This is a genomic window from Thermomonas brevis, from assembly GCF_014395425.1.
Lineage (GTDB): Bacteria > Pseudomonadota > Gammaproteobacteria > Xanthomonadales > Xanthomonadaceae > Thermomonas > Thermomonas brevis.
The window spans coordinates 2149875-2604444 of record NZ_CP060711.1 but is presented as its reverse complement, the minus strand read 5'-3'; the positions used below and the strand labels follow the sequence as shown (position 1 = coordinate 2604444).

Below are 454570 nucleotides of genomic sequence, written 5' to 3'. Positions count from 1 at the left end.
TCATCTTCTCGGCGTCTTCCTTCGACACGCCTTCCTTCACGGTGCCGCCGGCCTCGGTGAGGTCCTTGGCTTCCTTCAGGCCCAGGCCGGTGATCGCGCGGACGGCCTTGATCACTTCGACCTTCTTGTCGCCGGCGGTCTTCAGGATGACGTTGAACTCGGTCTGCTCTTCGACGGCGGCGGCCGGGCCGGCAGCGGCGACAGCCATCACCGGGGCGGCGGCGGAAACGCCGAACTTGTCTTCGATGGCCTTCACCAGCTCCATCACTTCCATCAGCGACTTGGCGGCGATGGCATCGACGATCTGCTCGTTGGTCAGGGACATTTCAATTACCTCTGGATATGTTTCGTTTGAATGGGAACGTTGTCGGGATCGGACGCGGATCAGGCCGGTTCGGCCTGCGCCTCGGCTTCCGCCGGGGCTTCGCCGCCGCCCTGCTTGTCGGCCACGGCCTTGACCGCACGGGCGAACATCGCCGCCGGTTCGGCCAGCACGCGAGCCAGCATGGCGAGCGCCTGATCGCGGGTCGGCAGCGAGGCCAACACTTCGACGTGGCTGGCCGGGTACTGCTGGCCACCGACGACGACGACCTTGGGCTGGAGCTTGTCGTTGCCCTTGGCGAATTCCTTGATCAGGCGACCGGCAGCGCCGGGTTCCTCGGTCGAGAACGCGTACAGCAGCGGACCCACGAGGGAATCCTTCGCCACTTCGTACTCGGTGCCGGTGACAGCGCGCGCGGCCAGCGTGTTCTTGACAACCTTCAGGAACACGCCCGTCTCGCGGGCCTTCTTGCGCATCGCGGTCATCTGCGAGACCGTGGTGCCGGCGTACTCGGCCGCGATCAGGGAGTGCGCCGAAGCAGCCACTTCGGCCACCTGTGCGACGACGTCCTGTTTCTGGGACAGATTGAGAGCCATAGTCACTCCTATGTTGAACGCCGTCCGCGGCTCCTGCCGCCGACGGTCCTGGGCAATGCCGGTCCGTGGCATCGGGGATGCGGGGCATCCCGGTGGTGGCCATCCAGAGCTGTCTTGCAACCAAAACATTCCAGAAGGGCGACCATCTACGCAGGCCAGCATCCCGAGCGGATGCGGATTAAGCGATCCCGCCTTCGGCAACGGCGATTCCCTGCCATGTGAGCATCCCTGCCCGTCGTTGCCTTGCGCGGACCGCACCTGCGGTCTTTGACGGCTTCCGTCGCGATGGATTGCGGCGGGGCCTTCAAAATTGCGAAGCACCGCGCCGCCGGAGCGACGCGACTTGAAGCGATTACTTCAGGGTCAGCGAGGACTGATCCACGGTCACGCCGGGGCCCATGGTCGAGCTGAGCGAGATCTTCTGCAGGTACTGACCCTTCGAGGTCGCCGGCTTGGCCTTGATCAGATCGAGCAGCAGCGCCTGCAGGTTGCCCTTCAGCGCGTCGTTCTCGAAGCTGGCCTTGCCGATGGTGCAGTGGATGATACCGGCCTTGTCGGTGCGGTAGCGCACCTGGCCCGCCTTGGCGTTCTTGACCGCCTCGGCCGGGTTCGGCGACACGGTGCCGACCTTCGGGTTCGGCATCAGGCCGCGCGGGCCCAGCACCTGACCGAGCTTGCCGACCACACGCATCGCGTCCGGGGTGGCGATCACGACGTCGTAGTTCAGGTCGCCGGCGATCATCTTCTCCGCCAGGTCGTCCATGCCCACCGCTTCCGCGCCCGCGGCCGCGGCTTCGTCGGCCTTGGCGCCGGCCGGGGCGAACACCGCCACGCGCACCGACTTGCCGGTACCGGCCGGCAGCACGGTGGAACCGCGCACCTGCTGGTCGGACTTCTTGGCATCGACGCCGAGGCGCACGGCCACGTCGATGGCCTCGACGAACTTGGCCTTGCTGTTGTCCTTGAGGATCTTCAGGGCCTCATCGATCGCGTAGGCCTTGCCCGGCACGGTCGCGGCGAGGATCGCCTTCTGTCGCTTATTCAGTGCCATTGTCTCAGCCCTCCACCGTCAGACCCATGGAACGGGCCGAGCCCGCAATCGTGCGCACCGCCGCGTCCAGATCGGCCGCGGTCAGATCGGGTTCCTTCGCCTTGGCGATGTCTTCCAGCTGCGCGCGCGTGACCTTGCCCACCTTCTCGGTGTTCGGACGCTTGGAGCCCGAGGTGATGCCCGCCGCCTTCTTCAGCAGCGTGGTCGCCGGGGTGCTCTTGGTGATGAAGGTGAACGTACGGTCCGAATAGGCCGTGATGATCACCGGCACCGGCAGGCCCGGCTCCAGCTTCTGCGTGGCGGCGTTGAACGCCTTGCAGAATTCCATGATGTTCAGGCCGCGCTGACCCAGCGCAGGACCAACCGGCGGCGAGGGGTTGGCCTGACCGGCCTTCACCTGCAGCTTGATGTAGCCGACTACTTTCTTTGCCATTGTCTTGTCTCCGGGTGCAAACGCCTGTTGCGCAGGCTCCCCATCGGACCGGGATCGTGTTCATCGCAGGCTGGGCGCGTCCCGGCGTCGCGCCCAGCGGAGTGTTCGTTCGCGCCGATGGCCGCACTGGGCGGCCAACAGGCTGCGGCTCCCGCGAGGGAGCCGGTAATGATAGCAGGTTTTTCCTGCCCGGGTTCCGGGCGGACGGACGGTCAGGCCTTTTCGACCTGCCCGAACTCCAGCTCCACCGGGGTGGAGCGGCCGAAGATCAGCACCGCCACGCGCAGGCGGCTCTTCTCGTAGTTGATTTCCTCGACCACGCCGTTGAAGTCGTTGAACGGGCCATCGATGACGCGGACCATCTGGCCCGGCTCGAACAGCACCTTCGGCTTCGGCTTCTCCACGCCGTCCTGCACGCGCTGCAGGATGGCGTCGGCCTCGTCGTCGCGGATCGGCAGCGGGCGGTCGGCGGTGCCACCGATGAAGCCCATCACCTTCGGGGTTTCCTTGACCAGGTGCCAGGACTCGCTGTCCATGCGCGGAATGCCGTCTTCCGAATGGGTGGCGATCTGCACCAGCACGTAGCCGGGGAAAAACTTGCGCTCGGAACGGCGCTTCTGACCGGAGCGCATCTCCACCACTTCCTCGGTCGGCACCAGCACGTCGCCGAAGCGTTCCTGCATGCCCGTGCGCACGATGCGGTCGCGCAGCGCCTGCGCCACCGACTTCTCGAAGCCGGAATAGGCGTGAACGACGTACCAGCGCTTGTGGACTTCGGAATTGCTCACTGGGGTCTCCATCACGAACCGAGCAGCGCCTTGACGGTCATCTGGATGATCCAGTCGAAGGCAGCGAGGATGAGGCTGATGATGATGACCGCGGCGATCACGACCCACATCGTCCGGGTGGCTTCCTGGCGGGTCGGCCAGACGACCTTGCGCAATTCGAAGCGCGACTCGGACAGGAAACCACGCGTCTGGGCGCCCTTGGCGGTGGTGAAGAACGCCAGGCCGCCGAGCACCAGCCCCGCCACAATCACCAGCACCCGCACGCCGGCCGGCCAGACGCCTTCGAACCAGTAGTAGGCGAAGATGCCCGCCGCCACCAGCAGCAGGGCGACGGCGTACTTGGCGATGTCCCCGGCGCCGGCGGACTGGGTGGGCAGCGTATTGCTGGTCAAGACGTCATCTCTCTACGGGGACCGCATCGGAATGCGATCCGCAAGTGGCACGCCAGGAGGGACTCGAACCCCCAACCTGCGGTTTTGGAGACCGCTGCTCTGCCAATTGAGCTACTGGCGTATCGAAAACCTTGTTGCTTCCGAAAAAGGCAACGGCGGCTTGCGCCGCCTGCCTCACCCCGGCCCGTTTCCGCGAGCGGAAACGGGGGAAACGCAGGGCTTACTTGATGATCTTGGCGACGACGCCGGCGCCGACGGTGCGGCCGCCTTCGCGGATCGCGAAGCGCAGGCCTTCGTCCATCGCCACCGGGTTGATCAGCGACACCACCATCTTGATGTTGTCGCCCGGCATCACCATCTCCACGCCTTCCGGCAGGGTCACGGCGCCCGTGATGTCCGTCGTGCGGAAGTAGAACTGCGGACGGTAGCCCTTGAAGAACGGCGTGTGACGGCCGCCTTCGTCCTTGGAGAGGACATAGACCTCGGCCTCGAACTCGGTGTGCGGGGTGATCGAACCCGGCTTGCACAGCACCTGGCCGCGCTCCACGTCGTCACGCTTGGTGCCGCGCAGCAGCAGGCCCGCGTTGTCGCCCGCCTGACCCTGATCCAGCAACTTGCGGAACATTTCCACGCCGGTCACGGTGGTCTTCTGGGTCGGACGGATGCCGACGATTTCGATTTCGTCGCCCACCTTGATGATGCCGCGCTCGATACGGCCGGTCACCACGGTGCCGCGGCCCGAGATCGAGAACACGTCTTCCACCGGCATCAGGAACGGCTTGTCGATGTCGCGTTCCGGGGTCGGGATCCAGCTGTCCAGCGCATCCACCAGCTTGATGATCGCCGGCACGCCGATTTCGCTCTGGTCGCCTTCCAGCGCCAGACGGGCCGAACCCGCGATGATCGGGGTGTCGTCGCCCGGGAAGTCGTACTTGGAGAGAAGCTCGCGCACTTCCATCTCCACCAGCTCCAGCAGCTCGGCGTCGTCCACCATGTCGGCCTTGTTCAGGAACACGACGATGTACGGCACGCCCACCTGGCGCGACAGCAGGATGTGTTCGCGGGTCTGCGGCATCGGGCCGTCGGCCGCCGAGCACACCAGGATCGCGCCGTCCATCTGCGCCGCACCCGTGATCATGTTCTTCACGTAGTCGGCGTGGCCCGGGCAATCCACGTGGGCATAGTGGCGGTTGGCCGACTCGTATTCCACGTGCGCCGTCGAGATCGTGATGCCGCGCGCCTTCTCTTCCGGCGCCGCGTCGATCGCGTCGTAGCCCTTGAACTCACCGCCGAAACGCTCCGCGCCCACCTTCGTCAGCGCCGCCGTCAGCGTCGTCTTCCCGTGGTCCACGTGACCGATCGTGCCCACGTTCACGTGGGGCTTGGTGCGCTCGAACTTACCCTTTGCCATGGCTGCGTCTCGTTGGATTTGCCTGCCGCGACAGGCGTGAAGTTGCGAATATGGTGCTCACGAATGGAATCGAACCATCGACCTCCTCCTTACCAAGGAGGTGCTCTACCGACTGAGCTACGTGAGCAGATTTTGCGACAGGACCGGCAATGCAATGGTGGAGCGGGAGACGGGAATCGAACCCGCGCTAGTAGCTTGGAAGGCTACAGTTCTACCATTGAACTACTCCCGCACCGGGAGGCCCTGCTTGTTGCGCCGGAAGCTGGTAAGGCCGCCGGTTGGAACTGGTGGAGGGAGGTGGATTCGAACCACCGAAGGCGTAAGCCAGCAGATTTACAGTCTGCCCCCGTTGGCCGCTTGGGTATCCCTCCGCGTTGTCCTCGATGGCGAGCGATCAAGCCCTCCAAAGAGCCCGTTATTCTGGCGGCGGCTTTCCGTCCTGTCAACGGTCGGATCGCGCTTTTTTCGCAGGAAAAACGGATCGGGCGCCGCCGGGGTCAGACGTTGATCACACGTTGAAGCGGAAGTGCAGGATGTCGCCTTCCTGCACGCGGTATTCCTTGCCTTCCAGCCGCAGGCGGCCGGCGTCGCGCGCGCCCGCCTCGCCCCGGTACTTGATGAAGTCGTCGTAGCCGATGGTCTCGGCGCGGATGAAGCCCTTCTCGAAGTCGGTGTGGATGACCGCAGCGGCCTGCGGCGCGGTGGCGCCGGCCTTGACCGTCCACGCGCGCACTTCCTTGACGCCGGCGGTGAAGTAGGTCTGCAGGCCCAGCAGCGCGTAGGCGGCGCGGATGACGCGGTTCAGGCCCGGCTCGTCCAGGCCCAGGTCCTTGAGGAAATCGTCGCGGTCGGCGTCGTCAAGCTGGCTCAGCTCCTCCTCGATGGCGGCGCACACCGGCACCACCTGCGCGCCTTCGGCCTGCGCGCGGGCGCGCACGGCGTCGAGGTGCGGATTGTCCGTGAAGCCGTCTTCCAGCACGTTGGCGACGTACATCACCGGCTTCAGGGTGAGCAGGAACAGGTCGCGGATGGCGGCCTTCTCGTCCTCGTCCAGCGCCACCGTGCGCGCGGCCTTGCCCTGGTCGAGCGCGGCACGCAGCTTGCCGAGCACCTCGATCTTCGCCTTGGCATCCTTGTCGCCGCCCTTGGCGACGCGCTCGTAGCGGGCGATGGCCTTGTCCACCGATTCGAGATCGGCCAGCGCCAGCTCGGTGTCGATGGTCTCGATGTCGGCGATCGGGTCGATGCGGTTGTTGACGTGGATGACGTCGTCGTTCTCGAAGCAGCGCACCACGTGGGTGATCGCGTCCACTTCGCGGATGTGGGCGAGGAACTTGTTGCCGAGCCCCTCGCCGCTGGCCGCGCCGGCGACCAGGCCGGCGATGTCCACGAACTCCACCGCGGTCGGCACGACCTTCTGCGGGTTGATGATCTCCGCCAGCGCGTTCAGGCGCGGGTCCGGCACCGGCACCACGCCCACGTTCGGCTCGATGGTGCAGAACGGGAAGTTGGCGGCGGCGATGCCGGCCTTGGTCAGCGCGTTGAACAGGGTGGACTTGCCGACGTTCGGCAGGCCGACGATGCCGCATTTGATGCCCATGTCGCGTCTTGCTCCGTTGCCGCGCGGCTCGCCGCCGCGCGAAAGAAATCTATTGCGGGCGCGGCGTGTGCAGCCGCGTCATCGCATCCATGAAATCGCCCCGCACCGCCAACGGCAGCACGTCCTGCGCGTCGTCGATGGCGCGCAGGATCATCGCCTCGTCGGCCGCGCCGGGCCTGCCCAGCACCCACGGCGTGACCCGATCCTTGTGCCCGGGATGGCCGATGCCGATCCGCAGGCGGTGGAACTTGCCGTGCCCGAGCAGGCGGACGGCGTCGCGCAGGCCGTTCTGGCCGCCGTGGCCGCCGTCGAACTTGAGCCGCGCCACGCCGGGCAGCAGGTCCAGTTCGTCGTGGACGACCAGCATTTCCTCCGGCTCGATCTTCCAGTAGCGCAGCGCCGCCGCGATCGACTTGCCGGACAGGTTCATGAAGGTGGCCGGCTTGAGCAGCCAGACGTTCCGGCCGGCGATGTCCACCTTCGCGGTTTCGCCGAACAGCTTGCTTTCCAGCCCGAAGCGGACGCGCTCGCGCTCCGCCAGGGCGTCAACAAACCAGAACCCGGCGTTGTGCCGGGTTCGGGCGTGTTCGGTACCGGGATTGCCCAGTCCGACGATGAGGCGAAGATCCGCCATCGGAAGCAGCCTGCCTGCGATTCCGGCCCGGCGCGAGGCAAACCCGCGCCGGCCCGGATCGAAGGATTACTTGTCGTCCTTCTTGGCGGCCTTGGTCGCCGGCACTTCGGCGGAGGCCGGCGCGTCGGTGGCTTCCGCCTCTTCCTTGCCGTGCTTGGCGACCACGACGGCCACGTCGTGTTCCTTGCCCAGCTTCAGCGCCGGGATTTCCACGCCGGCCGGCAGCTTCAGGTCGGACAGGTGGACCACCGCGCCGACGGCCAGGTCGGCCAGGTCGACTTCGATGGCTTCCGGCAGGTTCTTCGGCAGGCAGCTGATTTCCACTTCGGTCAGCTCGTGCATGATCACCACGCCGCCGGTCTTGCCGGCCGGGGACTTCTCCTGGTTCACGAAGTGCAGCTGCACCTTGGTGCGCAGCGCCTGGTTGGCGTCGACGCGCTGGAAGTCCAGGTGCATGATCAGCTGCTTGTACGGGTGGCGCTGCATGTCGCGCAGGAGGACCTGCTCGACCTTGCCGTCGACGTCCAGGTTCAGGATCGACGAATAGAACCACTCGTGGTGGCTGGCCAGCCAGATCTGCTCGTGCTCGATCTGGATGGACTGGGGCGCGGCGTTGCCGCCGTAGACGATGGCCGGCAGCTGGGCGGCATGACGCAGGCGGCGGCTCGCACCCTTCCCCTCGACATTGCGGCTGGTGGCCTTGATGGTGTGTTCGGACATTTCAGCGACTCACTTTTCGTTGCGATGAAACCGCCTCGCGGCGGTGGAAACACTCGATCCGCGACCAGATCGAGCGGGGTGCGCCGCCGGCGGACCGGCGGCGCGGATGGGTGCCGTCAATCGACGTACAGCGAGCTGACCGATTCGCCGAACGCCATCCGGCGGATGGTTTCGGCCAGCAGCTCGGCCACGCTGAGCTGGCGGATCTTGGCGCAGGCCCTGGCGGCCGGCGACAGCGCGATGGTGTCGGTGACCACCAGTTCGTCGAGCGAGGACTTGTTGAGGTTGTCCAGCGCCGCACCCGACAGCACCGGGTGCACGCAGTAGGCGACGACCTTGCGCGCACCGCGCTCCTTCAGCGCATTGGCGGCGGCGCACAGGGTGCCGGCGGTGTCGACGATGTCGTCCACCAGCACGCAGGTCTTGCCCTCGACGTCGCCGATGATGTTCATCACCGTGGCGACGTTGGCGCGCGGGCGGCGCTTGTCGATGATGGCGAGATCGGCGTCGTCCAGGCGCTTGGCGATGGCGCGCGCGCGCACCACGCCGCCGACGTCCGGCGAGACCACGATCAGGTTGTCGGTGCCGTGCGCGCGCCAGATGTCCGCCAGCAGCAGCGGCGAGGCGTAGACGTTGTCCACCGGGCAGTCGAAGAAGCCCTGGATCTGGTCGGCATGCAGGTCCACGGTCAGCACGCGGTCGGTGTCCACCGCGCCGAACATCTTGGCCGCCACCTTGGCGGTGATCGGCACGCGCGAGGAGCGCGGGCGGCGGTCCTGGCGGGCGTAGCCGAAGTACGGCACCACCGCGGTGACGCTGGCCGCCGAGGCGCGCTTGAGCGCGTCGATCAGCACCAGCAGCTCCATGAAGTTCTCGGCGGTCGGCGCGTTGGTCGGCTGGATGACGTAGACCTCCTGCCGGCGCACGCTCTCCTCGATCTCGACCTGCACTTCGCCGTCGGAGAAGCGGCTGACCAGCGCCTTGCCCTGGCGCACGCCGAGTTCGCGGCAGACGGCATCGGCCAGCGCCTTGTTGGCATTGCCCGAGAAGACCAGCAAGTTGGGGTTGTCTTGCATATCGACGGCCGCGGTTGAGTGGCGATGGACAGGGCGCGGATGCGCGGGTTGGCAGGGGCGGAAGGATTCGAACCTACGAATGCCGGGATCAAAACCCGGTGCCTTAACCACTTGGCGACGCCCCTAGTGATGCTTCTCCACCGCGTCCAGCAGCGGCGACCGTTCCGCGCCGCGCGCCAGCCAGGCAGGCGTGCCCGGCGGCAGCGCCGCCAGCGCGGCCTCGGCGGATTCGCGGGTGGCGAACTCGACGAAGCAGCCGCTGCCCGAACCCGTCAAGCGCGGCGTGCCGATGCGCGCAAGCAGCCGGAACATGGCCTCGACGGCCGGTTCGCGGCGGCGCAGCACCGGCTCGAACGCGTTGTCGAGCGCGGTTCCGGAAAGGAAGCCCGCTATTGTCACGGGTGGCGCATCGCGCGTCAAATCAGGAGATCGGAACAACGCGGCGGTGGAGGCGTGCACGCCGGGATCGGCCAGCACGTACCAGGCCGGAGGCAGTTTGACGGCGGCCAGCTCTTCGCCCACGCCCTCCGCCCAGGCGTTGCGGCCGCGCACGAACACCGGCACGTCCGCGCCCAGCGCCAGCCCGAGCGCGGCCAGCCGGTCCACGCCCAGCGCCAGCCCCCAGAGCCGGTCCAGCGCCACCAGCGCGGTGGCGGCGTTGGACGAACCGCCGCCGAACCCGCCGCCCACGGGAATGCGCTTTTCGATGCGGATATCCGCACCTTTGCCGCAGTTGGCTTCCGATTGCAGCAGTTTTGCCGCGCGCACCAGCAGGTCGTCGGCTTCGGCCACATCCGCCGCGCCCGCGCCGACGCGGGCGACGACGCCGTCGGCGCGCGGGCGCAGGAACACGGTGTCGCCCCAGTCCAGGATGCGGAACACGGTCTGCAGGGCGTGGTAGCCGTCGGGACGGCGGCCGGTGACGTGCAGGAACAGGTTCAGCTTGGCCGGGGCCGGCCAGGCGCTCCAGCCGTCCAGCGCCGGATCGCCCTGCCCCTGCGGCTCGCTCATTCCAGCCCCCAGCGGTCGATCACCAGCCGCACCCGGTTGCTGCCGCGGCGGGCCTCGATCCGCGCCGGCATCGGCAGGCGGCTGAAGGGGTCGGGCTGCCAGTCGGCGTAGTCGATGGTCCAGTCGCCCTGCTCGATCCGGCGCGGCAGCAGGTCCGCGGCGTAGTCGGTCTGCGCCGGCCCGAACCGGCCCGCGTCCGCCGCGACCGCGCGCAACCAGCAGCCCAGCGCGGACACCGGGATGTCCCAGCCGGTGGTTTCGCGCAGCAGGCGCGCGGCGTCGCCGTCGCGCAGCGGCGCGTCGGCCACGCCCTGCAGGGTGGCGGCGCCGTCCGCCGCCACGTCCAGCACCCAGCTCTGGCGGGTTACCGGCGCCGACAGCTGCAGATGCGTGCCGCCCGCGCCCTGGGCCCATTCGATCCGGCCGCTGCCGCCCTGCCTGCCGTTGGACAGCGCCACCCGGCCGGCCATCGCCCAGCCCGGCGCGGCGCAGTCGCCTTCGGCCAGGCCCAGCGCCTGCGCGCGCTCGCGCTGCGCGAAGTCGGCGGCGGCCTGGTCGACCGGCCGCAACAGCGGCGGCGCAAGGCTCGCGCAGCCGGACAGCAGCGTCGTGAGCGCGACGCCGGCCAGCGCCCTCATGCGCCCGTCTCCTGCATCGCGCGCTGCAGCGAACGGTTGTCCGGGTCCAGCTTGCGCGCGGCGTCGAAGTAATGCCGCGCCTCGTCCTTCTGGCCCAGCGCCCACAGCACCTGGCCGAGGTGGCTGGCGATGTCCGGGTCTTCCTGCAACGCGTAGGCGTGCCGCAGGTGATCCAGCGCGGCGCGCGCCTTGCCGAGCTTGAACAGCACCCAGCCGTAGCTGTCGATGATCGCGGCGTTGCCGGGCTCGGCCACGCGGGCGCGGTCGATCAGCTCCAGCGCCTCGCGGTAGCGGTCGGTGCGGTCGGCCAGGGTGTAGCCCAGCGCGTTGAGCGCGGCCACGTTGTCCGGCTCGATCACCAGCAGCCGGCGCAGGTCGGCCTCGGCCTTGCCGATGCGGTCCTGCCGCTCCCACATCAGCGCGCGGGCGTACAGCAGCTCCGGGTTGTCCGGCAGCGCCGCCAGGCCGCGCGCGTAGGCGTCCTGCTCGCCCGCGGCGTCCTTGTCCTTCTGCCGCAGCTCGGCTTCCAGCAGGTAACCGTCGCGATGGGCGTCGTCGTCCACCGCCGCGTCGGACTGGATGGCGTGCAGGTCTTCGTAGGCCTGCGCGGAGCGCCCCATCGCGTGCAGCACGTTGGCCGCGCGCAGCCGCGCCATGCCCTGCGCCTGCTGGCCGGGGACGTTGGCGTACCAACCCAGCGCCTCGTCGTAGCGCTGCAGCAGCTCGGCCAGCTGGCCCAGCAGCAGGCGGCGCATCGGATTGGGCGAAGTGGCGCCGCGCTTGAGTTCGTCGTACAGCGCCGCCAGCCCTGCCTTGTCGCCGGCCTTGTCCAGCAGCGCCGCGCGGCGTGCGTAGGCGGCATCGTCCTGGGCGCCGAAGGCCAGCACCTGCGCGGCCTTGCCGGCATCGCCCAGCGCTTCGTATTCGCCGGCCAGCGCCCAGCGCAGCGGCGGGGACAGCCGCGCCGGCTCCTCCAGCCCGGCCAGCGCGACGCGCGCCTCGGCCAGCTTGCCGCCCTCGCGCAGCAGTTGCGCGCGCAGCAGGGCGACGCGCGGCTCGCCGGGGAAGCGCGCCACCACCTGCTGGACGATGCGATCCACCAGCTTCGGCTGCTCCAGCCGCTGCGCCAGGCCGCCGAAGCCCAGCCAGGCCTGCAATTGATCAGGCAGCTCGCCGCGATCGACGATCTCGCCCAGCATCGCCACCACCAGCTTCGGCTGCTTGCCCACCGCGCCGGCCAGCGCGGCCAGCGCTTCCTGCCAGCCCTTGTCCGCGGTCAGCAGGGCGCGCAGTTCGCGCCGCGCCGCAGTCTTCTGACCGGCGCGCAGGGCCAGGCTGGCGGCGACCATCCGCGCGTCCGCGCTCGACTGCGGCGCCAGCGCCTGCCAGACGCCGAAGGCGTCGCGGGCCAACGCGTCCTGGTCGGCCAACAGGGCGATGCGGGTGGCGCGCTCGGCCAGCACCGGGTCCTGCGCGGCGCGCGCGGCGTCCAGATAGTGGCGGGCCGCTTCCGGCAGTTGCCCGCCCTGCAACGCGAATTCCCCGGCCATGCTGGCCTCCAGCGGATCGATCCGTACCGGCGCGTTGCCGGGCTTGCCGGCCATGGCGACGGGCGCGCAGGCCAGCAGCAAGGCCAACAGGAACGTGCGCGAACCGGAGCGTTGCGGGTTGGGCATGGATCGGGCCGGTACAATGTTCGATTGGGCCCGCAGCTTAGCGCAGGCGCCTGAACGAATCCGTCGCGCATCGCCAGCTTCCCGCCCGCTTTCCACCTGCCCGCCCCATGAGCCTGTACGTCCTCGGCATCAACCACCAGACCGCGCCGGTTGCCCTGCGCGAGAAGGTGGCGTTCGCCGCCGACGCGCTGCCGCCGGCGCTGGCCTCGCTGCGCGCGCTGCCCGAAGTGCACGAGGCGGTGCTGCTGTCCACCTGCAACCGCACCGAGCTGTACGCCCACGTCGAAGGCGACGAGCGCGCGCTGGCCGGCTGGCTGGCCGCGCACCCGGAGGCCGGCGGCGACCTGGACGCCTATCTGTACCGCCATCGCGACGCCGACGCCGTGCGCCACCTGTTCCGGGTCGCCAGCGGGCTGGACTCGCTGGTGCTGGGCGAGCCGCAGATCCTCGGCCAGGTGAAGCAGGCGTGGGCCGCCTCGCGCGAGGCCGGCACGCTGGGCGGGCAGCTTGACCGCCTGTTCCAGCAGGCCTTCGCCACCGCCAAGCGCACCCGCACCGACACCCGCATCGGCGCCAATCCCGTGTCCGTCGCCTCCACCGCGGTGCGGCTGGCGCAGGACAGCTTCGCGCGGCTGAGCGATTCGACCGTGCTGCTGATCGGCGCCGGCGAGACCATCGAGCTGGCCGCGCGCCATCTGGTCGAAGCCCGGGCGCAGCGACTGCTGGTCGCCAACCGCACCCTCGCCCACGCGCAGGAGCTGGCCAGCCGCCACGGCGGCATCGCGCTGCCGCTGGACGAACTGGACAAGCACCTGGCCGAAGCCGACATCGTGATTTCCGCCACCGCCAGCCGCACCCCGATCCTGCATCGCGCGCAGGTCGAGCATGCGCTGCGCGCGCGCAAGCACCGGCCGATGCTGCTGCTGGACCTGGCGGTGCCTCGCGACATCGACCACGACGTCTCCGGCCTGCGCGACGTGTTCCTCTACACCGTCGACGACCTGGAACGGGCCATCGAGGACAACCGCCGCAGCCGCCGCGAAGCCGCCGAGCAGGCCGAAGCGATCATCGAACTGCAGACCGCCCGCTTCGTCGAGCAATGGCAGGCCAGCGGACGTCAGCAGCCGCTGCTGCAACTGCGCGCACACGGCGAGGCGGCACGCACCGACGCCCTGGCGAAGGCGCGCGCGCAGCTGGCCGCCGGGATGGCGCCGGAGCAGGCGCTGGAGCTGCTGGCCCACACCCTGACCAACCGCCTGCTGCACGCGCCCACGGTGGCGCTGCGCGAGGCCGCGCGCAGCGGCGACGCCGAACTGGCGCGCGCGGCGGAGCGGATGTTCCCGGCCGCGCACGCGGACGACGCCAGCGCATGACCCCCGCCCTGCGCCGCAAACTCGAAGCGCTGCTGGAACGGCGCGAGGAAGTGGAGCGCCTGCTGGCCGACCCGGCGGTGGCGTCCGACCAGGCCCGCTTCCGCAGCCTTTCGCGCGAGTTCTCGAACCTGCAGCCGGTGGCCGACGCGCTGGCGGCGGAAGCGCGCGCCCGCGACGATCTCGCCGCCGCCGAAGCGATGCGCGCCGACCCCGAGCTGCGCGAACTGGCCGACGACGAGATCGAAGCCGCCACCGCCCGCCTGCAACAGCTGGAAGGCGAACTGCTGGCGCAACTGGTGCCGAAGGACGCCCGCGACGATGGCGGCCTGTACCTGGAAGTGCGCGCCGGCACCGGCGGCGACGAGGCGGCGATCTTCGCCGGCGACCTGTTCCGCATGTACGCGCGCTACGCCGAGCGCAACGGCTGGCGGGTCGAAGTGGAATCCGCCAATCCGGGCGAGCACGGCGGCTACAAGGAAATCGTCGCCCGCGTCGAGGGCGACGGCGCCTACGCGAAGCTGAAATACGAATCCGGCACCCACCGCGTGCAGCGCGTGCCGGCCACCGAATCGCAGGGCCGCATCCACACCTCGGCGGCGACGGTGGCGATCATCGCGCTGGAAGCCGGCGACTTCGACGTCACCATCAATCCCGCCGACCTGAAGGTGGACACCTTCCGCTCCTCCGGCGCGGGCGGCCAGCACGTCAACAAGACCGAATCGGCGATCCGCATCACCCACGTGCCGAGCGGCGTGGTGGTGGAGTCGCAGACCGAACGCAGCCAGCACGCCAACCGCGACAAGGCGATGAAGCGCCTGCAGGCGATGCTGGTGGAAGCCGAGCTGGAAAAGCGCGCTGCCGCCACCGCCGCCGACCGCAAGCTGCAGGTGGGCAGCGGCGACCGCAGCCAGCGCATCCGTACCTACAACTTCCCGCAGGGCCGGATCACCGACCACCGCGTGGAAGGGCTGACGCTGTACGACCTGCCGAACATCGTCGAGGGCGATCTCGACCCCTTAGTGCTGCGGCTGCAGCAGGAACGGCAGGCCGAAGAACTGGCGCAATTGGCGCGGGACGCGTGATGCGCGCCGTCACCGCGCGCATGCCAGCGTTTGCGCACATCGTTCAAGACACTGGCCGCCCGCCTTCATGGGCATGACGCACAAGGGACTTCCATGACGATTTCCATTTCCCGCGCCGGCCCGGCCGACCTCGACGCGCTGGCCGCGCTGTTCGACGCCTACCGCCAGTTCTACGGCCAGCCTTCCGACGTCGCCCGCGCGCGCCAGTGGCTGCGCGAACGCCTGCGCTTCGGCGAATCGACGGTGCTGGTGGCGAAGCGCGACGGCGCGGCCGTGGGCTTCGTCCAGCTGTATCCGATGTTCTCCTCGGTGCGCACCGCGAAGACGTGGATCCTCAACGACCTCTACGTCGATGCCGGCGCGCGCCGGCAGGGCGTGGCCCGCAGCCTGCTCGACGCCGCCGCGGCGTTCGCGCGCGAGGATGGCGCTGCCGGCATCTCGCTGGAAACCACCCAGGACAACGACGCGGCGCGCGCGCTGTACCGCGCCGCCGGTTGGCAGGAAGACGCGACGCAGTGGTATTCGCTGGGGTTCTGAAGCGGGCGACACGAAAAGAACCTTGGGACGCGGATCAGCGCGAATGAGCGCGGATCAATTCCTTGAATCAGATGTTCATCCGCGTTGATCCGCGTCCAAAAAACCGGCGCGGAAATCGGGATGTGCATCCCTCCCCGCAGCCGCTCTACACTCGACGGCATCGCCCAACCAAGGGAATGCCGATGTCCATCGACGCCACCCTGCGACTGCTCAGCAAGGCCAGCGGCCTGACCGTGGCCGACATCGCCACCGCCATCCCGCGCGCCGGCATCGGCACCGTCAACGCCTGGCTCAAGGGCGACAAGATTCCCGGCAAGGATCAGATCGACGCGCTGGCGCGCGCGTTCGGCGTGCCGGCCGGCGCGCTGCTGTCGGAACTCGCCAGCACGCTCGACCCGGCCCGCACCAAGGGCGAGCACGACCTGCTCGCCGCCTACCGCAGCCTCAACAGCCGCCAGCAGGGCGCGCTGCTGATCGTTGCGCTCAGCATGAAGCCGAAGGCGGCGCGCAAGTGAGCAAGCTCAAGCGCAAGGAGTACGAGGCGCTGCTGGAACCGATGCAGGTCGAGCTGGCGAACGCCGCGCGCTGGCTGCAGCACTCCGACCGGCGGCTGGTGGTGCTGGTCGAGGGCCGCGACACCGCCGGCAAGGGCGGCGCCATCGACGCGATCCGCGAGCACCTCAACCCGCGCCAATGCCGGGTCGTCGCGCTGCCCAAGCCGACCGAGCGCGAGGCCACGCAGTGGTATTTCCAGCGCTACGCGGCGCATCTGCCCGCCGCCGGCGAGATCGCGCTGTTCGACCGCAGCTGGTACAACCGCGCCGGCGTCGAGAAGGTGATGGGCTTCGCCAGCGACGCGCAGGTGGACGCGTTCCTGCGCGCCGCGCCGCAGTTCGAGCGGCAGTTGGTCGAGGACGGCATCCTGCTGTTCAAGTACTGGCTGTGCTGCGACCAGGACAAGCAGGAAAAGCGCTTCGCCGAGCGGCTGGCCGACCCCCTCAAGGGCTGGAAGCTCTCGCCCATCGACCTCGAAGCGCGCACGCGCTACCGCGCCTATACCGAGGCGCGCGAGGCGATGCTCAAGGCCACCCACACCGGCTTCGCGCCGTGGACGCTGGTGGATTTCAACGACCAGAAGCTGGGCCGGCTGACCCTGATCCGCGACCTGCTGGACCGGCTGCCGGACACCCGCATCGACGCGCCCGACATCGTCCTCCCGGCGCTGCCCGGCAAGCCGGCGAAGGAACGCTACGGCGCGCTCAAGCCGATCCCCGGCTTCAAGCCCTGACGCCGCTCAGCCGGTCACGAACCCGTCGACGGCGCCCGCCGCGTCCGCATCGGAACGCGCCACGCCCGCCACCCGCGCCAGCGGCGGGCCGCGATGCAGCCAGCGCTCCAGCGCCGCGATCGCCTCGCCATCGCCGACCGCCAGCACCTCGACGCTGCCGTCGGCGAGATTGCGCGCATACCCGGCCAGTCCCAGCCGCAGCGCCTCGTCGCGGGTGGAGGCGCGGAACCACACGCCCTGCACCTTGCCGGTGACGACGAAGCGCGCGGCGGCCATCAGCCGGCCTTGCCGGCGCCGTCCGCAGGCGCGTTCGCGCCCGCCTTGGGCCCGCCGAACGCGGCGATGTCGTCCTCCAGCATGCGCGCGGTCACCGGGCCGGTGTATTTGCGCACCAGCTTGCCGTCGGGCGCGATCAGCCAGGTGGTGGGAAGACCGCGCGGCGCGCCGAAGTCCTTCGGCGGGTCGTACACGTCGATGGGCGCGATCGGATACGCCACCGGCCGCTTCGCCAGGAACGCGCGCAGTTCCTCGGGCGTGGTTTCCTCGTAGGCCAGGCCGATCACCGCGATGTGCTGGCGCATCGCCGCCAGCGCCGACAGCTCCGGCATCTCCTGCAAGCACGGCCCGCACCAGGTCGCCCAGTAGTTGACGATCACCCACTTGCCGCGCTGCTGGGCGAGGTCGTAGGCCGCGCCGTCCAGGGTAGTCACCTTCAACGAGGGCCGTTCCACCTGCGCATCGGCGGCCGGCTTCGCCGGTGCGGATGCCGCCGGCGTGGCGGCCGGTTTGGCGGCGGCGCCCTTGCCGGCCTCCGGCGCGGGCCCGCAGGCCGCGAGCAGGGCCGGCAGCGCCAGCGCGATAAGACGGACACGCATGCGATTCATTCCTCCGAAAGTCCGGCATAGACGCTGGAAACGGGCTGCCGCAGCAAGTCGTGCAGCGGCCCGCGCAACTGCTCCATGGTGTGCCGCACCGCGCTGCCCAGCGCGTCGTCCGCCAGCGGCGGCAGCGCGCCGTCCACCGGCACGCGCAGCTGCGCCGCTTCGTACAGCTCGTCCAGGCGCACCTCGTCCAGATCGCGCGCCAGCAGCCAGTCGCCGCTCTCGGCGCACTGCACCACGTTGATTTCCGCCATCTTCGCCAACAGGTGCTGGACCATGCTGTCGGTCAGGCTGGGCTCCAGCTGCTGGATGCGCTCGCTGCTCAGGCCGTCGCCGCGCCGGCGCGCCTGCTGGAAGCGGCCGAGCATGCGCAGCAGCCCGTACAGCTCGTAGCCGTGCGGCAGACGCAGCGCCTTCGGCTGGTAGCGGAACGCCGACATCGACGAGGCGAGCGAGGCGCCGAACAGGATCGACACCCAGCTCAGGTAGATCCACAGCATCAGGATCGGCGCCAGCGCCACCGCGCCGTAGATCTTCTGGTAGGAATCGAAGCTCGCCAGGTACATGCCCAGCCCGGACTTCACGCCTTCGAACAGCAGCATCGACAGCAGCGCGCCGGCCAGCGCGTGCCGCCACGCGACGGTGCGGTGCGGCACCACCTTGAACACCGCGGCGAAGGCCAGCAGCTCGATCGCCATCGGCGCCAGCCGCAGCATCAGCGCCTCCAGCCAGCGCCCCGGCAACGTCTCGAACACCGACAGCGCGAAGAACCGCGTGGACAGCGCCAGGCTGGCCGCCGCCACCAGCGTGCCCAGGGTCAGCACCGTCCAGTAGACCAGGAAGCGGCCGAGCTTCGGCCGCGCGGTCGGCACCCGCCAGATCCGGTTGAAGATCGACTCGACGCTGCTCAGCGTCACCAGCAGCGAGACGATCAGCGCCAGCGCGCCGGCGGTGGTCAGCGACTTGGTGTTCGAGGAGAAGTCGGTGAGGTAACCGGACACCGCGCGCGCCGCGCTCGGCACGAAGTTGGAGAAGATGTAGCCGCTGAGGCGCTCGCTCCAGGCGTCGAACACCGGGAACGCCGACAGCACGCCGAACGCCACCATCGACAGCGGCACCAGCGCGAACGCGGAGGTGTAGGACAGCGCGCCGGCGGCCTCGAACAGGCGGTCGTCGAGGAAGCGCCGCAGCACGAAGCGGACGAAGCTGCCGGCGCGGGCCGGATCGCGCAGGCGCTCGCTCCAGCGGTAGAGGGAATCCAGCGGCTCCATGCGGCAAGCGTAACCGATGCCACGAACGCGCCGCTTGCACTATGCTGCCCCGCTCCGCACACGATGGGCGCGCATGGCCGAGATCCTTGTCCTGTATTACAGCCGCGGCGGCTCGGTGGCGCGGCTGGCGCGGCAGATCGCGCGCGGCGTCGGCGAAGTCGAGGGCATGCAGGCGCGACTGCGCACGCTGCCGCCGGTAGCGCCGGTGACCGAAATCGCCGCCCCGCCCGAACCCGAGGACGGCGCGCCCTACGTCGAAAAGCGCGACCTGGCCGAATGCGCCGGCCTGCTGCTCGGCAGCCCGACCCGCTTCGGCAACATGGCCGCGCCGGTGAAGCATTTCCTCGACACGCTCGGCGCGGAATGGGCCAGCGGCACGCTGGTCGGCAAGCCGGCGGCGGCGTTCACGTCCACCGCGACCATGCACGGCGGCCAAGAATCGACCCTGCTGACCATGCTGGTGCCGCTGCTGCACCACGGCTGCGTGATCGCCGGCATTCCGTTCACCGAATCCGCGCTCAACACCACCCGCAGCGGCGGCACGCCCTACGGCGCCAGCCACGTGGCCGGCGTGCGGGACGATCCGGAGCTGAGCGACGACGAGGCCGCGCTGGCGCGCGCGCTGGGACGGCGGGTGGCGCAGCTGGCGCGGAGGCTGGACGCATGACGCCGCGGCGCTATCTGGCTCTGTGCCTGTTCGCGCTGGCGGCGCTGTTCGTCGCCTGGTCGCTGCACAACAACCATCTTTGGGCGGGCCTGACGGTGTTCGCGCTGCCGCCCGTCCTACTCGGCCTCGCCGCCCTGCGCGGCTGGCATCGGGCCGGCTTCACCGCCGCGATGCTGGCCCTGCTCTGGTTCAGCCACGGCGTGATGATGCTGTGGTCCGAACCCGCGCTGCGCCTGTTCGCATTGGCCGAAACCGTGCTGGCGCTGCTCATCGTTCATGCCGCCTGCCTGCCCGGCATGCGCGCCCGCCGCGAGCAGCGCCGAACCCCGGAATGAACGGCGATCCGCGCATGGCCGGGCTCGCCCCGGAGCTCGCCGCGACGGTCCACGCCGGCGCGCGCGCGTTGCGCGACGGCGACCCGCGGCGCGCGGAAGCGCTGCTGCAACAGGCCTGCCGGCAGGCGCCGGAACATCCGGAACCGCTGCGCTACCTGGCGATCCTGCAGCTGCACACGCGCCGCGCGCCACAGGCGATCGACACGCTGCAGCGCGCGCTGCACATCACGCCGGACGACGCCCTGCTGCACGCCGACCTCGGTACCGCGCGCTCCGCCTGCGGCCAGTCCGATGCCGCGCTGGACAGCTGGCGGCGCGCCTGCGAACTCGATCCGCGGCAGCCGACGCCGTGGTTCAACCTCGGCCGCAACCTGCAGCAGCGCGGCGACACCGAGGCCGCCATCGAAGCGCTGGAACGCGCCTGCACGCTCGCGCCCGAACTGCTGCCGGCCACCGTCCTGCTGGGCGATGCGCTGGCGCACGCCGGCCGCTTCGACGAAGCCGCGGCGCGCTACCGCGCCGCGCTGCGCCTGCATCCGGCCTGCGGCGACGCCTGGCGCGGGCTGTCCAACATCAAGACGGTGGCGCTGGACGATGCCGACGCGGCCACGCTGCGCGCCCAGTTGCAGCGCCGCGACGTGGCCGACCCCGACCGGGTGGCGATGGGCCACGCGCTGGGCAAGCTGGAAGAGGATCGCGGCCGCCACGCCGAGGCGTTCGCCGCGTTCGCCGCCGCCAATGCGCTGCAGCAGCGGCTGACGCCGTGGAGCGCGCAGGCGTTCGAGCGCTTCGTCGAACAGGCGCTGGCCGCCAGCGAAACCCTGCCCGCGCCGCTCGATCCCGAGCTCGGGCGGGAGGTCGTGTTCATCGTCGGCCTGCCGCGCTCCGGCTCCACCCTGTTCGAGCAGATCCTGGCCGCGCATCCCGAAGTCGAAGGCGCCAGCGAACTGCCCGACCTCGGCATCGTCCTCCAGCAGGAATCGCAGCGGCACGGCGTGCCCTATCCGCAGTGGGTGCCGCAGGCCAGCGCGGAAGACTGGCATCGCCTCGGCCGCGACTACCTCGAGCGCACCGAGCGCTGGCGTACAACGCGTCCGCGCTTCACCGACAAGCAGCCGGACAACTGGAAGCACGCCGGCATCCTGCGCGCGATGCTGCCCGGCGCCACCGTGATCGAAACCCGCCGCGACCCGCTGGAAACCGCGTGGTCCTGCTTCAAGCAGCAGTTCTACAGCCAGCCGCATTTCGCCAACGATCCGGGCAACATCGCCGCGTACCTGCGCGGCTGCGAGCGAGCGATGGATCGCTGGCGCGCGCGCGATCCGGCGCGCATCCACCTGCACCGCTACGAGGACCTGCTGGCCGACCCGGAGCCGCGCATCCGCGCCCTGCTGGCCGACTGCGGGCTGGACTTCGACCCGATCTGCCTGCGCTTCCACGAGGCGCGGCGCAGCGTCCGCACCGCCAGCGCGGCGCAGGTGCGGCAGCCGCTGCGCGGCGACACCGCGCGGGCGCGGGCCTACGGCGCGGCGCTCGACCCGCTGCGCGCCGCGCTGAACCTGCCGCCCGGCTGACCCGTGTTGCCGCCGCGCGTTTTGGCGGACAATTGCCGGCATGGACAACCTGCTCATCGTCACCACCGGCGGCACCATCGACAAGATCTACTTCGACGACAAGTCGGACTACCAGATCGGCGATCCGCAGATCGGCATGATCCTGCGCGAGCTGGGCGTGAACTTCCGCTTCAGCGTGATCCCGATCCTGCGCAAGGATTCGCTGCACATCAGCGACGACGACCGCGAGCTGATCCGCGCCACCATCGCCGCCCAACCCACCCGCCACGTGCTGGTGACCCACGGCACCGACTCGATGGTCGCCACCGGCAAGGTGCTGCAGAGCATCCTCGGCAAGACCATCGTGATGACCGGCGCGCTCAGTCCGGCGCGCTTCCGCGGCTCGGATGCCGAGTTCAACATCGGCTGCGCGATCGGCGCGGTGCAGTCGCTGCCGGAAGGCGTGTACATCGCCATGAACGGCCGCATCTGGAGCCCGGACCACGTGCGCAAGAACGTCGAGGCCAATCGCTTCGAAGCGGCCGACTGACGCGGCGCCGGCTGCGCCGCGGCCTCGCGCGTCCCGCCGAATCCCGCGGGCATAAAAAAAGACCCCGGCCGAAGCCGGGGTCGAACACAAGCCGAATGGACTGCGGAACCGTCAGTTGGTGCCGGCGGTCAGGGTCACGCCCGAGAAGGTCGAGTAGGCGCGCACCTTGATGTAGTAGGTGGTGGCGCTGGTCGGGGTGAGCGTGCAGGTCTCGTTGTTGCCGGTCAGGTACGGACGGCAGGTGTAGCTGCTGGTGGTCGGCTCGGCGCCGGCGCGGACGTACAGGTCGCCATCGCCGGTACCGCCGGCGATCTTGATGGTCGCCGTCTTGCCGGCCGCCACCGCCAGCGTGTAGGTCGAGGACCAGTTGTTGGTCGAGACCGTGGGCAGGTTCACCGAGGAACTGTCGCCGCCACCGCCACCACCGCCAGCCGTGTAATCGCCCTTCAGGCTGACGCCGGAGAACGCCGAGTAGGCCTTCAGGCGCACGTAGTAGGTGCCCGCGGCGGGCGACGCGTACGTGCAGCTTTCGGCGTTGCCGGACTTGTACGGACGGCAGTCGTAGGAGCTGTCGGTGGGCTTGCTGCCGAACTTGACGTACATGTCGGCGTCGCCGCTGCCACCCGACGCGGTGAAGGTCAGGTTGGTCGAGCCCGCGGGAACCTGCAGGGTATAGACCACTTCGCCGCCGGTGCTGGCCGACAGGCCGGTGACCGTCACGCCCTTGGTCAGGGTGCCGCCGGTGCTGCCGCCATCACCACCACCACTGGTCGGGCAGGTCACGCCCACCACCGAGAACGCGGCGGTGACGTCGGCCTTGCTGTAGCCCAGATCCTGCGCCGCCGTTTCCACGCCGCAGGCGCCCTGGTTGAAGGTGCTGCTGGCGGTCCAGTAGTCGCGGTTGGCGCGCGCGAACGCCTGGAAGGCCTTCATCGTGTTCCAGCCGGACTTCTTGGCCAGGGTGCAGAACGCCTTGTTGTACACGCCCGAGGTGTAATGCACGTCCATGCTGCTGGTGTAGTTGGCGGCGTTGTCGATCGAACCACCGTCCTGGGTCGGGTTGCACATGTAGCGCAGCGCGCCGCTGCCCTTGAAGATCTCGGAGCCGACCAGCCAGTCGTTGTTGCCGTTGCGGTCGTAGTACTCGGCGGCTTCGCCGGCCATGTCGGAGAAGGCTTCGTTCATGCCACCCGACTGACCCGAGTAGGTCAGGTTGGAGTTCTGCTCGGTGAAGCCGTGCGAGACCTCGTGCGAGGCGACGTCGAGGCTGACCAGCGGGTAGAACGTGTTCTTGCCGTCGCCGAAGTACATCGCGGTGCCGTCCCAGAACGCGTTCTCGTAGCTGGTCTTGTAATGCACCTTCATCACCAACTGGATGGTCAGCGGGTTCTGGCCCAGGTAGGCGTTGTACATGTCGAAGATCACGCTGCCGAAGTGGTGCGCGTCGTTCAGCGGCGAGTAGGCGCCGTTGATCGACTTCACCGTGTTGCGCGGGCAGGTGTAGGAGAACGCGGTGCTGCCGGAGCTGCCGCCGTTGAGGTTGACGGTCTTGACGTGGCTGTTGTTCATCGTGCACGTCGAGCCGCTCTGGGTGACGTCCAGGTAGCCGTAGTTGGTGCCGTACTCGTACTGGCCGGTCTTGGCGTTGCCGCCGGGGCCGGTGCCGACCAGCGCGTGCTGCAGGTTCTCCCACTTCTTGATCACCTGGCCGCTGATGGCGTCGATGATCACCACCGGACGGGTCGGCTTGCCGCCGGCCACCGCGTCGGCGAAGAAGGTCACCGCATAGGCCAGGTGGCCGCGGCCGGCGTCGTCGATGAAGACCACCGTGTCGGTCTTCTCGTCGCGGGTCAGCATGCCGGCCAGGCCGTTGCCCAGCGCCACGCGCTTGGCGGCGACCAGCGCGGCGGCCTTGCCGAACTTCGGCGTGGTCGAGGGGATGTCGGCCTCGAGGCCGGACACCAGGTTGCCGAACATGCCGCGGACATTGCCGGCGCCGTCTTCGCTGACGGCGACGCCCTGGCCGTAGATCGGGATGCCGCGCCAGGCCTGGTCGTAGCGGTAGTTGCGGACGCCGCGATCCTGGCGGGTGCCGCGCATCAGGAAGGTGTCGTTGGCGCCGGCGTTCATGAACTGCGCATGGCGGCGGTTCGCCATGGTGGCGACGCCCTGCTTGGCGGTGACGGACTGGTACTGCTGGCGGAGCTGGTTGACGTTGCGCTGGTGCAGGTCGACCCGGTTGGCCGCTTCCGCGCCGGAGGCGGCGAGGGCGAACAGGATGGCGGTACCGAGCAGATTGGTCGTGCGGGAACGATTCACTGGCATTACCCCTGGGGTTGTTGGTTGATGCCGCGATGGCGGCTACGGACGAACAACGACACAGCCCGCCTGCATGCCTCCGGGGTGACCCACCGTGTAGTCGCGATGCAGGCGTCGCCCCGAAAACCTGAACGGCAGCCGAAGCGATGGGCGACGGTTGCCGCCAAGAAGCGGGCTCGCCAAGAACTTGAGGGAATGAACACATAACCATGCGTTATGTACGGGACGAAACCCAGCAAAACACAAGGTTTCAGGCGACACCATCGCCTTTTTGCGGTGCAGCAGACACGGCCGTCGACAGCCCTGAACGGGCGTTCGTTTCGCAATGCAACATGCGTTTGCGATGACTCGGCACGTCAAAATGTGACGCTAATTGACTGGGCCGATGGTCATGCCGCCAACGGACCGTTCAGCCAGGAAACGCGGTTTGCGCTCAGAACATCCCGGTTTCCAGCCTGGCCACGTCGGACATCATGGTCTGGTTCCACGGCGGGTCGAATACCAGCTCGATGTCGGTGTCGACCACGGTCGGGATCTGCTCCAGCTTGCTGCGCACGTCGTCGACCAGGATCTCGCCCATGCCGCAACCCGGCGCGGTCAGGGTCATCCGCACGCGGACGCCGCGCCCGCCCTGCTCGGTGCGGTACAGCTCGGCAACGTAAACCAGCCCCAGCTCCACGATGTTGACCGGGATCTCCGGGTCGAAGCAGGTGCGCAGTTGCTCCCAGACCACCCGCTCGACGTCCTCGTCGGTCGCCCCTTCCGGCAGCGCCAGCGGCTCGACCGGCGGCTTGCCGATGGCGTCGCCGTCCTTGCCGGCGATGCGCATCAGGTTGCCTTCGACGAACACCGTCCAGCTGCCGCCCAGCGCCTGGGTGATGTAGCCCACGGTGCCGACGGGCAGGGTGACTTCGTCGCCCTGGGGGACGAGGACGGCGGCGCAATCGCGCTCGAAACGGACGGGTTCGCTGCTGCGGGAGTACATGAATGGGCACGTGGGGATCGAATCCGTACCATTCTAGTCCCAATCCCATTGCCCGTCTCCGTCCGCGATGGGATCATCGCCGGCCTGCTGCCGCCTTCCCGCCGATGCCCTCACCTTCCGATTCGCCCCGCTGGTACGCCCTGCCCCTGCTGGCGCTGGGCGCCGCCGGCTTCGCCGCGTTCTGGATGCTGCTGGCGCTGGCGCTGAACCGGCAGTGCAGCTGGCTGGCCCCGCTGGCCGCGCTGGACATGGCGCTGCTGCTGCGGATGGCGAAATGGCCGGCCGGCGTTTCGCGGGCGGCCTGGGCGACGCTGGCGACCGTCTTCGTGATCGCCGCCGCCAACGTCCTCATCGCCGCCGGCCAGGTCGGCCAGAACTTCGGCCTGCGGCCGTGGGAATCGGCGCTGAAGATCGGGCCGTCCTACGCCTGGCTGCTGCTGACGCTGGCGCTGGATCGCATCGACCTCGTGCTGTGCGCCGCCGGCCTGCTGGTGGCGCTGTGGGCGGGGCTCAGTGGCCGCCGCCGTCCAGCGCCTTCAGCTCGCTGACCAGCGCGTTCGCCATTTCCGCGCCGTCGCCGTACAGCATGCGGGTGTTGTCGGCGTAGAACAGCGCGTTCTCGATGCCGGCGAAGCCCGTGCCCTTGCCGCGCTTGATGACGATGGTGTTCTTCGAGTCCACCACGTCGAGGATCGGCATGCCGTAGATCGGCGATGCCGGATCGGTCTTGGCGACCGGATTCACCACGTCGTTCGCGCCGATCACCAGCGAAACGTCGGTGTTGGCGAACTCCGGGTTGATGTCGTCCATGTCGGCGATCAGGTCGTAGGGAACGCCCGCTTCCGCGAGCAGCACGTTCATGTGGCCCGGCATGCGGCCCGCGACCGGGTGGATGGCGAACTTCACCTTCACCCCGCGATCCATCAGCCGCTGCGCCAGCTCCCAGATCTTGTGCTGCGCCTGCGCCACCGCCAGGCCGTAGCCGGGCACGATCACCACGCGCTCGGCGTAGGCCATCATCGCGGCCACGTCGGCCGCCTCGATCGGCTTCATCGAACCGCCGATCTCCTGCATCGCCGCGCCACCGCCGCCGAAGTTGGAGAACAGCACGTTGCTGATCTTGCGGTTCATCGCCTTCGCCATCAGCCGGGTCAGCAGCATGCCGGCCGCGCCGACCATGGTGCCGGCGATGATCAGCGCCTCGTTGCCCAGCACGTAGCCCTCGAACGCCACCGCCAGGCCGGTGAAGGCGTTGTACAGCGAGATGACCACGGGCATGTCGGCGCCGCCGATCGGCAGCGTCATCAGCTTGCCCAGCGCAAGCGCCAGCACGAAGAAAGCGACGATCCACGGCAGCGCCAGGGTCTGGATCGCCATGACGCCGCAGACCACCGCCGCGACCGCGACCAGCGCGTTGAACCACTGCTGGCCGGGAAAGGTGTAGCGCTTGTCCATGCGCCCGTCGAGCTTGGCCCAAGCGATCACCGAGCCGGTCAGCGAGACCGCGCCGATCAGCGCGCCGATCACCGCCAGCGACAGCGAAAGCCGCGAAGGCACGACCGCGCCGCCGGAGAACTTCACCAGCTCCACCGCGCCGATCGCCGCCGCGCTGCCGCCGCCCATGCCGTTGAACAGCGCCACCATCTGCGGCATGTCGGTGATCGCGACCTTCCTGCCCCAGGCCCAGTTCAGGCCGACACCAATGACGATGGCCGCGACCATCAGCCCGATGTTGTGCAGCCCCGGCAGGAAGAACGTGGCGACGGTGGCGATCAGCATGCCCGCGCCGGCCCACTGGATGCCGCTGCGCGCGGTCTTCGGCGTGCTCATCCGCTGCAGGCCGAGCAGGAACAGGGTGGCGGCGACGAAATAGCTCAGCTTGACCAAGGTGAGGACGCTCACTTCGCCTCTCCCTTCTTGCTGGACTTGAACATCTCCAGCATCCGCTCGGTGACCACGAAGCCGCCGGCCGCGTTGCCCGCACCCAGCAGCACCGCGACAAAGCCCAGCGCCTGCTCCAACGGCGTTTCCGCCTCGCCCAGCACCACCATCGCGCCGATCAGGACGATGCCGTGGATGAAGTTGGAGCCCGACATCAGCGGCGTGTGCAGGATCACCGGCACCCGCGAGATGATGACGTTGCCGGCGATCGCCGCCAGCATGAAGATGTACAGCGCCACGAACCCGTCGCCCACAGTGCCGCTCCCCGGTTGTCTGCCCGCATCATAAACACATGTCCCGCATCTGCGGCCGGGTTGCGGCGCGCCCTGTCAACCGCCGTCGGAGCCGCGCGTTTCCCTCGCATGGCCGCGCAATCCCGCCCGGCCCGGACGCACGGGACGCCCATGCTGCTGCTGACCCCCGCTAAGCTTGGGCCGGTGGAAACCGAAGCACCGACGCCATCGCCCGAGCCGGCCACGCTGGAGGCGTTCCTGCGCGGCATCGACGCGCGCGCCTTCCGCTTCGCCGAGCTGGGCCTGCGCCACCGCGAGGACGCGCTGGACGCGGTGCAGGACGCGATGCTGAAGATGCTGGCCTACCGCGACCGCCCGGCGGCGGAATGGAGCCCGCTGTTCTGGAGCATCCTGCGCAACCGCATGGTGGACATGCAGCGGCGCGGCCTGTTCCGCCTGCGCTGGCTGCTGCCGGGCAGCACCGACCGGGATGGCGAGCCGGTGGACTGGGCCGACGACGGCCCGGACCCGTCGCGCAGCCACGACAGCCGCGAGGCGTGGGAACGGATCAGCGCGGCCCTGCGCCACCTGCCGGCCCGCCAGCGCGAAGCCTTCACCCTGCGCGTGCTGGAGGAGCTGGACGTGGCCGACACCGCCCGCGTCATGGGATGCAGCGAGGGTTCGGTGAAGACGCACCTGTCGCGCGCCCGCGAGGCGCTGCAGAAACAACTGGAGGAATTCCGATGAACACCGGGCCGATGAACGCGAGCGGCAGCGACCGCTTCGACGCCGCCATCCGCGCGCACCACGCCGCCGCGCTGGGCAGCCTGTCGCCACGCGTGCAGGCGCAGCTGGCGCAGCGCCGCAATGCCGCCCTGCGCGGCCAGGCGCGCGCCGACGCCGCGCGCCCGCACCGCCTGCGCTACGCGGCGGCCGGTTTCGCCGCGCTGTGCGCGCTGGCGCTGGGCCTGCGCTTCCAGCCGTCGCCTTCGGAATCGGCGAACGCCGTTCCGTCGGCCATCGCGGCGACGGCCACCGCCCCCGCGGGCGCGGCCAACACCACCCTGCTGGACGAAGACCCCGAGTTCTACGCCTGGCTGGCCTCGGCCGACGCCCGCCTGGTCGCAATGGAGTAACCGATGAACCGCACGATCCGCCTGACCGTCTTCGCCCTGGCCCTGTGGCCCGCCCTCGCCTTCGCGCAGGCGCAGCCCGCCGGCGCGCCATATCCCGAGTGGGACAGGCTCACGCCCGCCCAGCGCGACGTCCTGATCGCGCCGCTGCGCGACCGCTGGAACAGCAACCCCGACGAACGCGCGCGCATGCTCGAACGCGCCCAGCGCTGGAAGGCGATGCCGCCCGGCCTGCGCGATCGCGCCCGCCACGGCGCGCAGCGCTGGGAAGACATGTCGCCGGCGCAGCGCGACCAGGCGCGCGCGCTGTTCCACGCCATGCGCGACCTGGACAAGGATGGCCGCGACGCGTTCCTGGCGAAATGGCGGCAGATGACGCCGCAGCAGCGCGCCGACTGGACGAAGGCGCATCCGGCGCCGGAGCACGATCATCCGCGCGATTGAACCGGTCAGCGATTCGCTTGGACATCACGACGAAGGAGTCCGCATGCGCCACACGATCGCAATCCTCGCCCTTGCCTTTGCGGGATCCGCATTCGCCCAGGACGACAGAACGCATCACCCGGCCCACGAGATCGTCTTCACGTCCGCGAGCCAGCTGCTGGCCTGGTGCGAAGAGGAAGCGCGCGCCCACTACGCCGGCAAGAGCGTCACCACCTACCAGTGGACCGGCCGCCATTTCGAGAGCGGCAATACCCTCCACGCGGAAGGCAAGCTCCGCGCGGACGGCAACGACGTTCCCGTGACCTGCCTGGCATCGAAAGGCGCACGGGAGCGCCACGCGATCATCAAGATCGGCTGAGGGCGCGAAGCCCTACGAAGGATTCACGCCCGCTCCGGCCACACCGTCTTCGCCAGCAGTTCGTCGTTCCAGTCGAACGCCAGCGCGCCTTCCTTCAGCAGCAGCGAGACGAAGTTGAACACGTTGCGCGCGTACATCTCGCTTGCGTGCTGCGCGCCCATCGAAGCGAGGTTGAGCGGGCCGGCGACGGCGACGCCTTCGACCTCGACGGTTTCGCCCGGCCGGGTCAGCTCGCAGTTGCCGCCGGTTTCGGCGGCCAGGTCGACGATCACGCTGCCCGGCTTCATCCCGGCCACCATCGCCGCGGAAACGATCTTCGGCGCGGGGCGGCCGGGCACTGCGGCGGTGCAGACGATCACGTCCACGTTTTTCAGGTGCTCGGCGAGGCGGCGCTGCTGTTCGGCGCGCTCCTCGTCGGTCAGCGCGCGCGCGTAGCCGCCCTCGCCCGCGGCGGACACGCCGAGGTCGAGGAACTTGCCGCCCAGCGATTCGATCTGCTCGCGCGTTTCCGGGCGCACGTCGAAGCCTTCGACCTGCGCGCCGAGACGCTTGGCCGTGGCGATGGCCTGCAAACCGGCCACGCCCGCGCCGACGATCAGCACCTTCGACGGCCGGATGGTGCCGGCGGCGGTGGTCAGCATCGGGAAGAAGCGCGGCGCCAGCTGCGCGGCGATCAGCACCGCCTTGTAGCCGGCCATGCCGGCCTGCGAGCTGAGCACGTCCATCGCCTGCGCGCGGGTGGTGCGCGGCAGCCGCTCCAGCGGGAAGGCGACGATGCCGCGCGCGTGGATCGCCTCGCCGCGCGCCGCGTCGGCCTGCGGATGCAGGCTGCCGACCAGCACCGCATCCTGCTTCAGCCCGGCGATGGCGGCGTTGTCCGGCGGCTGCACGCACAGCACCACGTCGGCCTCCGCGACCGCGTCTTCCGCGAGCTGCGCGCCGGCGGCGGCGTACGCCGCGTCGGAAAAGAACGCGCCCGCGCCGATGCCCGGCTGGATGCGCACGGTGGCGCCGGCCGCCACCAGCTTCTTGCAGGTTTCCGGACTGAGGGCCACCCGGCGCTCGCCCGCCGCCGTTTCGCGCGCCACGCCCACGATCACCGCCATCGCCCGCTCCGCGTCAGATTCGATACCGCATCCTACCGTTACCATGGCCCTTCCCCGCAAGCGCGACCGCCATGCTGACCCTGGACGACCTCGACCGCCGCCTTTCCACGCCGACCCGCCAGCTGGCGGCGCCCGGCCCCGACGAGGCGCAATTGCTGCGCATGCTGCGGACCGCCGCGCGCGTGCCCGACCACGGCAAGCGCGTGCCGTTCCGCTTCCTGCGCATCGCCGGCGCCGCCCGCACCGCCCTGGCCGATGCCGCCGAGGCGCGGCTGCTGGAGCGCGAACCGGCCTCCGGCGAGGGCGTGGTCGAGAAGCTGCGCACCCGCTTCACCGTGCCGCCGCTGACCGTCGCGGTGATCGCCCGCCTCGGCCCGGACGAGAAGATCCCGGAATCCGAGCGCTTCTCCACCGCCGCCTGCGTCTGCCTGCTGCTGTTGCAGGCCGCGCAGGCCGAAGGCTACGGCGCGCAGTGGCTGACCGGCTGGCCGGCCTACGACCGCGGCTTCCTCGAACGCACGCTGGGCCTGGCCGTCGACGAGCAGTTGGTCGGGACGATCGCCATCGGCACGCCGACCGTGGACGTCCCCGAGCGCGACCGTCCCGACCCGCGCGCCCTGCTCGCCGACTGGACGCCCGCGTGACGAACGCGCTGCCGACGCTGCACCTGGTCGACGCCTCGCTGTACGTGTTCCGCGCCTGGCATTCGATGCCGGACGAGTTCCACGACGCCGACGGCTGGCCGACCAACGCGGTGCACGGCTTCGCCCGCTTCCTGCTGGAGCTGCTGGAACGCGAGCGCCCGCAACACATCGCCGTCGCCTTCGACGAAGCCCTGGACTCCTGCTTCCGCAACGCGCTGTACCCGGCCTACAAGGCCAACCGCGAGCCCGCGCCGCCGGAGCTGCGCCGCCAGTTCGCCTGGTGCAAGGCGCTGTGCAACGCGCTGGGCCTGCGCACGCTGGCGCATACCGACTACGAGGCCGATGATTTGATCGGCAGTGCGGTGCATCGCGCGCGCGGAGACGGTTTCCGCAGCGTCATTGTTTCCGCCGACAAGGACCTGTCGCAGTTGCTGCACGCGCACGACGAACAGTACGACTTCGCCAAGGGCCAGCGCTGGGGCGCGGCCGGGGTGAAGGCGCGGCACGGCGTGCACGCGCACCAGATCGCCGACTACCTGGCGCTGACCGGCGACGCGGTGGACAACATCCCCGGCGTCACCGGCGTCGGCCCGAAGTCGGCGGCGGTGCTGCTGGCGCATTTCGAATCGCTGGACGCGCTGCTGGCGCGCATCGACGAGGTGCCGTTCCTGCGTCTGCGCGGCGCCGCGCAGCTGGCGGTGCGCCTGCGCGAGCAGCGCGAGCACGCGCTGCTGTGGCGGCAGCTGACCACGGTGGCGCTGGACGCGCCGCTGCCCGAAGGCGGCTTCGCGCGCGGCCGGGGCGACGACGCGGAACTGCAGGCGCTGGCGGACTGGGTGGGCTTCGGCCCGCTGACCCGCAAGCGGCTCGCGGACGCGGCGGGGCTGTCGAGCTGAGACTTGTCGCGCCCCTCGTCATTCCCGCGAAGGCGGGCTGCTTCTGACAGACGAATGTCTGTCGCATCCAGTGACTTTTATCCACGCCAAGCCGATCTTGCCGAAGCGTTCATAGACGCTGGATACGCAGACATCCGTTTGCGAAAAGATGTCCGCCCTCGCGGGAATGACGAGCGGAAAATCTTCCGCATGCGCGTGGGTTAGCATCGGCGCATGAGCAACCTCAAACAGACCCTGTACGAAGGCCAGTGGCTGCGGCTGGTGCGCATCGGCCACTGGGAATCCTGCGAACGCACGCACGCGCAGGGCATGGCGGTGATCGTGATCGCGGTGACGCCGGACGACGAGGTGCTGTTCGTCGAGCAGTACCGCATCCCGCTCGGCGCGCGCACCATCGAGATGCCGGCCGGGCTGGTGGGCGACGACCACGCCGAGGACACGCTGGTCGACGCCGCGCGGCGCGAGCTGATCGAGGAGACCGGCTGGTCGGCGGGCCGGGTGGACGTGCTGCTGACCGGCCCCACCAGCTCCGGCATGAGCAACGAGCGCATCGCCTTCGTGCGCGCCCGCGAGCTGGTGCGAGTGGGCGAAGGCGGCGGCGTGGACGACGAGAACATCATCGTCCACGCGGTGCCGCGCGCGCAGGCGCCGGCGTGGCTCATGCGCAAGCGCGCCGAAGGCTACGAGCTGGACCTCAAGCTGTGGGCCGGACTGTGGATGATCGACCACAACCCGGACGGCTCGCCGGCGGCGTGAACGGCCGGCTGCCCGGAGCGCGCGGCGACGGCGAGCTGGCCGCGTGGATCGCGGCCCTCGGCGGCGGCCTGCTGCTGTGGATCGCCGCCAGCCTGCTGGGCGACCGGAAGGAAGCCTGGGATTCGCCGCTCTACTGGCAACTGGCCTATCCCGCCGGCCTGCTGCTCTGCGGCTGGCTGGGCTGGCGCTTTCCGCGCCGCCCTTGGCGCTGGCCGGTGGCGGTGATGGCCAGCCAGGCCGTCGCCCTGTGCATGTCCGCCGCCAGCTTCGGCCTGCTGCCGCTCGGCCTCGTTGCGTTCCTGCTGCTGGCGCTGCCGGGCATCGGCATCGTCGTGTTGGTCGCGCGGTTTTCGCCCTATCGGCGCTGAAGCGCCCTCACCGCCGCCGGACGCGTATGCATCGGCACCGCGCCGGCAGCGAAGCCGCCCGGCGCGGAAGATCGGCGCGCGTCAGCCCGCGAAGCGATCCGTCGCCGCGACCAGCGCGCTGACGTTCTCCTCCTCGAAGGCGGAATGGCCGGCGGTGGCGGAAACCAGCAGCTCCGACTTCGGCCACACGCGATGCAGGTCGAACGCGTTCTGGATCGGGCACACCACGTCGTAGCGGCCGTGCACGATCACGCCGGGGATGTCGGCGATGCGATGCGCGTCGCGCAGCAGCTGGTCTTCGACCTCGAAGAAGCCGCCGTTGACGAAGTAGTGGTTCTCGATCCGCGCGAACGCCAGCGCGAATTCGGCGTCGCCGTGGGTGTCGACATAGTCGGAAGGAATCCGCAGGTAGCTGGTGGCGCCCTCCCAGATGCTCCAGGCGCGCGCCGCGGCCAGCCGCTCCTGCGCGTCGTCCGAGGTCAGGCGGCGGTGGAAGGCGGCGATGAGCTCGCCGCGCTCCGCCTCCGGAATCGCCGCGAGGTAGTGCTGCCACGCGTCCGGGAACAGCCGCGAGGCGCCTTCCTGGTAGAACCATTCCAGCTCCCAGCGGCGCAGCAGGAAGATGCCGCGCAGCACCAGCTCGGTCACTCGCTGCGGATGGGTTTCCGCATAGGCCAGCGCCAGCGTGGAGCCCCAGCTGCCGCCGAACACCTGCCAGCGCTCGATGCCGAGGTGCTCGCGCAACCGTTCGATGTCGGCGACCAGATCCCAGGTGGTGTTGCCGGCGAGGTCCGCGTGCGGCGTGCTGCGGCCGGCGCCGCGCTGGTCGAACAGGACGATGCGGTACTTGGCCGGGTCGTGGAAGCGCCGCATGTTGTCGCTGCAGCCCGCGCCCGGCCCGCCGTGCAGCAGCACCACGGGCTTGCCGTCGGGATTGCCGCACTGCTCCCAGTACAGGGTGTGGCGGCCGTCGACCTGCAGGGTGCCGGTCTGGTACGGGGCGATGTCGGGATACAGCGTGCGCATGGCGAACCTTTTGTTGCGTGATCGACGCGCATTGTAAGGTTTCGCGACATACGCCCCCGCATGCCGCCTATCTCACATGCGCCGCGCTGTCCTGTGGACGGCGTCGCGGTGCCGGGATCGCAACGAAGGCCGTTCGGCTGATCATTCCGGGTAGCGTCAAGCCCACCGCCCCAGCGTCACCCGGTCGCGGTCTTCGAGGTCGCGCTCGGTGGTCGCATCGGCGAAGCCGACTTCGCGCAGCAGCGCGCGCACCGCGTCGCCCTGGTCCCAGCCATGCTCCAGCAGCAGCCAGCCGCCGGGGCGCAGATGTGCCTGGGCTGCCGCCACGATGATACGGATGTCGTCCAGCCCGTCCACGCCGGACGCCAGCGCCATCGCCGGCTCGAAGCGCAGGTCGCCCTCCGCCAGATGCGAGTCGCCCTCGGCGATGTAGGGCGGGTTGCTGGCGATCAGGTCGAAGGTCTCGCCGGCCAGCGGCGCCAGCCAGCTGCCCGCGCGGAACGCCACGTTGCCGATGCCGTTGCGCCGCGCGTTGCCGCGCGCCACCTCCAGCGCATCGGGGCTGGCGTCGGTGGCGACCACCTGCGCGCGCGGGCGCTCCTTCGCGATGGACAGCGCGATCGCGCCGCTGCCGGTGCCGAGGTCGGCCACCCGTGCGTCGGCATCGGCGGGAAGCCGCGCCAGCGCCAGTTCCACCAGCAGCTCGGTGTCCGGGCGAGGCACCAGCGTGGCCGGCGTCACCGCCAGCTCCAGCGTCCAGAACCCGCGCGAGCCGGTCAGGTAGGCCACTGGCTCGCCCTGCGCGCGGCGCGCCACCAGCGCCTGGAAACGGGCGGCGCCCGCCGCCGATACCGGCTCGTCCGCATGCGCGAACAGCCAGCTGCGCGGGAGCGCCAGCACGTGCAGCAGCAGGAGTTCGGCATCGACGGGATCGATGGCGGCGCGGGCCTGGACCAGCAGGCGCGCAGCGGTGGGGGCATCCAAGGTCATCGCCGAATGGTAGTCAGCGCCAGCGGCCAGTGCGCGCCTTGACGCCGGGGAAAGGCCGGCCGGGGCAGCATGAATAGATCAATTCAATAGTCATTGACTATTGATTGAATGGCTATAATCAATTTCCATGATTGATCGTCGCCACCTATGCTGGCCCGGTTCCAGAACCATCCACCCCCAAACCACCCCGAGGAGCACCCATGTCCCTGATCAACACCAAGGTTCAGCCGTTCAAGGCCAACGCCTACAAGAACGGCCAGTTCATCGAAGTCACCGACAAGGACCTGCAGGGCAAGTGGTCCGTCCTGATCTTCATGCCGGCCGCCTTCACCTTCAACTGCCCGACCGAGATCGAAGACGCCGCCGAGCACTACGACGAGTTCCAGAAGGCCGGCGCCGAGGTCTACATCGTCACCACCGACACCCACTTCTCGCACAAGGTGTGGCACGAGACCTCGCCGGCCGTCGGCAAGGCCAAGTTCCCGCTGGTCGGCGACCCGACCCACCAGCTGACCAACGCCTTCGGCGTGCACATCCCGGAAGAAGGCCTGGCCCTGCGCGGCACCTTCATCATCGACCCCAGCGGCACCATCAAGACGCTGGAAATCCACGACAACGCCATCGCCCGCGATGTCAGCGAGACTGTGCGCAAGCTGAAGGCCGCGCAGTACGTGGCCTCGCACCCGAACGAAGTGTGCCCGGCCAAGTGGAAGGAAGGCGCCAAGACCATCGCGCCGTCGCTGGATCTGGTCGGCAAGATCTGATCAAAGCAACCGCACCCTCTTCCGCAAGGGAGAGGGTTGCGTGGAGCCGATGCCCGGCGTCGGCTGCACGCAACCCCCTCACCGCCCTGCCTGCGCGCCGTTGCGCGCGGCACGGCATCGTCTACCCGAAATTCCGAACGCATGCAGGAGACAGCCATGTTGGATGCCGCCCTCAAGACCCAGCTTTCCGCCTACCTGGAAAAGTTGCAGCAGCCGATCGAACTGGTCGCCTCGCTGGACGATTCCGACGCCGCGCGCGAGCTCGACGAACTGCTGGGCGAGATCGCCGCGCTGTCGCCGAAGATTTCCCGCGCCGCCGGCAACGATGCGCGCAAGCCCTCGTTCCTGATCCGCCGCGCCGGCAGCGACGTACAGGTCGGCTTCGCCGGCATCCCGCTGGGCCACGAGTTCACCTCGCTGGTGCTGGCGCTGCTGCAGGTCGGCGGCCATCCGGTGAAGATCGACGAGGCGCTGGCGCAGCAGGTGCGCAACCTGCCGGGCGACTACGTGTTCGAGACCTTCATGTCGCTGCACTGCCAGAGCTGCCCGGACACCGTGCAGGCGCTGAACGCGATGAGCGTGCTGAACCCGCGCATCAGGCACGTCGCCATCGACGGCGCGCTGTTCCAGGCCGAAGTCGAGGCCAAGCAGATCCTGTCGGTGCCCACTATCTACCTCAACGGCGAGGAGTTCGACGCCGGCCGCATGAGCATCGAACAGGTCGTCGCCAAGCTCGACACCGGCGCCGCCGCGCGCGCCGCCGAGGAACTGAAGCAGCGCGAACCCTACGACGTGCTGATCGTCGGCGCCGGCCCGGCCGGCGCGGCGGCGGCGATCTACGCCGCGCGCAAGGGCATCCGCACCGGTCTGGTGACTGAGCGCTTCGGCGGGCAGGTGCTGGACACGATGGCGATCGAGAACCTGCCGTCGGTGGAATACACCGAAGGCCCGAAGCTGGCCGCCTCGCTGGAAGCGCACGTGCGCAGCTACGGCGTGGACATCATCACCGCGCAGCGCGCCAAGACGCTGCATCCGGCCGCGCGCGCGGGCGAGCTGGTCGGCGTCGAACTCGAAAGCGGCGCGACGCTGCAATCGAAGACCGTGATTCTCAGCCCCGGCGCGCGCTGGCGGCAGACCGGCGTGCCCGGCGAGTCGGAGCACCGCAACAAGGGCGTCACCTACTGCCCGCACTGCGACGGCCCGCTGTTCAAGGGCAAGAAGGTGGCGGTGATCGGCGGCGGCAATTCCGGCGTGGAGGCGGCCATCGACCTGGCCGGCATCGTCGAACACGTCACCCTGCTGGAATTCGACGGCAAGCTGCGCGCCGACGAGGTGCTGCAGCGCAAGCTGCACAGCCTGCCCAACACCACCGTGCACGTGAACGCGCAGACCCACGAAATGGTGGGCGACGGCAGCAAGCTGACCGGCCTGCGCTTCACCGATCGCACCAACGGCGAAGTGAGCGACCTGGAGCTGGCCGGCGTGTTCGTGCAGATCGGCCTGCTGCCGAATACCGACTGGCTGAAGGGTGCGGTGGAGCTGTCTCCGCGCGGCGAGATCGTGGTCGATGATCGCGGCCATACCAACGTGCCGGGCGTGTTCGCCGCCGGCGACGCCACCACCGAGCCGTTCAAGCAGATCGTGGTCGCGATGGGCGCGGGCTCGACCGCGGCGCTGTCCGCGTTCGACTTCCTGATCCGTCATTCGGCCCCGGCGGCCGAGGCGCAGGCGGCCTGAACGATGGCGACGCGGCCGTTCGACGTGCGGCGCCTCGACCACGTGGTGCTGCGCGTGCGCGACCTCGACCGCAGCGAAGCGTTCTATCGCGACGTGCTGGGCTGTGCGGTCGCGCGCCGCCGCGACGACCTCGGCCTGCGCCACCTGCGCGCGGGCGCCTCGATGATCGACCTGGTCGCGGTGGACGGGACACTCGGCCAGCGCGGCGGTGCGGCGGCGGGCACGGAAGGCCGCAACCTCGACCACCTGTGCCTGCGCATCGAGCCGTTCGACGAGGCCGCCATCGTCGCCCACCTTGCGGCGCACGGACTTGCGCCGCTCGGCCCGGCGAGCTCCAACTTCGGCGCGGAGGGCGACGGCCCTTCGCTCTACTTCGACGATCCCGACGGCAACGCCGTCGAACTCAAGGGCCCCTCCGCGTGAACCTGCGCGATCTCAAATATCTCGTCGCACTGGCCGACCTGCGCCACTTCGGCAAGGCGGCGGAAGCCTGCTTCGTCAGCCAGCCCACGCTCTCCACGCAGATCCGCAAGCTGGAGGAGGAACTCGGCGTCACCCTGATCGAGCGCGCGCCGCGCAAAGTGATGCTGACTGCGGCCGGGCAGGACGTGGTGCAGCGCGCGCGCCGCATCGTGGCCGAGGTCGACGAGATGAAGGAAGCCGCGCGCCGCAGCCGCGACCCGGAATCCGGCACGCTGCGGCTGGGCGTGTTCCCCACCCTCGGGCCGTACCTGCTGCCACACGTGGTGCCGCAGCTGCGCGAGCGGTTCCCGCAGCTGGAACTGCGGCTGGTCGAGGAAAAGAGCGACGTGCTGCTGCAGCGACTGCGCGAAGGCAAGCTCGATGCCGCCCTGCTGGCGCTGCCGATCCACGACGACCAGCTGCACACCGAGTTCCTGTTCGAGGAACCGTTCCTGCTGGCGGTGCCGGAAACCCATCCGCTGGCGCGGCGCGACGCGCTGGCGCTGGCCGAGCTGTCGAACCAGCAGCTGCTGCTGCTCGAAGACGGCCACTGCCTGCGCGAACAGGCGCTGGACGTGTGCCGGCTGTCCGGCGCCGACGAGAAGCCGGAGTTCCGCGCCACCAGCCTGGAAACCCTGCGCCAGATGGTCGCGGCCGACGTCGGCATCACCCTGCTGCCGACGCTGGCGGTGAAGCCGCCGGTGGCGCGCTCCGACAACATCCACCTGCTCGGCTTCACCGACTCGCATCCGAGCCGCCGCATCGCCATGCTGTGGCGCAAGAGCTCGGCGATGCACGGGTTCCTGCTGTCGCTGGCCGAGGTGTTCAAGCAGCTGCCGCAGGACCTGTTCTCGCCGCTGCCGGATGCCGATACGCGCGGCAAGCGCAAACCACACACAACGGCCAACCCCGCCTGAGACGCGGCAGCGCAGGTCCTGGCGGTACCTGCATGCACGCCACGCGGGGCCGGCCAACGTGCGGAACGCCTGCATGGATGCCGCACAATCCGGTAATCCGAAGACGCGGAACCGTCGATGCCCAGCCTGCGCACCCTGTCGATCCTGCTGGTGGCGGTCCTGCTGCTGGGCTGGTGGCTGGCGCATCCATCGTCCACGCTGCCGCGTCCCGATCCGTCGGCGATCCCCGCCTGCCCGCTGCCGCCGCAGGTCGCCCACGGCGACGCGCCCTTGCAGACCGGCGTGCCGCACGGCCTGACCCTGCCCGGCATCGACGATGCCACGCTCACCCCGCTGGCCGGCTTCAGCGTGGACGCGCGCGTGCTCGGCCGCGAGGACTACCGCCTCGGCCGCGAAGCCGACTTCTCGCCGACCGACCTCGCGCTGGGCTGGGGCCGGATGACCGACGACGCGGTGCTGGCGCGGCTCTCGCTCAGCCAGGGCGGGCGCTGGTACCACTACCGCTGGCAGGGCGATCCGCCGATCCCCGTGGCCGAGATCGGGCGCAGCAGCGCCAACATGCACATGGTGCCGGCCGACGACCGCGTGGCCGCCGCGCTCGCCCGCATCGAGGCCGGCCAGCGCGTGCGCATCGACGGCTGGCTGATCCGGATCGACGGCGCGAACTGGCACTGGCGCAGTTCGCTGACCCGCGACGACAGCGGCGGCGGCGCCTGCGAACTGGTCTATGCCTGCGCGGTGACGCGGCTCTGAGGAGGCTCACGCCTCCTGCGCGGCCACCGCTTCCTTCGACTTCATCCCGGCCACGAAGATCCCCGCCAGGCTGACCGCCAGCCCCAGCCACTGGCGCGACGACACCGGCATGTCCAGCAGCACCACGTCCAGCAGATAGGCGACGATCGGCTGCGCGAGCAGCAGCAGGCCGGCCAGCGCCACCGGCAGCGAACCCATCGCCCGCGAGATCAGCACCCAGCTCAGGCAATGGCCGATCGCCGCCAGCGCCAGCAGCACGCCCCAGGCGTGCAGCGACGGCGGCCGGAACGCCTCGCCCTCGGCCCAGCCCGCCGCGCCCAGGCACAGCGCGCTGCCGAACGCGGCCAGGCACAGCACCTGCTCCACCGGCACCCGCGCGCGGCCGACGCCGGCCTCGGCCTGCGAACGCTTGATGCCGACGTTGTAGGCGGCATAGCCCACGCCCGCACCCAGCCCCATCCACACGCCCCAGCGGTACTGCGCGGGCAGCGTCGCCCAGTCCGCGCCCAGGATCAGCCACAGCCCGAAGAACGCCAGCAGCACGCCGGCGATGAAGCGCGGCCCCAGCCGCTCGCCGAACAGGAACATCCCGGCCAGCGCCATGAAGAACACCTGCGCATTCGCCAGCAGCGTGGACAGGCCCGGCCCGACCAGCAGGATGCTCTTGTGCCACAGCCACAGGTCGGCGGCGAAGGCCGGGATCGGCACCATCAGCCACAGCCACGCCTTGCGCGGCAGCCGCTGCCAGCCGTGGCGCGCGCTCACCAGCGCCGCCAGCAGAATGCCGGCCAGCAGCATCCGCCAGAACGCCACCGCGGTCGGCGGCATGCCCGCCATCCGCACCATGATGCCGTTGCTGCCGATGATCGCCGCGCCGGCCAGCAGTTCCAGGCTGGCGGCGCGCTGCGGATGAACGGCGCTCATGCGGGCTGCGCGCCCGGCAGGTCGTCGTCTTCCGCCAGCGGCTGCGTTTCGCCCAGGCGCAGCGCGATCACGATGTCGCGCGCCTGCGGCCAGGCGGCCTCGGGCACCATCACCCCGAGCAGCCCGAACACGCCCAGTTCGCCGATGCCGCCGGTCAGCGCCTCGCCGCGCACGAACGCGGGAATGCCCTCGGCTTCCAGCGCCTGCCGCACCAGGTGGGCGTCGATCAGATTGGCGGCCTCGTACACGCTGCGCATCGGCTCTCCTTTGCCGGCCAGCGTAAACCCCGCCGCGTCGGCGCGAAACCCTCGTCCGACGGGGCTCGGGTAAACTGGAACGCTATCCAGACAGCACCTGCATCGTGTCCTCGAACCCTGCCCCGACCGCCGCCGACGCCCCCGTCCGCACCGACTTCATCCGCCAGATCGTCCGCGACGACCTGGCCAGCGGCAAGCACGCCGCGATCAAGACCCGTTTCCCGCCGGAGCCGAACGGCTACCTGCACATCGGCCATGCCAAGGCGATCTGCCTGGACTTCGGCGTGGCGGCGGAGTTCGGCGGCGTCTGCAACCTGCGGCTGGACGACACCAATCCGGCCAAGGAAGACCCCGAGTACGTGCGCGCCATCCAAGATGACGTGCGCTGGCTGGGCTTCGACTGGAACAGCTTGCGCCACGCCTCCGACTACTTCGGCGTGCTGTATCTGGCCGCCGAGAAGCTGATCCGGCAGGGCGACGCCTTCGTCTGCGACCTGTCCGCCGACGAAGTGCGCGCCTATCGCGGCACGTTGACCGAACCGGGCCGCAATTCCCCCTACCGCGAGCGCAGCGCCGAGGAAAACCTCGACCTGTTCCGCCGCATGCGCGCGGGCGAGTTCGCCGACGGCGCGCGCACCCTGCGCGCCAAGATCGACATGGCCAGCGGCAACATCAACCTGCGCGACCCGGCGCTGTACCGGATCAAGCACGTCGAACACCAGAACACCGGCAACGACTGGCCGATCTACCCGATGTACGACTACGCGCATTCGCTCAGCGACGCCATCGAAGGCATCACCCATTCGCTGTGCACGCTGGAGTTCGAGGATCACCGCCCGCTGTACGACTGGTGCGTGGACAAGGTCGATCTGGCGCACAACCCCGACCTGCTGGAACCGCTGCTCGCGCACGGCCTGCCGAAGGAAGCCGGCAAGCCGCGCCAGATCGAGTTCTCGCGGCTGAACTTCAACTACCTCGTGATGAGCAAGCGCAAGCTGCTGGCGATGGTGGAAGACAAGCTGGTCGATGGCTGGGACGACCCGCGCATGCCGACCTTGCAGGGCATCCGCCGCCGCGGCTACACGCCGTCGGCGCTGAAGCTAATGGTGGAGCGCGTCGGCATCAGCAAGCAGAACTCGCTGCTCGATATTTCCATCCTCGAAGGCGCGCTGCGCGACGACCTCGACGCGCACGCGCCGCGCCGGATGGCGGTGATCGACCCGCTGAAAATCGTGCTGACCAATCTCGACGACGCGCACGAAGAGTCGCTCACGTTCTCGAATCATCCCAAGGACGCGGCGCAGGGCGAACGCGCGATCCCGTTCTCGCGCGAGCTGTGGATCGAGCGCGAGGACTTCGAGGAAATCCCGCCACCCGGCTTCAAGCGCCTGACCGTCGGCGGCGACGTGCGCCTGCGCGGCGCCGGCATCATCCGCTGCGACGAAGCGCTGAAGGACGCCGCCGGCAACATCGTCGAACTGCGCTGCACCCTCGATCCCGAATCGCGCCCCGGCATGGAGGGCGCGAACCGCAAGGTGAAGGGCACCATCCACTGGGTCAGCGCGAAGCACGCAGTGGCGGCGCAGGTTCGCCTGTACGACCGCCTGTTCACCGTGCCGAACCCGGATACCGACGAGGACGGCAAGACCTACCGCGACTACCTCAATCCGGACTCGCGCCGCGTCGTCACCGGCTACGTCGAACCGGCCGCCGCGCTGGCCACACCGGAGCAGGGCTTCCAGTTCGAGCGCCTCGGCTACTTCGTTGCCGACCGCTACGATCACAAGGCCGACGCGCCGGTGTTCAACCGCAGCGTGACCCTGCGCGACACCTGGACGCAGAAGGGCTGATGCCGATGTCGATGCCGCTTCCCGCGCAACTGCACATCACCCTGCCGGTCTGGGTGCTGGAACTGGACGTCGCCGGCCGCGACTTCGCAAGCGACGCCGCCAAGGTCGCGTTCGCCATCGAATTGTCGAAGCGCAACATCGAAGCGGGCAGCGGCGGCCCGTTCGGCGCGGCGGTGTTCAACCGGCACGACCTGCTGGTGGCCGTCGGCGTCAACCGCGTGGTGCGCCAGAGCTGCTCGCTGGCGCACGCCGAAACCATGGCCTACATGCTGGCGCAGCAGCGCCTGCAACGCTTCCGCCTCAACGAGGACGGCCCGATGACGCTGGCGACCTCGGCCCAGCCCTGCTGCCAGTGCTACGGCGCGACCATGTGGGCCGGCATCGACCGCCTGCTGATCGGCGCGCGCAGCGAGGACGTCGAAACGCTGACCGAATTCGACGAAGGTCCGCTGCCGGCGGACTGGATCGGCGAATTGCACAAGCGCGGGATCGAGGTCGTGCGCGACCTCGAACGCGAGGCCGCCCGCGCGGTGCTCAAGAGCTACGGCGAACTGGGCGGGCCGAATTATTGACGGCCTGCTCTGCTACTGCCGCCAGGGCTTCGAGCCGGAACTCGCGGCGGAACTGACCGACCGCGCCGCGCAGGCCGGCATCGCCGGCTGGGCGCGCACCGAGCGCGACAGCGGCTTCGTGGTGTTCGCCTGTGAGGACGCGGATGCGCTCAACCGTGCGCTGCCGTTCTCCACGCTGATCTTCGCGCGACAGAAGCTGCGATTGATCGCCGAGCTGCGCGGACTCGACCCGAAGGACCGCATCGCGCCGATGCTGGACGCATTGCCGCCTGCCCGCGGCGCGGGACAAGCGCCGCTCTACGGCGAACTGGTGATGGAGCATCCGGACAGCGACGCCGGCAAGCCGCTGGCGGGGCTGGCGCGCAGCCTCGGCAACGCGCTGCGCCCGGCGCTGCGCAAGGCCCATCTACTCAGTTCGCAGGACAGCAAGCGGCTGCCGCGCCTGCATGTCTGCTTCGTCGATGGCGACCACGCCTTCCTCGCCACCAGCGCACCCGCCGACAGCGCGCCGTGGCCGCTCGGCATTCCGCGCCTGCGCATGCACGCCGACGCGCCCTCGCGCTCCGCGCTGAAGCTCGAGGAAGCGCTGCTGGTGCTGCTGGACGAGGAGGAACGCGCGCGCCTGCTGAAGGAAGGCATGGTGGCCGCCGACCTCGGCGCCGCGCCCGGCGGCTGGACCTGGGTGCTGACCCGCAACCGGCTGCGCGTGACCTCGGTCGACAACGGCCCGCTGCGCCAGCACGTGCTGGACAGCGGCATGGTGCAGCACCTGCGTGCCGACGGATTCGGCTGGCAACCTCCGCACCCGCTGGACTGGATGGTCTGCGACATGGTCGAACAGCCGCGTCGCGTCGCCGAACGCATGGCGACCTGGCTGCGCGAAGGCTGGTGCCGGCAGACGATCTTCAACCTCAAGCTGCCGATGAAGAAGCGCTGGCAGGAGACGCAGCTGTGCCTCGATCTGTTCGCGCAGCAGGCGCAAAGGCCACTGACGATCCGCGCGAAGCAGCTCTATCACGACCGCGAGGAAATCACGGTGTTCGCCATGCCGGCGAAGCCCTGATTCCAGGCGCTCTTCGCACTGCCTTCGCGCCACGGTCACCGCGCTGAACGCGCCGCGAATCGCGAGGGCGGTTTCATCGCGAATTCACTCCGCCATCCGAACCACGGCGTAGGGTCTGGCCTCCCGTGCGGAGATTTCGCGATGAAGCGTCGCTCCCTTCTTCCGATTTCGTTCCTGGCCTCCGTCGCCTTCTCGTCCATTGGCGCGCATGCGCAGCAGACCACCGGCACGACCACTTTCCGGGACGCAGCCGGCAATCCCGTAACCGTCACTTCGCGCCATGCAGCACCCGCGCAGGAAGACCTGCATGCGGAATTCGCCGCGCTCGATACCAATGGCGACGGCAGCGTCAGCCCGCGCGAGGCGCGCGCGGACAAATACCTGGCGCGCAGCTTCCGACTGCTCGATACCGACCGAGACGGCCGCCTGCGGTTCGAGGAACTGCGGGAATGGCTGGACGATTGAGAGCCGCGAAACGCATCGACATGATCGGTGACGCGATGTGCTGACAGCGAAGCGCGCTGTCCGAAGCGTCAGATTCCCGCCGCGTGACGCCACAGCGCGCGCACCAGCGGCGGCATGCGCCCGGCCAGTCCCAGCGCATGGCCACGCAGCAGCGTCGGCAGCAGCGCATCGTTGCTGAACACCCGGTTGATCGTCTCGAACGCATGTGCGCCCAGCGCGTTCTCGCTGCGGCGCGTGCGCGCCCAGCGCGCCAGCCGAGTGGGCGATGCGATATCGCCGCCCTTCGCCTGCGCGTCGCGCAGCATCGCCCGCAGCGCGGAGACGTCGCGCAGGCCGTGGTTCACGCCTTGCCCGGCCAGCGGGTGCATCACGTGCGCAGCGTCGCCCGCCAGCAGCACGCGGCCTTCGACCTGGCGCTGCGCAAGCTGCCGGCGCAGCGGGAACGCGGCGCGTGCGGATTGCAGCGTGAAACCGTCCAGTTCGCCGCCGAAGGCCGCCGAGAGCTCGCGCACGAACTGCGCCGGCGGCGCGTCCAGCAGGCGCTGCGCCTCGGCGTCCGGCAGCGTCCACACGATCGACCCGAGGCGGCCGCGCAGGCCAGCCTCGCCATCGTCTGCGAACGGCAGCAATGCCACCGGACCTGTCGGCAGGAAGCGCTGCCAGCAGGTGTCGCGATGCGGTTCCTCGCTGGCGACGAAGGCCACCAATCCGCGCTGTCCGTAGTCGTGCGCCTTGGCCTCGATGCCGGCCAGTTTGCGCAGCGCCGAATGCCCGCCGTCGGCGGCGATGGCGAGACGCGCGTCCAACACCAATCCATCGTCCAGACCCACGCGCACGCCGGCCGCATCCTGTTCCAGCGTTTCGACCCGCGCCGGGCAGTGCACGCGCACGCCGGCCGCCGGCAGGGCGTTCCACAACGCATCCACCAGCAGGCCGTTCTCGACGATCCAGCCCAACTGCGGCTGGCCCAGCGCATCGGCGCCGAAGGCCAGCGGCGCGCCGCCGGCCGCGTCCCACACGTGCATGCCGCGGTACGGCTGCGCGCGCGTCGCCGCGATCCGCTCCCACACGCCCAGTTCGGCGAGCAGCGCGGCGTTGTCGGGCGCGAACGCGAACACGCGCAGGTCGCGCGCCTCGCGCCGCCACGGCTCGGGCGCGCGCGCTTCGACCAAAGCTACTTGCAAGCCTTCGCGGGCCAGCGCCAGCGCGGCGGCCGCGCCGACCACGCCGCCGCCCACGACCACCGCATCCAGCACGCCGCGGCGGTTCATGCGGCCACCTTGCGGCACAGCGCCGGCACGTCGCCGCGATAGCCCATCGCGCCGCCCACCAGCCAGCCCTGCAGCCACCCGAAGGCGTCGCCCGCGACCAGCCCCGCACTGCGCAGCGGGCGCAGCAGCGGGGCGTCGTTGGCGGTCAATTTCGCAAGGCCGTCGGAGAACGCCAGCGTGCGGCTGCGGTCCTCCTCGCGGCGCTCGGCGTGACGTTGCAGTACCGCATCAATGCCGGGATCGCCGGGATGCGCGGCGATGCACTCGGCCAGCGTCAGCGCATCGCGCAGGCCGAGGTTGAAGCCCTGCGCGCCCAGCGGATGGATCGCCTGCGCGGCGTTGCCGACCAGTACCGCGCGCGGCGCGATCAGCGCTTCGGCGATGCCGCTCTGCATCGGATAGGCGCTGCGCGGGCCGACCGCGAGGAAGCGGCCGGCGCGCCAACCGAAGGCGTCCTGCACGCGGGCGAGGAAGGCGGCATCGTCCAGCGCGGCCACCGCTTCGGCATCTTCGCGCGGGACGCCGTGCACCAGCCCGTAGTGGCCGTCGCCGCGCGGCAGCAGCGCGGTGGGGCCGTGGTCGGTCAGGCGCTCGTAGGCGGTGCCGTCCGGCGCGCGCTGCGCGCGCAGGCGGGCGACGAACAGGGTCTGGCCATAGTCGTGTTCGCGCGCGCCGATGCCGAGCGCATCGCGCACCGCGCTGCGCGCGCCGTCGGCAGCGACCAGCAGCTTCGCGCGCAGCTCGCGTTCGCCGGACGCGTCGGCGATGCGGACGCGGCGCAGGCCGTCCGCGCTTTCGCCCAGGCCGACGAAGCGCGCGGGCCGGTAGCGGGTCAGCTGCGTCAGTTGCAGCAGCCGCGCTTCCAGCGCCTCGCCGAAATCGCGCGCCACCACCACCCGGCCGAATTCCTCGCGGCCGTGCGCCTGCGCGTCCAGCAGCATCCGCCCGAAATCGCCGGCGCGGCTGACGTGGATGCGGCGGATCGGGCCGGTGGGCGCGCGCAGCAGCGGCAGCACGCCCAGCGCCTGCAAGGCGTTGAGGGTGGCCTCGGCGAAGCTGAGGTTGCGCTGGTCGAACACCGGCGGCAGCGCGCCGGCCGGCGCGGCTTCGATCATGCCGACATCCAGGCCCTGCGCCTCCAGCGCGATCGCGAGGCTGGCGCCGACCAATCCGCCGCCGACGATCAGCACGTCGTGCGCGGGGCGTTGTGCGGGGGCGTGCGTGGACATTGCGCTATGCTAGCGGCTCCGCAGTCCGCCTGTCCGAATGCCATGAATCGCCCCGCCTCGACGCTCCCCGCCGGCCCGCTGCTGCTCACCGCGCTGATCTTCGTCGCCGCGCTGACCCGGATCATTCCGCATCCGCCGAATTTCTCGCCGATCGAGGCGGTGGCGCTGTTCGGCGGCGCGTATTTCGCCAAGCGCCAGTGGGCGCTGGTCGTGCCGCTGGCGGCGATGTTCGCCTCCGACCTGGTGCTGGGCCTGGTCAACGGCGGCATCTACTGGAGCTACTTCGCCAGCGCCGGCTACCTGATGGTCTACGCCTGCATCGCGCTGTCCACCGTGCTGGGCTTCGGCCTGCGCGGCAAGGTCAGCGGCGGCCGCGTGCTGGGCTATTCGCTGGCCGGCTCGCTGCTGTTCTTCGTGCTGACCAACTTCGGCGTGTGGGCGTTCGAGTCGATGTACCCGCACAACGCCGCCGGCCTGACCGCCGCCTTCGTCGCCGGCATCCCGTTCTTCCAGTGGACGGTGCTGGGCACGCTGTTCTACGCGGCGCTGCTGTTCGGCGGCTTCGAACTGCTGCGCCAGCGCAATCCGGCGCTGCGGGCGCAGACGGTTTAAGCGCCCCCTCATCCGCCTTCGGCACCTTCTCCCCGCAAGCGGAGAGAAGGAAAAGCGAAACGCATGGGCAATCGACTTTCCAAGATCTACACCCGCACCGGCGACGACGGCAGCACCGGCCTCGGCGACGGCTCGCGCGTCGGCAAGGATTCGGCGCGCGTCGAAGCCTACGGCACGGTCGACGAGGCCAATTCCTGCATCGGCCTGCTGCTGGCGGCGGACGTGCCGGACGACGTGCGCGAACTGCTGACGCGCGTCCAGCACCAGTTGTTCGACCTCGGCGGCGAGCTGTGCATTCCCGGCCACGCCGCCATCTTCAATGCCGACATCGAAGCGCTGGAAACGCAGCTCGACCGATTCAACGAAGGGTTGCCGGCGCTCAAGGAGTTCATCCTCCCCGGCGGCGGCGAGGCGGCGGCGCGCTGCCACATTGCCCGCACCGTGGTGCGCCGCGCCGAGCGCGCGACGGTGGCGCTGGCGCGGCTGGAAGACGTGCGCCCGCAGCCGGTGCACTACCTGAACCGGCTGTCCGATCTGCTGTTCGTGCTCGCGCGCGTGCTGGCGCGCGCCAGCGGCCACGGCGAAGTCCTGTGGAAGCACGAGCGCCGCAGGTGATCCGCTTCCCCGGGCGCGCGCGGTGATCCAGATCTACACCCATGCCGCCTGCCTGGCGCACGCCACCGGCCCGGGCCACGTCGAGCGCCCCGAACGCCTGCGCGCCGTCATCCACGCGCTGGAAGCCGCGCATCCCGACCTCGACTGGCAGCAGGCGCCGCGCGCCAGTCGCGGCCAGCTGCTGCGCGTGCACGACGAACGCCTGCTGGCGGCGGTGCTGGAAAGCGACCCGCAGGGCCTGCAGCAGCTCGACCCGGACACCGTGCTGTCGCCGCATTCGGCGGAAGCCGCGCTGCGCGCCGCCGGCGCCGGCGTGGCCGCGGTGGACGCAGTGCTGGCCGGCCGCACCCGGCGCGCGTTCTGCGCGGTGCGCCCGCCCGGCCACCACGCCACCGCCGACACCGCGATGGGCTTCTGCCTGTTCAACAACGTGGCGGTGGCCGCGCGCCACGCCATCGACCGGCACGGGCTGGAGCGGGTCGCCATCGTCGATTTCGACGTCCACCACGGCAACGGCACCCAGGCGATCTTCGAACGCGAGCCGCGCGTGCTGTACGCCAGTTCGCACCAGTGGCCGCTGTATCCGGAGACCGGCGCGCGCAGCGAAACCGGCTGCGGCAACGTCTTCAACGCGCCGCTGCCGAAGGGTGCGGGCGGCGAGGCGTTCCGCGCCGCCTGGCGCGACGACCTGCTGCCGGCGGTGGACGCGTTCAGGCCGCAGTTGCTGCTGGTGTCGGCGGGCTTCGACGGCCATCGCCGCGATCCGCTGGCCGGATTGCTGCTGGACTCCGCCGACTTCGCCTGGCTGACCCGCGAACTGGTCGCGCTGGCCGATCACCACGCCGACGGCCGCGTCGTCTCCCTGCTGGAAGGCGGCTACGATCTCGACGCGCTGGCCGAATGCAGCGTGGCCCACGTCGACGTACTGCGCCTTTGAGCGTCCCGGCTGAACGCAGCGTCGTCGCGCGTTTGCCGCTGCTGGCCGCTTCCGGCAAGCTAACCGCCCGTTTTTCCGCTTCCGGATCGCCCGTGCGCCCTGTCCTGCGCCTGCTTCCCCTGCCGCTGTGCATCGCGCTGTCGCTGCCGGCGCACGCCGACGACGACACCCCGCAGAACTGGGCGCTGTGCCCGATCGGCGACGCGGTGCCGCCGTTCGCCGATGCGTTCCGCGCGCCGGAAGGGTTGAACATCGCGCCCGCCGGCCAGCCGCGGCCCACCGACATCGAAGGCGACATGCTGTCCGGCACCGACGCCAACCCGGTGTTCCAGGGCAACGTCACCATGCGCCGCGACGACCAGTTCATGGGCGCCGACCAGCTCACCTTCGACAAGGAGAAGGGGCGCTACGCGGCCGACGGCAGCATCCGCTACCAGGCCGCCGGCCTGCGCGTGCGCGCCGCGCATGCGGAAGGCGACCAGGAGGCCGGCACCCATTCCATGCAGGACCTGCAGTACCAGCTGCTGTCGCGGCGCGGCAACGGCCGGGCGCGGAGCCTGGACATGGTCGGCGAGGTCGGCACCCTGCGCGAAACCACCTATTCCACCTGCCCGCCGGAAGCGCGCCACTGGGAGCTGCGGGCGAGCCGGATCGACATCGACACCGACAAGGGCATGGCGGTGGCGCGCGGCGCCAGCCTGCGGGTCGGCAAGGTGCCGGTGCTGTACATGCCGTGGTTCATGTTCCCGACCGACGACCGCCGCCGCACCGGCCTGCTGTTCCCGTCGATCTCCAATTCCGGCCGCAACGGCTTCGACTGGAAGCAGCCGATCTACCTGAACCTGGCGCCCGACTACGACGCCACCCTCAGCCCGCGCTGGATGAGCAAGCGCGGCGCGCTGCTCGGCGGCCAGTTCCGCTACCTGCTGGAAAACGGCAAGGGCACGCTGGACGGGGTGTGGATGCCGAACGACGAGCTGCGCGACCGCAGCCGCGGGCTGGCGCACTTCGAGGGCATCCAGAACCTGGGATCGAACTGGCAGGCGCGCGCCAACCTCAACTGGATCAGCGACCCGCGCTACTACGAGGATTTCAGCAACAGCATCGACGGCCTGTCGCAATCCATTGCGTACAGCGAGATCGGCGTCTACGGCCGCGGCCGCGACTGGACGGCCGGCGTCGGCGCCGACCACTGGCAGCTGGCCGACTACACCCTGACCGACCAGGTGCTGCCCTACGACCGCCTGCCGCGCGCGTTCATCAACTGGGAACGCGGGTTGGGCGGCGGCCTGCTGCGCGGCGGCGTCGATGCGGAGGCCGTGCGCTTCCACCATCCGGTCTATGCCGCCGGCTCGCGCCTCGACCTGCGCCCGTGGATCGGCATGCCGCTGGAAGGCGACGCCTGGTTCCTGCGCCCCACCCTGGCCTACCGCTACACCGGCTACTCGCTGGATCGCGCGCTGGGGCAGACGCTGGGCGGAGATTCGCCGACCCGTGGGCAGTCGATCTTCAGCGTCGACACCGGCCTGTTCTTCGACCGCGACACCCGGGTCAAGGGCAAGGACTACCTGCAGACGATCGAGCCGCGCCTGTTCTACCTGAACGTGCCCTACGCCGACCAGGACGACATGCCGGTGTTCGACACCCAGCCGCTGACCTTCAGCTGGGGCCAGCTGTTCCGCGAGAACCGCTATTCCGGCGCCGACCGCCAGGCCGACGCCAACCAGCTCACGCTGGCGCTCAGCACCCGCATGATCCGCCAGTCCGACGGCTTCGAGCGCTTCTCCGCCAGCTTCGGCCAGATCCGCTATTTCGAGGCATCGCGGGTGCATTTGCCGAACGAGCCGGTCACCGAGAAGGGCGGTTCGGCCTGGGTCACCGACGTCAACTACGCGCCGACCGACCGCTGGACCTTCGGCGCCTCCTACCAGCGCGACCCGAAATTCAAGCGCACCGACCTGGCCAGCGTGCGCGCCCGCTACCTGCTGCCCGACGACGGCGTGTTCAACCTGGCCTACCGCTACCGCCGGGAGCTGCTGGAACAGGTGGACGTGTCCTTCCTGTACCCGCTCAATCCCAGCTGGAGCCTGGTCAGCCGCGGCTACTATTCGCTGCGCGACGGCAAGGTGCTGGAAGCCTTGGCCGGCGTGCAGTGGGACAGCTGCTGCGTCGCCCTGCGCCTGGTCGCCCGCCGCTACGTGCACAACCGCGTGGGCGAGCTGAGCAACGCGCTGATGTTCGAGATCGAACTGAAGGGGCTCGGCTCGGCCGGCCAGGACACCCGCAAGGCCTTGCGCCGCGCCATCCTCGGCTACAATCGCGACGATCTCTATCTGGTGCCGCCGCAGACCGCCACGGGCCAGTCCTCCCCGCCCGACAACGCGAACACCATTCCATGACCCCAACCCATCGCCCGCGCGCCCCCCGTCTCCTGGCCGCCCTGCTGCCGCTCCTGCTGCTGGCCGGCGGCGCCTCCGCGCAGGAATTCCAGCCGGTCGACAAGATCGCCGCGGTGGTCAACGAGGACGTGATCCTGCGCAGCGAGCTGGATCGCGCGGTCGCCAACATCCGCAGCCAGTACGCCGGCCACGAGGATCAGCTGCCGCCGGCCGACGTGCTGACCCGGCAGGTGCTGGAACGCCTGATCCTGCTGCGCCTGCAGCTCGAGCGCGCCACCGACACCGGCATCACCGCCACCGACCAGGATCTGGAGCGCGCGGTGCAGGGCGTGGCCCAGCAGAACGGCCTGAACGTCGACCAGCTGCGCGCGCGGCTGGCGCAGGATGGCATGTCGTTCGCCGAATTCCGCAACAGCCTGCGCGACGAGATCATCACCCAGAAGCTGCGCCAGAGCTTCGCCCAGGGCCGCATCAACGTCAGCGAAGGCGAAGTCGACGCGGCAATGGCGAACGCCTCGGCCACCGTATCGCAGCAGTTCCACCTCGCCCACATCCTGATCGGCACGCCGGACGGCGCCAGCCCCGAGCAGATCGCCACCGCGCAGAAGAAGATCGAGGGAATCAAGGGCCTGCTCGACCGCGGCGAGATGACCTTCGCCGCCGCCGCCGTGCGCTACTCCGACAGCCCCAACGCGCTGGAAAGCGGCGACCTGGGCTGGCGCGGACTGAACGAGATCCCGCCGGCGTTCGCCGCCGCCATCCAGCAGATGCAAGACGGCGACGTGATCGGCCCGATCCGCGGTCCCAGCGGCTTCCAGCTGCTGCAGCTGGTCGGCACCCGTACCCAGGCGCCCGGCAGCGGCGAGAAGGTCACCCAGTTCTCCGCCCGCCAGATCCTGGTCAAGGTCGACGACAAGACCGACGACGCCGCGGCCAAGGCCAAGGCCGACACGCTGGCGGCCCGCCTGGCCGGCGGCGCGGACTTCGCCAAGCTGGCCGGCGAGGAATCCGACGACGCCACCACCCGCCGTCGCGGCGGCGACCTGGGCTGGTTCGGCGCCGACACCTACGGCACCGCCTTCGGCATGCAGGTGGCGGCGCTGGGCGACGGCCAGACCTCCGCCCCGTTCAAGACCGACGCCGGCTGGGTGATCATCCAGCGCAGCGGCAGCCGCGAGATCGCCGCCGGCGACGAGAACATGCGCGCGCAGGTGCGCGAGACCATCGGCCGGCGCAAGCTGGAAGAGGAATGGAACCGCTTCCTGCGCGAAACGCGCGGCGAAGCCTTCGTCGACGTGCGCGACGAGCAGGGCAAGTCCACCTTGCCCGAACTGCAGGAAACGCAGAAGGAAAAGCACAAGATGAAGCCGGTCGACGTGCATCCCGAGGGAAGCCGCGCAGCGTTCTGACGCAATGCGCCCCCGACTCGCACTCGTTCCCGGCGAACCGGCAGGCGTCGGCCCCGAACTCATGGTGCGCGCGGCCCAGCAGGACTGGGACGCGCGCTTGGTCGTGTTCGGCGATGCTGCCGTCCTGCATCGCGCCGCCGCGGCGCTGTCGCTGCCGCTGGAACTGCATCGCGCCGGCGAAACGCCGGCATCGGCGCGCAGCCTGGAAATCGTCGATATCCCGCATCCGGTGCAGGCCGCTTTCGGCGCGCCGGAGCCGGCGAACGCCGCCTCAGTCGTGGCGGCGCTGACCGGCGCCGCGCAGGCCTGCCTCGACGGCACGTTGGACGGCATGGTCACCGGCCCGGTGCACAAGGCCGCGATCAACGACGGCGGCATCCCCTACACCGGCACCACCGGATTGCTGGCCGCGCACGCCGGCTGCGAGGTGGTGATGATGCTGGCCAATCCGGCCATGCGGGTCGCCCTGCAGACCGTGCACCTGCCGCTGCGCGAGGTGGCCGACCGGATCGTGCCGGATGCGCTGGAGCGCACGCTGCGGATTGTCTATGACGCATTGCGCAAGCAGTTCGGCATCGCCGATCCCGCCATCGCCGTGCTCGGCCTGAACCCGCACGCCGGCGAGGACGGCCATCTGGGCAGCGAGGAACTCGACGTCATCATTCCCACGCTGGAACGCCTGCGCCTCGATGGGATGCAACTGATCGGCCCGCTGCCCGCCGACACCGCCTTCCTGCCCGAGAAACTGCGCGGCTTCGACGCGGTGCTGGCGATGTACCACGACCAAGGCTTGCCGGTGCTCAAGCACGCCGACTTCGCCCACGCGGTGAACATCACCCTCGGCTTGCCCTACCCGCGCGTGGCGGTGGATCACGGCACCGCGCTGGATCTGGCCGGCAAGGGCGTCGCCGATCCGTCCAGCCTGTTCGCCGCGATCCGCTGCTGCACGCAGCTGGCCGACGGGCGGAAGCGCGTCTGATGGAGACGATTTCTTTCGACGACTTCCTGAAGGTCGAACTGCGCGTCGGCCGCGTGCTCTCCGCCGAACCGTTCGCGCAGGCGCGCAAGCCGGCCTATGTCCTGCACGTCGATTTCGGGCCGGAGCTGGGCGTGCGCAAGTCCAGCGCGCAGATCACCGCGCACTACCGCCCCGAGGATCTCGTCGGCCGGCTGGTCGTCGCCGTAGTCAATTTCCCGGACAAACAGATCGGCCCGCTGATGTCCGAATGCCTGGTGACCGGCTTCCACGACGCCGACGGGGCGGTGGCGCTGTGCGTGCCGGACCGGGACATACCGTTGGGGGCGCGATTGCTATGAGCACAGGCTTCACCGAACCCGCCAAGAAGCATCTGGGCCAGAACTTCCTGCACGACAGGAGCGTGATCGACCGGATCGTGCAGGCCATCGACCCGCAGCCGGGCGACGTCGTCGTCGAGATCGGCCCCGGCCAAGGCGCGCTGACCTTCCCGCTGCTGAAGCGGCACGGCGACGTCACCGCCATCGAATTCGACCGCGACCTGCACGCGCCGCTGCAGGCCGCCGCGCGCGAACACGGCACGTTGCACCTGATCGAAGGCGACGTGCTCGGCGTGGACTTCACCGCGCTGGCGGCGCAGCGCGGCGACGCCCGCGGGCAGATCCGGCTGGCCGGCAACCTGCCCTACAACCTCAGCTCACCGATCCTGTTCCACGCGCTGGACCACGCCGCCGCGATCCGCGACATGCACTTCATGCTGCAGAAGGAAGTGGTCGAGCGCATGGCCGCCGGCCCCGGCAGCAAGGTCTACGGCCGCCTGAGCGTGATGCTGCAGGCATACTGCGCGGTGACGCCGCTGTTCGTGGTGCCGCCGGGCGCGTTCCGGCCCGCGCCGAAGGTCGATTCGGCGGTGGTGCGGCTGGTGCCGAAGCCGGCAGACAAGATCGAAGTGGCCGACCATCGCGCCTTCGCCAACGTCGTCCGCGCCGCCTTCGGCCAGCGCCGCAAGACCCTGCGCAACGCGCTCAATAGCGTGGCCGACGCCGACGCCATCGAGGCCGCCGGCCTGCGCCCGGACGCGCGCGCGGAGCAGATCGAAGTGGCCGGCTTCGTGCGCCTGGCCAACCTGCTCGCCTCCGCCTGAACGCGCCGCCCGCGACGGCGGGCGCAGCGCGCCGCACGCCCGCTAGAATGGCGGCATGAGCAGCAACGATTACCAGTTCGACATCGCGGTCGATGCGCGCTTCCTGGACGACCAGTCCGCGCCGGAAGAAGACCGCTACGTGTTCGCCTACACCATCCGCATCCACAACCGCGGCAAGGTGCCGGCGCGCCTGCTGGGCCGCCACTGGCTGATCACCGACGGCAACGGCCGCGTGCGCGAGGTGGAAGGCGAAGGCGTGGTCGGCGAGCAGCCGTGGCTGCGCCCGGGCGAGGGGTTCGAATACACCTCGGGCGCGGTGCTGGAAACCGACATCGGCACCATGCGCGGCAGCTACGACATGCTGGCCGACGACGGCACCCGCTTCGCCGCGCCGATCCCGGCGTTCACCCTGTCCATCCCGCGCACGTTGCACTGAGGCGGTGGACTGATGGCCGTCTGGGCAATCGGCGACCTGCAGGGTTGCTACGACGTCACCCAGCGCCTGCTGGAGAAGCTCCGCTTCGATCCGGCGGCGGACCGGCTGTGGTTCTGCGGCGACCTCGTGAATCGCGGCGGCCAGTCGGTCGAAACCCTGCGGCTGGTGCATTCGCTGCGCGAGGTGAGCCACACGGTGCTGGGCAACCACGACCTGTCGCTGCTGGCGGTGGCCGAGCGCACGCCCGAGGAGCAGCGCCGGGTCAATCCCGACCTGCAGGGCGTGCTGTTCGCGCCCGATGCGCAGGAACTGCTGACCTGGCTGCGCGGGCAGAAGCTGGCGCACGTGGACCGCAAGCTGGGCTGGATGATGGTGCATGCCGGCCTTGCGCCGAAGTGGACGACGCAGCTCGCAGAAAAACATGCGCGCGAAGTCGAGGCGCGGCTGCACGGCGACAACTACCGCAAGCTGCTGAAGAACATGTACGGCGACGGCCCCGATTGGTCGCCGCGGCTGGGCGGGATCGAGCGCGAGCGCGCGATCATCAACATCTTCACCCGCATGCGCTATTGCAGCCCGCGCGGGCGGATCGCGTTCGAGCACAAGGGCGCGCCCGGCAGCCAGCCGCCCGGCCTGTATCCGTGGTTCTCGGTGCCCGGCCACGCGCCGCGCGACCTGAAGATCGTGTGCGGGCACTGGAGCACGCTGGGCCTGTTCCTCGGCCACGGCGTGCACGCCATCGACACCGGCGCGGTGTGGAGCGGCAAGCTCACCGCGCTGCAGCTGGACGCCGAGGGCCTGAACGTGGTGCAGGTGCCGGGCCGCGACGTGCCCGCGCCGGCGCCGAAGCAGCGCCCGCCGAAACCGCACAAGCCGCACGGCCAGCGCCGCCACGACGGCGGCCACAACCACAACGGTCAGGCGCGCTCGTAGTCCACGAAGGCGAACGCGAACGCATGCGCCGCATCCGCCGGATGCGCGCTGCGTGCGGTTTCCCGCCAATCGTCCGCATCGAAGCGCGGGAAGAACGCATCGGCGCCGTCGATCCGCGCATCGACATGGGTGAGGTGCAGCCGCGTGGCGCGCGGCAACGCCAGCGCATAAATCTCGCCGCCGCCGATCACGCACAGCTCGCCGGCCTCGCCGGCGGCAAGCGCGATGGCCTCGTCCAGCGACGCCACCGCCTGCATGCCGTCGAACGGCACGCTGCCGCCGCGCGTCAGCACCAGGTTGCGCCGCTTCGGCAGCGCGCGGCCCAGCGATTCCGCCGTCTTGCGGCCCATCAGCACCGGCTTGCCCAGCGTCAGCGCCTTGAAGCGCTTCAGGTCGTCCGGCAGGTGCCACGGCAGCGCGTTGCCCTTGCCGATGGCATTGTGGCGATCCAGCGCGGCGATGAGGGAAAGCTGCGTCATCCGGTTCCTTGCCGTCGTTCCCGCAAACGCGGGCACACAGTGTCTTTCATTGACGCCGCAACAGGCAAAGACGCCGAACTCCCGCCTTCGCGGGAGTGACGGTATTGCTCAGACGGCGACCGGCGCCTTGATCGCCGGCCACGGATCGTAGCCTTCGATGGCGATGTCCTCGAAGCGGAAGCCGAAGATGTCCTTCACCTCCGGATTCAGCCGCAGCGCCGGCAGCGCGCGCAGCGTGCGCGCCAGCTGTTCGCGCGCCTGCTCGAAATGGTTGGAGTACAGGTGCGCGTCGCCCAGCGTGTGCACGAAATCGCCCACGCCCAGCTCGCAAACCTGCGCCACCATGTGGGTGAGCAACGCGTAGCTGGCGATGTTGAACGGCACGCCGAGGAAGATGTCGCCGCTGCGCTGGTAGAGCTGGCAGCTCAGGCGACCGTCCGCCACGTAGAACTGGAACAGCGAGTGGCAGGGCATCAGCGCCATCTTCGGCAGGTCCGCCACGTTCCACGCCGACACGATCAGCCGGCGCGAATCCGGGTTGCGCTTGATCTCGTCGATCAGCCACGCGATCTGGTCGACCGTGCTGCCGTCCGCGCCTTCCCAGCTGCGCCACTGCTTGCCGTACACCGGCCCCAGCTCGCCGTCGGCATCGGCCCACTCGTCCCAGATGCTGACCTTGTTGTCCTTCAGGTAGGCGATGTTGGTCTCGCCCTGCAGGAACCACAGCAGCTCGTGGACGATCGAGCGCAGGTGCAGCTTCTTGGTCGTCACCAGCGGGAAGCCTGCGCGCAGGTCGAAGCGCATCTGCCAGCCGAACACGCTGCGGGTGCCGGTGCCGGTGCGATCGGCCTTCTCCGTGCCGTGCTCCAGCACATGGCCGAGCAGGTCGAGGTACTGCCGCATCAGCGCGGCTCCGGCATCAGCGTCGGCGCGCTGCGCGACTTCCACAGCCAGAACAGGCCCAGCAGGATCAGCGGCGTGCTCAGCACCTGTCCCATCGTCAGCCAGCCGAAGGCGAGGTAGCCCAGCTGCGCGTCGGGCTCGCGCACGAACTCGACCAGGAAGCGGAAGCTGCCGTACAGCAGCGCGAACAGCCCGGACACGGCATAGCGCGGGCGCGGCCGGCGCGAATACCAGACCAGCGCGCAGAACATCACCAGCCCTTCCAGCGTGGCCTGGTAGAGCTGGGAAGGGTGGCGCGCGAATGCGTCCAGCAGGCCGGCGTCGAACTGCGCCTTCAGCGTGGCCGCGTCCATCGACGCGAACGGCTCCGGCAGCGCGCGCGGGAACACCACGCCCCAGCCGTCGAACGCGGTGCCCTGCGTGGGCTTGCCCCACAATTCGCCGCCGATGTAGTTGCCGAGGCGACCGAAGCCCAGCCCGGCCGGCACCAGCGGGGCGACGAAATCGACTGTGTCGAAGACATGCAGGCGATGCCGCCGCGACCACCACACCACCGCCGCCAGCACGCCCAGCAGGCCGCCGTGGAAGCTCATCCCGCCTTCCCAGACCTTGAAGATCATCAGCGGATCGCCAAGGAAGACCGGCAGGTCGTAGAACAGCACGTAGCCGATGCGCCCGCCCAGCACCACGCCGAGCATGGCGTAGAACATCAGGTCGCCGAAGCCGTTCTCGTCCACGCCCGGCAGCCGTCCCGCGCGCACCCGGCGGCGGCCCAGCCACCACGCCACCGCGAAGCCGAGCAGGTACATCAGGCCGTACCAGTGGATCTTCAGCGGCCCGAGGGACAGGGCGATCGGATCGATCTGGTGCAGGATGGGCATTCGGTCGGGCTCCGGTCGGGAATCGGTCAGGACAGCGCGCTTACCACTCGCCGGCGCCCGGCACGTGGTGCGCGGCGGCCTTGCGGCGCATCAGCAGATTCAGCCACTCGACCATCACCGAGAAGGCCATCGCGAAATAGATGTAGGGCTTGGGCACGTGCACGTCCAGCCCGTCCAGCACCAGCACCGCGCCGACCAGCAGAATGAAGGCCAGCGCCAGCATCTTCACGGTCGGGTTGGCGTCGATGAAGGCGCCCAGCGGATTGGCGGCCAGCAGCATGATGGCGACCGCGGCCAGGATCGCGAACACCATGATCGGGATGTGCTGGGCGATGCCCACCGCGGTGATCACCGAATCCAGCGAGAACACGATGTCGATCACCGCGATCTGCGCGATCACCAGCCCGAACACCGCCGACGCCTTGGTGGTGCGCGGATCCTCGTCCTCGCCGCCGCCGATCAGGTCGCGGATTTCCAGCACGCCCTTCACCAGCAGGAAGGCGCCGCCCAGGATCAGCACCAGGTCGCGGATCGAGATGCCCTTGCCCAGCAGCACGAACAGGTCCTGCGACATCCGCGCCAGATGCGCCAGCGTCACCAGCAGCAGGATGCGGGTGATGCAGGCCACCGCGATGCCCAGCTTGCGCGCCACCGGGCGGCGCTGTTCGGGCAGGCGGCCGACCGCGATCGAGATGAACACCAGGTTGTCGATGCCCAGCACGATCTCCAGCCCGCTCAGCATCAGCAGGGTCAGCCAGGCGTCGGGCGAGGCGAGGAAACTCAGGTCCATTCTTCAGCTCTTCGGGGAAATGGCGCGGCGCGCACGTTTCGGGGGCCGCGCGTCAAAGCCAGCGCGGCAACAGCAGCAGCGCCCACACCAGCACCACGTTCATCATCAGCACGAACACGGCGGCCGAGCCCATGTCCTTGGCCCGTCCGGCCAGTTCGTGGTGCTCGGCGCCGTAGCGCTCGATCACCGCCTCCATCGAGGAGTTCATCAGCTCCATCGCCATGACCAGCAGGCAGCTGCCGATCAACAGCGCGCGCTCCACGCCGTCGGCGCCCAGGTGCCAGCCCAGCGGGCCCAGCACCACGAACATGCAGACTTCGAGCCGGAACGAGGATTCGTGCAGCCAGGCCGCGCGCAGGCCGAGCAGCGACCACTTCGCCGCGCGCATCACCCCGGCCGGGCCGCGCGGCAGGTGTCCGTACAGATCAGCCATGCGAACGCACCCGGTGGCGGCTGGGCATGGCGGAATCGGGAACAGGCATCGGCGGTCGCAGCGGACAAGGCGGAACCGGCATTTTGCCATACGGCCCGCGCCCGGCTCCGTTAAGGGGCGCAAACGCGCCCCTTGGGGGTATACCTCCGCGCGGGGAGCGGTCGGGTGAGGGTTCGGGCACGAACGGTGCCGCCGGCTCCGCCGTCCCCTCATCCGCCCTTCGGGCACCTTCTCCCGGAGGGAGAAGGAAAAGCCGCCCGGCAAGGCGAAGAAGGCGCTTACTGCGAGCGCAACGCCTCGATCGGATCCAGCAGCGAGGCCTTGCGCGCCGGGTAGTAGCCGAAGAACAGGCCGGTGCAGATCGAGAACGTCGCCGCCAGCAGCACCACCTTGGCGTTGAGCTCGACCGGCAGGTCGCCGAACTTGCCGACCACCAAGGCGCCGACCACGCCGATCGCGATGCCGATCACGCCGCCGATCAGCGAGATCAGCATCGCCTCGGCCAGGAACTGCCGGCGCACGTCGCTCGGGCCCGCGCCCACCGCCATCCGCAGGCCGATCTCGCGGATGCGCTCGGTCACCGACACCAGCATGATGTTCATGATGCCGATGCCGCCGATGATCAGGCAGATGCCGGCCACCGCGCCCAGCAGCTTGGACATCAGATTGGTGGTGGCGGTGCGGGTGGCGACGATCTGGCTGATGTTGCGGACCACGAAGTCGTCGTCCGCGCCCGGCTCGATCTTGTGGCGCTGGCGCAGCAGGCTCTCGATCTCGGCCTGCGCGCTGGCGAGGTTCTTCGCGTCGTCCACGCCCACCGCGATGGCCTGCACCGCCCCCGGCGGCATGCTCTGCGAACTGGACAGGCGGCGGCGCGCGGCTTCCAGCGGCACCACCACGATGTCGTCCTGGTCCTGGCCGAAACCGCCCTGCCCCTTGGACGCCAGCACGCCGACCACGGTGAACGGCACGCGGCCCAAGCGCACGGTCTGGCCGATGCCGTCCTCGTCGTCGCCGAACAGCGCCTTGCGCACGGTTTCGCCCAGGATCACGGGTTTCGCGCCGCCGCCGTAGTCGCCGGCGTCGAATCCCTGGCCCTTGGCCACCTGCCAATCGTTGATCGCGAACCAGTCCGGCTCCACGCCCTGCCATTGGGTGGACGCGTTGTTCTCGGCGTACACCACCTGGGTGCCGCCGCGCAGCGAACCGGCGGCGTACTGCACCTCCGGCACTTCGTTGCGGATCGCTTCCACGTCGCCTTCGCCCAGCGTCCAGCGGCTGCCCTGCGCAATGCGCGCGCCGCCCGGCCCCATCCCGCCGAAGCTGCTGATGTCCAGCCGCTGCGAGCCGAGGCCCGAGACCATCTTGTCGATCTCGGCCTGGGTGCCCTGGCCGATCGACACCATCACGATCACCGCCGCGATGCCGATGATCACGCCCAGCGAGGTCAGCGCGCTGCGCATCCAGTTGCCGCGCAGCGCGAAGAACGCGGTGCGCAGGATGTCGGTGAAGCTCATGCGGCCTCCGCTTCGGTCTGCGCGTGCAGCTCGCCATCGCGCATCACGTAGGTGCGGTCGGCGTGCGCCGCGACGTGCGCGTCGTGGGTGATCAGGATGACGGTGTGGCCGTCGTCGCGCAGGCGCTTGAACAGGGCGAGGATTTCCTCGCCGGTCTTGCTGTCCAGCGCGCCGGTGGGTTCGTCGGCCAGCAGGATCGGCGGATGGTTGACCAGCGCGCGGGCGATCGCCACGCGCTGCTGCTGACCGCCGGACAGCTCGTTGGGGAAATGCCCGGCGCGCCCGCCCAGCCCCACCGCCTCCAGCGCCGCCAGCGCGCGGCGGCGGCGCTCGGCCGGCGGGATCTGCGCGTAGCCCATCGGCATCGCCACATTGTCGGTGGCGTCCATGCGCGGCAGCAGGTGGAAGCCCTGGAACACGAAGCCGATCTTGTCGCGGCGCAGCGCCGCCAGCTGCTCGGCGTCCAGCGTCGACACGTCCACGCCGTCGCATTCGTAGCGGCCGGAAGTGGGCGTGTCCAGGCAGCCGATCAGGTTCATCAGCGTGGACTTGCCCGAACCCGACGGCCCCATGATCGCGACGAACTCGCCGCGCTCGATGCGCAGGTCCACGCCCTGCAGCGCCACCACTTCCGCCTCGGTGCCGGGCGAATACACCTTGCCCAGCCCCCGCGTGAGGATGACCGGCACCGCGTCCGCCGCGGCCATCACTTGCTCTCCGTGGCCGCGCGCTCGCCGGAAATGATCAGGTCGCCTTCCTTGATGTCGCGCCCGGACACCTCGGTGCTGCTGCCGTCGCTGACGCCGACCTTGACCATCACCGCCTGCGGCCTGCCGTTCGCCAGCTTGTAGGCCACCACGCGCTTTGCGTTGAGCTGCGCGTCCAGGCCGGCGTTCCACTTCGCGCGCTGGGCGTCGTCGAGGGTCGCCACGAAGGCCGAGAACTGCTGGTTGAAGCGGTCGCGCATGCGCGAGCGCATCTGCGCCATCATGCCGGCGTCGCCGCGGCCCTGGCCGCCGCCCATCCGCATGCCGGGGCCGCCGCCGAACAGCCGGCTGCCGCCCTGCTGCTGGCCCTGCGCGCTCTGCTGCGCCTGCGCGGCGCGCTCGGCCTGGCGCTGCTGCATCTCCTGCAACGCGCCGTCGAACGCGGCCTTCTGCTCCGCCGACAGGCCCAGCGTCGCCGCCAGGTTCTGCAGGTCCTCGCCCATGCCCGGACCGCGGCCGGCGCCGCCATTCTGGCCGCCCTGCGCCGCGCCTTCCGGCTTCATGTCGGCCAGCGCCGAGCCGTCCGCCGGCTTGAAGCGCAGCGCCGCGTTGCCCACCTTGAGCACGCCCTCGCGCTTGCTGACCTCGATTTCCGCGTTGACGGTCAGCCCCGGCAGCAGGGTGCCGTCGGTGTTGTCCACGGTCACCACCACCGGGTAGGTCACCACGTTGTTGGTGGTGGTGGCGGCCAGCCGCACCTGCTCCACCGTGCCCTTGAACTGGCGGTCGGGGAAGGCGTCGGCGGTGAAGCTCACGGCCTGGCCGACCTTGACCTGGCCGATGTCGGATTCGTCGACGGCCAGCTCGATCTTCATCTTCGACAGGTCTTCGGCGATGGTGAACAGCTCCGGCGCCGAGAAGCTGGCCGCCACGGTCTGGCCCGGCTCGATGCTGCGGGTCAGCACCACGCCGTCCACCGGCGAGCGGATGACCGCGCGGTCGATGTTCACCTCGGTGTTCTTCAGCGAGGCGGTCTGCTGGCGGATCTGCGCCTGCGCCGAGTTCACCTGCGCCTGCGCCTGCTGGAACGCGGCGCGCGCCTGGTCGACGTCGCCCTGCGCCACCAGCTTCTGCTGGCCCAGGTCGGCCTTGCGGCGGTAGTCCAGTTCGGCGTTCTTCAGCGTCGCCTGCGCCTGCGCCAGCGAGGCGCGGGCCGAGGCGATCTGCGCGTTGCCCTGCTCCAGCTGCGCCTGGTAGGTGCTGGGGTCGATCCGCGCCAGCACGTCGCCCTTCTTCACCGGCGAATTGAAATCGACCAGCACGTCGGTGACCTGCCCGGAAATCTGGCTGCCCACGGTGACGGTGGTGATGGCGCTGAGCGTGCCGGTGGAGGAGATGGCCACGCGGATGTCGCCGCGCTGCACCGTCTCGGTGCGGTAGCCGCCGGCCGCGTCGGCCTGCCCGCGCTTGTGCCAGAAATAGCCGCCGGCCGCGAGGACGGCCACGATGGCGACGGCCACGCCGATCTTGCGCAGGGGGAAGGTGCTACGGGGACGGCGTGTCTGGCTCATGCGTGGGCAGTCGGGGAGGATTGACGGGTGGGAACGCGCGGCTGCGCATCCGGTTGACAGCGGCGCATCCTGACCGGCGCGCGCGCGCCGCAACCGTGCCGTCAGTCATGGCCCCGCTTCGGCCGAAGTCAGCCGAACAGGATGGTCGCCTGCGTCCCGCGCCCCGGCGCGCTCTCCAGCCGCAGCGGCCAGCCGCAGCGCTGGCCCAGCCTGTGGGCGATGGACAGGCCCAGCCCCGGCCCGGCCACCTGCTCGCCCTCGCCGCGGTAGAACGGCTCGAACGCGCGCGCCAGCGTCGCCGCGTCCATGCCGATGCCGGTGTCTTCCACGCACAGCCGGTCCGCCTGCAGACAGACCCGCACTTCGCCGGCGTCGGTGAAGCGCACCGCGTTGCCCAGCAGATTGCCCAGCATCACCTGCAGCACCCGCGGCGGCGCGTGCAGCACCGGCTCGGCCTCGATCTCCAGCCGCAGCTCCAGCCCCTTGTAGCGCAGCAGCGGCAGCACGCGCTCCAGCTCGTGCTCCACTACCTCGCGCACCCGCACCTCTTCCAGCTCCATCACCGTCTGCTCGCAGCGCGCCAGCAGCAGCAGCGCGTCGATGATCGCCTCCATGCCCGCCACCGCGTCCTGGATGCGCCCCAGCGAGCGACGCGAGGCGTTCGACAGACCGTCGTCATGGGCGATCAGGTCGCTGGCGACCCGGATCACGGTCAGCGGCGTGCGCAGCTCATGGCTGGCGTCGCGGGTGAAATCGCGCTCGCGGGATTCAGCATCCGCAGCCGGTCCGACGGCTGGCAAGGAACTGGGCGAGTGCGTGGACATGGCCGCGGACAATGCGCTACGCCGCCAGATCCGCGATCCGGTAGCCGGCGCTTTGCACGGTGTGCAGCAGCGGCCGTTCGAACGGCTTGTCCATGACCTTGCGCAGGTTGTACAGGTGGCTGCGCAGGGTGTCGGAATCCGGCAGCTCGTCGCCCCAGATCTCGCGCTCGATCTCCTGCCGGCTGACCACCCGCGGCGACTCGCGCATCAGGATCGACAGCAGGCGCAGCGCGATCGGCGACAGCTGCAGCTCGCAGCCGGCGCGGGTGGCGCGCAGCGAGGCCGGATCCAGGGACAGGTCGGCGACCTGCAAGACCTCCGAACCCACCTGGCGGCGGTCGCGGCGGATCAGCGCGTGCAGGCGCGCTTCCAGTTCGCGGATCGCGAACGGCTTGGTCAGGTAGTCGTCGGCGCCCGACGACAGCCCGGTCAGCTTGTCGTCCAGCGTGTCGCGCGCGGTCAGCATCAGGATCGGCGTGGACTTGCGCGCCTCGGCGCGCAGCCGCCGGCAGACCTCGATGCCGTCCAGCCGCGGCAACATCAGGTCGAGCACGATGGCGTCGTAGGCGTTCTCCGCCGCCAGCCTGTAGCCGTCCACGCCATCGGCCGCGTAGTCCACTTCGAACCCGCGGCTTTCCAGGTATTCGCCCACCATCTCGGAGATGTTGCGGTTGTCCTCGACGATGAGTACCAGTCCCGCCTGTTCCTGTTCGCGCATGCGCGCCTCGTTTGGATAGCCCTTGGAAAAACATGCCCATCCGCAGGTCGACACGGCGTGAAGAAGACTAAACTGCGCCCCGCTCCGGACATTCCGTGGAAGTCTCGCATGCCGTACGCCCGCTTGCTGTCGCCGCTTCTTCTGGTGTTCTCGAACGTGTTCATGACGTTCGCCTGGTACGGTCACCTCAAACACAAGGAGGTGGCGCTGCCCAAGGTCATCCTGATCAGCTGGGGGATCGCCTTCTTCGAATACATGTTGATGGTGCCGGCCAACCGCATCGGCAGCACCGTCTACAGCGCGCCGCAGCTCAAGGGCATGCAGGAGGTCATCACCCTGCTGGTGTTCGCCGGCTTCTCCGCCTTCTATCTCGGCCAGCCGCTGAAGTGGAACCATTGGGCGGGGTTCGCGCTGATCCTGGTGGCGGCGTGGCTGATCTTCCAGGAGTGACGCCGATGTCGCAGAGGCATCCGTGTGGCCGGGGCCCGCTCAGGGACCATCGGCGGCATGGATGCCGCCGATGAGCCTACATGGACGTATTCACGGCGTGTCCCTGGGCGGGTTCCGGCCGCACGGATGCCGCCCGCATCATCGCTAGAACGGAATGCGGCCGATCAGGATGTCCCGGTACATCACCCAGTCGCCGGCGAAGGAATAGAGCGGATGCTTGAAGGTGGCCGGGCGGTTCTTCTCGAAGAAGAAGTGGCCGATCCAGGCGAAGGCGTAGCCCGAGAGCAGCGCCGCCAGCAGCCACCAGGCATTGCCGCTCTTGATCGCCAGCACGATGAAGCCGATGGCGAAGCTCGTGCCGGTGAAATGCAGCCGCCGGCAGGTGCGGTTGCGGTGTTCGCCCAGATAGAACGGATAGAACTCGCGGAAGCTGGCGAAACCCTCGCTCATCGCTTGCCTTCCTTCTCCGCCGCCTTGGCCAGGTCCCAATAGCGATCCTGCGCGTCCAGCGGTTTCCCGGCAAGGCCGCCGTCCGCCTCGGCCAGCGCTTCCATCGCGCGGAAGCGGCGCTCGAACTTGCGGTTGGCGCGGCGCAGCGCGCCGCCCACGTCGACCTTGGCGTGCCGCGCCAGATTGGCGCAGACGAACAGCACGTCGCCGATCTCGTCCTCCAGCCGGTCGCGCGCTTCGGCATCGCCCGGCGCGGCGGCGACGGCGTCGAACTCGGCGCGCACCTCGTCGAGTTCCTCGCGCAGCTTGTCCAGCACAGGCGCAGGATCTGGCCAGTCGAAGCCGACCTTGGCCGCCTTGTGCTGCAGCTTCACCGCGCGCTGCCATTCCGGCAGCCCGCGCGAAATGCCGGCCAGCGCCGACGCGTCGGCTTCGCCCTTCGCCTCGCGCTCGGCGCGCTTGATCGCGTCCCAGTTGCGCAGCACTTCGCCGCTGTCGTCCGCATGCATGTCGCCGGCCGCTCCCGGCATCCTGCCTCCCGCGGCATTGGCACATCCCTGTGCGGCAAATACATGCGGATGCCGACGCACCATCTTGTCGCAGATCGCAGCCGCCACGTCATCGAAATCGAAGGCGCCGGCCTCCTCCGCCATCCGCGCGTGGAACGCCACCTGCAGCAGCAGGTCGCCCAGCTCATCCTTCAGGTCGGCCATGTCGCCCCGGTCGATGGCGTCGGCGACCTCGTAGGCTTCCTCGATGGTGTACGGCGCAATCGTGGCGAAGTCCTGTTCGAGATCCCAGGGACAGCCGCCGTCCGGATCGCGCAGCTTCGCCATGATGGCGAGCAGTTGCGCGATGTTTTCCGTCTTGTCTTGCATCGGTGAACCTCAGGAACATCCGGACGCGGATCAATGCGGATGACGCGGATAAAGCCTTTTCGCATCCGAAGCTTCATCCGTGTCGTCCGCGCCAATCCGCGTCAAAAAATCAAACCCAATCCCGCCACGGCAGTGCGACATCGCCGAGCGCGACGAAATCGCCATTGAGCAGCGTGTCGCGCTGGTTGTAGCGGAACGGGCGGCCGCGCGGATCGAGCACCGCGCCGCCGGCCGCCTCCAGGATCGCCTGCCCGGCGGCGGTGTCCCATTCGCTGGTCGGGCCGAAGCGCGGATACAGGTCCATCGCGCCCTCGGCGATCCGGCAGAACTTCAGCGAGGAGCCGCAGCCCAGCACCTCGCTGCCCGGCAGCGCGTCCAGCAGCGCCTGCGTGCGCGCGTCGCGGTGCGAGCGGCTGGCGGCGATGCGCAACGGCGAGGCGGCGGGAATGCGCGCATGGATCGGCACGTCGGTGTCGGCGTCGCGGCGGAACGCGCCGCGACCGGGCGCGCCGTGCCACAGCGCGCCGGTGACCGGCTGCTGGATCACGCCGAAGGTCGTCACGCCCTCCTCGATCAGCGCGATGTTGACGGTGAACTCGCCGTTGCGCTTGACGAACTCGCGGGTGCCGTCCAGCGGATCGACCAGCCACAGCGTCTTCCACGCGCGGCGCTCGGCGATGTCGGCGTCCTTCGATTCCTCCGACAGCACCGGGATGTCCGGCGTCAGCGCACGCAGGCCGGCGACGATGCAGCGGTGCGAGGCCAGGTCGGCGGCGGTCAGCGGCGAGTTGTCATCCTTGTGCTGGACCGCGGCATCCACCTCGAACGACGCGCTGTCGTAGACGGCGAGGATCTCGGCGGCGGCCCTGCGCGCGAGGCCGATCACGGCGTCGCGCAGCGCGTCATTCATGTGCATGCTGCTGCAACCATTCGCGGGCGATGAACAATGCCGCGATGGTGCGGCCCTCGGAAAAGTCTTCCTGCAAAATCAGCCGGTCCAGCTCGGCCAGCCTCCACGGCACCACTTCGAGCTCTTCCGGCTCGTCGCCGGGCAGGCGCTGCGGATACAGGTCGCGCGCCAGCACCACGTGGGTCTGGTGGCTCATGTAGGTGGGCGCCAGCGTCAGGCTGCGCAGCACGTGCAGGTCGCGGGCGCCATAGCCGGCCTCCTCCATCAGCTCGCGGTTGGCGGCCTCGACCGGCGTCTCGCCGGCGTCGATGCGGCCCTTGACCAACCCCAACTCGTAGCGGTGCACGCCGGCCGCATATTCGCGGACCAGCAGCACGGTCTCGGCGTCCAGCATCGGCACCACCGCCACCGCGCCGTGACCGCGCCCGTGCAAGCGCTCGTACAGGCGGCGCTCGCCGTTGCTGAACTCCAGGTCGAGCCGCTCCATGCGGTACGGGCCGGCGTCGTGCTCGGTGATGCCGTGGATGACGGGCAGGCGGCGGCTCATGCGGCCGCCCCGGCGGCGATAATGGCGGGATGGAAGGATTTCACGATGGCCCCATGATAGCCGCCACCGATGACTGGCGCGCGCGCGACCTGGCCGTGCTCTGGCATCCGTGCACGCAGATGCGCGAGCACCCGCATGCGCTTCCGTTGTTCCCGGTGGCGCACGGCGAAGGCGCCTGGCTGGTCGGCTTCGATGGCCGCCGCGTGCTGGACGGCGTCAGCAGCTGGTGGACCAATCTGCACGGCCACGCCGAGCCGCGCATCGCCGAAGCCATCGCCCGGCAGGCGCGGACGCTGGAGCAGGTGATCCTGGCCGGTTTCTCGCACGCGCCCGCCGTCGAACTGGCCGAGCGCCTGCTCGCCATCGCCCCGCGCGAGGCCGGTCGCGGTCCGCTGTCCAAGGTGTTCTATGCCGACAACGGCTCGGCCGGCGTGGAAGTGGCGCTGAAGATGGCCTTCCATTGGTTCCACAATCGCGGCATCGAAGGGCGCACCAAGTTCGTCGCGCTGACCGGCAGCTACCACGGCGAAACGCTGGGCGCGCTGTCGGTGGGCGACATCCCGCTGTACCGCCGCGTGTACGCGCCGCTGCTGCTGGAAACGCTGTTCGCGCCTTCCCCCGACGCGTTCGGCGCGCGCGACGCCGCCGAAGCCGAGCGCCTCGCCCACGCCGCCGCCGACGCACTGGCGCAGTTGCTCGATGCGCACGCAGGCGAAATCTGCGCGCTGATCGTGGAACCGCTGCTGCAATGCGCCGGCGGCATGCGCATGCACCATCCCGCCTGGCTGCGCCGCGCGCGCGAACTCTGCGACGCGCACGGCGTGTTCCTGATCGCCGACGAGATCGCCACCGGCTTTGGCCGCACCGGCACGCTGTTCGCCTGCGAGCAGGCTGGCATCCAGCCCGACCTTTTATGCCTGTCCAAAGGCCTGACCGGCGGCTTCCTGCCGCTGTGCGCGGTGCTGGCGACGCAAGCCATCTACGACGGCTTCCTCGACGACTCGCGCGAGCGCGCGTTCCTGCATTCGCACAGCTACAGCGGCAACCCGCTGGCCTGCGCGGCGGCGTTGGCTTCGCTGGACATCCTCGAACGCGACGGCGTGCTGGCGCGGAACCGCGCAACCGCCGCGAAGATGGCCGTGCTGGCCGCACCGTTCCGGGCGCACCCGGCGGTGGCCGAAGTGCGCCAGACCGGCATGGTGGTTGCCATCGAACTGCATCCGGAAACCGGCAACGCCGAGGACGGCCACGCGGTGGAGATCGCCGGCCGCCGCGGCCTGCGCATGTACCGCGCGGCGCTGGACGCCGGCGCGCTGCTGCGCCCGCTGGGCGACGTGCTGTACTGGATGCCGCCCTACTGCATCGACGACGCGCAGCTCGACCTGCTGGCGCGCGCCACCGCCGCCGCACTGGAGGAAGCCACCCGATGCGCCTGACCCGCAGCTTCGTCGCCCTGCCCTTGCAGTCGGGCGACACCGTGACCCTGCCGGACGATGCCGCCGCGCATCTCGTCCGCGTGCTGCGCCTGCAGGCGGGCGATGCCTGCGTGCTGTTCAACGGCGACGGCTTCGACTACGACGCCCGCATCGTCGCCGCCGACAAACGTGGCGCGCAGGCGGAGGTGCTCGGCGCGCGTCGGATCGACAACGAATCGCCGCTGCGCATCTCGCTGGTGCAGGGCATCGCCCGCGGCGAAAAAATGGACCTGATCTTGCAGAAGGCGACCGAACTCGGCGTCGCCCGCATCCTGCCGGTGGACAGCGAGCGCAGCGAAGTGAAGCTGGACGCGCAGCGCGCCGCCAAGCGGCTGGCGCACTGGCGCGAAGTGGTGGTCTCCGCCTGCGAGCAGAGCGGCCGCGCGGTCGTGCCCGAAGTGCTGGCGCCGCAGCCGCTGGCGCAGGGCGCCGCGCTGCGCGAGGGACACGGCTTCCTCCTCGATCCATTCGCCGACCGCACGCTGGCCTCGCTGCAAGGCGGCGAACTGCGAGTCTGCACGCTGGCGATCGGTCCGGAAGGCGGCTGGTCGCCGCGCGACCGCGAGCAATTGATGGCGGCAGGCTACGAAGGCCTGCGGCTGGGGCCGCGCGTGCTGCGCACCGAAACCGCCGGCATTGCGGCGATCGCGGCCTTGCAGGCGATGCTGGGCGATCTGGCTTAGCGGCCGGGAGACACGCAAATACCGCCGCATTGTCTGCCGGATCCCTCGCCTAATCCGCCGCCATCACCTTCGCGGATATGCCGTGGCGCGCATCGAACTCGATGACGCACGCATAGCGCCACCAAGGCGCGCGCTGGTTGTATATCCAGAGGCTCGGGGCTTGCCTGCCCAGCGGATTGATCCAGAGGCCGGCGGCCTCCGCGTCGGCGATCACCCGCTCCCGGGTCGCGGCAGCGGGAAGACCGCGACAGAACGCCTCGACGGGATGGCGCTTGTAGACCGAGTATCCCCAAGGGCATCCCACCAGCAACGCGAACGCCACGAACGCTTTCGCGAAGGCGTCCACCGCTCCGGCGGCCTTACGCGGCGGCGGCGAGCGCCGCGTGCAGGCGCTGCTCCAGCGCCGCCAGGTCGGGCACCATCGCATCGTTCTCGTTGAGGCGCACGCGCGCCAGCACGCCGGCGGGCAGTTCGCCGCCGTCGTCCAGCGTCGCCAGCGTGGATTCGGTCACCGTCACCAGCCGCGGGAAGCCCTGGGTCAGCATCGCGAAATAGGGTTGGCGCGCGTTGCCGCCCAGCGCCTTGAGCACGATCACCTTGCTGCCCAGCCCACCCTCTTCCTCGGCGATGCCGGCGAAGCGCGAGAACGACATCAGCGGCAGCTGCCAGCCGCGCCAGCGGATCCGGCCCAACAGCCAGTCCGGCGCATCCGCCAGCGGCTCGGGCGTGGCGTAGGACAGCACTTCGGCAATGGTCGCGTTGGGCAGCAGCAGGCGCGCATCGGCCACCTGGATGAGCACGCCGCGGATGATGTATGCGATGTCGGACATGGAGGACCTCAGGCAGACCAGCGTTGCAGCAATTGTCGGGACATCCCGGCGAGGCTGCTCGCCTCGCCGCCGCGCGCCACCAGCGCATTGCTGGCGGCGGGATCGAAACAGTTCTCCGCGGCCTGGCCCAGCGCCAGGCCGCCGGCCCAGCGCATCGCCAGCGCCACGTCCACCAGCGCGGGCGGCGCGCCGCTGAGCAGCAGCATGGCGCTGTCGGCGGCGCGCAGGGCGGCGAAGCCGGGCTCCCCGGCGGTGGCCACGAAGTGCAGGCCGGCCGGCGCTTCGCCGACGTCGAGCCCGTCGGGCATCACGTACACGGTGCCGCCGTGCAGCGGCTCGCCGGCCTGCGCCAGCATCACCCGCATGCGCGAAGCGCGCTGCATCTGCCGCACCAGCCGGTCGTACTGCCCGCCTTCGATGCGCTGGCGCAGCAGCACCGGGCGCGGGAACGCCTCCGGCAGTTCGCCCAGCAGCTGGCGCACCGCGTCGGGGCCGCCGACGCCGGCCGCGACCACCACCGCGCCGTTCGCGGGCGCCGCTGTCGGCGCCTTGGCCTGTTGCGCTACCGGCGGCATCGCCGCCACCTGCAACGTCAGGTCTTCCATCTCCTGCGCGAAACCACGCCCGGCGTCGCCGCCCGGCATCGCCGGCAGCACGTCCTGGTGCCCGTGCAGCTTGGCCGCCAGGTGCCGCGCCCAGCGCGCCGCTTCCCAGCCGTCGCGTCTGGCCGCCACCTCGGCGTCGTCGTACATCACCGCCAGCGCCGGATCGGCCAGCACGCCGTCGAATTTCTCCAGCGCGGTCTCGGCCACCGGGTCGAGCACCACCAGCACGGCGTCGGGCGCGGCCACGCGAACGTCCTCCTCGCCTACGGCGGTCGGGTCCAGCACCGCCGCCAGTTCCGCACCCGCCTGCTGCACCGCCGCCCGGGTGCGGTCGCACGCGGCTCCCGCGCGCGCCAGCACCACCACGCGCCTGGCGCTCATTGCAGGGTTCCGTCGCCCGCGTGCTCCAGCCCCAACAGCTCGAACACGTTCCGCATCAGCTCGACTTCCTGGTACGGCTTGCCGAGGTAACGCTCGACGCCGATCTCGAAGGCGCGCTGGCGGTGCTTGTCGCCGGTGCGCGAGGTGATCATCACGATCGGCACGTTGCGCAGGCGCGGGTCGGCCTTCATCGCGGTCGCCAGCTCGTAGCCGTCCATGCGCGGCATTTCGATGTCGAGCAGCATCAGATCGGGCACGAAGTCGGCCATGCGCTCCAGCGCGTCGAGGCCGTCCTTCGCGGTCGCCACCTCGAAGCTGTGGCGCTCCAGCACGCGGCCGGTGACCTTGCGCATGGTGACGGAGTCGTCCACCACCATGACCAGCGGCACCTTCCGCTGCGCGCCCGGCACGTGGACCTCGCCCTCGTCGACCTGCGCGGCGGCCGCCTGGCGGCGCACCAGCGGCGCGACGTCGAGGATCACCACCACGCGGCCGTCGCCCATGATGGTGGCGCCGAAGATGCCCGGCACCGACGCCAGCTGCGGGCCGCCGGTCTTGACCACGATTTCGCGGCTGCCGACCACCTGGTCGATCGCCACCGCCGCGCGCAGCTCGCCGGAACCGACCAGCAGCAGCGGCATCTGCAGATGCCCTTCCGCCTTCGCCGGGGCGGCGCCGACCAGCGCGCCGAGGTCGTGCAGCGCGTAGTCCTCGCCGCCGTAGCGGTAGCCCGCGCCGGCCTTGGCCATGTCCTCGCGGGCGATGCGGCCCACGCCGCGCACCGAGGCGATCGGCACCGCGTATTCGGTCTCGCCGATCTTGACGAACACCGCCTGCGTCACCGCCAGCGTCTGCGGCAGGCGCAGGGTGAAGGTGGTGCCCTGGCCGGGGCGCGAGGCGATGTCGATGGTGCCGCCGAGCTGGCGCACTTCGCTCGCCACCACGTCCATGCCGACGCCGCGGCCGGCCAGGCGGCTGACGGTTTCGGCGGTGGAGAAGCCCGGCTGCATGATCAGCTGGTCGAGCTCGGCGTCGCTCAGCGTCGCGTCCGCCTTGATCAGGCCGCGGTCGATGCCGCGCGCGCGGATCGCGTCGCGGTTGAGGCCGGCGCCGTCGTCGGCGATCTGCAGCACGACTTCCGAGCCTTCGCGGCGCACCACCACGCGGATGCTGCCTTCCTCCGGCTTGCCGGCGGCGCGGCGCGCGTCCGGCGTTTCCAGGCCGTGCGCGATGGCGTTGCGGAGCATGTGCTCCAGCGGCGCGGTCATGCGCTCCAGCACGTTGCGGTCGAGTTCGCCCTGCGCGCCTTCCAGCTTGAGCTGCGCCTGCTTGCCGGTTTCGCCGGCGGCCTGGCGGATCACGCGGCGCAGACGCGGCACCAGCGAGTCGAACGGCAGCATGCGCGTGCGCATGAGGCCTTCCTGCAGCTCGGAGCTGACGCGCGACTGCTGGGTCAGCAGCGTCTCGTACTGGCGGGTCAGATCGTCCATCGACCCGTGCAGGCTCTGCAAGTCGGCGGCCGATTCGGCCAGCGCGCGGGAGAGCTGCTGCAGGGTGCTGAAGCGGTCGAGCTCCAGCGGGTCGAAGGCTTCGTTGGCGGTGTCGTTCTCGCGCTGGAAGCGGGCGATGATCTGCGCTTCGGTTTCCGAATCGAGGCGGCGCAGCTGGTCGCGCAGGCGCAGGTTGGTCTGCTCCATTTCCTGCGCGGTGCTGCGGAACGCGGCCAGCTGCTGTTCCAGGCGGGCGCGGTAGATGGCGACTTCGCCCGCGTAGTTCACCAGCCGATCGAGCAGGTCGGCGCGGATGCGTACCTGTTCCTGCGGCGCGCGCACGCCGATGTCCTCGTCCTCGCCGAACCCGTCCTGGCCCATCGGCGCGGACAGCGGCTTGAGCTCGGGCTTTTTCGCGGGTACGGCGCGCGGCGCGGGCGTGGCGGCCTGTTCCGCCGCCTGCTCCACCGCGGGCGCGCGGCCTTCGGCGCGGGCGCTGAACTCTTCGATCAGACCCGCCGGCATGCCGATCGCGCGGCGTGCAGCGATGCGGGTGATCATGCCGTGCAGCCGGTCGAAGCCGCGTTCCAGCAGCGGCACGCCGTCGGCGCCGAATTCGGTCTTCTGCGCGGCCACCGCTTCCAGCAGCGACTCCATGGCGTGGCCCAGCTCGCCGGCTGGCATCATGCCGGCCATGCGCGCGCCGCCCTTGAGCGTGTGCAGGTCGCGCTGCAAGCCGCTCACCAGTTCGTTGTCGTCCGGCGTGTCGCGCAGCTTGGCCAGCAGGCCGTCGGAGTGGTCGAGCAGGTCGCCGGCCTCCTCGACGAAGATGTCCACCAGCTCCAGGTCCAGCTCGCTGGTGTCCAGCGGCTCGTCCGGGTCTTCCGCGGCGCTGGCCGCCGACTGCAGCGCCGCCAGCGCGGCCTGCTCGCGCGCCTGCGCGGCGGCGGCGGCCTCGGCGGCGCGACGCTCGGCTTCGGCGCGCTCGGCTTCCGCACGGCGGACCGCCGCGCGTTCGGCTTCCTGGCGCTCGGCCTCGGCGCGGGCGGCGGCGATGCGTTCGGCTTCCTGGCGCTCCGCTTCGCGGCGTGCGGCTTCTTCGGCCGCCAGGCGTTCGGCTTCCGCCTGCTGTTCGGCGGCAAGACGCGCCGCTTCGGCTTCTTCCGCGGCGATCCGCTCGGCGTCGAGGCGTGCGGCTTCTTCGGCCGCCAGGCGCTCGGCTTCCGCTTGTTCGGCAGCGAGACGCGCGGCCTCGGCCTGTTCCGCGGCGATCCGCTCGGCTTCGAGGCGTGCGGCCTCTTCGGCCGCCAGGCGTTCGGTTTCCGCCTGCTCCGCCGCAAGCCGCGCGGCTTCCGCTTCTTCCGCCGCAAGGCGTTCGGCTTCGGCGCGCGCAGCCGCTTCGGCCGCGAGGCGCTCGGCCTCCTGGTGTTCGGCGCTTTCCGCCGCCAGACGCGCGGCTTCGAGGCGTTCGGTTTCCTCGGCGACCGCCCGCTCGGCTTCGAGGCGCATGACCTCCGCCTGCTCGGCGACGCGACGGGCGATTTCGGCTTCTTCCGCCGCGAGGCGTTCGACTTCGAGACGCTCCGCTTCCTCGGCGGCAAGGCGCGCGGCCTCGGCCTGTTCCGCCGCAAGGCGTTCGGCTTCGGCCTGCTCGGCGGCGAGACGCTCGGCCTCGACGCGGGCCGCTTCTTCCTGCGCCAGACGCTCGGCTTCCGCCTCGGCGGCGAGGCGTTCGGCCTCCTGGCGCGCGGCTTCTTCCGCGGCAAGGCGCTCGGCTTCGACGCGCGCGGCCTCCTCGGCCGCCAGACGCGCGGCCTCCGCTTCTTCCGCGGCGAGACGTTCGGCTTCGGCGCGCGCAGCCGCTTCGGCCGCAAGGCGTTCCGCTTCCGCCTGCTCGGCAGCCAGGCGCGCGGCTTCGGCTTCCTCCGCAGCAACGCGTTCGGCTTCGGCGCGTGCGGCTGCTTCGGCCGCCAGGCGCTGCGCTTCCGCCTGCTCGGCGGCGACGCGCGCGGCGTCCGCGTCCTCGTTGCCGGCAGGTGCGGTGTCGATGAACGGCAGGTTCGCTTCCGGCAGCGCGTCGCGCAGCGCGGCCATCCGCGCCGCCAGCGCGGCGAAGGCGGGCACCTGCGCCGGCGTGGTCTGCAGCGCCAGGGTGGAGGCGCGCACCGCCTCGGCGACTTCGCCCAGCGCTGCGACGCCGTCGGCATCGGCCTGCGCGCGGGCGGCCAGCAGCCGCTTGACGTAGCCTTCGGCCGGCGCGGTGAACGCGGTCACCGACGGCACTTCCGTCATCGCGAACGCGCCGTTGAGGGTGTGGATGGCGCGCACCAGCGCATCGCTGGCCGCGGCATCGCCCGCGCGGGCCTGCGCCAGCCAGGCGTCGACCGTGACCAAGTGGCCGCCGACTTCGGTGCCCAGGATTTCCAGCAGCACCGGATCCACCGAGACCGCCTGCGTTTCCGCGGCGGCTTCGGGTTCGGCGGCGACAGCAACATCGGGCGCCGCCGCTTCTTCGTGCGGGGCCGCAGGCTGCGCCATCGGCGCCGCGGTCAGCAGCACGTCCTCGCCGGCCGCCAGGCGGTCGGCCACGGCTTCCATCGCGTGGATGTCGATGCCGACGCTGCCCTCACCGCGCAGCGCGGCGTGCAGCTGCGGCAGCGATTCGCGGGCCTGGCCGACGAACGCCACCACCGCGTGGCTGGCCGGACGCGAACCGTCGAGCACGCGATTGAGCATGTTCTCGACGTGCCAGGCGAACTCGCCCAGCACCTTGGCGCCGACCAGCCGGCCGCTGCCCTTCAGGGTGTGGAACACGCGCCGGATCGGACGCAGCGTTTCGGCGTCGTCGGGCGCCAGCTTCCAGGCGGGCAGCAGGGTGTCGAGGTTGCCGATCTCGTCCTGGAATTCCTCCAGGAAGATCTCGCGGATCTCGTCGTCGATTTCGTCGCCGGCCGATTCGAAGCCGACGGCCAGCGCGGCACCGCCGCCCACCGCCACTTGTGCGGTCACAGGCGCGGCTTCGACTGCGGGCGCTTCTTCCTCGGCGACGACGGTTTCGACCACGGCGTCCGCCGCGGCTTCTTCGACATGTTCGACCGCCGGCTCCGCCACGGCCGGCGCTTCCGGTTCGATGGCGCGGGCCTCCGGCAGCGGCCAGTAACGCAGCGCTTCCAGGCTGGCGCGGGTTTTTTCCAGCAGATCCAGGCGCTGCCCGTGCGGGTCGTGCATGGACTCCAGGAAGTACTCCATGCTCGCCAGCGCGTCGGCCAGCGTGTCCAGCTGGCGGCCGCCCGGCACCTGCCTGCGCGAGACCAGTTCGTCCTGGCTGTAGCGCCGCAGCGCTTCCAGGTAGTCGGCCGGTTCGGGGCGTTCGAGGATGCGCATCGCGCCGGCGACTTCGCCCAGCAGGCGCGGCACCGATTCCAGCGCGGCGTGGTCCCAGTCGGTTTCGACGAAGGCGACGAAGGCGTTGCGCACTTCGGCGAAGTTGCTGACCGCGGCGCGGGTCAGCGCACCCATCACCTTGCGCGATTCCTGCGCCAGCAGGCCGCCGGCCTCGTCCGCGCTGGCGGCGCTGCCGAGCTGCGCGACCTGGTCGTCCAGCGAATGGTCGATGTAGAGCAGCGCGCCGGCCACGTCGAGCAGGTCGCTCTCGTTCGGAGGACGGGCGCCGCTGGCGATGCCGTGCACGATCTTGCGCTGTTCCTGCACCACCGCGCGCGCGCTTTCGAGGCCCAGCATGCCGAGGGTGTCGCCGATGCGGTCCAGCGCTTCGGCCTGCGGCTGCAGCTCCTGCACGTTGTCGCGGCTGCCGCGCAGGTGCAGGTCGAGCGCGTCCTTGACCTTCAGCAGGTCTTCCTTGATCGCCGCGGACACGGTGTCCAGCAGCGCGCGGTTGCGCCCGGCCAGGCTGCCGCGCGCGTGTTCCAGTTCGGCCTCGGTGGGCGCGTCCAGCAGGCTGGGCAGCGCATCCTGCCCCAGCGCTGCCGCGCCATGCGCCGCGCGCAGCTCGTTGATCAGCGGCAGCAGCACGATCGGGATGTCGCGGTGGCCGCCTTGCAGGCGTTCCAGATAGTCCGGCAGCTGCACCACGCCGCGCATCAGCACGGCCAGCGCCTCGTCGCGATCGGCGGTGGCGCCGTCGCGCAGCGCTTCGGCCAGCTGCTCCATCTCGCCGGCCACCATCGCCGGGGCCTGCAGTTCGAGCATGCGCAGGGTGCCCTGCACCTGGTGCAGATGGCCCATGCAGGTGGCCATGGGCGAAGCGTCGTCCGGCGCTTCGGCGAAGGCTTCGAGCTCGATCCGCGCCTGGCGCAGAGTCTCGTCGATCTCCGGCTTCACCCAGCCGAGCGCGGTGTGGTCGATGGCATCCCGCAGCGCCGTGGTCATGCCGTGGCTCCGACAAGACCCGGCGAGGCGATGCTGGCCTGGTGGCTGCTGTTCATCCCGATCCCTGTGTCAGTCCGGCTCAGGCGGGCAGCTTGAAGTCGGCGACCGAACGGCGCAGGTCGGCGGCGAGCTGGGCCAGATTACCGATCGACTCGGCGGTCTGGCTGGCGCCCTGCGAGGTCTGCGCGGTGATCGACTGGATGGTGTTCATGGTCTGGGTGATGTTGGAGGCCGCGTTGGACTGCTCCTGCGCCGCCACCGAGATGCCTTCAATCAGGCCCGACAGGTCGGACGACACCTTTTCGATCTCGCCCAGCGCGGTACCCGCGTCCTCGGCGAGGCGCGCGCCCGCGACCACTTCGGAAGTCGTCTGTTCCATCGACGACACCGCTTCGTTGGTATCGGCCTGAATGGTCTGGACCAGCGATTCGATGCGCTTGGTCGCGCTGGAGCTGCGTTCCGCGAGTCGCTGCACTTCGTCCGCCACCACCGCGAAGCCGCGGCCCGCTTCACCGGCGGAGGCCGCCTGGATGGCCGCGTTCAGCGCCAGGATGTTGGTCTGTTCGGAAATGTCGTTGATCAGTTCCACGATCGAGCCGATTTCCTGCGAGGACTCGCCCAGGCGCTTGATGCGCTTCGAGGTTTCTTGGATCTGGTCGCGGATGCTGTCCATGCCGGCGATCGTCTGGCGCACCACGCCCGCACCGTTCGTCGCGATCTGCACCGAACGGCGCGCCACCTCGGCGGAGTCGGCGGAGTTGCGCGACACCTGATTAATGCTGGAGGCGATCTCGTTGATGCGGTCGGTGGCGGAGTTGATCTCCTGCGCCTGGTGCTCGGCGGCGTCGGCCAGGTGCATGGCGGTCGCCTGGGTTTCCTGCGCGCTGGCCGAGACCTGCACCGAGGTGTCGTTGATGGTGGTCACCAGGGTGCGCAGCTGTTCCACGGCGAAGTTGATCGAGTCGGCGATCGCGCCGGTCATGTCCTCGGTCACGGTCGCCTTCACGGTCAGGTCGCCTTCCGCGAGCGAACCCATTTCGTCCAGCAGGCGCATGATCGCCTCCTGGTTGCGGTCGTTCAGTTCCTTGGTGGTCTGGTAGCGGATGCGCTGCGCGCGGTTCAGGGCCCACAGCAGGCCGACGATCGAGAACAGCGCCAGCGCGCCGGACAGGATGCTGACCCAGACGCCGCCGATGATGCTGGTGTCCTTCAGCGAGCCGAACGAGGTGAACGCGGCGAACAGGCTTTCGCTGTCGCCCAGCAGTTTGTCGGAACCGGTCGCCAGCGCGGACGCCGAGGCCTGCGCGCCGATCAGCTTGCGCGAGTCGCCGACGATCGCGTCGAGGTCCTTCTTCATGCCCTGCCAGAGCACGTTGGCCTGGGTGAGCGGGCCGGTGGCGCCGGCCGCGCTGACCTTGGCGATGTCGCCGCTGCCGTTGATCAGCGCGTTCATCTGCCGGTCGAACACCGCCGCGTCGCGGCCAAGCGCGTTGGCCGCGACCTGCGCGCCGTCGCCGCCGGCGCGCAGCTCGGCGATGCGCTGCGCCATGCGCGAGCTGATGTTGGCCTGCTGCAGCGCCGCGCTCACCTGCGCGGAGTTCGCGCCGCCCGAGACCAGGCCGCGCAGCACTTCGTACAGCTGCGCCTGCAGCTGCGGCACCTTGGCGGTGAAGCTGTCGGCGCGGCCGGACAGCGCCAGCACCGCCTGCTGCGAACCCAGCACCTCGTCGGCGCGGGTGGTCAGCGGGGTCCAGGTTTCGGTCACCGTGCGGATCGGCGCGGCCACGTCGGCGGAGTCGCCGAAGCGGTCGTTGAGCCACTTGATGTCGGCGTCGATCTCGCCCTTGGTGGCCTTGAACGATTCGAACGCCTGCACGTTGCCGTCGATGGCCTCGCGGCCCTGGTTGGCCAAGCGCTGCGAGTTCAGCTGCAGGCGGGAGGCCGCGGTGCTCGCGCCGCCGAGGCGCGAGGCCTTGGTGGTGGCATACAGGGTATTGCCGGCGAACACGACCAGCGAGCCGATCAGCAACCAGATCCAGAAGTTGGTGCTGAGATTGCGGCCCTTGCCGGCGGCGGAATCCATCAAATTGCTCATTGTTGCGACCTCGGCTGACTTGGCGTTCCGCGGGTTACGCGGCGGCTTGGCGGAATTCGGGGGTACGGGCGAGGCGTTCGAGGCTGAACACGCCCCAGTCCTGCCCGTTCATGCGGTAGGCGCGATCGACGAAGTGCGCGTAGCGCCCGTCGGCCACGGCGTCGGCGTCGATGCCGTGCTCCTCGACGAAGCTGCGCTGGCCGTAGAGTTCGTCGATGGTGACGGCGACGTCGCCGCCCGGCTGGCGCACCACCAGCACGCGCTGGCGCTCGTGCAGCACGGTGCGCTCGCCTTCCAGGAACTGCTTGAGGTCGACCACCGGCAGCAGCGCGCCGCGGATGTTGGCGACGCCGAGCATCCACGCCAGCGCGCCGGGCACCGGCGTCAGCGCCGGCATCGGCAGGATTTCGACCACCTCGTCGAAGCCGGACGCCAGCCGGTGCGCGCCCACGCGGTAGGCCACGCCGCGCCACAGGCCGGGCGCGTCCAGCTGCTCCGGCAGGCCGGCGACGTGAGCCAGGCTGCGCTGTTCGTAGTCGGCCAGGACCAGGAACGGCGAGCGCTGTTCGCCCGCCAGCGGCGCGTAGGCGCGGGCGGCCGGCGCGTCGTCGGCCGGCGTTGCCGCCGGCTGCGGTTCGGCCGCCACGACGTCCGCTTCGGCCGCGTCGTCCGCTTCCCCGAATTCAACGGATGCCGCGTCGTCGGCCACGACCTCGGCCACGGCGGTGCCCTGCACCGGCGCCGACGCCGCCTGCTGCCGGAACTTGTGCTTGTGCTTGCCGCGCTTGCTCATCGCGTCAGCGTCCGGTCAGCGCGTCGATGCGCGCGATCAGCTCGTTCTCGCGCGGCGGCTTGGCGATGTAGTCCCGCGCGCCCTGGCGCATGCCCCAGACGCGGTCGGTCTCCTGCCCCTTGGTGCTGACGATGATGACCGGGATGTGGCTGGTCTCGGCGTCGCGGGTCAGCGCGCGGGTGGCCTGGAAGCCGTTCATGCCGGGCAGGATGATGTCCATCAGGACCAGGTCCGGCTTGTCGCGCTTGCAGCTGGCGATGCCGTCCTCGGCGCTGCCGGCGGTGGTGACCTGGTGGCCGTTGCGTTCCAGCAACTGGACCATGACCGCGGCCTCGGTCGGAGAATCCTCGATCAGCAGAATGCGTGCCATGAATGCCCTTCCCCCGGTCAGGCGTTGACGTACGTGCGGATGGCGCCAAGCAGTTCTTCCCGCGTGAACGGCTTGGTCAGGTATTGCTCGGAGCCGACGATACGGCCTCGCGCCTTGTCGAACAAACCGTCCTTCGACGAAAGCATGATCACCGGCACACTTTTGAAGGTCTGGTTGTTCTTGATCAACGCGCAGGTCTGATAGCCGTCCAGACGCGGCATCATGATGTCCACGAACACGATCTGCGGGTTGTGGTCGGCGATCTTCGACAGCGCCTCGAACCCGTCGGTCGCGGTGACGACTTCGCAGCCCTCGCGCACGAGCAGCGTCTCCGCCGTGCGGCGGATCGTCCTGGAATCGTCGATGACCATCACCCTCAGACCCCTGAGGTCGAGGTCGGTACCGTCCTGCTGCGCCATGTAATCCCCTTGCGCGATTGCCAACCGCCGCGTCTTCGCGCGTTGCGGACTGTCTTTATCCAAGCCTGCGCCCGATGTGTCAAGCGCCGCGATACCGCCGCGGATGGGCCCGCTCCGCCGCCTGCTACCATCCCCGCACCCACCCACGGATGCGCAGATGACGCCGCCCGCACCGCTCGACGTGGTGGTCGTGATGGACCCGATCGGCTCCGTCAAGATCGCCAAGGACTCCACCTTCGCCATGCTGCTGGAAGCGCAGCGACGCGGCCACCGCCTGCACTACGTCCGCCCCGGCGGGCTGGCGGTGCGCGGCGCGCGCGCGGTGGCGCAGGCGGCCCGCCTGCAGGTGCGCGACGTGCCGGGCGACCATTTCTCGCTGACCGAGTGGGCGGAGCTGGAATTCGGCCCGGGCCAGGTCGTGCTGATGCGCACCGATCCGCCGGTGGACGCCGACTACCTGCACGACACCCAGATCCTCGGCCTCGCCCGGCGCCAGGGCGCGCTGGTGGTGAACGATCCGCAGGGCCTGCGCGACTTCAACGAGAAGCTGGCGGCGTTGCTGTTCCCGCAGTGCTGTCCGCCGACGCTGGTGAGCCGCGACGCCGCCGCACTCAAGGCGTTCGTGGCCGAGCACGGCGAGGCGGTGCTGAAGCCGCTGGACGGGATGGGCGGACGCTCGATCTTCCGCGCCCGCGCCGGCGAGGCGAACCTCAACGTGATCCTGGAAACCCTGACCGAGGGCGGCCGCCACCTGGCGATGGCGCAGCGCTACCTGCCGGAGATCGCGCAGGGCGACAAGCGCATCCTGCTGGTCGACGGCGAGCCGGTGGACTACTGCCTCGCCCGCATCCCGCAGGGCGACGAGTTCCGCGGCAACCTCGCCGCCGGCGGGCGCGGCGAAGGCCGGCCGCTGTCCGAGCGCGACCGCTGGATCGCCGCGCAGGTCGGCCCGGAGATGAAGCGGCGCGGCATGCTGTTCGTCGGCCTGGACGTGATCGGCGACTACCTCACCGAGGTCAACGTCACCAGCCCGACCTGCATCCGCGAGCTGGACGCGCAGTTCGGCCTGAACATCGCCGGCACCCTGTTCGACCGCATCGAAGCGCTCGCCGGGGGCTGATGCCGGCCGCCGCCGCCCCCGCCGTGCCCGCCCCGCCCCGCATCGGCGAAACCGAGCGGCTGCGCGCCACCTTCGTGCTGTCGGTGCTGGTGCATGCGATGGTGGTGTTCGGGATCGGCTTCGCGATCGAGGACGCGGCGCCGCTGCTGCCCACCCTCGACGTGATCCAGACCCGCACGCAGACGCCGCTGACGCCGGCGCAGGCGGATTTCCTCGCCCAGGCCAACAACCAGGGCGGCGGCGAACACGACAAGAGCAGCCGCCCCGGCGCGCCGCAGGCCGGCCCGCTGGCGCAGCAGAAGGACGGGCTGGCGCCGCGCCCGCTGCACGCGCAGACGCCCGCGCCCAGCCCGCCGCCGGACGCGCGGGTGGTGGCCTCGGCCAACGGCGAGACCGCGCTGCCCGCGCCGAAGCCGCAGCCGGAAACCCGGCCGGACGACGCCCCGCCCGGCCGCGAGAAGATCGAGCGCGACATCGAAATGGCGCGGCTGGCCGCCGAGATCCAGCTGCGCTCGGTGGAATACGCCAAGCGCCCGAAGCGCAAGTTCGTCTCCGCCAGCACCCGCGAATACGCCTGGGCGCAGTACCTGCGCGGCTGGGTGGATCGGGTCGAGCGGGTCGGCAACCTCAACTACCCGGACGAGGCGCGCCGCCGCCGCATCGGCGGGCTGGTGGTGATCAGCGTGGGCGTGCGTCGCGACGGCAGCGTGGAGAGCGTGCGGCTCATCCGCTCCAGCCACATCCCGATGCTGGACGAGGCGGCCCTGCGCATCGTCAAGCTGTCCGAGCCGTTCGCGCCGCTGCCGAAGACCGCCGAGGACCCGGACGTGCTGCACGTCACCCGCACCTGGCAGTTCCTGCCGGGCGGCGAACTGGTGGATCGCTGAGGCGGGGCGACCAGACCCGGCCGCCTGCGGCGGGATCGAAAACGTCGGAACGGATCAGGCGGCGGGAAGCGCCGTCGCTCCGGGCGGCTCGCCCGGCCCGTTTCGCAGGCGCCACCACAGCAGGGCGCCGTACTGCCACGCCTGCCGGTCCCAGTCGCTGCCGGAACCGTGGATCAGGCGATCCAGCGCATTCCTGGCGCGCCGCATGGCGGTCGATTCGATCAGGTCCTCGATGACCCGCATGACGCCGGCGCCGCGCTGCCAGAGCAGCAGCAGGAGCGGTTTCACGTAGGTCCCCAGGAACACCAGCAGCTGGGCGCTGAACAGCGCCAAAAACAGGTCGAGCATCGACGCATCCAGCAGCGGCAGCAGCAGGCGCAGTTCGGGATGCGCCACGAAGGCAAGCACCAGCAGCAGCGACGCGACGCCGAGCAGCCGGCGGCGCAGCGTCCGGTTTTTCCAGCCAGTCCACTTCATGTCGATGACGCTCCGGCGGCCTACTTGTAGAGGCAGTCGACCAGCTTGTTCTCGGTCTGGATCAGCGCTTCCAGCCCCTTTTCCCAGAGGCCGCCGTCCTGCACGAGCGGCACGTAGGTCGCGTTGCCGTCGTCGCCGGCCTGGGCGAGCGCGAGTTCCGATTCGACGACCTGGAAATAGCCTTCGCCGGCGGTGAGTTCCAGCCGGCTGCGCAGCGTCTGGGTGGCGAAGCTGGCGCGGAACGAGGTGGCGACGCGCGCCACCAGCAGCCCCTGCGCCGCGTCCGCCGACTCGATGGCGATGCCGCCCTGCCCGCCCAGGCAGGCCTGCGCCTGGTTGACCAGCTGTTCCTGCGAGCGCGGCAGGACGTATTGCGTGCCGGTCATGCGCAGGATGGGCCGGGCTTCCTGGCCGGTGGCGACGTCCAGCGTCCGCCCCTTGAACGACACGTCTTCCGCGAGTGCCGGCAGCGCCGCCAGCGCGGCGACCAGAATCAGGATCCGAACCTTCACTTTCACCCCTGTTTCAGTGGACCTCAGGGGGAGGATAGCCAAAAACGCCGGGCGCGTTGTCACGACGCGGTGCGAAGGCGGACAGCCGCGCGAACGCCACGCGCGCGCGGCATCGTGCCGGCGGCGCGCGCTTACTGGCGCAGCGCGCGCTGCTGGGCCAGGGTCAGCGCCACGTCGTTGCGCAGATAGGCGGGCTCGACGCGCTCGGCCGCTAGCACCTCGCCGCGCGCGAACGCCGGCGCCGCCAGCCGGGCGACGTCGGCCGCATGCGGCAGCGCCTCCGCATCCACCGCCGCCAATCGGCCCGCCAGTCGCGCCTGCAAGGCGCCCTCGGCCGCGGCGAAGCCGGTGCCCGCCCCGTGCCAGCCGTCGCCGTCGGGCACGACCGCCGCGTCCGGCTTGACCACGACTTCGTCCGACAGCGCCACCAGCCCGTCGCCGTCGCGGGCGAACGCGCCCAGGTAGACCTCGCCCATGCGTGCGTCGATGGCGGCGATGCGGCGCTCGCCGCCGGCCCGCATCGCCAGCGCCGCCAGCGTGGACACCGGCAGCACCGGCCGGTCCAGCGCCAGCGCGATGCCCTGGGCGATGGCGATGGCCAGGCGCACGCCGGTGAAGGCGCCTGGACCGCGCCCGACCGCGATCGCGTCCAGCTGCGAGCGCACGACGCCGGCCTCGGCCAGCACCTCGTCCGCCCACGGCAGCGCCAGTTCGGTATGCCGGCGCGGGGCGATGCCGAAGCGCTCGTGCACCTGTCCATCGACGTAGACGGCGACCGAGCAGGCTTCGGTGGAGGTTTCGAACGCAAGCAGTCTTGTCATTTCGGTCGATTATCCGCGAAGAACGCCCGCACATCGTTCACGTCGCGCGTCTTCGGCAGCGGCGGCAGCGAATCGAGGAAGGTACGGCCGTAGGTCTTGCCGAGCAGGCGCGGGTCGCACAACACCAGCACGCCGCGATCGGTCTCGGTGCGGATCAGCCGACCCGCGCCCTGCTTGAGCGCGATCACCGCCTGCGGCAGCTGCTCGTCGCGGAACGGGTTGCCGCCAGCGCAGCGGATGGCATCGAGGCGCGCCTCGAACACCGGATCGTCCGGCGCGGCGAACGGCAGCTTGTCGATGACCACCACCGACAGCGCATCGCCGGCCACGTCCACGCCCTCGCGGAAGCTGGCGGTGCCCAGCAGCACGCCGTTGCCGGAGTCGCGGAAGCGCTGCAGCAGCACGTGGCGCGGCTCGGTGCCCTGCACGAACAGCGGCCACGGCGCCTCGCGCAGCGCCTCGGCGGCTTCGCGCAGGGCGCGGTGCGAGGCGAACAGCAGGAAGGCGCGACCGCCGGAGGCGTCCAGCACCGGCATCAGCGCGTCGATCAATGCGGTTCCGTAGTCGCGCGAGGCCGGCTCCGGCAGACCACGCGGCAGGTAGCAAAGCGCCTGCGTATCCCAGTCGAACGGGCTCGGTTCGATCAGCTCGCGGGCCTCGATGATGCCGAGGCGCTGGGCGACGTGGTCGAAGCGCCCGGCCACCGCCAGCGTCGCCGAGGTGAACACCCAGGCCGCATGCGAGGCGTCGCGATGCGCGCGCAGCGGCGCGGACACGTCCAGCGGCGTGCGCTGCAGGCGGAAGCCGCGCGGGGTCAGTTCGTACCAGTGGACTTCCAGACCGGAGCCGGCTGCCGCGTCCGGCGCAGCGTGGCCGTCGTCCGCGTCGAACTCCGGTTCCGGCGTCGCGGCATCGCCCAGCCAGCGCCGCAGTCGGCCGAGCTGTTCGCGCGCGCGCGCATGGCAGGCGTCGAAGCCGGGCGCGGCTTCGCGCAGCGGCACCAATACGTCGTGCAACGTCTGCAACGACTGGGTAAGCGCATGGAACGCCGGCTCGATGTCCGCCTCGTCCAGCGCGCGCCAGGCGGTGCCGCGCACCGGCAGGTTGTCCATCGCCGCGCGCAATGCGCGGGTGGCCTGCTCCAGCGCGCGCGCCGGTTCCTGCACGCTGGCCAGCGCGCCGGAGACGTCCTTGCACTCGGAAAGCGCGTCGCGCGCCAGCTCCACCAGCGGGCGCGCGCCCAAGCCTTCGCCGAAGAACTGCGCGGCCAGCTCCGGCAGCTGGTGCGCCTCGTCCACCACGAACGCCTGCGCGCCCGGCAGGATTTCGCCGAAGCCTTCCTGCTTCAGCGCCAGGTCGGCCAGCAGCAGGTGGTGGTTGACCACCACCAGGTCGGCCGCCTGCGCGCGCTGGCGCGCCTGCACCACGAAGCAGTCGCTCCAGAACGGGCAGTCGGTGCCGAGGCAATTGTCGGCGGTGGAGGTCACCAGCGGAAGCAGCGGCGAATCCTCCGGCAGCGATTCCATCTCCGCCATGTCGCCGCTGCGGGTGCGCCCGCTCCAGGCGACCACGCGCTGGAACTGGGTGATCTGCTCCTTCGACGTGAACCGAGGTTCGCCCTTCGCCTGCTCCATCCGGTAGCGACACAGGTAGTTGGCGCGTCCCTTCAGCAGCGCGGTCTTCAGGCCGATGCCGAGCGCGTCGCGCACCCGCGGCAGGTCGCGCAGGTAGAGCTGGTCCTGCAAGGCGCGGGTGCCGGTGCTGACAATGGTCTTCATGCCCGACAGCAGCGCCGGCACGAGGTAGGCGTAGGTCTTGCCGGTGCCGGTGCCGGCCTCGGCCAGCAGCACGTCGCGGCGCTCGAAGGCGTCGGCCACCGCCACCGCCAGCCGTTGCTGGGCCGGACGCGGCTTGAAGCCGGGCAGCGCGCGCGCCAGCGCCGCGTCTTCGCCCAACGCTTCATGCACCGCGCGCCCGAGCCGCGTGTTCGGCTGCTCGATCAGATTCACTGCCCGGTCCGGTTCACTGCGCCGGCCGCGGCTGCGGCGTCTCCTGCGGCGGTGCCTGCCTGGCGGGATCGCCGCCACCGAAGAAATTGCGGAGCGCCTGGCCGGCGCGTTGCAGCGGATTCTGCGTCTCGTCTTCCGGCGGCAGCGGATTGCCGAACTCGTCCAGTTCCACCGGCGGCGCGTACTGGCAGGGCTGGTAGGCGGGCGCGTGGCCGGCCACGAACGGAAAGCGGCGCGCGCCGGGGCAGTCGGCGTCGGTGCTCTGCCCGTCCAGCAGCCAGCGCCAGTCGATGCCCTCACCGGACAGCCGCAGCGATTCGCTGGGCAGCCGCGCGAAGATGTCCGACCACACCCGCATGCCGCCGGTCGCGCCGTACAGGCCGGTCGGCTGGTTCTGGTCGTTGCCGACCCAGACCACGGCGAGGTGATCGCCGGTATAGCCGGCGAACCAGCTGTCGCGGCTGTCGTTGCTGGTGCCGGTCTTGCCGGCCGGGGCGAGCCGGCCCAGGCCGTCGCGGATCAGCGCGTGGCCGGTGCCGGAGGTCACCGCGTACTGCAGCGCGCTGCCCACCAGCCGCGCCGCCACCGCGTCGCCCTTCTGCGCCGGCGGGGCGTCGCTGTCGTAGCGCTTGATGGTGCGGCCCTGCAGATCGAGCACGCCGCGCACCGCGTGCAGCGGCTGGATTTCGCCGCCGGAGGCGAGGAACTGGTAGAGCTGCGCCATCGCGTACGGGCTCTGGTCCACCGCGCCCAGGATCAGCGAGGGCTGCGCCTCGGATTCGATCCCCGCCAGCGCGCGGATCAGCGCCGCCAGCCGCTGCGGCTGCACGTCCATGCCCAGCCGCACCGTCGCCTGGTTGTAGCTCTGCGCCAGCGCGTCCAGCAGGTGCACGGTGCCGTGGCTGCGGCCGTCGGAATTGCCCGGATTCCAGGTGCGGCCCCGGCCCAGGCCGACGCTCACCGGCGCGTCGCTGATGGTGCTGGCCAGCGACCACTTGTCCGGCTGCGCCAGCGCCAGCAGGTACACGAACGGCTTGAGCAGCGAGCCGACCGGGCGCCTGGCGTCGACCGCGCGGTTGAAGCCGGGCTCGGTGAACTCGCGGCTGCCGACCACCGCCAGCACGTCGCCGTCGTGCACGTCGGTCATCACCAGCCCGGCCTGCAGCGGCGGCCGATTCTTGCCGTGCAGCGCCTTCAGCGTGCGCGCCACCGCGCCCTCGGCATAGCCCTGCGCGGACGGCGACATCCCGGTCATCACCGCCAGGCCGGCGCCGGACAGCTTGTCCGCCGGGTAGTCGCGGGCGAGCTGCTTGCGCACCAGGTCCACGTAGGCGGGGAAGCGGTTGGCGGCCAGGTTGCCGGCGTTCGCGGTGACACCCAGCGGCGCTTTGAGCGCGCGGCGGTATTCCTTGTCGTCGATCAGCCCGGTTTCGCGCATTTCGCCGAGCACGAAGTTGCGGCGCCCGGTGGCGCGCTCCGGGTTACGGCGCGGGTTGTACCAGGACGGCCCCTTGACCATGCCGATCAGCAGCGCGATCTGCTCGGTGGACAGATCCTTCAGCTCGCGCCCGAACCAGAACTCCGACGCCGCCGACACGCCGCGAATCGCCTGCGCGCCGCGCTGGCCCAGGTCGACCTGGTTGAAATACGCCTCCAGGATCGTGCGCTTGTCGTAGCGCGCCTCCAGCAGCAGCGCGAACAGGATCTCCTTGAACTTGCGGCTGTAGGTCTGTTCCTTGCCGATGCCGAGCAGGCCGCTGCGCGCCAGCTGCTGGGTCAGCGTGCTGGCGCCCTGGCGGGTGTCGCCGCCGGACTTCACGTTGACGAAGGCGGCGCGCAGCATGCCGCTGATGTCGATGCCGATGTGGTGGTTGAAGTCGCGGTCCTCCACCGCCTGCAGGCCGGTCACCAGCAGCTCGGGGACCTCCTCGATCCGCACCAGCCGGCGTTCCTCCTGGTTCTGGCCATAAAGCGTGGCGATCCGCGCCGGATCGAGCCGCGCGCTGCGCAGCGCGCGCTTGCCGGCGACGTCGCGGATGGCGGCCACTTCGCCGCCCGACAGCGTCACTTCCAGCTGCGCCGGAGCGATGCGCCCGTCGACGTCGTTGAAACCGCGGCTGGAAATGCGCCAGCGCGCGCCGTTGCGCGCGTAGGTGCCGGCGCGCTGGCCGTCGCCGTCGCGGTACGAGGCGGCGTCCAGCTCGGTCTTCAGCGTCTGCGCATCCATCGCCAGCCCGGTGCGCAGCAGCAGCGGCCGCGCGTACACCCGCGTCGGCACCTGCCAGCGCAGCTTGCCGAAGCGCTCGCCGACTTCGTGGTTCAGGTACAGCAGGTAGGGAATCAGGAAGCCCAGCAGCAGCGCCGCGGCGGCCAGGCCCCAGGTCAGCAGCCGGCGGCGCCAGCCGGGACCGCCGCCATCGCCGTCTTCGTCGTCGTACAGCTCGTCTTCTTCGTCTTGGATGCGGGGCATTGGCTGGCAGTGGGCCGCTGGATGCGACAATGGCGTCGGTCCCGAGTCTAGCGCAGCCGCCGGTGCGGCCATGCGCGGATTTCCCCGATCCTTGTGCAGGAGTTCAGCCGCATGCCCGTCCCCGTCGAAGCGCGCTTCTGGTATCTGCGCGCGCTTGGCCTGTGGCGGCGCGGCTGGGCCAGCCTGCGCAGCCGCGGACTGGCCGCCACCTGGCGGCGGGTGGCGCTGCAGTTCCGGCGCGCACCGGCCGCATCCGCGGCGCTGTACGCGCCGGAACCGGCGGCGTTCGCGCCGTTCGCGCTGCCGTCATCCGGCTCGCCGCGGGCCAGCATCGTCATCCCGGTGTACGGCGCGTTCGCCCACACCCTGGCCTGCCTGCGCAGCATCGCCGCGCATCCGCCGGGCGTGCCGTTCGAAGTGATCGTGGTCGACGACGCCTCGCCCGACGATTCGCTGGAGAAGCTCCGCGCCATCGGCGGCATTCGCCTGCACCCGCGGACGCGCAACGGCGGCTTCATCGTCGCCTGCAACGACGGCGCGGCGCAGGCGCGCGGCGAGTTCCTGGTGTTCCTCAACAACGACACCGTGCCGCAGCCCGGCTGGCTGGACGCGCTGCTCCGCACCTTCGACGACCATCCGGACGCCGGGCTGGCCGGCGCCAAGCTGGTCTATCCGGACGGCCGCCTGCAGGAAGCCGGCGGCGTCGCGTTCTCCGACGGCGGCGGCTGGAACTACGGCCGCTTCGAGGATCCGGACGATTGCCGCTTCTGCTACCTGCGCGACGCCGACTACCTCAGCGGCGCGGCCATCGCGATCCCGCGCGCGCTGTTCCGGCAACTGGGCGGGTTCGACACGCGCTACGCGCCGGCCTATTACGAGGACACCGACCTTGCCTTCGCGGTGCGCGCCGCCGGCCGGCGAACGCTCTACCAGCCGGCGGCCGTGGTGGTGCACGACGAAGGCACCAGCGCCGGCACCGATTTGTCCAGCGGCCCGAAAGCGGCGCAGGTACGCAACCAGCGCGTGTTCGCCGATAAGTGGGGCGACGCGCTGCGCGGCCAGCCAACGCCGGGACGCGAACCGTCCCCGGCGCTGCTGCATCGCGGGCAGCGGCAGATCCTGATCGTCGACGAATACACGCCACGCCCGGACCGCGATTCCGGATCGCTGCGGCTGGTCGAACTGATGCGCCTGCTGATCGAGGAAGGCGCGCACGTGGTGTTCCTGCCGTCCAGCGGCAAGAGCGACGACGGCTACACCCGCGCATTGCAGGCGCTGGGCGTGGAGTGCTGGCACGCGCCGTACGCGGCGCGCCTGCCGGCCTGGCTGCGCGAACACGGGCCGCGCTTCCATGCGGCGATGGTCAGCCGCCACTACATCGCCCGCGAGCTTTTCCCGCTGCTGCGCCGGCACGCGCCGCAGGCGCGCCTGCTGTTCGACACCGTGGATTTGCACTACCTGCGCGAACGCCGCGCTGCGGAACTGGCGGGCGATGCCGCCGCGCTGCGCGCCGCGGAGCAGACGCGCGCGCTGGAACTCGAGCTGATCGCGCGCGCCGACGCCACCTTCGTGGTCAGCGACGCCGAGCGCGCGCTGCTGGCGCAGGACGCGCCGGAGGCGCGGGTGGAAGTGTTGTCCAACCTGCACCGGCTCGCACCCTCCGGCCCCGGTTTCGCCGCGCGTCGCGACCTGCTGTTCGTCGGCGGCTTCCGCCATCCGCCGAACGCGGATGCGGTGCGCTGGTTCGCGGAATCGGTGTTCCCGCATATTCGCGCCGTGCATCCGGACATCCGCTTCCATTGCATCGGCGGCGACGTGCCGGACGCGATCGAGCGGCTCGCCGCGCTTCCGGGCGTGCACATCCACGGCCACGTACCCGACCTGCAGCCGTGGCTGGACGCCTGCCGCGTCTCGGTGGCGCCGCTGCGCTTCGGCGCCGGCGTCAAGGGCAAGATCAACCAGGCGATGGCGCACGGCCTGCCGGTCGTAGCCACCGCCTGCGCGGTCGAGGGCATGCACCTGCGCGACGGCGAGGACGTGCTGGTGGCCGACGACGCCGAAGCGTTCGCCCGCGCGACGCTGCGCGCGTACGACGATGCGGCGCTGTGGGAGCGGCTGGCGGAGAGCGGCCGGGAGAACGTGGCGCGGCATTTTTCCATCGACGCCGCGCGCGCGGTGGTGCGTGCCCTGTTCCTAGGCTGATTGTCTGGACTGATCGCCTGGACTGATCGCCGGCAGGCGAATTCCCGCTACCGCGCCTTCCCCACCCGCTCCGCGAACTCGCCCAGCCCCGGCGCCTGCGGGTCGAGCGCGCGCGCCTGCTCCAGCGCGCGGCGGGCATCCAGGGTCTGGCCGGCTTCCAGCCGTTCGATGCCGATGGCGATCCAGCGCTGGGCCAGCCGTCGCCGCGCCTCGGCGACACCTTCGTCGGACGGCGCGAGCTGCCGCCACGCGTCGAGACAGGCCAGCGCGCGGCCGAGGTTGTTGTCGCGCAGGGCGTCGGCGTTGCAGTTGCGCGCCGCCGCCAGCAGCGATTCCGAAGCGCGCAGCACGCGCGGGTCGTGCGGGGCCAGCGCGCGCGCTTCGCGCAGCCGGTCCCAGGCGCTGTCGCCGGGCGGGGTCAGCCAGTCGCCGCGGATGCGGGCGCGTTCCATCTGTTCCAGCAACGCCGTGACGCGGATGCGGGCATGCGGGGTTTCCGCGACCGGCGCGGAATGCGATCCATTTCGATGGGTCTGGCGCAGATGCCGCTGCGCCTGCTGCACGCGCGCCGGATCCACCCCGGCTTCACGGGCCAATGCCAGCAGGCGGGTGGCCCGATCAGCAGGAACGGTGCCGGCCGCGCGCAGCAGCGCATCGCCCAGCGGCGCGGCGCAGACGCCGGGCACCGATCCGACTTCCAGCAGGCGCAGCTCGCCGCAAGCCTGCGCCGCGGCTTCGACGCGGCCGCGCGCCAGCAGACTCTGGATGCGCAGGCCGCGCGCTTCCAGCGCCCGCGCCAGATCGGCGTGCAGGGCAGGCAGCGCGGCATGGCCGGGATCGAAACTCTCGGCGCGATGCACCAGTTCCGACACGCGCAGCAGGTCGCCGCGCGCGAGCAAGCCGTCGGCCGGTTTCAACAGGTCTTCCAGCGCGTCCTCGCGGCCTTCCAGCGCGCGCTGGTTGCGCGGCTGCGCCTGCAGCACCTGCTGGAACAGCGGCAGCGCGGCATCGGAGCCGTCGTCCAGATGGCCGGCGTCGTGCGCGGCGCGCGCGCGTTCCAGCAGGTCGTCGATGCCGACCGCCTGCGCCTGCATCGTCTGCAACCTGGCTTCCAGCGCATCGACGCGCGCCTTCGGCGCCTGCAGCTCGCGCGCCAGTTGCAGTGCGGCATGCGCACGTGCGGCATCGCCCGCCTTCGCGCCGGCTTCGGCGCGCGCCGCCGCGGCCAGCGCCACCCGCGCCAAGCCGTCGCGCGCTTCCAGCTGATCGGGTTGCAGGGCCAGCGCCGCTTCGAACAGTTCGCGCGCGCCGCCGCCGTCCGTGCTGGTCAACCTGCCCGCCTGCAGCGCGACTTCCGCGCGCTGGCGCAGCGCGTCGTAGCGCGGATCGGGCCACAGCCAGCGGCCCAGCGCATCACGGAACACGAACACGCCCAACAGCGCCAGCGGCAGGACGACAGCGCAGGCCAGCGCGGCGATACGTCCCTGCCTCGGCAGCGCCTGCCAGCGCGCGCGCCATTCGGCGCGCCGGGCCGGCACGGACGCGAAGCGCTTCATGCGCGCCGCGCGGCCTCCACGCCGGGCAGCGATTCCAGCCGCGCCAGCAACAGGCCGAGTTGTTCGTAGTCGGACACCCGCGCCTGCAGCTGCACGCGCACGCGCCCGTTGCCCCCGCGCATCGGGTCCGTGCGCAAGGCCAGCACGTGCACGCCGACCTGCGCCACCAGCGTGGTGATGTCCTTGAGCAGCCACTTGCGGTCCACGGCATCGACGCGCACGGCCACCTCCTGCCCGTTGCGGCGCGTGCCCCATTCCACCGGCAGCACCCGCGCCGGCTCCTTCGCCGCCAGCCGCAGGAACGCGGCGCAGTCCGGGCGATGCACGCTGACGCCGCGCGCGCGGGTCAGGTAGCCGACGATGGCCTCGCCCGGCAGCGGCTGGCAGCAGCGCGCCACCTGCGCCAGCAGGTTGTCCACGCCCTGCACGGTGACCGCGCCGGCGCCCGGCGCCGCGGAGGCGGCCGGTTTGGCGGGCAGCGCGGGGAGCGCGGGTTCGGGCTCCTGCGTCGCCTTCTCCAGGTCCAGCAGCGCGCGCCCGACCTGGTTCGGGCCGACGTCGCCCAGCGCCACCAGCACCAGCAGGTCGTCCTCGGTCTGCGCGTTGAACCGGCCCAGCACCGGCGTCAGGTCGGTGTGCAGCAGGCCCATCCGGCGCAGGTCGCGGTCCAGCAACTCGCGGCCGGCCTGCAGGTTGCGTTCGCGGTCGAGCTTGTTGAACCAGGCCCGCACCTTGTCGCGCGAGCGGCTGCTGGCGAGGAAGCCGGCGCTCGGCTGCAGCCAGTCGCGGCGCGGCTCGGCGGTCTTGCCGGTGAGTATCTCCACCCGCTCGCCGGTGCGCAGCGCATGGGTCAGCGGCACGATCCGGCCATCCACCTTCGCGCCGCGGCAGCGGTGGCCGACCATGCTGTGGATGGCGTAGGCGAAGTCGAGCACGGTGCCGCCCTGCGGCAGGTCGATCACCTCGCCCTTGGGCGTGAGCGCGTACACGCGATCCTCGACCAGGTCGCTGTCGATGCCGTGCAGCGGCGCGGCCTCGCCCTCGCCTGCCGCCTCGGCGGCCTGCTCCAGCAGCTTGCGCATCCACGCGATGCGCTTGTCCATGGTCGCGCCGCCGGCGCTGCCGCCTTCCTTGTAGCGCCAGTGCGCGGCCACGCCGAGCTCGGACTGCGCATGCATCTCGCGAGTGCGGATCTGCACTTCCAAGGTCTTGCCGGCGGGGCCGATCACCGCGGTGTGCAGCGAGCGGTAGCCGTTCGGCTTGGGCCGGGCCACGTAGTCGTCGAACTCGCTCGGGATCGGCACCCACAGCGCGTGCACCAGCCCCAGCACGGCGTAGCAGGTGGGGATGTCCTCGACCAGCACGCGCAGCGCGCGCAGGTCGTACAACTCCTCGATCGGCAGCGCCTTGCGCTGCATCTTCCGCCAGATGCTGTAGATGTGCTTGGGACGGCCGGCGACGTCGGCCTCGATGCCCTGCTCCGCCACCGCCTTGCGCAGGAGTTCGAGCACCGTTTCGATGTAGCGCTCGCGCCCGCTGCGGTCGTCGTCCAGCGACTGCGCGATGCGCAGGTAGGCATCAGGTTCCAGGACGCGGAACGCGAGGTCCTCCAGCTCCCATTTCAGCTGCCAGATGCCGAGCCGGTTGGCCAGCGGCGCGTGGATGTCGCGGGTCATCCGCGCCAGTGCGCGCTGCTCCTCCATCGGCAACCGCCACGCCGCGCGCATGCGCGAAAGCTGGCGCGACAGCACGATCGGCACCACCCGCAGGTCGCGTACCAGCGCCAGCAGCAGGCGGCGCATCCCTTCCGGGTTGCGCCCGCCGCCGTGGTCGCGGTGCAGCGCCCACACCCGGCTGGCGGCGCGCTGGCCTTCCAGCAGCACGTGCAGGCGCTCCGGCACCTCGACCTGCGCCTCGGCCGCCAGCGCTTCGATGTCGACCAGCGAATCCAGCAAGGTCGCGGCCAGCACCTCGGCGTCGGCGTTGAGCGAGGCGACGATCGACAGCGTATCGGCGAGCACGTCGGCGCGGTCGCGCATCGGCGCGCCGGCCTCGGCGCGCTCGTGCCAGAACGCGGCCAGTGGCGCAGGCAGCGCGTCCTTCGGCAGGCGCGCCAGCGCGTCGTTCCAGGTGATGGTGGCGATGGCGGCAACGGACATGGAACTACAGTAGCGGGACGCGCATGAAGCGGCCAGCAATCAGCCGCGGCCACCGGTGGAACGCAGGCGTTCCATCCGTGCCGCCAACCGCTTCGGCGAGACGCCGCCCTTCGCGCCCAGCTCCTGCGCGAACAGCGAGACGCGCAGCTCCTCCAGCTCCCAGCGCAGCGCGCGGGCCTCGGGATCGGCCGGGTCGGCGGCGGCCAGCGCGGCGGCGAACGGGGCCAGCTCCAGCATGCGCTGCTGGTCGCGCGCCGGATCGCGCTGGGCGCGTTCGGCGCGCAGGGACAGCGCCTTCAGCCAGCGCGGGTATTCGGCCAGCGCGGTGGCCGGGGTGTCGCGCAGGAAGCCGGGGGCGGCCAGCGCGTCGAGCTGCGCCTGCATGTCGTCGAGGTTGGCGCGGGCCCAGCCGATCAGCTTCGACTCCAGCTTCGCGCGCACTTCGGCGACCAGGCCGAGGATGGTGTCGGCCTGCTTCAGGCGCTGCATGGCTTCGCCGAACAGCGCCTTGCCGATGGCGTCGCGGCGCTGCGCGAAGGCTTCGGCATCGCGCACCTCCAGCAGATCGTCCGCGGCCAGCGCGGCGAAGGCGCCGTCGACCAGGTCGGCGCGCAGGCGGTCGGCGTCCTTCAGGCCGTCCCTGCGCGGCGCGGCGGACTCGATGGCGGCGTACAGCAGCGAAATCTTCGGCTGCACCGGCAGCTGCTTGCGCGCCTGCTTCATCCTGTCGGCCAGCGCGATCGCCAGCAGCCGGCGCACGCCCTGCGGGTGCAGGCGCTCGGCGACGGCGCGCTGGGCGTGCAGGGCCAGCGAGACGGCGTCGCCGTCGTCCTGCAAGGCGGGATACGCCGGCACGCCGCCCGCGCCCGGCACCGACACGGGAACTGGCGTTTCCGGAAATGTGGTCATGCCCGACTTCGCCATGCCCTGCGCCGCATGGCGGGCGAACGCCTGCGCGGCGCGTTCGCCGAAGCGGGCGCGCAGGTCGTCGAGGTCGCGCGATTCGGCCAGGACAACGCCCTCCCTCTGCGCAGCGCGCAAGGGGAGGGTTGGGGAGGGGTGCTCTTCGCGCACAGCACCCCCTCCCGACCTCCCCTCCCCGCTTCGCGGGCAAGGGGAGGAGCAGGGACATCCAGCAGCCGCAGGTTCGCACGCAGGTGCGGCTCGATGGCGGCGGCGTCGAAATCCAGCGCGGACACCTCGACGCCCGAGAGCTTCTTCAGGAATTTCGCCAGCGCGCCCTCGATGGAATCCGCGTCCGGCTGCGCAAACGCCTCGGCGAAGGCGCGTGCGAAGTCCGGCGCGGGCACGAAGTTGCGCCGCAGCGCCTTCGGCAGCGAGCGGATCAGCGCCGCTGCCTTGTCCTCGACGAAGCCCGGCGCCAGCCACGACAGCCTTGCTGCGTCCAGCGCGTTGAGCAGGTGCAGCGGCACCGCCACGGTCATGCCGTCGTCCACCGCGCCCGGCTCGAAGCGGTACTGCACCGCAAGCCGTGCATCGCCCAGCGGCAGGTAGGCGGGGAAGCGCGCGGCGTCGGTCTGGTCGGCCACCAGCAGGTCGTCGCGCGACCACTCCAGCGCCGCCTTCTCGTCCTTCGACAACTTCGCGTACCACGCATCCAGCGCCTGCGCGTTGTGCACGTGCGCGGGCAGCCGGTCGAGGTACCAGCGGGCCTGCCAGTCCTCGTCCACCACCAGCCCGACGCGACGCTGCTTGGCTTCCTCCTGCCGCGCCAGCTCCAGCGCGCGCAGGTTGCGGGCGAGGAAGGCGCTGCGGGTGTTGATCTCGCCGGTCAGCAGCGCCTCGCGCACGAAGATCGCGCGGCTCTCCTCTGGAAACAGCGCGCCGTAGTGCACCGGCTTCTTCGGCGCCAGCACCAGCCCGAACAGGCTGATCTGCTCGCTGCCGACGACGCGGCCCTGCGAACGCGACCAGTGCGGGTCGTGGTGGCGGCGGGCCAGCAGGTGCGGCAATTCGGCAATTGCCCAGTCCGGCTCGATGGCGGCGTTGGTGATCGCCCAGACTTTCTCGGTGTCCAGCAGCGTCGCCGACAGCAGCCACGGCGGCGGCTTGCTCGCCAGCCTGGAGCCGGGGAACAGGTGGAACTTGCGGCCACGCGGGCCGTCGTAGAGGCCTTTGTCGCCGCGGTTGCCGAGTTGAGTGGGCAGGCCGGCGATCAAGGCGCGGTGGAGGGCGGCGTATTGCTTTTGCTCGTCATTCCCGCGAAAGCGGGCGTCTTTTCGCAGACCTTGAGTCTGCGTATCCAGTGTCTTTTGTTCGGAAGCCGAAGACGCTGGATGCCCGCCTTCGCGGGCATGACGATCCCATTGCAACTCCTCGCATTGCAACTTCAATTGCCGATGCAGCTCCCACCACTCGCGCAGGCGCAGGAAGCCGAGGAAATTGCGGTCGGCCCATTTGCGCAGCTGCGACTGGGTCATCTCCTCGTGCGCGACGCGGTAGGCGTCCCACAGTTTGAGGATGCCGACGAACTCCGACTTCGCGTCGACGAACTGCGCATGCGCGGCATCGGCGGCGGCGCGCGCGTCGGCCGGGCGCTCGCGCGGGTCCTGGATGCCGAGGAAGCTGGCGATCACCAGCATCTCGCGCAGCACGCCGTGCGCCTGCGCGGCCACCAGCATGCGCGCCAACTTCACGTCCACCGGCAGCTTCGCCATCGTCCTGCCGATGGCGGTGAGCTTGCGATCCGCATCGACCGCGCCGAGTTCGTTCAACTGCTGCCAGCCGTCAGCGATCGCGCGCGGATCGGGCGGTTCGAGGAACGGGAAATTCTCGATGTCGCCGAGGCCCAGCGCCAGCATGCGCAGAATCACGCCCGCCAGCGCGGCGCGGCGGATTTCCGGATCGGTGAACTCGGGCCGCGACGCGAAATCCGCTTCCGAATACAGGCGGATGCACACGCCAGGCGCGATGCGCCCGCAGCGGCCGGCACGCTGGTTGGCGCTGGCCTGCGACACGTCCTCGATGTGCAGGCGGTCCAACTTCTGCCGCGGGCTGTAGCGCTTCACCCGCGCCACGCCGGGATCGACCACGTAGTGGATGCGCGGCACCGTCAGCGAGGTTTCCGCCACGTTGGTCGCCAGCACGATGCGCCGCTGCGGACCGGGGTGGAATACCCGGTCCTGGTCCTTCGCCGACAGCCGCGCGTACAGCGGCAGCACTTCGGTGTGGCGGTACTTGCGCTTCTCCAGCGCCTGGTGGGCGTCGCGGATCTCGCGCTCGCCGGGCAGGAAGATCAGCACGTCGCCGATGCCCTTCTCCCGCTGAATCTCGTCGCAGGCGGCGACGATGCCGTCGACGATCGTGCGCTGCCCGCCTTCGCCGCCCGCGGCCCCGGACGCAGGCGCATCGGCATGTCCGCCCTCGCCTTCCAGCGGCCGATAGCGCACCTCGACCGGATACCCGCGTCCTTCCACGCTGACCACCGGCGCATCGCCGAAATGCGCGGCGAAGCGGGCGGTATCGATGGTGGCGGAAGTCACCACCAGCTTCAGGTCGGGCCGCTTCGGCAGCAGCTGCTTCAGGTAGCCGAGCAGGAAGTCGATGTTGAGGCTGCGCTCGTGCGCCTCGTCGATGATCAGCGTGTCGTACTTCGACAGCCAGCGATCGTTCTGGATTTCCGCCAGCAGGATGCCGTCGGTCATGAACTTGATCGCGGTGGTGTCGCCCACCGCGTCGTTGAAGCGCACCTGGAAGCCGACCGCGCCGCCCAGCGGCACCTGCAGCTCCTCGGCCACGCGCCGCGCCACCGAGCGCGCGGCGATCCGGCGCGGCTGGGTGCAGCCGACCATGCCCGCCGCGCCGCGCCCGGCCAGCAGGCAGAGCTTGGGCAACTGGGTGGTCTTGCCGCTGCCGGTTTCGCCGGCGATCACCACCACCTGGTGGCTGCGGATCAGGTCGACAATCTCGTCGGCATGCGCGGCGATGGGCAGCGCCGCATCGACCGTCGCCGACGGCAGCGCGGCGGCGCGGCGCTCGCGTTCGGCCACCGACGCCTGCAGCTTCGCCGAGAACGCGTCGCGCAGGGCCGCATCGCCCGGCTTCGCGTTCCACTTCGACCACAGGCCGAGCAGGCGGCCGCGGTCGCGGGTCAGCGCGCCGTCGATGGCGCGCCGGGCCTGCCTGGAGGCGGATTTTGCTTCGGCTCCGATAGCTTCCATCGATCCCTGGAGTAGTAAGGTTTCATTTCCCCGCAACGTGGCGGCGGTTTATTGTCGCCCAAGCCCACCCGAGAGGACGTCCCCATGGCCAAGAAAAGCTCCACCGGCAAGACTGGCAAGGCCGCGCCCGCCGCACATGCGGACGGCGCCCCCGGCATCGACATCGGCATTTCGGCGGCCGACCGCCGCAAGATCGCCGACGGCCTGGCGCACGTGCTGGCCGATGCCTTCACCCTGTACCTGAAGACCCACAACTTCCACTGGAACATCACCGGCGCGATGTTCAACAGCCTGCACCTGATGTTCGAGGGCCAGTACACCGAGCAGTGGAACGCGCTGGACGAGATCGCCGAGCGCACCCGCGCGCTGGGCTTCAACGCGCCGGCCAGCTACGGCGAGTTCACCCGCCTCACCTCGATCAAGGAGGAAGCGGGCCTGACCGACACCGCCGACTGGCGCGAAATGGTGCGCCAGCTGGTGGCCGGCAACGAAGCGGTCTGCCGCACCGCGCGCAAGGCGCTGAAGATCGCCGACGACGCCGGCGACGATCCCACCACCGACCTGCTGACCCAGCGCCTGAACGTCCACGAGAAGAACGCGTGGATGCTGCGTTCGCTGTTGCAGTAAGCGGCATCGTCTGAGTCAGCCGGCGGGCGGGCGCCAGCCTTCCAACCAAGCGAGTATCGGGGAGCGACTTGGAAGGCTGGCGCCCGCCCGCCGGCTGACCTCGCAATGCGGGAATCCTGATCGCTTTCGAGGCGATGCCCGATGGCGGCATCGCTCCCGCTTGCTACCCTTGCGGCATGTCCGACGCCGCCCTCGACACCCTCCGCCACGTTTTCGGCTACGACCGCTTCCGCGGCGAGCAGGGGCGCATCGTCGATCACGTCCGCGACGGCGGCGACGCGCTGGTGCTGATGCCCACCGGCGGCGGCAAGTCGCTCTGCTACCAGCTTCCCGCGCTGCTGCGCGACGGCACCGGCATCGTGGTGTCGCCGCTGATCGCGCTGATGCAGGACCAGGTGGACGCGCTGCGCCAGCTCGGCGTGCGCGCGGCCTTCCTCAATTCCAGCCTGGACGGCGCCGAGGCCGCGCAGGTCGAGCGGCAGTTCCTCGCCGGCGAGCTCGACCTGCTCTACGTCGCCCCCGAACGCCTGCTGACGCCGCGCTTCCTGTCGCTGATGGAACAGGCGCGGATCGCTCTGTTCGCCATCGACGAGGCGCACTGCGTTTCGCAGTGGGGCCACGACTTCCGCCCCGAATACCGCCAGCTCACCCTGCTGCACGAACGCTGGCCCGGCGTGCCGCGCATCGCCCTGACCGCCACCGCCGACGCGCCGACCCGGCGCGAGATCGTCGAGCGGCTGGCGCTGGACGAGGCCCGCCAGTTCGTCAGCTCGTTCGACCGCCCCAACATCCGCTACACGGTGGCGCCGCGCGACGACGGCCGCCGCCAGCTGTTCGACTTCCTCGACCGCCATCGCGGTGAAAGCGGCATCGTCTACTGCCTTTCGCGGCGCAAGGTGGACGCCACCGCCGAACTGCTGGCGCAGCGCGGCGTGCCCGCGCTGGCATACCACGCCGGCCTGGACGGAGCCACGCGCGCCGAGCGCCAGCGCCGCTTCCTGCGCGAGGACGGCATCGTGATGGTGGCGACGATCGCCTTCGGCATGGGCATCGACAAGCCCGACGTGCGCTTCGTCGCCCACCTCGACCTGCCGAAGTCGCTGGAAGGCTATTACCAGGAAACCGGCCGCGCCGGCCGCGACGGCGACCCGGCCGAGGCGTGGCTGGGCTACGGCATGGGCGACGCGGTGCTGCTGCGACGGATGATCGAGGACGGCGACGCCAGCGAGGAGCGCAAGCGGCTGGAGCACGGCAAGCTCGATGCGCTGATCGGCTACTGCGAGTCCACCGCCTGCCGCCGGCAGACCCTGCTGGCGTATTTCGGCGAAGCCCACGCGGGCGACTGCGGCAACTGCGACAACTGCCTGCAGCCGCCGCAGACCTGGGACGCCACCGAGGCCGCGCGCAAGGCGCTGTCCTGCGTGTACCGCACCGGCCAGCGCTTCGGCGCGGCGCACGTCATCGACGTGCTGCGCGGCGCGGATACGGCCAAGGTGCGCCAGTTCGGCCACGAAACGCTCAGCACCTACGGCATCGGCCGCGACCTCGACATGCGCCAGTGGCGCGGCGTGTTCCGCCAGCTGCTGGCCGCCGGCCTGCTGGACACCGATCTCGACGGCCACGGCGCGCTGCGCCTGACGGCGGAGGCCACCCCGCTGCTGCGCGGCGAGCGCAGCCTGCACCTGCGCATGGACGCGCCGAAGCCGGAACGGCGGCGTTCGCGGCAGGGCGACGACAAGCGCGCCGCGCCGCCGCCCGTCGAGCTGCCGGAAGACGCCGCCGTCCGCTTCGCCGCGCTGCGCCAGTGGCGCGCCGAGGCCGCCCGCGCGCAGAACCTGCCGGCCTACGTGATCTTCCACGACGCCACCCTGCGCGCGATCGCGCTGGAGATGCCGCGCGACCTCGACGCGCTGGCCGGCATCGGCGGCGTCGGCGCGAGCAAGCTGGAGCGCTACGGGCGCGAGGTGATCGCGGCGCTGGAGGCGGCGGCCTGACGGCGTGCCGCGCTAGCGGCGGCGACGCGCGTCGCGCCAGGCGGCGTTGATCTCGGCCATCTTCAGCGCGGCCAAAGCGCGGATTTCCGGCCCCATCGTCGCCACCTTGTCCGGGTGGTACTGCGCGGCCTTGGCGCGGTAGGCCGCCGCGACCTCCTCGTCCGAGGCCCATTCGGACACGTCCAGCACCTCGTGCCACGGGCGTTCGACGCCGCCGGTTTGCGCATCGAATTCCGGCGGCGGCATGCCCGCATCCGCATCCTCGTCAGGCCGCCGCGTGAACACCGACACCAGCCAGTAGCCGATGGCCAGCCCGGCGGCGATGGAGGCCGCTTCCACCCAGGTCATGCCGAATCCTCCGCGCCGCCGTCGTCCGCCAGCAGCGCGCGCCGCGCTTCCAGCGCCCGCTCCAGCCGCGCCCGCGACGCCGCGTCCAGCACCGCGTCGGCGAACGCCGCCGCGGGCTGCGCCAAGCCGCAGCGCAGCGTCACCCGCCGCACCAGGTTGAGCGCGAACGGCGGGCAGGCCAGCACGTCGAAGGCGATCGCGGCCAGTTCGCCCCAGGCCAGCCCCAGCGCCGCGCGGTGCCGCGCAAGATGCGCCACCGCCAGCAGCGTGGGCAGGTAGATCAGCGCCAGCAGGCCCAGCAGCCATCCCTGCGACGCGTGCAGCAGCAGCGCCAGCGGCACCAGCGCGAACAGCGCGAACGCCACCAGCCAGGCCGCCCAGCGCAGCGGGCGCAGCACGCCCAGCACGCGCTCGGTCGCCGGCGCGCGGGCGGTCCGGCCGCCTTCGCTCCAGACCGCGCGGAACACCGGCGCGCCCGGCGCGAACAGCGCCGGGAACGCCAGGAAGCGGCCCTGCCAGGTCGCGCCCTCGCCCAGCGCCGCCCGCCAGCGGCGCAGCGGCCGGGCGAACACCACCTCGTCGGCGTACAGCAGCAGCGCGCTGTCGTACAGGTAGAACGCCGCGATGCCCGGCAGCAGCAGCGTCTCGGCGGCGGGCAGGTTCAGGACTGCGCGCCCTTGCCGCCGAAGAACTTGCGGATGGCGGCGAATCCGCCGGCCAGCCCCACCAACAGCACCTTCCACATCTTCAGCAGGAAGATGCCGATGGCCGCGAACACGCCCTTCTTCGCCGCGACCGCCGCCGCGCCGCCGGTGACCAGCGCCGCCAGCCCGTATTCGGCCACGTGGTCGCCGGGGCGGAAATCGGCGTAGCGGTCGCCGTCGTTGAAGGAGAAGCCGGGCAGCCGCGCCTTGAAGTCGGCCACCGACGCCTGCAAGCCGTCCTGCCCCGTCACCAGCAGCACCTGCATCACCCCGCGCCGCCCCAGCAGGCGGGTGTTGTAGTTGACGCTCTCGCCCTTGGAATGCTCGCCCTTGAGCCGGAATGCCCACTCCAGCGACTTGATCCCGCCGTCGTACTGCGGCTTGAACGCCCAGCCGGTGACGTGCACCGCATCCCAGCCGTTGCGCTTGCGCTCCTCGTTGGATTCCTCGGTGCCCTCGGTGACCGACTTCAGCAGGTCGTCGGCCTCGAGCTTCTCGTCGTCCTTCACGTAGCCGACCGGATCGAAGGTGAAGAACGCCACCCAGGACAGGTCGTCCTTGGCCAGCACGTATTCGTCGACGCCGGAATCCGGGTTCTCGGTCAGCCGGTTGAACTCGCGCGCGCCGGCCGGATCGAGGAAGGCGTAGCCCTCCGGCACCTTCAGCGTCGCCTTGCCGGCGATCTGCGCGGTGGTCGGCCCCTCGACCCACGCCAGCTCGCTCACGTCCTTGGCCTGCGCGAACGCCAGGTTGCAGGCCAGCAGGCCCGCGGCCAGCACGGCCGCGATCCATCGTTTCGTCATCGTCGTGTCCCCGTCGTCGCCCCTCGCGACCGCTCCATCATAAGTTCACTTCGCCGCTCCCGGCAGCCGGCATCGTGCGGCCCTGCCGCGGGCCGCGGCCTACAATGCGCGCATGCGCATCGGCCCCCACGCCATCGAACCGAAGGTGATCCTCGCGCCCATGGCGGGCGTGACCGACAAGCCGTTCCGGCTGCTGTGCAAGCAGCTGGGCGCGGGCCTGGCGGTGTCGGAGATGACGACCAGCGACCCGCGCTTCTGGAACACCGCGAAGTCGCTGCACCGGATGGACCACGTCGGCGAGCCCGATCCGGTCAGCGTGCAGATCGCTGGCACCGTGCCCGAAATCATGGCCGAGGCCGCGCGCTTCAACGTCGACCACGGCGCCCAGCTGATCGACATCAACATGGGCTGCCCGGCCAAGAAGGTGTGCAACGCCTGGGCCGGCAGCGCGCTGATGCGCGAGCCGGCGCTGGTGACGCGGATCGTCGAGGCGGTGGTGAAGGCGGTGGACGTGCCGGTGACGCTGAAGATCCGCACCGGCTGGGACGCCGACCACAGGAACGCGCCGGAGATCGCCCGCATCGCCGAGGACGCCGGCATCGCCGCGCTGGCCGTGCACGGCCGCACCCGCGACCAGCAGTACAACGGCGCGGCCGAGTACGAGACCATCGCCGCGATCAAGGCGATGCTGAAAATCCCGGTGATCGCCAACGGCGACATCGATTCGCCGCGCAAGGCCCGGCAGGTGCTCGACGCGACCGGCTGCGACGCGGTGATGATCGGCCGCGCGGCGCAGGGCCGGCCGTGGATCTTCGGCCGCATCGCGCACTACCTCGCCACCGGCGAGGAACTGCCGGAGCCGTCGCCGGCGGAAGTCCGCGACGTGCTGCTCGGCCACCTGCACGCGCTGCACGCCTTCTACGGCGAGGACATGGGCGTGCGCATCGCCCGCAAGCACCTGGGCTGGTACGCGAAGGACCGGCCGGAGAACGCCGCCTTCCGCGCGGTGGTCAACCGCGCGCAGAGCGCGATGGAGCAGTTGCGGCTGACGCGCGAGTATTTCGACGCGCTGGCGGCGGGCGTGGCGCCGGAATTGCTGGAAGCGGCCTGAACGACGCGCGACAGGAGGCCGCCCTTTTCACGGCGGCCACGTGGAAACGGCACGGGTTCCGCCCTTACGGCGCTGGCGGCTCGTTCCAGATGCGCGTCCAGGTGGACTGCCACATCGCGCCGACGTCGCGCGGCGGGGACGCCAGCTGGCGCACCGGAATCGGCTGCCATCCCTGCTCCGCCCGCTTCGCCACCGCAAAGCGGAAGAAATAGTCCGGCTCGCTGCCCATGCGCAGGTCGGACAGCACCAGTTCGCCGTCCACCACCCGCGCCTGCACGAAGCCGCGGGTAAACCAGACGAGTCGCTTGACCGTCGGCACGTCGCCCGCCTCGCGCAGCGCCTGCACGTTGGCGGCATGGCCGGCGAACGTCATCGGCGCGCGATCGGCGGCCAGCGAGCGGAAGCCTTCGACGTAGCCGCCGGGGGTCATCGCCACCACCCGTCACAGCAGGGTGTTGAGCGGCATCGGCACCGAGAAGCGCGGCGCGTCGGCCAGGCCCATGGCCGCCAGCGCACGGCCGGCCTCGCGTTCGACCATCGCCTTCGCCGCCAGCGACCAGCCGAGATAGCCGACGCCGAGCGCGAAGCCGGCGGCCAGCGCCCGGCCGCCCCAGCGCCGCGCGCCCGCAGCCATCGCCAGCGCGAACGCCAGCACCCACGGCAGCGTGAACAGCGGATCGACGATGAACAGCGAACCCCACATCAGCGGCGGCAGCGGCAGCGGCCAGAACAGCTGCGTGCCGTAGATGGTGAAGCTGTCCAGCAGCGGATGCGCCATCAGGCAGACGAAGATCGTCCACCACCAGCGCGCCGGCGCTTCCGCCACGCGCCCGCCGCGCCGCCGGAAGCACCACCAGATCGCCCATGCGACCAGCGGCAGCACCAGCCACGAATGGGTGGCGGCGCGGTGGCAGGTCATCCGCACCACCGGGTCGTCGCTGAGCAGCAGCGGCAGCACGTCGAGGTCGGGCAGCGTGTTCAACGCCATGCCGGCCAGCAGGGCGGCGCGGCGGTGCCGCTTCGGGGCGATGGCGGCGGCGATGACGCCGCCGTAGAACAGGTGGGTGATGGAATCCATGCGCGGATGGTAAGCGGAACCTCCCTCCCGCAAAGTCCGCGTTCGCGCGGCCAAGCCTCGCCTTCCGCATCGCGTGGCGCCGGGGGTCGGATCGGCGGAGCTTTCGCGCCGGAGATGATCCTAGGCCGCCTTCGGCAGCGGCACATCATGAGAAACGCGCAGGCGCGGCGACACCTCGGCCAATTCCTTGCCTGCATGCGACAGCAACCGCAGCGTGCCATCCATCTCCTCGACCAGCGCACTCAGGCTCTCCACCCAGTCGCCGTCGTTGGCGTAAACCAGCCCGTCTCGCTGCACCAGCGCGGCGCGGTGGATGTGGCCGCAGACGATGCCGTCCAACCCGCGCCGGCGCGCATCGTCCAGGCCCGCCTGCACGAAGCGTTCGATGTAGCGCTCCGCCGCGCCGCTTTTCGATTTCAGGAACTCCGACAACGACCAGTAGCGCAGGCCGACCCGGCCGCGCAGGGCGTTCAGCCACTGGTTGCCGGTGAGGATGCGGTAGTACAGCCAGTCGCCGAATTTTTCCTGCAGATTGCCGAAGTGCGTCGCCGCATCGTAATCGTCGCCGTGCGTCACCAGCAGGCGGCGGCCATCGGCAGTGACGTGGATCGCGCGTCGGCGCACCCGCATCGCCGGCAGGGAAAGGCCGCAGAACCGGCGGATCGGACGGTCGTGATTGCCGGGGATGTAGACGATCTCGGTGCCGGCGCGGCGCAGCGCGTGCAGCGCCTCGACTACGCGGTTGTGCGCAGCGCCCCAGCGCGCGCGGCGCTGCGCCATCCACCACAGGTCGACGATGTCGCCGACCAGATACAGGCGCTTGCAGCGCAGGGCGGACAGGAAGTCCGCAAGCTCCGCTGCGTGGCAGTGGCGCGCGCCCAGATGCACGTCGGAGAGGAACACCGCGCGTCGCAGCGGCGGCGACGCCGGCGTCACGCCGCCTCCGCTGCGTCGGGGTCGCCCAGGTAGCGCTGGCGCTTCTTCGCCCGCATCCGCTGGATGTCCACTTCGATCAACCCGTCCACCGAATCGCTGAAATCGGGATCGACGCCGAAGGCGAGGAAGCGCGCGCCGCCCGGTTCGCACAATTCCACGTATTGCTTGTAGAGCATCGGCACCTGCGCGCCGAGCGCGTCGAGGTTGGCCTTGAGCACGCGGAAGGCGGTGTCGGCGTCCAGCGCGGCGTCGCCGGCGTCCGCCGCTTCGTAGTGGAACGGCCGGCGCGAGACCGCTTCGCCCTGCGGCCCGCCGTGCCAGCGCGCATAGTGGGCGACGATCTGCGCGCGCGCCGCCAGCGGCAATGCCGCGCTGATCGACACCGCGCCGAACAGGTAGCGCACCTTCGGATGCGCGCGCAGGTACGCGCCGATGCCCTGCCACAGATAGTCGATGCTGCGGCTGCCCCAATACTCCGGCGCGACGAAGCTGCGGCCCAGTTCCATGCCCTGCGCGATGCGCGCCAACGCGTCCTCGCCGTAGTCGAACAGGCTGGCGGTGTAGAGGCCGCGCAGGCCGTGCGCGGCCAGCACCGGCGCGCCACGGGCGATGCGGTAGGCGCCGGCGATTTTTCCCGCCGCGTCGTCCCACAGCACGATGTGCTCGTACCAGCTGTCCCACGCATCCAGGTCGAGGCGGCGGCCGGTGCCCTCGCCCACCGCGCGGAAGGTCAGCTCGCGCAGGCGGCCGATTTCATGCAGCAGCGGCGCGCCTACTGCCAGCGTGCCGACGCGGATTTGCTTGCCGTCGCCGGTTTGGCCCAGCAGGCGCAGGCCGGATACGCCAGCGCGTACCAATGCGGGATCGACCGCTTCGGCCAACGGCTCGGAGCCGAAGTTGTCCGGCTGTTCGTCGCGCTGCCGGTGCGTGCCTAGCGCGTACAGCTCGCGGCGGATATGGCGCAGCAGGTCGGCATCGCAAGCACCTGATGGAATCGCACGCGGCGTTCCCACCCGCAGCACGATGCGGCGCGCGCGGCGGGCGAACATCTCGCGTGCCAGCAGCGCCGTGCCCGCCGGCTTGAACAGCGCCGACGCGCCATAGAACAGCGCCGAATTGCGCGCCTGGATGCGCACCGGCAGCACCGGCGCGCCGCAGGCGCGGGCGAAGCGCAGGAAGCCGCGCCGCCAGCGGCCGTCGCGGATGCCGCCCGGCCCGAGGCGCGACACCTCGCCGGCCGGGAACACGATCACGCATTCGCCGCGCGCCAGCGCCGCATCGACCGCGCGCACGCTGTCCGCCGATAGCCGACCTCCGAGAATGCGCACCGGCAGCAACAGATCGCCCAAGCCTTCCAGCGCAGACAGGAAATCGTTGGCGACGATGCGCACGTCGCGCCGCACCTGCCCGACCAGATCGAGCAGGGCCAGCGCATCCAGCGCGCCGGATGGATGATTGGCGACGATCAGCAGACTGCCGTGCACGGGAATGCGCGCGCGGTCGGTCTGGCTGGCGGTGTAGCCCGTGCCGAGGTGGCGCATTGCCGCCGCCACGAAGGCGAAGCCGCGTACGTGCCGGTTGGCGGCCAGGAAAGCATCGATCTCGTCCAGCCGCGACCAGCGCGCGATCCCGCGCAGCACCGGCCGGGCGATGGCGGCGCGGCGGCCGCGGAACCAATGCGGAAAGCGCTGCTGCAGACGTTGTTCGAGCTGGATCATGGCGATCGGTTTCGCGGCCCCGTTGGCCGGCAGCCTGCGCCGCGTCCGGGACAATCGGATTGCACCGGCGTTACCCGCCGGTGACGGCCGGCTTAACACCCGCCCAACACCACGACCGCCGAAAACAGGTCAGGATGCATATCCGGCCGCGCCGCTGTATCATGCGCACCCATCTTTTCATCCGAATACAGGGATATAAAGCGATGTCCAGCTATCTGTTCACCTCCGAATCGGTCTCCGAGGGCCATCCGGACAAGATCGCCGACCAGATCTCCGATGCGGTGCTGGACGCGATCCTGGCCCAGGACAAGCACGCCCGCGTGGCCTGCGAGACGCTGGTGAAGACCGGCGCCGCCATCGTCGCCGGCGAAGTCACCACCAGCGCGTGGGTGGACATCGAGGCGCTGGCGCGCAAGGTCATCAACGAGATCGGCTACGACAATTCCGACGTCGGCTTCGACGGCCACACCTGCGCCATCATCAACATGCTCGGCAAGCAGTCGCCGGACATCAACCAGGGCGTGGACCGCAAGAAGCCGGAAGACCAGGGCGCGGGCGACCAGGGCCTGATGTTCGGCTACGCCTGCAACGAGGCGCCGGAGTTCATGCCCGCGCCGCTGTACTACAGCCACCGGCTGGTGGAGCAGCAGGCCAAGGTGCGCAAGAGCGGCAAGCTGAAGTGGCTGCGCCCGGATGCGAAGTCGCAGGTGACCCTGCGCTACGACGGCCACGACATCGTCGGGCTGGAAGCCGTGGTGCTTTCGACCCAGCACGATCCGGGCGTGAAGCAGAAGGACCTGATCGAGGCCGTGCGCGAGAGCATCCTCAAACCGGTGCTGCCGAAGAAGTGGCTGGACGCGCTGCCGAAGAACAGGGTGCACATCAACCCGACCGGCAAGTTCGTGATCGGCGGCCCGGTGGGCGACTGCGGCCTGACCGGCCGCAAGATCATCGTCGACAGCTACGGCGGCATGGCCCGCCACGGCGGCGGCGCGTTCTCCGGCAAGGATCCGTCGAAGGTCGACCGCTCGGCCGCCTACGCCGCGCGCTACGTGGCGAAGAACATCGTCGCCGCCGGCCTGGCCGACAAGTGCGAGGTGCAGGTGAGCTACGCCATCGGCGTGGCCGAGCCGACCTCGATCTCGGTGACGACGTTCGGCACCGGCAAGGTCAGCGACGACACCATCGAGAAGCTGATCCGCGCCCACTTCGACCTGCGCCCCTACGGCATCACCCGCATGCTGGACCTGGAGCATCCGATCTACCAGCCGACCGCCAGCTATGGCCATTTCGGCCGCAAGCCGAAGGAAATCGGCTACACCGACGGCGAAGGCAGAAAGCACAAGGCCACCGCCTTCTCGTGGGAGAAGACCGACAAGGCCGAGGCGCTGCGCAAGGCGGCGAAGCTGAAGTAAGCCGCGTCTTCGATACGCGACACCGGGACGGGCCGCAGCGATGCGGCCCGTTCCTTTTCCGCCGCCGCGACGCCTACCTGGCCGCGTCCGACCCGGCGGCCTTGCGCAAGGCCGCCGCGACCTCGGCCTTGATCCGCGCCGAGGCCGGGTTGCCAGGCCCGGCATAGTCCAGCGCCTGCACCACCCAGACCGTCAACGCACCGGCCTGGATGCAGTAGGTCACCAGCGACCGACCGCCGCCGCCGGGCCCGGAAACGTGCACGGCCAGCTTGCCCTGCACGTCCTGCGCGCGCGTCGCGTAGCCGGCCGCCTCCGCCGCGCGCTTGATGGTGGCTGCGCATTGCGCCACCGACAGCCGCGCGGCGGGCACGCGCTCGACCTCGTAGTCCAATCCGAAATCCCCGGCCCGCGCGCCCCCGGCGGATGCCGCCAGCAGGGCCGCGGCGATGGCGCATCGCATCGTGTTCGTCATGTCCTTTCCCTCCGGATGGCGGAATGGCGCGCCGGTCAGGTGCGCACGAAGATTTCGACCCGGCGGTTCAGCTGGCGCCCGGCGGGGTTGTCGCGTCCTTCCAGCTCGTTGGGCGCCACCGGCTGCGCCTCGCCATAGCCCTTCGCGCCGGCCTCGCGCGCAGTGCCGCGTTCGCGCAGGGCGGCCACCACGGCGTTCGCGCGCCGCTCGGACAACGCCTGGTTGTAGTCGTCGCCGCCCTTGGCATCGGTATGCCCGCGTATCTCCATCGCCTTGGCCTGAACGCCCCGCAGCGCGCCGGCCAGCACGTCCAGCACCTTCGACGCATCCGGGCGGATGTCGGACTTGTCGAAGTCGAACAGCACGCGATCCTCCAGCGTGATCACGAAGCCGCAGGGCGCACCCGGCGGGGCGAATTTCTTCAGCGGCGGAAACCTGCCGGCCGGCGCCACTTTCGGGATCGGCGCCATCGCCACCTGCTTCGCGGGCGTGCCGACCTGACCGGTGCCGTCGCCGTTGTTCACCACCAGGCCGTGCGGACCGTTCCACGTGCCGGAGCCGTCGCTCTCGATGCGCACAATTCCCTGCGGGCCGTTCCACGTACCGGAACCGTCGCCGTTGTTGGTGATGATGCCGCTGTCGCCGTTCCAGGTGCCGGCGCCCCGGCCGTCCAGCGAGATGATCCCGTAGCGGCCGTTGTAGGTGCCGCTGCCGTCGGCCTCGACCCGGATGATGGCGTCGTCCGCGCCGCCTTCGCCGCTGCCGTTGATGGTGCCGCTGCCGTCCGCATTCACCGTGACGATGCCTCCCTCGAAGTTGGCGGTGCCGCTGCCGTCCGCGCCGATCTTGAAGATGCCCTCGTCGCCGTTGCGGAGCAGGCTGCCGTGCTCATCGACGCTGGTGATGCCGGCATCGTTCACAAGCGCGCCATCGGTCGCGCAACTGGCCGGGCGCACGCTGATGCCGGCGATGGGATCGAGGACATCCTGCATCGAAGACTCCAGCGCGCGCTGGGCCGGGCCGACGCCGACGATGTCCGGCACCACGATCTGCGGGATGGCCGGGAACTCGATCTCGCCCGCGCTCAACGGGCCGGCATCGGCCTGCCTGGGCGCCTCGCCGGCCGGGGAGACGCCGGCCTGCCCGGCGGTCGCCGCGGGATCGGGCGCGCCGCCACAGGCGCCGAGCGCGAGGGCGCAGGAGAATACGAGGACGCGGGATGTCGATGACAGGGGCTGGCGTGGCATGGCGATCCATTGCATTGGGGGAGCCTCGGATATAGCAGCACCCGCCTCGCGCCGCGTTAGCCACAAGTGAAGCGGGCCCGGGTTCTCCGGCCTGCTGCGTCGACGCACGGCAAGGCGCCCAAGCCACCGCGACCCTCTACAATGCGCGCATGCCCTTGATGCAATTCCAGCGCGTCGACTACGGCGTCGGCGGCCCGCTGCTGCTCGATCACGTCGACCTCACCATCGAACCCGGCGAACGCGTCTGCATCGTCGGCCGCAACGGCGCGGGCAAGTCCACGCTGATGCGGCTGATGGCCGGCGAGATCCGGCCCGACGACGGCGAGATCCGCGTGCAGAACGGCATGGTGGTCGCGCGGATGGCGCAGGAAGTGCCGCAGGACACGCAGGGCTCGGTGTTCGACGTGGTCGCCGACGGGCTGGGCGACCTGGGCCAGCTGCTGGCGCGCTACCACCACGCGGTGCACGAAGGCGACATGGCCGCGATGGCCGCCGCGCAAACCGCCATCGAGGCGCGCGACGGCTGGGACATCGACCGCCGCGTGCAGCAGGTGCTGGAGCGGCTGGAGCTGCCGGAGGACGCCGACTTCGCCGCGCTGTCCGGCGGCATGAAGCGGCGCATATTGCTTGCGCAAGCCCTCGTGCGCGCGCCCGACATCCTGCTGCTGGACGAGCCCACCAACCACCTCGACATCGAGGCCATCGACTGGCTGGAGGGTTTCCTCAAGTCGTTCGCCGGCAGCCTCGTCTTCGTCACCCACGACCGCAGCTTCCTGCGCGCGCTCGCCACCCGCATCGTCGAGATCGACCGCGGGCAGGTCACCGGCTGGCCCGGCGACTACGACAACTACCTGCGCCGCCGCGAGGAGCGCCTGCACGCCGAGGCGCAGGAGAACGCGCGCTTCGACAAGCTGCTGGCGCAGGAGGAAGTGTGGATCCGGCAGGGCATCAAGGCCCGCCGCACCCGCAACGAAGGCCGCGTCACCGCCCTCAAGGCGATGCGCCGCGAACGCGCCGCACGCCGCGAGCTGACCGGCAAGGTGAAGATGGAGGCCGCCGCCGCGCAGGCGTCCGGAAAGAAGGTCGTCGAGATGACCGGCGTGTCGCAGGCGTTCGGCGACAAGGTCATCCTGCGCGACGCCTCGGCCACGATCCTGCGCGGCGACCGCGTCGGCATCATCGGCCCGAATGGCTCCGGCAAATCGACGCTGCTGAAGATCCTGCTGGGCGAACTGACGCCCGACGCCGGCAAGGTGGAGCTGGGCACCAACCTGCAGATCGCCTACTTCGACCAGCACCGCAGCCAGCTGGACGAAACCCGCAGCGCGCTGGAAAACGTGGCCGGCGGGCGCGATTTCGTGGAGATCAACGGCAGCCGCAAGCACGCCATCGGCTACCTGCAGGAATTCCTGTTCTCGCCGGAGCGCGCGCGCGCGCCGATCACCCGCCTGTCCGGCGGCGAGCGCAACCGCCTGCTGCTGGCGCGGCTGTTCGCGCAGCCGTCCAACCTGCTGGTGATGGACGAACCGACCAACGACCTCGACGTCGAGACGCTGGAGCTGCTGGAGGAACTGCTGCTGGATTACACCGGCACCCTGCTGCTGGTCAGCCACGACCGCGACTTCCTCGACAACGTGGTGACCAGCACGCTGGCGCTGGAAGGCGACGGCCGGCTGGGAGACTACGTGGGCGGTTATACCGACTGGCTGCGCCAGCGGCCCGTTCTTACCCGTCATTCCCGCGAAGGCGGGAATCCAGCTGTTGATCTTGTTTCATCTCGAAAGACGCTGGATTCCCGCCTTCGCGGGAATGACGAGCAAAAGGCAGCGCCGATCTTGCCTCCGGCGAAGAAGAAACTCAGCTACAAGGACCAGCGCGAACTGGAACAGCTGCCCGGCCGCATCGAGCAGCTCGAAACCGACATCGCCGCGCGCACCGAAGCGATGCAGGACGCCGCCTTCTACGCGCAGGACGCCGCCGCGCAGCAGCGCGCCAACGCGGAACTCGCGGCGCTGCAGGCCGAGCTGGACAAGGCATACGCGCGCTGGGAAGAACTGGACGGCTGACGCCTTCGCCGCGGGCCGCATCCGGCCACGGGGGCGGCTTCCCGACGGCCGGTTCATCCGCCCCGCGCCCGCGGGCGCTACAATGCGCGCCGGCCGAGGGGCGCTGCGATCGCGACATGCGACCAGGCTCGGCATCGAAACAACGGCGCCCGTGACCGCAATCCACCGCACTCACGGAGCATCCGCATGAACGCCGCAACCAGGACCTTCTCGACCGAGGGCGACTACAAGGTCGCCGACATTTCGCTGGCCGACTGGGGCCGCAAGGAACTCGACATCGCCGAGCACGAGATGCCCGGCCTGATGTCGATCCGCAGGAAGCACGCCGCCTCCACGCCGCTGAAGGGCGTGCGCGTCACCGGCAGCCTGCACATGACTATCCAGACCGCCGTGCTGATCGAGACGCTGAAGGACATCGGCGCCGACGTGCGCTGGGCCTCGTGCAACATCTTCTCGACGCAGGACCACGCCGCCGCCGCGATCGCCGCCACCGGCACGCCGGTGTTCGCGTGGAAGGGAGAGACGCTGGAGGAATACTGGGACTGCACGCTGGACGCGCTGTCCTTCCCCGACGGCAACGGCGGCTTCCTCGGCCCGCAGCTGGTGGTGGACGATGGCGGCGACGTGACCCTGCTGATCCACAAGGGCTTTGAACTGGAACAAGGCGACGAGAGCTGGGTTAACTCGGCCTCCGGCAGCCACGAGGAGCAGGTCATCAAGAACCTGCTCAAGCGCGTGCACGCCGAGCGTCCGGGCTACTGGACCCGCGTCGTCGCCGACTGGAAGGGCGTGTCGGAGGAAACCACCACCGGCGTGCACCGCCTCTACCAGCTCGCCGAGAAGGGCCAGCTGCTGGTGCCGGCGATCAACGTCAACGATTCGGTCACCAAGTCGAAGTTCGACAACCTGTACGGCTGCCGCGAGTCGCTGGCCGACGGCCTGAAGCGCGCGATGGACGTGATGCTGGCCGGCAAGGTGGCGGTGGTCTGCGGCTACGGCGACGTCGGCAAGGGCAGCGCGCATTCGCTGCGCGCCTACGGCGCCCGCGTGATCGTGACCGAGATCGATCCGATCTGCGCGCTGCAGGCGGCGATGGAAGGCTACGAGGTCAAGACCGTCGAGGACACCCTCGGCGTCGCCGACATCTACGTCACCACCACCGGCAACAAGGACATCATCACCCTCGCCCACATGCAGGGGATGAAGGACCAGGCCATCGTCTGCAACATCGGCCACTTCGACAACGAGATCCAGGTCGATGCGCTCAAGGGCCTGGCCGGCGTGAAGCAGGTCAACATCAAGCCGCAGGTGGACCGCTTCGATCTGCCCAACGGTCGTTCGATCTTCCTGCTGGCCGAAGGCCGCCTCGTCAACCTCGGCTGCGCCACCGGCCACCCGAGCTTCGTGATGAGCAACAGCTTCTCCAACCAGACGCTGGCGCAGATCGACCTGTGGGCGAACAAGGACGCCTACGCGCCGCAGGTCTACATCCTGCCGAAGAAGCTGGACGAGGAAGTGGCGCGCCTGCACCTGGAAAAGATCGGCGTGAAGCTGACCAGGCTGACCAGCGAGCAGGCCGACTACCTCGGCGTGCCGGTGGACGGCCCGTTCAAGCCGGAACACTACCGCTACTGATTCCGGCGGCCGCAGCGCGCCCCTGCGCGCGGTACGGTGCAATGCCACGAAACGCCTCCGCCGGAAACGACGGGGGCGTTTCCGTTTGGCCTACAACGCCAGCCGTTCGCGCAGCTCGCGCGCCTGCCGGCGCGAGACCTCAACCTCGCCGCCGCCCTTGAGCCGCAGCAGGTAGCCGTCGGCGATGGACGGCTCCACGCCGCGCACCATGCGCAGGTTGACCAGGGTGTTGCGGTTGGCGCGGAAGAACAGCGCCGGATCCAGCCGCGCCTCCAGCGCGCTGAGGCTGCGCGCCAGCAGCGCGCTCTGGTCGCGGAACCAGATCCGGGCGTAGTTGCCGTCGACGACGATGCGCTGGATCTCCGACAGCGCGACGAACCAGCAGCGCTCGCCGTCGCGCAGGAACACCTGGTCGTCGGCGCCGAGCAAGCCGCGAGGCGGCCCGCCGCCGGCCGCTTCGCCGTCGTCCTGCGCCAGCCGCTGGCCCGCGCGCTCCAGCGCGGCGCGCAGGCGCTCGGGCGCGACCGGCTTGACCAGGTAGTCGAGCGCATTGGCCTCGAACGCGCGCACCGCATACTGGTCGTAGGCGGTGGTGAACACCACCATCGGCGCGCGCTCCAGCCCGTCCAGCACGTCGAAGCCGCTGCCCGACGGCATCTGGATGTCCAGCAGCACCAGGTCCGGATGCAGCCGCGCGATCGCCTCGCGCGCGGCCGGCACGTCGTCGGCCTCGCCCACGCACTGCACGTCCGGCAGGTCGGCCAGCATCGTGCGCAGCTCCTGCCGGGCCAGCCGGGCGTCCTCGACGATCAGCACGCGCAGCGCGGTCATTGCGGTATCTCCAGACGGGCCAGCACGTCGGTTCCCCGCTGCCGCAGCTCGAAGCGGCCCGGCCGCTCGGCGCGCGCCAGCCGGTCGCGCAGATAGGCCAGGCCGACGCCATGCCCGCCCGCCGCGCCTTGCCCGAGCATGCCTGGGTTTTCCACCTCGACCCGCAGCGTGCGCGCGTCCATGCCGATCCGCAGGCGCAGTTCGCCGCCGCCGGGCGTCACCGCGATGCCGTGCCGGATCGCGTTCTCGACCAGCAGCTGCAGCGCCATCGGCGGGATCAGCGCGGCGCGCACGTCGTCGCTCCAGTCGCGGCGGACGCGCAGGCGCTGCTCGTAGTGGATCTGCTCGATCGCCAGATAGTCCTCCACTACCTGCAGCTCGTCCGCCAGCGGCACCCAGTCGCGCGCGTTGTGTTCCAGCGCGTGCCGCAGCGTGCTGGACAGGCGCGTCACCATTTCCCGCGCGCGCGCCGGATCCTCGTTGATCAGTGCGCGCAGGTTGTTGAGCGCGTTGAACACGAAGTGCGGGTTGAGCCGCGCACGCAGCGCGTCGCGTTCCAGCGCGAGCCGCTCCGACTCGGCCTTGAGCCGCGCCAGCTCGCTCTGCCGCGCGCGCCGCAGCGAGCGTCCGCCGGCCCAGCCCGCCGTCCACAGGCCGAGCACGATCGCGGTGTTGATCCAGTAGCCGAACACGGAGGACGGGCGGTAGTCCATGCGCCCGCCCGGCAGTTCGATCCAGCCGGCCCCGGCCAGCGACAGCAGCAGCAACGCCAGCACCAGCTGGATGGCGGTGGCGCCGGCCAGCACGCCGCCCAGCAGCCGCGCCGCCAGCGCAAGACCGTCGCGCTGGAGCCAGCCGTGGCGCAGCGCGCGCCGCCGCAGCAGGGCGCTGGCCAGGTACAGCAGCGCGGCCATCAGCACGCTGATCGCCGCGACGCCGGAATACCAGCCGAAGACCAGCGTGCCGAACGACAGGCTGATGCCCGCGTACGCCGCCCAGACCGCGCCGTTGATCGCCAGGAAACGGCGCTGCTGCTTGTCGGTGTCGGCGTCCAACGGCTCCCCTGCGGCCTGCATGGCGGTCAGTGCTTCGTATCCTGCACGGGCGAGGCGAGGAATTCGCGCACCTGCGCCTGCAGCCACTGCGGATCGTCCCACATCAGGAAATGGTAGCCCGTGCGGCTCACTTCGATGCGCACGTCGTGCAGCCCGGCGTACTGGGTGCGGAAGATGCTCGTGGTCATTTCCGGCGTGCCGCCCTGCGCCGCGTAGGCCGCCCACGCGGCCAGCACCAGCACCGGCGAGCGAATCGCGCCCAGCTGGCCGCGCAGGTCGGTGCTCATCAGTTCTGCCATCGCCTGCCCGACGGTGGCGCGGTCGCTGGCGACGCTCCAGTCGGCCACGGTGCCGACGCGCTCCGGCGTGCGCACCATGCCGCGCGCGGTCGCCTCGGACTGCGCGCGCCAGGCGTCGGCGCCGATGGACAGCAGCTGCGTGCGCATCCCCTCCACCATCGGCTTCATCATCTCGGCGGTGGCCGCCGGGTTCTGCGCCGCCGGCAGGAACGGCAGCGAATCGACGATGACCAGCGGCCCCAATTCCTCGGGCTTGGCGATGGCCATCTGCAGGGCCAGCACGCCGCCCAGGCTGTGGCCCATCACCGCCGGCTGGCGCAGGCCGCGCTTTTCGACGTAGCGCAGCAGGCGGTCGCGCATGCCTTCCATGAAGTGCGCCTCCTTCACCGGCGGCAGGCCGGCGAAGCCGGGCAGCTGCACGATGTGGCACTGCACCTGCGGCTGCAGGGCCGCGCAGGTCTCGCGCCAGACCTCGGCGCTGCTGCTCAGGCCGGGGATCATCAGCACCGGCCGGCCCTCGCCGACCACGTCCACGGCGATGCCTTCGGACGTCGGCGCCTCGGCGGCGCGGCTGGCGGGTGCGATCACGGCGGCCACCAGCAGGGCCAGCATCACGGCGGGAGAAAGCTTGCGGGAACACAGGATGTTGCGGGACATCGCCATCACTCCTTTCTGCGAGGGTCGGGATGGCGACAGGTTGGCGGCTGCCGCGGCGGCGCGGCAGGAAACATGACGAGCGGCCGCAGCGGCCGGGCAATGGCCGATGCGGCGGATGGACGGCGCGGCAAGCCGGGCGGCGGCGACGGATCGCTACCGCCCGTATCGCGACACGTCCGTTGCTTGATGGACTAGCTCTGCAAGCCCGCCACCTGCTCCGCGTACGCCTTGCGCGCCTGCACGAACAGGTCGAACGGGAACCGGATCGGCACGCCTTCCAACGCCGCCGCCAGCATCTCCAGATGCCCCTCGAAGCCGGCGCAGGCCTTGGCGGGGTCTTCTTCCTTCGGTACGCGCACGCCCAGTTCCAGTCGCGTGCCGCCGTCGCACGGATGCAGCTCCCAGCGCAGCGGACGCTGCGGCTGGCCGCCGCTGCTCCACGAATACTCCAGCAGGCGCCGCGGTTCGAACGCGGTGACCGCGCTGTCGATGACGATGCCGCTGTCGGCGAAGTCGATCCGCACCGCGCCGCCCTGCCGCCGTTCGATGACGCCCGGCGCCAGCCACTGCGCCATCGCCGCCGGCTCGACGAGCATCGCCCACACCTTCTCCGCATCGTGGCCGAATACGCGCTCCAGCCGGCCTTCGTAGCCGCTGCCGGCAAGCGCGATGCGCCCGCTCGGGATGCTGTCCTGATCCATGCGTTCTCTCCGGATTACGTCCTGCCGCTGTTGTAACGGCGCCGCCCTGTGCGCGCATTGACCCGCGTCATCCCGCGCACAAGGGCCTCGAATTTATATATATCGCTTCATCGCGAAAAAGAGATATATAATTCCCGCACCTCCGGAACACCACGACCGCGATGCTGCCGATCAGCTTCGAGTTCTATCCGCCCAAGACCGACGAACAGCACGCGCAGTTCGACCGCACCGTGCGCAAGCTCAAGGCATACGCGCCGCAGTTCATGTCGGTCACCTTCGGCGCAGGCGGCTCCACCCTCAGCCACACACCGGAGACCGTGCAGCGGCTGCGCGGCGAGCACGGCGTCACCGGCGTGCCGCACCTCACCTGCGTGGGCGGCAGCCGCGAGGAAATCCGCACCCTCCTCAAGCTGTACCGCGCGCTGGGCTGCGACCGCATCGTCGCGCTGCGCGGCGACCTGCCCTCGGGCATGGCCCGCAGCGGCGACCTGCGCTATGCCAACGAACTGGTGCAATTGATCCGCGACGAACACGGCGACCATTTCCACATCGAAGTCGCCGCCTATCCGGAAACCCATCCGCAGGCCGACGATGCACAGGCCGACCTGCGCCACTTCAAGGCCAAGGTGGACGCCGGCGCCAGCGGCGCGATCACCCAGTACTTCTACAACGCGGACGCCTACTTCCGTTTCGTCGAGGACGCCCGCGCGCTCGGCATCGACGCGCCCATCGTCCCCGGGGTGATGCCAATCGCCAACTTCAGCCAGCTGCGTCGCTTCTCCGAAGCCTGCGGCGCGGAGATCCCGCGCTGGATCGCCAAGCGCATGCAGGCGCACGGCGACGATGCCGAGGCGGTGCGCGAGTTCGCCGCCGACGTGGTGGCCGGGCTGTGCCGCCGCCTGATCGACGGCGGCGCGCCGGCGCTGCACTTCTACACGCTGAACCTCGCCAAGCCGACCCAGTCGATCCTGCAGCGGCTGTGACCCGATCGGCGGCCTCACGGCCTGCGTGTACCCTGCACGCATGCCGCGTTCCGTCGTCCTGACGCTCCTGTTCGCCCTCGCGCTGGCGCTGCCGCACGGGGCGGCGCGCGCGCAGGTCAGGCACTGCCTCGCGGCGGACGGCACACGGGTCTTCACCGACCGCCAGTGCGAGGATATCGGCGCCAGCGACTACCGCGCGCCGCCGGCGTCCGCCGATGCCGCCCGCGTCCCGCAGAACGTCTGCGCGCGCAGCGTGCAGGACCTCGCCTATGCGCTGGACGAGGCGATCCGCTCCGGCGACGCCAACCGCATCGCCGCGTTGTACGACTGGGCCGGCATGGGCACCGCCAACGCGTACCGGCTGATGGGCCGCCTGGACGCGATCGCGCGGCGGCCGCTGGTGGACGTGCAGCCGATGTACGCCGGCAATCGCGAAGACGAATACGGCTATGAAACGCCCGATCCCGCCGGGCAACCGGGCGAGGCGACCCGCAGGCCGCAGCTGGTCGGCCTGCGCGTGGAGCAGACGCTGAGCAACGGCAGCACGCCGTCGCACGCCGTGTTCGGCCTGCGACGGCACCTGGGATGCTGGTGGGTGCGCCTGTAGGCGAACCCGGCGCGCTTACCGCAACCTGACCAACCAGCCGTGACGGTCGGGCGCGCGGCCGTACTGGATGTCGGTCAGCTCCTGGCGGATCGCCATGGTGACCTCGCCGGCCGGCGCGTCGATGTCGCCGACCACGAAGCCCTTGCCCTTCAGCTCGCCGATCGGCGTGACCACCGCGGCGGTGCCGCAGGCGAACACCTCGCTGATCTCGCCCGAGGCCACGCCGTTCTTCCACTCGTCGATGGACACCTTGCGCTCCTCGACCTTCAGCCCGCGGTCGCGCGCCAGCTGCAGGATGCTGGAGCGGGTGATGCCTTCGAGGATGCTGCCGGACAGTTCCGGGGTGACGATGCGGCCGTCCCTGTAGACCAGGAACACGTTCATGCCGCCGAGTTCCTCGATGTACCTGCCCTCGACCGGATCGAGGAACAGCACCTGCGAGCAGCCCTGCGCATAGGCTTCCTGCTGCGGCAGCAGCGAAGCGGCGTAGTTGCCGCCGCACTTGGCCGCGCCGGTGCCGCCCTTGGCCGCGCGCGCGTAGTCCTCCGACAGCCAGATCGACACCGGCGCCACGCCCTTGGCGAAGTACGCGCCGGCCGGGCTGGCGATGACGTAATAGGACGCCGCCTGCGCCGCGCGCACGCCGAGGAAGGCTTCGCTGGCGATCATGAACGGACGGAAATACAGGCTGCTTTCCGGCGCCGACGGCACCCACTCGTGGTCGACGGCGACCAGCTGGCGCAGCGATTCGGTGAACTCGGCGACCGGCAGCTTCGGCAGCGCCAAGCGCTCCGCGGAACGCTGCAGGCGCGCGCCGTTGGCCTCGGGACGGAACGTCCAGATCGAGCCGTCGGCGTGGCGGTACGCCTTGATGCCTTCGAAGATTTCCTGGCCGTAATGCAGCACCGCCGCGGCCGGATCGAGCGCCAGCGGACCGTAGGCGCGCACCTGCGCGTCGTGCCAGCCCTTCGCCTTGTCCCACTGGATGGCGACCATGTGGTCGGTGAAGTACTTGCCGAAGCCGAGCTCGCCGGCGAGGAGCGCCGCGCGCTGTTCGGCGCTGCGGGCGTGGTCGGAAAGGGCGACCTGGTAGGCCAGCGATGCGGGGGCGTTCATGCGGAATCCTGTGGAGGGAGTTGCCCACGCATTATGCCGCCGATGGCGCCGGCATTGCCTCAGCCGAAGGTCAGCGTCGCCACCACGCCCTGCGTTTCGCCTGGTCGCACCCGCACGTCCCAGCCGTACAGCGCGCACAGCCGGCGCACGATCGACAGGCCGATGCCGCCGCCCTGCGAATGGCCCGCGTGGGTGCCGCGGTAGCCGCGGGTGAACAGCTTCGCAGCGTCCTCCTCGCTCAGGCCGGGACCGGAATCGATGACTTCCACCGCGCCGGCCAGCACCCGCACCACCACCTCGCCGCTGGGCGTGTACTTCACCGCGTTGCCGATCAGGTTGCCCAGCGCCACCGCCAGCGCCGAATCCGGCACGTCCAGCACCAGCGCCGGCTCGCCTTCCAGCTTCAGATCGATGGGCTTGCCGCCGAGCTGGGCGCGATGGCTGTCCAGCTGCTGCTGCGCCACCTTGACCACGTCGCACTGGCCGACCGCGCGCTCGTTGCGCGACAGCAGCAGCAACGCGCCGATCAGGTCGGTGCACTGCTGCTCGGCGCGCTGGATGCGCGACAGGCGGGTGCGGGCGCGCTCGTCCAGCTCGGGCCGGGCCAGCAGCAGTTCCACCGCGCCGCGGATCACCGCCAGCGGCGTGCGCAGCTCGTGGCTGACGTCGGCGTTGAACTCGCGGTCGCGCTGCACCACTTCGGTCAGGCGCTCGGCGTAGTCGTCCAGCGCCTTCGCCAGCTCGCCCACTTCGTCGTCGGGGAAATTCGGCGCCAGCGCCTCCGGCTCGGAGCTGTTGCCGGAACGCCGCAGCCGCTGCGCCAGGTCGGACACCGGCGCCATCACGCGCGAAGCCGACCACCAGCCAATCAGCAACGCCAGCAGGCTGAACACCAGAACGGCCAGAAGCAACCAGCGCGTCAACACGTCCGAGGTGGCGGCGGCATCGGTTACGTTGTACCGCACCAAGCTAGTGAAAGACTTGCCCGTTTGGCTTTTCCCGCGCAGAACCGCGACCTTGTACACCTGCACACGCCCGGAGGATTCCTCCTCGCGGATCTCATGGACACCCTTTTGTAGTCCACGGTAAAGCGGGTTGATCTTGTAGGCGTTGTCGTCGCTGAAGGTGCGCGCATCGAACATCAGGAAATAAGGCTGCCGATCCGGATGTGTCTCGACCTGCTGCACCAGGCTGGCGACTTCCCGTTGCAGGGTCTTCTCGATCAGCTGGTTCTCCAGCCTATTGCGCAGGTACAACATGGCGTACGCGAACAGCGCAGTCAGGCTGAAGCCGAGCAGCACGAAAGACGCGATGATGCGGGTACGCAACCGCCGCCGTTTTGGTCCCTCATGATTTTTTGACGTTCTCATTATGTGGACTTATGGCAAGGCCGGCACGCACGAACCACGCCACTTTAGATTAATAAATAAGTTCACGAGCCAAGGACTATTACCCAACCAAGTCAGCCTCGACACGACTACACCCACAGCAAAAAATCACCAAAATTCCAGCTTACAATTCGCAACGGAAAAAGCGGATAAAGACTTGTTTCCACAGCGATCGCAATATTATTTTTTCTCTTTATTTTGTAAAAACGATAACGGCCCATTTGGGCCGCTATCGAAAATCATAAAATCAAAATGGATTAGTACAGGAAGGCACCTCATGGCAATCACCATTCCAATACCACTTACCAAACCACCCCAGGTCAATGCTTTTCATGGTACAAATTGTACATGGCGCTGCCGCTGACCATGCTGAAGACGCTGCACCAAGCCCCAGCCCCACCACCAACATAACGGCACCTAACTTCTTCATATTCCCTCCCTGCTTTGCTGAAAAAAACTGCACCCCTCGATACGAAGTTTATTCCGCATCGATAGGATTTACTCTATACGAGAAGGAGGAAACAGCACAAGCGCAATTCGGTGATTCGCGGCAGGCACCAATGAGCACGAAAACAAGCATTTGATGCGATGCATCAATCGCCCGCATCGGGCGCGGCGATCCTGTAGCCGATGCCGTGGCGGGTCTGGATCATCGGCTTGCCGAACGGCTTGTCCACCGCCGCGCGCAGGCCGTGGATGTGCACGCGCAGCGAATCCGAATCCGGCAGTTCCTCGCCCCACACCCGGTTCTCCAGGTCCTGCCGGGTCACCACCGCCGGCGAGGCTTCCATCAGCGCCTGCAGGATCTTCAGCGCGGTGGGATTGAGCTGGATGAGTTTCCCCTCGCGATGCACTTCCAGCGTGTCGAGGTTGTATTCCAGCTCGCCCACGTTGAGCACCCGCGCCGGCAGGCCGCGCCCGCGCCGCGCCAGCGCGTTGAGGCGCACGTTCACCTCCTGCAGCGCGAACGGCTTGATCAGGTAGTCGTCGGCGCCGGAGTCGAAGCCGGCCAGCTTGTTCTCCAGCGAATCGCGCGCGGTCAGCATCAGCACCGGGGTCTGCTTGCGCGCGTCGGCGCGCAGCTTGCGGCAGACCTCCAGGCCGTCCATGCCGGGCAGGTTGAGGTCGAGCACGATGGCGTCGAAGTCGTGCACCACCGCCAGGTGCAGGCCGGTGATGCCGTCGGCGGCGAAGTCGACGGTGTGGCCGCAGTCCTCCAGGTAGTCGCCCAGGTTGGCGGCGATGTCGGGGTTGTCCTCGATGACCAGAATGCGCATGCGTCGTTCCAGATGGCGGCGTCAGCCGGCTAAGACCGGCGCGCCCGGCGGCGGTTCCCCGATTCTTGCACAGCGGGCCGTGCAGGGAGCGCGGACAACAAAAGGCCCGGGCAAGACGCCCGGGCCGAAGTCACATGCTGCCCTGCATGTTTCGCTGCGGGGGAAGTACAGCGAACCACGCGGCCATCCTGCGCGCCGCGCGATTAAGAATCCGTCAAATCCGCGTTGCGCTTGCGTTGCGTCGATGCGCCCTGCGCCGCCACGTGCTCGATCACCGCGCCGGCGACGTCGACCCCGGTCACGGTTTCGATGCCCTCCAGCCCCGGCGACGAGTTGACCTCCAGCACCAGCGGGCCGCGCGTGCTGCGGATCAGGTCCACGCCGGCAACGCCCAGCCCGAGGATGCGCGCCGCGCGCACCGCCGTTTCCGCTTCGGCGCGGGTCGGCCGCACCTTCTTCGCGCTGCCGCCGCGGTGCAGGTTGGAGCGGAAGTCGCCCTTCGGCGCCTGCCGCCGCATCGCCGCGACCACCCGGTCGCCGACCACGAAGCAGCGCAGGTCCGCGCCCTTGGCCTCGGCGATGAACTCCTGCACCAGGAAGTTGGCGTACAGGCCGCGCAGGGTTTCGATGGCCGCGCGCGAGGCCGACGGCTTCTCGGTCAGCATCACCCCCGCGCCCTGGGTGCCCTCGTTGAGCTTGATGACGTGCGGGGCCGGGCCCAGCATCGCCAGCAGGTCGCCGGTGTCGTCCGGGTTGTCGCCGAACACCGTCACCGGCAAGCCGATGCCCTCGGCGGCCAGCACCTGGTGGCAGCGCAGCTTGTCGCGCGCGCGGGCGATCGCCGCCGCGCTGTTGGGGCTGTAGCAGCCCATCAATTCGAACTGGCGCAGCACCGCGCAGCCGTAGCGGGTCACCGACGCGCCGATGCGCGGCACCACCGCGGCGTAGCCGGCCAGCGGCTTGCCCTTGTAGCGCATGTCGAAGCCGTCGCTGCTGATCCGCAGGTAGCAGCGCAGCGGGTCGAGCACCCGCACGCTGTGGCCGCGCTCGCGCGCCGCCTCCACCAGCCGGCGGGTGGAATAGAGCTTGCCGTTGCGGGAAAGGATGGCGAGTTTCATCGCGAATGGCCCGTGCGTGCGCCGCTGCCGGCAATGCCCATCATCGGCATCGCCAACGGAAAGGGCGACATCCATGTGGATGCCGCCCTGTGTTTCCATCGTCTTGGAGCGGGTGATGGGAATCGAACCCACGTTAGCAGCTTGGGAAGCTGCAGTTCTACCATTGAACTACACCCGCGAGGCCGGCAAGTCTATGCCGGCGGCGGTGCGGGACGCAATGCGCGTCCCGCCCGCCGCTGCCGTCAGAACGCGCCGCCGAAGGTGACGAACACGCTGGTGTCGCTGCCGCCCATCTGTTCCACCGTCACGTTGGCGCCGGCGGTCACGTCCAGGCCCAGCAGCTTGGTGCGCACGCCCAGACCGACGGTGCCGTAGCTGTCGTCGAAGGCCACGCCCGGCACCGCGTAGGGCAGCGTGCCAGGCATCGACAGCGACTGCGCCCACGCCTGCGCCGGCGCGTCCTCGAACTCGCGGTCCCAGGTCAGGCGCATGTACGGGCGGAGGTGCTCGCTCATGGCGTAGCTGACCTGCCAGCCGGCGCTGCCGATCAGCGAATCGACGTCCTGCTTGGGATAGGCCAGCGCGGTGGACTGCGTGCTGTTCTCGGCGTAGCCGTCGACGCTGATCTTCTGCGCCAGCAGGCTCAGCACCGGGCCGTGCTGCCAGGCGCCGTGGCTGAAGTTCCAGCCGACGCTGGCGCCGGCGCTGAAGTTGTCGCCGTCCGGCGAGCCGTTGTGGGTGCGGCTGGCCTGGCCGAGGACGACCTGGCGGTCCACCTTGTAGCCCAGCTTGGTCCAGCTCAGCTGGCCGTTGGCCCACAGGCCGTCGCCGGTCCAGCCGACGAAGCCGCCGACGCTGGAATCGGTCTGGCGGAAGTCGCCGCGGCGGTAGCCGAAGTCGACGTCCTGCCGGCCGTAGCCCGCGAACGCGCCGTACATCAGGTTGCCGCTGCGCCAGCCGATGCCGAACGAGCCGGTGCCTCCGATGCCGTCGAAGCCGGTGGACTTGACGAAGCGCTGCTGCTGGCCGCGCAGGTCGGCCCACCAGTGCATGCCGTCGCCTTCCGCCGAAGCGATGCCGGCGGCGGCGCCATCGACCATCGCCGCGCGCGCGCGGCCGGTGGTGGTGGCCGAGCGCGGCAGCAGCGAAATCATGCGCGGGCCGTCGATCACCGAGATCGCGAAATCGGCCAGCGCCTCGTGCGCGGCGGTGGTCGGATGCACGCCGTCGGCGAACAGGTAGCTGCTGGCGCTGCCGGGCACGCTGGACAGCGCGGTGCAGAACAGCGAGGAATCGCCCGCGGGCGCCGGCTGCGGCAGGCAGGCCTGGCCGGTGACGTTGGTCAGGCCGAACGCCGACGGGTTGTCCACCACTTCATGCAGGAAGTGGAAGGTATCGAGCGGGATGACGCTCACGTTGGCGGTCGCCAGGCCGCCGAACAGCGCGTCGTTGTAGGCGGTGGTCAGCGAAGTGCCCAGCGCCTGCGCAGCCGCGCCCTGGCTGATGTAGGACGGCGTCATGCCCAGGTCGGGAACGTTCGGCACCAGGATGTACTGCGCGCCGGCGGCGTTCAGCGCGCCGATCATGCCGGCCTGCGCGGTGACGGCCTGCCCCACCACCGCCTGCGCGGCAGCCTGCGCCTGCTGCATCGAACCGCCGCCGCCCAGGGTCGCCTGGAACACGCCGGTGGCGTAGAAGAGATCGTTGGCGCCGCCCCAGACGGTGTAGAGCGCGCCCGGGTCGACGGTGTTGCCGGCGCCCAGGTAGGCCTGGTACTGCGCGGTCAGCGACGGGGTGAGCCCCAGCCCGCCGACGGTGGTGGTGCCGGTGCGCGCGCCGCCCACCGCCCAGTTGTCGCCGCTGCCGGCGGTCGGGGTGGCGGTGGTGTTGCCGGTCCAGGCCGGCGCGGCGTTGCCGCCGTAATAGCTCGCCAGGTGCTGCGACCAGACGTAGCCCGGGTTGGTGGTGAACTGGCCGATGATCGAGCCGTTCGGGCCGAGCATCTGGGTGAGCAGCGGGCGGAAATAGCCGCCGTCGGTCAGGCTGTCGCCGAAGAACACGGTGCTGGTGAAGGGCGAAGACGGCGCGGTCTGCGCCAGGGCAGGCATCGCGACCACGGCCAGGGCGGCGGACAGCAGGGTCCGGCGGAACAGGGTTTTCATCGGCATCCTCGGAGAAGTGTTGTTGTCTTGAATTGTTGTTGTCGTGTTGCGGGCTGATCCGACACTTGATCGATGGCCGGCCCGCTTCGCCGTACGCCAGCGAATGGCGGGATCGTTTCATGAAATCATAACGATCTCACGCTGCGCTGCGTCAGAGCCGCCGCAACCGGGCGACAATACGCGCCCCGACCTTCATGCTTGCGAAGGCGGCGCCCGCCTCGCGCGCCGCCCACCGGACGAGACCGCCCATTTGACCGACCCGTTCTCCAGCAGCGGCGCCAAGGCGCCGCCCAAGCCGTTCACCGTCACCGAGGGCGTGCGCAAGGTGCGCAGCTTCGTGCTGCGCCAAGGCCGCTTCACCGACGCCCAGCAGCGCGCCTTCGACGAGCTGTGGCCGCGCTTCGGCCTCGACTACGCCGGCGCGCCGCGCGATTTCGACGCCGCCTTCGGCCGCAAGGCGAAGCGCATCCTCGAAATCGGCTTCGGCAACGGCGAGGCGCTGCGTCATTCCGCGCAGCGCGATCCGGCCCGCGACCACATCGGCGTCGAAGTGCACGCGCCGGGCGTCGGCCGCCTGCTCAACGCGCTGGCGGAAGACGGCGCGGACAACGTCCGCCTCTACCACCACGACGCGGTGGAAGTGCTGGAGCACGAAGTCGCCGACGGCTCGCTGGACGAGGTGCGCATCTACTTCCCCGATCCCTGGCACAAGAAGCGTCACCACAAGCGCCGGCTGGTGAACCCGGAGTTCGCCGCGCTGCTGGTGCGCAAGCTCGCGTCCGACGGGCGCTTGCACCTCGCCACCGATTGGCGGGAGTATGCGGAGCAGATGTGGGACGTGCTCGACGCCACCGTCGGATTGACCAACGCCGCCGGCCCGCGCGGCCACGTGCCGCGTCCCGAATGGCGGCCGCAGACCCACTTCGAGACGCGCGGGCAGAAGCTGGGGCACGGCGTCTGGGATCTGCTGTACAACCGCAGCTGAGCCGCCGGGCACTCAAGTAAGGACACCGACGACGCCTGATGGACACCACCCTCACCCTCACCAACGACATGCTGCTGGTGCTGGGCCTGGTGGCGTTCACCATGGCGATGTTCCTGTTCGAGCGCATCCGCGCCGACGCCGCCGCGCTGATCGTGCTGGTGGTGCTGGGCCTGACCGGGCTGGTGGCGCCCGAGGACATCTTCGGCGGCTTCTCCTCGGACGCGGTGATGAACGTCATCGCCACCATGATCCTGGGCGCGGGGCTCGACCGCACCGGCGCGCTCAACCGCCTGGCCAGCTGGCTGCTGCGCCACGCGCACGGCATCGAGCAGCGGCTGTTGCTGCTGTCCTCGGCGGTGGCCGGCATCAACTCGGCCTTCATGCAGAACACGTCGGTCACCGCCCTGTACCTGCCGGTCGCCTCGCGGCTCTCCGCGCGCACCGGCGTGGCGTTGTCGCGGCTGCTGATGCCGATGTCGGCGGCGATCATCATGGGCGGCAGCCTGACCATGGTCGGCAACTCGCCGCTGATCCTGCTCAACGACCTGCTGGTGTCGGCGAACGCCAACATGCCGTCCGGCGCGGCTTCGCTGCAGCCGTTGAAGATGTTCGCGCCGCTGCCGATCGGCCTGGTGCTGCTGGCCGCGTCGCTGGCCTACTTCCATTTCTTCGGCGACCGCCTGCTGCGCGAGAGCACCGACGACGCGGTCACTCCCGCCCGCACCGACAGCTACTTCGCCCGCGCCTACGGCCTGGAAGGCGACATCCACGAACTCACCGTCACCGCCGACAGCCCGCTGGTGGGCATGAGCGTGGGCGACGCCGAATCGCAGGTCGGCGCGCCGCTGCTGCTGGCGCTGCAGACCGGCAGCGAATCGCGGCTGGCGCCGCCGGCGGACACCCGCATCTGGGTCGGCAGCGTGCTCGGCGTGATGGGCGAACGCCAGCAGATCGCCGACTTCGCGCAGAAGAACTTCCTGCGCGCATCGGCGCGGCTGCGCGCGTTCGCCGACCTGTTCAACCCCAGCCGCGCCGGCATCTCCGAGGCGGTGGTGCCACCCACTTCCGGCTTCATCGGCAAGCCGCAGGCGCAGCTGCGGCTGCGCCAGCAGTTCGGCCTGAGCCTGCTGGCGATCAACCGCGACAAGCAGGTGCTGCGCGAGGACGTGCGCAACATCCCGATCCGCGCCGGCGACATGCTGGTGCTGCACAGCATCTGGACCGACCTCGCCGAGGCCGCTCGCAGCCGCGACTTCGTGGTGGTCACCGACTACCCGAAGGGCGAGCAGCGCCCGCACAAGTTCAAGATCGCGATGGCGATCTTCGCGGTGAGCATGCTGCTGGCGCTGTCCTCGCGCATCCCGACCTCGATCGCGCTGATGACCGGCGTGGCCGGCATGCTGGTGACCGGCGTGCTGAAGATGGACGAGGCCTACGCGGCGATCAGCTGGAAGACCGTGTTCCTGATGGCCTGCCTGATCCCGCTGGGCTGGGCGATGGATTCCAGCGGCGCGGCGGCGTGGGTCGCCGGGCACAGCATCGAGCGCCTGCCGGAAGGGATGCCGCCGTGGCTGATCGAAATCGCGCTGGCGCTGTTCACCACCGCGTTCTCGATGGTGATCAGCCACGTCGGCGCGACCATCGTGCTGGTGCCGCTGGCGATCAACCTGGCGCTGGCGGTGGGCGGCAATCCCACCGCGTTCGCGCTGATCGTAGCGCTGTCGGCCTCCAACAACTTCGTCACCGCGTCCAACCCGTCGGTGTCGATGATCACCGGCCCGGCCGGCTACAGCGCGCGCGACATGTGGCGCTCGGGCGGCCCGCTGACGCTGCTCTACACCGCCGTCATCGTGGTGATGATCAACCTGATGTTCTGAAGCGCCGGATGGGTGGTGCAACCCGCGCATCCTGAAAGCACCCGCGTCCGAATCCCGCGAGCCGAGGCCGCGCCGTCGGCGCCTGCCGGATGCCTACAGGCAGACCCCGCCCCGGCCGAGCCTGTACGACGCCAGCTTCCGCTGCCCATCGAGCGTTATGCGGATTTGCGTAAACGTGCGGGCGCACGGGATGTGCGGCCAGCGGGTGTCGATGCCCGGCGCAAGCAGGATGATGTCGGTCGAGCCATCGGAGGCCCTGCCGAGCTCGTGCGATCCGGCCCACGACAGGATCTGCGCTTCCGTCATGCCCGGCTTCAGGCGCGCGTAGGCTTCGACTTCGAAGAAGTCCTGCTGGTCTTTTTCGGCGCGCGAAGCGGAGCAGCCGGCGAGCATCGACGCGAGAAAAAGCGCCAGCGCGAGTTTCATGCGGTCCGCCTGCCCATCAGCCGGACGCCGGCACCGCCGCATCCAGCCAGACCTGCCCGTCGGCCACATGCACCGGCACCGCGCGCAGGCAGTCGCCGCGGCAGGGGCCGGCCACGCAGTCGCCGTTGCCCAGCTCGAAGGTGGCGCCGTGCACCGCGCACACCAGTTCGCCGGTCTTGCTGCGCAGGAACTTGCCGGGCGCGAAATCCAGCCGGCGGCCGGCGTGCGGGCAGACGTTCAACCAGGCGCGCACCGCGCCGTCCGGGGCGCGATAGAGGATCAGCGATTCGGTTTCGCCGTCGATGCCGGCTTCGCATTCGTGCAGGCCGTCCGGCGGCAGCGCGTCCAGCGGCGCCAGCGCCGCCGCTGCCGGATTTAACGAACTGCTCACAACTGCCCCGCCGGTTCTGCCGATACTGCGCCGCATTGTGTCACGCCGTTGCAACCTCCAGGGCCGCCAGATGTCGATCTTCCAGCACCACGCCTTCCGCCGCTTCCGCACCTTCGCCTTCAGCGCGCCGCGCCGTCCGCGCCACCCGCTGCTGCGGATCGCGCTGGGCGTGGTCGGCATCGCCCTGCTGCTGGCGCTGGTGGTGCTGGGCGTGTTCGTCGGCGCGGCGATGCTGGCCGGCGGCATGCTGTGGCGGCTGTGGGCACAGCGCGGCAAACCCGCCGCTGGCGCACGCCGCGGCAGCATCGACGGCGACTACCACGTCGTCGGCAAGGCGCAGCTGCCGCTGGCGCGCTGACCGGAGGCGCGTCCGATGGACGTGATTCCCGCCGCGGCCACGCCGCGCATTCCCGTGATCGATCGCGCCGGCAAGACGCTCGGCGCGTTCCCGGTGCGCCGCATCTACTGCGTCGGCCGCAACTTCGCCGACCACGCGCGCGAAATGGGCGCGGCGGCGCCGGCCTCGAAGGCCGAGCGCGGCAATCCCGTGTTCTTCATGAAACCCGCCGACGCCATCGTCGTCGACGGCGTCGTCCCCTACCCGCCGGGCACGTCCGACCTGCACCACGAGGTCGAACTGGTGGTGGCGCTGGGCGTCGACGCGCCCGCCGACGAGCTTGCGGTCGATGCCGCTTCGTCGCTGGTGTTCGGCTACGCCGTCGGCCTCGACCTCACCCGCCGCGACCTGCAGGCCGCCGCCAAGGCCAAGGGCCTGCCGTGGGATACCGGCAAGGGCTTCGACCATTCCGCGCCGGTCGGCCCGCTGCTGCCGGCAGGCGAACTCGGCGCGCTGGACGCGTTGCCGATCTCGCTCGACGTCAACGGCGAACGCCGCCAGCAGTCCACGCTGGACCAGCTGATCTGGAACGTGCCGGAGATCCTGCACGAACTGTCGAAGCTGTACGCGCTGCGCGCCGGCGACTTGGTGTTCATGGGCACGCCCGCCGGCGTCGCCGCATTGCAGCCGGGCGACGCCTTCCATGCGCGCATCAGCGATGCGCTTGCGCTGCAAGGCCACATCGCGCCGGCGAACGGTTAATCTTCCGCCACACACCACTTCGACGGAGCGGCCGATGGGCATGATGACCGAGTTCAGGGAATTCGCGATGCGCGGCAACGTGATCGACCTCGCCGTGGGCGTGGTGATCGGCGGCGCGTTCGGCAAGATCGTCACCGCGCTGGTGGACAAGGTGATCATGCCGCCCATCGGCCTGCTGATCGGCGGCGTGGATTTCTCCAAGCTCGCCATCACCCTCAAGGCCGCCAGCGTGGACGCCGCCGGCCAGGAAGTGCCGGCGGTGGTGCTGGCCTACGGCGAGTTCATCAACGCGGTCATCCAGTTCGTGATCGTCGCCTTCGCCATCTTCATGGTGGTGAAGGGCATCAACAAGCTGCACCGGAAGCCCGAGGACGCGCCGGCCGCGCCCGCCGAGCCGTCGGAAGAGATCCTGCTGCTGCGCGACATCCGCGATTCGCTCAGGAAATAACCGCCCGGCGACTTCCGGCACGGGACAACGGCGGGGCCGCGGGCCATACACTCGCGGTTTCCCTTCTGCCGGAGCCTGCCGATGCGCACCACCGTCCTCGCCGCCGCCCTCGCCCTGCTGGTCGCCGCGCCGCTGCACGCCGCGCAACCCACCCGCATTCCCGACGCCGCGCTGAAGCAGGCCGCCACGCTGCGCGACGCCGTGCTCAAGGACGACACCGCCTGGAAGGTGACCGAATCGCTGACCACCGAGGTCGGCCCGCGCCCGGGCGGCAGCGAGGCCGACGCGCGCGCCGTCGAATGGGCCAAGGCCAAGTTCAAGGCGCTGGGCTACGACAAGGTATGGACCGAGCCGGTGACCTTCCCGAAGTGGGTACGCCACAGCGAATCCGTGCAGGTGCTGGGTGCGCACGCGCAGCCGCTGCGCGTGGCCGCACTGGGCGGCAGCGTCGGCGGCACGGTGGAAGGCGAAGTCGTGCGCTTCCCCGACCTGGCCGCGCTGGAAGCCGCGCCGGACGGCTCGCTGGCCGGCAAAATCGTCTTTGTCGATTACCACATGCAGGCGCGCCGCGACGGCAGCGACTACGGCAACAGCGGCCGCGTGCGCTGGGGCGGGCCGTCGCTGGCGATCCATAAGGGCGCGGTCGGCTTCCTGATGCGCTCGGCCGGCACCGACACCTCGCGCGCGCCGCATACCGGCGGCACCCGCTACGAGGACGGCTTGAAGCCGATCCCGGCCGCCGCGCTGTCCACCATCGACGCCGAGCAGCTGGCGCGGCTGGTCGCGCTCGGCCCGATCCGCGTGAAGCTGGCGCTGGACTGCGGCTGGGACGGCGAATACACCTCGCAGAACGTGATCGGCGAAATCACCGGCAGCAAGCGCCCGCAGGAAGTCGTGCTGATCGGCGGCCACCTGGACTCCTGGGACTACGGCACCGGCGCGATCGACGACGCCGCCGGCGTCGCCATCACCATGGCGGCCGGCGCGCTGATCAAGCCGCTGAAGCCGGCGCGCAGCATCCGCGTGGTCGCCTTCGCCAACGAGGAACAGGGCCTGTGGGGCGGCCGCGCCTACGCGGACAAGCACGCGGGCGACGTCGCCAACCACGTCATGTCGGTGGAAAGCGATTTCGGCGCGGGCCACATCTACGGCTTCGACTCCAGCGCGCGCGACCTGCAGCCGGCCGCGCTGGCGCAGATCCAGCAGGTGCTGGCGCCGCTGGGCATCGAGTGGATGCCGGGCAAGGGCGAGCCGGAATCCGACATCGGCCCGCTGACCCAGCGCGGCATGGCCTGGGCGTGGCTGGGCCACGACGGCACCCATTACTTCGACCTCCACCACAACGCCGAGGACACCCTCGACAAGATCGACCCGAAGGACCTGGCGCAGAACACCGCGGCGTATGCGGTGTTCACCTGGCTGGCGGCGCAGGCGGAAGGCGGCTTCGGCAGCGCGCCGAAGGCGGCGGAATAACGCGCGAACGACACATTGAAAGCAGCATTGGACGCGGATAAAGGCGGATAAAGCGATCCGCGTTCATCCGCGTCGAAAAAAGACACGCGCAATTCACGAAGCGCATCACGAAGAAGGCGGCCACTGGCCGCCTTTTTCGTTGCGCATCTTCCGACGCTTACGCCAGCAGCGGATTCGGCTTGTCGGTATCCAGCTTGTAGAGCTTGAGCGCGCGCGCCACGTCCTTGGCGGTGAGCTTGCCTTCGGCCGCCAGCGCGGCGACCGCCGCATGGGCGACGTAGTAGCGATCCACTTCGAAGTGGCGGCGCAGGTTCTCGCGGGTGTCGCTGCGGCCGTAGCCGTCGGTGCCCAGCACGCTGTAGCGCATCGGCACGTACTCGCGGATCTGGTTGGCGAACGCGCGCACGTAGTCGGTGGCGGCGATGGCCGGGCCCTGGCGGCCTTCCAGCTGCTGCGTGACCCACGGCTTGCGCGCGGCCTTGGCTTCCGGATGGAAGCGGTTCCAGCGCTCGGCGTCGGCGCCGTCGCGGGCCAGCTCGGTGAAGCTGGGGCAGGACCAGATGTCGGCCTTGATGCCGAAGTCGGCGTCCAGCAGGTCGGCGGCCGCGATCACCTCGCGCAGGATGGTGCCGCTGCCCAGCAGCTGCACGCGCAGTTCGCCCTTCTTGCCCTTGCCGGCGTCCTTCAGCAGGTACATGCCCTTGACGATCCCTTCCTCGCTGCCGGCCGGCATTTCGGGATGGGTGTAGTTCTCGTTCATCAGGGTGATGTAGAAGTACTCGTCGTGCTGCTCGGCCAGCATCCGCTGCATGCCGTACTGCACCAGCACCACCACTTCGTAGGCGAAGCTCGGGTCGAAGCTGCGCACGTTCGGGATCAGCCCGCTCTGGATGTGCGAATGGCCGTCCTCGTGCTGCAAACCTTCGCCGTTGAGCGTGGTGCGGCCGGCGGTGCCGCCCAGCACGAAGCCGCGCGCGCGCATGTCGCCGGCCTGCCAGGCGAAGTCGCCGACGCGCTGGAAGCCGAACATCGAGTAGTAGATGTAGAACGGCAGCATCTGCAGATCGTTGCTGCTGTAGCTGGTGGCCAGCGCCATCCAGCTGGCGAACGCGCCGGCCTCGGTGATGCCTTCCTCCAGCACCTGCCCCGCCGCGTCCTCGCGGTAGAACATCAGCTGGTCGGCGTCCACCGGCTTGTACTTCTGGCCCTGCGGCGCGTAGATGCCGAGCTGGCGGAACAGGCCTTCCATGCCGAAGGTGCGCGCCTCGTCGGCCACGATCGGCACGCAGCGCGGGCCGACCTGCTTGTCGCGCAGGATGATGTTGAACATCTGCACGAACGCCATCGTGGTGCTGATCTCGCGCTCGCCGGTGGACTTCAGCAGGCGCTCGAAGGTCGCCAGCGGCGGCACTTCCAGCGGCGCGCTGGCCTTGCGCCGGCGCGCCGGCAAGTGGCCGCCCAGCGCGGCGCGGCGATCGCGCATGTACTGCATTTCCGGCGACTTTTCGTCCGGGCGATAGAACGGCACGTCGCCGTCCTTGAGCTGGTCGTCGCTGATCGGCAGCTGGAAGCGGTCGCGGAACGCGCGCACCGCGTCGTTGTCCAGCTTCTTGGTCTGGTGGGTGGGATTGAGCGCCTCGCCGGCGCTGCCCATGCCGTAGCCCTTCACCGTCTTGGCGAGGATCACGGTGGGCTGGCCGGCGGTCTTCATCGCCGCGTCGTAGGCCGCATAGACCTTGTGCGGGTCGTGGCCGCCGCGGTTCAGGCGCCAGATGTCGTCGTCGCTCAGGCTGGACACCATCGCCAGCGTCTCCGGCGACTTGCCGAAGAAATGCTCGCGCGTGTACGCGCCGCCGAAGGCCTTGCAGTTCTGGTACTCGCCGTCGACGGTCTCCATCATGATCCGGCGCAGTTCGCCGCTGGTGTCCTTGGCCAGCAGCGGATCCCAGTAGCTGCCCCAGATGGTCTTGATGACGTTCCAGCCGGCGCCGCGGAACTGGCCTTCCAGCTCCTGAATGATCTTGCCGTTGCCGCGCACCGGGCCGTCCAGGCGCTGCAGGTTGCAGTTGATGACGAAGACCAGGTTGTCCAGGCCTTCGCGGCCGGCCACGCCAATTGCGCCCAGCGATTCCGGCTCGTCCGTCTCGCCGTCGCCCATGAAGCACCAGACCTTGCGGTTGGTCTTCGGCATCAGCCCGCGCGCTTCCAGATACTTCCAGCTGCGCGCCTGGTAGATCGCGGCCAGCGGGCCCAGGCCCATGCTCACGGTGGGGGTCTGCCAGAAGTCCGGCATCAGCCAAGGATGCGGGTAGCTGCTGATGCCGCGGCCGTCCACTTCCATGCGGAAGCTGTCCAGCTGCGATTCGCTGATGCGGCCTTCGAGGAAGGCGCGCGAGTAGATGCCCGGCGAGCTGTGGCCCTGGATGTAGAGCAGGTCGCCCGGATGGTCGGCGCTGGGCGCGCGCCAGAAATGGTTGAAGCCGACGTCGTACAGGGTGGCGGAGCTGGCGAAGCTGGCGATGTGGCCGCCCAGCGAACCCGGCTTGCGGTTGGCGCGCACCACCATCGCCATCGCGTTCCAGCGGATGATGGAGCGGATCCGCCATTCCAGGTGCGCATCGCCCGGCATCGCCGGCTCCAGATGCGCGGGGATGGTGTTGACGTAGGCGGTGGTCGGCGCGAACGGCAGGTGCGCGCCGGCGCGGCGGGTCAGCTCCACCATGCCTTCCAGCAGCTGGTGCGCGCGCTGCGCGCCGTCGTGGTCGATGACCGCTTTCAGCGACTCGATCCACTCCCGCGATTCCTGCGGATCGGGATCGTTCTGCAGCATTTCGTTGAGCCAGTTCATCGCGCGCTCCGTCATTCGTCGAACGGCGAGTCTAGCAAGCGCGGAGCGCCGCGTGATGTTGCAGCGCAACTCGAATTATGTTTTACCCGGGCAATTAACTTCAAGCGCCCGAATTCGTCAGAAAGTTCCGATTGGCGCGGCCTCCTGCGACTCTTCGCCGCCTGCGTGCCGCGGCCCGAGCGGGCCAGTCACGATTTCCAGCACCAATTTGCCGGCCGTGCTGGCGGCCACCAAGTTCTGGCCGAGTGCTGCGGCGTCCAGGTCCGGAGTCGCACCGCCCACGCAGACGGCCTGGTTGCGGCCGCTCAGCTTGGCCCGGTACAGCGCCAGGTCGGCCAACTGGACCAGCGATTCGAAATCGGCGGTGCTGCCGAACGGCGACGCCACGCAGCCGGCCGAAGCAGTCACCGTGACCGCCGCCCCGCCCACCGCCACGGGCACGTCGGCAAGCGCGTGCAGCATGCGTCCCGCCAGCATCGGCAGCGCGCCGGCCTGCACGTTGGGCAGCAACAGCAGGAACTCTTCGCCGCCCCAGCGCACCACCGCGTCCTGCATGCGCAGCAATCCGCGCAGGCGTTTCACCACTTCCACCAGCACCTGGTCGCCGGCGGCATGGCCGTAGGTATCGTTGATGTGCTTGAAGAAATCGATGTCCAGCAGCACCAGGCCCAAGGCGGGCGGCTCGCCGGGCGCGGCTGCGCGCAGCGCCTCGGCGTGGCGCGCCAGCAGGTTATGCCCCTGGCGGCGGTTGAACGCGTCGGTGAGTGGATCGTGCGTGGACTGTTCGGCCAGCACCGCGACGTCGTCGGACAGCCGGCGGTTAGCGCTGCGCACTCGCTTGAGCCACTGCACCAGCACCACCGCGGCCAGCGCCAGCGCCAGCGCCAACGCGGCCCACAACCGGCGTTGCCAGGCTTGCACGGACAGCTGCGCCTCCTTGACCCGGTTGGTGGCCGCCAGCTGTTCGATCTCGCGCTGGCGCTTTTCGGCGGAGTAACGTTCCTGCAGCTCCAGCACCGCCTTGTCGCGTTCCTGCCGGGTCACTTCACGCTGCAGGGACTCCAGCTTGCGCAGCTCGGCCAGCGCCTCGCGATAGCGCCCCGCGAACTCCAGGATGCCCGCCAATTCCTGGGTAACGCCGATCACATCGACGGGCATGCCCTTGCGCTCGGCGATGGCGATCGCCTCGCGCACATTGGAGATACCGCCGTCGACATCGCCCAAGTGCGCTCTCGCCACGCCGGCATTGGTGCGCGAGAACATCAAGCCCAATGCGTCGTCCATTTGCAGCGCCAACGCTTCGGCACTCCGCGCGTAGTCCAGCGCTTGGCGATAGTCCTCTTTCCGCAGCCAGTAGTCGGCCAGGTTGGACAGCAGGACGATCCGGTTCGCGGCCGTATCCGGGGCGTCGCCCGCACGTTCCAAGCCGCGCAGATAGGCCTGCAATTGACGCTGGGTCTGCCCGCTCAGGGAATAGGTGAAGCCGAGATTAAGCTGGCTCTCCGTCATCAGCCGCCGCGAACCGATCCGCTCGCCCAGTGCGTAGGCTTCGCGACCGTAAGCCTCGGCCCGCGCGTAATCGCCCAAGTAGCCGTTGAAGGTGGTCAACAGGTTGAGCGCGACGATGCGATCGGCGATGTAGCCCAGCCGCCTTGCAAGCTCCATGGCCGGAACGACTTCGGCGACCCCTTGAGCGAAGAGGCCCTGCTGCCGGTATTGCCGTCCGCGCAGCAAATGCAGTCGCAGCAACTGTTCCGCGCTCGCCCCGGTGGCATCGACACCGGCCAGGATCCGCGCAGCCTCGTCGGTATCGCGCCGGGAGAATGCAAGTCGCGCCCGAGTCATTCGCGCATCCAGCGTACAGGAACGGCAGTCCTCGCGGGCCGCCATCGCCTCCAGGTGCTCCAGCGCCTCGCGCGCCGCCGCCGACAAAGACGGCTTGCGCTCCAGGTCGAAGCTGGCAAATTCACCAAGGGCTGCGTAATAGCGATGACGCTTCGCCAGCGGCGCCTCTGCGCCGGGCCGGTCGTCGGCCGCCTGAAGCCGCGTCACCGCATCGGCGACCGAGGAATACCCATTGACGTGCAGGTCACGAACGACCGTGTCAAACCGTTCCCCTGCCCGCGCGGGCAGGGTGAGCATCAACAGCGGCAACAGAACCCATCGAGGAAAACGCCACATATGCCGAGTATCGGCAGTTTCGCGGGGAATTTCGGGAATCCTGTTGCAAAAACGCAACGAACCTGTACAGCTCAGCCGTTCCGGGCCCGCATCTCCCCGCGGATCTGTGCGTCCACCGCCACGATCGCGGTCATGTTGACCACCCGGCGCGAGGACGAGGCCGGGGTCAGGATGTGCGCCGGCTGGTCCAGGCCCATCAGGATCGGGCCGATGGCGACGCCGCCGGTGGCGACGCGGATCAGGTTGTAGCCGATGTTGGCGGCGTCCAGGTTCGGCATCACCAGCAGGTTGGCGCGACCACGCAGCGTGGTGTTGGGGAACATGCGCAGGCGCAGCGCCTCGTCCCAGGCGGTGTCGGCCATCATCTCGCCGTCCACTTCGAGCTTGGGCGCGCGCTTGCGCAGGATCTGGTAGGCCTGCGCCATCTTCTTCGCGCTGGCGTCAGTGTGGCTGCCGTAGTTGGAGTGCGACAGCAGCGCCACCTTCGGCTCGATGCCGAACAGCTTGAGCCGGAACGCCGCCTGCAGCGTCGCCTCGGCGATCTGCTCGGCCGACGGGTCCAGCTGCACGTGGGTATCGAGGAAGAACCACGCGCCGGCGTCGTTGATCACGCCGGTCATCGCCGCCGTGCCGGTGACGCCCGGCTCGAAGTCGAACACGCTGCGCAGGTAGCCCAGCTTCTTGTGGTAGCGGCCGACCAGACCGGTGATCAGCGCGTCGGCCTCGCCCCGCTCCACCATCAGCGCGGCGATCAGGGTCGGGCGCGAGCGCAGCAGATTCTTGGCCGCGTCCGGGGTGACGCCGCGACGCTCGGTCAGCGCGTGGTACTGGCGCCAGTAGTCGTCGAAGCGCGGGTCGTCGTTGATGTTGGTCAGCTCGAAATCCACGCCGGCGCGCATGCGCAGGCCGAGCTTCTCGATGCGGCTTTCGATCACTTCCGGGCGGCCGATCAGGACCGGGAACGCCAGCCCCTCGTCGATCACCGTCTGCACCGCCTGCAGCACCACGAATTCCTCGCCCTCCGCGTACGCCACGCGCTTGCGGTCGGCGCGGGCGCGCTCGTACGCCGGCTTCATCATCAGGCTGGTGCGGTGGATGAACTGGCCGAGCTTCTCGCGGTACGCGCCGATGTCGGCCAGCGGGCGCTCGGCCACGCCGGATTCCATCGCCGCCTGCGCCACCGCCGGCGCCAGCATGGTCAGCAGGCGCGGGTCGAACGGACGCGGGATCAGGTACTCGCGGCCGAAGGTCGGCACCTCGCCGCCGTAGGCCGCGCCGAGGTCGGAGGCTTCCTTGCGCGCCAGCGCGGCGATCGCGCGCACGCAGGCCAGCTTCATCGCCTCGTTGATCTGGGTCGCGCCCACGTCCAGCGCGCCGCGGAAGATGTAGGGGAAGCAGACCGCGTTGTTGACCTGGTTCGGGTAGTCGGAGCGGCCGGTGGCGATGATCGCGTCCGGACGCACCGCCTTGGCGTCCTCCGGCAGGATTTCCGGGTAGGGGTTGGCCAGCGCCAGGATGATCGGGTTGGCCGCCATCGTGGCGACCATCTCCGGCTTGAGGATGCCGCCGGCGGACAGGCCCAGGAACACGTCGGCGCCGTCGACGATTTCGGCCAGCGTGCGCTTGCCGGTGTCGCGCGCGTAGCGGGCCTTGTCCGGGTCGAGGTGTTCGCGGCCGGTGTGGATCACGCCCTCGCGGTCGAAGGCCAGGATGTTTTCGGGCTTCACGCCCAGCGCCACCAGCATGTCCAGGCAGGCGATGCCGGCCGCGCCGGCGCCGGTGGTGGCCAGCTTCACCTGGCCGATGTCCTTGCCCGCCACTTCCAGCGCGTTCAGCACGGCCGCGCCGACGATGATCGCGGTGCCGTGCTGGTCGTCGTGGAACACCGGGATCTTCATCCGCTCGCGCAGCTTGCGCTCGACGATGAAGCACTCCGGCGCCTTGATGTCTTCGAGGTTGATGCCGCCGAAGGTCGGCTCCAGGCTGGCGATGATGTCCACCAGCTTGTCCGGGTCGCGCTCGCTGATCTCCAGGTCGAACACGTCGATGCCGGCGAACTTCTGGAACAGCACGCCCTTGCCTTCCATGACGGGTTTGCCGGCCAGCGGGCCGATGTCGCCCAGGCCCAGCACCGCGGTGCCGTTGGAAATCACCGCCACCAGGTTGCCGCGCGCGGTGTATTCGCTGGCCTTGGCCGGATCGGCGGCGATCTCCTCGCAGGCGAACGCCACGCCTGGCGAATACGCCAGCGCCAGGTCGCGCTGGGTCACCATCGGCTTGGTGGCCGTGACCTTGATCTTGCCCTTGGGCGCGTGGCGGTGGTAGTCGAGGGCGGCCTGCTTCAGGTCGTCGTTGGCGGGGGTATCTGACATCGAAGCCTGTCCATGCTGCGGATTCAGGATGATAACGGCTTCATGCCGGGCCGGTCCCATCGGCGCCGATGCCCGCCGGCATCGCATGCGCCGCGAACCGCGCCGGACGACGCCTAGAGATCGGCGACGCTTTCTGCGGAAACCACCTGCTCCAGCCGGATGCGGTTGGCGAACAGGGAGAACGCCAGCGTCCCGGCCAGCCCGTTCGCGCGCGCCACCCAGGCCGGCAGCCAGCGCGGTTCCTTGAGGTCGCCGCTGTCGAACAGCGGCTCGAAGCGCTGCACGTCGGCCAGGGTCATCTTGCCGGCGAACAGCAGCCGGCACAGCCGCAGCTTGCGGTGCTTGAGCGCCCAGCGGAAGAAGGTGTGCACGCCGATCAGCCCGCGCAGGTACACGGTGTCCTTGGTGAACGCCGCGCCGCCGGTGGTCGGCACGCCGCGGAACACGCGCTGCGCCGAGGTGAAGCTCTCCACTTCACTTTGGCCGGATTCGAGGAAGTAGCGGAACACCTGCAGGAAATCCGCGCCCTCCAGCGCCATCGCCACCGCTTCGATGCGCAGGCTGACCCGCTTCATCCGCTCGATGTCGATGCTGCCGGTGATCTGCTCGGCGAACACCGCCAGCCCTTCCTGGGTGGCGGTGACGCGCGGCGAGGACAGCGCCAGGCTCGGCAGCACGGCCTGCTGCTGGCCGTTGAGCGCGGTCAGCGAATGCACGAAGGCTTCGTGCTGGAGCAGCTGCTGCAGGTCGTAGTCGGAGAACGCCGCGCCCGCGCGCAGGCGGATGCGGGTGGCGCCGGCGGCGGCCTTGGCGATCAGGTCGGGATCGAGTTCGACGGCGATGACGCGGGCATCGAAGAAATCGTCCAGTTCGGATTGCAGCCGCAGCGCCAGCGCGGTGGCGGAAATCTCCACCCGCTCCGAGGCCGCGATCAGCTCGCGATCCAGTTCGTCCGCGACCAGCAGGAAATGGTTGGCCGCCTCGCGTGTGGTCGCGCCGCCCGGCAGGGTCTGCTCCGGCGTGCCGAACAGCGCGATCGACAGGTCGGTCACCTGCCGCGTGCCGAGGTGCTCCAGCAGCTCCGCGGCCAGCACCCAGCCCTGCGCGGATTCGACCAGGTACTGGCCGAGCGGATGGGTCGGATCGGCGGCGGCGGCGATGGCCGCCAGTTCGCGCCGCGCTTCGGAGAAATCGTGCTTCGGGTACTGGTAGTCCGGCAGCGCCGGATTGCCGCGCGCCCAGCCGTCGAGGAACGCCTGTTGTTCGCTGGCCGGCCAGCTGGCGAGGCTGAGCAGGCGGATGGGTTTCGCCGCCCGCGCCATCCGCGCGTCCAGCGCGGCGTGGTGGGCGATGGCGTCGGTGCCGGCCATCGTTTACTCCTTCACTCGCGCACAGCCCATCATTCCCGCATCAAACACACGCGTCATTCCCGCGAAGGCGGGCCGCTTCCGACAGACGGATGTCTGTCCAATCCAGCGCTTGAAGATGGATGGCCTGCCGATGCGGAAAGCAACTGCCGGATTCCCGCCTTCGCGGGAATGACGGCCACAGGCAGCGATCGGCCTAACGCTTTCCATATTTCTCGTCCAGCCGCTTGTGCAGCGCCTTGCCCTGCACACGCGCCTCGGCCTTCTGCGCCAGCCGGCTGGCGAGCTGGTTGGCCGCGCCGGCCACTTCGTCGGACAGCTTCAGGAAGTTAGCGACACGCTCACCATCCAACTCACCGCGCTCCACCGCCGCGCGCACCGCACAGCCGGGTTCCTTTGCATGTTTGCAATCACGGAACCTGCACTGCTCCGCCAATGCCTCGATGTCGGCGAAGCTCTCCGCCACGTCTTCCTCGCCGGTCGGCTTGAGTTCGCGCATGCCCGGCGTGTCGATGATGCAGGCGCCCGACGGCAGCGCGATCAGCGCGCGATGGGTGGTGGTGTGGCGCCCGCGCGCGTCGCTCTCGCGCACCGCGCCGGTCTTCATCTTCTCGATGCCGAGCAGGGTGTTGGTGAGCGTCGACTTGCCCGCGCCGGAACTGCCGACCAGCACGATGCTGCGGCCCGCGTCCAGCCACGGTTGCAGCAGCGTCGCGCTGGCCGGGTCCTTTGCGTTCACCGCCAGCACCGGCACGTCCAGCGCGCGCAGGTCGTGCAGCGCGGCCTCGCTGTCGGCGCCGTCCTTGTCGGACTTGGTCAAGACGACCACCGGCTGCACGCCGCTGCCGGCCACCAGCAGCAGATAGCGCTCGATCCGGCGCGGATTGAAATCGGCGTCCAGCCCGCAGACCACGAACACGCTGTCGATGTTGGCAGCGATCACCTGCTGGCGGTAATGCTCGCCGGCCGCGCCGCGCTTGATCGCGGAGAAGCGCGGCAGCAGCGCGACGATGCGCAGCGACTTCGGCGCCTCGCCCTCCACCAGCACCCAGTCGCCCACCGCCGGCCGCGCCTCGGGTGCGATCTCGCCCTTGCGGTAGCTGCCGGCGCGCTGCCATTCCGGCAGCGATTCCGCCGGATGCACGGCATCCGCCGTTTCCGCCACCCGATAGCCGCTGCGGTGCTGCTCCACGATCCGCGCCGGCCGCGCCGCCGGATGCGCCGCCAGCAGCGCGGCCCAGGCGGGTTCCAGCGTCTGCGGCGTCCAGCGCCAGCCGATGGCGGAAAGCGGCGTCATGCGAGGCGGTTTTCGATCATCGGCGGATTCTAGCTCCGCAAGATCGCGGCCATGCAGTGGCGTTGCCCTGCCGGGGGAGGCTTCGAGCAGGCCATGGGTGAGCACGTTTTGCTTGCGCCGCATGCGGCGCAAACGTGCGAACGCCCGGCACCTCGTGCCCGGCCGGACCGCGTAGCGGGCCTGCGGCCGCGCATCGGAGCCGGACGCGGAGCCCAGGCGGCGAAGCCTGCCCCCGGCAGGGCAGCGCCACGGTGCAGCACCATTTCCGCTAGGCTGTTCCTTCCCTCCCACGCATGTACGTCGATGTCGTCCTTCAACCCCCGCAACAAGATCGCCACCCGCACCCGCCTCACCGAGGTCCGCTACGAAATCCGGGGCGAACTGGCGCGGCGAGCGCGGGAGCTGGAAGGCCAGGGCCGCAAGCTCATCAAGCTCAACATCGGCAACCCCGGCGCGTTCGGGTTCCGCGCGCCGGAGCACCTGCAGGACGCCATCGCCGGCCGCATCGCCCGCACCGATCCCTACACCCACCAGCAGGGCCTGCCAGAAGCCCGCGAGGCCATCGCCGCCTTCCACAAGCAGCGCGGCACGCCCAACGCCTCGCCGGAGCGCGTGTTCGTCGGCAACGGCGTCAGCGAACTGATCGACATTTCCCTGCGCGCGCTGCTCAACCCGGGCGAGGAAGTGCTGGTGCCCTCGCCGGATTACCCGCTGTGGAGCGCCGCCACCATCCTCAACGACGGCCGCCCGGTCTATTACAAGTGCGATCGCGAGAACGGCTTCCTGCCCGATCCCGAGCAGATCGAATCGCTGGTGTCCTCGCGCACCCGCGCCATCGTGCTGATCAACCCGAACAACCCGACCGGCGCGAACTACCCGCGCGCGCTGCTGGAGCGCATCGTCGCCATCGCCCAGCGCTACCGGCTGCTGCTTCTGGTCGATGAAATCTACGACGGCATCCTCTACGACGAAGCCGTGTTCCAGCCGGTCGCGCCGCTGGCCGGCGACCTGCCGTGCATGAGCTTCGGCGGACTGTCGAAGGTGCACCGCGCCTGCGGCTGGCGGGTGGGCTGGGCGGTGCTGAGCGGCGATCCGCTGGCCTGCGGCGACTTCCACCACGCGCTCGACCTGCTCGGCGCGCTGCGCCTGTGCGCCAACGTGCCGGGCCAGTTCGCCATCGAACAGGCGCTGCACGGCACCGACACCATCGGCGAACTGGTGCGCCCCGGCGGTCGCCTGTACGAAACCCGCCGCGCGCTGATCGACAGCTGCGCCGCCAGCCCGCACCTGTCGCTGGTGCCGCCGGCCGGCGCGCTGTACGGCTTCCCGCGCGTGGTCGGCAACGCGGCGCAGGGCTTCGACGACCACGAATTCGCGCTGGAGATGCTGGAGCAGGAGGATGTGCTGATCGTCCCCGGCACCAGCTTCAACGTGCCCTACCGCGACCACTTCCGCGTCACCCTGCTGCCGGAAGCACCGGTGCTGCGCGAAGTGTTCACCCGCATCGACCGCGTGCTGACCCGCCGTGCCGAGCGGACGCAGCGGCAGAGCGCAGTGGCCTGAAGAGCAGTTTTGACGCGGATCAGAGCCGATAAAAGCGGATAAAAAACAGATGTGCTTCATCCGCTTTTATCAGCTCTGATCCGCGTCAAAAAAGGTTTCGCTTTCAAGAATGTCAGGCAAACCCATGCGCGCACTCAGCTACCTCGCCCTCGGCGATTCCTACACCATCGGCGAAGGCGTCGAAGAGACTGGCCGCTGGCCGATGCAACTCGCCGCGCGCCTGCGCGAAGCGGGCATCGCCATCGCCGATCCCCGCATCATCGCCACCACCGGCTGGACCACCGACGAGTTGGCGGCGGCGATGGACGCGGCCGAGCCGCTGGGCGAGTGGGACTTCGTCTCGCTGCTGATCGGCGTCAACAACCAGTACCGCGGCCGCGCGGTGGACGAGTACATCGGCGAGTTCCACCGCCTGCTGCGGCGCGCGATCGCGCTGGCCGGCGATCGCATGGAGCGCGTGCTGGTGCTGTCGATTCCCGACTGGGGCGTGACGCCGTTCGCCTTCGCCAGCGGCCGCGACCGCCAAGCCATCGCCGACGACCTCGACGCCTACAACGCCGCCGCGCACGAACTGTGCGCGGCGGAAGGCGTGGCGTTCGTGGACATCACCGGGATCTCCCGCACCGAAGCCGGCAGCGATGCGTCGGCGATGCTGGCGGAAGACGGCCTGCATCCCTCCGCGGCGCAGTACGCGCGCTGGACCGACGCGGCGCTGCCGGTCGCGCTCGGCCTGCTGTCCGGCGGCGCTACAGCATCCGCCGGCTGATCAGCCCGTCGCGCCGCACCCACTGGTGCCAGAGCGCGGCCGCCACGTGCAGCACGATCAGCGCGGACAGCACCCACACGCAGGCGAAGTGGACGTACCAGGCGATCGCCCGCCAGGTCTCGTCGTCGGCCGGCGGCACGAACAGCCTCGGCACCCGCAGCACGCCCAGCACGTCGAGCGGCGCCTCCATCCAGACCCAGATCACGTAGCCGCTGGTCGGCAGCAGGAACAGCAGCAAATACAGCCCGGCGTGGACGATGCGCGCCGCCCGGCGTCGCCAGCGCGGCTCTCCGTCATCGGCCGGCGGCATGCGCCGCATCAGCCGGCAGGCGAGCCGCAGCAACATCAGCGCCAGCAGCACCATGCCGAGCTGGAAGTGGATGTGCAGCAGGCGCATCTCGGCGTCGCCGTCGATGGCTTCCGACCCCCAGCCCAGCGCGAGCTGCACCGCCACGCCCGCCGCGACCGCCCAGTGCAGGCGCCGGAGGCAGGCGGGATGGCGTTCGCCGCTCATGGCGCCCGGCATTCGCGGTGGCCGGGCACGCCCAGCCCGAGCACGATGTCGCGCTCGACCTGCCAGCGCCCATCGACCATCACCGGCCGCAGGAAGCCGTTGCCGCCGGTGCCGTGCGCCTGCCGCCGTTCTTCCGCGGACAGCTTGGGGTCGTCGAGGAACATCAGGTCGTCGATGAAATAGGTGAAGCAGCCGGGTTCGAGCACGTGCATGTGCACGTGTTCGGCCACGTCCTCGCCGGGGTAGCTGCCCGGCCGGATGGTGTCGATGGCGTAGCGGCCCTGCGCGTCGCTGCGCACCCAGCCGCGCAGCCGTCCATGACGCATGGCTTCACGGCCGAGCCGCTGCGCCGGGCGCGGATAGATGCCGGTGCGGTCGGTCTGGTAGGCGTAGACCACCACGCCGGCGCGGGCGCGGCCGGAGCCGTCCAATACCCGTCCGAAAATGCGCATCGGCACGCCGGGTTCGCCGGGCGGCGCAAGCCGGATGCTGGACGGAATCTCCGCAGGCATGCCGTCGAACACGGCTTCGCAGCCTTCGCAGGGATTGCCGATCACCGGCACCGGGCGATTGATCGCCGTCGTGGCGGCATGGTCGCTGGCCGGCGCATCGCAGGCGGCGAGCAGGACGAGTGCGAATGCGAGCATGGCGCGGGGAAGTGCGGGCATCGTTGCGGTCTCCACGTGGGTGTCGTGGAAGGACGAGCGCATCGCGGCGAGCGTTAACGCTGCAAGCGGCACTCAGGGATCAAGGCAAAGATGCGAACAACTGCCTTCATTCCCAGCCCATCCAACAAACGAATGTCCGCTCGAAGCGGGGGACTTTTCACAGCCGCATGGTTGCCTGTCCCGCGTCTTTGCTCTCAACGGCTTGCAAGTCGCTGGATCCCCGCTTTCGCGGGGATGACGAGCGAGAGGCAGGGTTGTTCAGGCACCCTTGCCGACACGTGCGTCGACCGCCGCCGCATCGGCTCCCGCCGGCAACGCATCGGGCCATTGCAGCCACCAGCGCTTGGCGCGCGGATAGGGCAGCGCGTTCCACCACGGATCCAGCGCACCCGGCGCGCCGCGCAGCACCGCTTCGCGCGACGGTGCGGGCGCGTTCGCGAGGAAGGCGCGCAGGCGGTCGTACAGCGGCCCGCCCGCCAGCGAAGGCTGTCGCTGCAGCAGCGACAGCAGGCTGATGGCGTCCTGCGGCCGCGCCTGCGCCAGCAATCGCCCGACACCCTCATCGTCGGCCGGCAACGCGCCGCGCTGCGCGTCGAGTTCCGCCAGTGCCGCCACGAAACCGGCGCTCGCGCCGAGGTCGTACGGCGTCCCCGCCGCGCCGTCCGCGCGCAGGCGCACCGTGGCGCCCTGCGGCACCAGGACTTCGCCGCCGCCGTTGCCGACCAGCACCCAGCCGCTGCGCACGGTCAGCGCGCCCGCGCCCGTCGCGTCGCTTTCCAGCGTGAACTCGCAGCCCATGTCCAGCGCCTCGGTGCGCGGCAGGCGCACGCCGAAGTAGCCCGGCGGCGCCCACACCCGCGCCCACAGTCGGCCTTGCAGCAGGCGCACGCGATGCCGGCCGGAGCCGGTCTGCTCCAGGCGCAGCCGGGAACCGGCATCCAGCCGCAGTTCGCCGATCCGCGCGATCCGCAGGCGCGCGCTGCCGTCGTCGCCGGTGGCGATTTCGCCGCCGGCCGGCAACCGTTCGCCGGCCCGCAGCGGCGCGCCCGCCACCCGCACCTGTCCGCGCGTGGCCGCCACGTCCCAGCCCCGATGCTCGGGCCAGGCCAGGCGATGCTGCAGCAGGAGCGCCGCCGCCAGCGCGCACGCGGCGAGCGTCGCGGCCAGCCCCCAGGCAATGCGGAGACGGCGCGGGCGGCGGCGATGCGGCGTCGGCATCGATGCAGGCATGGCCGGAGCAACCTCCGGCCGCTGTCCGCGCGGATGCGCATACGGCGCCAGCAGCCGCTCCAGGCGGCGGATGTCATCCTCGCCCTGCCCGGCCTTCGACCACAGGTAATCGTCATGGGGGTTCATGCGCACGCCTCCCGTCCGGTTCCGCCAGCGCCTGCCGCAGCAGCGCCATGCCGCGATGCAGGTTGACCCGCACGCTGCCGGGGGTCAGCCCGGTCAGCTCGGCGATTTCCGGGCCGCTCAATCCTTCCACCAGCCGCAGCAGCAGCGGCTCGCGGTAAGCCTCCGGCAGCCCGCGGATCGCGCGCAGGGCGCGCTCCGCGTCCACCCGGTCCTCGTGGCTGGCGTGAACGGCGACCGCCTCGATCTCCACGCCCGTCGCCGGCGCGAACCGCCGCCGCGCGTCCAGCCCGGCGCGGCGCGCCATGCTGGCGATCCAGCCGGGAAAGGCCGCGTCCTCGCGCAGGTCGGCCAGCCGGCGGAACGCGGTCTCGAACACGCGCTGGGCCAGATCCTCGGCGTCGGCGTGCGCCGCGTAGCCCAGCAGGATGCCGTGCACCACCGGCGCGAAGCGGCGGTACAGGCGGTCGAGCGCGCCGCCGTCTCCACGGCGCGCGGCGGCGACCAGCGCGGCGGTTGCCTCGTTCTCGACCAAGCGCTTCGTTCCGGATACCCCATACCGACGCGGCGATGGCGCCGGGCGTTAACAGGACGATACCCGCGTCGCGCGGCGACGCCCGCATCCGCCGCGCCGACAGCTTGACCGGCGTCATCGGGTCGCCGACGGCCGGCGGCGTAGAATTGCGGTTTCTCCCACGCTGGAAGCTCCACGATGTCCCTCGACCCCGCCCTGCGCGCCCGCATCGACGCCCTGCTGGCCGCCAACCCCGTCGTCCTGTTCCTGAAAGGCACGCCGGACGCGCCGCAGTGCGGCTTCTCGGCCAAGGCGGTCGGCGCGCTGGACGCCGCCGGCGCGACCTACGCCCACGTCAACGTGCTGGCCGATGCCGACATCCGCGAAGGCATCAAGCTCTACGGCGACTGGCCGACGATCCCGCAGCTGTACATCGGCGGCGAACTGGTCGGCGGCAGCGACATCATCGTGCAGATGGCCGGCAGCGGCGAACTGCACACCGCGCTGGGCCTGCCCGCGCCCGACCGCACCCCGCCGGAGATCACCATCACCCCGGCGGCGGCGGAGATGCTGAAGCAGGCCATCGCCAACGCCGGCGAGGGCTACGCGCTGCAGGTCGAAGTGGACAAGGGCTTCAACGCGCGCCTGCAGCTGGCGCCGGTGGACGCCTCGGCGATCGCCAGCGAATCCGCCGGCATCCGCGCCCAGTTCGACCTGGTCAGCGCGCAACGCGCACGCGGCATGACCATCGACTGGGCCGACGACGCCCGCGGCAAGGGCCTGGTGATCGACAACCCCAACGCGCCGCCGAAGGTGCAGGCGCTGACCCCGGCACAGGTGCGCGAGCGCGTGCAGGCCGGCACGCTGGTGCTGGTGGACGTGCGCCCGGCGGACGAGCGCGCGCAGGCGCAAGCGCCGGTGGCCCACCGCCACTTCGACGACGGCGTGGAGGAAATCGAGGCGCTGCCGAAGGACACCGCGCTGGCCTTCCTCTGCCACGGCGGCGTGCGCAGCGCGCAGGCAGCGGAACACTTCCGCGCGCTCGGCTTCACCGAGCTGTACAACGTCGCGGGCGGCATCGCGGCGTGGGCCGATCTGGATCCGGCGGTGGCGCGCTACTGAGCCGATCCGGCCACTACGCACCCGATGCCGGGATGGAGCGAATCATGGCAACACGCAAGACATGCCCGGAATGCGACGGCACCAACCTGCACGTCCACGGCGGCATCGCCGCCAAGGGCGGCTACGGACCGGACCTGCTGCCGGGCACCAGCGGCATCTTCACTTCCGCCAAGATGAAGGCGGTCGTCTGCAAGGACTGCGGGCTGGTCCGGTTCTACGCTTCGCAGGAAGCGCTGGCCAGGATCACCTCCGACCGGGGCTGGCAACGGCTGCTGTAACGATCCGGCCGCGACCTCCGGCGGAGCGCGTCAACCGGTGCCGCTTCATCGAACGACACTTCGTTGCGCCGCTTCACGCGATCAGCGGTTTCAGAACCCGCCGCCCGCATCCAGCCACGCCTGCTCGTCGGGCGTGTTGCTCCGACCCAGCGCGGCGTTGCGGTGCGGGAAGCGCCCGAAGCGCGCGATCACGTCGCGGTGCGCGACGGCGTAGCCGAGCAGGTTCGCGTCGTCCAGCGCGGTGAACAGTTCCACCGCGCGCCGCTGGTCGGCGATCGCTTCGGAATGCTCGAACGGCATGTAGAAGAACAACCGCAGCGCCGGTTCGACCTGCGCGTCGAAGCCGGCCTCGATGGCGCGCCTGGCGAAGTGCAGCGCCAGCGGATCGGTGGCGAAGGCGTGGCCGCTGCCGCGGAAGATGTTGCGCGGGATCTGGTCGAGCAGCAGCACCAGCGCCAGCGCGCCGTCGGCATCGTCCATCCAGCCGTCGCATTCGCGGCGCGCGGCGGCGAAGTGCGCGTCCTGCCAGCGCGCGCGGCATTCGGCGTCGAACGCCGCGCCGCCGCGGAACCACTTGTCCATGCCGGCCTCGCGCCAGAACGCGAGCAAATCATCACGAGTCGTCATCGCTGCCCTCCATGGCGCAACGATAACGGCATCCCGAAGCGCTGGCTCGCGCCACGTTCATCAGGCCCGCGCTGCGATGCTGAGCAACGCATGCCCCGGCTCACTCATCGAACTTCAGGTGCCGCACCGACTTGCCGTTGCGGCGGATCAGCTTCAGCGACTCGATGCCGACCCGGATGTGGTTCTGCACGTAGGCGGCGGACACCTTGGCGTCGCTGGCCTCGGTCTTGACGCCTTCCGGGATCATCGGCTGGTCGGACACCAGCAGCAGCGCACCGCACGGGATGCGGTTGGCGAAGCCGGCGGCGAAGATCGTCGCGGTTTCCATGTCGATGGCCATGCAGCGCATCGCGCGCAGGCGATCCTTGAAGGCGTCGTCGTGTTCCCACACGCGGCGGTTGGTGGTGAACACGGTGCCGGTCCAGTAGTCCAGCTCCATGTCGCGGATGCTGGTGGAAATCACGCGCTGCATCGCGAACGCGGGCAGCGCCGGCACCTGCGGCGGCAGGTAGTCGTCGCTGGTGCCTTCGCCGCGGATCGCCGCGATCGGCAGCACCAGGTCGCCGAGCTGGTTCTTCCTCTTCAGTCCGCCGCACTTGCCGAGGAACAGCACCGCCTTCGGCTCGATCGCGGACAGCAGGTCCATCACCGTGGCCGCGTTGGGGCTGCCCATGCCGAAGTTGATCAGGGTGATGCCGTCGGCGGTGGCGCTGGGCATCGGTCGGTCGATGCCGACGATGGGCGCTCCGGTCATCTCCGAGAAGTGCGAGAGGTAGCCGCCGAAGTTGGTGAGCAGGATGTGCTGGCCGAAGCCGTCCAGCGGCACGCCGGTGTAGCGCGGCAGCCAGTTGTTGACGATTTCCTGTTTGCTTTTCATGTGTCGTCCTTCCGTTTCATGGATTCTAATCCCGGCCCCATGACCTCGGTCAGGTGACGATCCGGCCGCGATGGCGCTAGGGTGGCGGCATCGCACCTTCGTGCGCCGGGGACCACCGCATGAAACCGTTGACCGTCGCCGTGCTGGCGGCGCTGCTGGCAGGCTGCGCCAGCGCGCCGCAGGAGCAGGCACCGCCCGCGAAGCCCTACGACTTCGCCGCCGATCCGTATCCCAGCACCTACCGCCGCGTCGCCTCTCCGCCGGTGCTGCTGCAGCACGCCACCGTGCTGACCGGCACCGGCGCGCGGTTGGACGATGCCGACGTGCTGATGCGCGACGGCCGCATCGTCGCGGTCGGCAACGGCCTGGAAACCACCGCCGATGCGATCCGCGTCGACGCCACCGGCAAGTGGGTCACGCCCGGCATCATCGACATCCACTCGCACCTGGGCGTGTATCCCAGTCCCGGCACCAGCTCGCACAGCGACGGCAACGAAATGACCGCGCCGGTGACGGCCAACGTCTGGGCCGAACATTCGATCTGGCCGCAGGACCCCGGCTTCCACGCCGCGCTGGCCGGCGGCGTGACCGCCCTGCAGGTGCTGCCGGGCAGCGCCAACCTGATCGGCGGGCGCGGGGTGACGCTGAAGAACGTGTCGTCGCCGACCTACCAGGGCATGAAGTTCCCGGGCGCGCCCTGGGGCCTGAAGATGGCCTGCGGCGAGAACCCCAAGCGCGTTTACGGCCAGCGCGGCGGCCCGGCCACGCGCATGGGCAACGTGGCCGGCTACCGCGCGGCGTTCGCCGACGCCGCCGATTACCTGAAGAAGCGCAAGGCCGGCGGCAAGGACGCGGAAGCCAAGCGCGACCTCAAGCTGGACACGCTGGCCGCCGCGATCAACGGCGACATCCGCGTGCACATCCACTGCTACCGCGCCGACGAGATGGCGACGATGCTCGACCTGGCGAAGGAGTTCGGCTTCCGGATCGCCGCCTTCCACCACGGCGTGGAGGCGTACAAGCTCGCCGACCGTCTCGCCGCCGAGGGCGTGTGCGCGGCGCTGTGGGCGGACTGGTGGGGCTTCAAGATGGAAAGCTTCGACGGCATCCAGGAGAACATCGCGCTGGTGGACCGGGTGCCGGGCAGCTGCGCGATCGTGCATTCCGATTCCGAGGAAGGCATCCAGCGACTCAACCAGGAGGCGGCGAAGGCGATCGCGAGCGCCGGCCGCATCGGCATCCGCATCGCGCCTGAGCACGCCATCCAGTGGCTGACCGCGAATCCCGCCAAGGCGATGGGCATCGACGCCCAGACCGGCACGCTGGAGGCCGGCAAGATGGCCGACGTGGTGGTGTGGAACGGCAATCCGTTCAGCAGCTACGCGCAGGCCGAGCAGGTCTACGTGGACGGCGCGCGGCTGTACGACCGGCGCGATCCGGCGCGGCAGCCGACCTCGGACTTCCTGCTGGGGCAGGACATCGTGTCGGGAGGTGTGCGATGAGCGCGCATGCCCGGCTTTTCTCCTCCCCTTTGCGCAGCGCGCAAGGGGAAGGCCGGGAGGGGGTGCCTTTCGCGCAAGCGCAAGAGCACCCCTCCCCAACCCTCCCCTTCGCCTTCGGCGAAAGGGAGGGGGCAAGACGCAGCTTCATTGCCGGCATCATGCTGGCCTTGGCTTGCCTGCTGTGCACGACCAACGCCAGCGCGCAGGATCTGCTGATCCGCAACGCGACCGTCCACACCGCCAGCGCGCGCGGCACGCTGCAGAACGCCGACGTGCTGGTGAAGAACGGCCGCATCGCCGCCGTCGGCAGCGGCCTGTCCGCCGCCGGCGCCACCGTGGTCGATGCGCAGGGCAAGCCGCTGACGCCGGCGCTGTTCGGCGGCATCACCGACATCGGCGTGGAGGAAGTCTCCGGCGAATCGGCCACCGTGGACAACGCGCTGGCGCTGGGCGCGAACGCCGCCGACATGCAGGTGCGGCCGGAGTTCGACGTCACCCTGGCCTACAACCCGGAATCGATCCTCGTGCCGGTGGCGCGGGTGGAAGGCATCGGCTGGACGATGCTGTCCGCCGGCACGCGCTCCGGCGGCTCCTTCATCGGCGGCCAGGGCGGCGCGGTGCGGCTGGACGGCAGCCTGGACGCGGTCGGCCCGCGCGCGCTGTTCGTCACCCTGGGCGGCGACGGCGCCAACCTCAGCGGCCATTCGCGCGCCGCGCAGTGGATGCTGCTGGACCAGCTGATCGACGAATCGCGCGGGCGCATCGCGCCGGACTCGCGGTTCGCGCTGCTCACGCCCGCCGGCCGCGCGGCGCTGGCGAAGTATTTCGGCGGCGACGGCCCGGCTTCAAAGCCGCTTGTGGTCGTGCGCATCCAGCGCGCCGCCGACATCGTCCGCCTGCTGCGCTGGTCGAAGCGGCGCGGGGTGAACGTCGCGCTGCTCGGCGCGGCGGAAGGCTGGAAGGTGGCGCCGCAGATCGCCGCCGCCGGCGTGCCGGTGTTCGTCGACGCGCTGGCCGACCTGCCGGCCGACTTCGACAGCCTCGGCGCGACGCTGGAGAACGCCGCGCGGCTGCATGCGGCTGGCGTGAAGGTGTCGTTCTCGCAGTTCAACGACGCCTCCCACAACGCGCGCAAGATCCGCCAGCTGGCCGGCAACGCCGTCGCCAACGGCCTGCCGTGGGACGCCGCGCTGGCCGGACTGACCTCGACGCCGGCCGCGGCATTCGGCCTCGGCGGCCAGTTGGGCGCGACGATCGCGGTCGGCCAGCGCGCCGACCTGGTGCTGTGGAGCGGCGATCCGCTCGACGTCGCCAGCGTCGCCCGGCAGGTCTGGCTGGACGGCCGCGCGATCCCGATGCGCAGCCGCCAGACCGAACTGCGCGACCGCTACCTGCACCCCGACAGCGGCCTGCCGCGGACGTATCCCGACACCGCCCGCTGAACCGCCGCACGGCGCATGCGGCCTTGCCGCATGCATCCGCGCGGGGGTCCGGTGTACGCTCGGGGCATCGGAGAGGAACGGGGGCGGCGAATGCGCATCGGAATCATCGCGGACTCGGCATGCGACCTGCCGGGCGATTTCATCGAACGGGAGAGCATCACCATCCTGCCGGTGACAGTGCAGATCGGCCAGGCGGTGCTGGCCGACGTGCGCAACGAGGAAGCGACGATGAACTTCCTCAGCGGCGAAACCGGCGCGCGCGCGTTCGAGGCCGAGACCACGCCGTTCACCGTGCAGCAGGTGCACGACCTGTTCCTGGGCCGGCTGATCCACGACTACGACTACGTGTTCTGCATCACCACCACCCGCACCCGCAGCGGCATCCACGACAACGCGGTGCAGGCCAGCTACACCATCCTCAACGAATACCGCTCGGTGCGCTCCGCCGCCGGCAACAACACGCCGTTCGCGCTGCGGGTGATCGACAGCCAGAACGTGTTCGCCGGGGTCGGCGTGCCGGTGATCGAAGCCACGCGGATGCGCGCGGCCGGCGAGTCCCCGCCGAAGATCCGTGCGCACCTGGAGCATCTGGCCGGCAACACCCACGCCTACATGGTGCCGCCCGACCTGAACTACCTGCGCAACCGCATCAAGAAGCGCGGCGACAAGAGCGTCAGCTTCCTCAGCGCGACGCTGGGCACCGCGCTGGACATCAAGCCGATCCTCCACTGCAACAAGGGCGAGACCGGCCCGGTCGGCAAGGTCAAGGGCTTCGCCGCCGCCAGCAAGAAGCTGTTCGACTTCACCGGCGAGCGCGTCGCCGCGGGCCTGCTGACGCCCACCGTGAACCTCTGCTACGGCGGCTCGCTGGACGAGATGCGCACGCTGCCGGGCTACCAGCAGCTGCGCGAGGTCTGCGCGGACCGCAAGGTCGAGGTCTTCGAAAGCTTCATGGGCCTGTCCGGACTGGTGAACGTGGGCAAGGGCGCGCTGGTGGTGGCGTTCGCGGCGCCTCCGCACAAGTTCGGCTAGGCTGCCCCGCCACAGACGACAACCCTTCCCAATTTCCGATACCGCACATGACGACACGCTATTACATCCGCCTGCCCGACCCCGCCAACGCGCGCGGCAACGATCCCGACCTCAGCTTCCGTTCGCAGGGCGCGGACGGCTTCGCCGAGGAGCTGCAGGACGCCCTGCGCGACGACCGCCTGTTCCTGCGCTGGCAGGCCAAGCAGGACGAGCCGGACGACGTCGATCCGGCGCTGGGCGCCACCGACCCCGACGCCCGCGTCAGCGGCCAGCAGGACGACCTGCACATCGACCTGGTCGTCAACACCCGGCTGTCCTCGGCGCTGCTGCGCCAGCGCATGGCGCTGCTGGCCGGCAACCACTGGCAGCTGCGCGACGTGACCGCGGCCTGAGCCGGCCGCCATCGCGATGATCCCGGCGCTGCTGTCGTGGAGCGGCGGCAAGGACGCCGCTTGGGCGCTGCATGCGCTGCGCCGGCGCGGCGAGGTCGAGGTCGTCGGCCTGCTCACCACGCTGACCGAGGGCTTCGACCGCATCTCGATGCAGGGCATCCGCCGCGACGTGCTGCACGCGCAGGCGCGCGCCGCCGGCCTGCCGGTGATCGAAGCGTGGATCCCGCGGGCCGCCGGCAACGACGCCTACGTCGCCAGCTTCGCCGGCGCGCTCGACGCCGCCCGCGAACGCTGGCCCGGCTTGGCCCACATCGCCTACGGCGACCTGTTCCTCGCCGACATCCGCGCCTGGCGCGAAGCGCTGTGCGCCTCGCTGGGCTGGACGCCGCTGTTCCCGCTGTTCGGCAGCGACACCGCGCGGCTGGCGCGGGAGATGATCGAAGGCGGGCTGCGCGCGGCGCTGTGCTGCGTCGATACCACGCAGCTGGACGCGGACTTCGCCGGCCGCGCGTTCGACGCCGCCCTGCTGGCCGGGTTGCCATCGGGCATCGACCCCTGCGGCGAGAACGGCGAGTTCCACACCTGCGTCTCCGCCGGCCCGATGTTCGCCGCGCCCATCGCGCTCGAACGCGGCGACACCGTGCTGCGCGACGGACGCTTCGCCTATACCGATTTCACGCCGGCATAGCTGTGCATCGCCGCCGGCTTCAGCCGGGCATTGCCCAACTTAATGTATCCCGCCGCATAAATCCGACGGCATGCCTATCCGGGGAAATATGGATCTCTTTGCGAAAGCCGTTATCGCCATTTATCTGCTCTCCGGACTTATCGCCTTCGTGGCTTTTCGCTATCCGGGTTCAGGGCCGAATCTGGATCATCCTATCGGTTGGCGACGCCGGTTCAACCGGATGCTGGGTTACGCTTACTGCAACCTGTTTTCCTGCCTAGTTTCACCAGCTCTGCTTGGAGCACTATCAAAGCCCTATCTCTGGCTGGGAGGCCCGACGCCATCGATACGTGGCACGGCTTGGTCGGGAGTGCTTCTTGCGGTTGGCCCGGTTCCACTGGCGCTGGTCTTGTTCCATCTCCTGCTGCGCTACCAGCGATGGAGCCGTCAACAAATAATGAAGGGCCTACGCAGGAGTGGCGTGTTGCCATCCATTGCACCTCTGCCTGGAACTCCGTTACCTGTCTCCTATCGGGCCGATGGCTTCGACGCGCTCGACCTGCACGATGACGAAATTGTCCGCGAACTGGCCCGTAGTCATTGGCGGGCCATTAATCATGCAGCTGCATCCAATGGCGATGTCGATGCCGCGCATGATGCGCAATGTCGTTTCTTGGACCAGCATCTTCCACGCCTCGACGCCGCGTTGGCTTCGCACGTGCGCGATGTCTACGTCAACGCCAGCGTGGAACCCTCGCGCGAACTAGCGCGCATCGCCGCATTGAAGAACGAGCAGGCCCTGCACTTGCTGGAGCGTAGAAAGCGCTTCCTGCGAAACAGCGTCATTCTGGCTATTGCCTCAATCGCACTGGCGATACTTGGCTTGATCCTCCGCCTGACGCGCTGATGATCACTTGCGCAGCGCCACCGCGTGATGGGCGATGTGTTCGCCGATGAAGCTGGCGATGAAGTAGTAGCTGTGGTCGTAGCCCGGCTGCATGCGCAGGTAGACCGGATAGCCGGCCGCGTCGGCGGCTTCCTTCAGCAGCCACGGCTTCAGCTGGGTATCGAGGAATTCGTCGGCCTCGCCCTGGTCGATCAGGATCGGCAGCTTTTCCGCGGCCGACTTCACCAGCTCGCTGGCATCAAAGCGCGTCCACGCCTCGCGGTCGTCGCCAAGGTAGGCGGAAAACGCCTTCTCGCCCCACGGCACGCCCGCAGGCGCGACGATCGGCGAGAACGCCGACACGCTGCGGTAGCGCCCAGGATTGCGCAGCGCCACCACCAGCGCGCCGTGGCCGCCCATCGAATGCCCGCTGATCGCGCGCATCGACGTCACCGGGAAATTCGCCTCGACCAGCGCCGGCAACTCGTCGGCCACGTAGTCGTACATGCGGTAGTGCGCCGCCCACGGCGCCTGCGTGGCGTTGACGTAGAAGCCCGCGCCTTTGCCGAGGTCGTAGCCGTCGGCATCTGCCACCTCGTCGCCGCGCGGGCTGGTGTCCGGCGCGACGATGGCGATGCCGTGCTCGGCCGCGTAGCGCTGCGCGCCGGCCTTGGTGATGAAGTTCTGCTCGGTGCAGGTCAGGCCCGACAGCCAGTACAGCACCGGCACCGGACCGTCCTGCGCCTGCGGCGGCAGGTAGATCGCGAACTGCATCGTGCAGCCGAGCGCCGCCGATTCGTGCCGGTACACGTCCTGCCAGCCGCCGAAGCAGGCGCGGTGTTCGATGCGTTCCATCAGAGTTCCTCCGTGGCAGCCCCCTCCCGTAGGCCGATGGCCAAGGGGAGGGTTGAGAGGGGTGCTCTCCAGACGCAGCAAGAGCAACCCCCAACCCTCCCCTTCGCGCAAGCGCGAAAGGGAGGGAGAAAATCAGTAATGGACGACCGAGCGGATCGACTTGCCTTCGTGCATCAGGTCGAACGCCTCGTTGATCCGCTCCAACCCCATCGTGTGGGTCACGAACGGGGCGAGCCGGATGTCGCCGGCCATCGCCTCCTCCACCATGCCCGGCAGCTGGCTGCGGCCCTTCACGCCGCCGAACGCGGTGCCCAACCACTTGCGGCCCGTCACCAGCTGGAACGGCCGCGTGCTGATCTCCTGCCCCGCGCCGGCCACGCCGATGATCACGCTCTGGCCCCAGCCGCGGTGCGCGCATTCCAGCGCCGCGCGCATCACGTTGACGTTGCCGATGCACTCGAAGCTGTGGTCCACGCCCCAGCCGGTCATCTCCACGATCACCTGCTGGATCGGCTTGTCGAAGTCCTTCGGATTCACGCAGTCGGTCGCGCCCATCTCGCGCGCCATCGGGAACTTGTCGGGATTGGTGTCGACGGCGATGATCCGCCCCGCCTTCGCCCGCTGCGCGCCCTGGATCACCGCGAGCCCGATCCCGCCGAGGCCGAACACCGCGACCGAATCGCCCTCGGCCACCTTCGCCGTGTTCTTCACCGCGCCCAGGCCCGTGGTGACGCCGCAGCCGAGCAGGCAGACTTGCTCGTGGTTGGCTTCCGGATTGATCTTCGCCAGCGAGACCTCCGCGACCACCGTGTATTCGCTGAAGGTCGAACAGCCCATGTAGTGGTACAGCGGCTGGCCGTTGTAAGAGAAGCGCGTGGTGCCGTCCGGCATCACGCCCTTGCCCTGCGTGGCGCGCACCGAGGTGCACAGGTTGGTCTTGCCGGATTTGCAGAACAGGCATTCGCCGCATTCCGCCGTGTACAGCGGGATCACGTGGTCGCCCGGCTGCACGCTGGTGACGCCCTCGCCCACTTCCACCACCACGCCCGCGCCCTCGTGGCCCAGCACGCAGGGGAACAGCCCCTCCGGATCGTCGCCGCTCAGGGTGAAGGCGTCGGTATGGCAGACGCCGGTGTGGGTGATCTTCACCAGCACCTCGCCCTTGCGCGGCGGTTCGACGTCGATCTCGACGATCTGCAGCGGCTGGCCTGCGGCGAAGGCGACGGCGGCGCGGGATTTCATGGGGCGTGCTCCGAAAGCGGTTGGAATCGCGCCGATGATACCCGCCGCATCCGGTCAGCCGGTGTTCTGGATCCCCGCCGAAATCCCGTTGACCGTGGACACCAGCGCGCGCAGCAGCGCCTCGTCCTCGCGCCCGCCCTCGCGCCAGCGGCGCAGCAGTTCCACCTGCAGCAGGCTGATCGGATCGACGTAGGGATTGCGCAGGCGGATCGACAGGCGCAGGCGGTAGTCGTCGGCCAGCAGCGCGTCGCGCCGCTTGATCGCGAGGATCGCTTCGCGAGTGCGCGCGAACTCTTCGGCGATGCGCGGGAAGAAGGCGGCGTGCAGGTCGCCGGCCAGGCGCGAATAGCGCTCGAAGATGTCGATGTCGGATTTCGCCAGCAGCATCTCCACGTCGTCGATCATCGCGGCGAAGAACGGCCAGTCGCGCGTCATCGCCGCCATCGCGTCCAGCCCGTGCGCGTCGATGCCGTGGCGCAGCGCGGTGCCGAGGCCGTACCAGCCGGTTAGGCCGGAGCGATTCTGCGACCACGAGAACACCCACGGGATCGCGCGCAGATTGGCGATGCCGCCGTCGCGGCGGCGCGACGGGCGCGAACTGATGTGCAGGCGCTCGATCACGTCGACCGGCGTTGCGGCGCGGAAGTAGGCTGGGAAATCCGGGTGCTCGTGCACCAGCGCGCGGTAGTGCGCGCGCGAGACCTGCGCCAGTTCCGCCGCCAGCGTGCGCCAGCCGTCCTCGCGCGGCTCCGGCGGGCGCGGGCGCAGGCTGGCGCGCAGCACGGCGCCGGTCATCTGTTCGAGGTTGCGCAGCGCCAGCGCGCGGATACCGTACTTGCGGTGGATCACCTCGCCCTGCTCGGTGACGCGCATGCGCCCGGCCACCGAGCCGCGCGGCGCGGCGATGATCGCGCGCTCGGTCTTGCCGCCGCCGCGGCTGACCGAACCGCCGCGCCCGTGGAAGAACACCAGCTGCACGCCGGCCTCGTGCGCCACGTCCAGCAGTTCCACCTGCGCGCGCTGCAAGGCCCAGCGCGAGGCCAGCACGCCGCCGTCCTTGGCGCTGTCGCTGTAGCCCAGCATCACGATCTGGCGGCCGCCGCGCGCGGCGATGTGGCGGCGGTAGGCGGGATCGTCGAACAGCGCGCGCATCGTTCCCGGCGCGGCTTCCAGGTCGTCCACCGTCTCGAACAGCGGCGCGACGTCCAGCGGCACCTCGCCGTCGGCCACGCAGCCGGCGAGGTGCGCCAGCGCCAGCACCGCCAGTGCGTCGGCGGCGGTGCGCGCCATGCTGATGATGTACGGCCCGAACGCGTGCTCGCCCAGGCTCCCGCGCAGCGCGTGCACGGTGCGGAACACGTCCAGCGTCGCCGCAGCGTCGGCCGCCTGCGGCACCGCCGGCGCATCGCCGGCGATCAGCGCATGCAGCCGCCCGATGCGCTCCGGCAGCGGCCGCGCGGCCCAGTCGGCGTCGCCGTCCAGCGCCGCCAGCGCCTGGTCGTGCACGGCGGAATCCTGGCGCAGGTCGAGCGTCGCCATATGGAAGCCGAAGCTGCGCGCGCGCCACAGGATGCGTTGCAGGGCGAAGCGGCCGGCGTGTTCACCGCGATGCGTCGCGAGGCTGGTATCGATCAGCGCCAGGTCGTCGATGAAGGCCGCCGCGTCGGGATAGCCGCCTGTCGTGCCGTCGCCGGTCGCCTGCAAACGCGCGCGCATCGCCCACAGCAGCTGCCGGTAGGGCATGTCGGCCAGGCGCGGACGCGAACGCACCGCGCCTTCCGGCAGCAGCGCGCGGTGCGCGGCGGCGCGCGCCTCGATGCGCGCATCGACCTCGGCGTGGCCGCGGCTCTGGGTGAGGATGTCGCCGAGCGCGCGCAGGTCGGCCAGGTAGCAGCCCAGCGCCTGCGCGCGCTGCGCGGCGAGCGCGTCGCGCACGCTGGCCGCGCCGACGTTGGGATTGCCGTCCATGTCGCCGCCCACCCAGGTGCCGAAGCGCAGCACCGGCGGCAGCGCGACGCGCTCGCCGTAGACCGCTTCCACCGCATCGGCGAACGCCTCGTAGAACACCGGCAGCACGCGGTACAGCACACTGCCGAGGTAGAAGCCGATGTGCTCGATCTCGTCGGCCACGCTGGGCCGCTGCGGCGGCGCCTCGTTGGTCTGCCAGGCGGTGGTCAGCGACTGGCGGATGCGCGCGTCGTCGGCGCGGCGCTCGGGCGGCGTGCGGGTGCGGTCGACGTCGGCCACCAGCCGCTCGACCACGGTCTTTTCCTTCAGCAGCAGCGCGCGCCGCACCGCCTCGGTGGGATGCGCGGTGAACACCGGCTCCACGCACAGGCCGGCCAGCTGCGCCTGCAATTCCGCCAGCGTCACGCCCTCGTCGCGCAGGCCGCGCAGCACCGCTTCCAGCCCACCCGGCTGCGGCGCGCTGCCCAGCCGCTGGTAGTCGCGGCGGCGGCGGATGCGGTGCACGCGCTCGGCGATGTTGGTGGCGCCGAAGTAGGCGGCGAACGCGCGCACCAGCGATTCGGCATCCGTCAGCGTGACCTGCGCGAGCCGGTCGGCCAGCGCGTCCACCGGTTCGTCCTGCTCGCGCCGGGCGATCGCGATCCGGCGCAGCGCTTCGACCTGGTCGAGGAAGGCCGGCGACACCTGCTCGGCCAGCATGTCGCCGACCATCGCGCCGAGGCGGCGCACGTCGTCGCGCAAGGGAGTGTCGGTGTCGGCGAATTCGAGCTGCTCGCGCAGCGGCGTGTCGGCGGGCGTCATCCCCGCAGGCTAGCGCAATTTTGGTGCGACGCAGCAAATGGTTGCGGATGCGACTGTTTGCCGGTGTTGCGCGGGAAAAGACGTTGGACGCGGATCAATACGCGAATTCGCGGAACACCGGATCGACGCTGCCGTTCCACTCGCCGTGGAACAGCTCCAGCTTGCGCTCGGCCGGAGTCTGCCCGGCTTCGGCGATTTCCAGCAGCGGTTCGATGAAGCCGCTTTCGTCGCTGCCGCAGGCGTCTGCCCTGGCGCGGCGGCGCAGCCCGGCGTGCGAGATTTTCAACGCCTCGATCGCCAGTTCGCGCACGCTGGCGCCGCGGAACGGCAGCTTCAGCGCCTGCTTCGGCACGCCGTCGCGCAGCGCGTGGCGCTCGGCCAGGGTGAAGTCCTTCACCAGGTCCCAGGCCGCGTCCAGCGCCGCGTCGTCGTACAGCAGGCCGACCCAGAACGCCGGCAGCGCGCAGATGCGGTTCCACGGGCCGCTGTCGGCGCCGCGCATCTCCAGGTACTTCTTCAGCCGCACTTCCGGGAAGGCGGTGGTCATGTGGTCGTTCCAGTCGCGCAGCGTCGGCAGCGCGCCGGGCAGCACGTCGAGTTCGCCCTTGAGGAACTTGCGGAACGACTTGCCGCTGGCGTCGACGTACTCACCATCGCGATGGCTGAAATACATCGGCACGTCGAGCAGGTAGTCGACGTAGCGTTCGTAGCCGAAGCCGTCCTCGAACACGAAATCGAGCATGCCGGTGCGGTCGGGATCGGTGTCGGTCCAGATGTGCGAGCGGTAGCTCAGGTAGCCGTTGGGCTTGCCTTCGGTGAACGGCGAGTCGGCGAACAGCGCGGTGGCGACGGGTTGCAGCGCCAGCGAGACGCGGAACTTCTTCGCCATGTCCGCCTCGGAGGCGTAGTCGAGGTTGACCTGCACCGTGCAGGTGCGGGTCATCATGTCGAGGCCGAGCTGGCCGACCTTCGGCATGTAATCGCGCATGATCCGGTAGCGGCCCTTCGGCATCCACGGCATCTCGTCGCGCCGCCACTTCGGCTGGAAGCCCATGCCGAGGAAGCCCAGCCGCAGCTCGTCGGCCACCTCGCGCACTTCGCGCAGGTGGCTGCCGACTTCCTTGCAGGTCTGGTGGATGGTGTCCAGCGGCGCGCCGGAGAGTTCCAGCTGCCCGGCCGGCTCCAGCGTCACCGAGGCGCCGTCGCGCAGCAGCGCGATGGTGCGGGGCGGCTGGCCGTCGACGCTTTCCTGGTAGGGCGTCCAGCCGAAGCGCGTGAGCCCGGTCAGCAGCGCCTCGATGCCGCGCTCGCCGTCGAACGCCGGCGGACGCAGGTCGTCGAGGCGGAAGCCGAACTTCTCATGCTCGGTGCCGATCCGCCAGTCGTCGCGCGGCTTCTCGCCCGAGGCCAGCACTTCGACCAGTTGGCGGCGGTCGGTGATCGGCGTGTCGCTGGCGGTGCTGGGTCCGGACATCGGCGGAGCCTATCGGATTGGTCGGGCAGGATAGCCCGCCTCGCCGCCGTGCCGCAGCATCGCGGCAGCGCTTTCAGCGTTCCGCGGATGCGCGCAATGCGGCTACAGCGCCAGCCAGCCCGCCACCACCGCGCGCAGTTCGTCCACGCCCTGCTTCGATTCGCCGGAGAACAGCTGCACGCTGACGCTGTCGGCGAAGCTGCGCGACAGCTCCATCCGCACCGCCTGCAGGGTGTTGCCGGCGGCGCCGCGGCCGAGCTTGTCGGCCTTGGTCAGGATCGCGTGCGCGGGCAGGCCGCGGCGCATGGCATAGCCCAGCATCTGCCGGTCGTACTCCTTCAGCGGGTGGCGCACGTCCATCACCACCACCAGCCCGCGCAGAGCGTCGCGCGAGCCGAAGTAGCCGTCGAGGAACGCCTGCCAGTGCGCCTGCAGTTCCTGCGGCACCTTGGCGTAGCCGTAGCCCGGCAGGTCGACCAGGTACTTGTTCTCGTGCGGCGGCAGGCCGAAGTACACCAGCTGCTGGGTGCGGCCCGGGGTCTTGGAGACCCGCGCCAGCGCGTTCTGCTGGCACAGGGCATTGAGGGCGGAGGACTTGCCGGCGTTGGAGCGGCCGGCGAAGGCCACCTCGAAACCGCCGTCGGGCGGCAGTTGCCGGTAGTTGTGGGCGGCCAGCAGGTAGCTGGCGCGGGCGAACGGATTGGGAGCGGCCATCGGCACAGGATCGCATCCCGCGCCGCTTTCGTGGCGGTTTGACCGGTTTCTGCATGCCGACGATAATTCACCGGTTCGACGGTCATCCGACCGCACTCGCCAATGAATGTGGAGTTCCGCATGCGTCCTGTCCATGCCCTTGCCGGTGTTGCCTGCCTCGCCCTCGCCGCCGTCGCCTGGGCCCAGAGCACGCCCGTCGCCGCGCCCGACAACGCCCCGGTGCAGGCCGCGCCGCTGGAGGAGAAGCCCGCCACCTGGGGCGACGCCACCGCCGGGCAGAGCAAGGCCGGCGCCTGCGCCGCCTGCCACGGCCTGGACGGCAACGCCATGCAGCAGAACGCCCCGCGCATCGCCGGCATGCCCGAGCGCTACATCGCCGAGCAGCTGCACCTGTTCAAGAGCGGCCAGCGCACCAGCGGCCTGGCCGGCGTGATGGTGCCGTTCGCCAGCATGCTGAGCGCGCAGGACATGCGCGACGTCGGCGCCTGGTTCGCCAAGCAGAAGGCCGGCTCCGGCGTGGCCGACGACACCGCCATCGCCGATGGCGCGAACAAGGGCATGAAGTTCTACCAGGTCGGCGAGCGCCTGTTCCGCAACGGCGACGCCGCCCGCGGCATCCCCGCCTGCATGGCCTGCCACGGCCCGTCCGGCGCCGGCAACCCCGGCCCGTCCTACCCGGCCCTGCACGGCCAGGAATCGGCCTACGTGGCGCGCCGCCTGGAGGAATACCGCGCCGGCGCCACCACCTACGCCAACCCGGCGCACTTCAAGCTGATGGCCGACGTCACCAAGACGCTGAGCGACGAGGAAATCCGTTCGCTGGCCAGCTACGTGCAGGGCCTGCATACCCGCGAGCCCGGCACCACCAAGGAAAGCATCGCCCGCTGAGCGCGACGCTTCACCATGCGTTGGCCCGGGCCCGTGCATGCTGGCCCGGCCCTCCCGACCGCTGGAGCCTGACCCGATGCGCGCCCTGCTGTTGTCGCTTGCCCTGCTGCTGACCTCCGCATTCGCGCCCGCGCAGGCGCAGCAGGCGTTGCCCGGCCTGACCGAAGGCGTGCAGTACCGCGCCATCGAGGGCGGCCAGCCCTACCAGCCGCTGCCGCCGGGGATGGTGGAAGTGGCCGAGGTGTTCGCCTACACCTGCCCGCACTGCGCGCATTTCTCGCCGATGCTGGAGAAGTGGGCGAAGCAGCTCCCCGCCCACGCCCGGCTGGTGCTGGTGCCGGGCGTGTTCGGCCGCGACGATCCATGGGCGCGCATGTTCTTCGCCGCGCAGACCGCCAAGTCGCTGACCGTGCTGCATCCGCGCCTGTTCGCCGCCGTGCACGAGACCGGCGAACTGCCGCGCAACGCCGACGCCGCGCAGGTCACCGCCTTCGCCAACCGCGTGCAGGGCGTCAACGCCGCCGCGCTCAAGGCCGCGCTGGCCGACGACGCCACCCTGCTGCCGAAGCTGAAGCACGCCTACGAATTCGCCGGCCGCAGCCAGATCGAGGGCACGCCGTCGCTGATCGTGGGCGGCCGCTACCTGATCCTGGGCAACAGCTACGACAACCTGCTCGCCAACGCGCGCGCCGTGGTCGATGCGCTGGCGCCGAAGAAACCCGCACCGGGCAAGCCCGCTCCCGCCAAGGCCAAGCCCGCCGCCTCCCGTTCCTGACGACCGACGAAAACCGCCATGACTGTCTCGCGCCACGTCCTGCTCCTGCTCGCCCTGCTGCCGCTGGCGGCCTGCAAGAACGATGCGCCGGCCCCGGTGACCGCCGCCGATGCCGCCGCGTCCGCCACCGCCATCGCACCCGCCAAGGAGGCCAGCGCCGAAGACCCGCAGCGCGCCGCGCAGGCCGAAGCCGCGGTGAAGGCCGCCGCCGAAGCCGCCGCCAAGGCGCCGCCGCCGGTGGAAGGCACCGACTACGTGGCGATCCCGAACGGCCAGCCCTTCGACACGCCGCCCGGCAAGATCGAGGTGGTCGAGCTGTTCGGCTACGTCTGCCCGTTCTGCGCCGCCGTGCAGCCCACGGTCGCGGCGATGAAGGCCAAGCTGCCGCCGGACGTGCACTTCGTCTACGTCCCGGCCGCGTTCGGCGGCCCCTGGGACAACTACGCCAAGGCGTTCTACGCCGCCGACGCGATGGGCCTGGTGGACAAGACCCACGACGCCATGTTCCGCGCCATCCACATCGACAACACGCTCAAGGGCGAGCGCGGCATGGACAAGCCGGAAGACATCGCCGCGTTCTACGCCAACTACGGCGTCGATCCCAACCAGTTCCTGTCCAGCATGCAGAGCTTCGCGGTGGCGGCCAAGATCAACCGCGCCCGCCAGTACATGACCGACGCGTTCGCGGGCGACCAGATGCAGACGCCGACCTTCCTGATCGCCGGCAGGTACCGGGTCAAGGGCAAGACGGTGGACGACATGTTCCGCATCATCAACCAGCTGATCGTGGCGGAGCGCGCCAAGCTGGCCGCATCGGCGCCGGCCGCCGCGCCCGCCGAACCCGCGCCGGCCACCGGCACGGAAGCGCCGAAGCCCTGATCGCACGCCCATGGACAGACGCCGGCTGCGCCTGCTGAGCGCGAACATCCAGGCCGGCTCCAGCACGCGCGGCTACCACGACTACGTGGCGCGCAGCTGGTCGCACGTGCTGCCGGCGGGCAACAAGCGCGGCGCGCTGGACACCATCGCCGAACTCGCCGGCCGGCACGACATCGTCGGCCTGCAGGAAGCCGATCCCGGCAGCCTGCGCTCCGGCTTCACCAACCAGACCCACTACCTGGCCGAGCGCGCCGGCTTCGCCTACTGGAGCCACCAGCCCAACCGCCGCGTCGGCGGCGTGGCCTCCAGCGCCAACGGCCTGCTCAGCAAGCTGGAACCGCGGCTGGTCGAAGACCACCCGCTGCCGGGCCGGGTGCGCGGACGCGGCGTGCTCACCGCCAGCTTCGGCGACGGCCGCAACGCGCTGACCGTCGCGGTGGCGCACCTCTCGCTGGGCAGCCAGTCGCGGCGCTCGCAGATCGACTTCATCGCCGACCTGCTCGCCGACCTGCCGCACGCGGTGCTGATGGGCGACTTCAACTGCGATCCGGAGCAGCCGGAGATGCAGACGCTGTACCGCAAGACCAAGCTGCAGCCGCCGGACCGCTGCGTGCCCACCTTCCCGTCCTGGCGGCCGCAGCGCGCCATCGACCACATGCTGGTGACGCCGGCGCTGCCGGTGACCGCGATGCAGGCGATGCCGGCCGCGCAGTCCGACCACCTGGCGCTGTCGGTGGAACTGGACGTGCCGGAGCTCGCCTTCAAGTAAGGCGTCGCGTGCTACCGCAGCGCGCTGTACGCGAACGCGCTGCCGACCAGCAGCAGGAAGCCCGCGAACACCCGCTTCAACGACGGCCCGCTGAGCGCGTGCGCCAGCCGCGTGCCGTACGGCGCGGCCAGCACCGACGCCACCGCCACCCCGATCGCCGCCGGCAGGTAGACGTAACCCACCGCGCCGGCCAGCGGCAGCGCGCCCGCCGGCGCCTGCAATGCGTAGCCCAGCGCGCTGCCCAGGCCGATGAAGATGCCGCAGGCCGACGACGTGCCCACCGCCCGCACCGGCGCCACCCCGCGCCAGACCAGCAGCGGCACGGTCAGGCTGCCGCCGCCGATGCCGACGATCGCGGACACGATGCCGATGCCGCCGCCGGCCAGCGTGTAGCCCGGCCCGCGCGGCGCCAGCGCGCCATCGCCGCCGGCCCGCGGCTTCGACAGCAGCATCTGCGCCGCGACCAGGAAGCAGTAGCCGGCCACGCACCAACGCAGCACACCGTCGTCCAGCGCGATCGCGAAGCGGCTGCCCAGCCAGCCGCCCAGCAGCACGCCCGGCACCATCCACGCCACCGTCGGCCACAGCACGCTGCCGCGCCGGTGGTGCGCGCGCGCCGAGGACGCCGCGGTCAGCACGATGCTGGCCAGCGAACTCGCCAGCGCCGCATGCATCGCCGCCTCCGCCGGCACGCCCTGCGTCGGCAGCAGCCACGCCAGCGCGCCGACCAGCACCAGTCCGCCGCCGATCCCCAACAGCCCGGCGAGCACGCCGGCACAGGCGCCCAGCGCCAGATAGAGCAACAGAGCGGACATCGCACGCCATCGAAAAAGTCGTTCATGGATGCTCGGCTATAGTCGAACGATGCACAAGTTCGCTCCCTCGCTGCTGCTCGCATTGCCGCTGCTGGCCTGCGTTCCCGCCACCGTCCGCGCGCAGTCGGCCCCGCCGTCCGCGTCGCCATCCGTACCACTGATCGCGGCGGCGCCGACGAAGATCGCGCCGCCCGATCCCGCGCTGAAGGCCGCGTTCGACGCCGCCGCCCGCGGCGGGCTGGACGACGTGGCGCTGGCCGGCTTCCGCAGCCAGCCGCTGGCCGGCTGGCTGGAATACGCCGCGCTGCGCACGCAGTTCGACACGCTGCCGGTTGCGCGCGGCAACGCCTTCCTCGCGACGCGCAAGGGCGAACCGGTGGCCGCGCCGTTCCGCAGCGACTGGCTCAACGCGCTGGCGCGGCGCAACGAATGGCAGGCGTTCCTCGCCAACTGGGATTCCGGCATCGACGATGCCGCACTGCGCTGCCTGCGGCTGCAGGCGCTGATGGCGATGAACCGCGCCGATGCGCAATGGACCACCGACGCGCAGGCGCTGTGGCGCAGCAGCGGCAGTTCGCTGCCCGCGCAGTGCGACGCGCCGTTCGCGCTGCTGGCCGCGCAGGGCGGCCTCACCGACGCGCTGCGCTGGGAACGCTACGACAAGGCCGCCGCCGGCGCGCAGACCGGCGTGATGCGCAGCATCGCGCGCGGCTTCTCCGCACCGGCGGATGCGGCGCAGGCGACGCTGTACGCGGCTTACCTCGACGCGCCTGCAGCCGACGTCGCCACCTGGCCGAGCACGCCACGCAGCCGGCTGGTCGCCTCCACCGCGCTGGCGAAGCTCGCGAAAGCCGACCCGGATCGCGCCGAAGCGCTGCTGCCCGTTGTTGCGAAGGCGCTGACGTTCGGCGACGACGAGAACGGCCGCGTGCTGTACCAAATCGCGCTGTGGACGGTGGCGTCCTACCTGCCCGATTCCGCACGCCGCCTCGCCAACGTGCCCGTCTCGGCCTACGACGACAGCCTGCAAGAATGGCGCGTGCGCGAAGCGCTGTCGCGCGGCGACTGGGCCGCCGCGCTGGCCGCGATCAGGCGCATGCCGGACGCGCAGCGCAACGATTCGCGCTGGCTGTACTTCGCCGCGCGCACCAGCGAATTGACCGGCGACGCGGCCGGCGCGAAAGCGCTGTACGCGCAGGCCGCGCGCAAGCCCGACTTCCACGGCTTCCTCGCCGCCGACCGCCTCGGCCAGCCGTACGCGCTGTGCCCGTGGCAGCCCGCCTCGGCGCCGGCGGCCAAGCAGGCCATCGCCCGCGACCCGAACATCGTCCGCGCCCTGCAGCTGTTCCAGCTCGACCGCAAGGGCTGGGCCGCGCGCGAATGGAATGCCGCGCTGGCGCGCTTCGGCGACGAACAACGCCGGCTGGCGGTGGAAGTGGCGCAGGACAACGGCTGGTTCGACCGCGCCGTGTTCGGCCTGGTCAACGTCGGCGGCAAGCGCTATCCCGAGGAGCAGCGCCTGTACCGGCTGCGCTTCCCGCTGCACCACGACGCCGCGATCCGCCGCGAGGCCGCGCGCAACAACCTCGATCCGGCCTGGGTGGCCGCCGAGATCCGCGCCGAAAGCGTGTTCGACCCCAACGCGCGCTCCGGCGCCGACGCACGCGGGCTGATGCAGGTCGTGCCGGCCACCGGCGCGGCGATCGCCGCGAAGATCGGCCAGCCGTGGAGCGGCGGCGACACCCTGTTCGATGCCGACGCCAACATCGCCATCGGCAGCGCCTACCTGCGGCAGCTGATGGATCGCTACGGCGGCAAGCCCTACCAGGTCATCGCCGGCTACAACGCCGGCCCGACCCCGCTGAACCGCTGGATGTCGCAGCGCCCGGCGATGGATCCGGACTTCTGGATCGAAACCATCAGCTACAAGGAAACCCGCGAATACGTGGCGCGCGTGCTCAGCTTCAGCACCGTGTACGACTGGCGCCTCAACGGCGACGCGCTGCGCCTGACCGACCGCATGCAGGGCCTCACCGGCGGGTCGCGCAAGCCGTTCGCCTGCCCGGCGGAACCGCCCGCGGCGTCCGTCGCGCCAGCGGCTCCGGCGGCGGCACAGCCCGCGAAGCGCGGCAGGTGACGCGCTCGGGCATCATCCCCCCATGACCGCGCTTCCCGACACCGCGAAGACCTACCTCGTCGGTGGCGCCGTGCGCGACGCGCTGCTCGGCCTGCCGCCGGGCGACCGCGATTTCGTGGTGGTCGGCGCCACGGCGCGGCAAATGCTCGATGCCGGCTACCGCCAGGTCGGCCGCGACTTCCCGGTGTTCCTGCATCCCGATACCGGCGAGGAGCACGCGCTGGCGCGCACCGAGCGCAAGTCCGGGCGAGGCTACACCGGCTTCGTGGTGCACGCCGATCCGTCGGTGACGCTGGAGGATGACCTGCGCCGCCGCGACTTCACCATCAACGCGATCGCGCAGGCACAGGACGGAACGCTGGCCGATCCGTTCGGCGGCGCGCGCGACATCGAGGCGCGCGTGCTGCGCCACGTCGGCGACGCCTTCGTCGAGGATCCCCTGCGGGTGCTGCGCGCGGCGCGCTTCATGGCCCGGCTGGCGCCGCTGGGTTTCCGCGTCGCGCCGGAAACGCTGGCGCTGATGCGCGAGATGGCCGGCAGCGGCGAACTGGCCGAGCTGGTGCCGGAGCGGGTCTGGCAGGAACTGGCGAAGGCGCTGCGCTGCGCCTCGCCCGCCGCCTTTCTGCGCACGCTGCGCGAAGCCGATGCCTTGCGCGCGGTGCTGCCGGAAGTCGATGCGCTGTACGGCGTGCCGCAGCGCGCGGATTACCACCCGGAAGTCGATACCGGCATCCATTGCGAACTGGTCTGCGACATGGCGGCGCGGCTCGCCCCCGGCGACGATCTGATTGGCTACGCGGCGCTGTGCCACGACCTCGGCAAGGCGCTGACGCCGGCCGACGTGCTGCCGCGGCACCTGATGCACGAGATGCGCGGCGTCGCCCCCGCCATCGCGATGAGCCAGCGCCTGAAGGTGCCGAACGAACATCGCGAGCTGGCGGTGATCGCCAGCCGCGAGCATCTCAACGTCCACCGCATCGCGGAACTGAAGCCGGCGACCGTGCACGAACTGATCGCCCGCTGCGACGGCTTCCGCAAGCCCGCCCGCATCGACCAGCTCGCCACCGTCTGCGAAGCCGACGCGCGCGGCCGCGCGGGCCTGGCCGACACGGATTATCCGCAGGCGAACACGCTGCGCCGCCTGCACGCGGCGGCGATGGCGGTGCGCGGCGACGCCATCGCCGCGCAGGGCATCACCGGCCCGGCGTTCGGCGAGGCGCTGCGCAAGGCGCGGCTTGCCGCCATCGCCACTGCAAAGGCCGGGAACTTGGACACGGATCAGAGCGGATGAGCGCGGATAAATCGTTCCACTCAGGAGCGCGCCTTGGGGGCGTGATCTGGATCGCGACGAGAGTATTGCATCCCTGAGGTGCGCTCTCGCAAATCGAATTCGATTCGCGTCCATCCGTCAAAGCCGATCCGCGTTCATCCGCTCTGATCCGCATCAGAACGCTTCGGTCAGATCGTCACCCGCCAGCCCTTCTTCTCCATCGCCCACATCAAGCCCCACCAGAACGCGACGAACACAACGGCCACCGCCAGCGAAGCCAGCTTGCCCTCGCCCAGCAGCGCCGCCGCCTGCGCATAGGCCGCACCGAACAGGCCGAACTTCTCCAGCACGCAGGCCATCAGCCACGAGCCGGCGTAGGCGGTGATCGCGTTGATGCCCATGCTGCGCCCGAACGGCGGCCAGCCGCGCAGGTCGAACAATGCGTGGCACAGCGCCAGCAGCAAAAACGACCAGCCGGCCGCATAGACCACGTAGGACGAGGTCCACAGGTTCTTGTTCCACGGCATCGCCAGCGACCACAGCCAGCCCAGCGCCAGCGCCGCGACGCCCGCGACCAGCAACTGCCGCGCCCCACGCTCGCGCAGCCATGCGCCGGCGCGCGCACCGATCAAGGTGGTGGCGATGGCCGGCAGTGTGCTGAGCAGGCCTTCGGGGTCGTGGCCGCGTCCGCTGGCGGCATCGAACTGGTAGGCGTGCGCGCCCAGCATCCACGTGTCGATCCGGCTGGTGAGGTTGTCCAGCGGCGCATAGCCGCCGGTCGCCGCCAGCAGCGCCCAGTAGCCCAGCAGGATCGCGGCGATCGCGCCCCACTGCGCGCGCGGTGACAGCCGCAGCGCCAGCGTGGCGGCCACGCCGTAGCACAGACCGATGCGCTGCAAGACGCCCCACGGACGGAACGCGTCCTTGTCGTAGCCCCACATCGCCACGAGGTAGAGCAGCATGCCGACCGCCACCAGCCGCAGCGCGCGCAGCCAGATCTTCGACAGCGGCGCGCCCGGCCGCAGGCCCAGCGCGATCGACACGCCGACCACGAACAGGAAGTTGGGGAAGATCAGGTCGGTGGGCGTGAAGCCGTTCCATTCGGAATGCTCCAGTGGCGCGTACACGTGCGCCCAGCTGCCCGGATAGTTGACCAGCAGCATCAAAGCCACCGCCCAGCCGCGCAGCGCGTCGACCGAGGCGAAGCGCCGCGCCGCGCCTGCCTTCACCGTGTCCGTCGCCTGCCCCATCGTTTCCCCCGTTGGTGTGTGTCCGTCAGAGCCGCCGGTCGAGGCGCAGCAGCGCATCGCGCAGCGGCGTGAACGCGGTCGCCAGCCCGATCAATACGCCGAACGTATTCGCCAGCGCATCGTAGCGATCCAGCATCCGCCCCAGCGCCATCTTCGCCTGCAGGAACTCCAGCCCGATCCCCAGCAGCACCAGCAGCACGCAGACGAAGCCCCACGACAGCCGCCGCACGAACAGCTGCACCGCGCCCGCGGAAAGCGCGGCATAGGCGGCGAAGTGTTCCAGCTTGTCGCTGACCGGCAGTGGCGGCAGGTCCTTGCCCGGCAGCAGCGAACCGATCACGACGACGGCGATCGCCAGCATCCACAACCCGGCCCACAGCCACGGCCGCTTGAACGGCTTCAGCGAACGGCCCATGCGCCGGCTCACAGGCGATGGCTCAGGTCGCCGACCAGGAAGGCCGCGTCCAGTTCGACGCCGCGCTGGAAGCCGATCGCCTGGAAGCGCTCGCCCATCTCGCTGGGCAGGGTCAGCGCCTTGGCCTGCTGGCGCAGGTTGTGGCGCGCGGCATCGTCCGCGGTCTGCGCTTCCAGCGCCAGCAGGTTGTCCTGCAAACCGTTGCCGAGCAGGAAGCTGGCCTGCGAGCAGTAGCCGGAAAACTCGAAGCCCGCGCCCACGCCGGCCTCCGCCAGCGCGGTGAAATCCACCGAGGCGGTGATGTCCTGCAACCCCGGCCAGGCGAACACGTCGTCGATGAGGTGGTGCTGGCGGAACGCGCGCAGGGTGCCGTCGCGGCGCTCGGGCAGGTAGTACTCGCCGCGCGCGTAGCCGTAGTCGATCAGAAGCAGCGCGCCGTTGCGCAGGCCACCGATCACGGCCTGCAGCCAGTAAGGCAATTGCGCCAATGCCTCGCTGCGGTAGCCGTCGGCGAACGGTTCAGGCAGCTGCGCTTCGATGCGGCGCACGGCGGCGGACAGCAGCGGATCGACGGGCTGTTCGGCACGCACGAAACGGCCTTCGCCGTCGAGCGCCACGCATTCTTCCAGCACCTCGCCGGCGCGAACGACGAAGCGCGGCGTCGGCAGCGCATCGATCACCTCGTTGGCGAACAGCACGCCGTCCCACGGCTGATCGATCGGGCCGTCCAGCCATTCGACGCGGGCGAACAGCTCCGGCGCCAGGCGCGCCTGCAGGCGCTCGCGCTGGCGCTGGCGCAGGTCGGCGCTGGGTTCGAGGATGGCGTAGCGCGCCGGCAGCACGCCGTTGGCCTGCAATTTCTCCAAGCAGGCTTCGGCGAACGCGCCGCTGCCGCCGCCCAGTTCCATGAAGATCGCGCCCTTGCCGGCCTGCCGCAGCGCTGGCGTCAGCGCGTCGGCCACGCAGGCGGAGAACAGCGGCGAGCGTTCCGGCGCGGTGGTGAAATCGCCGCCCGGCCCGAACTTGTGCGCGCCGGCGCTGTAGTAGCCCAGCCCCGGCGCGTACAGCGCCAGCTCCATGAACTTCCAGAACGGAATGCGTCCGCCGGCCGCGATGATGGTTTCCTGGATCACTTCGCGCAGGTGCGCGCTGTGCGCCTGCGCGTCGGCGGACGGCGCGGGCAGCGTGGACGCGGTCATCAGTCGAACCCCATGCGCCGGCCGGCGCTCTGCCCCGGCCCGGAGAACACCCGCACCTCGATGGCGGTGATGCCGTGCGCGCGCAGCGCCTCGCGGTCCTCGCCCAGCCGCAGCAGGAACCAGTGCGCGAACTCCTCCAGCGTCGCGTTCTCGATCGGCAGCAGCAGCACGTCGCCGCGCAGGAACGGGATGCGCTGGCCGTCGAACTGCGCGTACACGTGCTCGCCGGCTTCCTCGATGCGCAGGTGAGGCGAGCGCGTCGGCAGGATCGTCCACTCGTTCAATTCGCGACACAGCGCGACGATCCGGTCCTTGTAGATGCCGTAGTCGAAGCACATGCCGTTGCCGAGCATGCGCGCCTCGATGTCGGCCTCGACGCGGAAGTTGTGGCCGTGCAGGCGTTCGCGCTCGGTCGCGTTGAAGATGGTGAAGTGGGCGGCGGAGAACTTCATGTTCTCCTTGGCCAGGCGGATGGTGACCACATCGCCCATGGGAGCGGCGCTCATGGGGGCGCACCCGCGAAATCCGCCTCGCCGATGTCGCCCAGCTGCGGGCGCATCAGGATGTCCTCGACCACCGTGCGCGTGGACAGCGACCACGCCGTCCATGCCATTTCCGCCACGTCCTCGGCCGGCATCATCCGCTCCGGCGGCAGCGGCACGCCGTCCCACGAGGCGGTCAGCGTCGCGCCCGGCAGCAGCGCGACCACGCGCACACCGTGCGGCTTCATCTCCTCGCGCAGATTGCGCGAGAAGCCGTACAGCGCGTGCTTGGCGATGCTGTAGGAGCCGCCGTTCGGATACGTGGCGATGGAGGCGGTGCTGCACACGTTCAGCACCATGCCGCTGCGGCGCTCGACCATCGCCGGCAGCAGCCGCTTGGTCAGCCGGTACGCGCCGAACAGGTTGGCCTGCAGCATGTCCAGCAGCGCGCCGTCGTCCTCGCCGGCGATGCCGCCGGGACGGAATGCACCGGCGTTGTTGACCAGCAGGTCGACGCCGCCGTGCTTCGCCAGCACGCCCCGCGCCAATGCGTCCACCGCCGCGTCATCGCGCATGTCGCAGGCATGGCATTCGACCTGCGGCAGCGCCGCGCGCAGATCGTCCAGCCCTTCCGGCCCGCGCGCGCAGGCGATCACCGTCACGCCTTCGCGTGCGAGGCGCTCGACGATGGCGCGCCCGATCCCGCGCGATGCGCCGGTGACCAGCGCCACGCTCACGACGCAAAACTCCCGCGCTCGATCTCCACGCCCACCGCCGCGGCGTTCGCCAGCGCATCGGGCTTGGACAATTTCAGCCGCACGCCCTTGGCCCCGAACTCGGTCAGGATCAGGTCGGCGCAGCATTCGGCCAGCGTCTCCACCAGCATGAAATCGGTCTGCGCCACGTACTCGGCCAGCCGCACGCTCACGGCCTCGTAGTCCAGCGCGTCGGCCAAGGTGTCGCTGCTGGCGGCGATGCGGTTGTCGAAGCGCATGCGGATGTCCAGCAGCAGCGGCTGCGGCGCATGGCGTTCGCGGTCGTGCACGCCGATCAGGGCGTCAAGGCGCAGGCCTTCGATGAAAACGATGTCGGTCATGCCGTCAGGATACCCGCACAACGCGATGCGGCGAGGCGGCCGGGCGTTCGCGCAGCGGCATTCCGAGCCGCGAAGCGAATGCCGGGCCGCCTCGCCGCATCATCGGGATGTCCCGGTCACACCGCCGGCAGTTCCGCCATGTCCCAGCGCGGCACCGCGCGGATCGCGGCATCGTCGTGCTGCCCGGCCACCAGCCGCAGCGCGCCGGCGAAGGCGATCATCGCGCCGTTGTCGGTGCACAGCGCCGGGCGCGGGAAGCAGGCGCGCCCGCCGCGCTTTTCGCACATCTCCACCAGCTTCGCCCGCAGCCGCTTGTTCGCGCCGACGCCGCCGGCCACGATCAGGGTGTCGCAGCCGGCCGCGTCCAGCGCGCGCCCGCACTTGATCGCCAAAGTGTCCACCACCGCATCCTCGAAGCCGCGCGCGATGTCGGCGCGGGTCTGCTCGGTCTGATCGCAGTCGCGCCAGGCCAGCAGCACCTGCGTCTTCAGGCCGCTGAAGCTGAAATCCAGCCCGGGCCGGTCGGTCATCGGCCGCGAGAACTTGAACCGCCCCGGCACGCCCTGCTCGGCCAGCTTCGCCAGCTGCGGCCCGCCCGGATACGGCAGGCCCATCAGCTTGGCGGTCTTGTCGAAGGCCTCGCCGGCGGCGTCGTCCAGCGTCTCGCCCAGCAGCCGGTAGCGGCCAATGGCGTCCACCGCCACCAATTGGGTATGCCCGCCGGACACCAGCAGGGCGACGAACGGCGGCTGCGGCGCGTCGTCCTCGATCAGCGGGGCCAGCAGGTGGCCCTCCATGTGGTGGACGCCGATGGCCGGCACGTCCAGCGCCCAGGCCAGCGACCGCGCCACGCCCGCGCCGACCAGCAGCGCGCCGACCAGCCCCGGCCCAGCGGTATAGGCCACGCCGTCGATGTCGGCGGTGGACAGGCCGGCCTCGGCCAGGGTCTGGCGGATCAGCGGCAACAGCTTGCGCACGTGGTCGCGGCTGGCCAGCTCCGGCACCACCCCGCCGTACTCGGCGTGCAGGGCGATCTGGCTGTAGACCGCATGGGCGCGCAGGCCGGCCGCGCCGGGAAGCGCGGTGTCGTAGACCGCCACGCCGGTTTCGTCGCAGGAGGATTCGATACCGAGGACTTTCATGCGCCTATCTTGCGCCGAAACCGGACCCGCTGCTATCATGCGCGGCTCGCCCCGTTGCCCGGGCGAATTCACCAGAATCGAGATTCCCCGATGCCCAGCGTCAAAGTCCGCGAAAACGAACCGTTCGAGTTTGCCCTGCGCCGCTTCAAGCGCACCTGCGAGAAGGCCGGCGTGCTGGCCGAGACCCGCAAGCGCGAGTTCTACGAGAAGCCGACCCAGGAGCGCAAGCGCAAGGCCGCCGCCGCCGTGAAGCGTCAGGCGCGCCGCAGCTCGCGCGACGTCACCAAGCGCCAGCGCCTGTACTGAGCGCGGCACGGGTGGCTGCGAAGCCGGCACGCGCGAGCGTGGCCGGCTTTTCGCATTTCTGAATTGCCGAAAACCGAATGGAGATTCCGATGAGCCTCAAGCAACAGCTCACCGACGACATGAAGGCCGCGATGAAGGCCGGCGAGAAGGATCGCCTCGCCGTCATCCGCCTGATCAACGCCGCCATCAAGCAGAAGGAAGTGGACGAGCGCGTCGAGATGACGGACGCGCTGGTGCTGGCCGTGCTGGAGAAGATGGTCAAGCAGCGCAAGGATTCGATCACCCAGTACGAAGCCGCCGCCCGCGAGGACCTCGCCGCGGTCGAACGCTACGAGATGGCCGTGATCGAAACCTACCTGCCGGCGAAGATGGACGAGGCCGGGATCCTGGCCGAAATCGACAATGCCATCGCGGCCACCGGCGCGGCCTCCGCCGCCGACATGGGCAAGCTGATGGGCGTGCTCAAGCCCGCGCTGGCCGGCAAAGCCGACATGGGGCTGGTCAGCACGCTGGTGAAGCAGAAGCTGGGCTGATACGCCGGAAATCCGCGAGGCCGGCCGCGGCCTCGCGAACATCCGCCGGCATGCGGACCGGCGAGCCGGGCGGATGCCCGGCATCGGCAGTAACATCCGGCCATGACCTCGCGCCCGGCCCACCCCTTGCTGTCGATCCGTCCGGCCACAGCCGACGACGTGCCGCTGATCCGCCAGTTGATCGCCGAACTGGCCGAATACGAACGGCTGGCGCACGCGGCGGTGGCGACCGACGACGGCCTGCGCGCCCAGCTGTTCGGCGAGCGGCCCGCCGCCGAGGTGCTGATCGGCGAAGTCGACGGCGAACCGGCCGGCTTCGCCCTGTTCTTCCACAATTTCAGCACCTTCCTCGGCAAGCGCGGACTGTATCTCGAAGACCTGTTCGTACGTCCGCGCTTCCGCGGCACCGGCCTGGGCAGGCACCTGATGGCCACGCTGGCGCGGATCGCCGTGCAGCGCGACTGCGGCCGCTTCGAATGGAGCGTGCTGGACTGGAACGAACCCGCCATCGGCTTCTACCGCCGCATCGGCGCGATCGGCATGGACGAATGGACCGTGCAGCGGCTGGAAGGCGAGGCGCTGCGCGCGTTGGCGGCGCACGACGAACTGTAGGCGGCCCGCTGGCCCGAAGCACCCGCTATTTCCATTTCACGCCGGCCTCTCCTACTCACTGCATCTCAGGCAGCGGTGCTGGACATTTCCTCCACACCGCCCGTCTATCCTCATCGGATGCCTCTGTCTCTCGCCCCTGTCCGCGCCCGGCTGGATCGGCTGCAGCACAGCCTGCCGGTCGCGCTCGCGCGCCGGTTCTCCGAAGCCGATCTGCTGACCCACGCCGCGGCGCTGTCGTTCTACACCCTGCTCTCGCTAGCGCCGCTGCTGGTCTTGCTGCTGTGGCTGGCGGCCTCGCTCTACCCGTCCGCGCAGGAGGCGCTGCTCGCGCAGATGGGCGACCTCGCCGGGGACGGCGCGCGCGACGTGGCGCAGACGGTGATCGGCAACGCGGAGCGCCGGCCGGACATCGGCTCGCTGGCCGGGCTCTGGAGCACGGCGCTGCTGTTCGTCAGCGCCACCGTGGTGTTCGCGCGGCTGCAGACCGCGCTCAACCTGATCTTCCGCAGCGATGCGCGCGAGCTGCCCGGCGGCGCGTGGGCCTGGCTGCGCAAGCGGGTGCTCTCGTTCGGCGTGGTGCTGGGGCTGGGCTTCCTGCTGATCGTGTCGATGACGCTGACCACCGCATTGCAGGTGCTGTTCGCGCGGCTGCCGGTGCTGCTGCCGGTGCTCGGCAACGCGGTGTCGCTGGCGCTGTACGCGCTGGCGTTCGCCTTCCTCTACCACTACCTGCCCGACCGCCGGGTGCGCTGGCGCCAGGCCCTGCTCGGCGGCGCGATCACCGCCGGGCTGTTCGTGGCGGGCCGCTGGGCGATCGGCCTGTATCTGGCGCAGGCCGCGCCCGGCAGCGCCTACGGCTCGATGGGCACGCTGGTGTTGCTGCTGGTCTGGATGTACTACGCGGCGGCGGTGTTCTTCGGCGGCGCCCTGATCACCGCGGTGATCGACGAACGGACGGCGGATCGCGTCGCGCCGGCGCAGGCCCCGTCTTCCCGGTAAGCCGCCGCGGCCCGCCAGATGCGATCATGGCGGCATGGCCCGCATCCCCGACGCCTTCATCGACGACCTGCTGGCGCGCTCCGACATCGTCGAAGTGGTCGGCACGCGCGTGCCGCTGAAGCGGCAGGGCAAGGAATACGCGGCGCGCTGCCCGTTCCACGACGAACGCTCGGCCAGCTTCACCGTCTCCCCGACCAAGCAGTTCTACCACTGCTTCGGCTGCGGCGCGCACGGCACCGCGATCAGCTTCCTGATGCAGTACGACCGGCTGGAGTTCCTCGACGCGGTGGAGGAACTGGCGCGGCGCGTCGGCATGGAGGTACCGCGCGACACCCAGCAGCGCAACGCCAATCCCGAGACGCGCGACCTGTACGGTGCGATGGAGGCGGCCTCGACTTTCTTCCGCACCCAGCTGACGCGCAGCGACAAGGCGCGCGCCTACGTCGACAAGCGCGGCATCGCGGCGGAGATCGTCGAGCGCTACATGATCGGCTACGCGCCGGACGGCTTCTCCGCGCTGCGCGACGCGCTCGGCACCGATCCGCGCCGCATGCAGCTGCTGGAGCGCGGCGGGCTGTTCTCGAAGAACGACAAGGGCCACGTCTACGACAAGTTCCGCGACCGCCTGATGTTCCCGATCCACGACCGCCGCGGCCGCACGATCGCCTTCGGCGGGCGCGTCATCGATCCCGAGGATTCGCCGAAATACCTCAACTCGCCGGAAACCGCGCTGTTCCACAAGGGCCGCGAGCTGTACGGCCTGTGGCAGGCGAAGCAGGCCAACCAGAAGCTCGACCGACTGATCGTGGTCGAGGGCTACATGGACGTGGTGGCGCTGGCGCAGTACGGCGTCTCGCAGGCGGTGGCGACGCTGGGCACCGCGACCACGCCCGACCACGCCGAGCTGCTGTTCCGCAACGCGCCGGACGTGTATTTCTGCTTCGACGGCGACCGCGCCGGCCGCAGCGCCGCGTGGAAGGCGCTGGAATCGGTGCTGCCGCGCATGAAGGACGGCCGGCAGGCGTTCTTCCTGTTCCTGCCCGACGGCGAAGACCCGGATTCGCTGGTGCGGCAGGAAGGCGTGGAGGGTTTCGACGCGCGCCTGCGCGGTGCCACGCCGCTGTCGGAGTTCTTCTACGCATCGCTGTCCACCGACGTGAACCTGTCCAGCCTCGACGGCAAGGCGCGCCTGGCCGAACGCTGCAAGCCGCTGCTGGCGCAGATTCCCGACGGTGCGTTCGGCGACCTGATGCGCCAGCGCCTGACCGAGCTCACCGGCGTCGGCGCGCGCGCCAGCGCGCCGCAGACCCACGTGCCCGCGCAGCGCGCGACGCGCGCGGGACCCGGCACGCCCGCGCAGAAGCCCAGCCTGGTCCGCGGCGCGATCACCCACCTGCTGCACCGGCCCGGCTTCGCGCTGGACCTGCAGCCGCCCTACCGCTTCGCCGCGCTGCGCCAGCCCGGCATCGACCTGCTCTCGGAGCTGGTGCTGCTGGTGCGCGAGCGCCCGGATATCGCCACCGGCGCGCTGCTGGAGCACTTCGACGGCCGCGAGGAGCTGGCCGCCTTGCAGAAGCTGGCGGTGCTCGACCTGCCCGGCGAGGAGCCCGACCTGCGCGCCGAGTTCCTCGACGCCATCGCCCAGCTCGAAAAGCAGGTGCTGCAGCAGCGCATCGAGGAACTGCAACAGCAGCAGCGCGACGGCGCGCTGGACGATGCGGGCAAGCAGGAAATGCGTGAGCTGTTGCAAGCGCGGCGGCGAGCCTGACGGATACCTGTCATTCCCGCTAATGCAGGTCGCACCTGACGGACTCATGTCCGTCCAACCTTGATCCATCAAAATCCAAAGACGCTGGATACACGACGACATGCGCCGTGAGAAGCAGCCCGCTTTGGACAGACATGCGTCTGTCAGCAGCAACCGGGAATGACGAACAAGAGCCGCTTCCCTTGCCAATCGTTCGCCATCCGTTTCGCTTCGCATGTGACGTTCCGCCCGCCCTTGCGAATCACTCCGGTGAAGCACAATGCGGAACGATTCGATGGAGCAAACCCTTCCCATGCACGCGGCCGAGCGCGAACGCCGGTTCGAGGCGCTGCTGGAGCGGCACCGCGGCATCCTGTTCAAGGTGGCCGGGACGTACTGCCGGGAGCCCGCCGAGCGCGAGGACCTGATGCAGGACATCGCCGCGCAGCTGTGGCGCGCGTTTCCCGGCTACGACGAGGCGCGCGCGTTCCCGACGTGGATGTACCGGATCGCCCTGAACGTGGCGATCTCCTCGCTGCGCGGGCGCGCGCACAAGCAGCGCGACGACACCGTGGCGCTGGACGCGGAGCGGCACGACGCCATCGGCGATGCGGCCACCGCCGCCGAAACCGACGAACGCGTGCGCCTGCTCTACCGCTGCATCGACCGCCTGGACCCGCTCGACCGCGCGCTGTTGCTGCTCCACCTCGACGAACGCAGCCAGCGCGAGATCGCCGAGATCCTCGGCCTCACCGAAACCAACGTCGGCACCAAGCTCGGGCGGCTGAAGCAGCGCCTGCGCAACGACCTGCGCGACGCATGACCACGAAGGAGACACGCATGGACACCACCATGGAACTGGACGACCTCAAGGCCGCCCTGCGCACGCTCGATGATCGCCTCGACCGCCAGCACGCGCTGCAATTGCGCACGTGGCGGCAGGGCCGGCTGGATCGCGCGCAGGCCAACCTGCGCACGATGCGATGGACGCAGTTCGCCCGCATCGGCGGCGGCCTCGCATTGATGTACCTCGCGCTGCCGGCGTGGCTGGACCTGTGGCCGCATCCGCTGCCGGTGGCCTGCGGCCTGCTGCTGCACCTGTACGCGATCGCGCTGTGCATCAGCGGCGCGCGCACGCTGTGGCTGATCGGCGGGATCGACTTCGCCGCGCCGGTGCTGGCGATCCAGCGGCAGCTCGCGGGCCTGCGCGCCAGCTACCTGCGCGGCAGTTTCTGGCTGGGCAATGCGTGGTGGGTGCTGTGGGCGCCGATGCTGGGCGTCGTCGCCGCCTGGCAGATGCCCGACTGGATGCCGGCGTCGGCCTGGGATGCGCCGCGGGCCGGGCGTTTCCTGCTGCTCAATATGGGGCTGGGCGCGGTCGCCATCGCCGCCGTGGCCATCGGCATGGCGGCGTGGCGCCGGCGCGCGCCGGACTCGCTGCGCCGGTTCGAGGACCGCTCCTCGCCCGCCATCGCCAGGGCGCGCGCGGCGCTGGCCGAACTGGAAACCTACGAACGCGACTGACGCCGCTCAGGCTTCCCCGCGCGCGCGGCGCAGATGGATGTGGCGGCCGGATTCGTGAACTTCCTTCAGCCGGCGCCGGTGCGCGGACAGGATGTCGCCGCGGGTGAGGATGCCCAGCAGCGGATGCGGCGCCTGCGCGCCGACCACGACCACCCGGCCGATGTTCTCCGCCACCATGTGGTCGGCAGCTTCGCGCAGGCTGTGGTCTTCGTGCACCAGCACCGGTGGGCGGGTCAGCATCTCGCCGATGCGGCGCATGTTCGGATGCGCGGGATCGAGCAGGCTGCGGCGGGTCACGACGCCGCGCACCCGGCCGGTGTCGTCGAGCACCGGGAAGCCCTGATGCTGGTATTCGCCGCGGCCGGAATTGAGCAGGCTGCGCACGTCGCCCAGCGCGTCCGAGGTGCGCAGCGACACCACCTCGCGGCTGCACGCGTCGCCCACCGCCACCTGTTCCAGATAGTCGGCGGCGTATTCGGTGGGCACGCGCACGCCGCGCCGCGCGATCTTCTCGGTCATGATCGTGTTGCGCATGGTCAGCGCGGACACGAGGTAGGCCGCGGTGCAGCCGCCGAGCAGCGGCAGCAGGCCGTGCGGCTGCTGGGTGGTCTCGAAGGCGAACACCACCGAGGTCAGCAGCGCGCGCGAGGCGCCGGCGAAGATCGCCGCCATCCCGACCAGCCCGGCGATGCGCGGGTCGATGCCCAGCCCCGGCGCGAGCGCGACCAGCGCGAACCCGGCCAGCGCGCCGAGCGCGCCGCCGATGGTGAACAGCGGCGCCAGCGTGCCGCCGGAGGTGCCGCTGCCGAGCGCGATCGACCACGAGACGAACTTCATCGCGCACAGGAACGCCAGCGCGCCCACCGCCAGGTGGCCGGAAACGATGTCCTCGATGTTGCTGTAGCCCACGCCCAGCGTCGCCGGCGCGAAATATCCCACCACGCCGACCGCGACGCCGCCGATCGCCGGCCACCACATCCAGTGCACCGGCAGCTTCTCGAACGCGTCCTCGATGCCGTAGACGATGCGGGTGACCGCCACGCTGACCAGCCCGATCGCCGCGCCCAGCGCCATGTAGGCGGCGAGCGCGCCCATGCCGGGCTCGGCCACCGCCGGCATCTCGAACACCGGCGCGCTGCCCAGCATCGCGTAGCGCATCCCGGCGGCGGTCACCGCGGCCAGCGCCACCGGGATCAGCGAGCGCGGGCGCAGTTCGAACAGCAGCAGTTCCACCGCCAGGATCACCGCCGCCACCGGCGTGCCGAAGATCGCGGTCATGCCGCCGGCCGCGCCCGCTGCCAGCAGCACCTTGCGCTCCTGCCCGGTGACGTGCAGCAGCTGGCCGATGAACGAGCCCAGCGCGCCGCCGGTGGCGATGATCGGCCCTTCCGCGCCGAACGGCCCGCCGGTGCCGATCGCCACCGCCGACGACAGCGGCTTGAGGAAGGTGATCCGCGGCGGGATCTTCGATTCGTTGAGCAGCACCTGCTCCATCGCCTCGGGGATGCCGTGGCCGCGGATCGCGCGCGAACCCCAGCGCGCCATCGCCCCCACGATCAATCCGCCGGCGACCGGCACCAGCACCACCCAGGGGCCGAGCTGGTGCCCGGCCGGGGCGACGTCGGCGAACGACCAGCGCCCGTGGAAGGCGAGATTGGTCACCAGCGCGATCAGCGCCACCAGCACGCGCGCAATCAGCGCCGCGGCCACGCCCAGCAGCGCCGCCATCGCACAGATCCACAGCACGCGCGGCTCGATCAGGGTGGTGCGGCGCGGCATCCGCGCCATGTCCAGGCTGGCGCCGAGCGCGGGCGCGACCGGCAGCGCGCCGGTGGTGGATTCGTCGCGAAGATGCGGCTGCTGGGAATCGGTGGGCGTCATCGAATCGGTGCTGCGATGCAACAGCCGACGATCTTACTCCGCGCGTCCCCGCCTTTCAGGTCGCGGCGCCGCCGGGCCGGCGGCATCGCTTTCGCGCGACAGCAGTTCGCGCTTGCGCGCGACGCCCCAGCGATAGCCGGACAGCGCGCCGTCGCTGCGCACCACGCGATGGCAGGGGATCGCCACCGCCAAGGTGTTGGACGCGCAGGCCTGCGCCACCGCGCGCACCGACTTCGGGCTGCCGATGCGCGCCGCGATCTCGGCGTAGCTGGCCGTTTCGCCGGCCGGGATCCTGCGCAGCGCCTCCCACACGCGCTGCTGGAAGGCGGTGCCGCGGATGTCCAGCGGCAGGTCGAGACCGATGCCCGGCGCCTCGACGAAGCCGACCACCCGCGCCACCAGTCGCTCGAACGCCGCATCGCCGCCGACCAGTTCGGCGCGCGGGAAGCGGTCCTGCAATTCGCACAGCAACGCGTCGGGATCGTCGCCCAGCGAAATCGCGCACAGCCCGCGCGCGCTGCGCGCGACCAGGATCGCGCCGAGCGCGCACTGGCCGATGGCGAACTCGATGCGCGCGTCCGCGCCGCCGTCGCGATACTGCGCCGGCTTCATGCCCAGCATGGCGTCGGCGCTGTCGTAGAAGCGGCTGCTGGCGTTGAAGCCGGCGTCGAACGCGGCGTCCACCACCTTCGCGCCCGGCTTCGCCAGCGCGTCGCGCAGCGCCTTGCCGCGGTGCGCCTGCGCGTAGGCCTTGGGCGTCAGCCCGGTGACCGCCTTGAAGACGCGGTGGAAGTGGTGCGGGCTGAGCCCGGCCGCCTGCGCCAGTTCGTCCAGCGAGGGCGACGCGTCGGCCTGCTCGATCCGCCGGCAGGCGGCGGCGATCAGGGCGGCGTCGCGATGGGGTTTGGCGGTCGCATGTGCGTTCATGGCGCCACTGTAGTCCCGGCCTGCGCAACGGGCATCCCGTTTCTTGCGTTCCGAAACACCATGGCAATTGCCGTCATTCCCGCGGAAGCGGGGATGACGAGCAACAAGCAGCTTTCTCACTTCACCTTGCGGAAGGTCAGGTTGACCCGGCAGTCGCCCAGCCGCGGATGCCGCCCCGGCGGCACCGACAGCACGCCGTGGAAGCGCATGCGGTCGACGCCGCCCCAGACCGCCACGTCGCCGTGGACGAGCGGCACGCGCACCGCCTTGTCGCCGCGCGCGAAGCCGCCGAACAGGAACGTCGCCGGCAGCCCCAGCGACACCGACACGATCGGGGCGACGCGGTCGTCCTCGTCGCGGTCCTGGTGCAGGCTCAGGCGCGTACCGGGCGCGTAGCGGTTGACGAGGCAGGCATCCGGCACGTAGCCGTCGAAGCCGGCCTGCGCCGCCGCCTCGCGCGCCAGCCGCAGAAAGGCCTCCGGGAAATCCGGCCACGGCCGGCCCGACTGCGGATCGATGCGGTCGTAGCGGTAGCCGCGCCGGTCGCTGCACCAGCCGAAGCCGCCGCAGTTGGTCATCGCCACCTGCATCGTGTGCCCGCCGGGCGTGACCAGGTGGCGGAACGGCGCGGCCTGCGCGACCGCGGCGACGCCCGCCAGCAGCGCGTCCTCGAACGGCAGCGCGAAGCCGTGCAGCACGCAGGCCTGCGCGGCGAGGTCGGTGCGCGCGGCCTGCCCCTGCCCGGCGAACAGGTCGCTCACGGCTGCGGCGCGAACTCCAGCGCCAGCGCGGCATCGAACAGCGGCAGCAGCCAGTGGTCGAGCAGCAGGAAGGCGAACAGCGCCATCAGGTAGACGATGGAATACTTGAAGGTGCGCATCGCGAAGAACTCGTCCGGCGGATCGAGCAGCTTCCACGCGTACCACAGGAACACCGCGCCCAGCACCAGCGCGCCGCCCAGGTAGAACACGCCGCTCATCCGCGCCGCCCACGGCAGCACCGTCACCACCACCAGCAGCACGGTGTAGAGCAGGATCTGCCAGCGCGTGTAGGTGACGCCGTGGGTAACCGGCAGCATCGGCACCAGCGCGCGCGAATAGTCCTCGCGGCGGAAGATGGCCAGCGCCCAGAAATGCGGCGGCGTCCACACGAAGATGATCAGCACCAGCAGCAACGCGTGCGCCCAGTCCCATTCGCGCTGCATGCCGGTGACCGCGGCCCAGCCCAGCAGCGGCGGCGCGGCGCCGGCCAGCCCGCCGATCACGATGTTCTGCGGCGTGGCGCGCTTGAGGAAGCCGGTGTAGACGATGGCGTAGCCGATCAGCGAGGCGAAGGTCAGCGCCGCGCACACCGGGTTCACCAGCAGCACCAAGGTCGCCATCGAGGCGACGCCCAATGCGATGGCGAAGGCCAGCACCTGCGCCGGCTTCAGCGCGCCGGTCGCAAGCGGGCGCTCGGCGGTGCGCGCCATCACCTTGTCGATGCGTTGGTCGAGCAGGTGGTTGATCGCCGCCGCGCTGGCCGCCGCCAGCCAGATGCCCAAGGTGCCGGCGAGCAGGCGCGGCCACGGCCAGGCGTCGCCCGGACGGATGGCCAGCAGCATGCCGATGATCGCGGTGAACACGATCAGCGCGACCACGCGCGGCTTGGTCAGCGTCCAGTACTGCGCCCACAGCGGCGTCGGCTTGCGCATCTCAGGCCTCCGGCGGGCGCAGCCGCGCCAGCAGCGTGACCAGCAGGAACAGCAGCGCAGTCGCGCCGGCGTTGTGCAGCACCGCGACCTTCAGCGGCAGCGACAGCGCCACGTTGGCGATGCCCAGCCCGACCTGCGCACACAGCACCAGCGCCAGCGTCGTGCCCCAGCCGCGCAGGCCGGGGTTGCGCAGCAGCCTTGCGGCGACCGCGAGCAGGTGGCCGAACACCAGTACCGCCATGATCCGGTGCGCCAGCTGGATGGCGACGCGCGCTTCGTTGTGCAGGACGCCGCCCTCGTAATCGACGCCCCCGTGCCCGAAGAAGGCATCGCGCCACAGCACGAAGCCTTCGCGGAAGTCGTGCGCCGGCCACCATGCGCCCGCGCACTTCGGGAAATCGGTGCCGCAGGCCAGCGCCGCGTAGTTGGCGCTGGTCCAGCCGCCCAGCGCGATCTGCACGGCCAGCAGGCCCAGCCCGATCCACAGCAGCCGGCGCAGCCGCGGCGCATCGCCGCTGACCAGCGGAATGCCGGTGGCGCGCCACGCCGTCCACGTCAGCAGCGCGAAGGTGGTCAGGCCGCCCAGCAGATGGCCCATCACCACGATGGGCTTGAGCAGCCAGGTCACCGTCCACATGCCCAGCAAGGCCTGGAAGATGATGACGGCCAGCGTCAGCGTGCTGGCCCGCGCCAGGTCGACGTTCGACCAGCGCAGTGCGCCGACCAGCAGCAGGGCTTCGCCGATCACCGCCAGCGCCGAAGCCGCCACGTGCGCGCCGCGCATGTACAGCGGAATGGCGACGGCCACCGCCGCCGCCGCGCCGATCACGTGCAGCCAGCCCTGCGGACGACGGCGCGTCGCCAGCAGCGCCAGCGAAAGCACCAGCACGCCCAGCAGGCCGGCGATCATGCGGTGGAACTGCTCGCGCCAGGCCTTGCTGGGATCGACCGGGCGGATCGCGGTGGCGGCGTGGTCGACGATCTGGTCCGCATGCGTCGGCCATGCCGCCTTGCCGTAGCAGGTCGGCCAGTCCGGGCAGCTCAGGCCGGCGTTGGACAGGCGCACGAACGCGCCGAACACGATCACGCAGGCGGCCAGCGCCACCGCCAGCCAGGCGATGCGGTGGAAGTGACGGTACAGGTGCGCGGGCTGGGCGGCTGGCATCGTGCTCATGGCTCAGTTGATCCTCAGCAGGCGCGAGAGGTCGGTGCGCAGGTCGCCGGGATCGGAGCCGGCAGCGTAGCGCAGCACCACGAAGCCGTTCGGATCGATCAGCCAGACCGGATCGCCCTGCCCCGCGTCGCCGTCCTTGCGCGGCAGCGCGGCGCGCAGGCCGTCGTCGGCGCGCAGCAGGTGCACTTCGCGCAGCGGCGCCACGTCCACCGGCGGCGCGCCGGCCCAGAGCACGTGCACGCGGTCGGCCTCGCGCCCCATCAGGCGCCAGACCTTGTCGAGATCCTGCAGCAGGCGCGTGCAGGCGTCGCGGCGCGCGCCGTCGCAATCGCGCGGCATCGCGACGATGCGCCAGGTGCGCGGGCTATCCTTCCACGCGTACGGGCGGCCGTCGGCCAGCGTCGCCGTGTAGGCGCGCAGGTCGCCGTAGGGCTGCAGCAGTTCGCCCTTGTTCTTCATCCCATGTGGGCGCCAGCCGGAGAAGCGCAGCGCGCCCGCCGCCAGCATGCCGCCGAAGAACAGCACCAGCACGATCAGCAGGGCGCTGCGGTTGCGCCGGGCGGTCGGCGTCGGAACGGTCGGATTGGAATCGGTCATATCTTCTTCTTTTTCGTTCGGAACGTCAGCACGAGCGCCACCACCAGGACGGTCAGCGCCAGCCCGAACCACTGCACCGCGTAGCCGAGGTGGCGTTCCGGGGTCAGCGTGTTCGGCAGGATATCGAGGTCGCGTTCGCCGGGCGCGAGCATCGCGCCGGCGTCGGCGTGTTCGCGCTGCGGATCGAGCCGCAGCACGCGCGGCGCGATGCCGGTGGGCAGGCTCAGCGCCCTGGCGATTTCCGGCAGATCCATGCGCGAGGCCAGCCAGCGGCCGTCGCCCTGCTGCGCCAGCGCGGCGCCATGGGCCAGGCCCTCCGACGGCGGCGACGCCAGCAACCCGCGCACGGCCTGCCCCGCGCCCGCCGGGCAGCCGAACACCGGCAGCGTGCGGTCGCCCGCCAGCGGCCACCAGCCGGCATCCACCAGCAGCGCCTGCACGCCGTCGTCCGGCAGCAGCACGCAGTACATGCGCACGCCCACGCGGCCGCCGCGCTGCTGGTTGTCGAGCCACAGGGTGAGGTTGGCGATGCGCCCGCTGCCGACGGCCCAGTCGTAGTCCAGCGCGCGGCCGGGATCGGAGGCCAGCAGCAGCGGCTGCGGATGGGCGTGGTCCTGCGCCTGCGCCGCGGCGGCCAGCATCGCCTGCTTCTCGTGCATGCGCGCCAGCTGCCAGCGCCCCAGCGTGGCGAAGCCGGCCGCCAGCAGCAGGGCCAGCAGCCACCACACCGCCAGGCGGAACGCGCGCGGACTCATCGGCGCGGTTCCATCGACGCGCCTTCATCGAAAAGCGCGCCCGCCTGCTGCGATAATGGCCGTCCCGCACGCGCCGGCCACGGCATCGAGGACCCCATGAGCGACTCGCTCAAAACCCTGCTCATCGTCGGTATCTTGATCCTCATCCTGTGGAACCTGGGCGCCGGCCTCTACTACATGCTGGTGGACAAGGGCACCACCAAGCGGACGGTGAACTCGCTGACCAAGCGCATCGCGCTGAGCGTCGCGCTGATCCTGCTGGTGGTGCTGGCGATCCACATGGGCTGGATCGCCCCGCACGGCGTCGGCCGCGCGCCGGCCTGAATTATCGCCCTTCCGCCAAGACAAAGGCCGGCATCGCCGGCCTTTGTTTTTACATCGCCGCGATGCCGGTTACAGCACGTAGACGAACAGGAACAATCCCAGCCACACCACGTCCACGAAGTGCCAGTACCAGGCCACCGCCTCGAAGGCGAAGTGGTTGTCCTTGGTGAAATGGCCCTTCGCGCAGCGCAGCCACATGATCAGCAGCATGAGCGTGCCCAGCGTCACGTGCGCGCCGTGGAAGCCGGTCAGCATGAAGAAGGTGGAGCCGTAGATGCCCGAACCCAGGGTCAGGTTCAGCGAGTGGTAGGCGTGGGCGTATTCGGTGGCCTGGAAGTACAGGAACACGCAGCCCAGCAGCACGGTCAGGCCGAGGAACAGCAGCAGCGCGCCGCGCTTGCCCGCCTTCAGCGCGTGGTGGGCGATGGTGACCGTCACGCCCGAGGTCAGCAGGATCAGGGTGTTGAGCAGCGGCAGGCCCCACGCCGGCACGGTCTGGTAGCTGCCGCCGATCGCCGCCGGGCCGTTGCTCGGCCAGCCGGCCGCGAACTCCGGCCACAGCAGGCTGTGGGTGGCCACGCCGTGGCCCTCGCCGCTCAGCCACGGCAGCGCGTACTGGCGGGCGTAGAACAGCGCGCCGAAGAACGCCGCGAAGAAGAACACTTCCGAGAAGATGAACCAGACCATGCCCATCCGGAAGGACACGTCGACCTGCTTGTTGTAGTGCCCGGCCAGCGATTCGCGGATCACGTCGCCGAACCACTTGAACAGGATCGCCAGCAGGCCGGCGATGCCGATGAAGAAGACGGTGCGCCCCCAGCTCACGTCGTTCAGCCAACTGGCGAAGCCGACCATGGTGGTGAACAGGGCGACGGACGCGAACAGCGGCCACTTGCTGCTGTGCGGGACGAAGTAGTTGTCCTGGTCGTGGCTGCCTTGGGCGGCGTGGGCATTGGCCATGGCGGTTTTCCGATGGTTCGTGATTCAGGGGGTCAGGGCGCGGCGCGAACCGTCCCGGCTGGGCCCTGTCCGGCCGGCAGCGCGGCGGTCAGGGCGTCGTTCTTGTAGAAGGTATAGGACAGCGTGATGGTCTTCACGTCGGCCGGCAGCGCCGGATCGACGATGAAGCGCACCGGCATGTCGCGCGATTCGCCGGAAGCCAGCGTCTGCGCGGTGAAGCAGAAGCATTCGGTCTTGCTGAAATAGCCCGAGGCGCGGGCCGGCGCCACCGAGGGCACCGCGTTGCCGACCACGGAGCGCTCGCCCGTGTTGCGGGCGAAGTACAGCGCCTGGTACTGGCGGCCCAGCTGCACCCGCATCGACTTCTGCTCCGGGGCGAACTTCCACGGCAGCTTGGAGTTCACGCCGCCGTCGAACTGCACCGTGACCCAGCGCGCGCCGGGATCGGCCTTGGCGTCCTTCGCCGCGGTCGGGCCCTGCTCCAGGCGCACGCCGAACACCTTCTGGCAGGCGATCCGGTACAGCGGCACCAGCGAGAAGGCGAAGCCGAACGCGGCCAGGGCCACGCCGACCATCTTCCACACGCCCAGTTTGCCGACGCCGGAGGCGCTCACCGCCCCAGCACTCCGGTGAGCAGGAAGCCCGCGTACACCGCCACCGCGATCGCGGCGAACAGCCACGCCGTCCGGCGCGCGCGCTTGCGGCGCGCTTCGACGGCGGGATCGACGGGGGCGTGGCTGGAAGTCATCGCTGCGCGGGGTTCAGTGGAGACGCCGGCTCAGTGGCTGACGTCGCCGTGGGCGAGGTCGCCGTCCTTGATGACCGGCGGCTTCTCGAAGGTGTGGTGCGGGGCCGGCGACGGCACCGTCCACTCCAGGCCCTTGGCGCCTTCCCAGGCGCGGGCATCGGCCTTGGCGCCGTGCTTCTTGGAATGCCACAGCACGAAGGCCATGAAGAACGGGGTGACGAACATGCCGAACGCGCCGATCGAGCTGATCAGGTTCCAGTCCGCGAACACCACGTTGTAGTCCGGGATGCGGCGCGGCATGCCGGCCAGGCCCAGGAAGTGCTGCGGGAAGAACAGCAGGTTGACGAAGACGATGGTCCACCAGAAATGGATCTTGCCCATCGTCTCGCTGTACATGCGGCCGGTCCACTTCGGCCACCAGTAGTAGATCGCGGCGATGATCGCGAACAGCGCGCCGGTCACCAGCACGTAGTGGAAATGCGCCACCACGAAGTAGGTGTCGTGGTACTGGAAGTCGGCCGGGACGATGGCCAGCATCAGGCCGGAGAAGCCGCCGATGGTGAACAGCACCACGAAGGCGATGGCCCACAGCATCGGCGTCTCGAAGGTCAGCGAGCCGCGCCACATGGTCGTCACCCAGTTGAAGACCTTCACCCCGGTCGGGATGGAGATCAGCATGGTGGCGAACATGAAGTAGACCTCGCCGCCCAGCGGCATGCCCACCACGAACATGTGGTGCGCCCACACGATGAACGACAGGAAGGCGATCGCGGCGGTCGCGTAGACCATCGCCTGGTAGCCGAACAGCGGCTTGCGGCTGAAGGTCGGGATGATCTCCGACACGATGCCGAACGCCGGCAGGATCATGATGTAGACCTCGGGATGCCCGAAGAACCAGAAGATGTGCTGGTACATCACCGGGTCGCCGCCGCCGGCGGCGTTGAAGAAGCTGGTGGCGAAGAAGCGGTCGGTCAGCAGCATGGTCACCGCGCCCGCCAGCACCGGCATCACCGCGATCAGCAGGAACGCGGTGATCAGCCAGGTCCAGCAGAAGATCGGCATCTTCAGCAGGTCGATGCCCGGCGCGCGCATGTTCAGCACGGTGGCGATGATGTTGATCGCGCCCATGATCGAGCTGATGCCCATCATGTGGATGGCGAAGATCGCGAACGCCAGGTTGCTGCCGCCCTGCAGCGACAGCGGCGGGTACATCGTCCAGCCGCCGGCCGGCGCGCCGCCCGGCAGGAAGAAGGTCAGCAGCAGCAGGGTGAACGCGAACGGCATGATCCAGAAGGACCAGTTGTTCATGCGCGGCAGCGCCATGTCCGGCGCGCCGATCTGCAGCGGGATCATCCAGTTCGCCAGGCCCACGAAGGCCGGCATGATCGCGCCGAAGATCATCACCAGCGCGTGCATGGAGGTGAGCTGGTTGAAGAACTCCGGCTTCACGAACTGCAGGCCCGGGGTGGCCAGCTCGGCGCGGATGCCGACCGACAGCGCCGCGCCCACGATCGCCATCAGGAAGCTGAACACGAGGTACAGCGTGCCGATGTCCTTGTGGTTCGTGGAGAAGAACCAGCGCTCGATGAAGCCCTGCTTGTGATGGCCGTGGGCGTCGTGGTGGCCGACGGCGTCGTGATGCGTGGCGGACATGAGGTAAACCTTCTGGAATGCGATGCGTGGATCAGCCGGCAGCCGCAGCGGTGGCTGCGGGCTGGGCGGTCTGCGTGGCGGCGGCGGCCGGCGCGGCCTCCGCGGCGGGCGTTTCGGCAGCGGGCTGTTCCGCGGCCGGCGCCGGCGCGGCGGGCGCGGCCGGGGCGTGCTTCGCCTTCTCGGCGGCCAGCCATTCGGCGAACTCGGCCTTGCTCACCGCCTTGACCACGATCGGCATGAAGCCGTGGTCCTTGCCGCACAGCTCGGCGCACTGGCCGCGGTAGAGGCCGGGTTTCTCGATCTGCGCCCAGGCCTCGTTGACGATGCCCGGCACGGCGTCCTGCTTCCAGCCCAGCGCCGGCACCCACCAGGAGTGGATCACGTCGTCGGCGGTCAGCACGAAGCGGACCTTGGTGTCCACCGGCAGCACCAGCACGTTGTCCACGTTGAGCAGGTAGTGCGGATCGTCGGCCTCGGTCACGACCCTGCCGCTCTGGCGCAGCTCGTCGTCCTTGCGGGCCAGGCGGCTGGTGAAGGACACGTCCTCGCCCAGGTATTCGTACTTCCACATCCACTGGTAGCCGGTGACCTTCACGGTCATCGCCGAGTCGCGCACGTCGTACATGCGCAGCAGGCCGCTGGTGGCCGGGAACGCCAGGCCGATCAGGATCAGCACCGGGATCGCCGTCCACATCGCTTCCAGCTTGGTGCTGTGGACGAAGCCGGTATCCGGCACCGCGCCCTTGGACTTGCGGAACTTGAACATCGCCACGGCCATTGCGCCGAACACCACGACGCCGATGATCACGCACACCCACAGCACGACCATGTGCGCGTCGTAGGCGGCCTGCGAGGTCGGGGTCACGCCCGGCGCCATGTTCAGCTGCCAGCGGTGCGGATCGGCGTGGCCCGCCGCGGCATCCTGCGCCTGCGCCGCCAGCGGCAGCGCCACGGCCATCGCGCCCGCCAGCGCCAATTGTTTGAAACGACTGGATGTCATCACACCGAGCCCCACATTCCTGAAAATATTCGATTCCGAACGAATCACCGGCAGCACGAAACGACGGGCCGCACGCGGCCCGAGGTGCCATGCCACACCCCGACTGGCCGCCTGAACCGCGACCCGTCTTGATCTGGATCAAGATCGCGCCATCGATCGCGCAGCGCCTTGATCAGAGTCAAAGATTACTGGCGCAACGGTGCCACGGCAACCTGCAGATGCCCGTTCCGTGCCGCCGATCTACACTATGCGCCTCTGCAAACCACCGCCTGCGGGCACATGAGCGCCGAATCCCCCCCCGTTCCGACCACCCCGATCCTGTCCCCGGAGCTCGCTCCGCCCCCGCCCGCCCCGCGCGCCGCGATCACCGCCGGCTGGATCCACGATGAAACCGCCCACGTCCGCGACCTGCTGAACCAGGCCCGGCTGCCGGCGGCCGAGCGCGACGCCGCGCAGGCAGTCGCCGCCGACCTGGTCCGCCGGGTGCGCGCACGCGCCCGCAACCAGGGCGTGGTGGAAGCCTTCATGCGCCAGTACGACCTCGGCAGCGAGGAAGGCGTGCTGCTGATGTGCGTGGCCGAAGCGCTGCTGCGCATCCCGGACCAGGGCACCGCCGACGCGCTGATCCGCGACAAGCTGGGCGACGCCAACTGGAAGCGCCACCTCGGCCAGTCCGATTCGGTGCTGGTCAACGCCTCCACCTGGGGCCTGATGCTGACCGGCAAGCTGGTCGACCTGGCCGACGACACCAAGCGCGACGTCCACGGCGCGTTCCAGCGCCTGGTCGGCCGCGCCGGCGAACCGATGATCCGCCTCGCCGTGCGCCAGGCGATGAAGATCATGGGCCACCAGTTCGTGCTGGGCCGAACCATCGACGAGGCGCTGGCGCGCAGCCGCAAGGGCGAAGGCGCGAACTACCGCTACTCCTTCGACATGCTGGGCGAAGGCGCGCTGACGACGAAGGACGCGCTGCGCTACCAGGACGCCTACCGCAGCGCGATCCACGCGATCGGCCGCGACTACGCGCCGCACCGCCGCGACGAGCCCGACGCGGTGTTCTCCGCACCGTCGATCTCGGTGAAGCTGTCCGCCTTGCATCCGCGCTATGAGCACGCCAAGCGCGCCCGCGTGCTGGACGAGCTCGGCGGCCGCCTGCTGGAACTGGCGCAGCTGGCCAAGTCCCACGGCATCGGCCTGACCATCGACGCCGAGGAGACCGACCGCCTCGAACTCTCGCTGGACCTGATCTTCCAGGTGCTGGCGGACGAATCGCTGCGCGGCTGGAACGGCTTCGGCATCGTCGTGCAGGCCTACCAGAAGCGTGCGCCGTTCGTGATCGACTACATCGCGCACATGGCGAAGCAGCTGGGCCGGCGCATCCCCGTGCGGCTGGTCAAGGGCGCGTACTGGGACGCCGAGATCAAGCGCGCGCAGATGGACGGCCAGGCCGGCTATCCGCTGTTCACCCGCAAGCAGAACACCGACGTCAGCTACATCGCCAACGCGCGCCGCCTGCTCGACGCCGGCGATGCGATCTACCCGATGTTCGCCACCCACAACGCGCAGACCATCGCCACCGTGCACCGGATGGCGCGGGCGATGCGCGGCCGCCGCGACTTCGAGTTCCAGAAGCTGCACGGCATGGGCGACGACCTCTACGCCGAGGTGATCCCCGCCGACCGCCTCGACGTGCCCTGCCGCGTGTACGCGCCGGTGGGCTCGCACGAAGACCTGCTGCCGTATCTCGTGCGCCGCCTGCTGGAGAACGGCGCCAACTCCAGCTTCGTCAATCGCATCACCGACGAAAGCATTCCGGTCGAAGAGTTGATCCGCGATCCGGTGGAATTCGTGTCCTCGCTCGAACACATCCAGCATCCCCGCATCCCGCTGCCGGTCAACCTGTACCGCAGCCAGAACCAGCATCGAGACAACTCCATGGGCATCAACCTCGCCAACGACAACGACCTGCGCGCACTGGCCGAGTCCCTGAACAACGCCGGCGCCGGCAGCTGGACCGCCGCGCCGCTGGTGCCGGGCGCGCAGGCGTCCGGCGAAAAGATCGCGGTCACCAACCCGGCCGACCGCCGCGAAACCGTCGGCTACTGGCAGGCCGCCGATGCCGCCGCCGTCGAGAAGGCGCTGGCGAACGCGGTGGCCGCGCAACCCGCGTGGGACGCGACCCCGGCCGCCTCGCGCGCGGCGATCCTGGAGCACGCCGCCGGCCTGCTGGAAGCGCGCATGCCCGCCTACATGGCGATGTGCACCAAGGAAGCCGGCAAGACGCTGGCGGACGGCATCGCCGAAGTGCGCGAAGCGGTCGATTTCCTGCGCTACTACGCCCTGCAGGCGCGCGAACACTTCGCGCCGATCGCCCTGCCCGGCCCGACCGGCGAAGCCAACCAGCTGCAGCTTGCCGGGCGCGGCGTGTTCGTCTGCATCAGCCCGTGGAACTTCCCGCTGGCGATCTTCATCGGCCAGATCGCGGCGGCGCTGGCCGCCGGCAACACCGTGATCGCCAAGCCAGCCGAGCAGACCAACCTCATCGGGTTTGCCGCGGTGAAGCTGCTGCACGAAGCCGGCATCCCGCAGGACGTGCTGCAGTACCTGCCGGGCGACGGCGCCACCGTCGGCGCCGCGCTGACCCGCGACCCGCGCGTGGCCGGCGTCTGCTTCACCGGCTCCACCGAGACCGCGCGCCTGATCAACCGCGCGCTCGCCGGCCGCGAAGCCGGCCCGATCGCGACGCTGATCGCCGAAACCGGCGGCCAGAACGCGATGATCGCCGACAGCTCCTCGCTGCCCGAGCAGGTGGTGAAGGACGCGCTGGGCTCGGCCTTCACCTCCGCCGGCCAGCGCTGCTCGGCGGCGCGCGTGCTGCTGGTGCAGGACGACATCGCCGACAAGGTGATCGGCATGCTGGCCGGCGCGATGGCGGAGCTGAAGGTCGGCGATCCCGGCCTGCCGTCCACCGACGTCGGCCCGGTGATCGACAACGACGCGAAGTGCGTGCTGGACGACCACGCCGCGAAGATGAAGGGCGAAGCGAAGTTCATCGCCCAGGCCACGCTGGGCGAAGGCACCGAACACGGCACCTTCTTCGCGCCGACCGCGTGGGAGCTGAAGTCGATCTCCGAGCTGGACCGCGAGAAGTTCGGCCCGGCGCTGCACGTGGTGCGCTGGAAGGCCGACGAGCTGGACGCGGTGATCGACACCATCAACGCCACCGGCTACGGCCTGACGCTGGGCATCCATTCGCGCATCGACGCCACCATCGACCGCATCGTCTCGCGCGCCAAGGTCGGCAACATCTACGTCAACCGCAACCAGATCGGTGCGGTGGTCGGCGTGCAGCCGTTCGGCGGCCAAGGCCTGTCCGGCACCGGCCCGAAGGCCGGCGGCCCGCACTACCTGCCGCGCTTCGCCACCGAGAAGACGGTGACCGTCAACACCACCGCCGCCGGCGGCAATGCCAGCCTGCTGACGCTGGGCGACTGATTCCGTCGCCCCGCACGGCATGCAATGGAGAACCCCGCCGCGGCGGGGTTTTTCATGCGCGCGATGCGGGCGTATCGGGCGACGCTGGCGCAAAAAAGAAGCCCCGCTTGCGCGGGGCTTCCGGTCTTGCGATGACGCGAACGATCAGAACTTGTAGTTGACCGACGCGCCCAGCACGTCGCCCTGCACCTTGTACTTGCCGCTCAGCACGTTGCCGGTGGCGGTGACGGCGTTGACCGACGGATCGTTGGTGAGCAGGTGGGTGTAGCCGACGTTGACCTCGGTCTTCTCCGACGGCGTCCAGCCCAGGCCGAACGACAGCCAGGTGCGGGTGGTGTCCGGCACGCGGACGTCGCGGTGCGCGTCGTTGGTCGGGGTCTGGTCGTAGCCCACGCCGCCGCGCAGGGTGAGGCTGTCGGACAGCTTGTACTCGGTGCCGATCGACGCGAAGGTGGTGTCGTCGTAGCCGAACACCAGCACGTTGTCCGGCTGGTTGGAGTCGAAGTCCACCGTCACCTGGTCGAACGACGGCGCCCACGCGGTGCGCGACACGTCGGCCATCATCGTCCAGCGGTCGTTGACGCGGTGGGTGACGCTCAGGGTGGCCGAGGCCGGCAGGGTCAGCGTGGCCTTGCCGCCCGAGTTCACGAACGTGCCGGGCGCCTGCGTGGCCAGGAAGGCCGCGACGTTGGCCGGCATGTCGAAGGTGGCCTTGCCGTTGCTGATGTCGTGCTCGACCTTGGAGCGGTAGCTCAGCGCGATGTTGGTGTCTTCGGTCACGCTGAAGGTCGCGCCCAGCACGTAGCCCCAGCCGTTGTGGCTGCCTTCCAGGCTGGCGAAGCCGTCGGCGCTGCCCGGGGAGAAGCCCAGCATCGCCATCTGCTGCGCGGCAGCGGCGGCGGCGGCCTTCGCCTGCGCCGGGGTGCCGCCGCCCTGCAACACCGCCGCGGCGGCCTTCTGCTGCGCGGAACCGTTGATCACCGCGCCCATGTCCACCGCGTTGCTCAGCTCGATGGTCAGGTGCTCGTAGAACACGCTGGCGCCGAACGAGACGTAGGGATTGACGTCATAGGAGAACGCCGCGCCCAGGTCGACCGCCTTCAGGTCGGTCTTGACGCCGTGGTAGCGGCCTACCCAGTCCTTGTCGTATTCGGTCTTGAAGCCGAACGGCGCGGTCAGCGACACGCCGAAGTGCATGTTGTCGTTCTCGCCGAACGGCAGATGGAAGTACGCGGCCGGAACCGGCGCGATCATGCCGGCGTCGCCGCCGTTGCCGCCCGAAATCGCGGTGCCCGTGCCGGGGCCGGTGGGGCCGTTGTTGCGCGCGCTGTAGCCGTTCTCCAGCTTGGCCGAGAAGCTGATCGCGCTCACGTCGGCCTGGAACTGGCGGCCGTTGAGCAGGCGCATCGAAGCGGGGTTGGTGGCGACCACCGAGGCGTCGCCCCAGGCGCTGGTGGAACCGGCGAACGCGCGGCCGAGGCCCTTGGCGCTGTTCTCCTTGAGCTGGAACGCGGCGGCATCGGCATGACCCCAGGCGAGGACGCCTGCAATGCCGACGGCCAAAGCGGTGAGACGTGCGAACGTGGAAGCGGTATGCATGGCGGAAACTCTCTCCAAAGGATTTGTGGTCGTTGCACGCGTCTGCGCCGGAGGGGGAACCGCCAGATCCCTGGCTGCCGCCAGAGGATCAAAAGCCGACATACGACGCCGTATGTGACTATACCGCAACTCTTTTAACTGTCCTATAACATTCACCCGTCAAGCTGCTGAAACTTCCCCATGTTCGTCGGCATCCGCCCGCGCCAGCACCGGCTCATCCTGTGGGCCACCCCGCTGCTGTTCGCCAGCCTGTGGCTGAGCTACGTGGTGGCGACGCTGCGGGCGCCGGCCGGACGCGCCGCCACCGCGCTGGACTGGGGCGTGCTGACCGGCGGGCTGGACAGCGTCGAGGCCTGGCGGAACGCGCTGGCCGACGGCAGTGTGCTGCGGCTGTTCTCGGGCCTGTTCCTGCACGCGGACTGGCTGCACCTGCTCGGCAACTTGGTGTTCCTGCTGATCTTCGGGCTGCCGGCCGAACGCACCATGGGCGGCTGGCGCTTCCTGCTGCTGTTCCTGCTGGGCGGAGCGTTCTCCAACCTCGCCGCCGTGCTCGCCATCGGCGCGCCGGACCGGGTGGTGATCGGCGCCAGCGGCGCGGTATCTGCGCTGATCGGCGCCTACCTCGCGCTGTTCCCCGGCGCGCGCCTCGGCGTGGTGCTGCCGCTGGGGCTGTTCCTGCAGTTCGTGCGGGTGCCGGCGTTCCTGCTGATCGGCATGTGGGCGCTGCTGCAGCTGGGCTTCGCGTACAGCGGCCCCGCCTTCGGCGCGGTGGCCTGGCCGGCGCACATCGGCGGGTTCGTGTTCGGCGTGCTGTTCGCGCTGATCACCCGCGCGGCGATCGCGCGGCGCCTGCGACGCAGCCGCGGCTACTGAGCTTTCGCCGCCGCCGGCTTCGGCGCGTCCACCGCCACGCCCGCCATCTTCTTCAACTCCAGCAGCGCGGCATCGATGGGCTTGCGGCCGGGCAGCACCTCGCCGGCGTTGTCGCCTTCCATCGCGCCCGGCTCGGCGGCCAGGTGGCCTGGCAGCTCCGCCTCGCTGATCGGCGCGGGGCGGCGCTGCGCGCCGTCCGGATGCAGCACCACGTCGGGCTCGATGCCCAGCGCCTGGATCGAATGCCCGCTGGGCGTGTAGTAGCGCGCAGTGGTGAGCTTGATCGAATCGCCGTTGTCGAGCGGCAGCAGGGTCTGCACCGAGCCCTTGCCGAAGGTGCGGCTGCCGACCACGCGCGCGCGCTTGTTGTCGTGCAGCGCGCCGGCCAGCACTTCTGCGGCGCTGGCCGAACCGGCATCCACCAGCGCCACCACCGGCGCGCCGTGCAGGCGGTCGCCCGGGGTGGCGTCGAAGCGGCTGTTGCCGATCGATTCGCGGCCGCGGGTGCTGACGATGCCGCCCTTGTCCAGCAGCTCGTCGGCGATCTGCACCGCGCCCACCAGCAGCCCGCCCGGATTGCTGCGCAGGTCCAGCACCAGCCCGCGCAGCGGCGCGTCCTTCTGCAAGGCATCGACCTGCTTGGCGAAATCGGCGGCGGTCGAAGCCTGGAAGCTGGAGATGCGGACGTAACCGAAGCCCGGCTCCAGCAGCTTCGAGCGCACGCTGGTGGCGCGGATCGTGTCGCGCACCAGGGTCAGGTCGAACGGTTCGCCGGCTTCGCCGCGCACCACTTTCACCACCACCTTGCTGCCGGCCTTGCCGCGCAGCGGCGCGGAGGAATCGCTCTGGCCGGCGCGCAGCAGCTTGCCGTCGATGGCGATGATGCGGTCGCCGCTGCGCAGGCCGGCACGCTCGGCCGGGCTATCGTCGAGCGGCGCGACCACCCGCAGCGTCCCGTCCGGCATCTGCTGCAGTTCGACGCCGACGCCGTCGTAGCTGCCGCGCGTCTGCTCGTCGAACTGCTCGGCGTCGGCCTTCTCCATGTAGGCACTGTGCGGATCGAGGTCGAACAGTAGGCCGCGCACGGCGGCGCTCATCAGCTTGTGGTCGTCGACCGGATCGACGTAGGCCTGCCGGATCGCGTTGAAGACGGTGACGTAGCGGCGGATCTCCTCCAGCGGCACCTTGGCCGCGCCGGCGTCCAGCGCGTCCGGATCGTCGTCGGCGGCCGGGGCCGCATCCTGCGCGGCTTCGTCGGCCTGCGCCGGGGCGTCCTGCGCGGCCGCGGCCAGCGGAAACAGGGCCAGCGCGATGAAGAGGGAGAGAAGCCTGACCCGCATGCGTTGCTCCGGCTGCCATGTATGGAGGTGGATGTCGCGTGTTCGACCGGCGCCGTCGCGCCGGGTTCCGCCATCATGCCTGCGAATCGCAACGGCATGGCGGCCCGGCTTCATTGCCGAGTCAGCCAGCCCGAGGGATTCACCGGCGCGCCGTTGCGGCGCAGTTCGAAATACAGCGCCGGCGTCTCCTGCCCGCCCGAACTGCCGACGGTGGCCAGCGCCTCGCCGCGCCGGACCGCGTCGCCGGCCGAACGCAGCAGGCCGTCGTTGTGCGCGTACAGGCTCATGTAACCGTTGCCGTGATCGACGATCAGGATGTTGCCGTAGCCGGTCATCCAGTCGGCGAACACCACCGTGCCGTCGGCGACCGCCTTCACCGACGTGCCCGCCTGCGCGGCGATCAGCACGCCGTCGCTGCGCCGCCCGTCCGGCAGGCGTCCGCCGAATCCGGCCAGCAGGTTGCCCGACACCGGCCAGCTCAACCCGCCCACGCGCAGGGCCGGCGTGCTGGCGACCGTCACCCGTTTCGGCGCGGGCTTGCCGCTGGCCTTGGCCTGGCGCTCGGCTTCCGCGCGGGCGCGGGCTGCTTCGCGCGCGGCCTTCGCCGCCGCCGCGCGCAGCTGCGCCAGCAGGTTCTGCAAGGCTTTCGCGTCCTGCCCCAGCGCCTTCTCGCGTGCGGCGCGATCCTGGTATTGCTTGTCGAGATCGGCCAGCAGGCCGGCGCGCTGCTTGCGCGCCGCTTGCAGCTGCGCCAGCTGGTCGGCCTGCTTGCGGTGCGCCGCATCCAGCGCCGCGCGCCGCTGCGCGATCCCGTCCTCCAGCGCCTGCAACTGCGCGATCTCGGCGTTCAGGGCGCGGATGCGCTCGACCTGCGCGCGTTGCAGATAGCCTTGGTAGGCCAGCGCACGTTCGGCGTCGGCGACGCGATCCTGCGCCAGCAACGCCTTCAGCGGCGCGGCATCGCCCGCCTGCTGGGCGGCACGCAGCAACCGCGCCAGTTCGGCCTTGCGCGCGTCCAGGTCGCCCGCGTGCTGCGCGCGCTGCGCCTGCAGCTGCGCCAGTTGCTCGGCGTCGCGCTGGATCTGCGTCTGGGTCTGCTTCAGGGTGCGCTGGGTGCCGCCCACCTGCTCGTCGGCCTCGCGCAATTTGCGGCTGGCGTCGCCACGCTGGCCTTCCAGCTTGCGCCGCTGCGCGGCGACCTCGCGCAGTTCGCCGCGCACGCTTTGCAGACGCTTCTCGGCGTCCTTCGCGTCCTGCGCGCGCACGCCGCCGGCGATCGCCAGCAGCACGCACGCGAAGGCGGCAATCCGCGCGCGCATCAGGCCGGCAGCAGCAGGCTCTGCCCGCTCATCTCCGCGGGCTGCGGCAGGCCCAGCAGGTCGAGCAGGGTCGGCGCGACGTCGCGCAATGCGCCGCCGTCGCGCAGCGCGACATGGCGTTCGCCCACGTAGACCAGCGGCACCGGGCCGACGGTATGCGCGGTGTGCGGCTGGCCGGTGGCCGGATCGCGCATCATTTCCAGGTTGCCGTGGTCGGCGGTGATGATCAGCGCGCCGCCGACGCCGCGCACCGCGTCGGCCACCTTGCCGATCGCCACGTCCACCGCCTGCGCGGCCTGGATCGCGGCGTCGAGGATGCCGCTGTGGCCGACCATGTCCGGGTTGGCGATGTTGCAGACGATCGCGTCGAAACGCTGCGCGGCGATGGCGTCGACCAGCTTCGCGGTCAGCTCGGGGCAGCTCATCTCCGGCTGCAGGTCGTAGGTGGCGACCTGCGGGCTGGGGATCAGGATGCGCTGCTCGCCGTCGAACAGCGCCTCGCGCCCGCCGCTGAAGAAGAAGGTGACGTGCGCGTATTTCTCGGTTTCGGCGATGCGCAGCTGGCTGAGGCCGGCATCGGCCAGCACTTCGCCGAAGGTATGACGCAGGTCGTCCGGCCCAAACGCCAAAGGCGCCGGCAGCCTGGCGTCGTATTCGCTCAGGCAGACGAAGCGCGACAGCGCCGGGCGGCGCGCGACGAAGCCGTCGAACGCGGGATCGACGAACGCGGCGGTGAGCTGGCGGGCGCGGTCGGCGCGGAAGTTCATGAACACCACGGCGTCGCCGTCGCGGAGCGGCTTCGCACCGTCGAGCACGGTGGGCGCGACGAACTCGTCGTTCTCGCCGCGCGCATAGGCGGCCTGCAATGCCGCCAGCGCGTCGGCCGCGCGATGCCCGCTTTCGGCCTCGACGATGGCGTCCCACGCGCGGCGCACGCGGTCCCAGCGCTTGTCGCGGTCCATCGCGTAATAGCGCCCGCCGACCGTAGCGATATGCGCGTTGCCGAGCCTGTCGCACAGCGTCTGCAAGGCGCGCAGGCTGGGCTCGGCCGACTGCGGCGGCGTGTCGCGCCCGTCGAGGAAGGCGTGCACGGCGACCCGCGGCACGCCGGCGCGATGCGCCAGTTCGAGCATCGCGAAGATGTGGCGCTCATGGCTGTGCACGCCGCCGGGCGAGAGCAGGCCCATCACGTGCAGCGTGCCGCCGTCGGCGTTCACCGCGGCGCAGGCCGCGTTCAGTTCTGCGTTGGCGAAGAAGCTGCCGTCCTCGATCGCGGCATCGACGCGGGTGAGGTCCTGGTAGACGATGCGGCCGGCGCCGAGATTCATGTGGCCGACTTCGGAATTGCCCATCTGCCCGTCCGGCAGGCCGACGTGGCGGCCCTCGGTGTGGATCAGCGTGTGCGGGCAGGTGGCGAGCAGATGGCGCCAATGCGGGAGATCGGCCTGCGCCAGCGCGTTGTCCGCGGTTTCCTCGCGATGGCCCCAGCCATCCAGGATCAGCAGCACGACGGGTTTTGGGCGCGTTGGGCGGATGGACACGGGCGTTCCTGCGACACTGTGGGGAACCGGGATTGTAGCGGCGAGTAAACCCTGCGCCCGTTCGGCGCATCCCATGAACATCCCAACAAGGCCGGGAGGCCCGGATGAACCGTTTCCTGCTCTGCACCGTCCTGCTGGCCGCCAGCACCGCCGCCTTCGCCGTCCCGCAGGCGGCGCGCCACGACATCGACAAGGTCAACGGGGGCATCACCGCCGAAGCCGGCCAGGCCTACGGCGAACTCAGCACGGTCAACGGCGGCATCGAGCTGGGCCGCGGCGCCAGCGCCGAGGACGTGGAAACCGTGAACGGCGGCATCCGCGCCGAGGACGAAGTGAGCGCGCACGACGTCAGCACCGTGAACGGCGGCATCCGCTTCGGCCGCCAGGCGCGCATCGACGGCAACCTGGAAACGGTGAACGGCGGCATCTTCACCGACCACGGCTCGCAGGTGCGCGGCGACGTCAGCACCGTGAACGGCGGCATCGGCCTGGTCGGCACCAATGTCGAGGGGCGCATCGAAACCGTGAACGGCGACGTCACCGTGGGCGCGGGCTCGCGGGTCAAGGGCGGCATCCTGGTGGAGAAGCCGACCGGCAACTTCGGCTTCCGCCTCGGCAAGCAGAAGATCCCGCGCATCGTGATCGGCCCGAACGCCGTGGTCGAAGGCCCGATGGTGTTCGAGCGCGAGGTGAAGCTGTACGTGCATGCCAGCGCCCGCACCGGCACCATCACCGGCGCCACCGCGCAGCGTTACGACGGCGCCACGCCGCCGAAGGACTGAACGCCGGCACGGCGTCTTGAACGGGCGCCTCGACCGGACTCGCTTGATTAGAATCGCGGGAACTCCGAACGGAATCCCGCGATGCGCTTCGCCACGCTGTCCCTTGCCCTGCTGGCGCTGTGCGCCTGCACCCAGCGCGACGCCGGCCGGCAATCGGCCGGCGCTGCCGTGTCCGACGCCAGAAGCGCGGCCACGCCCGCCGGCGACCATGCGTTCCGCGACGCGATCGACGCCGGCGATTTCGTCGCCCACGTGCGGGAACTGTCCTCCGACGCGTTCGCCGGACGCGGGCCGGGCACGGGCGGCGAAGACCGCACCGTCGACTACATCAAGTCGCAGTTCGCCCGCATCGGCCTGCAGCCGGGCAACGGCGAGGACTGGTTCCAGACCGTGCCGATGGCGGAAACCACCGCCGACGCCTCGGCCACACTGCGCCTGAAGGCCGGCGGCGCCGAACAGGCGCTGAAATACGGCGACGACATGATCGTCTGGACGCGCGGCGGCCGGCCGCACGTCAGCCTCAAGGACAGCCCGCTGGTGTTCGTCGGCTACGGCGTGGACGCGCCGGAGCGCCGCTGGAACGACTACGACGGCGTCGACGTGAAGGGCAAGACGGTGGTGATGCTGGTCAACGATCCCGGCTTCCACGCCGGCGACGCGCGCCTGTTCGACGGCCCGCGCATGACCTACTACGGGCGCTGGACGTACAAGTTCGAGGAAGCCGCGCGCAAGGGCGCCGCCGCCGCGCTGATCGTGCACGACACCGCCGGCGCGTCCTACGGCTGGGACGTGGTGCGCAACTCCTGGTCGGGCCCGCAGTACGATCTGCCGGCCGAGGACGACCCCGCCCCGCGCCTGCCGGTGCAGGGCTGGATCACCGGCGAGGCCGCGGACGCGCTGTTCAAGGCGGCCGGGCAGGATTTCGCGAAGCTGCGCGCCGCCGCCAACCGGCCCGGCTTCAAGGCCGTGCCGCTGGACGCCGCCGCGTCGCTGGAACTGGACAGCGCCACCACGCTGAAGCGCTCGCGCAACGTGCTGGGCCTGCTGCCGGGCAGCGAGAAACCCGACGAAGCCATCCTCTACATGGCGCACTGGGACCACCTCGGCACCCACGAAGGCGAGGCCGGCGACGCCATCTACAACGGCGCGGTGGACAACGCCACCGGCGTGGCCGGCATCCTGGAAATCGCCGAAGCCTTCCGCAAGGCGGCGGTTCCGCCCAAGCGGTCGATCCTGTTCGTGGCGGTCACGCTCGAGGAATCCGGCCTGCTCGGCTCGAAATACTACGTCGCCCATCCCGTCGTGCCGCTGGACAGGACGGTCGCGGTCATCAACCTCGATGCGCTTTCGCCGGTCGGCAAGGCGCGCGACCTCACCGTGACCGGCAAGGGCAGCTCGCAGCTGGAAGACCTGCTGAAAACCGCGCTGGACGGACAACACCGGCGCATGGTCGCGGAATCCAACACCACCGCCGGCTATTACTTCCGCTCCGACCACTTCAATTTCGCCAAGGCGGGCGTGCCGGCGCTCTACATCGGCAGCGGCAGCGACCTGCTGGAAGGCGGAAAGGCGGCGGGCGAAGCGGCCGAACGAGACTACGGCGAGCACCGCTACCACAAGCCCGGCGACCAGTACGACGCTGCGACCTGGAAGGTGGATGGCATCGTGCAGGACCTGGAAGCGGTGTATTCGGTCGGCAAAGCGCTTGCAGATGGCGGGCAATGGCCGAACTGGTACGAAGGCAGTCCCTTCAAGGCGGCGCGCGACGCAATGCGGCCGGCCGCTCCGGCATCTCCAAGCGGGCCGGCCAAGTAGGTCGGATTCCCCGTCCAGCGTTCAGGCTAGACTCCCGGCAACATCCGCCGGGAGCCTCCCATGTTCATCGCCTACTGCTGCATCCTGATCGCCGCCTGCCTGCCCTACGTCTGGGCCGTCGCCGCCAAGACCGGCGCCCCCGGCTACAACAACAAGGATCCGCGCGGCTGGGTCTCCAAGCAGGACAGCTATCGCGTGCGCAACGCCTACGGCGCGCACCTCAACGCGTTCGAAGCCTTTCCCGCGTTCGCCGCCGCCGTGCTGATGGCGCAATTCGCGCAGGTCGACGCCCAGCATGTCGCCTGGCTGTCGATGGCCTTCATCGCGTTCCGGATCCTGCACGGGATTTTCTACGTCACCGTCCAGCAGGCGTTGCGGAGCCTTTCGTGGCTGGGCGGTTTCGCCTGCGTGGTGGCGCTGATGCTCTCGGCGGTGCTGAAAATCGCCGGCTAAGTTTCCCGACGCTCTTTCGTCTTCTGCATTAGCTCGGGACACAGGCCTTCGGCCGTTACGTCACTGGGTATATGTGCGCTGATATTGCAGTTGCGCTGCGATCGACCTGACGTTGGGCGACCGCCTTTCTGTTGCATCGGATTTCCGCTTTCGCCGTCGCAAAGAAAAACCCCTCCCAGCGGACTGGGAGGGGTTTGGATAAAGACCCTGGCGATGACCTACTCTCGCATGGCAAAGCCACACTACCATCGGCGCAGCTGTGTTTCACTTCCGAGTTCGGGATGGGATCGGGTGGTACCACAGCGCTGTTGTCACCAGGGAGAGGGTGGAGGGTCGCCGGCATCGATGGATGCAGCGCCACGCTCTCAGAGGGTGGGGAGAAGAGTCACGAGCGTTTGTTGTAAGCCGTCAACGTGTGAGGCCAAGGGTTTCATCAAAGCGTCCTAGATAGACGCGTCGAAGAAACTTGAGGTGATATGGTCAAGCCACACGGATCATTAGTACAGGTAAGCTCAACGCATTACTGCGCTTACACACCCTGCCTATCAACCACCTGGTCTTGATGGTTCCTTCAGGGGGCTTGTGCCCCGGGAGATCTCATCTTGAGGCGCGCTTCCCGCTTAGATGCTTTCAGCGGTTATCGCTTCCGAACATAGCTACCCGGCAGTGCCACTGGCGTGACAACCGGAACACCAGAGGTTCGTCCACTCCGGTCCTCTCGTACTAGGAGCAGCCCCTCTCAAATCTCCAACGCCCACGACAGATAGGGACCGAACTGTCTCACGACGTTCTGAACCCAGCTCGCGTACCACTTTAAATGGCGAACAGCCATACCCTTGGGACCGACTACAGCCCCAGGATGTGATGAGCCGACATCGAGGTGCCAAACACCGCCGTCGATATGAACTCTTGGGCGGTATCAGCCTGTTATCCCCGGAGTACCTTTTATCCGTTGAGCGATGGCCCTTCCATACAGAACCACCGGATCACTAAGTCCTAGTTTCCTACCTGCTTGATCCGTCGATCTTGCAGTCAAGCACGCTTATGCCTTTGCACACAGTGCGCGATGTCCGACCGCGCTGAGCGTACCTTCGAGCTCCTCCGTTACACTTTGGGAGGAGACCGCCCCAGTCAAACTACCCACCATACACGGTCCCCGACCCGGATTACGGGCCCAGGTTAGAACGTCAAGCACATCAGGGTGGTATTTCAAGGTTGGCTCCACCGCAACTGGCGTCACGGTTTCACAGCCTCCCACCTATCCTACACAGACGAACTCAACGTTCAGTGTAAAGCTATAGTAAAGGTTCACGGGGTCTTTCCGTCTTGCCGCGGGAACGCTGCATCTTCACAGCGATTTCAATTTCACTGAGTCTCGGGTGGAGACAGTGCCGCCATCGTTACGCCATTCGTGCAGGTCGGAACTTACCCGACAAGGAATTTCGCTACCTTAGGACCGTTATAGTTACGGCCGCCGTTTACTGGGGCTTCGATCAAGAGCTTCGCCTTGCGGCTGACCCCATCAATTAACCTTCCAGCACCGGGCAGGCGTCACACCCTATACGTCCACTTTCGTGTTTGCAGAGTGCTGTGTTTTTGATAAACAGTCGCAGCGGCCTGGTTACTTCGGCCTCCCTCAGCTATGAACCATGAGAGGCGCACCTTCTCCCGAAGTTACGGTGCTATTTTGCCTAGTTCCTTCACCCGAGTTCTCTCAAGCGCCTGAGAATTCTCATCCTGCCCACCTGTGTCGGTTTACGGTACGGTCTGCGTAAGCTGAAGCTTAGGAGCTTTTCCTGGAAGCGTGATATCGGCAACTCTGTCCATGTGGACTCGTCCTTGGTCTCAACGTTGCGCTCCCGGATTTGCCTAAGAGCACCGCCTCAACCCTCTCACCGGGACAACCAACGCCCGGCCTGCCTAACCTTCTCCGTCCCTCCATCGCACTTACGCGAGGTGCTGGAATATTAACCAGCTTCCCATCGACTACGCATTTCTGCCTCGCCTTAGGGGCCGACTCACCCTGCGTCGATTAACGTTGCGCAAGGAAACCTTGGGCTTTCGGCGTGCGGGCTTTTCACCCGCATTATCGTTACTCATGTCAGCATTCGCACTTCCGATACCTCCAGCAGACTTCTCAATCCACCTTCGCAGGCCTACGGAACGCTCCTCTACCGCGTACATCAAAGATGCACACCCCAAGCTTCGGTTCAATGCTTAGCCCCGTTAAATCTTCCCCGCAGACCGACTCGACCAGTGAGCTATTACGCTTTCTTTAAAGGGTGGCTGCTTCTAAGCCAACCTCCTGGCTGTCTGTGCCTTTCCACATGGTTTTCCACTTAGCACTGATTTGGGACCTTAGCTGTGGGTCTGGGTTGTTTCCCTTTTCACGACGGACGTTAGCACCCGCCGTGTGTCTCCCGTACAGTCCGTCTCGGTATTCGGAGTTTGCAATGGTTTGGTAAGTCGCGATGACCCCCTAGCCATAACAGTGCTCTACCCCCGAGAGGATACATACGAGGCGCTACCTAAATAGCTTTCGAGGAGAACCAGCTATCTCCGGGTTCGATTAGCTTTTCACTCCTAATCACACCTCATCCCCGACCTTTGCAACGGGCGTGGGTTCGGGCCTCCAGTACCTGTTACGGTACCTTCACCCTGGGCATGACTAGATCACCCGGTTTCGGGTCTACTGCCCGCGACTATGCGCCCTTATCAGACTCGGTTTCCCTTCGCCTCCCCTATACGGTTAAGCTCGCCACGAACAGTAAGTCGCTGACCCATTATACAAAAGGTACGCCGTCACCCTTGCGGGCTCCGACTGCTTGTACGCACACGGTTTCAGGGTCTATTTCACTCCCCTCGCCGGGGTTCTTTTCGCCTTTCCCTCACGGTACTGGTTCACTATCGGTCGGTCAGGAGTATTTAGCCTTGGAGGATGGTCCCCCCATGTTCAGACAGGGTTTCACGTGCCCCGCCCTACTCAATTTCATCGATCAGGCCCTTTCGCATACGGGGCTGTCACCCGCTATGGCCACCCTTTCCAGAGTGTTTTGCTAAAACAAGATCGACTTTTGGGCTAGTCCGCGTTCGCTCGTCGCTACTGACGGAATCTCGGTTGATTTCTTTTCCTACGGTTACTTAGATATTTCAGTTCACCGCGTTCGCTTCGTACACCTATGTATTCAGTGCACGATACCCTTGCGGGTGGGTTTCCCCATTCGGACATTACCGGATCAAAGCTTATTGCCAGCTCCCCGATACTTTTCGCAGGCTGTCACGTCCTTCATCGCCTCTGACCGCCAAGGCATCCACCGTGTGCGCTTATTCGCTTGACCATATCACCCCAAGTTGCCTCGGGGCGACACGTACCAGCGAATGGTACGACTATCACTTGATAAAGATGGCTTTCGCCATCTCGCCTCAGCCTCGACACGTTGCAAGACTTACGTCTCAAACGCTCGTTTGACTCTTCTTCCCGATTGTCAAAGAACATGACCCGGCCACAATGCCAAGCCATTTCAAAGTGTGTGTGCGCGTCATTCAGAGTGGTGGGTCTGGGAGGACTCGAACCACCGGCCTCACCCTTATCAGGGGTGCGCTCTAACCACCTGAGCTACAGACCCAAAGTGTCTTTACCTTCAGATGGTGGAGCCTGTCGGGATCGAACCGACGACCCCCTGCTTGCAAAGCAGGTGCTCTCCCAGCTGAGCTAAGGCCCCGTTTGTTACGGGACACGTGATCCCCTCTGGAATCACGCTCTCTGAATGCAGGTCACTTGTGCGGACGTCTGGCAATGCGTTGCCATGTCTCAAAAGGAGGTGATCCAGCCGCACCTTCCGATACGGCTACCTTGTTACGACTTCACCCCAGTCATCGGCCACACCGTGGCAAGCGCCCTCCCGAAGGTTAAGCTACCTGCTTCTGGTGCAACAAACTCCCATGGTGTGACGGGCGGTGTGTACAAGGCCCGGGAACGTATTCACCGCAGCAATGCTGATCTGCGATTACTAGCGATTCCGACTTCATGGAGTCGAGTTGCAGACTCCAATCCGGACTGGGATGGGGTTTCTGGGATTGGCTCCGCCTCGCGGCATCGCAGCCCTCTGTCCCCACCATTGTAGTACGTGTGTAGCCCTGGCCGTAAGGGCCATGATGACTTGACGTCATCCCCACCTTCCTCCGGCTTGTCGCCGGCGGTCTCCTTAGAGTTCCCACCATTACGTGCTGGCAACTAAGGACAAGGGTTGCGCTCGTTGCGGGACTTAACCCAACATCTCACGACACGAGCTGACGACAGCCATGCAGCACCTGTGTCACGGTTCCCGAAGGCACCAATCCATCTCTGGAAAGTTCCGTGCATGTCAAGGCCAGGTAAGGTTCTTCGCGTTGCATCGAATTAAACCACATACTCCACCGCTTGTGCGGGCCCCCGTCAATTCCTTTGAGTTTCAGTCTTGCGACCGTACTCCCCAGGCGGCGAACTTAACGCGTTAGCTTCGATACTGAGTGCCAAGTTGCACCCAACATCCAGTTCGCATCGTTTAGGGCGTGGACTACCAGGGTATCTAATCCTGTTTGCTCCCCACGCTTTCGTGCCTCAGTGTCAGTGCTGGTCCAGACAGTCGCCTTCGCCACGGATGTTCCTCCTGATCTCTACGCATTTCACTGCTACACCAGGAATTCCACTATCCTCTACCGCACTCTAGCTCGCCAGTATCCAATGCCATTCCCAGGTTGAGCCCAGGGCTTTCACATCAGACTTAACAAACCACCTACGCACGCTTTACGCCCAGTAATTCCGAGTAACGCTTGCACCCTTCGTATTACCGCGGCTGCTGGCACGAAGTTAGCCGGTGCTTATTCTTCCGGTACCGTCAGAACACTCGGGTATTAACCGAATGCTTTTCTTTCCGGACAAAAGAGCTTTACAACCCGAGGGCCTTCTTCACTCACGCGGCATGGCTGGATCAGGCTTGCGCCCATTGTCCAATATTCCCTACTGCTGCCTCCCGTAGGAGTCTGGACCGTGTCTCAGTTCCAGTGTGGCTGATCATCCTCTCAGACCAGCTACGGATCGTCGCCTTGGTGGGCCTTTACCCCGCCAACTAGCTAATCCGACATGGGCTCATCCAATCGCGCCAGGCCCGAAGGTCCCCGGCTTTCCCCCGAAGGGCGCATGCGGTATTAGCGTAAGTTTCCCTACGTTATCCCCCACGACTGGGCAGATTCCCATGTATTCCTCACCCGTCCGCCACTCGCCACCCACAGAGCAAGCTCTGCTGTGCTGCCGTTCGACTTGCATGTATTAGGCCTGCCGCCAGCGTTCACTCTGAGCCAGGATCAAACTCTTCACTTGAAGTTTTCGGAGCCGAAGCTCCAATTCTCTAGTTGCAGAGTCCGTCCAGCCCCATTACTCGCTGTACGTGTACTTGCGTACGAATACTTTGAAATTGATGGTTCTGTTACGAACGTCTGCTGATGGACAACAGTCCACTACCAGACGCCCGCACAAGTCACCTGCGCACACTGTCAAAGATCGTCAGGTCCGGCCTCAGCGCCTTTCCCTTCTCCCCGTCCGCCGCAGCGTCCGAGTGAGCCGCCCATCATACAGGGGTTTGTATTGCTGTCAACACCCCGTGACGAACTTTTTTTTCGCTTCCCGCTTCAGGCCTGAACCGTCGGCAGGAGGGCCGCGAATCATACCGGGGTTGTCATCGCTGTCAACACCCGATCGAACCGCTTTCCTTCCCCTGTCGCGATGGCGAGCCGCCGTCGACAAGGGCGCGCATCTTCCCCCACGAAAGCGCATTTGAGAAGTCTTGACGCCTTGACGCGATCTGCGTATCGCGCGCAAGGTGCGCGCTTCCCGAATTCCCTGGAGTTCCGCATGCGCCAGTTCGTCCTTCTCCCGCTTCTCGCCTGTCTGATGTCCGGCTGCGCAGGCGCCAGTCAGCCCTGGGTGGAACTGGGCGGACAGCGCTACAAGGTGGAGCTTGCGAAGGACGATGCCGAGCGAGCGCGCGGGCTGATGTTCCGCGATGCGATGGAAACCGACCACGGCATGCTGTTCATCCATGACGCGCAGGAACCGCAGTCGTACTGGATGAAGAACACCAAGATCCCGCTGGACATCCTGTACTTCGACAACGACCGCAAGCTGGTGTCGCAGCAGCGCGACGTGCCGCCCTGCTCGCTGGGCGACGCCTGTCCGCCCTACCCCAGCAACGCGCCGGCGCGCTACGTGCTGGAACTCAACGCCGGGCAGGCGGAAAAGCTGAAGCTGCAGGACGGCGCGACGATGACGTTCGGCCCCGGCATTCCGGCGGCGAAGTAAGCCTCAGCCTTCGTACAACTCGTAGTCGTCCTTGGTGACGCCGCAGTCCGGGCACGTCCAGGTGTCCGGCACGTCGTCCCAGCGCGTCCCGGGCGCGATGCCGTCGTCCGGCGCGCCCAGCGCCTCGTCGTAGATGTGGCCGCAGACCACGCACATCCACTTGCGATAGGGAGGGTTGGAGCCGGCTGCGGTCATCGGGGCGATAATCATGGGACGTTGCGCGGATTGTCCCACCCCGCGCCGGCATGCGAAACATTCCCCCGGAACAAGACCAGAGACCCATGAAGACCGATCGCTCGCACGACCTGTTCACCCGCGCCCAATCGCTGATGCCCGGCGGCGTCAACTCGCCGGTGCGCGCGTTCAAATCGGTGGGCGGCGAGCCGTTCTTCGTGCAGCGCGCGGAAGGCCCCTACCTGTTCGACGCCGACGGCAACCGCTACATCGACTACGTGGGTTCGTGGGGACCGATGATCGTCGGCCACAATCATCCGAAGGTGCTGGAGGCGGTGATCGAGACCGCCCGCAACGGCCTCTCCTTCGGCACGCCGAATCCGCTGGAAGTGACGATGGCCGAGACCATCACCCGGCTGATCCCGAGTTGCGAGATGGTGCGCATGGTCAACTCCGGCACCGAGGCCACACTATCGGCGATCCGTCTAGCGCGCGGCACGACCGGCCGCAGCCGCATCGTCAAGTTCGAAGGCTGCTACCACGGCCACGGCGATTCCTTCCTGGTGAAGGCCGGCAGCGGCGCGCTGACCTTCGGCGTGCCGACTTCGCCCGGCGTGCCCAAGGCGCTGGCCGATCTGACACTGACGCTGCCATACAACGATTTCGACGCAGCGACGCAGTTGTTCGACGAATGCGGCGGCGACATCGCCTGCCTGATCGTCGAGCCCGTGGTCGGCAACGCCAACTGCCTGCCGCCGCGCGAAGGCTACCTGCAGCACCTGCGCGCCCTGTGCACGAAGCACGGCGCGCTGCTGATCTTCGACGAAGTGATGACCGGCTTCCGCGTCGCGCTCGGCGGCGCGCAGGCGCGCTACGGCGTGACGCCGGATCTTTCGACCTTCGGCAAGGTGATCGGCGGCGGCATGCCGGTCGGCGCCTACGGCGGTCGCCGCGAACTGATGCAGCAGGTCGCGCCCAGCGGCCCGATCTACCAGGCCGGCACGCTGAGCGGCAATCCGGTGGCGATGGCGGCGGGCCTTGCGATGCTGGAACTCATTCAGGCGCCCGGTTTCCACGACGCGCTGGAAGCGAAAACCAACGCGCTGTGCGACGGGCTGGAAGCTGCCGCACGCGAAGCCGGCGTCGCCTTCACCACCCAGCGCGTGGGCGGCATGTTCGGCCTGTTCTTCAGCGCGGAGAAGGTGGACACCTACGCGCAGGCGATGGCCTGCGACAGCGCCGCGTTCAACCACTTCTTCCACGCGATGCTGGAACGCGGCGTGTACCTCGCGCCGTCCGCGTTCGAGGCCGGCTTCATGTCCGGCGCGCACGACGATGCGGCGATCGCCGCGACCATCGAAGCAGCGCGCGCCGCCTTCCGCGCGATCTGACATGGACGAGGCGACGCACGCGCAGGACGGCAGGGGCGGCAGCGAGTTCTTCGCTCCCGTCCTGCAGCCCGCCAGCCGCGAAGGCCTGCGCTACCGACTGTATCGCCTGATGTTCCACCACGAGTCGCGCGGCGAACGCAACTTCGACCTCGCGCTGATCGCGGTCATCGTCGCCAGCGTGCTGGTGGTGCTGCTGGACAGCGAACCCGGCGTCAAGGCGCGCTGGCACTTCCCGCTGTACGTCGCCGAGTGGGCGTTCACCCTGCTGTTCGCAATCGAATACGCCACGCGGATCTGGGTGGTGCGGCAGCCGCTGCGCTACGCGCGCAGCTTCCTGGGCATCGTCGACCTGCTGGCGATCCTGCCCACCTTCCTGTCGCTGCTGTTCCCCGCCAGCGCCTCGCTGACGGTGATCCGCATCCTGCGGCTGCTGCGCATCTTCCGCATCCTCAAGCTGGTCAAGTATTCCGACGAAGCCGGCATGCTCACCCACGCGCTGATCCGCAGCCGGCGCAAGATCCTGATCTTCGTGCTCACCCTGCTCACCATCGCGGTGATCTTCGGCGCGCTGATGTACGTGGTCGAAGGCCCGGCGCACGGCTTCGACAGCATTCCCACCGGCATGTACTGGGCGGTGGTGACGATGGCGACGGTGGGCTACGGCGACCTCTCGCCCGCCACCACGCTCGGGCGCCTGCTCACCTCGACGCTGATCATCATCGGCTACAGCATCATCGTGGTGCCTACCGGCATCTACACCGCCGAGCTGGCGCGTACGATGCGCTCGCGCGGCCGCATCCAGCTGCGCTGCCCGCAATGCAGCCTGGGCGAACACGACGAAGATGCCTGGTTCTGCCGCAAATGCGGCGAAGCCCTGCCCCACACGACTGAGGTTTCGAATGAACGCGCTGCGCCCCGGCACCCTGGCCGTCCACACCGGCAACGAAGCGGACCCCGCCACCGGCGCGGTCGCGCCGCCGATCCACCTCGCCACCACCTTCCGCCACGGCCCGCCGGCGAGCGCGTCGCAGGCTACGAATACCAGCGCGAGGGCAACCCCACCAACGACCGCCTGCGCGAGGCGCTGAAGGCGCTCGAAGGCGGCGAAGAAGCGCTGACCTTCGCCTCCGGGATGGCGGCGATGACCACGCTGCTGGAGTCGCTGCCCGCGGGCAGCCGCGTGCTGTTTCCCGACGACTGCTACAGCGGCCTGCGCATGCTGTTCGGCGAGTTCCTGCCGGAGCGCGGCATTCTGGTCGAAACGGTGGACATGGCCGACCTCGACGCCGTGCACGCGGCCTGCGCGAAGCCGCTGTCGCTGCTGTGGATCGAAACGCCGTCGAATCCGCTGCTGAAGATCAGCGACATCGCCGCGCTGGCGGAGCTCGGCCATGCCGCGGGCGCGCTAGTCGTCGTCGACAACACCTTCGCCACGCCGCTGTTGCAGCGCCCGCTGGCGCTGGGCGCAGACGTCGTGATGCACTCCACGACGAAGTACTTCGGCGGCCACAGCGACGTGCTCGGCGGCGCGCTGGTGTTCGCCCGCGACGATGCCTTCGCCCGGAAAGTCGCGCATCGGCTGCACGTCACCGGCGCGGTGCTGGCCCCGTTCAGCGCCTGGCTCACCCTGCGCGGCTGCCGCTCGCTGGGCGCGCGGATGGCGATGCATTGCGCCAACGCGCGCAAGCTGGCGGAGTTCCTCGCCGCGCATCCGGCAGTGGAACGCGTGAACTGGCCGGGCCTGCCCTCGCACCCCGGCCATGCCGTGGCCGCGAAGCAGATGCGCGAGTTCGGCGCGATGCTCAGCGTCGAACTGCGCGGCGGCCGCGAGGCTGCATTGGCAGTGGCAGGCAGGCTGCGCATCTTCACCAATGCGACGTCGCTGGGTGGCTGCGAATCGCTGGTGGAGCATCGCGCCTCGGTGGAAGGACCGAATCCGCGCTCACCGCAGAATCTGCTGCGGGTGTCGGTGGGGTTGGAAGACGGCGACGATCTGATCGCGGACTTCGCGCAGGCGCTGGGCTAGATCCCCCTCTTTGCGAGCACGCCCACCGTGCTCAATCCGACGCCATGGCCATGGCTGCGAACAGCATCCATGTCGTATGCGGCAGCCACTGCTCCACCCAGCGCCACTGGGCCGAGTCCGGACCCGGAGCGAAGGCGATGCCCGCGCCGCTGTCGCTCTCGACCGCGCCGGTGATGCCATTCGAGATTCCGCCCACGACCATGTCGCCGGCGCTTTCCGCCACGGTCGGCGGGTTGCGGGCACCGAAGCCGTAAAGCATGGAGATACCGTAGGGATTGCGGCCCAGCGTCCAGTCGATCTGCTCCTGCGCGAACGCGGCGCGTTCGGGCGACAGGCCGAAGCCGCCCTTGCCCGGCGGCGACACGCGGCGCCCGCCCAGCACCATGGCCGCGCTCAGCGACGCCAGACGGGCACTTTCTCCCTGCCACCAATAGCCGGTTTCGTTCCGGTGGGGAATGAAGAATCCCTCCTGGACATCTCCTGCCGCCTGCCCGCCCTGCGCAAGCTGGAACGCCTGGCGTGCATAGCCATAAGGATTGGAGACGCGCCAGGTGATTTCGATCTGGTGACGCAGCGCGAGGGCGATCGCATCGCGTACCCGGCGCTGGCGATCCGCATCGGTCTCGATGTCGAGATACCAGACGAGGCCAACCACGGGAAATCCCGCCTCAACCGCGTGGTAGAAAGGCCGCGCACGGCCATCGCTGGTGAATCCGCCCGCCGCCGTCTGTCGCGCCATCAGCGAGGCCGCGCGCAGCCGCGCATCATCGCGGTAACGAACCGCGCCGGTGGCATGGAACAGTTCCGTCGCCGCCATCAGCGCGGTGTAGTCGTCGATGATGTTTTCCTTGCCGTCCGCGCAATACCGCAAGTTGAAACGCTTCAGATGGTCGTAAGCGCGCACCGCATCGTCCAGATAGACGTCTCCCACGAACTCGCCGTGGCGGCCGGTCGCCCGAGCCAGCATCGCGGCGCGCGACAGCGCCGCGATCGCCATCCCGCCGCCGGCCCGGAACGCGGAGCGGTAGGAGCCGGTATAGACGCCGTCCTCGCCTTCGTAACCGACCACCATGCGCTCGGCGCCTTCCGTGCCCCAGCGGTCGAACACGGTGGTATAGAAATAGCCCTCCGGATCGAGGATGCGATGCAGGTAGTCCGCACCCCAGAACGCCTCCTGCTCGATGCGCTCATAGAGGCCGGCGCGGCGGTAAAGCTCGCCCCGCGCCTGGGCGCCGTAGGCCAGCACCCAGGCCACCATCGACGTCTGCTGCGGATTGAAGTGGTTGGCGTAGCCAAGATGGGAAAGGTATTTGCCGGTATCGCCGCCCGCGTCCTTCCACCCTCCCCAGACATCGACCATTCGGTCGCTGTCGAAGACGCGGATGCGATGATCGCCCTCGCCGGTGTGCCGGTTGCTGCGGAAATACGCCAGGGCGCTGTCCGCGATGATGGAAAACAGCGCGCGCTCCCGCACCTCCACCGGCGCCGACGTGGCGTGGCGCCCGCCCACGTCCACCGTCACCCGGTAATGGCCCGGCTGGACGAGGTTGGAAAAGTCGATCCGGAAATAGCGCTTGCCGTCGCCCCATGCGGAAAAAGCCGGCAGCGGCTGCAACGCTCCCCGCGCCACGACCTTGTCCCCCATGAGAACCCGGTAGCTGCCGGTAGCCGCATCGCCCGTGGATTCGACGATGGCGGACTTCGGTCCGTCGCGCTCCAGTGCGACCTGATCCAGTTGCACCAGCAGCGGCTCCGTCGGCAGTGCAATGGATACGCTGGTGTCAGAGGGCGCGTCCTGGGCGGCAACAGGCGTGGCATACCCCGGCAGCAGAAGCAGCAATGCGGTGAACAGCGGCCGTGCAATGCGTTCGACGGGTGCGGAGGCGGCGAGCATCTTCATGGAACCTCGCGGGTCGTGCGGAACCTGTGGGTCGTGCAGAATGCAGACCGTAGCGTTGCGAATTACGCCCGTCAATAATTACATCCGTTAGATGTAAATAATTTTCCGTACTATTCCCCATTCAGCATCGACATGAGAACAACCGGCCGCGGCGCCACCCAGCAATCCAGCGCCCCCTACAACCGTCGCCTCGTGCTGGACTTCATCCGCCAGCAGGGCGCCGCCTCCCGCAAGGACATCGTCGACAAGGTCGCGCTGAGTCCGCAGACGGTCGCCAACATCACCAATGACCTGGAAGCCTTCGGCCTGATCGTGTCGCGCCGGCAGAAGGTGGAGAAATCACGCGGCCAGCCGCCCATCGCGTTCGAGCTGAACCCGGACGGCGGCTGCTCCATCGGCATCAGCCTCGAGCCTGGCCGCGCCTCTGCCGCCCTCGTCAACCTGGTCGGCGAGGTGCTCTGCCGGAGCGCCGTGGAAGTGCAGACCCGCGATCGGCGGCAGATGCTGGCCGCCCTGCTGGAACTGGTCGCGCGCCTGAGAAAGCAATCCAGCGAACGCCTCTGGGGCATCGGCGTCGCCCTGCCCGGCCCGCTGGGCGACACCGACCTCAGCTTCGTCGGCCCGACCGCGCTGGAAGGCTGGAGCGACCTGTCCATTCTCGAGGAACTGCGCGTGGCGACCGGCCTGCCGCTCTTCCACAGTGTGGACAGCGTGGCCGGCGCGCTGGGCGAGTCGCTGTTCGGCGTCGCCCGCCATCTGGACAACTTCTTCTATCTGCACGTCAGCATGGGCCTGGGCGGCGCCCTGATCGTGGGTCGCTCCGCCTACCGCGGCGCGGACGGCAACGCCAGCGAAATCGGCCACGTGCCGCTCGTGCCCGGCGGCACGCCGTGCTATTGCGGCAACCATGGCTGCCTGGAACGCTATCTGTCGATGCACTCGCTGGCGGAAGCGCTGGGCCTGAACGACATGCAGGTCTGGACGCAGATCACCGACGAGCGCCTCCAGACGCCGGGCGAGGAAGCCCTGCACCGCTGGTGCCGGCAGGCCGCGGATCGGCTGCGCGACGCCGTCTGCATGATCGAAAACATCCTGGATCCGCAGGCCATCGTGATCGGCGGCCCCGCGCCCAAGGCCCTCGTGCAGCACCTGGTGGAGCTGGCCCAGCCCTTGCACAAATCGGTGCGCGGGCATCCCGGCGGCAACGATGCCCGCATCCTGCTGTCCGATCGCCAGGAGGAAGGCCTGCTGCTGGGCGCCGCGGTGCTGCCCATCCACGAAATGCTCGCGCCGCGGCTGGAAGTGGTGCAGAAGGATCGCCAGACGGAGGCCGGCACGGCCGAGCTCATGAGCTTCCTGGCATCAGAAAAAGGCATGAGATAATTATTACTTCCACTGGTTTTATGTATTGACAGTCACTTTTCCCGGTGCCTATAGTCGGCGCCATGGATCGTGACTCCGTTCAACTGAGCATCGTGGGGGACGTCGGCGTCGACCTGGTCATGGGGACGCTGGACGGCTGGCCACAGATCGGCACCGAATTGCTGCTGCCCCACAGCGAACTGCGCGCGGGCGGCTCGGGCGCCAATGCCGCACTGGCCGCGCGGCACATCGGGGTTCCCGCGCGCCTGGTCTCGGCGACCGGCAACGACACCCTCGGACACTGGCTGGCCGGCCAATTCCATGGCATCCGCGCCGACCTGCAGACCTGCGACAGCGACACCACCATCTCCGTCGGCCTGATGCATGCCAACGGAGAGCGCAATTTCTTCACCACCGGCGGGCATCTCCAGCAATTCTCGGCCGACCACGTCCTCGAGCACCTGCATGCCTCTACCTCGCCGTCCATCGCCCTGTTCACCGCTCCGTTCCTGCTGCCCGCCCTCCGCGGACGCTACGAGGAACTGCTGTCGGAGGCGGTGAACCGGGGATTCCAGGTCGCGCTGGACACCGGCTGGCCGCCGGAGGGCTGGCATCCGCACGTCCGCAAGGAAGTGCAACGCTGGCTGAGGTTCTGCGACCACCTGCTCATCAACGAGCTCGAAGCCTGCAGCATCGCCGGCACCAACGATCTGGACGCCGCCCTGCCCATGATCGAGTGGCACCTGAAGCCGAGCGCCAGCCTCGTCGTCAAGGTCGGCGCGCGCGGAGCGATCGGCCGCGAGCGCAACCGGTACGCGCAGCGGACGCCGGCAGCGACCGGTGCGATCTTCGACACCATCGGCGCGGGCGACGCGTTCAACGCCGGCTATCTCGCGGCGCGGCTGCGCGGCGCTTCGCTGGCGCATTCGCTGGAAGCCGGCTGCAACACGGCCCAGGCCATCCTTCCCCGTTTCCCGCGCAAGGCGATCCACGCGGGCGAACTGGCGTTCTGCGCGTCCTGACCGGCAGCCCCGTCCAGAAGGGTTCTCTCCATGAAGAATCGCCCGTTGATCATCGGCTACATTCTCCTGATCTGGTTCGCGATCTCCTTCATCACCAACCTGATCGGGCCGCTGATGCCCGTGATCATCCAGGACTTCCACCTGAGCCTGACCCTGGCGGGCTTCCTGCCGTTCTCGTTCTTCCTGGCCTACGGTCTGATCTCCATCCCCGGCGGCATGCTGTTCGAAGCGCGCGGCGCAAGATACAGCCTGATGCTGGCGTTCGCGTTGAACCTCGCGGGGGCGCTTGCGATCGCCCTGCTGCCCGGCTACGCCACGGCGATCGGAGGCCTGTTCGTGATCGGCCTGGGCATGGCCTTGCTGCAGGTGGTCATCAATCCCCTGATGCGCACCGCCGGAGGCGAAGCAAACTTCGCCTTTTTCTCGGTGATGGGACAGTTGGTGTTCGGCCTCGCCTCGTTCCTCAGCCCCATCGCCTTCAAGTCGCTGATGGCGCGGCCGGAATCCGCGGACAAGCCGCTGGCCTGGGTGGCGTTCTACTGGTGTTTCGCCGCCGCCTTCATCCTCCTGCTCCTGGTCAACCGCCGGCTGCCGCTGCCGGACGTGACGCTCAACGACGACGAACGCAGCGGAAACCTGGCCGCCTATCGGGAACTTTGGGCGCGCAGGGACGTGCGCCTGTTCTTCCTCGCCATCGTCGCCTACGTCGGCACCGAGCAGACGCTCGCCAACTGGATGTCGCAGTTCCTCGCCAGCTACCACGGCCTGTCGGCCACCGGCGAAGGCGCGGACGCGGTCGGCAGATTCTGGGGGCTGATGTCGCTCGGCTGCCTGCTGGGCCTGTTGCTGCTGAAGCTGCAGGACTCCCGGCGGGTGCTCGCCGTCTTCACGCTTCTTGCCATGGCCTGCACGGCCGTGGCGCTTTTCGGACCCGCAGCTGTTTCACCCAGGGCGTTGTCGGCTGCGGGCTTTTTCTTGTCGGTGATGTTCTCGGTCCTTTTCTCGCTGGGACTCAATTCCGTTCCCAGGCACCACGGTGCCCTCTCGGGAATCCTGTGCAGCGGCATCCTCGGCGGCGCCCTCGTGCCGCTGATCGTCGGCATGCTCGGCGACGCCGTCGGCCTTCGCGCCGCGATGTGCGTGGTTTTCCTCACGCTGGCGTACATCCTCGCCGTCGGCTGGTGGGCGAAACCGCTGGTGCGCAACGACACCATGTCCCTTCCACAGCTGGTATCGCGCCTGCGGCGGCGATCGGCAGCCTGACCCTTCTTCACGTCCGCCACGAATTTTCGTGCGCGCGGACCGAACGCGTTCACCCGGGGAGACACGAGCAATGAGACAACAAACGACACGATTCCGCCGCCGCGGCATTGCCGTTGGCATCGCCATGGGCATCCTGACACTGTCCGCGGGGCAGGCCTTCGCGCAGTCGGCGGATCCGGCGAAAGAGGACCGGCCCGCACAGAGCAAACCCGCCGACGAGCCCAAGGAGCTGCCGGTCATCACGGTCACGGCCACCCGGCTGGATTCCGACCTGATGAAGACGCCGGTGGCGGTCACCGCGGTCACCCAGGACGCGTTGACGCGCGAGGGCATCCGCGACGTGCGCGGCCTATCCGGCACCATGCCCAACCTGCAGATCGCCACGGGCGCGGACTCCGGCGTGCAGATCAACATCCGCGGCATCGGCGCCAACAATTTCACCGAGATCGGCGATCCCGCCGTCGGCCTGCACGTCGCGGGCCTGTATTCGCCCCGCCCGCAAGGCGCATTGGCGCTGATGTTCGACGTCGATCAGGTGGAAGTGCTGCGCGGCCCGCAGGGCACCCTGTTCGGCCGCAACTCCACCGGCGGAAGCGTCAACATCATTCCCGCCAAGCCCCAGTTCGGTTCGAACCACGGCAGCACCGAACTCGACGTCGGCAACTACAACCTGCGCCAGCTGAGCGTGGTGCAGAACATCGCGGTGAACGACCGCTTCGCGTTGCGCTTCGCCGCCACCAAGGTCAAGCGCGACGGCTGGATCAACCAGTTCCAGGACTTCACCGACTACGACCTGCCCGAGAACGGCTTCGTCGCGGACGGCATCCCGGATGTCGACCAGCGCCGCAACGTCAAGGTGCCGCGCAGCAAGTTCTACACCAATCGCGACGAATGGGCGGCGCGCATCGCCGGCCGATTCGCGTTCACGGACGACGTCGAGTGGAACTTCGCCTACGAGAAATTCCAGAACTCCGGCGCCGGCGACGTCACCCTCAAGGATTGCGCGCAGGCGCGCGGGACGCGATTCGCCTGCGAAGGCGGCGACTGGGACGTGAAGATCAATGTCCCCGGCAAGACCGACATGTCGATCGGAACCTGGCGTTCGAACCTGGTCTGGAACCTAGACGACACCAACAGCCTCGAATACAGCGTCGCCTACGCCAGGCAAACGCGCTCGCAGATCTCGGACGACGATGGCGGCTACCATGCGATTCCTTCGCAGGTGACGGCCGTACTGCCGGTCGGGCCGGACGGCGACTGGGGCGCGTGGCCGATCGTCGACAACACGTCGATCACCCTGGATTCCGACTACCGCTCCACCGTCCACGAATTCCAGTTCAAGCACGGTGGCGAAAAGCTGAAATTCGTCAGCGGCCTGTTCTGGATGCACGAGAAGAATTCGATCGACTACGCCCAGGAGCAGTTGGTCACCGCGCCCTACGGCTACCCGATCAGCCAGTTCTACCACCAGCCCAATCGTCAGATCGACGCCAAGGCGATCTTCGCGCAGGCGGACTGGACCTTCGCCCCCACCTGGACGGCCACCCTGGGCTGGCGCTTCAGCCGCGACAGCAAGACCGACAAGGGCGGCCAGGTCTTCGGCGGCTGGGACACTACGATGAACGCCTACTACAACGGCCTGTTCGACCCCGGTACGCCGGGCGAACCCGGCTTCCATACCCACAACGGCGAGGACCTGACCGAGCAGATGGGCCCGTTCGCCGGCGTGGACGCCTATTCGTACTGGGGGCCGCCGGCGCAGAACGACCACGCCGACAGTTGGAAGAAGAACACCTACCGCCTCGGCCTGACCAAGGAGCTGTCGTCCACCGAGATCCTGTATGCCTCCTGGGCCACCGGCTACAAGGCCGGCGGGTTCGGCGACAAGGACGACGCCTGCGGCGGCCTGACCTGCGTGGACGGCTCCAGCCCGCAGTACACGTTCTTTCCCTACAAGCCGGAAACCATCACCAACCTGGAAATCGGCTACAAGGGCCTGCTGCTGGACAAGCGCCTGAGTCTGGCCGCGACCCTGTTCTTCAGCCGCTACAAGGACATGCAGGTCACCGGCAATTTCTTCGCCGCCAAGGTCGTTCCCAACGGCCCCTGCCCGGACTGGGATCCGAACTGCGACGTGATCCAGAAATGGCAGACGGTCAACGTGGGCGTCGTGGACATTCCCGGCCTGGAAATCGAACTCGATTTCATGCCGACGCCCGCTACCCGCATCGGCGCTTTCTTTTCCTGGATCGATACGCGGGTCAAGAACTACCGCTCCTTCAGCGACGAATGGAACTGCGGCGTACGCGAGGAAATGGGCGCCCCGGCTTGCCCGGATCCCTACTCCGGGAGCGAGCGCGAGTATGCAGGCCGCCAGTTGTACGACATCACCGGGAACCACCTGCCCTACAGTCCGGAATTCACCGCCGGCTTCAACCTGTCGCACAACTTCAAGTTCGGCAACGGCTACACGCTCATCCCGTGGTTCAACGTGAAGTGGCAGGACAAGATGTATTTCACCCTGCGTAATCTCGACAACCCGCACATCTCCGACGCGCAGGCCGCGAACGCGAAGATCGATCTCAGCCTCAAGCTGCAGTCGCCGTCGTTCTGGCAGGCGGAGCTCTACGTCCTGAACGCGACCGACAAGATGACCAAGAACTGGGCCGGCGACGGCGGCGGCTTCATCCGCGCCTCATGGAATGATCCGCGAACCTACGGCATCCGCTTCAGGTTCGACTACTGAGACCGGTAGGAACCCCGGCGGCGCGCAAATGTCGCGTCGCCGGGATCTCGCGCGGAACGGCCGGGGACATCCCCTGCCTCATGCCCGGCGGAGGTAGTCCGCAAGCGCGCCCCGCAGCCGCGCCAACCCTTCCGCCACGTCGGCATCGCCGATGTTCAGCGCCGGCACGAAGCGCAGTACGTCGGGGCCGGCCTGCAGCAGCAGCAAGCCGTTCGCGGCGGCGAGGTCGCCGATCGCGCCGGCCTTGCCGGCGTGTTCCGGCTTCAGCACCGCGCCCAGCATCAGACCGCGGCCGCGCACTTCGGCGAACAGATCCAGATCGCGGTTGATCGCATCGACGCCGTCGCGCAGCGCCCGTTCCTGCCGCGCCACGTTGGCGGCGATTTCGTCCGATGCCAAGCGACGCAGCGCCACGCGCGCCACCGCCGCCGCCAGCGGGTTGCCGCCGAAGGTGGTGCCGTGCGCGCCGAACTGCATCGTCTCCGCCACCTTCGGGCCGGCCAGCAGCGCGCCGATCGGCATGCCGCCGCCCAGCGCCTTCGCCAGCGTCACGATGTCGGGTGCCACGCCGTCGCGCCAGTGCGCGAACAACTCGCCGGTGCGGCCCATGCCGCACTGGATTTCGTCCAGCACCAGCAGCGCACCGAACCTGTCGCACAGCGCACGCACCGCCTGCAGGTAGCCGGGCGCGGCAGGCATCACGCCGCCTTCGCCCTGCACCGGCTCCAGCATCACCGCCGCCACGTCGCCGCCGGCCATCGCCGTTTCGAGCTGCGCGACGTCGTTGAAATCGACGTAGCGGAAGCCGCCGGGCAGCGGCTCGTAGCCTTCCTGGTACTTGGGCTGCGCGGTGGCGGTGACCGCCGCCAGCGTGCGGCCGTGGAAGCTGCCTCGGAAGGTGACGATGACGCGGCGTTCCGGCGCGCGGCCTTGCGCGGCGGCCCAGCGACGCACCAGCTTGATCGCGGCCTCGTTCGCTTCCGCGCCGGAATTGCACAGGAAGGCGCGCTCGGCGAAGCGCGAGGCGGCAACCAGTTCCTGCGCCAGCCGCAGCGGTGGTTCGCTGTAGAACACGTTGCTGGTGTGCCAGAGCTTGCCGGCCTGTTCGGCCAGCGCGGCGGTCAGCTCGGGATCGCAGTGGCCGAGGGCGCACACCGCGATGCCGGCGCCGAAATCGACGTACTCGCGGCCTTCGCTGTCCCAGACGCGCGCGCCCTGCCCGCGTTCGAGGATCATCTCGCGCTGCCGGTACACCGGCAGCAGGCACTCGCGGCCGAGCGCCAGCAGTTCTTCGACCCGTGCGTCGCGCCCCATCTCACCAGACTCCCGTGTTCGGCATCGAGGCCCAAGGCTCCTGCGGCGGCAGGTGACCCTCCTGCAGCAGTTCGATGGAGATCAAGTCGGGCGAACGCACGAACGCCATGTGGCCGTCGCGCGGCGGGCGGTTGATGGTGTAGCCCATGTCCAGCAGGCGCTGGCAGGTGGCATGGATGTCGGCGACGCGGAACGCGAGGTGCCCGAAATTGCGGGCGCTGCCGTAGTCCTCGGTGCCGCCGTCTTCGCCCGGCCAGTTGTACGTCAGTTCGATTTCGGCGTCCGGCGTTTCGTCGGCGGCGAGGAAGACCAGCGTGTAGCGGCCTTTCTCGTTCTCCATCCGGCGCGTCTCGCGCAGACCGAGGCCTTCGCAGTAGAAGCGCAACGAGGCGTCGATGTCGCGCACGCGCACCATCGTGTGCAGGTATTTCATGGCGTCGTCCGTGGGTGAGGATCGCGCAATGATCCCACGAAGGCGGCGTCAGGGATCGATGTAGAGATCCGGCAGCAGCGGCTTCGACGGATCGCCCGTGTAGCCGGACAGGTCGGCGACGCCGGCCTGCCGCAGCACCTGGTCGTCGATCAGGAAGTTGCCGGAGAAGCCGGCCGCCTCGCGGGTCAGCACGGCGTGCGCGGCGTCGCCCATGATCTCGGGCTTGCGGCCGTTGCCGGCCTCGACGCCCGGGATCATGTTCAGCGCGTCGGTGGCGATCAGGGTGCGCGGCCACAGCGCGTTGACCGCCACGCCCTGCGGGCCGAACTCGGCAGCCAGGCCCAGCGTCACGAAGCTCATGCCCATCTTCGCCAGCGTGTAGGCGGTGTGCGGGCCCCACCACTTCGGCTCCAGCGAGGGCGGCGGGCACAGGGTGAGGATGTGCGGATTGGGCGCTTGCAGCAGGTGCGGCAGGCAGGCCTGCGCGCAGAGGAAGCTGCCGCGGCTGTTGACCTGCTGCATCAGGTCGAAACGCTTCATCGGCGTGTCCAGCGCGCCGCGCAGCCAGATCGCGCTGGCGTTGTTGACCAGGATGTCGATGCCGCCGAACGCGTCCACCGTGGCGGCGACCGCAGCATGCACCTGCTCCTCCTCGCGGATGTCGCACTTCAGCGCCAGCGCGCGGCCGCCGGCTTCCTCGACCGCCTTCGCCGCACTGTGGATCGTGCCCGGGAGCTTGGGGTTGGCGACGTCGGATTTCGCGGCGATGGCGATGTTGGCGCCGTCGCGCGCGGCGCGCAGGGCGATGGCCAGGCCGATCCCGCGCGAGGCGCCGGTGATGAACAGAGTCTTGCCGGAAAGCGTGGTCATGCGCATTCACCGTTGTCGTGGCAGGGGCAGTGTAGCGTCCGCCACCTATAATCCGCCGATGCACGGCGCATGGTTCGACAACATCGTTGCCTGGATCGGCGCGCACCCGCAGGCGGCCGGCCTGCTGATCTTCCTGATCGCGCTCAGCGACGCGGTGATCGTGCTCGGCGCCATCGTGCCGGCGCTGCCGCTGATGATCGCGATCGGCGTGCTGATCGGCATGGGCGAGATCGCAGGCCCCTACGCGGTGGCCTGCGCCGCGCTGGGCGCGTTCGCCGGCGATGGCCTCAGCTACTGGGTGGGCCGGCGCTGGGGCGATTCGCTGCGCGGGGTGTGGCCGTTCCGGCGCTATCCGCAGCTGCTGGAGCGCGGCGAGGGCCTGTTCCGGCGCAACGCCTTCAAGAGCATCCTGATCGCCCGCTACGTCGGCGCGGTGCGGCCGTTCGTGCCGGCCATCGCCGGCATGTCGAGGATGCCGCTGTCGCGCTACCTGCAGGCCAGCGGCATCGCCTGCCTGTCGTGGGCGGTGCTGTTCCTGCTGCCAGGCTGGGCGCTGGGGCAGGCCTACGACGCCGTGGCCGCGGTGGCCGACAAGCTGGCGCTGGTGCTGCTGGGATTATTGGCGGCGCTGGCGCTGGCGTGGGCGGTGGTGCTGTACAGCTGGCGCTGGTTCGCGCGCAACGCCGACAGCCTGCTGGCGCGCTTGCTGCGCTGGAGCCACCGGCATCCGCTGCTGGGCCGCTACGCTGCCGCGCTGATCGACCGCCGCCGGCCGGAATCCGCGCCGTTGCTGCTGCTCGCGGTCTGCCTGTTCGCGGTGGCCTGGCTGTGGGCGTGGTTCAGCGCTTCGCTGATGCTGCGCGGCGGCCCGCTGCTGGTCGACCAGGAGGTCCACGTCTTCATGTTCGCCCTGCGCAACCCGCTGGCCGACCGGATGATGGCGACGCTGGCCGCCATCGGCAGCGCGCCGGTGCTGGGGCTGGCCTCGCTGGCGGCGATGCTGTGGCTGCTATGGCGTCGGCGCTGGAAGGCCGCCGTGCACTGGCTGGTCGCCATCGCGGTAGGGCTGGCGCTGACCGAGGGCCTGGACGCGCTGGTGGACATGCCGCGCCCGCCCACCGCCGCGGCCGGCTTCGGTTTCCCGTCGATCGCGGTGACCATGACCACGGTGGTGTTCGGCTTCTTCGCGGTGCTGATCGCGCGCGAACTGCCGGGCCGGCAGCGGGTCTGGCCCTACCTGCTCACCGGCATCGCGACCGCACTGGTCGGCTTCGCCCGCCTCTACCTGGGCGCGCACTGGCTCAGCGACATCGTCGGCGGCGTGCTGCTGGGCGCGATCTGGGTGCTGCTGATCGGCATCGCCTACCGCCGCCACAGCGAGCGTTCGTTCTGGATGCGGCCGCTGGGCTGGACGTTCTACGGCAGCTTCCTGCTCGCCGCCTGCTGGTACGCGCCGCGCAGCGCGCCGCAGACGCTGGCGAAGTTCGAGCCGCCGCCGCCCGTGCAGGCGCTGGACGCGCGGCGCTGGCAGGCGCAGGGCATCGCCGACGACCGCCAGCGCTTCGACCTGGAAATCGCCGGCGACATCGAATTGCTGCGGCAGCGCTTGCACGCGCAGGGCTGGCGGGTGCAGCCGGCCGCCGACTGGGTGGGCGCACTGGGCCTGCTGGACGACGACCTGTCGCCGGCCGAACGCCCGGTGCTGCCGCTGGCGCTGGACGCGCATCCCGAGCGCCTGCTGCTGCGGCGCACGGATGCGCGCGACCCCGAACGCATCGAAGTCCTGCGCGTCTGGCCCGCGCCGGTGCGACTGGAGGACGGCACGCCGCTATGGGTGGCGCGCTACGACACCATGCAGCTGCGTCGCCGGCTGCGCCTGCTCAACCTGTGGAAGCCGGAACCGCCGGCGCATGCGCTGCCGACCGATCTCCAAAAACTGGATGAAGGCGACGCGCTGCGGGTGCTGGCGCATCCGCGCTGAGTGCTTATCTCGTTCCCGCAAGCGGGAGCGACAGCTTTTCCTTCTGCCTACTGGGTGAGGGCGTGCTGCTCACGCGCCACTGGCGCGTGCACGTCCGAACGCCCTGCGCTGCGCCTGGGCGCGAAGCGAGGTGGCCAGATGGGCCAGATGAGGGTTCGGCGACCAATGAAGTCGCATGAGTACCCGAACCCTCACCCCAACCCATCTCCCGAGGGGAGAGGGGCTTTATTTCCTTCGGAAGGATTCAGAGGGCGGCGAAGAACCGCCGCGGCGCGCCGTCGAAACCGCCGTTGGACATGAACACCACGTGGTCGCCGGCACGCACGCGCTCGCGCAGCGCGGCCAGCAGCGCGTCGGCATCGGCAACGGCGCGGGCTTCTCCCCTGAGCGCGGCGATGACCTTGCCGGCATCCCAGGGCAGCTCGGGCCGGGCGAGGAACACCACCTCGTCGGCAAGCTCCAGCGACGGCGCCAGCGCGTCCGCATGCGCGCCGAGCCGCATCGAATTGCTGCGCGGCTCCATCGCCACCACGATCCGCGCATCGCCGACTTTCGCGCGCAACCCGGCGAGCGTGGTCGCGATGGCGGTCGGATGGTGGGCGAAGTCGTCGTACACGGTGATGCCGCCGCGCGCGCCGATCATTTCCAGCCGGCGCTTGACGCTGCGGAACCCGGCCAGCGCCGGGACGACCGATGCGACGTCGACGCCGACCGCATCGCAGGCCGCCAGCGCGGCCAGGCCGTTGAGCACGTTGTGGTCGCCGAGCAGCGGCCATTCGACGACGCCGAGTTCCTTGCCATCGCGCAGCACCGCGAAGCGGCTGCCGTCGTCGGCCAGCTTGCGCGCGCACCACTCGAACGACGGATCGAAGCCGAAGCGCTGCACCGGCGTCCAGCAGCCCATCGCCAGCACTTCGCGCAGGCGCTCGTCGTGGCCGTTGACGATCAGACGACCGCGCCGCGGCACGGTGCGCACCAGGTGGTGGAACTGGCGCTGGATCGCGGCCACGTCCGGGAAGATGTCGGCGTGGTCGTATTCCAGGTTGTTGAGGATGGCGATCAGCGGGCGGTAGTGGACGAACTTGCTGCGCTTGTCGAAAAACGCGGTGTCGTATTCGTCGGCCTCGACCACGAACTCGCGGCCCGCGCCGACGCGCGCCGACACGCCGAAGTCCTCGGCCACGCCGCCGATCAGGAAGCCCGGCTCGCGCCCCGCGGCTTGCAGCAGGTACGCCAGGATCGTCGTGGTCGTGGTCTTGCCGTGGGTGCCGGCCACCGCCAGCGTATCGCGGCCCGGCAGCACGTTCTCCTCCAGCCACTGCGCGCCGGAGGTGTAGCGCAGGCCGGCGTCCAGCACGTATTCCACCGCCGGATTGCCGCGCGAGAGCGCGTTGCCGACCACGATCTCATCGCAATCGGACGCGATGTTGTCCGGCGCATACCCCTGCTTCAGCGCGATGCCCAGCCGCTCCAGCTGGGTGGACATCGGCGGATAGATGTTCTGGTCGCTGCCTTCGACGTCGTGCCCGAGTTCGCGCGCGAGCGCGGCGACGCCGCCCATGAAGGTGCCGGCGATGCCGAGGATGTGGAGTTTCACGTGCGGTTCCCGAAATGATCCGGACGAAGGCTGGAAGTAGGCGAAGCGGCGCAGGGCCGGCCTCGCAACCAAGCGAGTATCGGGGAGCGACTTGCGAGGTCGGCCCTGCGCCGCTTCGCCGGTCGCCCAGGTGACCTCAACCGACCTCGTGGCCCGCCTGGATCGCCTCGACGATGCGCGCGAACACCTCGTCCAGCGAACCCACGCCGTCGACCACGGTCAGCTGGCCGTGCTGGCGGTAGAAATCGATCACCGGCGCGGTCTTCTCGTCGTACACGTTCAAGCGATGACGCACCGATTCCGGCGTGTCGTCGGCGCGGCCCTCGGCCTTGGCGCGGCCGGCCAGGCGCTCGATGATCTGTTCGTTGTCCACGACCAGTTGCACCGCCGCGTCGAACTTCTGCCCGAGGCTGGCCAGCAGTTCGTCCAGCGCGGCCGCCTGGGCCAGATTGCGCGGGTAGCCATCGAGGATGAAACCGGCCTGGGTGTCCTCGCGCGAGAAGCGCTCCTTGAGCATGCCCAGCAGGATCTCGTCGCTGACCAGGTCGCCGCGCGCCATCACTTCCTTGGCCTGCAACCCCAGCGGGGTGCCGGCGGCCACTTCGGCGCGCAGCAGGTCGCCGGTGGAAATGTGGGGAACCTGCAGGTGTTCCTTCAGCCGAGTCGCCTGGGTGCCCTTGCCGGAACCCGGCGCGCCCAACAGAACCAATCGCATCGAATCGCTCCAGAATTGACCGATGGGGCGGCGTTAGACTGCGCCCGACCCCGCAACCCGGCCAGCTTACCGCATCCGGCCGCCGTTCCAGACCCAGCGCGAAGGATTTCCCATGCCCGCAGGCACCCTGCTGTACGCCCAGAGCGGCGGCGTCACCGCCGTCATCAACGCCACCGCCTCCGCCGTCCTGCAGGCGGCGCGGGCCAGGAAAGTGCGGGTGTTGGCCGCGCGCAACGGCATCCTGGGCGCGCTGCGCGAAGACCTGATCGACGCCTCCGCGCTGTCCGCCGCCGAGGTCAAGGGCTTGGCGCATACGCCCGGCGGCGCGTTCGGCAGCTGCCGGCTCAAGCTGAAGTCGCTGGCCGACGACCGCGCGAAGTACGAGCGCCTGCTGGAAGTCTTCCGCGCCCACGACGTGCGCTGGTTCCTCTACAACGGCGGCAACGACTCGGCCGACACCGCGCTGAAGGTGTCGCAGCTGGCCGCCGAGTTCGGCTACCCGCTGACCTGCGTGGGCGTGCCCAAGACCATCGACAACGACCTCGCGGTCACCGACTGCTGCCCCGGCTTCGGCTCGGCGGCCAAGTACACCGCCGTCTCGGTGCGCGAATGCGCGCTGGACGTGGCGGCGATGGCCGAGACCTCCACCAAGGTCTTCGTCTACGAGGCGATGGGCCGCCACGCCGGCTGGCTGGCCGCGGCGGCGGGGCTGGCCGGCGAAGGCAAGGACGATGCGCCGCACATCATCCTGTTCCCGGAGCGGCCGTTCGACGAGGCCGATTTCCTCGCCCGCGTCGATGCCGTGGTCAAGCGCGTGGGCTGGTGCGTGGTGGTCGCCAGCGAAGGCATCCGCACCGCCGACGGCACCTTCGTGGCCGATGCCGGCGGCGGCAAGGACAGCTTCGGCCATACCCAGCTGGGCGGCGTCGCCTCGCACCTGGCCGGGCGGGTCAAGGACGCGCTGGGCCACAAGGTGCACTGGGCCCTGCCCGACTACCTGCAGCGCTCGGCCCGCCACCTCGCGTCGCAAACCGACCTCGATCAGGCGATGGCGGTCGGCCGGGCGGCGGTGGAATGCGCGCTGGCCGGGCAGAACGCGGTGATGCCGGTGATCGTCCGCGACGGCGACGCGCCGTACCGCTGGCACGTCGACATCGCCCCGCTGGCCCGCATCGCCAACCACGAGAAGACCATGCCCAAGGGCTTCATCCGCAAGGACGGCTACGGCATCACCGCGGCGGCGCGCCGCTACCTGTCGCCGCTGGTCGCCGGCGAGGCGTTCCCGCCGTTTGGCCGGGACGGGCTGCCGAATTACGTCACTCCCGTGATGACGTCGGTCCCGCGCCGGCTGCCCGCCTGGCGCGGCTGAGCCGCAACTGACTTACACTTCACCGCCACCGTTTTCCGCAACACGCAACCAAAGGATGGGGAATCCATGAAGACCGCTTTCACCGCCGCCACGCTGGCAGTGGCCTTGGCCGCGATCTGCGCGCCCGCAAACGCCCAGTGGAGCAGCAAGAAGACCGACCCGCAGGGCGCCGCCGGCGGCGCCAACGCCAAGGGCGCCGCCATCAACCTCGAATCCTGCGACGAGCCGATGGGCACCGTCGCCGTGGTCGAGGAACAGGAAGGCGACTGGTACCGCTACCTGACCACCGACCTGCGCCTGCCGTCCACCATCCCGGTGATCCGCATGCTGATCCAGCAGTCCAACTGCTTCGTGGTGGTCGAGCGCGGCCGCGCGATGCAGAACATGATGCAGGAGCGCGCCCTGCAGGAAAGCGGCGAGATGCGCGGCGGCAGCAACTTCGGCAAGGGCCAGATGGTCGCCGCCGACTACACCATCAACCCCAGCATCAATTTCTCGCAGAGCAACGCCGGCGGCATCGGCGGCGCGCTGGGCCATTTCGGCGGCGCGCTGGGCGCGGTGGGCGCGCTGGCCGGCGGCCTGAAGTTCGGCAAGGCCGAGACCATGCTGACCATGATCGACAACCGCTCCGGCGTGCAGATCGGCGTGGCGCAGGGCGCGGCCAAGAAGACCAGCTTCGGCATCGGCGGCGGCGGCATCGGCAGCGGCGGCTTCGGCGCGCTGGGCGGCTACAGCAACACCCCGGAAGGCAAGACCATCGCGGCCGCGTTCGCCAACGCCTACAACAACCTGGTCGTGGCCATGCGCGACTACAAGCCGCAGCAGGTCCAGGGCGGTTTGGGCAAGGGCGGCAAGCTGAAGGTCGGCAACTGACGCCGCGTCCGCCATCGGCAATCCCGCGAACGCCCGGTCCTGCCGGGCGTTCGCTTTTTCGGCATTGACCTCACGCGCTGTCGCCCCTCTGGTGGAACGCGAGCGCGATCCCCTAGACTTGTGCCGGGGAACGGGGAACAACAAGACGCACGAATGGGGATTCGATCGCGAATGCGCGGCGCGGCGGCGTGCCTGCTGCTTGCCTCCCTGTTGCCTGCCGCCGCCCGTGCGCAAACCGCGCAGACGGTGCCCGCGGCATCCCCGCTGCTCGTCCGCATCGAAATCCTCGAACCGCTGAGTTCCCTCGAACAAAAGCGCGGGGACACGTTCGCCCTGCAGCTGGCGGAGGCCGTGACGTTGCCCGACGGCACCGTCCTGCCCGCCGGCACTCGCGGCCGGGGCGAAGTGGTTCACGCCGAGAAGGCCCGCACCGGCGGCAAGCCCGGCGAACTCATCCTGGCGGCACGCCTCCTGGAGGCTCCGCAGGGAAAATTCCGCCTGCGCGCCCTGCGGCTGACCGGCACGGGCAAGGACCGGAGCAATACCGCACTGGGCATGGCGCTTGCGGCGGAAGCCGCCCTCCCCGGCGCAGCCCTCCTGGCCCTCTTCATCCATGGCGGGCAATTCATCGTGCCGCCCGGCACGCAAGGCATCGCAAAGCTGGAGGCCACGCCGCTGCCGGCCGCAACCTCCCTTCAACCCGCCGATTCCGGCATACGACCCAACGAGGACACTCCTCCGTGAACCATGCAACCCGCAAGCTCTGCCTGATCCTGTCCCTCGCTCTGGCCGGCACCGCCGCGCACGCACAGGACGCCGCCGCCCAGACGGCCGCCGCCAGCGAGCCCGCTGCCGCCGCAGCCACATCCGCACTGGTCGGCGCGCCGCCCGAAGGCAAGGGACAGATCGTGTTCTTCCGTCCCTCGAAGTTCGCCGGCGCGGCCGTGGGTTTCGTCGTTCGCGAAGGGGAAACCGACTTGGGCAAGCTGCGCAGCGGCAACTACTTCATCGCCGCCGTCGAACCCGGCACCCACCAGTACACCGTGCATTCGGAAGCCAAGGACGTGCTGACCCTCGAAGTCGAAGCCGGCGAGACCTATTACGTGCAGGGCTCGATCGCCATGGGCTTCATGGTGGGACGGCCCAACCTCAGCCCGTCCGATCAGGCCGCCTTCGACGCCGCGGCACCGAAACTCAAGCTGTCCAAATGACCGAGCGGTCCAGACAGCGCCCTGGATCCCGAAGCCCCCGCAAGGGGGCTTCTCCTTTTGATCGAGCGATGCGCCGCATGCGATCCTGAGGCATGCCCGTCCTGCAAGTGAAAGCCAAGCCCAACTCCCGCGTCTCCGCGCTCACGCGTCAGGACGACGGCACTTGGCTGGCGCAGCTGAAGTCGCCGCCGGTGGACGGCAAGGCGAACGCGGAGCTGATCGAACTGGTGGCACGGCAGTTCGGCTGCGCGAAGTCGTCGGTCGGCATCAAGACCGGCGCGGGCAGCAAGCTCAAGCGGGTGATCGTGCCGGATTGATCCCGGGCCGCGTCGCTCAACCGCAGCCCTTGCCTTCCACCGCCATCGCCACCGCGTATTGCGGAATGGCGCCCAGCTTGCCGGCGCCGGCGGCGTCCAGGCCGTCCTTGAGGTAGACGCGGGCGCGACCCTGCGCGTCCATCTTCGGCACCGCGCTTCCCGCCGGCTTGCGCCAGATGCGCACCACCGCCAGCTGCGCGGCGCAGGCGGCGGCGGGGACGCGGATCACGTCGTTGAGGATCCAGCCGTTGGCCGTAGACGGCTTCGCGGTCGCCGCGTCGGCCAGCTTCGCGCGCGCCTGGCAGCGTTCGCCGGTGCGCACCACGGCGAAGGCGTAGGGCGACTTCGCATCGCCGGTGAAGCGGCCTTCCAGCCGGGCGCAGGCTTCGGGGATGGTGCGCAGGGTATGCAGCACGCCGACGGGCTGCGGCGTCGCCGGTTGGCGCTGGATTTCCGGCGCGGTGTCGGCGGCCATCGCCGCGGAGGCCACGAGCAGGCCCGCGCAGAACATGTGCAGTCGCAACATACGAAACGCTCCGGCATCACGATTCGGGACGCCAGACTGGCACGCGCCAGCTGAATATCGCGCACACGCCGCGATTCCCGCCGCGGCGCGCGCCCGGCCCGCAAGGTCTATGCGATAGTCGGAAGGTCGCCCGCCTGCGGGTGGGCACGACAACCTGATGTCTTCCATTCGAACACTCCGGGGAGGGGTTTCATGCTGGAGCAATACGGTTTGGTGCTGGCGCTGGTTTGCGCCGTCGTCGCGATCGCCTACGGCCTGTGGGCGGCCGCCTGGATCAACAGACAGCCCGCGGGCAACGAGCGCATGCAGGAGATCGCCGGCGCGATCCAGGAAGGCGCGCGCGCCTATCTCAATCGCCAGTACACCACCATCGCCATCGCCGGCGTGGTGCTGCTGCTGTTGATCGGCGTCTTCATCGGCCGGCATACCGCGATCGGCTTCCTGATCGGCGCGGTGCTGTCCGGCGCCGCCGGCTACATCGGCATGAACGTCTCGGTGCGCGCCAACGTGCGCACCGCCGAGGCCGCGCGCAAGGGCATGGGCCCGGCGATGAACGTCGCCTTCAAGGGCGGCGCGATCACCGGCATGCTGGTGGTCGGGCTGGGCCTGCTGGGCGTGGCCGGCTACTGGTACGTGCTCACCCGCGTGATGGGCGTGGCCGATGCCGAGGCGCTGCACGCGCTGGTCGGACTCGCGTTCGGCTCGTCGCTGATCTCGATCTTCGCGCGCCTGGGCGGCGGCATCTTCACCAAGGGTGCGGACGTCGGCGCCGATCTGGTCGGCAAGGTCGAGGCCGGCATTCCCGAGGACGACCCGCGCAACCCGGCGGTGATCGCCGACAACGTGGGCGACAACGTGGGCGACTGCGCGGGCATGGCCGCCGACCTGTTCGAGACCTATGCCGTCACCGTGATCGCGACGATGCTGCTGGGCGGGCTGATGGTCGCCACCGTCGGCCAGCACGCGGTGCTGTACCCGCTGGTGCTGGGCGGCGCATCGATCATCGCTTCGATCATCGGTGCGTTCTTCGTGAAGGTGTCCGGCAGCAACCCGAACATCATGGGCGCGCTGTACCGTGGCGTGATCGTGTCCGGCGTGCTGGCGGCGATCGCCTTCTATCCGATCACCACCCAACTGATGGGAGGCGAAGGCTTGATCGGCGCGATGAACCTGTACGGCTGCGCGCTGATCGGGCTGGCGCTGACCGGCGTGATCGTGTGGATCACCGAGTACTACACCGGCACCCAGTACGCGCCGGTCAAGCACGTCGCGCAGGCGTCGACCACCGGCCACGGCACCAACATCATCGCCGGCCTCGGCGTGTCGATGAAGTCCACCGCGCTGCCGGTGCTCGCGGTCTGCGCCGCGATCCTCGGTGCATACAAGCTCGGCGGCCTGTACGGCATCGCCATCGCGGCGACCTCGATGCTGTCGATGGCCGGCATGATCGTGGCGCTGGACGCCTACGGCCCGATCACCGACAACGCCGGCGGCATCGCCGAGATGGCGGAGCTGCCGCCGGAAGTGCGCAACGTCACCGACCCGCTGGACGCGGTGGGCAACACCACCAAGGCCGTCACCAAGGGCTACGCCATCGGCTCCGCCGCGCTGGCCGCGCTGGTCCTGTTCGCGGACTACACCCACAACCTGCAGGCCGCGCATCCGGGCGTGGCGTTCACCTTCGACCTGTCCAACCACATGGTCATCGTCGGTCTGCTGATCGGCGGCCTGATCCCGTACCTGTTCGGCGCGATGGCGATGGAAGCCGTGGGCCGCGCGGCAGGCAGCGTGGTGGAGGAAGTGCGCCGCCAGTTCCGCGAGATCAAGGGGATCATGGACGGCAGCGGCAAGCCGCAGTACGACAAGGCCGTGGACATGCTGACCAAGTCGGCGATCAAGGAAATGATCGTACCGTCGCTGCTGCCGGTCGCGGTGCCGGTGATCGTGGGCCTGGCGCTCGGCCCGCAGGCGCTGGGCGGGTTGCTGATCGGCACCATCGTGACCGGCATCTTCGTGGCGATTTCGATGACCACCGGCGGCGGCGCCTGGGACAACGCCAAGAAGTACATCGAGGACGGCCACCACGGCGGCAAGGGTTCCGAGGCGCACAAGGCCGCGGTGACCGGCGACACCGTCGGCGATCCCTACAAGGATACCGCCGGCCCGGCCGTGAACCCGCTGATCAAGATCATCAACATCGTGGCCCTGCTGATCGTGCCGCTGCTGCCGGTCAACACCGGCAACACCGAAGCAGCGCAGGCGCCGGTGGCGATGACGGCGCCGGCCACGGACGCCACGCCGATGGAAGTCGCGCCGGCGGAAGCCGCTGCGCCCGAGACAACCGCCCAGTAAACCGGGTTCCAGAAACAAGAACGGCGGCCGAAAGGTCGCCGTTTTTTGTCTGCCTCTCACAAAAACACAAAGGCCGCCCGGAGGCGGCCTTTGCGATGCACGAATGACGCCGCTTACTTGGCGAGACGCGCCGCGATCGCCGCGCCCAGGTCGCCCGGCGACTTCACCGTGGTGACGCCGGCGGCTTCCATCGCCGCGAACTTGCCTTCGGCCGTGCCCGAACCACCCGATGCGATCGCGCCGGCATGGCCCATGCGCTTGCCCTTCGGGGCCGACGCACCGGCGATGAAGCCGACGACCGGCTTCTTGACGTGGTTCTTGATGTACTCGGCGCCGGCTTCTTCCGCCGCGCCGCCGATCTCGCCGACCATGATGATGCCTTCGGTCTGCGGATCCTCGTTGAACAGCTTCAGGCAGTCGACGAAGTTCAGGCCGTTGATCGGATCGCCGCCGATGCCGATGACGGTGGACTGGCCGAGGCCCGCGGCGGTGGTCTGCTTCACGGCTTCGTAGGTCAGCGTGCCGGAGCGGCTGACGATGCCGATCTTGCCCTTCTGGTGGATGTGGCCCGGCATGATGCCGATCTTGCACTCGCCCGGGGTGATGATGCCGGGGCAGTTCGGGCCGACCAGCACCACGTCCGGATGCTGCTTCAGCACGTTCTTGACGCGCAGCATGTCCAGCACCGGGATGCCTTCGGTGATGCAGACGATGACCTTGATGCCGGCGGCGGCCGCTTCCAAGATCGCGTCGGCCGCGAACGGCGGCGGGACGTAGATGACCGAGGCGTCGGCGCCGGTGGAGGCCACGGCTTCGGCCACCGTGTTGAACACCGGCAGCTCGATGTGGGTGGTGCCGCCCTTGCCGGGCGTGACGCCGCCGACGACCTGGGTGCCGTATTCCACCATCTGGGTGGCGTGGAAGGTGCCCTGCTGGCCGGTGAAGCCCTGCACGATCACCTTGGTGTTCTTGTTGATCAAGACGGACATGATTCTTTCCTAAGGTTCTCGGTGGGCTCAGGCGGCGACGGCAGCAACGGCCTTCTTCGCGCCGTCGTTGATGTCGTCGGCCGGCGTGATCGCCAGGCCCGACTCGGCCAGCAGCTTCTTGCCCGCCTCGACGTTGGTGCCTTCCAGACGGACGACCACCGGAACCTTGACGTCCACTTCCTTGACCGCGGCGATGATGCCCTCGGCGATCATGTCGCAGCGGACGATGCCGCCGAAGATGTTGACGAAGATCGCCTTCACCTTGTCGCTGGACAGGATCAGCTTGAACGCCTCGGTCACGCGCTCCTTGGTCGCGCCGCCGCCGACATCGAGGAAGTTGGCCGGCGAACCGCCGTTGAGCGCGATCACGTCCATCGTCGCCATCGCCAGGCCTGCACCGTTGACCATGCAGCCGATGTTGCCGTCCATGGTCACGTAGTTCAGGTCGAACTGGCTGGCGCGCACTTCGGTCTCGTCTTCCTGCGTGGTGTCACGCATGGCGGCGAGGTCCTTGTGGCGGAAGGTGGCGTTGTCGTCGGAGTTGACCTTGCCGTCCAGCGCGTACAGGTTCTGGTCGTCGAGGATCGCCAGCGGGTTCAGCTCGACCAGCGACAGATCCTTGTCGTTGAACAGCTTGTACAGGCCGCCCATGATGCCGGCGAGCTGGTTGGACTGCTTGGCGGTCAGGCCCATCTTGAAGCCGATCTCGCGGCCCTGGTACGGCTGCACGCCTTCGACGTAATCGACGGTCAGGGTGTGAATCTTCTCGGGCGTGTTGGCGGCCACCTCTTCGATGTCCACGCCGCCCTCGCTGGAGACGATGTAGGTGATCGCCTTGCGATCGCGGTCGACCAGCAGCGACAGGTACAGCTCCTTGACGATCTCGCCGGCGGTGGTGACCAGCACCAGGTTGACCGGCAGGGCGACGCCCGCGGACTGGTAGGTCGCCATCTTGGTGCCGAGCATCTTGCCGGCGGCGGCCTTCACATCGTCGAGGGTCTTGCAGAACTTCACGCCGCCGGCCTTGCCGCGGCCGCCCGCATGGATCTGCGCCTTGACCATCCACGGGCCATCGCCCAGGGACTTGGCCGCTTCGACCGCCTCATCGGCGCTGGACGCGACGCGCCCTGCCGGAACCGCAATGCCGTAATCGGCAAACAACTGCTTCGCCTGATACTCGTGGAAGTTCATGGATCACCCGGGAAAAGAACGGACGCTCCGTGCCCCGGACGATCCGGCCGGCGCGGGCGGGCCAGCATTTTACCTTGTTGCGGCGCGTCATGCTTTGCCCAGGTCCGCATCCCGCATACTCCGGGCGATGGCCCCTCCCGCTTCCCCCGCCCCGCAGGACGCGATCCGCCGCGAACTGCACTTCTTCACGCTGTACCGGGTCTTCGAAGCCGCGCTGCTGTGCCTGGCCGTGTTCAGCCCGGCCGGCGAGCTGCTGAGCCAGCCGCGCTATCCGCTGCTGGCGGCCTGCATCGCGCTGGGCTACCTGCTGGGGGCCTGCCTGCTGTTCGCGGCGCGGCGGCATGGCCGGATCGCGCCGCAGGTGCTGGCCGGCATCGGTGCGGACATCCTCGTCTCGACGCTGGCCATCCACGCCATGCCGGGCATGGCGTCCGGCATCGCGATGATGCTGCTGTTCAACGTGGGCGCCACCGCCCTGCTGCTGCCGCTGCGCACCGGGCTGGCGATGGCCGGCGCCGCCAGCCTGGCGCTGCTGATCCAGCACGTCGGGACCGTGCTGACCGGCGACGAGGCGGCACGGCCGACCGCCGAAGTGCTGATGTTCTCGATCAGCTACCTCGCCATCGCCACCCTGATCAGCCTGGTCGGCAAGCAGATGCGTGCCAGCCAGGCGCTGGCCGAGCACCGCAGCAGCCAGGTGGCGAACCTGGCCGAAGTGAACGAACTCATCATCCGCCGCATGCGCACCGGCGTATTGCTGGTCGACGGCGACGGCGAGATCCGCCTCGCCAACGAGGCGGCGATGCTGCAACTGGGCGATGCCGGCGAGGGCCGCCGCCTGCTCGCCACCGCCGCGCCTGCGCTGGACGCGCGGCTGCGCCGCTGGGAGCGCGACGGCCAGCACGACCCCACGCCGCTGCAGCTGGCCGCCGACCTGCCGGAAGTGCTGCCGCGCTTCGCCCGCCTGCTGGCGGAAAGCGATCAGGCGCTGGTGTTCCTCGACGACGCCGAGCTGGCTTCGCGGCGCGCGGAAACCCTGACCCTGGCGACGCTGGGCCGCTTCTCCGCCAGCCTCGCCCACGAGATCCGCAACCCGCTGGCCGCGATCAGCTACGCCACCCAGCTGCTGGAGGAATCGCGCGACATCCCCGAAGCCGACCGCCGCCTGCTGGAAATCATCTACCAGCAGACCCGGCGCATGAACGGCATCGTCGAAAACGTGCTGGGCCTGGCCCGTCGCGAGCGCGCCCAGCCCGAGCACGTGGACCTGTGCGAATTCGCCCGCCAGTTCGTGGCCGAGTACCGCAACAGCCATCCGCTCGAACAGGACGTGCTGGACGTCCGCACCGAGGCCGGCCCTGTTCCCTGCCTGGTGGACCGCCGCCAGCTTCAGCAGATCGTCACCGTGCTGGTCCACAACGCACTGGTCTACGGCCGCATGCCGGGCGAGCCCGCGCACGTCGCCCTGTACGTCCACCGCGACAGCAAGGGCGCGCCCCTGCTGGACGTGGTGGACCACGGCCCCGGCATCCCCGACGCGGTGGCCGGGCAGCTGTTCCGCCCGTTCTTCACCACCTCCGGCCACGGCACCGGGCTGGGCCTCTACATCGCTAGGGAAATGTGCTCGGCCAACCAGGCCGACCTCGCCTACGTCGCCCTTCCGGCCGGGGGCGCCTGCTTCCGCGTCCGCCTGGCCGGCGCGCGCGCCATCGAAACCGCCTGAGCGGCGATATCCCGACCCGCACCACCCTTCTGTACGCACCCGCATCTGCCCTTGCGTGTCGCACTTGGACGCGGCACGGCAACCGGTTATCGTGACCGGAAATGAGTACCCCCGCCCGCAGTGCCAACAACGCCCCGATTTGCGCCCTGATCGTCGACGACGAGCGCGACATCCGCGAACTGCTGGTGCTCACCCTGGGGCGGATGGGACTGAAGTGCGACACCGCCTCGTCACTGCACGACGCCCGCGCCCTGCTCCGCCACAACCAGTACGCGCTGTGCCTGACCGACATGCGCCTGAGCGACGGCTCCGGCATCGAACTGGTGCAGGAAATCTCCCAGCTCTACGCGCAGACGCCGGTGGCGATGATCACCGCCTTCGGCAACCAGGAAGCCGCGGTCGGCGCGCTCAAGGCCGGCGCCTTCGATTTCGTCAGCAAGCCGGTCGACCTGGCGGTGCTGCGCGGCCTGGTGCAGCACGCATTGAAGCTGGCCCCGTCGTCGGCGCGCCCCATGGGCGAGGCAGCGGCCAAGCCCGCCGCCGCCAGCGCGGTTGCCGCACGCCTGCTGGGTCAATCGGCGGCGATGGCCGAACTGCGCTCCACGCTGGCGAAGGTCGCCCGCAGTCAGGCCCCCGTCTACATCGCCGGCGAATCCGGCGTCGGCAAGGAACTGGTCGCCCGCACCATCCACGACGAAGGCGCGCGCGCCGCCGGCCCGTTCGTGCCGGTCAACTGCGGCGCTATTCCCGCCGAGCTGATGGAAAGCGAATTTTTCGGCCACAAGAAGGGCAGCTTCACCGGCGCCCACGCCGACAAGACCGGCCTGTTCCAGGCGGCCGAGGGCGGCACCCTGTTCCTGGACGAGATCGCCGAACTGCCGATGTCCATGCAGGTCAAGCTGCTGCGCGCCATCCAGGAGAAATCGGTGCGCCCGGTGGGCGCCAACAGCGAAGTCCCGGTGGACGTGCGCATCCTTTCGGCCACCCACAAGAACCTGGCCGCGCTGGTCGAGGAAGGCCGCTTCCGCCACGACCTCTACTACCGCATCAACGTGATCGAGCTGCGGGTGCCGCCGCTGCGCAACCGCCGCGAAGACCTGCCGGTGCTGGTGGACGCCATCCTGACCCGGCTCGCCGCCGCCCAGGGCCGCCCGCGCCCGATGCTGCACGCCGACGCCATGGAGGCGCTGGCCCACTACACCTTCCCCGGCAACGTGCGCGAACTGGAGAACATCCTGGAACGCGCCTTCGCCCTGGCCGACGACGACGGCATCCGCGCCTCCGACCTGCGCCTGCCGGAAGCCCGCCCCGCCGCACCGATGCCGGCCCAGGCCGACGCCGCGGCCGCCAGCCTCGACCCCACCCTGATCGACCCGCGCGAATCCGCCGCCAGCGCCCTGCCCAGCTTCATCGAGGAAATCGAGCGCAAGGCCATCGAGCAGGCGCTGCAGGACAACCGCTTCAACAAGACCAAGACCGCCGCGCAGCTGGGCATCACCTTCCGCGCGCTGCGGTACAAGCTGAAGAAGCTGGGGATCGACTGAACGGATGCCGTTCCGGCCTGTCGTGCACCTTGCGGCACTTCCGGATTGGACCTGACGGATCCCTCCTTTGCACGCCCCCGCCCCCGGCCAAGCAAAACCGCCACTCCATGCCATCCATGGCCACCGCTGTCCGAAGCGAGACGCGGGACAACCTGCCCTCTATCCCATTCGCAACTTGACGCAAAACGTCAAAATTTGACGCAAAACGTCGTAAACTCCAGCCGCCGCACTAGCCAAAACCCGTGACAGCGGCCACAAAAGCGCACTCGATGCCGCCGTGGCCGTCTTTGGCACGCATCCTGCGTTATAACTTCCGCACGTGTCACCGCAGGCCCCAACGGGACCGGTACCGGCGGGCAAGCGGCACGTGAACCACCCAACCAACCCTAGGGGATACACCATGAAGAACCAGCAAGGCTTCACCCTGATCGAACTGATGATCGTGGTCGCGATCATCGCCATCCTGGCCGCCATCGCGCTGCCGGCTTACAACCAGTACCGCGTTAAGGCTGCCAACAATGCCTGCTTGGGCGAAGCCAAGGCCATCATGAATGCATGGGTTGCCGCTTCGGTTTCCGAAAGCACGCTGCCGACCTATACACCCGGCGCCACCACGGCGTGCAGCGCGGGCACCCCGGCCACAGGCAGCTTCACGGCCAAGACGCCGGGCACCGCCACCGTGACCTGCAACGTCGATTCGGCCACCTGCCACCTGTAATAAGCAGGCGTGATGCTCGATGCATGAAGCCCCTCGCAAGAGGGGCTTTTTTCATCCGATACCGGCACTGCCGAGTTCACGCACCCGATGCCATCACGCCATGGCCCGGTTCTTGCTTAGCCCTAGCATTGGCACACTGCCGAGGACAAGCACATGCACCGCCAGAGCCAAGGCTTCACCCTCATCGAGCTGATGATCGCAGTGGCGATCATTGCCATCTTGGCTGCCATCGCCCTGCCAGCCTATAACCAGTACCGTATCCGCGCTTCAGAAACCGCTTGCCTCGCCGAAGCCAAGAACTACGCCAGCTTCTCCCTTGCGGCGATTTACGACAAAACCACTCCCCCTGTTCCGATGGCAAGTGCCTGTGCGTCGATAGACCAGGCCACCGACATCGACACAGATATCACGGCCACCCCGCACTCGCCTTTTGTCCGCACGGTGACCTGCGACATGAACTCCGCCAGCTGCCAACTGCATTGACAGGTGCGGACTCCTTAGCTGCCTGGGCACCGCCAATCCGGTAACCTGCGCCGTCACCCTTTGGGACGGATATGCATGACCGCAGGCAATGGCAAGTTTTTTATTCTCGGCTCGATCCTTGCTCTGCTGGCAGGCCTGCTGTTCCTCCCCGGCTTGCCGGGGGACTTCATTTTTGATGACGAGCCGAACATCGTCAGCAATACATCGATCCAGCTTCAACACCTGGATGTCCATTCGCTCCTACAAGTGGTAGCGGCACCGCAGATATCTGGCAACATGCGCAGCTTGCCCACGTTGACGTTTGCGCTGGATTACTGGCGCGCGGGAGGCGCGGATGCCGCCACATTCAAGACCACCAATATCGTCATCCACGCGCTGACGGCATTTGCGCTTGCCTGGCTGTTCCGCAGCCTGCTCCTGATCGCAGGCACTGGCGATGCACGAGTGCGCTGGCAGGCATTGGCTCTGACCGTGGCGTGGGCGGCCCATCCATTGCAAGTGTCTTCCGTGCTGTATGCAGTGCAGCGGCTACAGACCATGGGTACGTTGTTCCTGGTACTGACGCTGCTGGCTTACCTCCATGCACGCCGCTTGCAGATCGAGGGCCGCAGCGGTCGCACAGCCCTCTTGGGCGCCGCATTGCTTTGGGGTGCAGCCATGAGCTGCAAGGAAGACTCCGTCCAGCTACCCGCCTATACATTGGCACTTGAGCTCACCTTGCTGCACTTTGCCGCCAAGGACGCCGCGCTGGCGAAGCGCTGGCGCATCGGCTACCTGTGGGGCACGTTGGCGGGCACAGCCCTGTATTTGCTCGTGGTTGTACCTCACTATTGGACTTGGGACGCCTACGGCGCCCGGGATTTCTCAACGCCGGAGCGCTTGCTAACCCAAGCGCGGGTGCTATGCCTGTACCTCTGGCAAATCGTAGCGCCGCTACCATCGCACATGCCTTTTTATTACGACTGGCTACAGCCTTCGCGTGGACTGCTACAGCCTTGGACGACCCTGCCCGCCATTGCGCTTGTGCTTGGGCTGTTGGCCTTAGCCTGGTCGCAACGTCGGCGTAGGCCATTGTTCTCGCTCGGGGTGCTCCTGTTTTTCTCTGCTCATTTCATTACAAGCAACGTCATCGGGCTTGAACTGGCCTTCGAGCACCGGAACAGTTTCGCGCTGATTGGTGCAGTGCTGGCTATCGGCAGTTTACTGGCGGAGGCCAGCAAGCGCCTGCAGCTTCGTCCACTTGCGGGAAACGCACTCTGCATCGCCTTACTGGCGGCACTGGCGACAACAACCCTCGCGCGCGCCCATAGCTGGAGCAATAATCTGCTACTGACCACAGCCGCCACAAAAGCAGCCCCGCACTCAGGGCGCGCCTGGTCACAACTTTGCGCCAACCAGTTCAAGGCCGGCGGCGGTATCACCCCAGAAAATACAAGGCTGGATCAAGCCATCGCCGCCTGCCGCAACGGCGCAACACTCGCTCCGTATGCACTGAGCAATCCCGCACTTCTCGTGGTGCTTAGAACCCTCAAGGGCGACATCAGTCATCAGGACTGGGAACTGTTCCAGCACCGCCTCGAAACAGCGCGAATGAGCAGCGATAACCAGCGCGCTCCCACTATCCTCACTTATCATGCGCAACGGGGAGTAAAACTCGACAAACAGCAACTCCTGAAGACCTTGGCCACTCTGTACCGCCGCGCCAATTTAGCCCCGTTTCAGAAAGCCCAGATTGGCTATTTCGTAATGCTCGACCTGCGCGAACCGGACTTGGCAATGCCTTATTTCATGGGTGCCATCCAAGCTGTATCTCTGCGCGATCCTTTCCCGGTGCAGCTTGCGGGAGAGCTACGCGAACAAGGCAGACCCGACCTAGCCATGCGAATCGAGCAACTTGCCATTAACAGAGCCGGCAGCCCCGCAGTCTCCGTAGCCCCCCGTAATGCAACGTTCTTGCGAAGAGTTCGAAAGAGCATCGCACTTCCGCCCCGACATCGAAGGCCTGCGCGCCGTCGCCATCCTGCTGGTGGCGGCGGCGCACGCGGCGGTGCCGCGGCTGGCCAGCGGGTTCATCGGCGTGGACGTGTTCTTCGTCCTGTCCGGCTTTTTGATCACCGGTAAGCTGGTGCAGGAAGCCACGGCCACTGGGCGCATCCGGCTGCTCCCGTTCTACGTACGCCGACTACGTCGGCTGCTGCCGGCCCTGCTGCTGATGCTGGTGGCGGTGGGTGCAGCATCGCGCTGGCTACTTTCGCCCGCCGCGCTGGGCGAGCAGTTCCTGACGGCGCAGATGGCTGCGCTCTGGCTGAGCAACTTCCACTTCGCGATTGGAAACCTGGATTACTTCGCACCTGGCAGCGAACGCAATCTGTACCTACATACCTGGTCGCTGGGCGTGGAGGAACAGTTCTACCTGCTCTGGCCAGCGTTGGTGCTGTGGCTGCTGGCCCGCGATGGAGAACGTGGCCTGACCCGTCTGAAGATGGGCATGGATATGGTGCTGGTCGCCAGCCTGCTGGGCTGCATCGCACTGACCCGCGACGCGCCGCTGCTGGCGTTCTACATGATGCCGCTGCGCGCTTGACAATTCGCCGCCGGCGCACTGGTCTGGCTGCTTGCGGCACGCGCACCGGTCGCCGCTCCACGCTTGTCCCAAGCGGCGCCTGCGCTGGGCATGCTGGGACTGGCATTGATCCTTGCCTGCAGCCTGCTGTTGGACGGGCAGCGCGCATACCCTGGCGCTTGGGCGCTGCTGCCCACCCTGGGCGCGGTACTGGCGGTGTTGGCCGGCAGTCTGCCGCACGGTCAACGCGGCGCAGGCAGCCTGCTCGCCCTACCGCCCCTGCAATGGCTGGGGCGCATCTCGTATTCATGGTATCTGTGGCACTGGCCGGTATTGCTACTGGGGCTGGCATGGGCTTACGACGCAACCCCGGCACTGCGCGCCCTGCTGGTAGGCATCTCGCTGGTCCTTGCTGCCGTGTCCCATGCGCTGGTGGAAGCACCCCTGCGCCACTGGAAGCAGTGGCTGGCATGGCCGCGCGCCGCAGCATTGGCATCGCTGGCGGCAATGGCAGGGATGGCCTTGCTGGCGACCCATTGGTCACGTCAGGCCAGCGACGCCCTGCAGAGCCGACACTGTAACGCTACGCAGCCGCGTGGATGGACTCGCAAGCCATCTACACCATGGGTTGCGATGACTGGTACCGCAGCGCGGCGGTGCGCATCTGCAGCTTCGGCGGCGAGAAGGCACCGCGTACCGCAGTGCTGATGGGCGACAGCCATGTCGGCCAATGGTTTCCCTCCGTACATGGCGCACTGGACTACGCTGGCTGGCGGCTGCTGGTGATCACCAAAAATCGTCCTGCCCAATGGTCGATGCGCCGATCTTCTACGCCCGCATCGGCCGCGAATACACCGAATGCGCGCAGTGGCGCGATGCCGCGCTACAAAAGTGCAGACGCTGAAGCCCGACCTCTTCATCTTCGGCAGCGCCGCTGCGGCGTACACCCCGCAGCAATGGACGGAGGGCACCGCACGCGTGCTGGCGCGGCTCAGCCCGGCCGCTACGCGCATCGTCCTGCTGGCAGACACGCCCGCGCTGCCCTTCGACGGTCCCGACTGCCTGATGCAGAACGCCCTGTGCCCGGCATGGCGCGAAGGCGGCCAAAGCTGCACATCAAAAGCGGGAAACGCCGATGCCGCCGCCATACGGCACGCGCTGCAAGCCGCCGCATCGCGATTCCCCAACGTGGAGTTCGTGGACATGGGCCCGCACATCTGCCCCAATGGCATCTGCCGCGCCGAGCTGGACGGATGAGTGACGTATCGGGACAGCCAGCACCTGAGCAGAAAGTTTGCGAAGGCGTTGGCACCCGCGATGGCGCAGGCACTTCGGGCGAGCGATCCATGGCGTTGTCAGGAAAGCTCTGAACAACCCCATTTCAAGCAACAATAGCGCTCGCTTTTGGGATGACGGTCGATGCAGCTTCCGTTCGGTGACGTCCAGGATCTTGGGCAACGTAAGCGCGCACGCCTGGAGATCTTCGAGCAGATCCGCCAGGAGCGGCCGCAGGCGCTGCGTACCGAGAATGGCCCGGAGCCCTTAGGGAGGCGTTCAACACGTGGACCAAGGCCCACCGCATGGCGATCCAGCACATCCAGCCCAACCGGAGGGCCTTCATCGAACGCTTCAACCGCACCTACCGCAAGGACGTGCTCGACCGTTACCTGTTCGCCCGATTGGACGATATCAGAGAGGCCACATGGCACTTTCTCATCGACTACAACGAGCCTCGGGAGCACGACGCCCCGCAATCAACCCGCCACACGTTCTACTTTTGAAATGTCCGCTTGACGGTGGGGGTTACACTCACACCTTCGAAACACCAACATCGTCCATGTAAAAAATAATTCCCAATAACCGGCCTTCCATGCAAACACCTATGAAGTCGTTGCTCAGCCTCGCAAAGAGAGCGCTAGGCCATCGCGAGGCTGGCATCTTGCGGAATGGAGGCTATGGGCTGGCGGCAAAACTTGCGACCACCCTGAATCTCTTTTCTTCAATGCCGTTCGTACGCGAGTCGGCGGGCGCTGAGGTATTTGGCGCATGGGCCACCATAGTCTCCGTGGCAACCTTTTCTGCGTTTCTGGATTTTGGCCTTTCCAGTGGCGCAATGAATCTCGTTGCAGGCGCGCATGGGCGAGGCAACAGCGCAGAAGTCACCGCCTTGAGCCGAATCGCATTACGCATTTTATGCATAAATTCTCTGGCGCTTGCCGTCGCCGGAATCGCGGTAGTTGCATTCGCGCCTTGGGACAGCCTTCTGGGACTCGGAGAAGCTACCAAACCACTTGCTCGCACGGCCGTCGGAATTGCAATCACGTCGATGATCCTAGCAGTGCCGGCCGGTTTAGCCCTCCGCATACAGCTGGGAACCGGCGACGCTAGCGCAGGTTATCGCTTTGCCACCGTAGGACAGCTCATCGCATGTACGGCCACCATCGTTGCAGCCAAAGTTGGCGCTTCCTTGCCGATTCTAGTCGCCTGCACCCTTTTGCCACCAGTGCTGGCTGCAATCCTTAACACCATGCAGTGGGCTCGAAATTGGCCACTCTCCTGCTGCAAAAATCAGCTCGCTGATGCAAAAAGTAGCCTAGCAGCTGACATAAGGCGTGAAAGCTGGCTATTCATGACTTTACAGATTTCGGCAGTAGCAGTCCACACTTCCGATCTCCCCCTCATTTCCGCCCTCATTGGCGCCGATGAAGCCGGCCAGTACGCTGTCGCTCAAAGATTATTTCTACTCATCCCGATTGGCATGGGCTTGTTATGGACACCCCTTTGGCCAACTTACAGACAGGCATTGGCACGCAGCGAATACAAATGGGTAGTCCGGACATTGCGCTGGACGGCATTTCTGGCATTGATAATCGCGAGCCTGACCTCCGCAACTCTCGCCATAGGCTTCAAGCAAGTGACCCAAATATGGATGGGCGCCCCGCTTGGGCTATCCACCCTGCTGCTAACTGGCTTCGCCACATGGGCAGCCCTGGACGCGGCAGGTGGTGCATATGGTGCATTTCTCAACGCAGCCAGTCCCCGATGGCTCCTGATCGCGATCTCGACCACATTCGCTGCATCAAGCTTGATACTCAAGACATGGGCAGCAAGCAAAGGCCTGATTGAGTTGATGCCATGGGCAACGCTCTCCAGTTTCCTGGTCTTCGACCTGCTGCCCTTCTTGCTTTTCTGGCCAACACTCGTAAAGCACATGCAGTCAAGGAAATTTTGAACTATACCGGCCCACATTTCCCGGCAACCGAGAGCCCTCAATCGGTACCATTCATCACCACTCAGGCCATCTGATTTATACCAAAACTAGAATTGACGCAACCAGTCATACGAATGGCACAAATAGCACAACTTCCATATCCACAAGATTCGCGACACCCCAACACACGTAACCCAGGCACCAACATCAACTTTATGAACCAAGTGAAGCCTTGACGGACTTCGCCACCAGAGACCAAGCCATGCCTGTTTCGAGAATGACTGCATTCGCATCGCGCCTCGCCCGCCACTGGCTGCCCCCCGCGCTTCGCCATGCACTGAATCGCATGGCGGGCCAGACTTTTCGTTATTCTGGCCGTTTCGATACGTGGCAGGAAGCATGTAGAGCGGCTGATGGATATGATGATAAACGCATCATTGAACGAATTCACTCCGCCGCACTGGCAGTACGCGAAGGGCGCGCAGCCTGGGAGCAGGATGGCGAATCACATCCCGAGATAATACTCAACTTCCCCGTACTTGCTTGCTTGGCAAAAGCGACCCGCAAGGACGATACCTTACGCGTGCTGGACATTGGCGGTGGTTTCGGCAGTTCCTGGCTGCAGGCCAGTCAAGGCATGCCGGACATTAAATTGCACTGGACAATAGTCGAGCAAGAGCGGGTAGTGTCGCTTGCTAGGCAGGATTTCAACAATCAGGGAGTCCGTTACACGCACTCGCTTGATGAAGCACTGGCAACGAACGAATACGATCTCGCGCTCCTTTCCAGTGTGCTGCAGTATATCGCGACCCCACACGCAATACTTGATCAACTTGCCTCGTCAGAGATCAAATGGATCGTGATTGACAGGCATCCCTGCTCGAACGCCGGTGAAGTCATCACAATTCAGCACTGCCCAAGGCGGCTATACAAAGCAACCTACCCCTCTTGGCTTTTCGACTGCGAAAGCTTAAGGTCCAAACTGAATCTGACTCATGATCTGGCACTTTCATGGCAGGGTCAGGATCAACCCATCCAGGGCGATGGCTTTCATGCAAGCTTCGCGGGCATGTGCTGGAAACGCAGGGGAGAGCATACGTGAAGAAATGGCACCAGCGCATCCAACACGATCCACCTTTATGGTCAGCGCTTGTCAATCCTCATTTCCTGCCCAGAAGAGCATTGCACGCTGCAATGCGCAAGGCCGCATGCTTTCTCTGCGGTCGCGTCCTCGACGTCGGCTGCGGAAAACAACCTTACCGTAACCTGCTGAGCCATGCCTCCAATGTGACAGGAATTGAGATCGATACGCCCATATCGCGCGCCAATAGCCGGGCAGATATATTCTACTCGGGCGCAATACTTCCATTCGACGATGAAGTCTTCGACTCAATTATCTGCAACCAAGTCCTGGAGCACGCAAAAGATGGCACCCTGTTCTTGCACGAACTGCATAGGGTGCTCGCGCCGGATGGAATCTTAGTTCTGTCGGTTCCTTTTGTGTGGCCGGAGCACGAACAGCCTCATGACCACAGACGGCTGACATCATACGGATTAGAACAGCTCCTGCATGACGCAGGCTTTACGGTGCTTCAGCAGTACAAGCTCGTCTCCGGGGTCGCCGCAATCGCCGCGCTACTGGCCGACTGGATTGGAGAAACACTGAGACCCGCTCCTTCCGTACTACGGATACCGTTGCGCGCAATAATGATTGCACCAATATCTTGGCTCGGCGCCGTCATCGACCACTGGCAACGCCATGGGAATCCCTCGCTATACCTCGACAATTTCGTCGTTGCCCAGCGCACCGCCGCATGAATCGATGGGCCTTTCATCACTCATCGCAAGTGACAAAAGCAACTGCCATTGCCAATAGATCCCAATGCATAAATTCTGCACCTACTTCGACAAAAACTATCTCCTCCGCGGGATCGCCATGTTTCGTTCGCTGAAGGAAAGCGGGATCCCATTCTCACTAGATGTACTAGCACTCGACAAGGAAACGGACGAAGTCATTCGCGCCATCAATTGCCCAGAGCTCAACAGCATTCCACTGTCAGAGATGGAAAATAATTTCCCGGAACTCAGCGCCGCAAAAGGCAACCGGACATTAATCGAATACTACTTCACCCTCAGCCCATGTCTTCCGCTGTACATCTTTGAGAGGAACCCCGAGATCCAAAGGATCACTTACGTCGACGCCGATCTCATTTTCTATTCAAGCCCTGAGCCCCTATTCCAAGAGCTTGGCACCAGTTCCATTCAGATTTGCGAGCACCGATATTCCCCCCTACTGCGCGACCGAGATCAATACGGACGGTTCGTCGTCCAATATCAAACCTTCAGGCGCACCACCACAGGAATGAGGTGCTTGCAGCGATGGAAGTCGCAATGCCTAGAATGGTGCCAAGACAAGCCTGATGGGGGGAGATACGCCGATCAGAAATACCTAGACGAGTGGCCAGAATTATACGGGAAGGAACTGTCAATAATCCAGAATCTTGGCGCAGGAGTTGCACCATGGAATTGGTCAACCTTCCCCGTCACAAGAAAAGCAGGCAAAATCCACATCCAGAACAGCCCTCTGGTATTTTACCACTTCCACGGGCTAAAAATATTCAGCCCCCACTTCATCTCCAACGGCCTGGCAGACTGGACTCGCATGCCATGGCGCATGCAACGATTCTTGTATGCCGGATACGTCAGGCGCCTGCGTGAGGCAAGCGCGTGGATAAGAAGCCGCAGCGGATACGCCATACGAATGAAAGATCACTCAATTCGCAGGAAGACACTGAGAATCTCAGACCTCAAAGAAATTGCCAGCAAGGCATGGAGGCAGGCAATGTTCGTCCCATAGCAGCAAGCGAAATGCAGGACGCAACGAAACCAAAACCCACTGTCCCGAGAATTACTTGCAGCACTTATTCTACCCGTCATGCCGGAATCTTGCACCGCTCCGGGGGAGCGAACCTTACATCCGGCGGATGATCTTGAGCGCGAGAATATTAGCGAATGCTGGCAACTGTCATTATTCCAACTTATCGAGATGGCATTCGGGCGGTGACCGCAGTCAAGGCCATACTGCAGCAACGTCTGCCTGCCGGAGATCACCTTGAAATTGTCGTTGTTGATGATGGCTCTGGCGACGATACAGTAACTCTCGTCTCCAACCTTCAACGCCCCGATGTTCGCACCATCTCACTGAGAGAAAACCAAGGGCGCGCCGCAGCGCGCAATGCTGGCGCAAGCGCAGCAAGGGGGGATTTCATAATTTTCATGGATTGCGACTGCATACCTGGTCATCCGCAGTTTGTGGCCAGACACTTGGCGCTATTAAAGAAAGGCATGATCGCTTGTGTCGGGCATGTGAGCGGGCCGGACGAGCAGTTCTGGTCACGTTACCAATACAAAGCATCGTTACGGCGCGAGCATCAGCATCGAACCGGCTCGACATTTTCAGGAAGCTCGCAGAATCTAGCCATCCGCAGGGATGCGTTTATGGCCGTTGGCGGATTCGACACTGCTTATCGGAAGTACGGCTTCGAAGATCGCGACCTTCTGATCAGGCTGAGGCAGAGAGGAAGTATCGCATGGACACCCGGCGAAGGAGTCATTCATTGCGACGAACTGCGCATCCAGGATGTCGCCAAGAAAATGCAGGAAGCTGCGTCCTCGACGGCTCTGAAATTCTCGCGCGAACATCCTTCCGAATATTCCGTGCTTGGATATTCCCGCATCGATAGCCGCCTGCACCCAATTCTAAGGATAGCTGCGCCAATCGGCAATATGATATTACCCATGATGATCACGGCCACGGATTTTGCTATAAACTCAAGGCTCCCTTATGCAATCAAAGCGGGCATGGCAAAACTATGCACGGCCATGTCATTCCTGGCTGGAACCACAAAGCCGATCTCGGAAGCTTAAGCGACGGCGAATGTCGCCCTCACCTCAGGGCGTCCATGCAAAGCCTGCGGTGTGCGAAGCCGGCTGCATCCAGCTCGGTTTCATTTCCTATGTCGGACTCCGTTTCCCACACCTTGCGCAGTTGCACCAGCAATCCAGCGGGGATACGCGCATCGCTGGCGGCATGTCACCGGTAGATCTCGAAAAGCGCTACGTGCGGAGCGGCGACTGAGTGTCTACGGAAATCTGGTCGATCCAAGGAACGCGCGCGGGCCAGCTCAGGCTTGCAGTTTCACTCAAAAGCTGGGCCCCGTAGAAACGGGGCCCAGCTTACCTTTCAACGATTTCAACAGCTAGTCGGAACGCCTAGCTTGATGCAAGACATTTTTAACGTGCGACCTAACCCGCCTCCCCGCGCAACGCCGCCCATACTCCACTTCCGAACGCCGGCCAAGCAAAGCCCTGGGCGAAGTCGATGCAGGTCTTCCGGAGTACCTCGCGCTGGGCGAGAACCTGGCTGACGGCAGCAGCAAACCCGGAGTAATCGCCGCTGGCCACCAGCCGGCCGGAACGCCCATCGGCCACCGCATCGACGATCCCGCCCGTCGCGAAGGCGACCGTGGGCAGGCCGTGGGCGGCGGCTTCCACCGCGACCATGCCGAAGCCTTCGGGATCGCCGGGGAGTTCACGCACCGGGAACACGTGAACATCGGCAGCGCAGTAGGCCTCACCCAGAGCATAATCGTTGATGACACCAAGGAAGCGTAGGTGGTCGCCCACGCCTGCGGCCTCGGCGGCCGCCTGGATGCTGGCCGGGGATTGCGCCTGGGCGTGCAGGGCTTGAGCGGGTGCATCACCGATGATCACCAGCATTGCACTTGGATGCGCAGACACGATCTGCGGCAACGTATAGGTAACGAACTCGCGCAGTCCCTTGCGTGTGGACAAGCGGCCAACCGATAGCAGGATGGGGCCGCCACCGAAGCCGTGCCGGCTGCGGAACTCCACGGCGCCGTTTTCACCCGCGCTTGCCGTGCGCTCCGCTGGCAACTCGACACCCGGGTGGACGATGAAAATGCGATCAGCGGCAACGCCGATCTCCCTGCACAGCGCGGCAGTGGACTGGCTGTTGGCAATCACCACTTGCATACCGCGGATCACGGGGAGCCACAGCGCGCGATACAGCGGGTGCTTGACTGCGACATCCAAGCCATGGACGTAGACGGCGGCATCAGCGCCGCAGGAACGCGCTGCCAACCACGCCAGTGGCGCAGTCAACCCGCTGCCGGCCAGCACGATGTCAGGCTTCCAGCGCAGGGCCTCACGCCAGGCCAGCGTCTGCGCACGCAGCAGGAATCGCCACAGCGGCCTCAGAGGGGCTTCGGACACGGCGATGCCGGCCGGCGCGACCGCTGCCGAACCCGAGGGGCCGATCACGCGCACATCGGCCACCGTCGCCAGACCTTCTGCCATGTGCCAGTTCAGCCGCTCCATGCCGCCCACCAGCGGCGGCAGGTTGCGGGTGACCAGCAGCACCCGCGGCCGGGGATCACGCATCCCGGCGGTAGGTCAGGTTAGTGACCTGCTCCGAGATCAGCCCGATCAGGAAGACGATGACTGAAGCGCTGAACAGCAGCATGCTCATATTGGTGAACTGGTGACGTGTTGCGAACGTGTAGCCATACCAGCCGAGCGCGGCGAGAAAGAACGCGGCCGCAGTGGGCGCAAATAACTTCAGCGGCGAATACAGGCTGGCAATCTTGAAGATGATCAGCAGGAAGCGCACGCCGTCCTTCAGCGGTCGGATATGGCTGCCATTGCCCACCCGCTTGGCCACCGGAATCGGCACGTAGGCCACCGGGTAGGCGCTGCGGAAGAACGCCATGGTGCTGGTGGTGGGGTAGCTGAAACCGTTGGGCAACAGGTGCAGGAACTCGCGGAATTTGTCGGCGCGCACCGCGCGGAAGCCGGAGGTGAGGTCGGCGATCGGGTGGCCAGTCATCCAGCTGGCCAGACGGTTGTAGAAGGCATTGGCCATACCCCTGTGCAAGCCGGCCTGGCCGCTGGCATCGCGGGCACCGACCACCATGTCATAGCCTTCATCGAGCACTGCAAGCAAGTCCCCCACATGCTCGGCGGCGTGCTGCCCATCCGCATCCATGAAGACCAGCACCTCGCCGCAGGCGGCGCGAGTGCCACGCTTGATGGCGGCGCCATTGCCCATCGAATAGGGCGAGGACAGCACGCGGGCGCCGGCCTCCACCGCAATGGCTGCGGTTTCGTCGGTGGATCCGTCGTCGACGACGATGATTTCCGCCTCAGGCATGCGTGCGCGCAGGGCCGGCAAGGTGCGGCGCAGACCCTCGGCCTCGTTCTTCGCGGGCAGGATAATGCTGAGCTGCTGCACGCCGTCCCCCTGTGGTGGCTGGAGCCCATGGTAACCGCCCACGCGCCGGAGGCCGAGATGCGCCCCGAATCGCGTTTACGCTAAAGTCGTGTCGCTTACGCAAGAGACTGCCAACCAATGAATACCGCCGCTTCCCCCAACCTGATGGGCATCACCGGCATCGCCAGACGTCTGGTGATGGACGGCGCCCTGGACGAAGCTGCTGCCCGCAGGGCGATGGACAACGCCACGGCGGAGAAGACCCCGCTGGCCAGCTACCTGGCCGACCATCGGCTGGCCTCGCCGGCAGCGCTGGCCGCAGCCAACTCGGTCGAGTTCGGCATGCCGCTGCTGGATGCGCTGGCCATCGATCCGGCCCAGTCCGCCATCGCACTGGTCAAGGAAGAGCTGCTGCGCAAGCACAACGTGCTGCCGCTGTTCAAGCGCGGCAATCGGCTGTTCGTCGGCACGTCCGACCCCACCAGCAACCGGGCCATGGAAGAACTCAAGTTCCACACCAATCTGGCGGTGGAGCCGATTCTGGTGGATGCCGAACGCATCAAGCGCAGCCTGGATCAGTGGCTGGAGGCAGCGGAAGCGCTGGCCGACGAGCTGGACGATGCAGAAGGCCTGGAAGGCCTGGAAGTCGGGGGCGGCGACGACGACTTGAGCAATGACACCGGCGTGGATGCCAAGGGTGAAGACACCCCGGTGGTGAAGTTCGTGAACAAAGCGCTGGTGGATGCGATCCGCCGCGGCGCCTCGGACATCCACTTCGAGCCCTACGAAACCGATTACCGGGTGCGTTTCCGCATCGACGGCATCCTGAAGACCACCAAGAAGGTGCCGGTGAAGCTGCACTCGCGCATCGCCGCGCGGCTGAAGGTGATGTCGCAGCTGGACATCGCCGAGAAGCGCATCCCGCAAGACGGCCGCATCAAGCTGAACATCAGCAAGACCAAGCAGATCGACTTCCGCGTCAGTACCCTGCCCACCCTGTTCGGCGAGAAGATCGTGCTGCGCATCCTGGACGGCAGCGCCGCCAAGATGGGCATCGAAAAGTTGGGCTACGAGCCAGAGCAGCAGAAGCTGTTCCTGGACGCCATCCACAAACCCTATGGCATGGTGCTGGTGACCGGCCCCACCGGCTCCGGCAAGACCGTCAGCCTGTACACCGGACTGGGCATCCTCAACGACGAGACCCGCAACATCAGCACGGTGGAGGACCCGGTGGAAATCCGCCTGCCGGGCGTCAATCAGGTGCAGCAGAACGTCAAGCGCGGCATGACCTTCGCCGCCGCCCTGCGCAGCTTCCTGCGCCAGGATCCGGACGTGATCATGGTCGGCGAAATCCGCGACCTGGAAACCGCCGAGATCGCGGTCAAGGCGGCGCAGACCGGCCACATGGTGCTGTCCACCCTGCACACCAACGACGCCCCGCAGACCATCGCCCGCCTGATGAACATGGGCATCGCGCCGTACAACATCACCAGTTCGGTCAACCTGGTGATCGCCCAGCGCCTGGTGCGCCGCCTGCACGACTGCAAGCGCGCCGTCCACTTGCCGGAGCACGCCCTGCTGGCCGAGGGCTTCACCGCCGACGAGATTCACCAAGGCATCACCGTCTACGAGGCAGTGGGCTGCGAGGACTGCACCGGCGGCTACAAGGGGCGCGCCGGCATCTACCAGGTGATGCCGATGACGGATGAAATCCAGCAAATCGTGCTGGCTGGTGGTAATGTCCAGCAGCTGACCGAGGCGTCCCTGCGCAGCGGCGTCCGCGACCTGCGGCGCTCCGCGTTGGACAAGGTGAAACAGGGGATCACCAGCCTCATCGAGATCAACCGCGTCACCAAGGACTGAGGGGAACACCATGTCCGCACGCAGAGCCGCCATCAGCAAGGTTCGTGAAAAGGCCGAGGCCCGCCGGCTGAACCCGCTGGAGGAATTCGTCTGGCAGGGCCGCGACAAGCGCGGCAAGGTGATGAAGGGCGAGCAGCTGGCGCGCAACGCCAACCTGCTGCGCGCCGACCTGCGCAAGCAGGGCATCAACCCGACCATGGTCAAGCCCAAGCCCAAGCCGCTGTTCGGTAGCGGGGCCAAGAAAATCTCTGCACGCGACATTGCCGTGTTCAGCCGCCAGATCGCTACCATGATGAAATCCGGCGTGCCGATCGTGACGGCGCTGGAAATCATCGGCGGCGGCAACAAGAACCCGGCGATGAAGAAGATGGTCAACGGTCTGCGCAACGACATCGAAGGCGGTGCGTCCATCTACGAAGCGATGAGCCAGTACCCGGTGCAGTTTGATGAGCTGTATCGCAACCTGGTGCGCGCCGGCGAGTCCTCCGGCGTGCTGGAAACCGTGCTGGAGACCATCGCCACCTACAAGGAAAACATCGAGAGCATCAAGGGCAAGATCAAGAAGGCGCTGTTCTATCCCGCCACGGTGATCGCCGTGGCCATCATCGTCTGCGCGGTACTGATGATCTACGTGGTGCCGATCTTCAAGGAGACCTTCTCCAGCTTCGGCGCCGACCTCCCCGCTTTTACCGCGCTGGTATTCGGTATTTCCGACATCATCGTGAAATGGTTCTGGCTGATCGGCATCATAGTAGGCGGCGCGATAGGCTTTTTCATCTATACCTACAAGCGGTCCATCAAGCTGCAGCACACCATCGACCGGCTGATGCTCAAGATCCCGGTGATCGGCAAGGTGTTGAATGAATCGGCCATTGCCCGATTCGCCCGCACCTTGGCGCTGACCTTCCGCGCCGGTGTGCCGCTGGTGGAGGCGATGGACAACGTCGCCGGCGCCACCGGCAGCATGGTCTACCAACAAGCCGTCATGAAAATGAAGGACGACGTGTCGGTGGGCTATCCGGTCAACGTGGCGATGAAGCAGGTCAACCTGTTCCCGCACATGGTGGTGCAGATGACCGCGATCGGCGAGGAAGCCGGCGCGCTGGACACCATGCTGCTGAAGGTGGCCGAGTTCTATGAGGAAGAAGTCAGCAACACGGTGGATGCGCTGTCCAGCCTGATCGAGCCGATGGTGATGGTGATCATCGGCGGCCTGGTGGGTTCGATCGTGATCGCGATGTACCTGCCGATCTTCAAGATCGCCATGACGGTGATGTAACCCGGACCGTTCCCGCAGATGGCATTTCTCGACGCGCACCCCGGCCTCGGCTATCCCGCCGCGGCCGGACTCGGCCTGCTGGTCGGCAGCTTCCTAAACGTGGTGATCCTGCGCCTGCCGCCCCGGCTGGAGTGGCAGTGGAAGCACGACGCCCGCGAAATCCTCGAGGAGCCCGATCTCTACGATCCGCCGCCGCCCGGGATCGTGGTGGAAGGCTCGCATTGCCCGAAATGCAAGAAGCCGTTGTCCTGGTACGAGAACATCCCGGTCCTGAGCTGGGTGCTGCAGGGCGGGAAATGCCGGGGCTGCAAGGCGCCGATTTCCATCCAGTATCCGCTGGTGGAGCTGCTGACCGGGCTGCTGTTCCTGGCCTGCGTCTGGCGCTTCGGGTTCGGCTGGCAGGGATTCGGCGCGCTGGTGCTGACCAGCTTCCTGATCGCGCTGTCCGGCATCGATCTGCGCACGCGCCTGCTGCCGGACCAGCTGACCCTGCCGCTGATGTGGCTGGGGCTGATCGCCGCCAGCGACAACCTGTACATGCCGGCGAAGCCGGCGCTGCTGGGCGCGATGGCCGGCTACCTGAGCCTGTGGTCGGTGTATTGGGTGTTCAAGCAGCTCACCGGCAAGGAGGGCATGGGCCACGGCGATTTCAAGCTGCTGGCCGCGCTGGGCGCGTGGATCGGCCTGTCCGGCATCCTGCCGACGATTCTGATCTCCTCGCTGGTGGGCGCCGTGGTCGGCTCGATCTGGCTGTTCGCCAAGGGCCGCGACAAGGCCACGCCGATTCCGTTCGGTCCGTATCTCGCCATCGCCGGCTGGATCAGCTTCATGTGGGGCAAGGATCTGGTCGGCATGTACATGCGTTTCGCCGGGCTGGCCTAGACGGTCGCTCCCATCGCTCCGCCCAAACCCCACGCCTGCGAGCGACAGCCATAATTCGCGCATGAGCGATTACATCATCGGCCTGACCGGCGGCGTGGCTTCGGGCAAGAGTGCGGTTGAGGCGTGCTTTCGCACGCTGGGCGTGGCGGTGGCCGATGCCGATGCCGCTGCCCGCGACGCGGTGGCCGCGGGCAGCGATGGGCTGGCCGAAGTGGTGGCTGCCTTCGGCGCAGGCGTGCTGACGGCGGATCGCAATCTGGACCGGCCCGCCATGCGCCGCCGCGTCTTTGCCGATCCCGACGCGCGCCGGCAGCTGGAGGCCATCGTCCACCCGCGCGTGCGCAAGGCGCTGGCGGACGCCTGCCGGGCCGCACCTGGACCCTATGCCGTCGCTTCGATTCCGCTGCTGGCCGAAGGCGGCGGTCGCGACGCCTATCCGTGGCTGGATCGCATCCTGGTAGTGGACGTGCCCGAGGACGTGCAGCTTGCCCGCCTGCTGCACCGCGACGGCATCGACGAAGCGCTGGCGGGGAGGATGATCGGCGCACAGGCCACGCGCAGGCAGCGGCTGGCGATCGCCGACGACGTGATCGTCAACGACCGCGGGCTGGACGCCTTGCCGGCGCAGGTCGAGGCGCTGGACCGGCTGTACCGCCGCCTGGCCGACTAGGCCGGCTCGCGCATCAGCAGGGCCACCGCGGGCGCATCCGCCGGCGGCATCGGGTAGTCGGCCAGCTTGTGCGGCGGCGCCCAGGCCAGCGCCTGCCCCTCCATGCCGCTCGGCGTGCCGGCGTAGCTGCGGATCTCGTACACGTCGAGCCGCAGTTGCTTGTCCGGATACGGCATCTGCACGTCGATCAGGAGCCCGCCGACGTTCGCCTCGATCCCGAGCTCTTCGCGCAGCTCGCGCGCCAACGCGTGTTCCGCAGTCTCGCCGGGTTCGATCTTGCCGCCCGGGAACTCCCACAGGCCGGCCAGATCGCGGCCTTCCGTGCGCCGCGCCAGCAGGATGCGTCCGCGCGCGTCGCGGATGACGCCGGCGACGACGTGGACCAGTCTCATGAGCGCGATCGCTTTCCGCGCATCGCCATAAGCACGGCGCGTGAAAACCTTGGAACGGGGTTGCCCGAAACCAACTCGAAAAGCGCCCCACCCCGGCCCGTCCGGCCCTCAGGCACAGCCTTCGGGCGTTCATCAGCGCGCGAACCTGCGGTTCGCAAACGCGCTTCTTCATCCCTTTCGCCTGCGGCGAAAGGGAGGGTGCTCAACTCAGGCCAGCTGCCCATGGCAGTGCTTGAACTTCTTGCCGCTGCCGCAAGGGCAGGGATCGTTGCGGCCGACATGGGCGAACGCCTGCTGCGCCTGCACCTGCGCCGCTTCCTCGTCCGCGCCCAGCCCGCCCATGTCCGGATGCTGGAACTGCATCTGCCGGGCCACCGCCTCGGCGCGGGCGCGTTCCTGCGCTTCGGCCGCGGCCACTTCCTCCTCGGTGCGGATGCGCACGCGCGCCAGCAGCGACACCACTTCCTGCTTGACCTTCTCCAGCAGCTCGGAGAACAGCTCGAAGGCTTCCTTCTTGTATTCCTGCTTCGGCTGCTTCTGCGCATAGCCGCGCAGGTGGATGCCCTGGCGCAGGTAGTCCATGCGCGCGAGGTGCTCCTTCCAGTTCTGGTCGAGCACGTTCAGCATCACATGCTTCTCCAGCATGCGCATGGTCTCGCCGCCGACCTGCTCTTCCTTGCCGGCGAACAGCGCGTCCACGGTGTCCTGCACCCGGCCCTGGATCTGCGAGGCGTCCAGCTCCGCCTCCGCCTTGTGAAGACCGACCAAGTCCATCTGCACGCCGAACTCGGCGGCCAGCGCCGCTTCCAGGCCCGGCAGGTCCCACTGTTCGTCGATCGAATCCGGCGGCACGAAGCGCTCCACCATCTCGGCAACCACATCAAAGCGGATGCCGTCGACGTTCTCCTTGACGCTCTCGGCTTCCAGCAGCTCGTTGCGCTGGCCGTAGATGACCTTGCGCTGATCGTTGTTGACGTCGTCGAAGTCCAGCAGGTTCTTGCGGATGTCGAAGTTGTGCGCCTCGACCTTGCGCTGCGCGTTGGCGATCTGCTTGGTCACCAGCGCCGATTCGATGATGTCGTCTTCCTTCAGGCCCATCCGCGCCATCACCTTCTGCACCCAGTCGGCGGCGAAGATGCGCATCAGGTTGTCTTCCAGCGACAGGTAGAAGCGCGAGGAACCCGGGTCGCCCTGGCGGCCGGAACGGCCGCGCAGCTGGTTGTCGATGCGGCGGGATTCGTGGCGCTCGGTGCCGATGATGTGCAGGCCGCCGGCCGCCTTCACCGCGTCGTGGCGCTCCTGCCATGCGGCCTTGATGCGGTCCTTCTCCGCCTGCGGGGCGTCGTCGCCCAGCGCGGCCAGTTCGGCGTCCAGCGAGCCGCCCAGCACGATGTCGGTGCCGCGGCCGGCCATGTTGGTGGCGATGGTCACCGCGCCCGGCGCGCCGGCGTTGGCGACGATGTGCGCCTCGCGCTCGTGCTGCTTGGCGTTGAGCACTTCGTGCGGGATGCCGGCCTCGCGCAGGTTCTCGCTGAGCAGCTCCGACACCTCGATCGAGGTGGTGCCGACCAGCACCGGCTGGCCCTTGGCCACGCACTCCTTGATCTCGTTCGCCACCGCGCGGTACTTGCCGGCGCGGTTGAGGAACACCAGGTCCGGATGGTCCTTGCGGATCATCGGGCGGTGGGTCGGGATCACCACCACTTCCAGCCCGTAGATGTTCTGGAACTCGTAGGCCTCGGTGTCCGCGGTGCCGGTCATGCCGGACAGCTTCTTGTACATGCGGAACAGGTTCTGGAACGTCACCGACGCCAGCGTCTGGTTCTCGCGCTGCACCGGCACGCCTTCCTTCGCTTCCACCGCCTGGTGCAGGCCGTCGGACCAGCGCCGGCCCGGCAGGGTGCGGCCGGTGAATTCGTCGACGATGATGACCTCGCCGTCGCGCACGATGTAGTCGACGTCGTTCTGGTAGATCGCGTGCGCGCGCATCGCCGCGTTGAGGTGGTGGACGACGTGGATGTTCTGCGCGGCGTACAGGCTCTCGTCCGCGCCGAGGATGCCGGCCTGGCGCAGCAGCTGCTCGGCGTGCTCCTGCCCGGTTTCGGACATGTGCACCTGCTTCTGCTTCTCGTCGACCCAGTAGTCGCCCTCGCCTTCCTCGGTCTCCTGGCGGGTCAGCGACGGCACCACCGCGTTGACGCGCAGGTAGAGCTCCGGCGATTCGTCGGCGGGGCCGGAGATGATCAGCGGGGTGCGCGCCTCGTCGATCAGGATCGAGTCCACCTCGTCGACGATGGCGAAGTTCAGGCCGCGCTGGAAGCGGTCTTCCTTCGACAGCGCCATGTTGTCGCGCAGGTAGTCGAAGCCGAATTCGTTGTTGGTGCCGTAGGTGATGTCGCAGGCGTAGGCCGCACCCTTGTCGGAATGCGGCATGCCCGGATAGACCACGCCGACGGAGAGGCCCAGCCAGTTGTAGAGCTTGCCCATCTGGGCGGCGTCGCGGCGGGCCAGATAGTCGTTGACGGTGACCACGTGCACGCCCTTGCCTTCCAGCGCGTTCAGGTACACCGCCGAGGTCGCGGTCAGGGTCTTGCCTTCGCCGGTGCGCATTTCGGCGATCTTGCCGCCGTGCAGGACCATGCCGCCGATCAGCTGGACGTCGAAGTGGCGCATGCCGAACACGCGCACCGACGCCTCGCGGCAGACCGCGAACGCCTCCGGCAGCAGCTTGTCCAGCGACTCGCCCTTGCCGACGCGCTCCTTGAACTCCGCGGTCTTGGCCTTCAGCGCCTCGTCGGAGAGCGCCTGCATCTGCGGCTCCAGCGCGTTGATCTTCTTGACGATGGCGGAAAGCTGCTTGAGCAGGCGCTCGTTGCGGCTGCCGAAAATGCTGGTGAGCAAACTGTTGAGCATGGGGTGTGCAGTCCCTGGCGGGATGCGCGCCGGCGGCGCGGCATCGAGCGATTTGGATGAAGTTCCGGTGCAACGCAATGCCCGAAGCCGGGCGCGGGCGCCCGTTCGGGAATCGGATAGTTTAGCTGGAGGCGGCCCGCGGCGTGCGCAAGCCCCTCGCCCGATGTCAGCCGCGGGCCGGCCCGTGGCGGGCGAGCGCGTTGTTGTGGCCCAGGAACTTGCGGGGATTGACCACCACGCCGTCCTGCCAGACCTCGAAGTGCACGTGCGCGCCGGTGGAACGGCCGCTGGAGCCGGCCCTGGCGATTTCCTGCCCCGCCCGCACCAGGTCGCCGATTTGGTGGGTCAGGCGCGAGTTGTGGGCGTAGCGGGTGACATAGCCGTTGCCATGGTCGATCTCGACCGTGTTGCCGTAGCCGTTGCGCACGCCGGCGAAGCTGACCACGCCGTCGGCCACCGCCAGCACCGGATCGCCGATGCTGGCCTGGAAGTCGATGCCCTTGTGGAACTGGCTGCCGCCGCCGAACGGATCGGCGCGGCCGCCGAAGCCCGAGGTGACGAAGCTGCCGGCGATGGGTTCGCGCGAGGGCAGCGTGCTGCGGTCCAGCTCGCGGTTGAACATCAGGGTTTCCAGCACCGACAGCTGGGTGCCGGCGAGGCGGTAATCGCCTTCCAGCGCACGCAGGCGGGCGCGCAGCTCGGCGGCCGGCATGTCGCGGGTGACGCCGCCGCCGCCCTGGCCGACCGGCTTCTCGAAATCGAACTCGCCGTCCTGCAGCTGGCCGGCCCGGGTCAGGCGGCTGCCGAGCGCGTTCAGGCGGTTGGCCTGCGCCTGCAGTTCGGCCAGGCGCGCGGCCAGCGCGTTGACGTCGCGCTGGGCGTCGCGGCGCACCTTCTCCAGTTCGGCCTGGCGCGCGGCGTCGGCCGCCTGCAGCGCCTCCAGCTGGACCATGCCGATCGCGCTGCGCATCGCGGCGCCGCACAGCATGCCCGCGCCCAGCAGCAGCGCCAGCGCCGCCCACGGCCGACGCGTCGCCCAGCCGCGCAGGCGCTGGACCTGCGCGACGGTGCGCTGGCGGGTATCGTGTGCGTTGCTGGTTTCGATCATTCCGTATGCCTGGTTCACGACCCACGCCCGACAAGGGCGATGCCAAACCCGCCGGCCCGCGCGAGGCGCTGGACGCGCTGCTCGCCGGTTCCGCCGGGGGCACCCTGCGCCGGGCCCAATGGCTCGACGCGATGGATCGGTTGCTGCGCCCCCATCTGCCGCCGGGGCTGGGGGCGCATGCGCGCCTGGCCAACGTCCGTGGAGACAAGCTGGTGTTCGTCGTCGATGCGCCGGTCTGGCATGCCAAGTTGCGGCTGGCCGCGCCCGCGCTGGTCGACGCCGCCCGCTCCATCGGGCTCGAAGTGAACGACGTGGGCGTCAGGACGACCACCGCACCGCTGCGACCGCAACCGCCGGCCGCCGCGCGCCGCACTCCGATGTCGGCCGCCGCCCAGTCGGGACTGGAGGCCGCCTTGCAACTGCTGCGATCGGATGCGCCGGAAGACGCCGGGGGCGACCGCAAACTCCGGACGGGACGGGGACGCAAGGCGCCCGCCGGACCGGCCGAGGGCGCATCCTAGCGGCACAAGCCCGTGATTTTGTTAAGGAACCGGAAATCGGCACACCGGAATCGTGAACCAGGTCACGATTTTGCGCACCCGCTCAGACCGCCGGCAGCGCGGCCCCGTAGCCCAGCTCCGGCGCCTGCGCGGCGTCGGAGAAGCTGACTTCCTCCCAGGCCCCGGCATCCGCCAGCAGCGCGCGCACCAGCGTGTTGTTCAGCGCGTGCCCGGACTTGTAGCCCTCGTAGGCGCCGAGGATGGCGTGGCCGGCCAGGTACAGGTCGCCCACCGCGTCGAGGATCTTGTGGCGGACGAACTCGTCGGCGTAGCGCAGGCCGTCCTCGTTCAGCACCCGGAACTCGTCCAGCACGATGGCGTTGTCCATCGAACCGCCGAGGCCGAGGTTGCGCTCGCGCATGTATTCCAGGTCGCGCATGAAGCCGAAGGTGCGGGCGCGGCTGATCTCGCGGATATAGGCCCGGGTGGAGAAGTCCACTTCCACCCGCGACAGCGAATCCGGGATCGCCGGGTGGTTGAACTTCACCGTGAAGCCGAGCCGGAAGCCGTCGTGCGGTTCGAAGCGGGCGATCTTGTCGCCGTCGCGCACCTCGACCGGCTTGAGGATGCGGATGAAGCGCTTGGCCGCGTGCTGCTCGACGATGCCGGCCGATTCCAGCAGGAACACGAACGGCCCGGCGGAGCCGTCCATGATCGGCACTTCCGCCGCGCTCAGCTCGACGTAGACGTTGTCGATGCCGAGGCCGGCCAGCGCCGACATCAGGTGTTCGACGGTCTGCACCTTGGCGCCGTCGCGGCTCAGGCCGGTGCAGAGCGTGGTTTCGGTGACCAGAGCGGCGGCGGCGGGCATTTCCACCACCGGGTCGAGGTCGATGCGGCGGAACACGATGCCGGTGTCGACCGGGGCCGGGCGCAGGGTCAGGAAGACCTTCTCCCCGCCATGCAGGCCCACGCCGGTGGCGCGGATCACGTTGCCTAGGGTGCGTTGGCGGAGCATCGCGGCAGAATATCACGCGCCTGCCTGAATCCAGGCGTAAAACACTCCGTTTCGCGAGCGGTGCGGCGGTGCGTCCCGGTGCGGAAACGAAAGCGGCCGGCCGGCAGAGCCGACCGACCGGAAGGCGTCGCCGGGCGGACGACCCGGCGCGCGATTTCGACAGGGATACCACTTCCTTCCCTTCCGCCAAAAGCGGAGGAGAAGGGTCAGAGAGAAGCTGCTCCTGCGATCGCAAAAGCACCCCTCCCAATCTCCCCCTTCGCTTCGCGAAAAGGGAGGCATTTCATTGTCAGTCCGCCTGGCGGCGCAGGGTGAGGGCGCGCGCTTGCGGGGCACAGCCCCGCGCGTGACCGAACGCCCGGCCACGGATGGCCGGGCAGGACGATCCGGAGCCGATCGCCAGCGCCATGGACGGCATCAATCCGCCTGGCGGCGCAGGAAAGCAGGAATGTCCAGGTAGTCGTCCTTCGGCAGTTCGGCCGCCGCCGGCGCCGCGTCGGCGTTGCGGCGCAGCCCGCTGACGAAGCTGTTCGACGTGGCCGGCGCGAAGGTGTCGGCGACCGCGTCGATCGGCAGCCCGGTGGTGCCGTCGCGCTTGACCTGCGTGTTGATCAGCTGCACCTGCGGGCGGCGCAGCGGCTCCTGCGCGGACTCGAAGCGCACCTCGCGGCGCTCGCCGCCGGTGGGCTGGCGCAGGCCGACGGTGGCGCGGCTCAGGCCGGTGGCGACCACGGTGACGCGCACCTCGTCCTGCATTTCCGGGTCCAGCACGGTGCCGATGACCACGGTGGCGTCTTCCGAGGCGAACTGCTCCACGGTGCGGCCGACCTCGTCGAACTCGGCCATGGTGAAGTCCGGGCCGGCGGTGATGTTGACCAGGATGCCGTTCGCGCCGGACAGGTTGACGTCGTCCAGCAGCGGGTTTTGGATGGCGGCCTCGGCGGCGGCCTGCGCGCGGTCGTCGCCGCGGGCGCTGCCGGTGCCCATCATCGCCAGGCCCATCTCGGACATGACGGTGCGCACGTCGGCGAAGTCGACGTTGATCAGGCCGGGACGCACGATCAGGTCGGCGATGCCCTGCACCGCGCCCAGCAGCACGTCGTTGGCGGCGCGGAACGCCTGGATCATCGTCGCGTTGCGGCCCAGCACGGTGATGAGCTTTTCGTTGGGGATGGTGATCAGCGAATCGCAGTGCTGGCTCAGTTCCTCGATGCCCTTCTGCGCCACCTGCATGCGGCGGCGGCCCTCGAACGGGAACGGTTTGGTGACCACGGCCACGGTCAGGATGCCCATTTCCTTGGCCAGCTGCGCCACCACCGGCGCGGCGCCGGTGCCGGTGCCGCCACCCATGCCGGCGGTGATGAACACCATGTCGGCGCCCTGCAGCGATTCGATGATGGTCTCGCGGTCTTCCAGTGCGGCCTGGCGGCCGACTTCGGGATTCGCGCCCGCACCCAGACCCTTGGTGACGTTGCCGCCCAGGGTCAGCTGCTGGCTGGCGCCGCAGTTCTTGATCGCCTGCGAGTCGGTGTTGGCGGTGATGAATTCCACGCCGTTGACGGTGCTGTTCACCATGTGCGCGACCGCGTTGCCGCCGCCGCCGCCGACGCCGAAGACCTTGATGACCGCGTTGGGTACCGTTTCCTGGATCAGTTCGAAATGTGCCATGTCCGTGTCCTGTCGTTGTGGCCGGGATCGGGGATGGGATCGGGTCCCGTCTCGCCTTCGCCGGCATTGTTATCGGGTTGTGTCCTGCGCCTGTTCCCGTTTTTTTCCCTGCTCGCCTACCGCTTGCCTTCCGCCTGCCGCTTTGTTTCTTCCGCCTGCCCCGCCGCCGCTCAGAACGAGCCGCGGAACCACTTCACCGCCTTGCCCACGATCCCGCCGACCTTGCCGGTCGGCAGGCTCGGGCGCTTCGGGCTTTCCATCTGCGCGCCCATCAGCAGCAGGCCGACGCCGGTGGCGTGCACCGGGTTGCCCACCACTTCGCCAAGGCCGGTGACGTGCTGCGGGATGCCGATCCGCACCGGCATCTGCAGCATCTCCTCGGCCAGTTCGACCACGCCTTCCATCTTCGAGGCGCCGCCGGTCAGCACCATGCCGGCGCGCACCCGCTGCTCGAAGCCGGAACGGCGCAGTTCCGCCTGCACCATCTCGAAGATTTCCTCGTAGCGCGCCTGCACCGCCTGCGCCAGCGCGTGGCGCGGCATGCGGCGCGGCGGGCGGTCGCCGACGCTTTCCACCTGGATGCTTTCCTCGGCGCGCGCCAGCTGCGCCAGCGCGCAGGCGTACTTGACCTTGATGTCCTCGGCGTGCGGCGTGGGCGTGCGCAGCATGTGCGCGATGTCCTCGGTCACCTTGTCGCCGGCCACCGGCAGGTTGGCGGTGTGGCAGATCGCGCCCTGCATGAACACCGCGATGTCGGTGGTGCCCGCGCCCATGTCCACCAGCACCACGCCCAGCTCCTTCTCGTCGCCGGTCAGCACCGCGGTGCTGGAGGCCAGCGAGGACAGCACCAGCTCGTCCACTTCCAGCCCGCAGCGCTGCACGCATTTGGTGATGTTCTGCGCCGCCGACTGCGCGCACGTCACCAGATGCGCATGCACTTCCAGGCGCACGCCGGTCATGCCGACCGGGTTGCGGATGCCTTCCTGCGAATCGTCCAGCACGTATTCGCGCGGGATCGCGTGCAGGATGCGCTGGTCGGCCGGGATCGCCACCGCCTTCGCCGCTTCCAGCACCCGGTCGAGGTCGCCGTAGGTGACCTCGCCGTCGCGGATCGGCACGATGCCGGGCGAGTTCTTGCACTGCACGTGGTTGCCGGAGATCGAGGCGTACACGCTGCTGACCTCGCAGCCGGCCATCAGCTCGGCTTCCTCGACCGCGCGCTGGATCGACTGCACGGTGGAGTCGATGTCCACCACCACGCCGCGGCGCAGCCCGCGCGACTCGTGCGAGCCGATGCCGATCACCTCGATCGGTTCGCCCGGCGCGTATTCGCCGACCAGGGCCGTGACCTTGGAGGTGCCGATGTCGAGGCCGACGATCAGGGCCTTGTCGCCTTTGCGGTTCATGTACTGGAGCCGTTGTTCGTGGTGGGGGAACTTGCGTCGGCCTTGGCCCAGATCAGGGCGAAGCCGTTGGTGTAGCGGAGGTCGGCGCGCACCAGCCGGCGCTGCGGGTTCTGCGCGGCCAGCTGCGGCAGCATCGGCGCGAACCGGGCCAGCCGCGCACCGGGATCGTTGCGGCCCAGCACCACCCGGGTGCCGTCGCGCAGCGCAATCGACCAGCTGCCGCGGCGGTCCAGCGCCACGCCCAGCACGCCGCCGGCGTTGGCAAGCTGCGCGCGCGCCTGGTTGTACAGCGCCACCACTTCCGGCACCCGCGCTTCCGGGCCGTCCAGCAGCGGCAGTCCGGCGGGCACGCGCAGCTTGCCGGCGGGGAACAGGCGGCCGTGCTCGGACAGCAATCGATCCTGGCCCCAGCGCGCGAACGGCCGGTGCTCGACGATCCGCACCTCCAGCACGTCCGGCCAGTGCTTGCGCACTTCCGCGTGCTCGACCCAAGGCAGCGCGTCCACCGCCTGCTGCACGTCGCCGAGGTCCACCGCGAAGAAGCCGCGGCGCGCGTGCGGCAGCACCGCCGCCTGCAGGCGCGCGCGATCCACCCGCTGCAATTCGCCCTGCACGCGCAGGGTGCGCAGCGGCCAGTGCTCGCCGCCCATCCAGCCTTCGACCACGGCCACCACCGGCAGCGCGACCAGCGCCACCGCGAGCAGCCACAGCAACGGGCGCTTCAGCGCGCTCACACCGTCTGCTCCAGGATCCGCCAGCACAGTTCCTCGAACGACACGCCCAGCTGGCGCGCCGCCTTCGGCACCAGCGAGTGGCTGGTCATGCCCGGCGCGGTGTTCGCCTCCAGCAGCAGCAAGCGGCCGCCGGCGCGCTCGCGCATCACGTCGACGCGGCCCCAGCCGCCGCAGCCGGCGGCAACGAAGGCGTCCAGCGCAAGCTTGCGGATCTCGTCCTCGTCGGCGCCGTCCAGGCCGGGGCACAGGTACTGCGTGTCCTCGGCGATGTACTTGGCGTTGTAGTCGTACCACTCGCCCTTCGGCACGATCCGGATCGACGGCAGCGCGACGTCGCCGAGGATGCCGACGGTCAGCTCGTCGCCGACCACCATCTGTTCCATCAGCATCTCGCCGCCGTAGCCGCGCGCGACCTCGATCGCCGCGTCGATGTCGGCCTCGGTCACCACCCGCGCCACGCCCACGCTGGAGCCTTCGCTGGACGGCTTCACGAACACCGGCAGGCCCAGCTCCAGCGCCGCCGCGCGCAGGTCGGCGCCGGGCGCCAGGCGCAGGAACTTCGGCGTCGGCAGGCCGGCGGTGATCCACACCTGCTTGGTGCGGATCTTGTCCATGGTCAGCGCGCTGCCGAGCACGCCGGAACCGGTGCAGGGCACCTCGAACGCCTGCAGCAGCCCTTGCAGCACGCCGTCCTCGCCGCCGCCCTTGTTGCCGTGCAGGATGTTGAACACGCGGTCGAAGCGGCCGTGCACCAGCGCGTCGACCAGCGCCGGGATGCCATCGACCGCATGCGCGTCGAAGCCGCGCGACTGCAGCGCCTCCAGCACGTTGCGGCCGGAATCCAGCGACACCTCGCGCTCGCTGCTGCTGCCGCCCATCAGCACGGCGACCCGGCCGAACGCGGCGGGATCGGTCACGCGCAGCGGCGGAAATGCGGTCTGGTTCATGCGCTTTCTCCCTGCAATCCGTCGCGGGCGATCTGCTGCGCCGCCGCGCCGATGTCGCCGGCGCCCATCAGCAGCAGCAGGTCGCCGTCGTGCAGCACGCCCGGCAGCACGCCGGCCAGCTCGGCGGCGCTGTTGACCACCACCGGATCGACCCGGCCGCGGGTGCGGATGCTGCGCGCCAGCGACTTGGCGTCGGCGCCGGCGATCGGCGCTTCGCCGGCCGGATAGACCTCGGTCAGCAGCAGCGCGTCCACGCCGGACAGCACCGCCGCGAATTCGTCGAACAGGTCGCGCGTGCGGGTGTAGCGGTGCGGCTGGAACGCGACCACCAGCCGTTTGTCCGGCCAGCCGCCGCGCGCCGCGGCGAACACCGCGGCCAGTTCCTTCGGGTGGTGACCGTAGTCGTCCACCAGCGCCACCTCGCCGCCCTGCGCCAGCTTCAGCGTGGCGAGCTGGTTGAAGCGGCGGCCGATGCCCTGGAAGCTTTCCAGCGCGCGCGCGATGGCGTCGTTCGGCACGCCCAGCTGCCAGCCGATGGCGGCGGCGGCCAGCGCGTTCTGCACGTTGTGCCGGCCCGGCAGCGCCAGCGTGCAGGCGGTGCGGCTGCCGTCCGGCAGGCACAGGGTGAAGTGCATGTTCGCGCCCTGCTGGCGCACGTCGGCGGCGCGCACGTCGGCCTCCGGCGCGAAGCCGTAGGTCACCACGTGGCGCGGGGTGCGGCGCGCCAGCTGCGCCACTTCCTCGTCGTCGATGCACAGCACCGCCAGCCCGTAGAACGGCAGCCGGTGCAGGAATTCGGAGAACGCGTCCTTGACCCGCTCGAAGTCGCCACCGTAGTTCTCCAGATGGTCGGCGTCGATGTTGGTGATCACCGCCACCGTCGGGTTCAGGCGCAGGAAGCTGCCGTCGCTCTCGTCGGCCTCGGCCACCAGCCAGTCGCCCTTGCCGAGCCGCGCGTTGGCGCCGGCGGCCAGCAGCTTGCCGCCGATCACGAAGGTCGGATCGAGCCCGCCCTCGGCCAGCACGCTGGCGGTCAGCGAGGTGGTGGTGGTCTTGCCGTGGGTGCCGGCCACCGCCACCCCGCGCTTGAAGCGCATCAGCTCGGCCAGCATCTCCGCGCGCGGCACCACCGGGATGCGCTGCGCGCGCGCTTCCTGCAGTTCCGGGTTGTCCTCGCGGATCGCGCTGGACACCACCACGCAGTCGGCCTCCAGCACGTTGGCCGAGGCGTGGCCCTTGTGGAGGGCGATGCCGAGCGAGGCCAGCCGCTTGGTCACCGCGTTGTCGGCATTGTCGGAGCCGCTGACCTGGTAGCCCAGCGTGCGCATCACTTCCGCGATGCCGCTCATGCCGACGCCGCCGATGCCGACGAAATGCACGCGCGGCAGCGCCTTGGCCGGGTCGTTGATCTGCCGCAGGTACAGGCTGTGCGCGCTCATCGTGAAACCTCGTTCGGGATCGCGGCCAGCACCGTGTCGGCCACACGCTGCGCGGCGTCGGGCATGGCCAGCGCGCGCGCGGCGCGCGCCATGGAAAGTCGTTTGCCGGCGTCGTCCGCCAGTTCGGCCAGCACCGGCAGCAGCCGTGCGGCGAGATCGTCGCCCTGCTTCAGCAGCACCGCCGCGCCGCGCTCGACCAGGTACTCGGCGTTGCGGGTCTGATGGTCGTCCACCGCCTGCGGGAACGGCACCAGCACGCTGCCGACGCCGACCGCGCAGAGTTCGGCCAGGGTCAGCGCACCGGCGCGGCACACCACCAGGTCGGCCCAGGCGTAGGCGGCGGCCATGTCGGCGATGAAGGGTTCGACGCGCGCCTCGACGCCGGCATCGGCGTAGGCCTTGCGCGCGTCGTCGAGCATCTTCTCGCCGGCCTGATGGAGCACTTCGACCGGCTTGCCGAGCGCGGCCACCGCCTGCGGCACCGCGTTGTTCAGCGCACGCGCGCCTTGGCTGCCGCCCAGCACCAGCAGGCGCAGGGCTCCGGCGTGACCGAAGTCGCGCTGCTCGGGCGGCGCGACCTGCGCGATCTGCGCGCGCACCGGATTACCGACGTGGACTTCGTTCGCGAAGGTCTGCGGGAAACCGACCAGCACCTGCCGCGCCACCTTCGCCAGCGTCTTGTTGGTCATGCCGGCGGCGCGGTTCTGCTCGTGCACCAGCAGCGGGATGCGCTTGAGCCAGGCCGCGATGCCGCCCGGCCCCGCCGCGTAGCCGCCGAAGCTGACCACCGCGTCCGGCCGGCACTGGCGCAGCACGGCGGCGGCGGCGCGCACCGCCGACAGCACCCGCAGCGGCGCGCCCAGCAGCGTCGCGACGCCCTTGCCGCGCACGCCCTTGACCGCGATGGTGTCGATGGCGATGCCGTGCTGCGGCACCAGCCGCGTCTCCATGCCGCCGTCGGCGCCCAGCCAGCGCACCTCCGCGCCGCGCTCTCGCAGCGCCTGCGCGACCGCGAGGCCGGGGAAGATGTGGCCGCCGGTGCCGCCGGCCATCACCACCACGAGGGGCGCGCGTGCGTTCAACGCGACCTCCGCAATGCCGCCAGCGCCGCCGATTCGGCGACCGGCTTGCCCATGCCCGGCTCGACGCGCTGGCGCAGGCGGCTGGTGCCGCGCGCGGCGGCATCGACCGGGATAGGCGGCTGCGCGGCCTGCGGCGCACTGCCCACCGACGGGCCGCTGGCCACGCCGCGCAGCTTCGCCACCTGGCGCGCGGCGCGGTTGTATTCCCACGACACCCGCAGCAGCAGGCCCAGCGCCGCGCAGGTCATCAGCACGCTGGAACCGCCGGACGACACCAGCGGCAGGGTCAGGCCCTTGGTCGGCAGCATGCCCAGGTTCACGCCGATCGAGACGAAGCTCTGCAGCGCCATCCACAGCGCGATGCCGAAGGCGATGTAGCCGGAGAAATGCCGCTTCATCTCCACGCACTTCAGGCCCAGCCAAAACGCGCGCCCGGCCAGCAGCGCGTACATCGCCACCACCGCGCAGGTGCCGGCGAAGCCGAGCTCCTCGGCGATCACCGAGAAGATGAAGTCGGTATGCGCTTCCGGCAGGTAGCTGAGCTTCTGCACCGACGCGCCCAGCCCCACGCCCAGCCATTCGCCGCGGCCGATCGCCATCAGCGCGTTGCTGAGCTGGTAGCCGGCGCCGAGCTGGTCCTGCCACGGGTCCATGAACGAGGTGACGCGGCGCATGCGGTACGGCTCGAACACCACCAGCAGCACCAGCGCCGGCAGCATCAGCAGGATCGGCAGGATGATTCGGCGGATCGGCGCGCCGCCCAGCAGCAGCATGCAGGTGGTGATGCCGAGCAGCAGCACCGAGGAACCGAAGTCCGGCTGCAGCAGCAGCAGCACGACCAGCACGCCGACCACGCCCAGCGGCTTGAACATCGCGGTCAGGGTGACCGCCACGTCCTCGCTGTAGCGCTTCAGGTAGCTCGCCAGCCAGACGATGTAGAGCACCTTCACCGCTTCCACGGCCTGGAAATTGGACACGCCGAGGTTGAGCCAGCGCCGCGCGCCGTTCACCGACTTGCCGATGCCAGGCACGAACACCAGCAGCAGCAGCACCGCGCAGGCCAGCAGCAGCCACTGGCTGTGCTTCTCGATGGTCTTCAGCTCGGTGCGCATCGCCACCGCGGCCAGCCCCAGGCCGATCGCCAGGAACATCAGGTGGCGGGTCAGGAAGTACCACGGCCCGGCATCGACGCCGCCGCCGGCAATGGCCGCCGAGCCGACCATCACCACGCCCAGGCAGGCCAGCGCGATGGACACGCCCAGCAGCCACGGGTCGAAGCGCCCGTCGATCTCGTCGACGCGGGTGGCCTGGCGCAGGCTGTCGATGCCGGTCGCGCTCATCAGCGCACCTTCAACGTGGCGAGACCGACCAGCACCAGCACCACGCTGATGATCCAGAAGCGCACGATCACGCGCGGCTCCGGCCAGCCCTTCAGCTCGAAGTGGTGGTGGATCGGCGCCATCCGGAACACGCGCTTGCCGGTGAGCTTGAAGCTGGCGACCTGGATCATCACCGACAGCGTCTCGATCACGAAGATGCCGCCCATCAGCACCAGCACCAATTCCTGGCGCACGATCACCGCGATGGCGCCGAGCACCGCGCCCAGCGCCAGCGCGCCGATGTCGCCCATGAACACCATCGCCGGATAGGTGTTGAACCACAGGAAACCCAGGCCCGCGCCGGCGATCGCCGCGCAGATGATGGTCAGCTCGCCCGCGCCCGGCACCTGCGGGATCTGCAGGTAGCTGGAGAACACCGCGTTGCCCGAGGCGTAGGCGAACACGCCCAGCGCGCAGGCCACCAGCACGGTGGGCATGATGGCGAGGCCGTCGAGGCCGTCGGTCAGGTTGACCGCGTTGGAGAAGCCGACGATCCAGAAATAGGCGATGGCGACGAAGCCGACGCCGGCCAGCGGCAGCGCGATCGACTTGAAGAACGGCACGTAGAAGGTGGTCGCCGCCGGCACGTCGGCGAACGCGAACAGGTAGATGCCGGCCGCGAGGCCGAGCAGCGACTGCAGCGCGTACTTGGTGCGCGAGCGCATGCCGTTGGGATCACGCTTGACGATCTTGATCCAGTCGTCGGCCCAGCCGATGGCGCCGAAGCCGAGCATCACCACCAGCACCACCCACACGTACTTGTTGCGCAGGTCGCCCCACAGCAGCACCGAGGCGGCCACGGTCAGCAGGATCAGCGCGCCGCCCATGGTGGGCGTGCCGGCCTTGGAGAAGTGCGACTGCGGGCCGTCCTTGCGGATCGGCTGGCCGCCCTTGAGCGTGGCGAGGTAGCGGATCATCCGCGGGCCCCACCACAGCGACAGCGCGAGCGCGGTCAGCGCCGCCAGGATCGCCCGGAAGGTCAGGTAGGCGAACAGGCCGAAGTGGCCCTGCAGCTGTTCCAGCAGGCGCGTGAGTTCAAGCAGCACCGGTGTTCTCCTCGCCGCGTCCGGCATCGCGCTGCAGCAGCGCGGTCACGATCCTGTCCATCGCGCTGCCGCGCGATCCCTTCACCAGCACGGTGGTGCCGGCGCGCAGCTCCGCGCCCAGCGCGTCGGCCAGTTCGGCGTGTGCGGCGAACGTACGCGCGCCCTCGCCGAACGCCCGCGCCGCGTGCGCGCTCAGTTCGCCCAGCGCGTACAGGCGGGCGATGCCGGCGGCCTTGGCGTGCGCGCCGGCTTCGGCGTGCAGCGCGGCTTCGTCGGCGCCCAGTTCGCGCATGTCGCCCAGCACCAGCCAGGCCTCGCCGCCGCTGCCCGCCAGCGTGTCGATGGCGGCCGCCAGCGAACCCGGATTGGCGTTGTAGCTGTCGTCGATCAGCGTCGCGCCGCTGCGCAGATGACGCGTCGCCAGCCGCCCGGCGACCGGCTCGGCGGCTTCCAGCCCGGCGCGGATCTGTTCGAGCGAAGCGCCCACCGCCAGCGCCATCGACGCCGCGGCCAGCGCGTTGCAGACGTTGTGGCGGCCCGGCAGCGGCAGGCGCACGTCGGCCTCGCCCTGCGGCGTCGCCAGGGTGAAGCGCGAGCCGTCGATGCCGGCATGGATGCCGCGCGCGGTGACGTCGGCGGCGGCCTCGACGCCGAAGCGGATCGCGCGGCGGCCGCGCAGGCGTTCGAGGAAATACAGCGCGAACGCGTCGTCGGCGTTGACCACCGCCACGCCGTCGTCGGGCAGCGCCTGGTAGATCGCGCCCTTGGTCTGGGCCACGCCCAGCAGGCTGCCCATCCGCTCCAGGTGCGCCGAGGCGATGTTGTTGACCAGCGCCACGTCGGGGCGGGCGATCGCGGTCAGGTAGGCGATGTCGCCGGGCTTGCCGGCGCCCATCTCGTACACCGCGAAGCGCGCGTCGTCCGGCGCTTCCAGCACCGCCAGCGGCAGGCCGATCTCGTTGTTGCGGTTGCCCGGGTTGGCATAGGCGCCGCCGAGCTGGCGCAGGATCGAATGCAGCAGCGTCTTGACCGTGGTCTTGCCGTTGCTGCCGGTCACCGCCAGCACCTTGGTGGCGCGCGAGCCCTGCACCGCGGCGGCCAGGCTTGCCAATGCGCGCTCGGTGTCGGCCACCACGACCTGCGGCAGCGCGACATCGACCGCGCGCGACACCAGCGCCGCCACGCAGCCGCCGGCGGCGGCGGCCTGCACGTGCGCGTGGCCGTCGAAATTCTCGCCCTTCAGCGCCACGAACAGCGCGTCGCCGCCCGGCAGCGCGCGGGTGTCGGTGGCGATGGCGTCGACCGTGCGGTCGGCGCCGACCAGCCGGCCGCCGGTGGCCTGCGCGATCCACGACAGCGTGCGCGGGCTCATGGCCGCTTCTCCGCGGCGTAGCGTCGCAGGCAGTCGCGCGCCACCGCCGCGTCCTCGAACGGATGCTTCACGCCGCCCACGTCCTGATACGGCTCGTGGCCCTTGCCGGCGATGAGTACCACGTCGTCGGCGCCGGCCGCGGAAATCGCCATCGCGATGGCGGCGGCGCGGTCGCGCTGCACGACGGCGCGCGCAGGCTCGGCGAAGCCGGCCACGATGTCGCGGACGATGGCGTCGCCGTCCTCGTTGCGCGGGTTGTCGTCGGTGACGATGACGCGGTCGGCCAGCCGTTCGGCGATGGCCGCCATCTGCGGGCGCTTGCCGGTGTCGCGCTCGCCGCCGCAGCCGAACACGCAGGTCAGCGTGCCGACGGTATGCGCGCGCAGCGAGGCCAGCGCCTGTTCCAGCGCGTCCGGCGTGTGCGCGTAGTCGATCACCACCAGCGGCAAGGCCACGCCTTCATCCGACACGCCTCCGCCGAGGCGGTTCATGCGGCCGTCCACCGGCGAGAGCTGCGACAGCGTCTCGGCGATCAGCGCCGGCGCCATGCCCAGCGCGAACAGCGTGGTCGCCACGCCCAGCAGGTTGTCGACGTTGAAGCGGCCGAGCAGCGACGAGCGCACCGGATGCGCCTGCCCGCCCGCGTGCAGCATGAAGCGGATGCCGCCGCCGTCCAGCACGATGTCCTCGGCGCGCACGCCGGCGCCGGCCGCGCCGCGCGAGGAGAAGCCCAGCGCGCGCACCTTGCCGCCCACCGCCTCGAACAGCTCGCGGCCGAACGCATCGTCCAGGTTGACCGCCGCCGCGCGCAGCCCCGGCCAGTCGAACAGCCGCGCCTTGGCCGCGCCGTAGCGGGCCATGTCGCCGTGGTAGTCGAGGTGGTCGCGGGTGAGGTTGGTGAACACGGCCACGTCGAAATGCACGCCATCGACGCGGCCCTGATCGAGCGCGTGCGAGGACACTTCCATCGCAACCGCCGACGCGCCCTCGTCGCGCAGCTCGGCCAGCAGCGCGTGCATGCGCAGCACCAGCGGGGTGGTGAAGCCGGTCGGCACGATCTTCGGATACACGCCGCTGCCCAGCGTGCCGACGGTGCCGGCGGCCTGCCCGCGCAGCGTCCACGCCTGCGCCAGCAGCTGCACGGTGGAGGTCTTGCCGTTGGTGCCGGTCACGCCGACCGTGGTCATCGCCGCGCTGGGATGGTCGTGGAAGGCGTCGGCCATCGCGCCCATGCGTGCGCGCAGGCCGGTCACCGGGATCGCGTCGTCGGGCGCGGGCAGTTCGTCCGGGGCCGGCGGCTCGTACAGGATCGCGGCGGCGCCCGCGTCGCGCGCGGCGTCGATGAAGTTCAGCCCGTGCGCGCCGAAGCCGGCGATGGCGACGAACGCATCGCCCGGCCGGATCTCGCGGCTGTCCTGCACCAGTCCGGTGACGGCCAGGTCCGCGGACAGACCCTCCAGCTCCGGCAGCAGTTCGCCCAGCAGCATCGCCCGGGTCATTGCGGCGCCCTCGCGGTCGTCGCGGACACGCTGGCCGATGCCGGCGCGGCGCGGCCTTCCGCCTTCTGGCGCTTGGCCTCGGCGGCCTGCTGCACCGCCAGCCAGGCGTCGAGGTCGTCGGGCGACACGTCCATCAGGCGCAGCGCGCCTTCCATCGTGTTGCGGAACACCGGCCCGGCGACCACGCCGCCGTAATAGCCCTTGCGGGAAGGATCGGGATCGTTGACCGCCACCACCATCGCGAAGCGCGGATGCTCCACCGGCACCAGCCCGGCGAAATAGCCGATGTAGCGGCGCGAGTAGCCGCCGGCGCTGGCCTTGCGCGAGGTGCCGGTCTTGCCGGCCACGTGGTAGCCCAGGATCGCCGCCTGCGTCGCGGTGCCGCCCGGCTCGGTGACGGTCTGCATCATGTGCAGCACTTCGCTTGCGATCTTCGCGTCCAGCACGCGCCGGGGCGGGTTGTGCTGGCCCTTCACGAAACTGGGCTGGTGCAGCAAGCCGCCGTTACCCAGCGCCGCATAGGCGGTGGCGATCTGCAGCGGCGTGGCATTCAGTCCGTAGCCGTAGCTCATCGTCTGCTTGGAGGTACCGCTCCAGCCGGGGCTGCCCGGCGACGGGAACAGGCCCGCCGCCTCGCCTGGGAAACCGCTGCCGGTACGCTGGCCGTAGCCGAAGCGGCGCATGAAGGCATAGAACTGCGCGTCGCCCAGCCGCTTGGCGATCATCGCCGCGCCGACGTTCGAACTCTTGCGGATCACGCCGGTGGTATCCAGAACGCCCCAGTTGTGGGTGTCATTCGTGCGGTACTTGCCGTTGGGAATCCAGCCGGGATTGGTGTTGAACAGCGTGGCCGGCGTGATGACGCCCGCCTCCAGCCCCAATGCCACGGTCAACGGCTTCATGGTCGAACCGGGTTCCATCAGGTCGGTGACGGCGCGGTTGCGGTGGGCGTCGCGCGGGCTGCTGCCGACCGCGTTCGGGTTGAAGGTGGGCAGGTTCGCCATCGCCAGCACTTCGCCGGTGGCGACGTCGAGCACCACCGCCGAGCCGCTGCTGGCGCCGGTTTCGAGGATCGCGTTGCGCAGCTCGCGGTGGGTCAGGTACTGGATGCGGCGGTCGATGCTCAGGGCGAGGTCGCGGCCCGGCTGCGCCGCGCGCACCAGGTCCACGTTCTCGACGATCCGGCCCTTGTTGTCGCGGATGACGCGCTTCGCGCCCGGCGTGCCGCGCAGCCAGTCGTCGAAGGCCAGCTCCAGCCCTTCCTGGCCGCGGTCGTCGATGTTGGTGAAGCCGAGCACGTGCGCCAGCGCCTCACCCTGCGGGTAGAAGCGACGGTACTCGCGCTGGCTGGCCACGCCCGGGATGTCCAGCGCGAGGATACGCGCGGCCTCGTCCGGATTGATGCGGCGCTTGAGGTAGACGAACTCCTTGTCGGCGCGCGCGCTCAGGCGGCTGGCCAGCTCGTCCTGCGGCATGCCCAGCGCGCGCGCCAGCTCCGGCAGGCGCGCCGGCGCCTTCAGCAGTTCCTTCGGGTTGCCCCACACCGATTCCACCGGCGAGGAGATCGCCAGCGGCTCGCCGTTGCGGTCGGTGATCATGCCGCGCGAGGTGGCGATCGGGATTTCGCGCAGGAAGCGCGCGTCGCCCTGCTGCTGGTAGAAGGCATGGTCGATGACCTGCAGGTCCAGCGCGCGCGCCAGCAGCGCCACCGAGCCCAGCCCGAGGAAGCCGCAGACCAGCAGCATCCGTCGGCGCAGGTCGAACTGCGCGCGCATGCGCGGATGCGCGCCGGCGCGCTCGCGGCGGTCGTCGCTGCCGAACCAGCGCAGGCGTTGTCCGAAATGCTTCATCGGCGCAGCACCACGACGTCTTCGGTGCGCGGGAACTCCATGCCCAGGCGGGTGCGCGCCACCTGGTCGACGCGGTTGCTTTCCGCCCAAGTGGCCTGCTCCAGCTGCAGGCGGCCGAATTCGATGTTGAGCGCGTCGCGCGCCTTCTCCAGCTTGCTCAGCTCGACGAAGGCCTGGCGGTGGTCGTGGCGGTCGCGCACGATCAGCAGCGCGGTCGCGACGTTGGCGAGCACCAGCACGGCGAGCAGGAAATAGCGGTTCATGCCGCCACCTCCGCCAGCTTCTCCGCCACCCGCAGCACCGCGCTGCGCGCGCGCGGGTTGGCGGTCAGCTCGGCCTCCCCCGCCTTCTGCGCGCCGCCGACCAGCCGCAGCGTCGGCGTGAACGCGATTTCCACCGGCATGCGCCGGTTCGCCGGCGGCGCCTTCGCGTGCTTCGCCATGAACTGCTTGACGATGCGGTCCTCCAGCGAGTGGAAGCTGATCACCGCCAGCCGGCCGCCGGGCTTCAATCGCGCCAGCGCGGCGTCGAGACCGGTTTCGAGGTCGGCCAGTTCGCGGTTGATGTGGATGCGGATCGCCTGGAAGCTGCGCGTCGCCGGATGGGTCTTGCTGTCGCCGCGCGGGCACACCTGCGCGATCAACTCGGCCAGCTGCGCGGTGCGCACGAGCGGCTGCTCGGCGCGGCGGGCGACGATCGCTCGGGCGATGCGCCGGCTCTGGCGCTCCTCGCCGTAGGTCCACAGCACGTCGGCGATCTCTTTCTCGGGCGCGCGCGCCAGCCAGTCGGCGGCGCTCTCGCCGGACTCGGGGTCCATGCGCATGTCCAGCGGGCCGTCCTTGCCGAACGAGAAGCCGCGCTCGGCCACGTCGAGCTGCGGCGAGGACACGCCCAGGTCCAGCAGCACGCCGTCGAGCCCGTCCGCCGTCGCCGGCCAGTCGGCGAGCCCGGCGAAGCTGCCGCGGCGCCAGGACAGGCGCGCGTCGGCGTCGGCCATCCGCATGGCCACCGCGATCGCGTCCGGGTCCTTGTCCATCGCCAGCAAACGCCCCTTCTCGCCAAGCCGCTGCAATACGCCGCGGGCATGCCCGCCGCGCCCGAACGTCCCGTCCAGGTAGGTTCCGTCCTCTTTCACCGCCAGACCGTCCATGACCTCGGCAAACAGCACCGGGAGGTGGGCGGACGCGATGCCCGCGCCACCGCCGCTCACAACTCGAGGCCCAGCAGGTGCTCGCCCAGTTCGGCGTCCCCGAAGGTCAACCGCACCTGTTCGTGATGGGCCTGCTCGCTCCACAGCTCGAACTTGTCGCCCACGCCCAGCAGCACCGCCTTGCGGTCGATGCCGGTGGCCGAACGCTGGCTGGCCGGCAGCGAAATCCGCCCGCTGCCGTCCGGCTCCACGAACGCCGCCGCGCCGACCAGCTTGCGCTGCAGCAGGCGGCTGTCGCTCTTGATCCGCGGCAGCGCGTTGACTTGGTCGCGCAGGCGCTCCCAGACCGCATGCGGGTACAGGTACAGGCAGCCGGCGTCGAACGGGCTGTAGGTCAGCACCAAGCGGTTGCCGCATTCACGCGCGACGAGATCCCGGTAGCTGGTCGGAATCGCCAGCCGGCCCTTGTCGTCGATGGTGATGGCGGTCTCGCCTTGGAACATGCTGCCCTTGTCGCCCCCGTCTGCTGCGGAGTTCACTCCAAGAAAACCACGTTTTTCCCGGTTTTCCCACGAAGCGCCACATTAGCAGGCAATTGACCTATGTCAACAACGTGGCCGAGGAAATTTCCCTCGACGGGTCAAGGACTTGCAAAGAACTTCAGAGACTTGTTCAAGCTTTATCCACAAGTTTATGTTCCGTCTCAATTTTTGAGATTTCGCGACACCCTTCACGCTGCCCGCCGGATGCCGCCGCGCCGGCATCGACCATGCTGCATCGCAAAAAATGAATGGCTGCGCGCCGGGCACAATGCCCGGATGTGCCTGGTCGCCCTCGCCTGGAAAACCCATCCCCGCTGGCGGCTGGTCGTGGCCGGCAACCGCGACGAACTGCACGCCCGCCCCACCGCGCCGCTGGCCGCCTGGGACGACGCCCCGGTGCTGGCCGGGCGCGACCTGCGCTCCGGCGGCACCTGGATGGGGTTGGGACCGGCGGGCCGGGTGGCGGTGGTCACCAACGTGCGCGACGGCCTGGCGCAGCCTTTCGACGGCCCGTCGCGCGGCGCGTTGCCGGTGGGGTTCCTGGGCGGCGCCGACCCCGCCACCGCCCACGCGGCCGAATTGGCGGACCGTGCGGCGCGCTACGCCCCCTTCAACCTGGTGCTGGCCGATGCCGGCGGCTGCGCCTACGTGGGCAACCATCCGGGCAGCGGCGCGCACGCGATCGCGCCGGGCGTGCACGGGCTGTCCAACGGCGCCTTCGACGCGCCCTGGCCGAAGACCCGGCGGCTGCGCGATGCCCTGCGGGAATGGGCGCTGGCCGGCGGCGACGATCCGCAGCCGCTGTGGGACGCGCTGGCCGACGAACGCATCGCGGCGGACGACGCCCTGCCCGACACCGGCGTCGGCCTGGATCTCGAACGCCGGCTTTCGCCCGCCTTCATCCGCCAGCGCGAGTACGGCACCCGCGCCAGCACGCTGATCCTGGTCGGCCACGACGGCGGCGCGCGCATCCACGAGCGCCGCTTCGGCCCGGAAGGCGTGTACGAGGGCGAGACCGTGCTGGAATTACTACCTCCTTGACGCTCTCGCAGCTGGGCTGCAGACCCCACCCCAACCTCCTACGCAAAAAGAAAGTTAAGGCGCTATGGCAACTTCAAAGCAACTATTGGGCACATGGGGAGAACAGCTTGTCACCAAATCTTGCGACTGTCCTAAATGCAAGCGTTCAAAGACCCTCAAATTGCTTCCGCCAAATTTCAAATGCGCGGATCTCATTTGCGACTTTTGCGGCTTTCTCTGTCAAGTAAAAACCATGACTGTTCCCGCGGTTTCGCCATTACCAAAGCGGATCTTGGGTGCAGCCTGGACACCACAGAAAGAACGAATGGATTCTGGCATCTACTTCCCTCTCTTCTTGGTGCTCAAAGCTGCAAACGACTACGCCATCCATTACCTGCCAACAGACTTCCAAAGCCCAGCTCTGTTCTCAGCGCGCAAGCCGCTTTCAAACACTGCACGTCGCGCAGGCTGGCAGGGCTTCATGTATGTTCTTGAGGCCCTTCCGGAAGGGGCGTTCGTACGCCTCGTGTAATCCCTAAACATTCAAGTCACCTCGCTTCGCGACGCCGCCTAACTCATGACCTTTTCCGATCTGGAAAAATCCGCCCTGCGGCTTAACGCGCTTTACGAACAGCTTGAAACCAAGCTGTATGGACGCGTCTGGAGCACGGAAGAACTTGCCCTCGGGTTCGTCGGCGACGTCGGCGACCTGGCGAAGCTGATCCAGGCGGATGCGGGCGTGCGGCAGATCGACGACTGCAAGGCGAAGCTCGGGCACGAGCTGTCGGACTGCCTCTGGTCCATCATGGTGCTTGCGCACAAGTGCGGCGTCGACCTGGAAGCGGAGTTCTCCAGGAACACCGGAGAGTTGATCGAGCATGTTTCTGGCGAGCTGGAAAAATAACGATCCACGCACGCCGACGCCGCTCCGCGGCTCGGCCCGATCCAGACAGGCAGCGGAATGCAGGCCATCGCCAACCTCGACCAGCTCCTGACCCGCATGCAGCCGGAACTCGATCCCGGCCGCTATGCGTTCGTCGCCCTGCCGCCGGGATGCGCACTCGACCCGGCGCACGTCGTCGCCTCCGTGCGCGAACCCGAAGGGCTTTCGGTCGTCGTTCCGGAACAGGTCGCCCTCGACATGGACCTGCCGATCGCGTTCAGCGCCGCCTGGATCACGCTCGCCGTGCACTCGGACCTTGCGGCCGTCGGCCTGACCGCCGCGTTCTCGCGGGCGCTCGGGCGGGCCGGGATCAGCTGCAACGTCGTGGCGGGCGTCCATCACGATCACCTGTTCGTGCCCGTCGAGCAGGCGCAGTCGGCGATGGATGCGCTTCAGGCGCTATCGCGCTCCGCGGCCTGAGGCGCGATCGCTCACGGCGCGACGATCAGGCGCCGGCGCACGGACCTTTCCACGAAAACATGGGTTGCAACGAGGTGGCGGAGCCGGCCGGTAAGCCGGGTTCTGTTCGACGCTTGCGCGCCGCGACAGTCATTCCTCTAGGCGCATCGTCACCGATACGCTCAAGCAACCTACCCGGAGACTCTGCGGGCCGCATCGACGTCTCCCTATTTGGTCTTGCTCCCGGTGGGGTTTGCCGTGCCGGTCTGTTGCCAGACTCGCGGTGCGCTCTTACCGCACCATTTCACCCTTGCCCGCATTCCACCTCGCCTTTCGGCGAGTTGGAACACTTTGCCGGACGTTCGTCCGGCAAGTGCCCCGAAGAACCGTTGGCGGTATCTTTCTGTTGCACTTTCCGTCGGCTCGCGCCGCCCAGGCGTTACCTGGCACCGTGCCCTGTGGAGCCCGGACTTTCCTCGGCACCCTTGCGGGTGACGCGACTGTCTGGCCGGCTCCGCCGATGCGTATTCTACAGGGATGCCAGCTTTGCCTCCCAAAATCGGCTTCACAGTCGCGCTCTTCTTGTTTTCAGGCGCCTTTCCTTCCGGCGTGCTGGCAGCCTCCGCATGCTTCGCCCCACCCGTCCGCGACGCATTCGACCGATCAACCAGCGTCGTGGCTGCAACGCCCCTTGCCATTTCAATAGTCAAAAGTGACGCCGGGCAGGTGCAAACCGTGATGTGGAAAGTCAACGAGAGTTGGAAAGGGAAGCACCACCAGATAAGTACGTTCACCACCCGAAACACCTGGATTGCACCAGTTGGAAAAGGCCAGCCCTGGCTTCTGTACCTGTCCGGCACAGAACCTTATCCAATCGAGGCCACCCCTTGCACGCGCAGCAGACCACTGCAAGATGCCCTGCTTGATGCGCGTGATCTATACAAACTGCTTGAAACATTACGACGAGGCGCTTGATGGCCAACTCTGGCCTGATGGCTTCAATGCAGACCGATCATTCGCTGCCGTAGAGCGCCTTGCGCGGGGCGCCGGACAGCTCTGCCGCCAGCTTCGCCGCGGTCGAGGGCGGCAGGTGTTCCTTGAGCTTCGCGTACAAGCGCAGGCCCTCCGCCACCTTGGCATCAGCATCCTCGCCCGCGCCCTGCACCAACAACACGAACTCGCCCTTGCGCTGGTCGGCGTCGGCTTCGACCTTCGCCAGCAGCTCGGCCAGGCTGCCGTCCAGCACGGTTTCGAACAGCTTGGTCAGCTCGCGCGCCAGCACCGCCGGGCGCTCGCCGCCGAACGCCTGCGCCATGTCGGCCAGCGTTTCGGCGATGCGGTGCGAGGATTCGTAGAAGATCAGCGTGCGCGGCTCGGCCACCAGGCCCTGCAAGCGCTCGCGCCGCGCCGACGCCTTCGCCGGCAGGAAGCCCTCGAACGCGAAACGGTCGCTGGGCAGCCCGGCCACGCTCAATGCCGCGATCAGCGCCGACGCGCCCGGCACCGGGCTGACCTTCACGCCCGCCGCGCGCGCCGCGCGCACCAGCCGGAAGCCGGGATCGGAGACCAGCGGCGTGCCGGCGTCGCTGACCAGCGCCAGCGATTCGCCGGCCAGCAGCCGCGCAACGAGTTTCTGCGCGATGGCGTCCTCGTTGTGCTCGTGCAGCGCCACCAGCGGCGTCGCGATGCCGAAATGCGCCAGCAGCTGGCCGCTGCGGCGGGTGTCCTCGGCGCAGATCGCCGCCGCCGCGCGCAGCGTGTCCAGCGCGCGCGGGCCGATGTCGCCGAGATTGCCGATGGGCGTGGCGACCACAAAAAGCGTTCCGGAACCCTGCATGCCTGTCTTCAACGTGTGCGCAGGTAGAATCCTAGCCGGTTCCCGAACGAGCGCCCAACCCGTGGCCCTGATGCGATCCGTCGTCCTCGTCCTGCTGCTGGCGCTGGCCGGCTGCGCCAGCACGGAAGTGCAAAAGCCGGCGCCCCTCGCCTACGCCGCCGCCACCGTGCAGGCGCAGGCGCTCGCGTCCGGCCACGCCGCGCTGTCCGGGCAGGCGCGCCGCGACAACGCCGACGCCATCGAACGCCTGCTGGCGCAGCTCGACGACGCCACCCTGGCGCGCGACGCCGCCCGCCTGCCGGCCGGCGATCCGCTCTACAACTTCGCAGGCCGCGCCTTGCAGCGGCGCGGCCTGCCGCTGCCGCACGCGTTCGACCGCGGCGACGCCAGCTTCGGCGCGGCGGATCGCCCGGCGGCCGACCGCGACGGCTACCGCCCGCCGCTGAAGGTCGGCGTGCTGCTGCCGCTGTCCGGCGCCCAGGCCGCCGCCGCCGCGGCCGTGCGCGACGGCTATCTCGCCGGCTACTACGGCGAAACCCGGCGCCGCCCGGCGCTGCGCTTCTACGACACCGCCGCCGGCGCGAAGCCGGCACTGGCGCGCGCGGCGGCCGACGGCAACGATTTCGTGGTCGGCCCGCTGGCGCGCGAGGAAGCCGACGCCCTGTTCGCCGCCGGCGAGCCGCCGGTGCCGATGCTGGCGCTCAACCGCGGCAGCCGCACGCCGCCGTCCGGCAGCGCCGCGTTCTCGCTGTCGCCGGAGGACGAAGGCATCAGCCTGGCCCAGCACCTGATCGACGAACGCCACCGCAAGCGCGTGCTGCTGATCGCCGGCGGCGAGGACACCCAGCGCCGCACCGCCGACGCCGCGCGCGCGCAGTTGGAAAGCCGCGGCGTGAAGATCGTCGCCCGCCTCGGCGTCAGCGAGCAGATGACCGACGCGCTGCGCCAGCTGGCGCAGACGGACGCACCCGACGCCGTGCTGCTGGTGCTGAAGGGGCCGCAGGCGCGGAGCGTTGCGCCGCAGCTGGCGGCCGCCGGCCTCGGCGGCGTCGACCGCCTCGCCAGTTCGCAGATCGTCTCCGGCACCGGCAAGCCCGCCGAGGACATGGCGTTGGACGGCATCGTCTTCCCCACCGAGCCCTGGCTGATCCAGCGCGTGGACGGTCTGCCCCCGCAGGCCAGCGCCGCCGCGCGGGTGAATACCGCCAAGGGCCCGGCGGCGCGGTTGTTCGCGTTCGGCTTCGACGCGTGGCGGCTGACCGCGCACCTGGAACAGCTGGCACTGGCGCCGAACGCCAGCATCGCCGGCGCCACCGGCCGGCTGAGCCTGGACGGCTTCGGCAACGTGCTGCGCCGCCCCGGCTGGTCGCGCTTCGCCGGCGGCGAGCCGGTGCCGCTGGCCGATGGCGCGCGCTGAGCCGGATCGGCGCGCCCGCGGCGACGCGGTGGAAACCGCGGCGCTGGCCTATCTCGAAGCGCGCGGCCTGCGCCTGCTGGCGCGCAACGCCAGCGCGCGCGGCGGCGAACTTGACCTGGTAATGCAGGACGGCGCGGCGCTGATGTTCGTCGAAGTGCGCTATCGCGGCAGCGATGCGTTCGGCGGCGGCGCGGCCTCGGTGGATGCCGGCAAGCGCCGCCGGCTGGTGCGTGCGGCGCAGGCGTACCTGCTGGGGCATCCCCGGCACGCCGATGCGCCCTGCCGCTTCGACGTGGTCGCCGCCAGCGGCGATCCGGCCGCGCCCGCGTTCGACTGGCTCCGCGACGCGTTCCGCGTCGACGACTGCTGAACCTATGACGCTGCCCGCCGCCCTCGCTGCCGAACTCGCCGCGCTCCTGGGCGACGGCTGGCGCACCGACGACGCCGCGCGCGAGGCGCAGGCCGGCGACGATTCGCGCCGCCACGCTCTGCCCGACGCGGTGGCGCTGCCGCGAACGCGCGAGCAGGTCGTCGCCCTCGTGCGCGCCTGCCGCGCGCATCGCATCCCCATCGTCGCGCGCGGCGCGGGCACCGGCACCACCGGCGCGGCGGTGCCGACGCTGGGCGGCATCGCGGTGTCGTTCGCGCGGATGAACCGCATCCTCGACGTCCGCGCCGCCGACCGCTGCGCGGTGGTGGAGCCCGGCGTGCTCAACGGCGAACTGCAAACCGCGCTGCAGCCGCACGGCCTGTTCTGGCCGCCGGATCCCTCCAGCGCGGAGCTGTGCAGCATCGGCGGCAACCTCGCCACCAATGCCGGCGGGCCGCGCGCGGTGAAGTACGGCGCGACCCGCGACAACGTGCTGGGCCTGGTCGCCGTCACCGGCGCGGGCGAACTGATCCGCTGCGGCGGCGCGTACACCAAGTGCTCGTCCGGCTTCGACCTCACCCGGTTGATCGTCGGCAGCGAAGGCACGCTGGCGCTGATCGTGGAAGCGACGCTGAAGCTGGCGCCGCGCCCGCAGGCGCAGGCCGGCTTGCGCGCGTTCTATCGCGACGCCGCCAGCGCCGCCGCCGCCGTCTCGCGTCTGATGGCGCAGCCGGTGGTGCCGGCGATGCTGGAGTTCATGGATCGCCGCAGCCTCGAACTATTACGCCGCAACGGCAGCGACGTGCCCGAGGCCGGCGCGATGCTGCTGGTCGAAGCCGACGGCGGCTTCGATGCCCTGCCCGACATCCTCGCCGCACTGGGCGCCGCCGCCGACGGCGATGGCCTGCTGGACATGGACGTGGCGCAGGACGGCATGGCCCGCGACCGGCTCTGGGCGGCGCGGCGCGCGCTGTCGCCGGCGCTGCGCAGCATCGCTCCGGGCAAGATCAATGAGGACGTGGTGGTGCCGGTCTCGCGCATCCCCGATCTGGTGGCGGGCGTCGAAGCGCTGGCGGACGAACACGCGCTGACCATCGTCAGCTTCGGCCATGCCGGCAATGGCAACCTGCACGTCAACATCCTCTACCACCCGGACGACGCCGACGAAACCGCGCGCGCGCGGATGGCGCTGCCGCGCATCTTCGATCTCGCGCTGGCGCTGGGCGGCGCGCTGTCCGGCGAGCACGGCATCGGCCTGTCCAAGCGCGGATTCATGGCGCGCGCCTTCGATCCCGCCACGCTGGAGGCGATGCGCGCGGTGAAGCGCGCGCTCGACCCGGACGGCATCCTCAATCCGGGCAAGCTGCTGCCGGACGTTTAAGCGTCCGATTTCACGGCCGGAGGCTGCTCCACCTGCACCGCCTGCGCACGTTCGCCCTGCCGCAGATGCTTGCCGAAGCGGAAGCCCGCCGCCGCGATCACGCAGACGCCGGCCACCACCGCCATGCCCAGCAGGATCTTCTTCGCCATCTCCGCCACCTCGTCATGAAGGTGGCGCCAGCATCTCCGGGCGACGCCGCGCGCAGCAGTGCTCGAGGTCATCGTGACCATCGACAGGGCCGCTCAGGCGAAATGCTGGTAGCCGAACTTGTTCTGCCCGATGCCGTCGCAGGCGATGCCGCTGCCTTCGACGATGCGGCCGATGCGCGTGAACGGCAGCGCCAACGTCGATGCCAGCGCCTGCACGGCTGCATGCTGCGAGACCGGCGCGGTGAAGCACAGCTCGTAATCGTCGCCGCCGGTGGCCTGGAGAACGCGCCGCGTTCCGGCATCGAACGCGGCGCGCAGCGCCACGCTGGCCGGCAGCGCATCGGCATCGATGTCCGCACCGACGCCGCTGGCCCGGCAGATGTGCGCGAGATCGGCCAGCAGGCCATCCGAAACGTCGATGCAGGCGCTGGCCAGCCCGCGCAGTTCGCGCCCGAGCTCGACGCGCGGCGTCGGCCGATCCAGCCGCGCGCGCAGGGCCGGCGTCGTCGCCTCGCCCGCCTTCCACTGCGCCAGCGCGCCGGCGGCATCGCCCAGCGTGCCGCTGATCCACACCTCGTCGCCGACCCGCGCGCCATCGCGGCGCAACGCCATGCCAGGTTCGACGATGCCATGCGCGGCGATGCCGATCGACAGCGGCCCGCGCGTGGTGTCGCCGCCGACCAGCGCGATGCCGTGCCGCTGCGCGAGCGCGAAGAAGCCGTCGCAGAAGCCATCGACGAACGCGGCATCCGCCTGCGGCAGGGTCAGCGACAGCGTGCACCACGCCGGCTGCGCGCCCATCGCGGCGAGGTCGGAGAGATTGACCGCCAGCGCCTTCCAGCCGACGTCGGCAGGCGCGGTCTCGGGCGGGAAATGCACGCCCGCGTTGAGCGTGTCCATGGTCGTCGCCAGTTGCATGCCGGGCGGCGGCGCCAGCAAGGCGCAGTCGTCGCCGATGCCCAGCACCACGTCGTCGCGCGATGCGACGCGCTGGCGGATGCGGGCGATCAGGTCGAACTCACCTTGCGACATGTCTTTTGCTCGTCATTCCCGCGAATGCTCGTCATTCCCGCGAAGGCGGGCATCTTTCGCAGACCTTGTGTCTGTGTATCCAACGTCTTCAGGTTTCAGGGTCGTCTTGGCTGCACGAAAGACGCTGGATTGGACAGCCATTCGGCTGTCAGAAGCGGCCCGCCTTCGCGGGAATGACGGCGCTGTTGCCTGTTCGCTTCCACACCGCGTAATGACGGGGCGAAGTTATTTCTTCGCTTCCACACCACGCAGCGCCGCAGCCGCCTTGTCCAGCACGCCGTTGACGTAGGTATGCCCATGCTCGGAACCGAAGCGCTTGGTCGAATCGATCGCCTCGTTGATGACCACGCGGTACGGCACGTCCGGACGATGCGTCAGCTCGTAGGCGGCGATGCGCAGCGCGGCGCGCTCGATCTGGTCGACTTCCTCGATGCCGCGATCCAGGTGCCCGGCCAGAGCCGCGTCCAATTCGGCGACGTGGCGCAGCACGCCGCGCACCAGGTCCTCGAAGTATTCAAGATCAGCCACTTCATGCGCCTGCTCGTGGGCGAACTGCGCGATCAGCGCGCGTTCCTCGGCGTGGTTGATCTGCCAGGCGTAGATCGCCTGCAAGGCGCGCCGGCGCGAGCGCGAGCGGGCCACGGGGTCGATGCCGTCGGGACGGCGGCGGAGATGGGGATGGTGAGGATTGTTCATGCTTGCTCCTGCAGCTTGCGGCGCAGGTCGGCTATTTCGATCGCCACCAGCGCCGCCTCTTCGCCCTTGTTGCCATGGCTGCCGCCGGCTCGCGCCAGCGCATCCTCGAACCGTTCCACCGCCAGCACGCCGTTCATCACCGGCACGCCGGTGTCCAGCGCGACGCGCATCAGGCCGTCGGACGCGCCGTCGGCCACCTGCTCGTAGTGCCGCGTGTCGCCGCGCACCACACAGCCCAGCGCGACGATGGCGGCATGCCGGCCGGCGTGCGCGAGGTCGCGCGCGGCCATCGGCAGCTCCCATGCGCCGGGCACGCGCACCACGTCGATGGCGGCTTCCGCCACGCCGTTGGCGAAGAAGGTCGCGCGCGCGGACTCGACCAGCGCATCGACGATGCGCGGGTTCCAGCGGCTGGCGAGGATCGCGAACCGCGCGTCCGGGTGGATGCGCAGGTCGCCTTCGTGATGCGGCATCGGCGTGCGGCGAGGTGATGGGTTGCGCAGTTTACCGCGCCGGCAGCACCACGTATTCCACCACCTCCAGCCCGTAGCCGGCCAGGCCGACCTGCCGGCGCGGCTTGCCGAGCACGCGCAGGTGGCGCGCGCCGAGGTCCGCGAGGATCTGGGAGCCCGCGCCGTTGCGCCGCCACTGCGCCAGCGCGCCGGCCTTGCTGGCGGGCGGCACCGGCTGTTCGCGGATGCGCGCGAGCGTCGCCTCCGCATCCGGCGCGTCGCCCAGCAGCACCAGCGCGCCGCGACCTTCGCGGTCGATCATCGCCAGCACGTCGCCGACCAGCGGGCCGAAATCGTCGCGCCGCCAGTGCAGCGCGTCGGCCAGCGGGTTCTGCTGCTGCACGCGCACCAGCACGGGATCGTCTCCCGCCACCTCACCGCGCACCAGCGCGTAGTGCAGGCCGCGGGTGAGGCGGTCGCGGTAGGTATGCAGCAGGAAGCGGCCGTGGTCGGTATCGATCTCGCGGCTGTCGATGCGCTCGACGGTGTGCTCGGTTTCGAGGCGATGGCGGATCAGGTCTTCGATCGAACCGATCTTCAGTCCGTGCTCGCGCGCGAACGCCTCCAGCTCCGGGCGGCGCGCCATCGTGCCGTCGGCGTTGAGGATCTCCACCAGCACGCCGGCCGGCTCGAAGCCCGCCAGCAGCGCCAGGTCCGACGCCGCCTCGGTATGGCCGGCGCGCGACAGCACGCCGCCGGGCTGCGCGGTCAGCGGGAAGATGTGGCCGGGCTGGCTGAGGTCGGACGGCTTGGCGTCCGGCCGCACGGCGGTGCGCACGGTATGCGCGCGGTCGTAGGCGCTGATGCCGGTGGTCACGCCTTCGGCCGCCTCGATGCTGACGGTGAAGTTGGTGTGGTGCGGCGAGGTGTTGTCGCGCACCATCGGATTGAGGCCGAGCTGCGCGCAGCGCTCGCGGGTCAGCGACAGGCAGACCAGCCCGCGCGCATGCGTGACCATGAAATTGATGTCGGACGGCCGCACCAGCTCGGCGGCCATGATCAGGTCGCCCTCGTTCTCGCGGTCTTCGTCGTCGACCACCACGATCATGCGCCCGGCGCGCAGTTCGTCCAGCAGTTCCGGGATGCTCGCGAAGCTCATGTCCAGTCCCTCGTTGCCTGCAACCGTTCGGCGTAGCGCGCCAGCAGGTCGACTTCGATGTTGACCGCATCGCCCGGTTGCAGCGCGCGGAAGGCGGTGTGTTCCACCGTATGCGGGATCAGCGCGACCTCGAAGCCGGCGGCGTCCGCCGCGTTCACGGTCAGGCTGACGCCGTCCACGCAGACCGAGCCCTTCTGCGCGATGTAGCGCAACAGCGGCTTCGGCGTCGCGAAGCGCCAGCGCACCGCGCGCGCGTCGTCCCAGCGGCGTTCGGCGGTCGCCAATCCGTCCACGTGGCCGCTGACCAGATGGCCGCCGAGACGGTCGCTGGGGCGCATCGCCCGCTCCAGGTTGAGCGGCGCGCCGAGCGGCAGGCGGCCCAGCGTGGTCAGCGCCAGCGTTTCGTTGGAGGCGTCGACCGCGAAGCTGCGCGCGTCGAAGTCCACCACGGTCAGGCAGCAGCCGTTGACCGCGATGCTTTCGCCCAGCCGCACGCCGTCGAACGGCAGGGTGCCGACGCCGATGACCAGGCGCGCGTCGCCGCCGCGGGTTTCGCGCGAAGCCAACGCGCCGACGCCTTCGATGAGTCCTGTGAACATGTCGCGTTTCCCGCATGCATGGAACATGGAACGGGAAACGCCCGCAGGGCGTGCGCAGGCGCGTGGCCGGGCCGCGCGCTGCGTCGTCTTCTTTCATCCGGACTGTGACCGTCGGCTCCGGCATTCGACCGGATCTGCTGACCTTCCGCCGTCCCGGCCGGAAGCGCTCGCGGGCTCGCGCGTCGCCCATCGAGAGAGGGGATGCCGCGCCTACCGCCGGTGGGGAATCTCACCCCGCCCTGAAGACGTTTCGAGTTGTGTGCCGGCGAACCGGCGCCGCGCATTCTAGCATCCGGGGAAACCAGGCCGATCCGGCTCAGGCGGGCTTCGCGAACGCGTGCACGAACAAGGGCCAGCGCACCGTGCGCGTGCGCTCCGGATCGCCCCAGGCCACCGCCAGCGCCGCGGCGTGCAGTGCGACCGCATCCTCGCCGGTGCGCTCGCGATGGCGCCTGGTCGCGGAGTAGCTGGCGTAATAGCCGAGCAGGCGCGACAGCGGCCACTGCGCGCGCAGCTCCAGCGCCGGCGCTTCGATCCGCGCGAACGGAAACGCGAACGAGGCGTAGCCTTGGTCGATGAACGCTCGCTCCGGCGGCCAGTCGTCGCGGATGCGCATCTGCAACGCGGCATTGGCGACGGCGACGTCGTCCTCGACCACGATGTCCTGGTAGCCCCACGCCACCAGCACGCCGCCGGGTTTCAGCACGCGCGCGCATTCGGCGAAGAAGGCGGCGCGTTCGAACCAGTGCAGCGCCTGCGCCACGCAAACCGCATCGGCGCTGGCGTCGGGCAGGCCACAGCGCTCGGCGGGTTCGACGGCGAACGTCACGTTGCCGAGCGCGGGCGCCCGCGCGATCTGCGCCGCGCTCGGATCGGAGGCATGGACATGAGCGAAGCGCGCGGCTAGGTCGCGCGTCGCCTGGCCGCTGCCGCAGCCGGCTTCCCAGCACAGCCCGGCGGCCGGCGCGACCGCCGCGATCCAGTCGAACAGCGCCTGCGGATATTCGGGACGCGCGGCGGCGTAGTCGCCGGCCACGGCGGAGAAATGGTCCTTGAACGCGGCCCTGGGCGCCGCGTCGCTCATGCGGCCTGCGGGCGCAGCAGCAGGCGCTGGTCGTCACCGATGCGGCGGTTGTCGACCACGCGCATCTTCAGGCGCTCGGTCATCGCATCGATGTGCAGGCCGTCGAACAGCGGCCGGGCGCGCTCGCCCAGCAGCACCGGCGCGACGTACAGCAGCAGTTCGTCCACCAGCCCGGCGGACAGGAACCCGCCCGCGAGCGTGGCGCCCGCTTCCAGCTGCACCTCGTTGATGCCTCGCGCGGCCAGCAATTCCAGCACCGCGACGAGGTCGAAGCGTCCGCCCCGCACCGCCACCGCGACGCGCTCGGCCTCCATCGCGCGCGGCGGCTTGGCGTCCGGCGCGTGCATGTACAGCGTCGGCGCATCGCCCTCGCGCACGCGGCCGCGCGCCACCGTCGCCAGGCCGGGATCCAGCACCACCCGCAGCGGCGGCAGGAACTCCTCGCCCTGCTCCAGCCGCACGGTCAGCTGCGGATCGTCGGCCAGCACCGTGCCGGCCCGGTCATCAGCGCGCCGCAGCGCGCGCGCCAGGCGTGCACGTCGCGGCGCGAGGCTTCGCCGCTGATCCATTTGGAATCGCCGGAAGCCATCGCGGTGCGGCCGTCCAGGCTCATCGCCAGCTTGACCCGCAGCCACGGCCGGCCGCGCTCCACCCGCGCCAGGAAGCCGCGGTTGAGCTCGCGCGCCTGCGCTTCCATCAATCCATGCTCGACCACGATGCCGGCCGCGCGCAGCGTCTCGAAGCCGGCGCCGTCGACCTTCGGGAACGGGTCGCGCATCGCCGCCACCACCCGCGACACGCCGGCGGCGATCAGCGCGTCCGCGCACGGGCCGGTGCTGCCGGTATGCGCGCATGGCTCCAGGGTGACGTAGGCGGTGGCGCCCCTGGCGCGCTCGCCGGCGGCCTGCAGCGCGAACACTTCCGCGTGCGGCCCGCCCTTGCGCTGGTGCCAGCCTTCGCCCACCACCTCGCCGTCGCGGGCGATCACGCAGCCGACCATCGGGTTGGGCCGCGCGGTGTAGGCACCGCGCTCGGCCAGGCGCAGCGCGCGCGCCATCAATGCGTGATCGGCAGAGGAGAAGCCGCTCACCGCTTCCGCCCCTTGCCGTCGATGGCCGCATCCGCGGCGTCCAGCAGCGGCAGCTGGCCTTCGCCCGGCAGGTCGCGCTCCAGCCGGTCGAGCTCCTCGCGGAAATCGGCCACGTCCTCGAAGCTGCGGTAGACCGAGGCGAAGCGCACGTAGCCGACGTGGTCGAGCTTGCGCAGTTCGCCCATCACGAACTCGCCGACCCGGCGCGCGGGAATCTCGCGCTCGGCGGCCATCCGCAGCTGGTGCACCACCGCGCGCACCGCCGTCTCGATCTGCTCCTCCGACACCGGCCGCTTCTGCAACGCGCGGTCGAAGCCGACGCGCAGCTTGCGCGCGTCGAACGCCTCGCGCCGGCCGTCCGACTTGACGATGGCCGGCAGCTTCAGCTCGATGGTTTCCAGCGTCGAGAACCGCTCGCCGCAGGCTTCGCAGACGCGCCGGCGGCGGATGGTGGCGCCGTCCTCGGACACGCGCGAATCGATCACGCGGGTGTCGCTGTGCTGGCAGAAGGGGCAGTGCAAGGCTTACCCGTACACCGGGAACTGCTTGCACTGCTTCTCGACGTTCTCGCGCACGCCGGCGATCACCTGCTCGTCCTCGGGATTGTCCAGCACGTCGCAGATCCACTCGGCCAGCGCCACGCAGTCCGGCTCCTTGTAGCCGCGGGTGGTGACGGCAGGCGTGCCGATGCGCAGGCCGGAGGTGACGAAGGGCTTGCGCGGATCGTTCGGCACCGAGTTTTTGTTGACGGTGATATGCGCCTTGCCCAGCGCCTCCTCGGCCTGCTTGCCGGACACGTCCTTGCCGATCATGTCGACCAGCATCAGGTGGTTTTCGGTGCCGCCGGAGACGATCTTGTAGCCGCGGGCGATGATGACCTTCGCCATCGCCTGCGCGTTCTTCACCACCTGCTGCTGGTAGTCCTTGAACGCCGGCTCCAGCGCTTCCTTGAACGCCACCGCCTTGGCCGCGATCACGTGCATCAGCGGGCCGCCCTGGATGCCGGGGAAAACGATGGACTGCAGCTTCTTCTCGATCTCTTCCGCCGCCTCGCCCATCGCGGCGCGACTGGCGATGATGATGCCGCCACGCGGGCCGCGCAGGGTCTTGTGGGTGGTGCTGGTGACGACGTGCGCGTGCGGCACCGGGCTCGGATAGACGCCGGCGGCGATCAGGCCGGCCACGTGCGCCATGTCCACGAACAGGTAGGCGCCCACCTTGTCGGCGATGGCGCGGAAGCGCGCCCAGTCGACGACCTGCGAATAGGCGGAGAAGCCGGCGACGATCATCTTCGGCTTGTGCTCCAGCGCCAGGCGCTCGACTTCGTCGTAGTCGATCAGGCCGGCGGCGTCGACGCCGTACTGCACCGCGTTGAACAGCTTGCCGCTGGCATTCACCTTGGCGCCGTGGGTCAGGTGGCCGCCGTGCGCCAGCGACATGCCGAGGATGGTGTCGCCCGGCTGCAGCAGCGCGAAATACACCGCCTGGTTGGCCTGCGAGCCGCTGTGCGGCTGCACGTTGGCGTAGTCGGCACCGAACAGCTGCTTGACGCGGTCGATGGCGAGCTGCTCGGCCACGTCCACGTATTCGCAGCCGCCGTAGTAGCGCTTGCCCGGATAGCCTTCGGCGTACTTGTTGGTGAGCTGGCTGCCCTGCGCTTCCATCACCCGCGGGCTGGCGTAGTTCTCGGAGGCGATCAGCTCGACGTGATCCTCCTGCCGGCGGTTTTCGTTGGCGATGGCCTGGGCAAGTTCGGGATCGTAGCCTTCGATACGTGCGTCTCGCGGGAACATCGCAACTCCTGGGGGCGTGGGGATCAGGCGATTGTAGCCCGCAGGAACGCCTCCAGCAGGCCGCCCCGGTAGCTGCCGCGCGGCAGCAGCAGCGACAGCCGGCGATGCAGGAACGGCTGCAGGAACGGCGTCCGCAGCGCGCACAGGCAGCCCGCGGCCAGCGCGTCGCGCACCGCCACCTCGGGCAGCAGGGCGATGCCCAGCCCCGCCGCCACCGCCTGCTTGATCGCCTCGGTCTGACTCAGTTCCAGCCGGCCGCGCGGCGGCGGCAGGCGGCCCAGCACCTGCTCGGTCAGCAACCGCGTGGCCGAGCCCGGCTCGCGGATCACCCACGCCGCATCGGCGAAATCCGCCTCCTTCAGCCCGCGCCGCCTCGCCAGCGGATGTCCGGGCGGGGCGCAGACCAGCAGCGCGTCGTCGCGCCACGGCAGCACCTCCAGTCCCGACGGCAGCGCCGTGCCCTCGACGCAGGCGACGTCCAGCTCGTGCGCCAGCAGCGCCCGCGCGATGTCGTCGGTATTGCCGACCCGCAGCCGGATCGCCACCTCCGGCGCGGCCTGCACGAACCCGCCCAGCAGTTCGCCGACGCGGTAGTTGCCGACGGTGTTGCTGGTGCCGATCCGCAACTCGCCGGCCAGCGCGCCGCCCGCGCCCGCCGCCGCGCGCGCGAACTCGGCGTGGCGCTCCAGCAGTTCGCGCGCCAACGGCAGCAACTCGTGGCCGCGCGCGTTCAGGCGCAGCCGCCCGCGCACCCGGTCGAACAGCGGCCCGCCCAGCAGCCGCTCCATTTCGGTGAGCGCCATGCTGGCGGCGGGCTGGGTGAGGTGCAGCCGCTCGGCGGCGGCGCGCAGGCTGCCGGCCGCCACCGTTTCGACGAAGACCTGCAGCTGGCGCGGGCTGATGTTGATCATCAGGAATCCTGATTCTTCATATCAGGATAATTCAATTTCATTTAACAAACGGGATCGCCAGACTGCCGCCATCGCTTCCACGGACCCGCCACCATGCCGCGCTTCCACGGCCCGCAACGCCTGCTTCCCGGCCTGCTGCTGGCGGCCATTCCCGCGCTGCTGGCGTACGCCGGCGGACACGCCTTTCCGCTGCTGGGCGGCGCGGTGCTGGCGATCCTGCTGGGCACCCTGCTGCGCGCCGCCTGGACGCCCGGCGCGCGCTTCGCTCCCGGCATCGACTTCGCCGGCAGGTACGTGCTGCAGGCGTCGATCGTGCTGCTCGGCTTCGGGCTGGATCTCGGTCAGGCGCTCGCGGTCGGTCGCGCCTCGCTGCGCGTCGCCCTCGTCACCCTGCTGCTGGCGTTCGCCGCCGCCTGGCTGCTGGGCAGGGCGCTGCGCGTGCCGGCCAAGCTCGCCGCGCTGGTCGGCGTGGGCACCGCGATCTGCGGCGGGTCGGCGATCGCCGCGGTGGCGCCGATCCTGCGTCCGGACGACCACGACACCGCGTTCGCGCTGTCAACCATCTTCCTGTTCAACCTGGTCGCGGTGCTGGCGTTCCCGCCGCTGGGCCACCTGCTGGGCATGGACGCCGCACAGTTCGGGCTGTGGGCCGGCACCGCCATCAACGACACCTCCTCGGTGGCCGCCGCCGGCTACGCCTACGGCCGCGAAGCCGGCGACTACGCGGTGATCGTCAAGCTGGCGCGGGCGACCATGATCGTGCCGGTGTGCCTGGCGCTGGCCGGGCTGATGGCGTGGCGCGGGCGCAACCAGAATCCGGCGGACGGATTGCGTGCGGGCGGCATCGTGCCGTGGTTCATCCTGTGGTTCGTCGCCGCCTCGGCGCTGCGCAGCGCCGGGCTGGTGCCGGCGGCGATGCAGGGCGGACTGCATGCCGCCAGCGGGCTGGCGATGGTGTTCGCGCTGGCCGCCATCGGCCTGTCCGCCGATGTCCGGCGGATGCGCGCCACCGGTCCGCGCCCGTTGCTGCTGGGGCTGGGCGTGTGGATGGCGGTCGCGCTCGGCAGCCTGGCGATGCAGGCGGCGCTTTCCCGCTGATCCGCAAGGGCATGGCATCGGGCATGAAAAAACCGGCCGGCCACGAGGGCCGACCGGTTCGGTTCATCGCATCGCGGAAGCGCTCAGTGGTGGAGCAGCATGTCCGCGATGATGCCGGTAGTGATCGCGACCAGCAGGAAATCGCCGGTGTCGCTGCGGCGCCAGTAATAGCCGCGCGGCGGGCTGCGCAGGCCGTAGTAGCCCCAGTCGTTGACCACGTAGGTCGGCGCGTAGCCGCTGCCGTAGTAATGGCCGCCGCGCACCCAATACGGGCGCGGCGCCGGGCGATAGACGACGCGCGGCGGCGCGTGCACGTAGCGCGGCTGCGTGTAGACCACGCGCGGCGGGGCCGGCCTGTAGTCGCGGCGGTAGTGGTTGCGGTCGACGCGGTAGTCGTAACGGTCGCGATGGTCGCCGCGGTCGTGGCGATCGTAGTGCTGGCCGCGGCCGTGATCCTGGTAGCCCCGGCCATGGTCGCGGTCGCCGGCCAATGCCGGTGCGGTCGCCACGCCGAGCAGCAACAGGGAGGAGGCGACGATCTTCAACAGGCGCTTCATGGCGGGCTCTCCGCGTGGTGGACGATGGCTGCACTATCCGCCCGGCGATCTGAACGGGGAATTGCTGGAACCGGTTCCGCCGCCCCTTGCCGGCTTCCGTTCAACGGCCAGCAAGCCGGGCGCAGCCGCTATAATTCCCGCATTCCCACCCCAGTCACCGCCCGCGCCCTTCCGCGCGGGCGCGGTAGCGCTCACGGAGCTTTCCGCATGTCCTCGCAGTACATCTACACCATGAATCGCGTGTCCAAGGTGGTGCCGCCGAAGCGGCAGATCATCAAGGACATCTCGCTCTCCTTCTTCCCCGGCGCCAAGATCGGCCTGCTCGGCCTGAACGGCGCGGGCAAGTCCACCGTGCTGAAGATCATGGCCGGCGTGGACACCGATTTCGAGGGCGAGGCCCGCCCGCAGGCCGGCATCAAGGTCGGCTATCTGGCGCAGGAGCCGGAACTGAATCCCGAACACACCGTGCGCCAGGCGGTGGAGGAAGGCGTGGGCGAAGTGCTGCAGGCGCAGGCGCGGCTGGACGAGGTGTACGCCGCCTATGCCGAGGAAGGCGCAGACTTCGACGCGCTGGCGAAAGAGCAGGAGCGCCTCGAAGCGATCCTCGCTGCCGGCGACGCGCACACGCTGGAAAACCAGTTGGAAGTGGCCGCCGACGCGCTGCGCCTGCCGCCGTGGGATGCGGTGATCGGCAAGCTCTCCGGCGGCGAGAAGCGCCGCGTGGCGCTGTGCCGCCTGCTGCTGCAGAAGCCCGACATGCTGCTGCTCGACGAACCCACCAACCACCTCGACGCCGAATCGGTGGAATGGCTGGAGCAGTTCCTGCACCGCTACACCGGCACCGTGGTGGCCGTCACCCACGACCGCTACTTCCTCGACAACGCCGCCGAGTGGATCCTCGAGCTCGATCGCGGCCGCGGCATTCCGTGGAAGGGCAACTACACCGACTGGCTGGTGCAGAAGGACGAGCGCCTGAAGCAGGAAGAAAACCAGGAAAAGGCGCGCCAGAAGGCCATCCAGAAGGAACTGGAATGGTCGCGGCAGAACGCCAAGGGCGGCCGTTCCAAGGGCAAGGCGCGCCTGGCGCGGCTGGACGAACTGCAGTCGGTCGACTACCAGAAGCGCAACGAGACCAACGAAATCTTCATCCCGCCGGGCGAGCGCCTCGGCAACTCGGTGATCGAGTTCAAGAACGTCAGCAAGAAGTTCGGCGACCGCCTGCTGATCGACGATCTGTCGATGATCGTCCCGCCGGGCGCCATCGTCGGCATCATCGGCCCGAACGGCGCTGGCAAGTCCACGCTGTTCAAGATGATCACCGGGCAGGAGAAGCCGGATTCGGGTTCGATCAACATCGGCCCGACCGTGAACCTCGCCTACGTCGATCAAAGCCGTGGCGCGCTGGAAGGCAACCACACGGTGTTCCAGGAAGTGTCCGGCGGCCTGGACATCCTCAACATCAACGGCACCGAAATCCAGTCGCGCGCCTACATCGGCCGCTTCAACTTCAAGGGGCAGGATCAGCAGAAGATGGTCGGCAGCCTGTCCGGCGGCGAGCGCGGCCGTCTGCACATGGCGAAGACGCTGTTGCAGGGCGGCAACGTGCTGCTGCTCGACGAACCGTCCAACGACCTCGACATCGAAACCCTGCGCGCGCTGGAAGACGCGCTGCTGGAGTTCCCGGGCAACACCTTCGTGATCTCGCACGACCGCTGGTTCCTGGACCGCATCGCCACCCACATCCTCGCCTTCGAGGGCGACTCGCACGTGGAGTTCTTCCAGGGCAACTACCGCGAGTACGAGGAAGACAAGAAGCGCCGCATGGGCGACGACGCGGGGCCGAAGCGGCTGCGGTTCAAGGCGTTGAAGTAAGCACTACCCGAACGGCCGCAGCGATGCGGCCGTTCGCTTTTCGCGGCACCTCAACCACGTGGCTGCAGCAGGTTGCCTCGTGCCTTCAACGCCGCATACAACTGCCCCGGCCCCAGCAGGATGTCCAACAGTGCCTCACGCAGCTTTTCGCTGTTGATGGCCTGCGTGCTCATGATCTGCTGTGCGTCACTGGCATCGATGATGGCGTCCAGCATGGCTGGACGCAGATCGGGCGAGTTCTGGAATTGCGGTTCGGCGTTGCTCTGCGCCTGCTGCTGCAGTGCGCTGTTCTCCAACATCTTGATCTTGAGCGCCTGTACGAATTGCAGCTTGTCGTCCGCACTCAGTTGCCCCTCAAATAGATCATTGACCTTCTTGATGATCTCGCTCAACCACGCCTTTTGTTTGTCTTGTAGCTGCCCCATGCCTACGCCGGTCATCGGCTCCAGCTTTTCGGCTTCGCCACTGGCAAGACTCAGGATTTTCCCATCGCCGCGTTTCAAGGCGTGATGGGTCAGCACCACTTGTCCGAGGTCAATCTGCTCAATGTCGCGGCGGAAGTCCAGCAGCGGCAAAAGATGCTTGTAGAACAGGAAGCGTTTTTCGATGTCGGTATTGCCGTAGTCGAAAATCTGCGACAGGAAGGCATACATGCGCACGAAAGATTCCATGTCCGCCTTGAACAAGGTGATCTGTTCAAGGCGCTCTTTTGCCGTCTTGGTGACAGCCTCATCGCCGGATTCGTCCCGCAGCCTTTTTGCCTCCGCATAACGCTTGAGAATGCGGTCGGCCACCGGTGCAATGGCGCGACTCAATTCGCTGGCTTTGCCCTCCGGGTTGACCACCACTTTGGTGACGGCCTGCACCTCGAAATCATCGTAATAGCCGGCTGCATCGAGTTTTGCGCGCAAATCCAGAACCAAATTCGGGTCGGTGGTGGCGGCCAGTTCGGCGGTTTCGTAATACGTCTTGAAGCTGGTGAGGATGTCCGCCGGGTTGTTTACGAAGTCGAGAATGTAGGTGGTGTCCTTGCCCGGGTAAGCGCGGTTCAGGCGCGACAGCGTTTGCACGGCCTGAATGTCTGCCAGCTTCTTGTCCACGTACATGCCGCATAGCAAGGGCTGGTCGAAGCCGGTCTGGAATTTGTTAGCTACCAGCAGCAGGTGGTAGTGCTCGCTCTTGAACGCATCGCGGATGTCCCTGCCCTTCAAGCCGGGGTTGAGTGCGGCGCTGGTTTCGCTCACCGCATCGGGGAAACTCTCGGCATCTTCCACCTCGCCGGAAAACGCCACCAGCACGCCCAGTGGGTAGTTCTGTCGTTCGATGTAGGCGCGAATGGCCTTCTGCCAGCGCACCGCCTCCAAACGGCTGCTCACTACCACCATTGCCTTGGCCTTGCCGCTCAATAGCGGCTGCACGTTCTCGCGGTAGTGCTCTACGACAATCTGCACCTTGCTGGCAATGTTGTGCGGGTGCAGGCGCACCCACTGCATGAGCCGTTTTGTCGCTTCGTTGCGGTCAACGGTTTTCTCGTCGAACTCCTCGCCATCGCGGGCCAGCTTGAACGCCAGGTCATACGGTGTGTAGTTCTTCAACACGTCGAGGATGAAGCCTTCTTCGATGGCCTGTCGCATCGAATACACATGGAACGGGTGTGGCTTTCCGTCCTGACCTTTCACGCCGAACAATTCCAGCGTCTTGCCCTTGGGCGTGGCGGTAAAGGCGATATAGGTAAGCCCTTTGCTGCCGCCCACGCGCGCATCCATTTGCGCGGCCAGCAAGGTTTCGGTGTCAATCTGCCCGCCGTCTTTCAGTGCGGCCAATTCCTCGGCACTGAGCAGTTGCTTGAGCTTGGCCGATGCCTCGCCGGTCTGCGAGCTGTGTGCCTCGTCGGCAATCACGGCAAAGCGTTTGCCTTCGGTGGCGGCGAGGTCTTCTGCCGCCTTCATCGCTGCCGGGAAGGTCTGGATGGTGCAGACGATGATCTTCTTCCCCGCCTCCAGCGCCTCCTTGAGTTGGTTGCTCTTGCTGCCATGTTCGCGGGTGAGCGCAGCCACCACGCCCGTGGTGCGTTGCGCGTCGAAAATGGCCTCCTGCAACTGCGTATCCAGCACCGTGCGGTCGCTGACCACCAGCACGCTGTCGAACAGCTTGTTGTCCTGCGCGTCGTGCAGCTCACTCAAAAAATGCGCTGTCCATGCAATGGAGTTGGTCTTGCCGCTGCCGGCGGAATGCTGGATCAGATACTTCTGCCCCGGCCCCTTGTCGAGCACATCGGCAACAAGTTTGCGCGTGGCATCGAGCTGGTGGTGGCGCGGGAAAATCCAGCCGACCAACTGCTTGCGGTCGTCACGCTTGCCAATCAGGTAGCGGCCAAGCACCTGCAACCACGAATCGCGCTGCCACACCTCTTCCCACAAATAGCTGGTGGCATAACCCGCCGGGTTGGGCGCGTTGCCCGCGCCGCCGGCATTGCTCTTGTTGAACGGCAAGAAGCGCGTGGCTGCACCTTCCAGTTTTGTTGCCATCTGTACTTCGCTCTGGCTCACCGCAAAATGCACCAGCGCGCCACCGGGGAAGGACAATAGCGGCTCCGGCTTGCCGCCTTTCGGCTGCGGGTGGCGGTTGCGGCGGTATTGGTCAACGGCCTCGGCGACGTTCTGGGTGAAGTCGGATTTCAGCTCCGCCGTGGCAACGGCAATGCCGTTGACGAACAGCACCAAGTCCAATTCTTCACCGGGGTTGTTGGGTGAATGCGTCACCTGCCGCACCACGCGCAGGCGGTTGGCGGCGTAGCGCTGCTGCAACTCCGGGTTGAGGCCGAACGCAGGCTTGAACTGTACCAATTGCAGCGGTTTGCGCAAACCCACTATGTCCAGCCCACGGCGCAGCACTTCCAGCGTGCCGCGTTCGTCCAGCAGCTTGCGCAAGCGTTCGCCAAGGCGTTGTGCGGTACTTGTGCCAAAGGAGGTTTGCAGCGCTGCCCATGCGTCAGGCTGGGTGGCTTGAACCCACGCCAGCAAGTCTGGCAGGTACAGGCCCAGGGTGCGGTCGAAGTTGCGGGCGTCGCCAAGGCCGTCGTACAGCCAGCCTTGTGCGTGCAGGGCTTGGCAGATGTCGGTCTCGAAGGCGTCTTCGCGGTGCAGGTTCATGCGGCGTTCCTCACGTCGATCTTGCCTGTTACCGCTGCGGCAATCAGCGCGTTGCGGCGTTCCTTGAGCAACTCGATGCCGCGCTGTGCTTCGGCTTTCAGTGCATCCAGCTTGGCGGTTTCCGCATCCAGAAATTCGACGATTTGCTGTTGCTCATCAATCAGCGGAAGCGCAAGCCAGAACTCTTTGATACTTGCTTGTGGCAAGTTGTTTGCCAAGCCTTCCGCTCCACCAATCGCCTGTTCGATTTGCGCACGTAACGAAATGGAACTCATCGCCAGTCCGAAGAATTTTCCCGAGATATCGTCGTCGAGTACCAATCGGAAAATCTTGTCTGACAGCATCAGTCGTGGTTGTGGGTTTTCCACGCACGCAACGGAGCCAATCAGCTTCGGCGAACCGCTTGCGCGAGACATCAGTACGTCGCCGTGACGCACTTCGAGTTGTTCACGTGGCTCCAGTGTTGAGGGGAGCGCCTTGTTTTCGCCTGCATTGAAGACACCACCGTTCAGGCAACCGGCTTTCAGTACCCCCCATTCACCATCTTCAACGGGTCGCGCTTCACACTCAGGACTCCAGCCTTGCTCAAACTGCGGCACAACGCGACGCAATTGCAGCACTTCCCAATGCCCCGGCACTTCTCCCAGCCACGCAATTCCCGAATCCTTCATTGCCACGTTTGGGTTCAGGCCGCGCGTGACGGCATGGGAAATGGTGGCTTGGCGCTTCTCCGCCAGCAGCGCCAGCAGCGTTTCCTGCTCGGCGATGAGCGCGTCGATCTTGGCGGTTTCGTGGTCGAGGAAACAGGCGATGGTAGTTTGTTCTTCCGGTGAAGGAACCGGAACCGGCAAGCCACCAAATTGCGAGTAGGTGATGTTCTTGCCTTCACGAATACCGACGATGACCGTCTGCAACGCATCAATGTACGCAGAGCTTTTCAGTAAGTACGCCCAATAGCGTGAGTGGATTGGCCGCACTGCACGCAGCACCGTATAAGCAGGACTAACGCAGCCTGCATGAGCGCTCCATTCGATACCTCCTTGAAAGCTGCGCAGGCTGATGACGAAATCATCCACTTCCACATGTTTGAAGTTGCCAGTGCCTGCAAGTGCCAAGACAACCTTTTGATCTGCGGTCTCCATGAACATGCGCTGTGGAATCACGCCATAACGCTGTGTTGCCGAAAGCTGCTCATCATCGTCCAATGCAGGTTCGCGTTTTTCGCCGAATAAGCGCCGGGCAGGCACGGATTCCCAATGCCCCGGCACCTCCCCCAGCCACGGTACGCCGCTGTCCTTGTAGTCGGGATAACGCGGCAAGGTCATTCGGCGGCCTCCGCGCCTTCCTCGGCGCGATATGCCTGATGCGGGTGGTTCGGCTGCTCCGGAATCGTGTAGGTCAGCGCACCGGCGCTGACCAACGGGCGCAGGTATTGCGTGCCCAGATAGGCCGGGTTGCGGCCAAACAGTTCCGCCAGATCGGAGGCCTGCCACGGGCGGTACTGGCATAGGCGGATGATGGCCTCCCGGATCTTGTCCGGCGCGGCCCGCTGCCCCAGATTCGTCACCATGTCCTGCAACTCCGGTGGCAAGGCCAGCCACTGGGAGTTGCCAGACAAGGCCGGGGGGTTGCTAGACAAGCCGCCCGAGCTTGCTAGATAAGCCTCCTCGGGGTTGCTAGACAAGGTGGAGTGCCCGTCACTGCCTAGCAACCTCCCGGTAGGCAGGTAGTAGGTGCTGGAGCCACGCCCCTTCTGCTCCAGCAGGCCGGCATCGCGCAGGCGGCGCAGGGAGCCGCTGGCCGCCAGCGTGTCCACCCGGTTCAGTTCACGGTACATGGCGTTGTCTATGGCGCCCTGCTCACGGGCGGCCACCAGCGCGCGGGCTTCCTCGTCGCTCAGGTGCAGGTCGCGGAAGCGGCTCAACCACTGGATGGCCTCCTCGCCCAGGAAGTGCTGGAAGTAGTAGCGCGCCACGAAGCTGTCGGTGCTGCGCGTGGACTCGAACAGCGGCGGTTCCAACCCGGCGGCGACCATCATCTCGCGCATTACCCGGATGCCGCTGCCCTTGGTTTCGGCAAAGCGTGTATCCAGCAGCACCGACGCGATGCGCGGGTTGCGTGGTTCCGAGCCGGGTTCGCCCAGGTGCTCCGGCGACTTCAACGAATGGCCAGGGTTGCGGATTTCGATGCGGTTGGAATAGCGGATGATCTGGATTGGCGCATGGCTGCGGTAGCTGCGGTGCATCAGCGCGTTGACGATGCCTTCGCGCAATACCCGCTGCGGGATCAGCGGTTTGTCGGTGCGCTGCGCATCTCCTTCGGCCAGACCGAAGGCTTTGGGCAGATCGTCCAGCACTGCCGCCAGCGAACGGCGGATGGCGCGGAACAGGTAGTCGCGGATTTCCAATGAATCAAAACGGCGTTCCGGGTCGGGCACCCACTCCTTGCCGGGCACGCGGATGTAGTCCACGCGGGTCATCGGAAACACGCGGCGCAAGGCTTGCGGCTTGCCGAACAGCAGCAGGCCAGCCACGGTTGGTGCCAGCACACCTTGATGGCGGCGCGTGCAGCCCAGCGATTCAAGCAAGTCCGCGTCGCTCCAGCGCAGTTCCTCGGCATCGGTATTGGCCTCGGCGCGCACTTTGCGGTAATCCTCGATGGCTTCCGGTGCAAGGTCGGCCAGCGTGGTATCGGGCAACACGGTGTAGTCGTAGCTTTCGACCTGCCGGCCCTGGTACAGCGTCAGCAAATCGTCTTCGGTGCATTGCTGGTCGGTGCTGCCGACGCGGCGGAACGCGCCCTTGGGCAGGCCGCGCGACTTGATGAAGATGGGTTTGTCGCCCGGCTGCGCTTCCGGCACGGTGACGACCAGAACCGTCTTGCTGCCGGCCTGCTCGTTGGAAATCTGCACGCGCACCGGCAGGTTGAACTGCTCGCGGCACTGCGTGGCGAGATTGGCGCTGAGCATGTCGGGCTGTTCGACGCCTTCGGGCACATATGGCGAAAACATGTCCGACTCATCACGCACGATGCCCAGCAGCAGCGTGCCACCCTGCAAGCCTGGTTCATTGGCGAAGGCGCAGATGGTTTCCAGCACGGACGGGCCGATCTCGCTGCCGCGCTTGGCCTCCAGGCGCTCGTTCTCGTCCAGCGTGTTGAGAATGTTCAGATAGTCGATGGGCAGGGCGTTCATTCGGCCAATGCCTCCAGCATCTTCATGATGTTGGTCGATACGGTTTTCAGTTCGGCGTCGATGTCCTCCAACGCGCGTGGCGGTTGGAACACGTAGAAATGGCGGTTGAAGGGGATTTCGTAGCCGACCTTGCTTTTGCTTTCGTCGATCCACGCATCCGGCGCATGGGGCAGAACCTCGCGTTCGAAATAGCCGGCAATGTCCACGCCCAGCGGCACGCTTTCGGTGTCGCGCAGGCGAGTGTCCGGTTGCGGCTTGCCTTTCTGTTTGCCTTTTTCGAACAGCACGACGTTGCCGGCATCGTCGCGCAGCGGACGTTCGACGGTGATGGTGGTGTAGCCAAATTCGCGGTTGTCGAAGATGCGGCTGATGGGGATGCGTTTGAGTTGCCCGTCCGGTGGTGGTGTGGGCAAATCATCGGTGCCAGTGACCAGCATGGGTTCGCCTAGTGGCTGGCCATCGGCGGCAAGCACCGTGACCATGTGCGCCTCGGTGAAGCTGCCGAACAGGCGGGTGATGGTGGCGATGTGGGCTTCGCTCAATTCCTTGCGTTTGCTGCCCAAGCTCTTGCGCATTTTTTGCCAGAAGCTGCTGGCATCAATCAGTTGCACCTGTCCTTGGCGGTCTTCTTTCTTCTTGTTGCTCAGTATCCACACATAGGTGGCGATGCTGGTGTTGTAGAACATGTCGGTGGGTAAGCCGATGATGGCTTCCACCAAGTCGTTTTCCAGCAGGTAGCGGCGGATTTCGCTTTCGCCGCCACCCGCGCCGCCGGTGAACAGCGGTGAACCGTTGAGGACGATGCCGATGCGGCTGCCACCTTCGCCATTGATGACGGGTGACATTTTGCTGACAAGGTGCAGCAGGAACAGCATGGAGCCGTCACTGACACGCGGCAGGCCGGGGCCGAAACGGCCATCGAAGCCGCGTTCTTCATGCTCGCGGCGCACGTCCTTTTCCACTTTCTTCCATTCCACGCCAAACGGCGGATTGGAGAGCATGTAGTCGAAGTGTTGGCGGGCGTGGCCGTCGTCGCTGAGGGTGTTGCCGAAGGTGATGTTGCTCACCTCCTGCCCGCGAATCAGCATGTCCGCCTTGCAGATGGCATAGGACTCGGGGTTGAGTTCCTGCCCGTGCAGGGTGAGCCTGGCTTGCGGGTTGTGTTCGGCCAAGTGCTCCGCGCCCACGCTCAACATGCCGCCGGTGCCGGCAGTGGGGTCGTACAGGGTGCGTATGACGGCGTTGCCGGGCGACAGCACTTCGTCGTCCTCGATGAAGATGAGGTTGACCATCAGCTTGATGACTTCGCGCGGGGTGAAGTGCTCACCGGCGGTTTCATTGCTGATTTCGGCGAACTTGCGGATCAGCTCCTCGAACACATGCCCCATTTTCGCGTTGTCCACACGCTGCGGGTGCAGGTCGATATTGGCGAACTTTTCGGTGACGAGATAAAGCAGGCCGGCTTTGGCGAGGCGGTCGATCTGGGTTTGGAACTCGAAGCGTTCGAAGATATCGCGGGCATCGGGCGAGAAGGCATGCAAGTAAGCCGCGAGGTTCTGCGCAAGGTTGTCCTGATCGCCCAGCAACTTCGGCAAATCCGATGGCGCAGTGTTGTAGAAGGCTTTGCTTTCGCTGACGCGCAGCAGAAACGGATGTGGATCGACACCGGAGGCCTCGCGCTTGGCTTTCTCGGCCAGCACCTTTGCCCTGCTGGCCGACAGCACGCAATCCAAGCGGCGCAAGACGGTGAATGGCAGGATGACCTTGCCGTATTCGGATTGCTTGTAGTCGCCGCGAAGCAGGTCGGCAACCGACCAGATGAAGGCGGAAAGGGCGGCTTGGTTCATCAAGACCTCTTTGTACGTTCCAACAGGATTTTAGTCAGGAATCCCCACGCCGTTCCGCCCGCAGGCTTCCTGCCATACGGATTCTTGAGCGACAATCCTCACCTATGACCTTCATCGACAAACTGCGCAACCGCTGGCACGCCGCCAATTCGCTGCTCTGCGTCGGCCTCGACCCCGATCCGGCGAAGTTCCCGGACCGCTTCGTGGACGACGAGGATGCGTTGTTCGCGTTCTGCCGCGACATCGCCGATGCGACTGCCGAGTACGCCTGCGCGTTCAAGCCGCAGATCGCCTACTTCGCCGCGCACAACCACGGCGAGGCGGCGTTGCAGCGGCTGATCGCGCACATCAACGGGGCGCATCCCGAGGTGCCGGTGATCCTCGACGCCAAGCGCGGCGACATCGGCAGCACCGCCGAGCAGTATGCGGCGGAGGCGTTCGAGCGCTTCGGCGCGGATGCGGTGACGCTGAACCCGTACATGGGGCGCGATTCCGCTGCACCGTTCCTCCAGTACAACGACCACGGCTGCGTGTTCCTTTGCCACACCTCCAATCCGGGCGCGCGCGATTTCCAGGAACTCCCCGTGCCCGATGGGAGCGGCGGCAGCGAGCCGCTGTACCAGCGCATCGCGCGCACGATCGCCGACGACTGGAACGGCGACGGCAACTGCGCGCTGGTGGTCGGCGCGACCTTCCCGGAAGAGTTGAAGGTGATCCGCGACATCATAGGAGACATGCCGCTGCTGATTCCCGGCGTTGGCGCGCAGGGCGGCGACGTGGAAGCGGTGGTGCGCAACGGCCGGACCGCCGACGGCACCGGGCTGATGATCAATTCCTCGCGCGGCATCCTGTACGCCTCGCGTGGCGAAGGCTATGCCGAAGCGGCGGCGGATGCGGCGCGCGAATTGCGCGATGCGATCAACCGCCATCGCTGATGGTTCCCTTGCCGCCACCCTGAGCGCAGCGAAGGGCCTGCTTGTGATTCGTTGGAACAGGGCCTTCGCTGCGCTCGGGATGACAGCCCGAGCGCTCGGCGCCCCGACTGTGCAGCGCCTCAGCGGCGCAACGCCGCCCGCAGCACCGCGAACGGGAACCGCCCCCAGATCATCGCGAACACCGCAAGCCGCGTCGGCAGGCTGCGCCGGCCCGCCTCGAACCTGCGGAAATAGCGCCACAGGCCGCGATGCTTGTGCCATTCGACGAACAGCGGCCGCCGGCGCGACGACACGCCGCGCACGTGCAGCACCTGCACGTCGTTGGCGATCGCCACCGTCGCTCCGGCCAGGCGCGCGCGCCGGCACAGGTCGAGGTCTTCGGCATGCAGGCGGTAGCCTTCGTCGAAGCCGTCGATGCGCGCGAACAGCGCGCGCGGCAGCAGCATCAGCGCGCCGGACACCACATCCACCGGCTGCACCGGCCGCGCGGGATCGCGCGGCACCGACAGGTCGCGGGCGGCAGGCGAGCGCAGCATTGCGGCGAAGTCGGGATCGCGGCGGCGCGCGGCAGCATCGAACGCCCCGTCCTCGCCGCTCAGCTCCGCGCCGACCAGTCCGCCCTCCAGTTGCAGCGAGGCCGCGCGCAACCGCGCCAGCGTGTCCGCTTCGACGAAGCAGTCGGGATTGACGAAGGCCAGCCAGGGCGCGGCGCTGGCGCGCGCGCCCTGGTTGCAGGCCACCGCGAAGCCGGGGTTGTCGGGATTGGCGACGAAGCGCAGGCGCGGGTCGGCGACGGCGTGCCGCTGCACGAGTTCCATCGTCGAGTCGCGCGAATCGTTGTCGATCACCCGGATCTCGGTCACGTCGCGCGCCGCGCGCAGGCGCGCCAGGCATTCGTCGATGGTTTCCTCGCTGTTGAAGGCGACCACGACCGCGGCGATGCCGGCATCGTTCATGGCATCGCCTCGAACAGGTCCGCCTGCGGCGGCAACCGCGACAGGCGCGCGAGTTCCTCGCCCAATCGCTCGCGCAGGGCGCGCTGCGGATCGTCCATCAGCCACTGCGCGATGCGCGCGTGCCAGGCCGGCCAGCGCGCGGACAGCGTGTCCATGTCGCCGTCGCGCGGCGCGCCTTCGGCGGCGCGCAGGACGAACGCGGTTTCGCACAGCACGCTGCGCCCGCCCAGTCCCGCCATGCGCAGCGACAGGTCGATCAGCGCCGCGTACCAGGAGCGGTAGCTGGCGGCATCCAGCCCGCCGGCCTGCACGCGCGCGGCGCCGCGCAGCAGCACCGCGTGGCTCACCGCCGCCGGCAGTTCGGGACAGGTGCGGCCCAGCTGCGCGCAGGCCTGCGCCAGCAGCGACGGCGCGGCATCGACCGGCACGATTTCGCCGATCCGCGGCCAGGCCGCCGCTTCGCCGGCGTTGCTCCAGGGCGTGGCGGTGGCGATGGCGGGATCGCTGGCGAGGCACTCGGCCAGCCGCTCCAGCCAGCCGGGCGCGGGACGCGCGTCGCTGGCCAGCACCGCCACGTCCGCGTCGCCGCAGGCCTGCAGCGCTTCGTCGATGTGTGCGGCCTCGCCGACGGGCGAGGCGCGCCGGGTGTGCGCGGCCTGCAACGGCGTGCGCTGCAGCCAGCCCTCGATGATCGCGGCGCCGCGCGGGCCGGCCTGCGCGTTGTCGGCGAGCCACACGCGGGTGCCCGCGGGGGTGCCGGCGTCGAGCGCGGCCAGGCAGGCGTCGAGCGCGTCCTCGTCGGCGCCGACCGGCACCAGCACGATGGGCAGCGCGGCGTCGCCCCGGCTCACTTCTTCGGCTTGTAGATCGGTTCCAGCGCGCGGAAGCGGCTGCCGTATTCGTCGGTCAGCGCGCGCGCTTCCTGCGGGCTGCGCACCACGGTCGGGGTGATCAGCACGACCAGCTCGTCGCGGGTCTTGCTGCTGCCCTGCTGGCCGAACAGGCCGCCCAGCACCGGGATGCGGCTGAGGCCGGGCACGCCGGTGGCGCCGCGGCTGTTGCCTTCGCTGATCAGGCCGGCCAGGACGATGGTCTCGCCGCTGGTCGCCACCGCGCTGGTGGTCACCTTGCTGGTGTCGATGCGCACGTTGCCGTTGTCGTCCGGGTTGCCCACCGGCTTGCTCACTTCCTGGGCGATGTCGAGGAAGACCATGCCGTCGCGCGCCACGCGCGGGCGCACCTTGAGGATGATGCCGGTATCGATGTATTGCACCGAGTTGTAGGTGCCGTTGTCGCTCCCGTTCTGCGGGTTGAAGCTGACCGACGTGATCGGAATGCGCTGGCCGACGTTGAGCATGGCCTCGCGGTTGTTCTGCGCCATCACCGAGGGCGAGGACAGGGTGCGCACGTCGGTGACGCTGTCCAGCGCCTGCACGATGGCCGCGGCGTTCTTGCCCAGGAAGGTCCAGCTGAGCAGGTTGCCGGCGCTGTTCGGCAGCGGGCTCACGCCGCCGGAATAGCTGCCCCAGCTGTTGCGGCCGGTCGGATAGGGCAGGTTGCCGGCGGCGTCCGAGGAGAGCGCATGGTCGAAGAACCAGCTCACCCCGTACTGCAGCTCGCCCTTCAGCGCCACGCTGAGCACCTGCGCCTCGATGTGCACCTGCATCGGCATCACGTCGAGGCGTTCGATCACCTGCCGGATCGACTTCCACTGCGACGCGCTGGCGCGCACCAGCAGGGAGTTGGTGTCCTCCACCGCCGACACGCCGACCTCGCTGCCGCCGATCTTCAGCGTCACCCGGCCGTTGCCGGATGTGGCCTGCGGCAGGTTGCCGCCTTCGCCGCGGGTGTCGCCGCCGCCGGACATGCCGTCGCGCCCGGCGGCCGCATCGTCGCGCAGCTCGACGCCCTGCACGCCCGGCATCAGCGACGCGGAATCGCGCTCGCCGCCGCCACCGCTGCCGCTGCCGCCGAACACTTCGGCCAGGCGGCTGGCCAGGTCGCGCGCCTTGATGTACTTCAGTTCGTACGAGAACAGCTGCGCGTCGCCGCTGCCGCCTTCGATGCGGTCGATCCACTGGCGGATCTCGTCGAGGTAGGCCGGCTGCGCGGTGATCACCATCACCGCGTTGGTGCTTTCCAGCGGCATGAAGCGGAACATCCCGGCCACCGGCGTGTTGCCCTGCGCGCCGAACACCCGCTCCAGGTCCTGCGCCACGTCGCTGGCGCGGCCGGACTGCAGCGGATAGACGCCGACCGACATGCTGGACATCCAGTCCACGTCGAACACCTGGATGGTGCGCAGGTAGTTCTCCAGCTCGGCGCGGGTGCCGGCGACGGTGAGCACGTTGCGCCCGGCGTCGACGCTGACGATGGAGCCCTGTCGCGCGTACGGCTTGAGGATCTTCTCCATCTCGCCGGCCGAGATGTAGCGCAGCGGCACCACCCGCGATTCGAAGCCGCGCGCCAGCGCCGGCGAGCCGGTGCGCGGCACCACCCCGTTCAGCAGCGCCTGGTCGGCCGGCACGATGTTGTAGCGGCCGTCGGCATAGACCATGCGCGCGCCGTTCTGCGCCAGCACCTGGTCGAGCAGGTTGAGCGCGCCGGCCGCGCCGACCGGCTTCTGGGTGGTCACCGTGACCGTGCCCTGCACCCCCGGGGCGATGCTGTAGTTCTGGCCCAGCATGTCGCCGAGGACCGCCTTCACCACCGCCTGCAGCGATTCGCCCTCGAAGTTGAAGCTGGCCTGCCCGCTGCTGGCCAGCGCCGGCGGCGGCGCGCTGGCGACGGACTGGTTGATGACCAGGCCGTTGCCGCGCTTGATCACCGGCTGCGGCCCTTCGCCGCCCAGTTCCTGCAGGACGTCCTGGCGGATGCCGCCGGCGCTGGTCGCGGTGTCCGCGCTGCCCGGCTGCGCGGGCAGCTGCCCGGCGCGCTGCATCTTCGGCTGCGGCGCGCCGGCGCAGGCGGCCAGCAGGCAGGCCAGCAGGGCGAGCAGGAACGCGCGCGGCGTCGGGCGGGAAAGGGTCGGGTTCATGGCATGCATGGCGATCGTCATCTGGCGGGCCCGGACAGCGGGCGCAGGCGCGCGCCGCCGTCGCCGGCGTTCTGGTTCTGGGACTGTTGCCGCATCTGCGCGCGACGCGCCTCGATGCGGCGGCGGATGTCCTCGATGCGGCGCGCTTCGTCCGGCGGCTGCGCGGGTTCCGCCGCGGGCGGCGGCGGCGGTGGCGGCACCGCGGACGGCGCCGCGGCATCCATCTGCGTGTCCGCGCCGCGCATCGCGATCGGCGGCGCGCCCGCGACGCCGAACGTACGCAGCTCCAGCGTGGTCTGCCCGCCCGGCCCGTCGAACACGGCCTTGCGCGGCTGCACCTCGACCAGCCGCCAGCCGGTCGCGCCTTCCGGCACGCCGCCTTCGCGCACCCGCTGCGGTTCGCCGCCGGCGGCGGGCAGCAGGATCGCCAGCCGCACCTGCGGGCTGATCAGCACCCCGGTCAGCTGGAAATCCAGCGAGGCGCTGTTCGCGCCGTTGCCGCCGTCGTCGGGACCGATCGCCACGAACGCGCGCGGCCGGCGATCGGCGGTGAACAGCGGGCGCGCGGCGGCTTCGGCGTACTGGCCCAGCGGGCCGATCCGCTCCTGCCCCGCCGGCACCGGCGTCGGCAACGCCAGCGCGGCCGACGCCTGGGTCTGCCCGAGGCGCGACCCCAGCCCCAGCAGCGCGGCCAGCCACAGCAGCAGCGCCCAGCCGCAGGCCGCCGCCAGCGTCCAGGTCAGCGGGCCGGCCTGCGCCAGCCGCTGCCAGGGGCCGCGTTCGGCGCTCATGGCGCGCCTCCCGCCGCCGGGCGCAGGTAGCCGGACAGGTTGAAGCCCACGTCCAGCCCGCCTTCCTGCGGCTGCGCGCTGCCGGGCACCGCGAAATAGCGCTGCGCGGTGATGTTCAACGCATCGACGAACAGCCACGGCCGCGCCGATTCCAGCGCGTGCAGCACCGCCAGCGTCTCCGCGTTGCCGCAGCGCAGCCGCACCTGCACGGTGACCTTGCGGTAGCGCCCGCCCTGCGCGTCGTCGCCCAGCGGCGTACGGTTGACGATGGCGCAGCCGCGGCTGCCGGCGCTGGCGTCGCCCACCACCCGTTCCAGCTGCTGGATCAGGGCGGCGGCGGCCAGTTCGGCGGTCGGTTCGGCGAGGAAGCCGGCACCGCCCTGCGCGTCCAGCGCCGCCAGCCGCTGTTCGACCTGCGGGCGCTGCGCCAGCAGGCCGCGCAGGCGGGCGTCGCGCTCCTGCAATTCGCGGATATGCGCGTCGGTCTCGCGCAGCGGCGCCACGAACAGCGGATGCAGCACCAGCAGGTACAGCAGCCCCAGCACCGCGAGCAGCAGGGCCAGCGCCAGCCAGCGGTCGCGTTCGGCGCGGATCACGGTGCGGCCTTCGCGGCCGATGCCGCGGCCGGCTGCGCGGTCGCCAGCTTGGCGACCAGGGTGAAGCGGTCCATGCGCGCGCGCGGATCCTGCTGCAGCGCGCCGCTCAGCGCCGGCGCGCGCCACTGCGGCGCGCCTTCCAGCTTGCCGACCAGCGCCGCCGCCTGGCTGGACAGGCCGATCAGGGTCATCTGGTCGCCGTCGATGGCGAGCCGTTCGAGATAGGTGCCGTCCGGCAGGCGCTGCGCCAGCGCGTCCATCACCTCCACCGTGGGCGGGCGGCCGCTGCGCTGCGCGCGCAGGTAGGCCGCGCCTTCCACCGCGTCCAGCACGCGCTGGCGCCGGGCGGAGATCGCGCGCGCCTGCGGCTCCCGCGCGGCCATCCCGGCCTGCAACGCGGCGGCGGCGGCCTTGCGGTTGTCCAGCAGCTGCGTCATCCCGGCCGTCAGCGCCAGCAGCGCGGCCAAGGCCAGCACCACGTTCCAGCGCCGCCAGGGATTGCGCCGCGCCTGCCGCTGCGCCGGTGGCAGCAGGTTGACGCCGAGCGCGCGGCCGTCGGCATCGGCCAGATCGACGCCGGCCAGCTTCGCCGCCAGCCCGCCCAGCGGCGCGGCGGCGGCCTCGAATTGCCGGCGCGGCACCACCACCAGCTCGACCTGCAATTGCCCGTCCTCGCGCGCCCGCACGATGCGTCCGTCGAACAGCACGTCGGCGGCCGCAAACGGCGTCTGCCGCTCGATCTCGAACCCCAGCACCTCGCGCAGCCGCTCGCGCGCCGCGGCCGGCAGCAGCAGCGGACGGCGCAGGCCCAGCGACGCCGGCAGCAGCAGCCAGCGCGGCAGCGCGGCAGCGCGGTCGCGCAGGACGCCGGTCAGCGGATCGGTGTCCGCCGGCAGCGGCAGGGGCAGCACGGCCAGTTCGCGCAGTTCGTCGCCGCGCTGGTGGCGCAGGCGCAGTTCGCCGCCGTCGGCGCGCAGCAGCAAGCGGTCGTTGCCGGTGGCCAGCGCCTTGCGTGTGCGCGCCGGCAGCCACGCGGCCAGCCCCGCGCCCCACCAGGCCAGGAATCCGCGCAGTCCGGAGCCGGGCCAGGCCCGGCGCAATGCGGAGGCAGCACTCACTTCGCAGCGCCCTCCGCCTGCCAGCGCAGTGTGGTGTAGGTCGAACCCGGCAAACCGTTGCCCCCCATTCGCATGACCACCGAAAGTCGCGTGCTGCGCCCATCGGTGAGTCGGGCACGGCTGTCGATACTATACGTGCCGCTGCCCGGCGGCGGTGGCGCGTCCGGATCGATCGGTGCGGCCGGTTCGTCCAGTCCCATCGCCTTGCGTACGAGCGCATCGGCGAACGCCGCGTCCGGCATCGCCCGCCCGGTATGCACGGTCAGGTGCGGCGCGGCGGCGGCGAACAGCGGCGGCCGCATGCCCAGCACCTGTTCGAGTTCGGCGACGGTGTCGAACGGCGCGTCCTTCGCGCCCCAGGCCAGCCCCGCCGCCGCGTAGTCGGCGTCTTCCGCACCGCCGGCCGGCTGGCCGAGGCTGTCGGCGTCGCGCCAGTCCACGATCGCGCCGGCCAGCCGCACTGCGGATTCGCGCGGCTCTCCCAGCGCCGCGAAGAACGCCTGCAAAAGATCGAACGAAGCCGCGTTGAGGTCGATCTTCGCCGCCTCGTCGCGCACGCTGACATGCACCGGGATGCCGTCGAAGTCGAAACCGTAGTCGCGCCCGTCCGCCGCCCAGCGCCGCGCCGGATCGGGGTCGAGCATCCGCGCGGCCGCGTATTCGACGCCGGCGCGCGCCGCTTCCCGCGCCACCGCGCTGCGCGCCAATCCATTGCCTTGCAGCGACTCCACCCGCGCGCCCAGCGCATAGCCGGCGACCAGCCCGCTCAGCAGCAGGATCAGCCACAGCACCAGCAGCAGGGCGGCGCCGCGCGCGGCCTTCATCGGTCGCCTCCGGTGACGGGCGGCAGATAGCTGCCCGCCAGCGGCAGCGCCACGATCATGTCCGGCCAGGCGCCGCGGGCGTCGCGGATGCGCACGCGCACCTGCAGCGGCAGCGCCTCCGGCGTCTTCCAGTCGGGTTCCCACGCGCCTGGATGGCCGTTGGCGTCCAGCGTGCGGTAGGCGAATTCGGCGCCGGCCAGTTCGTCGGCCAGCGGTTCGGGCGGGCGCGTCGCCGGCAATGCCTTGCCGGCCTGCACCAGATGGAACGCGACATCGAGCGTCTTGCCCGCGCCGGCATCGCGCACCTCCAATTCATGCAGGTGCGGCCCGCCGCGGCCGAGGTAGTCCGGCAGGTCGGCGACGAAGCGCATCGAATGCGCGTCGCCGGCGAAGCGCTGCTGGCGGCCGCTCTGTTCGTCGAGCGCGAACACGATGCCCTGCGCACCGCCGATCCGCTGACGCAGGAAGGTGGAGACCGCGCGGATGCGTTCGTTGCGCTGCGACAGCGCTTCGCCGCGCTCCACCGTGGCGGCGGCCGCGCGCAGGATGCCGAACGCCAAGGCCAGCGCCGCCGCCAGCAGGGTGGTCGCCAGCAGCACTTCCATCAGGGTGAAGCCGGCCGCGCGCGCGGCGCTGCCGGCCCGTCGCGCGTGCGCCTTCGGACGCGGCGGGTGAGCCGGCGCGAAGCCGCATGTCCGGCGCTTCACGGCGCGCTCCCGGCCGGCGGCGGCAGGACCAGCCGCAGGGAGGTGAGGTGCAGCTGTTGCTGTGGCCCGCCGTCGCCCCACTGCACGTCCAGCTGCACGTGCAGCAGGCGCGCCGCGAACGGGTCCTCGGGCGCATCGGTCGCGCGCGGCTGCGGGTCATGCCACGGCGCCACCGCCAGCTGCCAGCGATAGCGGCCGTCCTCGAACGTCCCGTTCTCGCGGCCCGGTTGCAGCAGCGCGTCGGCGCGCTCGTCCAGCAGCGATTGCGCGTGCAGCGCCGCCTGCCCGGCGTCGCCCGCCTGGCGCAGCTGGCGGCTGGCCCCGGACAGCGTGCCCAGCAGCAGGGTCAGCCCCAAGGCCAGCACGCCGAAGGCGATGATGATCTCGATCAGGGTGAAGCCGCTGGCCGCCGCGCGCCCGTTCATCGCGGCGCCTGCACGCGATGCACGCGCACCTCGCCGGTCAGCCAGGCCACATCCACGTCCCAGCCGCCGCCGTTGGCGGCCAGCCGCACCCGTCCGCCGGTGGCGGCGCCGTCGGGAAAGAAGCGCACCGCGCCCTTGCCGGCGTCCGTCCGGTTGCCATCGGCCTGCCCGGCGCGCATGCCGGTGAACACCAGGTCGCCGGTATCCGGCAGCCGGCCGGTACGGCCTTTCGCCGCCGTCCACGCGCGCGCCTGCGGGTCGATCACGAAGTCCTGCGGCGTGCCCGTGCTGATCGCCACCGCGCGGGTGAAGCGCAGCTGCGCGGCGATGTCCTTCGCCGCGCCGTGCAGGCGCGCGCCGCGCAGGCCGCCGCCGAACGCGGACGCCGCCAGCAGCGTGGCCGCCGCGATCAGCACCAGCACCACCAGCATCTCCAGCAGCGTGAAGCCCGCCGGCCGCCCGCGCACGCGCCCGCCCTGCCCGCGTCCTGCTTATTCGTAGCGGATGTCGGCGTTCACGCTGTCGCCGCCGGGCTGGCCGTCCGCGCCCAGGCTGACGATGTCGAACGCGCGGCCTTCGCCCGGGGTCTTGTACTGCATCGGGTGCATCCACGGGTCGTTGAGGTCGCCCTGCTTGGCGTACGGGCCCAGCCAGCCGGCGACGCCGGCGGGCGCGGCCACCAGCGCGTTCAGGTCGGCCGGCAGCGCGCCGGTGTCCATCTGGAACTGCTGCACCTTCTCGGCCAGCGTCTGCACCTGCGCCTGCGCCAGCTTGACCTTGGCGCGGTCGCCGCCGCCGAGGATGCGCGAGGCGGCGAATGCGACGATGCCGCCGATCAGCACCACCACCACGATGATCTCGATCAGCGAGAAGCCGGACTGCGCGGCCTTCGCGACGGGACGGAAATTGCGACGATCACGCATTGCACTGCCTCGCACTGGATGGAAATTCGGATACCGGGAAGACCGCCGTGCGGCGCTCATCCCACCACATTCGTCAGATCGTAGATCGGCGCCAGCACCGACAGGATCACCACGCCCACCACCGCCGCCAGCACCAGCGTCACCGCCGGCACCAGCGCCGCCAGCAGGCGATCCATCGCCGCCTGCGTTTCCTGTTCGAAGGTGTCGGCGGTCTTCAGCAGCATGACATCCAGCGCGCCGGATTCCTCGCCCACCTGGATCATCTGCAGGGCCAGCCGCGGGAAGCGCTTGCCGCGCGCCAGCGCCGTGGACAGGCCGATGCCGTTCTTCACTTCGCCGGCGGCCTCGTCCACGTCGGCGGCCAGCACGCGGTTGTCCAGCACGTTGCGGGCGATGCCCAGCGCCGGCAGCAGCGGCACGCCGTTGCGCAGCAGCGTGCCCAGGGTGCGCGCCAGCCGCGCGGTGTCGAGCTTGGCGACCAGCGGGCCGGCCAGCTTCCGCTGCAACAACCAGGCGTCGAAGCGGCGCATGAACGCGGGATCGCGGCGCTTGCGTTCCAGCCACAGCACCGCCAGCAGCGGCAGCGCGAGGATGACGATCCACCAGCCGCGCACGAACACGCCCACGCCCAGCACCAGCCGCGAGAACCACGGCAGCTGCGCGTCCAGGCTGTCGTACATCGCCGCGAACTGCGGCACCACGTAGCCCAGCAGGAACAGCAGCGACAGCCCGACCATCGCCAGCAGGATCGCCGGGTACACCAGCGCGTTGATCACGCGGGTGCGCAGCGCGCGCGAGCGCTCCAGATAGTCGGCCAGCCGTTGCAGCGTCTCGTGCAGGCTGCCGCCGGCCTCGCCGGCGCGCACCATGTTCACGTACAGCCGGCCGAACGCGCCGTGCTGCCGCTCCAGCGCCGCCGACAGCGACGCGCCGCCGCGCACCGCCTCGCGGATGTCCTCGACGATGCGCCTGGCCGCCTCGTCCTCCGGCAGCTCCAGCAGGATGCCCAGCGCCCGGTCCAGCGGCTGCCCGGCGCCGAGCAGCGTCGCCAGCTGCTGGGTGAACTGCACCAGCCGCGCGCCGGCAAAGGGCTTGGGCTTGAACAGCGCGCGCCACGGCGCCTCGCCGCCCGCCTCCGACGCCGGCTTGGCCTCCACCGGCAGATGGCCCTGCTCTTGCAGGCGCGCCGCGACCTCAGCTTCGCCGGCGGCCTCCATCTGCCCGTCCAGCAGCTCGCCGCGCGCGTTCAGCGCCTTGTAGCGGTACAGCGCCATCGGCTCAGGCGTCCTCGGTCACGCGCAGGACTTCCTCGATGGTCGTCTCGCCGCGCAGCGCCTTGATGATGCCGACCTCGTACATCGTCGCCATGCCGGCCTGACGCGCGAGCTTCTCGATCTCGTCCATGCCGGCGTGGCGCATCACCGCGCGGCGCACCTCGTCGTCCATCACCAGCAGTTCCATGATGGTGGTGCGGCCGAGGTAGCCGGTCGGCGACAGCGCGGACGGCACCGCGCGATACAGGAAGATCTCGCCCTGCGGCTGGAAGCGGCGCAGGCCGAATTTCTCGATCTCCTCGGGCGAGGCCGGGTACTTCTCCGCGTGCGTGGGCTCCAGCCGGCGCACCAGCCGCTGGGCGAGGATGCCGTTGACGGTGGAGGTGAGCAGGTAATCCTCGACGCCCATGTCCAGCAGGCGGGTGATGCCGCCGGCGGCGTTGTTGGTGTGCAGCGTGCTCAGCACCAGGTGGCCGGTGAGCGCGGACTGGATCGCGATGCGCGCGGTTTCCAGGTCGCGCATTTCGCCGATCATGATGATGTCCGGATCCTGGCGGACGATGCTGCGCAGCGCGTTGGCGAAGTCCAGCCCGATCGCCGGCTTGGCCTGGATCTGGTTGATCCCCTCGATCTGGTATTCCACCGGGTCTTCGACGGTGATGATCTTGACCTTCGGGGTGTTGAGCTTCGACAGCGCGGTGTACAGCGAGGTGGTCTTGCCCGAGCCGGTCGGTCCGGTCACCAGCAGGATGCCGTGCGGCTGCTCCAGCACCTTCTGGAAGCGCGGCATGAACGCGGCGCCGAAGCCGAGGCGCTCGAAGTCCAGCACCACGGTCTCGCGGTCGAGCAGGCGCATCACCACCGATTCGCCGTGCGCGGTCGGCACGGTGGACACGCGCAGGTCGAGTTCCTTGCCCTGCACGCGCATGACGATGCGGCCGTCCTGCGGCAGGCGGCGCTCGGCGATGTTGAGCCGGGCCATGATCTTGATGCGGCTGATGATCGCGGCGGTGAGGTTGGCCGGCGGGCTTTCGCCCTCCTCCAGCACGCCGTCGATGCGGTAGCGCACCTTCAGCCGGTTCTCGAAGGGTTCGATGTGGATGTCGGAGGCGCGCAGTTCCACCGCGCGCTGGATCACCAGGTTGACCAGCCGGATCACCGGCGCTTCCGAGGCGAGGTCGCGCAGGTGCTCGACGTCGTCGAAGCCTTCCTCGCCCTCGGCGTTCTCCACGATGCTGTCCATCGCGCTGCGGCCTTGGCCGTGCCAGCGTTCGATCAGTTCGTCGATCTCGCTGCGCAGCGCCACCGCCGGCCGCACCTCGCGCCCGGCCGCCAGCCGCACCGCGTCCAGCACGTAGCCGTCCTGCGGATCGGCCAGCAGCACGTCGACGTGCCCGGCATCGGCCGCCACCGGCACCACGTGGAACTGCTTCATGAACTTCAGCGCCAGCGCCGCCTCGTCCGGCGGCAGCTCCGGCACGTCGCGGGCGCTGCGCAGCGGCAGGCCCAGCTCGGCCGCGCAGGCTTCGGCGTGGTCGCGCTCGGAGACCAGCCCCAGCCGCGCCAACAGCAGCAGCAGACCGCCGCCGTCCTGCTCATGCAGGCGGCGCGCGCGCGCCAGGTCGGCGTCCTTCAGCTTGCCGCGCTGGAGCAGCAGCGCGACGACGCGCTCGTCGGCGTCGTCCGGCATGGGTTCGAGCTGGCTTGCGACTGCGTTCACGCGCGGCACCCCGGAAATCCGCCGCCGACTTTAGCAGGCCGGGGGCTCGCGCCGGAACGGAAACGCCCGGCGGCTCGCGGGCCACCGGGCGTTTTCGTCACATCGCCAATGCCGGATCGCGGATCGTCAGCCGACCCACACCCGCGCGTTGCGGAACATCCGCTGCCACGGCGAGTCCTCCGGCCAGTCGGCCGGCGCCCAGCTGAAGTTGGCGCTGCGCAGGGTGCGCTCGGGATGCGGCATCAGGAGGGTGGCGCGACCGTCGCGGCTGGCGACGCCGGCGATGCCGTCGGGCGAGCCGTTCGGATTGGCCGGGTAGCTGTCGGCGATGCGGCCGCCCTCGACGTAGCGCGCGGCGACGTCCACCGCGCCCTGGTCGATCACGTCGGCGAACACCGCGCGGCCTTCGCCGTGCGCCACCGCCACCGGGATGCGCGAGCCGGCCATGCCGCGCAGGAACACCGACGGCGATTCGCCGATCTCCAGCAGCGCCAGCCTCGCCTCGTACTGCTCGCTGGCGTTGCGTTGGAAGGTCGGCCAGTGCTCCGCGCCGGGGATGATGTCGCGCAGCTGCGCCATCATCTGGCAGCCGTTGCAGATGCCCAGCGAGAAGCTGCTGTCGCGGGCGAAGAACGCCGCGAACATGTCGCGCAGCGCCGGGCGTTCGAGGATCGAGGTGGCCCAGCCGCGGCCCGCGCCCAGCACGTCGCCGTAGCTGAAGCCGCCGCAGGCGGCGAAGCCGTGGAAGTCCTTGAGGTCGAAGCGGCCGGCGATCAGGTCGCTCATGTGCACGTCGAAGGCGTCGAAGCCGGCGCGGTCGAACGCGTAGGCGGTTTCGATCTGGCTGTTGACGCCTTGCTCGCGCAGGATCGCGACCTTCGGCCGCGCGCCGGTCGAAACGAACGGCGCGGCCACGTCCTCGGCGGCGTCGAACGCCAACACCGGCTGCAGGCCCGGCGCATCGAAGCGGCGCGCGGATTCGCGTTCGCTGTCGGCGCAGTCCGGGTTGTCGCGCAGCTTCTGCATCGCGTGGGTCACCGACCACCAGGCATCGAACAGCTCGTCCCAGCGCCACTGCGCCAGTTCCTCGTCGCCGTCGGCGATGCGCACCATCGGCGCGGTGGTCGGCACCGCGATGCGCTGCGCGCATTCGATCAGGCCGTGGCGGGCCACCAGGTCGGCGAACGCGGCGCGTTCCTCCGTCGGCACTTGCACCACCGCGCCCAGCTCCTCGTTGAACAGCACCCGCAGCGGGTCGCCGGTGCGGCCGTCGCCCCAGCCGTCGAGGCGGATGTCGAGGCCGAGGTGGGAAGCGAACGCCATCTCGCACAGCGCGACGAACACGCCGCCGTCGGAGCGGTCGTGGTAGGCCAGCAGCAGGCCGTCCTCGCGCGCGTCGCGGATCAGTTCGAACAGCGCGCGCAGGCGCTGCGGGTCGTCGAGGTCGGGCGCTTCGCCGCCGAATGCGGGCAATGCCGCACCGCTCGCCTTTGACAAAGACGTGGCTTCGGGGTGGCACTGGGCCAGCACCGAGCCGCCCATGCGCTGGCGGCCGCCGCCGAGGCCGAGCAGCCACAGTTCGGATTCGACGTCGCGCCGCAGCAGCGGGGTGAGTTGGCCGCGCACGTCGACCACCGGCGCGAACGCCGAGACGACCAGCGACACCGGCGACACGGACTTCTGCGCCACGCCGTCGCTCGACCACTGCGCCTGCATCGACAGCGAATCCTTGCCGACCGGGATGCCGAGTTCGAGTTCGGGGCACAGCTCCATGCCCACCGCCTTCACCGCGTCGAACAGGCGCGCGTCCTCGCCGGCGTGGCCGGCGGCGGCCATCCAGTTGGCGGACAGCTTGATGCGGTTGAGCGATTCCACCGGCGCGGCGATCAGGTTGGTGATCGCCTCGCCCACCGCCATCCGCGCCGAAGCGGCGGCGTCCAGCAGGGCGAGCGGGGTGCGTTCGCCGACGCTCATCGCCTCGCCGGTGAAGCCGTCGAAACCCGAGAGCGTGATCGCGCAGTCGGCCACCGGCATCTGCCACGGACCGACCATCTGGTCGCGTGCGGTGAGGCCGCCGACGCTGCGGTCGCCGATCGTGATGAGGAAGGACTTGGCGGCGACCGACGGATGGGCGAGCACGCGCAGGCCGGCCTCGCGCAGGTCGAGCGCGTCGGTTTCCGCCTGCGGCCAGCGCGGCGGCGCGGGATGCGCGGTGTCGCGGTGCATCTTCGGCGGCTTGCCGAACAGCACGTCCATCGGCAGGTCGATGGCCGGCGCCTGGCCGTCGTAGCCCACCCGCAGGTGTTCCTCGGCGGTGGCGGTGCCGACCACCGCGAACGGGCAGCGTTCGCGCGCGCACAGCGCGGCGAACTCGGCCACGCGCGACTGGGCCACGCCCAGCACGTAGCGCTCCTGCGACTCGTTGCACCACAGCTGCATCGGCGAGAGGGACGGATCGTCCTTCGGCACCTGGCCGAGATCGATCACGCCGCCGACGCCGGAGTCGTGCAGCAGTTCGGGGATGGCGTTGGACAGGCCGCCCGCGCCGACGTCGTGGATGCACAGGATCGGGTTGTCTACGCCGCGCGCCACGCAGCGGTCGATGACTTCCTGCGCGCGCCGCTCCATCTCCGGGTTGTCGCGCTGCACCGAGGCGAAATCGAGGTCTTCGGCGGAATCGCCGGACGCCACCGAGCTGGCCGCGCCGCCGCCGAGGCCGATCAGCATCGCCGGGCCGCCGAGCACGATCACCGCGTCGCCCGGCGAAAGCCGCAGCTTCTCGACCTGCCCGCGGTCCATCGCGCCGAGGCCGCCGGCCAGCATGATGGGTTTGTCGTAGGCGCGGGTGAGGCCGTCGCCTTCGTGCAGCTCGAAGCTGCGGAAATAGCCGGTCAGGTTGGGCCGGCCGAACTCGTTGTTGAACGCCGCCGCGCCCAGCGGGCCGTCGAGCATGATCTCGAAGGCCGAGGCCATGCGCGGGTTGAGCGCGCGCGCGCCCTCCCACGGCTGCGGCAGGGTCGGGATACGCAGGTGCGAGACCGAGAAGCCGGCAAGGCCGGCCTTCGGGCGACCGCCGCGGCCGGTAGCGCCCTCGTCGCGGATCTCGCCGCCGGCGCCGGTGGAGGCGCCAGGGAACGGCGCGATCGCGGTCGGGTGGTTGTGGGTTTCGACCTTGATGCAGAACGCACTGTCGGTGGCCGGCTCGCTGTGGTACTGCTGGGTCGCCGGGTCGGGCCGCCAGCGCGAGGCGGCGTAGCCTTCCACTACCGCCGCATTGTCGCTGTAGGCGGACAGCACGTGCTCGGGCGTCTGCGCCTGCGTGTTCTTGATCATCTTGAACAGCGAAAGCGGCTGCGGCTGGCCGTCGATGGTCCAGCTGGCGTTGAAGATCTTGTGCCGGCAGTGCTCGGAATTGGCCTGCGCGAACATCATCAGCTCGATGTCGTGCGGGTCGCGGCCCAGCTCCGCATAGCGCATGCGCAGGTAGTCGATTTCGTCGTCGGCCAGCGCCAGCCCGAGGCGCGCGTTGGCCGCCTCCAGCTGCGCCAGCGGGATCACCTCGACCTCGCCCGCGGGCTGCGCCGCGAACAGCTCCGCACCGGCGTCGCGCGCCTCCAGCAGCGACTGCGTCATCGGGTCGTGCAACGACTTCGCCAATGCCGCCTGCGCGGCGGCCTCGTCCGGCCAGCCCACCAGGTCGATGCGCAGGCCGCGCTCGACCCGCTTCACCGGCAGGCCGGCGCCGCGCAGCAGTTCGGTGGCCTTGCTGGCCCAAGGCGACAGCGTGCCTAGGCGCGGCACCACGAAGCGGCTGACCGCACCGGCCTCGGCGGCGGCGTAGCCCGCTTCGGCCTGCAGGATGCGGCGGAGCGCGGCGGCGTCCGGCGTTGCGCCGGTTTCGGGGTCGATCCAGTAGCCGTGCCAGGCGCCGGCGATGCGCAGGCCGGGCGCGAGGGTCTGGAGACGGGCTTGCAGGCGGTCGCGGCGGAACGGCGACAGGGCGGGCGCGCCCTCGAGGACGATCATGTCCGGCAACGGTTGGGGACGGCCCGCCATTGTAGCCGAGCCGCGCGGGCCCGGCCGGCGACCGGGCTCAGCCGGCCGCCTTGTCCTTCGCCAGTTCGTCCAGCCGCTGCAGCAGCGCGTCCGGCGGCAGGTAGCCGCCGACCATGCGGCCGTCGTCGGTCAGGATCATCGGCGTGCCGGTCAGGCCCATGCGCAGGCCGGCGTTGTACTGCATGTCCACCGGCGAGCGCGCGCACGGGGCCTGCAGCACTGCGCGGTCGTTCTTGGCGTCGGTCAGCGCCTTGCGGCGGTCCGGCGCGCACCACACCGCCACCATCTTCTGGTAGTCGGGCGTGCCGATGCCGGCGCGCGGGAACGCCATGTATTCCACCCGGATGCCGCGCCTGGTGTACTCGGCGATGTCGGAATGGAACTTGCGGCAGTAGCCGCATTCCACGTCGGTCAGCACCACCACCGTGTGCTTGGCGGCGCCGGCGGGGGCGAACACGATGCGGTCGGCTTCCGGCAGCGTCGCCAGCACGTCCTTGCGCACGCCGGCCATCGCCATCTCGCCCAGGTCCTTGCGGTTGGCGATGTCGAGCAGGTCGCCCTGGAACAGATAGCGGCCGTCGTCGCTCACGTAGATCACCTGACCGCCGGCGATGACCTGGCGGAAGCCGGGGATCGGCGCCGCGGCGATGCGCTCGACCTGGATGCGCGGGTTCAGCGCGCGCAGGGCATCGCGCACGCGCGCCTCGGGCGTGCCGGCGGCGAACGCGGGCTCCTTCACCGTCGGCGAAGGCTTGGCGGCGACGGGCGCGGGCGCGCCGGCCTGCTGCGCGCAGGCGGACAGGCTGAGGCTGAGCAGGGCGGCGAAGACGAGGCGTTTCATCGAGACTCCGGAAGCTGGCGCTGCGTCCGACCGGGAGCAAGCCGCCAAGGTTCCGCATTCTCGCATGCGTGCCGGCCACGCACCTGAAGGCACACCCGCGCTCAGGCGCGGGGATGGTGCAGCGCGTGCAGGTTGCGCAGGCGGTCGCGCGCGACCAGCGTGTAGATCTGGGTGGTGGTCAGCGAACTGTGGCCGAGCAGCATCTGCAAGGCACGCAGGTCGGCGCCGTGGTTGAGCAGGTGGGTGGCGAAGCTGTGGCGCAGGCCGTGCGGGCTGATCCGGGCCGGGTCGATGCCGGCCGCCGCCGCGTGCCGCTTCACCAGTGCCCAGAACGCCTGCCGGGTCGGCGCGCCGCCGCCCGCCTCGACGAACAGCGCCTGCACCGCGGCCGGCGCGCGCGCGCCGGCCAGCAGCGCCGGGCGCGCGTCGCGCAGGTAGCGCTCCAGCCAGTGCTGCGACTCCTCGCCCAGCGGCACCAGCCGCTCGCGGCTGCCCTTGCCGGTGACCCGCAGCACGCCCTGGCGCAGGTTGACCGCGGTGCCCGGCAGGCCGACCAGCTCGCTCACGCGCAGGCCGGCGGCGTACATCAGTTCCAGCATCGCGCGGTCGCGCAGGCCGGTCGGGGTGGCGACGTCGGGCGCGTCCAGCAATGCCGCCACCTGCGCCTCGGACAGCGCCTTGGGCAGCAGCCGCGGCAGCTTGGGCGCCTGCAGCAGCGCGCAGGGATCGTCCGCGCGCACGCCGGTCCGCACCGCCTGTGCGTAGAACGCGCGCAGGCAGGACAGCAGCCGCGCCGCGCTGCGCGGGGAATAGCCGGCGCCGGCGCGCATCGCCAGGTAGTCGAACAGGTCCTCCCGCCGCGCCGCCGCCAGCGGCGGGCGGCTGGCGTCCAGCAGCCAGCGCGCCAGTCCCTGCAGGTCGCTTCGGTAGGACGACAGGGTGGCCTGCGACAGCCCGTGCTCGGCCCAGGCCGCGTCCAGGAAACGCTCGATGCCGCTGGCGTCCGCGTCCGCCAGCGGCGGCAGGCGGCGGGACAGCTGGCGGCGGTCGGCGACGGTCGGCATCGTCCAAGCGTAGCCGCTGCAGCCGCCTATCGTCGGCATGGCCGCCTGTATCCTGTCGCGATGCGCGACCGCGAACGCTCCCCCACCCTCATCGGCTGGCGCCTGCTGGCGCTGCTGTACGACTTCTTCCCGCTGCTGGCGCTGTGGTTCCTGGCCGCCGCCGTCTTCACCCTGGTGCGCGGCGACGCGGTGCGCGGGGGCTGGCTGGGGTTGCTGGAGTTCGCGACGTTCTGGCTGATCGCCGGCCTGTACGCCACGCTCAGCTGGCGGCGCGGCGGCCAGACCATCGGCATGCGGCCGTGGCGGCTGCGGATCGTCGATGCCGGCGGCGGCGCGCCGTCGCCGCGCGCGCTGTGGCTGCGCTACGCGGTCGGCGGGCTGTCGCTGCTGGCCGGCGGCCTGGGCTTCTGGTGGGCCTGGCTCGACCGCGCGGGCCTGACCTGGCACGACCGCGCCAGCGGCACGCAGATGCAGCGGTTGGCGAAGCCGTCGAAGTAAGCGCGCGCTCCCGCGCCTGCGCTGGTTTTTCTGACGCGGATCGACGCGGATCAAATCCGATCCAAGGAATCGATCCGTGCAGTTCCGCATCGATCCGCGTCCGAAACGCGTTGTCGCGCGAAGCCGCCTGCCGTCAGCTGCTGCGCCGCCGGAACATCAGGTACGACACCGCCAGCATCACCAGCGGCGGCAGCGCATAGGCGATGCGGAAATCGAAGCGATACACGCCGGCCAGCCTCGAACTGATCGACTGCAGGACGAAGAAGCTGAGCGCGAACACGATGCCGATGAACACGCGCTTGCCGTAGCCGCCGCTGCGCAGCGAGCCGAACGCGAACGGCATCGCCGCCAGGCACAGCGCCAGCACGTTGAACGGATAGAACCAGCGGCTCCAGTAGACCCGCTCGAAGTCGGCCGCTTCCAGGCTGTTGCGCTTGCGGTAGTCGATGCTGGCGCGCAGGTCGCCGCTGCCCATGCTGTCCGGCTTGGTGACGCTGGAGGCCAGCGCGGCCTCGTCCAGCTGCGAATCCCACAGTTCCTGCGGCGAGCGGCTGCGGCGCACCGAGCGCGCGTCGAAGAAGGTGCGCTCGACGTTGCGCAGCACCCAGCGCTTGCCGCGGTGCTCGGCGACGTCGGCGTTGGCGACCGAGCGCAGCCGGCCGTCGTCCTGGAATTCGAACAGGCGCACGCCGCGCAGCTCCAGCCAACGCTCCTCGCCGCGCTGCTTCTGCTCGCCGCTGCGCGCGTTGAGGAACATCCCGCCCTCGCGCGCCCACAGCCCGCTGTATTTCGACACCACCATGTCGCTGTTGCGCACCGACTTGATGACCTGCGCACGCTCCTCGCCCCACGGCGCCAGCGTCTCGCCGTTCACCACCATCAGCCCGGTGAGCAGCGCCAGCGACAGCGCCACCGACAGGCTCAGCCGCCAGCGCGACAGGCCCAGCGCGCGCAGCGCGGTCAGCTCGGACGAGGCGGCCAGCTGGCCCAGCCCCATCAGCACGCCGATCACCGCCGCGGTGGGGAACAGCACGTAGGCGCGCTTGGGAATGGTCAGCCCGGTGGCGGCGATGGCGTGGTTGATGGTGTAGCCGCCGCGGCCGAGGCTGTCCATCTCGCCGGCGAACGCCTGCACCACGTCCAGCCCGAGCAGCACGCCCCAGGCGGCAAGCACGGTGACCACCACCGTGCGGGCGATGTAGCTGTCGTGCAGCCGCGGCCAGTGCTTCATCGCTTCCACCTCGGCCGCGCCACGCGGCCATCGCGCGCGTACAGCCAGATGCCGAGCCCCAGCATCGGCAGCAGCAGCCACCACAGCCCGGCGGCGACCGGCAGCTTGCCTTCGGCCAGCCAGCGCGTGCCCAGCATCATCATGAAGATGCCGACCAGGTAGGCCAGGAACGCCAGCAGCATCGCGCCGTGGCGGGACTGGCGCGGCGAGCTGCGCGCCATCGGCACCGCCATCAGCGCGAACGCCAGCGCCAGCAGCACCGGCGCGATCCGCCAGTGCAGCTCGGCGCGCGACGGCGCGGCGGCGTTGCGCAGCAGCGCCAGCGTGGGCTGGAACTCGGGATCGTCCAGCTTGCTCGAATCGTCGGACTGCGGCAGTTCCATCTCGTTGCGCTTGTAGTGCATCAGCCGGTAGTCGAGGTCGGCGCCGCTGGCCGGCCCTTCCACCCGGAACCCGTCCAACAGCGCCAGCACGCGCACGCCCTGGTCGCGGTACAGCTCACCGCTGCCGGCGGTGGCCACGTCCATGCGGTCGCCGCGCTCGCGGAAGATGAAGATGCGCGACAGCCGCCTGCCGTCGCTGGACATCTCGCCGGCGTAAGCCACGCCGCCATTGGACATCGGGGTGAAGCGGCCCGGCTCCAGTCCGGCCACCAGCAGGTTCTTGTTGGCCTCGATGACCATGCCGCGCGCCATCTGGTTGGCCCACGGCCCCAGCCACAGCGAGCAGGCGCCGATCAGCGCCACCACCGGCAAGGCGACCAGCAGCAGCGGGCGCAGCAGCCGGCGCGGCCCGACCCCGGCGGCGGTCAGCACGTGCATCTCCGAATCGCGGTACAGCCGGCCCACCGACAGCAGCAGGCCCAGCAGCAGCCCCAGCGGCAGGATCAGCGGCAGGTAGCCCACCAGCCGCAGGCCGAGCTGCGACAGCAGCAGCGTCGGCGGCACCTTGCCGCTGGCCATTTCGCCGATCAGGTCGGCGAACACGCCGCCCAGGCTGACCATGCCCAGCACCACCAGCGCCGCGAGCACGGCGCGGGCGAATTCGGCACTGAGGTATCGGTCCAGCTTCGGCATCGGGCCTGCTTGCTCCGCAACATGCTTTAGAATCGGGGGTTCTCCGCGCGGCAGCATGAGCGCCCGACACGGCCGCGCATTGTAAGCGACGCCAGCCCGCCTGCCCGTGGTTCCGCCAGCGGGCCGCGCCCGCCTTTTTTGGACATCCAGCCCGGATACCCTGTTCGATGAGCCTCGAATTCAGCCTAAACCAGACCGCCCCCGCCTCCGCCAGCGTCGACTGCGTGATCGTCGGTGCCTTCGCCGACGGCAGCCTGACGCCCGCCGCCGCCGCCCTCGACGCCGCCAGCGGCGGCCGCCTCAAGGCGCTGGTCGAACGCGGAGACGTCTCCGGCAAGACCGGCAAAACCGCGCTGCTGCACGACCTGGCCGGCGTGGCCGCGCCGCGCGTGCTGGTGATCGGGCTGGGCGAGCCCGGCAAGTTCGGCGTGCCGCAGTACCTCAAGGCGGTGGGCGACGCCGCCCGCGCGCTCAAGAGCGGCCCGGTGGCGTCCGCGCTGTTCACCCTGGCCGAAGTCGAGGTCAAGGGCCGCGATGCCGCCTGGAACGTCCGCCAAGCCGCCATCGCCGCCGACCACGCCTGCTACCGCTACGTCGCCACGCTGGGCGCGAAGAACCGCAAGCGCGACGACAAGGGCCTGGCCCAGCTTCAGATCACGGGCAGCGACGCCGCCGCGCTGGCGCAGGGCGTCGCGATCGCCGCCGGCGTGCGCTTCACCCGCGAGCTGGGCAACCTGCCGCCCAACATCTGCAACCCGGCCTACATCGCGCAGCAGGCGCAGGACTTCGCCGCGCAAAACGAAGGCGTGGAATGCGAGGTGCTGGACGATGCCGCGATGGAAGCGCTCGGCATGGGCTCGCTGCTGGCGGTGGCGCGCGGCAGCGCGCAGCGCCCGCGGCTGGTGGTGCTGAAGTACAACAACGCCGGCGACGCCAGGCCCTACGTGCTGGTCGGCAAGGGCATCACCTTCGACACCGGCGGCGTCAACCTGAAGACGCAGGGCGGCATCGAGGAAATGAAGTACGACATGTGCGGCGCCGGCAGCGTGCTCGGCACGTTCGTGGCCGCCGTCGGCATGCGCCTGCCGGTCAACCTGGTCTGCATCGCCGCAGCGGTGGAAAACGCCATCGACGGCAACAGCTACCGCCCGTCCGACGTCATCACCAGCATGTCCGGCAAGACCATCGAGGTCGGCAACACCGACGCCGAGGGCCGCCTGATCCTGTGCGACGCGCTGACCTACGCGCAGCGCTTCCAGCCGGCCGCGCTGGTCGACGTCGCCACCCTGACCGGCGCCTGCATGGTCGCGCTGGGCAAGTACGCCACCGGCGTGATGACCAAGGACAGCTTTGATCTCGCCCGCGAGCTGATCGACGCCGGCGAAGCCGTGTTCGACCGCGGCTGGCAGCTGCCGCTGTGGGACGAATACCAGCCGATGCTGGATTCCGCCTTCGCCGACGTCTACAACATCGGCGGCCGCTGGGCCGGCGCGATCACCGCCGGCTGCTTCCTGTCGCGCTTCACCGACGGCCAACGCTGGGTGCACCTGGACATCGCCGGCTCGGCTTCCGACGACGGCAAGATGGGCATGGCGACGGGCAGGCCGGTGGGCATGCTCAGCCAGTGGCTGCTGGACAGGATCGAGAAGTGAGCGCAGAGAAGTGAGGAGTGAGTGAAAGCGCCCTCCTCACTTCTCACTCCTCCCCACTCACTCCTGCCTTTATGCCCCGCGCCGACTTCTACCTGATCGACAAGCCCCGCTTCCGCGAGCAGCCGCTGCTGCTCGTCTGCGAGCTGGCCAAGCGCGCCTTCTCGGCCGACCTGCCGACCCTGGTGCTGGCCCGCGACATGGCCCAGGCCGAGGCGCTGGACGACCTGCTGTGGTCGTTCGACCCCGACGAATACCTGCCGCACCAGATCGCCGGGATGGACGAGGACGAGGACGAAGCGCCGATCCTGATCGCCGCGCCCGACGCCGACGCGCCTGCGCGCCCGCTGCTGATCAACCTGCGCGACGCCGCCCCGGCCGGCAGCTTCGAGCGCGTGCTGGAAGTGGTGCCCGCCGACCCGGCCGCGCGCGGCCCGCTGCGCGAACGCTGGAAGCATTACCAGTCGCTGGGGTTCGACGTGAAGAAATACGATATGTGACCCGCACCGTCATTCCCGCGAAGGCGGAAATCCAGTTTTCGCTCTTTCCAGGAGCTGGATTCCCGCCTTCGCGGGAATGACGAACCAACGCCGCACCTGAAGACACTGGATGCCCGCCCACGCGGACACGACGAGCAAATCCATGACCACCCTCGCCTCCGGCTACGATCCCAAGACCTTCGAATCCCGCCTCTACGCCGACTGGGAGGCCAGCGGCGCGTTCGCCCCGACCGGCGACGGCCCCGCCTACACCATCCTGCTGCCGCCGCCGAACGTCACCGGCACCCTGCACATGGGCCACGCGTTCCAGCACACGCTGATGGATGCGCTGGTGCGCTACCACCGCATGCGCGGCTTCCGCACGCTGTGGCAGATGGGCACCGACCACGCCGGCATCGCCACCGAGATGGTGGTGTCGCGCAACCTCGCCATCGAGGGCAAGGGCGAGACCCGCGATTCGCTGGGCCGCGAGAAGTTCATCGAAAAAGTCTGGGAGTGGAAGCAGCATTCCGGCGACACCATCGAGCGGCAGATGCGCCGCCTCGGCGCCTCCGGCGACTGGTCGCGCAGCGTGTTCACCATGGATCCGATGGCTTCCGACGCCATCACCGAAGCCTTCGTGCGCCTGCACGAGCAGAGCCTGATCTACCGCGGCCAGCGCCTGGTCAACTGGGATCCGGTGCTGAAGACCGCGATCTCCGATCTGGAAGTGGCGAGCGAGGAAGAGAGCGGCCACCTGTGGTCGATCCGCTATCCGCTGGCCGATGGCGCGACCTACGAGCATGTCGAAGTCGATGCCGACGGCGTCGAGACCCTGCGCGAAACCCGCGACTATCTGGTGGTCGCCACCACCCGCCCGGAAACCATGCTCGGCGACACCGCCGCGATGGTGCATCCGGAAGACCCGCGCTATCTCGCACTGCACGGCAAGTTCGTCGATCTGCCGCTGACCGGCCGCCGCATCCCGGTCATCACCGACGACTACGTGGACCGCGCCTTCGGCACCGGCGTGGTCAAGGTGACGCCGGCGCACGACTTCAACGACTACGCGGTGGGCCAGCGGCATGCGTTGCCGCTGATCAACATCTTCACCGACGAGGCGAAGATCGTGTCCTCGCGCGAAGACATCGCCGAGAAATATCGTGGCCTCGACCGCTTCGACGCGCGCAAGCTGATCGTCGCCGACCTCGAAGCCGCCGAGCTATTGGTCGAAATCAAGCCGCACAAACTGCAGGTGCCGCGCGGCGACCGCAGCGGGCAGGTGATCGAACCCTTCCTCACCGACCAGTGGTTCGTGAAGATGGACGACCTAGCCAAGCGCGGCCTGGAACTGGTCGAATCCGGCGAAGTGAAGTTCGTCCCGCCGAACTGGATCAACACCTACCGCCACTGGCTGGAGAACATCCAGGACTGGACGATCAGCCGCCAGCTCTGGTGGGGTCACCGCATCCCCGCGTGGTTCGACGGCGCCGGCAAGGTCTACGTCGGCCGCAGCGAGGCCGAGGTGCGCGCAGCGCATGACCTCGGCGACGCGCCGCTGCGGCAGGACCCGGACGTGCTGGAAACCTGGTTCTCCTCGGCGATGTTCCCGTTCAGCACGCAGGGCTGGCCGGACGAAGACAAGATGGCCGAGCTCGGCTTCGACGCCGCGCTGCCGACCAATGTGCTGGTGACCGGCTTCGACATCATCTTCTTCTGGGTCGCGCGGATGATCATGATGACCGACCGGCTGGTCGGCCGCGTGCCGTTCCGCGACGTCTACATCACCGGGCTGGTGCGCGACGCGCACGGCCAGAAGATGTCGAAGTCGAAGGGCAACGTGCTCGACCCGCTGGACATCATCGACGGCATCAGCGCCGACGCGCTGGTCGCCAAGCGCACCACCGGCCTGATGAAGCCGCAGGACGCGCCGAAGATCGAGAAGGCCACGCGCAAGGAGTTCCCGGAGGGCATCAACGCCCACGGCGCCGACGCGCTGCGCTTCACCATGGCCGCGCTGGCCGGCCCGGGCCGCGACATCAAGTTCGACCTGTCGCGCGCCGAGGGCTACAAGAATTTCTGCAACAAGCTGTGGAACGCGACCCGCTTCGCGCTGATGAACGTCGGCGAGGCGTCCTTCGCCGGCAAGCCGACGCCTGCGACCGACGCAGAGAAATGGATCCTCGCCCAGCTCGACCGCACCACGGCGGAAGCGGCGGAGCACTTCGCCAGCTACCGCTTCGACCTGCTGGCGCAGTGCCTGTACGAGTTCACCTGGAACCAGGTCTGCGACTGGTTCGTGGAGCTGGCGAAGCCTGCGCTCAACGGCGAGGACGCGGCCTCGGCGGATTCGACCCGCCACACCCTTTTGTACGTGCTGGACGCGCTGCTGCGCCTGCTGCACCCGCTGATCCCGTTCGTCACCGAGGAGCTGTGGCAGGCGGTGGCGCCGAAGCTGGGCAAGTCCGGCAGCATCATGCTGCAGCCGTATCCGCAGGCCGGCGACATCGACGCCGCCGCGTTCGCGCAGGCCGACGCCGACATCGAGTGGCTGAAGGCGATGGCCAGCGCCGTGCGCCGCATCCGCAGCGAGCTGGGCGTCTCGCCGGCCAAGCAGCTCGCACTGCTGCTGCGCGGCGGCAACGCCGACGACGCCTCGCGGATCGCCCGCTTCGACGCGCCGCTGCGCTTCCTGTGCCGGCTGGAACGCATCGAAACGATCGCGGGCGAACCGCCGGCCGCGGCGCCGGCGGTGGTCGGCGAGTTGCAGCTGTTCGTGCCGCTGGAGGGCCTGGTGGATCTCGACGCCGAGCGCGCGCGCCTGGACAAGGAGATCGCCAAGGTCGCCGCCGAGAAGGACAAGAGCGAGGCCAAGCTGGCGAAGTTCGGCGGCAGCGTGCCGGCGGCGGTGGTGGAGCAGGAGCGCCAGCGCCTGGCCGACTGGAGCGCCAAGCTCGACGCGCTGGCCGCGCAGCGGTCGCGGCTGGGCTGATGGCGGAAGGCGGCGCACCGGCACGGCGCGCCGCCCCTCCCGGACTTCCGATCGCGGAAAACGAAAAAGCCCGCAGCGATGCGGGCTTTTGCTTGGGAACGCGCCGATGGTGGCTATGGGTGGACTCGAACCACCGACCCCAGCATTATGAGTGCTGTGCTCTAACCGGCTGAGCTACATAGCCGACGCGAACCCGGAATTATTCCGGCTTTGCCCGCCGCCGTCAATCGCGCGCCGTCCTGCTTGCGGCATCCATGCGGCGCTGGCAGAGTCGGAACCAGTGTATTTCTGGAGTCCGCATCGTGATCGATCCGGACGGGTTTCGCCCCAACGTGGGCATCGTGCTGATGCACGAGGATGGACGCGTGTTCTGGGCGCGACGCGTGCGCCGGGACGGCTGGCAGTTCCCGCAGGGCGGCATCAACAGCGACGAAACGCCGCTGGAGGCGATGTACCGCGAGCTGCACGAGGAAACCGGGCTGCAGCCCGCGCACGTCGAGGTGCTGGGGGCTACCCCCGGCTGGCTGCGCTACCGGCTGCCGCCGCACGCGATCCGGCGCCGCGACCGGCTGGTCTGCATCGGCCAGAAGCAGGTCTGGTACCTGTTGCGCTTCAAGGGCAGCGACGCCGACCTGCGGCTGGACCTGACCGACACGCCCGAATTCGACGGCTGGCGCTGGGTGGACTTCTGGTATCCGCTGGAGCACGTGGTCACCTTCAAGCGCAGCGTCTACGGCCGCGCCCTGGGCCATCTGGCCCCGCTGGCGCGCACCATCGCCGGCGCGCAGGCGGTGCCCGAACCCGCGATGGCCGTGGCGCCGCTTCGGCCGGGACAGGTCCGCCGCCGCTGACCGAAGCGGGCTCTCGCCCTTGGGCAATTCGACTCGCCCTGCCCGCCAAGCTGAACGGGCCGCGACCGCTCGTCGGCGCGATGTTGCATCGCAACAAATCCGGGCTTATGCTGCATCGCACAAACTCCGGCAACCCCTGCCGGGCACAAGAAAGCAACGCAGGAGACCGCCATGTACCAGTTCAACGACCAGTTCACCAAGGCCGCCAGCCAGTTCGCCGACGCGGCCGCCAACGTCAACCGCCTCGCCCTGCAGAACGCCGAGAAGGCGTTCGGCCTGCACCTGGCCGCGGTCGAGGAAAACCTCAACGCCGCCTTCGCCTTCGCCGGCGAGCTGATCGAAGTGCGCGACGCCGAGGGCCTGAAGGCCGTATGGCCGAAGGGCATCCAGATCGCCCGCGCCAACGCCGAGCGCAGCTTCGGCGCCGCGCAGGAAGCCTTCGCCGGCACCGTGAAGACCAACGAAGCCATTGGCGCCCTGGCCAAGAGCCAGTTCGAGCAGGCCGGCGCGCAGGTCAAGGCCGAAGTCGAGAAGGCCACCAAGGCTGCCTCGAAAGCCGCCAAGTAATCCAACCCCAGGGACTACGCGCGGGCCCGCTCCCCCCGGCCCCGCGTCTCCGTGACCCGGCAGCTTCGGCTGTCGGGTTTTTTTTCAGTCCGACGCCGGCCGCAGCATCGAACCGAAGCTCAGGTACCAGGAATCGGCGCCGCTGCTGTTGCGGCCGAAGCCGAGGAACACCGGCCCCAGCGGCGTGTCCAGCCCGGCGAACACGCTGCCGGCGAAGATCGGCGTGCCGCTGCCGAACGCGCGGCGCTCGTTCCAGACGTTGCCCGCCTCCACGCTGCCGCCGACGTACAGCGGCAGCGCGAACAGCCGGCTGGTGTCGCCGGTGCGGCGATAGAACACGCCGCGCACCAGCGCGGCCTGGGTGCCGGTCAGCGAGCGCTCGGAGAAGCCGGACAGGTTGAGGAAGCCGCCCAGGAAAGTCTGCGAGCGGAACGCCGCCTGGTCGTCGATGGCGCTGGCCACGCGGGCGCCCAGCAGCACGTGGTAGCGCCGCCAGGAGAAGGCCTGGTCGAACGCAGCGCGCACCACTTCGCCTTCGGCCTGCGCGTTCGCCCACGGCTGCAGCGACAGCAGTTCGAACTCGGCGCGCGTCCCGCGGGTGGGGAAGCTGACGCTGTCCAGGGTGTCCCAGGTGGCGCCGAAGCGCAGGCCGGCGAAGCTTTCGGCGCCGCGGCTCGGCCACTGCTCGTCGCCGATGCCCCGCCTCACCGAATCCTTGCCGCCCACCAGCGCTAGGCTCACCCGCCATTCGGGCCGCGGCGAATAGCCCGCCTCCAGGCTGAACTGCCGGCGCAGCAGGCGGTACTCCGCGACCTGCACCTGTCCGTCCTGCCACAGCGGCAGGGATTCGCTGTGCAGGTCCAGCGCCGGCTCGACGTAGAACGCGCCGCCGTCGCCGAACGGCTGGTGGAACTCGCTGCGCACGCCGCTGACCCGGCCGAGCTGCAGCAGGTTGCGCCACTGGCCGCCGATCCGGTTGACGTCGTTGAACACCAGCTCCGCCGACAGCAGGTAGTTGCTGCGGCCGTTGAAATCGTCGTCGAGCTGCAGGCCGACCTTGCCGAACGCCGTCCACGGCTTCTGCTGCGGCATGATCTCCAGGCCGGTCTGGCCGTCGCGCTGCACCAGCCGGTAGTCGATGGTCTCGAAGCGGCCGTCGCCGTAGGCGCGACCGATGTCGTTCTCCACCGTGTCGAGGTCGAAGCGCCGGCCGACCAGCCCCTCGGCGGCCCAGGCCACGCGCCGGGTCGCCGACGGCGAATGCCCCGGTTCGACGTCGAGGAAGGCCAGCAGCCCCGGATCGAAATCGCGGTGGCGCTGGTGGGCGCGCAGCGCGGCGTACTGCTCCGGCGCGACCGCGAACGCGCGCAGCTGCGGCAGCATCGCCTCGGCGGCGCGCTCGCCCGCGGCCACCGCCTCGGCGGAGCGGTTGAATTGCCCGGAGGTGATGTCGCCCAGGTCGGGGCGCAGCAGCACGTCGCCCGATCCCAGCGTGTCCAGGTCGCGCGCGGTCTTCTCGGCCATCAGCGCGGTCACCGCCTGGTTGAGCACCGCGGCCGGGCTGGTCAGCCCGTCCTCGCCCAGCAGCGGCGAACCGACGTCGACCACGATCATCCGCCGCGCGCCCAGCGCGCGGACTTCCGAGACCGGCACGTTCTCGGCCAGCCCGCCGTCCACCAGCAGGCGCTCGCCCACCTTGACCGGCGCGAACGCGCCCGGCACCGACATGCTGGCGCGGATCGCCACCGCCAGGTCGCCGTCGGCGAACACCTGCTTCTGGCCGGTGACGATGTCCGTGGCCACCGCGCGGAACGGGATCGGCAGATGATCGAAATCGGGCGTCTTCCAGGTCGACAGCGTCAGCCGGCGCAGCAGCAGCATCAGCTTCTGCCCGCGCACCAGCCCGGCGGGGATGCCCAGGCGGCCGTCGCGGTAGCCGATCTCCAGGTCCAGCAGGTGGCGGAAGTCCTCGTCCTTGCGCTCCATCGGCAGGATCCGCCGCGCCGGGTCGTCCACCAGCACATCGGCCCAGTCGATGGCGCCGACCAGCTTCTCCAGTTCCGCCGCATCGTAGCCCGCCGCGTACAGGCCCCCGACAATGGCGCCCATGCTGGTGCCGGCCACCGCGCAGACGGGGATGCGCTCGCGCTCCAGCACCTTCAGCACGCCCACGTGCGCGGCCCCGCGCGCGCCGCCGCCGCCCAGCACCAGCCCCACGCAATCCGCCGGCGCATCGGCCGCCGCCGCGCCCGCCGCCAGCGGCGACAGGCCGGCCACGCAGGCCAGCATCAGCAGCGCGCCGGTGCGGAGGCGCGTTGGCCATGTCCGGACGTCCTTTCCGTTCTCCATTCCGCCCTCGCGACTGCAAGTGGTGTGACGCGCGCCAATCCGGCCCGATGCCGACGCGGACTTCACCATGACTACCGTCACAGTGCAGTCCCGCTTCCTCGCATTTAGTATACCGTTCGGTATATCATTTGCTTCCCCCTGTTTCGACATCGCTGGCGCGTACCCTCGGGTGCGCCCGGTACGAGTCCCCGACGAATCCCCCCTCCTGGAGCCCCCGCATGGCTACCCGTCCCTCCCAACGCCCGCCCCGGCCGCTGCTGCGCTGGGTCCTGATGCTGATCGGCGTCGTCGTCATCTTCGGCGGCGTGTTCCTGATCAAGGCGATCTTCGCCAAGCAGACCAACAACTTCTTCGACAACATGCCACAGCCGGCGGTGGCGGTCTCGGCCGCGAACGCCCAGCCGCAGCGCTGGAGCGAGGGCGGCGAGTCGGTCGGCACGCTGGTGGCGGTCAATGGCACCGACGTGACCACCGAATCCGGCGGCGTGGTGCGCGCCATCGAGTTCACCGCCGGCCAGCCGGTCTCCGCCGGTTCGGTGCTGGTGCGCCTGAATACCGCCAACGAGGAAGCCACGCTGAAGGCGCTGGACACCTCGGCCCGGCTGGCCGACACCCAGGCGCAGCGCTGGCAGCAGCTGGGCAAGGACAAGCTGGTCTCGCTGGACGACGTGCAGCAGCGCACCGCCGCCGCCGCCAGCGCCCGCGCGCAGGTCGAGGCGCAGCGCGCGCTGATCGCGCAGAAGACCATCCGCGCGCCGTTCTCGGGCGTGCTGGGCATCCGCAAGGTCAACCTGGGCCAGTTCGTGAGCCCCGGCGATGCGATCGTCAGCCTGCAGCAGCTCGACCCGATCTACCTCGACTTCAGCCTGCCCGAGCAGATGATCGGCCAGCTCAAGGAAGGCGACGTCGTGCGCGCCACCGTCGACGCCCTGCCCGGCCAGTCTTTCGAGGGCAAGGTCACTGCAGTGGAGCCGCAGGTCGATCCCAGCACCCGCAACTTCAAGGCGCAGGCCACGCTGCGCAATCCCGACGGCGCGCTGCGCCCGGGCAGCTTCGCCAAGGTCGGCTTCGACCTGGGCGGCGAGCGCGAAGTGGTGGTGATCCCGCAGACGGCCGTGAGCTTCAACCCCTACGGCAACGCGGTGTTCGTGATCGGCAAGGTCAAGCGCAAGGCCGGCGAGACCGACGCCCAGGGCAAGCCGCTGACCGGCGACAAGCTGGTCGTGACCCAGCGCTTCATCAAGACCGGCGCCACCCGCGGCGACCTGATCGCGGTCACCGACGGCCTCAAGCCCGGCGAGCAGGTGGTCACCTCCGGCCTGCTGAAGCTGCGCAACGGCGCCGAAGTGACGGTCAACAACGCCGTGCAGCCTTCCGCCGACGCCCAGCCGAAGGTCGAAAACCGCTAAGGGCGGCCGCGCGCCGCTCCCATTCCTGACTTGCGGGAACCCCCATGAAATTCACCGACATCTTCATCAGGAAGCCGGTGCTGGCGATGGTCGTCAGCCTGTTCATCCTGCTGTTCGGCCTGCGCGCCTTCAGCGAACTGAACGTGCGCAAGTACCCGGAAATGCGCAACGCGGTGGTGAACATCAGCACCACCTATTTCGGCGCCGACGCGGACCTGATCCAGGGCTTCATCACCACGCCGCTGGAGCGCGAGATCGCCAGCGCCGAGGGCATCGACTACATCTCCTCGACCAGTTCGGCCGGGATGAGCACCATCCAGGCCTACATCCGCCTGGACAAGGACCCCAGCGAGGCGCTCACCCAGATCAGCGCCAAGGTCAACAAGCTGCGCGGGCAGCTGCCGCCGCAGTCGGAAGACCCGGTGATCGACCTGCAGCAGGGCGAGCAGATCGCGGCGATGTACGTCTCGTTCGCCAGCAACACGCTGACCAACAACCAGATCACCGACTACCTGACCCGCGTGATCCAGCCCAAGCTGGTCACCGTGGACGGCGTGCAGCGCGCCGACATCCTCGGCGCCGGCACCTTCGCCATGCGCATCTGGCTGAAGCCGGAGAAGATGGCCGCGCTGAAGGTGACCGCCAGCGACGTGTCCAACGCGCTGCAGTCCAACAACGTGCTGGCCGCGGTGGGCTCGACCAAGGGCCAGATGGTCGCCATCGACATGACCGCGCGCACCGATCTGCGCAACGCCGACGAATTCCGCCAGCTGATCGTGCGCGAGCAGGACGGCGCGATCGTGCGCCTCGGCGACATCGCCGACGTGGCGCTGGGCTCGGAGAGCTACGGCACCTCGGTGCGCATCAACGGCGAGTCGGCCACGTTCATGGGCATCTATGTCGCCCCGGACGCGAACTCGCTGGACGTGATCAAGGCGGTGCGCAAGGTCTGGGACGGCGAGATCATCCCGCAGCTGCCGCAGGGCATGCAGGCCAGCATCCCGTACGACAGCACCGAGGCGATCCAGGACGCGATCAACGAGGTGATCCGCACGATCATCGAGGCCTTGGTCATCGTGATCGTGGTGATCTACCTGTTCCTGGGCTCGCTGCGCAGCGTGCTGATCCCCGCCGTGACCATACCGCTGTCGCTGATCGGCGGCCTGTTCCTGATGCTGCTGATGGGCTTCACCATCAACCTGCTGACCCTGCTGGCGATGGTGCTGGCGATCGGCATCGTGGTGGACGACGCGATCATCGTGCTGGAGAACATCCACCGCCACATCGAGGAAGGCATGACGCCGTTCGACGCCTCGATCCGCGGCGCGCGCGAGCTGGCCTGGCCGGTGGTGGCGATGACCACCACGCTGATCGCGGTGTACCTGCCGATCGGCTTCCAGGGCGGCCTGACCGGCGTGCTGTTCACCGAGTTCGCCTTCACTCTGGCCGGCGCGGTGCTGCTGTCGGGCGTGATCGCGCTGACGCTGACCCCGATGATGAGCTCGAAGATCCTGCTGGCGCACGATCCCGACCATCCGAAGAGCAAGTTCGAGAACTGGCTGGACACCCGCTTCGACAAGCTCCACCACGGCTACAAGCGCAAGCTGCACGGCGCGCTGGAGACCAAGTCGGTGATCGCCGCGTTCGGCCTGATCGTGCTGGTGAGCTGCGCGTTCCTGTACATGACCGCGCCGAAGGAACCGGCGCCGCTGGAGGACGAGGGCTTCATCTTCTCGGTCGCCAGCGCCGACCCCATCGCCACGCTGGACTACGTGGAGCGCTACACCGAGGAAGTGACCAAGATCGCCAAAGGCGTGCCCGAGGTGCAGGACTACTTCCTGTTCAACGGCGGCTTCGGCGGCGGCGGCGGCGCCAGCCCCAGCGCGATGGCCGGCTTCGTGCTGAAGCCGTGGAGCCAGCGCAGCCGCTCCACCAACGCGGTGCTGCAGCAGGAGCTTCAGCCGAAGATGTCGCAGGTCACCGGCCTGAACGTGTTCGCGCTGGTGCCGCCCTCGCTGCCCAGCGCGGGCGGCGGCGGTGGCGGCGGCGAGTTCGTGATCGGCGGCGTTGGCGAGCTGTCGCAGCTGTCCGAACTGGCCGACGCGATCCTGCAGAAGGCGATGGCGAGCAAGCGCTTCATCTTCCTCGACAAGGACCTGAAGATCGACAAGCCGCGCATCGAGGTCAACATCGACCGCGACAAGGCGGCCACGCTGGGCATCGACATGCGCACGCTGGCGGCCGACATGTCGGCGATGCTGGCCGGCGGCTACTCCAACCTGTTCTCGATGCAGAACCGCTCCTACCGCGTGATCGCGCAGGTGCAGCGCAGCGACCGCCTCAACGCGTCGGCGCTGGAGAACTACTACACCCGCACCCGCGACGGCGAGCTGATCCCGCTGTCCACCGTGGTGACGCTGAAGGAAAGCGCGCAGCCGCAGTCGCTCAAGCGCTTCCAGCAGCTCAACGCGGTGTCGATCACCTTCGCCCCTCGCCCCGGCGTGAGCAAGGGCGAGGCGCTGGCGATCCTCGACCAGGCGGCCAAGGACGTGCTGCCGCAGGGCTACAGCGTGGACTACGCCGGCGAGTCGCGGCAGTTCAAGCAGGAAGGCTCGGCGATGCTGCTGACGCTGGCGCTGGCGCTGGTGGTGATCTTCCTGGTGCTGTCGGCGCAGTTCGAGAGCTTCCGCGACGCGCTGATCATGCTGCTCACGGTACCGATGGCGATCTGCGGCGCGCTGCTGGCGCTGAACGTGCTGGCGCTGGCGGCCAACGTGCTGCAGTTCATGGGCATCGAGGCGTTCCCAGGCATGAGCATCAACATCTACACCCAGGTGGGCCTGGTGACGCTGGTGGGCGTGATCTCCAAGCACGGCATCCTGATCGTGGAGTTCGCCAACAAGCTGCAGATCGAACAGGGCCTGTCCAAGCGCGAGGCGATCGAGGAAGCCACCGGCATCCGCCTGCGCCCGGTGCTGATGACCACCGCCGCGCTGGTGTTCGCGATGATCCCGCTGCTGCTGGCGAAGGGCCCGGGCGCGGCCTCGCGCTTCTCGATGGGCGTGGTGATCGTGTCCGGCATGACCATCGGCACGCTGTTCACCCTGTTCGTGCTGCCGGCGTTCTATCTGTACTTGGCGCGCGACCACGCGCACGACGCCGGCAAGACCACCGATGCGGAGGCATCGCAGCTGCCGCCGCCGGAGCCGCAACACGGTTGATCGGTTGGAACATGACGCAAGACGAAGCGCCCGGGGAAACCCGGGCGTTTTCGTTGTGGGTCGCGAGGCCGCGTTGCCTGTCCCGGAGGGAGCTTCGCCGCTTAGGGCTCCGCATCCAGCTCCGATGCGCGGCCGCGCGCCATCCATGGCGCGCTCGAAGCGTCCCCCCAAGGCAGGCAACGCGGCACCAACTGTTCTCGCACGTGACGAAAAAGCTCTACCACGACCACGAAAGAAATCGGGCGATGCTGTGCCGGGCAGGAGGTTCGAGCAGACCATGGATGGTCTGCGGCCGCGCATCGGAGCCGGACGCGGAGCCCCAAGCGGCGAACCTCCTGCCCGGCACAGCGGCGCACGCGGGATGCCGCGCAAACAAGCGACTACACGTGTTCGGCAATCCGCAGATGTCGTGCAAGCAATGCCGGATCGATACCCGGCGCATGCGGCAGCACGCCCCAGCACGGCGCAGGCAAGCGCTCGCGCAGCATCGCCAGGTTGTCCTCGACGCGCTCCATCGCCGGATCGACATGCGACGCGATCCAGCCCGCCAACTGCACGCCGTCGTCAGCGATCGCCCGCGCGCTGAGCAGCGCATGGTTGAGGCAGCCCAGCCGCAGCCCGACCACCAGCACCACCGGCAACCGCAGCGCGCGCACCAGATCGGCCTGCATCAGCGACGCCGACAACGGTGCGGCCCAGCCGCCGACGCCTTCGACCACCACCGCGTCGGCGCGCGCCGCGAGCCGCGCATACGCAGCGAGGATCGGCTGAAATCCGACTTCGACGCCGGCATCGCGCGCGGCCAGTTCCGGCGCCAGCGGATGTTCCAGCGCGAACGGATTGATGTCGGCGTAGGCGATGCCGGCCTCGCCCGCCGCCTGCAGGGCCAGCGCGTCCTCGTTGCGCCATTCGCCGTCGATGCGCGCGCAACCGCTCGCCACCGGCTTCATCCCCGCCGCGCGCAGGCCGCGCCCGCGCAGCGCATGCAGCAGCGCGCAGCTCGACAGGGTCTTGCCGATGCCGGTGTCGGTGCCGGTGACGTAGAGCGGGAAGGTCACGTCCGCTCCGGATGCGTCCCGGCACGCGCGCGGCGCTCGAACGCGGAGGCGAAGACGCGCGACAGCGGCATCAGGAGATACGCCATCCCCGGCGCGCCGGTCAGCCAGATCGGCACGCGGGCGCTGCGCGACAGCATCCAGGCGGCCAGCAGCGACAGCAGCGCCACGATCACGCGCCAGCACCAGGCCGCGGCGTTGCGCCGGGTCATCGCCGCTTCGGCCGCATCCAGCCCCAATGCGTCCCGGCGCCGCCACGCGTGCGCGTACAGCGCCAGCATGCAGGCCGACAGCGTGGCGAAGGCGATGCCGTACACCGCGAACATGGCGGCCAGGTCGCCCAGGCTGCCGAACGGCACCGGCGCCCGGAACCAGCCGGCGCTGAGCCAGAAGAACAGCGCGCCGTAGACGATCTTCAGCGGGTACACGTAGACCAGCACCAGGAACACCATCGCCAGGCTGAGCCAGGTGCTGGCCGCGTCGTCCAGGCCGTAGCGCTTGCTCCAGCCCGCGTGCGCATGCCAGAAGAACGCGATCTGCGCGAACGAGGCGGCGAACGCCGGCACGCCCTTCATCGCCTCCATCAAGGCCGGGATGCTGTCCGGAATGGCGTCCAGCGAGATCACCAGCAGGGTGACCGCGAACGCGAACGCGGCGTCCACGAACGCTTCCAGCCGCGTCACCTGCGCGCCGCGCTCCAGAAACCCGTCCGGCATGCGCCGCAGTTCGGAAACTCCCGTCATCCCGTCAGCATAGCGTGCGGCGCTGCTAGACTCGACGGATGAGCTTCTCCGCCACCGCCCTCACCGGCAGCAAGCCGGAACAATACGCGCAGCTGCTGGAACAGGCGCGCGCGCTGCTGCACGACGAACGCGACCGCATCGCCAACGCCGCCAACCTGTCCGCGCTGGTGTACCACGCGCTGCCCGACCTCAACTGGGTGGGCTTCTACTTCTACGACGGCGCCGAGCTGGTGGTCGGCCCGTTCCAGGGCCTGCCCGCCTGCGTGCGCATCCCGCTGGAGAAAGGCGTGTGCGGCGCGGCGGCGCGCACCCGGCAGACGCAGCGCGTCGAGGACGTGAACGCCTTTCCCGGCCACATCGCCTGCGATTCGGCCAGCCGCTCGGAGCTGGTCGTGCCGCTGTACCAGGGCGATGCGCTGCTCGGCGTGTTCGACCTCGACAGTCCGATCCCCGCGCGCTTTTCCGTTGAAGACCAGCAAGGCCTGGAAGCGATCGCCCGGGCGTTCCTGGAATCGCTGCAATGAGCGCGAAGCTGCGCAACATCGGCCCGAAGTCCGCCGCCTGGCTGCGCCAGGTGGGCCTGCGCTCGCTGGACGACCTGGCCGCGGTCGGCGCGGTGGAGGCGTACATGAAGGTGCGCCGCGCCGGCTTCAAGCCCAGCCTCAACCTGCTGTACTCGCTGGAAGGCGCGCTGAAGGACTGCCACTGGCAGGAAGTGCCGGAGGCGCGCCGCACCGAACTGGTGCAGGCCGCCGAGGCGGCCATCGCGCTGCTGCCGCCGCCGCGCGGTCGTCCGGCCGCCGCGCCGGTCACCACCACCCACCACGACGAAGCCGCCGCGCCCGCGTTCGCGCCGCTTTTCGATGCGTACGCCGACGACGATCGTCATGGCGGATCGGAATCGAACGACGGCGACTGATCCGCCGGCCGCGCCCGCGGCTGCGCTAGAATTGCCGGGTTCGAGGTGATCCGCCGGCCCTGCCTGCGGATTGAAACGGGAAGCCGGTGACGCTGCACGCAGGTGCATCCAGTCCGGCGCTGCCCCCGCAACGGTAAGCGAGACAAGTCCGGCATCGGCCACTGTGCGCGCATCGGTTCGATGCAGGCATGGGAAGGCGCCGGACGGGACATCGACCGATGTCCGCCCGCAAGCCCGGAGACCGGCCACGGACACGTCAGGTTGCGATGCGGCGGGCATTGCGCGACGCCGGCCTGCCCGTGCCGCACGCGCATCGCCTTCGTCCGCCGTTTCCGTCCGCAGCGCAGCCGCCCTTCCATCCACGGGCGCGCGGGCGTGCGCGCCGGAGAACCCATCATGCGTTTCCGCTCCATCCCGCTCCGCCTCAACATCCTCGCGCTTGCGCTGCTGCCCTCGCTGGCGCTGGCCCACGGCGACGAGGCCAAGGATCTCGACGCCGTCGTCGTCACCGCCACCCGCACCCCCACCACGGTCGACGCCGCGCTGGCGGCGGTGGAAGTGATCGACCGCGCTCAGATCGACGCCAGCAGCGCGCGTTCGCTTCCGGAACTGCTGCGCGGCCGCGCCGGCATCGCCATCGTCAACCAGGGCGGGCTGGGCAAGCTGTCCACGCTGTTCATGCGCGGCACCGAGTCCGACCACGTGCTGTTCCTGATCGACGGCATCCGCGTGGGCTCGCCGACCTCGGGCCTGACCTCGCTGCAGGATCTCCCGCTGGCGCAAATCGAGCGCATCGAGATCGTGCGCGGCCCGCGCTCGTCGCTGTACGGCGCCGACGCCATCGGCGGCGTGATCCAGATCTTCACCCGCCGCGGCGAGACCGAAGGCGTGCGCGGCCGCGCCCGCATCGCCGCCGGCAGCCACGGCCTGCGCGAAGCCTCGGCCGGCCTCGACCTGCGCGGCAAGCGCGGCGGCGTGGGCGTGGACGTGGCTCACCAGGGCACCGACGGCATCAACGCCTGCAACGGCAACCTGAACACCGACTTCTCCGGCGCGGGCTGCTTCATCAAGCAGGGCACGCACCTCGACCGCGACGGCTACCGCAACAACAGCGCCGCCCTGCGCGCGGACTTCGCGCCCGGCGAAGCCTGGCAGTTCGACGCCCGCGCCAGCCGCGCCGAAGGCCACAACGACTACGACGGCGACTACCAGGACAACTCCGACATCGTCCAGCAGACCGTGGGCGGCAGCGTGCGCTGGACGCCGTCCGAGGCCATGCAGCTGAAGCTGACCGCCGGCCGCAACACCGACGACTCCGACAACTACATCGGCAGCGCCTTCGCCAACCGCTACACCACCACCCGCGACAGCGCGAGCCTGCAGGGCGACTTCGGCGTCGCGAAAGGCCAGTTGCTGAGCGCCGGCTTCGACTGGCTGCGCGACGCTGCCAACGTGGTCGATCCGTGGTCGCCGTTCGCCCGCACCCGCGGCAACCGCGCGGTGTTCGCCCAGTACCAGGGAGACTTCGGCGCGCACGACCTGCAGCTGAGCCTGCGCCGCGACGACAACGACCAGTTCGGCGGCCACACCACCGGCGGGATTGCATGGGGGCTGGACTTCGCCGAGGGCTGGCGCGTGACCGCCAGCCACGCCACCGCGTTCAAGGCGCCCACCTTCAACGAGCTGTACTACCCCGGCGCCAGCAACCCGGATCTGAACCCGGAAACCTCGCGCAGCACCGAGCTGTCGCTGGCGCGCGGCGGCGATGGCTGGCACGTGCAGGCCAACGCCTACCAGACCCGCGCCAGCGACCTGATCGCCTGGGAGTCCTCGCTGTTCAAGCCGGTCAACGTCGAGGACGCGCGCATCCGCGGCATCGAGCTGACCGGCTCGGCCACGCTCGGCGAATGGACGCTGCGCGGCCAGCTCGGCTGGCTGGACGCGCGCAACCTGGACAGCGGCAAGCGCCTCGCCCGCCGCCCGCAGCGCAGCGCGCGCCTCGACCTCGACCGCGACGTCGGCGCCTGGGGCTTCGGCGTGTCCGGCATCGCCGAAGCCGCGCGCTGGGACGACGCCGCCAACACCCTGCGCGTGGGCGGCTACGGCACCCTCGACGCACGCGTGTCCTGGCGCTTCGCCCCCGGCTGGACGCTGCAGGCGAACGTGGTCAACGCCTTCGACAAGCGCTACGAAACCAGCGCCTGGTACAACCAGCCCGGCCGCGAGTTCGTGCTCAGCCTGCGCTGGCAGCCCGAATAAGGACGCCCTCCTCCGCAAGGACGCGCGCAAGGATGCGACAGGCCCGGCAGCGATGCCGGGCCTTTTTCTTCGACCCCGGCGCGACCATGACGCGGCCTTACCAATCCGGCCGGTAAGTTTGGAACGCGTCGCAGGCACGGCCTGCAACGCCGTGTCGCATCGATCTGCGTTCGCGGATGCCCGTTCGTTCGGACCGGCAACATCCGCCGTCCGGCGGCGGCGCGACCATTCCCCCATCGGCCAGCGGAACCCGGCCGATCATCCTCAAGGAGATCCGGACCATGAAGACCCAGCACACCCCCATTTCGCTCGCCATCACCTGCGCGCTCCTGTTCGGCAGCGGCAGCGCGCTGGCCGCCGCGCAGGACGCGCAGGACACCGGCAAGTCCTCCAGCGCCACCCAGGCGGTGGACGACGCGTGGATCACCACCAAGGTGAAGACCGAACTCGTCACCACCGACGGCGTGTCCGCCAACGACGTATCCGTGAACACCGCCGACGGCCGGGTGACCCTGACCGGCGTGCTGCCGACCGAAACCGCGGTGAACAAGGCCGTGGCCGTCACCCGCGGCGTCAAGGGCGTGAAGGACGTCGACGCCGCCGGGCTGAAGGTGGGCGACCCCGCCAAGGTGAAGTCCAGCGACGCCAGCAGCGAGCGCAGCAGCAGCGCCGGCCAGGCGGTGGACGATGCCTGGATTACCGCCAAGGTGAAGGCCGAACTCGCCACCACCGCCGGCGTTCCCGCCAACGATGTCACCGTCAAGACCGTCGATGGCGTGGTCACCCTGACCGGCGCGCTGGACGGCGACCTCACCGTGAAGAAGGCGATCGCCGCCGCGCGCAGCGTGAAGGGCGTCAAGCAGGTCGACGACAGCGGCCTGACCGCCAAGCACTGATCCCGCGCCGGACGCGCATCGCCGGGCGCGCGGACGCTTCCGCGCCGCCCCGATTTCCAGCACATCGGCGGCATCCGCACGATGCCGCCATCAGGAGAACGACATGAACGAGGACCGCATCAAGGGCCAGTGGAAGCAGGTGACCGGCAAGGTCAAGGCGCGCTGGGGCAAGCTGACCAACGACGACGTGCAGGTCGCCGAAGGCAACGAGGAATACCTGGCCGGCAAGCTGCAGGAGCGCTACGGCATGGCCAAGGACGAGGCCAAGCGGGAAGTGAACAGCTTCATCGATTCGCTCTGATCCGCGCGGGCCGCCTGCGTCCGTCGCGTTTCCTTGACGGCGCAGGCGGCCTAATGCCGTAGGGAAGGCATCGGCCTTCCACGTTCCCGACCGGAGCCGACCAATGACCAACGACAAGAAGAACAAGGCCGCTGCGCCGACCATGCGCATCGACGAAGCCGCCGTGCAGGCGGCCCGCGACAATCTTTCCGACGGCGCGGTGACGCCCGGCGTGCATCCCTACGCCGAGGAGATCTGCAAGCTCCTCAACGACGCGCTGGCCACCGAATGGGTGTGCACGCTGCGCTACAGGCGCCACCACTACACCGCCAAGGGCCTCGCCTCGCCGGCGATCGCCGACGAATTCCTGACTCACGCCAACGAGGAACAGGCGCACGCCGACCGCATCACCGAGCGCATCGTCCAGCTCGGCGGCGCGCCCGACCTCGATCCGGACACGCTGAGCAAGCGCAGCCACGCCGAGTACGACGCCTCCACCGAACTGCAGGCCATGATCCGGGCCAACCTGGTGGCCGAGCGCGTGGCGATCGAGGTGTATCGGCAGATGATCCAGCTGATCGGAGACAAGGACCCCACCACGTCGCGGATGCTGCGCGAGATCCTCGCCCAAGAGGAAGAACACGCGGACGAACTCTCGGACTGGATGGCGAAAGCCTGAGCGTCCGGCCCGGCGCGCGGCGTGCGCCGGGCTCGCATGAAACTTGCGGGCCCGACGCGACGCCGGGCCCATCGACGTGGATTGCCCCGGCGGCGCTTTGGCGCACAATGGCCGCAGCCCGGCCGCGCCCCGCGCCGCCTGCCAAGGCGAGGTGATCCATGAGCGAGAACGAGATTCCCGGCATCCGCCCCTACCACGCGCCCGCCGGCGGCTGGGGCGCACTGCGCGCCACCGCCCGCGCCATCCGCGAACAGATGGACGCGCCGGAAGCCGCCGTCACCCTGCTGCGCACCAACAAGCCCGATGGCTTCGACTGCCCCGGCTGCGCCTGGCCGGACAAGAAGCACACCTCCACCTTCCAGTTCTGCGAGAACGGCGCCAAGGCGGTGACGTGGGAGGCGACCTCCAAGCGCGTGCCGCCGGAGTTCTTCGCCGCCCACACGGTGACTTCGCTGCTGGAATGGAGCGACTACGACCTGGAAAACGAAGGCCGGCTGACCCACCCGCTGGCCTACAACGCCGAGCGCGACGTCTTTGAGGCCATCGAATGGGACGAGGCCTTCGCCCGCATCGGCGAACTGCTGCGCGGCATGGACGATCCGAACGGCGTGGAGTTCTACACCTCGGGCCGCGCCTCCAACGAAGCCGCGTTCCTGTACCAGCTGTTCGCGCGCGAATACGGCACCAACAATTTCCCCGACTGCTCCAACATGTGCCACGAGGCCACCAGCGTCGGCCTGCCGCAGTCGATCGGCATCGGCAAGGGCACCGTCTCGCTCGACGACTTCGACCACTGCGAGTTGCTGATCGCGCTGGGCCACAACCCGGGCACCAACCATCCGCGGATGATGGGCACGCTGCACGAGGTCGCGCGGCGCGGCGTCCCGATCATCGTGTTCAATCCGCTGCGCGAACGCGCGCTGGAACGCTTCGCCGATCCGCAGAGCCCGGTGGAGATGGCGACGCTGGGCGCAACCGAAATCGCCTCGACCTACCTGCAGCCGAAGATCGGCGGCGACGCCGCGGCGCTGAAAGGCGTCATGAAGGCGCTGCTGGAACTGGACGCGGCGGCCGGCCCGGATTCCACCGTGCTCGACCGCGCCTTCATCGCCGAACACACGGAAGGCTTCGAGGCGCTCGCGGCCGACCTGCGCGCGGCGTCGTGGCAGGACATCGAAGCCGTCTCCGGCCTGCCCGAGGACGCGCTGCGCCAGGTCGCCGAAGCCTACGCGCGCTCCAACGCGACCATCGTCACCTACGGCATGGGCATCACCCAGCACAGCACGGGGACGCAGAACGTCCAGCAGATCGCCAACCTTCTTCTGCTGCGCGGCAACTTCGGCAAGCCCGGCGCCGGCATCTGCCCGCTGCGCGGCCATTCCAACGTGCAGGGCGACCGCACCGTCGGCATCACCGAGAAGCCCGGCCCCGACCTGCTGCGGCGGATCGAGGACACCTTCGGCTTCGCGCCGCCGGCCGCGCACGGCCACGACGCGGTCGCCGCGATGCAAGCCATCGTCGCCGGTTCCTCCAAGGCGCTGATCTGCCTGGGCGGCAACCTCGCCGTCGCCCTGCCCGATCCCGAAGCCTGCCTGCCCGCGATGCGCAAGCTCGACCTCGCCGTGCACGTCGCCACCAAGCTCAACCGCACCCACCTGCTCACCGGCAAGCACGCCTTCCTGCTGCCCTGCCTCGGCCGCACCGAGCGCGACATCCAGGCCGGCGGCCCGCAGGCGGTGACGGTGGAGGATTCGATGTCGATGGTGCACGCCTCGCGCGGCAAGCTGAAGCCGGCCTCCGGGGCGCTGCGCTCGGAGCCCGCCATCGTCGCCGGCATGGCGATGGCCACGCTGCCGCACAGCAAGGTGCCGTGGGCGGAGCTGGTGGCGGATTACGACCGCATCCGCGACGCCATCGAAGCGGTCTTTCCCGATTTCGTGCAGTACAACCAGCGCATCCGCATCCCCGGCGGCTTCCGCCTGCCGCTGCCGCCGACGCAACGGGTGTGGAACACGCCGTCCGGCAAGGCGCAGTTCCTCCGCTTCGACGGGCTGCGCGAGGACGCCGCGACGGGCGGCACGATCCTCACGCTCACCACCATCCGCAGCCACGACCAGTACAACACCACCATCTACGGCCTCGACGACCGCTACCGCGGCGTGTTCGGCCGGCGCGACGTGCTGTTCATGAACCGCGAGGACCTCGACGCGCTGGGCCTCGCCGAAGGCGACGCGCTGCGGGTGGAGACCGCGTTCGGGAAAGGCGCGGAGCGGCGCATGGACAGCGTTGTCGCCGTGGCCTATCCGATCGCGCGCGGCTCGGTGGCGACCTACTACCCCGAAGGCAATTGCCTGGTGCCGCTGGATCATTTCGACAGGGCCAGCGGCACGCCCTCGTACAAGTCCGTGCCGGTGCGGGTGGCGCGCGTCGACGCCGCGCGCTGACGGCGACGGCATGGACATCGCGCACACTCCGCCGGGCGTCGCGCTGCGCGACGTGGAGCGCCTGCGCGATGGCGGCGGGCGCGCCGTCGACCTGGTCGCGGAAGAAGCGCCGGTGGCGCTGCTCTACAACGACGTGCCGTTCGCGGTGATGATGGCGACGCCCGCCGACCTGGACGACTTCGCGCGCGGCTTTTCGTTGAGCGAAGGCCTGGTGGACGACCTCGATCAGATCCGCGCGATCGAGACCGTCGAACTGCTCGAAGGCATCCAGCTCCGCATCGCGGTCGCGCCCGGCGCGCGCGCCGCGTCGCTGGACGGCAAGCGCGGCCGGCTGCTGCCGGGGCGCGGCGGCTGCGGCATCTGCGGCACGCGCGAGCTCGAGGACAGCCTGCGCCCGCCGCCGCGCCTGCAACGCGTCGCCCGCTTCGATCCGGCCCTGCTGGAACGCGCGCTGGCGCAGCTGCCGCGGCACCAGCCGATGAACGCTGCCACCGGCGCGGTGCACGCCGCGTTCTGGGTCGATGCCGACGGCCGCATCTCGCTGTCGCGCGAGGATGTGGGCCGCCACAACGCGCTGGACAAGCTGATCGGCGCGCTGCGCAAGCGCGGCATCGCGCCGGACGCCGGCATGCTGCTGCTGACCAGCCGCGCCAGCTACGAGATGGTCGCCAAGGCGGCGCACGCGAGTATCGGGCTGGTGGCCGCGATCTCCGCGCCGACCGCGCTCGCCATCGACCTCGCCCGCAGCGCCGGCATGTGCCTGGTCGGTTTCGCCCGGCCCGGCGGCTGCAACGTCTATGCGCGGCCCGAGGAGGCGGCGTCGCCCTGACGGTCCGCGTCAGAGCAGCGTGCCGTTCTCCGGCAGCAGCGGCTGCGGCAGCTCGTCCTCGCCCAGCAGCGAGAGCAGGTTGATCTCGATGGAGCGGCACAGCGTGTCCAGCGGCAGGTCGTTCGGCAGCCGGTCGAACGGGTCTTCGATCTGTTCGCCGATCGCATCCAGCCCGAAGAACGTGTAGGCGATGATCCCCACCGCCAGCGGCGCCAGCCAGCCCATCGCGCCGATCAGGCAGAACGGCAGCATGAAGCAGTAGACGTGCACGGTGCGGTGCAGCAGCAGGATGTAGGCGAACGGCATCGGCGTGTTGGCGATGCGCTCGCAGCCGCCGAGCACGTGCGACAGCTTGCCCAGCCCTTCGTCGATGCGCGCGGCCAGCATGCCGTCCAGGCCCGCGCCGCGCGCCGCCGCAAGATGGCGCTCGCCCAGCCAGCCCAGCACCGTGTTGGGCCGGTTGGGCGCGGCCATCGCCGCGGCGAAGACGTCGGGCGGCAACCACACGCGCAGATCACCGGCGGGATCGCTGCCGCGCAGGTGATGGCGCAGCGCGTGGGCGAAGCCGATGGTGCCGCGCACCAGCAGCGTGCGTTCCTCCGCCGCCAGCGCCGGCATGAACGAGCGCACCTGCCGCGCCAGGTCGCGGGTGACGTTCACCAGTTCGCCCCACAGCGTGCGCGCCTCCCACCAGCGCTGGTAGGCCACGCTGTTGCGGAAGCCGAGGAAGATCGCCAGGGTCAGTCCCAGCATCGTGAGCGGCGCGGCGTCGAGCGTGAACGGCGCGACCAGCCCCCGGCGCTCGGCGAGGACGACCAGCACCGCCAGCAGCATCGTGTACAGCACGCGCGGCCAGATGACCGGCACGATCGAGCCGTTCAGCGTGAAGATCAGCGTGCGCGGCGAATTGGGATTGCGGGGTCGGACGATCATGGCGTGTATGGCGTGGCCGCTACTGGCGCGCCGCGTGGAAGGCGATGAACTCGGCCGCGCGGATCGACTTCGAGAACAGCCAGCCCTGCGCGTACTGCACGCCGGCGCCGCGCAGCAGCGCGGCCTGCGCATCGCGCTCCACCCCCTCGGCGATGACGTAGTGGTCGCCGATGCGGATGAAGGTGGCGATTTCCTCCAGCCGGCGGCGCACCGGTGCTTCGTCCAGCCGGTCGACGAAGCGCTTGTCGAGCTTGATGATCGGCAGCGGCAGCCGCGACAGCAGGATGAAGTTGCTCTCTTCGGTGTTCATGTCGTCCACCGCGACCAGCACGTCCTCGTCGGCCAGGTCCACCAGCTCGTTCAGGCCCAGCCGGTCCGGCACGCCGCGCTCGGTGATCTCCAGGATGATCTGCCGGCGGAGGTCGAACAGGCTGGCCTTGCGCGAGGCGTATTCCAGTCCGCCGCGCCCCAGCACCTCCGGCGGCACGTTGATGCCGACGTGCGCGCTGCGATGCCGGCGCAGCCAGTCGCCCAGCTCCTCGGCCACCTTGTGGATCACCCAGTAGGTCAGCAGGCCGGACACCGGCGTGTTTTCGACCACCGGCACGAACTGGTCCGGCCGCACGATCTCCTGCCCGCGCCGCCAGCGCACCAGCGCCTCGCAGCCCACGCAGCGCTCGCCGTCCTGCAAATCGATGGTCGGCATGTATTCCAGGTACAGCTCATCGCCCAGGATGGCCTGGTGCACGCGCTGCGCGGTGAGTTCGCCCTGTCGATCCATCTTCGTCCCCGTTCGGGCGGTTCGACCGATCGATTGCCCGGCACCCACCGGATGCCGCGCGCCGTCGCAACGGTCGATGCCCTGCACGATGGTATAGCGTTCCCGGTGCAAACACAGACAGCGCTTCTGTAATGGTTGCCTATGCGCGTACGCTCCGGCATGCCACCATGGCCGCCCGCTTCCGGGTAGATCCGCGATGCACGATCTCGATTTCCTGCGCACGCTGGCCGTGCAGGCGGCGCATCAGGCCTACGCACCCTATTCGAAGCTGCGCGTGGGCGCCGCGCTGCGCTCGGCCGCCGGCCACGCGTATACGGGCTGCAACGTCGAGAACGCGTCCTATCCGGTCGGCGGCTGTGCCGAGCGCGCGGCCATCGCCGCCGCGGTGCAGGCCGAAGGGCCGGGCTTCCGGTTGCAGGCCATCGCGGTGGCCGCGTTCGGCAGCGATGGCGCGGCGCTGCCGGTTTCGCCCTGCGGGGCCTGCCGGCAGTCGTTGATCGAGTTCGGCGCGGACGCGGCGGTGACGTTCCGCCAGTCGGATGACGGCTGGATGGAAGTGAAGGCGGGCGAACTGCTGCCGTTCCGCTTCATCCTGCCGTCGCGGTAACCCTCCGCGTCAATCGGCGGCCAGCCAGCGCCACGGCGCGATCGGTGCCGGCGGCTCTTCGTCCAGGGCGAACGCCGCGCGCACTCGCACCGCAGCAGCGTCGGCATCGGCTTCGCCGCGCGCATGCACGACGGCCAGCACGTCACCGCGCGCGATGCGCTCGCCACGCCCGCGCACCTCGGCCAGCCCCACCGCATGGTCGATGGCCGCACCCGGCGTGCGCCGGCCTCCTCCCAGATCGACCACGCATTCGCCCAGCGCGCGCACGTCGATGGCCTGCACGAATCCCTCGCGGTCCGCGACCACCGGCCGCAGCACCGGCGCCTGCGGCAAATGCCGCTGCGGATGCTCCAGCAGATTGCGCGGGCCGCCGAGTCCGGCCACCATCCGCGCGAAGCATTCGGCCGCCGCACCGCTCGCCAATGCGCCTTCCAGCCGCGTATCGGCTTCGCCGCGATCCGCGGCCAGTCCTCCCATGCACAGCAGTTCGGCGGACAGCGCGAACACCAGCGCGCGCAGGCGCGGACAGGCGCGGCCGCCGGTGAGCAGATCGAGGACGGCGCGCAGTTCCAGCGCGTTGCCGGCCTCGTGCCCGAGCACCTGCCCCATGTCCGTCAGCGCGATCGCCAGCCGCAGGCCGCTGCCTTCCGCCACCGCCCGCATGCGCGCCGCCAGCGCTTCGGCGGCCGCCATGTCCGGCGTCTGCGCGCCGCTGCCGGTCTTGATGTCCAGCACCAACGCCTGCGCGCCGCCGGCCAGCTTCTTCGACAGGATCGAGGCGACGATCAGCTCCGGCACGTCCACGGTGGCGGTGACGTCGCGCACCGCATACAGGCGGCGGTCGGCCGGCACCAGGTCGGCGCTCTGGCCGACGATGGCGCAGCCCACCTCCGCCACGATCCGGCGCAGGCGCGCGGGAGCGGGATTCGCCTCGTAGCCGGGCAGGCTTTCCAGCTTGTCCAGGGTGCCGCCGGTGTGGCCGAGCCCGCGCCCGGAGATCATCGGCACGAAGCCGCCGCAGGCGGCGACCAGCGGCGCCAGCGCCAGGCTCACGCAGTCGCCCACGCCGCCGGTGGAATGCTTGTCCAGCACCGGGCCGGGCAGGCCGCGCCAGTCGAGGCGGTGGCCGGAATCGCGCAGGGCGAAGGTGAAGTCGCGGCATTCGCGCGCGTCCAGCCCGCGCCAGGCGATCGCCATCGCCAGCGCGCCGATCTGGCCTTCGCTCCAGTCCTCGCGGGCGATGCCTTCGGCCAGCGCCTGCCACTGGGCGGCATCGAGACGGCGGCCTTCGCGCTTGGCGCGAAGCAGCGCGGCGGCGGGCCAGGCGTTCATGCGGAAAAGGCGCGGCGCTGGCCGCGCGGAAGCGTGCGAAGCGACATCGAAGCAGGCAGCGGCAGCCGACGACCGGCACCGTCAGCCTAGGCAGCGCGCGGCGCGTGCTCCTTGATCCAGGACAACCTGCGGCGGCTTATTCGACGGTGACGCTCTTGGCGAGGTTGCGCGGCTTGTCCACGTCGGTGCCGCGCGCCAGCGCGACGTGGTAGGCCAGCAGCTGCACCGGGATGGCGTGCACGATCGGCGAGAGGATGCCGACGTGGCGCGGGGTGCGGATCACGTGCACGCCGTCGGATTCGCTGAAGCTGCTGTCGGCGTCGGCGAACACGAACATCTCGCCGCCGCGCGCGCGCACTTCCTGGATGTTGGACTTCACCTTTTCCAGCAGCGCGTCGTTCGGCGCGATCACCACCACCGGCATCTGCGTGTCCACCAGCGCCAGCGGGCCGTGCTTCAGCTCGCCGGCCGGGTAGCCCTCGGCGTGGATGTAGGAAATTTCCTTGAGCTTGAGCGCGCCTTCCAGCGCGATCGGATAGTGCGTGCCGCGGCCGAGGAACAGCGCGTGCTGGCGCGGCGCGAACTTCTCGGCCCACGACGCCACTTGAGGCTCCAGGTTCAATGCATGCTGCACGCTGCCCGGCAGGTGGCGCAGGTCGTCGAGCAGCGCGGCCTCGCGTGCGTCGTCCACGCGTCCGCGCAGCTTGCCCAGCGCCACCGCCAGCGCGAACAGCGCCACCAGCTGGGTGGTGAACGCCTTGGTCGAGGCGACGCCGATCTCGGCGCCGGCGCGGGTGTAGAAGACAAGGCGGCTGGCGCGCGGGATCGCGCTTTCCGGCACGTTGCAGATCGACAGCGTTCGGCTTTCATCAGATGCCGCCTGCCCCTGCGCCTTGGCGTATTTCAGCGCCTCCATCGTGTCCAGGGTTTCGCCGGACTGCGAGATGGTGACGATGAGCTGCTTCGGGTTCGCCACCACGCTGCGGTAGCGGTATTCGCTAGCGATGTCCACGGCGCAGGGCAGGCCGGCGAGTTCCTCGATCCAGTAGCGCGCGGTCAGGCCGGCGTAGTAGCTGGTGCCGCAGGCGAGGATCTGCACCGACTCCACATCATTCAGCACCTGCGCCGCGTCCTTGCCGAACAGCGCCGCGTCGAAGCCGCCGGCGTCGAGGATGCCCTCCACGGTGTCGCCGATCGCGCGCGGCTGCTCGTGGATCTCCTTCTGCATGAAGTGGCGGTACGGGCCGAGTTCCAGCGAGGCCAGCGAGACGTCGGAGACGTGCACCTCGCGCGTCACCGGCGCATCGCTGGCGTCGAACACGCGCACGCTGTCGCAGGTGAGTTCTGCGGTGTCGCCTTCTTCGAGGAAGATCACCCGCCGCGTCGCCGAGACGATCGCGGACACGTCCGAGGCGACGAAGTTCTCGCCCTCGCCCAGGCCGACCAGCAGCGGGCAGCCCATGCGCGCGGCGACAAGCCGTGAAGGGTCGCGCTTGTCGATCACCGCCAGCGCGTAGGCGCCGTGCAGTTCCTTCACCGCCTGTTGCAACGCGCCGAGCAGGCTCGCGCCCTGCGCGCGGTGGTGGTGGATCAGATGCGCCACCACTTCGGTGTCGGTCTGCGAGGTGAACTCGTAGCCCAGCGCGCGCAGGCGCTCGCGCTGCTGCTCGTGGTTCTCGATGATGCCGTTGTGCACCAGCGCCAGCTCGCCGTGGCTGATGTGCGGATGCGCGTTGGATTCGGTGACGCCGCCGTGCGTCGCCCAGCGGGTGTGGCCGATGCCGAGGGTCGCGTCGAGCCCTTCGGCGAGCGCGGCGGATTCCATCTCGGCGACGCGGCCGGTGCGGCGCACGCGGCGCACTTCGTCGGCCACCACCACCGCGATGCCGGCCGAATCGTAGCCGCGGTATTCCAGCCGCTTCAGGCCGTCGACCAGCAGCGGGACGACATCACGGTGGGCGATCGCGCCGACGATTCCGCACATGCGGGCAGTGCTCCTTGGAGTGAACGGGAAGTTTAGTCGCTGCCGGGGCGGACGTGTCCGCGCGGACGGGCCCGGCGTCCGCGCGGACACTGCGGACGCGAAAAATCCCCATGCAAATCAATAGTTTGGATTTGGCACGCGGATTGCTACAGGGAGGGCATGGACAAGCCGAACACCCCCGACGCCTCGCAACCCCGCCGCGGCATCCGCGACACCTCCGGCCAGGACCAGGTCATGGCCACCGCGCGCCGCGGCGTTCCGCGCAAGCGGATCGCCATCGCCGCCGCCGGCGGCATCGCCGTGCTGGCGCTGGCCGGCTGGGTGGTGTCGGGCTGGCTGGGCGGCGCGCGCTCCTTCGATGCCTCGCGCATCCGCATCGCCGAGGTGAAGCGCGGCGACCTGGTGCGCGACCTCAGCGCCGAGGGCCGGGTCATCGCCGCCAACAGCCCCACGCTCTACGCCATCGCCGCCGGCACCGTCCGCCTGTCCATCGTGGCCGGCGACAAGGTCACCAAGGGCCAGGCGCTGGCGGTGATCGACAGCCCCGAACTGCGCAGCAAGCTGGTGCAGGAGGAATCCACCCTCGCCGGCCTGGAGGCGGAAGCCAGCCGCGCCGTGCTCGACGCGCAGATCGCCCGCGCCAACGCGCAGCGCGCGCTGGACCAGGCGACGGTGGAGCGCACCGCCGCGCTGCGCGACCTGGAGCGCTACCAGCGCGCCTTCGAGGGCGGCGCGGTGCCGCAGAACGACCTGGCCCGCGCGCAGGACGGGATGAAGAAGGCCGACATCGGCCTGGCCGCCGCGCGCAAGGATTTCCAGCTGCAGAGCGCCGGCGCCGGCCTGGACGCACGCAACAAGCAGCTGCAGGCGCAGCGCCAGCGCGCGGTGGTCGAGGAGGCGCGCCGGCAGGTCGACGTGCTGACCCTGCGCGCGCCGTTCGACGGCCAGGTCGGCCAGGTGCAGGTGCCGCAGGGCACCCAGGTCGCCACCAACGGGCCGGTGCTGAGCGTGGTGGACCTGAGCCGCTTCGAGGTCGAGATCAAGGTGCCGGAAAGCTTCGCCCGCGACCTCGGCATCGGCATGCCGGCGCAGATCAGCGCCAACGGCGCGCAGTACGCCGGCGAGATCGCCGCGGTGTCGCCGGAAGTGGTGAACGGCGAAGTGACCGCGCGCGTGCGTTTCGCCGAAGGCAGGCAGCCGCCGGGCCTGCGCCAGAACCAGCGCCTGTCGGTGCGCATCGTGATGGACACCCGCCGCGACGTGCTGATGGTGGAGCGCGGTCCGTTCCTGGAACAGGACGGCGGCAACGTCGCCTGGGTGGTCGACGGCAGCACCGCCGTGCGCCGTCCGATCCGCGCCGGCGCGTCCAGCCTCTCCTACGTGGAAATCGTCTCGGGCCTGAAGGCGGGCGACCGCATCGTGGTCTCGGGCACCGACCAGTTCGACAACGCGGAACGCGTCCGCATCTCCGGCAACTGAGGACAACGACCATGCACGCTTTCGATACACGCCATCCGCAGTCCCGCGCCCCGCACTTCCGCTGGTCGCCCGCGCAGCTCGCCGACGCGGTGCCGCCGCGCCTGAGCGAACTGTTCGCCTTCAGCGCCGGCGACGCGCCGGCCTGCGCCAATACCCCGCGCCGCCGCGGCCGCCCCGCCTCCGGCTACCTGCCGGCCGACGCGCTGGCGCCGCATTTCCGCATTTCCTGACACGACACCCAAACTCCAAGGAACCACCCCATGCTGAACATGCATCAGGTCACCAAGGTCTACCGCACCGAACTCGTGGAGACGCACGCGCTGCGTTCGCTCGACCTGCACGTCGGCGAGGGCGAGTTCGTCGCCGTCACCGGGCCGTCGGGCTCCGGCAAGACCACCTTCCTCAACATCGCCGGCCTGCTGGAAGAGTTCACCGGCGGCCAGTACACGCTGGACGGCGTGAACGTGAAGGGGCTGGACGACAACGCCCGCTCGCGCCTGCGCAACGAGAAGATCGGCTTCATCTTCCAGAGCTTCAACCTGATCCCCGACCTCAACCTGTTCGACAACTGCGACGTGCCGCTGCGCTACCGCGGCATGCCGGCGGCCGAGCGCAAGCTGCGCATCGAGGACGCGCTGGGGCTGGTGGGCCTGGGCTCGCGCATGAAGCACTACCCGGCGGAACTCTCCGGCGGCCAGCAGCAGCGCGCCGCGATCGCCCGCGCGCTGGCCGGCAGCCCGCGCCTGCTGCTGGCGGACGAACCGACCGGCAACCTGGACTCGCAGATGGCGCGCAGCGTGATGGAGCTGCTGGAGGACATCAACCAGCAGGGCACCACGATCGTCATGGTGACCCACGACCCGGAGCTGGCCGCGCGCGCGCAGCGCAACGTGCACATCGTCGACGGCATGGCCACCGACCTGACCGTGGAGCCCGCGCTGTCGCGCGCGCCGCAGGCCGACGCCACCCCCGCCGCCTGAGGACGGAGCATGTTCCGCTACCACCTGCAGCTGGCCCTGCACAGCCTGCGCCGCAACAAGATGCTGACCGCGCTGATGGTGCTGTTGATCGCGGTCGGCATCGGCGCGTCCATGACCACGCTGACGGTGATGCACCTCCTGTCCGGCGATCCGCTGCCGGGCAAGAGCCAGCGCATCTTCCATCCGCAGGTGGACCCGATGCCGGACGAGAAGATGCGCGAGTTCCCGCCGGACATGATGGACTACACCTCGGCGGTGGACCTCTGGCGCGCCAGGCGCGCCGACCGGCAGGCGCTGGTGGTGGACAGCGGCATCAAGCTGCGCGCGCCCGACACCGGCATGCCGCCGCTGATGACGACGATGCTGTCGGCCAGCGCCGACTTCTTCCCGATGTTCGACGTGCCGTTCGCCTACGGCAGCGGCTGGAGCGAACAGGACGATGCGAAGCGCGCGCGCGTCGCGGTGATTTCCGCCGACCTCAACGACAAGCTGTTCGGCGGCGGCAACAGCGTCGGCCGCATCCTGCGGGTGCGCGATGCCGACGTGCGCATCGTCGGCGTACTCAAGCCGTGGCGGCCTTCGCCGGTGTACTACATGGTCGCCGGCGGGCGCTTCAGCGCCGGCGACACCGCCGGCTACTACGGCAAGACCGAGGACGTGTTCGTGCCGTTCTTCACCGGCCTGGAGATCAACGACGGCCACTTCGCCCAGTTCACCTGCTGGGCCCTGCCGGAGACGCCCGGCCACCTGCAGAACGCGCCCTGCGTCTGGCTGCAGCTGTGGGTGCAGCTGGACACCCAGGCCAAGGTCGCCGACTACCGCCGCTTCCTCGCCGGCTACGCCGCCGAGCAGAAGGCGGCCGGCCGCATCCGCCATGCCGCGAACGCGCGCATGCCCGACCTGATGGAATGGCTGGACTTCAACGGCGTGGTGCCGCGCGACGTGAAGCTGCAGACCTGGCTGGCGCTGGCGTTCCTGGCGATCTGCCTGTTCAACACGGTGGGCCTGCTGCTGGCGAAGTTCATGCGCCGCGGCGGCGAAATCGGCGTGCGCCGCGCGCTCGGCGCCACCCGCGGCACGATCTTCGGGCACTGCCTGGTCGAAGCCGGCCTGATCGGCCTGATCGGCGGCACGCTCGGGCTGTGCCTGACCCTGGTCGGCCTGTGGGCGATACGCCAGCAGCCGATCGAATACGCCGACCTCGCGCATCTCGACCTGACCATGCTGGCGGCGACGTTCGCGCTGGCGGTGGCGGCGAGCCTGCTCGCCGGCCTGTTCCCGGCCTCGCGCGCCAGCCGCGTGGCGCCGGCGATCCAACTCAAGACGCACTGAGGCCCAGGACTTCATGGACATCAAACCGATCCTCTCCGCGCTGGGGCGGCATCGCGTCGCGGCCTTGCTGATCACGCTGGAGATCGCGCTGGCCTGCGCGGTGCTCTGCAACGCCTTCTTCCTGATCTCCGGCCGCATGGGCCTGATGCGGATCGACAGCGGCGTCGACGAGCGCTCGCTGGCGGCGGTCGCGCTCAACGGGTGCGACGGCTGCAACGCCGCCGACGTCAACGGCCGCGCGCTGGCCGCGCTGCGCGCCATTCCCGGCGTGCGCGGCGCCGGCGTGGTCAATGCGCTGCCGTTCGGCCAGCGCGCCGGCGATGCCGGCGTCACCCTGGACCGCGACGGCAAGCACTTCGGCGGCGTTCCGCACTTCTACGCGTTCGGGCCGAGCGCGGTCGAAACGCTGGGGCTGCGTCCGGCGCAGGGCCGCGGTTTCGTTCCCGGCGACTTCCAACGCGCGGACAACTTCCTGCCCGCCGACGCGCAGGTCTGGATCACCCGCGCCTTCGCCGACCACCTGTGGCCGGGCGAAAGCGCGCTCGGCAGGGAGTTCTGGATGGGCGACTACCACTTCCGCGTCGCCGGCGTGCTGGCGCATTTCGCCCGCCCCAATCCGGGCCGCAGCGAGGACGGCCTTGCCAGCGCCGAATGGTCGGTGGTCGTCCCGGTCAGCGACGATTCGCTGCTGGGCAGCTACGTCGTGCGCGCCGATCCGGCCGACCTGCCGAACGTGGCGGACGCCGCGCGCAAGGCGATGGCGAAGGCGGTGCCCGAGGCCGTGCTCGACCAAGCGCAGAGCCGCCCGCTGTCGGACCTGCGGCGGGAGTACTTCCAGCGCGACCGCGCGATGCTGTGGCTGCTGGTGTCGGTGATCGGGGCGATGCTGCTGGTCACCGCGCTCGGCATCGTCGGGCTGGCCAGCTTCTGGGTCGCGCAGCGCACCAAGCAGATCGGCATCCGCCGCGCGCTGGGCGCGACCCGCGGCGACATCCTGCGCTACTACCAGACCGAGAATTTCCTGCTCGCCACCGCCGGCATCGTGCTGGGCATGCTGCTGGCCTACGGCGGCAACCTGCTGCTGATGAAGCATTTCGAGCTGGCGCGCCTGCCGCTGGCCTACCTGCCGGCCGGCGCGGTGCTGCTGTGGCTCCTCGGCCAGCTGGCCGTGCTGGGGCCGGCCATGCGCGCAGCCGCCATCCCTCCCGTCGTCGCCACACGCAGCGCCTGAACCCACTGGAGCCGCCATGTTCGCTTACTACTTCAACCTCGCTTTGCGCAGCTTCAAGCGCAACAAGGCGCTGACCGCACTGATGGTGCTGGCGATCGCGCTGGGCATCGGCGCGTGCATGACCACGCTGACGGTCTTCCACGTGCTGTCCGGCGACCCGATCCCGCAGAAGAGCGACAAGCTGTACTTCGTGCAACTCGATCCGCGCACCCGCCAGGGCATGCAGCCGGGCGAGGAGCCCGAGGACCAGGTGACCCGCTTCGACGCGGAAACCCTGCTGCGCGAGAAGCGCGCCGACCGCCAGGCGATGATGACCGGCGGCGGCGTGTCGGTGACGCCGCAGCGCAAGGAGCTGGCGCCGTTCACCGCCTCGGCGCGGTACACCTCGGCCGACTTCTTCCCGATGTTCGAGACCGGCTTCCTGTACGGCGGCGGCTGGAGCGCCAAGGAAGACGGCAACCGCGCGCGCGTCGCGGTGATCAGCAAGTCGCTCAACGACAAGCTGTTCGGCGGCGCCAACAGCGTCGGCAGGCAGGTTCGCCTGGACCAGGCCGACTTCACCGTCGTCGGCGTGACCGACGGGTGGAAGATGAACCCGCGCTTCTACGACCTCAACAGCGACCGCTACGGCGGCGCGGAGGAAGTGCTGCTTCCGTTCTCCACCTCGCGCGACCTGGAGATGTCGCGCAACGGCAGCATGAACTGCTGGGGCAACACCGGCGCGGACGCGACCGACCTCAACGCCCCGTGCGTGTGGATCCAGTACTGGGCCGAGCTGGGTACGCCGGCGAAGGCCGCCGCCTACCGCGACTACCTGGCCAGCTATTCCGAACAGCAGCGCAAGGCCGGCCGCTACGAGCGCCCCGCCAACGCGCGCCTGCGCAACGTCATGGACTGGCTGGACTACCAGCGCGTGGTGCCCGGCGACGTGATCCTGCAGATGTGGCTGGGCTTCGGCTTCCTGCTGGTCTGCCTGGTCAACACGGTGGGCCTGCTGCTGGCGAAGTTCCTGCGCCGCAGCGGCGAAATCGGCGTTCGCCGCGCATTGGGCGCGTCGCGCAGGGCGATCTTCGTGCAGTGCTTGGTGGAGGCCGGGACCATCGGCATGGCCGGCGGGATCATCGGCCTGGGTCTGTCCCTGCTCGGCCTGTGGCTGGTGCGCCAGCAGCCGTCCAGCTACGCGAAGCTGGCCCATCTCGACCCCGGCATGCTGCTGGTCACCTTCGCCCTGGCGATCGTCGCCAGCCTGCTGGCCGGCCTGCTGCCGGCGTGGCGCGCGATGCAGGTCACGCCGGCGGTGCAGTTGAAGACGCAGTGATGTTCTCCTCCCCTTTTGCGCAGCAAAGGGGGAGGTCGGGAGGGGTGCTCTACCCGGTCGCAAAGCCCCCCTCCCCAGCCCTCCCCTTCGCCTGCGGCGAAAGGGAGGGGGCAATCCCACATCTCGGAGCACTCCCATGGAAATCCGCCCCATCCTGTCCACCCTGCTGCGGCACAAGACCGCCGCCGCGCTGATCGTGGTCGAGATCGCCCTCACCTGCGCGATCATCTGCAACGCGCTGTTCATGATCGGCGACCGCATCCAGCAGGTGAACGAAACCAGCGGCATCGCCGAACGCGAACTGCTGCGCGTGCAGATCATCAGCATCGGCGGCGACAAGAACGCGGCCGCGCTCACCGCCACCGACCTGGCGTCGCTGCGCGCCATTCCCGGGGTCAAGGACGCCACCGTGCTCAACCAGGTGCCGTTCGTGAACTCGTCGTGGAACTCGGGCATCCGCCTGCACCGCGAGCAGGAGCGGCCGACCCTCAACGCCACCAGCTACATGGTCGACGATCACTATCTCAATACGCTGGGCCTGAAGCTGGTCGCCGGCCGCGATTTCGAGCCGGGCGAATACATCACGTCGCAGCAGTTCGACGATCCGAACGCCAACGTCAGCATCACCTCCGCGGTGATCACCCGCAAGCTGGGCGAGGCGCTGTTCCCGGGCGAGAACCCGGTGGGCAAGGTGTACTACTCCTGGGGCGACGAGCCCACCCGCATCGTCGGCGTGGTGGACCACCTGGTCCGGCCCAGCTCGCAGGGCGGGCCGTCCGCGCGCGAATACACCGTGATCTACCCGATCCGCCCCAGCTACGATGTCGGCGGCAACTACGTGATCCGCACCGAGCCGGCCCGCCGCGCCGAGGTGCTGAAGGCCGCGATCGCCGCGCTGCGCGCCAACAGCAACAACCGGATCGTGCTGGAGGACAGCACCAAGACCTTCGAGGAGCTGCGCCGCGAGTTCTACCAGAACCAGCGTTCGATGGCCTGGCTGCTCGCCATCGTCTGCATCGGCCTGCTGCTGATCACCGCGCTCGGCATCATCGGCCTGGCCAGCTTCTGGGTGCAGCAACGCACCCGCCAGATCGGCGTGCGCCGCGCGCTGGGTGCCACCCGCGCGCAGATCCTGCGCTACTTCCAGACCGAGAACTTCTTGCTCGCCACCGCCGGCATCGCGCTGGGCATGCTGCTGGCGTTCGGCCTGAACCAGCTGCTGATGAGCAAGTACGAGCTGCCGCGCCTGCCGCTGTGGTACCTGCCGGTCGGCGCGGTCGTGCTGTGGGTGCTGGGGCAGATCGCGGTGTTCGGCCCGGCCCGGCGCGCGGCCTCGGTGCCGCCGGCCATCGCCACCCGCTCGGCCTGACCGGAGGACGCGCATGTACGCCTACTACCTGCGGCTGGCGCTGCGCAGCTTCGGCCGCAACAAGGCGCTGACCGTGCTGATGGTGGTGACGATCGCGCTGGGCATCGGCGCCTGCATGACCACGCTGACCGTCTTCCACGTGCTGTCCGGCGACCCGATCCCGGGCAAGAGCGGCACGCTGTTCTATCCGCGCCTGGAGCCGCGCAGCCTGGGCAAGAACGCCAAGCCCGAGCCGGAGCCGATGGAGCAGATGACCCGCTTCGACGCCGAGGAGCTGCTGCGGCAGAAGCGCGGCGACCGGCAGGCGCTGATGACCGCAGGTTCGGTCAGCCTGCTGCCGGCGGGCCAGATCACCAAGCCGCTGCGCGCGCGGGCGCGCTTCACCAGCGCCGACTTCTTCCCGATGTTCGAAGCGCCGCTGCTGGCCGGCCGCAGCTGGACCGCCGCCGAGGACGAGGCGCGCGCGCGGGTGGCGGTGATCGACCGCGAACTCGCCGGCAAGCTGTTCGGCAGCGGCAATCCGATCGGCCGCAGCTTCCGGCTGCCGGAGGGCAGCGTCGAGGTGATCGGCGTGCTCGACGCGTGGACGCTCAATCCGCGCTTCTACGACATGAGCAACCGCCAGTTCGGCGGCACCGAACAGGTGTTCCTGCCGTTCTCCACCTCGCGCGAGCTGAAGCTGCCGACCCAGGGCAGCATGTGGTGCTGGGGCGACAGCCGCAGCGACCCGGGCGGCGCCAAGGGCCTCAACGCGCCCTGCGCCTGGCTGCAGTACTGGGTGGAGCTGGACACGCCGGCCAAGGCGGCCGCCTACCGGCAGTACCTGGTCGACTATTCGGAGCAGCAGCGCAAGGCAGGCCGCTACGAGCGCCCGACCAACGTGCGGCTGGACGACGTGATGGGCTGGCTGGAGTTCAAGCAGGCGGTGCCGAACGACGTGCGCATGCAGATGTGGCTGGCCTCCGGCTTCCTGCTGGTCTGCCTGCTCAACACCGTCGGTCTGCTGCTGGCCAAGTTCCTGCGCCGCAGCGGCGAAATCGGTGTTCGCCGCGCGCTGGGCGCGTCGCGGCGGGAGATCTTCAAGCAGTGTCTGGTCGAAGCCGGCTGCATCGGCGTCACCGGCGCGGTGCTGGGCTTGGGCTTCGCCGCGCTCGGCCTGTGGCTGGTGCGGCAGCAGCCGGACGACTACGCCAAGTTGGCGCACATGGACATGACGATGCTGTTGTCGACCTTCGCGCTGGCGCTGGCGACCAGCCTGCTGGCCGGCCTGCTGCCGGCGTGGCGGGCGATGCAGATCGCGCCGGCGGTGCAGTTGAAGTCGCAGTGATCTGGCTGTTCCTTCTCCCTGCGGGAGAAGGTGGCCCGAAGGGCCGGATGAGGGTTCGGCGCACTCCTGAAGCCTGAATCTCCGCATCCTCCCGAACCCTCACCCCAACCCCTCTCCCGGAGGGAGAGGGGCTTAAAGCTCCGGAGCCTTCCATGGAAATCCGCCCCATCCTCTCCGCCCTGCTCCGCCACAAGACCGCCGCGCTGCTGATCGTGCTGGAGATCGCGCTGAGCTGCGCCATCGTCTGCAACGCGGTGTTCATCATCGGCAGCCGGGTCGAGCACATGCATCGCGACAGCGGCATCGTCGAGGACGAACTGGTGGACATCCAGGTGTCCAGCCTGATGCCGGACGCCGACAACGACGCCCTGCGGCGCATGGACGTGGCCGCGCTGTCGGCGATCCCTGGCGTGAAGTCGGTCGCCAGCGTCAACCAGATCCCCTACGGCGGCAACGTCTGGATGGGCGGCGTCTCGCTGGCGCCGGAGCAGCCCGAGCCGACCGTGAATCCCTCGCAGTACATGGACGACGGCAACCTGCTGCGCACGCTGGGTCTGCGCGTGATCGAGGGCCGCGGCTTCAACGCGGACGAATACCGCATGGACAGCGAGCTGCAGAAGTCGGGCGGCCACGTGCCGGTGATGCTGGTCAGCCGCAGCATGGCGCGGCGCCTGTTCCCGGACGGCGGCAGCGCGGTGGGCAAGGACGTGTACGTCTCCGACACCGCGCCGACCCGCATCGTCGGCGTGGTCGACGACCTCGTGGCGCCCGGCAGCGACGGCGATCCGGCGCAGGACTACGTGACGATGATCCTGCCGATCCCCGTATCCAACGGCGAATACGTCCTCCGCACCGATCCCGCGCGCCGCGCGGAAGTGCTGAAGGCCGCGGCCGACGTGCTCAACCGCGTCGATCCCAACCGCCTCATCGGCGACCAGAACACCCTGACCGACATGCGCCGCGACTTCTACAGCCGCGACCGCGCCGTGGTCTGGCTGCTGCTGGCCGTGTGCATCGCGCTGCTGGCAGTCACCGCGCTGGGCATCGTCGGCCTGGCCAGCTTCTGGGTGCAGCAGCGCACCAAGCAGATCGGCATCCGACGTGCGCTGGGCGCGACCCGCGGGCAGATCCTGCGCTACTTCCAGACCGAGAACTTCCTGATCGCGACGGTCGGCATCGCGCTGGGCATGCTGCTGGCCTACGCCATCAACCAGATGCTGATGTCGAAGTACGAGCTGCCGCGGCTGCCGTGGCACTACCTGCCGATCGGCGCGACGCTGCTGTGGGCGCTCGGGCAGATCGCCGTGCTGGGACCGGCGCGGCGCGCGGCGATGGTGCCGCCGGCGATCGCCACCCGCTCGGCCTGAGCCACCGCCTGCGCACAGAGCCTAGAATCAGCGGCATGCCCACCATCCTCGTCATCGACGACAACCCCGCTGTCGGCACCGCGCTGGAGGTGCTGTTCTCACTGCACGACATCCGCACCCTGCACGCGGAGTCGCCCGACGAGGGCCTCGCCACGTTGGCGCGCGAGCCGGCGGAGCTGGTGATCCAGGACATGAACTTCGAGGCCGACACCACCTCCGGCGACGAGGGCGTCGCGCTGTTCCACCGCATCCGCGAGCGCCACCCGGACCTGCCGGTGATCCTGCTGACCGCGTGGACGCATCTGGAATCGGCGGTGGATCTGGTCAAGGCCGGCGCGGCGGACTATCTCGCCAAGCCGTGGGACGACCGCAAGCTGCTGGCGACGGTGAACAACCTGCTGGAACTGGGCGAATCGCGGCGCGAACTGGCGCAGACGCAGGCCGGCGAGCGCAAGCGCCGCGACGCGCTGCTGCGCGACTTCGACCTGCGCGGGCTGGTCTATGCCGATCCCGCCAGCGAGGCCGCGCTGACGCTGGCCTGCCAGGTGGCACGCTCGGACATCCCGGTGCTGATCACCGGGCCGAACGGCGCCGGCAAGGAGCGCTACGCGGAAATCGTCCACGCCAATTCGGCGGTGGCGCGCGGCCCGTTCGTCGCGCTCAACTGCGGCGCGCTGCCGGCGGAGCTGATCGAGGCCGAACTGTTCGGCGCGGAGGCCGGCGCCTACACCGGCGCGAACAAGCCGCGCGAAGGCAAGTTCGAAGCGGCCGACGGCGGCACCCTGTTCCTCGACGAGATCGGCACGCTGCCGCTGGCCGGCCAGGTGAAGCTGCTGCGCGTGCTGGAGACCGGCCGCTTCGAGCGCCTGGGCGGCAACCGCGAGCGCAGCGTGAAGGTGCGCATCGTCAGCGCCACCAACGCCGACCTGCCGGCGCTGATCGCCGAGGGCCGGTTCCGCGAGGATCTCTACTACCGTCTCAACGGCATCGAACTGCGGCTGCCGCCGCTGGCGCAACGCCCGCGCGACATACTGCCGCTGGCGCGTCACTTCCTGCCCGCTGGCAAGCATCTTGGCGAGGACGCCGAACGCGCGCTGCAGCGCCATCCCTGGCCCGGCAACGTGCGCGAGTTGCGCAACGTGATGCAGCGTGCGGCACTGCTGGCGCGCGGCGAGGCCATCGGCGCGGCCGACCTCGCGCTGCCCGCCCTCGCTGCGCAGGACAGCGGCGGAAGCGACGAACCCGACCGCGCCGCCATCGAAGCCGCGCTGACGCGCAGCGGCGGCGTGCTGGCGCAGGCCGCCGCCGACCTCGGCCTGTCGCGGCAGGCCCTGTACCGCCGGCTCGACCGGCTCGGCATCCCGAGAAGCTGATGCGCGTCCTCCGCGTCCTGCCGGTCGCCGTGCGCATGATCGCGATCGCGATCGCCGGCAGCGCCGCCGCCGCCGCCGCGACCGCGCTGCTGGCGCGCTGGCTGCCCGGCTGGATCGCCGCGCTGCTCGCCGCGGCCGTGGTCGGCGGCATGGTCGCCGCCATCGTCTGGCGCGCGCTAGTGCCGATGCGCGCGCTGTTCCGCGCGCTGGCCGGCACCGTCGCCAGCTACCGCGACGGCGACTTCAGCTTCGGCATCACCTGGGACAAGGCCAGCGACCTGATCGAACTGGTCGACGCGCACAACGCGCTCGGCAACGCGCTGCGCGAACAGCGGCTGGCGCTGGTGCAGCGCGAGCTGCTGCTGGACACGATGGTGCAGAACACGCCGGTCGCCATGGTGCTGGTGGATCCGGCGCAGCGCATCGTGCTCGGCAACCTGGCCGCGCGGCGCATGCTGGGCGAGGGCCGGCGGCTGGAAGGCCGCGCCTTCGAGGACGTGCTCGCGACCGCGAATCCCGCCGTGCGCGAAGCGTTCGCGCGCGGCGGCGACGGCATGTTCACCGTCGGCAGCGAGGACGACGAGGACATCTACCACCTGTCGCGGCGCAGCTTCCGCCTCAACGGCCGCATCCACGAGCTGCTGCTGCTGCGCCAGCTCACCGCCGAACTGCGGCGGCAGGAAGTGCAAACCTGGAAGAAGGTGATCCGCGTCATCAGCCACGAACTCAACAATTCGCTGGCGCCGATCGCCTCGCTGGCGCATTCCGGCGCCGAGCTGCTGCGCCGCGGCCAGCACGAGCGCCTGCCCGCGGCGCTGGCGACCATCGAGGACCGCGCGCGCCACCTGGAAGGCTTCATTCGCGACTACGCGCGCTTCGCCAAGCTGCCCGCGCCGCGCACCGAGCCGGTGGCGTGGCGGCACTTCATCGCGCAGCTGCGCACGCAGGTGCAGTTCGTCGAGGAACTGCAGCCGGAGGACGGCATCGCCCGCTTCGACGCCGCGCAGCTGGAGCAGGCGCTGATCAACCTGCTGAAGAACGCGCACGAATCGGGGACGTCGGCGGACGAGGTACGCCTGTCGGTGCGCCATGTCCCCGACGGCTGGCGCATCGACGTGCTCGACCGCGGCAGCGGCATGAACGATGCGGTGCTGGCGAACGCGCTGCTGCCGTTCTATTCGACCAAGCGCCACGGCACCGGCCTCGGACTGGCGCTGGCGCGCGAGATCGCCGAAGCGCACGGCGGCCGCATCGCCCTGCTCAACCGCGACGGCGGCGGGCTGTGCGTATCGCTGGTGCTGCCGTCGTGATTCCCGGCTGTGCCGGAAATCCCCAAGGTTTGCTGAGCGAACCTTGACCCAGCATCCCACTCGCGCCTCCAGCGCGAATCGCTCCTGACCCAGCGAGCCAATTTCCGGCTCAGCGTTCTTTCTTCACAGGCCGCTGCCAGCCGTCCACCGTGGCCTGCTTCGCCCGCGTCACCGTCAGCTTGCCGGCCGGCGCGTCCCGGCCGATCACCGATCCCGCGCCGATGGTCGCGCCTTCGCCGATGGACACCGGTGCGACCAGTGCGCTGTTGGAACCGATGAAGGCGTTGTCGCCGATGGTGGTGGTGAACTTGTTCACGCCGTCGTAGTTGCAGGTGATGGTGCCGGCGCCGATGTTCACGCCCGCGCCGATCACGGCGTCGCCCAGATAGGTGAGGTGGTTGGCCTTGCTGCCGCGGCCCAGCGTCGCCTTCTTGGTTTCGACGAAGTTGCCGACGTGCACGCCCTCGGCCAGCAAGGTGCCGGGCCGCAGGCGCGCGTACGGGCCGATCTGCGCCGCACTTTCGCAAGACGCGCCTTCGATGTCGCAGTGCGCGCGTACCTCGCTGCCGGCGCCGATGTGCGCGTCCTTGATCCGGCAGAACGGGCCGACGCGCACGCCGTCGCCCAGCGTCACCTCGCCCTCGAACACCACGTCGATGTCGATCTCGACGTCGCGCCCCACCGTGACCCCGCCGCGGATGTCGAGGCGCTGCGGATCGGCCACGCGCGCGCCGGCCGCGCACAGCGCCCGCACCTGCCGCAGCTGGAACGCGCGCTCCAGCTGGGCCAGCTGCCAGGGATCGTTGGCGCCTTCGGTTTCCAGCGGATCGGCGACGATCACGATCTCGGCCGCGGCATATTCGTGCGCGGCGGCGGCGAACACGTCGGTCAGGTAGTACTCGCCCTGCGCGTTGTCGTTGCGCAGCCCGTCCAGCCAGCGCCGGAGCGTGGCGGCATCGGCGGCGATCACGCCGGTGTTGATCAGCCCGATCCGGCGCTGCTCGTCGTCGGCGTCCTTGTGCTCGACGATGGCGGCTACGTGGCCCTCGGAATCGCGCACGATCCGGCCATAACCGGCCGGATCCGCCGGCTCCGCCGCCAGCACCGCCAGCGAGCGCGACGCGTCGAGCAGGCGCTGCAGCGTGTCCGGCGCGATCAGCGGCACGTCGCCGTACAGCACCAGCACCCGCGCTTCGTCCGGCACCGTCGGCATCGCCTGCTGCACCGCGTGGCCCGTGCCGAGTTGCCGGTTCTGTTCCGCCCAGAGCAGGTCGGCCTGGTCCGCGAACGCCGCTCGCACCTGGTCGCCGCCATGGCCGTAGACCACGTGCACGCCGGCGGGCCGGAGTGCCCGCGCCGCATCGATCGCGTGCGCGAGCATCGGCTTGCCCGCGATCTTCTGCAGCACTTTCGGCAACGCGGATTTCATCCGCTTGCCCTCACCGGCGGCGAGGATCACGACATGCAGGGGGGCGCTGGTCTGGGTCGGCATGGAAACGGCTCTCCGGAAACAGCCGCAATTCTAGCGGTCGCGCATGCGCACCCGCTTGCCCCACAATGCGCGCGATGACTCTGCGACGACACCTGGGCGGCTATGCCGTCGTCGGCCTGCTGCAATGGCTGGTCGAATATGCCGCGATGCTCGCGCTCAGCCAATGGCTGATGCCGGTCGAACCCGCTAACGTGACCGGTCGCGTCTGCGGCGCGGTGCTGGGTTTCTGGCTCAACGGCAAATGGACGTTCGCCGGCGACGGGCACCAGCTTGGGCGGCAGGCGGCGATCCGCTTCGCGGTCATGTGGATCGCATTGACGGCGCTCAATACCTGGATGGTCGGCCTGATCGACCACCACGCGGGGCTATCGACAGCACAACTCTTCAAACCCGCGGCGGATGTTTTCTGCGCCGGGATCGGTTTTTTGCTGTCACGGCACTGGGTTTATCGTCGCTGACGCCGTCTTCCCGGCGGGTGTTTCGGATTACATCGGCTTTCCGCTTTTCGCCGTCGCAAAGAAAAACCCCTCCCAGCGGACTGGGAGGGGTTTGGATAAAGACCCTGGCGATGACCTACTCTCGCATGGCAAAGCCACACTACCATCGGCGCAGCTGTGTTTCACTTCCGAGTTCGGGATGGGATCGGGTGGTACCACAGCGCTGTTGTCACCAGGGAGAGGGTGGAGGGTCGCCGGCATCGATGGATGCAGCGCCACGCTCTCAGAGGGTGGGGAGAAGAGTCACGAGCGTTTGTTGTAAGCCGTCAACGTGTGAGGCCAAGGGTTTCATCAAAGCGTCCTAGATAGACGCGTCGAAGAAACTTGAGGTGATATGGTCAAGCCACACGGATCATTAGTACAGGTAAGCTCAACGCATTACTGCGCTTACACACCCTGCCTATCAACCACCTGGTCTTGATGGTTCCTTCAGGGGGCTTGTGCCCGGGAGATCTCATCTTGAGGCGCGCTTCCCGCTTAGATGCTTTCAGCGGTTATCGCTTCCGAACATAGCTACCCGGCAGTGCCACTGGCGTGACAACCGGAACACCAGAGGTTCGTCCACTCCGGTCCTCTCGTACTAGGAGCAGCCCCTCTCAAATCTCCAACGCCCACGACAGATAGGGACCGAACTGTCTCACGACGTTCTGAACCCAGCTCGCGTACCACTTTAAATGGCGAACAGCCATACCCTTGGGACCGACTACAGCCCCAGGATGTGATGAGCCGACATCGAGGTGCCAAACACCGCCGTCGATATGAACTCTTGGGCGGTATCAGCCTGTTATCCCCGGAGTACCTTTTATCCGTTGAGCGATGGCCCTTCCATACAGAACCACCGGATCACTAAGTCCTAGTTTCCTACCTGCTTGATCCGTCGATCTTGCAGTCAAGCACGCTTATGCCTTTGCACACAGTGCGCGATGTCCGACCGCGCTGAGCGTACCTTCGAGCTCCTCCGTTACACTTTGGGAGGAGACCGCCCCAGTCAAACTACCCACCATACACGGTCCCCGACCCGGATTACGGGCCCAGGTTAGAACGTCAAGCACATCAGGGTGGTATTTCAAGGTTGGCTCCACCGCAACTGGCGTCACGGTTTCACAGCCTCCCACCTATCCTACACAGACGAACTCAACGTTCAGTGTAAAGCTATAGTAAAGGTTCACGGGGTCTTTCCGTCTTGCCGCGGGAACGCTGCATCTTCACAGCGATTTCAATTTCACTGAGTCTCGGGTGGAGACAGTGCCGCCATCGTTACGCCATTCGTGCAGGTCGGAACTTACCCGACAAGGAATTTCGCTACCTTAGGACCGTTATAGTTACGGCCGCCGTTTACTGGGGCTTCGATCAAGAGCTTCGCCTTGCGGCTGACCCCATCAATTAACCTTCCAGCACCGGGCAGGCGTCACACCCTATACGTCCACTTTCGTGTTTGCAGAGTGCTGTGTTTTTGATAAACAGTCGCAGCGGCCTGGTTACTTCGGCCTCCCTCAGCTATGAACCATGAGAGGCGCACCTTCTCCCGAAGTTACGGTGCTATTTTGCCTAGTTCCTTCACCCGAGTTCTCTCAAGCGCCTGAGAATTCTCATCCTGCCCACCTGTGTCGGTTTACGGTACGGTCTGCGTAAGCTGAAGCTTAGGAGCTTTTCCTGGAAGCGTGATATCGGCAACTCTGTCCATGTGGACTCGTCCTTGGTCTCAACGTTGCGCTCCCGGATTTGCCTAAGAGCACCGCCTCAACCCTCTCACCGGGACAACCAACGCCCGGCCTGCCTAACCTTCTCCGTCCCTCCATCGCACTTACGCGAGGTGCTGGAATATTAACCAGCTTCCCATCGACTACGCATTTCTGCCTCGCCTTAGGGGCCGACTCACCCTGCGTCGATTAACGTTGCGCAAGGAAACCTTGGGCTTTCGGCGTGCGGGCTTTTCACCCGCATTATCGTTACTCATGTCAGCATTCGCACTTCCGATACCTCCAGCAGACTTCTCAATCCACCTTCGCAGGCCTACGGAACGCTCCTCTACCGCGTACATCAAAGATGCACACCCCAAGCTTCGGTTCAATGCTTAGCCCCGTTAAATCTTCCCCGCAGACCGACTCGACCAGTGAGCTATTACGCTTTCTTTAAAGGGTGGCTGCTTCTAAGCCAACCTCCTGGCTGTCTGTGCCTTTCCACATGGTTTTCCACTTAGCACTGATTTGGGACCTTAGCTGTGGGTCTGGGTTGTTTCCCTTTTCACGACGGACGTTAGCACCCGCCGTGTGTCTCCCGTACAGTCCGTCTCGGTATTCGGAGTTTGCAATGGTTTGGTAAGTCGCGATGACCCCCTAGCCATAACAGTGCTCTACCCCGAGAGGATACATACGAGGCGCTACCTAAATAGCTTTCGAGGAGAACCAGCTATCTCCGGGTTCGATTAGCTTTTCACTCCTAATCACACCTCATCCCCGACCTTTGCAACGGGCGTGGGTTCGGGCCTCCAGTACCTGTTACGGTACCTTCACCCTGGGCATGACTAGATCACCCGGTTTCGGGTCTACTGCCCGCGACTATGCGCCCTTATCAGACTCGGTTTCCCTTCGCCTCCCCTATACGGTTAAGCTCGCCACGAACAGTAAGTCGCTGACCCATTATACAAAAGGTACGCCGTCACCCTTGCGGGCTCCGACTGCTTGTACGCACACGGTTTCAGGGTCTATTTCACTCCCCTCGCCGGGGTTCTTTTCGCCTTTCCCTCACGGTACTGGTTCACTATCGGTCGGTCAGGAGTATTTAGCCTTGGAGGATGGTCCCCCCATGTTCAGACAGGGTTTCACGTGCCCCGCCCTACTCAATTTCATCGATCAGGCCCTTTCGCATACGGGGCTGTCACCCGCTATGGCCACCCTTTCCAGAGTGTTTTGCTAAAACAAGATCGACTTTTGGGCTAGTCCGCGTTCGCTCGTCGCTACTGACGGAATCTCGGTTGATTTCTTTTCCTACGGTTACTTAGATATTTCAGTTCACCGCGTTCGCTTCGTACACCTATGTATTCAGTGCACGATACCCTTGCGGGTGGGTTTCCCCATTCGGACATTACCGGATCAAAGCTTATTGCCAGCTCCCCGATACTTTTCGCAGGCTGTCACGTCCTTCATCGCCTCTGACCGCCAAGGCATCCACCGTGTGCGCTTATTCGCTTGACCATATCACCCCAAGTTGCCTCGGGGCGACACGTACCAGCGAATGGTACGACTATCACTTGATAAAGATGGCTTTCGCCATCTCGCCTCAGCCTCGACACGTTGCAAGACTTACGTCTCAAACGCTCGTTTGACTCTTCTTCCCGATTGTCAAAGAACATGACCCGGCCACAATGCCAAGCCATTTCAAAGTGTGTGTGCGCGTCATTCAGAGTGGTGGGTCTGGGAGGACTCGAACCACCGGCCTCACCCTTATCAGGGGTGCGCTCTAACCACCTGAGCTACAGACCCAAAGTGTCTTTACCTTCAGATGGTGGAGCCTGTCGGGATCGAACCGACGACCCCCTGCTTGCAAAGCAGGTGCTCTCCCAGCTGAGCTAAGGCCCCGTTTGTTACGGGACACGTGATCCCCTCTGGAATCACGCTCTCTGAATGCAGGTCACTTGTGCGGACGTCTGGCAATGCGTTGCCATGTCTCAAAAGGAGGTGATCCAGCCGCACCTTCCGATACGGCTACCTTGTTACGACTTCACCCCAGTCATCGGCCACACCGTGGCAAGCGCCCTCCCGAAGGTTAAGCTACCTGCTTCTGGTGCAACAAACTCCCATGGTGTGACGGGCGGTGTGTACAAGGCCCGGGAACGTATTCACCGCAGCAATGCTGATCTGCGATTACTAGCGATTCCGACTTCATGGAGTCGAGTTGCAGACTCCAATCCGGACTGGGATGGGGTTTCTGGGATTGGCTCCGCCTCGCGGCATCGCAGCCCTCTGTCCCCACCATTGTAGTACGTGTGTAGCCCTGGCCGTAAGGGCCATGATGACTTGACGTCATCCCCACCTTCCTCCGGCTTGTCGCCGGCGGTCTCCTTAGAGTTCCCACCATTACGTGCTGGCAACTAAGGACAAGGGTTGCGCTCGTTGCGGGACTTAACCCAACATCTCACGACACGAGCTGACGACAGCCATGCAGCACCTGTGTCACGGTTCCCGAAGGCACCAATCCATCTCTGGAAAGTTCCGTGCATGTCAAGGCCAGGTAAGGTTCTTCGCGTTGCATCGAATTAAACCACATACTCCACCGCTTGTGCGGGCCCCCGTCAATTCCTTTGAGTTTCAGTCTTGCGACCGTACTCCCCAGGCGGCGAACTTAACGCGTTAGCTTCGATACTGAGTGCCAAGTTGCACCCAACATCCAGTTCGCATCGTTTAGGGCGTGGACTACCAGGGTATCTAATCCTGTTTGCTCCCCACGCTTTCGTGCCTCAGTGTCAGTGCTGGTCCAGACAGTCGCCTTCGCCACGGATGTTCCTCCTGATCTCTACGCATTTCACTGCTACACCAGGAATTCCACTATCCTCTACCGCACTCTAGCTCGCCAGTATCCAATGCCATTCCCAGGTTGAGCCCAGGGCTTTCACATCAGACTTAACAAACCACCTACGCACGCTTTACGCCCAGTAATTCCGAGTAACGCTTGCACCCTTCGTATTACCGCGGCTGCTGGCACGAAGTTAGCCGGTGCTTATTCTTCCGGTACCGTCAGAACACTCGGGTATTAACCGAATGCTTTTCTTTCCGGACAAAAGAGCTTTACAACCCGAGGGCCTTCTTCACTCACGCGGCATGGCTGGATCAGGCTTGCGCCCATTGTCCAATATTCCCTACTGCTGCCTCCCGTAGGAGTCTGGACCGTGTCTCAGTTCCAGTGTGGCTGATCATCCTCTCAGACCAGCTACGGATCGTCGCCTTGGTGGGCCTTTACCCCGCCAACTAGCTAATCCGACATGGGCTCATCCAATCGCGCCAGGCCCGAAGGTCCCCGGCTTTCCCCCGAAGGGCGCATGCGGTATTAGCGTAAGTTTCCCTACGTTATCCCCCACGACTGGGCAGATTCCCATGTATTCCTCACCCGTCCGCCACTCGCCACCCACAGAGCAAGCTCTGCTGTGCTGCCGTTCGACTTGCATGTATTAGGCCTGCCGCCAGCGTTCACTCTGAGCCAGGATCAAACTCTTCACTTGAAGTTTTCGGAGCCGAAGCTCCAATTCTCTAGTTGCAGAGTCCGTCCAGCCCCATTACTCGCTGTACGTGTACTTGCGTACGAATACTTTGAAATTGATGGTTCTGTTACGAACGTCTGCTGATGGACAACAGTCCACTACCAGACGCCCGCACAAGTCACCTGCGCACACTGTCAAAGATCGTCAGGTCCGGCCTCAGCGCCTTTCCCTTCTCCCCGTCCGCCGCAGCGTCCGAGTGAGCCGCCCATCATACAGGGGTTTGTATTGCTGTCAACACCCCGTGACGAACTTTTTTTACCGCCCCTTCCATCGAAGCCGAAGCCGTCTCGGGAAGGGCGCGCATCTTCGCCTACGAATCGGCGTTTGGGAAGTCTTGACTTGCATCCTGAATGCGGGCATTGCGCGCGCATTCAGTTCAATCCGCCCGCGATCACTCCGCGGCCAGCAGGCGCACGCGGGCGAAATTGCGCTTGCCCACCGCCAGCACGCCCTCGAAGCCCGGCGCGAACAGGCGCGCGCCGTCTTCGAACGCTTCGCCGTCGATGCGCACCGCACGCTCCTTGAGCTTGCGGTTGGCTTCGGAGTTGCTTGGCATCAGGCCTGCCGCCACCAGCAGCGCGGCGATGCGCAGGCCTTCCGCCGGCACCACGACCTCATGCAGCGGCAGCGCGGACAGATCGCCCTCGCCGCGCACCGCGGCATGCCAGCCGGCGATGGCCTGTTCGGCCTGCGCCGCATCGTGGAAGCGCGCCGCCAGTTCGCGCGCCAGCCGTAGCTTGATGTCGCGCGGATTCATGCCGGCGGCGACATCGTCGCGCAGCCGCTTCGCTTCGTCGATGCCGATCTCGAAGCTGAGCAGGTCGATCCACTTCCACATCAGCCCGTCGCCGATCTTCATGGTCTTGGTGACGATGTCGATGGCTGGCTCGGCGATGCCGATGTAGTTGCCGAGCGACTTCGACATCTTGTTGACGCCGTCCAGTCCTTCCAGCAACGGCATGGTCAGCACGATCTGCGGCGGCTGGCCGTAATGCTCCTGCAGGCCGCGGCCCATCAGCAGGTTGAACTTCTGGTCGGTGCCGCCGAGTTCGACGTCGGCTTTCAGCGCCACCGAGTCGTAGCCCTGCACCAGCGGATACAGGAACTCGTGGATCGCGATGGACTGCTGCGCGGCGTAGCGCTTGGCGAAGTCGTCGCGCTCCAGCATGCGCGCGACGGTGTGCTGCGCGGCCAGCCGGATCATGTCGGCGGCGCCCATCGCGCCGAACCATTCGCTGTTGAAGCGCACTTCGGTGCGCTCGCGGTCGAGCACCTTGAACACCTGCTCGGCGTAGGTCTGCGCGTTGGCCAGCACGTCCTCGCGGGTCAGCGGCTTGCGCGTCACGTTCTTGCCGGTGGGGTCGCCGATCATCCCGGTGAAGTCGCCGATCAGGAAGATCACCTGGTGCCCCAGCTCCTGGAACTGGCGCATCTTGTTGAGCAGGACGGTGTGGCCGAGGTGCAGGTCGGGCGCGGTGGGGTCGAAGCCGGCCTTGATCCGCAGCGGGCGGCCCAGCTTGAGGCGTGCTTCGAGTTCGTCGCGCTTGAGGATCTCGTCGCTGCCGCGGGCAATCAGTTCCAGCGCTTGCTGCAATTCGGACACGGACACTTCTCTCCGGCGGCGGCCACGGCGCGCCGCATTCATGTTTCTGACCTGTCGCGTTAACTCGACGTTAAACCGTGAAATCGGAAAACATTCGCAGATTCAACGGGTTGACGCATGTTCTTAGCATGCCTATGGTAGCGCGTTGACGCTTTCTCCACAGGGCATAGGGGCCGATCATATGACGGATTCGAACCACGACGCCGTGCGTCGCGAGAATCTCGAACGTGCCCGCGCCAACGCGGATCGTCCCGATGCCGCTCCCCTGTCTCACCCGTTCCGCGGCCGCTGGACGCGCCGCCATTGGGCGCATGCCAGCGTGCTGACCACCATGGGCGTGCTGCTGGCCGCCATCGTGCCCGGCTTCTCCACCCTGCTCGACACGCCCGTCGGCGCCAACGCGCAGCGGATGACGCTGGCGCTGACCCTGCCCAAGCCGGGCCTGCGCGCGAGCAAGGCGACCGACGACAACTGGCAGTCGGTCACGCTCAAGCCGGGGCAGACGCTGAGCGGCGTGTTCGAGGAACTCGGCATCCCCTACGACCAGCTGACGCGGGTGATGCAGCATCCGAAGATCAAGCCGACCCTGCGCAAGCTGCGCCCGGGCACCGAGCTGAGCTTCAACCTGCCGGCCGACGGCAGCGTCCGCGCGATGCGCCTGGAAGCCGGCCCCGGCATCGGCGACGCGCCGATCGAGCTGGAGTTCAGCGGCGACACCCTGCGCGAGCGCGCGGTGCCGGTGGAGATCACCACCCGCACGGTGGTGCTGACCGGCGAAGTCGGCAAGTCGCTGTTCGCCTCGGCGCGCAAGCTGGGCCTGGGCAGCGCGCAGCTCAGCCAGCTCACCGACGAGATGTTCAAGTACGACATCGACTTCGATTCGGACCTGGGCGAGGACGACCGCTTCAGCGTGGTGGTGGACCAGACCTGGAAGAACGGCCAGCTGGTCAACACTGGCCCGGTGCTGGCAGCCACCTTCACCGTCGACGGCAAGCTCAAGAGCGCGTTCCGCTACATGCGCGACGGCAAGCCGGAATACTTCACCCCGGACGGCCGCTCGCTGCGCCGTCCGTTCATCCGCATGCCGATTCCGTACGCGCGGATCAGCTCCGGCTTCGGCATGCGCAAGCATCCGGTGCTCGGGCGGATGCGCGGCCACATGGGCATCGACTACGCCGCCGGCACCGGCACGCCGATCATGGCGGCGGGCGATGCGCGCGTGGAGTTCGTCGGCCGCAAGGGCGGCTACGGCAACGCGGTGATCCTCAACCACGGCGGCGGCAAGACCACCCTGTACGGGCACATGTCGCGCTTCGCCAACATCCGCGCCGGCCAGCGCGTGGCGCAGGGCACGGTGATCGGCTACGTCGGCAGCACCGGTCTCGCCACCGGCCCGCACCTGCACTACGAATTCCGGGTCAACGGCGTGCACATGAACCCGCTGAAGATGACCCTGCCGCCGCCGACGCCGCTGACCGGCACGGCGCTGGTGGCGTTCAAGAGCGAAACCCACCGCGCGCTGGACAAGATCCGCGAGGTGGAGGACGTGGTGTTCCAGCTGGACGACGACAGCCGCGTCGCCAGCGCCGCCAAGCCGGCGCCGCCGGCGCGCAAGAAGGGCTGAGCCCGCGCATCGCGATGCGATACTGCATCGCATGCCCAATCCGACTCCCGACGCCCTTTTCCTGGGCCTGATCTCCGGCACCAGCGCCGACGGCATCGACGCCGCGCTGGTGCGGTTCGACGGCGAACACGCGCACGCGCGCCCGACCCTGGTCTTCGGCCATACCTACGCGTGGGAGCCGGCGCTGCGCGAGCGGCTGGTGGCGCTCGGCCAGCACGCGCGCGCGCTGACGCTGGACGAAATCGGCGAACTCGACGTGCGCATCGGCCATGCCTTCGCCGCCGCCGCGCAGGCGACCATCCGCGACAGCGGCCACGCCCCGCGCGACATCGCCGCGATCGGCTCGCACGGCCAGACCCTGCGCCATCGCCCGCACGGCAATGCGCCGTTCACCCTGCAACTGGGCGACGCCAACTGCATCGCCGAACGCTGCTTTGTTCCGGTGGTCGCCGACTTCCGCCGCCGCGACGTCGCCGCCGGCGGCCACGGCGCGCCGCTGGTGCCCGCCTTCCACGCCGCCACCCTGCATGCGCCGGACGAAGACCGCGCGGTGCTGAACCTCGGCGGCATCGCCAACCTCACCCTGCTGCCCGCGCAGGGCACGGTGCGAGGCTTCGACACCGGCCCGGCCAACGGGCTGATGGACGCATGGTGCCAGCGCCATGTCGGCCAGCCGTTCGATGCGGGCGGCGCGTTCGCGGCGCAGGGCCGCGTCGATGCCGCGCTGCTGGCGCGCCTGCTGGCGGAACCGTGGTTCGCCGCGCCGCCGCCGAAATCGACCGGCCGCGACCAGTTCCACCTCGATTGGGTCGAAGCCGCCCTGGCCGGCGACGAATCGTCCGCCGACGTGCAGGCGACGTTGCTCGCGCTGACCGCGCGCAGCGTCGCCGGCGCGCTGCGCGCCACCCAGCCGCACACGCGGCGGGTCATCGCCTGCGGCGGCGGCGTGCACAACCCGCTGCTGATGGCCGCGCTGGCCGAAGCGATGCCCGACGCCATCATCGAATCCAGCGCCGTGCACGGACTGGACCCGGATTTCGTCGAGGCGATGGCCTTCGCCTGGCTGGCCCGCGAGCATCTGGCCGGCCGGCCAGGCAACCTGCCTGCGGTCACCGGCGCGGCCGGGCCGCGCGTGCTGGGCGCGCTCTACCCGGCCTGAGCGGGCGCGGCGTCGTTGCGGCGCTGGTGCCGGATCAGCCACAGCACCAGCAGCACCGACGGCAGCGCGATCGCGGCGGTGTAGACGAAGAACGCCGGATAACCCCAAGCGTCGACGATCTTGCCCCACTGGCTGGCGATGCTCTTGGCCGGCAGGCTCCACAGCGTGCCGAACAGCGCGTACTGGGTGGCGGTGAACTTCGCGCTGGTCAGCGACGACATGAACGCGATGAAGGCGGTGCCGGCGATGCCGTTGGCGACGTTGTCGGCGCTGACCACCACCGCCAGCCACGCCACGCCGGGCCGGATCGAGGCCATGTGCGCGTACAGCAGGTTGGCCACGCTCAGCGCCACCACGCCCAGCAGCATCGTCTTCGCCACGCCGATGCGGCGGATCAGCACGCCGGCGAACACCGCGCCCAGCATCGTCATGCCGATGCCGTAGACCTTCGACACCAGCGCGATCTGCTCCAGGCTGAAGCCCATGTCGAGGTAGAAGGTGTTGGCCGCCACGCCCATCGTGGTGTAGTTCAGGCGGTAGGTGACGATCAGCAGCAGGATCATCAGCGCGGTGCGCGTGCCGTAGCGCTGGAAGAAATCCTCCAGCGGCAGCACCGTGGACGCCACCAGCCGTTCCAGCGCGGGCCGCAGCGCAGCGATCTTCAGCAGCGCCAGCAGGACGATCTCCACCAGCAGGATCGCGCCGAAGCTGACCTCCAGCGCCAGCCGCGAATCCGCCGGCAGGGCGGCGCCCAGCAGCGCGCCGGCCAGCGCCGTCGCCGCCACCGCCACGACCAGCACCGAGGCGCGCATGCGCGCGATCGCCGCCTGCACTTGCGCGGGATCGACCGCGGCCTTCGCCGCGCGGCCAAGGGTCGCCTCCGGTTCGGCGATCAGCAGCGTGGTCGCGACGCCGACCAGCCCGCAGGCCGCCATCACGAAATAGGAGGTCTGCCAGCCGTAGCCCGCCGCCGCGGTCAGCGCGCCGGCACCGGCGACGATCAGCGCCACCTGGTAACCGATCTGGTAGGCCGCCGCCATCGCGCCCTGGTCGCGCTCGTCGGCGGCTTCGATGCGGTAGGCGTCCACCGCGATGTCTTGGGTGGCCGAGCAGAACGCGGTGAACACCGCCAGCCACGCCACCCGCACCGCGTCGCTCGCCGGATCGGCCAGCGCCAGCAGCGTCAGCCCGGCGACGATGCCGGCCTGCGCCACCAGCATCCAGCTGCGCCGCTGGCCGAGCGCGGACAGCAGCGGCCAGCGCACGCGGTCGACCACCGGCGACCAGAAGAATTTCAGCGAGTACGCCAGCCCGACCAGGCTGAAATAGCCGATCGTCGAACGGTCGATGCCGGCCTGGCGCAGCCGCGCCGACAGCGTGGTCAGCACCAGCGCGAACGGCAGCCCGGACGAGAAGCCGAGGAACAGCAGCGCCCGGACTTTCGGATTGGCATAGACGTCCAGCGAGCGCCACCAGCGCGATACGGCGTTGCTCACCCGGCGTACTCCACCAGCACCGGCGCGTGGTCGGAGAACTTCGGCTCCGGAAAGATCTCGGCCGAGCGCGCGGTGGCAGCGATGCCGGGCGTGGCGATCTGGTAGTCGATGCGCCAGCCCACGTTGTTGGCGCGCGCGCTGCCGCGCTGCGACCACCACGAATATTCCACCGCGTCGGGCTTCACCACCCGGAACGCATCCCGCCAGCCGTGCACGGGCGACGCGATCAGGCCGTCGTGGCAGTCGTCGGCGATCAGCCCGCTGAGCCAGGCGCGCTCGTGCGGCAGGCAGCCGGAGTTCTTCTGGTTGCCGGTCCAGTTCCTGATGTCGTTCTTCGCGCGGACGATGTTCCAGTCGCCGCACAGCACGTATTCGCGGCCACTGGCGAGCCACTGGTCCATGATCGGCTTCAGCCAGGCCATCACCTCTTCCTTGAAGCCCTGGCGCAGTTCGCCGGAGCTGCCGGAGGGGATGTAGAAGCTGACCACCGACAGATTGCCGAAGCGCGCCTCGATGTAACGGCCCTCGTCGTCGAACGGCGCCCAGCCCAACGCCGTGCGCACCTCGTCGGGCTCGCGCCGGCTGTAGATCGCCACGCCGCTGTAGCCCTTCTTGGTCGAGGCGTCCTTGAACCACGCCTTGTAGCCGTCGGGGCGAAATACCGCGTCGGCGAGCTGGTGCTCCTGCGCCTTGGTTTCCTGCACGCACAGGACGTCCACGTCCCTGCCCGCGAACCAGTCGAAGAACCCCTTGGAGGCGGCCGAACGCAGGCCGTTGGCGTTGAAGGTGAGGATGCGCATGGCGGAGAGCATAGCCGTTCCATGGGTTAACCTTTGCATCCGCTCCGCACCGATCGGCCTTCCGTCCGCCATGACCGACCACCGCAGCCGCTTCCTGCACCTGGCCCTGCGCGCCGACGCGCTGCGCTTCGGCGAGTTCACCCTGAAATCCGGCCGGATCAGCCCGTATTTCTTCAACGCCGGGCGCTTCGATTCCGGCGCCGCGCTGGCGGAGCTCGCGGCCTGCTACGCCGATGCGGCCGACGGCTCGGGGCTGGAGTTCGACCTGCTGTTCGGCCCGGCCTACAAGGGCATCCCGCTGGCGACCGCGCTGGCCTGCGAGTACGCGCGCCGCGGCCGCGACCTGCCGCTGGCATTCAACCGCAAGGAAGCCAAGGCGCACGGCGAAGGCGGCAGCCTGATCGGCGCGCCGCTGGCCGGCCGCAGGGTGCTGATCGTGGACGACGTAATCACCGCCGGCACCGCGATCCGCGAGGCGCTGGCGATCATCCGCGAGGCCGGCGGCGCGCCGGCCGGCATCGTAATCGCGCTCGACCGCCAGGAGCGCGTGCGCGAGGACGCGGCCGAGTCGGCGGCGCAGGCGGTGGCGGCCGAATACGGCATCCCGGTGGTCGCGGTGGCCGGGCTGGACGACCTGCTTGCGTTTGCCGACCAAAGCGCCGAACTTTCCGCCCATCGCGACGCCCTGCTCGCCTACCGCGCGCGCTACGGCCTCGCCTGATACGCTCATCGACAGCCACAGGGGGCCGTCATGCCGCACCATCGCCACATCCTCAGCGCCGCGATCGCCGCACTTGCACTTGCCGGCGCGGGCACTGCCGCCGCGCAGACCGCCGCACCGGCGCAGAAGAAGATCTACTGCTGGGACGAAGGCGGCCGCCGGGTCTGCGGCGACGCCCTGCCCGCGTCGGCGGTGGACAGCGCGCGCACCGAGTTCAATGCCAAGAGCGGGCTGGCCACCGGCCACGTGGACCGCGCGCTGACCGACGAGGAGCGCAGCGCCGCCGCCATCGCCGCCGAGGAGGCCCGCCGCCAGGCCGAGGCCGACGCGATGCAGAAGCGCCGCGACCTGGCGATGATCGAGTCCTACATGACCGAGGACGACCTGCGCCGCGCCTACGGCGAGCGCACCGCGCTGCTGGACGAAACCCTCAAGGCCAGCCGGCTGGGCGTGGCCAACCTGCGGCTCAGCCTGCTCTCGCTGCTGCGCCAGGCCGGCGACGTGGAGCTGGCGGACGCGCCGGTGACCAAGCGCCTGACCGATTCGATCCAGCGCCAGCACGCCGAGCTGCTGCGCCAGAAGCAGATCCTGCTGGCGCAGGAAGAAGATCGCGCCGAGCTGGAGCGCGAGCTGGCCGTTTCGGTGCAGCGCTACCGCGACATGCGCAAGACCACCGGAGGCGAGACGCCTGCCGCATCGCCCGCTCCGTCGGCGGCGAAACCCGCGGCGGGCTGAGCGCAACGCTCGAAATCAAACCGACGACTGCCGCCCTTCGCGCAACGGCGGCTTCACGCGGCGACTGCGCCGCCTTCCCGTTTCCGCCATCGGCCTGATGCCGAACACCCGCCATTCCGCGCTGCGCGGGGATGGCGGGCGCTATCCGCGCGTCAGAACGGCAGGCTGAGGCCCGGCTCCAGCCGCAGCAGGTGGTCGCGGAAGGCCTGCTGGATGCGCGCCATCGCGGCGCTGGTCTCGGCGTCGAAGCGCATCACCAGCACCGGCGTGGTGTTGGACGCGCGCACCAGTCCCCAGCCGTCCGGCCAGTCCACGCGCACGCCGTCGATGGTGGTCAGGCGTGCGCCGTCGAAGGTCGCGGCCAGGCGGAAGCGTTCGACGAAGCCGTGCGGGTCCTCGTTCGGCGCCTCGACCTTGATCTCCGCGGTGGACACGCCGTCCGGCAGCGCGTCGAACACGGCCTCCGGCTCCTCGCCGCGGGTGTCCAGGATCTCCAGCAGGCGGGCGGCGGCGTAGATGCCGTCGTCGAAGCCGAACCAGCGCTCGGCGAAGAAGAAATGGCCGCTCATCTCGCCGGCCAGCGCGGCATCCACCTCGCGCATCTTCGACTTGATCAGCGAATGCCCGGTCTTCCACATCAGCGGGCTGCCGCCGTGGCGCAGGATCTGCACCGGCAGGCGGCCCGTGCACTTCACGTCGTAGACGATGACCGCGCCGGGATTGCGCTCCAGCACGTCGGCGGCGAACAGCATCAGCAGGCGGTCGGGGAAGATGTTCTTGCCCGACTTGGTGACCACGCCGAGGCGGTCGCCGTCGCCGTCGAAGGCGATGCCGAGGTCGGCGTCCAGCCGCTGCACCATCTGCACCAGCGCGTCGAGGTTGTGCGGCTCGCTGGGATCCGGATGGTGGTTGGGGAAAGTGCCGTCGATGTCGCAGAACAGCGGGGTGACGTCGGCGCCGATGGCTTCCAGCACGCGCGGGCCGAGCACGCCGGCCACGCCGTTGCCGGCGTCCACCACCACCTTCAGGCGCTGGCCGATCTGGATGTCGCCGGCGATGCGCTGCACGTAGTCCTCGGCGATGTCGCGCTCGTCCAGGGTGCCGCGCACGTCCGCTTCCAGCAGGCGGTCCTCGGCGATGCGCGCGTGCAGGTCCTTGATCGCGTCGCCCGACAGCGTTTCGCCGCCGACCACGATCTTGAAGCCGTTGTAGTCGGGTGGATTGTGGCTGCCGGTGATCGCCACACCGCAGCCGGTGCGCAGGTGGTAGCAGCCGAAGTACACCACCGGGGTGGGCACCATGCCGACGTCGATGACGTTGCGGCCGGCCTTGCGCAGGCCCTCGATCAGCCCCTGCGCCAGCTCCGGGCCGGACAGGCGGCCGTCGCGGCCGACCACGATGGAATCCAGCCCCTGCGCGGCCATCACCGAGCCGATGGCCTGGCCGATCAGTTCGGCCACGCCGGCATCCAGCGATTTTCCGATCACGCCGCGGATGTCGTAGGCGCGGAAGATGCGGTGGTCGATCACCACCGGCACCTTCGCCTCCGGTCGCGCCGCATCCTGTTCGCGTGCCTTCACGCGCGGCACCGGCGCGGCCACCGGCAGGTCCTGTTGCAGATCGGACAAGGTGGGGCCGGCTTCGACCGTGCCGATCCCGACCATCGCCCGCAGGCGCGGCCGCAGCAGGAACCACAGCCCGCCCGCCGCCACCAGCAGCAGCGCGCCCAATCCCAGCGCGCCCGGCCCGCCCAGCCCGAACGGCGCCATCGCGCTTTCCGGCGCGGCGGCGGCCACCCGCAGGTCGCTGTCCGGCACCTTCGCGCCCAGAGCCTCGGCGCCGTCGTCCAGCGAAGTGTCGCCGCGTTCGATCACGCTGCGCTGGCCCTGCCGCAGCGCCAGGTAGGTGCCGCCCGGCAGCGCCGAACTTTCCACGCTGTTCTGCAGGCGGGTCAGCGGCAGTTCCACGTAGGCCACCTGCGCCGGCACGGCCTTCACCGGCACCGCCAGCGCCAGCCGCGGCCCCTTGGCGGAGCGCACCACGCGTGCGGCCATCTTGCCGCTGATCAACGCGTCCTCGGCCACCGCCAGGCTGCCGAAGCCGCTGCGCGGCAGCTTGCCGTACAGCGCGTCCAGGTCGGCCGGCCACAGCTCGGCGCGTTCGGCCTCGCTCCAGCCCTGCTTGATCGCGGTGGCCGCAGCGGCGCTGTCGCCGGCGGCCAGCGCGGCGGTGACTTCCTTCGACGCCAGCCGCGAGCCCAGCTTCTGGCGATGCTCGTTGAGCGTGCGCCGCACCGCGACCACCACGTCGTCGCGGGCGAACTCCAGCGCGTGCTGGCGGCTGTCGTCGCGCTGCCGCAGCCCGCCGGCGACCAGGCACCACACGCCCAGCGCGGCCAGCAGCAGCACCAGCCACGGCAGCGCGCGCAGCGCCTGCATGGGGTCGAGCTGCGGTCTGCCCTGCGCGTCCGCGCCGTCGTCGTCCTTCTTGCCCAATCCGAACAAAGCCATTCGCGTTCCCCTGTCAGCGCACGCCGGTATGGCCGAAGCCACCCTGTCCACGCGCGCTCTCCTCGAAAGTATCCACCACCTGCAGCGCGGCGCGCACCACCGGCAGCAGGACGAGCTGGGCGATGCGGTCGCCCGGGGCGATGGTGAAGGCCGCATCGCCGCGGTTCCACACGCTGATCATCAGCGGCCCCTGGTAGTCGGCGTCGATCAGGCCGGTGCCGTTGCCCAGCACGATGCCGTGTTTGTGGCCCAGCCCGGAGCGCGGCAGGATCACCGCGCACAGGCCGGGATCGCCGATGTGGATCGCCAGCCCCGACGGCACCAGCTCGGCCGCGCCGGGCCGCAGCTCCAGCGGCGCGTCCAGCGCGGCGCGCAGGTCCATGCCCGCGCTGTGTTCGGTGGCGTAGGCCGGCAGCGGCCACTCGCCGCCGAAGCGCGCGTCCAGCAACTTCACCTGCAATGCGTGCGCGCTCAACCGCGTTCCCCCTGTCGCATCAACCGCTCCCCGATGATGTCCAGCAGCGCGACCGCCAGCTCCGCCTTCGGCGCCGGGCCCAGCGCCCGCTCGCCGGCGGCGTCGATGACCAGCAGCGCGTTGTCGTCGCTCTCGAACCCGCTGCCCGGCAGTCCCACCCGGTTGGCGCAGATCAGGTCGAGCCGCTTGCGCTCCAGCTTGCCGCGCGCGTAGCCGGCCACGTCCTCGGTTTCCGCCGCGAATCCCACCACCAAACGCGGCCGCCGCGCGTGGACGGCCACGTCGGCCAGCACGTCGCGGGTCTTGACCAGCTCCAACACCAGCGTGTCCTGCCCCGGCTGCTTCTTCAGCTTGCTCGGCGCGATCGCGCGCGGGGTGAAGTCGGCCACCGCCGCGGCGCCGATGTAGGCATCGCAGGGCAGCTCCGCCATCACCGCGTCGTGCATCTGCTGCGCGCTGCGCACGTCCACGCGCCGCACGCCGGCAGGCGTGGGCAGTTGCACCGGGCCGGCCACCAGCACCACCTCGGCGCCGCGCTGCGCGGCCGCGGCGGCGATCGCGAAGCCCATCTTGCCGCTGCTGCGGTTGCCGAGGAAACGCACCGGATCGATGTCCTCGAAGGTCGGCCCGGCGCTGACCACCAGGCGCAGGCCCGCCATCGACGCGCTCATGCCAGCGCCCCCAGCGCGGCCACGATTTCGGCCGGCTCGGCCATCCGCCCGGGGCCGGATTCGCCCTCGGCCAGCGGCCCGTCGTTCGGGCCGACCATGCGCACGCCGCGCGCCAGCAGCGTCGCGATGTTCGACTGCGTGGCCGGGTGCCGCCACATCCGATGGTTCATCGCCGGCGCGACCAGCAGCGGCGCTTCGGTCGCCAGGCACAGCGTCGAGACCAGGTCGTCGGCCATCCCGTGGGCGAGCTTCGCCAGCGTGTTGGCGGTGGCCGGCGCGACCACCACCCACTGCGCCCAGCCGGCCAGCTCCAGGTGACCCATGGCCGCTTCGGCCTGCGCGTCCCACAGCGAGGTGCGCACCGGGCGATGCGACAGCGCCTGGAAGGTCTGCGCGCCGACGAAGCGCTGCGCGGCGTCGGTCATCGCCACCTGCACCTCAGCGCCTGCGTCGCGCAGCCGGCGCACCAGCTCCGCCGACTTGTACGCGGCGATGCCGCCGCAGACGCACAGCAGCACGCGATGGCCGGGATTGGGAAAACTCGGAGACTGCATCGGGTCGTTCCCCGACCTCTTCACAAAAAGGCAGCTTACCCGATGCCGGGGCCGGTTCCGCTGCCGGCGACGCGACCGCACGCGCACGATGAGCGCATGCACATCCGCGACTGGCCCGAAACCGAACGTCCCCGCGAGAAGCTGCTGGCCCGCGGCGCCGGCAGCCTGTCCGACGCCGAACTGCTGGCGCTGTTCCTCGGCTCCGGCACCGCCGGCCGCGACGCGGTGGCCGGCGCCCGCGACCTGCTCGCCGAACAATCCGGCCTGCGTCCCCTGCTGGATCGCGAACCGAAGGCGCTGACCCGCCTGCACGGCATCGGCCCGGCGCGCGCCTGCCTGCTGGCGGCGGCGCTGGAACTGGGCCATCGCCATCTGGCCTCGCAGCTGGAGCGCGGCGAGGCGCTCGGCGATCCGGAAGCCGCCGGCCGCTATTTCACCCGCCGCCTGCGCGGCCTGCCGCACGAAGTCTTCGCCGTGCTGTACTTGGATACCCGCCACCGTGCGCTGGGCTTCGAGGAACTGTTCCGCGGCGGCATCGATGGCGCCGAGATCCATCCGCGCGTGCTGGTGCAGCGCGCGCTGGCCCACGGCGCGGCGGCGGCGATCCTCGGCCACAACCACCCGAGCGGGAACCCGGAGCCCAGCGCCGCCGACCGCGCCGTCACCCTCCGAATCAAGCAGGCGCTGGCGCTGGTGGACGTGCGGCTACTGGATCATTTCGTGGTCGGCGACGGACCGCCGACGTCGATGGCAAGGCGCGGACTGCTTTAACCGCCATGGCATGCACCACTGTTACCATCAAGCGAGAACGCACATGCACGCTTCGGACGACGCCATGCAGCCCCAGAAGATCGAAGCCGAGATCGCCAAGCTGATCGCCGAAACCGCCAAGATCAACGCGGAAGCGAAGTGGTATCCGTTCGTGGCGGTGGCCGGCGTGTTCAGTGTGGCGCTGGCGGTGGTCAAGCTGTTCCTGCACTGAACGCGCGCCCGGAGCCGCGGCGCGGCTCGCGTACAATGGCCGGTCGTTGAACCGCCGTCGCCACGCCACGTGAAAACCCAGCTCCGCGCCCTGATCGAACAGGGCCTGTCCGTCCTGCGCACTGCAGGCACCCTGCCTGCCGACCTTGCCTCGCCCGAGTTCGTGATCGAGCGGCCGAAGGAGCGCGCGCACGGTGACTTCTCCACCAATGCGGCGATGCTGCTGGCGCGCGAGCTAGGCAAGAGCGGGGCCAAGGCCAATCCGCGCGCGCTGGCGCAGCAGCTGGTCGAGGCGCTGCCCGCTTCCGACGCCATCGCCAAGGTGGACATCGCCGGTCCCGGCTTCATCAATTTCCACCTGACCCCGGCGGCGTGGCAGCAGCAGGTGCGCGACATCCACGCGACGGGCGAGGCCTTCGGCCGCAACGCCAGCGGCGGCGGCAAGACCGTGGGCGTGGAATACGTCTCCGCCAATCCGACCGGCCCGCTGCACGTGGGCCACGGCCGCGCCGGCGTGATCGGCGACTGCATCGCCCGGGTCATGGCCGCCAACGGTTGGAACGTGAAGCGCGAGTTCTACTACAACGATGCGGGCGTGCAGATCGAGAACCTCGCTCGCTCGACCCAGGCGCGCGCCAAGGGCTTCAAGCCGGGCGACGCCGAATGGCCGGCGGACGCCTACAACGGCGACTACATCGCCGACGTCGCCGCCAGCTATCTGCGCGGCGACAGCGTGGAAGTCGAAGGCCATATCGTCACCGGCAAGAATGATGCCGACGACTTCGACGCCATCCGCAAGTTCGCCGTCGCCTACCTGCGCCGCGAGCAGAACGCCGATCTGGCCGCGTTCGGCGTGTCGTTCGACACCTATTACCTGGAGTCCTCGCTGTACGCCGACGGCAAGGTCGAGGAAACCGTGCGCGCGCTGGTCGCCAAGGGCCACACCTACGAGGAAGGCGGCGCGCTGTGGCTGCGCACCACCGACTTCGGCGACGACAAGGACCGCGTGATGCGCAAGTCCGACGGCACCTACACCTATTTCCTGCCGGACGTCGCCTACCACCTGAGCAAGTGGCAGCGCGGCTACGAGCGCGCGGTGACGGAACTCGGCGCGGATCACCACGGCTCGCTGGCGCGCGTGAAGGCCGGCCTGCAGGCGCTGGACTGCGGCATTCCCGCCGGCTATCCGGACTACGTGCTGCACCAGATGGTCACGGTGATGCGCGGCGGCGAGGAAGTGAAGCTGTCCAAGCGCGCCGGCAGCTACCTGACCCTGCGCGACCTGATCGACGAGGCCGGACGCGACGCGACGCGCTGGTTCCTGGTCGCGCGCAAGCCGGATTCGCAGCTCACTTTCGACATCGACCTGGCGCGCTCGCAGTCGAACGACAATCCGGTGTTCTACGTGCAGTACGCGCACGCCCGCGTGTGCAGCCTGCTGCGCCAGGCCGGCGAGAAGGGCTATGCCTTCGATGCCGCCAACGGCGCGGCCTCTCTGCACCTGCTGGACGACGCGCCAGCGCAGGAACTGATGCGCGAGCTGTCGCGCTACGGCGAAGTGGTGGAAGCGGCCGGCGCGACGCTGGAACCGCACCTCGTCGCGCAATACCTGCGCGAGCTCGCCAACGCCTTCCACGGCTGGTACCACGCCTCGCCCGTGCTGGTGGAAGACGCCGCCCTGCGCGACGCGCGCCTGGCGCTGGCGCTGGCGACGCGTCAGGTGCTGGCCAACGGCCTCGACCTGCTGGGCGTGTCCGCCCCGGAGAGCATGTGATGGCGGCACGTCGCGGAAAATCGCAGGCCAAGCGCAACCAGTCCAACGGCCTGCCCGGCTGGGCCTGGCTGGTGATCGGTATCGCGCTGACCCTGCTGGCGGTGCTGCTGGTGCCGCGCTATCTCAAATCCGACGGCGGCGACGGCTTCTTCCGGCCCAAGCCGAATCCCGACGCGCTGCCGGCCGCGGTCAGCGACGAGGGCGAAGCGATCGCGCCGGACACCGCTCCGGCAGGCGACGCCAAGCCCGGGGCGGACAAGCCCAAGCCGACCCAGTACGACTTCTACACCCTGCTGCCGGGCCAGGAGGTCGCGATGAGCGACGCCGAGCTGGCCGCCAGCGCCAAGGCCGAAGCCGAGGCGCAGGCGCGCGCGGCGAAGCAGACCGCCGCGGCTGCGGCGGCCGCCGGCACCACCGCAGCCGGCGACGCCGCGCTGCCCGCGCCGCTCGGCGAAACGCCCGCCGCTGCAAGTGCCGCACCGGCGCCCGCGCAGGCGCCGGCCACCGCGTCCAAGCCGGAGACGGCCGCGTCCGACACCCGCTACATCCTGCAAGCCGGCGCGTTCGGCGCGTCCGGCGACGCGGAATCGGTGAAGGCCAAGATCGCCATGCTCGGCCTCAGCGCCCGCGTGGAGTCGGCGCAGATCGACGGCAAGACCGTCTATCGCGTGCGCATGGGGCCCTACGGCAGCGCCTCGGAACTGGCCGACGCCAAGGGCAAGCTGGCCGGCGGCGGGCTGCCGGCGATGGCGATCAAGACCAACTAGGCCATGCGCCTCGCCGCCTTCGTCGTCGGCGCCTGCATCGCCTTGGCCGGATGTGTGTCCGCGCCCGGCATCGAGACCGTCCGCGACACGCCGCCGCTGGACCGCAGCCCCGCCGCCGCCATCGGCGCGGACGCGTTCGCCGCCGGACGGTTCGAAGCGTCCAACGGCATCGTGCTGCCGTACCGGCTGCTCGCGCCGGCCCCGCTGGAGCCGGGCCGGCGCTACCCGCTGGTGGTGCAGTTCCACAACTCCGGCGCGATCGGCGACGACAACCGCGCGCAGATCGAGCGCGACGTGGCCGCGCGGAGCTGGGCGATCCCCGCCATACGCGCCCGCCATCCGGCCTTCGTGCTGGTGCCGCAGTTCGCCGCGCGCAGCGCCGACTAAGACGATCCGGCGACGCCGACCATGGCCCACGCCACGCCGCAGTTGCGGGCCGCGCTCGAACTTGTCGAGGCGATCACTTCGCGGGAACCGGTGGATCGCCATCGCATCTATGCCAGCGGCTTCTCCATGGGCGGTTCGACCGGCTGGCTGGCGCTGTCGGCGAGGCCGGACCTGTTCGCCGCCGGCGTGCTCATGAGCGCGGTCGCGCCCGACCGCACGCAGGCCGCCGCGCTGGCCCGCATCCCGGTGCTGGCGATGCACGGCGACGCCGACACCGAAAACCCGATCGGCTCCGACCGCGAGCTGGTGGCCGCGATCCGCGCCGCCGGCGGCCGGCAGGCGCGCCTGCGGGTCTATGCCGGCCTGGAGCATTCGCCGCCCGGCGACCTCATCCCCGGCGATTGGTGGCGCGACTGGCTGTTCGCGCAGCATCGCAGTCCCTGAGATGCCCGCGCGGCATACTCGTTCCACTGCGAGGATGCCCGTGATGCCGATCGAAGCCGCCCTGATCAAACCCGTCGTCGATGCGCTGCTGGCGCTGCTCCAGCGCGGCGAGAAGGCCAACCTCAAGCGCAACGCCGACGCCGCGCTGCGCGAGGCGATCCGCGAGCTGCTGCTGGCCAATCCCGACGAGAACAAGGCGCAGGCGCGGATCGCCATCGCCAAGGCCGCCGGCATCCTGTCCGAGGACGTGCTGCTGGCCGAGGACATGCTGCAGAAGCACCGCGCCACCAAAGCGAAGACCGCGGGCAAGTCCGGCACCGGGCGCAGCCGCAAGCCGTCCGCCGCGGCGGATGCGCCGGCCGAAGGAAAGAAACCCGCCGCGCGGCGCAAGCCGCCGGCGAAGCCCGAAGCCTGACGCCCGCGACGACTCCCAAACTGGGCCACCGCGCCCGCGCCGCTAGAATGGCGGCATGACAACCTCCACGCCCCGCACCGCCCTCATCACCGGCGCCACCGCTGGCTTCGGCCGCGCCGCCGCGCGCAAGTTCGTCGACGCCGGCTGGCAGGTCGTCGCCACCGGCCGCCGCGCAGACCGCCTCGACGCGCTGCGCGCCGAACTCGGCGACGCGCTGCACCCGGCCTGCTTCGACATCCGCGACGAGGCGGCGATGCGCGCCGCGCTGGACGCGCTGCCGGAACGCTTCCGGAGCATCGACCTGCTGGTCAACAACGCCGGCCTGGCGCAGGGGACGAAGCCGGCGCAGGACGCGCTGCTGTCCGACTGGAAGACCATGATCGACACCAACGTCACCGCGCTGGTGACGCTGACCCACGCCCTGCTGCCGACGCTCATCGCGCGCAAGGGCGCGATCGTCAACATCAGCTCCACCGCCGCCACCTATCCCTACACCGGCGGGAATGCCTACGGCGGCACCAAGGCGTTCGTCAGCCAGTTCTCGCTGGGGCTGCGCGCCGACCTGCACGGCACCGGCGTGCGCGTCACCGCGATCGAGCCGGGCATGGCCGAAACCGAGTTCACCGTGGTACGCACGCACGGCGACCAGGCCGCTTCCGACAAGCTCTACGGCGGCGCCAACCCGATGACCGCCGAGGACATCGCCGACACCATCTTCTGGGTGGCCAGCCAGCCGCCGCACCTCAACGTCAACCGCATCGAACTGATGCCGACCTCGCAGTCGTTCGCCGGCTTCCAGGTGTTCCGCGGCTAGGCCGTCGCCGGCTCCGGCGCGTGCATGCGGTAGCCGTTCTTGCCGCCGCTCTTGACCCCGTACATGGCGCGGTCGGCGTGTTCCAGCAGGACCGGCAGCGAATCGCCGTGCAGCGGATACAGGCTGGCGCCGATGCTCGCCCCGAGCGCGTAGCGCCGGCCGTCGACCTCCAGCGGCTCCATCAGCGCCTCCAAGAGCTTGCGCGCGATGTCGTGCGCCTGCTCCGGCCGGTCGAGCTGGGTGCAGATGGCGGCGAACTCGTCGCCGCCGATGCGCGCGCAGATGTCGGTGCTGCGCGTCGTCGCCCGCAGCCGCGCCGCCACCGTCTTCAGCACCGCGTCGCCGACGCGGTGGCCGTCGCGGTCGTTGATCGGCTTGAAGTTGTCGATGTCGATGTAGAACACCGCCGCGAACTGGTGCGGCCGGTTGGCCAGCAGCAGCGCCTGGTCGAACAGCGAATCCATGTAGCGGCGGTTGCTCAGCCCGGTCAGCGGGTCCTGGAACGCCATGTCCAGCGCCTTCGCTTCCGCCTCCAGCAGCCGCTGCTGGAAGCTGCGGAACACCGCCGACAGCAGGCAGAAGTATTGCGCCACCGTCAGCGCCATCCCCAGCAGGAAGCCGTTGCGCCGCCATGACGGCTCCCAGGCGATGGCGAACACGCTCAGCCAGTGCAGCACCAGCAGCGCGCTGACCGCCGACACGGCCAGCATCAGCCGCCGGTCGAACGCACGGCCGTGGGCATACGCGATCCACGCGGCACAGGCGAGGAAGCCGGCGTTGTACGCCACCACCCCCAGATCGCGCACCCACTCCGGCGCGCCCAGCAGCAGGCAGGCCAGCAGCCAGGCTTCGGCCGCCACCACCGCCGCCTGCAACCGCCGCCGCGGCAGGTCGACCCCGAAGAACGTCGCCAGCCCCGTCACCAGGGCGATCTTTTCCAGCACGGTGAACGCGGCATGGGCCGTCATCGCGGTGGCGGCGCCGGCGTAGGGCAGCACGGCGATGAACGCCAGCCGCGACGCCAGCGCGAACGCCATCGCCAGCGCCCACCAGCCGGCGCCCGGGTTGGTCCGCGGCACGCGGCGCGCCCACAGGAACAGCAGGAAGAAGACGAAGTAAATCGTCGAGCCGATGGTGTGGACGATCTCGTGCGGCATGCGCTCCCCCGAGCAGCCAGTGTTCCCCGCGGCGTCCCGCCTTCCAACCGGAGGCTTCTCCACGCCTCCATCCGCGTCATCGGCAGGCGCGGGCGCGCATGAAGCGCCGCGCCGGCCAAAGCCGCGCGCCTACGCCGCGCCGGCCTCCGCACCGGCTTCGCACACGCAGTAGCCGTTCTTGCCGCCGCTCTTGATCCGGTACATCGCCTGGTCCGCGCGTTCCAGCAGCACGCGCAGCGAATCGCCGTGCAGTGGATACAGGCTGATGCCGATGCTCGCGCCCAGCACGTAGCGCCGGCCCTCGACCTCGAACGGCCGGGCCAGCGCCTCCAGCAGCTTCTCCGCGACGACACCGGCCTGCTCCGGCTGGTCCAGCTGCGTGCAGATGACCGCGAACTCGTCGCCGCCGATGCGCGCGCAGATGTCGGTGCTGCGGGTGGCGTCCCGCAACCGCGCCGCCACGCCCTTCAGCACCTCGTCGCCGACGCGGTGGCCGCCGCGGTCGTTGACCGGCTTGAAGTTGTCGATGTCGATGTAGAGCACCGCCGCCAGCTGGTGCGGCCGGTTCGCCAGCACCAGCGCCTTCTCGAACAGCGCGCTCATGTAGCGCTGGTTGCTCAGCCCGGTCAGCTGGTCCTGGAAGGCCATGTCCAGCGCCCTGGATTCGGCCTCCAGCAGGCGCTGCTGGAAGCTGGCGAGGACGATCGCCAGCAGGCAGAAGTACTGCGCCATCACCAGCCCCGTGCCCAGCAGGAACGCGTTGCGTCCCCACGACGGCTCCATCTCGATGATCGGGTAGGCACTCGCCCAATGCAGCACCAGCAACGCGCTGCATCCCGCCAGCGCGAGCATCAGGCGGCGGTCGATCTGATCGCGATTGGCGAAGGCGATCCATGCGGCGCAGGCCAGGAAGCCGCAGTTGAACAGCGCGATGCCGATGCCGCGCACCAGGCCCGATACCTCCAGCAGGAAGCACAGCGCGATCCAGAGTTCGACCGCGACCAGCGCAAGGCGGAACCGGCGCAGCGGCCAATCCACCTCGAAGAACCGGATCAGCCCGACCACCAGGCAGAACTTCTCGACGACGTTCAACGCCAGGTAGATCGCCGACGCGATCGGGGCAGCGGGCACCGCGGGCAGGAACGGCATCAGCGCCAGCCGCGAGACGAAAGCGAACGCCATCGCCACCGCCCACCAGCCGGCGCCGGGGTTGGTCCGCGGCACGCCGCGCGCCCACAGGAACAGCAGGAAGAAGACGAAATAAATCGTCGAGCCGATGGTATGGATGATGTCCTGCGGCATAGGCTCCCCCCCCCCGGAGCTATCCGTCTCCCCGCCGCCTCCCTGCCCCGTTCCGGGCGTCCCCCCTGGCGCCCGCCTGCCGTCATCGCGTGAAACCGTGATCCCGATCGCAGCGATAACCGGACAGCCGCCCCATCTTCCGGCCGGTTCCGGCCGGAGCGCAAGGGCTGGCGGCATGCCGGCGATGTTCAGGCAAAAATGGGGAAAAAGGGTATATTGGCCTCACACCTCGTCCGGAGACGCCACCATGCCCGCCGCCCTCGCGCTCAAGCCGCTGGACGCCCTGCCCCGCACGCCCGCCTCGGACGTGAAGAAGCTGGGCTGGCGCGGGGTGATGAAGGCCGTCGCCCGCAGCGGCCGGATCGTCGTCACCAACCATAACCAGCCGGAGGCGGTGATCCTGCCGGCCGAGGACTACGCGGCCATCCTCGAGCTGCTGCGCGAAGCGGCCAGCCGCGACGAAGCCGCGCTGGACGCGCTGCGCCGCAGGTACGACGAACGCCTGGCGTCCCTGCGAGCACCGGAGGCGCGGGAGAAGCTGCGCGGCCTCCTGCGCAACCCGCTGGACATCGAAGGCAAGGTGATCGCCGGCGAAGGTCACTGAGGTGCCGGCGGAGCGCCCGATCCTGTACGTGCTGGCCGGCGTCAACGGCGCGGGCAAAAGCTCCATCGGCGGCGCCGCGCTGCGACGCGCCGGCCTGGACTGGTTCAATCCCGACGCCTTCACCCGGGAACTGATCGACGCCACCGGCAGCCCCTTGCCGGACGCCAACGCGGCCGCCTGGCAGGAAGGACTGCGACGGCTGGACGCGGCGATCGCCGACGGCACCGACCACGCCTTCGAGACCACGCTTGGCGGCCACACCATCGCCGCCCGCCTGCGCGAAGCGTCCGCCACCCACGACGTGCTGATGTGGTTCTGCGGGCTGGATTCGCCGGAGCGCCACCTCGCCCGCGTGCGCCTGCGCGTCAGCCGCGGCGGCCATGACATTCCAGAAGCGAAGATCCGCGAGCGCTATGTCGCTTCCATCGCCAACCTGGTCGCGCTGCTGCCGCATCTGGCGCAGCTGCAGGTGTACGACAACAGCCGCGACGTCGAACCCGGGACGCCCGTTCCCAACCCGCGCCTGCTGCTGCAGATGGAGCGCGGCCGCATCGCCTGGCCGCGCGACGTGCAGGCGCTGCGGGACATGCCAGACTGGGCGAAACCGGTGCTGGAAACCGCGCTGTCGATGTAACCCGTCGACTCAGCGGATGGATCAACGCGGCAGTGCCCGCAATGCCGCCAACGCCTTATCGCGCTCTTCGTTCGGCAGCTCCGCCAACCGCAGCGCCGCATCAGCCAGTTCCGGCGTGGCTCGCAGTACCTGCACCAACCGCGCCAGCGCCGGACTTCCAGACAACGCCAGGATGGCATCCGCCATTTCCGGACTGTCCGCCAGCAAATAGGCCGGCGGCACGTCCAGCGCCTGCGCCACCGCAATCAGGCTGTCGAAACTGATGGCGGACGCCTGCTGCTCATAACGATTGATGCGGGTGGAACCCGTGTCCTTACCCAATCCCATGCGATCCCCCAACGCACGCTGGCTCAGCCCACGCAATTGCCGCGCCTGGATCAGGCGCGCGGCGAATACGGCGCGAGGCGGGGAATCGGACACTGGCAGTAGTGCGCAAGCGGGATTGCGGAACCGGGATCATCGCCAAGCCTCCATCGCTGCGGCAGACTGTACTTGTCATGTACAGTTCTCAAAAGGGAATGGGGATGCAGGATCACCGCGTCATCGCATACCCTCGCAAGCAGGGGGAAATACGCAAATGACGAACACCACGGCATACGCCGCCCGGTTCCAGTGGCGCGCCCGCCATCATCCGCCTTGCCCGCACGATGCCTCGCCATCGCGACAAAAACCGTCGCGCTTGCTGCCCAGCATCGCCGCATGAACCACGCCACCGATCCCAAGGATCCCCTGCTGCGCAACCTGGTCCTGCTGGGCCTGATCCCGCGCTACCCCAAAAGCGCCTCCGTGCAGGAACTGCGCGCGGCGCTGAAAGATCGCGGCTTCAACGTCACCGTCCGCACCCTGCAACGCGACTTGGGCGAGAAACTCAGCCTGCGCTTCCCGCTGATCTGCAACGAACACGGGCAGAGCCTGCGCTGGAGCTTCGACAGCCAGGCGCAGATCAACCTGCCCGCCATCGACACCGCCAGCGCTCTGGCGATGCACCTGGCCGAAAGCCACCTGCGCCACCTGCTGCCGCCCGGCGTGCTGGATCTGCTGGAACCGCAGTTCGCCGACGCCCGCCACCACCTGCAGGCGCTGGGGCATAACACCCTGGCCCGCTGGGCCCAGCGCGTCCGCGCCCTGCCCAACGGCAAGGCGCTGCTGCCGGCCAGTGTGGACAGGAACGTATGGGAACAGGTCGCCAACGCGCTGCTGGAACAGCGCCAGCTACAGGTGGACTACCTCAGCCGGGTCAAAGGCGAGATCAAGGCCATGACCCTGCACCCCAAAGGACTGGCCTCGCGCGGCCCCGCCACCTACCTGATCGCCAGCGTCGGCGACTACACCGACAACCGCCACTTCGCCCTGCACCGCATCCAGCGCGCCGAAGTGCTGGAAGCCGAGGCCCGCAGCGACGACTTCGACATGGACGCCTACCTGCCCACCGCCGCCTTCACGCCGAGGCAAGGCACGGGGACGGTGGAATTGGTGGCGGATGTGCATCCCGATACCGCATGGATATTGCGGGAAACGCCGCTCAGCGAAGACCAGACACTGGAGCCGCTGCCGGATACCGATTGGCTGCGACTGCGGGCCAGTGTGGCGGATGACCAGGAGACGTTGTGGTGGGTGTTTGGGCTGGGGGAGAACATCCATCTTCATCACCCGACACGCTGGGCTGCGGACATCAGCCGGCGCGCAACTTCAGTGCTGCATCTCTACAGGAGCGTTTAAAATGGCATACAGGCACGACAGCGATCTTGCGTTTCTCGGCGAAGTCGAATCCGGAGACCTCGATGATTTGGTTTACATCCTCACGCACGACAAGGATGGAGCCGTTCGATTTACCGAAGAGCTAACCGTTTCCGATACGTACAAGAAATACAGCCCGGATCACCACCAATACTGGCAACTCATCGCCGCCGAAATCCAGTGCTTCGGTGCCAACACGTTCGCAACCGCGCTCCGGGGCGGAAAGGGCGTCCCCTACAAGGAAGTCCTGATGGACGCATGCGACAAAATGAAAGTTAATTACAACAAGGACGCCTCCGTCGAGACGATCGAAAACAATATGCTGATGAAGATTCTCTCCGACGCCATCGAAAAGATGACGCCGGAACAATTGAAAGAGCTGGCCATTGCCACCGGCGTCAAGAACACCTCGAAAATGACGCCGGAGGCCATGACCGGACTCTTCCAGGCAATCTTCCGGGCAGGCGGTTTCAAGTCCTATCAACTCACATTGATTGTTGTCAATGCCGTCCTTAAGGCCATCCTCGGCCGCGGACTCACGCTTGCAGGAAACGCCGCGCTTACCCGCGCCGTGGCTGTCCTTACTGGCCCCATCGGCTGGGCAATCACCGGCCTGTGGACAGCCATCGACATCGCAGGCACTGCCTACAGAGTGACGATTCCCGCAGTCATCCAGGTGGCCGCACTGCGCCAGCAACACATGTACGGGCAGCAAGCCGAAGAAGCCTCCTTCACCTGATTACGCATCGGCAATGGCGCCAGGGAAGCGCAAAGTCTGCTGCCAGAGAAACCATGCCCACGGAGAAATGGAATGGAACCCCCTTACGATCACGACCAACTGCTTCGCGAGATAAAGAAGAAGATCAATTCGATCCGAACATACACACCCAAGGTTGGCGTGTTCGGAGACTCCGGCATCGGCAAATCCAGTCTTTGCAATGCTCTATTCGGAAGGGAAAAGGCGACGATCAGCGATGTCGCAGCCTGCACCCGGTGGCAAAGGAAGCCGTGAAGGAAGAAATTCTCCCGGCCGCCATGAAAGTCGCAAAGCAGGCCGTACGGGACTTCCTTGGCGGCTTGTTCAAGAAAAAGCCGAATGGCTGGTTTTAGGATCAATCACGACGGTTTTCGTCGGAAGCGGATTCAAACAGTCATCGCTAAAGCCGAACCCCGGAATCCTCGGCATGACCGAAGGTTTCCCTGGATGGAACAAGGAGACGAAAAGTGATATTCGGGGCAACAGGAGCATTTCTGGCATTGATCATCGTATCGGCCACACTCTGGATCAAACACCGCAACCAGCGCCCGACCAGCCGCGCCGATGGCAATACACCGCAACCAGAGGATTCCACTTTGGCGGATAATCCTCTCTGTATGGTTCTGCCGGCTTCGTTGGTGGTCAGAAGTGGCGAACAGGACGTGATGGCGATGGCCCTTCTGGATAATGTGGAAGCCGCCAATCGGCAACTTTCCAGCATGACGAAATTGCCGCTGCAATCCATTCCAGACACGTTGAAAAGCATGATCGAACCATTGCTGCAAGCCGTTCCGGCAACAAGCACGGCCATCATGGCAAACAGCCGCAAGTTGATGGAAGTGGTGATCAATGGCGAAATGCTGGCGGCAAGCGATGGCAACGGCTATCGCGCCATCGCCAAAGCAGCCAAGGGATTCGAGCATGCTCGCCTTCACGTACCAAGCAATTTGCAGAATGCCGCAAACGCTGCGGCCATCTGGCAAATAGCTTCAGTTGTTGTGGCCCAGAAGCATCTGGCCGACATCAGTGCAACCCTCAAGCGCATTGAATCCCAGGTCGACGGGATCCAGAGCACACTCGAAGAGGCCAGAACCGCCATCATCCAGAGCGTAATCGACTATCTGAACATCGCCAAAAACGCTATCGACGACGGCGAATTCCTTGAGCGCACGCGCGCCAGAATGGAAGATTTTGACACTGAACTCAATCGAGTCGAACTGACGCTGCGCGCCCAGATCATGCGTGAAGCGGAGAAAAAGCTTGAACCCGACATGTTCGGCTGCGAAAGCGAATACAGAAGCGCATTGGCAAAGCACAGACACCTGAACTCACTCACGGATGAATTGGCTCTTTGCAACGAGACAAGACTGGCAAATTGGTACTTGTGCTCGATTTACCCGGACAGCAGCAAAATGATCATGCCTCGTCTCGAGCAAATCAAGGAGGGGATCAGAGAAACCTCACGCATCAAGGAGCATCTCGAGAAGTCCGCCAAGCACGACTGCGACCTCATCGATGGATCATTCACTACCGACAACACCATCCATGAGCGGCGCTCGGAAATAAAGCATGAAAACGGCTTGAGAATGAAAAAACTGCAAAGCAGCATCAGACGCAACAACGACACGATCAAGAGAATCGAAGCCATCCACGCCGATCGCCTCACCACCAGCCGCCTCATCATTGAAGCAAAAGACGGCGTTCCTGCCGCCATCTATCTCCACCATTGATCCGCAGCGCAAAGCCCCATGCGCATCATGCAATTCGCGGCCTTCCTCGCATCATCCTGAAGACCGATGCCCCCTATTTGAGTAGCGCAGCGATTTGGTGTTCTTGTCAGGCGCTGTCTGAGGCTGGCGCGGGTCGTGTGCGCTCCATGTCGAATCCCGAAGGCGAAGGAAGATACATCGGGATATCGGCTGCGGCGATGCGAGGCGAGCTCTTTCTCGACACGACGCGATCTGTCGCACCCCACCTTCAACATCGTTTCCATGCCGCTTCCACTCCGGAAGCGGCGATTCGGGAGACAGACATGTTCAAGGTGATCGGCGGCGTGGTGTTGTACGGCTTTGCCCTGCTGGGGCTGGCCACGTATCTGGACAAATTGCATCCGCATCTAGTGGATGAGTGAGGCCTCGCACATGAGGCCGTTTTCCCCACTCACCTTCTCCTGCCGTGCCTGCCGCTGGAAGAAAACCACTCCGCATTCGGTCGGTTGTGTCCGGCTCACGCGCCATGACCATTTCCCGCACTGCCCGCGCTGTGGCGGCGATGTGAAAAGCCGCCATGCCTGGCCGTGGGAAGTCGCGATGGCCCGGATAGACGGAATGTTCCGCAGGCACGGCTGAAACGGCGGGCGCGCCCGTCGCTCCATGCCAATGGCAATTCCATCCAACGCCCACAGGAGGGCCCATGACCGAAACACAAGCAACAACCACTCATTGGTTCTACGAGGAGAACGGCCAGAAGAAGGGGCCCATCCCCGAGGACGAGATGATCCGGCTGATCGGCTCGTCCGGGATCCCACGCGGAACGCCCGTCTGGACGCAGGGATTTCCCGAGTGGCTGAAAATCGAAAACACGGAGCTGCGCGCACACCTCGACAACAGCAGCGCGCCACCGCCCTTGTCCGGCGAACACATCAACAACACCGTCGCGTGGGTTCTCGCTTTTGCCCCACTCATCGGTTACTTCCTGGAGTGGATAATCGCTGGCATGGCGCACGGCGGCAATGAATATGCGGCCCAAGCGGACATGGACAATGGCAAATACTGGTTCGTCACCTTGGCGCTCAATATTGCCCTCTCCGTATTCGACGAAAAGCGCCTCAAGGACGCCGGGCACGATACGAGGAAATTCAAGGGCTGGGTGTGGCTCGTTCCCGTGTACCTCTATCAGCGGGCAAAGGCCACGAAGCAAAACCTTGCGTATTTCATCATCTGGATTGTCTGTTTCGCCTTGGTGCTGCTGGCCTGAGGCGTTCCGCAACTACGTCGCGCACAAGGGGGCCGTAGCCCTTGTGCAGCGGCGCGAGCCAAATCCATGCACCGTCGTCCATGGAAATGAATTACGCGGAACCCGGTATCCAGCGACGACGCCCCCGCAGTAATGGCCGCTCCACCGCGTAATGCAGCAGCGCTGCGACGGCGAACGACGCCGCGCCGTAGGCCAGCCACGCGACGATGCCGCGTCCTTCCAGCACGTCGCCCCAGTGCGCCTGCACCACGCCGTAGATGGGCTTGTGCACGAGGTAGAGGCTGTACGAAATCGCCGCCACCCATGCGGCGCCCGGCACGGCACGCGCGCCGAGCGCACCGTGCGGCTGCGCGCCGGCGAACACCAGCAGGGCCAGCGCCAGCGACAGCACCGGCCAGCCGATGCCGTTGCCCAGCAGGCCGACGCGGTCGCGGAACAGCCAGAACGCCAGCGCCAGCACCGCCACGCCGGCCAGCGCGAACAGGTTGGCGTGCCTCGCGGCGCGCGCCCACGATGCCGGCCGATAGGCCTGCCATGCCGCCAGCATCACGCCCAACAGCAGGCCGTCGAGGCGGTTCCAGGTCGGGTAGTAAAGATCCTCGACGAACCACGCGCGCTGCGGCTGCGCGGCATCGTCGTGCAGCCAGATGCCGCTGCGCAGCGCGATGCCGCCCAGCAGCACGGCGAGGCAGACCGTCCAGAACTTCGCCGGCGATGGTTTGCGCGCCAGCAGCAGCGCGAGCGCCGGGAACAGCAGATAGAAATGCTCTTCCACGCACAGCGACCACGCATGCGAGAACGCGGCGTTGGCGGCGTAGTCGATATCGAGGTTGACGATGAACAGCGCGAACTTCCACCACGGCTCCATCCCCGGCGCCTCGCGGAAGCCCGGCCACAGCAGATAGACCGCCAGCACCGCCCAGAACGCCGGCAGGATGCGGAACGCGCGCTTGAGGTAGAAGTCGCGCAGCGACGGCCTCGCCCCGTTCGCCAGCAGCCGCAGCAACTGCCCGCCGATCAGGTAGCCGCTGAGCACGAAGAACAGATCCACGCCCATCCATCCGTAGCGCTCCAGCCATTTCCAGTCCGCGCCCAGCCCGCCGACGATGAAGCCGTGGAACTGCATCGTCCACAGCACCGCGATGGCGCGCAGCAGGTCGAGGCCGGGCAGCCGGCGGGCGATGGCGTTCGTTGCGTTCATTCGGTTCCCGTACCCGCGCGGCGCAGGCGCGCCAGCAGGGCTTCCATGTAGGTGCGGCTGGCGCGCACCGGCGTGCCGTTGCGCAGGCGCAGCAGTGCGTCGCGGTTCGCCAGCGGCTGCAGTTCGTCGATCATCGCCACGCGCACCATCGCCGAGCGGTGCACGCGCAGGAAAACCTGCGGGTCGAGGCGCTCCGCCAGCCGGTGCAGCGGTTCGCGCAGCAGGTGCGAACGCGCGCCGACGTGCAGGCGGGCGTAGTCGCCGTCGGCCTCGATCCAGTCGATCCGCTCCGGATCGACATAGCGGATCCGGTTGCCGATGCGGATTTCGATGCGGCCGTCGCCGGCCGATCCGGTGCCCTGCGCGGGCGCGACGCCGGCGCGCAGCGCCAGCAGCTCGCGGGCGCGGTCGAGCGCTTCCACGAAACGCGCATCGTCGATCGGCTTCAGCAGGTAGTCGATGGCGCGCAGCTCGAACGCGCGCACCGCGAAGCCGTCGTGCGCGGTCAGCAGGATCGACAGCGGCCGCTGCGCCGGCGGCAGCAGCGCCAGCACCTCCAGGCCGGACAGGCCGGGCATGCGCACATCGACGAAGGCCAGGTCGACGGGCGCGGCGCGCAGGCCGTCGAGCGCGCCCTGTCCATCGGCATATTCGGCCAACACACGCACGTCCGCATGCGCCTGCAATCGCGCGCGCACGCCGGCCCGCGCCAGCGGTTCGTCGTCGAGGATGGCGATGCGGATCATGGCGCCGCCTCTGACGTGCGATGGCCGCCGGATTCGCGCCATGGCAAGTCCAGCGCGACCCGGAACTCGCTGCCGTCCGCATCCGCCGAGAACGCGTGATCGTCCGGATACAGCGCCTGCAAGCGCTCGCGCAAATTGCGCAGGCCGATCCGCTCGCCGTCGCCGGCATCGCGCTCTGCCTGTCCCCCGGCCACATCGTTGCCGACCTGCAACCGCAGGCGCTCGCCGTCGCGCGTCGCGGCGATCTCCAACCGTCCCGCGCCCGCGCCGGGGGCGATGCCGTGGCGGATCGCGTTCTCGATCAGCGGTTGCAGCAGCAGCCGCGGCACCAGCGCCCGCAGCACCTCCGGCCCGACCTGCCAGCGCAGCCGCAGGCGGTCGCCGAGCCGCGCGCGCTCGATGTCCAGATAGTCCTCGGCGGCGGCGATCTCCTCGCCCAGCGGCACCTCGTGCGCCTGCGGCGCGGCCAAGGTGCCGCGCAGGAAATCGCCCAGCCGCGCGATCATCGCCTGCGCCTCGGCGTTGCGCCGCTCCGCCACCAGCGCCGACACCGCGTTGAGCGTGTTGAACAGGAAATGCGGCTGCAACTGGTAGCGCAGCGCGCGCAGCTCGGCGTCGCGCATCGCCGCGCGCGCCGCCAGGTGCTGCGCCTGTTCGCGGCGCAGCCGGTAGGCATAGGCCAGCACCGCGTGCGCCGCGCCGGCGGCCAGCAGCGCCAGCCAGCAGGATTCCAGCCCGCCCAGCAGCGACGCCCACTGCACCGTGGCATCGCGCTTCCAGCCCATCGCGATGGCCAGCAACTGGCCGGCCAGGTTGTTGGCCACCGCCATCGCATAGGTCGCGGCGAACACGATCCCCAGCAGCCGCCACCACGCCAGGCCGCGCCGCCACAGCGCGCGCTGCAGCGCCGCCAGCGGCAAGCTCCACAGCAGGCACAGCCCCAGGTACAGGCTCTTGAACACGGCCGCGTGGCCGTGCCCGAGATCCGGGATCACCATCAGCGCCAGCGAGGCGATGGCAGGCAACCCGGCCAGCAGCGCCAGCCAGAACGGCGGCTGCGCGGCGGCCGGCGGCGGCGCCTCCTGCGTCATCGACGGCATCAGGGCCGGTGCACGGAATACAGCATCGACACGATCTTCCAGCCGTCGTCGGCCTTGACCAGCTGCCAGCTTTCGATGCCGCGGTTCTGCGCCACGCCGTCTTCCTCGTACACGTAGTCGAAGCTCACGCTGGCCATCGCGCCGTCGGTGCGGATGTCGATGTCGGTGAAACGCTCGCGCTGCGGCAGCTTCGCCGTTTCCACCATCTTCGCGAAATTCTCGTAGGTATCCGGGCGGACCCTCTGCGCTTCCGGACGGCGCGCTTTCAGGCGGGCGTACTCGGCCTCGCCGAGCACCGACGCCCAGGCGCTGGGCTGCGGCAGGAACAGGCTGCGCAAGGTCGCGCCGTCGCCGGCGACGATGGCGGCGTCGAAGCGGCGGATCACCTCGCGCAGCTGCGCTTCGGCCGCGGCGTCGTTCGGCGTGCGCGCGAACGCCGGCGCGCAGGCCAGCAGTGCCGCCGCCATGAAACTCCAACCCGCCTTGCGTCGTGCGTCCATCCGCCTGCCTCCTCGTGTCGTGGGATGCCGATTGGACGCCGCCGCCCGCGCCGCTGTCGATGCGGCTGCGGCGAACCGGTGGACGGTGCGGCGAACGGGTGGCGGCGAAACGCCTGCGGCATATCGGCGACGCATTCGTGATGCAGTGGAACGCGGGCGTGCCGGCAAGGCGGGTGCGCATGATAAGCGTGACAAGCGCGGCCGGTGCACGCCTGCCATGCGATGCAGGGCATCGTCGCCGATCGCCAGACGCAAGCCGCGGCTGCCCGCACCGCCACGCCTGCCGCACCCGGATTCGAAGTGCGTTGAAATTTATAACAGCACTGTTATATTTGCGGAATGAGCAAGACGACCACCCTCGGAAGCCTGCTGCGGACGCTCATCGAGCGGCTCGATCACGATGTCGAATTGCGCTACCAGGCCCACGGGCTGGACTACCGGCCCCGTTACACACCGGTCGTACGCGCATTGCAGGAGTTGGGCCCCGCGTCCATCACCTCCATCGCGAACCACACCGGCATCCCCCATTCGGCGGCCAGCCAGACCGTGGCCCAGATGCACAAGAAAGGCTGGATCGCCTATTCCGAGGGAAGCGACAAGCGCGCCCGCATCGTCACGCCGACCGCGCAGCTGGATGCAGCGCTTCCGACGCTCCGCCGGGAATGGGAAGTCACCCGCCGCGCGGCCAGCGCCTTCGATGCGGAACTGTCCGCGTCCTTGTCGGCGCTGCTCGTGGAAGCGCACGCGGCGCTGGATCGCGCTCCGTTTTCGTCGCGAGGGCAGGACGAAGCCGAATCCTCACCCATCCACGCCCGCCATCAACGCAAAAGGGGCAAGCGCACGTGAAAGGATCCATCCGTCATCTTCTGGTCGCACTGCTGTTCGCGGCCACGCATGCGGCCCTGGCCCGCGATCCGGCGCCGGCTCTTTCCCGGGCCGAGAAGCAGCAGGTCACCGCCTCGCTCGGCAAGCTGCTGACCGAAAGCTACGTCTTTCCCGACATCGGCGAAAAAGCCGCCAAACGCCTGGCGAGCAACCTCGCCAGCGGCGCATACGACGCCATCGTCGATCCGGCCGAATTCGGGGACCGGCTGACCGCGGACGTGGTGGCGGCCACCGCGGACAAGCATTTCCGGGTGGCCTTCGACCCGCAACAGGTCGCCGAAGACCGGAAGGGCACGCAGGACGAAGACCAGCCCCCGAAGAACGCCTGGCGGACGCGCGCCGGGACAACTTCGGGTTTGCGGACGCGCGCATCCTCGACGGCAACATCGGCTACATCGACCTGACGGGTTTCGAGGATCTCGAATACGCCGCCGATACCGCGGCGGCGGCCATGGCGCTCGTGGCCAACGCGGATGCGCTGATCATCGACCTGCGCAGGAATCATGGCGGGGATTCGGCGATGGCGCAGTTCCTCTCCAGCTATTTCTTCGATGCCGAATCCGTGCCGCTGTTCGACCTCCATGCCCGGGAAAAGAACGGGCGGGCGCTCACCCAATACCGGACGCTTCCCTACGTCCCCGGCGTCCGCACGCCGCACAGGGACCTGTATCTGCTGACCAGCAACTTCTCGTTCTCGGCCTCGGAAGGGTTCGCCTATTCGCTGCAGAACCGCAAGAAGGCGACAGTCGTCGGCGAAACCACCGGCGGCGGCGCGAACATGTGGACCGGGATGGTCGTCAGCGACCGGTTCTACGCCCACATGCCCACTACCGCGCCGATTGATCCCGTCACCGGGACGAACTGGGAGGGCGTCGGCGTCGAACCCGACATCGCCGTCCCCGCCAAGGACGCCCTGATGGCGGCCCACGCGAAGGCGCTCGAAAAACTCGCGGCCTCTCGTCCCAAAGAACGGGATCGCTATCGCTGGTACCTGACCGGGGTGGAAGCGAAGATGCATCCGACCGCCGTCGACCCGGCGACGCTGCCCTCGTTCACCGGCACGTTCGGCCCGCTTGCGATCAGTCTCGATGGCGGAAAGCTGTTCCTTGAGAACAGGGGCAGCAAAAGCGCGCTGTTTGCCGTCCAGCCCGACCTGTTCGGCAACGAGGACTTCGGCTATTTCAGGCTCAGATTCATTCGGGAGAACGGCAGGATCGCCGCTCTGGTCATCGAGAACGACAACGGCACGTCAAGACGATACAAAAAGGAAGCGCATGATCCCGCGCCTCTCGAATGATCGTCGCCAGAATCTTGCGAGTGCCACTCCGACGGCACCCAAGGCTGGCGCGCCCGTAGCCAGCCCTCATCCGCGCATCCATCCGCATCCCGCCTCGTACCGCAGGATGCCGAACGGATAACGCCAACCGCCCGAACTGCTCGGTTCAGTCCTGCGGCGTGTCGTCGAGATAGGTGTAGGCGGTCAGGCCCGCTTCCAGCGCCGCCTTCAGCGCATCGCTTTCGGCGGCCGGCAGGCGCGCGGCATCGACCTTGGCCGCATATTCGCGACGCAGGTCGGCCAGCTTGTAGCCCACGTAGTCCAGCATCACGTCGGTGGTGTCGCCGCGGCGCTGCTGGCCGATGGCATAGCCGTCGCCCGCGCAGCGCACCTCGATGGCGTCGGTGTCGCCGAACAGGTTGTGGATGTCGCCGAGGATTTCCTGGTACGCGCCGACCAGGAAGAAACCGAGCCGGTAGTTCTCGCCCTTGCGCAGTTCGTGCAGCGGCAGCGAGGAATCGAGGTCCTCGTTCTCGACGTAGGTGTCGATCTTGCCGTCGGAGTCGCAGGTCAGGTCGGCGATGATGCCGCGCCGGGTCGGCGCCTCGTCCAGCCGCTCGATCGGCGCGATCGGGAACACCTGGTCGATCGCCCACACGTCCGGCATCGACTCGAACACGCTGAAGTTGACGAAGTACTTGTCCACCAGCCGCTCGTTGAGTTCGTCCAGCAGGTCGCGGTGGCTCTTCTCGTCGTAGGTCAGGCGCGCCTTCACCGCGTGGGCGATGGCGTAGAACAGGTCGTCGATGCGCGCCCGCTGCACCAGGTCGAGCTGGCCCAGCGCGTACAGGCTCAGGCCTTCGGCATGCGCCTGCGTGGCCTCGTGGAAGACTTCCACCGCCGGACGCTGCGCCATCTCGCCGTGCAGTTCGCGCAGCTGGCGCACCGGGTTGGATTCATCAAAGTGCGGTTCCGGCACGCGGCCTTCCGGCGCCTGCTCCACCTCGCTGACGTTGGTCACCAGCACCGCGTGGTGCGCGGTCATCGCGCGGCCGCATTCGGTGACGATGCGCGGCGGCGTCAGCCCTTCGCTCCGGCAGGCCTCGGCCAGCGGCTGCACGATGCTGGAGGCGTAGTGGTGGATGCCGTAGTTGACCGAGTTGTAGGAGCGCGAGCGCGTGCCTTCGTAGTCGATGCCGAGGCCGCCGCCGACGTCCACGTGGCTAATCTGCGCGCCGAGGCGCGAAAGTTCGATGAAGTAGCGCGTCGCCTCGCGCATACCGGCGGCGATGTCGCGCACGTTGCTGATCTGGCTGCCCATGTGGAAGTGCAGCAGCTTGAGGCAGTCGCCCATGCCGGAATCGCGCAGTTCCTTCCACAGCGTCAGCAGCTGGCGCGGGTCGAGGCCGAACTTGGCCTTGTCGCCGCCGCTGTTCTGCCACTTGCCCGCGCCCAGCGAGGCCAGCCGCATGCGCACGCCCAGGCCCGGCTTCACGCCCAGCGCAGCGGCTTCCTCCAGCGCCACCTTCAGCTCGGAGGGCTTCTCGATGACGATGAAGGTTTCCAGACCCAGCTTGCGGCCGATCAGCGCCAGGCGGATGTATTCGCGGTCCTTGTAGCCGTTGCAGACGATCAGCCCGCCGGGGCGCGACAGCGCCAGCACCGCCATCAGCTCCGGCTTGCTGCCGGCTTCCAGCCCGAAGCCCTCGCCGTGGTGCGAGGCCAGCGTCCCGGCCACGCCGGCGTGCTGATTGACCTTGATCGGATACACGGCGGTATAGCCGCCGGGGTAGTCCCAGTCCTTCTGCGCCTGCGCGAACGCGGCCTGCAACTTGTGCAGGCGGTCGCCGAGGATGTCCGGGAAGCGCACCAGCACCGGCAGGTTGCCGCCCTGCGCCAGCGAGGCGTCGACGACCTCCGGCAGCGCGATCGCCGGCCCCTGCGCGCCCTTCGGCCGCACCACGATGCGGCCCTGCGCATCGACGTCGAAATAGCCGTCCGCCCAGTGCGGGATCGAATAGGTCTTGCGGGCGAGGTCGGGCGACCAGTCGGTCATGTCGGTAATGCCTGGTGTGGAACCGGCATTTTAGGGCCTGCGGCGCGCGCTGCCGGTGAGGGCGGCGAACATGAGGCCATTCGGCCCAGCCATTGACCACCGGGACGCCGTTCGCATCGGAGCCGGGCCCCATCCGATACAATCCGCGCCCCGCAACAGTTTCCGGAACCATTGCCATGACCGCATCGACCTGGCTGCACGAAAATTTCGACAAGGCCGGCTCGTCCATCGGCTTCCGCGTCACCCGCAAGCTGGACGAGGTGCAGTCGCCGTTCCAGAAGATCGAGATCTTTGAGTCGACCGACTGGGGCAACGTCATGCTGATCGACGGCGCGATGATGCTGACCACCCGCGACAACTTCCTCTACCACGAGATGATGTCGCACCCGGCGCTGTTCACCCATGCCAACCCGAAGCGCGTGGTCATCATCGGCGGCGGCGACTGCGGCACGCTGCGCGAGGTGCTGCGCCATCCGGGCGTCGAGAAGGCCGTCCAGTGCGACATCGACGAGCAGGTCACGCGCATGGCGGAAAAGTATTTCCCCGAGCTGTGCGAATCCAACAACGATCCGCGCGCCGAGCTGCTGTTCGACGACGGCATCGCCTACATGGCGAACTGCGAACCCGGCAGCGTGGACATCGTGATCGTGGATTCCACCGATCCGGTCGGCCCGGCGGAAGGCTTGTTCAACAAGGCGTTCTTCGAGAGCTGCCACCGCGCGCTGAAGGACGATGGCATCCTCGTCCAGCAGAGCGAATCGCCGCTGGTGCTGCTCGATCTCATCAAGGCGATGCGCGCGGAGATGGGCAAGGCCGGCTTTGCGAGCTTCCAGACCCTGCCATTCCCGCAACCCTGCTATCCCACCGGCTGGTGGAGCTGCACGATGGCGAAGAAGGCGGCCGGGGCCGATTTCGGTTTCCGCGAGGCGGATGCGCGCGCCAAGAGCTTCGACACCCTGTACTACACCGCCGACCTGCACAAGGGCGCGCAGGCGCTGCCGCCGTTCGTGGCGCAGGCGCTGGCGCTGGCGCAGCCGTAAAAGAAACTCCCTCCCTTTCGCGTAGCGAAGGGGAGGGCTGGGGAGGGGTGCTTTTCACCGGACACGGTGGATCGCAAAGCACCCCTCCCCAACCTTCCCTGCTTCGCAAGGGAGGGCGCGACGCTACAGCGCGTCCCCGTCCAGCTCGCCGGTGCGGATGCGCACCACCTGCTCCAGATCCCAGACGAACAGCTTGCCATCGCCGATCTTGCCGGTGCCGGCGGCCTTGATGATCGCCTCGGTCACCGCGTCCACGCGGTCGTCGGTGACCGCGATCTCCAGCTTGATCTTGGGCAGGAAATCGACCACGTACTCGGCCCCGCGGTACAGCTCGGTATGGCCCTTCTGGCGGCCGAAGCCCTTGACCTCGGTGGCGGTGATGCCGGCCACGCCGACCTCGGCCAGCGCCTCGCGCACGTCGTCCAGCTTGAACGGCTTGATCACCGCCATCACCATTTTCATTCCCGGCCCTCCTGATCGATGCAATGAGCATATCGCGGGCAGTGCGGGCATACTGCACCGGCAATTCGGATTTTTCCTACCCGGATGCGCACCCTGCACCGATGGCACCCACAGGCCCGCCCGCACATGCTGGCCGCACTTGCAGGAGACTCCCCCATGACATCCGCACGCATGATCGACCTGGCCCAACTCGACGAACTCGCCCGCCGCCTCAGCAGCCTGGTGCCGCCCGGCCTGCGCGAAGGCCGCGAGGAGCTGCAGCAGAACTTCAAGTCGGTGCTGCAGGCCGGCCTGGGCAAGCTGGATCTGGTGACCCGCGAGGAATTCGACGTGCAGCGCGCGGTACTGGCGCGCACCCGCGAGAAGCTGGAAGCCCTGGAACGCCAGCTGGCCGAACTGGCCGACGCCACCACCGGCAACGACGCGCCCCGCCACTGAGGCGTCCGCCATGAGCCTCGCGATCGTGCACAGCCGTGCGCGGGTGGGCGTGCGCGCGCCGGAAGTCCGGGTCGAGGTGCACCTGGCCGGCGGATTGCCGGCGATGAGCATCGTCGGCCTGCCGGAAGCGGCGGTACGCGAAGCCAAGGATCGCGTGCGCGCGGCGATCCAGTGCGCGCAGTTCGAGTTCCCGGCGCGCCGGATCACCGTCAACCTCGCCCCGGCCGACCTGCCCAAGGACGGCGGCCGCTACGACCTCGCCATCGCGCTGGGCATCCTCGCGGCCAGCGGGCAGCTCTCCGTCGAGGCGCTGGAAGGCCGCGAATTCCTGGGCGAGCTGGCGCTGACCGGCGAGCTGCGTCCCGTCGACGGCGTGCTGGCCGCCGCGCTGGCGGCGGGCGACAGCGGCCGCAGCCTGATCGTCCCGCCCGGCAACGGCGCGGAAGCCGCGCTGGCCTCGCGGGTCGAAATCCGCACCGCCCGCACCCTGCTGGAAGTCTGCGCCGCGCTGGACGCGCGCAAGGCGCTGCCGCTGGCCGAGCTGAAGCCCTGCCATCCGGCCGTTACGCCCGACCTCGCCGACGTCCGCGGGCAGGCGCAGGCGCGGCGCGCGCTGGAGATCGCCGCGGCCGGCGCGCACCACCTGCTGCTGGTCGGCCCGCCCGGCAGCGGCAAGACCCTGCTGGCCTCGCGGCTGGGCGGCATCCTGCCGGAACCCACCGAAGCCGAGGCGCTGGAAGCCGCCAGCATTGCGTCCGCCAGCGGGCGCGGCCTGGACCTTTCCTGCTGGCGGCAGCGCCCCTTCCGGTCTCCCCATCACACCGCCAGTGCGGTGGCGCTGGTCGGCGGCGGCGCGGATCCCCGGCCAGGCGAGATTTCGCTGGCCCACCACGGTGTCCTGTTTCTCGACGAACTGCCCGAATGGAGCAGGCATGCGCTGGAAGTGCTGCGCGAACCGCTGGAATCCGGCAGCGTCAGCATCTCGCGCGCAGCACGACATTGTGACTTTCCTGCGCGCTTCCAGCTGGTGGCTGCGATGAATCCTTGCCCCTGCGGTTGGGCCGGAGACCCGGCGGGACGCTGTCTGTGCAGCGACGAGACCATCCGCCGCTACCGCGCGCGCATCTCCGGCCCGCTGCTGGAGCGCATCGACCTGCACGTCGAAGTCCCGCGCCTGCCGCCCACCGCATTGCGCACCGACGGCGCACCCGGCGAATCCAGCGCATCCGTGCGCGAACGGGTGCTGGCAGCTCGCGAGCGCCAGCATGCACGTGGCGGGCCGGCGAATGCGCATCTGGATCAGGCGCAAACCAATGCGTTCTGCCGGCTGACCGCAAGCGATACCGCGCTGCTGGAACGCGCGGTAGATGCCCTGCAACTGTCGGCGCGCTCGCTGCACCGCATCCTGCGCGTGGCCCGCACGATTGCCGATCTGGCCGGCAGCGATGCCATCGAAACGCCGCATCTGACCGAGGCGATCGGCTACCGGAAGCTCGAGCGTGGCCGGGAGCGCGCGGCAGCGTGAAGCTCAACGCGGCCAGACCTTACGGTTTGGATCCAGTTCATAGGTATCCATCTCGCCACGGCGCGGCCCAATCCCGCAGACGGCCAATGGCCCGTCAATCCAGTGGGTCAGACCAAAGGCGCGCTCAATGTCTGCCTCGTTGATCGCCGCGGTGACGTAGCTGCCCAGCCCCATCTCCGTCGCACTGAGCAGCAGGGTCTGCGACAGATGGCCGACGTCGAGAATGCACACCCGGTAAGCCTTCGGATGATTGCGATATTTCCAATAGTTGCGCCGGAAACGCGGCGCCAGCACGCATAGCGCATGCGCATCGGCGAAATATTCCTGGCCGCCGACCGCGATCCAGGCGAGGTAGTCGAGCGCGTCCTTGCCCGCGGCGGCCGCATGCTTGCCGGCGCCCGCCAATATCTGCGCCCCGTCCATCGGCAACGCCTGCAGCGCGTGTTCGCCGGGACGGTAGTGGTAGAGGCCGACGGCCAGACCATCGACCCTGCGCGCGATCAGGTAGCACTCGACGGGATGCAGCGCACCGCCTGACGGACTGGTCCGTTTGAGCACGTCGAAGTCATCCGCACCCCGCACCCGTCCGCGTTCACCGAACGCGCGCTCCAGCACCTGTGCCAGTTGCCCCAGCGACAGCGCCTTTCCGGCATCGAAATTGCGGCAGCTCGCGCGCGCGTCGAGCACGCCATCGAAGGCATTGCGCGGCGCCCGCGGCAGCGCGGTGAATGCGCCGCCATCGGCGCGCTCGTGCAGCATCGGCGGCGGCACGCCGTAAGCGCGGCGCAGGCCTTCGGCATGATGCAGTCCGGCTTCCTCCACTTCGCCGGCGGCATCGATTCCCTCCCAGCGCGAGCCCGCGTGATAGCTCGCGGCCAAGCCATGCCAATGCAGCTCCCGCAGCGCCTCGTCACGCGCGCGCTGCTCCGCCCACGCCTTCGTGCTGCCCACCAGCAACCCGGCGCGCAGCAAGCGACGCACGCGCCCCGCGCCATGGCGATCCCGCAATGCAGACGCCGCGAGCCAGTCATTCGGACTGACCGCTCCCAGCAAAGCGACATCCTCCATGTCCACTTCGACCGGCGCATCCGCCGTCGGCACATGCGCGAGCCACCGCATACGGCTGGTCACTCCCGTTCCGCCCGCAAGCAAGGCCTCCAGATCGAAGCCGGTTTCCTCGTGCGGCTCCAGCCAGAGCACCGCACAGCGCCTGATTCGCATGCATCAATCCATGGCAAAGCGCCATCTTGGCGCTTGCTGCCGACCGGGGACAAGGGTAGCGTCGCTACTGCTCCACCCGCTTACCAAAACAGGGGAAAAGTTCCATGGCTACTGAAAAAGGCGCCAAGCCGGCGCCGCTGGATCCGAAGGTCACCAAGAAGCTGCTCGACAAACTATCCACCGACAACGAGTTCCGCCGCCTTTTCAAGAAAGACGCGCATGCGGCGCTGACTCAAGTCGGCTACAAGGCCGATGCAGGGGCAACGCCGGCGGGCGGCTGCCTCCAGCTGAAACCGACGGACAAGATCGCACCCAAGGCCAAGATCGCACGCGATCGCGCCAAGCTCGAAAAGGCCCTGAACGTGCCCGTCAGCTTCATGTGCGCCAAAGATTTCAGCGCGGACTGACGCCAAACCTTATTGCTGCATGCCTCCCGCTCGCGGCATCACTTGCCGCGAGCTTTCCACTAGCGGGACGCCTGTCCTTCTTGCAGCCTGGAGGATGCCTGCCGCGATGCCCAGGCATTGAGGAAGCGCAGCACATCGGCCGTGGTGTTCTCCGCAAAGACACGCCCGCGATGCGTTGCCAACCAGCGGGTTTGCGCCTGCGCCACGTCCGCATCCCCTGCCGCTTGCGCAGCCCGAAGCAGGGCCCAATGCACCACCACCAGCGCAGTGTCTTCGGAGACCAAAGGTCTCAGGCGCGCCAACGCCAACTGCGGCTGACCCGACAACCGCTCTTGTTCGGCCTGCACGACCTGATGCAACTGAGCGACCGTCGGATAGTCGCGCACGACGCTGCTGCCTTCGGTACTGCGTAGCGCTTCGGCCACGCCCGCCCGATCGTTGCGATAGGCGGCCAACAGGCCGGCATAGAGCCTCAACTCGATGGAAATCGGCGAATAGATGGCGTCGGCTTCCGCGCCCTTCGCATTCAACCGCGACAGAAGTTCCTGCAATGCGCGATCGGCGTCGCCCTGGTCGGTGAGCGTCGCCAAGCTGGCGATGGCTGCGCGTGCGCGCAGGGACTCCTGCACATCGTTGATGCCATCAGCCTTGCTGGCCCAAGCCGCCGCGGCTTCCGCTGCGCGCGACGGCTGGCCGCGATCCATCCAAGTGATGACGGCGGCTTCGTCTCTCCAGCCGCTACGCCCGGCCGGAGTAGCCAAATAGATTCTGTCAGCGTCCGCATGCAGGCCACGGGCGTCATAGGCCCGTGCATACAACTCTCCCGCTCCGAGAAAGCCGGCTTCCCGCGCGCGACGGAACTCGATCAGCGCCGCTTCGTATTTCTCCTGGCCCAGCAAGTAGATCCCCACCGAATAACGCGAAATTCCGGTGCGCTCGTACTGCGGCTTCAACAGCCGCCGAACCAGCATCTCCGCCGAACGGAAATCGTTGTACTGATGCCAGTAATTGACGGCGAACCGGCCGATGATCCTGGAATCGTCCGGATACAGCGCAAGATATTCCTGCGCCTTGCGCTGATAGACCTCAGGCGCGCTCGCGTATTGCAGCAGCATCAATTCTACGCTCAGCCTCTCTTGGGGCGACAAGCGCTGCGGAATCGACAGCGCCTTGCGCCATTCCTCACGCGCCTGTCCGAGTTCGCCCAGCGAGGCATGCAGGTGCGCCATGTCGGCATGCGCCAGCGCGAACTGCGGGTCGAGTTGCAGCGCACGCCGGTACAGGCCCAGTGCCTGTTCGCGGTCGCCAGCGGTGCTGGTGACGTTGCGCGCCACTGCAAACGCCTTCAACGCATCCAGGCTTGGTGTCGCCACGTTCGGCAACGGCACCGACGTCTTCTGCACGCTCTGCATCGCTTCGCCCAGCTTGGCGCGCAGGCCGTCGGCGACTTCGTCGATGGAGCCGAGGGCGGAGTCGATGCCTTTGCCGTCGGCGCTGACGGCGTAGACGGTGGTCTGGGTGTGCGGGTCGATCACTTCGGCGCTGACGCGCAGGCGACCACCCACTTCCGCCACGGTGGGCAGCAGCAGGGCGCGGGCGCCGTCGCGCAGGGCGATCTCCGAGCCCAGCGCGCGGTCGACGGCGACGTCCGGCTTGCGCTGCATGCGCTGCAGCGTCTCGCGCATCTTCATGTCGCTGAGCACGTTGACGTAGCGCGACTGCTCCAGTGCGATGCGGAACGCCTGCTCAAGCGCATCGTCCAGGCGCGGGTCGCCGGTCAGGTTGCGCAGGTCGCCGACCACTACCCAGTCGCGTTCGTTGAAGGCGATGGCCGGCTTCGGCTGGGCCAGGAACCAGGCGCCGGCGGTCATGCAGGCCAGCAGCAGGGCTTCCGCGGCCAGCGCCACCGGGCGCCGCCACAGCGGCAGGTCGCGCCAGGCCTTGGGCGTGTGTGCGGGCATGCGCAGCGGGGCCAGGCCGGGTTCGCCGACCTCGAAGATTTCCTGCGCCTCGGGAATGCCTTTGAAGCGCCAGCGGCCGTAGGACTTCCACACCAGCAGTTCGCCGCGCTCGCCCAGTTCGCGCGCGGCGCGGTGGGCCAGTGGTTCGGCGGTGGCCGACAGCAGGATCTGGCCGGGCCGCGCCAGCGCCATCAGCCGGCCGGCCAGCGGCTTCGCCAGGCCTTCGACTTCCAGCTGCTTGGCGCCCATCCGCACCGCGTCGGCACTGTTCTCCCAGGCCAGCACTTCGCCCACGTGCAGGCCGGCGCGCGCCTGCAGGGGCTGTTTGAGCTGCAGGTCGCGGCCGAGGTCGCGCAGGCCGCGCACGTAGTCGAGCGCGAAGCCGAGGCCATCGATCGGGCGCTCGAAGATCAGCAGCAGGCCGTCGCTGCGGTCGATCAGCCGGCCGCGCCAGCGCCGCTGCAGTTCCAGCACGAGGCGGTCGTGGGCGCGGAACAGCTCCGCCGCGGCGGCATCGCCCAGCCGTTCGACCAGATGGGTGGAATCCACCAGGTCGGTGAGCAGCAGGGTGCGGATCTGCGGGGCGGCGGACGCCTGCACGGGGTGCTCAGACCTGCCACTCGACGCAGTCGCCGCCCTGCCGCTTGGCGCGGTACAGGGCGTCGTCGGCCTGCGCGTACCAGTATTCCCACTGGTTGCCCTCGTCACCGATCATGCAGGCGCCGATGCTCAGCGAGGTCATCTGCGGCGGCCAGTTGTGCATGCGTTCGAGCATGCGCGCGCTGTCGGCGATGTAGCCGGTGATCCGCGCGGCGGCCTCGCGGTCGTGGCCGCGCAGCAGCAGGCAGAACTCGTCGCCGCCCAGGCGGCAGGCGATGTCGTCGGCGCCGGCCACCGCGCGCAGCAGGTTGGCCACGCTCTGCAGGACGCGGTCGCCGGTAAGATGGCCGTGGGTGTCGTTGATGGACTTGAAGCGGTCGCAGTCCACCAGGACCAGGACGTGCCCGGTCAGGCGGCCCTCGCGCTGGCGCTGCTCCAGCTCCAGCACGAAGCCGCGCCGGTTGGTGAGGCCGGTGAGTTCGTCGGTGCGGGTCAGCGCTTCGGTGCGGTCGAGCTGATGGGTGGTGGAGCGCAGGTTGTCCAGCGCTTCCTGCAATTGCTGGTTGCGGCGGCGCAGGCGGCCGATCAGGGCCTGCTCGTTCATCACCACGCGCATGATCGCGCGGCGCAGGAACTGCGCCAGCAGGTGCGGATCGCGCTGGGCCAGGGCCTCGAACTCGTCGCGCCCGAGCTCCAGCAATTCGGCGTCCTCGGCGACGGTGGCGTCGGCGCTGCGGGCGTGGTCGCCGATCAGCAGGCCGAGTTCGCCGAAGAAGGCGCGCGAGCCGAGCCGCTTGCCGACCAGGTCGTCGCCGAAGTCGAGGTCGATCGCGCCGTTGGCGACCACGTACATGGCGGTGCCGCTGTCGCCGCGCTGGAACAGGCGCTGCCCGGCTTCGACCCGGCACGCGCGGCCCACCTGCGCGAACAGCGCGTACTCGTCGGCATTCAGCGCGGACGCACCGATGTCTTCGCCTTCCCGGGCACCAACGATATGCGCTAATGCGGCCACGCTTTCCCCTGTGCGGCTCCAGCCCCCACCGACAAGGGCGCAGGATACCATCGCATCCGCACGAGTATGGCGTCGGCGCGATGGCCGTCCCGCCCGCCGGTCCGGCGGGCGGGAACGGACGCTCAGGCCGCCGCGCGGGCGTCGTGGAACTGCTCTTCCTCGGTGCTGCCCTTCAGCGCCACCGTGGAGCTCCGCCCGCCCTGGATGGTCTGGGTGATGGCGTCGAAATAGCCGGTGCCCACCTCGCGCTGGTGCTTGACCGCGGTGAAGCCGCGTTCGGCGGCGGCGAACTCCTTTTCCTGCAGTTCGACGAAGGCGCTCATCTGCCGGCGCGCGTAGCCGTGGGCGAGATCGAACATGCCGTAGTTCAAGGAGTGGAAGCCGGCCAGGGTGATGAACTGGAACTTGTAGCCGTAGGCGGCGATTTCCTTCTGGAACTTGGCGATGGTGGCGTCGTCCAGGTTCTTCTTCCAGTTGAAGGACGGCGAGCAGTTGTAGGCCAGCAGCTTGCCGGGATACTTGGCGTGGATCGCCTCGGCGAACCTGCGGGCGAACTCCAGGTCCGGCTTGCCGGTTTCGCACCAGACCAGGTCGGCGTAGGGCGCGTAGGCGAGGCCGCGCGAGATCGCCTGCTGCAAGCCCTTGTGCGTCTTGTAGAAGCCTTCGACGGTGCGCTCGCCGGTACAGAACGGCTTGTCGTTGTCGTCCACGTCGGAGGTCAGCAGGTCGGCAGCCTCGGCGTCGGTGCGCGCGACGATCAGCGTCGGCACGCCCATCACGTCGGCGGCCAGCCGCGCGGCGGTCAGCTTCTCGATGGCTTCGCGGGTCGGCACCAGCACCTTGCCGCCCATGTGGCCGCACTTCTTCACGCTGGCCAGCTGATCCTCGAAATGCACGCCGGCGGCGCCGGCCTCGATCATCGCCTTCATCAGTTCGAAGGCGTTGAGCACGCCGCCGAAGCCGGCCTCGGCGTCGGCCACGATGGGCTGCAGGTAATCGATGCTGTCGTCGCCCTCGGCGTGCGAGAGCTGGTCGGCGCGCAGCAGGGTATTGTTGATGCGCTTGACCACCTGCGGCACCGAGTTGGCCGGGTACAGGGACTGATCGGGATACATCTCGCCGGCCAGGTTGGCGTCGGCGGCGACCTGCCAGCCGGACAGGTAGATGGCCTTCAGCCCGGCCTTGACCTGCTGCATGGCCTGGTTGCCGGTCAGCGCGCCCAGCGCGTTGACGAAATCCTCGTGGTGCAGCGACTTCCACAGCTTCTCCGCGCCGAGGCGGGCGATGGAGTGTTCGATCTGGACGGTGCCGCGCAGGCGGACCACGTCCTCGGCGCTGTAGGAACGGGTGACGCCGGCCCAGCGCGGGTTGTTGGCCCAGTCCAGCTTCAGTTGTTCGGCGGTCGGCAGGGTGTTCTTCATGGCATGGCTCCTCGGGCTTTCAAGCCCTCCCCTTCAAGGGGAGGGTTGGGTGGGGATGGGGTTGAGCGGTTGCCGGCAATGGGGAACACCATCCCCACCCCGGCCCTCCCCTTGAAGGGGAGGGAGACAAGCGGCTCAGTCGATGCGTTCGTAGGCAGGCAAGGTGAGGAACTCGGCCAGTTCCTCGGCGTGGGTGAGGCGGTCGAGCATCCCGATGGCCTCGGCCACGCGGGCCGCGCCGGGAACGCTGCGGGGATCGCCCAGCCGGCTCGGCAGGCCGATCAGGGCGCGCTCCAGCAGGGCGAAATCGACCGGGGTGCCGTCGTCCAGCGACAGCGGCTCGCCCCCGTCGTCGGAAAAGTGCAGCCATTGCCAGAGCTGGGCGCGAGCGATCTCGGCGGTGGCGGCGTCCTCCATCAGATGGTGGATCGGCACGCAGCCGTTGCCGTCCAGCCAGGCGGCCAGATAGCGCACGCAGACCTCGACATTGTTCTCGAAGCCGGCGCGGGTGATCGTGCCCAGCACCGGCTTGAGCAGATCGTCGCGCTCGACGTGCACATCCTCGCGCGCCACCCGCAGCTGGTTCGGGCCGGGCATGCGCGCGTCGAACACCTCGCGCGCCAGCGGGATCAGCGCCGGGTGTGCCACCCAGGTGCCGTCGTGGCCGGCGGTCACCTCACGCAGCTTGTCGGCGCGGACGCGGGCCAGCGCGGCGGCGTTGGCCTCGGCGTCGTCGCGGATCGGGATCTGCGCGGCCATGCCGCCCATCGCGTGCGCGCCGCGGCGGTGGCAGGTGCGGATCAGCAACTCCGAGTACGCGCGCAGGAACGGCTGGGTCATCGTCACCTGGCCGCGCTCCGGCAGCACGTGGCCGCGGTGCCGGCGCAGGGTCTTGATGCAGCTGAAGATGTAGTCCCAGCGCCCGCAGTTGAGGCCGGCGATGCGGTCCTTCAGCGCGAACAGGATCTCGTCCATCTCGAACGCGGCCGGCAGCGTCTCGATCAGCACCGTCGCCTTCATCTGCCCGTGCGGCAGGCCCAGCTCCGCCTCGATGGCGGACAGCGCCCGTTCCCACAGCGCCGCCTCTTCCATCGATTCCAGCTTGGGCAGGTAGAAGTACGGGCCGCGGTCGCGACCGGCCAGCGCGCGGGCGTTGTGGAAGGCGAACAGACCGGCGTCGAACAGCGACGCCGACATCCGCTCGCCGTCCACCAGCACGTGCTTCTCATCCAGATGCCAGCCGCGCGGGCGCACGATCAGCACCGCCTGCTCGGCCTGCGGGCGCAGTTCGTAGCGCTTGCCGCCGCCGTCGAACACCAGCGCGCCGTTGATGGCCGCGCGCAGCGCCTGCTGGCCGGTCAGCAGGTTGGTCCAGGTCGGCGAGGTGGAATCCTCGAAGTCGGCCATGTAGCAGTTGGCGCCGGAGTTCAGCGCGTTGATGACCATCTTCGGATCGACCGGGCCGGTGATCTCGACGCGGCGGTCCTGCAGCGCGGCCGGCGCCGGGGCTACCGTCCAGTCGCCGGCGCGGATGTGCGCGGTGTCGGCGCGGAAGTCCGGCAGCGCGCCGGCGTCGAAGGCCTGCTGGCGGGCGCGGCGGGCGGCCAGCCGGGCCTGGCGCTCGCCCTCGAAGCGGCGGTGCAGCCCGGCCAGGAAGGCCAGCGCGGCCGGCGGCAGCAGGGCGTCCTGCCCGGGCAGGCGGCGGGTGATCTCCACGCCCTCGCCGGGGCGGTCTTGCAGCACGGCGGACATCGGCATCTCCGTGGAACGTGTGGGGAAGCCAACCATCCGCCTGCGTGTGGTATTTGACAAAGCAGATTTGTCAATGATTAGTATTAAATTTCCAAATACTGTCATCGAGAACATGGCGAACAGCCCCTCCGCCGCCCTGCGTTTCGCCTACAAGGGCTCGCGCCTGAAGCCGCTGCGGGCGTTCTGCCAAGTGGCGCGGCTGGGCTCGATCTCGCGCGCGGCCGAAGCGCTGTACCTCAGCCAGCCGGCGGTGACCCTGCAATTGCAGGCGCTGGAGCGCGAGCTGGGCACGCGCCTGCTGGAGCGCAGCGGCCGCCGCCTCACCCCCACCCGCGAGGGCGAGCTGCTGTACGAAATGGCGCGCCCGCTGGTGGAAGGGCTGGACGGCCTGGCCGCCAATTTCCGCGAGCAGGTGCGCGGGCTGGACGCGGGCGAGCTGCACGTGGCCGCCGGCAGCTCGACCATCCTGTACCTGCTGCCGGGCATCGTCGACGCGTTCCGCCAGCGCCACGCCGACGTGCGCCTGAGCCTGCACAACGTCACCGGCGCCAGCGGCCTGGACCTGCTGCGCAGCGACGGCGTGGACCTGGCGGTGGGTTCGATGCTGGACGTGCCGGCCGACCTGACCTACGCGCCGGTGTACCGCTTCGAACCGATGCTGATCACCCCGCCCGACCATCCGCTGGCGGGCAAGCGCGAGCTGTCGCTGGAAGACCTGTCGCCCTACGGCCTGATCCTGCCGCCCAAGCGCCTGACCACCTACCGGCTGGTCGACCTGGTGTTCCAGCAGAACCGCGTGCCGTACACGGTGGCGCTGGAAGTGGGCGGCTGGGAGGTGATCAAGCAGTACGTGGCGATGGGCCTCGGCATCAGTATCGTGACCGCGATCTGCCTGACCGAAGCCGACCGCCAGCGGCTGGCGGCGCGCTCGCTGGCGCGCTGGTTTCCGTCGCGCAGCTACGGGATCGTGATGCGCAAGGGCAAGTTCCTGTCGGCGCAGGCGCGCGCCTTCGTCGAGCTGATCCAGCCGGAAGCGCTGGCGCCGCGCGGGTACGACGAAAGCGGGCATTCGGAGCGGTAACCGCCCCTGACTCCGGGTTGGGATGAAGAGAAATTGGACGCGGATCAACGCGGATAAAAACGGATTTCGAATCGAAAAGATCCGTGTTTATCCGCGTTGATCCGCGTCAAAAACGCTTCTGCTCCGCGAGCCGGCTCAATCCCGCCCCGGCATCTCCAGCGCATCCGTCTTGTAGATCGCCACATGCGGCACGCCGTCCGCGCCGATCCAGCCGCGGTACATGCCGCCGGTGTTGAACGGGAAGGCGACGCTGCCGTCCGCACCCAGCGCGATCGCGCCGCCGTCGCCGCCGGCCTTGGGGATGTCGCGGTTGATCACGCCGTCGCCGGCCTTCGCCAGCGGCTCGCCGGCCAGGCGCACGCGCGCGCAGATTTCGTGCGCGGCGGCGGCGCGGATGTAGAACTCGCCCCAGCCGGTGCCGGACACCGCGCAGCGCGCGTCGGCCCAGGTGCCGGCGCCGATGATCGGCGAATCGCCGACGCGGCCGTAGCGCTTGTTGGTCATGCCGCCGGTCGAGGTGCCGGCCGCCAGATGCCCCTGCGCGTCCAGCGCCAGCGCGCCGACGGTGCCGAAGTAGGCCTTGCCCGGCAGCACCAGCGGGACGTTGCTGGCCTGCGCCTGCGCCTCTTCCTTCAGCGCGTTCTGCAACGCCTTCCAGCGCTTCTCGGTGCGGAAGTAGGACGGATCGACCAGCGCGATGCCCTGCTCCTTCGCGAACATCTCCGCGCCGTCGCCGACCATCATCACGTGCTTCGACCTGTCCATGATCGCGCGTGCCAGGGTGATCGGATTCTTCACCCGGTGCAGGCCCGCCGCCGCGCCGGCGCGGCCGGTGGCGCCGTCCATGATCGAGGTGTCGAGTTCGTTGCGGCCGTCGTGGGTGAACACCGCGCCGCGGCCGGCGTTGAAGTGCGGGTCGTCCTCCAGCACGGTGATCGCGGCGGTGACCGCGTCCAGCGACGTGGCGCCGGATTGCAGCTTGGCGTGGCCGGCGCGCAGCGCCGCTTCCAGCGCGCGCTTGACCTCGGCTTCCTCGGCGGCGGTCAGGTCGCCCGGCTCGACGCCGGCGCCGCCATGGATCACCAGCGTCGGCGCGTCCAGCGCCGCCAGCACGCCGTCGCGCACGGCGTAGCGGCGCTGCGCCAGCGGCTTCTCGACGCGGCCTTCCGGCAGGTGCAGCACGGAGTCCACGCCGGCCACCTCGGTCTCGATGCCGGCCTGGCGCATCGGCTCGTCCTCGGCCTGCCTGTCGAAGCCGCCGCGCACCACGATCGCGCCCGCGCCCGGCGCGGTCGCATAGACGCGCGCGCTGCCGTCGCCTTCCACCGCGACCGCGGCGTCCTCGTCCACGCCCAGCCCCAGCAGCGGCCGGCCGGCCATCGATTCCGCCTTCGCCACGAAGGCGACCAGGCGGCCGAGCCGGCCGCGCTCGCTGAAGTGGGTGTCGGTGACCACGCCCTTCAGCGCCGCGAGGTGCAGGAAGTCCGTCTCGATGGTGTTGTCCGGGCCCAGCGGATCGGCCAGCGCGCGCGGGCTGATCTGGCTGCCGCCGTCCATCGCGCCGTACAGGTATTCGCCGAGCATCGCCAGGCCCGCGCTGGTGCCGCCCAGCGGCTTGCCGGCCTTGACGTGCGCGTCCAGCGCGGCGGCCACCGGCGTGCCGCGCCAGTAGCGCACGTAGCGCGACTGGTCGCCGCCGGCGATGAAGATGCCGTCGGCGCGCCTGAGCGCGGCCAGGATCTTCGGGTCGCTGGCGGCTTCGCGGTCGTTGAACACGAAGGTTTCGACCGACTTGATCCCGCCGACCTCGTTGAAGAACTCCTCGCCGATCTCGCCCGCCTGCGAAGCGCGCAGCACCACCACGTGGCCGTTGCCGGCATGCGCCATGAACCAGCGCAGCGCGTCGAAGTTGCGGTCGCCGCCGCCCATCAGCAGCAGGCCCGGCTGCACCTTGCCGGGCGTCTTCGCGGCGACGTCGCCGAGCACGTAGTGGCCGGTGTCGGCCGCCCACGCGGGCAGCGACGGCAGCGTCGCCAGCATTGCAGCAAGCATCATCGACCAGCCGGCACGTCGCTTCATCGTCAGCCTTTCCCAGTTGTTGGCGGTTACGTCATTGGACGAACGGACGCGCGTTTTCCCCCGCCGCCCGTCCGCGCTTTCGCTATGGTAGGCGGATGCAGACCGAGCTCGACCGCTGGTTCGTCCACGAAATCCTGGTCCACGAGGAAGCGCTGATGCGCTTCCTGCAGCGCCACTGGCCGCACCGCGAGGAGCTGCACGACCTGCGCCAGGAACTCTACGCGCGGCTGTACGAAGCCGCCGCGAAGGCGCTGCCGACCCAGCCGAAGGCGTTCCTGTTCGCCAGCGCGCGCCACCTGATGACCGACCGGCTGCGCCGCGGCAAGGTGGTGTCGATCGAGCCGATGGGTGATTTCGAGCCTTCGCACGTCCTCGTGGATGAGGTGTCGCCGGAACGCTGGTGCGGTGGCCGGCAGGCGCTGCGGCGGCTGTCCGAGGCGTTCGACCGGCTGCCGGACCGCTGCCGCGAGGTGGTGTGGCTGCGGCGGGTGGAGGAGTTGTCGCAAAAGGACGTGGCGTTGCGCCTGGGAATCAGCGAAAAGACCGTGGAAAAACACATCGCCAAGGGCATGCGCCTGCTCGCCGACGGCCTGTTCGCCGGCGAGGCACGCGCGCGGGCGGAATCCGATGCGGCAGACGCCGGCGCGCGGCGGCGGGCGGACTGAGCGATGGCCGCGGACAGCATGGCGATCGAGCAGGCCGCGGCCGGCTGGCTGGCGCGCCGCGACGGCGGGCGCTGGAACGCGGGCGACGAGGCCGCGCTGGCGTGCTGGCTGGAGGCGGACACCGCGCACCGGGTCGCCTTCCTGCGCCTGCAGGCGGCGTGGGAGGAAGGCGGCCGGCTGCAGGCGCTCGGCGCCGGCTGGCAGGGCGGCGATGCGCCCGCGCGCGGGCATTGGCAGGCAGCGCCCGCCAGCCGCCGCGAGCAGATGCTGCAGGCGATGGCGCAGCGGCCGGCGCTGGCGCGGCCGGCGCGGGGTCGCAGTGCCCTGCGCTTCGCCCTGGCGGCGGCGGTGGCCGGCTGCGCGCTGGCCGTCGCCTGGGGCTGGCGCAGCCACGCGCAGGTCGACGCTGCCTCGTACCGCACCGCGCTGGGCGAGGTGCGCACCCTGCCGCTGGCCGACGGCTCGCGCGCCACGCTGGCCAGCGCCAGCGGGATCGACGTGCGGCTGTCGCACAGCGCGCGCGACGTCGACCTGACCGCCGGCGAGGCGATCTTCGAGGTCGCCAAAGACAGGCAGCGGCCGTTCACCGTGGCCGCCGACGGCTACCGCGCGGTGGCGGTGGGCACGCGCTTCTCGGTGCGCCGCGACGCCGCCGACCTGCGGGTGGTGGTGACCGAGGGCACGGTGCGGCTGGACGCGCCGCCCGCCGACGGCGTCGCCCAGCCGTCCGCGCTGCTGCCGGCCGGCAGCGTGGCGCTGGTGCGCGGCGGCAACCTGCTGGTGCGCAGCCTGCCGCTGGCCGAGGCGCAGCAGCTGCTGGACTGGCGCGACGGCCTGCTGGCCTTCCGCGACGCGCCGCTGGGCGAGGTGGCCGCCGAATTCAACCGCTACAACGCGCGCAAGCTGGTGGTGGCCGATGCCGAGGCCGGCGCGCTGCGGGTCGGCGGCAGCTTCCGCTGGGACAACGAGGAAGGTTTCGCGCGGCTGCTGGAAGCGGGCTTCCCGGTGCGGGCCGAGATCGGCGCAGACCGGATCGTGCTGCGTTCGCGCTAGAGCATTCCCCTCTCCCGTCGGAAGTGCGGTGCCGACTGCGGTCGCAAAAGCGTCCAAGACGGTGCCGCCGGCCCCGCAGGGATGAGTGCCACGTGTGGCGCGAGTAATACGGGCGAGAGGCAAGCCCGATTGTTCCTTGCGCGCCGCACCCTCCTCCGCCCTGCGGGCACCTCGCTCCGCGCCCCGGCCCTGCGCAGCGCGCAGGCCGTTCGGACGCGCATGCGCCATTGGCGCGCAAGCGGCACGCCCTCGCCCCAAACGGTGAAGGAAAAACATGGCCGCTCCGCAACGAGCGGGGGGATTTTTCGCGATCGTTCGTCACGATCAGGCAACGGCGCCGCTTCGAGCGCCTCTTGGGGAACCCGATGAAACCGTCACGCCCGCTCCGCGTCCTGCTGCTGTCGCTGGCCTGCTCCGCCGCCCTCGCGGCGCAGGCGCAGACCGCCCGCCTCGACATTCCCGCCGGCGACCTCGCCTCCGCGCTGGACGCCTACGCGCGCCAGACCGGCACCCAGCTGGTCTATCGCGCCGACCAGCTCAAGGGCGCGCGCAGCGCCGGGCTGAGCGGGCAGGCGGCGTCGCCGCAGTCGCTCGACGCGCTGCTCAAGGGCAGCGGCTTCCGCGCCCAGCGCGACGCCTCCGGCGCGGTGCTGATCGTGCCCGCGGCCGCCCCCGCGAAGCCGTTCGCGCCGCCGCGCCCGGCCCCGCAGGCCCGGCCCGCGCAGGCCGCCACCGACGCGCCGGTCACCAATCTGCAGGCGATCCAGGTGACGGGCTCGCGCATCCCGCGCGCGCAGGTGGAGGGCCCGGCGCCGATCACGATCGTCACCGCCGAGCAGATCCAGGCCGCCGGCTTCACCAGCGTGCCGGACGTGCTGCGTTCGCTCAGCCAGAACAGCGGCACCGTGCAGGGCCAGCAGAACACCACCGGCGCCCAGTCCACGCCCGGCGCGCAGGCGGTGGACCTGCGCGGCCTCGGCCCCAACCACACGCTGGTGCTGGTCAACGGCCGCCGCATCGCCGACTTTCCGCTGCCGCTCAACGGCAAGAGCAACTTCACCGACATCGGCAACATCCCGCTGGGGATGATCGACCGGATCGAAGTGCTGACCGGCAGCGCCTCGGCCGTGTACGGCTCCGACGCGATGGCCGGCGTGATCAACTTCATCCTCAAGAAGTCCACCGACGGCGTCACCATCGACTACCGCTACGGCGACACCAGCCGCGGCGGCGGCGAGTCGCACAACCTGACCCTGACCGGCGGCTTCGAGCGCGGCGGCTTCACCGGCATCGTCGGCCTGGAGCTGATCGACAAGCGCCCGCTGTGGGGCTTCCGCCGCAAGATCCAGGATTCCACCCTCGACGGCCCGAGCGAGGACAGCCGGCTGCACGGCCTGGTCGCGCGCCGCTACGACGTGGATGACGACGTGGCGATGGATCCGGAAGGCGGCTGCGCCGCGCTGGGCGGCCTGTACGGCAGCAGCACCACGCTGTCCGAGGACGAATACGGCGAGCCCTACTGCGGCAGCGACCGCGTCGCCGCGCACCGCACCATCACCAACCAGCGCAAGGGCGCCACCGCCTACGGCTCGTTCGAGTACCGCATCGACGACAGCCTGTCGTGGTTCGCCGACGTGCAGCTGGGCCGCCAGGAGGTCAAGCTGATGACCGGCAACGGCGCCAGCGACGACGTCAGCGACAACATGGGCTGGCAGTTCCAGGACGCCAACGCCACCGGCAGCAACTACGGCGAGTTCCACAACGCCAACACCGGCCACATCGAGGCCTGGCAGCGCCAGTTCAGCCCCGAGGAAGCCGGCGGCCTGGGCAGCCGCATGAACACCACCACCGAGAAGACCCTGTCGGTGACCACCGGCCTGAAGGGCAGCATCGGCGACGACTGGAACTGGGAAATGGCCTTCAACCATTCGCAGTACCGCGCCGACGTGGGCATGCCGCGCATCCGCACCGAAGCCGCCAACACGTTCTTCCTCGGCGAACGGCTGGGCTACGACGACGACGGCTACGCGATCTACGCGCCCGATCCGGAGCGGCTGTTCAAGCCGCTGACCGAAGCCGAGTTCGCCTCGCTGGCGGCGATGTCCACCTTCCATCCCGAGGCCAAGAGCAGCAACGTCAGCTTCACCGCCGACAACCCGGCGCTGTTCGCGATGCCGGCGGGCGACGCCGGCTTCGCCGCATCGATGGAGTTCGGCCGCCAGTCCTACGCGATCAATCCCGATCCACTGGCGCTGACCGCCGACGCCTACTTCGGCCCGCGCTACGGCGACGGCAGCGGCAGCCGCCACCACTGGAGCGCGGCGGCCGAGCTGCGCCTGCCGCTGGCGTCCCGCCTGGACGCCAGCATGGCCGGCCGCTACGACCGCTACCGCTACGGCAACGCCGAGCCGGGCAAGTTCACCTGGAGCGCCGGCCTGGAATGGCGCCCGTTCGACACGCTGCTGGTGCGCGGCTCCTACGGCACCGGCTTCCGCGCGCCCGACATGCACTACCTGTTCGCCGGCGACGACTACTACCGCAAGGTTTCGACCGACTACTTCCACTGCCGCGGCGACGAACCGGGCATGAGCGACGGCGACTGCTACGACGACGGCAGCTGGGACATCAGCACGCGCGACGTCTATTCCGGCAACACCGCGCTGGGCGTTGAAACCAGCAAGTCGGGCTCGGTCGGCTTCGTGTGGTCGCCGAGCGCCAGCTTCGACCTGACCGTGGACTACTACAAGATCCGCGTCGCCAACCAGGTGCAGACCCAGGACCGCGAACTGCTGCGCATCACCGAGGCCAACTGCCGGCTCGGCGTAACCGACAGCGGCCAGAGCGTGGACGCCGGCTCGCCGACCTGCCAGGACGCCATCGCCCGGGTGATCCGCAACGAGGACGGCGACATCACCAGCGTCCACTTCGGCCCGATCAACATCGCCAACGAGCAGACCTCCGGCGTCGACGTCACCGCCAACTACCGCCTGCAGACCGCCGCGGCCGGCAACTTCCGCTTCAGCGGCAACTATACCTGGGTGCAGAAGCACACCTTCCAGCAGTACCCGGGCGACCCGGTGCAGGACATGCTCCACTACAGCACCTACAGCCCGGCGCTGCCGCGCGCCAAGGCCAACGCCGGCGTGAACTGGGACCGCGGCGCGTGGGGCGCCAGCCTGTTCGGCAACTACCTGGGCCGCGTCCCCAACTACGACGACGACGCCTGGACGCAGCCCACCTGGCGCTTCAACGCCGGCGCGCGCTACGACGTCAACGACCACCTGCGCGTCTCGCTGACGGTCAACAACCTGCTCGACAAGATGCCGCCGCGCGACCCGACCTGGACGCCATATCCGTACTACGACACCTCGTGGTTCGACGCCATCGGCCGCGCGTACTTCGTGCAGGTCACCTGGAAGCTGGGCGGCAAGGCGCTGGACTGACCGGCACCCCGCCCATGCGACCCGCGAACGCCCCGGCCCCGCCGGGGCGTTCCGTTTGCGGCGCCTACTCCGCCGCCGGCGCGGGCTCGCCGACGAAGCGGCGATAGCCTTCGTAGTGGTGGAACACGAAACCGGCGAACGCCGGCCGCTTCCCGTAGGCGGCCTCGATCTTGCCGGCCTCGGCCTCGAACGCGGCCTCGTCCATGCCGTGGAAGCTGAGCTTGGCCGGCTCGCCCGGATTGAACTCCAGCCCGATCACCACCCGTTTGCCGACCCGGTCGGCATAGGCCATCTCGTCCTGCGCGTGCGAGAGGATCGAATCGCGCCCGTCCGCGCGATTGCGGTAATCCATCAGCGCCACGTAGTCGGTCAGGTCGATGACGTGCTCGCTGACCGGCTTGCGCACGCCGCGCCACTCCAGCTCGATGCCGTCCCACCAGAACGGCATCGCCGGCCCGATCGGCAGCGTCTGTCCCGACTTGCGCTTGGCCTCCATCATCGCCGCGCTCATGTCGAGAAAGCCGCGCAGCAGGCGCGGGCGGGTGGCGTCCTCCCACTCGTCCAGCAGGTGCGGCTCGATGTCGTAGTTCACGCCGTCGAAGCGCGCATCCGGCGCGGCGGCGGCGTTGTAGTCCAGCACCCGCTGCAGCATCGCCTTGGCCTTGCGGTGGTGGCGCGGCAGCACGTAGCGCTCGGTGTGCAGGTACCACGAGCCCAGCAGCGCGTAGACCCGGATGCCGCGCGCGTGCGCGGCGCGGATGAAATCGCGGTAAAGCGTCTTCTGCCGTTCGACCGGGTTGCGGTCGCCGAACGCGTCGGCGTACAGGTAGACGACGTCGATCTTCTTGCGCTGCAGGAACGCCAGCGCCTCGTCCGCCGCCTGCGGCGAATCCAGCATCGCGTAGGAGGGCTCCTCCCACGTCCACACCGCGCGCGATGCCTGCGTCGGCGTCTGCGCGCAGGCGGCGCCCGCCAGCAGCGACGCAATCAGCAGCGCGACGCGCGCGAGGCGTCGGCTCACGGCGCGCGCTCCGGCACGTCCAGCGCGATGTGATAGCGGCCGCGGCCGAGCGGCTTGCCGGTGTCCGGATCGGAGGGCAGCACCGAGACGAAATAGCGGCCCGGCGACAGCGCCTGCGCGGCCACCGACAGCGTCACCTCGCGGCGCCCGCCCGCCTGCAGCCGGATCGAACGACCGTAGCCCTCGCCCAGCTCCTTCCCGTCCTCGCCCGTCAGCACCGCCAACGGCACGAAGGCGCGCGAGTCGGCGGCGTCGCCGTTGACGAAGGTCGCCACCACCTGCACATCGGCGGCGGAACGCGCCACCCGCACGTCGTCCAGGCCCAGGCCGGCGGGCAGCGCCTGCAACGCGGACGGCGCGGCCTGCTGCGCCGCTGCCGCGGGCGCGGCGGCGAACGCCGCCAGCTTCGGCATGCCGCCTTCCGGCGACAGCGCCATGCGGCGCAGGAAGGCCGCGTTGGCCGCCAGATAGGCTTGCAGCCGCTGCCCGACCTGCGCGCGCAGGCGGTCGTCGTCGACCTCCGACGCGCGGATGCCGTCCTGCAGTTCGTACACGCGATCGTCGTGCAGGAACCAGCGGCCGGCCACGAAATCGGGGACGCTGGTCTTGGTCTGCTTGAGCGGGAACTCGTGCACGCTGCGGAACGTCTCCGCCACGTCCAGCCCGCTGCCCGTCCACGTCGCCAGCGCCGGCCGCTTCAGGCCGTAGGTGCCGGACAGCAGCGCCAGCAGCGACGGCGTCACGTCCGCGTGCGAGGACACCGCGCGAATCCGCGCCGGCCGGCGCAGCAGCGGCGAATGCACGATCAGCGGCACGTGGTAGCGCTCGATGTGGGTGTCCTGCGGCAGCTCGGCCAGCCGGTGGTCGCCGGTGACCACGAAGATCGTGTCGGCGTACCACGGCGTCTTCGCGACCGCCTCGAAATAGCGCCGCAGCTCGTCGTCGGTGTAGAGGATCGCGCTGTAGATGTCGGCATGCGTGCGATATTCGGCGCGCTTCGACGCCGGGATGCCGAGTTCGTCCAGCCGCTGCTCCAGCCGCCGCCGGTAGCGCTCCTGCCCCGGGAAGGCGTAGGCGGTGTGCATGCTGATGGTCTGGATGCCGAGCACGAACGGCGCGTGCAGGCGCCCGCTGTCGGCCAGCACCCGCGACACCAGCTCACGGTCCGGATAGCCCCATTCGCTGAAGGGATTGCGCTGGTAGCCCGGGCCGAAGTTGCGCAGGTCGACGATGTCGTCGACGCCCTCCAGCTGCAGGAACATGCGCTCGTTGTCGAAGCCGGTGTCGGTGCCGCTGTAGAACGCGCTGCGGTAGCCCTGCCGGTGCAGCACGTTGAACAGGCCGGCGTGGGCCGGCATCTTCGGGCCGAGCGCGGCGAAGCCTTCCTCGGCCACCGGCAGCGAGGCGAACAGCGACGGCAGCACGCCGAAGGTGCGGCCCTGGTTGGACAGGAAGTTGTCGAAGTACAGGCTGCGCCCGGCCAGTTCGTCGAGGAACGGGGTGAAGCTGCCCAGCGCGGCGTCCGGCCCGGAGAACGAGCGGCCCAGCCCTTCGACCACGATCACCACCACATTGGGCGGCCGGCCGCTGCGGGTCGGGCCGAAATACGGGCCCAGCGCGTCGGGCGTGGCGTCCGGATGCAGGAACGGATAGTCCGGATCGAGCGGATGCGCGGCGGCTTGCGCGACCGGCACGGTCGATGCGGATGCCGGTGCCTGCGGCAGCGAACGCCGCCAGCGCAGGCCGTCGGCGACGAAATACGCGCCCTTGCTGGTGGCGATGTCGCGCATCGCGTCGTTGCCCAGCCCGCGCACGCCGACCGCCACCGGCAGCCACCACGCCGCCACGCCCGCCAGCAGCAGCGCCGGCATCGCCAGCGGCCACGCGCCGCGGCGCGCGCGCCATGCCAAGCCCAGCCACAGCACCGCCAGCGGCAGCAGCGCGCCGATCCAGCCGGCCGCGCCCATGCCCTGCACCGCCGCGCCGCCCAGGGTGGTGCGGATCTCGATCGCGCTGTAGCCGAACAGGTCGGCGCCCAGCGGCGTCCGCGCGGTCAGGTAGTACTGCTCCAGCGCCACCTGCAGCAGCAGGAAGATCGACCACAGCGCGCCCACCGCCAGCCGGCGCAGGCGCTCGCCGGGCAGCGCCGCCAGCGGCCAGCCGAGCAACAGCAGTATCGGCAGCGCGCGCAGCAGGAACAGCAGCTGGTTGCCTGCGGCGACGGCCACCACCGGCAGCGACCAGACGCCGGCGGGCAGCGCCCGGCTGGCCGACCACAGCGCCAGCGCCAGCTGCGCCAGCAGCAATGCCGGCAGCCAGCCGATCAGGCGCGAGGCCGCGGACTCCGCCGCCGCGGCGACGGGTGCGTTGTCGCGCCTCACCAGCGTCGGTACAGCGCGAGGGAGAGCTGGCGCTCGTCGAAGCCGTCGGCGTCGTCGGAATAGCCGACGCCCAGCTTGAAGCCCCAGTCCGGACGGAAATAGCGCGTCCACGACACGCCCAGCGAGGCGTCGCTGTTGCGCACCAGCGCGCCGCTGCGGTCGAGGTCGCTGCTGCGGCCGGTGCTGCCGCTCACCTCGACGTAATCGTCGGCGTTGCCGTTGTAGTAATTGCGCACCACCAGGCGATGGCTCCAGCTGCCCGAGCTGACGCCCGGCACGTGTTGCAACTTGTAGCGCAGGTACCAGTCGCCGACGTAGCGGCCCACGCCGACGCCGTAGAACTCGGTGTCGGAGCTGAAGCGCAGGCGGTCGATGCTGGCCGACAGCTCCCAGCCGCTGCCCACGCCCTGGAACAGCTCGGTCCGCCAGGACTGCCGCGGCAGCACGCCGCTGGTGGGACCCTGCTGGTAGCGGACGTTGGCGTAGGCGCGCGCCCACAGCGAAACGTAGCCGTCCAGCGCCCAGGCGCGGTCGCTGCGGCCGAAGTGGTCGGCGTTCAGCGCTTCCAGCCCCAGCGAGCCGCGCTCGAACCTGCGCCGCAGGGTCAGCCCGGAATCGGTCCAGCCGGCGCGCCCGCCGCTGAAGCTGGTGCGGTCGATGCCGGCGCGCAGCGACCAGGCGTAGCCGTCGTCGCGCATCGCGTCCGGCACCGCCAGCCGTGGCGTCGCGCTGTCGACGAGGTCGGCCACCTGCGCGGCGTCGGCGCCTCGCTGGCCGGCGGCGGCGAAGTCGGCGCGCGCGGCGTCCAGTTGGCCGGCGGCGCGATGGGCGCGGCCGCGCGCGATCAGCGGTTCGGGCGCATCCGGCGCCAGCGTCGCCCAACGGCCGTAGGCTTCGACCGCGAGCAGCGGGCGGTCGCTCCACAGGTACAGGTCGCCCAGCGCCGACCAGGCATCCGCATGGCCGGGCTTGCTCGCGGTCACCGCGCGCAGGTCGGCCTCGGCCTCGGCGTGGCGGCCCATCCAGGCATAGGTGCGGCCGCGCGCCAGCAGCACGTCGCTGTTGCCCGGAGAATCGCTCAGCATCTCGCCGTACAGCGCCAGCGCCCGCTCGCGCCGGGCAGGGTCGCCGGAGGTGGCGAGGTCGCGCGCGCGCAGCAGCTTCGCTTCGTAGCCTTCGGCGGCCGGGGCGGCGTCCTGCGCCGCCGGCGGTTCGGTGGTCTGCATCGCGCCCGCGCCGCCGGTGAGCAGCGCGGCCTGGAGCATGGAGGGAAACAGCAGGCTCATGGACATGGGAATGGGTTCTTCGCGGTTCTGCGATGGAATGGAATCGTCTGCGGGATGCCGCCGGGATCAGGACGCCGCCGGGCTGCCGGCCGGACCCTGCGGCGCGATCGCCTGTCCGGGTTCGTCGTGCCAGTCGGCGCTGCGGCGCATGTGGCCCCACTTCGCGCGGCTGCGCAGCCTGCCCATCCAGCGCAGCAGGCCGATCACCCGGAACAGCGACATCATCTGGCGGTAGCCGAAGTTCTCCAGGACCGCCACCAGGAACAGCTTGAGCTGCTGGCCTGGGCGCGGGTACAGGTGGAAGGAGATTTCCTCCAGCATCAGCGCGTTGACCGACAGCAGGACGCCCAGGCCCACCGAGGCGAACAGGAAGGCGACGAACGCCTCCGCCGACACCATCCCGCACAGGCCCAGCACGATCACCGCGGCGTAGCCCAGCACCTCGATCACCGGGCCGATGCATTCGAACAGCAGCATGAACGGATACGCCACCCAGCCCACCGCGCCGCCGTTGCGGCGGAACATCAGCCGCCAGTTGCCGAACAGGCTCTCGGCCAGCCCCTGCTGCCAGCGCACGCGCTGGCTGTAGAGCGAGCGCAGGTCGGAGGGGACTTCGGTCCAGCAGATCGGATCGGGGACGAAGGCGATCCGGTAGCGGCGCTTCTCCGCGCGCATGCGGTCGTGCAGGCGCACCACCATCTCCATGTCCTCGCCCACCAGATCGCTCTTGTAGCCGCCGGCGGCGATCACCCGCTCCTTGTAGAACACGCCGAACGCGCCGGAGATGATCAGCAGCGCGTTGAGCGGCGACCAGCCGAGCCGGCCGAACAGGAACGCGCGCAGGTATTCCATGGTCTGCACCAGCGGCAGCGCGCGGTCCGGCAGGTCCACCTCGGACAGCAGGCCGTCCTTGACCTTGCAGCCGTTGACGATGCGGATCACGCCGCCGGCGGCGATCATGCTGGAGTCCTCCAGAAACGGCTGCACCACCCGCGCCAGGCTGTCCTGCTGCAGGATGCAGTCGGCGTCGACCACGCAGAACAGCGGATAGCGCGCGGTGTTGATGCCGGCGTTCAGCGCGTCGGCCTTGCCGCCGTTGCGCTTGTCCACCACCCGCACCCGGCCGTTGTTGGGCGAGGCGAAGATCCGCTCCACCGGCTGGGTGGGAAGGCGGCTGCGGTAGGCCTCCGGGAATTCCACCAGCCCGAACTCGTCGACCACCGCCTGCAAGGTGCGGTCGGTCGAGCCGTCGTTGACCACCACCACCTCGAAGGTCGGATAGCCCAGCCGCAGCAGCGAGCGCACCGTGGCGATGATGGTGCGCTCCTCGTTGTGCGCCGGCACCACGATGCTGACCGGCGGCTGGTAGTCGGCGAAGTTCTTGATCCGGAAGCCGGCGCCGTGCTCGCGCACGTAGCGCAGGATCGCGAACATGGAGATGAAGTTCAGCCCCAGGTAGACGACGTTGATGCAGATGAAATAGGCGAGGAAGCCCCACTGCAGCCACAGCAGGAACGTCGCCACTTCCGGCGGAATGCTCATCGCGTCTCTCCCAGCGCGCGCTCGGCCATCACCTGGGTGACGATGTCGCGCGCGTAACGGTCTTCCTGCGCGTCGCGCAGCCGCTCCAGCCGGGCGGCGTCGCCCCGGAACAGATGCTCCAGCGCCTGCGCGGTGCGGTAGCGCACCCACCACTGCGGATCGGCCAGCAGCGGCTCCAGCGCCGCCGCGTCGTCCGCGCCGCCCAGCCGGCCGATGGCCGCCGCCGCGTGCATGCGCACGTGCCAGCGCGGGTGGGTGAGCAGCGGGCGCACCTTGTCCAGATCGGCCAGTTCGCTCATCACCTGCAGGCAGGTCGACACCAGGTGCTCGTCGTGCGGCTCGGCGAGGATCCTGCCGATCACCGGCGTCGCCGCCTCCCGGCTGATCCCGGCAAGGAAGCGCACCAGTCGCGGCGCCACGTCGTCGTTGGCGCGCAGCACCGCCGCGCCCAGCTCGGCGCGGATCGCGTCCGGGCCGGCCTCGTGCAGCATCTGCGCGATGCCGCCGTCCACCCAGTCGTGACGCGCCTCGATCTGCGGCACCACTTTCTGCACCGCGCGCGCGGCGTCGATCCGCATCATCGCGCGGGCGGCGCTGATCGAGATGATCGGGCTGGCGTCGCCGACCAGCTCCGTCAGCCGGTCGAAGCTGCTCGCGCTGCGCAGATGGCCGATCGCGATGATCGCCATCACCCGGTCGTGGAAGCTGCCGCGATCGAGCATCCGCTCCAGCTTCGGCGCCAGCCCGATCCGTTCGGCGACGGCGCGCATGCCGGCGTTGTCGGCGCCGCCGGGCGCGTCGTGCAGCTCGTTCCAGGCGTCCATGAAACCGGTCATGTCGCGCCACGGCAGCGCGGGCGCCTGCGCCGGCGGCGCGCGCATGGCCTCGCCCAGCAGCTGCTTCCAGAACGCGGTGGCGCGCAGGTGGTTGCGCTCGCGGCGCTGCGCGAGCTGGCGCAGCACCAGCACCACCGCCAGCAGCGCCAGCGACATCGCGGTCACGCAGATGCCGACCCAGAACGCCACCGCGACCTGGCCGTCGGCGTTCATCGGAATCGCCATGCAGGCGCTCCACTCCGCGAACGCGGAGGCGACGTCATCGCCATGCCGGTCACCCGCGCGCCGGCGCCGGGAAGCCGCCGGCCCGCCCGATGCGCGGCGCGCGCGGCGGCGCTGCCGCGGACACGGCCGGCCCGTCCCGGTGCGCGCGGCACGGGAGCTCTCGGGACAACGCGTGTTTGCAGGGCTGGGACATGTCGACCTGTTGCGGAACGATGCGGGAACGCGCAGGCGTCCGCCCTCTCCCGCTGGCGGGAAAGCCGCAGACATTGCGCTTCGCACCGGCGTTGCCGGTTTCGCCGGATGCGGGAAGGCGCCGCCTCGCGCCGGACGTTTTCCTCACCCGTCCGATGCGCGCGTCACGAGGTTGCAATAGTGTGACGCAATCCTCATGCCAAGTCGGGAAAACCCGCCGGATCGCGGGTCTTCCGGGCGCCATCCGGCCCGGGAAAGCGACGCTGCGCGTCAGTTACCGGCGCTTTGCGGCGAGTCGGCCGGCGGCTGCACCACGTCGTGCCGGCGCCCCTTGAACGGCGCGTACCAGCGCTGGATGCGGGCGATGTCGGCGGCCATGTCGCCGGTGGTCTCGAACGCCGGGCCGATGCCGATCGTGCGACTGGGGTAGTCGAAGTAGGCCGGGATCACCGGCACCCCCGCGCCGTGCGCGATCCGCCAGAACCCCGGCTTCCACTGCTCCACCCATTTGCGGGTGCCTTCCGGCGCGATCGCGTACCACATGCGCTCGGCCCCGCGCAGCGCCTCGACCGCCTGCCCGACGATGCCGTGCGACGCCGCGCGGTCCACCGCGATCACGCCCTGCCAGCGCAGCAGCGGGCCCAGCAGCGGGATGCGGAACAGGCTGTGCTTGCCCAGGATCGACAGCCGCACGCCCATCGCCAGCTTGGCGGCGATGCCCCACACGCCGTCCCAGTTGGAGGAATGCGGCGCGGCGATCAGCACCGCCTTGGGGATGTCCGGAAACGCGCCGACCATGCGCCAGCCGCCCAGCCGCAGCACGCTGCGGGCCAGCCATTCCACCGGGCGGTTGCGCGGCATGCGCGGCGCGCTGGGCGGCAGCGTCAGCACCACGCCCTGCTTCGTGTCGTCGCTCAATCCCAACCCCGTCCGCTGCGCCCCTGCTTGATGCTCGCACGTCCGCGCTTTTCGCCCAAGCGGCGCTCCTTCGCCCCACGCGACGGCTTGGTGGCGATACGCGGCTTCGGCGCATGCAGCCCGCTTTCGACGAACGCGGCCAGCCGCGCCCGCGCATCCTCGCGGTTGCGCTCCTGGGTGCGGAAGCGCTGCGCGGACAGCACCAGCACGCCGTCGGCGGTCATGCGCCGGTCGCGCTTCGCCAGCAGCCGCGCGCGCACCGGCTCCGGCAGCGAGGGCGAGCCCGCCACGTCGAAGCGCAGCTCGACCGCGGTCGCCACCTTGTTGACGTTCTGCCCGCCCGGCCCGGAGGCGCGCACGAAGCGCTCGACCAGTTCGTCGTCGTCGATGGAAAGAGGGCCGATTCGCATGCGGCGATTCTAAGGTCCGGACGCCGCCGCCGCCCTCGTTTGCCGCGCCCGTGCCCGGCTGCGAAGATGCCGCCTCTTCACCAACGGAGTTCCACCATGCGCCGGATCGGCCTGTCGCTCGCCCTGCTGTTCGCCTTCGCTCCGGCCATCGCCGCGGAACCGCCCGCCCAAGCCGCCGCCGCCCAAGCTGCCGCCGAGTCCGCCAGCGCCGCCGACGTGGACCGCCTGCTGCAGGCGATGGACATGAAGGCGATGATGGCCGGGATGATGCAGCAGATGGGCGCCGCCCAGGAAAAGATGCTGGCCGACGCGTTCGGCAACGACCTCACCGAGGACAAGCGCAAGCAGATGCAGGAGGCGATGGCCGCCAGCAACGCCATCATTCAGAAGCATCTGTCGTGGGACGCGCTGGAGCCCATCGTCCGCAAGGTCTACGCGCAGGTCTTCAGCAAGCGCGAAGTGCAGGCGATGACCGCGTTCTACGCCAGCCCCGAGGGCGCCTCGATCCTGAAGAAGGCGCCGCAGGCGATGGCGCTGACCATGCAGGAAATCCAGCCGGTGATGCTGTCGGCGATGCAGGAAGTGAAGACCGCCATCGAGCAGCAGGCCGCCGGCGCGAAGTGAACCCTACGGCGCTGGCGCGTCGAACAGCGCCAGCGCCTTGCCGAACTCCGCATCCGTCGGCGCGATCGCCTCGACGCGCGCGCCGCCGTGCGGATGCGCGAACGCCAGCCGGCGCGCATGCAGCAGCATGCGGTGGATGCCGAGCATGCGGAAATTGCGGTTGTGGCGGCCGTCGCCGTGGCTGGTGTCGCCGATCAGGTGGTGCGACAGGTGCTTGAGGTGTCGGCGGATCTGGCGGAACCGGCCGGTGCGCGGCGAGGCGCGCAGCAGCGCGTAGCGCGAGGTGTCGAAGCCGGAGGACGGCAGCGCCAGCTCGCAGGTCGCCAGCAGCCCGAACGCGGTGACCGCGTCCTTCTTCTGCGGCTTGCCGGGGCCGCCGTCCAGCGGATGATCGACGACGAATTCGCGCTCCGCCGGCCAGCCGCGGCAGACCGCCCAGTAGTCTTTCTCGACCTCGTGCGACATCAGGGTCTTGCCGAGCGCCGAAGCCGTTTCGCGGTCGAACGCCAGCAGCAGGCAGCCGCTGGTGGCGCGGTCCAGCCGATGCACCAGGAAGATGGGCTTGCCGAACTGCTCGCGCAGGCGGTCGGCGGCGAAGTCGGTCTCGCCGCGCGCCAGCGCGCTGTCGTGGACCATCAGGCCGGCCGGCTTGCAGACCACGGCCAGCGCTTCGTCGGCGTACAGCACCGGCAGCGCGCCGTCAGTCATGCAGGGCGCCGCCGCCGCAGTGGCGCGCCTCCATCTGCAAGGTCGCGTGGTCGATGCCGAAGCGCGCATGCAGCAGTTCGGCCACCGCGATGCGCACGCCGTCGGCGTCGCTCGTGTCCTCCGCCAGCAGGACGTGCGCGGTCAGGATCGGCTCGCGCGAGCCCAGCGCCCACACGTGCAGGTCGTGCACGGCGGCCACGCCGGCCACCGCGGCCATCGCGTCGCGCACGTCGTCCATGTCGATGCCGGCCGGCACGCCCTGCATCAGCACGTGCGCGGCCTGCCGCAGCAGCAGCCAGGTGCGCGGCAGCACCCACAGGCCCAGCAGCACCGCGATGATCGGATCGACCACGGTCCAGCCGGTGAAGCGGATCAGCAGCGCGCCGGCGATCACGCCCAGCGAGCCGAGCATGTCGCTCCACACTTCGAGGTAGGCGCCCTTCACGTTGAGGCTCTCGCCCGCGCCCGCCGCCAGCAGCCGCATCGACGCCAGGTTGGCGACCAGCCCCAGCACCGCCACGGCCAGCATCGCCTCCGACGCCACCGCCTGCGGCGCGCGGAAACGCTGCACCGCCTCCCACAGGATGTAGCCGGCCGCGAGGAACAGCAGGCCACCGTTGACCAGCGCGCCGATGGCTTCCATGCGCGCGTAGCCGTAGCTGCGGCGCGCGTCCGCCGGCCGCCGGCTCATCCGCACCGCGAACAGCGAGATGCCCAGCGCGGCCACGTCGGTGAGCATGTGCGCGGCGTCGGACAGCAGCGCCAGGCTGTTGCTCAGCAGCGCGCCGGCCACTTCCACCAGCAGCACGCACAGGGTCAGCGCGAACGCGATCCACAGCGGTCTCTCGTGCTTGATCTCGGCGGGCACGTGGCTGTGGCCGGCGCCGCCATCGTGCGAGTGCGCATGCCCGTGGGAATGATGATGTCCTGCGCCCATTGCCTTGGATCGTCGGAAGATGCGCGGCACCCTAGCGGCAGGCGCGCGGGTTACACAATTTCACCGCGCTCCGATGCGCGCAGCTGCGCCCGCGCCGAGGCCAGCACGCGCCACGCCGAACGCAGGAACAACAGCAGGAGCGCCACCGCCACCAGCAGGTCCGGCCAACCCGCGCCGAACGCCCACACGCCGGCCGCCGCCAGCGCCACCGCCACGCCTTCCGCGATGTCGTTGCGCGAGCATTCCCAGACCGAGGCCATGTTGATGTCGCCGTGCCGGTACGGCGTGAGCAGCCACAGGCACAGGCCGTTGAGCGCGAGGTTCGCCAGCGCCGCCGCGCCCATCGCCTCGAACAGCGGCGTGCCCGGATGGCGCAGCCGCCAGCCGATCTGCGCCGCCACCGCGACCGCCGCGCCGAGGATCAGCAGGCCCTTGAACAGCGCCACCCGCGCCTTCGCTCGCAGGCTCGCGCCGACCACCAGCAGGCTGAGCAGGTAGGTCAGCGCGTCGCCCAGGTTGTCCAGCGTGCCGGACAGCAGCGAGGACGAACCGCTGTACAGCGAGGCCGCCAGCATCATCGCGCAGCTGCCGAGGTTGACC

Annotated in this window: 403 protein-coding genes, 11 tRNA genes, 6 rRNA genes, 1 other RNA gene, 12 pseudogenes and 3 riboswitches (2 of these 436 only partly in view); of the genes and pseudogenes, 193 read left to right on the top strand and 240 right to left on the bottom strand. The window is 69.1% G+C overall.

From position 1 onward, the window contains the following. From rplL to H9L17_RS11970, 19 genes are all read right to left on the bottom strand, one after another. Window positions 1-325, bottom strand: partial view of a 50S ribosomal protein L7/L12 gene (gene rplL / locus H9L17_RS12060; protein WP_187569680.1) — the 5' portion only. Its footprint begins 44 nt before the window's first position; the window shows 325 of its 369 coding nt (coding positions 1-325); its start codon is at window positions 323-325; its stop codon lies off the left edge, out of view. Between the two features lie 59 nt (window positions 326-384). Beyond that, window positions 385-918 carry a 50S ribosomal protein L10 gene (gene rplJ / locus H9L17_RS12055; protein WP_187569679.1) on the bottom strand — a complete coding sequence of 178 codons (534 nt, stop codon included), beginning with the start codon at window positions 916-918 and terminating at the stop codon, window positions 385-387. A 352-nt stretch (window positions 919-1270) separates the two neighbouring features. Continuing rightward, window positions 1271-1969 carry a 50S ribosomal protein L1 gene (rplA, locus tag H9L17_RS12050; protein WP_187569678.1) on the bottom strand — a complete coding sequence of 233 codons (699 nt, stop codon included), beginning with the start codon at window positions 1967-1969 and terminating at the stop codon, window positions 1271-1273. A gap of 4 nt (window positions 1970-1973) precedes the next feature. Then, complete coding sequence (rplK, locus tag H9L17_RS12045) at window positions 1974-2402, bottom strand: 50S ribosomal protein L11 (RefSeq protein ID WP_187569677.1); 429 nt, start codon at window positions 2400-2402, stop codon at window positions 1974-1976. 212 nt (window positions 2403-2614) lie between these two features. Beyond that, on the bottom strand, window positions 2615-3190 hold the full coding sequence (gene nusG, locus H9L17_RS12040) for a transcription termination/antitermination protein NusG (protein ID WP_246455088.1): 576 nt from the start codon (window positions 3188-3190) through the stop codon (window positions 2615-2617). A gap of 11 nt (window positions 3191-3201) precedes the next feature. Then, window positions 3202-3582 (bottom strand): preprotein translocase subunit SecE, encoded by a 381-nt coding sequence (gene secE, locus H9L17_RS12035; protein WP_187569675.1) that lies wholly within the window; start codon window positions 3580-3582, stop codon window positions 3202-3204. Between the two features lie 45 nt (window positions 3583-3627). Beyond that, window positions 3628-3703 (bottom strand) — tRNA-Trp (locus H9L17_RS12030). A 99-nt stretch (window positions 3704-3802) separates the two neighbouring features. Further along, on the bottom strand, window positions 3803-4993 hold the full coding sequence (gene tuf, locus H9L17_RS12025; protein WP_187569674.1) for an elongation factor Tu: 1191 nt from the start codon (window positions 4991-4993) through the stop codon (window positions 3803-3805). A gap of 51 nt (window positions 4994-5044) precedes the next feature. Beyond that, window positions 5045-5120: transfer RNA gene (locus H9L17_RS12020), tRNA-Thr, on the bottom strand. Between the two features lie 31 nt (window positions 5121-5151). Beyond that, window positions 5152-5225 (bottom strand) — tRNA-Gly (locus tag H9L17_RS12015). Between the two features lie 53 nt (window positions 5226-5278). Then, window positions 5279-5364 (bottom strand) — tRNA-Tyr (locus H9L17_RS12010). Window positions 5365-5501: 137 nt separating this feature from the next. Beyond that, window positions 5502-6593 carry a redox-regulated ATPase YchF gene (ychF, locus tag H9L17_RS12005; protein ID WP_187569673.1) on the bottom strand — a complete coding sequence of 364 codons (1092 nt, stop codon included), beginning with the start codon at window positions 6591-6593 and terminating at the stop codon, window positions 5502-5504. A gap of 49 nt (window positions 6594-6642) precedes the next feature. Beyond that, complete coding sequence (pth, locus tag H9L17_RS12000; protein WP_187569672.1) at window positions 6643-7227, bottom strand: aminoacyl-tRNA hydrolase; 585 nt, start codon at window positions 7225-7227, stop codon at window positions 6643-6645. A gap of 66 nt (window positions 7228-7293) precedes the next feature. After that, window positions 7294-7947, bottom strand: a complete 654-nt coding sequence (locus H9L17_RS11995) for a 50S ribosomal protein L25/general stress protein Ctc (protein WP_187569671.1) — start codon at window positions 7945-7947, stop codon at window positions 7294-7296. A 116-nt stretch (window positions 7948-8063) separates the two neighbouring features. Next, the gene (locus H9L17_RS11990; protein WP_187569670.1) at window positions 8064-9023 is read right to left on the bottom strand and encodes a ribose-phosphate diphosphokinase; all 960 of its coding nucleotides are present in this window, start codon (window positions 9021-9023) and stop codon (window positions 8064-8066) included. A 49-nt stretch (window positions 9024-9072) separates the two neighbouring features. Beyond that, window positions 9073-9148 (bottom strand) — tRNA-Gln (locus tag H9L17_RS11985). Continuing rightward, window positions 9147-10034, bottom strand: a complete 888-nt coding sequence (ispE, locus tag H9L17_RS11980; protein WP_187569669.1) for a 4-(cytidine 5'-diphospho)-2-C-methyl-D-erythritol kinase — start codon at window positions 10032-10034, stop codon at window positions 9147-9149. The genes H9L17_RS11985 and ispE overlap by 2 nt, the downstream gene beginning before the upstream one ends. Further along, on the bottom strand, window positions 10031-10672 hold the full coding sequence (lolB, locus tag H9L17_RS11975) for a lipoprotein insertase outer membrane protein LolB (protein ID WP_187569668.1): 642 nt from the start codon (window positions 10670-10672) through the stop codon (window positions 10031-10033). The genes ispE and lolB overlap by 4 nt, the downstream gene beginning before the upstream one ends. Continuing rightward, window positions 10669-12348: a tetratricopeptide repeat protein gene (locus H9L17_RS11970; RefSeq protein WP_187569667.1), complete on the bottom strand. Its 1680-nt coding sequence runs from the start codon at window positions 12346-12348 to the stop codon at window positions 10669-10671. Before H9L17_RS11970 ends, lolB begins: the two co-directional genes overlap by 4 nt. Window positions 12349-12455: 107 nt before the next feature. Here H9L17_RS11970 and hemA point away from each other — a divergent pair, with 107 nt between their 5' ends. The 5 genes from hemA (at window position 12456) to ppk2 (ending at window position 16628) form a co-directional block, all read left to right on the top strand. After that, a complete protein-coding gene (hemA, locus tag H9L17_RS11965) occupies window positions 12456-13721 on the top strand; it encodes a glutamyl-tRNA reductase (RefSeq protein ID WP_187569666.1) in 1266 nt (421 codons plus the stop codon). Next, complete coding sequence (gene prfA / locus H9L17_RS11960; RefSeq protein ID WP_187569665.1) at window positions 13718-14803, top strand: peptide chain release factor 1; 1086 nt, start codon at window positions 13718-13720, stop codon at window positions 14801-14803. Before hemA ends, prfA begins: the two co-directional genes overlap by 4 nt. 93 nt (window positions 14804-14896) lie before the next feature. Further along, complete coding sequence (locus tag H9L17_RS11955) at window positions 14897-15340, top strand: GNAT family N-acetyltransferase (RefSeq protein ID WP_187569664.1); 444 nt, start codon at window positions 14897-14899, stop codon at window positions 15338-15340. Between the two features lie 182 nt (window positions 15341-15522). Next, window positions 15523-15855 (top strand): helix-turn-helix domain-containing protein, encoded by a 333-nt coding sequence (locus H9L17_RS11950; protein WP_187569663.1) that lies wholly within the window; start codon window positions 15523-15525, stop codon window positions 15853-15855. Next, window positions 15852-16628, top strand: coding sequence for a polyphosphate kinase 2 (gene ppk2, locus H9L17_RS11945; RefSeq protein WP_187569662.1), 777 nt, complete (start codon window positions 15852-15854; stop codon window positions 16626-16628). The genes H9L17_RS11950 and ppk2 overlap by 4 nt, the downstream gene beginning before the upstream one ends. Window positions 16629-16634: 6 nt before the next feature. Here the strand turns inward: ppk2 and H9L17_RS11940 are convergent, their stop codons facing one another. The 3 genes from H9L17_RS11940 to H9L17_RS11930 are packed head-to-tail and all read right to left on the bottom strand — an operon-like array spanning window position 16635 to window position 18780. Beyond that, window positions 16635-16904 carry an acylphosphatase gene (locus tag H9L17_RS11940; protein WP_187569661.1) on the bottom strand — a complete coding sequence of 90 codons (270 nt, stop codon included), beginning with the start codon at window positions 16902-16904 and terminating at the stop codon, window positions 16635-16637. Continuing rightward, window positions 16904-17503, bottom strand: a complete 600-nt coding sequence (locus H9L17_RS11935) for a TlpA family protein disulfide reductase (protein WP_187569660.1) — start codon at window positions 17501-17503, stop codon at window positions 16904-16906. The genes H9L17_RS11940 and H9L17_RS11935 overlap by 1 nt, the downstream gene beginning before the upstream one ends. A gap of 5 nt (window positions 17504-17508) precedes the next feature. Next, complete coding sequence (locus H9L17_RS11930) at window positions 17509-18780, bottom strand: YihY family inner membrane protein (RefSeq protein WP_187569659.1); 1272 nt, start codon at window positions 18778-18780, stop codon at window positions 17509-17511. Between the two features lie 73 nt (window positions 18781-18853). Here H9L17_RS11930 and wrbA point away from each other — a divergent pair, with 73 nt between their 5' ends. From wrbA to H9L17_RS11910, 4 genes are read left to right on the top strand one after another with little or no spacing between them, the layout of a single operon-like run. Continuing rightward, window positions 18854-19447 (top strand): NAD(P)H:quinone oxidoreductase, encoded by a 594-nt coding sequence (gene wrbA, locus H9L17_RS11925; RefSeq protein WP_187569658.1) that lies wholly within the window; start codon window positions 18854-18856, stop codon window positions 19445-19447. Next, window positions 19444-19782, top strand: coding sequence for a DUF2069 domain-containing protein (locus H9L17_RS11920; RefSeq protein ID WP_187569657.1), 339 nt, complete (start codon window positions 19444-19446; stop codon window positions 19780-19782). The genes wrbA and H9L17_RS11920 overlap by 4 nt, the downstream gene beginning before the upstream one ends. Continuing rightward, complete coding sequence (locus tag H9L17_RS11915) at window positions 19779-21356, top strand: tetratricopeptide repeat-containing sulfotransferase family protein (protein WP_187569656.1); 1578 nt, start codon at window positions 19779-19781, stop codon at window positions 21354-21356. Before H9L17_RS11920 ends, H9L17_RS11915 begins: the two co-directional genes overlap by 4 nt. 40 nt (window positions 21357-21396) lie before the next feature. Further along, window positions 21397-21885: an asparaginase domain-containing protein gene (locus tag H9L17_RS11910; RefSeq protein ID WP_187569655.1), complete on the top strand. Its 489-nt coding sequence runs from the start codon at window positions 21397-21399 to the stop codon at window positions 21883-21885. Between the two features lie 111 nt (window positions 21886-21996). On the opposite strand, the gene H9L17_RS11905 is transcribed toward H9L17_RS11910, so the two are convergent. Continuing rightward, the gene (locus H9L17_RS11905) at window positions 21997-24204 is read right to left on the bottom strand and encodes a M4 family metallopeptidase (protein ID WP_246455087.1); all 2208 of its coding nucleotides are present in this window, start codon (window positions 24202-24204) and stop codon (window positions 21997-21999) included. A gap of 433 nt (window positions 24205-24637) precedes the next feature. Next, window positions 24638-25189, bottom strand: coding sequence for a putative Fe-S cluster assembly protein SufT (gene sufT / locus H9L17_RS11900; RefSeq protein WP_187569653.1), 552 nt, complete (start codon window positions 25187-25189; stop codon window positions 24638-24640). Between the two features lie 104 nt (window positions 25190-25293). On the opposite strand from sufT, the gene H9L17_RS11895 reads away from it, so the two are divergent. Further along, window positions 25294-25737 carry a hypothetical protein gene (locus H9L17_RS11895; protein ID WP_187569652.1) on the top strand — a complete coding sequence of 148 codons (444 nt, stop codon included), beginning with the start codon at window positions 25294-25296 and terminating at the stop codon, window positions 25735-25737. Here H9L17_RS11895 and H9L17_RS11890 read toward each other — a convergent pair. Together H9L17_RS11890 and H9L17_RS11885 are read right to left on the bottom strand one after the other, a co-directional pair. After that, entirely contained in the window at window positions 25700-27091 is a 1392-nt protein-coding gene (locus H9L17_RS11890) for an NAD(P)(+) transhydrogenase (Re/Si-specific) subunit beta (protein WP_187569651.1), read from the bottom strand. The genes H9L17_RS11895 and H9L17_RS11890 overlap by 38 nt on opposite strands. Then, window positions 27088-27384, bottom strand: a complete 297-nt coding sequence (locus tag H9L17_RS11885) for an NAD(P) transhydrogenase subunit alpha part 2 (protein ID WP_187569650.1) — start codon at window positions 27382-27384, stop codon at window positions 27088-27090. The genes H9L17_RS11890 and H9L17_RS11885 overlap by 4 nt, the downstream gene beginning before the upstream one ends. A 150-nt stretch (window positions 27385-27534) precedes the next feature. Between H9L17_RS11885 and H9L17_RS11880 the strand changes: the two genes are divergently transcribed. From H9L17_RS11880 to H9L17_RS11865, 4 genes are read left to right on the top strand one after another with little or no spacing between them, the layout of a single operon-like run. After that, complete coding sequence (locus H9L17_RS11880; RefSeq protein WP_187569649.1) at window positions 27535-28110, top strand: RNA polymerase sigma factor; 576 nt, start codon at window positions 27535-27537, stop codon at window positions 28108-28110. After that, complete coding sequence (locus H9L17_RS11875; protein ID WP_187569648.1) at window positions 28107-28499, top strand: hypothetical protein; 393 nt, start codon at window positions 28107-28109, stop codon at window positions 28497-28499. Before H9L17_RS11880 ends, H9L17_RS11875 begins: the two co-directional genes overlap by 4 nt. Before the next feature lie 3 nt (window positions 28500-28502). Then, window positions 28503-28940: a DUF3106 domain-containing protein gene (locus H9L17_RS11870; protein ID WP_187569647.1), complete on the top strand. Its 438-nt coding sequence runs from the start codon at window positions 28503-28505 to the stop codon at window positions 28938-28940. A gap of 43 nt (window positions 28941-28983) precedes the next feature. After that, window positions 28984-29298, top strand: coding sequence for a hypothetical protein (locus tag H9L17_RS11865; protein WP_187569646.1), 315 nt, complete (start codon window positions 28984-28986; stop codon window positions 29296-29298). A 23-nt stretch (window positions 29299-29321) separates the two neighbouring features. On the opposite strand, the gene H9L17_RS11860 is transcribed toward H9L17_RS11865, so the two are convergent. Further along, complete coding sequence (locus H9L17_RS11860; RefSeq protein WP_187569645.1) at window positions 29322-30404, bottom strand: NAD(P) transhydrogenase subunit alpha; 1083 nt, start codon at window positions 30402-30404, stop codon at window positions 29322-29324. Window positions 30405-30475: 71 nt separating this feature from the next. Between H9L17_RS11860 and H9L17_RS11855 the strand changes: the two genes are divergently transcribed. The 4 genes from H9L17_RS11855 (at window position 30476) to H9L17_RS11840 (ending at window position 33068) form a co-directional block, all read left to right on the top strand. Next, entirely contained in the window at window positions 30476-31048 is a 573-nt protein-coding gene (locus H9L17_RS11855; protein ID WP_187569644.1) for a nitroreductase family protein, read from the top strand. Then, window positions 31045-31944, top strand: a complete 900-nt coding sequence (locus H9L17_RS11850) for a 5'-3' exonuclease (protein WP_425507338.1) — start codon at window positions 31045-31047, stop codon at window positions 31942-31944. The genes H9L17_RS11855 and H9L17_RS11850 overlap by 4 nt, the downstream gene beginning before the upstream one ends. Window positions 31945-32157: 213 nt before the next feature. Further along, entirely contained in the window at window positions 32158-32700 is a 543-nt protein-coding gene (locus H9L17_RS11845; RefSeq protein WP_187569643.1) for an NUDIX hydrolase, read from the top strand. Next, window positions 32697-33068 carry a hypothetical protein gene (locus tag H9L17_RS11840; protein ID WP_223158048.1) on the top strand — a complete coding sequence of 124 codons (372 nt, stop codon included), beginning with the start codon at window positions 32697-32699 and terminating at the stop codon, window positions 33066-33068. The genes H9L17_RS11845 and H9L17_RS11840 overlap by 4 nt, the downstream gene beginning before the upstream one ends. A gap of 81 nt (window positions 33069-33149) precedes the next feature. On the opposite strand, the gene pip is transcribed toward H9L17_RS11840, so the two are convergent. Then, window positions 33150-34094, bottom strand: coding sequence for a prolyl aminopeptidase (gene pip / locus H9L17_RS11835; protein WP_187569642.1), 945 nt, complete (start codon window positions 34092-34094; stop codon window positions 33150-33152). A 156-nt stretch (window positions 34095-34250) separates the two neighbouring features. Further along, window positions 34251-35084, bottom strand: a complete 834-nt coding sequence (gene prmC, locus H9L17_RS11830; RefSeq protein WP_187569641.1) for a peptide chain release factor N(5)-glutamine methyltransferase — start codon at window positions 35082-35084, stop codon at window positions 34251-34253. Window positions 35085-35284: 200 nt separating this feature from the next. On the opposite strand from prmC, the gene ahpC reads away from it, so the two are divergent. From ahpC to H9L17_RS11805, 5 genes are all read left to right on the top strand, one after another. Continuing rightward, window positions 35285-35848: an alkyl hydroperoxide reductase subunit C gene (gene ahpC, locus H9L17_RS11825; protein ID WP_187569640.1), complete on the top strand. Its 564-nt coding sequence runs from the start codon at window positions 35285-35287 to the stop codon at window positions 35846-35848. Between the two features lie 156 nt (window positions 35849-36004). Continuing rightward, entirely contained in the window at window positions 36005-37585 is a 1581-nt protein-coding gene (ahpF, locus tag H9L17_RS11820; RefSeq protein ID WP_187569639.1) for an alkyl hydroperoxide reductase subunit F, read from the top strand. A 3-nt stretch (window positions 37586-37588) separates the two neighbouring features. Then, window positions 37589-38008, top strand: a complete 420-nt coding sequence (locus H9L17_RS11815; RefSeq protein WP_187569638.1) for a VOC family protein — start codon at window positions 37589-37591, stop codon at window positions 38006-38008. Continuing rightward, window positions 38005-38964: a DNA-binding transcriptional regulator OxyR gene (gene oxyR, locus H9L17_RS11810; protein ID WP_187569637.1), complete on the top strand. Its 960-nt coding sequence runs from the start codon at window positions 38005-38007 to the stop codon at window positions 38962-38964. The genes H9L17_RS11815 and oxyR overlap by 4 nt, the downstream gene beginning before the upstream one ends. A 117-nt stretch (window positions 38965-39081) precedes the next feature. Next, a complete protein-coding gene (locus tag H9L17_RS11805; RefSeq protein WP_246455086.1) occupies window positions 39082-39717 on the top strand; it encodes a hypothetical protein in 636 nt (211 codons plus the stop codon). 6 nt (window positions 39718-39723) lie between these two features. Here H9L17_RS11805 and H9L17_RS11800 read toward each other — a convergent pair whose 3' ends face one another. Both H9L17_RS11800 and H9L17_RS11795 read right to left on the bottom strand, forming a co-directional pair. Next, window positions 39724-40641, bottom strand: a complete 918-nt coding sequence (locus H9L17_RS11800) for a DMT family transporter (protein WP_187569636.1) — start codon at window positions 40639-40641, stop codon at window positions 39724-39726. Then, window positions 40638-40898 (bottom strand): putative signal transducing protein, encoded by a 261-nt coding sequence (locus H9L17_RS11795; RefSeq protein WP_187569635.1) that lies wholly within the window; start codon window positions 40896-40898, stop codon window positions 40638-40640. Before H9L17_RS11795 ends, H9L17_RS11800 begins: the two co-directional genes overlap by 4 nt. A 104-nt stretch (window positions 40899-41002) precedes the next feature. Here H9L17_RS11795 and H9L17_RS11790 point away from each other — a divergent pair, with 104 nt between their 5' ends. The 4 genes from H9L17_RS11790 (at window position 41003) to H9L17_RS11775 (ending at window position 44848) form a co-directional block, all read left to right on the top strand. Further along, the gene (locus tag H9L17_RS11790) at window positions 41003-42748 is read left to right on the top strand and encodes a glutamine--tRNA ligase/YqeY domain fusion protein (RefSeq protein ID WP_187569634.1); all 1746 of its coding nucleotides are present in this window, start codon (window positions 41003-41005) and stop codon (window positions 42746-42748) included. Continuing rightward, the gene (locus H9L17_RS11785) at window positions 42748-43320 is read left to right on the top strand and encodes a nucleoside deaminase (protein WP_425507337.1); all 573 of its coding nucleotides are present in this window, start codon (window positions 42748-42750) and stop codon (window positions 43318-43320) included. Before H9L17_RS11790 ends, H9L17_RS11785 begins: the two co-directional genes overlap by 1 nt. Beyond that, window positions 43316-44383 carry a 23S rRNA (cytidine(2498)-2'-O)-methyltransferase RlmM gene (gene rlmM / locus H9L17_RS11780; RefSeq protein WP_187571953.1) on the top strand — a complete coding sequence of 356 codons (1068 nt, stop codon included), beginning with the start codon at window positions 43316-43318 and terminating at the stop codon, window positions 44381-44383. Before H9L17_RS11785 ends, rlmM begins: the two co-directional genes overlap by 5 nt. A gap of 141 nt (window positions 44384-44524) precedes the next feature. Beyond that, entirely contained in the window at window positions 44525-44848 is a 324-nt protein-coding gene (locus tag H9L17_RS11775; RefSeq protein ID WP_187569633.1) for an EF-hand domain-containing protein, read from the top strand. 68 nt (window positions 44849-44916) lie between these two features. Here the strand turns inward: H9L17_RS11775 and H9L17_RS11770 are convergent, their stop codons facing one another. Together H9L17_RS11770 and ubiH are read right to left on the bottom strand one after the other, a co-directional pair. Then, window positions 44917-46119: an FAD-dependent oxidoreductase gene (locus tag H9L17_RS11770; RefSeq protein WP_187569632.1), complete on the bottom strand. Its 1203-nt coding sequence runs from the start codon at window positions 46117-46119 to the stop codon at window positions 44917-44919. Further along, window positions 46116-47348: a 2-octaprenyl-6-methoxyphenyl hydroxylase gene (gene ubiH, locus H9L17_RS11765; RefSeq protein WP_187569631.1), complete on the bottom strand. Its 1233-nt coding sequence runs from the start codon at window positions 47346-47348 to the stop codon at window positions 46116-46118. Before ubiH ends, H9L17_RS11770 begins: the two co-directional genes overlap by 4 nt. A gap of 42 nt (window positions 47349-47390) precedes the next feature. Here ubiH and H9L17_RS11760 point away from each other — a divergent pair, with 42 nt between their 5' ends. The 10 genes from H9L17_RS11760 (at window position 47391) to H9L17_RS11715 (ending at window position 56809) form a co-directional block, all read left to right on the top strand. Then, window positions 47391-47960 (top strand): DUF6580 family putative transport protein, encoded by a 570-nt coding sequence (locus H9L17_RS11760; RefSeq protein ID WP_187569630.1) that lies wholly within the window; start codon window positions 47391-47393, stop codon window positions 47958-47960. A 63-nt stretch (window positions 47961-48023) separates the two neighbouring features. Beyond that, entirely contained in the window at window positions 48024-48575 is a 552-nt protein-coding gene (locus H9L17_RS11755) for a cob(I)yrinic acid a,c-diamide adenosyltransferase (RefSeq protein ID WP_187569629.1), read from the top strand. A 25-nt stretch (window positions 48576-48600) separates the two neighbouring features. Next, window positions 48601-49512, top strand: a complete 912-nt coding sequence (locus tag H9L17_RS11750; RefSeq protein WP_187571952.1) for a histone deacetylase family protein — start codon at window positions 48601-48603, stop codon at window positions 49510-49512. A 92-nt stretch (window positions 49513-49604) separates the two neighbouring features. Then, complete coding sequence (gene lptD, locus H9L17_RS11745) at window positions 49605-51911, top strand: LPS assembly protein LptD (RefSeq protein WP_246455085.1); 2307 nt, start codon at window positions 49605-49607, stop codon at window positions 51909-51911. Beyond that, entirely contained in the window at window positions 51908-53320 is a 1413-nt protein-coding gene (locus H9L17_RS11740; protein ID WP_187569627.1) for a peptidylprolyl isomerase, read from the top strand. Before lptD ends, H9L17_RS11740 begins: the two co-directional genes overlap by 4 nt. 4 nt (window positions 53321-53324) lie before the next feature. Next, entirely contained in the window at window positions 53325-54299 is a 975-nt protein-coding gene (gene pdxA / locus H9L17_RS11735; RefSeq protein WP_187569626.1) for a 4-hydroxythreonine-4-phosphate dehydrogenase PdxA, read from the top strand. After that, complete coding sequence (locus H9L17_RS11730; protein WP_187569625.1) at window positions 54299-54637, top strand: tRNA-binding protein; 339 nt, start codon at window positions 54299-54301, stop codon at window positions 54635-54637. The genes pdxA and H9L17_RS11730 overlap by 1 nt, the downstream gene beginning before the upstream one ends. Further along, complete coding sequence (rsmA, locus tag H9L17_RS11725; RefSeq protein ID WP_187569624.1) at window positions 54634-55440, top strand: 16S rRNA (adenine(1518)-N(6)/adenine(1519)-N(6))-dimethyltransferase RsmA; 807 nt, start codon at window positions 54634-54636, stop codon at window positions 55438-55440. The genes H9L17_RS11730 and rsmA overlap by 4 nt, the downstream gene beginning before the upstream one ends. 55 nt (window positions 55441-55495) lie before the next feature. Further along, the gene (gene apaG / locus H9L17_RS11720; RefSeq protein ID WP_187569623.1) at window positions 55496-55876 is read left to right on the top strand and encodes a Co2+/Mg2+ efflux protein ApaG; all 381 of its coding nucleotides are present in this window, start codon (window positions 55496-55498) and stop codon (window positions 55874-55876) included. A gap of 12 nt (window positions 55877-55888) precedes the next feature. After that, window positions 55889-56809 carry a symmetrical bis(5'-nucleosyl)-tetraphosphatase gene (locus H9L17_RS11715; protein ID WP_187569622.1) on the top strand — a complete coding sequence of 307 codons (921 nt, stop codon included), beginning with the start codon at window positions 55889-55891 and terminating at the stop codon, window positions 56807-56809. On the opposite strand, the gene H9L17_RS11710 is transcribed toward H9L17_RS11715, so the two are convergent. From H9L17_RS11710 to H9L17_RS11665, 10 genes are all read right to left on the bottom strand, one after another. Next, window positions 56794-57288: a dihydrofolate reductase gene (locus H9L17_RS11710; RefSeq protein ID WP_187569621.1), complete on the bottom strand. Its 495-nt coding sequence runs from the start codon at window positions 57286-57288 to the stop codon at window positions 56794-56796. The two genes, H9L17_RS11715 and H9L17_RS11710, sit on opposite strands and share 16 nt — an antisense overlap. 108 nt (window positions 57289-57396) lie before the next feature. Beyond that, window positions 57397-58191, bottom strand: a complete 795-nt coding sequence (locus H9L17_RS11705) for a thymidylate synthase (protein ID WP_187569620.1) — start codon at window positions 58189-58191, stop codon at window positions 57397-57399. After that, window positions 58191-59072, bottom strand: coding sequence for a prolipoprotein diacylglyceryl transferase (gene lgt, locus H9L17_RS11700; protein WP_187569619.1), 882 nt, complete (start codon window positions 59070-59072; stop codon window positions 58191-58193). Before lgt ends, H9L17_RS11705 begins: the two co-directional genes overlap by 1 nt. 40 nt (window positions 59073-59112) lie before the next feature. Beyond that, window positions 59113-59862, bottom strand: coding sequence for a TerC family protein (locus H9L17_RS11695; RefSeq protein ID WP_187569618.1), 750 nt, complete (start codon window positions 59860-59862; stop codon window positions 59113-59115). A gap of 52 nt (window positions 59863-59914) precedes the next feature. Beyond that, window positions 59915-60295, bottom strand: coding sequence for a diacylglycerol kinase (locus H9L17_RS11690; protein ID WP_187569617.1), 381 nt, complete (start codon window positions 60293-60295; stop codon window positions 59915-59917). A 278-nt stretch (window positions 60296-60573) separates the two neighbouring features. Further along, window positions 60574-61812: an ABC transporter permease gene (locus H9L17_RS11685; protein ID WP_187569616.1), complete on the bottom strand. Its 1239-nt coding sequence runs from the start codon at window positions 61810-61812 to the stop codon at window positions 60574-60576. Further along, the gene (locus H9L17_RS11680; RefSeq protein WP_187569615.1) at window positions 61809-62519 is read right to left on the bottom strand and encodes an ABC transporter ATP-binding protein; all 711 of its coding nucleotides are present in this window, start codon (window positions 62517-62519) and stop codon (window positions 61809-61811) included. Before H9L17_RS11680 ends, H9L17_RS11685 begins: the two co-directional genes overlap by 4 nt. After that, window positions 62519-64090, bottom strand: coding sequence for an efflux RND transporter periplasmic adaptor subunit (locus tag H9L17_RS11675; RefSeq protein ID WP_187569614.1), 1572 nt, complete (start codon window positions 64088-64090; stop codon window positions 62519-62521). The genes H9L17_RS11680 and H9L17_RS11675 overlap by 1 nt, the downstream gene beginning before the upstream one ends. A gap of 128 nt (window positions 64091-64218) precedes the next feature. Beyond that, window positions 64219-64890, bottom strand: coding sequence for a sensor histidine kinase (locus H9L17_RS11670; RefSeq protein ID WP_187569613.1), 672 nt, complete (start codon window positions 64888-64890; stop codon window positions 64219-64221). Window positions 64891-64930: 40 nt separating this feature from the next. Next, a complete protein-coding gene (locus tag H9L17_RS11665; protein ID WP_187569612.1) occupies window positions 64931-65632 on the bottom strand; it encodes a response regulator transcription factor in 702 nt (233 codons plus the stop codon). A gap of 108 nt (window positions 65633-65740) precedes the next feature. Between H9L17_RS11665 and H9L17_RS11660 the strand changes: the two genes are divergently transcribed. Further along, a complete protein-coding gene (locus H9L17_RS11660) occupies window positions 65741-66082 on the top strand; it encodes a DMT family protein (RefSeq protein ID WP_187569611.1) in 342 nt (113 codons plus the stop codon). A gap of 144 nt (window positions 66083-66226) precedes the next feature. Here the strand turns inward: H9L17_RS11660 and H9L17_RS11655 are convergent, their stop codons facing one another. From H9L17_RS11655 to nudE, 4 genes are all read right to left on the bottom strand, one after another. After that, a complete protein-coding gene (locus H9L17_RS11655; RefSeq protein WP_187569610.1) occupies window positions 66227-66532 on the bottom strand; it encodes an Mpo1-like protein in 306 nt (101 codons plus the stop codon). Next, window positions 66529-67410 carry a nucleoside triphosphate pyrophosphohydrolase gene (gene mazG, locus H9L17_RS11650; RefSeq protein WP_187569609.1) on the bottom strand — a complete coding sequence of 294 codons (882 nt, stop codon included), beginning with the start codon at window positions 67408-67410 and terminating at the stop codon, window positions 66529-66531. Before mazG ends, H9L17_RS11655 begins: the two co-directional genes overlap by 4 nt. A 109-nt stretch (window positions 67411-67519) precedes the next feature. After that, a complete protein-coding gene (gene cysQ / locus H9L17_RS11645) occupies window positions 67520-68320 on the bottom strand; it encodes a 3'(2'),5'-bisphosphate nucleotidase CysQ (protein WP_246455084.1) in 801 nt (266 codons plus the stop codon). After that, a complete protein-coding gene (gene nudE / locus H9L17_RS11640) occupies window positions 68313-68867 on the bottom strand; it encodes an ADP compounds hydrolase NudE (RefSeq protein ID WP_187569607.1) in 555 nt (184 codons plus the stop codon). Before nudE ends, cysQ begins: the two co-directional genes overlap by 8 nt. Before the next feature lie 29 nt (window positions 68868-68896). Between nudE and H9L17_RS11635 the strand changes: the two genes are divergently transcribed. Both H9L17_RS11635 and H9L17_RS11630 read left to right on the top strand, forming a co-directional pair. Then, on the top strand, window positions 68897-70303 hold the full coding sequence (locus H9L17_RS11635; RefSeq protein ID WP_187569606.1) for an adenosylmethionine--8-amino-7-oxononanoate transaminase: 1407 nt from the start codon (window positions 68897-68899) through the stop codon (window positions 70301-70303). Beyond that, window positions 70294-71025: a 16S rRNA (uracil(1498)-N(3))-methyltransferase gene (locus tag H9L17_RS11630; RefSeq protein ID WP_187569605.1), complete on the top strand. Its 732-nt coding sequence runs from the start codon at window positions 70294-70296 to the stop codon at window positions 71023-71025. The genes H9L17_RS11635 and H9L17_RS11630 overlap by 10 nt, the downstream gene beginning before the upstream one ends. Window positions 71026-71074: 49 nt before the next feature. Here H9L17_RS11630 and H9L17_RS11625 read toward each other — a convergent pair whose 3' ends face one another. From H9L17_RS11625 to pilG, 8 genes are all read right to left on the bottom strand, one after another. After that, window positions 71075-71371: a hypothetical protein gene (locus H9L17_RS11625; protein WP_187569604.1), complete on the bottom strand. Its 297-nt coding sequence runs from the start codon at window positions 71369-71371 to the stop codon at window positions 71075-71077. Between the two features lie 13 nt (window positions 71372-71384). Then, a complete protein-coding gene (locus H9L17_RS11620; protein WP_187569603.1) occupies window positions 71385-71855 on the bottom strand; it encodes a chemotaxis protein CheW in 471 nt (156 codons plus the stop codon). Window positions 71856-71863: 8 nt separating this feature from the next. Next, window positions 71864-72841 carry a chemotaxis protein CheB gene (locus tag H9L17_RS11615; protein ID WP_187569602.1) on the bottom strand — a complete coding sequence of 326 codons (978 nt, stop codon included), beginning with the start codon at window positions 72839-72841 and terminating at the stop codon, window positions 71864-71866. Next, window positions 72838-78720, bottom strand: a complete 5883-nt coding sequence (locus H9L17_RS11610; RefSeq protein WP_187569601.1) for a hybrid sensor histidine kinase/response regulator — start codon at window positions 78718-78720, stop codon at window positions 72838-72840. The genes H9L17_RS11615 and H9L17_RS11610 overlap by 4 nt, the downstream gene beginning before the upstream one ends. Window positions 78721-78799: 79 nt before the next feature. Further along, a complete protein-coding gene (locus H9L17_RS11605; RefSeq protein WP_187569600.1) occupies window positions 78800-80815 on the bottom strand; it encodes a methyl-accepting chemotaxis protein in 2016 nt (671 codons plus the stop codon). Window positions 80816-80849: 34 nt separating this feature from the next. Then, window positions 80850-81392, bottom strand: coding sequence for a chemotaxis protein CheW (locus tag H9L17_RS11600; RefSeq protein ID WP_246455226.1), 543 nt, complete (start codon window positions 81390-81392; stop codon window positions 80850-80852). 220 nt (window positions 81393-81612) lie between these two features. Beyond that, window positions 81613-81978, bottom strand: coding sequence for a response regulator (locus H9L17_RS11595; protein WP_187569598.1), 366 nt, complete (start codon window positions 81976-81978; stop codon window positions 81613-81615). Between the two features lie 17 nt (window positions 81979-81995). Beyond that, a complete protein-coding gene (gene pilG / locus H9L17_RS11590; protein ID WP_187569597.1) occupies window positions 81996-82397 on the bottom strand; it encodes a twitching motility response regulator PilG in 402 nt (133 codons plus the stop codon). Window positions 82398-82554: 157 nt separating this feature from the next. Between pilG and gshB the strand changes: the two genes are divergently transcribed. Together gshB and H9L17_RS11580 are read left to right on the top strand one after the other, a co-directional pair. Continuing rightward, window positions 82555-83517: a glutathione synthase gene (gene gshB / locus H9L17_RS11585; protein ID WP_187569596.1), complete on the top strand. Its 963-nt coding sequence runs from the start codon at window positions 82555-82557 to the stop codon at window positions 83515-83517. Continuing rightward, window positions 83517-84404, top strand: coding sequence for an energy transducer TonB (locus tag H9L17_RS11580; RefSeq protein WP_187569595.1), 888 nt, complete (start codon window positions 83517-83519; stop codon window positions 84402-84404). Before gshB ends, H9L17_RS11580 begins: the two co-directional genes overlap by 1 nt. Window positions 84405-84458: 54 nt before the next feature. Here H9L17_RS11580 and H9L17_RS11575 read toward each other — a convergent pair whose 3' ends face one another. The 5 genes from H9L17_RS11575 to mrcB form a co-directional block, all read right to left on the bottom strand. Then, on the bottom strand, window positions 84459-84881 hold the full coding sequence (locus H9L17_RS11575; RefSeq protein WP_187569594.1) for a hypothetical protein: 423 nt from the start codon (window positions 84879-84881) through the stop codon (window positions 84459-84461). Between the two features lie 20 nt (window positions 84882-84901). Next, on the bottom strand, window positions 84902-85393 hold the full coding sequence (locus tag H9L17_RS11570; protein ID WP_187569593.1) for a hypothetical protein: 492 nt from the start codon (window positions 85391-85393) through the stop codon (window positions 84902-84904). Window positions 85394-85524: 131 nt separating this feature from the next. After that, a complete protein-coding gene (tsaB, locus tag H9L17_RS11565) occupies window positions 85525-86214 on the bottom strand; it encodes a tRNA (adenosine(37)-N6)-threonylcarbamoyltransferase complex dimerization subunit type 1 TsaB (protein WP_187569592.1) in 690 nt (229 codons plus the stop codon). After that, a complete protein-coding gene (gene yoaA, locus H9L17_RS11560) occupies window positions 86211-88181 on the bottom strand; it encodes a DNA repair helicase YoaA (RefSeq protein ID WP_425507424.1) in 1971 nt (656 codons plus the stop codon). The genes tsaB and yoaA overlap by 4 nt, the downstream gene beginning before the upstream one ends. Window positions 88182-88236: 55 nt before the next feature. Further along, window positions 88237-90693: a penicillin-binding protein 1B gene (mrcB, locus tag H9L17_RS11555; RefSeq protein WP_187569591.1), complete on the bottom strand. Its 2457-nt coding sequence runs from the start codon at window positions 90691-90693 to the stop codon at window positions 88237-88239. Between the two features lie 111 nt (window positions 90694-90804). Here mrcB and H9L17_RS11550 point away from each other — a divergent pair, with 111 nt between their 5' ends. Then, window positions 90805-92895: a glycosyltransferase gene (locus H9L17_RS11550; protein WP_187569590.1), complete on the top strand. Its 2091-nt coding sequence runs from the start codon at window positions 90805-90807 to the stop codon at window positions 92893-92895. A gap of 47 nt (window positions 92896-92942) precedes the next feature. Here the strand turns inward: H9L17_RS11550 and H9L17_RS11545 are convergent, their stop codons facing one another. The 3 genes and pseudogenes from H9L17_RS11545 to hrpA all read right to left on the bottom strand — a co-directional run. Next, a complete protein-coding gene (locus tag H9L17_RS11545; RefSeq protein WP_187569589.1) occupies window positions 92943-94451 on the bottom strand; it encodes a hypothetical protein in 1509 nt (502 codons plus the stop codon). Next, window positions 94448-96610 carry a RelA/SpoT family protein gene (locus H9L17_RS11540; RefSeq protein ID WP_187569588.1) on the bottom strand — a complete coding sequence of 721 codons (2163 nt, stop codon included), beginning with the start codon at window positions 96608-96610 and terminating at the stop codon, window positions 94448-94450. The genes H9L17_RS11545 and H9L17_RS11540 overlap by 4 nt, the downstream gene beginning before the upstream one ends. A gap of 57 nt (window positions 96611-96667) precedes the next feature. Beyond that, a pseudogene (gene hrpA, locus H9L17_RS11530) lies at window positions 96668-100791 on the bottom strand (ATP-dependent RNA helicase HrpA); the annotation flags it as partial. 84 nt (window positions 100792-100875) lie between these two features. Here hrpA and H9L17_RS11525 point away from each other — a divergent pair. Both H9L17_RS11525 and recQ read left to right on the top strand, forming a co-directional pair. Then, complete coding sequence (locus H9L17_RS11525) at window positions 100876-101418, top strand: Dps family protein (RefSeq protein ID WP_187569586.1); 543 nt, start codon at window positions 100876-100878, stop codon at window positions 101416-101418. A 176-nt stretch (window positions 101419-101594) separates the two neighbouring features. Next, entirely contained in the window at window positions 101595-103412 is a 1818-nt protein-coding gene (gene recQ, locus H9L17_RS11520) for a DNA helicase RecQ (RefSeq protein WP_187569585.1), read from the top strand. Window positions 103413-103424: 12 nt separating this feature from the next. Here the strand turns inward: recQ and H9L17_RS11515 are convergent, their stop codons facing one another. From H9L17_RS11515 to H9L17_RS11505, 3 genes are read right to left on the bottom strand one after another with little or no spacing between them, the layout of a single operon-like run. Further along, window positions 103425-103760: a DnaJ domain-containing protein gene (locus H9L17_RS11515; RefSeq protein WP_187569584.1), complete on the bottom strand. Its 336-nt coding sequence runs from the start codon at window positions 103758-103760 to the stop codon at window positions 103425-103427. Then, on the bottom strand, window positions 103757-104503 hold the full coding sequence (locus tag H9L17_RS11510) for a hypothetical protein (RefSeq protein ID WP_187569583.1): 747 nt from the start codon (window positions 104501-104503) through the stop codon (window positions 103757-103759). Before H9L17_RS11510 ends, H9L17_RS11515 begins: the two co-directional genes overlap by 4 nt. After that, the gene (locus tag H9L17_RS11505; RefSeq protein ID WP_187569582.1) at window positions 104422-105267 is read right to left on the bottom strand and encodes a DUF2167 domain-containing protein; all 846 of its coding nucleotides are present in this window, start codon (window positions 105265-105267) and stop codon (window positions 104422-104424) included. Before H9L17_RS11505 ends, H9L17_RS11510 begins: the two co-directional genes overlap by 82 nt. Before the next feature lie 112 nt (window positions 105268-105379). Between H9L17_RS11505 and dusB the strand changes: the two genes are divergently transcribed. Further along, a complete protein-coding gene (gene dusB, locus H9L17_RS11500; protein ID WP_187569581.1) occupies window positions 105380-106378 on the top strand; it encodes a tRNA dihydrouridine synthase DusB in 999 nt (332 codons plus the stop codon). A 64-nt stretch (window positions 106379-106442) separates the two neighbouring features. On the opposite strand, the pseudogene H9L17_RS11495 reads toward dusB, so the two are convergent. The 3 genes and pseudogenes from H9L17_RS11495 to olsF form a co-directional block, all read right to left on the bottom strand. Then, window positions 106443-107456: pseudogene (locus H9L17_RS11495) on the bottom strand (metal-dependent hydrolase). 120 nt (window positions 107457-107576) lie between these two features. Further along, window positions 107577-108392 carry a UDP-2,3-diacylglucosamine diphosphatase gene (locus H9L17_RS11490; RefSeq protein ID WP_246455082.1) on the bottom strand — a complete coding sequence of 272 codons (816 nt, stop codon included), beginning with the start codon at window positions 108390-108392 and terminating at the stop codon, window positions 107577-107579. Next, window positions 108389-110110, bottom strand: a complete 1722-nt coding sequence (gene olsF / locus H9L17_RS11485) for a bifunctional ornithine lipid synthase OlsF (protein WP_187569580.1) — start codon at window positions 110108-110110, stop codon at window positions 108389-108391. Before olsF ends, H9L17_RS11490 begins: the two co-directional genes overlap by 4 nt. Before the next feature lie 203 nt (window positions 110111-110313). Between olsF and metK the strand changes: the two genes are divergently transcribed. Continuing rightward, entirely contained in the window at window positions 110314-111525 is a 1212-nt protein-coding gene (gene metK, locus H9L17_RS11480) for a methionine adenosyltransferase (RefSeq protein ID WP_187569579.1), read from the top strand. Between the two features lie 73 nt (window positions 111526-111598). Here the strand turns inward: metK and H9L17_RS11475 are convergent, their stop codons facing one another. Both H9L17_RS11475 and H9L17_RS11470 read right to left on the bottom strand, forming a co-directional pair. Then, window positions 111599-111997, bottom strand: coding sequence for a DUF6180 family protein (locus H9L17_RS11475; RefSeq protein ID WP_187569578.1), 399 nt, complete (start codon window positions 111995-111997; stop codon window positions 111599-111601). Between the two features lie 35 nt (window positions 111998-112032). After that, a complete protein-coding gene (locus H9L17_RS11470; RefSeq protein WP_187569577.1) occupies window positions 112033-113244 on the bottom strand; it encodes an OmpA family protein in 1212 nt (403 codons plus the stop codon). Window positions 113245-113393: 149 nt separating this feature from the next. Here H9L17_RS11470 and H9L17_RS11465 point away from each other — a divergent pair, with 149 nt between their 5' ends. Together H9L17_RS11465 and ahcY are read left to right on the top strand one after the other, a co-directional pair. Then, window positions 113394-115310 carry an ATP-binding cassette domain-containing protein gene (locus H9L17_RS11465; RefSeq protein ID WP_187569576.1) on the top strand — a complete coding sequence of 639 codons (1917 nt, stop codon included), beginning with the start codon at window positions 113394-113396 and terminating at the stop codon, window positions 115308-115310. An 89-nt stretch (window positions 115311-115399) separates the two neighbouring features. Continuing rightward, window positions 115400-115468, top strand: a riboswitch (S-adenosyl-L-homocysteine riboswitch). A 28-nt stretch (window positions 115469-115496) separates the two neighbouring features. After that, window positions 115497-116945, top strand: a complete 1449-nt coding sequence (gene ahcY, locus H9L17_RS11460) for an adenosylhomocysteinase (protein WP_187569575.1) — start codon at window positions 115497-115499, stop codon at window positions 116943-116945. Window positions 116946-117035: 90 nt separating this feature from the next. Here the strand turns inward: ahcY and H9L17_RS11455 are convergent, their stop codons facing one another. The 4 genes from H9L17_RS11455 to H9L17_RS11440 all read right to left on the bottom strand — a co-directional run bounded on the left by H9L17_RS11455 (window position 117036) and on the right by H9L17_RS11440 (window position 120488). Beyond that, window positions 117036-117776, bottom strand: a complete 741-nt coding sequence (locus H9L17_RS11455; protein ID WP_187569574.1) for a LytR/AlgR family response regulator transcription factor — start codon at window positions 117774-117776, stop codon at window positions 117036-117038. Beyond that, window positions 117773-118852 carry a sensor histidine kinase gene (locus tag H9L17_RS11450; RefSeq protein ID WP_187569573.1) on the bottom strand — a complete coding sequence of 360 codons (1080 nt, stop codon included), beginning with the start codon at window positions 118850-118852 and terminating at the stop codon, window positions 117773-117775. The genes H9L17_RS11455 and H9L17_RS11450 overlap by 4 nt, the downstream gene beginning before the upstream one ends. Window positions 118853-118857: 5 nt before the next feature. Next, on the bottom strand, window positions 118858-119787 hold the full coding sequence (locus H9L17_RS11445; RefSeq protein ID WP_246455081.1) for an alpha/beta fold hydrolase: 930 nt from the start codon (window positions 119785-119787) through the stop codon (window positions 118858-118860). A 191-nt stretch (window positions 119788-119978) separates the two neighbouring features. Continuing rightward, a complete protein-coding gene (locus tag H9L17_RS11440) occupies window positions 119979-120488 on the bottom strand; it encodes an SRPBCC family protein (RefSeq protein WP_187569571.1) in 510 nt (169 codons plus the stop codon). Window positions 120489-120649: 161 nt separating this feature from the next. Here H9L17_RS11440 and metF point away from each other — a divergent pair, with 161 nt between their 5' ends. Both metF and H9L17_RS11430 read left to right on the top strand, forming a co-directional pair. Next, window positions 120650-121471: a methylenetetrahydrofolate reductase [NAD(P)H] gene (gene metF / locus H9L17_RS11435; protein WP_187569570.1), complete on the top strand. Its 822-nt coding sequence runs from the start codon at window positions 120650-120652 to the stop codon at window positions 121469-121471. Window positions 121472-121511: 40 nt separating this feature from the next. Then, window positions 121512-122078, top strand: a complete 567-nt coding sequence (locus tag H9L17_RS11430; protein ID WP_187569569.1) for a hypothetical protein — start codon at window positions 121512-121514, stop codon at window positions 122076-122078. A gap of 15 nt (window positions 122079-122093) precedes the next feature. On the opposite strand, the gene H9L17_RS11425 is transcribed toward H9L17_RS11430, so the two are convergent. The 6 genes from H9L17_RS11425 to H9L17_RS11400 all read right to left on the bottom strand — a co-directional run bounded on the left by H9L17_RS11425 (window position 122094) and on the right by H9L17_RS11400 (window position 129139). Beyond that, complete coding sequence (locus H9L17_RS11425) at window positions 122094-123194, bottom strand: branched-chain amino acid aminotransferase (protein WP_187569568.1); 1101 nt, start codon at window positions 123192-123194, stop codon at window positions 122094-122096. Window positions 123195-123253: 59 nt separating this feature from the next. Next, window positions 123254-124564: a sensor histidine kinase gene (locus tag H9L17_RS11420; protein WP_187569567.1), complete on the bottom strand. Its 1311-nt coding sequence runs from the start codon at window positions 124562-124564 to the stop codon at window positions 123254-123256. Window positions 124565-125175: 611 nt separating this feature from the next. Next, window positions 125176-125859, bottom strand: coding sequence for a response regulator transcription factor (locus H9L17_RS11415; protein ID WP_187569566.1), 684 nt, complete (start codon window positions 125857-125859; stop codon window positions 125176-125178). 203 nt (window positions 125860-126062) lie between these two features. Beyond that, complete coding sequence (gene rimK / locus H9L17_RS11410) at window positions 126063-126977, bottom strand: 30S ribosomal protein S6--L-glutamate ligase (protein WP_187569565.1); 915 nt, start codon at window positions 126975-126977, stop codon at window positions 126063-126065. Window positions 126978-127081: 104 nt separating this feature from the next. Beyond that, window positions 127082-127155: transfer RNA gene (locus tag H9L17_RS11405), tRNA-Gly, on the bottom strand. A gap of 64 nt (window positions 127156-127219) precedes the next feature. After that, window positions 127220-129139: an autotransporter domain-containing protein gene (locus H9L17_RS11400; protein WP_187569564.1), complete on the bottom strand. Its 1920-nt coding sequence runs from the start codon at window positions 129137-129139 to the stop codon at window positions 127220-127222. 250 nt (window positions 129140-129389) lie between these two features. On the opposite strand from H9L17_RS11400, the gene trmB reads away from it, so the two are divergent. Next, window positions 129390-130124, top strand: a complete 735-nt coding sequence (trmB, locus tag H9L17_RS11395) for a tRNA (guanosine(46)-N7)-methyltransferase TrmB (RefSeq protein ID WP_187569563.1) — start codon at window positions 129390-129392, stop codon at window positions 130122-130124. 38 nt (window positions 130125-130162) lie between these two features. Further along, window positions 130163-132001 carry an SLC13 family permease gene (locus H9L17_RS11390; RefSeq protein WP_187569562.1) on the top strand — a complete coding sequence of 613 codons (1839 nt, stop codon included), beginning with the start codon at window positions 130163-130165 and terminating at the stop codon, window positions 131999-132001. Between the two features lie 93 nt (window positions 132002-132094). Here the strand turns inward: H9L17_RS11390 and H9L17_RS11385 are convergent, their stop codons facing one another. Then, window positions 132095-132427: a hypothetical protein gene (locus H9L17_RS11385; RefSeq protein WP_187569561.1), complete on the bottom strand. Its 333-nt coding sequence runs from the start codon at window positions 132425-132427 to the stop codon at window positions 132095-132097. 16 nt (window positions 132428-132443) lie between these two features. Then, window positions 132444-132818 carry a Rieske (2Fe-2S) protein gene (locus H9L17_RS11380; RefSeq protein WP_425507335.1) on the bottom strand — a complete coding sequence of 125 codons (375 nt, stop codon included), beginning with the start codon at window positions 132816-132818 and terminating at the stop codon, window positions 132444-132446. A gap of 70 nt (window positions 132819-132888) precedes the next feature. On the opposite strand from H9L17_RS11380, the gene H9L17_RS11375 reads away from it, so the two are divergent. The 4 genes from H9L17_RS11375 (at window position 132889) to H9L17_RS11360 (ending at window position 135838) form a co-directional block, all read left to right on the top strand. Beyond that, complete coding sequence (locus H9L17_RS11375; RefSeq protein WP_187569559.1) at window positions 132889-133176, top strand: hypothetical protein; 288 nt, start codon at window positions 132889-132891, stop codon at window positions 133174-133176. 15 nt (window positions 133177-133191) lie between these two features. Further along, window positions 133192-133917 (top strand): fumarylacetoacetate hydrolase family protein, encoded by a 726-nt coding sequence (locus H9L17_RS11370; protein ID WP_187569558.1) that lies wholly within the window; start codon window positions 133192-133194, stop codon window positions 133915-133917. Window positions 133918-133951: 34 nt separating this feature from the next. Further along, a complete protein-coding gene (gene mscL / locus H9L17_RS11365; protein ID WP_187569557.1) occupies window positions 133952-134365 on the top strand; it encodes a large-conductance mechanosensitive channel protein MscL in 414 nt (137 codons plus the stop codon). 81 nt (window positions 134366-134446) lie between these two features. Then, window positions 134447-135838, top strand: a complete 1392-nt coding sequence (locus H9L17_RS11360; protein WP_187569556.1) for a M28 family peptidase — start codon at window positions 134447-134449, stop codon at window positions 135836-135838. A gap of 157 nt (window positions 135839-135995) precedes the next feature. Here the strand turns inward: H9L17_RS11360 and aceE are convergent, their stop codons facing one another. The 5 genes from aceE to rsgA form a co-directional block, all read right to left on the bottom strand. After that, window positions 135996-138686 (bottom strand): pyruvate dehydrogenase (acetyl-transferring), homodimeric type, encoded by a 2691-nt coding sequence (gene aceE / locus H9L17_RS11355; RefSeq protein WP_187569555.1) that lies wholly within the window; start codon window positions 138684-138686, stop codon window positions 135996-135998. 117 nt (window positions 138687-138803) lie between these two features. After that, window positions 138804-140828, bottom strand: a complete 2025-nt coding sequence (locus tag H9L17_RS11350; RefSeq protein ID WP_187569554.1) for a GGDEF domain-containing protein — start codon at window positions 140826-140828, stop codon at window positions 138804-138806. A 110-nt stretch (window positions 140829-140938) separates the two neighbouring features. Next, window positions 140939-143239: an NADP-dependent malic enzyme gene (locus H9L17_RS11345; protein ID WP_187569553.1), complete on the bottom strand. Its 2301-nt coding sequence runs from the start codon at window positions 143237-143239 to the stop codon at window positions 140939-140941. 113 nt (window positions 143240-143352) lie between these two features. After that, on the bottom strand, window positions 143353-144609 hold the full coding sequence (locus H9L17_RS11340) for a flavohemoglobin expression-modulating QEGLA motif protein (protein ID WP_187569552.1): 1257 nt from the start codon (window positions 144607-144609) through the stop codon (window positions 143353-143355). A 193-nt stretch (window positions 144610-144802) separates the two neighbouring features. Beyond that, entirely contained in the window at window positions 144803-145903 is a 1101-nt protein-coding gene (rsgA, locus tag H9L17_RS11335) for a ribosome small subunit-dependent GTPase A (protein WP_187569551.1), read from the bottom strand. Between the two features lie 303 nt (window positions 145904-146206). Between rsgA and H9L17_RS11330 the strand changes: the two genes are divergently transcribed. Both H9L17_RS11330 and H9L17_RS11325 read left to right on the top strand, forming a co-directional pair. Continuing rightward, a complete protein-coding gene (locus tag H9L17_RS11330) occupies window positions 146207-147466 on the top strand; it encodes a pyridoxal phosphate-dependent aminotransferase (protein ID WP_187569550.1) in 1260 nt (419 codons plus the stop codon). Window positions 147467-147590: 124 nt separating this feature from the next. Next, entirely contained in the window at window positions 147591-148232 is a 642-nt protein-coding gene (locus H9L17_RS11325) for an SGNH/GDSL hydrolase family protein (RefSeq protein ID WP_246455080.1), read from the top strand. On the opposite strand, the gene H9L17_RS11320 is transcribed toward H9L17_RS11325, so the two are convergent. The 4 genes from H9L17_RS11320 to H9L17_RS11305 all read right to left on the bottom strand — a co-directional run bounded on the left by H9L17_RS11320 (window position 148213) and on the right by H9L17_RS11305 (window position 151302). Further along, on the bottom strand, window positions 148213-148746 hold the full coding sequence (locus tag H9L17_RS11320; protein ID WP_187569548.1) for a cytochrome b: 534 nt from the start codon (window positions 148744-148746) through the stop codon (window positions 148213-148215). The genes H9L17_RS11325 and H9L17_RS11320 overlap by 20 nt on opposite strands. Next, window positions 148743-149393, bottom strand: coding sequence for a dioxygenase family protein (locus H9L17_RS11315; protein WP_187569547.1), 651 nt, complete (start codon window positions 149391-149393; stop codon window positions 148743-148745). Before H9L17_RS11315 ends, H9L17_RS11320 begins: the two co-directional genes overlap by 4 nt. A 279-nt stretch (window positions 149394-149672) precedes the next feature. Continuing rightward, on the bottom strand, window positions 149673-150770 hold the full coding sequence (locus H9L17_RS11310; RefSeq protein ID WP_187569546.1) for a FecR domain-containing protein: 1098 nt from the start codon (window positions 150768-150770) through the stop codon (window positions 149673-149675). After that, window positions 150757-151302, bottom strand: a complete 546-nt coding sequence (locus H9L17_RS11305) for an RNA polymerase sigma factor (protein ID WP_187569545.1) — start codon at window positions 151300-151302, stop codon at window positions 150757-150759. The genes H9L17_RS11310 and H9L17_RS11305 overlap by 14 nt, the downstream gene beginning before the upstream one ends. Before the next feature lie 177 nt (window positions 151303-151479). Here H9L17_RS11305 and grxD point away from each other — a divergent pair, with 177 nt between their 5' ends. Next, a complete protein-coding gene (gene grxD, locus H9L17_RS11300) occupies window positions 151480-152403 on the top strand; it encodes a Grx4 family monothiol glutaredoxin (protein ID WP_187569544.1) in 924 nt (307 codons plus the stop codon). A gap of 44 nt (window positions 152404-152447) precedes the next feature. After that, window positions 152448-152681, top strand: a complete 234-nt coding sequence (locus H9L17_RS11295) for a hypothetical protein (protein ID WP_187569543.1) — start codon at window positions 152448-152450, stop codon at window positions 152679-152681. A 90-nt stretch (window positions 152682-152771) separates the two neighbouring features. Here H9L17_RS11295 and H9L17_RS11290 read toward each other — a convergent pair whose 3' ends face one another. Then, window positions 152772-153308: a DUF924 family protein gene (locus tag H9L17_RS11290; protein WP_187569542.1), complete on the bottom strand. Its 537-nt coding sequence runs from the start codon at window positions 153306-153308 to the stop codon at window positions 152772-152774. Between the two features lie 100 nt (window positions 153309-153408). Next, window positions 153409-154185, bottom strand: a complete 777-nt coding sequence (locus H9L17_RS11285) for an AMP nucleosidase (protein ID WP_187569541.1) — start codon at window positions 154183-154185, stop codon at window positions 153409-153411. A 119-nt stretch (window positions 154186-154304) separates the two neighbouring features. Here H9L17_RS11285 and H9L17_RS11280 point away from each other — a divergent pair, with 119 nt between their 5' ends. From H9L17_RS11280 to H9L17_RS11255, 6 genes are all read left to right on the top strand, one after another. Beyond that, a complete protein-coding gene (locus H9L17_RS11280) occupies window positions 154305-155687 on the top strand; it encodes an amidohydrolase (protein WP_187569540.1) in 1383 nt (460 codons plus the stop codon). 158 nt (window positions 155688-155845) lie between these two features. Beyond that, window positions 155846-157129, top strand: coding sequence for an amidohydrolase family protein (locus H9L17_RS11275; protein WP_187569539.1), 1284 nt, complete (start codon window positions 155846-155848; stop codon window positions 157127-157129). Between the two features lie 90 nt (window positions 157130-157219). Next, window positions 157220-158161, top strand: a complete 942-nt coding sequence (locus tag H9L17_RS11270) for a DegV family protein (RefSeq protein WP_187569538.1) — start codon at window positions 157220-157222, stop codon at window positions 158159-158161. A 47-nt stretch (window positions 158162-158208) separates the two neighbouring features. Then, window positions 158209-158553 (top strand): hypothetical protein, encoded by a 345-nt coding sequence (locus H9L17_RS11265; protein WP_187569537.1) that lies wholly within the window; start codon window positions 158209-158211, stop codon window positions 158551-158553. Window positions 158554-158569: 16 nt separating this feature from the next. Beyond that, a complete protein-coding gene (locus H9L17_RS11260; RefSeq protein ID WP_187569536.1) occupies window positions 158570-159241 on the top strand; it encodes a Dph6-related ATP pyrophosphatase in 672 nt (223 codons plus the stop codon). Between the two features lie 70 nt (window positions 159242-159311). After that, window positions 159312-160127 (top strand): hypothetical protein, encoded by an 816-nt coding sequence (locus H9L17_RS11255; protein WP_187569535.1) that lies wholly within the window; start codon window positions 159312-159314, stop codon window positions 160125-160127. Window positions 160128-160130: 3 nt separating this feature from the next. On the opposite strand, the gene fghA is transcribed toward H9L17_RS11255, so the two are convergent. The 5 genes from fghA to yihA all read right to left on the bottom strand — a co-directional run bounded on the left by fghA (window position 160131) and on the right by yihA (window position 167160). Beyond that, entirely contained in the window at window positions 160131-160961 is an 831-nt protein-coding gene (fghA, locus tag H9L17_RS11250) for an S-formylglutathione hydrolase (protein WP_187569534.1), read from the bottom strand. Between the two features lie 132 nt (window positions 160962-161093). After that, entirely contained in the window at window positions 161094-162203 is a 1110-nt protein-coding gene (locus tag H9L17_RS11245) for an S-(hydroxymethyl)glutathione dehydrogenase/class III alcohol dehydrogenase (protein ID WP_187569533.1), read from the bottom strand. 54 nt (window positions 162204-162257) lie between these two features. Then, window positions 162258-164972: a phosphoenolpyruvate carboxylase gene (gene ppc / locus H9L17_RS11240; RefSeq protein ID WP_187569532.1), complete on the bottom strand. Its 2715-nt coding sequence runs from the start codon at window positions 164970-164972 to the stop codon at window positions 162258-162260. A gap of 94 nt (window positions 164973-165066) precedes the next feature. Continuing rightward, window positions 165067-166446 carry a glutamate--cysteine ligase gene (locus tag H9L17_RS11235; RefSeq protein WP_187569531.1) on the bottom strand — a complete coding sequence of 460 codons (1380 nt, stop codon included), beginning with the start codon at window positions 166444-166446 and terminating at the stop codon, window positions 165067-165069. Window positions 166447-166548: 102 nt separating this feature from the next. Next, window positions 166549-167160, bottom strand: coding sequence for a ribosome biogenesis GTP-binding protein YihA/YsxC (yihA, locus tag H9L17_RS11230; protein WP_187569530.1), 612 nt, complete (start codon window positions 167158-167160; stop codon window positions 166549-166551). A 102-nt stretch (window positions 167161-167262) separates the two neighbouring features. Here yihA and H9L17_RS11225 point away from each other — a divergent pair, with 102 nt between their 5' ends. The 4 genes and pseudogenes from H9L17_RS11225 (at window position 167263) to H9L17_RS11210 (ending at window position 170471) form a co-directional block, all read left to right on the top strand. After that, window positions 167263-168048, top strand: a complete 786-nt coding sequence (locus H9L17_RS11225; protein WP_425507333.1) for a c-type cytochrome — start codon at window positions 167263-167265, stop codon at window positions 168046-168048. 76 nt (window positions 168049-168124) lie between these two features. Beyond that, window positions 168125-168823, top strand: a complete 699-nt coding sequence (locus H9L17_RS11220; RefSeq protein ID WP_187569528.1) for a thiol:disulfide interchange protein DsbA/DsbL — start codon at window positions 168125-168127, stop codon at window positions 168821-168823. Window positions 168824-168841: 18 nt separating this feature from the next. Next, window positions 168842-169633 (top strand): annotated as a pseudogene (locus tag H9L17_RS11215) (thiol:disulfide interchange protein DsbA/DsbL); the annotation flags it as partial. A gap of 79 nt (window positions 169634-169712) precedes the next feature. Continuing rightward, a complete protein-coding gene (locus H9L17_RS11210) occupies window positions 169713-170471 on the top strand; it encodes an endonuclease/exonuclease/phosphatase family protein (protein ID WP_187569526.1) in 759 nt (252 codons plus the stop codon). An 11-nt stretch (window positions 170472-170482) separates the two neighbouring features. Here H9L17_RS11210 and H9L17_RS11205 read toward each other — a convergent pair whose 3' ends face one another. Continuing rightward, window positions 170483-171286 carry a sulfite exporter TauE/SafE family protein gene (locus tag H9L17_RS11205; RefSeq protein WP_187569525.1) on the bottom strand — a complete coding sequence of 268 codons (804 nt, stop codon included), beginning with the start codon at window positions 171284-171286 and terminating at the stop codon, window positions 170483-170485. 49 nt (window positions 171287-171335) lie between these two features. Here H9L17_RS11205 and H9L17_RS11200 point away from each other — a divergent pair, with 49 nt between their 5' ends. Continuing rightward, window positions 171336-173423: a lytic transglycosylase domain-containing protein gene (locus H9L17_RS11200; protein WP_187569524.1), complete on the top strand. Its 2088-nt coding sequence runs from the start codon at window positions 171336-171338 to the stop codon at window positions 173421-173423. A 22-nt stretch (window positions 173424-173445) separates the two neighbouring features. Beyond that, window positions 173446-174714: a multifunctional CCA addition/repair protein gene (locus H9L17_RS11195; RefSeq protein ID WP_187569523.1), complete on the top strand. Its 1269-nt coding sequence runs from the start codon at window positions 173446-173448 to the stop codon at window positions 174712-174714. 167 nt (window positions 174715-174881) lie between these two features. Here H9L17_RS11195 and H9L17_RS11190 read toward each other — a convergent pair whose 3' ends face one another. The 7 genes from H9L17_RS11190 to tsaD form a co-directional block, all read right to left on the bottom strand. Continuing rightward, window positions 174882-175943, bottom strand: a complete 1062-nt coding sequence (locus H9L17_RS11190; protein WP_187569522.1) for an acyltransferase family protein — start codon at window positions 175941-175943, stop codon at window positions 174882-174884. Between the two features lie 25 nt (window positions 175944-175968). Next, window positions 175969-176358 (bottom strand): VanZ family protein, encoded by a 390-nt coding sequence (locus H9L17_RS11185; protein ID WP_187569521.1) that lies wholly within the window; start codon window positions 176356-176358, stop codon window positions 175969-175971. Window positions 176359-176366: 8 nt separating this feature from the next. After that, entirely contained in the window at window positions 176367-177557 is a 1191-nt protein-coding gene (locus tag H9L17_RS11180) for a class I SAM-dependent methyltransferase (protein ID WP_187569520.1), read from the bottom strand. Then, window positions 177557-178063 (bottom strand): 6-pyruvoyl trahydropterin synthase family protein, encoded by a 507-nt coding sequence (locus H9L17_RS11175; RefSeq protein WP_187569519.1) that lies wholly within the window; start codon window positions 178061-178063, stop codon window positions 177557-177559. Before H9L17_RS11175 ends, H9L17_RS11180 begins: the two co-directional genes overlap by 1 nt. Then, the gene (locus H9L17_RS11170) at window positions 178060-178776 is read right to left on the bottom strand and encodes an SDR family oxidoreductase (RefSeq protein ID WP_223158047.1); all 717 of its coding nucleotides are present in this window, start codon (window positions 178774-178776) and stop codon (window positions 178060-178062) included. The genes H9L17_RS11175 and H9L17_RS11170 overlap by 4 nt, the downstream gene beginning before the upstream one ends. Beyond that, a complete protein-coding gene (folB, locus tag H9L17_RS11165) occupies window positions 178773-179135 on the bottom strand; it encodes a dihydroneopterin aldolase (protein ID WP_187569518.1) in 363 nt (120 codons plus the stop codon). The genes H9L17_RS11170 and folB overlap by 4 nt, the downstream gene beginning before the upstream one ends. Before the next feature lie 116 nt (window positions 179136-179251). Beyond that, a complete protein-coding gene (gene tsaD / locus H9L17_RS11160) occupies window positions 179252-180277 on the bottom strand; it encodes a tRNA (adenosine(37)-N6)-threonylcarbamoyltransferase complex transferase subunit TsaD (RefSeq protein WP_187569517.1) in 1026 nt (341 codons plus the stop codon). Between the two features lie 90 nt (window positions 180278-180367). On the opposite strand from tsaD, the gene rpsU reads away from it, so the two are divergent. From rpsU to H9L17_RS11125, 7 genes are all read left to right on the top strand, one after another. Continuing rightward, entirely contained in the window at window positions 180368-180583 is a 216-nt protein-coding gene (gene rpsU, locus H9L17_RS11155) for a 30S ribosomal protein S21 (protein ID WP_056134345.1), read from the top strand. Window positions 180584-180672: 89 nt separating this feature from the next. Next, on the top strand, window positions 180673-181116 hold the full coding sequence (locus tag H9L17_RS11150; protein ID WP_187569516.1) for a GatB/YqeY domain-containing protein: 444 nt from the start codon (window positions 180673-180675) through the stop codon (window positions 181114-181116). Between the two features lie 102 nt (window positions 181117-181218). After that, window positions 181219-181728, top strand: coding sequence for a GNAT family N-acetyltransferase (locus H9L17_RS11145; RefSeq protein WP_187569515.1), 510 nt, complete (start codon window positions 181219-181221; stop codon window positions 181726-181728). Window positions 181729-181845: 117 nt separating this feature from the next. Then, the gene (locus tag H9L17_RS11140; RefSeq protein ID WP_187569514.1) at window positions 181846-182727 is read left to right on the top strand and encodes a YihY/virulence factor BrkB family protein; all 882 of its coding nucleotides are present in this window, start codon (window positions 181846-181848) and stop codon (window positions 182725-182727) included. A gap of 34 nt (window positions 182728-182761) precedes the next feature. Beyond that, window positions 182762-184495, top strand: a complete 1734-nt coding sequence (gene dnaG / locus H9L17_RS11135; RefSeq protein WP_187569513.1) for a DNA primase — start codon at window positions 182762-182764, stop codon at window positions 184493-184495. A gap of 274 nt (window positions 184496-184769) precedes the next feature. Continuing rightward, window positions 184770-185297, top strand: a complete 528-nt coding sequence (locus H9L17_RS11130) for an RNA polymerase sigma factor (protein WP_246455079.1) — start codon at window positions 184770-184772, stop codon at window positions 185295-185297. A gap of 17 nt (window positions 185298-185314) precedes the next feature. Beyond that, window positions 185315-185998, top strand: coding sequence for a hypothetical protein (locus tag H9L17_RS11125; protein WP_187569512.1), 684 nt, complete (start codon window positions 185315-185317; stop codon window positions 185996-185998). 6 nt (window positions 185999-186004) lie between these two features. On the opposite strand, the gene H9L17_RS11120 is transcribed toward H9L17_RS11125, so the two are convergent. From H9L17_RS11120 to H9L17_RS11090, 7 genes are all read right to left on the bottom strand, one after another. Beyond that, window positions 186005-187879: a chloride channel protein gene (locus tag H9L17_RS11120; protein ID WP_187569511.1), complete on the bottom strand. Its 1875-nt coding sequence runs from the start codon at window positions 187877-187879 to the stop codon at window positions 186005-186007. Between the two features lie 33 nt (window positions 187880-187912). Then, the gene (gene ada, locus H9L17_RS11115) at window positions 187913-188806 is read right to left on the bottom strand and encodes a bifunctional DNA-binding transcriptional regulator/O6-methylguanine-DNA methyltransferase Ada (RefSeq protein ID WP_187569510.1); all 894 of its coding nucleotides are present in this window, start codon (window positions 188804-188806) and stop codon (window positions 187913-187915) included. 116 nt (window positions 188807-188922) lie between these two features. After that, window positions 188923-189567 (bottom strand): DNA oxidative demethylase AlkB, encoded by a 645-nt coding sequence (gene alkB / locus H9L17_RS11110; RefSeq protein WP_187569509.1) that lies wholly within the window; start codon window positions 189565-189567, stop codon window positions 188923-188925. Next, a complete protein-coding gene (gene cyoE, locus H9L17_RS11105) occupies window positions 189564-190499 on the bottom strand; it encodes a heme o synthase (RefSeq protein WP_187569508.1) in 936 nt (311 codons plus the stop codon). Before cyoE ends, alkB begins: the two co-directional genes overlap by 4 nt. Window position 190500: 1 nt before the next feature. Beyond that, complete coding sequence (locus H9L17_RS11100) at window positions 190501-191664, bottom strand: COX15/CtaA family protein (RefSeq protein ID WP_425507423.1); 1164 nt, start codon at window positions 191662-191664, stop codon at window positions 190501-190503. Window positions 191665-191676: 12 nt separating this feature from the next. Continuing rightward, window positions 191677-192270, bottom strand: a complete 594-nt coding sequence (locus H9L17_RS11095; RefSeq protein ID WP_187569506.1) for a hypothetical protein — start codon at window positions 192268-192270, stop codon at window positions 191677-191679. After that, the gene (locus H9L17_RS11090; protein ID WP_187569505.1) at window positions 192267-193025 is read right to left on the bottom strand and encodes an SURF1 family cytochrome oxidase biogenesis protein; all 759 of its coding nucleotides are present in this window, start codon (window positions 193023-193025) and stop codon (window positions 192267-192269) included. Before H9L17_RS11090 ends, H9L17_RS11095 begins: the two co-directional genes overlap by 4 nt. A 96-nt stretch (window positions 193026-193121) precedes the next feature. Here H9L17_RS11090 and H9L17_RS11085 point away from each other — a divergent pair, with 96 nt between their 5' ends. Beyond that, window positions 193122-193349: a twin transmembrane helix small protein gene (locus H9L17_RS11085; RefSeq protein WP_187569504.1), complete on the top strand. Its 228-nt coding sequence runs from the start codon at window positions 193122-193124 to the stop codon at window positions 193347-193349. Window positions 193350-193418: 69 nt separating this feature from the next. Here H9L17_RS11085 and H9L17_RS11080 read toward each other — a convergent pair whose 3' ends face one another. The 5 genes from H9L17_RS11080 to coxB are packed head-to-tail and all read right to left on the bottom strand — an operon-like array spanning window position 193419 to window position 197710. Then, window positions 193419-194309, bottom strand: a complete 891-nt coding sequence (locus tag H9L17_RS11080; RefSeq protein ID WP_187569503.1) for a cytochrome c oxidase subunit 3 — start codon at window positions 194307-194309, stop codon at window positions 193419-193421. Between the two features lie 32 nt (window positions 194310-194341). Continuing rightward, window positions 194342-194884, bottom strand: a complete 543-nt coding sequence (locus H9L17_RS11075; RefSeq protein WP_187571947.1) for a cytochrome c oxidase assembly protein — start codon at window positions 194882-194884, stop codon at window positions 194342-194344. A gap of 35 nt (window positions 194885-194919) precedes the next feature. Further along, window positions 194920-195057 carry a hypothetical protein gene (locus H9L17_RS11070; RefSeq protein ID WP_187569502.1) on the bottom strand — a complete coding sequence of 46 codons (138 nt, stop codon included), beginning with the start codon at window positions 195055-195057 and terminating at the stop codon, window positions 194920-194922. 30 nt (window positions 195058-195087) lie between these two features. Further along, window positions 195088-196710: a cytochrome c oxidase subunit I gene (gene ctaD, locus H9L17_RS11065; protein ID WP_187569501.1), complete on the bottom strand. Its 1623-nt coding sequence runs from the start codon at window positions 196708-196710 to the stop codon at window positions 195088-195090. Window positions 196711-196741: 31 nt separating this feature from the next. Next, the gene (gene coxB / locus H9L17_RS11060; protein WP_187569500.1) at window positions 196742-197710 is read right to left on the bottom strand and encodes a cytochrome c oxidase subunit II; all 969 of its coding nucleotides are present in this window, start codon (window positions 197708-197710) and stop codon (window positions 196742-196744) included. Window positions 197711-197989: 279 nt separating this feature from the next. Between coxB and putA the strand changes: the two genes are divergently transcribed. Continuing rightward, a complete protein-coding gene (putA, locus tag H9L17_RS11055) occupies window positions 197990-201205 on the top strand; it encodes a bifunctional proline dehydrogenase/L-glutamate gamma-semialdehyde dehydrogenase PutA (RefSeq protein WP_187569499.1) in 3216 nt (1071 codons plus the stop codon). A 144-nt stretch (window positions 201206-201349) separates the two neighbouring features. On the opposite strand, the gene H9L17_RS11050 is transcribed toward putA, so the two are convergent. After that, a complete protein-coding gene (locus H9L17_RS11050) occupies window positions 201350-202804 on the bottom strand; it encodes an outer membrane protein transport protein (protein ID WP_187569498.1) in 1455 nt (484 codons plus the stop codon). 180 nt (window positions 202805-202984) lie between these two features. Here H9L17_RS11050 and H9L17_RS11045 point away from each other — a divergent pair, with 180 nt between their 5' ends. Beyond that, a complete protein-coding gene (locus H9L17_RS11045; RefSeq protein WP_187569497.1) occupies window positions 202985-203677 on the top strand; it encodes a rhomboid family intramembrane serine protease in 693 nt (230 codons plus the stop codon). Here the strand turns inward: H9L17_RS11045 and H9L17_RS11040 are convergent. The 3 genes from H9L17_RS11040 to gpmI all read right to left on the bottom strand — a co-directional run bounded on the left by H9L17_RS11040 (window position 203671) and on the right by gpmI (window position 207877). Further along, on the bottom strand, window positions 203671-205017 hold the full coding sequence (locus H9L17_RS11040; protein ID WP_187569496.1) for a S41 family peptidase: 1347 nt from the start codon (window positions 205015-205017) through the stop codon (window positions 203671-203673). The genes H9L17_RS11045 and H9L17_RS11040 overlap by 7 nt on opposite strands. Before the next feature lie 110 nt (window positions 205018-205127). After that, entirely contained in the window at window positions 205128-206336 is a 1209-nt protein-coding gene (locus H9L17_RS11035) for a murein hydrolase activator EnvC family protein (protein WP_187569495.1), read from the bottom strand. Beyond that, complete coding sequence (gene gpmI / locus H9L17_RS11030) at window positions 206336-207877, bottom strand: 2,3-bisphosphoglycerate-independent phosphoglycerate mutase (RefSeq protein ID WP_246455078.1); 1542 nt, start codon at window positions 207875-207877, stop codon at window positions 206336-206338. The genes H9L17_RS11035 and gpmI overlap by 1 nt, the downstream gene beginning before the upstream one ends. A 104-nt stretch (window positions 207878-207981) precedes the next feature. Between gpmI and H9L17_RS11025 the strand changes: the two genes are divergently transcribed. The 3 genes from H9L17_RS11025 (at window position 207982) to H9L17_RS11015 (ending at window position 210927) form a co-directional block, all read left to right on the top strand. After that, on the top strand, window positions 207982-208659 hold the full coding sequence (locus H9L17_RS11025) for a DUF4097 family beta strand repeat-containing protein (RefSeq protein WP_246455077.1): 678 nt from the start codon (window positions 207982-207984) through the stop codon (window positions 208657-208659). 81 nt (window positions 208660-208740) lie between these two features. After that, window positions 208741-210474 (top strand): M28 family metallopeptidase, encoded by a 1734-nt coding sequence (locus H9L17_RS11020; protein ID WP_187569494.1) that lies wholly within the window; start codon window positions 208741-208743, stop codon window positions 210472-210474. A 60-nt stretch (window positions 210475-210534) separates the two neighbouring features. Then, complete coding sequence (locus H9L17_RS11015) at window positions 210535-210927, top strand: MAPEG family protein (RefSeq protein ID WP_187569493.1); 393 nt, start codon at window positions 210535-210537, stop codon at window positions 210925-210927. 205 nt (window positions 210928-211132) lie between these two features. Here the strand turns inward: H9L17_RS11015 and rrf (H9L17_RS11010) are convergent. From rrf (H9L17_RS11010) to H9L17_RS10990, 5 genes are all read right to left on the bottom strand, one after another. Next, window positions 211133-211246, bottom strand: a 5S ribosomal RNA gene (gene rrf / locus H9L17_RS11010). A 157-nt stretch (window positions 211247-211403) separates the two neighbouring features. After that, window positions 211404-214265 (bottom strand): 23S ribosomal RNA (locus tag H9L17_RS11005). A gap of 211 nt (window positions 214266-214476) precedes the next feature. Then, window positions 214477-214553: transfer RNA gene (locus H9L17_RS11000), tRNA-Ile, on the bottom strand. Between the two features lie 20 nt (window positions 214554-214573). After that, window positions 214574-214649 (bottom strand) — tRNA-Ala (locus H9L17_RS10995). A 92-nt stretch (window positions 214650-214741) separates the two neighbouring features. Next, window positions 214742-216286: ribosomal RNA gene (locus H9L17_RS10990) — 16S ribosomal RNA — on the bottom strand. Together the 16S, 23S and 5S rRNA genes with 2 tRNA genes alongside form the textbook arrangement of a ribosomal RNA operon. 531 nt (window positions 216287-216817) lie before the next feature. Here H9L17_RS10990 and H9L17_RS10985 point away from each other — a divergent pair. After that, window positions 216818-217264: a DUF192 domain-containing protein gene (locus tag H9L17_RS10985; RefSeq protein ID WP_187569492.1), complete on the top strand. Its 447-nt coding sequence runs from the start codon at window positions 216818-216820 to the stop codon at window positions 217262-217264. A 3-nt stretch (window positions 217265-217267) separates the two neighbouring features. Here H9L17_RS10985 and H9L17_RS10980 read toward each other — a convergent pair whose 3' ends face one another. Further along, window positions 217268-217459, bottom strand: a complete 192-nt coding sequence (locus H9L17_RS10980; protein WP_187569491.1) for a rubredoxin — start codon at window positions 217457-217459, stop codon at window positions 217268-217270. Window positions 217460-217545: 86 nt separating this feature from the next. Between H9L17_RS10980 and hemL the strand changes: the two genes are divergently transcribed. The 3 genes and pseudogenes from hemL to H9L17_RS10965 all read left to right on the top strand — a co-directional run bounded on the left by hemL (window position 217546) and on the right by H9L17_RS10965 (window position 220855). Continuing rightward, entirely contained in the window at window positions 217546-218829 is a 1284-nt protein-coding gene (gene hemL, locus H9L17_RS10975; protein ID WP_187569490.1) for a glutamate-1-semialdehyde 2,1-aminomutase, read from the top strand. A 1-nt stretch (window position 218830) separates the two neighbouring features. Next, window positions 218831-219709: pseudogene (locus tag H9L17_RS10970) on the top strand (ion transporter); the annotation flags it as partial. Continuing rightward, complete coding sequence (locus H9L17_RS10965) at window positions 219704-220855, top strand: trans-sulfuration enzyme family protein (protein WP_246455221.1); 1152 nt, start codon at window positions 219704-219706, stop codon at window positions 220853-220855. The pseudogene H9L17_RS10970 and the gene H9L17_RS10965, both read left to right, overlap by 6 nt. Window positions 220856-220886: 31 nt before the next feature. Here the strand turns inward: H9L17_RS10965 and H9L17_RS10960 are convergent, their stop codons facing one another. After that, the gene (locus tag H9L17_RS10960) at window positions 220887-222755 is read right to left on the bottom strand and encodes a glycoside hydrolase family 9 protein (RefSeq protein WP_187569489.1); all 1869 of its coding nucleotides are present in this window, start codon (window positions 222753-222755) and stop codon (window positions 220887-220889) included. Window positions 222756-222887: 132 nt separating this feature from the next. Here H9L17_RS10960 and H9L17_RS10955 point away from each other — a divergent pair, with 132 nt between their 5' ends. From H9L17_RS10955 to H9L17_RS10940, 4 genes are all read left to right on the top strand, one after another. Then, complete coding sequence (locus H9L17_RS10955) at window positions 222888-224138, top strand: ROK family transcriptional regulator (protein WP_187569488.1); 1251 nt, start codon at window positions 222888-222890, stop codon at window positions 224136-224138. A 62-nt stretch (window positions 224139-224200) separates the two neighbouring features. Continuing rightward, complete coding sequence (locus H9L17_RS10950) at window positions 224201-225139, top strand: carbohydrate kinase family protein (protein ID WP_187569487.1); 939 nt, start codon at window positions 224201-224203, stop codon at window positions 225137-225139. A gap of 30 nt (window positions 225140-225169) precedes the next feature. Further along, the gene (locus tag H9L17_RS10945) at window positions 225170-226402 is read left to right on the top strand and encodes an MFS transporter (protein ID WP_187569486.1); all 1233 of its coding nucleotides are present in this window, start codon (window positions 225170-225172) and stop codon (window positions 226400-226402) included. A 124-nt stretch (window positions 226403-226526) separates the two neighbouring features. Continuing rightward, window positions 226527-229148 (top strand): TonB-dependent receptor, encoded by a 2622-nt coding sequence (locus tag H9L17_RS10940; protein ID WP_223158046.1) that lies wholly within the window; start codon window positions 226527-226529, stop codon window positions 229146-229148. Window positions 229149-229226: 78 nt separating this feature from the next. Here the strand turns inward: H9L17_RS10940 and H9L17_RS10935 are convergent, their stop codons facing one another. From H9L17_RS10935 to H9L17_RS10925, 3 genes are read right to left on the bottom strand one after another with little or no spacing between them, the layout of a single operon-like run. Further along, window positions 229227-230462, bottom strand: coding sequence for an acetylornithine transaminase (locus H9L17_RS10935; RefSeq protein WP_187569484.1), 1236 nt, complete (start codon window positions 230460-230462; stop codon window positions 229227-229229). A 1-nt stretch (window position 230463) separates the two neighbouring features. Continuing rightward, complete coding sequence (locus H9L17_RS10930; protein ID WP_187569483.1) at window positions 230464-230895, bottom strand: VOC family protein; 432 nt, start codon at window positions 230893-230895, stop codon at window positions 230464-230466. 48 nt (window positions 230896-230943) lie between these two features. Continuing rightward, a complete protein-coding gene (locus tag H9L17_RS10925; RefSeq protein ID WP_187569482.1) occupies window positions 230944-231765 on the bottom strand; it encodes an SDR family oxidoreductase in 822 nt (273 codons plus the stop codon). A 58-nt stretch (window positions 231766-231823) separates the two neighbouring features. Here H9L17_RS10925 and H9L17_RS10920 point away from each other — a divergent pair, with 58 nt between their 5' ends. Next, a complete protein-coding gene (locus H9L17_RS10920) occupies window positions 231824-233746 on the top strand; it encodes a bifunctional DedA family/phosphatase PAP2 family protein (RefSeq protein ID WP_187569481.1) in 1923 nt (640 codons plus the stop codon). Between the two features lie 244 nt (window positions 233747-233990). On the opposite strand, the gene mpl is transcribed toward H9L17_RS10920, so the two are convergent. Both mpl and H9L17_RS10910 read right to left on the bottom strand, forming a co-directional pair. Beyond that, window positions 233991-235307: a UDP-N-acetylmuramate:L-alanyl-gamma-D-glutamyl-meso-diaminopimelate ligase gene (gene mpl / locus H9L17_RS10915; RefSeq protein WP_187571944.1), complete on the bottom strand. Its 1317-nt coding sequence runs from the start codon at window positions 235305-235307 to the stop codon at window positions 233991-233993. A gap of 172 nt (window positions 235308-235479) precedes the next feature. Then, entirely contained in the window at window positions 235480-236058 is a 579-nt protein-coding gene (locus tag H9L17_RS10910; protein WP_187569480.1) for an adenylate kinase, read from the bottom strand. A gap of 112 nt (window positions 236059-236170) precedes the next feature. On the opposite strand from H9L17_RS10910, the gene H9L17_RS10905 reads away from it, so the two are divergent. The 5 genes from H9L17_RS10905 to H9L17_RS10885 all read left to right on the top strand — a co-directional run bounded on the left by H9L17_RS10905 (window position 236171) and on the right by H9L17_RS10885 (window position 239828). Next, the gene (locus H9L17_RS10905; RefSeq protein ID WP_187569479.1) at window positions 236171-237427 is read left to right on the top strand and encodes a 6-phosphofructokinase; all 1257 of its coding nucleotides are present in this window, start codon (window positions 236171-236173) and stop codon (window positions 237425-237427) included. A gap of 66 nt (window positions 237428-237493) precedes the next feature. Beyond that, the gene (locus H9L17_RS10900) at window positions 237494-238300 is read left to right on the top strand and encodes a CsgG/HfaB family protein (RefSeq protein ID WP_187569478.1); all 807 of its coding nucleotides are present in this window, start codon (window positions 237494-237496) and stop codon (window positions 238298-238300) included. Window positions 238301-238471: 171 nt separating this feature from the next. Then, a complete protein-coding gene (locus tag H9L17_RS10895; protein ID WP_187569477.1) occupies window positions 238472-239044 on the top strand; it encodes a hypothetical protein in 573 nt (190 codons plus the stop codon). After that, window positions 239041-239511, top strand: coding sequence for a DUF2846 domain-containing protein (locus H9L17_RS10890; RefSeq protein ID WP_187569476.1), 471 nt, complete (start codon window positions 239041-239043; stop codon window positions 239509-239511). Before H9L17_RS10895 ends, H9L17_RS10890 begins: the two co-directional genes overlap by 4 nt. A gap of 92 nt (window positions 239512-239603) precedes the next feature. Beyond that, window positions 239604-239828 (top strand): DUF167 domain-containing protein, encoded by a 225-nt coding sequence (locus H9L17_RS10885; protein WP_187569475.1) that lies wholly within the window; start codon window positions 239604-239606, stop codon window positions 239826-239828. 16 nt (window positions 239829-239844) lie between these two features. Here the strand turns inward: H9L17_RS10885 and H9L17_RS10880 are convergent, their stop codons facing one another. After that, window positions 239845-240354, bottom strand: coding sequence for a hypothetical protein (locus tag H9L17_RS10880; protein ID WP_187569474.1), 510 nt, complete (start codon window positions 240352-240354; stop codon window positions 239845-239847). Window positions 240355-240546: 192 nt separating this feature from the next. Between H9L17_RS10880 and H9L17_RS10875 the strand changes: the two are divergent. Beyond that, a pseudogene (locus tag H9L17_RS10875) lies at window positions 240547-242580 on the top strand (sodium-translocating pyrophosphatase); the annotation flags it as partial. A gap of 239 nt (window positions 242581-242819) precedes the next feature. Here H9L17_RS10875 and sucD read toward each other — a convergent pair. Together sucD and sucC are read right to left on the bottom strand one after the other, a co-directional pair. After that, the gene (gene sucD / locus H9L17_RS10870; protein ID WP_187569472.1) at window positions 242820-243695 is read right to left on the bottom strand and encodes a succinate--CoA ligase subunit alpha; all 876 of its coding nucleotides are present in this window, start codon (window positions 243693-243695) and stop codon (window positions 242820-242822) included. 27 nt (window positions 243696-243722) lie between these two features. Further along, on the bottom strand, window positions 243723-244886 hold the full coding sequence (gene sucC, locus H9L17_RS10865; protein ID WP_187569471.1) for an ADP-forming succinate--CoA ligase subunit beta: 1164 nt from the start codon (window positions 244884-244886) through the stop codon (window positions 243723-243725). A 127-nt stretch (window positions 244887-245013) separates the two neighbouring features. Between sucC and H9L17_RS10860 the strand changes: the two genes are divergently transcribed. The 15 genes and pseudogenes from H9L17_RS10860 to H9L17_RS10795 all read left to right on the top strand — a co-directional run bounded on the left by H9L17_RS10860 (window position 245014) and on the right by H9L17_RS10795 (window position 259055). Further along, the gene (locus tag H9L17_RS10860; RefSeq protein WP_187569470.1) at window positions 245014-246609 is read left to right on the top strand and encodes a histidine kinase dimerization/phospho-acceptor domain-containing protein; all 1596 of its coding nucleotides are present in this window, start codon (window positions 245014-245016) and stop codon (window positions 246607-246609) included. A 101-nt stretch (window positions 246610-246710) separates the two neighbouring features. Further along, entirely contained in the window at window positions 246711-248153 is a 1443-nt protein-coding gene (locus H9L17_RS10855) for a sigma-54-dependent transcriptional regulator (RefSeq protein WP_187569469.1), read from the top strand. Between the two features lie 400 nt (window positions 248154-248553). Further along, window positions 248554-248652: pseudogene (locus H9L17_RS16065) on the top strand (prepilin-type N-terminal cleavage/methylation domain-containing protein); the annotation flags it as partial. A gap of 372 nt (window positions 248653-249024) precedes the next feature. Continuing rightward, the gene (locus H9L17_RS16320) at window positions 249025-249354 is read left to right on the top strand and encodes a prepilin-type N-terminal cleavage/methylation domain-containing protein (RefSeq protein ID WP_187569467.1); all 330 of its coding nucleotides are present in this window, start codon (window positions 249025-249027) and stop codon (window positions 249352-249354) included. Between the two features lie 75 nt (window positions 249355-249429). Next, the gene (locus H9L17_RS10840; RefSeq protein WP_187569466.1) at window positions 249430-251475 is read left to right on the top strand and encodes a hypothetical protein; all 2046 of its coding nucleotides are present in this window, start codon (window positions 249430-249432) and stop codon (window positions 251473-251475) included. After that, a complete protein-coding gene (locus H9L17_RS10835; protein ID WP_187569465.1) occupies window positions 251381-251938 on the top strand; it encodes an acyltransferase family protein in 558 nt (185 codons plus the stop codon). The genes H9L17_RS10840 and H9L17_RS10835 overlap by 95 nt, the downstream gene beginning before the upstream one ends. Window positions 251939-252028: 90 nt before the next feature. Beyond that, the gene (locus H9L17_RS10830) at window positions 252029-252625 is read left to right on the top strand and encodes an acyltransferase family protein (RefSeq protein ID WP_187569464.1); all 597 of its coding nucleotides are present in this window, start codon (window positions 252029-252031) and stop codon (window positions 252623-252625) included. Beyond that, window positions 252625-252681, top strand: a pseudogene (locus H9L17_RS16315) (hypothetical protein); the annotation flags it as partial. The gene H9L17_RS10830 and the pseudogene H9L17_RS16315, both read left to right, overlap by 1 nt. Window positions 252682-252808: 127 nt before the next feature. Next, window positions 252809-253174, top strand: coding sequence for an SGNH hydrolase domain-containing protein (locus H9L17_RS10825; protein WP_187569463.1), 366 nt, complete (start codon window positions 252809-252811; stop codon window positions 253172-253174). 341 nt (window positions 253175-253515) lie between these two features. Further along, window positions 253516-253665 (top strand): annotated as a pseudogene (locus H9L17_RS10820) (integrase core domain-containing protein); the annotation flags it as partial. 134 nt (window positions 253666-253799) lie between these two features. Continuing rightward, window positions 253800-255149 (top strand): lipopolysaccharide biosynthesis protein, encoded by a 1350-nt coding sequence (locus tag H9L17_RS10815; RefSeq protein WP_187569461.1) that lies wholly within the window; start codon window positions 253800-253802, stop codon window positions 255147-255149. A gap of 256 nt (window positions 255150-255405) precedes the next feature. Next, window positions 255406-256230, top strand: coding sequence for a methyltransferase, TIGR04325 family (locus H9L17_RS10810; RefSeq protein WP_187569460.1), 825 nt, complete (start codon window positions 255406-255408; stop codon window positions 256228-256230). Next, window positions 256227-256946, top strand: a complete 720-nt coding sequence (locus tag H9L17_RS10805; protein ID WP_187569459.1) for a class I SAM-dependent methyltransferase — start codon at window positions 256227-256229, stop codon at window positions 256944-256946. Before H9L17_RS10810 ends, H9L17_RS10805 begins: the two co-directional genes overlap by 4 nt. 118 nt (window positions 256947-257064) lie before the next feature. Beyond that, window positions 257065-257985 (top strand): hypothetical protein, encoded by a 921-nt coding sequence (locus H9L17_RS10800; RefSeq protein ID WP_187569458.1) that lies wholly within the window; start codon window positions 257065-257067, stop codon window positions 257983-257985. A gap of 155 nt (window positions 257986-258140) precedes the next feature. Then, the gene (locus H9L17_RS10795; RefSeq protein WP_187569457.1) at window positions 258141-259055 is read left to right on the top strand and encodes a glycosyltransferase family 2 protein; all 915 of its coding nucleotides are present in this window, start codon (window positions 258141-258143) and stop codon (window positions 259053-259055) included. Between the two features lie 378 nt (window positions 259056-259433). Here H9L17_RS10795 and H9L17_RS10790 read toward each other — a convergent pair whose 3' ends face one another. Both H9L17_RS10790 and H9L17_RS10785 read right to left on the bottom strand, forming a co-directional pair. Next, window positions 259434-260570, bottom strand: a complete 1137-nt coding sequence (locus H9L17_RS10790; RefSeq protein ID WP_246455076.1) for a glycosyltransferase family 4 protein — start codon at window positions 260568-260570, stop codon at window positions 259434-259436. A gap of 13 nt (window positions 260571-260583) precedes the next feature. Then, on the bottom strand, window positions 260584-261441 hold the full coding sequence (locus H9L17_RS10785; protein ID WP_187569455.1) for a glycosyltransferase family 2 protein: 858 nt from the start codon (window positions 261439-261441) through the stop codon (window positions 260584-260586). 117 nt (window positions 261442-261558) lie between these two features. Here H9L17_RS10785 and pilB point away from each other — a divergent pair, with 117 nt between their 5' ends. The 4 genes from pilB (at window position 261559) to coaE (ending at window position 266114) form a co-directional block, all read left to right on the top strand. Next, the gene (gene pilB / locus H9L17_RS10780; protein WP_187569454.1) at window positions 261559-263283 is read left to right on the top strand and encodes a type IV-A pilus assembly ATPase PilB; all 1725 of its coding nucleotides are present in this window, start codon (window positions 261559-261561) and stop codon (window positions 263281-263283) included. A gap of 10 nt (window positions 263284-263293) precedes the next feature. Beyond that, window positions 263294-264562 carry a type II secretion system F family protein gene (locus H9L17_RS10775; protein ID WP_187569453.1) on the top strand — a complete coding sequence of 423 codons (1269 nt, stop codon included), beginning with the start codon at window positions 263294-263296 and terminating at the stop codon, window positions 264560-264562. Window positions 264563-264580: 18 nt separating this feature from the next. Continuing rightward, window positions 264581-265444, top strand: a complete 864-nt coding sequence (locus H9L17_RS10770; RefSeq protein WP_187569452.1) for a prepilin peptidase — start codon at window positions 264581-264583, stop codon at window positions 265442-265444. 61 nt (window positions 265445-265505) lie between these two features. After that, window positions 265506-266114: a dephospho-CoA kinase gene (coaE, locus tag H9L17_RS10765; protein WP_187569451.1), complete on the top strand. Its 609-nt coding sequence runs from the start codon at window positions 265506-265508 to the stop codon at window positions 266112-266114. 2 nt (window positions 266115-266116) lie between these two features. On the opposite strand, the pseudogene mutT reads toward coaE, so the two are convergent. From mutT to H9L17_RS10750, 3 genes and pseudogenes are all read right to left on the bottom strand, one after another. Beyond that, a pseudogene (gene mutT / locus H9L17_RS10760) lies at window positions 266117-266506 on the bottom strand (8-oxo-dGTP diphosphatase MutT); the annotation flags it as partial. A 207-nt stretch (window positions 266507-266713) separates the two neighbouring features. Beyond that, complete coding sequence (gene secA / locus H9L17_RS10755) at window positions 266714-269419, bottom strand: preprotein translocase subunit SecA (RefSeq protein WP_187569449.1); 2706 nt, start codon at window positions 269417-269419, stop codon at window positions 266714-266716. 166 nt (window positions 269420-269585) lie between these two features. Continuing rightward, the gene (locus H9L17_RS10750) at window positions 269586-270527 is read right to left on the bottom strand and encodes a M23 family metallopeptidase (protein WP_187569448.1); all 942 of its coding nucleotides are present in this window, start codon (window positions 270525-270527) and stop codon (window positions 269586-269588) included. Window positions 270528-270532: 5 nt separating this feature from the next. Between H9L17_RS10750 and H9L17_RS10745 the strand changes: the two genes are divergently transcribed. After that, on the top strand, window positions 270533-271048 hold the full coding sequence (locus tag H9L17_RS10745) for a DciA family protein (protein WP_187569447.1): 516 nt from the start codon (window positions 270533-270535) through the stop codon (window positions 271046-271048). Window positions 271049-271130: 82 nt separating this feature from the next. On the opposite strand, the gene lpxC is transcribed toward H9L17_RS10745, so the two are convergent. The 15 genes from lpxC to mraZ all read right to left on the bottom strand — a co-directional run bounded on the left by lpxC (window position 271131) and on the right by mraZ (window position 288120). After that, window positions 271131-272045, bottom strand: a complete 915-nt coding sequence (gene lpxC, locus H9L17_RS10740; RefSeq protein ID WP_187569446.1) for a UDP-3-O-acyl-N-acetylglucosamine deacetylase — start codon at window positions 272043-272045, stop codon at window positions 271131-271133. A gap of 417 nt (window positions 272046-272462) precedes the next feature. Then, window positions 272463-273713 (bottom strand): cell division protein FtsZ, encoded by a 1251-nt coding sequence (ftsZ, locus tag H9L17_RS10735; RefSeq protein ID WP_187569445.1) that lies wholly within the window; start codon window positions 273711-273713, stop codon window positions 272463-272465. A 170-nt stretch (window positions 273714-273883) separates the two neighbouring features. After that, window positions 273884-275119, bottom strand: a complete 1236-nt coding sequence (gene ftsA / locus H9L17_RS10730) for a cell division protein FtsA (protein WP_187569444.1) — start codon at window positions 275117-275119, stop codon at window positions 273884-273886. Beyond that, window positions 275116-275853, bottom strand: coding sequence for a cell division protein FtsQ/DivIB (locus H9L17_RS10725; protein ID WP_187569443.1), 738 nt, complete (start codon window positions 275851-275853; stop codon window positions 275116-275118). Before H9L17_RS10725 ends, ftsA begins: the two co-directional genes overlap by 4 nt. Next, window positions 275850-276800: a D-alanine--D-alanine ligase gene (locus tag H9L17_RS10720; protein WP_187569442.1), complete on the bottom strand. Its 951-nt coding sequence runs from the start codon at window positions 276798-276800 to the stop codon at window positions 275850-275852. The genes H9L17_RS10725 and H9L17_RS10720 overlap by 4 nt, the downstream gene beginning before the upstream one ends. Continuing rightward, window positions 276797-278239, bottom strand: coding sequence for a UDP-N-acetylmuramate--L-alanine ligase (gene murC / locus H9L17_RS10715; RefSeq protein WP_187569441.1), 1443 nt, complete (start codon window positions 278237-278239; stop codon window positions 276797-276799). The genes H9L17_RS10720 and murC overlap by 4 nt, the downstream gene beginning before the upstream one ends. Continuing rightward, window positions 278236-279354 (bottom strand): undecaprenyldiphospho-muramoylpentapeptide beta-N-acetylglucosaminyltransferase, encoded by a 1119-nt coding sequence (gene murG / locus H9L17_RS10710; RefSeq protein ID WP_425507422.1) that lies wholly within the window; start codon window positions 279352-279354, stop codon window positions 278236-278238. The genes murC and murG overlap by 4 nt, the downstream gene beginning before the upstream one ends. Further along, complete coding sequence (gene ftsW, locus H9L17_RS10705) at window positions 279318-280661, bottom strand: putative lipid II flippase FtsW (protein WP_187569440.1); 1344 nt, start codon at window positions 280659-280661, stop codon at window positions 279318-279320. The genes murG and ftsW overlap by 37 nt, the downstream gene beginning before the upstream one ends. After that, the gene (gene mraY / locus H9L17_RS10700) at window positions 280661-281746 is read right to left on the bottom strand and encodes a phospho-N-acetylmuramoyl-pentapeptide-transferase (protein WP_187569439.1); all 1086 of its coding nucleotides are present in this window, start codon (window positions 281744-281746) and stop codon (window positions 280661-280663) included. Before mraY ends, ftsW begins: the two co-directional genes overlap by 1 nt. Further along, window positions 281736-283118, bottom strand: a complete 1383-nt coding sequence (locus H9L17_RS10695; protein WP_187569438.1) for a UDP-N-acetylmuramoyl-tripeptide--D-alanyl-D-alanine ligase — start codon at window positions 283116-283118, stop codon at window positions 281736-281738. Before H9L17_RS10695 ends, mraY begins: the two co-directional genes overlap by 11 nt. Further along, window positions 283115-284617 carry a UDP-N-acetylmuramoyl-L-alanyl-D-glutamate--2,6-diaminopimelate ligase gene (locus H9L17_RS10690; RefSeq protein WP_187569437.1) on the bottom strand — a complete coding sequence of 501 codons (1503 nt, stop codon included), beginning with the start codon at window positions 284615-284617 and terminating at the stop codon, window positions 283115-283117. Before H9L17_RS10690 ends, H9L17_RS10695 begins: the two co-directional genes overlap by 4 nt. Then, entirely contained in the window at window positions 284614-286392 is a 1779-nt protein-coding gene (locus H9L17_RS10685) for a peptidoglycan D,D-transpeptidase FtsI family protein (protein WP_246455219.1), read from the bottom strand. The genes H9L17_RS10690 and H9L17_RS10685 overlap by 4 nt, the downstream gene beginning before the upstream one ends. A 71-nt stretch (window positions 286393-286463) precedes the next feature. Next, complete coding sequence (gene ftsL, locus H9L17_RS10680; RefSeq protein WP_187569435.1) at window positions 286464-286730, bottom strand: cell division protein FtsL; 267 nt, start codon at window positions 286728-286730, stop codon at window positions 286464-286466. Further along, window positions 286727-287617: a 16S rRNA (cytosine(1402)-N(4))-methyltransferase RsmH gene (gene rsmH / locus H9L17_RS10675; RefSeq protein WP_187571942.1), complete on the bottom strand. Its 891-nt coding sequence runs from the start codon at window positions 287615-287617 to the stop codon at window positions 286727-286729. The genes ftsL and rsmH overlap by 4 nt, the downstream gene beginning before the upstream one ends. A gap of 56 nt (window positions 287618-287673) precedes the next feature. Continuing rightward, complete coding sequence (mraZ, locus tag H9L17_RS10670) at window positions 287674-288120, bottom strand: division/cell wall cluster transcriptional repressor MraZ (RefSeq protein WP_187569434.1); 447 nt, start codon at window positions 288118-288120, stop codon at window positions 287674-287676. 315 nt (window positions 288121-288435) lie between these two features. Here mraZ and H9L17_RS10665 point away from each other — a divergent pair, with 315 nt between their 5' ends. The 4 genes from H9L17_RS10665 (at window position 288436) to H9L17_RS10650 (ending at window position 290542) form a co-directional block, all read left to right on the top strand. Further along, on the top strand, window positions 288436-289200 hold the full coding sequence (locus H9L17_RS10665; RefSeq protein WP_187569433.1) for an NRDE family protein: 765 nt from the start codon (window positions 288436-288438) through the stop codon (window positions 289198-289200). Window positions 289201-289264: 64 nt separating this feature from the next. Beyond that, window positions 289265-289711: a DpnI domain-containing protein gene (locus tag H9L17_RS10660; protein WP_187569432.1), complete on the top strand. Its 447-nt coding sequence runs from the start codon at window positions 289265-289267 to the stop codon at window positions 289709-289711. A 45-nt stretch (window positions 289712-289756) separates the two neighbouring features. Beyond that, window positions 289757-290083, top strand: a complete 327-nt coding sequence (locus H9L17_RS10655) for a nucleoside triphosphate pyrophosphohydrolase family protein (protein WP_187569431.1) — start codon at window positions 289757-289759, stop codon at window positions 290081-290083. Window positions 290084-290140: 57 nt separating this feature from the next. Next, a complete protein-coding gene (locus H9L17_RS10650) occupies window positions 290141-290542 on the top strand; it encodes an ACT domain-containing protein (protein ID WP_187569430.1) in 402 nt (133 codons plus the stop codon). Window positions 290543-290617: 75 nt separating this feature from the next. On the opposite strand, the gene rnpB is transcribed toward H9L17_RS10650, so the two are convergent. Then, window positions 290618-291037: RNase P RNA component class A (gene rnpB / locus H9L17_RS10645), an RNA gene on the bottom strand. Between the two features lie 30 nt (window positions 291038-291067). Between rnpB and H9L17_RS10640 the strand changes: the two genes are divergently transcribed. Continuing rightward, window positions 291068-291496 carry a hypothetical protein gene (locus H9L17_RS10640; RefSeq protein WP_187569429.1) on the top strand — a complete coding sequence of 143 codons (429 nt, stop codon included), beginning with the start codon at window positions 291068-291070 and terminating at the stop codon, window positions 291494-291496. Between the two features lie 37 nt (window positions 291497-291533). On the opposite strand, the gene rsmI is transcribed toward H9L17_RS10640, so the two are convergent. Further along, a complete protein-coding gene (rsmI, locus tag H9L17_RS10635) occupies window positions 291534-292358 on the bottom strand; it encodes a 16S rRNA (cytidine(1402)-2'-O)-methyltransferase (RefSeq protein ID WP_187569428.1) in 825 nt (274 codons plus the stop codon). A 70-nt stretch (window positions 292359-292428) separates the two neighbouring features. Here rsmI and H9L17_RS10630 point away from each other — a divergent pair, with 70 nt between their 5' ends. The 3 genes from H9L17_RS10630 to H9L17_RS10620 are packed head-to-tail and all read left to right on the top strand — an operon-like array spanning window position 292429 to window position 295526. After that, entirely contained in the window at window positions 292429-293775 is a 1347-nt protein-coding gene (locus H9L17_RS10630) for a penicillin-binding protein activator (RefSeq protein ID WP_187569427.1), read from the top strand. Continuing rightward, on the top strand, window positions 293762-294145 hold the full coding sequence (locus H9L17_RS10625) for a YraN family protein (protein WP_187569426.1): 384 nt from the start codon (window positions 293762-293764) through the stop codon (window positions 294143-294145). The genes H9L17_RS10630 and H9L17_RS10625 overlap by 14 nt, the downstream gene beginning before the upstream one ends. Before the next feature lie 4 nt (window positions 294146-294149). Further along, window positions 294150-295526 carry an FAD-binding oxidoreductase gene (locus H9L17_RS10620; protein ID WP_187569425.1) on the top strand — a complete coding sequence of 459 codons (1377 nt, stop codon included), beginning with the start codon at window positions 294150-294152 and terminating at the stop codon, window positions 295524-295526. Here the strand turns inward: H9L17_RS10620 and H9L17_RS10615 are convergent. The 11 genes and pseudogenes from H9L17_RS10615 to H9L17_RS10565 form a co-directional block, all read right to left on the bottom strand. Then, on the bottom strand, window positions 295523-295675 hold the full coding sequence (locus H9L17_RS10615) for a hypothetical protein (protein ID WP_187569424.1): 153 nt from the start codon (window positions 295673-295675) through the stop codon (window positions 295523-295525). The two genes, H9L17_RS10620 and H9L17_RS10615, sit on opposite strands and share 4 nt — an antisense overlap. 93 nt (window positions 295676-295768) lie before the next feature. After that, window positions 295769-296707 (bottom strand): thiamine-phosphate kinase, encoded by a 939-nt coding sequence (thiL, locus tag H9L17_RS10610; RefSeq protein WP_187569423.1) that lies wholly within the window; start codon window positions 296705-296707, stop codon window positions 295769-295771. Between the two features lie 225 nt (window positions 296708-296932). Further along, a complete protein-coding gene (nusB, locus tag H9L17_RS10605; protein ID WP_187569422.1) occupies window positions 296933-297403 on the bottom strand; it encodes a transcription antitermination factor NusB in 471 nt (156 codons plus the stop codon). Further along, window positions 297400-297876 (bottom strand): 6,7-dimethyl-8-ribityllumazine synthase, encoded by a 477-nt coding sequence (gene ribH / locus H9L17_RS10600; protein ID WP_187569421.1) that lies wholly within the window; start codon window positions 297874-297876, stop codon window positions 297400-297402. Before ribH ends, nusB begins: the two co-directional genes overlap by 4 nt. 31 nt (window positions 297877-297907) lie before the next feature. Further along, a complete protein-coding gene (gene ribB, locus H9L17_RS10595; protein WP_187569420.1) occupies window positions 297908-299014 on the bottom strand; it encodes a 3,4-dihydroxy-2-butanone-4-phosphate synthase in 1107 nt (368 codons plus the stop codon). Then, on the bottom strand, window positions 299011-299613 hold the full coding sequence (locus tag H9L17_RS10590; protein ID WP_187569419.1) for a riboflavin synthase: 603 nt from the start codon (window positions 299611-299613) through the stop codon (window positions 299011-299013). The genes ribB and H9L17_RS10590 overlap by 4 nt, the downstream gene beginning before the upstream one ends. A gap of 81 nt (window positions 299614-299694) precedes the next feature. After that, window positions 299695-299864: riboswitch (FMN riboswitch) on the bottom strand. Window positions 299865-299929: 65 nt separating this feature from the next. After that, a complete protein-coding gene (locus H9L17_RS10585; RefSeq protein WP_187569418.1) occupies window positions 299930-300697 on the bottom strand; it encodes a class I SAM-dependent methyltransferase in 768 nt (255 codons plus the stop codon). Then, window positions 300694-301754: pseudogene (gene ribD / locus H9L17_RS10580) on the bottom strand (bifunctional diaminohydroxyphosphoribosylaminopyrimidine deaminase/5-amino-6-(5-phosphoribosylamino)uracil reductase RibD). Before ribD ends, H9L17_RS10585 begins: the two are co-directional and overlap by 4 nt. 29 nt (window positions 301755-301783) lie before the next feature. After that, window positions 301784-302308, bottom strand: coding sequence for a transcriptional regulator NrdR (nrdR, locus tag H9L17_RS10575; RefSeq protein WP_187569417.1), 525 nt, complete (start codon window positions 302306-302308; stop codon window positions 301784-301786). 3 nt (window positions 302309-302311) lie between these two features. Next, window positions 302312-303580, bottom strand: coding sequence for a serine hydroxymethyltransferase (glyA, locus tag H9L17_RS10570; protein ID WP_187569416.1), 1269 nt, complete (start codon window positions 303578-303580; stop codon window positions 302312-302314). A gap of 23 nt (window positions 303581-303603) precedes the next feature. Beyond that, on the bottom strand, window positions 303604-304491 hold the full coding sequence (locus tag H9L17_RS10565; RefSeq protein WP_187569415.1) for a LysR family transcriptional regulator: 888 nt from the start codon (window positions 304489-304491) through the stop codon (window positions 303604-303606). Window positions 304492-304584: 93 nt separating this feature from the next. Here H9L17_RS10565 and H9L17_RS10560 point away from each other — a divergent pair, with 93 nt between their 5' ends. Next, entirely contained in the window at window positions 304585-305589 is a 1005-nt protein-coding gene (locus tag H9L17_RS10560) for a YeiH family protein (protein ID WP_187569414.1), read from the top strand. Window positions 305590-305672: 83 nt separating this feature from the next. Here the strand turns inward: H9L17_RS10560 and H9L17_RS10555 are convergent, their stop codons facing one another. Further along, a complete protein-coding gene (locus H9L17_RS10555) occupies window positions 305673-306146 on the bottom strand; it encodes an RcnB family protein (protein ID WP_187569413.1) in 474 nt (157 codons plus the stop codon). 207 nt (window positions 306147-306353) lie between these two features. Between H9L17_RS10555 and ettA the strand changes: the two genes are divergently transcribed. After that, window positions 306354-308018 carry an energy-dependent translational throttle protein EttA gene (gene ettA, locus H9L17_RS10550; RefSeq protein WP_187569412.1) on the top strand — a complete coding sequence of 555 codons (1665 nt, stop codon included), beginning with the start codon at window positions 306354-306356 and terminating at the stop codon, window positions 308016-308018. Between the two features lie 50 nt (window positions 308019-308068). Here the strand turns inward: ettA and H9L17_RS10545 are convergent, their stop codons facing one another. The 4 genes from H9L17_RS10545 to H9L17_RS16060 are packed head-to-tail and all read right to left on the bottom strand — an operon-like array spanning window position 308069 to window position 316210. Continuing rightward, window positions 308069-311170 carry a type I restriction endonuclease subunit R gene (locus H9L17_RS10545; protein WP_187569411.1) on the bottom strand — a complete coding sequence of 1034 codons (3102 nt, stop codon included), beginning with the start codon at window positions 311168-311170 and terminating at the stop codon, window positions 308069-308071. Further along, a complete protein-coding gene (locus tag H9L17_RS10540) occupies window positions 311167-312495 on the bottom strand; it encodes a restriction endonuclease subunit S (RefSeq protein ID WP_187569410.1) in 1329 nt (442 codons plus the stop codon). The genes H9L17_RS10545 and H9L17_RS10540 overlap by 4 nt, the downstream gene beginning before the upstream one ends. Then, on the bottom strand, window positions 312492-314363 hold the full coding sequence (locus tag H9L17_RS10535) for an ATP-binding protein (protein WP_187571941.1): 1872 nt from the start codon (window positions 314361-314363) through the stop codon (window positions 312492-312494). The genes H9L17_RS10540 and H9L17_RS10535 overlap by 4 nt, the downstream gene beginning before the upstream one ends. Beyond that, window positions 314360-316210 carry a type I restriction-modification system subunit M gene (locus H9L17_RS16060; RefSeq protein WP_187569409.1) on the bottom strand — a complete coding sequence of 617 codons (1851 nt, stop codon included), beginning with the start codon at window positions 316208-316210 and terminating at the stop codon, window positions 314360-314362. The genes H9L17_RS10535 and H9L17_RS16060 overlap by 4 nt, the downstream gene beginning before the upstream one ends. Window positions 316211-316314: 104 nt before the next feature. On the opposite strand from H9L17_RS16060, the gene pyrF reads away from it, so the two are divergent. Next, the gene (gene pyrF / locus H9L17_RS10525) at window positions 316315-317145 is read left to right on the top strand and encodes an orotidine-5'-phosphate decarboxylase (RefSeq protein WP_187569408.1); all 831 of its coding nucleotides are present in this window, start codon (window positions 316315-316317) and stop codon (window positions 317143-317145) included. A 119-nt stretch (window positions 317146-317264) separates the two neighbouring features. Here the strand turns inward: pyrF and H9L17_RS10520 are convergent, their stop codons facing one another. The 16 genes from H9L17_RS10520 to xerD form a co-directional block, all read right to left on the bottom strand. Beyond that, complete coding sequence (locus H9L17_RS10520; RefSeq protein WP_187569407.1) at window positions 317265-318101, bottom strand: glycosyltransferase family 2 protein; 837 nt, start codon at window positions 318099-318101, stop codon at window positions 317265-317267. After that, a complete protein-coding gene (locus tag H9L17_RS10515) occupies window positions 318098-318952 on the bottom strand; it encodes a glycosyltransferase family 2 protein (RefSeq protein WP_246455075.1) in 855 nt (284 codons plus the stop codon). The genes H9L17_RS10520 and H9L17_RS10515 overlap by 4 nt, the downstream gene beginning before the upstream one ends. Further along, window positions 318949-321138, bottom strand: coding sequence for a type II secretion system secretin GspD (gene gspD / locus H9L17_RS10510; protein ID WP_187569406.1), 2190 nt, complete (start codon window positions 321136-321138; stop codon window positions 318949-318951). Before gspD ends, H9L17_RS10515 begins: the two co-directional genes overlap by 4 nt. A 17-nt stretch (window positions 321139-321155) precedes the next feature. After that, window positions 321156-321929 (bottom strand): general secretion pathway protein GspN, encoded by a 774-nt coding sequence (locus tag H9L17_RS10505; RefSeq protein WP_187569405.1) that lies wholly within the window; start codon window positions 321927-321929, stop codon window positions 321156-321158. Continuing rightward, window positions 321926-322525, bottom strand: a complete 600-nt coding sequence (gene gspM / locus H9L17_RS10500; RefSeq protein WP_187569404.1) for a type II secretion system protein GspM — start codon at window positions 322523-322525, stop codon at window positions 321926-321928. Before gspM ends, H9L17_RS10505 begins: the two co-directional genes overlap by 4 nt. Next, complete coding sequence (locus H9L17_RS10495) at window positions 322522-323643, bottom strand: PilN domain-containing protein (RefSeq protein WP_187569403.1); 1122 nt, start codon at window positions 323641-323643, stop codon at window positions 322522-322524. Before H9L17_RS10495 ends, gspM begins: the two co-directional genes overlap by 4 nt. Then, window positions 323640-324467: a type II secretion system minor pseudopilin gene (locus tag H9L17_RS10490; RefSeq protein ID WP_187569402.1), complete on the bottom strand. Its 828-nt coding sequence runs from the start codon at window positions 324465-324467 to the stop codon at window positions 323640-323642. The genes H9L17_RS10495 and H9L17_RS10490 overlap by 4 nt, the downstream gene beginning before the upstream one ends. Continuing rightward, window positions 324464-325072, bottom strand: a complete 609-nt coding sequence (locus H9L17_RS10485; protein ID WP_187571939.1) for a general secretion pathway protein GspJ — start codon at window positions 325070-325072, stop codon at window positions 324464-324466. Before H9L17_RS10485 ends, H9L17_RS10490 begins: the two co-directional genes overlap by 4 nt. A 98-nt stretch (window positions 325073-325170) precedes the next feature. Beyond that, entirely contained in the window at window positions 325171-325599 is a 429-nt protein-coding gene (gene xpsI, locus H9L17_RS10480) for a type II secretion system protein XpsI (protein WP_187569401.1), read from the bottom strand. Continuing rightward, window positions 325596-326030: a type II secretion system protein XpsH gene (gene xpsH, locus H9L17_RS10475; protein WP_425507421.1), complete on the bottom strand. Its 435-nt coding sequence runs from the start codon at window positions 326028-326030 to the stop codon at window positions 325596-325598. Before xpsH ends, xpsI begins: the two co-directional genes overlap by 4 nt. Window positions 326031-326090: 60 nt before the next feature. After that, a complete protein-coding gene (gene gspG, locus H9L17_RS10470; RefSeq protein WP_187569399.1) occupies window positions 326091-326522 on the bottom strand; it encodes a type II secretion system major pseudopilin GspG in 432 nt (143 codons plus the stop codon). Window positions 326523-326578: 56 nt separating this feature from the next. Next, window positions 326579-327796, bottom strand: coding sequence for a type II secretion system protein XpsF (gene xpsF / locus H9L17_RS10465; protein WP_187569398.1), 1218 nt, complete (start codon window positions 327794-327796; stop codon window positions 326579-326581). Window positions 327797-327800: 4 nt separating this feature from the next. Further along, the gene (gspE, locus tag H9L17_RS10460) at window positions 327801-329516 is read right to left on the bottom strand and encodes a type II secretion system ATPase GspE (RefSeq protein WP_187569397.1); all 1716 of its coding nucleotides are present in this window, start codon (window positions 329514-329516) and stop codon (window positions 327801-327803) included. Window positions 329517-329642: 126 nt separating this feature from the next. Continuing rightward, entirely contained in the window at window positions 329643-333542 is a 3900-nt protein-coding gene (gene purL / locus H9L17_RS10455; RefSeq protein WP_187569396.1) for a phosphoribosylformylglycinamidine synthase, read from the bottom strand. 67 nt (window positions 333543-333609) lie between these two features. Further along, on the bottom strand, window positions 333610-334413 hold the full coding sequence (locus H9L17_RS10450; protein ID WP_187569395.1) for a DsbC family protein: 804 nt from the start codon (window positions 334411-334413) through the stop codon (window positions 333610-333612). 101 nt (window positions 334414-334514) lie between these two features. Next, window positions 334515-335516: a site-specific tyrosine recombinase XerD gene (gene xerD / locus H9L17_RS10445; RefSeq protein ID WP_246455073.1), complete on the bottom strand. Its 1002-nt coding sequence runs from the start codon at window positions 335514-335516 to the stop codon at window positions 334515-334517. Window positions 335517-335537: 21 nt separating this feature from the next. Between xerD and H9L17_RS10440 the strand changes: the two genes are divergently transcribed. Next, window positions 335538-335975 carry an RDD family protein gene (locus H9L17_RS10440; RefSeq protein WP_187569394.1) on the top strand — a complete coding sequence of 146 codons (438 nt, stop codon included), beginning with the start codon at window positions 335538-335540 and terminating at the stop codon, window positions 335973-335975. A gap of 133 nt (window positions 335976-336108) precedes the next feature. Here the strand turns inward: H9L17_RS10440 and lptG are convergent, their stop codons facing one another. Then, window positions 336109-337206, bottom strand: a complete 1098-nt coding sequence (gene lptG, locus H9L17_RS10435) for an LPS export ABC transporter permease LptG (RefSeq protein WP_187569393.1) — start codon at window positions 337204-337206, stop codon at window positions 336109-336111. Next, the gene (gene lptF, locus H9L17_RS10430; RefSeq protein ID WP_187569392.1) at window positions 337203-338282 is read right to left on the bottom strand and encodes an LPS export ABC transporter permease LptF; all 1080 of its coding nucleotides are present in this window, start codon (window positions 338280-338282) and stop codon (window positions 337203-337205) included. The genes lptG and lptF overlap by 4 nt, the downstream gene beginning before the upstream one ends. Window positions 338283-338449: 167 nt before the next feature. Between lptF and H9L17_RS10425 the strand changes: the two genes are divergently transcribed. The 3 genes from H9L17_RS10425 (at window position 338450) to H9L17_RS10415 (ending at window position 343402) form a co-directional block, all read left to right on the top strand. Beyond that, complete coding sequence (locus H9L17_RS10425; RefSeq protein ID WP_187569391.1) at window positions 338450-339934, top strand: leucyl aminopeptidase; 1485 nt, start codon at window positions 338450-338452, stop codon at window positions 339932-339934. A 71-nt stretch (window positions 339935-340005) separates the two neighbouring features. Beyond that, window positions 340006-340431, top strand: coding sequence for a DNA polymerase III subunit chi (locus H9L17_RS10420; RefSeq protein WP_187569390.1), 426 nt, complete (start codon window positions 340006-340008; stop codon window positions 340429-340431). 142 nt (window positions 340432-340573) lie between these two features. Continuing rightward, on the top strand, window positions 340574-343402 hold the full coding sequence (locus H9L17_RS10415; RefSeq protein ID WP_187569389.1) for a valine--tRNA ligase: 2829 nt from the start codon (window positions 340574-340576) through the stop codon (window positions 343400-343402). A gap of 107 nt (window positions 343403-343509) precedes the next feature. On the opposite strand, the gene H9L17_RS10410 is transcribed toward H9L17_RS10415, so the two are convergent. Next, a tRNA-Met gene (locus H9L17_RS10410) sits at window positions 343510-343586 on the bottom strand. A gap of 118 nt (window positions 343587-343704) precedes the next feature. Between H9L17_RS10410 and H9L17_RS10405 the strand changes: the two genes are divergently transcribed. Both H9L17_RS10405 and H9L17_RS10400 read left to right on the top strand, forming a co-directional pair. Further along, window positions 343705-344253 (top strand): RNA pyrophosphohydrolase, encoded by a 549-nt coding sequence (locus H9L17_RS10405; RefSeq protein ID WP_187569388.1) that lies wholly within the window; start codon window positions 343705-343707, stop codon window positions 344251-344253. A gap of 171 nt (window positions 344254-344424) precedes the next feature. Then, window positions 344425-344820 (top strand): phasin family protein, encoded by a 396-nt coding sequence (locus H9L17_RS10400; protein ID WP_187569387.1) that lies wholly within the window; start codon window positions 344425-344427, stop codon window positions 344818-344820. Window positions 344821-344904: 84 nt separating this feature from the next. Here H9L17_RS10400 and H9L17_RS10395 read toward each other — a convergent pair whose 3' ends face one another. After that, on the bottom strand, window positions 344905-347169 hold the full coding sequence (locus H9L17_RS10395; protein ID WP_187569386.1) for a patatin-like phospholipase family protein: 2265 nt from the start codon (window positions 347167-347169) through the stop codon (window positions 344905-344907). Between the two features lie 218 nt (window positions 347170-347387). Here H9L17_RS10395 and H9L17_RS10390 point away from each other — a divergent pair, with 218 nt between their 5' ends. Both H9L17_RS10390 and H9L17_RS10385 read left to right on the top strand, forming a co-directional pair. Continuing rightward, window positions 347388-348578 carry an efflux RND transporter periplasmic adaptor subunit gene (locus H9L17_RS10390; RefSeq protein WP_187569385.1) on the top strand — a complete coding sequence of 397 codons (1191 nt, stop codon included), beginning with the start codon at window positions 347388-347390 and terminating at the stop codon, window positions 348576-348578. A gap of 44 nt (window positions 348579-348622) precedes the next feature. Next, the gene (locus H9L17_RS10385; protein ID WP_187569384.1) at window positions 348623-351799 is read left to right on the top strand and encodes an efflux RND transporter permease subunit; all 3177 of its coding nucleotides are present in this window, start codon (window positions 348623-348625) and stop codon (window positions 351797-351799) included. A gap of 380 nt (window positions 351800-352179) precedes the next feature. Here the strand turns inward: H9L17_RS10385 and bioD are convergent, their stop codons facing one another. Continuing rightward, window positions 352180-352857 carry a dethiobiotin synthase gene (bioD, locus tag H9L17_RS10380; protein WP_187569383.1) on the bottom strand — a complete coding sequence of 226 codons (678 nt, stop codon included), beginning with the start codon at window positions 352855-352857 and terminating at the stop codon, window positions 352180-352182. Beyond that, window positions 352854-353597, bottom strand: a complete 744-nt coding sequence (locus H9L17_RS10375) for a TMEM175 family protein (protein ID WP_187569382.1) — start codon at window positions 353595-353597, stop codon at window positions 352854-352856. Before H9L17_RS10375 ends, bioD begins: the two co-directional genes overlap by 4 nt. Before the next feature lie 38 nt (window positions 353598-353635). Between H9L17_RS10375 and H9L17_RS10370 the strand changes: the two genes are divergently transcribed. From H9L17_RS10370 to fdhD, 8 genes are all read left to right on the top strand, one after another. Then, window positions 353636-354121: a GAF domain-containing protein gene (locus H9L17_RS10370; RefSeq protein ID WP_187569381.1), complete on the top strand. Its 486-nt coding sequence runs from the start codon at window positions 353636-353638 to the stop codon at window positions 354119-354121. Continuing rightward, window positions 354118-354516 (top strand): TfoX/Sxy family protein, encoded by a 399-nt coding sequence (locus tag H9L17_RS10365; RefSeq protein ID WP_187569380.1) that lies wholly within the window; start codon window positions 354118-354120, stop codon window positions 354514-354516. The genes H9L17_RS10370 and H9L17_RS10365 overlap by 4 nt, the downstream gene beginning before the upstream one ends. A gap of 26 nt (window positions 354517-354542) precedes the next feature. Beyond that, window positions 354543-354780: riboswitch (cobalamin riboswitch) on the top strand. Window positions 354781-354912: 132 nt separating this feature from the next. Then, complete coding sequence (gene btuB, locus H9L17_RS10360) at window positions 354913-356775, top strand: TonB-dependent vitamin B12 receptor (protein WP_187569379.1); 1863 nt, start codon at window positions 354913-354915, stop codon at window positions 356773-356775. 281 nt (window positions 356776-357056) lie between these two features. Next, on the top strand, window positions 357057-357671 hold the full coding sequence (locus tag H9L17_RS10355; RefSeq protein WP_187569378.1) for a BON domain-containing protein: 615 nt from the start codon (window positions 357057-357059) through the stop codon (window positions 357669-357671). 103 nt (window positions 357672-357774) lie between these two features. Next, window positions 357775-357972: a CsbD family protein gene (locus H9L17_RS10350; RefSeq protein WP_187569377.1), complete on the top strand. Its 198-nt coding sequence runs from the start codon at window positions 357775-357777 to the stop codon at window positions 357970-357972. A 142-nt stretch (window positions 357973-358114) separates the two neighbouring features. After that, entirely contained in the window at window positions 358115-358630 is a 516-nt protein-coding gene (locus H9L17_RS10345) for a ferritin-like domain-containing protein (protein ID WP_246455218.1), read from the top strand. Between the two features lie 158 nt (window positions 358631-358788). Continuing rightward, window positions 358789-361074 carry an FdhF/YdeP family oxidoreductase gene (locus H9L17_RS10340; RefSeq protein ID WP_187569375.1) on the top strand — a complete coding sequence of 762 codons (2286 nt, stop codon included), beginning with the start codon at window positions 358789-358791 and terminating at the stop codon, window positions 361072-361074. A 10-nt stretch (window positions 361075-361084) separates the two neighbouring features. Next, window positions 361085-361903, top strand: coding sequence for a formate dehydrogenase accessory sulfurtransferase FdhD (fdhD, locus tag H9L17_RS10335; protein ID WP_187569374.1), 819 nt, complete (start codon window positions 361085-361087; stop codon window positions 361901-361903). 9 nt (window positions 361904-361912) lie between these two features. On the opposite strand, the gene H9L17_RS10330 is transcribed toward fdhD, so the two are convergent. Next, window positions 361913-362836: a bestrophin family protein gene (locus tag H9L17_RS10330; protein ID WP_187569373.1), complete on the bottom strand. Its 924-nt coding sequence runs from the start codon at window positions 362834-362836 to the stop codon at window positions 361913-361915. Window positions 362837-362855: 19 nt separating this feature from the next. Further along, the gene (locus tag H9L17_RS10325) at window positions 362856-363617 is read right to left on the bottom strand and encodes an EAL domain-containing protein (RefSeq protein ID WP_187569372.1); all 762 of its coding nucleotides are present in this window, start codon (window positions 363615-363617) and stop codon (window positions 362856-362858) included. 196 nt (window positions 363618-363813) lie between these two features. On the opposite strand from H9L17_RS10325, the gene H9L17_RS10320 reads away from it, so the two are divergent. Beyond that, the gene (locus H9L17_RS10320; protein ID WP_187569371.1) at window positions 363814-364224 is read left to right on the top strand and encodes a cytidine deaminase; all 411 of its coding nucleotides are present in this window, start codon (window positions 363814-363816) and stop codon (window positions 364222-364224) included. Between the two features lie 9 nt (window positions 364225-364233). Here H9L17_RS10320 and H9L17_RS10315 read toward each other — a convergent pair whose 3' ends face one another. Both H9L17_RS10315 and glmS read right to left on the bottom strand, forming a co-directional pair. After that, a complete protein-coding gene (locus tag H9L17_RS10315; protein ID WP_187569370.1) occupies window positions 364234-365556 on the bottom strand; it encodes a thymidine phosphorylase in 1323 nt (440 codons plus the stop codon). A gap of 136 nt (window positions 365557-365692) precedes the next feature. Further along, entirely contained in the window at window positions 365693-367540 is a 1848-nt protein-coding gene (gene glmS / locus H9L17_RS10310; protein WP_187569369.1) for a glutamine--fructose-6-phosphate transaminase (isomerizing), read from the bottom strand. A 159-nt stretch (window positions 367541-367699) separates the two neighbouring features. On the opposite strand from glmS, the gene H9L17_RS10305 reads away from it, so the two are divergent. The 11 genes from H9L17_RS10305 (at window position 367700) to H9L17_RS10255 (ending at window position 380626) form a co-directional block, all read left to right on the top strand. Next, window positions 367700-369019, top strand: a complete 1320-nt coding sequence (locus H9L17_RS10305) for an efflux RND transporter periplasmic adaptor subunit (protein WP_187569368.1) — start codon at window positions 367700-367702, stop codon at window positions 369017-369019. Window positions 369020-369030: 11 nt separating this feature from the next. Continuing rightward, window positions 369031-369249: a hypothetical protein gene (locus tag H9L17_RS10300; RefSeq protein WP_187569367.1), complete on the top strand. Its 219-nt coding sequence runs from the start codon at window positions 369031-369033 to the stop codon at window positions 369247-369249. A 30-nt stretch (window positions 369250-369279) separates the two neighbouring features. Next, window positions 369280-369999, top strand: coding sequence for an ABC transporter ATP-binding protein (locus H9L17_RS10295; protein WP_187569366.1), 720 nt, complete (start codon window positions 369280-369282; stop codon window positions 369997-369999). Between the two features lie 9 nt (window positions 370000-370008). After that, the gene (locus H9L17_RS10290; RefSeq protein WP_187569365.1) at window positions 370009-371331 is read left to right on the top strand and encodes an ABC transporter permease; all 1323 of its coding nucleotides are present in this window, start codon (window positions 370009-370011) and stop codon (window positions 371329-371331) included. 13 nt (window positions 371332-371344) lie between these two features. Continuing rightward, window positions 371345-372562: an ABC transporter permease gene (locus H9L17_RS10285; protein WP_187569364.1), complete on the top strand. Its 1218-nt coding sequence runs from the start codon at window positions 371345-371347 to the stop codon at window positions 372560-372562. A 16-nt stretch (window positions 372563-372578) separates the two neighbouring features. Continuing rightward, on the top strand, window positions 372579-373880 hold the full coding sequence (locus tag H9L17_RS10280; protein ID WP_187569363.1) for an ABC transporter permease: 1302 nt from the start codon (window positions 372579-372581) through the stop codon (window positions 373878-373880). A gap of 136 nt (window positions 373881-374016) precedes the next feature. Beyond that, complete coding sequence (locus tag H9L17_RS10275) at window positions 374017-375249, top strand: ABC transporter permease (RefSeq protein WP_187569362.1); 1233 nt, start codon at window positions 374017-374019, stop codon at window positions 375247-375249. A 13-nt stretch (window positions 375250-375262) separates the two neighbouring features. Next, complete coding sequence (locus tag H9L17_RS10270; RefSeq protein WP_187569361.1) at window positions 375263-376576, top strand: ABC transporter permease; 1314 nt, start codon at window positions 375263-375265, stop codon at window positions 376574-376576. A gap of 152 nt (window positions 376577-376728) precedes the next feature. After that, window positions 376729-377943: an ABC transporter permease gene (locus H9L17_RS10265; protein WP_187569360.1), complete on the top strand. Its 1215-nt coding sequence runs from the start codon at window positions 376729-376731 to the stop codon at window positions 377941-377943. Between the two features lie 35 nt (window positions 377944-377978). Continuing rightward, window positions 377979-379316: a sigma-54-dependent transcriptional regulator gene (locus H9L17_RS10260; protein WP_187569359.1), complete on the top strand. Its 1338-nt coding sequence runs from the start codon at window positions 377979-377981 to the stop codon at window positions 379314-379316. After that, window positions 379316-380626: a sensor histidine kinase gene (locus H9L17_RS10255; RefSeq protein ID WP_425507331.1), complete on the top strand. Its 1311-nt coding sequence runs from the start codon at window positions 379316-379318 to the stop codon at window positions 380624-380626. The genes H9L17_RS10260 and H9L17_RS10255 overlap by 1 nt, the downstream gene beginning before the upstream one ends. Window positions 380627-380735: 109 nt before the next feature. On the opposite strand, the gene glmU is transcribed toward H9L17_RS10255, so the two are convergent. Further along, window positions 380736-382118, bottom strand: a complete 1383-nt coding sequence (gene glmU, locus H9L17_RS10250; RefSeq protein WP_187569358.1) for a bifunctional UDP-N-acetylglucosamine diphosphorylase/glucosamine-1-phosphate N-acetyltransferase GlmU — start codon at window positions 382116-382118, stop codon at window positions 380736-380738. A gap of 65 nt (window positions 382119-382183) precedes the next feature. Between glmU and H9L17_RS10245 the strand changes: the two genes are divergently transcribed. Next, the gene (locus H9L17_RS10245) at window positions 382184-382576 is read left to right on the top strand and encodes a GtrA family protein (RefSeq protein WP_187569357.1); all 393 of its coding nucleotides are present in this window, start codon (window positions 382184-382186) and stop codon (window positions 382574-382576) included. 102 nt (window positions 382577-382678) lie between these two features. On the opposite strand, the gene rrf (H9L17_RS10240) is transcribed toward H9L17_RS10245, so the two are convergent. The 6 genes from rrf (H9L17_RS10240) to tyrS form a co-directional block, all read right to left on the bottom strand. Beyond that, window positions 382679-382792: ribosomal RNA gene (gene rrf / locus H9L17_RS10240) — 5S ribosomal RNA — on the bottom strand. Window positions 382793-382949: 157 nt separating this feature from the next. After that, a 23S ribosomal RNA gene (locus H9L17_RS10235) occupies window positions 382950-385809 on the bottom strand. Between the two features lie 211 nt (window positions 385810-386020). Continuing rightward, window positions 386021-386097: transfer RNA gene (locus H9L17_RS10230), tRNA-Ile, on the bottom strand. A gap of 20 nt (window positions 386098-386117) precedes the next feature. Continuing rightward, window positions 386118-386193 (bottom strand) — tRNA-Ala (locus tag H9L17_RS10225). Window positions 386194-386285: 92 nt separating this feature from the next. Then, window positions 386286-387830, bottom strand: a 16S ribosomal RNA gene (locus H9L17_RS10220). A 430-nt stretch (window positions 387831-388260) separates the two neighbouring features. Beyond that, window positions 388261-389472: a tyrosine--tRNA ligase gene (gene tyrS / locus H9L17_RS10215; protein WP_187569356.1), complete on the bottom strand. Its 1212-nt coding sequence runs from the start codon at window positions 389470-389472 to the stop codon at window positions 388261-388263. Window positions 389473-389653: 181 nt separating this feature from the next. Here tyrS and H9L17_RS10210 point away from each other — a divergent pair, with 181 nt between their 5' ends. Then, complete coding sequence (locus tag H9L17_RS10210; RefSeq protein WP_187569355.1) at window positions 389654-391096, top strand: M23 family metallopeptidase; 1443 nt, start codon at window positions 389654-389656, stop codon at window positions 391094-391096. Between the two features lie 31 nt (window positions 391097-391127). Then, the gene (locus H9L17_RS10205) at window positions 391128-392255 is read left to right on the top strand and encodes an anhydro-N-acetylmuramic acid kinase (RefSeq protein ID WP_187569354.1); all 1128 of its coding nucleotides are present in this window, start codon (window positions 391128-391130) and stop codon (window positions 392253-392255) included. On the opposite strand, the gene H9L17_RS10200 is transcribed toward H9L17_RS10205, so the two are convergent. Continuing rightward, window positions 392243-393751 (bottom strand): AmpG family muropeptide MFS transporter, encoded by a 1509-nt coding sequence (locus H9L17_RS10200; protein ID WP_187569353.1) that lies wholly within the window; start codon window positions 393749-393751, stop codon window positions 392243-392245. The genes H9L17_RS10205 and H9L17_RS10200 overlap by 13 nt on opposite strands. Next, window positions 393748-394551 carry an exodeoxyribonuclease III gene (locus H9L17_RS10195; protein ID WP_187571936.1) on the bottom strand — a complete coding sequence of 268 codons (804 nt, stop codon included), beginning with the start codon at window positions 394549-394551 and terminating at the stop codon, window positions 393748-393750. Before H9L17_RS10195 ends, H9L17_RS10200 begins: the two co-directional genes overlap by 4 nt. A gap of 70 nt (window positions 394552-394621) precedes the next feature. On the opposite strand from H9L17_RS10195, the gene pyrE reads away from it, so the two are divergent. Beyond that, window positions 394622-395272: an orotate phosphoribosyltransferase gene (gene pyrE / locus H9L17_RS10190; protein ID WP_187569352.1), complete on the top strand. Its 651-nt coding sequence runs from the start codon at window positions 394622-394624 to the stop codon at window positions 395270-395272. A gap of 30 nt (window positions 395273-395302) precedes the next feature. Then, on the top strand, window positions 395303-396007 hold the full coding sequence (locus tag H9L17_RS10185; protein WP_187569351.1) for a hypothetical protein: 705 nt from the start codon (window positions 395303-395305) through the stop codon (window positions 396005-396007). Window positions 396008-396159: 152 nt separating this feature from the next. On the opposite strand, the gene H9L17_RS10180 is transcribed toward H9L17_RS10185, so the two are convergent. The 3 genes and pseudogenes from H9L17_RS10180 to coaBC form a co-directional block, all read right to left on the bottom strand. Continuing rightward, entirely contained in the window at window positions 396160-398445 is a 2286-nt protein-coding gene (locus H9L17_RS10180) for a phosphomannomutase/phosphoglucomutase (RefSeq protein WP_187571935.1), read from the bottom strand. An 85-nt stretch (window positions 398446-398530) separates the two neighbouring features. After that, complete coding sequence (dut, locus tag H9L17_RS10175) at window positions 398531-398992, bottom strand: dUTP diphosphatase (RefSeq protein WP_187569350.1); 462 nt, start codon at window positions 398990-398992, stop codon at window positions 398531-398533. Next, window positions 398989-400217 (bottom strand): annotated as a pseudogene (coaBC, locus tag H9L17_RS10170) (bifunctional phosphopantothenoylcysteine decarboxylase/phosphopantothenate--cysteine ligase CoaBC). The gene dut and the pseudogene coaBC overlap by 4 nt, the downstream one beginning before the upstream one ends. A gap of 96 nt (window positions 400218-400313) precedes the next feature. Between coaBC and radC the strand changes: the two are divergent. The 8 genes from radC to H9L17_RS10130 all read left to right on the top strand — a co-directional run bounded on the left by radC (window position 400314) and on the right by H9L17_RS10130 (window position 405799). Next, window positions 400314-400988, top strand: a complete 675-nt coding sequence (radC, locus tag H9L17_RS10165) for a RadC family protein (RefSeq protein WP_187569349.1) — start codon at window positions 400314-400316, stop codon at window positions 400986-400988. 64 nt (window positions 400989-401052) lie between these two features. Then, on the top strand, window positions 401053-401199 hold the full coding sequence (locus H9L17_RS10160) for a hypothetical protein (RefSeq protein ID WP_187569348.1): 147 nt from the start codon (window positions 401053-401055) through the stop codon (window positions 401197-401199). Window positions 401200-401268: 69 nt separating this feature from the next. Then, window positions 401269-402972: an arginine--tRNA ligase gene (gene argS / locus H9L17_RS10155; RefSeq protein WP_187569347.1), complete on the top strand. Its 1704-nt coding sequence runs from the start codon at window positions 401269-401271 to the stop codon at window positions 402970-402972. Next, window positions 402972-403739: an SPOR domain-containing protein gene (locus tag H9L17_RS10150; RefSeq protein ID WP_187569346.1), complete on the top strand. Its 768-nt coding sequence runs from the start codon at window positions 402972-402974 to the stop codon at window positions 403737-403739. The genes argS and H9L17_RS10150 overlap by 1 nt, the downstream gene beginning before the upstream one ends. A 3-nt stretch (window positions 403740-403742) precedes the next feature. Beyond that, window positions 403743-404126 carry a hypothetical protein gene (locus tag H9L17_RS10145; RefSeq protein WP_187569345.1) on the top strand — a complete coding sequence of 128 codons (384 nt, stop codon included), beginning with the start codon at window positions 403743-403745 and terminating at the stop codon, window positions 404124-404126. Between the two features lie 21 nt (window positions 404127-404147). Continuing rightward, the gene (locus H9L17_RS10140) at window positions 404148-404570 is read left to right on the top strand and encodes a carboxylesterase family protein (RefSeq protein WP_187569344.1); all 423 of its coding nucleotides are present in this window, start codon (window positions 404148-404150) and stop codon (window positions 404568-404570) included. Between the two features lie 43 nt (window positions 404571-404613). Further along, window positions 404614-404985, top strand: a complete 372-nt coding sequence (locus H9L17_RS10135) for a hypothetical protein (RefSeq protein WP_187569343.1) — start codon at window positions 404614-404616, stop codon at window positions 404983-404985. Between the two features lie 55 nt (window positions 404986-405040). After that, on the top strand, window positions 405041-405799 hold the full coding sequence (locus H9L17_RS10130) for an SDR family NAD(P)-dependent oxidoreductase (protein ID WP_187569342.1): 759 nt from the start codon (window positions 405041-405043) through the stop codon (window positions 405797-405799). On the opposite strand, the gene H9L17_RS10125 is transcribed toward H9L17_RS10130, so the two are convergent. Together H9L17_RS10125 and H9L17_RS10120 are read right to left on the bottom strand one after the other, a co-directional pair. Then, window positions 405796-406956, bottom strand: a complete 1161-nt coding sequence (locus H9L17_RS10125) for a GGDEF domain-containing protein (protein ID WP_187569341.1) — start codon at window positions 406954-406956, stop codon at window positions 405796-405798. The genes H9L17_RS10130 and H9L17_RS10125 overlap by 4 nt on opposite strands. A gap of 129 nt (window positions 406957-407085) precedes the next feature. Beyond that, complete coding sequence (locus H9L17_RS10120; protein ID WP_187569340.1) at window positions 407086-408258, bottom strand: diguanylate cyclase domain-containing protein; 1173 nt, start codon at window positions 408256-408258, stop codon at window positions 407086-407088. Between the two features lie 247 nt (window positions 408259-408505). On the opposite strand from H9L17_RS10120, the gene H9L17_RS10115 reads away from it, so the two are divergent. Continuing rightward, window positions 408506-408862, top strand: a complete 357-nt coding sequence (locus H9L17_RS10115; protein ID WP_187569339.1) for a type II toxin-antitoxin system prevent-host-death family antitoxin — start codon at window positions 408506-408508, stop codon at window positions 408860-408862. A 1-nt stretch (window position 408863) separates the two neighbouring features. Next, window positions 408864-409496 (top strand): ATPase, encoded by a 633-nt coding sequence (locus H9L17_RS10110; protein WP_187569338.1) that lies wholly within the window; start codon window positions 408864-408866, stop codon window positions 409494-409496. Window positions 409497-409517: 21 nt separating this feature from the next. Here the strand turns inward: H9L17_RS10110 and H9L17_RS10105 are convergent, their stop codons facing one another. Then, window positions 409518-409916, bottom strand: a complete 399-nt coding sequence (locus H9L17_RS10105; RefSeq protein ID WP_187569337.1) for a helix-turn-helix domain-containing protein — start codon at window positions 409914-409916, stop codon at window positions 409518-409520. A gap of 279 nt (window positions 409917-410195) precedes the next feature. Between H9L17_RS10105 and H9L17_RS10100 the strand changes: the two genes are divergently transcribed. From H9L17_RS10100 to H9L17_RS10075, 6 genes are all read left to right on the top strand, one after another. Further along, entirely contained in the window at window positions 410196-411215 is a 1020-nt protein-coding gene (locus H9L17_RS10100) for a helix-turn-helix transcriptional regulator (protein WP_187569336.1), read from the top strand. 1 nt (window position 411216) lies between these two features. Further along, entirely contained in the window at window positions 411217-411972 is a 756-nt protein-coding gene (locus tag H9L17_RS10095) for a YaaW family protein (protein ID WP_187569335.1), read from the top strand. A 72-nt stretch (window positions 411973-412044) separates the two neighbouring features. After that, window positions 412045-412245: a GTPase gene (locus tag H9L17_RS10090; protein ID WP_187569334.1), complete on the top strand. Its 201-nt coding sequence runs from the start codon at window positions 412045-412047 to the stop codon at window positions 412243-412245. A 212-nt stretch (window positions 412246-412457) separates the two neighbouring features. Then, entirely contained in the window at window positions 412458-413720 is a 1263-nt protein-coding gene (locus tag H9L17_RS10085) for a hypothetical protein (RefSeq protein WP_187569333.1), read from the top strand. A 146-nt stretch (window positions 413721-413866) separates the two neighbouring features. Continuing rightward, window positions 413867-414121: a hypothetical protein gene (locus H9L17_RS10080; protein ID WP_187569332.1), complete on the top strand. Its 255-nt coding sequence runs from the start codon at window positions 413867-413869 to the stop codon at window positions 414119-414121. A 281-nt stretch (window positions 414122-414402) separates the two neighbouring features. Beyond that, on the top strand, window positions 414403-414966 hold the full coding sequence (locus H9L17_RS10075) for a DUF4339 domain-containing protein (protein ID WP_187569331.1): 564 nt from the start codon (window positions 414403-414405) through the stop codon (window positions 414964-414966). A 91-nt stretch (window positions 414967-415057) separates the two neighbouring features. Here H9L17_RS10075 and H9L17_RS10070 read toward each other — a convergent pair whose 3' ends face one another. From H9L17_RS10070 to H9L17_RS10055, 4 genes are read right to left on the bottom strand one after another with little or no spacing between them, the layout of a single operon-like run. Beyond that, window positions 415058-416167 (bottom strand): acyltransferase family protein, encoded by a 1110-nt coding sequence (locus H9L17_RS10070; RefSeq protein ID WP_187569330.1) that lies wholly within the window; start codon window positions 416165-416167, stop codon window positions 415058-415060. Beyond that, complete coding sequence (locus H9L17_RS10065) at window positions 416164-416913, bottom strand: LytR/AlgR family response regulator transcription factor (RefSeq protein WP_187569329.1); 750 nt, start codon at window positions 416911-416913, stop codon at window positions 416164-416166. The genes H9L17_RS10070 and H9L17_RS10065 overlap by 4 nt, the downstream gene beginning before the upstream one ends. Beyond that, on the bottom strand, window positions 416910-418004 hold the full coding sequence (locus H9L17_RS10060) for a sensor histidine kinase (RefSeq protein WP_223158044.1): 1095 nt from the start codon (window positions 418002-418004) through the stop codon (window positions 416910-416912). Before H9L17_RS10060 ends, H9L17_RS10065 begins: the two co-directional genes overlap by 4 nt. 8 nt (window positions 418005-418012) lie before the next feature. Continuing rightward, window positions 418013-418513 (bottom strand): nuclear transport factor 2 family protein, encoded by a 501-nt coding sequence (locus H9L17_RS10055; RefSeq protein WP_187569328.1) that lies wholly within the window; start codon window positions 418511-418513, stop codon window positions 418013-418015. Window positions 418514-418852: 339 nt separating this feature from the next. Between H9L17_RS10055 and H9L17_RS10050 the strand changes: the two genes are divergently transcribed. From H9L17_RS10050 to H9L17_RS10040, 3 genes are read left to right on the top strand one after another with little or no spacing between them, the layout of a single operon-like run. After that, window positions 418853-419359 carry a MarR family winged helix-turn-helix transcriptional regulator gene (locus tag H9L17_RS10050; protein WP_187569327.1) on the top strand — a complete coding sequence of 169 codons (507 nt, stop codon included), beginning with the start codon at window positions 418853-418855 and terminating at the stop codon, window positions 419357-419359. Continuing rightward, entirely contained in the window at window positions 419356-419802 is a 447-nt protein-coding gene (locus H9L17_RS10045) for a S41 family peptidase (RefSeq protein WP_187572004.1), read from the top strand. The genes H9L17_RS10050 and H9L17_RS10045 overlap by 4 nt, the downstream gene beginning before the upstream one ends. Further along, window positions 419724-420695 carry a S41 family peptidase gene (locus H9L17_RS10040; protein ID WP_246455217.1) on the top strand — a complete coding sequence of 324 codons (972 nt, stop codon included), beginning with the start codon at window positions 419724-419726 and terminating at the stop codon, window positions 420693-420695. The genes H9L17_RS10045 and H9L17_RS10040 overlap by 79 nt, the downstream gene beginning before the upstream one ends. Window positions 420696-420840: 145 nt before the next feature. On the opposite strand, the gene speA is transcribed toward H9L17_RS10040, so the two are convergent. Further along, on the bottom strand, window positions 420841-422730 hold the full coding sequence (speA, locus tag H9L17_RS10035) for an arginine decarboxylase (protein ID WP_187569326.1): 1890 nt from the start codon (window positions 422728-422730) through the stop codon (window positions 420841-420843). 176 nt (window positions 422731-422906) lie between these two features. On the opposite strand from speA, the gene speE reads away from it, so the two are divergent. Next, the gene (speE, locus tag H9L17_RS10030) at window positions 422907-423770 is read left to right on the top strand and encodes a polyamine aminopropyltransferase (protein ID WP_187569325.1); all 864 of its coding nucleotides are present in this window, start codon (window positions 422907-422909) and stop codon (window positions 423768-423770) included. A 123-nt stretch (window positions 423771-423893) separates the two neighbouring features. Here the strand turns inward: speE and H9L17_RS10025 are convergent, their stop codons facing one another. Continuing rightward, window positions 423894-424232: a P-II family nitrogen regulator gene (locus tag H9L17_RS10025; protein WP_187569324.1), complete on the bottom strand. Its 339-nt coding sequence runs from the start codon at window positions 424230-424232 to the stop codon at window positions 423894-423896. Window positions 424233-424403: 171 nt separating this feature from the next. Between H9L17_RS10025 and ubiK the strand changes: the two genes are divergently transcribed. Beyond that, window positions 424404-424670, top strand: coding sequence for a ubiquinone biosynthesis accessory factor UbiK (gene ubiK / locus H9L17_RS10020; protein WP_187571933.1), 267 nt, complete (start codon window positions 424404-424406; stop codon window positions 424668-424670). A 10-nt stretch (window positions 424671-424680) separates the two neighbouring features. Next, the gene (locus H9L17_RS10015) at window positions 424681-426195 is read left to right on the top strand and encodes a YifB family Mg chelatase-like AAA ATPase (protein ID WP_187569323.1); all 1515 of its coding nucleotides are present in this window, start codon (window positions 424681-424683) and stop codon (window positions 426193-426195) included. 3 nt (window positions 426196-426198) lie between these two features. Here the strand turns inward: H9L17_RS10015 and H9L17_RS10010 are convergent, their stop codons facing one another. Beyond that, entirely contained in the window at window positions 426199-427416 is a 1218-nt protein-coding gene (locus H9L17_RS10010; RefSeq protein ID WP_187569322.1) for a putative peptide maturation dehydrogenase, read from the bottom strand. Window positions 427417-427520: 104 nt separating this feature from the next. On the opposite strand from H9L17_RS10010, the gene H9L17_RS10005 reads away from it, so the two are divergent. Then, entirely contained in the window at window positions 427521-427823 is a 303-nt protein-coding gene (locus tag H9L17_RS10005) for an NHLP-related RiPP peptide (RefSeq protein ID WP_187569321.1), read from the top strand. A gap of 59 nt (window positions 427824-427882) precedes the next feature. Here H9L17_RS10005 and H9L17_RS10000 read toward each other — a convergent pair whose 3' ends face one another. From H9L17_RS10000 to aceB, 4 genes are all read right to left on the bottom strand, one after another. Beyond that, a complete protein-coding gene (locus H9L17_RS10000; RefSeq protein ID WP_187569320.1) occupies window positions 427883-430384 on the bottom strand; it encodes a putative peptide modification system cyclase in 2502 nt (833 codons plus the stop codon). Between the two features lie 7 nt (window positions 430385-430391). Next, window positions 430392-431396 carry a GGDEF domain-containing protein gene (locus tag H9L17_RS09995; protein WP_246455071.1) on the bottom strand — a complete coding sequence of 335 codons (1005 nt, stop codon included), beginning with the start codon at window positions 431394-431396 and terminating at the stop codon, window positions 430392-430394. Window positions 431397-431518: 122 nt separating this feature from the next. Then, window positions 431519-432817, bottom strand: coding sequence for an isocitrate lyase (aceA, locus tag H9L17_RS09990; RefSeq protein WP_187569318.1), 1299 nt, complete (start codon window positions 432815-432817; stop codon window positions 431519-431521). 135 nt (window positions 432818-432952) lie between these two features. Further along, window positions 432953-434569, bottom strand: coding sequence for a malate synthase A (aceB, locus tag H9L17_RS09985; protein WP_425507329.1), 1617 nt, complete (start codon window positions 434567-434569; stop codon window positions 432953-432955). 112 nt (window positions 434570-434681) lie between these two features. On the opposite strand from aceB, the gene H9L17_RS09980 reads away from it, so the two are divergent. After that, window positions 434682-435650: a LysR family transcriptional regulator gene (locus tag H9L17_RS09980; RefSeq protein ID WP_187569316.1), complete on the top strand. Its 969-nt coding sequence runs from the start codon at window positions 434682-434684 to the stop codon at window positions 435648-435650. Between the two features lie 135 nt (window positions 435651-435785). Here the strand turns inward: H9L17_RS09980 and H9L17_RS16055 are convergent, their stop codons facing one another. Both H9L17_RS16055 and H9L17_RS16200 read right to left on the bottom strand, forming a co-directional pair. Continuing rightward, a complete protein-coding gene (locus tag H9L17_RS16055; RefSeq protein WP_246455216.1) occupies window positions 435786-436796 on the bottom strand; it encodes an isoaspartyl peptidase/L-asparaginase family protein in 1011 nt (336 codons plus the stop codon). A 468-nt stretch (window positions 436797-437264) separates the two neighbouring features. After that, a pseudogene (locus H9L17_RS16200) lies at window positions 437265-437537 on the bottom strand (isoaspartyl peptidase/L-asparaginase); the annotation flags it as partial. Between the two features lie 287 nt (window positions 437538-437824). Here H9L17_RS16200 and H9L17_RS09970 point away from each other — a divergent pair. From H9L17_RS09970 to H9L17_RS09960, 3 genes are all read left to right on the top strand, one after another. Continuing rightward, window positions 437825-438394: an RNA polymerase sigma factor gene (locus H9L17_RS09970; RefSeq protein WP_187569314.1), complete on the top strand. Its 570-nt coding sequence runs from the start codon at window positions 437825-437827 to the stop codon at window positions 438392-438394. A 3-nt stretch (window positions 438395-438397) separates the two neighbouring features. Further along, a complete protein-coding gene (locus H9L17_RS09965; protein ID WP_187569313.1) occupies window positions 438398-439447 on the top strand; it encodes a FecR family protein in 1050 nt (349 codons plus the stop codon). Window positions 439448-439812: 365 nt separating this feature from the next. Continuing rightward, complete coding sequence (locus tag H9L17_RS09960; RefSeq protein ID WP_187569312.1) at window positions 439813-442890, top strand: TonB-dependent receptor; 3078 nt, start codon at window positions 439813-439815, stop codon at window positions 442888-442890. 64 nt (window positions 442891-442954) lie between these two features. Here H9L17_RS09960 and H9L17_RS09955 read toward each other — a convergent pair whose 3' ends face one another. The 7 genes from H9L17_RS09955 to arfB all read right to left on the bottom strand — a co-directional run bounded on the left by H9L17_RS09955 (window position 442955) and on the right by arfB (window position 451701). Then, window positions 442955-443911 (bottom strand): glycoside hydrolase family 18 protein, encoded by a 957-nt coding sequence (locus H9L17_RS09955; protein WP_187569311.1) that lies wholly within the window; start codon window positions 443909-443911, stop codon window positions 442955-442957. Beyond that, entirely contained in the window at window positions 443908-446292 is a 2385-nt protein-coding gene (locus tag H9L17_RS09950) for an LTA synthase family protein (protein ID WP_187569310.1), read from the bottom strand. The genes H9L17_RS09955 and H9L17_RS09950 overlap by 4 nt, the downstream gene beginning before the upstream one ends. Continuing rightward, window positions 446289-447584: a YaiO family outer membrane beta-barrel protein gene (locus tag H9L17_RS09945; protein WP_187569309.1), complete on the bottom strand. Its 1296-nt coding sequence runs from the start codon at window positions 447582-447584 to the stop codon at window positions 446289-446291. Before H9L17_RS09945 ends, H9L17_RS09950 begins: the two co-directional genes overlap by 4 nt. Before the next feature lie 60 nt (window positions 447585-447644). After that, window positions 447645-449120, bottom strand: coding sequence for a glycosyltransferase family 2 protein (locus tag H9L17_RS09940; protein WP_187569308.1), 1476 nt, complete (start codon window positions 449118-449120; stop codon window positions 447645-447647). Next, complete coding sequence (locus H9L17_RS09935; protein ID WP_187569307.1) at window positions 449117-450181, bottom strand: HEAT repeat domain-containing protein; 1065 nt, start codon at window positions 450179-450181, stop codon at window positions 449117-449119. Before H9L17_RS09935 ends, H9L17_RS09940 begins: the two co-directional genes overlap by 4 nt. A gap of 462 nt (window positions 450182-450643) precedes the next feature. Further along, window positions 450644-451234, bottom strand: a complete 591-nt coding sequence (locus tag H9L17_RS09930) for a lysophospholipid acyltransferase family protein (protein ID WP_187571932.1) — start codon at window positions 451232-451234, stop codon at window positions 450644-450646. A 53-nt stretch (window positions 451235-451287) separates the two neighbouring features. Continuing rightward, window positions 451288-451701, bottom strand: coding sequence for an alternative ribosome rescue aminoacyl-tRNA hydrolase ArfB (gene arfB / locus H9L17_RS09925; protein ID WP_187569306.1), 414 nt, complete (start codon window positions 451699-451701; stop codon window positions 451288-451290). Window positions 451702-451797: 96 nt separating this feature from the next. Here arfB and H9L17_RS09920 point away from each other — a divergent pair, with 96 nt between their 5' ends. Next, the gene (locus tag H9L17_RS09920) at window positions 451798-452325 is read left to right on the top strand and encodes a DUF2059 domain-containing protein (protein ID WP_187569305.1); all 528 of its coding nucleotides are present in this window, start codon (window positions 451798-451800) and stop codon (window positions 452323-452325) included. Window positions 452326-452328: 3 nt separating this feature from the next. Here the strand turns inward: H9L17_RS09920 and H9L17_RS09915 are convergent, their stop codons facing one another. The 3 genes in view from H9L17_RS09915 to H9L17_RS09905 are tightly spaced (at most 50 nt apart) and all read right to left on the bottom strand, a layout consistent with a single transcriptional unit that may run on beyond the window. After that, on the bottom strand, window positions 452329-453033 hold the full coding sequence (locus H9L17_RS09915; RefSeq protein WP_246455070.1) for a pseudouridine synthase: 705 nt from the start codon (window positions 453031-453033) through the stop codon (window positions 452329-452331). Beyond that, window positions 453026-453970, bottom strand: coding sequence for a cation diffusion facilitator family transporter (locus H9L17_RS09910; RefSeq protein ID WP_187569303.1), 945 nt, complete (start codon window positions 453968-453970; stop codon window positions 453026-453028). Before H9L17_RS09910 ends, H9L17_RS09915 begins: the two co-directional genes overlap by 8 nt. Window positions 453971-454020: 50 nt before the next feature. Continuing rightward, window positions 454021-454570: the 3' portion of a cation efflux transmembrane domain-containing protein gene (locus tag H9L17_RS09905; protein WP_187569302.1), read on the bottom strand. Its footprint extends 86 nt past the window's final position; the window shows 550 of its 636 coding nt (coding positions 87-636); the start codon falls outside the window, past its right edge; it ends in the stop codon at window positions 454021-454023.

Excerpts from the sequence above, each read along its gene's own strand:
- rplJ (WP_187569679.1), bottom strand. The coding sequence starts at position 918 with ATGGCTCTCAATCTGTCCCAGAAACAGGACGTCGTCGCACAGGTGGCC.
- rplA (WP_187569678.1), bottom strand. The coding sequence starts at position 1,969 with ATGGCACTGAATAAGCGACAGAAGGCGATCCTCGCCGCGACCGTGCCG.
- rplK (WP_187569677.1), bottom strand. The coding sequence starts at position 2,402 with ATGGCAAAGAAAGTAGTCGGCTACATCAAGCTGCAGGTGAAGGCCGGT.
- tuf (WP_187569674.1), bottom strand. The coding sequence starts at position 4,993 with ATGGCAAAGGGTAAGTTCGAGCGCACCAAGCCCCACGTGAACGTGGGC.
- ychF (WP_187569673.1), bottom strand. The coding sequence starts at position 6,593 with ATGGGCATCAAATGCGGCATCGTCGGCCTGCCGAACGTCGGCAAGTCC.
- pth (WP_187569672.1), bottom strand. The coding sequence starts at position 7,227 with ATGGCGGATCTTCGCCTCATCGTCGGACTGGGCAATCCCGGTACCGAA.
- H9L17_RS11995 (WP_187569671.1), bottom strand. The coding sequence starts at position 7,947 with ATGTCCGAACACACCATCAAGGCCACCAGCCGCAATGTCGAGGGGAAG.
- H9L17_RS11990 (WP_187569670.1), bottom strand. The coding sequence starts at position 9,023 with ATGCAAGACAACCCCAACTTGCTGGTCTTCTCGGGCAATGCCAACAAG.
- ispE (WP_187569669.1), bottom strand. The coding sequence starts at position 10,034 with ATGAGCGAGCCGCAGGGGCAGGGCGATCCGGCGCTGGACGGCTGGAGC.
- lolB (WP_187569668.1), bottom strand. The coding sequence starts at position 10,672 with ATGAGGGCGCTGGCCGGCGTCGCGCTCACGACGCTGCTGTCCGGCTGC.
- H9L17_RS11970 (WP_187569667.1), bottom strand. The coding sequence starts at position 12,348 with ATGCCCAACCCGCAACGCTCCGGTTCGCGCACGTTCCTGTTGGCCTTG.
- hemA (WP_187569666.1), top strand. The coding sequence starts at position 12,456 with ATGAGCCTGTACGTCCTCGGCATCAACCACCAGACCGCGCCGGTTGCC.
- prfA (WP_187569665.1), top strand. The coding sequence starts at position 13,718 with ATGACCCCCGCCCTGCGCCGCAAACTCGAAGCGCTGCTGGAACGGCGC.
- H9L17_RS11955 (WP_187569664.1), top strand. The coding sequence starts at position 14,897 with ATGACGATTTCCATTTCCCGCGCCGGCCCGGCCGACCTCGACGCGCTG.
- H9L17_RS11950 (WP_187569663.1), top strand. The coding sequence starts at position 15,523 with ATGTCCATCGACGCCACCCTGCGACTGCTCAGCAAGGCCAGCGGCCTG.
- H9L17_RS11940 (WP_187569661.1), bottom strand. The coding sequence starts at position 16,904 with ATGGCCGCCGCGCGCTTCGTCGTCACCGGCAAGGTGCAGGGCGTGTGG.
- H9L17_RS11935 (WP_187569660.1), bottom strand. The coding sequence starts at position 17,503 with ATGCGTGTCCGTCTTATCGCGCTGGCGCTGCCGGCCCTGCTCGCGGCC.
- H9L17_RS11930 (WP_187569659.1), bottom strand. The coding sequence starts at position 18,780 with ATGGAGCCGCTGGATTCCCTCTACCGCTGGAGCGAGCGCCTGCGCGAT.
- wrbA (WP_187569658.1), top strand. The coding sequence starts at position 18,854 with ATGGCCGAGATCCTTGTCCTGTATTACAGCCGCGGCGGCTCGGTGGCG.
- H9L17_RS11920 (WP_187569657.1), top strand. The coding sequence starts at position 19,444 with ATGACGCCGCGGCGCTATCTGGCTCTGTGCCTGTTCGCGCTGGCGGCG.
- H9L17_RS11915 (WP_187569656.1), top strand. The coding sequence starts at position 19,779 with ATGAACGGCGATCCGCGCATGGCCGGGCTCGCCCCGGAGCTCGCCGCG.
- H9L17_RS11910 (WP_187569655.1), top strand. The coding sequence starts at position 21,397 with ATGGACAACCTGCTCATCGTCACCACCGGCGGCACCATCGACAAGATC.
- sufT (WP_187569653.1), bottom strand. The coding sequence starts at position 25,189 with ATGTACTCCCGCAGCAGCGAACCCGTCCGTTTCGAGCGCGATTGCGCC.
- H9L17_RS11895 (WP_187569652.1), top strand. The coding sequence starts at position 25,294 with ATGCCCTCACCTTCCGATTCGCCCCGCTGGTACGCCCTGCCCCTGCTG.
- H9L17_RS11880 (WP_187569649.1), top strand. The coding sequence starts at position 27,535 with ATGCTGCTGCTGACCCCCGCTAAGCTTGGGCCGGTGGAAACCGAAGCA.
- H9L17_RS11875 (WP_187569648.1), top strand. The coding sequence starts at position 28,107 with ATGAACACCGGGCCGATGAACGCGAGCGGCAGCGACCGCTTCGACGCC.
- H9L17_RS11870 (WP_187569647.1), top strand. The coding sequence starts at position 28,503 with ATGAACCGCACGATCCGCCTGACCGTCTTCGCCCTGGCCCTGTGGCCC.
- H9L17_RS11865 (WP_187569646.1), top strand. The coding sequence starts at position 28,984 with ATGCGCCACACGATCGCAATCCTCGCCCTTGCCTTTGCGGGATCCGCA.
- H9L17_RS11860 (WP_187569645.1), bottom strand. The coding sequence starts at position 30,404 with ATGGCGGTGATCGTGGGCGTGGCGCGCGAAACGGCGGCGGGCGAGCGC.
- H9L17_RS11855 (WP_187569644.1), top strand. The coding sequence starts at position 30,476 with ATGCTGACCCTGGACGACCTCGACCGCCGCCTTTCCACGCCGACCCGC.
- H9L17_RS11845 (WP_187569643.1), top strand. The coding sequence starts at position 32,158 with ATGAGCAACCTCAAACAGACCCTGTACGAAGGCCAGTGGCTGCGGCTG.
- pip (WP_187569642.1), bottom strand. The coding sequence starts at position 34,094 with ATGCGCACGCTGTATCCCGACATCGCCCCGTACCAGACCGGCACCCTG.
- prmC (WP_187569641.1), bottom strand. The coding sequence starts at position 35,084 with ATGACCTTGGATGCCCCCACCGCTGCGCGCCTGCTGGTCCAGGCCCGC.
- ahpC (WP_187569640.1), top strand. The coding sequence starts at position 35,285 with ATGTCCCTGATCAACACCAAGGTTCAGCCGTTCAAGGCCAACGCCTAC.
- ahpF (WP_187569639.1), top strand. The coding sequence starts at position 36,005 with ATGTTGGATGCCGCCCTCAAGACCCAGCTTTCCGCCTACCTGGAAAAG.
- H9L17_RS11815 (WP_187569638.1), top strand. The coding sequence starts at position 37,589 with ATGGCGACGCGGCCGTTCGACGTGCGGCGCCTCGACCACGTGGTGCTG.
- H9L17_RS11805 (WP_246455086.1), top strand. The coding sequence starts at position 39,082 with ATGCCCAGCCTGCGCACCCTGTCGATCCTGCTGGTGGCGGTCCTGCTG.
- H9L17_RS11800 (WP_187569636.1), bottom strand. The coding sequence starts at position 40,641 with ATGAGCGCCGTTCATCCGCAGCGCGCCGCCAGCCTGGAACTGCTGGCC.
- H9L17_RS11795 (WP_187569635.1), bottom strand. The coding sequence starts at position 40,898 with ATGCGCAGCGTGTACGAGGCCGCCAATCTGATCGACGCCCACCTGGTG.
- H9L17_RS11785 (WP_425507337.1), top strand. The coding sequence starts at position 42,748 with ATGCCGATGTCGATGCCGCTTCCCGCGCAACTGCACATCACCCTGCCG.
- H9L17_RS11775 (WP_187569633.1), top strand. The coding sequence starts at position 44,525 with ATGAAGCGTCGCTCCCTTCTTCCGATTTCGTTCCTGGCCTCCGTCGCC.
- H9L17_RS11770 (WP_187569632.1), bottom strand. The coding sequence starts at position 46,119 with ATGAACCGCCGCGGCGTGCTGGATGCGGTGGTCGTGGGCGGCGGCGTG.
- ubiH (WP_187569631.1), bottom strand. The coding sequence starts at position 47,348 with ATGTCCACGCACGCCCCCGCACAACGCCCCGCGCACGACGTGCTGATC.
- H9L17_RS11760 (WP_187569630.1), top strand. The coding sequence starts at position 47,391 with ATGAATCGCCCCGCCTCGACGCTCCCCGCCGGCCCGCTGCTGCTCACC.
- H9L17_RS11755 (WP_187569629.1), top strand. The coding sequence starts at position 48,024 with ATGGGCAATCGACTTTCCAAGATCTACACCCGCACCGGCGACGACGGC.
- H9L17_RS11740 (WP_187569627.1), top strand. The coding sequence starts at position 51,908 with ATGACCCCAACCCATCGCCCGCGCGCCCCCCGTCTCCTGGCCGCCCTG.
- pdxA (WP_187569626.1), top strand. The coding sequence starts at position 53,325 with ATGCGCCCCCGACTCGCACTCGTTCCCGGCGAACCGGCAGGCGTCGGC.
- H9L17_RS11730 (WP_187569625.1), top strand. The coding sequence starts at position 54,299 with ATGGAGACGATTTCTTTCGACGACTTCCTGAAGGTCGAACTGCGCGTC.
- rsmA (WP_187569624.1), top strand. The coding sequence starts at position 54,634 with ATGAGCACAGGCTTCACCGAACCCGCCAAGAAGCATCTGGGCCAGAAC.
- apaG (WP_187569623.1), top strand. The coding sequence starts at position 55,496 with ATGAGCAGCAACGATTACCAGTTCGACATCGCGGTCGATGCGCGCTTC.
- H9L17_RS11715 (WP_187569622.1), top strand. The coding sequence starts at position 55,889 with ATGGCCGTCTGGGCAATCGGCGACCTGCAGGGTTGCTACGACGTCACC.
- H9L17_RS11710 (WP_187569621.1), bottom strand. The coding sequence starts at position 57,288 with ATGACGCAGCTTTCCCTCATCGCCGCGCTGGATCGCCACAATGCCATC.
- H9L17_RS11705 (WP_187569620.1), bottom strand. The coding sequence starts at position 58,191 with ATGCGGCAGTACCTCGACCTGCTCGGCCATGTGCTGGAGCACGGCACG.
- lgt (WP_187569619.1), bottom strand. The coding sequence starts at position 59,072 with ATGCCCATCCTGCACCAGATCGATCCGATCGCCCTGTCCCTCGGGCCG.
- H9L17_RS11695 (WP_187569618.1), bottom strand. The coding sequence starts at position 59,862 with ATGGACCTGAGTTTCCTCGCCTCGCCCGACGCCTGGCTGACCCTGCTG.
- H9L17_RS11690 (WP_187569617.1), bottom strand. The coding sequence starts at position 60,295 with ATGGCTGATCTGTACGGACACCTGCCGCGCGGCCCGGCCGGGGTGATG.
- H9L17_RS11685 (WP_187569616.1), bottom strand. The coding sequence starts at position 61,812 with ATGAGCTTCACCGACATCCTGCGCACCGCGTTCTTCGCGCTGCGCGGC.
- H9L17_RS11680 (WP_187569615.1), bottom strand. The coding sequence starts at position 62,519 with ATGGCCGCGGCGGACGCGGTGCCGGTCATCCTCACGCGGGGGCTGGGC.
- H9L17_RS11675 (WP_187569614.1), bottom strand. The coding sequence starts at position 64,090 with ATGAGCCAGACACGCCGTCCCCGTAGCACCTTCCCCCTGCGCAAGATC.
- H9L17_RS11665 (WP_187569612.1), bottom strand. The coding sequence starts at position 65,632 with ATGCGCGAACAGGAACAGGCGGGACTGGTACTCATCGTCGAGGACAAC.
- H9L17_RS11660 (WP_187569611.1), top strand. The coding sequence starts at position 65,741 with ATGCCGTACGCCCGCTTGCTGTCGCCGCTTCTTCTGGTGTTCTCGAAC.
- H9L17_RS11655 (WP_187569610.1), bottom strand. The coding sequence starts at position 66,532 with ATGAGCGAGGGTTTCGCCAGCTTCCGCGAGTTCTATCCGTTCTATCTG.
- mazG (WP_187569609.1), bottom strand. The coding sequence starts at position 67,410 with ATGCAAGACAAGACGGAAAACATCGCGCAACTGCTCGCCATCATGGCG.
- cysQ (WP_246455084.1), bottom strand. The coding sequence starts at position 68,320 with ATGAATGACGCGCTGCGCGACGCCGTGATCGGCCTCGCGCGCAGGGCC.
- nudE (WP_187569607.1), bottom strand. The coding sequence starts at position 68,867 with ATGAGCCGCCGCCTGCCCGTCATCCACGGCATCACCGAGCACGACGCC.
- H9L17_RS11635 (WP_187569606.1), top strand. The coding sequence starts at position 68,897 with ATGGAAGGATTTCACGATGGCCCCATGATAGCCGCCACCGATGACTGG.
- H9L17_RS11630 (WP_187569605.1), top strand. The coding sequence starts at position 70,294 with ATGCGCCTGACCCGCAGCTTCGTCGCCCTGCCCTTGCAGTCGGGCGAC.
- H9L17_RS11620 (WP_187569603.1), bottom strand. The coding sequence starts at position 71,855 with ATGTCCGACATCGCATACATCATCCGCGGCGTGCTCATCCAGGTGGCC.
- H9L17_RS11615 (WP_187569602.1), bottom strand. The coding sequence starts at position 72,841 with ATGAGCGCCAGGCGCGTGGTGGTGCTGGCGCGCGCGGGAGCCGCGTGC.
- H9L17_RS11610 (WP_187569601.1), bottom strand. The coding sequence starts at position 78,720 with ATGACCACGGCGCTGCGGGATGCCATCGACCACACCGCGCTCGGCTGG.
- H9L17_RS11605 (WP_187569600.1), bottom strand. The coding sequence starts at position 80,815 with ATGAGCAATTTGATGGATTCCGCCGCCGGCAAGGGCCGCAATCTCAGC.
- H9L17_RS11595 (WP_187569598.1), bottom strand. The coding sequence starts at position 81,978 with ATGGCACGCATTCTGCTGATCGAGGATTCTCCGACCGAGGCCGCGGTC.
- pilG (WP_187569597.1), bottom strand. The coding sequence starts at position 82,397 with ATGGCGCAGCAGGACGGTACCGACCTCGACCTCAGGGGTCTGAGGGTG.
- gshB (WP_187569596.1), top strand. The coding sequence starts at position 82,555 with ATGACGCCGCCCGCACCGCTCGACGTGGTGGTCGTGATGGACCCGATC.
- H9L17_RS11580 (WP_187569595.1), top strand. The coding sequence starts at position 83,517 with ATGCCGGCCGCCGCCGCCCCCGCCGTGCCCGCCCCGCCCCGCATCGGC.
- H9L17_RS11575 (WP_187569594.1), bottom strand. The coding sequence starts at position 84,881 with ATGAAGTGGACTGGCTGGAAAAACCGGACGCTGCGCCGCCGGCTGCTC.
- tsaB (WP_187569592.1), bottom strand. The coding sequence starts at position 86,214 with ATGACAAGACTGCTTGCGTTCGAAACCTCCACCGAAGCCTGCTCGGTC.
- mrcB (WP_187569591.1), bottom strand. The coding sequence starts at position 90,693 with ATGCCCCGCATCCAAGACGAAGAAGACGAGCTGTACGACGACGAAGAC.
- H9L17_RS11550 (WP_187569590.1), top strand. The coding sequence starts at position 90,805 with ATGCCCGTCCCCGTCGAAGCGCGCTTCTGGTATCTGCGCGCGCTTGGC.
- H9L17_RS11545 (WP_187569589.1), bottom strand. The coding sequence starts at position 94,451 with ATGAAGCGCTTCGCGTCCGTGCCGGCCCGGCGCGCCGAATGGCGCGCG.
- H9L17_RS11540 (WP_187569588.1), bottom strand. The coding sequence starts at position 96,610 with ATGTCCGTTGCCGCCATCGCCACCATCACCTGGAACGACGCGCTGGCG.
- H9L17_RS11525 (WP_187569586.1), top strand. The coding sequence starts at position 100,876 with ATGGCCAAGAAAAGCTCCACCGGCAAGACTGGCAAGGCCGCGCCCGCC.
- recQ (WP_187569585.1), top strand. The coding sequence starts at position 101,595 with ATGTCCGACGCCGCCCTCGACACCCTCCGCCACGTTTTCGGCTACGAC.
- H9L17_RS11515 (WP_187569584.1), bottom strand. The coding sequence starts at position 103,760 with ATGACCTGGGTGGAAGCGGCCTCCATCGCCGCCGGGCTGGCCATCGGC.
- H9L17_RS11505 (WP_187569582.1), bottom strand. The coding sequence starts at position 105,267 with ATGACGAAACGATGGATCGCGGCCGTGCTGGCCGCGGGCCTGCTGGCC.
- dusB (WP_187569581.1), top strand. The coding sequence starts at position 105,380 with ATGCGCATCGGCCCCCACGCCATCGAACCGAAGGTGATCCTCGCGCCC.
- olsF (WP_187569580.1), bottom strand. The coding sequence starts at position 110,110 with ATGATCCAGCTCGAACAACGTCTGCAGCAGCGCTTTCCGCATTGGTTC.
- metK (WP_187569579.1), top strand. The coding sequence starts at position 110,314 with ATGTCCAGCTATCTGTTCACCTCCGAATCGGTCTCCGAGGGCCATCCG.
- H9L17_RS11475 (WP_187569578.1), bottom strand. The coding sequence starts at position 111,997 with ATGACGAACACGATGCGATGCGCCATCGCCGCGGCCCTGCTGGCGGCA.
- H9L17_RS11470 (WP_187569577.1), bottom strand. The coding sequence starts at position 113,244 with ATGCCACGCCAGCCCCTGTCATCGACATCCCGCGTCCTCGTATTCTCC.
- H9L17_RS11465 (WP_187569576.1), top strand. The coding sequence starts at position 113,394 with ATGCCCTTGATGCAATTCCAGCGCGTCGACTACGGCGTCGGCGGCCCG.
- ahcY (WP_187569575.1), top strand. The coding sequence starts at position 115,497 with ATGAACGCCGCAACCAGGACCTTCTCGACCGAGGGCGACTACAAGGTC.
- H9L17_RS11455 (WP_187569574.1), bottom strand. The coding sequence starts at position 117,776 with ATGACCGCGCTGCGCGTGCTGATCGTCGAGGACGCCCGGCTGGCCCGG.
- H9L17_RS11450 (WP_187569573.1), bottom strand. The coding sequence starts at position 118,852 with ATGCAGGCCGCAGGGGAGCCGTTGGACGCCGACACCGACAAGCAGCAG.
- H9L17_RS11445 (WP_246455081.1), bottom strand. The coding sequence starts at position 119,787 with ATGTCCCGCAACATCCTGTGTTCCCGCAAGCTTTCTCCCGCCGTGATG.
- H9L17_RS11440 (WP_187569571.1), bottom strand. The coding sequence starts at position 120,488 with ATGGATCAGGACAGCATCCCGAGCGGGCGCATCGCGCTTGCCGGCAGC.
- metF (WP_187569570.1), top strand. The coding sequence starts at position 120,650 with ATGCTGCCGATCAGCTTCGAGTTCTATCCGCCCAAGACCGACGAACAG.
- H9L17_RS11430 (WP_187569569.1), top strand. The coding sequence starts at position 121,512 with ATGCCGCGTTCCGTCGTCCTGACGCTCCTGTTCGCCCTCGCGCTGGCG.
- H9L17_RS11425 (WP_187569568.1), bottom strand. The coding sequence starts at position 123,194 with ATGAACGCCCCCGCATCGCTGGCCTACCAGGTCGCCCTTTCCGACCAC.
- H9L17_RS11420 (WP_187569567.1), bottom strand. The coding sequence starts at position 124,564 with ATGAGAACGTCAAAAAATCATGAGGGACCAAAACGGCGGCGGTTGCGT.
- H9L17_RS11415 (WP_187569566.1), bottom strand. The coding sequence starts at position 125,859 with ATGCGCATTCTGGTCATCGAGGACAACCCCGACATCGCCGCCAACCTG.
- rimK (WP_187569565.1), bottom strand. The coding sequence starts at position 126,977 with ATGAAACTCGCCATCCTTTCCCGCAACGGCAAGCTCTATTCCACCCGC.
- H9L17_RS11400 (WP_187569564.1), bottom strand. The coding sequence starts at position 129,139 with ATGAAAACCCTGTTCCGCCGGACCCTGCTGTCCGCCGCCCTGGCCGTG.
- H9L17_RS11390 (WP_187569562.1), top strand. The coding sequence starts at position 130,163 with ATGGACACCACCCTCACCCTCACCAACGACATGCTGCTGGTGCTGGGC.
- H9L17_RS11385 (WP_187569561.1), bottom strand. The coding sequence starts at position 132,427 with ATGAAACTCGCGCTGGCGCTTTTTCTCGCGTCGATGCTCGCCGGCTGC.
- H9L17_RS11375 (WP_187569559.1), top strand. The coding sequence starts at position 132,889 with ATGTCGATCTTCCAGCACCACGCCTTCCGCCGCTTCCGCACCTTCGCC.
- H9L17_RS11370 (WP_187569558.1), top strand. The coding sequence starts at position 133,192 with ATGGACGTGATTCCCGCCGCGGCCACGCCGCGCATTCCCGTGATCGAT.
- mscL (WP_187569557.1), top strand. The coding sequence starts at position 133,952 with ATGGGCATGATGACCGAGTTCAGGGAATTCGCGATGCGCGGCAACGTG.
- H9L17_RS11360 (WP_187569556.1), top strand. The coding sequence starts at position 134,447 with ATGCGCACCACCGTCCTCGCCGCCGCCCTCGCCCTGCTGGTCGCCGCG.
- aceE (WP_187569555.1), bottom strand. The coding sequence starts at position 138,686 with ATGAACTGGCTCAACGAAATGCTGCAGAACGATCCCGATCCGCAGGAA.
- H9L17_RS11350 (WP_187569554.1), bottom strand. The coding sequence starts at position 140,828 with ATGCTCACCCTGCCCGCGCGGGCAGGGGAACGGTTTGACACGGTCGTT.
- H9L17_RS11345 (WP_187569553.1), bottom strand. The coding sequence starts at position 143,239 with ATGTCAGATACCCCCGCCAACGACGACCTGAAGCAGGCCGCCCTCGAC.
- H9L17_RS11340 (WP_187569552.1), bottom strand. The coding sequence starts at position 144,609 with ATGGCCGGCACCGACGCCATCGCCCACCACGCCGCGCTGGACGCGCGG.
- rsgA (WP_187569551.1), bottom strand. The coding sequence starts at position 145,903 with ATGACGCCGCTTTCCGCCATCGGCTGGCGCTGGACGCCGCAGACGCTG.
- H9L17_RS11330 (WP_187569550.1), top strand. The coding sequence starts at position 146,207 with ATGTCGTCCTTCAACCCCCGCAACAAGATCGCCACCCGCACCCGCCTC.
- H9L17_RS11325 (WP_246455080.1), top strand. The coding sequence starts at position 147,591 with ATGCGCGCACTCAGCTACCTCGCCCTCGGCGATTCCTACACCATCGGC.
- H9L17_RS11320 (WP_187569548.1), bottom strand. The coding sequence starts at position 148,746 with ATGAGCGGCGAACGCCATCCCGCCTGCCTCCGGCGCCTGCACTGGGCG.
- H9L17_RS11315 (WP_187569547.1), bottom strand. The coding sequence starts at position 149,393 with ATGCTCGCATTCGCACTCGTCCTGCTCGCCGCCTGCGATGCGCCGGCC.
- H9L17_RS11310 (WP_187569546.1), bottom strand. The coding sequence starts at position 150,770 with ATGAACCCCCATGACGATTACCTGTGGTCGAAGGCCGGGCAGGGCGAG.
- grxD (WP_187569544.1), top strand. The coding sequence starts at position 151,480 with ATGTCCCTCGACCCCGCCCTGCGCGCCCGCATCGACGCCCTGCTGGCC.
- H9L17_RS11295 (WP_187569543.1), top strand. The coding sequence starts at position 152,448 with ATGGCAACACGCAAGACATGCCCGGAATGCGACGGCACCAACCTGCAC.
- H9L17_RS11290 (WP_187569542.1), bottom strand. The coding sequence starts at position 153,308 with ATGACGACTCGTGATGATTTGCTCGCGTTCTGGCGCGAGGCCGGCATG.
- H9L17_RS11285 (WP_187569541.1), bottom strand. The coding sequence starts at position 154,185 with ATGAAAAGCAAACAGGAAATCGTCAACAACTGGCTGCCGCGCTACACC.
- H9L17_RS11280 (WP_187569540.1), top strand. The coding sequence starts at position 154,305 with ATGAAACCGTTGACCGTCGCCGTGCTGGCGGCGCTGCTGGCAGGCTGC.
- H9L17_RS11275 (WP_187569539.1), top strand. The coding sequence starts at position 155,846 with ATGCTGGCCTTGGCTTGCCTGCTGTGCACGACCAACGCCAGCGCGCAG.
- H9L17_RS11270 (WP_187569538.1), top strand. The coding sequence starts at position 157,220 with ATGCGCATCGGAATCATCGCGGACTCGGCATGCGACCTGCCGGGCGAT.
- H9L17_RS11265 (WP_187569537.1), top strand. The coding sequence starts at position 158,209 with ATGACGACACGCTATTACATCCGCCTGCCCGACCCCGCCAACGCGCGC.
- H9L17_RS11260 (WP_187569536.1), top strand. The coding sequence starts at position 158,570 with ATGATCCCGGCGCTGCTGTCGTGGAGCGGCGGCAAGGACGCCGCTTGG.
- H9L17_RS11255 (WP_187569535.1), top strand. The coding sequence starts at position 159,312 with ATGCCTATCCGGGGAAATATGGATCTCTTTGCGAAAGCCGTTATCGCC.
- fghA (WP_187569534.1), bottom strand. The coding sequence starts at position 160,961 with ATGGAACGCATCGAACACCGCGCCTGCTTCGGCGGCTGGCAGGACGTG.
- H9L17_RS11245 (WP_187569533.1), bottom strand. The coding sequence starts at position 162,203 with ATGAAATCCCGCGCCGCCGTCGCCTTCGCCGCAGGCCAGCCGCTGCAG.
- ppc (WP_187569532.1), bottom strand. The coding sequence starts at position 164,972 with ATGACGCCCGCCGACACGCCGCTGCGCGAGCAGCTCGAATTCGCCGAC.
- H9L17_RS11235 (WP_187569531.1), bottom strand. The coding sequence starts at position 166,446 with ATGTCCGGACCCAGCACCGCCAGCGACACGCCGATCACCGACCGCCGC.
- yihA (WP_187569530.1), bottom strand. The coding sequence starts at position 167,160 with ATGGCCGCTCCCAATCCGTTCGCCCGCGCCAGCTACCTGCTGGCCGCC.
- H9L17_RS11225 (WP_425507333.1), top strand. The coding sequence starts at position 167,263 with ATGAATGTGGAGTTCCGCATGCGTCCTGTCCATGCCCTTGCCGGTGTT.
- H9L17_RS11220 (WP_187569528.1), top strand. The coding sequence starts at position 168,125 with ATGCGCGCCCTGCTGTTGTCGCTTGCCCTGCTGCTGACCTCCGCATTC.
- H9L17_RS11210 (WP_187569526.1), top strand. The coding sequence starts at position 169,713 with ATGGACAGACGCCGGCTGCGCCTGCTGAGCGCGAACATCCAGGCCGGC.
- H9L17_RS11205 (WP_187569525.1), bottom strand. The coding sequence starts at position 171,286 with ATGTCCGCTCTGTTGCTCTATCTGGCGCTGGGCGCCTGTGCCGGCGTG.
- H9L17_RS11200 (WP_187569524.1), top strand. The coding sequence starts at position 171,336 with ATGCACAAGTTCGCTCCCTCGCTGCTGCTCGCATTGCCGCTGCTGGCC.
- H9L17_RS11195 (WP_187569523.1), top strand. The coding sequence starts at position 173,446 with ATGACCGCGCTTCCCGACACCGCGAAGACCTACCTCGTCGGTGGCGCC.
- H9L17_RS11190 (WP_187569522.1), bottom strand. The coding sequence starts at position 175,943 with ATGGGGCAGGCGACGGACACGGTGAAGGCAGGCGCGGCGCGGCGCTTC.
- H9L17_RS11185 (WP_187569521.1), bottom strand. The coding sequence starts at position 176,358 with ATGGGCCGTTCGCTGAAGCCGTTCAAGCGGCCGTGGCTGTGGGCCGGG.
- H9L17_RS11180 (WP_187569520.1), bottom strand. The coding sequence starts at position 177,557 with ATGACCGCGTCCACGCTGCCCGCGCCGTCCGCCGACGCGCAGGCGCAC.
- H9L17_RS11175 (WP_187569519.1), bottom strand. The coding sequence starts at position 178,063 with ATGAGCGCCGCTCCCATGGGCGATGTGGTCACCATCCGCCTGGCCAAG.
- folB (WP_187569518.1), bottom strand. The coding sequence starts at position 179,135 with ATGACCGACATCGTTTTCATCGAAGGCCTGCGCCTTGACGCCCTGATC.
- tsaD (WP_187569517.1), bottom strand. The coding sequence starts at position 180,277 with ATGAAAGTCCTCGGTATCGAATCCTCCTGCGACGAAACCGGCGTGGCG.
- rpsU (WP_056134345.1), top strand. The coding sequence starts at position 180,368 with ATGCCCAGCGTCAAAGTCCGCGAAAACGAACCGTTCGAGTTTGCCCTG.
- H9L17_RS11150 (WP_187569516.1), top strand. The coding sequence starts at position 180,673 with ATGAGCCTCAAGCAACAGCTCACCGACGACATGAAGGCCGCGATGAAG.
- H9L17_RS11145 (WP_187569515.1), top strand. The coding sequence starts at position 181,219 with ATGACCTCGCGCCCGGCCCACCCCTTGCTGTCGATCCGTCCGGCCACA.
- H9L17_RS11140 (WP_187569514.1), top strand. The coding sequence starts at position 181,846 with ATGCCTCTGTCTCTCGCCCCTGTCCGCGCCCGGCTGGATCGGCTGCAG.
- dnaG (WP_187569513.1), top strand. The coding sequence starts at position 182,762 with ATGGCCCGCATCCCCGACGCCTTCATCGACGACCTGCTGGCGCGCTCC.
- H9L17_RS11130 (WP_246455079.1), top strand. The coding sequence starts at position 184,770 with ATGGAGCAAACCCTTCCCATGCACGCGGCCGAGCGCGAACGCCGGTTC.
- H9L17_RS11125 (WP_187569512.1), top strand. The coding sequence starts at position 185,315 with ATGGACACCACCATGGAACTGGACGACCTCAAGGCCGCCCTGCGCACG.
- H9L17_RS11120 (WP_187569511.1), bottom strand. The coding sequence starts at position 187,879 with ATGACGCCCACCGATTCCCAGCAGCCGCATCTTCGCGACGAATCCACC.
- ada (WP_187569510.1), bottom strand. The coding sequence starts at position 188,806 with ATGAACGCACATGCGACCGCCAAACCCCATCGCGACGCCGCCCTGATC.
- cyoE (WP_187569508.1), bottom strand. The coding sequence starts at position 190,499 with ATGCGCAAGCCGACGCCGCTGTGGGCGCAGTACTGGACGCTGACCAAG.
- H9L17_RS11100 (WP_425507423.1), bottom strand. The coding sequence starts at position 191,664 with ATGCCAGCCGCCCAGCCCGCGCACCTGTACCGTCACTTCCACCGCATC.
- H9L17_RS11095 (WP_187569506.1), bottom strand. The coding sequence starts at position 192,270 with ATGACCGATTCCAATCCGACCGTTCCGACGCCGACCGCCCGGCGCAAC.
- H9L17_RS11090 (WP_187569505.1), bottom strand. The coding sequence starts at position 193,025 with ATGAGTCCGCGCGCGTTCCGCCTGGCGGTGTGGTGGCTGCTGGCCCTG.
- H9L17_RS11085 (WP_187569504.1), top strand. The coding sequence starts at position 193,122 with ATGAGCGACTCGCTCAAAACCCTGCTCATCGTCGGTATCTTGATCCTC.
- H9L17_RS11080 (WP_187569503.1), bottom strand. The coding sequence starts at position 194,309 with ATGGCCAATGCCCACGCCGCCCAAGGCAGCCACGACCAGGACAACTAC.
- H9L17_RS11075 (WP_187571947.1), bottom strand. The coding sequence starts at position 194,884 with ATGGTCGGCGTGGCCCTGGCCGCGTTCGGCTTCGCCTTCTCGCTGGTG.
- H9L17_RS11070 (WP_187569502.1), bottom strand. The coding sequence starts at position 195,057 with ATGACTTCCAGCCACGCCCCCGTCGATCCCGCCGTCGAAGCGCGCCGC.
- ctaD (WP_187569501.1), bottom strand. The coding sequence starts at position 196,710 with ATGTCCGCCACGCATCACGACGCCGTCGGCCACCACGACGCCCACGGC.
- coxB (WP_187569500.1), bottom strand. The coding sequence starts at position 197,710 with ATGACATCCAGTCGTTTCAAACAATTGGCGCTGGCGGGCGCGATGGCC.
- putA (WP_187569499.1), top strand. The coding sequence starts at position 197,990 with ATGAGCGCCGAATCCCCCCCCGTTCCGACCACCCCGATCCTGTCCCCG.
- H9L17_RS11050 (WP_187569498.1), bottom strand. The coding sequence starts at position 202,804 with ATGCATACCGCTTCCACGTTCGCACGTCTCACCGCTTTGGCCGTCGGC.
- H9L17_RS11045 (WP_187569497.1), top strand. The coding sequence starts at position 202,985 with ATGTTCGTCGGCATCCGCCCGCGCCAGCACCGGCTCATCCTGTGGGCC.
- H9L17_RS11040 (WP_187569496.1), bottom strand. The coding sequence starts at position 205,017 with ATGCGGGTCAGGCTTCTCTCCCTCTTCATCGCGCTGGCCCTGTTTCCG.
- H9L17_RS11035 (WP_187569495.1), bottom strand. The coding sequence starts at position 206,336 with ATGCGCGCGCGGATTGCCGCCTTCGCGTGCGTGCTGCTGGCGATCGCC.
- H9L17_RS11025 (WP_246455077.1), top strand. The coding sequence starts at position 207,982 with ATGAACCGTTTCCTGCTCTGCACCGTCCTGCTGGCCGCCAGCACCGCC.
- H9L17_RS11020 (WP_187569494.1), top strand. The coding sequence starts at position 208,741 with ATGCGCTTCGCCACGCTGTCCCTTGCCCTGCTGGCGCTGTGCGCCTGC.
- H9L17_RS11015 (WP_187569493.1), top strand. The coding sequence starts at position 210,535 with ATGTTCATCGCCTACTGCTGCATCCTGATCGCCGCCTGCCTGCCCTAC.
- H9L17_RS10985 (WP_187569492.1), top strand. The coding sequence starts at position 216,818 with ATGCGCCAGTTCGTCCTTCTCCCGCTTCTCGCCTGTCTGATGTCCGGC.
- H9L17_RS10980 (WP_187569491.1), bottom strand. The coding sequence starts at position 217,459 with ATGACCGCAGCCGGCTCCAACCCTCCCTATCGCAAGTGGATGTGCGTG.
- hemL (WP_187569490.1), top strand. The coding sequence starts at position 217,546 with ATGAAGACCGATCGCTCGCACGACCTGTTCACCCGCGCCCAATCGCTG.
- H9L17_RS10960 (WP_187569489.1), bottom strand. The coding sequence starts at position 222,755 with ATGAAGATGCTCGCCGCCTCCGCACCCGTCGAACGCATTGCACGGCCG.
- H9L17_RS10955 (WP_187569488.1), top strand. The coding sequence starts at position 222,888 with ATGAGAACAACCGGCCGCGGCGCCACCCAGCAATCCAGCGCCCCCTAC.
- H9L17_RS10950 (WP_187569487.1), top strand. The coding sequence starts at position 224,201 with ATGGATCGTGACTCCGTTCAACTGAGCATCGTGGGGGACGTCGGCGTC.
- H9L17_RS10945 (WP_187569486.1), top strand. The coding sequence starts at position 225,170 with ATGAAGAATCGCCCGTTGATCATCGGCTACATTCTCCTGATCTGGTTC.
- H9L17_RS10940 (WP_223158046.1), top strand. The coding sequence starts at position 226,527 with ATGGGCATCCTGACACTGTCCGCGGGGCAGGCCTTCGCGCAGTCGGCG.
- H9L17_RS10935 (WP_187569484.1), bottom strand. The coding sequence starts at position 230,462 with ATGGGGCGCGACGCACGGGTCGAAGAACTGCTGGCGCTCGGCCGCGAG.
- H9L17_RS10930 (WP_187569483.1), bottom strand. The coding sequence starts at position 230,895 with ATGAAATACCTGCACACGATGGTGCGCGTGCGCGACATCGACGCCTCG.
- H9L17_RS10925 (WP_187569482.1), bottom strand. The coding sequence starts at position 231,765 with ATGACCACGCTTTCCGGCAAGACTCTGTTCATCACCGGCGCCTCGCGC.
- H9L17_RS10920 (WP_187569481.1), top strand. The coding sequence starts at position 231,824 with ATGCACGGCGCATGGTTCGACAACATCGTTGCCTGGATCGGCGCGCAC.
- mpl (WP_187571944.1), bottom strand. The coding sequence starts at position 235,307 with ATGGGCGGCGTCGCCGCGCTCGCGCGCGAACTCGGGCACGACGTCGAA.
- H9L17_RS10910 (WP_187569480.1), bottom strand. The coding sequence starts at position 236,058 with ATGCGATTGGTTCTGTTGGGCGCGCCGGGTTCCGGCAAGGGCACCCAG.
- H9L17_RS10905 (WP_187569479.1), top strand. The coding sequence starts at position 236,171 with ATGCCCGCAGGCACCCTGCTGTACGCCCAGAGCGGCGGCGTCACCGCC.
- H9L17_RS10900 (WP_187569478.1), top strand. The coding sequence starts at position 237,494 with ATGAAGACCGCTTTCACCGCCGCCACGCTGGCAGTGGCCTTGGCCGCG.
- H9L17_RS10895 (WP_187569477.1), top strand. The coding sequence starts at position 238,472 with ATGCGCGGCGCGGCGGCGTGCCTGCTGCTTGCCTCCCTGTTGCCTGCC.
- H9L17_RS10885 (WP_187569475.1), top strand. The coding sequence starts at position 239,604 with ATGCCCGTCCTGCAAGTGAAAGCCAAGCCCAACTCCCGCGTCTCCGCG.
- H9L17_RS10880 (WP_187569474.1), bottom strand. The coding sequence starts at position 240,354 with ATGTTGCGACTGCACATGTTCTGCGCGGGCCTGCTCGTGGCCTCCGCG.
- sucD (WP_187569472.1), bottom strand. The coding sequence starts at position 243,695 with ATGTCCGTCTTGATCAACAAGAACACCAAGGTGATCGTGCAGGGCTTC.
- sucC (WP_187569471.1), bottom strand. The coding sequence starts at position 244,886 with ATGAACTTCCACGAGTATCAGGCGAAGCAGTTGTTTGCCGATTACGGC.
- H9L17_RS10860 (WP_187569470.1), top strand. The coding sequence starts at position 245,014 with ATGGCCCCTCCCGCTTCCCCCGCCCCGCAGGACGCGATCCGCCGCGAA.
- H9L17_RS10855 (WP_187569469.1), top strand. The coding sequence starts at position 246,711 with ATGAGTACCCCCGCCCGCAGTGCCAACAACGCCCCGATTTGCGCCCTG.
- H9L17_RS16320 (WP_187569467.1), top strand. The coding sequence starts at position 249,025 with ATGCACCGCCAGAGCCAAGGCTTCACCCTCATCGAGCTGATGATCGCA.
- H9L17_RS10840 (WP_187569466.1), top strand. The coding sequence starts at position 249,430 with ATGACCGCAGGCAATGGCAAGTTTTTTATTCTCGGCTCGATCCTTGCT.
- H9L17_RS10830 (WP_187569464.1), top strand. The coding sequence starts at position 252,029 with ATGCTGGGACTGGCATTGATCCTTGCCTGCAGCCTGCTGTTGGACGGG.
- H9L17_RS10815 (WP_187569461.1), top strand. The coding sequence starts at position 253,800 with ATGAAGTCGTTGCTCAGCCTCGCAAAGAGAGCGCTAGGCCATCGCGAG.
- H9L17_RS10810 (WP_187569460.1), top strand. The coding sequence starts at position 255,406 with ATGACTGCATTCGCATCGCGCCTCGCCCGCCACTGGCTGCCCCCCGCG.
- H9L17_RS10800 (WP_187569458.1), top strand. The coding sequence starts at position 257,065 with ATGTTTCGTTCGCTGAAGGAAAGCGGGATCCCATTCTCACTAGATGTA.
- H9L17_RS10795 (WP_187569457.1), top strand. The coding sequence starts at position 258,141 with ATGCTGGCAACTGTCATTATTCCAACTTATCGAGATGGCATTCGGGCG.
- pilB (WP_187569454.1), top strand. The coding sequence starts at position 261,559 with ATGAATACCGCCGCTTCCCCCAACCTGATGGGCATCACCGGCATCGCC.
- H9L17_RS10775 (WP_187569453.1), top strand. The coding sequence starts at position 263,294 with ATGTCCGCACGCAGAGCCGCCATCAGCAAGGTTCGTGAAAAGGCCGAG.
- H9L17_RS10770 (WP_187569452.1), top strand. The coding sequence starts at position 264,581 with ATGGCATTTCTCGACGCGCACCCCGGCCTCGGCTATCCCGCCGCGGCC.
- coaE (WP_187569451.1), top strand. The coding sequence starts at position 265,506 with ATGAGCGATTACATCATCGGCCTGACCGGCGGCGTGGCTTCGGGCAAG.
- secA (WP_187569449.1), bottom strand. The coding sequence starts at position 269,419 with ATGCTCAACAGTTTGCTCACCAGCATTTTCGGCAGCCGCAACGAGCGC.
- H9L17_RS10750 (WP_187569448.1), bottom strand. The coding sequence starts at position 270,527 with ATGATCGAAACCAGCAACGCACACGATACCCGCCAGCGCACCGTCGCG.
- H9L17_RS10745 (WP_187569447.1), top strand. The coding sequence starts at position 270,533 with ATGCCTGGTTCACGACCCACGCCCGACAAGGGCGATGCCAAACCCGCC.
- lpxC (WP_187569446.1), bottom strand. The coding sequence starts at position 272,045 with ATGCTCCGCCAACGCACCCTAGGCAACGTGATCCGCGCCACCGGCGTG.
- ftsZ (WP_187569445.1), bottom strand. The coding sequence starts at position 273,713 with ATGGCACATTTCGAACTGATCCAGGAAACGGTACCCAACGCGGTCATC.
- ftsA (WP_187569444.1), bottom strand. The coding sequence starts at position 275,119 with ATGAACCGCAAAGGCGACAAGGCCCTGATCGTCGGCCTCGACATCGGC.
- H9L17_RS10720 (WP_187569442.1), bottom strand. The coding sequence starts at position 276,800 with ATGAACCAGACCGCATTTCCGCCGCTGCGCGTGACCGATCCCGCCGCG.
- murC (WP_187569441.1), bottom strand. The coding sequence starts at position 278,239 with ATGAGCGCGCACAGCCTGTACCTGCGGCAGATCAACGACCCGGCCAAG.
- ftsW (WP_187569440.1), bottom strand. The coding sequence starts at position 280,661 with ATGAGCGCGACCGGCATCGACAGCCTGCGCCAGGCCACCCGCGTCGAC.
- H9L17_RS10695 (WP_187569438.1), bottom strand. The coding sequence starts at position 283,118 with ATGAGCCCGCGCACGCTGTCGTGGATCGCGCAGGCCACCGGCGGCCGG.
- H9L17_RS10690 (WP_187569437.1), bottom strand. The coding sequence starts at position 284,617 with ATGACCCGGGCGATGCTGCTGGGCGAACTGCTGCCGGAGCTGGAGGGT.
- H9L17_RS10685 (WP_246455219.1), bottom strand. The coding sequence starts at position 286,392 with ATGCGCGCGCAGTTCGACCTGCGCCGACGGATGCTGCTGGTCTGCGGC.
- ftsL (WP_187569435.1), bottom strand. The coding sequence starts at position 286,730 with ATGAACCGCTATTTCCTGCTCGCCGTGCTGGTGCTCGCCAACGTCGCG.
- rsmH (WP_187571942.1), bottom strand. The coding sequence starts at position 287,617 with ATGGACGGTCTGGCGGTGAAAGAGGACGGAACCTACCTGGACGGGACG.
- mraZ (WP_187569434.1), bottom strand. The coding sequence starts at position 288,120 with ATGTTCCAAGGCGAGACCGCCATCACCATCGACGACAAGGGCCGGCTG.
- H9L17_RS10665 (WP_187569433.1), top strand. The coding sequence starts at position 288,436 with ATGTGCCTGGTCGCCCTCGCCTGGAAAACCCATCCCCGCTGGCGGCTG.
- H9L17_RS10660 (WP_187569432.1), top strand. The coding sequence starts at position 289,265 with ATGGCAACTTCAAAGCAACTATTGGGCACATGGGGAGAACAGCTTGTC.
- H9L17_RS10655 (WP_187569431.1), top strand. The coding sequence starts at position 289,757 with ATGACCTTTTCCGATCTGGAAAAATCCGCCCTGCGGCTTAACGCGCTT.
- H9L17_RS10650 (WP_187569430.1), top strand. The coding sequence starts at position 290,141 with ATGCAGGCCATCGCCAACCTCGACCAGCTCCTGACCCGCATGCAGCCG.
- rsmI (WP_187569428.1), bottom strand. The coding sequence starts at position 292,358 with ATGCAGGGTTCCGGAACGCTTTTTGTGGTCGCCACGCCCATCGGCAAT.
- H9L17_RS10630 (WP_187569427.1), top strand. The coding sequence starts at position 292,429 with ATGCGATCCGTCGTCCTCGTCCTGCTGCTGGCGCTGGCCGGCTGCGCC.
- H9L17_RS10625 (WP_187569426.1), top strand. The coding sequence starts at position 293,762 with ATGGCGCGCGCTGAGCCGGATCGGCGCGCCCGCGGCGACGCGGTGGAA.
- H9L17_RS10620 (WP_187569425.1), top strand. The coding sequence starts at position 294,150 with ATGACGCTGCCCGCCGCCCTCGCTGCCGAACTCGCCGCGCTCCTGGGC.
- H9L17_RS10615 (WP_187569424.1), bottom strand. The coding sequence starts at position 295,675 with ATGGCGAAGAAGATCCTGCTGGGCATGGCGGTGGTGGCCGGCGTCTGC.
- thiL (WP_187569423.1), bottom strand. The coding sequence starts at position 296,707 with ATGTCGCAAGGTGAGTTCGACCTGATCGCCCGCATCCGCCAGCGCGTC.
- nusB (WP_187569422.1), bottom strand. The coding sequence starts at position 297,403 with ATGAACAATCCTCACCATCCCCATCTCCGCCGCCGTCCCGACGGCATC.
- ribH (WP_187569421.1), bottom strand. The coding sequence starts at position 297,876 with ATGCCGCATCACGAAGGCGACCTGCGCATCCACCCGGACGCGCGGTTC.
- ribB (WP_187569420.1), bottom strand. The coding sequence starts at position 299,014 with ATGAGCTTCGCGAGCATCCCGGAACTGCTGGACGAACTGCGCGCCGGG.
- H9L17_RS10590 (WP_187569419.1), bottom strand. The coding sequence starts at position 299,613 with ATGTTCACAGGACTCATCGAAGGCGTCGGCGCGTTGGCTTCGCGCGAA.
- H9L17_RS10585 (WP_187569418.1), bottom strand. The coding sequence starts at position 300,697 with ATGAGCGACGCGGCGCCCAGGGCCGCGTTCAAGGACCATTTCTCCGCC.
- glyA (WP_187569416.1), bottom strand. The coding sequence starts at position 303,580 with ATGTTCCCGCGAGACGCACGTATCGAAGGCTACGATCCCGAACTTGCC.
- H9L17_RS10565 (WP_187569415.1), bottom strand. The coding sequence starts at position 304,491 with ATGATCAACATCAGCCCGCGCCAGCTGCAGGTCTTCGTCGAAACGGTG.
- H9L17_RS10560 (WP_187569414.1), top strand. The coding sequence starts at position 304,585 with ATGCCGCGCTTCCACGGCCCGCAACGCCTGCTTCCCGGCCTGCTGCTG.
- H9L17_RS10555 (WP_187569413.1), bottom strand. The coding sequence starts at position 306,146 with ATGAAGCGCCTGTTGAAGATCGTCGCCTCCTCCCTGTTGCTGCTCGGC.
- ettA (WP_187569412.1), top strand. The coding sequence starts at position 306,354 with ATGTCCTCGCAGTACATCTACACCATGAATCGCGTGTCCAAGGTGGTG.
- H9L17_RS10545 (WP_187569411.1), bottom strand. The coding sequence starts at position 311,170 with ATGAACCTGCACCGCGAAGACGCCTTCGAGACCGACATCTGCCAAGCC.
- H9L17_RS10540 (WP_187569410.1), bottom strand. The coding sequence starts at position 312,495 with ATGACCTTGCCGCGTTATCCCGACTACAAGGACAGCGGCGTACCGTGG.
- H9L17_RS10535 (WP_187571941.1), bottom strand. The coding sequence starts at position 314,363 with ATGAACGCCCTGCCCATCGACTATCTGAACATTCTCAACACGCTGGAC.
- H9L17_RS16060 (WP_187569409.1), bottom strand. The coding sequence starts at position 316,210 with ATGAACCAAGCCGCCCTTTCCGCCTTCATCTGGTCGGTTGCCGACCTG.
- pyrF (WP_187569408.1), top strand. The coding sequence starts at position 316,315 with ATGACCTTCATCGACAAACTGCGCAACCGCTGGCACGCCGCCAATTCG.
- H9L17_RS10520 (WP_187569407.1), bottom strand. The coding sequence starts at position 318,101 with ATGAACGATGCCGGCATCGCCGCGGTCGTGGTCGCCTTCAACAGCGAG.
- gspD (WP_187569406.1), bottom strand. The coding sequence starts at position 321,138 with ATGAACCCGACCCTTTCCCGCCCGACGCCGCGCGCGTTCCTGCTCGCC.
- H9L17_RS10505 (WP_187569405.1), bottom strand. The coding sequence starts at position 321,929 with ATGAGCGCCGAACGCGGCCCCTGGCAGCGGCTGGCGCAGGCCGGCCCG.
- H9L17_RS10490 (WP_187569402.1), bottom strand. The coding sequence starts at position 324,467 with ATGAAGGCCGCGCGCGGCGCCGCCCTGCTGCTGGTGCTGTGGCTGATC.
- H9L17_RS10485 (WP_187571939.1), bottom strand. The coding sequence starts at position 325,072 with ATGGAAGTGCTGCTGGCGACCACCCTGCTGGCGGCGGCGCTGGCCTTG.
- xpsI (WP_187569401.1), bottom strand. The coding sequence starts at position 325,599 with ATGAACGGGCGCGCGGCGGCCAGCGGCTTCACCCTGATCGAGATCATC.
- xpsH (WP_425507421.1), bottom strand. The coding sequence starts at position 326,030 with ATGCTGGTGGTGCTGGTGCTGATCGCGGCGGCCACGCTGCTGGCGGCG.
- gspG (WP_187569399.1), bottom strand. The coding sequence starts at position 326,522 with ATGCGTGATCGTCGCAATTTCCGTCCCGTCGCGAAGGCCGCGCAGTCC.
- xpsF (WP_187569398.1), bottom strand. The coding sequence starts at position 327,796 with ATGGCGCTGTACCGCTACAAGGCGCTGAACGCGCGCGGCGAGCTGCTG.
- purL (WP_187569396.1), bottom strand. The coding sequence starts at position 333,542 with ATGATCGTCCTCGAGGGCGCGCCCGCCCTGTCGCCGTTCCGCCGCGAC.
- H9L17_RS10450 (WP_187569395.1), bottom strand. The coding sequence starts at position 334,413 with ATGAAACGCCTCGTCTTCGCCGCCCTGCTCAGCCTCAGCCTGTCCGCC.
- xerD (WP_246455073.1), bottom strand. The coding sequence starts at position 335,516 with ATGCCGACGATAGGCGGCTGCAGCGGCTACGCTTGGACGATGCCGACC.
- H9L17_RS10440 (WP_187569394.1), top strand. The coding sequence starts at position 335,538 with ATGCGCGACCGCGAACGCTCCCCCACCCTCATCGGCTGGCGCCTGCTG.
- lptG (WP_187569393.1), bottom strand. The coding sequence starts at position 337,206 with ATGAAGCACTGGCCGCGGCTGCACGACAGCTACATCGCCCGCACGGTG.
- lptF (WP_187569392.1), bottom strand. The coding sequence starts at position 338,282 with ATGCCGAAGCTGGACCGATACCTCAGTGCCGAATTCGCCCGCGCCGTG.
- H9L17_RS10425 (WP_187569391.1), top strand. The coding sequence starts at position 338,450 with ATGAGCCTCGAATTCAGCCTAAACCAGACCGCCCCCGCCTCCGCCAGC.
- H9L17_RS10420 (WP_187569390.1), top strand. The coding sequence starts at position 340,006 with ATGCCCCGCGCCGACTTCTACCTGATCGACAAGCCCCGCTTCCGCGAG.
- H9L17_RS10415 (WP_187569389.1), top strand. The coding sequence starts at position 340,574 with ATGACCACCCTCGCCTCCGGCTACGATCCCAAGACCTTCGAATCCCGC.
- H9L17_RS10400 (WP_187569387.1), top strand. The coding sequence starts at position 344,425 with ATGTACCAGTTCAACGACCAGTTCACCAAGGCCGCCAGCCAGTTCGCC.
- H9L17_RS10395 (WP_187569386.1), bottom strand. The coding sequence starts at position 347,169 with ATGGAGAACGGAAAGGACGTCCGGACATGGCCAACGCGCCTCCGCACC.
- H9L17_RS10390 (WP_187569385.1), top strand. The coding sequence starts at position 347,388 with ATGGCTACCCGTCCCTCCCAACGCCCGCCCCGGCCGCTGCTGCGCTGG.
- H9L17_RS10385 (WP_187569384.1), top strand. The coding sequence starts at position 348,623 with ATGAAATTCACCGACATCTTCATCAGGAAGCCGGTGCTGGCGATGGTC.
- H9L17_RS10375 (WP_187569382.1), bottom strand. The coding sequence starts at position 353,597 with ATGACGGGAGTTTCCGAACTGCGGCGCATGCCGGACGGGTTTCTGGAG.
- H9L17_RS10370 (WP_187569381.1), top strand. The coding sequence starts at position 353,636 with ATGAGCTTCTCCGCCACCGCCCTCACCGGCAGCAAGCCGGAACAATAC.
- H9L17_RS10365 (WP_187569380.1), top strand. The coding sequence starts at position 354,118 with ATGAGCGCGAAGCTGCGCAACATCGGCCCGAAGTCCGCCGCCTGGCTG.
- btuB (WP_187569379.1), top strand. The coding sequence starts at position 354,913 with ATGCGTTTCCGCTCCATCCCGCTCCGCCTCAACATCCTCGCGCTTGCG.
- H9L17_RS10355 (WP_187569378.1), top strand. The coding sequence starts at position 357,057 with ATGAAGACCCAGCACACCCCCATTTCGCTCGCCATCACCTGCGCGCTC.
- H9L17_RS10350 (WP_187569377.1), top strand. The coding sequence starts at position 357,775 with ATGAACGAGGACCGCATCAAGGGCCAGTGGAAGCAGGTGACCGGCAAG.
- H9L17_RS10345 (WP_246455218.1), top strand. The coding sequence starts at position 358,115 with ATGCGCATCGACGAAGCCGCCGTGCAGGCGGCCCGCGACAATCTTTCC.
- H9L17_RS10340 (WP_187569375.1), top strand. The coding sequence starts at position 358,789 with ATGAGCGAGAACGAGATTCCCGGCATCCGCCCCTACCACGCGCCCGCC.
- fdhD (WP_187569374.1), top strand. The coding sequence starts at position 361,085 with ATGGACATCGCGCACACTCCGCCGGGCGTCGCGCTGCGCGACGTGGAG.
- H9L17_RS10330 (WP_187569373.1), bottom strand. The coding sequence starts at position 362,836 with ATGATCGTCCGACCCCGCAATCCCAATTCGCCGCGCACGCTGATCTTC.
- H9L17_RS10325 (WP_187569372.1), bottom strand. The coding sequence starts at position 363,617 with ATGGATCGACAGGGCGAACTCACCGCGCAGCGCGTGCACCAGGCCATC.
- H9L17_RS10320 (WP_187569371.1), top strand. The coding sequence starts at position 363,814 with ATGCACGATCTCGATTTCCTGCGCACGCTGGCCGTGCAGGCGGCGCAT.
- H9L17_RS10315 (WP_187569370.1), bottom strand. The coding sequence starts at position 365,556 with ATGAACGCCTGGCCCGCCGCCGCGCTGCTTCGCGCCAAGCGCGAAGGC.
- glmS (WP_187569369.1), bottom strand. The coding sequence starts at position 367,540 with ATGTGCGGAATCGTCGGCGCGATCGCCCACCGTGATGTCGTCCCGCTG.
- H9L17_RS10305 (WP_187569368.1), top strand. The coding sequence starts at position 367,700 with ATGGACAAGCCGAACACCCCCGACGCCTCGCAACCCCGCCGCGGCATC.
- H9L17_RS10300 (WP_187569367.1), top strand. The coding sequence starts at position 369,031 with ATGCACGCTTTCGATACACGCCATCCGCAGTCCCGCGCCCCGCACTTC.
- H9L17_RS10295 (WP_187569366.1), top strand. The coding sequence starts at position 369,280 with ATGCTGAACATGCATCAGGTCACCAAGGTCTACCGCACCGAACTCGTG.
- H9L17_RS10290 (WP_187569365.1), top strand. The coding sequence starts at position 370,009 with ATGTTCCGCTACCACCTGCAGCTGGCCCTGCACAGCCTGCGCCGCAAC.
- H9L17_RS10285 (WP_187569364.1), top strand. The coding sequence starts at position 371,345 with ATGGACATCAAACCGATCCTCTCCGCGCTGGGGCGGCATCGCGTCGCG.
- H9L17_RS10280 (WP_187569363.1), top strand. The coding sequence starts at position 372,579 with ATGTTCGCTTACTACTTCAACCTCGCTTTGCGCAGCTTCAAGCGCAAC.
- H9L17_RS10275 (WP_187569362.1), top strand. The coding sequence starts at position 374,017 with ATGGAAATCCGCCCCATCCTGTCCACCCTGCTGCGGCACAAGACCGCC.
- H9L17_RS10270 (WP_187569361.1), top strand. The coding sequence starts at position 375,263 with ATGTACGCCTACTACCTGCGGCTGGCGCTGCGCAGCTTCGGCCGCAAC.
- H9L17_RS10265 (WP_187569360.1), top strand. The coding sequence starts at position 376,729 with ATGGAAATCCGCCCCATCCTCTCCGCCCTGCTCCGCCACAAGACCGCC.
- H9L17_RS10260 (WP_187569359.1), top strand. The coding sequence starts at position 377,979 with ATGCCCACCATCCTCGTCATCGACGACAACCCCGCTGTCGGCACCGCG.
- H9L17_RS10255 (WP_425507331.1), top strand. The coding sequence starts at position 379,316 with ATGCGCGTCCTCCGCGTCCTGCCGGTCGCCGTGCGCATGATCGCGATC.
- glmU (WP_187569358.1), bottom strand. The coding sequence starts at position 382,118 with ATGCCGACCCAGACCAGCGCCCCCCTGCATGTCGTGATCCTCGCCGCC.
- H9L17_RS10245 (WP_187569357.1), top strand. The coding sequence starts at position 382,184 with ATGCGCGCGATGACTCTGCGACGACACCTGGGCGGCTATGCCGTCGTC.
- H9L17_RS10210 (WP_187569355.1), top strand. The coding sequence starts at position 389,654 with ATGACGGATTCGAACCACGACGCCGTGCGTCGCGAGAATCTCGAACGT.
- H9L17_RS10205 (WP_187569354.1), top strand. The coding sequence starts at position 391,128 with ATGCCCAATCCGACTCCCGACGCCCTTTTCCTGGGCCTGATCTCCGGC.
- H9L17_RS10195 (WP_187571936.1), bottom strand. The coding sequence starts at position 394,551 with ATGCGCATCCTCACCTTCAACGCCAACGGCCTGCGTTCGGCCGCCTCC.
- pyrE (WP_187569352.1), top strand. The coding sequence starts at position 394,622 with ATGACCGACCACCGCAGCCGCTTCCTGCACCTGGCCCTGCGCGCCGAC.
- H9L17_RS10185 (WP_187569351.1), top strand. The coding sequence starts at position 395,303 with ATGCCGCACCATCGCCACATCCTCAGCGCCGCGATCGCCGCACTTGCA.
- H9L17_RS10180 (WP_187571935.1), bottom strand. The coding sequence starts at position 398,445 with ATGCAGGCGCTGCGCGCGCTGCCGTGGCTGGTGCTGCTGCTGGCCGCG.
- radC (WP_187569349.1), top strand. The coding sequence starts at position 400,314 with ATGCACATCCGCGACTGGCCCGAAACCGAACGTCCCCGCGAGAAGCTG.
- H9L17_RS10160 (WP_187569348.1), top strand. The coding sequence starts at position 401,053 with ATGCAGCCCCAGAAGATCGAAGCCGAGATCGCCAAGCTGATCGCCGAA.
- H9L17_RS10150 (WP_187569346.1), top strand. The coding sequence starts at position 402,972 with ATGGCGGCACGTCGCGGAAAATCGCAGGCCAAGCGCAACCAGTCCAAC.
- H9L17_RS10145 (WP_187569345.1), top strand. The coding sequence starts at position 403,743 with ATGCGCCTCGCCGCCTTCGTCGTCGGCGCCTGCATCGCCTTGGCCGGA.
- H9L17_RS10140 (WP_187569344.1), top strand. The coding sequence starts at position 404,148 with ATGGCCCACGCCACGCCGCAGTTGCGGGCCGCGCTCGAACTTGTCGAG.
- H9L17_RS10135 (WP_187569343.1), top strand. The coding sequence starts at position 404,614 with ATGCCGATCGAAGCCGCCCTGATCAAACCCGTCGTCGATGCGCTGCTG.
- H9L17_RS10130 (WP_187569342.1), top strand. The coding sequence starts at position 405,041 with ATGACAACCTCCACGCCCCGCACCGCCCTCATCACCGGCGCCACCGCT.
- H9L17_RS10125 (WP_187569341.1), bottom strand. The coding sequence starts at position 406,956 with ATGCCGCACGAGATCGTCCACACCATCGGCTCGACGATTTACTTCGTC.
- H9L17_RS10120 (WP_187569340.1), bottom strand. The coding sequence starts at position 408,258 with ATGCCGCAGGACATCATCCATACCATCGGCTCGACGATTTATTTCGTC.
- H9L17_RS10115 (WP_187569339.1), top strand. The coding sequence starts at position 408,506 with ATGCCCGCCGCCCTCGCGCTCAAGCCGCTGGACGCCCTGCCCCGCACG.
- H9L17_RS10100 (WP_187569336.1), top strand. The coding sequence starts at position 410,196 with ATGAACCACGCCACCGATCCCAAGGATCCCCTGCTGCGCAACCTGGTC.
- H9L17_RS10095 (WP_187569335.1), top strand. The coding sequence starts at position 411,217 with ATGGCATACAGGCACGACAGCGATCTTGCGTTTCTCGGCGAAGTCGAA.
- H9L17_RS10090 (WP_187569334.1), top strand. The coding sequence starts at position 412,045 with ATGGAACCCCCTTACGATCACGACCAACTGCTTCGCGAGATAAAGAAG.
- H9L17_RS10080 (WP_187569332.1), top strand. The coding sequence starts at position 413,867 with ATGTCGAATCCCGAAGGCGAAGGAAGATACATCGGGATATCGGCTGCG.
- H9L17_RS10075 (WP_187569331.1), top strand. The coding sequence starts at position 414,403 with ATGACCGAAACACAAGCAACAACCACTCATTGGTTCTACGAGGAGAAC.
- H9L17_RS10070 (WP_187569330.1), bottom strand. The coding sequence starts at position 416,167 with ATGAACGCAACGAACGCCATCGCCCGCCGGCTGCCCGGCCTCGACCTG.
- H9L17_RS10065 (WP_187569329.1), bottom strand. The coding sequence starts at position 416,913 with ATGATCCGCATCGCCATCCTCGACGACGAACCGCTGGCGCGGGCCGGC.
- H9L17_RS10060 (WP_223158044.1), bottom strand. The coding sequence starts at position 418,004 with ATGACGCAGGAGGCGCCGCCGCCGGCCGCCGCGCAGCCGCCGTTCTGG.
- H9L17_RS10055 (WP_187569328.1), bottom strand. The coding sequence starts at position 418,513 with ATGGACGCACGACGCAAGGCGGGTTGGAGTTTCATGGCGGCGGCACTG.
- H9L17_RS10050 (WP_187569327.1), top strand. The coding sequence starts at position 418,853 with ATGAGCAAGACGACCACCCTCGGAAGCCTGCTGCGGACGCTCATCGAG.
- speA (WP_187569326.1), bottom strand. The coding sequence starts at position 422,730 with ATGACCGACTGGTCGCCCGACCTCGCCCGCAAGACCTATTCGATCCCG.
- speE (WP_187569325.1), top strand. The coding sequence starts at position 422,907 with ATGACCGCATCGACCTGGCTGCACGAAAATTTCGACAAGGCCGGCTCG.
- H9L17_RS10025 (WP_187569324.1), bottom strand. The coding sequence starts at position 424,232 with ATGAAAATGGTGATGGCGGTGATCAAGCCGTTCAAGCTGGACGACGTG.
- ubiK (WP_187571933.1), top strand. The coding sequence starts at position 424,404 with ATGATCGACCTGGCCCAACTCGACGAACTCGCCCGCCGCCTCAGCAGC.
- H9L17_RS10015 (WP_187569323.1), top strand. The coding sequence starts at position 424,681 with ATGAGCCTCGCGATCGTGCACAGCCGTGCGCGGGTGGGCGTGCGCGCG.
- H9L17_RS10010 (WP_187569322.1), bottom strand. The coding sequence starts at position 427,416 with ATGCGAATCAGGCGCTGTGCGGTGCTCTGGCTGGAGCCGCACGAGGAA.
- H9L17_RS10005 (WP_187569321.1), top strand. The coding sequence starts at position 427,521 with ATGGCTACTGAAAAAGGCGCCAAGCCGGCGCCGCTGGATCCGAAGGTC.
- aceA (WP_187569318.1), bottom strand. The coding sequence starts at position 432,817 with ATGAAGAACACCCTGCCGACCGCCGAACAACTGAAGCTGGACTGGGCC.
- aceB (WP_425507329.1), bottom strand. The coding sequence starts at position 434,569 with ATGTCCGCCGTGCTGCAAGACCGCCCCGGCGAGGGCGTGGAGATCACC.
- H9L17_RS09980 (WP_187569316.1), top strand. The coding sequence starts at position 434,682 with ATGGCGAACAGCCCCTCCGCCGCCCTGCGTTTCGCCTACAAGGGCTCG.
- H9L17_RS09970 (WP_187569314.1), top strand. The coding sequence starts at position 437,825 with ATGCAGACCGAGCTCGACCGCTGGTTCGTCCACGAAATCCTGGTCCAC.
- H9L17_RS09965 (WP_187569313.1), top strand. The coding sequence starts at position 438,398 with ATGGCCGCGGACAGCATGGCGATCGAGCAGGCCGCGGCCGGCTGGCTG.
- H9L17_RS09960 (WP_187569312.1), top strand. The coding sequence starts at position 439,813 with ATGAAACCGTCACGCCCGCTCCGCGTCCTGCTGCTGTCGCTGGCCTGC.
- H9L17_RS09945 (WP_187569309.1), bottom strand. The coding sequence starts at position 447,584 with ATGTCCATGAGCCTGCTGTTTCCCTCCATGCTCCAGGCCGCGCTGCTC.
- H9L17_RS09940 (WP_187569308.1), bottom strand. The coding sequence starts at position 449,120 with ATGAGCATTCCGCCGGAAGTGGCGACGTTCCTGCTGTGGCTGCAGTGG.
- H9L17_RS09935 (WP_187569307.1), bottom strand. The coding sequence starts at position 450,181 with ATGGCGATTCCGATGAACGCCGACGGCCAGGTCGCGGTGGCGTTCTGG.
- H9L17_RS09930 (WP_187571932.1), bottom strand. The coding sequence starts at position 451,234 with ATGCCGCGCAACCGCCCGGTGGAATGGCTGGCCCGCAGCGTGCTGCGG.
- arfB (WP_187569306.1), bottom strand. The coding sequence starts at position 451,701 with ATGCGAATCGGCCCTCTTTCCATCGACGACGACGAACTGGTCGAGCGC.
- H9L17_RS09920 (WP_187569305.1), top strand. The coding sequence starts at position 451,798 with ATGCGCCGGATCGGCCTGTCGCTCGCCCTGCTGTTCGCCTTCGCTCCG.
- H9L17_RS09915 (WP_246455070.1), bottom strand. The coding sequence starts at position 453,033 with ATGACTGACGGCGCGCTGCCGGTGCTGTACGCCGACGAAGCGCTGGCC.
- H9L17_RS09910 (WP_187569303.1), bottom strand. The coding sequence starts at position 453,970 with ATGGGCGCAGGACATCATCATTCCCACGGGCATGCGCACTCGCACGAT.